This window comes from Mesorhizobium muleiense (assembly GCF_900099905.1).
In the GTDB taxonomy this organism is placed as follows: domain Bacteria; phylum Pseudomonadota; class Alphaproteobacteria; order Rhizobiales; family Rhizobiaceae; genus Mesorhizobium; species Mesorhizobium muleiense.
The window spans coordinates 451,699-808,224 of sequence record NZ_FNEE01000001.1 but is presented as its reverse complement, the minus strand read 5'-3'; the positions used below and the strand labels follow the sequence as shown (position 1 = coordinate 808,224).

Here is a 356,526-nt window from a genome sequence, read left to right as displayed (position 1 = left end):
GAACCGACCCGTTGACGACCTTGGGCGTTGCAGACTTGAACCTCCAAATCGAGGTCGGGAACCTGACCTTCAGCGCAAGAGCATTCGGGAGTGCGCTCGCGTAAGGTAATTCACCACATTTGGCGGCGCCCGCAGATGCTTTTTCGTGTTATGATGGGCTTGCAACGCGCGTAATCTCGACCTCGGCAATATGGCAGAGGTCGAAAGCTATTGCCTTGGCACAGGAAGCTTTCGCTCCAGCACTTGATCGCCTCCGAAACGCTGGGTGTGCTGCTTTCCCTGACTGACCCCGGGGCGAGGAGGTTGTCCATGTCCACGAGTAGTGTTGACCGCCCGCTGCAGCCGGGCGACCGGGCACCGAATGTTGTGCTCAATGCGATCTCACGCGAAGGCAAGATCGCGCTCGATGATTTTCGAGGCCGTAGCCCGTTGTTGATCGGTTTGTTCCGAGGCCTGCACTGTCCGTTCTGCCGGCGCCATGTCGCGGCGATGGCGCAACTCAAGCCGGCCCTGCGTGAGAAAGGCGTCGAATGCCTGGCTGTGGTCAATACGCCGGTCGAGCGGGCGCGGCTCTATTTCCGTTACCACCCGGCACCCGATCTTCTCGCCGCATCCGACCCGGAGCGAGCCTCGCACCGTGCTTTCGGCTTGCGCGAGGTCGGGATGGACACGGTCATGGCGATACCGTTCCATCTCCCGGGCGAGTTGCCCGAGCCTATGAACGTCATGGCAATGAATGAATTTCTTAACAAGAAGGAAGGATATGAGATTACGGAAGTCGATCAGCAGGCGATGGCTTCCAGCCAGGCGCAGCTTGTCGGTCAGTTCCTAATCGACCGGGCGGGCATCGTACGCTGGAACTTCACTGAAGTTCTGGAGGATGGCCTCAACACCTTCAGAGCGCTGAATCCCGAGGAATTGATGTCGGCAGCTTCCCAAGTCGCACATTAATAGGCTGCGGAAATGGGCTGCTGAAAACTCGCTCGACGGCCACCGTCCTGTGGTGATTCTTTGGATTTAACAATCATCGAAATGCTCAGCGCAGGAGGCTAAGATCTGCCCGTGGGATTCGTAGCGATTTCGATTCAACGGTCTGCGGACCGCCCCGACTGTAGAGTGAGCAAGCCGCATAGGCGGGGCGACGTCCGCTCCTTGCCGCAATCACGTCGTTCCGACAGGCGCGCATACGGCAAGTTTCCACCCAACCTAGTCCTCCAACGGCTTCTTCCGCGTGCAGAGCGGTTAAAAGCACGGGTCGCCTCGATTGCGCCATTTCCAGACATTCCCGACGCTTTTCGGGAGCGGACCTTCGCTTATCGTCCGAAACCGACCCCAAGGGTCATCTGCGGTGCAGGCGATGAACGGCTCAATTGAGCCCATTCCAGACCTTCCGGTGCATGCACAGCAAAGGGCCTTGCGGCGATACAATGCCTCCGACTTCTGCTATGGTGCATTCCTCGGGCATAGGTGGTCTTAAAGAACGCCGTCGTGGATCGCAAGCTTGCTGCCATTCTTGCTGCCGATGTGGTGGGCTACTCCGCGCTGATGGAGCGTGACAGCCAAGCAGGCGGCCGATGCGCGCATGTGGGCCGGGGTCCATTTTCGATCCGATGTGGTTGCGGGCCAAAAGATCGGTGAGGGTGTGGCCCGAGCAGGTCATAGCGTTCGCGGTTCCACCGCCCCAGCGGTGGGCGCGACGCTCGCCTTCGATTGGGGGCTCCTTGGGCTAAGCACTACGGAGCCCTAGGTTCCGTAGTGCTTAGCCCAGAGCTATCGGAAAAAGGTGGCCGAAGCGCACGGGGGAGAGCCGGATTGTCAACCGAGCATGTAGAGCGGCGACTTACGGCCATTCTAGCGGCCGACATCTCCGGCTACAGCCGGCTGATGGGCAACGACGAGGAAGGTACGCTCGCCCAGCTGAAGGCGCATCGGCGTGCTCTGGTCGACCGAAAGATCAACGAACACCGCGGGCGGATTGTCAAGACCACCGGCGATGGGATGCTGATCGAGTTCGCGAGTGTGGTCGAGGCCGTGCGCTGCGCCGTCGAGATCCAGCGCGGCATGGCGGAACGCAATGTCGCGGTGCCGGCAGGACAACGTATCGAGTTCCGCGTCGGCATCAATGTCGGCGACATCATCATCGAGGATGACGACATTTTCGGGGATGGCGTCAACGTGGCGGCTCGCTTGGAGGGGCTCGCGGAGCCTGGCGGCATCTGCGTCTCGGGCCGCGTGCAGGAAGACGTGCAAGGCAAGCTCGACATTGCCTTTGAGGATATCGGCGAACAGAAGCTCAAGAACATCGCTCGGCCGGTGCGCGCCTTTCGCGTGCGGCTCGACGCCACGGCCGCTCCGGCGCCCGCCGGCTGGCTCCGGGGATTGTTCGCCGCTCTGGCTCTGATGATTTTGCTTATTGTAGGCGCGCTGTGGGCCGGTCTTGGCTCTGAGTGGAAATTTCTCAGCATTCTGCGCTCTGGCGATCAATTCACAAAAAGTGCTGAAGTCAGCACGAAACCCGCGATCGCCATTCTCCCGTTCCTGAACCAGAGCGACGATTCGGCTCGTCAGTATTTCGCGGATGGATTGACGCAGGATATCATCAACGCACTGGGTCGGTTCTCCGCGCTGACCGTGATGTCGTGGAACGCTGTTTTCCCCTACAAGGGAAAGCCCGCAAGCCCCGAGGAGATCGGCCGCGGTCTCGCCGTCAGCTATCTGGTCGAAGGCAGCGTCCGCCAGACCGGCGACCGCGTGCGGGTCATCGCGCAACTCGTCGACACAAGGCAGGGACGGGTGATTTGGTCTGCACGCTTCGAGGAGGCGCTGGCGGACGTGTTCGCGCTGCAGGACAACATTGTCACTCGCATCGTCAGAGTCCTGGCGATTCGCGTGACCCAGATCGAACAAAATCGGGTGTTCGCGAAGCCAACCGAAAATCTCGCAGCCTATGATTACGTGCTGCGCGCCAGGCCGGCATTGCAGAGCCCGACGCATGCAAACAATGTGGAGGCGCGCGCCCTGCTCAGACGCGCCATCGAGCTTGACCCGAACTACGCTGCTGCATATGCGGCACTTGCCGAAACCTATCACATTGCCAGCTCGATGGGCTGGGCGGAATCGCCAACCGCCTTCCTGAGCCGTGCCGAGGAACTGGCAATCAAGGCGCTGAGCCTTGATGATTCCGACGTGCGCGCGCGCATCACTCTCGGCCACATCCACCTCTTTCGTCAGAGATACAACCAGGCAGAGGTTGAGATCGAGCGCGCCATTGCGATCAATCCGAACGATGCTCACGGCCTCGCCGGGCGCGGCACCATCCTGTTGTGGCTGGGACAGACGGATGCGGCGATCGAGGCCTTGGAGCAGGCGCAGCGTATCGACCCCGATCTCAATGCGATCGATCGCTTTGCGCTGAGCCTGGCCTACTATCTGAAACGGCGTTACGACGCGGCGATCGAACAGGCGGAACTTAGTCTTCGAACAACCGCAGGCGCGAACTTCAGCCGTATCCTGCTAGCGGCCGCCTATGCACAAGTCGATCGAGCGGAGGACGCCGCGCGTGTCGTGACGATGATACGCCGCATCGACCCAACCTTCGACCCGCAGGAGTTCGGAACCAAGTTTCTAAGCTCTGGCGATCTCGAACATCTGCGCGACGGATTCCGCAAGGCCCGCCTCTACCCCGTCACAGGCGACCTGCCACCGGCCGAGAGAATGAACCGCTAATGTCCTTGAAGTAGCGCGCGGTTCTGGTTGGCCTTCGCGATGTTCGCAGCAAGGTCCTGCTGGAAGAGCGCGGGTCCCATCGGGGCCGGTTTGCCGAAAATATAAAGCTTTCCGTCGCTGATCAGCCAGTTCTCCGGGTTGGCCTCGTCGAGCTCGCCCAGGGCCAGCGCCATTGCACAAAAATTTCCGAACTCTGGCGCGTAGCGAACAGGATCGGCCTTGAAAAGCTCGCGATGCTCGGCGTTCGCGAAGAGGTAGCGGTGCTCATCCCATTCGTACTCGATCTCCGGCAGCCCGCGCGTGGGGCTTCCGATGGTGAAATAGGCAACCGGGTCATAACCCTTGATCGCAAGCGGAACCGCTTCCGTGGCAAAAGAGGGCATCGAGATCGCAAACAGGGCGGCTGTGACCGCCAGAACGAAGCGAATGGCATTTCGCCGAGAGACATTGTGCATGGCGAATTCCCTGATTTGACCGTCCGGGCCGCTACCAGCCCCGCGGCAAGCGAAACCGTCTGCGTCATTCCGTTCGGGCACTAATTATCGCTCTTGTAGCGCTCGGCCGCAACACGTTTCGGAGATGTTCGGAGTGCGAGTGTGGTGAGGCCGGCGCCCATTGCAGGGGCGCCGGGCTCCATTCTTCGTCTGCTTAGTCCGCATCGCGGTCATTCGTGCTCATCGCATTGAGGGACTGCTCCACCCAACCTAGTCCTCCAACGGCTTCTTCCGCGTGCAGAGCGGTTAAAAGCACGGGTCGCCTCGATTGCGCCACCTGCTGACGTTTTGCGCCGGACGCAGCCAATGTCACGAGTCGACTCCGAAGCGGATCGGGGCGCAGGGGAACGGCAACTTGGAAGCCCTGTTGCGTTTCAGGTCCACAAAGCGTCAGAAGATGGAGGCGCGTGGCGCCTGCAACTTTCTGATACGTGGCGAACAAAGTTCCGTTCTACCCTTTGGCCTCGACCGGCGATCGGCAAAGAAGGTTTCGAACGGGTCGAGCAGGTGTCCTCTCCTTCCGCTAGTCAGCTCCGTCCTTTCTCGCCCGCTCGATGAATTTCTCCGCGACCGCTTTGCCGAGTGCGGCACCGGCCTTGTTGTCCATCTCATAGTGGATGCCGGCCCAGACGCGGGAATCACCCGCCTCTTTGCCAACGGCGCGGATGAACTCCGCATGGCCGGGAAACAGGTACGCCAGGACCTCGCATCGGGCAGTCGAGAGCGCGGAGTGGTTCGACGGATAACTGGGATGGGCCGGCACCGCGAACAGGGGAGTGATGCTCGCGTCAAGCATGTTGGGCCGCAGGTACCAATAGGCGTACTTCCCGTCGTTGCTTGCAATGAAGGCGTCGTAATGGACCGTTGCGAGCATCGCGTAAGCCCGCGCGGCACGCGGCGGGTTCGTATCCGTCTTGTCCTCGAACATCCACTTGCTGGCATAATCATACCAGTCGGTGAACAGGCCGGATGGGCTTTGCCAGTAGAACGCTTTGTAGCTGCTAGGGAATTTTCGCTCAAACTGTCGGACCGCGTCCATCTCGGCCTTTACGGCCGCGGACTGGCAGTCGGGCGGCGCCGGCGGCCTGAATTCATCGGATGCCGCCAGCAGGATCGGCTTCCAGTTTGGCATGTTTACATTGGCGGGTTTGTTCCCGACCCACATGCACGGCCCGGTCGGAACAGTGCCGGTCCACGCCGCATCGGAGCCATCGGCCTTTGCCCGCGCAATCACCTGCTCTGCGATCCTGCGCCCCAACTCCAGGCCGGCGGAAGAATCGCTTGGGAACTGGACACCGGCAAGGACACGCGACTGTGCCGCTTCTTCGGCCATTGCCTTGAACGACGATGTCTCTTCGGGAAAGAAATAAGAAAGAACGGTCGCGGCAGCTCCGGCGGCTGCGGCATGCTCGGATGGATAGGAGGGACTCCGCGGCGGCGGCAGCGCAGTCGCCAGTGTCGCATCCGCCTCGCTCGGGCGCGGCCGATTGTAGAAGTACTTCGCGTCCCAGGCAGCAATGGTGGCGTCATACATCGCCATCGTCAAATAGGAGTAAACGCGGTGCGCATTTGGAATCTGCTGGTTTTCGAGAAGGCGATTGTTGACCAGATCGATCCATCGGTACCCAGGCGAGCCGGCGTCCCAGAAGGTGATTTTGTCGGCGGTAGCCGGATCCTTTTGCGCCAAGAGATCCCGCATCTGTGCCAATTCGGCTGCTGCGGCGGAGGCGTCAGGCGGCGGCGGGACTCGGAAGTCCTCGCCAGACGTGATTACCCACGTCTTCCACGTTCCAGCCTCTGGTTCTATCAAATCCGATTGGGCGAAAGCGCAGTTCCCTGAAAAAAGGATTACTGCGCAGGCCTTGCCAAAACCGCTAAGCATGCGAGCCTCCCATAGGTCCCCCCGCCCAAAGACGGAAGGTTTTCCGTTTTCAAACTTTTATTTTAGTGAAGTCTAATCATACTCCCAGACGCTGCCGGGTAAAAGGGATAAAGTTAGAGCCCGGCAGTGTCGATCTCAGTCGACCTGTCGCCCGGCGCCAATTCCAACCGGCAGGAGAAGCGCGAAGCAGTGGTGGGCGGTCGGTGCTTGTTGCCCGAGATGGTCATCTCCTCCAACAAGAGGGGAGATCGGCAGTTCGGGCCTTGGCGGTCATCTTGCAACGCTGGTGATTGGCGAAGGCGCCGATGACGGCCAATCTCCCCCCTTGAGGGGGAGATGCCCGGCAGGGCAGAGGGGGGCGGTTCGACCGGGCGCGGCCTCCTCTCTTGCGACAGTGGAGGTTGGCGCATTACGCTAGACGACCCCCTCTGGCCTGCCGGCTTTCGTCGTTCGGAAAGCCAAGCAATTGGCTTTCCGTCCGCTGCGCGTACCACTCCTCAACCCCCACAAGGGGGGAGATCGGCAGCTTCAACCTCGGCGCCCCTCCCCGCCTGACTCTGCCTTCTGCTCGGCCGCGATCAGCATCTCGACAAACCTTGTCACCTTGGGCGGCCGAAACCGTGCGGCGGGGTAGACTGTGTAGATGCCTCCGGAGGGCAGCTGCCACTCGGGCAGGACCTGGACGAGCCGCCCCGTGGCCAGCTCATCCCGCACCAAAAAATCCGGCAGCACCGACAGGCCGGCGCCGGCGCGGACGGCCGCCAGCACTGCCGGCGTCGCGTCGATGGCGATCGTTGCCTGCATGCGCACAGCCTCATGCTCATCGTCGCCGCGCGAAAATTGCCAGAGCAGCGGTTCGCGCAGCGCCATGTTGGCGACGAAGGGCAGCCCGGCCAAGTCTTGCGGTTCGCCGGCCCTGAAGCGCCCGGCGAACTCGGCGCCGCACACCATGAATTGCCCGAATGTGCCGATCCGCCGCGCCTGCAGGCTGGAATCGGCCAGCCAGCCGACGCGGATCGCCACGTCCATTCCACCGGACGCCAGGTCGATGGTCTCGTCGCCCAGCGTCAGCTCCACCCGGCAGGCGGGGTAGCGCGCGCTGAAGGCGGCGACCACCGGCACCACCGCCGAAGTGCCGTAATCGTTGGACGCGGCGATGCGCAGCGTGCCGGTCGGCTCGGCGGCGGCCTGCGCGAGCTCGTCGAAGGCATCCTCGGCCTGCTGCAGAATTTTTAGGCACCGCGCATGGAATGTCCGGCCGGCTTCGGTCGGATGGACGCGCCGCGTCGTGCGGATCAGCAGCGTCGTTCCGACATCGCGCTCCAGCCGCGCCACCTGCTGGCTGACGACCGCCTTGGTGATGCCCAGCCGCTCGGCGGCCCGCGTGAACGAGCCGGCATCGACCACCGCGGCGAAATAGGCCAGCCGGTTCAGGTTCATGCGTGGTTCATGGCAGGGGCGATCCTATTGTCAGGCAATGGCATACTTTACGTCTATTTTGTTGGCCTTCAATACGCATTCGGCTTTTGCCATCTTCCTGAGATCGAGGCTGCGCGGGAGATGCGTTCGCCCGAATTTCCGCATTCTCAAGCCCAGGAGACTTCCATGTTCACACGGAGAGCCATCATGAAAACCACCCTCGCCGCCGGCGCCGCCGCCGTCTTCGCTCCCGCCGGGCTTGGCCATGCGGCTGGCGGGCTTTCCTGGAAACATTTTCCGGCCGGCGAAAACGGCTTCTTTCGCGCCCCGGTGCTGATCACCGGCGCCTCCGAGGCGCTGCTGATCGACGGCGGTTTCACCTATTCCGACGGCCAGGCCGTGGCCGAGGCGATCAAGGCGACCGGCAAGACACTCACCACCATCTATGTCAGCCAGTCCGACCCGGACTATTATTTCGGCCTCCAGCCGATCAAGCAGGTTTTTCCGCAGGCACGGGTGATCGCCGCTGCCGAGACGGTGGCCGCCATCAATGGCAGCGTCGACAAGAAAATCGCCGTCTGGGGGCCGCAGCTCAAGGAGAATGGCCCGCAGGCGCTCGCCGATGTCGTCATCCCCGAAGTCTTCGACGGCAAGACGCTCACCGTCGATGGCGAGACCATCGAGATCGTCGATGCCGAAGGCCTTGCCAACCGGCGCTATCTCTCGGTGCCGTCGCTGAATGCCGTGTTCGGCGGGGTGATGATTTTTTCGGGCGTGCATGTCTGGACCGCCGACACGTCGAGCAAGGAACAGCGCGCCGCCTGGCTCGCCAATCTCGAAAAGATTGTTGCCGCCAAGCCTGAAATCGTCGTGCCCGGCCACATGACGCCGGGCGCCGCCACCGACATTTCGGGCGTCGAGCACACCAAAACCTATCTCATCGCCTTCGAGGAAGAACTGGCCAAGGCCAAGGACGCGGCCGCGCTCAAGGGCGCCATGGAAGCCCGCTTCCCCGGCCTCGGCATGGGCGTGGCGCTCGACATCGGCTCCAAGGTCGCCACCGGCGAGATGAAGTGGGGCTGAGGGCGCCTCTATCTGATCCGGGCGAGCGGCCTCGGCGCCTCATCCTGCAACGCTGGTGATTGGCGAAAGCGCCGATGACGGCCAATCTCCCCCCTTGAGGGGGAGATGCCCGGCAGGGTAGAGGGGGTCGGTTCGACCGGGCGCGCCCCCCTCTCTTGCGACAGTGGAGGTTGGCGCATTACGTGAGACGACCCCCTCTGGCCTGCCGGCCATCTCCCCCTCAAGGGGGGAGATTGGCAGCTTCGGCCCTCGGCGCTCATCTGCCTCACTGGAGGTTGGCGAGGAAGGAGATCCAGATCCAATGCCGCAGATCGCCAACAATGCCGCCGTCCGAAGCAGCGCAACACTGTTCCTGTGCGGCGACGTGATGCTCGGGCGCGGCATCGACCAGGTCCTCGCCAGTCCCGGCGATCCGCACCTTGGCGAGCGCTGTGTCAAATCGGCGACGACCTATGTCGAGCTTGCCGAACGCGTCAACGGCCCGATCCCGAGAAAGGTCGACGAGGCGTATGTCTGGGGCGATGCGCTCAGTGAATTGGAGCGTGAAGCGCCCGATGCGCGGATCATCAATCTCGAGACCAGCATCACCACCAGCCTGTCTTTGGCGCCCAAGGGGATCAATTACAAGATGAACCCGGCAAACATCGGCTGCCTGGCGGCGGCACGGATAGACTGCTGCGTGCTCGCCAACAACCATGTGCTCGACTGGGATGAGCCTGGCCTCGTCGAGACCCTCGATACGCTGCGGCTTGCCGGCCTCGCCTATACCGGGGCCGGGCTTGACGCGGACGAGGCGGCGGCGCCTGCCGTCATCGAACCGGCCGGCGGGGGCCGCGTGCTGGTCTTCGGCTTTGCGCTCGAGACCAGCGGCGTTCCAGCTTCATGGGCAGCCGGAGCTTACAAGCCAGGCGTCAATTTGCTGGCGGATCTCTCGGCCCGGTCGCTCGAGCAGATCGCCCGATCCGTGCAGGCCATAAAACAGCCTGGCGACCTCGCGGTGGCCTCGATCCACTGGGGCGGCAACTGGGGCTACCAGGTCCCGGCTGAAGAACGCGCACTTGCCCATGCTCTCATCGATGTTGCAGGTTTCGATGTCGTGCATGGGCACTCCTCCCACCATCCCAAGCCGATCGAAATCCATCACGGCCGGCTGATCCTCTACGGATGCGGCGACTTCCTCACCGACTACGAGGGAATTACCGGCAATGAAAGCTTTCGTGGTGAGCTTGCGCTGATGTACCTGCCGCGGCTCGCCGTACCGGGCGGGACGCTTGTTTCGCTCGACCTGGTGCCGTTCCGGCTCACCAAGTTCCGGCTAAACCGCGCCCTGCGCGAAGACGCCGCCTGGCTCGCTGCCATGCTTGAGCGCGAGTGCTCATCTTTCGGCACGCATGTGGCGCTCGGCGACGACCGTCTCGCTGTCCTTTGGTGAAGCGCCTGCGGTCGGCAGGCAATGGCACTAAAGCGCATCGCGATCGACCGGCTCAAGCGACGCACTTTAGGTTGTTGTTTTATGCATGTCGTTATCGCAAAACCGCTGCACACCCTCGGGTCAGGCACGAGGGCACGCTTTTGCGCGACATGCATTAATTTTCAAGCCTCTCGGGCCGACCCCGGCCAAGCGCACCGTCGGCGCGGGCCTGCAAATAGGCGTAGATGTCGTCGATGTAAGGAGCGACGTTGGGATCGTCGGCGAAGCCCTTCATCACCGAAGCGCCGCTGCGCACGCCGTCGCGAACATTGCGCCGAAAGACCTCGATGCCGGGCAGCCGGTCGACAAGCGCCGAGGCGAAGGTCGAGCCCATGCCGTCGGGGCCATGGCAGTGATTGCAGCTGCCATGGTAGCGACGAAAACCGTTATAGGTTCGCGCATCGACCTTGTTGCCGACAGCCTCGTAGAACTTGCCAGGGGCCAGCTCAGCCTGCGAAGACGCGGCGAAGCCGGCGGCAACGGTAAAGACAACAACAGCCAGGACGAACCATGGAGACATCGTCTGTCGCCCATGTTGCAGGCTCATCCAGCGCCGCCGCAACGCGCATGCCCCCGGATCACTCGATGTTGGGCCACTCGATGCTGGATCACTGATGTTGGATCACTCAACCCTGGATCAGTCGACGGCGAGCTTCGGGGTAGAAACCACGATCCCGTCTATCGGATGCGGGCTGACGACAAGCTTGCCGCCGACACGCGATATGTCGATGATTTGGTCCGACTCGCCCAGTTTGCCCGGCACTGAGACCGCGACCATCTGGTTCTCGGTCAGTGTCGCCACGAAACGCACCGGCAAGCCAGCCTCGCCCTGCGCGATTGTGGTGACCACCCGATAGCCGTCCTCCTGCGGCGTGTAATAGACGACACCAAGGAAGCCGGCGAGATCGATGCTTTCAGCCTTCATGGCTCCAAGCTCGTCGGCATGCGCGGGCATCGCCGCCATGCAAAGTGCTGCAAAAGCAATGTATCTGTACATAATGCTGCTCCATCCCGAATTGTCCGGGACGAACCCGGCTCAAGTTTTCAACAATAGACGGTCGCGCGCCGTGTTAGTCGGCGCACGCAGGCAGAAATTCTGGATTAGTCCCCCCGGCTGCACCACAGTGGCGAAGGCCCGCGAGCCAGGAACGCGCTGAACCCCACTGGTTGTCACAGTTAAGTGTGACCTTATCTTCTGGGCGAGAGTATTTCACCGCCCGGGTGCTTGCGCATCCCCTGTTTGGGGGAGATAATCGGAATTTAAGCGATCGCTAAAATTTGGAGAGGCGAGAGCACCTGTGGGAGCGCGTTACTTTCCGCGTCGGACGCGCTGTCGACATGCGGGGGGCCGTCGATGGCCAAGGCATTGTCGCATCATGATCTGTCGAAGCTGATCGGCTCAATCTATGATTGCGCACTCGACCCGGGGCGATGGGAGCAGGCGCTGGCTGGGATCAGGGATGCGCTCGATGCCCAGACTGCGGTTCTGCAGCTTGACGACCTCGCCAATGATCAGCTGCTGATCTACAGGACCGTGGGAATAGAGCCATACTGGCTGGAGCAACAGGCGAAATATATCCCCGAGATCCACGCCCGGCTGCTCGAGGATCTCTCGACATGGCCTTCGCTCGATATGCCGCATGTGGTCTCACGCCATATCCCTCAAACCTACCTGGAGACCTCCCGATATTTTCAGGAGTTCCTGAAGCCGCAAGGCCTGGTCGACGTCATGTCGTTCTTCCTGATCCACACCCCTACCCGCCTTGCCGGCTTCGCCGTTGCTCGGCATAAGCGGCAAGGCATTATCACCGAGCGCGAAATCAAGCTTGGCAGACTGTTGCAGCCGCATGTGCGCCGTTCGGTGATAATCAGCAACATGCTGGACATCGGCACTGTCGAGCGCGCAGGAATGGCCGAGGCACTCGATGCGCTCACATGCGCCGTGGTCCTCACCAATGAACGTGGCGCCGTCCTGCACGCCAACCGCTCGGCCAAGCACATGCTGCGGAGCGGCGGCCCGATCCAGGATGTCCGGGGCATTCTGCAAGCGAAGATCCCGTCGGCTTCCAGGGAACTTCACAGCGCCATCATGCTTGCGGCTCAGGATGAGGTCAGCATCGGCAAGACAGGGCTTGCCGTCCTCCTCAGCGAATCCGGCCTGCCGCCCGTCTTCGCCCGCGTGCTGCCGATGGCCGGCGGCGATCTGCGCGCCGGCATGGAGCCCGCCGCGGTTGCCGCGGTGTTCATCGGCAATGCACCGGACGAGCATGACGCCGCCGGAATGCTGGCGAGAGCCTTTGGGCTTACGCTGGCCGAAACCCGCGTGCTCGCCAGCCTTGTCGCCGGGCACACCTTGGCCGAGACCGCCGCCAGCCTTCACATTGCCAACGCGACCGCCAAGACGCATCTCGACAATATCTTCCAGAAGACCGGCGCCTCCCGCCAGGCCGATCTGATGCGCCTCGTCATGCAGATCGTTCCGCCCGCCGGGCAGCCTGGTCCCTGAACCACACTCGTTCACCGCTTTGGATACAGGTATCCAACGCCGCGGATCGTCTTGATCAGTTCCGGCTTGGCAGTCAGTGCGTTTCAAATGTTCAGCGCTTGCGCTTGTTTCGATGAGGCAACCGAGCATCAGGCTTTCCGCGCCACGCCCCCCACCTGCTTGGTGCGCTTGCTCGTGTCGACCTTGGCCCGCGCCTCCACCGCCTTCTCGATCTCCCGCTTCAGCTCGTCCTTGATATCAGCCGTTTCGGCCATCAAGGCGTCGATCTTCATGAAATCGAGCACGCGGTATTTCGACACCGCCGGCCTGACCAGTATGTCCGGCTGGCATTGCCTCAGCTTGGCGGCGATGATCGACTGCATCATCAATTGCGTGGCGCCGAACATCAGGTCGACGGAGGTCGGGTATTTTCGCCCGCCTTTGGCCGGCGCGCCAACGACGTCGACGGCGATGATGATGTCGGCGTCGTCCTCGATCAGGTCGAACGGCACCGGATTGTAGATGCCGCCGTCGATCAGCAGCCTGCCGTCGCGCATCACCGGTCGGAATACCGCGGGAATAGCCGCCGAGGCGGCAAGCGCTGAATGCAGGTCGCCGTCGCGCAGCACGGCGAGCTTATGGCCGAAGAAATCCGTTGCCGTCACCTTCAACGGTATTTTCAGCTCGGCGAAGCTTTCGGGTATGGCGTCGGGCATGAATGCCTTGAGGATGCGCTCGACATTGAACTGGGTGACACCCAGCCCGCCCTGCAGCGCCTCGGCAAAGGTGCCTGGCCGCGCCCGCCACATGCGCGCCGCCACTTCGGCGCGGCGGCCGAGGATCGAGCGCATGTAGTGGTGAATGTCGCTGCCGGCCATGCCCGAAGCCATGCCGGCGCCCATGATGGCGCCGATCGATGAGCCTGATATGGCGACCGGCCTTATACCCAGCTCGTCCAGCACCTCGATGACATGGATATGCGCCAGCCCGCGCGCGCCGCCGCCGCCGAAGGCGATGCCGAAGCTCGGGCTCATCCCCTGCCCCTCATTTGGCCCTGCCCCCCATTTGGGTTCATTCCTCCTTGGCCTCGCCGTGCTTCGGCCCGACGACCATGATGGCCGGCTCGGCGGAAAGCAGCTTTTTCGCCGCCGCCTTGACCTGATCCAGCGTCACCGCGTTGATGAGGGCGGCGCGGCGCTGCATATAGTCGCTGCCGAGCTTGTCGAGCTGCAGCTCGAGCAGCGTCGCGGCGATGGCGCCGGAGGAGTTCAGATTGTTGATGGCGTAGGCGCCGATCAAGTATTTCTTGGTCGCCGCCAGTTCCGCTTCGGTCGGCCCTTCCTGGGCCATGCGCTTCACCACCTCGCGCACCACAGCCAAAGTCTCGGCCGCCCGATCCGCGCGGGTCGACGTAGTGATGGCCAGGGCGTTGGCGTGCTGGTGGTCGACCAGGTCGGAACTGACGCTGTAGGCCAGGCCGCGTTTTTCACGCACCTCTTCGAACAGCCGCGAGGTGAAGGCGCTGCCGCCGAGGATCTCGTTCATCAGAACCGCGGCGAAGAAATCCGGCGCACTCCGCTCGACGCCGGGATAGGCGAGTTGCAGCGATGTCTGGGGCTGGTCGTAATTGACCTCGAGCTGCTGGTTGAGTTTCGGATCGACATCGGCGACCGCGCTGAGCGCCTGATGTTGCGGCAGGCCGCCGAAGACCAGATCGAGCTTTTTCTTCAACGTCTCGGCATCGATGGCACCGACCACCGCCACATGCAGGCCATCACGAGCAAAATTCGCCTTGTGAAAGGCGATGAGATCGTCCGGCGTGATGGTGGCGATGCTTTGCCTGGTGCCCTCTTCGGGCCGCGCATAGGGATGGGTGCCGTATAGTGCCTCCAGCCATTTGCGCTGGGCGAGTGTGTCCGGGTCAAGCTCGTTGGCGATGATGCCGGACAGCACTTGCGCGCGAATGCGGTCGATTGGCGCCTGGTCGAAACGCGGCTCGGTGACCGCCAGCCGCAACAGGTCGAACGCCGCGTCGCGCTGCTCGGCAAGCATGCGCATCGAGCCATAGATGCCGTCGCGCGCCGCTTCGAAGTTCATCTCGGCGCCGACGTCGTCGAGCTTGATCTGGAAGGCCTCGCTGTCGAGATTGCCGGCGCCCTCGTCGAACAGGCCGCTCATCAGATTGGCAAGGCCCACCTTTCCCGCGGGATCCTGCGTCGTGCCGCCGTCGAAGGCAAAGCGGATGGCGACGAGCGGTACGGAATAGTCCTCCACCAGCCAGGCGGTGATGCCCTTTGACGACGTCACCTCCTGGATGCTCATGGCCGCACGAGCGGAAAGCGCCGGCAGGACGAGGAAGACGAGGGAGAGGATCAGGGTAACCAATTGGGTGGCAACACGCGCGGCTCTCCCTTCTCCCCTTGTGGGAGAAGGTGGATTGGCGCGCAGCGCCAAGACGGTTGAGGGGTGTTGGAAGGGCCGTCGGTGCGAAGCTGGAACACCCCTCATCCGACCTCGCTTCGCGAGGCCACCTTCTCCCACAAGGGGAGAAGGGAAGTCGCGGCTATGCTGGTCCCTCATCGATCAATTCCCTGCCTGTGTCTGCGGCAAGAGATAGCCTGATGTCGAATGGTTGAGATTGAGATAGCGCGCCGCAACCTGCCTGACTTCGTCGGCGGTGACCTTGCGGATGCGGCCCGGCCATTCCTCGACATCCCTGACGTTGCCGCCGGTGGCGAGCGTCGCGCCGTAGATGTTGGCCATCGAATCCTGCTTGTCGCGGGCGAAGATCATCGAGCGGACGAAACGATCCTTGGCCTTCTCCAACTCGCCCGATGTGACGCCCTCGCTGGCGATGCGGGCGACCTCGGCCTCGACCGCCGCCTGGACATCGGCCAGCTTGGCGTCGCCGCGCGGCGCGCCATAGACGGTGAAGTTGGTGGCATCGAGCATGGTGCCCTGGAAAAAGGCGCCGGCCTCGGCGGCAATGCCTTGCTTGACCACAAGCTGCTGGTACAGCCGGCTGCGGCTGCCGCCGCCGAGGATCTCCGCCAGCAGGTCCAGCGCTTCCGCTTCGCCCGGCTTCGCGGTGTGATAGGAGGGAACCACCCATTGCGTCGAAAAATTCGGCACGCTGACACGCGCGTCAGCCAGCGTCACCGTGCGCCTGGTGTTCTGTTCGGGTTCGACCGGACGGATGCGCGGCGGCAGGTCTGGACCACGCGCGACCTTGCCATAGGTCTTTTCGGCCAGCGCCTTGACCGCCTGCGGCTCGACATCGCCAGCCACCACCAGCACGGCGTTGTTGGGCGTATAATATTTGTCGTAGAAAGCCTTGGCGTCGGCGCGGTTCAGCTTCTCCATCTCCTGCATCCAGCCGATCACCGGAATGCGATAGGGCTGGTTCTGCCAGAGCGTGGCGTCGACCTCCTCGCCGAGCACTGCCTGCGGATTGCTGTCGATGCGCGAGCGGCGTTCCTCGAGGATGACGTCGCGCTCGGTGGCGATGACGTCGTCGTTGAGGATGAGGTTGCGCATGCGATCGGCCTCGAAATCCATCATCTGCTCGAGCGCCTGCGGCACCACCGTCTCGTAAAAGGCGGTGTAGTCATAGGAGGTGAAAGCGTTGTTCGAACCGCCGATGGCGGAGACGGCGCGGTCGAACGCGCCGGCCGCATGGTTGGTCGTCGCCTTGAACATCAGATGCTCGAAGAAATGGGCGATGCCGGACTTGCCCGGCGGCTCATCGGCGCTGCCGACTTTGTACCACACCATATGAGTGACGATCGGTGCGCGGCGATCGGGGATGACAACGACCTCCATGCCGTTGTCGAGCAGGAAATTCGTCACCTTGCCGTCGTCCGGCTTGTTGTCGGCCAGAACCGGGCCGGTCATCACGACAGCCAGCGCAAAAAGCGTTCCGCGCAGCCAGTCAGCCTGAGATGTCATTAACGACTCCGGTTGTCATGGGGTGGGACGATAGGCGGGGGTATCGCCACAGGCAAATTGATTTGTTCGTCATTTTGAAGGCGCTGCGCCAACCCTTCTCCCCTTGTGGGAGAAGGTGGATCGGCGCGCAGCGCCGAGACGGATGAGGGGTGCTGGACGGAGTGCGGCATAAAAATATCTAGCGATTTTAAGCACTTGCCTCTTCAAGGTAGAGATCCTTCCAACACCCCTCATCCGACCGAGCTTCGCTCGGCCACCTTCTCCCACAAGGGGAGAAGGGAAGACGCTACTCATCCAACCTCGATAAAGCGGATAACCGTCTCGCCATAGCTGCGCTCGTCGACAACTGAAAAGCCCGGCCCTGCCTCGAACGGCGCCGCTGCCGCCTCCTCGACGACGCAGAGCGCGCCGGGGGCGAGCCAGCCGCCGGCCTTGGCCGAGCGCAAGGCACGCTCACCCAGGCCCTTGCCATAGGGCGGGTCGGCGAACACCAGGCCGAACGCGGCCATCGTGCCCGCCTCGCCCAGCGCCGTAGCGTCGCGACGGAATATCTTGGTACGCCCGGTGAGGCCGAAGCCCTCGACATTGGTGCGGATCAGGCCGCGCCCTTCCGCCGATTCTTCGATGAAGACGCCATAAGACGCGCCGCGCGACAGCGCCTCGAGGCCGAACGCGCCGGTGCCGGCGAACAGGTCGAGCACCCGCGCGCCGACCAGCCTATCGGGGAAACGATGCGCCAGCACGTTGAAGACAGCCTCGCGGGTGCGGTCGGTGGTCGGGCGGATGGCGCTTGAGCGGGGCGTCGCCAGCGGACGCCCGCGAAACTCACCGCCGACGATCCGCATTGCCTCCCCTGGATCCCTTGGGGCCGCTGCGCGGCCGGTCGCCGCCTTTGGCACCGCCACCCTCGGCACCACGCGGCTTGCCGAACGTCTTTGCGCCTCCGGGTTTTCCCCCTCCCGGTTTTCCATGGGCGGGCTTGCCATAAGACGGCTTGAACGAGGCCTTGCGTTCCTTGGCTTCGGCCGCCCTGCCGGCATCGGCGTCCGCCCTGCCCTTGCCGATCGGCCGCGCGCCGGGCGCCATCCAGACATTGGCCTTGCGCTGGCCCGGCGGCTCGATCGGGCGCTGCTCGCGTTCGGACTTTTTCCCGCCGCCCGGTTTGCCGCCGAAGCCGCCCGGCCCGCTACGTTCAGATTTGGGGCCGCGATCGGCAAAGCCGCCGCGTTCGGGCCCGCTGCGTTCTGATCTAGGGCCGCGCTCACCAAAGCTCTTTTCCGGCCCGAAGCTTCTGCCGGGACTTGTCGACAGCTTGCCCAGCGCCTCGTCGCGGCTGCCTTCGCGGCGCTTGCGGTTCTTGATCAATCCGCCTTCGCCGATCGGACGGCGTTCGCCGTCGCGGGTGAATTTCGGCCGCTCAGGTTCCTCTTCGCGCACCGCTTCGCGCCGCACCGGCCTGTTGGAAAACGGCTTGGTGATGTCAGCGTCGAAATTGGCGCCGGACTCCTCGACCAGGCGTTCGCCGAGCTGGTCACGCAGCACCCGGCCCTTGATCTCCAGCACATGGCCCTCCGGCAGGTCGTCGAGCTGGAACGGTCCGTAGGAAATGCGGATCAGTCGCGTTACGTCGAGACCAAGCGAGCCCAGTATGTTCCTGACCTCGCGGTTCTTGCCTTCGCGCAGGCCAAGCGTCAGCCAGGCGTTGGTGCCTTGCTCGCGGTCGAGCGTCGCCTCGATGGCGCCATAGAAGACGCCGTCGACGGCGATGCCTTCGCGCAAGCCGGCGAGCGCACTTTCCTCGACCTTGCCGTGGACGCGCACGCGGTAGCGCCTGAGCCAGCCGGTCGCCGGCAGTTCGAGCACGCGCGCCAGCCCGCCGTCATTGGTGAGCAGCAGCAGGCCTTCGGTGTTGATGTCTAGCCGGCCGATGGTCATCAGCCGCGGCAGGTCGGCCGGCAGCACGTCGAAGACGGTCTTGCGGCCCTCGGGATCACGATTGGTGGTGACGACGCCGGCCGGCTTGTGGAACAGGAACAGCCGGGTGCGCTCGATCGGCGGGATCTCCATGCCGTCGAGATGGATGATGTCGCCAGGCATCACATTGAAGGCCGGCGAGGACAGCACCCTTCCATTAACCTTGACGCGGCCGGCCGCGATCAGCTCCTCGGCATCGCGACGCGAGGCAAGACCGGCGCGGGCCAGCCGCTTGGCAATGCGCTCACCAGCCTCTTCCGTCGCTTCGGCGGGACGCGGGCGCGGTTTGAAGCCGCCCGATGCCCCTTGGGGCCGATCACCGGCAAAATCGCGCTTGGGCCGATCGCCGAAGTCGCGTTTTGGGCGATCGCTGAAGTCTCCCTTGGGACGGTCGAAGCGCCTTTCGCTGCGCTCGCCTTCGGCAGCCGCCGGCCGGTCGCCGCGCGGCGCGTATGGCTTGCGCGGCCCCTCGCGCTTTTCATAAGGCTTGCCTTCCGGACGCGGCCCCTTGCTGAACGGCCGGTCGCCGCTTTTGAAGTCGCGCTTCGGCCGCTCGCCGTCAGCTGCCATTGGCCGGTCGCCGCGCGGCGCGTACGGTTTTCGCGGCCCTTCGCGCTTCTCGTAAGGCTTGCCTTCCGGACGCGGCCCCTTGCTGAACGGCCGGTCGCCAGCCTTGAAATCGCGCTTCGGCCGCTCGCTGTCAGCCGCCATCGGGCGGTCGCCGCGCGGGGCGTATGGCTTGCGCGGCCCCTCGCGCTTTTCATAGGGCTTGCCGTCGGGCCGTGGTCCTTTGCTGAACGGCCTATCGCCACTCTTGAAGTCGCGCTTCGGCCGCTCGCCGTCGGCCAGCGGGCGGTCACCACGCGGCGCGTAAGGTTTTTTCGCGCCGAAGGACGGCTTGCCGCCCTTGCCGGCAGCGACATCGCGACCACGCGGGCCCGACGGTTTCGGGCCGGTCTTGCCCGGACCCTTTTGGCGCGGGAATTTCTTGTTTTTGTCGTCCATGTAGCTTTGCTCGTTTGCACTACAGCGCCGCGCGTCCGTACGGACGCGCAAAGGACGCTGTAGGACTTTGATTGGTGCATGATCCCTTCCGAAAACCGATTCCGGTTTTCGGGATCATGCGCTAGATAACAGGATCGTGCCGGAGTAGCGAGGAGATAATAGGAATGGAAACCGCTTGAAGCGGCCGGATTTCATGGCGCTGGCGCTGAAGGAGGCCGAAGCCGCCGCCCTGCGCGGCGAAGTGCCGGTCGGCGCGGTCATCGCCAGCGGCGATACGGTCGTTGCCAGTGCCGGCAACCGCACCCGCGAGCTTGCCGACCCTACCGCCCATGCCGAGATGCTGGCGATCCGCGAAGCCTGCCGCAAGCTGTCAAGCGAGCGGCTCACCGGCCACGATCTCTATGTGACGCTGGAGCCCTGCGCCATGTGCGCCGGCGCCATTTCCTTCGCCAGGCTGCGCCGGCTTTATTTCGGCGCCGCCGACGAGAAGGGCGGCGCTGTGGTCAACGGCGTCCGCTTCTTCGCCTCACCGACCTGCCACCATGCACCGGACATCTATCCAGGCATGGCCGAGAGCGACGCAGCCCTGCTGCTGAAGGATTTTTTCAGGGAGCGACGCGAACCCTAACGTCGCAGGATTTCTTAGCGCCGGCAGCTTACCACGGCAGCCAGTCGAACATGCCGCCGCTCTTGTTCTTGGCGGCCGCTTCCCGCTTGAGGCGGCGTGCTTTCTTGTACTCGTCCTCGCCGAGGTCGTCGACCGGCGCGGTGGCGGAAGCGGCGCGATACTGCACCGGCGGCTCGCTCAGATATCGGCGGGTGTTCGGGTCGCCCTGCTTTTGTTCGGCAAGGCGGCGCTTGACTTCGGCGGCGCGGCCCTTGTCCGAATCCGCCGGCTTCCAGGCCGGCGGATGACTGGAACCCGAGTCCTTCATCGCAGACTTGATCGCGACCGGATCCGTCTGGATGTCATCGACGATCTGCGCCTGGTAGGACGGATCGTCCTGGTTGAGCGTGGCCTCGGCGCGCAGGCGAGCGCGGCGCTGCTCGGGCGATTCGGGCCAATCGGCGCTTGCCGTGGCGCTGTCCTGCGGCGGCGGCAGTTGCTTCTGTCCCGGCGCCGGCTTCACCAGTTCGGGGCGCGGCTTGTAGTCGATCCGTTGCTTGTTCTTCGGCATGACTGAAAAAGCACTGGTGAGATCGCCGGCAAGCTGGGCGGAGGCGGTCTTGTCGGTCCCGTAGGTCGGCGAGCCCATACAGCCGGACAGGGCCAAGCCGGATACGACAAGCGGCGCCAGCAGCGCAACGCGCGCGCAAGTTCTTTCGGTCATGCCAAAAAGTCCCACTCTAGACAGCCTCTCGATCGCCACCGGCCAAAGTCCGGTCCCCATCGCCTATGCTCTTCCGACGGAAATCCGGCGACAATTTGTCGTCCGGAGTTTCGCGTGTTTATCTCAACCACTCGTTAAGGGCAACGAGCCGAGGCCGATCAGCCGCCCGCCGTGGCATTTGTGCACCGATATGGCGACCTGGCATGTCGTTGTCCCAAAACCGCTACACACCCCCGGGTCAGGCCCGGGGGCATGCTTTTGGGCGACATGCATTAAAGTCGACCAAGCGCCTTCAATTCATGCAGCACCGCCGCGTCCCGGGCCGAAACGTCGGGGAATTGCTTGTCCTGCCCGACATCGGCCGTGTAGCGCCATGAGCGCGCGCATTTGAGCAGGCCGCGGTCCTCGGCCTTCTCGACCACCACAGCGACGCCCTTGACGTCGTCCAGAGTGAAGGCGCCGGAAGGCGCGTTGCCATGCGCAATGACCAGATCGCTGGTGATCGCCATTTCGGCCATGTCGACATCCGATATCGCCGCTTCGAGCGCCGCATCATCGAGCGTGACGACCGGCACCGCTTCCAGAGACGAGCCGATGACCTTCTGGGCGCGCGCGATTTCCAGCGCGCCGGTGACGACGCGGCGGACCTGCCGCACCTTGCGCCATTTTTCCGCCAGCGCCTCGTTCTTCCAGCCGACCGGGATTGGCGGAAACTGGTCGAGATGCACCGAGACGGCGTCCGGATGACGGTCGAGCCAGGCCTCCTCCATGGTGAAGGGCAGCATCGGCGCCAGCCATTTCACCAGGCAGTCGAACAGATGGCGCACCACCTGCACGGACGCCTTGCGCTTCACGCTGGACGGCGCCTCGCAGTAGAGCGCGTCCTTGCGGATGTCGAAATAGAAGGCCGACAGCTCGACCACCATGAAGTCGAGCAGCGTGCGGGTGATGCGCTTGAACTCGAAGGCGTCGTAGCCCGCCCGCACGACTTCATCGAGTTCGGCAAGCCGGTGCAGCATCAGCCGCTCCAGCTCCGGCATCTTGTCCAGCGGCACGTCCTCGCCATCGTCATGGGCAAGCGTGCCCAGCATCCAGCGGATGGTGTTGCGCAGCTTGCGGTAGGCGTCGATGTTGGTCTGCAGCACGTTCTTGCCGAGCCGCTGGTCTTCCCAGTAGTCGGTGGTCACCACCCATAGCCGCAGGATATCGGCGCCCGACTGTTTGATGACGTCTTGCGGCACGACGGTATTGCCGAGCGACTTCGACATTTTCCGCCCCTCCTCGTCCATGGTGAAACCATGGGTGACGACGGTGTCGTAAGGCGCCCTGCCCCTGGTGCCGCAGCTTTCGAGCAGCGAGGAGTGGAACCAGCCGCGATGCTGGTCGGAACCTTCGAGATAGACGTCGGCCGGCCATTTCAGATCCGGACGATCCTCCAGGGTGAAGACATGGGTCGAGCCGGAATCGAACCAGACGTCGAGGATGTCCATAACCTGCTGCCATTTCGAGGCATCGTGATTGCCGAGGAAACGCTCCTTGGCGCCGGCCGCAAACCAGGCGTCCGCGCCTTCCTTCTCGAAGGCGTCGATGATGCGCTGGTTGACCGCCTCGTCGCGCAGGACGTTGCCGTCGGCATCGGCGAAGACGGCGATCGGCACCCCCCAGGCGCGCTGGCGCGACAGCACCCAATCGGGGCGCTCCTCGATCATGGCGCGGATGCGATTCTGGCCGGCGGCCGGCACGAAGCGGGTGTCGTCGATCGCCTTCAGGGCACGGCTGCGCAGTGTCGTGCCGTCGCCGAGCTCCTTGTCCATAAAAACGAACCATTGCGGCGTGTTGCGGAAGATGATCGGCTTCTTCGACCGCCACGAATGCGGATAGGAATGCTTCAGCCGCCCGCGCGCGAACAGCGCATTGCGCTTGATCAGCTCGTCGATGACCGCCTGGTTGGCATTGCCCTTCTTGCCGTTGTCGTCGATGACGCGCGCCGCACCGCCCTCGCGGTCCGCGCCAAAGCCTGGCGCATCCTTGGTGAAGAAGCCGGCATCGTCGACGGTGAACGGGATCGCTGTGTCGATGCCGCGCTGGCGAAGATCTGACGCAGCGTCCATCCAGGCGTCAAAATCCTCGCGGCCATGGCCCGGCGCCGTGTGGACGAAACCGGTACCGGCTTCGTCGGTGACATGCTCGCCGGCGAGCATTGGGACGTCGAATTCATAGCCGCCATTCAAACCTTTGAAGGGATGAGAAAGCGTAAGGCTTCCAAGCTCTTCGGCCGAAATGCTACGGAGGCGGTCCATCGTCACCTTGGCTTTGGTCGCAGCCTCTTCCGCCAGCGCGTCGGCAAAGATCAGCCTTTCGCCAGGCTGCGGGCCGAAAGCATTCTCGGCCGCAGTGACCTCGTAGAGGCCATAGTTGATGCGTGGCGAATAGTTCACGGCACGGTTGCCGGGGATGGTCCATGGCGTGGTCGTCCAGATAACGACATCGGCCTCCAGCAAGTCCAGTGACGTCTGCGTCAGCCTCGGATCCAAGGCTGGCTGCCCATCTTCGACGTTGGTGACCTGACGAGCGAGGCTGACGACCGGAAACTTCGCCCAGATCGTGTCGCTCTCATAGTCCTGGTATTCGACCTCGGCCTCGGCCAGTGCGGTGCGCTCGACCACGCTCCACATCACCGGCTTCGAGCCGCGATACAGCTGGCCCGACATGGCGAATTTCAACAGCTCGCCGGCGATGCGCGCCTCGGCATGGAACGCCATCGTCGTATAGGGATTGTCGAAGTCGCCGACGACGCCGAGCCTCTGGAACTCTGCGCCCTGCACCTTGATCCAGTGCGCGGCGAACTCGCGGCATTCCTTGCGGAACTCGTTGACCGGGACCTCGTCCTTGTTCTTGCCCTTGGCGCGGTATTGCTCCTCGATCTTCCATTCGATCGGCAGGCCGTGGCAATCCCAGCCGGGCACGTAGTTGGAGTCGTAGCCGCGCATCTGGAACGAGCGGGTGATGACGTCCTTGAGGATCTTGTTCAGCGCATGGCCGATATGGATGTTGCCGTTGGCGTAGGGCGGGCCGTCATGCAGCACGTATTTTTCGCGGCCGGCGGCGTTTTCGCGCAGCTTGCGGTAAAGCTCCATCTCCTGCCAGCGCTTGACCAGCAGCGGCTCCTTCTCGGGCAAGCCGGCGCGCATCGGAAAATCCGTCTGCGGCAGATAAAGCGTCTTGGAATAGTCGATCGTTTCAACAGTGTCGGTCATCGGCGTATCGGTCATTGGTCTGCCATATGCATTGCCCGGCAAAAGAGCCCGGGCGTTGAACTATCATGATCTGGAAAAAGCGCGAGAGGCCGCGCGCAAAATTCCCGGCGGCTCCGGCGGCGCTCAGGCCGCCCGGAACACCGGGCTTGTAATTCGTATCGCAATCGCGAGTGCGCGAGGAGACTGCGTCATGAACGGGCTTTTAGACGAGGCCGGCCCCATTGAAAAGCCCGAACTCGCGGAGGCCTCCTTGCTTCATGGGCCAGTTGCGCCTATTTCTTTGGGCAAATGGCAGCGAAGCTAAAATATGTCCAGCTTGCACATCAAAGGTATCCCGGACACGGCAACGGAACGGTTTCTCGTTCATGTCACCAGGGTCGAAGGACTTCGCCAGCGCGGCTTCAGCAATGACGAAATCTACAAGATCGTCGGCCCGCGACGGACATTGGCGCGTCGCAAGGAGCGAAACGAGACACTGACGATCGCCGAGTCCGACCGCGTTATGCGACTTGAACGGATTTCGGCGATGGCGGATCGGGTTTTCGGCAATCACGAAAAGGCGCAGCGTTGGCTGCGCAAGCACAGCAGGGTGCTTGACGAGACACCCATCAACCTCTTGCAGTCAGAAACGGGTGCAGCGCTGGTGGAAGAAGAGCTCCATCGCATCGACCACGGCATCTTTGCCTGACATATGCGGATCTGGCGCATTTCCGGCTACGCCGACCTGCTGGGTGTCGGCGGTTTGGTCAGCGGCGGCCGTTGGCATGTCATGGGGACACCAATTGTCTACTGCGCCGATCACCCGGCCACGGCACTTCTCGAGATACTTGTGCATGTCGACGCGGAAGACATGCCCCAGACCTATCAGCTTGTAGAGATCGAAATGCCGGACGACATTGCCATCATGTCTCCCGGTTTGCCCGATGACTGGAAGGACGATCTGTCCATGACACAACGGCTCGGGACGAACTTTGTCGCTGCTGCCACCCAGGCGGTCATGGAAGTCCCTTGTGCAATTGTCCCGTTCACAAGGAACTATCTTCTCAATCCGGATTTGCTGGCCCGCGACGGCATCCGTATCGTTAGCGCCACGACCCATCCGGTCGATACGCGACTACTGGGATAGGCTCACATCGAGAAATCGAAGCGATAGGTCGTTGAAACGCCGATCGTGAACTGATCCCTTGAGCCGCGCTCCTTGACCAGGCTGGAATCGGCCGCCGGGCCCATCAGGCGCGAATATTCGGCGAACAGGCTGGCCGTCATCGGCTCGGTGACTTTCCAGGTCACCGCGCCGCCGAGGCCCGCCGACTTCACGCCACCGCCGGGTCGGTACCGGCTGAGGCCCGACGCGACGGCTTCCTCAGCGTCGACGCCGTAATAGGCGTCGAAATAGTCCGACGAGGCGAACGAAACGCGCGGCCCGCCGGAAATCCTGACCTCCGGCGTCACATCGTGGAACGCGTCGGCGGCGATGTCGGCGACGAAGCCGTTATGGGCGCGAATGCCGTGCCGCAATTCGGCGCGGGCGCGCAACCAGTCCAAAGGATAGAATTCGAAGAAGCCGCCGGCCTCGCCGCCCCAGCGCACCGGGTCGAGGCCTCTCAACTCGTCGGCGTCGTCGCCATCGCGCGAAAACAGGATTTTTCCGGCCAGGCCGGCGCGGAAGCCGCCTTCGTCGATCAACCCCAGCGAGATGTTGTCGTTGCGCGAGGTGAAGCGGGCCGCAGGACCGGCCTTGCCGAGCGAGATGATCGGCTGGGCGCTGAGTATATAGTCCTTGCTGCCTTCGAAATCGGGGGCGACCAGGCCGGTGGCGCCGACTGTCAGATACCAGTCGCCGGACAGCCAGCCCAAGGCGCCATCGGCGGCTTCGGCGGCACCGGTGGCCCCAAGTATGAAGGCGGCCAGAACCACCGGATTCGCTCGGACAAAACGCATCATTACTCCATAAGTCGAACAGGTTGGCGATACAACCAGCCTTCGCAAGCCATGGCGCCAGTTCAGTAAAATTTGGCTTAATGTCCGAAACATCGGCGGCGTTTCTGAAAATGCGCTAGCAGCTGCCAACGGGCTTCCCACTCTGGAATGTCTCGGCTGCTTTTTGGATTTTGGGCAATAGCCGTGTGACCCAGGCTGCTCACCCAAGAGTTACAAAAATCCGCGGACAAAGCTTCCCGCGCTGTGAAGAGTGCGGCGACCGGCACTCAATCCTGCATTCCAAACCGGCCAGGCGTGAATCATATGCGGCCAAATTTCGAGACGTACTTTGACGTCAGCCGCGCCAGCGGCTTGCGCGAGCCGAGTTGCGTCCGACAACAGCGTCTCGGCCGAACCGACCTGTATCAGCATTGGGGGAAATCCGCTCAGATCGGCAAACAATGGCGAGATCAGGGGATCGCGCCGACCAAAGCCAGGGGGAACATAGGCGGTGGCCAGTTCCTCCAAATACGCCCGGTGGATGATAGGGTCGATTGCGTCCTTAGTCGATAGTGTCGCGCCAGACATCGAGAGGTCCGTCCAGGGCGAAACCAGCCAAAGACATCGCGGCAACCGCTCCCCTGCCGCGCACAATATACTGACCAGGCACAGGGTGAGGTTGCCGCCCGCACTGTCGCCGCCAACCACGATGCGGTCCGGCGCGATCCCTTGCCGACTCAGAAAGCGCCATGCGGTGAGTGCGTCTTCATGTTGCGCAGGGAAAGGATGTTCCGGTGCGCGTCGATAGTCGATCGCGAGGGTGCGCATTCCCATTGCTCGACCTGCCTCGGTCACCATTCGACGATGACTTTTGAGCGAGCCGGAGCAGTAGCCACCACCATGGAAGAAGAGCAGAACCTTATCGCTGTCACTCTCAGGCGTTAGCGACCACTCTCCCTCGAGGCCGTCGAAAACCGCATTCTCACATCTGACGTCGTCCGCAATCGGCCAGACCGAACCAACCTCGTCGAGCCGTGCCCGGCGTTCGTCCCAGCCCACCGGTCGTGGCTTTGACGTCAGCAAACTGCGCACTCCGTTAATCTCCGTCAGATCGAGGCTTTCGTCCACGTCGCTCATTTGCTTCCCTAGCCTCATCAAGCATAAAAACGGGCGACAGCAGCAGCCTCACGTCATCCAATAAAGCGTCACAGCCAGCGCTGGGCCACCGCTTTCGTTTGCGCCATGGCGAAGACAAGAGGACGACAGTCGTCCAGAACCCGCTCGTCATGCTTTAGCACTGCCGCCGCACATGGTCGAATATTACGTCTGATACTTGGCCGCTTCGGGTCTAGCCACGTCTGGCAAGCGATCGCTCGGGGTGTGGCGCTCGCATCCTGCTCGCTTTACCGGCAAGCCTGTCAGCGTTACCTTCCAAGCCGGCAAAGGTAACCTGAGGGAGAAGGGCGATGACACTGCACGGCGATGCCTTGAAAGATGCAATCGGTCAGACGCGGGCGAAATGGGGATGGTTCGTCGGGCTCGGCGTTCTGCTGCTGATCCTCGGCGGCATCGCCTTCGGCAATCTGTTCATCGCCACTGTCGCCTCGATCTACGTCGTCGGCTGGCTGATGCTGATGGCCGGAATCATCGAGATCATGCATGCCTTCGGTGTGAAGACATGGACCCGGTTTTTCTACTGGCTGCTCAGTGGTCTTCTCTATGCCGTCGCCGGGTTCTTCGCCTTCTACAACCCGCTGCTGGCGTCGGCGGTGCTGACCTTCCTGCTGGCGGTCGCCCTTCTCGCATCAGGCGTGCTCAGGGCCTGGGTCGGGTACAGGCACAGGCCGGAAAAAGGTTGGGGCTGGCTGGTTGCGGCCGGCGTCATCAGCGCGCTGGCCGGGCTGGTCATCGCCATGGGCTGGCCAGTCAACAGCGTATGGGTGCTGGGGCTGTTTCTCGCCGTCGACCTGATCTTCCAGGGCTGGGCCTTCATTGCTGTCGGCCTGGCGCTGAAAAAATAGGTCCTTGGTTTGGCATGATCTGTTCCGAAAACCGGTTCCCACTTTTCAGGATCATGCTTTGTCTTAGCATGATCTTGTTCGAAAACCGGTTCCACTTTTCGGGATCAAGCTTTGTTTTAGCATGATCTTGTCCGAAAACCGGTTCCCACTTTTCGGGATCATGCTTTAGAAAGCAACGGCCGCGTCGAGCTCGGACAGCGGGCTGACGCCGGCAAGCAGCGCCCTCGCCTCGGCCTCGTCGCGTTTCATCTGCGCGACCAGCGCGTCGAGCCCGTCGAACTTCACCTCGGCGCGCAGGAAACCGAAGAAGGACACCGCGCATAGCTCGCCGTAGAGATCGCCGGCGAAGTCGAAGACGAAGGTTTCCAGAAGCGGCGTGCCGTTGTCGTCGACGGTCGGGCGGCGGCCGAAGCTGGCAACACCATCATGAAGCGTGCCGTCGGCGCGGCGGAAGCGGACGGCGTAAATCCCTTCCTTCAGAGTGGCTTCCGGCGAAAGCCTCATATTGGCGGTTGGAAAGCCGAGCGTCCGGCCAAGCCGCTGGCCGCCGATCACCTCGCTCTCGACCGTGAAGCGGTAGCCGAGCAGGCCCGCGGCCTCGGCCACCGCCCCTTCGCACAGCAGCGCCCGGATTCGGCTCGACGACACCACCTCGGCGCCTTCGTCGCGAAAGGCGTCAACCAGGGTGACGCCGAAGCCGTGGCGTTCGCCGGCCGCCATCAGATAGGCCGGTCCGCCTTGCCTGTCCTTGCCGAAGTGGAAGTCGAAGCCGGTCACGGCGTGGATGATGCCGAGATTGCTGTCGAGCACATCGGTCACGAACGCTTCCGCCGACAGTGCGGCGAAGGCGCGCGTGAACGGCTGCTCGACGAGTGCGGCAAAGCCCAGATGCGACAGCAGCATTGCCTTCATCGGCGGCGGTGTCAGCACGAACAGCGGAATCTCGGGCCGGAACACCTTTCTCGGATGCGGCTCGAAGGTCAGCACCAGCGCCGGCGCGCCGCGCCGGCGGGCCTCGGCCAGCGCGCGTTCGAGCACGGCCTGGTGGCCGCGGTGCACACCGTCGAAATTGCCGATCGCCACCACGCCACCCCGCAAATTGGCCGGCAGCGGCGAGATGGCAGAAACGCGTTCGAAGGCTTCCGTCATTTCGGGGCTAGCGTCATTTCGAGGCTTCCGTCATCGAGCGAGCCTACTGCAGTCTCGGAATGACCGCGACCGGCCGGTAGCCATGCCTTTCCAGAAAGGCGATCAGCCTGGCCGGATCCGGTCGTAGCGCATCGCCGTAGTCGCGGGCATGGATGCCGCCCGACACGTAGAGCACGTCGAAGCCATTGTCGGCAGCACCCTTGATGTCGGTCATCATGCCGTCGCCGATAGCCAGCACGTCCGAGCGCCCGACCGGGCGGCCGAGCAGGTCGGCGATCTCCTTCATCGCCACGTCATAGACCGGGGCATAAGGTTTTCCGGCGATCAGCGTGCGCCCGCCGAGCTGGGCATAGTCGCGGGCCAGGGCCCCGGCGCACCAGATCATCCGCTCGCCGCGCTCGACCACGATATCGGGATTGGCGCAGATGAAGGGCAGGTTCCTGGCGCGCAGCCGCCGCAGAAGATCGGCGTAGTCCTCCGGCTTCTCGACCTCGTCGTCGAACAGCCCGGTGCAGACCACGCCGGACGCCTCGAACTCCTCGACCAACTCGACATCAAGCCCGTCATAGAGCGTGAAATCGCGATCGGCGCCAATGTGGAAGATTTTTCGCGGGCCTTCCATGATCAGGTCGCGGGTCACGTCGCCGGAGGTGACGACGCGGTCATAGGCGTCAGAGGGAACGCCGATCGCATTCATCTGCGCCACCACATCGGCGCTGCGGCGCGGCGAATTGGTGATCAGCACGACAGGTATCTTCGCCTCGCGCGCCGTGGCCAGCGCCAGAGCCGCGGCCGGAAAATGCCGTTCGCCATTGTGGACCACACCCCAGACGTCGCACAGGATGGCACAATAGGCTCCCGACAAATCCGCGAGCGAGCCGATGATATCGGGCGAGTCCGCCATATCGTTTCCCAAATCATGATGGTTGCGAGCGTCGCCGCCGACGTCCGCCGCGGCAGGTTCGCATTAACCGAAGCACTTGACCCTGTCACCAGCTTTCACATTTTTCAGAATTGCCCTGGTTTCAGGATTGCCCATTTTCAGGATCGCCTTGGCACTGAAGAAGGCAAGCGCGCAAGCCGCTCTTTGCCGAGGCTTCCTCCCATTCTGAAGGCTTCGGCGGCCAATCCAGCCGCGCGCAGCAATGCCGGCATCGGCGGTGTGGTTAACGAGCCTTGAAAAAGCAAGCCGATCTTGGATGTTTTTCAGCAATCTGAAATTTAAGGATTGATGGCATCTTTCGCCGACTAGGGGTTTTGGCGAGGGGCTGAAGACAATGATCCGAAAATTCGGTAGGGACCGGCGTGGCAACTATACGCTGATGACGGTCATCACGATGGTGCCACTGATGGGCGGAGTGGCGCTCAGCGTCGATTACTCGGAACTGCTGCGCCAGAAGCACGCCACTTTGAACGCTTTGGACGCCGCCGGCCTCGCCACGGCTCAGCAGGTCGTCTCCGGCGCAACCGACGACGCCGCCAGGGCCTACGCCAAGACTTTCTTCGAAACCAATCTCGGCCCCGTCGATCCGGCCAACACGTCGCTTACCGTCACCCTGCCCAACAACAGTGCGGGTGGCGGCACGTTGAAGCTCTGCAGCGCCCTGACCTATCACCCCTATTTTCTGCCGGCCGCCGCCATGCTGGGCGGCTGGACCACCAGCGGCGCTACAACTTTCACGGAGTGCTCGGAAATCCGCCTCAAGAACACGCTGGAAGTCGCTTTGGTGCTCGACAATTCCGGCTCGATGAACGAACTCGGTTCCGGCACCGGCGCGAGGCGAATAGACCTGCTGAAGACTGCCGCCAAGCAGCTTGTCGATACGCTGGCGCTGCAGGCACAGCAGATGAAGCAGGTCAGCAAACCGGTGCAGTTCTCCCTCGTGCCGTTCGCTGCTTCGGTCAATGTCGGTCCCACCCATGACCTGGATAGCTGGATGGACCAGGACGGCATCTCCCCGATCCAGCACGAGGATTTCGACTGGACGAAGATGACCGCCGCCGAAGATCCGAACAAATACGCCGAAAAGCTCAATGGCGTCTGGTACAAACGCGGCACCGGCTGGGACGATACCGAGGATCAACCACTGACCCGTTTCAGCCTCTTCGCCGACATGACGGTCGAATCCGGTCGTGAAGAAGTGCCAAACAGCAAGCAGTATATCTGCGATCACTACAGGAGAAACGGCACTTGCTGGAGCGGCCACTGGACCACCCCGGAATATATCTACACCACCAGCCGCTATGCGAGCTGGCAGGGTTGCGTGGAGGCGAGGCCGTACCCCTATAACAACGACGACACGACGCCGAGCACCGCCGCGCCTGCCACACTGTTCGTGCCGATGTTTGCGCCCGACGAGGCCGGCACCCTCTGGCTCGATTTCAACCGCGACGGCGCTAACGACGTGATCTATCTGAACTATGGTTACGGCAACAACTGGTGGGCCGACTGGCCTTACACGGACAGCCCAACCGCTTCGCAGCGGCAGTCGGACATGCGCAAATATTTCCTGGTCAAGCCTTACGGCTCGAAGTCGGCTGCCTCGGGCGACGGTCCGAATTCGTCCTGCACGACCAACCCGATCACACCGCTCAAAGACGTGACCCAGCTTGCCCAGAAAGAGGAGATCGACAACGCCATCGACGCCATGGCGCCGAACGGCAACACCAACGTGCCGGAAGGCCTTGCCTGGGGCTGGCGGACGGTGTCGAGCAACGAACCTTTCACCGAGGGCCGGCCGAACACTGAAAGAGGCAACGACAAGGTGGTCATCGTGCTGACCGACGGCGCCAATACCTACAGCGCCGTCAGCGACAGCGGCTATGCCAATAACAGGTCGACCTACGCCGCTTACGGTTACACCGGCCTGACATATCCGGGGTCTGGAAGCGTGACGCGCCTGTTCATGAACACAAGCACCGACATCGGCAAGACGACCTACACCGGCGCCAACTACACCGCCGCGCTGGACGAGCAGATGCAGACCCTTTGCGGCAACGCGAAGAATTCGAACGTCCTCGTCATGACCGTTGCGCTCGACCTGTCGACCACCGATGCCGGCGACAAGAAAGCACTCGACGCGCTGAAGGCCTGCTCCTCGGACTCGCGCTTCCGCAAGGATCCCACCGATCCGACCAAGCCGGCCAAGCTGTTCTGGAACGCGACCGGGGCGACGCTGTCGGACAATTTTAGGGAAATCGCCAACGAATTGTCGAACCTGCGCATCGTCGGCTGAAGGATGACTTCGCCGAAGCTGCCGATCTCCCCCCTTGCGGGGGAGATGGCCGGCAGGCCAGAGGGGGGTGGGAAGGATCGCCGACTTTTTGTGGAATCCATTTCCAACTGGAGACCGGCCTGTGGCGTTGATGCGATTGTCTGATAGGCCGGCGGGACAGCACCCCCCTCTGCCGCCGGGCATCTCCCCCGCACAGGGGGAGATTGGCAACGTCGCCACTTTCGCCAATTGTCGACCCTGGCGCACAGGCTCGCAATCATGCTCTTGCGGTGGAATGGACATGGTGAGTGCCCCTACCGCCATCCGGAGATGCGCCCGTAGCGGCGCCAAACGCCACTTCCGCCTACATCGGCCGCCGGTCCGGCTGCGCCCGCTCCGGTTCGACCAGCCTGCGATAGAGATGCCAGGTCGCATGGCCAAGCACGGGCATGACGACGGCGAGCCCGGCAAACAGCGGGATCGAGCCGATGACCAGCAGCACGGCGACCATCAGGCCCCACAGCGCCATCTGCAGCGGGTTTGTCATCACTGCCCGTGCCGATGTCTCGATCGCCGAGACCACGCCGACATCGCGGTCGAGCAGCAGCGGGAAAGCGACGACCGTCGTCGCCAGCACGATCGCGGCGAAGACGAAGCCGGCCGCATTGCCGAGCAGGATCAGCGTCCAGCCTTTGGGCGTTGTCAGCACCTCGCGGACAAAGCCACCGATCGAGGCCGGCGGCTGAGCGCCGAACAGGCTGGAGTAGATCGATTGCGCGGTGAACAGCCAGAGCAGGAACAGTGCCACCAGCATGATGCCGATGACCGCGATCGCCGGCAGCGCCGGCGAGTGGCGCACCTCGAGCGCGTGCCACCAGGACGTGTCCATGCCGAGCTCGCGGCGGCGGCTGATCTCGTAGAGGCCGATCGCGGCGAACGGTCCAAGCAGGGCGAAGCCGGACATCAGCGGGTAAAGGAGCTGGATGGCGTAGGCGCCGGATGTCGTCCACTGCGCCAGGATCAATCCGACCACGGGATAGATCAGGCACAGGAAGACGTAATGCGATGGCTTTGCCCAAAAATCCTCGACGCCGAGCCGCAGCACATCGATCAGGTCCGCCGTGGTGATGCGGCGCACCCTGGGCTGCACGTGCATCCCACGCGCATCCGACATGACATGAAAGCTGGCCATACCCATTCTCCCGTATTCAGGGGGCGGCCACCGCCAGGATGGCCGCCCGTAGCTGCCACTTCAAGAGCGATGGCATGATAGCCGAATTCGATGTGCTTGTCGCGAATCGGGTGGGATTGAGCATGCGCGGCGCGGCACAGGCCGTGTTCGTGCCGCGCCGCTGGCGTGTGCTAAAGCGCGTCGCGGCTGAATGGATTCATTGCGACGCGCTTTAGGTTGTTTGTTTATGCATGTCGTTATCGCAAAACCGCCGCACACTTTTGCGCGACATGCATTAGGCACCAAATCGTTCAATCACCTCGGCCAGCGGAACGTGGCCAAGGCAGGCACCCGAACCCGCCGGCGTTTCGCCGTCCTCGATGGCCTGCGCGTACCGCACGTCCGGATTGCTTTCGATCCGACGGCGCAGCGCTGCCAGCCTGGGATAGGCGGCGCCGTCGACCGCCTGGTGGAACTCCGCCCAACGTGCCACGCCGATCAACGTGCTATCGGCCAACGTCAGGCGGTCGCCGACCAGAAAGTCGGTGTCGCCGATCATCGCCTCAAGCCGGTCGTGGCGTTCGGCAACGGCCTGGCGGCCGAAGTCACGCAAGGTCGCCAGCAGGGCCGGTTCGGCCGATTCCATTTCATAGGCAGCCCAGAGCGGGGTGAAAGCGGCGGTGAAACCGGTGTTCACGAAAGCCATCAGCTGATGCATCCGGTCGGCTTCCGGCGAGCGCGGGTCGAAGCTGATGCGACGTTGCGTGTCGCGGGCTTCGAGCCAAGCGGCAATCGCCATGGTCTCGGTGAGCACTCTGCCGTCGTCGGTGATCATCACCGGCGTTTCCTGACGGCCGTTGATGCGGGCATAGGCGTCGTTCTTCATTTCAGTGAGCATGTCGACGCGGCACAGGCGGTAGGGCTGTGCGAAGCGTTCAAAAGCAGCGACGAGCCCCATCGAACTTCCTGCCGGGACACCGTAAAGGAGGATAGGTTCCATTTCTTTGTCCTCTTCCATGTTCAGGGATCACGCTGCGCAGCGAAGCTTGACCCTAAACGCTGGTCGTCCCATGTAAATTACGCACTATTTTGTAACCAGGATCCGCCATGAAAGATGTCGTCTCAAGCTGCCCGATCGAAGAGGCCATGCGTGTGCTCAGCGGTCGCTGGCCGACCTTGCTGCTCTACTATCTGAAGGACGGGACCAAGCGCTTCAGCGACCTGAGGCGTGACAACCCGACCGTGTCGCACCGCATTCTGGCGCTGGAACTGCGCAAGCTGGAGGAAGCCGGGATCGTGCGGCGAACGGCGCATGCCGGCTATCCGCTACGCGTCGACTATGATCTCACCGCAGCGGGTCGCAAGCTTGTGCCGCTCATCGACGCCTTGGGCGACTGGTGGGAAGCTACCGAGGACGATCGGGCCGGCCGGGTCTCATCGGCGCCAAGGCTGGTGGCGGCGGAGTAAGCAGTGGGGAAAATCTGAGGTTGGTGCCCGAGGCTGGACAACCGCTTTTGGGTCGGATCTGCCGTCCGGGCCGGATACCGGAGGGAGCGCCGGAGACGACCAGTCGAGTGGTGTCCGCAATGGGCCGAATGCCGACCGACGCTGTGGGTGGGCATTTGGTTGAAGCGGCCATTCGCAGACGCCCCTGTCCTCCGATGTGTCCGCCCATTGCTTCACCTCGGCGCGAACCTCGGAAACCGGCCACCGGACCGCGATCGGACCAACCGGCATCGCCATACGACGCTTTAGATGCCGCGGTATTGCTCGGCGACAACCGACCGCAGGTGCTTGGCCATGCTTCCTGTCGCAATACCTGGTGGGCTGTCGACTGGGGGCTTGTGGGGCCTGAGCGATGGTGCTTACCTCGCGATGACGGTAGGAGAGACACATGCCGAAGAAATACACGCACACTGCGGCCTTTGCGCATTTCGGTACAGCTCCGGTTAACGTGCAGTGGAGTTGGTCGGCTCGAAATGAGGGGACCAAGACCGTTGCGGTTACCCTTTGGCAGGACGAGTTCAAAAAATCGCCAGACGGTCGTCTTGTTTACGAGCGCGGGCCTATTTGGGCTGACAGCAAAACCAGTCGTGGCCACTACGAGCTGATGGAAAACCTCAGGTGGGCGCTCGATCACTGCGACGGGTGGGTAAAGGTGATCATCGCTATCGCGAAGGACAAGAATGCCAAACCGAGATCAATTAAGGAATGCGCTCCGACAAAGATGCAGGTGAAGGTCATTCAACTAGACGAAAGCAGTGGCGAGTTCTCACTGGAAGCTTTCGGCCTCTAACCGGGAGCACCATGGTTACTCTCCGGGATGAGCGGTGCCACCGTTAAGCGACGAGGCTGCTTGCTATAAAAGGATCAGTCGGGCTGGATCAGTCGGGCTCGCCCCTGGCTGGGATATCGAGGGCCTGAACTGCCCGAGCGCTGATTTGATCGGGCCCGGAACAATCCACGCCCGATCTATTTGGCAGCCAGGATCGCGCTTATCTCAGCCAGGCGGCCTTGCCGCCACCGTGCTGCCTACAGGCGAAGGCGGCGGCGCTGGTGTCGACGTGGGATGGCCGCGCGGGCGCGGCGCTCCGATGTTTCATCGCTGGCGCGGCGGGTCGTTTATCGAAATGGCTTCGTTGGTGCTCAGGCGACCGTGCGATACCGCTCGGCGGGATGTTCGTTCCGATAGTTCGGAAGCATGGCCTGGCGTGCGGCCTGAAGCGCATCCCACTGCCCGGCATCGGGTAGCGGCGGGATGGTCACCAACTCGCGGCGGTCGAAGCCGACCAGCGCCGCATTCACCAGATCGTCGACCTCCATCACGCCGGAAAGCGTGTTGACGTCGGCCCCAACATGTCCCCAGATCTCCGTTCGCGTCGTGGCGGGAAGCACGGCCTGGACGTAGACACCCTTCGGCGCGAGCTCGAGGCTGAGGCCCTGCGACAGAAACAGCACGAAGGCTTTGGTTGCGCCGTAGACCGTCATACCGAACTCCGGCGCCAGGCCGACCACCGAGCCGATGTTGACGATCGCCCCTTCGCCGGCCGCCGCAAGACGCGGGGCGATGGCGCTGGCTAGCCGCAGAAGCGCGGTGGTGTTGAGCGCAACCAGACGCGCAACGTCATCGGTGCTCTGCTCGATAAAGCTTCCGCCGATGGCCGTTCCGGCATTGTTGACGAGGATCCCGATGCGGGCGTCGTCGCGCAGCCTCGTCTCTACCGTTGCAAGCTCGGCAGCCTGCGTAAGATCAGCCTGGATGATGTCGATCGCCACGCCATTTTCCTGATGCAGACGGGCCGCCAGAGCCTCCATTCGTGCCGTGTCACGGGCAACCAGCACGAGGTCGTGCCCGCGGCGCGCGAAGCGCTCGGCATAGGCGGCTCCGATGCCGGTGGAGGCGCCGGTTATGAGGACTGACGGAATGGTCATGGCATTGCTCTTTTCGCTGATGGACTCTATATTCATGACGATCATCATGATTGCATTCTAAATATGATGCCCATCATGTAAATGTCAACGGCGCCGGCGGAGAATTTTGAAATGAAGGTCAGTCGAGAACAGATGGCGGAGAACCGCCGCCGAATTCTGGATGTTGCCAGCCGGCTGTTTCGCGACAAGGGGTTCGACGCGGTCAGCGTGGCGGAGGTGATGAAAGCCGCCGGGTTCACCCATGGCGGCTTCTATGGCCATTTCAGCTCGAAGGACGACCTGATCGCCCAAACCCTTGCCCATGTCCTCGCCGCGGACTCAAGCGGAGGGGGCGACCTTCGCGCCTATGTGGATGACTATCTTTCGCCCCGGCATCGCGACAATGCCGCCGGTGGTTGCCCGACAGCGGGCCTTGTTGCGGACATCCGCCATCAGACCCCGGCTGCCCGCTCGGCCATGACCGAAGGCCTTCGCTCGCAGATCGACCATATCGGCAAGACGCTGCCGGAGTTGGATCCGGCAGACAGACGCCGCACAGCGATCGGATGCTGGGCAGCGATGGTGGGGGCAGTGATCCTCGCCCGGGCTATCGACGATCCCGCGCTTTCGGATGAAGTTCTGGAACAGACGCGTGCCTGGATCGATACCGGGATCAGCCAGGTGTCTGCCAGATAGCCGCCAAGAGCGCCCTTGAGCAATGCGGCTACCGGGGGTGGTTGGGCGGCAAGCTTGGAGACTATCGCGCCGCAGCGCGCATCAGCGGGGTTCGCGGACGGCTAAGGGGGCAGCGGCGAGATTTCTGAACGCCTGCCCGGCAAAAGCCACTATTGCCGCTATGTCAGGCAGGCATGACGCTCACCGACACCGCCAATCAACCATCCCTAGAACCCTGCCCTGACGAAACGCGCCCGACGCCAAACAGGCGAATGCTGCTTAGGGCCGTCGGCCTTGCCGCGCTGGCCGGGCTTGCCGCTTGTGCCACTGTGCTGCCCACCGGCGAAGGCGCCGGGGTCTCCGCCTCCGCCGTCGGCACGCTGGCGGGCATCCGCGCCTCAGCCGGCCTCGAACCGCTTGTCCCCGACCGTCAGCTCGAACAGGCAGCCCTGCAGCAGTCCGGCTATATGGCGCGCGGCGGCCGCATGACCCACTCGACCGGCTGGGGCAAGGGATTTGCTTTGCGCGTCAAGGGCAACGGCATTGCCGGTGCTGCCGCCGAAAACATCGCCGAGGGCCGTTTCGATCAGCAGAAGCTGTTTGACATCTGGATGCATTCGGCCGGCCACCGCCGCAACATGCTCGACCCGCGCTTCACCCGCTTCGGCCTGGCCTATGTGCGGGACGGCCGCGACAGCTCGCGGCGTTACTGGAGCCTTGTCCTGGGCAAATAGCAACGCGGGCACAGGCCAATCGGCGCTGGCGGCAATGCCGCCTTGGCTGAGGAGATCATGGTCGACCCGTCAATCCATGGGTTCGCCACTGAGCATTTTCTCGATGTCAGGGGCCGAAACCGGCTCGCTGAAATGATAGCCCTGCATTTCATCGCAATTGTTCTTGCGCAAGAAGGCCACCTGATCGTCCGTCTCGACGCCCTCGGCGATGACCCTCAGATTCAGATTTTGACCCAATGATATTACGGCGCTGGCGACAGCCTGGTCGTTTTCGTCAGCAGCGATATCGTTGATGAACGACTTGTCGATTTTCAGCCGCGCCACTGGAAAGGTCTTGAGCGCACTGAGGCTGGAGTAGCCTGTTCCGAAATCGTCGATCGAGATCTGAACGCCCAGGTTTTGCAGCTGATTCATCGTTGCGACCGCCAGGTCGATATCCTGCATGATCAGGCTTTCGGTCACCTCCAGCTCGAGATATCTGGCCTCCAGACCGCTGACGTTCAGGGCATCGGCGACGCGGCCGATCAGGTTCTTTTCCCTGAATTGCCGCGTCGACACATTCACGCAGACGGTCATCGGCGGCAGGCCGGCATCCTGCCATGCCTTGTTCTGCCGACAGGCCTCGTGCAGGACCCAATCGCCGATCGGCACGATCAGACTTGTCTCCTCGGCCGTCGGAATGAAGGCGGTCGGTGCCAACATGCCCCGCGTCGGATGATTCCAGCGTATTAATGCTTCGACGGCAAAGACGTGGCCCGACCGAAGATCGACCTGCGGCTGGTAGAACAGCGTGAATTCCAAACGGGCCAGGGCGTTACGCAAGTCCTCCTGAAGCACGAATTTCTCATGCGCTCTGGTGTTGAATTCGGGAGCGTAGAACTGGAAATTGTCGCGGCCGAATTCCTTGGCGCGATACATGGCCGCATCGGCATTGGCCAGCAGCGTGTCGGGGCTGGTCCCATCCTTGGGGTAGCTGGCGATGCCGATACTGGCCGTCGCCCTCAGCCGATGTGCTCCGAGCTGAACCGGCTCTGCAATCGCCGCCCGAATGGCTTGCAGGGTCTCGGAGATGAGATCGACATTCGTCGGTTGATCGAACAGAACGACGACGAATTCGTCGCCACCAAGCCGCACGACCGTATCGGTCGCCCTTACGCGCTCGACGATACGGCCAGCTACGGTCTTCAACAGCTCGTCCCCGGCATTGTGGCCAAGCGTGTCGTTGACGAGTTTGAAATTGTCCAGATCGATGAACACCACCGTCACCCAGCGATCATATCGCTGCGCGTAGAGGATCGCCTGCGAAAGCCGGTCCTCGAGCAGAGCGCGATTGGGCAGTCCGGTCAGCACATCATGGTTGGCCATGAAGTGGATCCGATCTTCGGCCAGCTTGCGCTCGATGGCGATCCCGGCAATACGCGTCGTGAAATCGATGAGCCGGGTCTCGGCCGCGGTCGGCCCGCGCACGGTCGTCGAGTACATGGCAAAGACGCCCAGCACAGCGCCCTGGTGCGACAGGATCGGGGTCGACCAGCACGAACGGTAGCCATAGGCCGCCGCCAATTCGCAGTGATCGTGCCAAAGCGGGTCGTGCATGATGTCCGCGACAATGACCGGCTCGCGCCGGTAGGCAGCGGTTCCGCAGGATCCCATTTTGGGGCCGACGGCGATCCCGTCGATGGCGCTCGTATAGGCCTTTGCCAAGCTCGGCGCGGCGCCGTGCCGCAAGTGGCTGCCATCCTTGTCGAGCAACAGGACGGAACCGAATATTCCCGTCAACTGAGACTCGGCGAGGCGCATGAGGCAGTCGAGCACATCTTCGAGCGGGGCGCTCGTCGCGATCATTTCCAGTATCTGCGCCTGCCCGTCTCGAAGGGTGTCCGCCTGCTTGCGGGCGGTGATGTCGTGGGCGATGCCGACCAGACCGAAGATATCGTTTTGAACATTGCGCAACGGCACCTTCGTCGACGAAAACCATTTGCCGGCGCCTGACGCATCGACAACGAACTCTTCCTCATCGATCATCGGCTGTCCGCTGCGCAGCACGCCTTGCTCGATGGCGCGAAACTTCTGCGCAAGCTCGGGGGCATGAAGATCGAAATCGGTCAAACCGATCATGTCACTGGTTTTGGCCTTGCCGCTGTCGGAAGCAATGGCCTTGTTGGCGACGACGAAGCGGCCTTCGGTGTCCTTCACCCACAGGTAGTCTGGCACCCAGTCGATCAGCGTTTGCAGCGAGATGCGCTCGTCGACGATCAGGCGATTGGCGGTGAGTTCCGTTATGTCCTCATGCGTGGCCACCCATCCGCCGTCAGGCATCGGCTGGTGGCAGATCTGAATTGTCCGGCCGTCGGTGAGATTGGCGGTCCAGTTTCTCAAGGTCGTGCCCGAATTGACCGCCCGGGCGAATGCGAGATAAGCGTCGCTGGCCATCGCGGATGTCCCGGCAGCGATGCGGCGTTCGACGATTTCGCCCAGCGTCCGGCCGGGACGCAAGTGTTCGGGGGCGATGCGGTAAATTTCCGCATAGCGGCGGTTGCACAGGATCAGCCGTTCAGCGGCGTCGAAAAAGCAGATGCCTTGCGAGATGTTGTCGATCGCCGTCTCGAATCGCAGCGCCTGTTGCTCAAGTGTTGCGATCGTAGCCCTGAGTTCGCGCTCGAGCGTCTCGTACGAGGAGCCCGCCAGTTTCGCCAGCGTGGCAAGCTCGGTCGATTCGGGCGCCTGGGCGGCTTGCCTCGATGATTTCGTGACCAAACACAGTTCCTCCGGTTCGGCGCCTGGCGCAAAGCAAGGAAAGCTCGCTGCAAGCTAAGCGACCGCATAGTGGTCCAGATATACTAATGGCGTGTGAACCGGGTCGATGCCGACCGGGGCATGGCGCAGTTCTTGCCTTCTCCGCTTGTGGGGAAGGTGGATCGGCGCGCAGCGCCGAGACGGTTGAGGAGTGCTGTGCTGTCGGTTCCAAGCTGGAGCACCCCTCATCCGGCCGCGGAGCCTGTCCTCGGGCTTGCCGGAGGCAAGACCCGTGGGCGGCCACCTTCTCCCACAAGGGGAGAAGGGGGGCCAATCTCATGCAGGCCCATCGCACATGATGGCCGATCCTGCCGGTGAAAATCTCGACAGGCGGTTCGGCGCGCTGCGCCGGTCCCAGAGGTCAGTCCAAAGACTCGGCATTGTGCCAGAAGCCGGCAAGTGTGCATGGCAGCCCATCATGAACGATTGCGAATGAGCATGGTGACCACGAAGAAAGCGCCGACCGAACTGGTGATGATGCCGATCGGCAGTTCCTGCGGCGGCAGCAGCGTGCGCGCCAGAAGGTCGCTTGCCAGCAGCAGCACCGCTCCGAAGAGGGCGCAGCTTGCAATCAGGCGCAGATGCAACGGGCCGGCCAGGGGCCGGGACAGATGCGGGATCATCAGCCCGACGAAACCGATGACACCTGCGACCGAGACCAGGATCGCCGTCGAGAAGGCAGCGACGAGAAACGCCGTCCTGCGCATCCGCACAACCGGCACCCCAAGACTTTCGGCAGCATTCTCGCCGGCCAGGAAGGCGTCGAGCTTGCGATGGTTCCACAGGCCATAAGCAAGAATGGTGCCCGCGCCAAGAGCAGCCAGCCCGACATTGTCCCATCGCGCCAGGCCGAGCCCGCCCATCGTCCAGAACAATACCGAGTGAGCGGCGCGCTGGTCTCCGGCGAAGACGAGATAGTTGGTCAGGGCGATGAACATGAACGAGACGGCAAGCCCGGCCAGTATCAGCCGTTCGGGGCCTTGCCCCCTCACCCGCGAAACCAGCAAAAGCACGATGCCGGCGGCCAATATCCCGCCGGTGAAGGCGGCAACCGGCAACGTCCAGATGCCGAAACGGTCGCCAAAAATGGTGATGACGGAAACAGCGCCTGCCGCGGCACCGGAGGACAGCCCGAACAGGAACGGATCGGCGAGATCGTTTCGGGTTACCGTCTGCAGCAGCGCGCCGATGACGCCCAGCCCGGCGCCGACACAGATTCCATGATCGTGCGCGGCAGCCTGAGATCGACAATTATCTTGGCAACCGGGATATTGCCGACCGAACCGGGCACGAGATCTCCGTCCAGCCCGGCCGCATGTCCGAGCGCAGCAACCACGTCGCTCAACGCTATGACCGTCGATCCATAGGCGATCGACAGCAGAGCAAGAGCGGCGATTGCTGCCGCTCCTGCTGCCATGGCCAATTCGAACGCCCTGTGGCGCAAGCTCAGAAGGCTTCCGGGTGCATCGCGCTGGCGATCTTGCCGATCGCCTCGATGTTGGCGGGTCCAGGCGTCAGCTCGCCATAGCGCAGCGCGACGAAGCGCTCATTCCGGACCGCGTCGGTCTCCTTCATTGCCGGATGGACTTTGAGGAAGTCGAGCAGTTTCCTGTAACCGCCGACGTCCTGGTAGTCGAGCAGGATCAGGAACTGCGGATTGCGGGAAGCGACCGTTTCCCAATCCGTGTTGCCCCAGCTCGTCTGCATGTCGGCCATGATGTTGTCGCCGCCGGCAGCGGCGATCATGGCGCTGGGGATCGCGAACTTGCCTGATGTGAAGGGTTTGTCTTCGCCGGAGTCGTAGAGAAACACCCGCGTCCCCTCGCGGTCGCCGACCTTTGCCGTGATATCGGCGAGTTGCGCTTTCCAGCCTGAAACGAGTTTTTTCGCCTCGGCCTCCTTGCCGAAAATCCTGCCCAGCTTTTCGATGTCGCCGTAGAGCAGGTCCATCGAGGCGGCGGGGCGGTTGTTGTCGAGATGGACGCAGCTTTCCGTCAGCACCAGCGTCTTGATGCCGTGTGGCGCCAGCGTATCGGGCGTTACCTCGCCGCCCGGCTTCATGCCGTAATACCAGCCGGCGAAGAAGAAATCGGGCTCGACCGCGACCAGGTTTTCGAGCGTCGGGTATTTCGGCGCAAGTTCCGGAATCGCGCCCTGCTCGGCCTTGAATTCCGGACCGACCTTGTACCATCCGGTGATGCCGGTCAGGCCGACGATCGACGGTTGCAGCCCCAGCGCGAAGGCCATCTCGGCCATGTTCATATCCTGGATGACGGCGCGCTTCGGCGCGGCGTCGAACGTCAGCGGTGTGCCGCAGCTGTCGACTGTTACCGGGAAAGCGAAGGCGGTCTGGGCAAGCACCAGAGAGGCAAAAGACAGTGCGAGGCGTTTCACGGATGTTGCTCCTTGGTTAGATCAGAAGAGGCACGGTTCGGGACTTCGAACACCCTGAGTTCGCGGTCTTCGGTCGGATGGCGCAGCCGAAGCACGTCGACGCCGAAAATCTCGCGGATCAACTGCTTGGTCAGCGCCTCGCGCGGACCGGCGAGTGCCTGCAGGCGGGCCTCGTTGATCACCGCGACCCTGGTGGCAAATGGCGTGACCAGCGACAGATCATGCAGCACCGCCACGACGGTCATGCCAAGCTGCGATACGAGTTCGAGAAGTTCGCTGCGGGCGCGCGGATCGAGATGATTGGTCGGTTCATCGAGGAACAGGATTTTCGGCTCCTGGGCGATGGCGCGCGCCAGCTGGGCGCGTTGCCGCTCACCACCCGATAGCGAGCCGATCGTGCGGCCGAGCAGCGGCAGCAGGCCGGTTCTGCGAAGCGCTTCGACGACGATGTCGCGTTGCTCGCTCCTGCGTCGCAAGCCGGCATGCGGGACCCGCCCAAGTCCGACGTAGTCGATCACGGCAAGCCGCGGATCGGGCTGATCGGTCTGGCCGACGACCGCCATGTGCAGCGCCCGCTCGGCGGCCGGAAACGTCTCCAGCCGGCGTCCGGAAAATCTCACATCTCCCGCGCTCGGCCGCAGCGTGCCGCATAGCATGCGCAGCAGCGTCGTCTTGCCGGCGCCGTTGGGACCGATGATGGCGAGGCGGTCTCCCGCCGCGACCGAAAGGCTGACCGCACTGACCAGGCGCTGGCCATTCGCCGTGGCGCTCAGTTCACGCGCTTCAAGAAGAGGCTGGCAGGCGTCCAACTTACCGTCACTTTCTCAATGGCGACGGAAGGAAGCTGGACCGGCCGACAAGACCGATGTCCACGTCTCCTCCCGGCACACCCCGTCCGGTCAACTCGTGCGATGCAGGTCTCCTGGCTCGCGGGTCCTTGCGCCATCCTGCCTTCCCAGCCTTGGCCAGTGGCATTTCGGATTTTGCTCGCCGCTTACAGTTGCGGGGGCAGCCACGGCCTCGATCCGAAGATCTCACCGTGTTCCCTTTTCACCCCTCGCCTTTCGGCTTGGGGACCATCAGTCAGCCACCCTAATTTTCCGCCAATCCCGGGTTCCGGAGTGCCCCGCGAGCAATGGTCTTGTCAGAACGAGCATACCGAATCTCGTAATGTAATAACGTTACTACTTAAAAGACAACGCCTGCTCCCGTCAAGCCCTTCGCCCAACGCCTTCGACTTGCCGACCACCGTCGCATTGCGCGGTGCGCAATTTCGATCAAACTGCCTCCACCAGGAAGCGATACCATGACCTGGCCAATGCGCAGTCCCACAGCAAGGAGCCATATGAACCCGACCGAGAAAGCGCTGTGGTTCGTCGAAAGCCATCTGCCGGAGGCCATCTCGCTCGACGATGTCGCCAACAGCAGCGGTGTGTCGCGCTTTCACGTGACGCGGGCTTTCGGTGCGGCGACCGGACGTTCGGTGATGGGCTACCTGCGTTCTCGCCGGCTGACCGAGGCGGCGCGCAGGCTCGCCGCCGGCGCACCGGACATCCTCTCGGTCGCGCTCGACGCCGGCTATGCCTCGCATGAGGCTTTCACCCGTGCCTTCCGCGACCAGTTCGGCACCACGCCGGAACTGGTGCGCGCGCAAGGCTCGCTCAAAAACCTCGATCTCGTGGAGCCGATCCTGATGGACCAGTCCTTCCTCGCCAATCTCGAGCCGCCGCGTTTCGAAACCAGCCGGCCGTTCCTCATCGCCGGTCTCGGCGAGCGCTACAGCTGCGAAACCAGCGCCGGCATTCCGATGCAGTGGCAGCGGTTCGGCCCCTATGTCGGCAACATTCCAGGCGAGGTCGGCGACATCGCCTATGGCGTCTGCGTCAACGGCGACGATGCAGGCAATTTCGACTATATCGCCGGCGTCGAGGTGTCCGATTTTTCGGACCTGCCGAAGGAGTTTTCGCGCGTACGCGTGCCGGCGCAGAAATACGCCGTGTTCGCCCATCGTGACCACATCTCGACCATCCGCCGCACGGTCAACACGATCTGGAACAAATGGCTGCCGGCCTCCGGGCACAAGATTGCCGACGCGCCCGAATTCGAGCGCTACGGTCCCGAATTCGATCCGCGCAGCGGCAATGGCGGGCTGGAAATCTGGATACCGGTCAAAGGGTGAGGAAGCCTCCGCCTTGTCTTGCCTTATCCCCTTGTGGGAGAAGGTGGCCTCGCGAAGCGAGGTCGGATGAGGGGTGTTCCAGCTTGGCACCGCCGGCACTCCGGCCAACGCCCCTCAACCGTCTCGGCGCTGCGCGCCGATCCACCTTCTCCCACAAGGGGAGAAGGGAAAAATGCTACAACTCCAGGTTCCAGTTCTGGCCGACCAGATCCTTGCCGAAGGCGTGGTGGCGTTCCTGATTGGCCAGCTTGAACCCGGCCGCCTCGTAGATGCGGCGCGCTGAGGTGAGCACGTCGTTGGTCCACAGCGTCAATTTCTTGTAGCCCTTGGCACGGGCAAAGCCGATGCATTCCTCGACCAGCCGCCTGCCGATGCCGAGACCGCGCGCCGAGGGTTCGACATAGAGCAGGCGCAGCTTCGCCACCGCGTCCGACTGGCGCACGAGAAAGACCGAGCCGACGACTTCCCCTTCCCGTTCGGCGATCCAGCTGCGTTCCCATTTCGGATCGTAGGATTTGACGAAGGCGCCGAGGATTTCGGCGACCAGCGCCTCATAAGTTTCGTCCCAGCCATATTCCTGCGCATAGAGCAGGCCCTGGCGATGGATGATCCAGCCGATGTCGCCGACCTGCAAGGACCGCAGCATGTAAGGGACCCTGGGCTCTGCACTCTCGCCCAGCAGGCGCTGCACCGTCTGCATCGCCTTGACCAGCCTGTCCTGTTCCGGTGCGGAAAGCCGGTCGAGCAGGGCCGCGACCTGATCGTGCGAACCCTGGTTCAGCGGCGCGAACGCCGCTCTTCCCGCCGGCGTCAGCGCAATCGACGAGCGCCGAGCATCGGCTTGCGTCGCCACGCGCTCGACCAGGCCGCGCTCCTCGAACTTTTTCAGCAACCGACTGAGATAGCCGGGGTCGAGACCGAGATCGCACGCAAGATCGGTGGCGGTCAGGCCATCGCGATGCGCCAGTTCATAGAGCACACGGGCCTCGGTCAGCGAGAAGGCGCTTTTCAGCAGCCCTTCATCGAGCAGCCCGATCTGGCGGGTGTAGAAGCGGTTGAAGCCCCGCACAGCATCGATCCGCTCCCTGCCGGGTTGATGATGAATCGTCATGGCATCCTCCTGCCCGCACAAGATCAACCATTTAGTTGACTTAGTCAAGTATCAGTTCGAAGCAGGCTGCGGCTGTCGATCAGCCCACTCAGCGCCTTGACTCTCGCCAGCCACCGGCTTATCTCACCGCCACGTTAGCACTCGCCATTGGTGAGTGCTAAGCGTAGGTCCGGCGCCGCCGGGCTTATAGGTTTGTCCGGCGCCGCCGGACGGAGGAACTATTCTCACCATTCTCACCGAGGAATAAAAAATGGCAAAGTCGAAGTTCCGCCCGCTTCATGACCGCGTGGTCGTACGCCGGGTTGAATCCGAATCCAAGACTGCCGGCGGGATCATCATCCCCGACACGGCGAAGGAAAAGCCGCAGGAAGGCGAGATCATCGCCGTTGGTTCCGGCGCCCGCGACGAAGCCGGCAAGCTCGTCCCGCTGGACGTCAAGGCCGGCGATCGCATCCTGTTCGGCAAGTGGTCGGGCACCGAAGTCAAGCTCAATGGCGAAGACCTTCTGATCATGAAGGAATCCGACATCATGGGCATCATCGGCTCATATCAGGCCCTTTCGTCAACTGAATTCCCGGGCTCGATTGAAGCCCCTGCCAGGAGCTAAAAATGGCTGCCAAAGACGTAAAATTTTCTCGTGATGCCCGTGAGCGCATGCTGCGCGGCGTCAACATCCTCGCCGACGCAGTGAAGGTCACGCTCGGCCCCAAGGGCCGCAACGTGGTCATCGACAAGTCGTTCGGCGCCCCGCGCATCACCAAGGACGGCGTCACCGTCGCCAAGGAAATCGAGCTTGAGGACAAGTTCGAGAACATGGGCGCGCAGATGGTCCGCGAAGTTGCTTCGAAGACCAACGACATCGCCGGCGACGGCACCACGACCGCGACCGTTCTGGCGCAGTCGATCGTCCAGGAAGGCCACAAGGCGGTTGCCGCCGGCATGAACCCGATGGACCTGAAGCGCGGCATCGACCTCGCGGTCAGCGACGTCGTCTCGACGCTGATCAAGAACGCCAAGAAGATCAAGACCTCGGAAGAGGTTGCCCAGGTCGGCACCATCGCCGGCAATGGCGATGCCTCGGTCGGCTCGATGATCGCCGAAGCGATGCAGAAGGTCGGCAATGAGGGCGTCATCACGGTCGAGGAAGCCAAGACCGCCGAGACCGAACTCGAAGTCGTCGAAGGCATGCAGTTCGACCGCGGCTATCTCTCGCCCTACTTCGTCACCAACGCCGACAAGATGGTTGCGGATCTGGAAGACGCCTACATCCTTCTCCACGAGAAGAAGCTCTCCAACCTGCAGGCCATGCTGCCGATCCTCGAGGCTGTCGTGCAGACCTCGAAGCCGCTGGTCATCATCTCGGAAGACGTCGAAGGCGAGGCCCTGGCCACGCTGGTCGTCAACAAGCTGCGTGGCGGCCTGAAGATCGCCGCCGTCAAGGCGCCGGGTTTTGGTGATCGCCGCAAGGCCATGCTGGAAGACATCGCCATCCTCACCGGTGGCCAGGTCATTTCCGAAGACCTCGGCATCAAGCTCGAGAATGTCGGCCTCAACATGCTCGGCCGCGCCAAGAAGGTGTCGATCTCCAAGGAGAACACCACCATCGTCGACGGCGCCGGCAAGAAGGCCGAGATCCAGGGCCGCGTCGCCCAGATCAAGCAGCAGATCGAGGAGACCACCTCGGACTATGACAAGGAGAAGCTGCAGGAACGTCTCGCCAAGCTGGCGGGCGGCGTTGCCGTCATCCGCGTCGGCGGTGCGACCGAGATCGAAGTCAAGGAAAAGAAGGACCGCGTCGATGACGCCCTCAACGCGACCCGCGCGGCCGTCGAAGAAGGCATCGTTCCCGGCGGCGGCGTCGCGCTGCTGCGCGCTTCGCTGAGCATCAAGGCTGTCGGCGCCAACTCCGACCAGACCGCCGGCATCGCCATCGTGCGTCGCGCGCTGCAGGCTCCGGCCCGTCAGATCGCGGCCAACGCCGGTGCGGAAGCCTCGATCGTTGCCGGCAAGATCCTCGAGAACAAGGGCCCGACCTTCGGCTTCAACGCCCAGACCGGCGAATATGGCGACATGATCGCCATGGGTATCGTCGATCCGGTCAAGGTCGTGCGCACGGCTCTCCAGGACGCGGCCTCGGTCGCCGGCCTGCTGGTCACCACCGAAGCCATGATCGCGGAGGCTCCGAAGAAGGAGTCGGCTGGCGGCGGCATGCCAGGCGGCATGGGCGGCGGCGGCATGGGCGGCATGGGCGGCATGGATTTCTAATCCACGCATCAAAGTTCCCATACGGAAAGGGCGCCGAAAGGCGCCCTTTTTGTATGTCATGAACACAATGGCCGTGCCAGCCGCGATCGGCGGGCGAGACCTCCTGTACCGCTGTACAATTTGGCAGAGTCACGGCATGGAATCCTAGCGCCTCCGCTACGTCGCTTCGCTCCTGCTCCGCCCCAGGATGACGAAGGCAACGTCGTTTCGGCTAATCTTCAGCGCTGGCGATTTGCTGGTTGCACAATGGCTGCTCAACAAAGCAAGATAAGAAGATGCGCTACATCGCTTTTATTCGCAAAGATCCTGATAGCGTCTATGGCGTCGACTTTCCCGATATGCCCGGCTGCATTTCGGCTGGCGACACGATAGACGAGGCTGTGCGCAACTCTGTCGAGGCGCTTTCCGGTCATGTGCGAATGCTGGAGGCCGACGGCGATCCGGTGCTTTCCGCTCGCGATTTCGATGCGATTGCAAATGATCCAGAACTTGCGGAGGAACGCGAAGGCGCTATGACGACGGTCGTTCCGCTGATCCGTGACCGTGGTTCCACAACGCGTATCAACGTATCCTTCGATCTTGGCCTGCTTGAAGCTATCGATGCCACGGCGCGTGAACGGGGACAAACCCGCTCCGCCTTCCTTGCTTCGGCCGCACGCAAAGAGATTGTTGACTAGTCGTGCAGACGAGGGGCTGGCCAGGGCCGAGCCTTTCAAGCTCAAAACAAGCAGTATCAGCTCGCCGTTACAGCGACCTCTTTGGCCGGCAATGCACCCTCTATCAGCGCGGCGACTTCATCGGCTACCGCCAGCACCGGGGCGCGGTCGCGGCTGGCGCGCGCGATCACCATCAGCCCCTCCAGCGATGATTCGACAAGCAGCGCCAGGGCGCGGGCGCGGCGCTCGGACACCCCGGCCCTGACGAAGGCCGCCTGCAGCAGGCCTACCCATTGCTCGAAAGCCGACCGGCACAGTTCGGCCAGTTCCGGCACGTCGGCCGGCGAGTCCAGCACCACCGGTGCGATCGGACAGCCAAGCGTGAACTGGTTGTCCTCCAGCATGCGTGCGACCGACTGGTAGATGTGGTGGACAGCCACCGCCGGATCTTTTTCGGCGGCCAGCTCTTCGCCAAGCCATCGAGACACCTTGTCCACGCTGTCGCGCGTCACCTCGATGACCAATTGGTCCTTGCCGCCCGGAAAATGAAAGTAGAGCGATCCTCTTGGCGCACCGGAGGCGCTCAAGAGGTCGTTGAGCGAGGTGCCGTGATAGCCGCGCTGCCTCAGCAGCAGCGCCGTCGCCTCGATGATGCGGATGCGGGTGTCGTTCGCCATGTCAACCTCTGTCAGGAGTGAGCACTATAGGCTTGCGCCGAATATGACAATCGGTCTATATAATATGTAGATCAGTCTATATATTCAGCACCATTCCATCGAAGAGGAGAACGACAAAATGACCATTCGTGAAGCAGAGGCCCAATGGCAGGGTTCGTTGAAAGAAGGCTCGGGCCGGCTGCGGCTCGGCAGCGGCGTCTTCGAAGGCGCCTATTCCTTCCCATCGCGCTTCGAAAACGGTCCCGGCACCAATCCCGAGGAACTGATTGCGGCGGCGCATGCCGGCTGCTTTTCAATGGCGCTGAGCGCCATACTGGGCAGCGGCGGCCATGTCCCCGTACGGATTCACACCGTCGCCAAGGTGCATCTCGGCACGAGCACGGCAGGACCGACGCTCACCCGCATCGACCTTGAAACGGAAGCCGAAATCCCGGGCCTGGCGCCCGAGGAATTCCAGCGCCTTGCCCAATCGGCGAAAGCAACATGCCTCGTCTCCCGGGCTTTGGCGGGCGTAGCGGATATCAGGCTCAAGGCCGACCTCGTCACGGCCGCCGCTGCGGAAAAATGAAATCAGGAGGTACCGAGATGGAACGGGATAGCATCATTGTCGTCCATCCCGACGACCAATCCAGACAGACGGTCGAGATCATGCGGCGCTTCAACGACGTGTTCCAGCTTCATGATCCGTCGGCACTCCCGGGCCTGGTGGCCGAGGACTGCGTCATCGAAAACACCGTGCCGGCGCCGGATGGCGCCCGCCATGCCGGCCGGGAGGCATGCGTGCGGCTGTGGTCGGCGATCGCCAGCGAACCCGGCACCTGTTTTGACATCGAGGAGACGTTCGTCGCCGGTGAACGGGCGACAATCCGCTGGCGTTATTGGCCGGCCGACGGCAACTCCATCCGTGGCGTCAATCTGATGCGCGTAGCGGACGGGCTGATCGTCGAAGCGATGGGATACGTCAAGGGCTAGCGCCAACAGGCGCTACCGCTCGGTCAGCGCCAGTTTTGCGCCGAGCGCGACGAAGGCGCCGGCGAAGGTGCGGCGCATCCAGGTGAGCACCATCGGCCGCGACACGACATGGCTGCGGATCGAGGCGGCGAAGATGCCGTAGCCGACAAAGACGATGAAGGTCAAAAGCATGAAGACGGAGCTGAGCTCCAGCATCTTCGACAGCGCGTGCGGTTCGGTGGTGCTGACGAACTGCGGCAGGAAGGCGAAGAAGAAAATCGACAGCTTCGGGTTGAGGATGTTGATGAGGATGCCTGAGGTGATCACCTTGCCGGTCGTGCGCGGCGCGACATCCTGCCCGAGGTTCAAGCTGCCGCTCTCCTTCAGCGTGTTCCACGCCATGTAGAGCAGATAGGCGACGCCCAGATATTTCAGCGTCTCGAAGGCGAGCGCGCTGGTGTGCAGCAGCGCCGCCAGACCGGTGATGGCGGCCGCCATGTGCGGAATGATGCCGAGCGTGCAACCAACAGCCGCGATGATGCTGGCGCGCGCGCCACGCGAAAGTCCGGCGCTCAGCGTATAGAGAACGCCGGTGCCGGGCGAAGCCACGACGATCAGCGACGTCAACAAGAATTCGATGCTCACGATGCGTCCTCCGGTGACCTGCCGCCGGCAAGGTAGCCAGCGAAACGCGCGGGCACAAGCCAGCCCGAAGACCGTTAGTGCCTCATTTCGAATTTCGGGTCACGACCCAAGGCGGTATCCCTCGGCGGGATTTTAAAACCAACTCCCGTAGGCGACGTTTCGTCAGAATCGTCAGCTCGTTTCCTAAGGCAAACCTTGCACTGCTGGCCCTGCCGTCATCGCATTGGCCTGACTTTGGACACCACCTTCACTGCGAACGAGGCCAGTCCGGTGCCAGTCCGGAACACTTCTTGACCCGATGCCGTGTAAGCTACAAACTTGTCCTTGCGCCGTGACCACCTCTCCTGAAGCGGGATAATCGTCATGTGTCACAAATCCTCTGGATCGCAGGAGCTGACGAAAGGCAAGGTTGCGGCGCATGCCCTGTCCTGCGCCGCTGTGTTGTTCTTTGTTGCGCGCCCGGTTTTCACGATGCTTCGCTCTGGCAGACAAATGCTTGCGGCGGCTCTCCTGCTTGGACTTTGCGCCAGCGCGAGCGCCGATGACGTGCTTTTCGAAAACGTCCGTATATTCGACGGGAAGGGCGCCGCACTTTCGGCTCCGTCGAGTGTGCTGGTGCAGGGCAACCTGATCGCGCGGATTTCGACAAGTCCCATCGCGGCCGAGGGTGTGCAGCGCATCGCCGGCAACGGGCGAACGCTGATGCCGGGGCTGATCGATGCGCATTGGCACGCAATGCTGATTGCATCCACCCCGGCAGAGGCGATGGGCGACATCGGCTTCGCCAATCTTGCGGCCGGCGACGAGGCGACGGATACGCTGATGCGCGGCTTCACCACCGTTCGCGACGTGGGCGGGCCGGTGTTCGGCCTCAAGCGCGCGATAGATCAAGGCATCGTCGCGGGACCGCGCATCTATCCGTCCGGAGCCATGATCACCGTGACCAGCGGGCATGGGGATTTCCGCCAGCTCAGCGACTTGCCCCGGACGATCGGCGGCTTGTTCACCCCCATGGAGAGGAACGGCGGCAGCATAGTCGTGGACAGTCCCGACGAGGTGCGTTTGCGTGCCCGCGAGCAATTCATGCAGGGGGCCGCGCTGCTGAAGCTGACAGCGGGCGGTGGAGTGTCGTCGCCCCACAGCCCGCTCGACGTCACCACCTTCACCGAGCCCGAACTGCGGGCCGCCGTTGAAATTGCCGAGAATTGGGGCACCTACGTCGCCGCGCACGCCTTCACCTCGGATGCGATCCGGAAGGCTGTCGCGGCTGGCGTCAAGTGCATCGAACACGGCTTCCTCATGGACGAGGCAACCGCCAAGCTGATCGCCGAAAAGGACGTTTGGCTGAGCTTGCAGCCGCTTCCCGAATTGATGAGGACAGGCCTCCGAGAGGGTTCGGTCGAGCGAGCCAAGGCCGATGAGGTGTGGCCGGGCATCGGCAGGACCTACCAACTCGCGAAGAAATACAAGATCAAGACGGCATGGGGCACCGATGTCCTGTTCTCCCGCGCGCTGGCGAAGCAGCAGGGAGCAATCCTGGCGTCGCTTGTGCGTTGGTACACGCCTGCCGAAGCGCTCGTCATGGCGACCGGGACCAATGCCGAGCTGCTCGCGCTGTCGGGCCTTCGCAATCCCTATCCGGGAAAGCTCGGCGTGATCGAAGAGGGCGCGCTCGCCGACCTCCTGCTCGTCGAAGGCAATCCGCTGGAGAACCTCGACCTGGTGGCCGATCCTGCCAACAACTTCAAAATCATCATGAAGGACGGCCTGATCTACAAAAACACGCTGACTCAGTGAGGAACGACTGAGCCGCCCGTCTCTACTCGACGCATCCGATGGCCTGGCCGCAGAGCGCTGGAATTCCACAGCCCAGCGACAGGAATGGCCGCTTCCCACCCGAGATGGAAATTCAAACTGAGACCTATCGAGGCCCGTTATCAGGGCGCCGGCAGACCATGTGCCTTGCGCGCCATCAGGCAGTCGTCGCCACCGGGCATGCAGGCGCGGCAGACGTCCGGCCGGACCTCGTAGATGCCGCAAATGGTCGACTTGCCAACCTCGCCGGAAAGTGCCGAGCAGCGCACGCCGTCACAGCGCATGCCGGCTTCGTCGGCAGCCACATAGTCTTGCGGGATCCGGTCGAGCTGCGCGTCATCTTCGGTCGAGAAGCGCGGCCATTCGGCCGAATAGGAACAGCAGGCGCCACAGCTCTGGCAGTCGAAGAGAGGGGCGGCGCGCTCCTCCAGTGACGAAAAGTCTCCGGCGCTCGCCAGGGCGAGCAGCCCTGACGCAACAGAATTCATTCCGGCGTTGCTCGGCAAGGGCGCTATTTTTTCTTCCTGGTCTTGCGCGACGCCACGTCCGCCGGCGACTTGAACAGGTCGGTCGCTGCCTCGGTGGCGACATCGGCTTTCGGCGCGGCGGCCGGCTTGGCCAGCTTTGCGGTGGCAGCGGCTGCTGCCGGCTGATCCTTGGCGGAAAATTTTATGGCCATATCAATCCTCGTCGGAGAAACGCGATGAAGGCGCATTCGGGTTGCGAAGCCGGCCGATCAGCGCCGAGACCGCCGTGATGTTCATTTCCTCGGGCGACCAGTTCCTGGCCTCCTCGATGTGCCGGGGTGCCAGTTCGCGATGCGTGCTGCCGCTATAGGCGGCATCCTGATGGGTGACGCGCTCATGGGTCTTGGCATTTTCACGGACATACTCGATCAGATAGTTCGGGCATTCGGAGCGGCCACGCACGCCGAGCCTGACCTGGGCATCGCCATGGGCGCGCTTGCACCGCTCGAGCTTTTCGAGCACGCGCCGGACATACTCGACCGGCTTGTCGAGGGCTCCCACGACATCGGCGATGGTCGAATCGGCGGCGATCGCCTCTTGCGGGACGCGTTTGGTGGCCATCAGCGTTTGCCTGCGCGCTTCGGCGAGGCAGCGAGCGAGGCGGCTGCAGCCAGCTCGTCAGCTTCCTTTTCCAGGCGCAGTTCGCGCAGCCGCGCGGTCTTGGCTTCCCGGGCCTGGCTGACAGCATCCTGCTCGGAAATAATGCGGTTGAGCGACATGGACTGGGTCTGGGTCTTGCTGAAGATGGATTCGGCGTGGTCGCGGGATTTCTTCGAAGTGGCGGTCAAGGTCTTTCTCCCGGTTCGGAGCGTAATGCCGAAAATGGCGAGACCGGTCTTTCGACCAGGACCACGCACAAAGCAATACGGCAGTCGATTTCAAATTGCTGGAGCATCCTTAGCACGTTCAAGCGAACGCGCGGTGCTCTTTTCGAACTTTTGCGGCGCCCGAAACGCAAAAGGCCAGGCATTGCCTGACCTCCGCTGGAGCGCCGCGCGTCCGGTTGAACGCGCGTGCACTTGCTCATTCTGCGCATGATCCTTTCCGGAAACCGATGTTTCCGGGGTCATGCGCTGGAATTTGCCGTTCACCGGTGCCAGTACATCCGTGGTCACCGGCGAGGCTGAATTCCGTTTTAGGCCGCCTTCAACTGATCGGCGGACATCTTGCCCGACTTGTTGTCGCGGACCATCTCGTAGCCGAGCTTCTGGCCCTCGACGATGTCGCGCATTCCGGCGCGCTCTACTGCCGAGATGTGGACAAAAACGTCGGCCGAGCCGTCGTCAGGCTGAATAAAACCGAAACCCTTGGTGGCATTGAACCATTTAACTGTGCCTGTGCTCATAACGAACCCTTTCCGTGGCAAATATTCGTTCACCGTCATGCGAATGCACAACAGCGTTTGTCTCGATTTTGATGGGGGAAGTTCGTCAAAGGCGCGCCTGGACACGCGGATAACAAAAGTCGGTCAAACAAATATCGACGAATTGCTTTTAGACTTCTTTTGGCGCCGTGTCAATTTTTTGCTTTCGCCGTCTACTTTCGTCGTCGGCGGGCCGATGGCGGCACGCTGGCTGCGCAGGCAATTCGACGGCGGATCTGACGCCGAAAACCGGGCCCAGCGCCAGCTGTTAAAAATGTAAAAAAAAATCGCGCCATGCCGGGAACCATCTTGGCATCCGTGCATTGTAAATATCGCCAGCAGTTCATGAGAGCAATCTCAGGAAAGGCTGACACAAAGGACGCCTCCCGTGCAATAAAACGCGCGAGGGGCGTTCTTTTATGCCGAGTAGCAATCGCCATGGCGGTCAGGGCCAAAGGCCGTGGCCAGTTGATTGACCGACGAGGCAGGGCTCCGGAACCGAAAACTCAGCCATCCGTTTCCCAAACAGCAGATTGATTCCGGGAGATGCGGCCATGGTGAACAAGAGTCAGATTGCGGGCCTAGCCAAGCAGCTCAAGGGCTCGGTGAAGAAAGCCGCCGGCAAGGCCACCGGCAACAGGCGCGTCCAAGCTGAAGGCGTGGCCGACAAGATCGCCGGCAAAATGCAGAAGGCCTATGGCGACATCAAGGACAAGTTCAGGAAGGTGATCTGACCCCTGCGCTGCTGTTTCGATAGCGATGAGGAAAGCGGTTTAGCGGTCCGCTGTCTGCTTCAGTTGCCGTTAGAAATTCAGGCTCTTTGAGAAAGCGTTGGTGAAGGCGATCTCGCCATGGTCGCCAACGGCTTCGCCAAGCGCCACGTCCATGCTGTCGCCGCTCACCCGCGCAAGCGCGAAGGCGCCCATATAAGCGGCCTTCGGCTTGAACAGGTCGAGCCCATCGCCGCGGTAGATCATCGCTGTCTCGTGCTGGTGGCCATGGAAGATGCCGATGACGTTGTAGCCCTTCAGCGCCGCCAGCAGCGCCTGCCGGTCCGCCTCGCTCCACCAGTGCGGCGCACCAGCGCCTTCATCGTCGAAGGTCCCTTTGGCGGCATCCCACCGTTCGATCGAGAAAACATCCCAACCATAGTGCTGGAACAGGATGACGGGGCGGCCGTCCGCTGCATAGGTCGCCAGATCCTGCTTCAGCCATGGCAGGCCGGAGACCGCGCCGTGGCCGGTGTCGCCGGCGAAACGGTGCGTCTGGACGAGATGCAGGCCGCCCCAGTCCCACGAGTAGCAGTCGGTGTCGACATCGTAACTGGTCACCGGCACCGGCGGCTTGAAGAACACGCCGGCACGATGGCTGACCTCGACATAGTCCCGCATTTCGCGGCGGTACCAGTCGACGTGGTTTGGCGGGCCGTTCTGGTCGAGATCGTGGTTGCCGAGGCCGACATAGACCGGCACATGCACGCGATCGGGGCCGATGCCCTGCTGGTAACGCTGGCTGAACTGGAGCAACTGCGTGCCCTCGCTGGGCTGGATGACCTGGCCGCCGCCGTCGTCGGTCATGTCGCCGCCGACGACGAGGCCGAGCGGCGTGCCGATGCGGCTGCCGGCCGAGCGCAGGCCGGTGGCGATGCCGTTGATTTCGGCCGGCCAGTGCTTCTCGCCAATGCCGTTCAACGCGGCGACGCTGCGCAGCAAGGCGGCGTCGGTCTTGCCTTCCTGCTGGCAATTGGGACTCAGCCCGCTGGCCATGCGGCAGGCATGGACATCGGCGACGAACAGGAAGGTGGCGTCGACAGGCGCAATGCGCTCTCCGGTCTGTCCGAGTGCCGGTCGCGCAAGGACGCCGGCCGCGGCCAGCCCTGCTCCCTGCGTCAGGAAGCGGCGCCGGGAGAGTGATCCTGCCGAGATGCGATTCATGGCGTGAAATTCAGCACAGCCGGCGCCTCTTCGTCCAGTTGCCGCGAACGGTATGTCGACACGCTGCCGCAGGTCTGGCATTGCTTTCAGGTCAGGACTCAACTTGCGCGGGCAAACGCTATGAAGACTATATCCATCGCCACGGCACTTACCATCCTGGCGAGCGCCGCTCATGGTGCCGAGTGCATCGACGCCAAAGCCGCCAAGGCCGGCTTCATTCTCGAAAGGCCCGGCATCCACAGCGAGTTTCGACCGGCGGCGGGTGGAATGGTGTCGGTCGCCAACGAATACCAATCCCAATCGCCGCAGACGCAGTTTCTGTTCGGCGGTCTGATCGAGGTGTTTCGCGACAGCGAGACCGGTCAGCTTGCGATGATCCCGTTTTCGGATCTCAGAAAGCTGTTTCCGCTCAAGGCCGGGGCGAAAAGCAAGACCGTGTTCGTCCGCCTCGCTGCAAACAAACAGCCCAAGGGCACCGAGACGCTCGAGATCAGCGTCAAAGGCAAGGAGACGTTCAGCCTGGGCGACTGCAAATACAACGTGCTCGCCGTCAGGCTTACGATCAAGAACGAGGCCGGCAAGACACAGGATGAATTCACCGCGCTCTACGCGCCCGATCTGCAGGCGGTTCTGGCCAGGCGCTATGACGAGGGCACCAACGCCGAAAGCGTGGTCGGCTACGAGGTCATCAAACCGCTGCCGAATTAAGTCCCGGCAGGGCAGAAGGCGACTGGCGCTCCGGCATCAAAAGGCTTTGTACTGCCGCAGCACCCTGCGACGTCGCTTCGCTCTTGCTGAGGAAACTCCCTGCTCCAGCGCGTTCAGGCAATCGCGCAGCACAGCAGAATCCTGCGTCGTCTTGGCCATCGACATGGCGCCGGAATAGGTGGCGACCGCGAGTGCCGCGAAGCGCTGCGGATCGGTGTCCTGCTCCCTGCCCGCTTGCTGGTCGGCCCCGACCTTGTCGGCGATCGCCTGGCGCCACGCCGAAAAAATGCCGGCAAGGGCGGTGCGGAAATCCGGATCGGCAAGCGACAATTCATGCGCCAGGTTGTTGAGCGGGCAGCCGCGCACGAAACCCTGTTGCTCCAGTTCCGCGGCCACTGCCTCGAACACGCTGCGCACGCCCTCGCGCGTCGAGCCTGCCGCCTGCACCGGCGCGATCCATGTTGCTTCGACGGCCGCGGCGACCCGCTCCTCGATCACCGCCAGCGCCAGCGCCTTCTTGGTCGGGAAGTGATGATGCAGCGCGCCGCCGGTGACGCCTGCCGCGGCCATCAGGTCGCCGAGGCTGGAGGCATGGTAGCCGCGCGCCTGAAACGAGGCTTCGGCGACATCGAGCACGCGTTTGCGCAGGCCTTCCGGGTCGTTGGTGCGTTTGCCGGGCTGCGCCTTTGGGCGAGCGGTCATCTCTGCTGACATTTTTCAACGATAGCAGATTGACAAAACAGGACAACCGGTCTGTTTATAAAACAGGATGAACGCCCTGTTTTGGAGATTGCGCGATGAGCCTGCCCCTGAATGCCCGGTCGAAATCCGGTCTCGACGCCTCGCCGGTCATCGAGCTCAGGCAATACACGCTGAAACCTGGCCGACGCGACACGCTGATCGGCATCTTCGACGGTCATCTGATCGAAGGTCAGGAAGCGGCAGGGATGACGATCATCGGTCAGTTTCGCGATCTCGACCGGCCTGACATGTTCATCTGGCTGCGCGGCTTCGAGGGTATGGAAGCGCGGAAAAATGCACTGACCGCGTTCTATGAGGGGCCCGTCTGGGCCGCCTGGCGCGACGCCGCCAACGCCACGATGATCTCCTCCGACGACGTGCTGTTGCTGAAACCGGCATGGCCCGGCGCGGGCTTCGATCTGTCGGGATCGCAACGAGCAGCCTTGGATGGTTACGAAAAACCAAGCGGAGACAATCGCTTGTCGGATATTGTTGTCATCAAGATTCATCATCTGCGGCACGGCGCCGAAGCCGACTTCGCCAGCCGCTTCAAAACCGACGCGATTGCCGTGTTGGCGGCACATGGCGCGCGGCCACTTGCTGCGTTTGTCTCCGAACATGCCGAAAACAACTTTCCCCGCCTGCCGGTGCGATCAGGCGAAAACGTCTTCATCAGCGTCGCCGCCTTCGACAGCGCGGACGCCCACGAAAGCGTTGAAGCCGCGCTTGCCGCGGCGCCGGCCTGGCAGGCATTGCAGTCGGGCCTGGCCAGACCGACGGAAACGCTGCGCCTATCTCCAACCTCACGATCGCTGATTGGTCGGTGAGAGAGGAGTTCTTCAACCGATTTGCATCCTTGTCGCTCGCAATCTTCGCTTGAAGCCATTTGTGCAACGCGATACGCCGGTGCCGAATTCGACAGACCGGAGAGACATGTGAGCGCGCCAGAGACCAGAACCGAAACCGACACGTTCGGTCCCATCGAGGTCGCCGCCGATCGTTACTGGGGCGCGCAGGCGCAGCGTTCGCTGGGCAATTTCAAAATCGGCTGGGAAAAGCAGCCGGCGTCGATCGTTCGCGCGCTCGGCATCGTCAAGCAGGCGGCGGCCGAAACAAATATGGAGCTGAAGCGGCTCGACCCGGCCATCGGCAACGCGATCATCGAAGCCTCTCAGGAAGTCATCGACGGCAAGCTGAACGATCATTTCCCGCTGGTCGTCTGGCAGACCGGCTCGGGCACGCAATCCAACATGAACGCCAACGAGGTGATCTCCAACCGGGCGATCGAACTGCTGGGCGGTGTCATGGGGTCGAAGAAACCGGTGCATCCCAACGACCACGTCAATATGAGCCAGTCGTCGAACGATACCTATCCGACGGCCATGCACATCGCCTGCGCCGAGCGCATCGTGCACGATTTGTTGCCGGCGCTCAGGCATTTGCACGCCGCGCTGGAGGCCAAGACCAAAGCATTCGCCCACATCGTCAAGATCGGCCGCACCCACACGCAGGACGCGACGCCCCTCACCCTTGGCCAGGAATTTTCGGGCTATGCCGCGCAGGTCGCCTCCTCGATCAAACGCATCGAGATGACGCTGCCCGGCCTGCAGGAACTGGCGCAAGGCGGCACCGCCGTCGGCACCGGCCTCAACGCGCCGGTCGGCTTTGCCGAGAGAGTGGCGGATCGCATCGCCGCGATCACCGGCATCGCCTTCGTCACCGCGCCAAACAAGTTCGAGGCGCTGGCGGCGCATGATTCCATGGTGTTCTCGCATGGCGCCATCAACGCCTGCGCCGGCGCCCTGTTCAAGATTGCCAACGACATTCGTCTGCTCGGCTCCGGCCCGCGCTCCGGCCTTGGTGAACTGTCGCTGCCGGAAAACGAGCCGGGTTCGTCGATCATGCCGGGCAAGGTCAATCCCACCCAGTGCGAGGCGATGACCCAGGTCTGCATCCAGGTGTTCGGCAACAATGCGGCCGTGACCTTCGCCGGCAGCCAAGGCCATTTCGAGCTCAACGTCTACAACCCGCTGATGGCCTACAATTTCCTGCAGTCGGTGCAACTGCTCGCCGACGCCTCCATCTCGTTCACCGACAATTGCGTCGTCGGCATCGAGGCGCGGGAAGACAATATCAAGGCCGCCCTCGACCGTTCGCTGATGCTGGTGACAGCACTGGCGCCGACCATCGGCTACGACAACGCCGCCAAGATCGCCAAGACCGCTCACAAGAACGGCACAACCTTGCGTGAGGAAGCGCTTGCCACCGGGCTGGTCAGCGAAGCCGACTACGACCGCCTGGTTCGGCCAGAGGAGATGACGCATCCGGGATGATCTTGCGCTGATCGCAAAAACTTTACTGCGGTGAACAATCTGTAACCAAATCTGCATCTTTGGTGAACAGTCGCCCTGCTCTATGTGGGTGGGCACCACAACCCTCCCGGAGAGAGCCCATCATGTCCACCAACACGTCCGTTGCCGGTTCCGGCACCGTTTCCAACGCCTCAGGCAGCATCCTGCTCGGCCGTATCCTGCTTTCGGTCATCTTCGTGCTTTCCGGTTTCGGCAAGCTCACTGCGATCGCCGGCACCGCCGGTTACTTCGGCAGCATGGGTCTGCCGATGCCGACCGTGACGGCGATTGTCGTCGGTCTGCTCGAGCTGCTCGGCGGCCTCGCCATCCTCATCGGCTTTCAGACCCGAATCACCGCCTGGGTGCTGGCAATCTTCACCGTCGCCACGGGATTGGTCGCCCACACCGGCTGGGCCGATCAGATGCAGATGATCAGCTTCATGAAGAACCTGGCGATTGCCGGCGGCTTCCTCGTGCTGGCTTCCTCGGGCGCCGGCGCCTATTCGGTCGACGCCAAGCGCGGCTGAAGCGGTCCAGGAACCACTTGCAGCAAGGGGCGCGGAATTTTCCGCGTCCCTTTTTCGTTGTCGGTTTATGCCCGTCGATCAGCCGGCCGGACTTTCTGCTAGGATGAGGTGTCGGGGTGAAGCCAACCGCCGCCGACGTCGGAGGTGACCAATGCGCCGCAATGCGCTGCTTCTGCTTTCTCGGCTGCTGCTCGCCGCTCTATTCGTTCCGTCCGGCTTTCACGCGCTTACCGACATTGCCGGCACATCGGACTATTTTTCCGGCCTTGGCCTGCCGCTGCCGACGCTCGCAGCCTGGGCGACGGGGCTGTTCGAATTGATCGCCGGTCTGCTCATCCTCGTCGGCCTCAAGACGCCGATCGCGGCGCTCCTGCTTGCCGCTTTCTGCATCGCGGCAGGCTTCATCGGCCACTATGGCCAGGGCGGCGACGATCCGACGCTGACCTTCATGCATTCGCAGATGCTGATGAAGGACATCGCGCTATCGGGCGGTTTTCTGGCGCTGGCAATGGCAGGCGCCGGCGCCTACTCGATCGACGGGAGGATGCTTCGGATCGGCGCTGAAACGACTTGACCGACACAACTGCCGGACTGAGCCGAATTACTTGAACCGAGACCGAGCCGAATTACTTGACTGAGCCAGACTACTTGGCTGGCATAGTGGGGCCGCCCTCGACCGCCAGCACCAGCCGGCGATTGGTGACCCTCGCCAGTTGCGCCAGTCGCCCGGCCGGCCGCTCGCCGTAAAGATCGGCCAGCGACGCCGGCAGCACCAGCGCCAGCACGCCATTGCCGCGCCTCTCCCATTTCAACCGCGGCATGACACCCGGCATTGCCGCCGTCAGCAGGTAGACGACGCGCATCACCGCGGCCAGCACACGGGCGCGCTCGATATAGCGCGGCGTTGCCAGTGCCTTGATTTCCGGCGCGATCGATTCGTTGAAGAGGCCATCATGACGGTAGGCGTTGGCCAGCGCCAGGAAGGCGCGGCCGGGATGGTCGACGCCGATGAAGGAGGCGTGGGCAATGATGTTGAGCGATTGCTTGCCGCGATATTCGGGATGCGCGCGCCAGCCGATGTCGGCAAGCAGGCAGGCGGCCTGGCGGTAGCGCGCCTCGTCGACCGTCTCCTCGATGCCGAAGGCGGCGAAGGTCTTGCCCGTCCACTCGACAAGCTCATGCGCGTGGGTGACCGAGCGCGAACGCAGCCGGGCGAGTTCCTCCGAGGCAGAGATCAGCGGATCCGCCTTCTGCTCGGCTTTGTCGAGCAGCGAATAGAGAAAGCCCTCGCGCACGCCCAGCGCCGAGACGATGATCTTTGACGGCTGCATCGCCGCCATGATCTCCTGCAGCACGATGGCGCCATAAGGCAGCAGCGAGCGGCGGTTCTTCGAGACGCCCTCGATACCCCTTATCTTCTCGATCTCGCCCTTGGCTACCTGCTTGAGGAAGTTCGCAGCGCTGTCGATGCCGATCTCGTAATGGTGCATGACGCTCAGCGGATAGCTGGTCATTTCCATATACAGCCGAGCGAGGTTTCGCCAGGTGCCGCCGACCGCATAGAACGGCCTGCCCTGCCCGCCTTTCAGCAGCCTTGCCTTCGCGAGCTCGTCGCGCGCTATCTTTGCCGCCTGGGCCAGTGAGTTCTTGGCCATGTCCTGCAGACGCAGGCCGCCCAGCGGCAGCGTGATGCCGTCGCCGATTGCCTCGCCATCGACGTCGACCAGTTCGAGGCTGCCGCCGCCGAGGTCGCCGGCGATGCCGTTGGCCGGGTGGAAGCCGGAAATGACGCCAAGCGCGGAATAGTGGGCTTCCTGGCGCCCGCTCAGTACCTGGACCTCGGTCTTGAGCACATCTTCGGCGCGGTGGATGAAATCGGGGCCGTTGACCGCCTCGCGGGCGGCGGCGGTCGCCAGCACATACATATGCTCGGCGCCGGCCTGCTCGGACAGCGCACGGAAACGCTGAAACTCCTCCATCGAACGGGTCACCGCCTCGGGATCGAGCTTTCCGGTCGAGACGATGCCGCGACCGAGGCCGGCCAGCATCTTTTCGTTGAACAGTGTGGTCGGCGAGCGCGCCAGCCCCTCATAGACGACAAGCCGGATCGAGTTCGACCCGATGTCGATGATGGACAGCGGTCGGCGGTCCTGAAGCCGGCCCTGGGACGTTGAAATCATCAGCCGGTCGCTGCGGCGTTTTTCTTGCGGCGCTTGAACTGCGCGATGCGCTTGGGCGCATGCGATTTCAGCGCATCGCCGCGTCCGGAGAGGCTCGGATTGGTCATGAAATATTCCTGCGCGTTGAACGGTTCCTCGCCCTCCTCGAGCGTGGCGCGCCGGGAGGTTCCGTCAGCCAATACGTCGAAACTTTGCTGGTTGTCCATGATGTTGCCCAGCATGATCTGGCCGAGGACTTGTTCATGCACCGTTGGATTGGTGATCGGCACCATGGTTTCGACGCGGCGGTCGAGATTGCGCGGCATCAAATCGGCCGATGAGATGTAGACGATCGCCCCGTCCGACGGCAGTCCATGGCCGTTGCCGAAACAATAGATTCGGCTGTGTTCGAGGAAGCGGCCGACGATCGACTTGACCCTTATGTTTTCCGACAGGCCCGGCACTTGGGGCCTCAGGCAGCAGATGCCGCGCACGACGAGATCGATCTCGACGCCGGCGCGGCTGGCGTCATAGAGCGCGTCGATGATGATCGGGTCGACCAGCGAATTCATCTTCATCCAGATGCGGGCCGGCCTGCCCTCCAGCGCATGGGCAATCTCGTCCGAAATGTGCTTGAGGATGCGCTTGCGCAGCGTGAACGGCGAGATGGCCAGCCGCATCTCCTCGGTCGGCTCGGCGTAGCCGGTGATAAAATTGAACAGCTGGGCGACATCGCGGGCGATTGTCGGAGCGGTGGTGAAGAAGGACAGGTCGGTATAGATGCGCGCGGTGACCGGATGGTAGTTGCCGGTGCCGAGATGCACATAGTTGCGCAGCTTGCCGTCCTCGCGCCGCACCACCAGCGACATTTTCGCGTGGGTCTTCAGTTCGAGGAAGCCGAACACGACCTGAACGCCGGCGCGTTCGAGGTCGCGCGCCCAGCGGATGTTGGCTTCCTCGTCGAAACGCGCCTTGAGCTCGACCAGCGCGGTCACCGACTTGCCGGCCTCCGCCGCGTCGACCAAAGCGCGCACGATCGGGCTGTCGTTCGAGGTGCGATAGAGCGTCTGCTTGATCGCCACCACTTCCGGATCGGCCATCGCCTGGCGCAGGAACTGCACCACCACGTCGAAGGATTCGTAGGGGTGATGAACGATGATGTCCTTCTCGCGGATGGCGGCGAAACAGTCGCCGCCGTGCTCGCGGATGCGTTCGGGAAAGCGCGGATTGTAAGGCTTGAATTTGAGATCGTCGCGGGCGATGGCGACGATCTCGGAAATCTGGCTGAGCGCCAGCGGACCGGTGAGCACGCTGATCCGGCTCGACGAGACGCCAAGCTCGCCGGCGACGAACTCGCGCAGTTCGGCCGGCATCAGCTTGTCGAATTCGATGCGGATGACCGAGCCGCGACGACGCCGTTTCAGCGCCGTCTCGAACAGGCGCACGAGATCCTCGGACTCCTCCTCGACCTCGATGTCACTGTCGCGGATGATGCGGAACGTACCGGAGCCCTTGACCTCGTAACCGGGGAACAGCTTGCCGATATAGAGGCCGACCGCTTCTTCCAGCGGAATGAAGCGGACATGATGCTTGCGGTCAGGCAAGCGGATGAAGCGCTTCAGCGCCACCGGCAGACGCAAAAGCGCGCTCATCTCCTCGCCATTCCTGCGGTGGCGCAGTTGCAGCGCCATCGAGAAGCCGAGATTGGGAATGAACGGGAACGGATGCGCCGGGTCGATCGACAGCGGTGTGAGCACCGGAAACACCTGCTCCTGGAAATGATCCTCGAGCCAGGTCTTCTCGTCCTTGGTCAGCCCATCGCGGCTGATGCTCTCGATGCCTTCCTTGTCGAGCAGCAGCATCAGCGCGGATAGGCTGTTCTGCTGGTCCTCCTGCAGGCGCTCGACCTCGCGCAGCAATTGTTCCAGCTGTTGTTCGGGGGTGCGGCCGTCCGCGCTCTTCAGCGTGATGCCTTCGCGAACCTGGCCGGCGAGACCGGCGACACGGACCATGAAGAACTCGTCGAGATTGGCGGCCGAAATCGACAGGAAGCGGACCCGCTCGAGCAGCGGATGGTTGGCGTTCAGCGATTCTTCGAGGACGCGGCGGTTGAATTGCAGCCAGGAAAACTCGCGGTTGACGAACCGGTCCGGGTTGCCGCCCTCTGGGCTCGCCACCTCGACAGTGGTGAATTCGCTCTGCACCGGCTTTAGTTCGTTCATGGGTCCTGCTCGTTTCGCACCCGCTGGCCACAGCGTCGCGCGTCTTTGCGGACGCGCAAAAGGACGCTCCCACCATTTAAGCTACGCATGATCCCCAGCAAAACCGAATTCGGTTTCGGGGCCATGCCTTAACCGGCTTAGCTTATCCTGTGACAGGCTTTTACGACAGTTTGATTTCATCGATCTTGCAAAGAGACTGCTTATGATCCAGATGCAATCCAGGTACAGCGCGGCGCGTCCTTTGGACGCGCAATCCAGGCTGCAGAGCGGCGCGTCCTTTGGACGCGCCAGGGACGCGGTGGAATTTTGATTTTGCACATGATCCGGGGTCATGCGGCAAATATAGGAGACGACGATGGCAGGCGGTTCCATTCCCCATTTCCAGAACGATGCGGGTTATGCGGCGATCGACATCGGCGTCAAGGAATTCATGTGCACCGGCGCCAACCCGCCTTTCGACCATCCGCATGTGTTTCTCGACATGGGCGACGACAATGAAAAGGTCTGCCCCTATTGCTCGACGCTTTATCGCTATTCGCCAAAGCTGAAGGCGACGGAAACGCAGCCTGCCGGATGCCTCTATATCCACCAGGCCGCCTGACGCGCACACCATCCGATGAACGACACCCGGTCCCGGCAGGTCGTTATCGCCGGAGCCGGCGTCGCCGGACTGACCGCGGCACTGGCGTTTTCCGAGCGCGGCTATCTGGTGCGGCTGTTCGAACAGGCGCCGCGCCTCGAAGCGGCCGGCGCCGGCATCCAGCTCTCACCCAACGCGACGCGCATCCTTCGCCAGCTCGGCGTGCTCGACCGGTTGTTGCCGGCGGCGGTGCGGCCGGAGGCGGTCGTGCTCAAGGACGCCGCCACGCTGCGTGAGTTGGCGCGGGTGCCGCTTGGCGAAGCGGCCGAAAGGCGCTGGCAGGCGCCTTATCTCGTCGCTCATCGGGCTGATCTGCAAGACGCGCTGATGGCGCGCCTTGCCGAACAGCCGGACATCAGTCTCGTCACCGGCGCGCGCGTCGGCGGCATCGCCACAGGACCGCGCCATGCCACGGCAACAGTCGAGATTGCCGGCAAGACAGTCGAAGCCGGCGGCTTTCTGCTGATCGGCGCCGACGGCGTCTGGTCGGCGATCCGGGCTTTTGGCGGGCTTGCGGCAAAAAGCCGGTTTTCGGGCGAGCTTGCCTGGCGCGCTACGATCAGTGCAGGCAGTGTCGCAGGAGAAGCCCTTGCGGCGGTCGGCGCCGCCAATTGCGTGACCACCTTCCTGCATCCCGGCTTCCACCTCGTCGCCTATCCAGTCCGCAAGGGCACGGCGTTCAACCTGGCTGCCTTCACCAGGGGCGAGGTCATCGCCGAGCGCTGGTCGGGCCACGCCGATCCCAATATCCTCGTCGGCGCCATGCGTGGCACGGCGGCAGCGCTGGCCCGCCTTGTCGAGGATGCCGGCCCGTGGACCGCGTGGCCGATCCATACGGTCGACCAGGCACAACCATGGACGACACCCGCCGGCATCGCGCTGATCGGCGATGCGGCGCATGCAATGACGCCGTTCGCGGCGCAGGGGGCGGCGATGGCGATCGAGGATGCCGCAACCCTTGCCGGCTTTGTCGCTGCCTCGCCCGCCGATCCGTGGGGCGCGCTTGCCGCCTGGGAGAAGATGCGCCGCCCGCGCATCGCCAAGGTCGCCCGCCGCGGTGCGGTCAACCGGCTCGCCTGGCATGCAGCGGGGCCGATGGCCGTCGCGCGCAACCTGTTCCTGAAGTGGCGCTCGCCGGAAAAGCTCGCGGCCGATCTCGATTGGCTCTATGACTGGAACCCGGACACTCTACAGTTTAGGTCGTCGACGTAGCGATCCTTCCCACCCCCCTCTGTCCTGCCGGACATCTCCCCCGCAAGGGGGGAGATTGGCCGTCACAGCAGCCTTCGCCAATCTCCAACGTTGCAGGAGTGAGCGGAGCGCCGAAGCTGCTGATCTCCCCCCTTGCGGGGGAGATGGCCGGCAGGCCAGAGGGGGGTGGGAAGGAATGAGGCGCTTCTGGCGGCGCACACAGCAAAGAGCCCGGCCGGGTTTCGGCCGGGCTCATTTGATTTGCTGACAGCGGTCAGTGCAGGATTTGCGACAGGAACAGTTTTGTGCGCTCGTGGCGCGGATTGTCGAAGAACTCGGCTGGCGTGTTCTGCTCGACGATCTGGCCCTGGTCCATGAAGATCACCCGGTTGGCGACCTTGCGTGCAAAGCCCATCTCGTGGGTGACGCAGAGCATGGTCATGCCCTCTTCGGCGAGGCCAACCATCGTCTCCAGCACTTCCTTGATCATTTCGGGATCGAGCGCCGAGGTCGGCTCGTCGAACAGCATGATGCGCGGATTCATGCACAACGAGCGGGCGATGGCGACGCGCTGCTGCTGGCCGCCGGAAAGCTGACCGGGATATTTGTTGGCCTGTTCCGGAATCTTGACGCGCGTGAGGAAGTGCATGGCGATTTCCTCGGCCTGCTTCTTCGGCGTCTTGCGCACCCAGATCGGCGCCAGCGTGCAGTTTTCCAGGATGGTCAAATGCGGGAACAGGTTGAAGTGCTGGAACACCATGCCGACCTCGCGGCGCACCTCGTCGATCTTCTTGAGATCGTTGGTCAATTCCTTGCCGTCGACGATGATCTTGCCCTTCTGGTGCTCTTCCAGCCGGTTGATGCAGCGGATCATCGTCGATTTGCCCGAGCCCGAAGGGCCGCAAATGACGATGCGCTCGCCGCGCATCACCTTCAGGTTGATGTCCTTCAGCACATGGAATTCGCCGTACCATTTGTGCATGGCGATGATGTCGATGGCGACATCGGTGGTGGAAACCTGCATCTTGGCGGCATTGACCTTGATCTCTTCCGCGCTGACTGCATTTTCTATTGTCATGGAAGGTTCCCTTTTTTGTTCTTAGCGCTTGTGGCCGGTGTCGAGCCGGCGTTCCGTGAACATCGAATAGCGCGACATGCCGAAACAGAACAGCCAGAAGACAAAGGCAGCGAACACCAGGCCGGACCTGGCCGTTTGCGGCGTTGCCCAGTGGGGGTCGTTAAAATTCTGTTTGACGACGCCGAGCAGGTCGAACATCGAGATGATCGAAACCAGGCTGGTGTCCTTGAACATGCCAATGAAGGTATTGACGATGCCGGGAATGACCAGCTTCAGCGCCTGCGGCAGCACGATCAGGCCCATTTTCTGCCAGTAACCGAGGCCGAGCGAATCCGCACCTTCATACTGGCCCTTGGGGATCGCCTGCAGGCCGCCCCGCACCACTTCGGCCATATAGGCAGCGGCAAAGAGCGAAACACCGATCAGCGCGCGCAGGAACTTGTCGAAGCTGACGCCGGCCGGCAGGAACAGCGGCAGCATGACGCTGGCCATGAACAGCACGGTGATCAGCGGGATGCCGCGCACCGTCTCGATGAAGATGACGCACAGCATCTTGACGATCGGCATCTTCGAGCGCCGGCCGAGCGCCAGCACGATGCCGAGCGGCAGCGACACGGCAATACCGACGAAGGACAGGGTGAGCGTCACCAGCAGCCCTCCCCATAGCGGGGTTTCGACATGCGGCAGGCCGAACACGCCACCAACCAGCAGGATGAAGGCAAAGATCGGCAGCGCCCCGAAGAACAAGATGGCGTTCAGCCCCTTGCGCGGCACCTTCGGGATGAGCAGCGGCACCAGAAGCGCCACGAACAGGATGGCGACCAGGATCGGCCGCCAGCGCTCATCGATCGGATAGCGGCCGAACATGAACTGGCCGAACTTGGCGTTGACGAAGGCCCAACAGGCGCCGGACCAGCCGTCCGGCTGGACGCCGCCCTGTGCCGCCGTGGCGCAAAAGGTACGGTCCGCGCCGGTCCATTGGGCGTTGATGAAGGCCCAGCTGATCAGTTGCGGCAGGATCATCGCGACCAGCACGATGCCGATGATGGTCAGGATCGTGTCACCGGTCGACGCAATCAGGTTCTTGCGTATCCAGGCGCCCAGGCCGCGCTCGCTTGCAGGCGCCGACTGTGCCAGCGCCATTTCGACGCGGACGAAGGAAAGATCGTGCTCCTGCATGTCGCTACCTCTCCACCAGCGCCATTCTGGCGTTGACCACGTTCATGACCGCCGACGTCAACAGGCTGAGTGCGAGATAGACCACCATCATGATCAGCACGCACTCGATAGCCTGGCCGGTCTGGTTCAGCACCGTGCCGGTCGTCGCCGTCAGATCCGGGTAGCCGATGGCGATGGCCAGCGACGAGTTCTTGGTCAGGTTCAGATATTGGCTGGTCAGCGGCGGAATGACGATCCGCATGGCTTGCGGAATGACGACAAGCCGCAGGATCGATCCCGGCCGCAGCCCGAGCGCACCGGCTGCCTCGGTCTGACCCTTATTGACGCCCATGATGCCGGCCCGCACGATTTCGGCGATGAAGGCCGCCGTATAGAAGGACAGCGCCAGGTAGAGCGACAGGAACTCCGGCTTGACCTGAAAGCCGCCAGTCAGGTTGAAGGTCGATTGCTTTGGATAATCGAAGCTCAGCGGGAAGCCGCTGAGCGCGTAGGCCAGCAACGGCAAGCCGATGATCAAAGCCGCCGATGTCCAGAACACAGGGAATTGCTGGCCGGTCGCCATCTGCCGCTGACGCGCCTTGCGGGCGACGAACCACGCCATGGCGATGCCGAGAAGCAAAGCAACCAGGATCAGCCAGGAGCCTTCGCCCCACACGGCGCGTGGAAAATAAAAGCCGCGTTGGTTGAGAAAGGAGCTGAACGGCAAATTGATGCTTTCACGCGGCGGCGGCAGCACCGAAAGCACGCCGGAATACCAGAAGAAGATGACCAGCAGCGGCGGGATGTTGCGAAAGACCTCGACATAGACCATGCAGATCTTGCGGATCAGCCAGTTGTGCGAAAGCCGGCCGACGCCAAGGATAAAGCCGATGATGGTGGCGGTGACGATGCCGGCGGCGGCAACGATGAGCGTGTTGACGAAGCCGACCACAATGGCGCGGCCATAGGTCGAATCCGACGAATAGGCGATGGCGCTGTCACTGATGTCGAAGCCGGCGCGGCCCCTGAGGAAGCCGAAGCCTGACGCAATGCGCAGGCGCGTCAGATTGTCTATGGTGTTTTGGACGATCCACCAGACCAACGCAACCAGCACGATGACGACCACCGCCTGGAAGACTATGCCGCGGACCTTTGGATCATTGATGAAGGAGCCGCGGCTTGGCTCCTCGCGAAGAATTTCCTGCGATGCCATTCGACCATCCCCTGGAAAGAGAAACCGGGAGGCAGACGATCTGCCTCCCGGATCACATTTCGATCAGCGGATCGGCGGAGAGTATTGCAGACCGCCCTTGGTCCACAGCGCGTTGATGCCGCGCGCGATCTTCAGCGGGCTGCCCGACCCGACATTGCGTTCGAACATTTCGCCGTAATTGCCGACGGCCTTGACGATGTTGACGACCCAGTCGTTGGAGACGCCGAGATCGGTGCCGATCTTGGTATCGGCCTCCTGGCCGAGCACGCGCTTGATCTCGGGATTTTCCGAGGCCTTCATTTCCTCGACATTGGCCTTGGTGATGCCGAGTTCCTCTGCCTGCAGCAGCGCAAAATAGGTCCACTTGACGATGTGGTACCACTGATCGTCGCCCTGGCGCACGGCCGGTCCGAGCGGTTCCTTGGAGATGATCTCAGGCAGCACGACGTGGTCGGCGGGCGCGCCCAGCGTCAGCCGGATGCCGTAGAGACCTGATTGGTCGGTGGTGTAGACATCGCAACGGCCGGCGTCATAGGCCGCGTCGACCTCTGACAGCTGTTCGAAGACGACCGGGCTGTACTCCATCTTGTTCGTCTTGAAGTAGTCGGCGAGGTTGAGTTCGGTCGTGGTGCCGCTCTGCACGCAGACCGCCGCGCCCGAAAGCTGCAGCGCGGAATTCACCCCCGGCAGCTTCTTGGCGTTGATCATGAAGCCCTGTCCGTCATAATAGGTGACACCGACGAAGTTCAGACCAAGCGCCGTATCGCGGTTGATGGTCCAGGTGGTGTTGCGCGACAGGACGTCGATCTCGCCTGACTGCAGTGCGGTGAAGCGTTCCTTGGCGCTGAGCGGCGTGAATTTGACCTTGGTGCCATCGCCGAACACGGCGGCCGCGACAGCGCGGCAGAAGTCCGCATCGATGCCTTGCCAGTCGCCCTTGTCATCCGGCGCCGAGAAGCCGGCCAGACCGGTCGACACGCCGCATTGGATGAAGCCCTTGGCCTTGACGTCGTCGAGCGTGGCCGCCGACGCGGCCGAAGCCACCAATCCAAGCGTGGCGGCGCCCAGAATGCCGATTGCAATGTGTTTCATAACCCACAGACCCTTTTCTGTTTTTTTCAGGCGAACCTGACTTTTTTTCCGTGTGAACGCAGCTTCCCGTTCCGGCCCATTACCGGAACCCGCATCGCAACCGACGCGCTGCCTCCCATTCACGAGCTGCATCGAAGGCGATTATCACAGTGAGGTCAAGGAAAATGACCGAAACCCAAAGAGTTTCAAACCATTTGCCGCAAATGCCTGAATTGCAGACAAACGCGCCCGAAAATTAGCCAGCAACTGCAGGTCCGGCCAACGCGAATCGGAGCTGGCTTCTGAAATCCTTCTTCGGCGAGACAGCGCCGCGCGCCTGAATGCCATCGGAGCGATTGGCACAACCAGTCCGCCGGCTGGCGGATGGCGAACGGTTGCGTGGCCAATGCCGCCGCACTATGGCTAGCGCTTCATCAGAGGCGAAGCGCAATGGCAAAAGACGGCAATGAAATGGGCATCAACACGCGGCTTGCCCACTCGGGCAACAATCCGCATGACTATTTCGGCTTCATCAACCCGCCGGTCGTGCATGCCTCGACCGTGCTCTTTCCCAACGCGGCGACGATGGCGGCACGCGGCCAGAAATACACCTACGGCACGCGCGGCACGCCGACCACCGACGCGCTTGCCAGCGCCATCGACGGACTGGAAGGCTCGGCCGGCACGATTGTGGTGCCCTCCGGCCTGGTGGCGGTGACAGTGCCGCTGCTCGCCTTCCTGTCGGCGGGCGACCATGTCCTGATTGTCGATTCCGTCTATCACCCGACCCGCAATTTCGCCGACACGATGCTGAAACGGCTAGGCGTCGAGGTCGAATATTACGATCCGCATGTCGGCGCCGGTATAGCGGCGCTGATCAAATCCAACACCAGGGTCGTGTTCACCGAATCGCCGGCCTCCAACACTTTCGAGGTGCAGGACATACCGGCCATTTCCAGCGCGGCACACGCCGCAGGTGCGATCGTGATGATGGACAATACCTGGGCGACGCCGCTCTACTTCCGCCCGCTCGACTATGGCGTCGACATCTCGATCCATGCGGCGACGAAATATCCGGCCGGCCATTCCGACGTGCTGCTCGGCACGGCGTCGGCCAACAAGGCCTGCTGGAAACAGCTTTGCGAGACATTTTACACGATGGGCTGCTGCGCCGGGCCGGACGATGTCTATCAGGTGCTGCGCGGCCTGCGCACCATGGGTGTGCGCCTCGACCACCATCAGCGCAGCGCTCTGGCGATCGCCGGCTGGCTGGAGGGCCAGCCGGGCGTGGCGCGGGTGCTGCATCCAGCGCTTGCCAGCCATCCCGACCACGATCTCTGGAAGCGCGACTTCTGCGGCTCGAGCGGCATTTTTTCGATCGTGCTCAAGGGCGGCGGCCAGAAACAGCAGCATGCCTTCCTCGACGCGCTCAGGATATTCGGCCTCGGCTATTCCTGGGGCGGCTATGAGAGCCTTGCGGTGCCGGTCTTCCTCGGCGACCGCGTCGTCGCCAAGGGGCCTTATGACGGCCCGCTCATCCGCCTGCAAATCGGGCTCGAGGATGTCGAGGACCTCACAGCCGATCTGGCGCGCGGCCTCGCCGCGGCGGCGGGTTGAGCTACGGTAGCGAGCTTCCAAAACCGATTCAGAAAACGCGCTCAACCTCTTGAAAAGACTAGCCGGATCACGCTGTGTAGCTGCTCCGGCTGGCGGCCGGACCTCGCCTGATCTACCCGCGTAGCGCAACAATATTTCCCAAATCCGCTATTTCTCGGATTGGTTTGGCTTTCGAATTCAGCAGTCTGGCGTCATTGCAAGGCGTTTCAAAGTTCAACACTCCTCGGGGATCAACCCCAGAGTGGGATAAACCCCAGAGCACCCATGGCCTTTCGTCTTTTTTCTCCCATACTGGCCGGCGCGACACTGCGCGAGCGCATGATCGCCTGTTTCGGTGCGACGATCGGCATTGCGCTGACCGGCGCGATCAGTGGCCTCGTGCTCGGCAGCGGCCCGCATGTGCCGCTGCTCGTGGCGCCGATGGGTGCCTCGGCCGTGCTTTTGTTCGCAGTGCCGGCGAGCCCGTTGGCGCAACCCTGGTCGATCATCGGCGGCAACACCATATCGGCGCTCGTCGGCGTGATTGTGGCGCGTTTCATACATGAGCCCGTCCTTGTGGTGGGCATTGCGGTATCGTTGGCCATCGCCGCGATGTCGTTCACACGCTGCCTACATCCACCAGGCGGCGCGGCGGCTCTGACGGCGGTGTTCGGCGGCCCGGCCGTCATCGACGCCGGCTTCCTGTTTCCGTTCGTGCCGGTGGCATTGAACTCGATCGTGCTGGTGGCGCTCGGATACGGTTTTCACAAGCTGACGCGACGGACCTACCCGCATGGTACCACCGCTGCGTCAAAGAACAGCCACGGCACCATCGATCCACCGGCGCAGGAGCGTATCGGCTTCCGGCCCGAGGACATCGATGCTGCGCTCGGCGCTTTGGAGGAGACGTTCGACATCGACCGCAACGATCTCGAACGGCTACTGCGGCAGGTGGAGTTACAGGCGATGGTGCGCACGCACCGGACCTTGCTGTGCGAGGATATCATGTCGCGCGACGTGATTGCCGTGGACGAGCATGCTGATGCCGACGAGGCGCGTCAACTGCTGCTCGATCACAATATCCGGATGCTGCCGGTCGTCGACGCGGAGGCCAAGCTTATCGGCGCCGTCGGACTGCGCGAACTGGCGCGGGCGGCGCAAGCGGTGAAAAGCGTGACAAAGGCCGTGGCGACTGCCTCGGCGAGTGCGCCGGCCATGGGCCTCCTGCCGGTGCTTACCGACGGCCGCAGCCACGCCGTCGTCATCGTAGACGACAACCAGCACATCCTCGGCCTCATCACGCAGACCGATCTGCTGGCCGCAACGGCACGCGCGCAAGCTGGCGACAAGGCGTTGGCGGAAGCGGCAGCGTAAGCGGTGCCGGCCGCCGGGAAAAATGTTCGGGAACCTTTTCGCGGTTAGCCCGTCCAATGTTTCGATCGGAGGATTTGCTTCCGGTCATGAGATTGGCTCGCGATGAGGAAACCGGCCATATCTGCGACCGTCATGCCCGCCGCATCTGGCGAGATGCAGCTTGTCGGCCGTGCGCTGGCGCGCGAGAGCGGAGCCTTCCACACGATTATCAAAATGCACAACCAGCGACTCTATCGTATCGCCCGCAGCGTCGTCCGCAACGACAGCGAGGCTGAAGACATCGTGCAGGAGGCCTATGTCAGGGCCTTTGCCCAGCTCGGGGATTTTCGCGGCGAATCCTCTCTCGCCACATGGCCGTCACGCATCGTCATCAACGAGGCGCTTGGGCGTTTGCGCAAAAGGCGGCGAACGGTAGCGATGCCGCAAAATCTACAAGCCGAAATCATCGAGTTCCCCCTCAATCCCAGCGACGATCCGGAGCGGATGATGGCGCAACGGCAGATCCTCGAGCTTGTCGAACGGGCGACCGATCGACTTCCCGATGTCTACCGGACAGTATTCGTGGCGCGGGTGATCGAGGGTCTCAGCATAGACGAGACCGCCGAATTACTCGATGTGCGGCCCGAAACCGTCAAGACCCGGCTGCACCGAGCCCGCGCCCTAGTCCGCAAGGCGCTGGCCGATCAGATCGGCCCGGTGCTGCTCGATGCCTTCCCCTTCGCCGGCCGCCGGTGTGAACGGCTGACCGCCGCGGTGATGCAGCGGCTTGGCTTTACCAGCTGATTTTCCCGAATTCCCGGGAACGTTTGCCCCCTTCCGGCATCCAAACATCGTCAACTGAAAATGCCCGGAGCCAACCGCGTCCGGCGAAGGAGAACGTCATGTTTATTCGATCGACCACCGCACTGGCAGCGCTTTTCCTGCTCAGCGCAGCGACGTTGGCGCAAGCCTCCGACAAGCCGAGCGACCCGCAGATCGCCCACATCGCCTACACAGCCGGCGTGCTTGACGTTGAGGCGGCCGTGCAAGCGCTGAAGAAATCGAAGAACAAGGAGATTCTCGATTTCGCCAAAGACATGGTGCGAGACCATGAAGCCGTAAACAAACAAGCGCTTGACCTGGTCAAGAAGCTCAACGTGACCCCAGAGGACAACGCCACCAGCAAGGCGCTGACCAAGGTGGCGGACGAGGAACGGGCGAAGCTCGCCAAGCTCGACGGCGCCGCGTTCGACAAGGCCTATGTCGACAACGAGGTCGCCTATCACAAGCAGGTCAACGGCGCGCTCGAAACCCTGCTGATCCCCTCGGCCGAGAATGCCGAACTGAAGAGCCTGCTGGAGACCGGCCTGAAGCTATTCCAGGGCCATGAACAGCATGCCGAACATGTCGCCGGCATGCTGAAATGAGAGCAGCACCAACCGTGTCGAAACCGCATCTGTGGATTGCAATGGCGCTAACTATTGCTGCCGCACCAGCCAAGGCCGAAACGATTGAGGTGACGATCGAGAAGCTGGTGTTTTCGCCGGCAAGCATCGAGGCGAAGGTCGGTGACACGATCGAGTGGGTCAACAAGGACGTGTTCGCCCACACGGCGACCGTCAAAGGCGACTGGGAGGTGATGATCCCGCCGAAGACATCGGCGAGCATGATCCTTCAGAAGGCGGAAGCGTTCGACTATTTCTGCCGCTTCCACCCCAACATGAAAGGCCGTCTGACGGTGACGTCGCCCTAGCCATGCCAGCGGAGACCGCCCTGCGCGCGCACAGGGCGGTCGGGCGGCGTCAGGCCGCCTGGTAGCGAGGCGCCGGCTCGCCGGTCTGCTTCGCGGCGAACAAGGTGGCGCGGGCGGCGTCATAGGTCTCCCACAGCGCCCGGTCGTGGACCGACGGCAGCGTGATGGCTTCACCCTGATCGAAGCCTGCCAGGGCCGCATCGACCATGTCTTCCGCGGTCATCACCACTGCCGGGTCGAACGCTGAAAGCGGCATGCCGGCGAACTCGTAGAATTCGGTGGCGGTCGCGGCAGGAAGAACGAGCTGCAGCCTGACGCCGGTTCCGGCAAGCTCCTCCTGCAGGCCACGGCTGAAGTTCACCACATAACCTTTGGTGCCGCTGTAGAGGGAGGTGATCGGCAGCGAGTGCAGCGCCAGGACCGAGGCTATGTTGATTATCGCCCCGGAGTTGCGCGACAGGAATGCCGGCAGCGCCGCTCGCGTCAGGCGCGTCAGCGCCGTGATGTTGAGCGCGATTGTCGACGCGGCATTCTCGTCTGACGTGTTTATCGTCGATCCCAGCGTGCCGTTACCGGCGTTGTTCACAAGCAGGGTGATGGCGGCGTTGGTGGCGAGCACCTTCTCGACACGCGCCAAGCCCTCCTCCTTGGTCAGGTCGGCGCCGATCACCTCGACCTTGGCGCCATAGGCCCGCGACAGCTTTGCCGAGAGGGTTTTCAGGCGTTCAGCGCGGCGCGCCACGAGCACAAGATCATAACCACGGGCAGCGAGGCGGTCGGCATAGACGGCGCCGATGCCGGCGGAGGCGCCGGTGACGACGGCGATCGGCTTGGAAGCGGAGTTCGACATGAGTTATCTCCTGAACGTTGAGGGCTCAAATGTTGAGCGCTCAACCAACTAGCCAAATCTGCGCCCTTTGCAATGCTTCAGCCCTCAACTATTTTGTAAGGATGAAAAAAACAGCCGAATCGTTCACATCGCTAAAAGGTCGGGGTGAGCCAGACGCGGAAGCGCCCGGCATGCCGAACGATTTCGTCTGCATCAATTCGTCGCTGCGCCGTGCGGCGCGGCGGCTTGGCCAGTTGTATGACGTGGCGTTGGTCCCAACCGGGCTGACGTCAACGCAAACCCTTCTGCTCGGCCAGATCGATGGGCTCGCGGCCGCTTACGGCGAGGACGGGCCGACGCTGCAGGTCCTCGCCGGCCGCCTGGCGATCCAGATCTCAGCGCTGACGCATGCCCTGCGGCCGCTTGTGCGCGACGGTCTGGTCGAGGTCCGCCACGATACCCACGATCGGCGAACCAAGCATGCTGTGCTGACGCCGCTCGGCAAGGCGCGATACCAGCAGGCATATGTCGTGTGGGTCGAGGCCAACCGGCGCGTCGAGGCGATTTTGGGGGCGGCCGCGGCCGAAAAGCTGAGGAGCCTCGCCGACGATGTCGCCTCGCAGGACTTTCTCGACGCCTATGTTTCGGGCGCGAAGCCGCCGAGCAGCACCGAATCGTCGGAGTGTTAAAGCGCCGCGCGCCCTTTGGGACGCGCTATGGACGGTCTGATTTTGCGCGACCGGCAACCGCTCGGATGCAGGCGGACGACAATCTGTGCTAAAGTGACCCTATGAAAGCATGGCTGGAAGCGGCAAAAAGCCGGGCCCGCGACATCAAGCTTGATGTCGTCGCCCTGTGGTTCGCCGCACGCGATCCTCAAGTGCCCTGGTTTGCAAAGTTCGTTGCCGGAATGGTAGCCGCCTATGCGCTTTCCCCAATCGACCTGATCCCGGATTTCATTCCGGTGCTCGGTTATCTCGACGACCTGATCATCGTACCGCTCGGCGTAATCCTGGCCATAAGGCTTGTTCCGCCGCCGCTGATGGACGAGTTTCGAGCGCGGGCGGCCGCGCTCGAAACTCACCCGCAAAGCAGGACGGGAATGTTCTTTGTCGTGGCGCTCTGGCTGGCTTTGGCAGCTTTGCTGATCTGGGCGTTCTGGCCCACCCACGCCAAATAGTCCGATCAGGCTTGCACCTGAAATCGCCTTGCCTGCTGCGCCGGCGGCCTAAAACCCAAGCGCCAGCCACGCCGTCCCGGCAAGCAGCGTAACCAGCGTCAGCGGCAGCCCGACCTTGAAGAAGGCGGCGAACGACAGAGGCGTGCCGGAGACCCGCGCGTACTCGGCGACGATCAGATTGGCCACCGAACCGAGCAGCGTGAAGTTGCCGGCCAGCGTCGAGCTCATCGCGACGACCAGCCAAGCGCGCTCGGGGTCTTCCAGGCCGGGTATGAACGGCCGCAGCGCCAGCACGGCCGGAACATTGCTCATGATGTTGGACAGCACCGCGGTGAAGCCTGACAGCCGCCAGACGTCGTCCAGCCCGAGGCCTTTTGCCGAGGCTACGATGTCGGGCGTGAGCAGCGTCTTCTCGGCGCCGGCGACGACGATGAACAGGCCGGCGAACATGAACAGCAGCGGCCCGTCGATCTCGCGGTAGATGCGCGCCGGCTTTATGGCACGGGTCACGAGAAGAATGGCCCCGCCGATGAGCGCCGCCTTGGCGACCGGAACACCGGCAAAGAAGGCGATCGCCAGTCCGATGCAGACCACCACCGCCTTGAGTACCTGGCCGGGCAACATGCGGCCGCGATAGACTTCGGGGCTGAGCTCGGCCTTGCGCGCGAACTCGGCGCGATAGACGATGCGCACGATGACAACGACGGCAACGAGGCCGAACAGCGCGACCGGCGCCAGGGCCGCCGAAAAGGCCGGATAGGAAATCCCCGACAGCGCGCCGATGACCATATTCTGCGGGTTGCCGGTGATGGTGGCGACACTGCCGCAATTCGACGCCGTGGCGGTGGCGATCAGATAGGGGACAGGGTTGCGGTTGATGACTCGGGTAACGTGGACGACGATCGGCGCCATGACCAGGCAGATCGCGTCGTTGACCAGGAACGCCGACAGAACGCCGGTCAGCAGCGTCACCATCACCAGCAGCATGAACGGCGCGTGCGCGTGCTCGATGGCGACGGCGCCGAGCGCGCGAAAAGCGCCCGAGACCTTCAGATGCGCCACGACGATCATCATGCCGAGCAGCAGCGTAATGGTGTCGAAACTGATGGCGCGGTATGCGTCCTCCAGGCTGAGTGCGCCGATGGCGATCATCGCCGCACCGCCGAGCAGCGCGATGCCTGCCCGGTCGAGGCGCAGGCCGGGGAACCTACCGACGGCGACGCCGGCATAGGTCAGGATCAGGATCAGCAGTGCCGCCGCGCCCATCAAAGTCATTCGTGGAAAAGCCCCGTTCAGATCCGCCCTGCCCCAGGCCCTAAGGGCAGCTGGCGCAAGCTGTGATTCCTGCCGCCATACTCACCCTAGCTCAATCCGATCGAGCAAGCCTTTTGGCAACATCAAACATTTATGTGACGCGCACGGCGTCGAACCATTGGACTGGCGCACCATCGGCCAACAGACAATCACACCGGCAGAATATCTCGTAAAACGTCGGGTAGGGTTCCGTCAAAAGATGAAAGGCTTGGAAGATGCCCAAGCTCATTGAAATCGTGGCTCGATCATGGCCAAGACCGAGACTGTCCCCACCATTGGGCCGGCCGACCAGCAAAGCGAAGAACGCGCCTTCGGCCACGGCAAGCGCTGAACACCCTGCTGACGCTGGAACAAGCAGCCGATTGCGGAGTTGGAACGGCGGTAGAGGTTTGCCGGAATGAGATCTACTCCCGTGCTGCAGTACATTTATTGGGTAATTGCTCTCGGCGTTTCGGTCGTGCTTGCGCATTACGCTCCTGGCGCGGCGTGGCCGCAATGACGCAGCGCGATCGTAACGCCACTTCACCACGGGAAGACAAGAAAGACGGCATAGGGCGAGCACTTGGACTCGGCCTTATCACCGGCGCCGCTGACGACGACTGCTCGGCGATCGGTACCTATGCAAGTGCCGGAGCGCGCTTTGGCCCGGACCTGCTTTGGACCGCCCCTGTAACGCTGCCGATGATGTACACTGTCGTGTATCTCTCGTCGAAGCTTGGACAGGTTTCGGGCCGCGGCCTCTTTCATGCGATCAAGGACTTCTACCCCCGGTGGCTGCTCTGGGCTGTTCTTGTGGGCGTGCTGATCGGCAACACGATCGAAGCAGCCGCCGATCTCGGCGGCATGGCTGCATCCATCAACATCTTCCTTCCTGTTCCGATTCCCCTCATTGTGGTTGTAGTCGCGGCCGCGATCTTTGCTCTCCAGCTTTGGGGCTCTTACACGCTCATACGCAACATCTTCCGCTGGCTCGCCCTGGCCCTGCTTGCCTATGTCGGCTCGGCCATCATGGCGAAGCCGGATGCGGCAGCCGTGCTGTGGGGAACCCTTGTTCCGAAGATCCAGTTCAGCCGCGAGTTCCTGTCCATACTGGTGGCCATCATCGGCACCACCCTTTCAGCGTATCTCTACACCTGGCAGTCGAATGAGGAGGTGGAGGAAGAGATTGCCGAGGGGAGAACGACGCTGAAGAAGCGCAAGGGTGCCACCGACGGTGAACTGCGCCGCTCCCGCCGCGATATCCTGATCGGCATGATTTTTTCCAACCTCATCATGTACTTCATCATCCTGTCGACAGGGTCTACGCTCTATGAAGCCGGCGAGCACGACGTCGAGACCGCCGCTCAAGCAGCCGAAGCTCTCAAGCCGCTCGCTGGTGCAGCCGCTGGCGTACTGTTCGCGGCCGGCGTGATCGGGGTCGGGTTCCTTGCCGTTCCGGTCATGACGACAGGTGCGGCATACGATCTGGCGCAGGCGATTGGATGGGAGCACAGCCTTCATGCCAAGCCGCGTGAGGCGCCAAAGTTCTATATCGCGATCGGCGCCTTCACGCTGATTGCTGTTGGCCTGAATTTCCTGGGTTTCAACCCAATGAAGGCGCTCGTCTGGTCCGGTATCGTGCAGGGCTTTTCCACGCCGCCACTGCTTCTTCTTATCATGCTGATGACGAACAACCGGCGGATCATGGGAGACAAGGTCAACAGCCGGACAACCAACGCCCTGGGATGGGCTACTACGATCGCAATCTTTTCCGCCTCTTTGGGGCTGGTGGCGACCTGGTTTATCTAGGTCACCATGACACTCGCGCTCGAGTCCGGCAATTCGAGCTCACATTCAATGAAGGAGTTGGCAATGAAGGAGTTGGTCTGCACATCTGCCGCAGCTACCGCGCTCCCGGCGGCGTGGCCAAGTGCGCGTGCTTGTGGAAGATCGCAATCTTGTCGGGATAGGTAATCCGGATCTCGCGTCCGCATCCCTCGCACTTGTAATGGGAAACGACCTGAAACCAGCGGCCGTTCTTGATGACGGTGAAGTTGCACTGCGGGCATTGGAAAGTCAGGCCAACAGAGAATAGGCTGGGAGACAGGGACATTGCAGCACTCCTTGTCAGTCAGGCGGATCGACGACGAAGGATGCGGCAATCAAATCGTCGGCATCGATTCTGCCCTTGCCGTCCTCCAGGACTGCTGCGACCTTTCGAAAGGTCTTCAGTTCGTTTTCGGTAATCCGGGCGCCGCGCATCCTCTCAGCGAGGTCAGCCACGCGTATTCGCAGCGCCTGCGACGCTCCAATCTCACGGTTCGACATGGTGATCACATTCCTCGTCGCTCGACTTCCCGCCGCACCTTTCGGCACGGCGGGTCCAGTCGCTTAGCTCATTCGATGACTTTGATGATCTTGCGCGTGCCCGGGTCAACCACAACGGTCCGGTTGTCGACCACCACGTAACGGTATTTTGTGTCGGGGACTTCATGAAGTTCGACGGTTTCGGGCAAGGTTGAGCCGATATTGAGCTCCACTCCAGGGATTTTCACCGATGCCAGCGGCTGCTTTTTGACATATTCCCTGATGACGGTCTCCTGTTCAGGCTCGATGACTACGTCCGGAGCGGCAGCGGCGCCGATACCGGCCAGCAACAGAAACCCAGCGGCTGCAATGGAAAGACGCATACTCATAAGTGCCTCCTTGATGTGAGCTCTATTGCGCTGAACGGCATCGTCTTCGCGCCAGGCTCACCAAACCTCAGGCAGCCGCAAACGTTCCTTCGTTGGGCTTCGGTCTGATTCGAGACGGGACCTAAGTCTCACCTGTTTTCGCGTAATAGCCCGGATACCCCGCCACCCGGAACTGTGGCTGCTCGCAGCAGTTGCTAGCTGTGAGCTCACGCAAGGAGCCGATGGAAAACAGCGTCCACCAAGCCCGCTGGTTACTCGCTGCGGTCTTTGCCGTCTCCATCACGTTCCTGGCGAACGGTCGTTAGCCAGGGAACCGGCCGGACTTTGACGATTGGACCAAGAATGAACCGAGATCTGCGCAGCTACGTCCCTTCCTGCGCTGATAAGGACTACCCGCCATTCCTCAGTTTTGGCGGGCGGTCCACAATCACGGCCAAGTCCACCCGGGCGAGGCCTGTCAGCGGTTCAAGGTCGCGAGGGCAGCATCACCTCACATCAGGTCTTCGGCAACCCCGTCGAATTTCCTGAGGCCTGCGCTTGGAGGCTTTTGCCTGAGAAGGCTCTGTTCAGATGCGGCCGCCTCGAAAGCAGCGAACGCAGCTTGATGACTGCAATGTCCGGCCAGGCATTCCTCGATCATTCGGATCGCTTCAAGTCGGGACGGCTTATCCATGGATGGCCATGGTTGCTTCAGCGCTTTCGCAGCGTCGGCTATCGACGCGATCGCCATCGCTTTGCCATTCAAGGTGATTGAAATCGGGGGGAACGCCGTCATTTTTAAAGCTCGCCGGGATTGAAGGCGGCTAAACGCAAAGACAAGGCAGTGGTTGCATGGTTGTGAATTCAGAGCGCCGCTGTCCGAAACGATCGAGGCTGAACACGCACGTCCGATAGCCTTGATCGTTTCGGCGGCGCCCGCGCTGAAGTCCTGCCTGGATTCGACCGGGAAGCCCCATCGTCCTTAACCGAACTGAAAACCAGCCCAGCAGCAAATACCGTGGAACCTTTCAAAGCCGCATGCCTTGTCCGTTCTTCATGGAAGGAGGTGCGAAATGAGCCTTGACATAGGAAAAGTCGCCGTAGCCCTGCTTGGCCTGCTTGCCTACAAGAACAGGGACAAGATCGGCGAATTAATCGCCGGCAGGAACTCGACAGATGCCAAGAACGCTGGCTCCACCGGCGGGCTCGGCGACATCCTGGAGCGTCTCAGGAATGCGGGTGCGGGCGATCAAGTCGATTCTTGGGTTGGTACAGGATCGAATCGCCCCGTTCAGCGCGACCAAGTCGAGAAAGCGATCGACCCGCAAACGTTGAGCGATCTCGCCGAGCAAACCGGATTGTCCCGCGAGGAACTTCTCGACCGGCTCACAAGTGAACTGCCCGACGCAGTGGACAAGCTTACTCCCGACGGCCAGATGCCTGTGAGTAAAGGTCCAAATCTCCTCGACGAGGCACCTGGAGCTAGTCGCACTTAGCACCAGGCTGAAAAATGAAAGCCCGCGCCTCCGGGCGAGGACGCGGGCCGATCAGCGCATCGCCTATACTAGCCCAGAATGGACCCTGAAAGTGCTGGCGATCCCGACAGGATTCGAACCTGTGACCATCGGCTTAGAAGGCCGGTGCTCTATCCAGCTGAGCTACGGGACCGCTGGCCGACGCCAAGGCCGGCTAATTTATGCGCTGGGACGGCTGCCCGGCATTTGCCGGTCAATGCGTCCAGGGCGTCCTGCGGTCATAGCGGAAATTCTCCGCATAGGAAATCTGGCGGCGCTTGGATTCCTTCGGCTCCTCGACGCGATAGGCCAGCCCCTCTTTCTCCGCATAGGCCACCGCCTCTTCCCTTGTGTCGAAGGTGAGCCTGATCTGGCTCCGCATGTCACCTGACGTGGTGTAGCCCATCAGCGGATCGATTTTCTTGCGCATCTCGGGATCGAATTCCAGCACCCAGTGGCCGGTCTTGGCCTTGCCGGACTGCATCGCGGTTTTGGCTGGGCTGAAAATGCGCGCGGACATGAACACCTCGTTGCTACGTGCAAGCGGCACCGCCGCTGTATCCCGTCATTACTGCGCAATGCTGCCGGCGGCAAGGCCGAGCCTGCCGTACCCCCGTCACGGCGGGCCACCGACGATGATGGCGCGAGGTGACGGCCGTGGACAGGACGACCGAGATCGCACCGGGCGTTATCTTCCCGGCAGGGACGTTTTATCCGGGTTAACGGCAGCGTGGTGAATGGATGGTCGGAGTGGAGAGATTCGAACTCCCGACCCTCTGGTCCCAAACCAGATGCGCTACCAGGCTGCGCTACACTCCGAGTCCTTGGCGGCGTATAGGGTTCCGGACTTGGCTGCGCAACCCCTAAAAAGATGAAAACGGAACAAACGGCAGGCCCGAGTCGAGAGCGGGGTGGGAAATGCCGGCGGGCGCAACGGTTTCGCGGCAGTGCCACCTCAGACACCCAGGTTGCTGTCCAGCGGCACGATGATCGGCCGTGCTGCCGGCGCAGCTGCGCCGCACAGCATCGGCGACGGGCGAAGCACCCAAGCGACCGACGAGCAGCCGGGATTTCCGAGCCTGCCCGCCTGAAGCTTGCGAAGCGTCAGCCCTGGATGAACGCCAGGAGATCTGGATTGATGATCTCCGGGTGGGTGGTGCACATGCCGTGCGGCAGGCCCTCGTAGACCTTAAGCGTGCCGTGCCTCACGAGCCCGGCGGCAAGCAGAGCGGAGTCGGCAATCGGCACGATCTGGTCGTCATCGCCGTGCATGATCAGGACGGGCACGTCGATCTTCGTCAGGTCTTCCGTGAAGTCGGTCTCGGAAAAAGCCTCGATGCAGTCGTAGTGAGCTTTGGCTCCGCCCATCATGCCCTGGCGCCACCAATTGTCGACAGCCCCTTGCGAGACCTTGGCGCCCTCGCGATTGAAGCCGTAGAACGGGCCGGCCGGCACATCCCTGTAGAACTGGGCGCGGTTGGCGACCAAAGCGGCACGGAAGCCGTCAAAGACCTCGATCGGCAGGCCGCCGGGGTTGCTGTCGGTCTTGAGCATGATCGGCGGCACCGCGCCGATCAGCACCGCCTTGGCGACGCGTCCCTCGCCGCCGTAGCGGGCAACGTAACGCGCCACCTCACCGCCGCCGGTCGAGTGGCCGATATGGACGGCGTTCTTGAGATCAAGGTGAGCGACCAGAGCCGCGACATCGGCGGCATAGGTGTCCATCTCGTTACCGGTTGCCGTCTGTGTCGAGCGACCGTGCCCGCGCCGGTCATGCGCGATGACGCGATAGCCCTTGTCGAGGAAGAACAGCATCTGGTTGTCCCAGTCATCGGCGCTGAGCGGCCAGCCGTGATGGAACACGATTGGCTGGCCTGTGCCCCAATCCTTGTAAAAAATCTCGGTGCGGTCCTCGGTGGTGAATGTGCTCATCGTCTTACTCCTTGCTGCAATTGGCTGAATTGGTGGGAAGGTTCGTTCCTTCTGTGGACAACCTATTGCAACCGAGTCATGGTGAGAATTGGCAAAACAGACATTGAACGTGGCAAAACTGACAGGTGATTGCGCTGTCTGACCGGGTTGAAATCGGGCTTGTTGGGTATCCCGGCGTTCAGCAAGCGGCAGTTCTCGGTCTGACCGACCTGTTTCAGCTGGCCAACCGGCTGGCTGCCGACCGGTCGCCCGACGGGCTGAGGCTTCGCGTCAGCCATTGGCAGTGGCAGGAGGCGAGCCAAACCGTCATCCGCAGCTTCGACAGCGAGCCCGGCCCCGGCCATGGACCTGCCATGGTCATCTTGCCTCCGACCCTGGGTGATCCGATCCCTCGCGAGACGGCCGCGCCCTACGCCGACTGGCTCAGGGCTCGTCATGCGGCGGGCGCGACGCTCGGCTCGGTCTGCGCCGGCGCCTTCGTGCTTGCCGAGGCTGGCCTGCTATCCGGTCGTGCGGCGACCACGCACTGGGCCTATCGCGACGCGCTGGCGATGCGCTTTCCCGACATCCTACTCGACGCCGACAAGCTGGTCATCGATGACGGCGACATCATCACCGCCGGCGGCTATATGGCCTGGACCGACCTTGGCCTGAAGCTCGTCGACCGGGTGCTTGGGCCGACCGTGATGATGGACACCGCCCGTTTCATGCTGGTCGATCCGCCGGGACGCGAGCAACGCTTCTACAGCCCCTTTGCTCCCAGGCTGAACCATGGCGACGAGGCCATCCTCAAGGTGCAGCACTGGCTCCAGGCCAGAGGCGCGCGCGATGTGACGCTCGCCACCATGGCGGAGCATGCGGCCTTGGAGGAGCGGACCTTTTTGCGCCGCTTTCGCAACGCCACCGGCCTCAAGCCGACCGAGTATTGCCAGCACCTGCGCGTCGGCAAGGCGCGTGAGATGCTGCAAGCGACGACCCGATCCATAGACCAGATCGCCTGGGATGTCGGCTATGACGATCCCGGCTCCTTCCGCAAAGTGTTCGCCAGGATAACCGGCCTGGCGCCGGGCGATTACCGCAGGCGCTTCGGCGTGGAACGGGCGGCGGTGGTGGGCGTAGGGAGTTGAGTTATCACCTCGTTGAAGGCAAGCTCGCCGGGAAGAGAACCCCAACCGCCTCATCTCCCGGCGAGCCTACAACCTGATTTGATACGCATCAGGACCGGGGTTAGCCGGCAAGCTGGAAGATGCAAAGCAGATGCCAGTCAACGTTTCCCGAAATGGGACACCGGCGGGAGTTTTTCCTTCTCCCCTTGTGGGAGAAGGTGGATCGGCGCGCAGCGCCGAGACGGATGAGGGGTGCTGGAAGAAATGAGGCGTTGGTGTTCCCTGGAACACCCCTCATCCGACCGAGCTTCGCTCGGCCACCTTCTCCCACAAGGGGAGAAGGAAGAACGGCGCCCAGCCGTCATCGGCATCGCGCTGGATTCCTTCCCAACCTTTCTCCCCTTTTGTGGGAGAAGGGAGGTTCTCCCACCGCCTAAATCTCGAACTCGCCCTGCCCCTCATCCATGGCGCTGACGGTTTCTGCGGCGAGCGCCCTTGTGATCGGCGTCTTGCGCTCCAGTGCCGTGCGGTCGAGCCGCTCGACCACGCGCATCGCGGTGGCCAGCGAGCGCTCGATGCGGCGCACCAGATATTGCACGACATGCGGCTCGACCTCGACCTGGCGGTCGGCGAATAGTTTGGCGATGACACCGGCCAGCAAGAGATCGTCGGGCTCGTGGATCTCGACCATCGCCGCCGCCTTCAGCCGCGATGCGAGGTCGGGGAGCCTGACACCCCAGGCGGACGGAAAGCGCCGCGCGGTCAAGAGCAAGGTCGAGCCGGCCGCGCGCACCGCGTTGATCAGATGGAACAGCCCCTCTTCATCGACCGGACCGGCATCGACATCGTCGATCTGGGCCGGCCGCGCGCCGAGGCTCGCCATGCAGTCGCCGATCCGCCCGGCGTCGACCTTCACTGCGCCGGCGCGGGCGCGCCAGATCGACGCCAGATGGGTTTTTCCACAGCCTGCGGGGCCAGCGAGCACGACCACCGGCGACGGCCAGTCCGGCCAGCGATCGACCAGCGCCACCGCCTGGCTGTTGGTGCCTGAGACGACGAGTTCGTCGCGCGAATAGCCGGTTCCGTGGCCGAGATCGAGCGGCAACTGGCGCGGCGGGTCGATCTTGTTGTCCGGCATTTGGCTCAACTGCGCGGCCCACCGCTCCCGCGGCGACGCGCCGGCAGCGGCGGCACAGGTTCGGTGTTGTGGCCCTTGTAGAGCGGCGACTCGAGATAGCGGGCGATGGCAAAGCGCACCAGGACGGCAACGGCAGCCGAGGCCGGCACGGCGATCAGCAAGCCGACGAAGCCGAATAGCGCGCCGAAGGCAAACAGCGAAAACATCAGCCACACCGGATGCAGGCCGACGCTTTTTCCCACCAGCCTCGGCTGCAGGATGTTGCCCTCGATGAACTGGCCGACGAAGAACACGCCGGCCACCGCCGCGACCATGGTCCAGTCCGGCCAGAACTGGACGAAGGCGACGCCGACGGCCAGCACCAGCCCGGTCAGCGAGCCGACATAGGGGATGAAGGAGATCAGCCCGGCGAACAGGCCGATGAGGATGGCGAAATTCAGGCCGGTCAAGGTCAGCCCGGTGGCGTACATGGCGCCCAGTACCAGGCACAGCGTGCCCTGGCCGCGCACAAAGCCGGCGGTGGCGGTGTTGATGTCGTTGGCGATCGCCCTGACGGTCTGGACATAATCGCGCGGCACCCAGCTGTCGACAATCGTCACCATGCGATCCCAGTCGAGCAGCATGTAGAAGGCGACGACGGGCGTGACGACGAACAGGCTGACCACCGAGACCAGCGCCACGCCGGAACTCCAGATCGAGGTGAACACCGTGGTCAGCAGGCCGAAGCCGGAGGTCAGCAGCGAGTTCAACCCTTCGCGCAGGCCATTGGCGTCGACGCCGAATTGCTCTTCCAGCCATCTCGGATCGAAGCTGGTGATCAGGCTCTGCAGCCGGGTCAGGTATTCCGGCAGCTTGCTGGCAAAATCGGCCATCTGCGAAGCCAGCACCGGAATGAGGATGACGAAGGCCAGCACCAGAACGACGATGAAGGCAAACAGGATGACAATCGTCGCCATCAGCCTGGACAGGCCGAGCCGCTGCAGCCGGTCGGCGACCGGGTCGAGGAAGTAGGCGAGCACCATGCCGGCGACGAACGGCAGCAGGATGCCGCTGAAGACATAGAGGAAGATCGCGAGGATGATGGCGCTGATCAGCCAGAAGCGGATTTGGCGCCGAAACACGCCGGACGCGGCCGCATCGGCAGCGGCAGCTTCGGCTGCCGCGTCGATGTTCTGGTCAGGTATCCGGTTTGGAGCCTTCGCCATAGCCGCTCATATGCCTCAGCCAAGCCACGAGATAGGCCGCGGCCGAAGCCACGGTCAAGACCCCGGACAGCAATATGAGCACCGGCCTGAGCGGATCGAGATCGATGGCGAGGGCCAGTTCGCCCAGCACCACCGCCGCCAGCCCGATCTGGACGGCGGTGTTGGCCTTCGACACGAACAGCGGCTTCATCTCGACCGGGTGGGCCATGACGGTGGACAAAACGACGGCGCAGACGATCAGCGCATCGCGCGACACCATGGTGACGACCAGCCACAGCGGCAATTCACCGATGAAGCCCAGCACCACGAACACCGAGACCAGCAGCAATTTGTCGGCCATCGGATCGAGATAGGCGCCAAGCTGCGAAAACTGGTTGAAATGGCGGGCGATGAAGCCGTCGACGCCGTCGGAAATGCCGGCGATCAGGAAGCCGGCGAAAGCCCAGTCCCAGCGCCCCTGCAGCATGGCCAGCACCACGCCCGGAACCAGCACGAAACGCATGATCGTGATCATGTTGGGGATGGTCAAACGCATGTCCCGTCGCTTCTGTTTTGATGATACATGATAGAGATGAGAGGCTACGGCAAGTCAGAGCGACGCAGATGCTGCCAATCTCCGCTCGTGGGGAGAGATTGGCTATCTTCAAGGCCTTCGCCATCGCCAATGTTGGAGATTTGCCCGAGGCCTCTGTCCACGATTTTGTGATGCCGAAAATGCCTGAGCCAGCCGTTATCCTTGCGAGGCGCAGCCGTTCATGCGAAGAGCCCCGGAAAGCAGGAAAGAGTGATGAGCAAGCGCAAGAACGGGCTCACATATGCCGAAGCGGGTGTCGACATCGATGCCGGCAACCTCATGGTCGAGAAGATCAAGCCGCTGGTGCGCGCGACGCGCCGGCCGGGCGCCGATGGCGAGATCGGCGGCTTTGGCGGCCTGTTCGACCTCAAGGCCGCCGGCTTCACCGACCCGGTGCTGGTCGCCGCCAATGACGGCGTCGGCACCAAGCTGAAGATCGCCATCGATGCCGGCAAGCACGACACGATCGGCATCGACCTCGTCGCCATGTGCGTCAACGACATCGTCGTGCAGGGCGCCGAGCCATTGTTCTTCCTCGACTATTTCGCCACCGGCAAGCTCGACCCCGACCAGGGTGCGGCGATCGTCGGCGGCATCGCCGAGGGCTGCCGGCAGGCCGGATGCGCGCTGATCGGCGGCGAGACGGCGGAAATGCCCGGCATGTATCACGGCAAGGACTACGACCTCGCCGGCTTTGCCGTGGGCGCGGCCGAACGCGGCCAGTTGCTGCCGACCGACGATATCGTCGAGGGCGACGTGCTGTTGGGGTTGGCCTCGTCGGGCGTGCATTCAAATGGCTTTTCGCTGGTCCGCCGCATCGTCGCCACCAGCGGGCTTGCGTGGACCGATCCAGCGCCCTTCAACGATGAAGCCACGCTGGCCGAGGCGCTGCTCGAGCCGACCCGCATCTACGTCAAGTCGATCCTCAAGGCGATCCGTAACACGCATGGCATCAAGGCGCTGGCCCATATTACCGGCGGCGGTTTCCCGGAAAACATCCCGCGCGTCCTGCCCAAGGATTTTTCGGCCGAGCTCGACCTCGACGCCATCGAAGTGCCGGCGGTGTTCTCATGGCTGGCCAAGACCGGCGGCGTGGCGCCCGACGAGATGATGCGCACCTTCAACTGCGGCGTCGGCATGATCCTCGCCGTCGCCTCCGGCCAGGCGGCACAGGTCGCGGCCGTGCTGCAGGAGGCCGGCGAGAGCGTGACGCCGATCGGCCGCATCGTGCCGCGCCGCGACGCCGGCGTGATCTATCGGGGCGCGATCAGCCTATGAGCATGCGCAAACGCACGGTGGTGCTGATTTCGGGACGCGGCTCCAACATGACGGCGCTGATCGCCGCGGCCAGCAACCCGGACTATCCGGCTGAGATCGTCGGCGTCATTTCCGACCGGGCCAATGCCGCCGGTCTCGGCATCGCGGCGGCGCGCGGCATCGCCACCAAGGTGATTTCGCGGGCCGACTATACCAGCAAGGAAGCGCATGACGGCGCAATCGACGCCGCGCTTGCCTCGCTCGGCGCCGAGATCGTGGCGCTAGCCGGTTATATGCGCATTCTCGGCGCGCGCTTCGTCGAGAAATGGCTGGGCCGGATGATCAACATCCACCCTGCCCTGCTGCCCGCCTTCAAGGGGCTGGATACGCATGCGCGCGCCTTGCGCGCGGGCATACGCATCCATGGCTGCACGGTGCATTTTGTCACGCTGGACATGGATGACGGCCCGATCATCGCCCAGGCCGCCGTGCCGGTGATGGTCGGCGACAATGAGGACATGCTCGCCGCGCGTGTGCTGAAGGCCGAGCACCGGCTTTATCCGCTGGCGCTCGGGCTGGTCGCCGAAGGCAAGGCGCGGATGGAAGGCGGCCGCACCGTGCTTGCCCACTTCGCCGACGATGCCGACAACAGCACCTCCGTGATCATGGCGCCCGATCCGCTGCGCGAGGAGACCGACCTCGAGCATCTGGCGCGCATCACGCCTTGAGCAGGAGGAGGCCGGCATGGCGACAACGAGGCAACTTCTTCTTCTGCGTCACGCCAAGTCGAGCTGGGACGATCCTGACCTCATCGACTTCGACCGGCCGCTTTCCGGGCGCGGGCTGAAGGCCGCCCCGCTGGTCGGTCGCGAACTGGCCAGCCAGGGCTGGCTGCCCGATCTGGCGCTGGTATCGCCGGCGCTGCGCAGCCGCGACACATGGCGGCTGGTCTCGGCGGAACTGCCCGCGAAAACGCCGGCCAAATTCGTCCAGGCGCTCTACGAGGCCAGTGCGGCAGACGTTCTCGCCAAGGTCCGGCAGGCAAATGCGGCAACAATCAGCCTCTTGGTGCTCGGCCATAATCCCGGCCTGGAGGAATTCGCGCGCCGACTTGCCGGCGCCGGGTCGGATGCCGCGGCACTCGAAAAGCTTGAAGAAAAATTCCCGACAGCGGCTCTTGTCCGCTTCCTTTTCGACGGTGACTGGGCACGGCTGGCCCTCGGCGATGCGCGGCTGACACACTGCGTTTGGCCGAAGGATCTGCGCTAAACGAGGGCTGTGACTTGATATGCAAAAGCAAGAACGGCGAGCCAAGCCCGCCGCTCTTTGCGTTCCGCAGCTTGAGGATTTAGCGGCCCCAGTTGCCCCGGCCGGACTGAGGCACGACCGGTTCAATCGTGCCGGGCTGGGTCGTCGCGTTGGTATTGACGGTATTGTGCTCCGCCGTAAACGGCTTGCGAATCGAACCCGTGAACGTGCTGTCGATATTTCCAACAGCCGCATTGCCAACAGGCGCGGCCGGCTGGTTGACGCCGTCCGAACCATAGTGGTCGCTGCCGGCAAAGGCGCTGCCTGTGGCAATGAGGATGGCGGCAGCGGTAAGAGCAATCTTGGTCATTTCAGGTACTCCAGTACTTTCATACTTCAGTTGTTGTCCGTCTGGTGGCGTGCCTTGGGAGGATTTCGCGTCGCTCGGACCACCCCGAGGTGGGTTGGCCATGCAGCGGTTTCCAATCACGAAGATGTTCCGGCTACGACCTGAACCGGGTGCTTGAAATCCGCCAAAAGGCTTCCTTCGCCACAATCTTTGACTTTCTTCTCAATGCGTTAGGCGAATATTTCTGCCGCGTGGCCTGGCCATTCGCTGAGCCGACGTTCACTTGGTCTTGCACAATCCGTCAATAAAAACGAACCGATCGGTTCGATTTCCTGCACAAATGAAATCGCGGATCTACCGGTCTTGCGCTGCCGCCCTAGACGTGCACGTCGCCAAAGGAGAGCTCGCCGTCGTCGCTGGCGGTCAGGAACGCCGTGACCAGCAGGCCGGCATAGAGGGCGGCGACCAGCACGACGATGGCCAGGCCGGGAATGGGCCCCAGAGCAGCGCCGGCAACCGCCTCGCGCACCGAACTGACGAAGTCGATGCGGACACCTTCGGTTAGAAGACTGGGGGTCGACAGTTTCAGGGTCCAGGCCAACAGCAGGATCAGCAGCATGTGGATGTAGTTTCGACGCAGACGGCGCGCCAACGCCGCTCGTTGCGAAATGAGGAATTTTGGAGTGCGCAGACTTTCGCCGACGACCAACAGCCAATCGGACGCGAAGTCCGGCTGCGGCGAGAATATCTGCGCGAAATAGTGCCGTTCGAACTGGCGCACGCGGGCCCGGTAAACGTCGAAGAAGCGATATCGCCGCGCTTCTATCCACAGCAGCAACAGAACAAGCAGCATCGCAAAAAGCAGCACGCCGTGATGCGCGCTGGCCGTCGAAAGCGAGATGGACAACATTGCCGCGACGACCGTTATCGCCCAATTGCTCGTCCGGTCCAGGCGGTCGCGCCACCCCGTCATGCGCAGAATCTCGGCGCGATGAAAATGCGCCATCGTGGTCACGAGTTCGCCGGGCGAAAGCGTTCTTCCAACGGGGGCCGGCGCTGCCAACGCTTCTGCCATCACCATGTCTCCAGCGCCACGCAAAAACGGCTGGTTGGGCATATCGTTCCGACGCTTCACTTTGCCGGGCGCAGCCAGACCTTGTTGTCGTGGAACGCCGCACCGCCATAGGGCGCCGGCGCGTCGGCGCCGGTCAGGACGTTGATGCCCTCGCCGCGCTCGTGGGCGCTGTTGGGCCAGATGCCTTCGGCCACCACGACACCGCGCTTGATGCCGTCGAACAATCTTGCGTGCAGCACAACTTCGCCGCGCGCATTGCCGATCTCGACGCGGTCGCCATTGGCCAGCCCATAGGCTGCCGCATCGTCCGGATGCAAAAGCAGTTCCGGCCGACCCTCCTTGGCCATCGACACCGGCGTCTCGGAAAAAGTCGAGTTGAGGAAATTGCGCGCCGGCGAGGTGGCCAGCCGGAACGGATGCGCAGCATCCGCCACCTCGATCAGATCGACATGGTCGGGAAATTCCGGCAGGCTTGCCACCGGCCCGAACAGGCCCATGCTTTTCGGCGGCCGGTTGGGCGCCGCCTGCCCGGTCCAGTCGGCGCGAAAGCGGAATTTTCCGTCCGCGTGGCCGAAGCCGTCGATAAAATGCGCCGCTTCGAAAGCCGGCTGCAAATCGAGCCACTTTTGTTCCTTGAGGCTCGAAAAACTGCCCAGCCCGCGCTTGCCCAAAATGATGTCGATATGCTGCTGCTCGGTCATGCCGAAGCCAGGCCTGTCGCCAACACCGAGCCTTTTGCCGAGTTCCTCGATGACGAAATGGTTGCTGCGCGGCCCTTCCGGCGGGTCGATCAGCTTCGGCCCGAGCGTGATGTGCTGATTGCCGCCGCCCTTGTAGACATCGTCATGCTCTAAAAACATCGTCGCCGGCAGCACGACATCTCCGAGTTTTGCGGTGTCGGTCATGAACTGTTCGTGCACGCAGGAAAACAGGTCGTCGCGCAAAAAACCCTGCTTCACCAGCCGCTGCTCCGGCGCGACATTGACCGGATTGGTGTTCTGGATCAGCAGCGCCGTCACCGGCGGGCCGCCATAGAGCGCATCCTCAGCGCCGGTCAGCACCGGGCCAATGCGCGAATGATCGAGATGGCGGACCGCCGGGTCGCGCATCCGCGTGCCTTCCAGCAGTTCCTGGTTCAGTTTGAAGATGCCCGAATTGGAATGGAAGGCGCCGCCGCCCTCATATTGCCAGCAGCCGGTGACCGCGGCGATCGAGGCGGCGGCATGCATGTTGACCGAGCCGTTGCGCTGCCGCGAAAAACCGTAGCCGAGGCGGAAATAGGTTTTCTTGGTCGTGCCGACGAGACGGGCGAAGGCCTCGATCTCATCGACGGAAAGCCCGGTGATATCAGCCGCCCATTGCGGCGTCCTCGTCTGAAGATGCGCTTCCAGACCGTGCGGATCGTCGGTGTATTTTGCCAAATAGGCGCGGTCGGCCATGCCGTCACGGAACAGCACATGCATCACCGCGCAGGCCAGCGCACCGTCGGTGCCGGGCTTCAGCACCAGGCCGAGATCGGCCTGCTTCATCGTCGCGTTCTCGTAGACGTCGATGACGACGATCTTGGCGCCGCGCTCCTTGCGCGCCTTGATCGCGTGGGTCATGACATTGACCTGGGTGACCACGGCATTGGTGCCCCAGACCACCACGCAGTCGGACTTGGCCATCTCGCGCGGGTCGGGACCGCGCAGCGCGCCGGCCCCCATCATCCAGCCGGTCCAGGCCAGATTGGTGCAGATCGAACCGAAGAAGCCGGAGTATTTTTTCGCATGGCGCAACCGCTCGATGCCGTCGCGCTGCACCAGCCCCATCGTGCCGGCATAGTAATAGGGCCAGACCGTCTCCGAGCCATATCTTGCCTCGGCCGCGATGAATTTTTCGGCGACCAGGTCGAGTGCGGCCTCCCAACTCGCTTCCTTCCAAAGGCCCTCACCCTTGGCGCCCGCCCGGATCAGCGGCTTCAGCAAGCGGTCGGGATGATGGACGCGGTCGGCATAACGGGCGACCTTGGCGCAGATGACGCCAGCCGTGTAGCTGTTGGCCTTGGCGCCATGGACGCGGCCGATGCGCTTGCGGTCGAGCAGTTCGACCTCGAGCGCGCAGGTCGACGGGCAATCATGCGGACAGGCCGAATGGCCGATTTTGAGTTTGGCGTGCTGATTCATAAGCCCAAGCTAGCCGCTTATGGCGGCGGCGTGTAGGGCCAGATGCAGCGCTAACTTGCTTCTCCTTGCTGAGGCAAGCTGAAAATCTGGCGACCGCCAGCGCGGAGCCGTTAGAACTGCGTCGTCAACGCCATCAGCCACTCGGGCGAAGCGTTGACGAGTGCGGTTTCCAACGCCTTGTCGAACCCAGACAGAATCGCGGCGGCGGTCATCACCAGCAAGACGCCTAACGCGACCTTCAGCCCGCTGCCGGCGCCGGCGATGTGGCTGCGCCAACGCAGCAAGGTCGCGCGGGACAGTAGTCCGAGGATCAGCAACGGCACGGCAGCACCGAGACCAAACAGGACCATGGTGACCCCAACCTGGCCAAGGTCTTGGCCCTGCGCTGCAAGGACGGAAGCGGCACCGAGAGTCGGGCCAACGCAAGGGCTCCACACCGCGCCGAGCAACAGACCGACGCCGAACTGCCCCCAAAGGCCAACGGATGAAAAGCCGCCAAACCGCTGCTCGACCCAGTTGCCGGCCGGACCGGCCGCAAGCGCGATATGCGCCTGGAGTGGCGGCACGATCAATATCGTGCCGAGGACGAGCATCAGAACTGCGGCGGCGCTGCGAAAGACACCGCCGTCTAGCCCGACGGAGAACCCGATCGTGGCGACGAAAAGCCCTATGGCCGTGAAGGACATGGCAAGTCCTGCGGCCATAGCGATGCTGACTGACGGCAGCACCGAGCACGATCGGGATCAGCGGCAGCACGCATGGCGACAGCGTCGACAGCACCCCGGCCAGGAACGAAAATATGAAGCCGAGTAGCATCTCCGCCGCTCAGATCGTTTTATCAAGCAATTGCTTGATGGCATCCGCCTTGGTCACGCCAACAAGCCGACCGACTTCCGTTGCGCCCTTGAAGGTGATCAGCGTGCTCTGCATCCGCGCACCAAGAGCCCGAACAACCTCTTTTTGGGAATCGAAATCGACTTCGAAAACGGCCAGGTTTGCGTGCTCGGGCGCACGCAGCAACTTGCCGAGCACCCGCTTCTGCGCCTTGCAGATCGGACACCAGCTGGCGGTGATCTCGACCAGGATCGGCTTGCCTGCCTTTTGCGCCTTTTCGAAGGCCTGCCGTGTGTAGGCCATGCGGCTGGCAGCCAGCGCCGCCGGAGCCGAGGCGAGGCCGGATATTGCGGTCAGGCCGATGAGGAAGGTGCGACGGTCTAGCATTTCTTGACTCCTGAAGGTGTCGGCGGGCAAGTAATCCCGCCATGGTCGGACATGAGGATACGGTCCGTTGTTCGCGCCAGCGACGGCGAACGTTACAGGCTCGCGGAAATGTTACCGAGTCCGCCCTTCGCTTGTGTCCACGTGCAGTGGCGCAAGCGCCTATCTCCCCCCTTGAGGGGGAGATTTCGCCGAAGGCGACAGAGGGGGTCGCGGCGCGTGGAGCGCCGACATCTTTCGCGACGAAGTAAGACGCTGGCGAACTACGCGAGACGACCCCCTCTGCCCTGCCGGGCATCTCCCCCTCAAGGGGGGAGATCACGCGCTACTCCGCCGTGCCTTCCTCGTACTCTGCCGACATCGACAGCCATTTTTCCTCATGGCCGGCCAGTGTCTGGGCCAGTTGCGAGCGTTCCTTGGCCAGCCGTGTCGCCGTCGACGGGTCCTTTTCGTAGACCGCCGGATTGGCGAGTTCGTCCTCGATCAAGTCGATGCGCTTGCGAATGCGGTCCATCAGCGCTTCGGTGGCGCGGATCTCCTTGGCCAGCGGCTCGAAGGCGGCGCGGCGCGCCGCCGCGTCACGGCGGCGGTCGGCCTTCGAGGCCTTTTCGGCCTCGCGCTTGCCGCGGCGGTCGCCGGCCACGCCGGTGACCAGCGTCTTGTAGTCATCGAGGTCGCCGTCAAAAGGATTGACCGTCCCGTCCTTGACCAGCCACAGCCGGTCGGCCGTTGCCTCGAGCAGATGGCGGTCGTGCGAGATCAGGATGACGGCGCCGGGAAACTCGTTCAGCGCATGGATCAACGATTCACGGCTGTCGATATCGAGATGGTTGGTCGGTTCGTCGAGGATGAACAGGTTTGGCCCCTCGAACGCCGACAGGCCCATCAACAGCCGCGCCTTCTCGCCGCCCGACAGGTCCTTGGCGGCGGTGTTCATCTTTTCGGTGGTCAGTCCGAACTGGGCGACCCGGCCGCGCACCTTCGATTCCGGTGCTTCCGGCATCAGCCGGCGGACATGCTCATAGGCGTTTTCACTCGGTCGGAGATCGTCGAGCTGATGCTGGGCAAAGATCGCCACCTTCAGGCCGGGCGCCACCGTCATGGTGCCGGTCTCCTGCTTCAGGCGGCCGGACAGCAATTTGGCGAAGGTCGACTTGCCGTTGCCGTTGGCGCCGAGCAGTGCGATACGGTCGTCGGCATCGATGCGCAGCGTCATCTTCTTCAGGATCGGCTCACCCTCGACATAGCCGACATTGACGTTGTTGAGCGCAATGATCGGCGAGGCCACCGTCTTCACCGGCTCGGGAAAGGAGAACGGCCGCACGTTGTCGTTCACAATCGCGGCGATCGGCTTCATCTTCTCCAGCGCCTTGATGCGCGACTGGGCCTGTCTCGCCTTGGAAGCCTTGGCGCGGAAGCGCTCGACGAAGGACTCCATGTGCTTGCGTGCGGCTTCCTGCTTGACCCTGCCCTTCTCCTGCAATTCGCGCTGCTCGGTGTATTGGCGCTCGAACTGGTCGTAGCCGCCGCGCCAGAAGGTCAGCTTCTTCTGGTCGAGATGGACGATCGAGTTGACGGCGCGGTTGAGCAGGTCGCGGTCATGCGAGATCAGCAGCACCGTGTGCGGGTATTTCGACACGTAGTTTTCCAGCCACAGCGTGCCTTCGAGGTCGAGATAGTTGGTCGGCTCGTCGAGCAGCAGCAGATCGGGCTCGGCAAACAGCACCGCGGCGAGTGCGACGCGCATGCGCCAGCCGCCGGAGAACGACGAGGCCGGCCGCCGCTGGGCGGCGTCGTCGAAGCCAAGGCCGGCGAGGATGGTGGCGGCACGCGACTCGGCCGAATGGGCGTCGATATCGGCCAGCCGCATGTGGATGTCGGCGATGCGGTGCGGATCGGTCGCCGTCGTTTCCTCATCGAGCAATGCGGAGCGTTCTAGGTCGGCCTTGAGCACAATCTCGATCAGCGGCTCCTCGGTGCCGGGAGCCTCCTGCGCCACCTGGCCGATGCGCGTGTTCTTCGGCAGGCCGATCGAGCCGGTCTCGGAGGCGAGGTCGCCGGTGATCGCCTTGAACAAAGTGGTCTTGCCGGTGCCGTTGCGGCCGACAAGCCCTGCCTTGCTGCCGGCCGGCAAGGTCAGCGAGGCATGGTCAAGAAGCAGGCGTCCGGCCATGCGGAGCGAAAGGTCGTTGATGATCAGCATGGCCGCGCTTTTGCACGGGACGTCAGCGCTTCGCAAGACCTCGAGCGCCGGTTGGCCGCATAACGCATGAAAATGGCCGCCAGCGGCGGGTTGCCCGGTGCCGCGGGCGGAGAAAGAAGACGATTGATCCGATCGCCGGCCTCAACGGGTCAACGGACCAGCTCCGGACTGGCCGGCAACCGGCTGCGATGGCGTGGCGCCTGGCCAGCATCGGCTTCTCGCGGCCGAAAACTGCGCATTTGTCAGGTAATTGCCGGTGCAAAGGCGGCGTCTTCGGCTATCGCGTCATGACGCAAGGGCAAGACTCAGCTATGTCTAGGTGTGCGGCGGACCTGATACCCGCCTGGCCGGCGTCATCGCTCCCCTCCCAAGCGGCGCCGGCCATCTTTCCTGCAGGCTTCCATCACTGCGCCGGCGGCGCGGCGGGTTGATCATCGCCTGGCGTCGCGTTGGGCGCAGGGTCGACCTGCGGGTTTTGATCGGCGCCGGGAGCCTTTGTCGGTGGAATGTTGTTGTCGCAGGCAGCGATTGCCAGCGCTGCGGCCAAGACGAGCCAGGTCGGGGCCAGCAAAGTAGAGGGCTTGTTCATCGCAACCTCCTGTCACCGGGCAAACGAGACGGTGCCGATTTGGTTGCACGCTCGGGCAGAACTTGGGCCGTTTTGGAACCCGGGATCAAAACGAGAGAGGGGGAACAAAACACGGGCTCCTCGGTTGGTCCACATCAATGGAGAAAATCATGATCCGTCTGCTCATAGCCGGGGCCGCCGTCTATGTGGCCTACCGCATCGTCAGGGAAATCATCGACGAGGTGCCCGACGACTTCGATCCGCTGTTGCTGCCGCCTCCCGATGACGACAAGTCGCTGGCGCGGCAGTCAGCGGCGATGGGCGTGGAGCCGCAGCGCTAGTTTCGGTTCGTCGGTCGGGCGCCAGCAGGATCGAACGCATCGGTCGCACGTACGAAAGCGTTGCGAACAAAGCAGAAACGATGCTTGATGGGCAATGAACCTCGCTGCCCGTGATTCGACCTTCCGGCCTGCCTATCTCGCAAAGCTGAATGCCGAGCAGTGCGTTGCCGTCGAGCATGGCGATGGCAAGGTCGCCGGGCCGCTGCTGGTGATCGCCGGGGCCGGCTCCGGTAAGACCAGCACGCTGGCGCATCGCGTCGCGCATCTGATCGTCAGGGGCGCCGACCCGAGGCGCATCCTTTTGATGACGTTTTCGCGTCGCGCCGCATCGGAATTGGCCAAGCGCGTCGAGCGCATCGCCGGCGAGGTGCTCGGCCGCGACGCATCCGTCATCACCGATGCTCTCACCTGGGCCGGCACGTTTCACGGCATCGGCGCCAGGCTGCTGCGCGACTACGCGCTGGAGATCGGCCTCGATCCGGCCTTCACCATCCATGACCGCGAGGATTCGGCCGACCTGATGAACCTCGCCCGGCACGAACTCGGCTTCTCGAAAACCGAAGGCCGTTTTCCGACCAAGGGCACCTGCCTGGCGATCTATTCGCGTGCCGTCAACGCGCAGGCGCCGCTCGGCGAAGTTTTGGGTTCGGTGTTCCCCTGGTGCGCGGGGTGGGCAGAACAGCTCAAGGCGCTGTTCGCCCGATATGTCGAGGCCAAGCAGGCGCAGAACGTGCTCGATTACGACGACCTGCTGCTCTACTGGGCGCAGATGGCCGGCGAGCCGGAGATATCGGCGCATCTGGGTGGGCGTTTCGACCATGTGCTGGTCGATGAATACCAGGACACCAACCGGCTGCAGGCCTCGATCCTCGCGGCGCTCAAGCCGGACGGATCTGGGCTGACGGTGGTCGGCGACGATGCGCAGTCGATCTATTCGTTTCGCGCCGCCGAAGTGCGCAACATCCTCGACTTTCCAAAACAGTTCGCCCGGCCGGCCGAGATCGTCATGCTGGAGCGCAACTACCGTTCGACCGAGACCATCCTGGCCGCCGCCAATGCGGTGATCGGCGAGGCCTCGGAGCGCTTTACCAAAAACCTCTGGTCGGAGCGCAAATCGACCGAAAATCCGAAGCTGGTCAGCGTCCGCGACGAGGCCGAGCAGGCGAGTTACGTCTGTCAGGCGATCCTGACCGAGCGCGAGGCTGGCACGGCGCTGAAGGCGCAGGCCGTGCTGTTTCGCGCTTCGCACCACAGCGGGCCGCTGGAGATCGAGCTGACGCGCCGCAACATCCCGTTCGTCAAGTTCGGCGGGCTGAAGTTCCTCGACGCCGCCCATGTCAAGGACGTGCTGGCGGTGCTGCGCTTCGCCGAGAACCCGCGCGACCGCGTCGCCGGTTTTCGCGTGCTGCAGCTTTTGCCCGGCATCGGCCCTTCGGCGGCTTCGCAGATCGTCGACACCATGGCGACGTCGCTCGACGAAGCGATGGGGCTGGCGCGCTACCGCCCGCCGCAACGCGCCGCCGACGACTGGCCGGGTTTCGTCGCGCTGTTCTCGCAGCTTCGCGCCGGGTCGGGAAAATGGCCTGTTGACCTCGAACAGGTCAGGCTCTGGTATGAGCCGCATCTCGACCGCATCCACGAGGACGCAACGACACGCCGGGCCGATATTCTGCAGCTTGAACAGATCGCCTCGGGCTATGCCTCGCGCGAGCGTTTCCTCACCGAGCTGACCCTCGATCCGCCGGATGCAACCAGCGACGAGGCTGGGCCGCCGCATCGCGACGAGGACTATCTGATCCTGTCGACCATCCATTCGGCCAAGGGCCAGGAATGGAAGAACGTCTTCGTGCTCAACACCGTCGACGGCTGCATCCCGATCGATCTCGCCGTCGGCTCGAAGGAGGATATCGACGAGGAGCGCCGCCTGCTCTACGTGGCGATGACGCGGGCCAAGGACGGCCTGCACCTGGTCATGCCGCAGCGCTTTTTCGTCCACAGCCAGGCGGCGCGCGGCGATCGTCATGTTTACGCCTCGCGCACCCGCTTCATCCCGGCCTCGATCCTCGGCGCCTTCGAACAGACATCGTGGGCGAGCGTCCAGGCCAGGAATGATCCGCGCCGCCAGCCGCAAGTGCGCGTCGACCTTGGCGCCCGCATGCGCGACATGTGGAAATAGGCCGCTCTTCGGCACGACGCTCATGCCACGGAGCCTGGTGGCGAAAAATCAAATTTCGGCAACATGGAACCTGATGCCGCAATCCGCGTTTCTGGGCGTCCTACCCCCGGTCGGAGAGCGGCGTCCGCCCGTCACCTCCGCCCAATTCGAGAGGCCAGAATGCACGATAAGACATTTTTCACCCCGGTCGCCGTAACCGTCGGCGCCGGCCATAAGCGCATGATCGCTTCGCTGTTCGACATGCATGAGTTCCTGACCGAGTTTCCACCATCGCGGCGACGCCTGAGCTATGGCGCGGCGGTGAAGGCCTGCGAGGCGGCACGCGCCGGCGAGATCTCGCCCGAAGCGGCGTGCGACGCCCTGATCACCTTCGCAGTTTCAGCAGGCATTCTCTGGCCTTCGGCGCAGCCGGCAGTCTCGGTCAAGCCGATCTCCCGCGACCAGGGCGGATACGCCGCCTGACCGGCCAGGCCTCTTTTGCGACTATGGCCCGTCGAAGTTGCTGTTCGTCTTCGACGGGTTTTCCTGTCAATTCGATCCGATAATCCGAAATCAGGCGTAGGCGCGGCCCTCTTCGCTGCGCTGGAACAGCGTCAGGTCGAGCGGCACCGAAGGCCGGCCGAGAATGGTCAGGATCGCGTGCGCCTGGCCGCGGTGATGTGTCTGGTGATTGAAGAAATGATCAAGCGCCGGCGCCAATCGCTGCGAGACGGTGCGCATGTCGGAGACGGTCATGTAGGAGAAGCGGCCGGACAAAGCCTTGTCGCTTGACGCCCCAACCCAGTCGACGATCCTTTTGTCTTCGGCCTCGCGCGCCAGCCGCAAGCCCGGCAGGGCGCGGTGCAGGACCGTGTCGAGCCTGGCCGGCGCGTCGCCCTCGCCGGTAAAGCGCCTCATCCAGATGCGATCGGCAGTCAGGACATGGTTGAGCGTGCCCATCATCGAGCCGAAGAAGACCCCGACGTTGCGGTGAAAATCTTCCTCGTCGAGATCGGCGGCGGCATCGTAGATGCGGCTATTGGCCCATTGATTGTAGGCCGCAAACATCATGAAGTGCTGTTTCATCGTTTTCTCCGGCCCGCGAGACCCCGTATCGGGTGCTTACCGCAAGGCCCGAACGTCGCTCTAGTAGACCGCAGGGAAGCTGCCGCCAATGACCATTCTGCTCTATGATCTCGTCGGACGCGATGGCGCCCGTCCGTTCAGCCCGCATTGCTGGAAGGCGACGATGGCGATTGCCCACAAGGGCCTCGATATCTCAACCGTGCCGACACGCTTTCTCGAAGTGCCCACCGTTGAAGGCGGCGTTTCAAAACTCGTTCCGGTGATCCGCGACGGCGAGAAGGTGGTCGCCGATTCATTCGCCATCGCGCTCTATCTCGACGAGGCCTATCCAGAGCGACCGACATTGTTTTGCGGCGACGGCGGCAAGGCGATGGCGCGCTTCATCGAACGCTGGTCGCAACTGACCATCCACCCCTATGTCACCACTGCGGCAATCATGGACCTGCACGCCATGCAGGACGAGGCCAACGCCGCCTATTTTCGCCAAAACCGCGAGCAGCGCTTCGGCCAGAGACTGGAAGAGGTGGTGGCGGCGCGGGACGCCGGCCTTGGTGCCTTCCGTACCTCGCTGGAACCATTGCGCTCGATGCTTGCCTATCAGCCGTTCATCGGCGGCCAATCACCGCTGTTTGCCGACTACATCGTCTTCGGCGCGCTGCAATGGGCGCGCATCGCCTCACCCTACCGGTTGCTCGACGACAGCGATGTGGTGGCGCAGTGGTTCGAGCGTTGCCTCGACCTGCATGATGGGCTCGGCCGCACGGTGGCGGCGGCTTCATAGGGGAGTAGGGGAGTAGGTTAGTAGGGAGTAACGAGGTTAGCGTCGGCGCGCATACCTACTGCCCTACTGCTTACCTTACTCCCTTACTCCCTTACTCCCCTACTCCCCTAGCAAAGAGACACCATGACCTCAGACCCGGAATTCCCGGACGATTTTCGCGCCGATCTGGCCAATCTCTTCCTGTGGCGGCGGGACGTCAGGCGATTCAGGCCGACGCCGCTCCCCGAAGGCGCGCTGGAACGGCTGCTTGACCTCGCCAACATTGCGCCCTCGGTCGGGCTGAGCCAGCCCTGGCGTTTCGTCGTAGTCGAGGGTGCGGCGTGCCGCGGCGCCGTCAGGGCATGCTTCGAGCGCTGCAATGCGGAGGCGCTCGCATCGTTCGGCGGCGAACGCGCCGCGCTCTATGCGCGCCTGAAGCTTGCCGGCCTGAACGAGGCGCCTTGTCAATTCGCGGTCTTCGCCGACCGCGGGACGCAACAGGGACATGGGCTCGGCCGCCTGACCATGCCCGCGACCATCGAATATTCGGCGGTGATGGCGATCCATACTTTTTGGCTGGCGGCGCGCGCCGAAGGAATAGGCATGGGCTGGGTCTCGATCCTCGACCCGGCCGAAATGGCGACGATCCTGGACGCGCCGCCGGAGTGGACGCTGATCGGTTACTTCTGCGTCGGCTACCCCTGCGAGAACCACAGCGTGCCGGAACTGGAACGGGAAGGCTGGGAAGTCCGGCGCGCTTCTATGGTGATAAGGCGGTAGTGCAACGGCAACGCTGCCATCCTCCCTTGCAGGGGAGAATGGATATCAGGATGATTTCGCCGGTCGCCGGCGTTGCCGACAAGACACCATGGCAAAGCCAGCCGTGACGGCCTTGATCTGAGGAAGGGCACAAGATGTTTCGCTACGACGTGCAGGCCGAGATCTGGGTCTATCCAGGCAAGGGCGGCTGGCATTTCGTGACGCTGCCGCCGGAGCTTGGGGCACGGATCAAGACGACAATGGCTGGGATGGCACGGCCCTGGGGCTCGCTTGGCGTGGAAGCCGTCATCGGCCAGACCAGATGGCGAACATCGCTGTTTCCCGACAAGAAATCCGGCAGCCTGCTGTTGCCGATCAAGACGGCGGTGCGGGTCCGCGAAGGCCTTCGGGCTGGCGACACGGCCAAGCTGACGATCGAGATGCAGTTATGACAACATTGGTTTTGGCTGACGGCGACACGCTTGCGGCGGTTAAAGCGCGTCGGCGACGCGCTTAAGTTCTTGTTTTTATGCATGTCGTTATCGCAAAACCGCTGCGCACTTTGGCGCGAGATGCATTAGCGCCAGCCCCTTGGCAAGCCGGCGGGCGGCTTGTATAGAGCCCGCCACCGTGAATTCCACCCTCCATCACAAGGACGACCCCATGGCGCTCGAACGCACCTTTTCCATGATCAAGCCGGACGCAACCCGGCGCAATCTCACCGGCGCCATTACCCAGATGCTCGAAGAAGCCGGCCTGCGCGTCGTCGCCTCGCGCCGAGTGTGGATGAGCCGCCGCGAGGCGGAAGGTTTTTATGCCGTGCACAAGGATCGTCCGTTCTTCGGCGAACTGGTCGAGTCGATGTCGTCGGGCCCAACGGTCGTGCAGGTGCTGGAAGGTGAGAACGCCATTGCCAAAAACCGCGACGTGATGGGCGCCACCAACCCGGCCAACGCCGCTGAAGGCACCATCCGCAAAATACACGCGCTGTCGATCGGCGAGAATTCCGTGCACGGCTCCGACGCGCCCGAGACCGCCGCGCAGGAGATCAAATACTGGTTCTCGGACACCGAGATCGTCGGCTGAGCCGATAAGTCACCACGTCATATGGAAAAGGCCGGTGCAATGCCGGCCTTTTTCGTTGCGGCGATCCGGCACCGGACGCCGGGCGCCGACACCCGCCAACTGCGCATGATGCTCAAAAACCGAAACCGGTTATCAGCTCGCGGCGTTGAAGCGCAGGATGACGCGGTCGTCTTTGTCGACGATGATGAGCTTGCCGGCGTCGACATGATACGATGCCGCCTTGGCCAGCGCCTCGAACAGCGCCTTTTCCTCGGCCATAATCTCGGGCGCGCAGGCCTTGAAGGTCGAACCGATGTCACTGATGGCAATCATCGAACCATCGACTTTGGCGGTGGCGAAGTAGGCGTTGCAAGGCCCGCTGCCGCCGGCCTTGCCGGCCTCGTCGATCCTGAACGTCGCCTGCGGCTCGGCGATCACACCGATGCCGTCGATATACTCGATCAGCCAGATCTGCCCGACCACCGGGGCCGACGCCGGCTGCTCGCTCGACGTCACCATCTTCAGCATGATGGTCTGCGGCGCGTCGCTCAGTGGATCGACCTGGTGGCGCATATCGGAGATGAACAACAGCCTGTCGTCGACGGTGATGCGCGCCTGCATCGCATAGGTCATATGGGGCCGGATCACCTGCGGATCAAAGCTGATCTCGAACTTGATCGGCACCTGGCCGGTTGGCGCCACCTTGCGCTCGCCGATGACAGCGGCCGTCGCGTCGGCCAGCGAGACATCGGCAAGCTGCACGGAAAGCACGGCGTTGGGCGGCAGAGCGATGCGCTCGCGATACATCACCTCGCCCTTCAGGGTCTTCTCGGCGGCGACGGACAACTCAGGCACCACCAGTACACCAACGACCAGCGGCACGACACCGAAGATGAAGAACTCGGCGATCCTGCCCAGCATGATCCTGCTCCCCATAATGCGCCAAACTGGTCGGAAGGTCTCGCAGGATTGCGGTGGTTCCGTGGCGCCCCACACGGGCTGTTCACACGGCGGTGCCTTCCGGCGGCTCGTTGCCCTGTGGTCGGCCTCCTTGGCGTGACAGGCGAAATATTGCTCACGCCAAGTCCCCTGGCGATCACGAAGTCGTGTTCCAAAAAGATGTAACGCAGGGAACCTCCGGACCGAACTGACCAATGCGCGCTTGAGGAATGGCGCGCGCAACAATCCAATCGGAGGTGAAATCATGTCAACAAGATCAACCGTGAGCGCGGCCTTCCTGGCCGGCGCCGTTGCCACGGCTCTTGCTTCTTTTGCGACGGCCGCGCCGCTGTCCGAGGCAGAGGCCAAGGCGGCGATGGATGCCGGCAAGGAGAAGTGCTTTGGCGTCGCCCTGAAGGGGCAGAACGACTGCGCGGCAGGACCTGGCACCACCTGCCAAGGCACCTCGACGGTCGATTACCAGGGCAACGCCTGGAAGTTCGTCGACGGCGGCACCTGTACGACGATGGACCTGCCCGGCGACCGCAAGGGCTCGCCCACGGCGCTGACCCGCGACATCCCGTCCTAAGCAATGCAAGCTGCCCGGAAAGCGGAGATGAAGATGAACGGACTGGCCCCGGCATCCCGCATATCGAAAACCTCGCGCTTTCCGGCGCACCCGATCGCCGGCCTTGCCGGCACCAGTTTCAAGCACGAGCATCTGCACGCGATCCTTGGCGACGGCCCAAAGGACGGCTTCTTCGAGGTCCACGCCGAAAATTACATGGGCGCCGGCGGTCCGCCGCACGATGCGCTGGCCAGGATTCGCCGCGACTATCCCGTTTCGCTGCACGGGGTGTGCATGTCGATCGGCGGACCGCGGCCGCTCGACAAAGTGCATCTCGGCCGTTTCAAGGCGCTCGTCGACCGCTATGAGCCGGCGCTCGTTTCCGAGCATCTCGCCTGGTCGACCCACGACACCACCTATTACAACGACCTGCTTCCCCTGCCCTATACGCCGGCAACGGTTTCGCGCGTGGCGGATCACATCGATGAATTGCAGGAGACGATCGGCCGCCCGATCCTGCTCGAAAACCCCTCGACCTACGTCCTTTTCGCGGAATCGACGATGAGCGAGACGGATTTCATCGGCGCGCTGGTGCAGCGCACCGGTTGCGGCCTGCTGCTCGACGTCAACAATGTCTTCGTTTCGGCCACCAATCACGGCTATTCAGCACTTTCCTACCTCGCGGATTTCCCGCTCGCGCATGTCGGCGAAATCCATCTGGCCGGGCACGCCGAGCAGGAGGATGACGAGGGCGACCTGCTGCTCATCGACAGCCATGACGGTCCGGTCGCCGACGCGGTCTGGAAGCTCTTCGATATCGTCATCGGCCAATGCGGACCGCTGCCGACGCTGATCGAGTGGGACAGCGCCATTCCCGACTGGCCGGTGCTCAAGGCGGAGGCCGCCGCCGCCCAAACGATTCTCGACCATCACGGCGACAGCCACCAAGTGTTCGGAAAAGCCCATGCCGCAGGATGAACTCCAGTCGGGCGATCTTGGCCACCGGTTCGACTATGCCGCGGCATTCACCGCCGGTTTGCTCGATCCTGACCGTGTCCCGCCTGACGCTGTCTCGGGGCCGAACGGCAAGGCAGCGGTCAAACGATACGCCGTCTACCGCAACAACGTCACGGTCAGCCTGATCGATGCGCTGGCCGCCAGCTTTCCAGCGACGCTGGGCATCACCGGCCCGGACTTTTTTCGGGCGATGGCGCGCTTCCATATCCGCGAAACGCCACCCACTTCGCCGCTTCTGTTCGAATACGGCCACGACTTTCCCGACTTCATCGAGCGCTACGACTATGCGCGGCCGATGCCATGGCTGGCTGACGTGGCGCGCTTGGAGCGGGCCTGGCTCGACGCCTATCATGCCGCCGACGCGGAACCGCTGGCTTGCGTAGCACTGGGCTCGATCCCGCCTGAACGGCTGGCCGATACCGTGTTCGTGCCACACCCGGCAACGCGTGCGATGCGCTCGCGCTATCCGGTCGTGACGATCTTTGCGGCGAACCGGCGCGACCGCCCTGTCGGGCGGATCGAGGCGGACGGCCCTGAAGATGCGCTGGTCACGCGGCCCGGGCTCGAAGTCTTTGTTCGCCACCTGCCGCCCGGCGGCGCAGCTTTTCTGGATCGTCTGATGGCGGGCGAGCCGCTCGGCGCGGCGGCCGCGGCAGCATTTGCGGAAACTGCCGAATTCGACCTTGCCGCCAACATTGCCGGCCTGCTGCAAGCAGGCGCCTTCACAGCGGCACACCAGGGAGGGTGAGCATGACGAACCATGGGCGGAACGCCAGCGCCGAGCCGCGAGGGGCTGCCACCCTCGTCGAGAGGGTGAATGCCGCGCTGCGCACGAGTGCCACACCGTCGCTGACGCAACTCGTCCTGCGCTGCGCGCTCGCCGTCCCGTTCTGGCGGTCCGGCATTAACAAATGGGACGGTTTTTTGCAGTTGAACGAGGTCGCCGTGCTGCTTTTCAGCTCGGAGCTCAAGCTGCATCTGCCCGGCGGCCCTTACGATTTTCCAGCACCTGGGCTGGTGGCATTCGTCTCAGGGTCGGCGGAAATCCTGCTGCCAATTCTCCTCGTTCTCGGCCTGGCGACACGCCTGGCGGCATTCGGCCTGCTCGTGATGACGCTGGTCATACAACTCACCGTGCCGGACGGCTGGCCGCTCCACATCACCTGGGCGGCGATGGCGCTCGGCATCATGGCGTGGGGACCCGGCCGGATTGCGCTCGATCACTGGATCGGCACTGACAAGGGCTGAGCCAATCCACTTCTTCCGCATCCGCATTTGCCATCAGGTGGCTAGAGTGATGATGGGCTCCCTGTCGCCTTCTTATGAATCGCCTTGACAGGCAACCAATTAGTTGCCTATATAAACGCGATGAGCATGGATGCCGTTTTCAAGGCGCTGGCCGATCCGACACGCCGGCAGCTGCTGGACAATCTCCACGCACGAAACGGGCAGACGCTAAACGCGCTTTGCAAAGAGATGGGCATGACACGGCAGGGAGTAAGTAAGCATTTGGCGATTCTGGAAGAAGCGAACCTCGTCGTGACGCGCCGCAGGGGCCGTGAGAAGGAGCACTACCTCAATCCAGCCCCTATCGCCGAAATAGCTGACCGCTGGATCGGCAAATTCGAGCAGGGGCGCCTGCGGGCGCTCGCCGATTTGAAGAAACGGCTGGAAGGACCGAGCGATGAGTAAGGCTAGCTTCGTCTACGTGACCTACATCCGCACAACGCCCGAGAAACTGTGGCAGGCGCTGACCGAGCCCGAATTCAATCGGCAATACTGGTCAGGCGCACACCAGGAGACGGATTGGAAGAAGGGCTCGCCCTGGAAGCTGGTCTTTGCCGACGGGCGAGTCTCTGACAGCGGCGAGATCATCGATATCGATCCGCCTCGGCGTCTTGTCATTAAATGGCGAAACGAGTTCTTCCCGGACATCAAGGCCGACGGCTTCACCCGCTGCAGCTTCGAGATCGAACAGGTCGACGACGTGACGAAGCTCACCATCACGCACGAGGCGGAGGTCGATGGTCCGCATAAGCTGATCGACGGCGTGTCGAAGGGCTGGCCGCTGGTGATGTCGAGCCTGAAGAGCTTGCTCGAAACCGGCCAGGGGCTGCCGCGGACAAACGAATCGCCGAGGGACTAACGGCCGGCTCGAGGCCTATCTGAACCTTGGCAGCACGTCACGACACGGACAATCAGTGGGCCGTACGGCGCGGGCGGATCAATCGGTGGCGCCCTCGCCATGGCATTTGCGCGGGAAGGCACAAGTGTCTTCTTGAGCGTTCGCACCTCGCGCCGTCTACCGCGTCGCAGAGGAGATCACCTCCGGCGGCGAGCCCGAGGCAGCGGCGCTGGAACGAATGCCTCGGAACGCATCCGAGTTGGAACGTTTGGGGCCCGACCCACACCGGCTTGAGAGGAGTTCAAGATGAGCAAATTTCGAACAAAGGCGCTTGGTTATGGAGCATCTACCGGTGCATTATCGCGTCGTTTGTTTCTGAAAGCGGCCGGTTCGACAGCTATCACAGCGACTGCCCTTGCGCGTGCGGGAAGCGTGTTCGCGCAACCCGCCATCACGCCCTTCGCCTATCGCACGCCACAAGCTGCGCTCGATGATCTGAAGCAACGTTTGGCGCGAGCGCGCTGGCCGGAACGCGAGACGGTCAGCGATTGGTCGCAGGGCGTGCCGCTCGGCAAGCTTCGCGCCCTCGTGGAATATTGGCGGAACGGCTACGACTGGCGGCGGTGCGAAAATACGCTCAACGGCTTTGCGCAATATCAAACCCGGATCGACGGGCTCAGCATTCACTTCCTGCACGTGCGCTCAAGCCATCCGAAAGCCCTGCCGGTCATCATCACACATGGCTGGCCAGGATCAGTCATCGAATTCCTCAAAGTCATTGAACCTTTGACGAACCCAACCGCGCATGGCGGCAGAGCCGAGGACGCATTCCATGTCATTGCCCCCTCTCTGCCGGGCTTCGGATTCTCCGACAAGCCCTCCGAGCGCGGTTGGAATGCAGACCGCATCGCCAGGGCCTGGGCAGAATTGATGCGCCGGCTAAGCTATGACCGGTATGTCGCCCAGGGAGGCGATTGGGGCGCACTCGTTACGACCAGGCTGGCGCAGCAGCGGCCGTCCGGCCTTGCAGCCATCCATCTCAACTTTCCGCAGGTGATTTCGGATCCGGTCCCTGTGCCACAATCACCAGACGAGCAGCGGGCCGTCGATGCACTGGCGCGATTTCAAACCGAAGATTTCGGTTATTACCAGCTGCAAATGACGCGCCCCCAAACGGTCGGCTATGCGCTCGCAGACTCACCCGTTGGACTGGCTGCCTGGATCTACGAGAAATTTCGCTTCTGGAGCGACAATGACGGTGATCCGGAGCAGGCGCTTACGCGCGACGAGATGCTTGACGACATCACGCTCTACTGGCTGACCAACACAGCGGCGTCTTCCGCGCGGATGTATTTCGAGAACGGCTTTACGCCGGCCTCCCGCGTTGAGCTTCCGGTCGGCTGCAGCATCTTTCCGGGAGAAATCTTTCGCGCTCCGCGCAGCTGGGCCGCTCGCGTTTATCCGAATCTCATCCACTGGAACGAGCTCGGCCGCGGCGGGCATTTCGCGGCGTTTGAAGAGCCGGATCTGTTTACGAAGGAGCTGCGCGACTGTTTCCGACACCTGCGCTGATTCCACGACGACGAGGCTGGATCGAAGGCGTAAATGGGCTCTGTAGCCTCGGCTGCTACGTGGTTCGCCTCAGCGGATGTCGGGCTTCCTTTTCGGGTCGAAAGTTGCCATTCGGCAAACCTCCGGCGGTGACGCGAAGCATCAATTTCGTTTCGGCACGGCCTGCTTCCAGCGGCTTGCGGCCTCGTCGTCGGCCTCCTTGGCGTCGACCCAGCCGCCTTGCGAGCCGTCGGTGTGGTGTTCCTTCTTCCAGAACGGCGCGCGCGATTTGAGATAATCCATCAGGAAGTTCGCCGCCTCGAACGCCGCCTGCCGATGCGCGGAGGCAGCGACCACCAGCACGATGTTCTCACCGGGCGCGATCCTGCCGTGGCGATGGATGGCGGTGAGCCCCTGCAGCGGCCAGCGGTGAACCGCCTCGGTGGCGATGCGGCCGATCTCGGCCTCGGCCATGCCGGGATAATGTTCGAGCTCGAGTGCCGCGAGCCTGCCTGCCTCGTCGCGGCAGAGACCCGAGAAAGTAACCACGGCGCCGATGTCGGCGCGGCCTTGCGTCATCCTGGCGATCTCGGCGGCGACATCGAAATCCTCCGCCTGGATGCGCACCGTCGGCACCACCGCGCCGGGCATTTCAGCCACCCGTCATCGGCGGGAACAGGGCGATCTCGCGCGCGCCTGATATCTTCTCGCGGTGCTCGACATGTTCCTGGTTTATGGCGACGCGGATCACGTCAGGATATTGCAGCGCGTGCTCGTACTCCTCGCCGCGCGATTTCAGCCAGCGCAGCAGGTCGGCCACCGTCTCGATGCCGGCGGGCAATTCGACGTCCTCTTGCGGCTTGCCGATCCGCTCGCGCACCCAGGCGAAATAGATGAGCCTCGTCGACATGCTACTCGTCCATGATGTGCTTGAGGCCGGCGCGGAAATAGTCGTAGCCGGTGTAAAGCGTCACCAGCGCGGCGATCCACAACAGCACCAGCCCGACCTGCGTGGTCAGCGGGAAGATCTTGTCGCCGGCAGGTCCGGCGAGCAGGAAGGCGATGGCGATCATCTGGATGGTGGTCTTCCACTTCGCCAGCTGCGTCACCGGCACCGAGACCTTCAGCGCCGCCAGATATTCGCGCAGGCCCGAGACCAGGATCTCGCGGCACAGGATGATGATTGCCGCCCACAGCGACCAGCCGGCGATGCCGGCATGCCTATCGGTATCGGCCGCCAGCAGCAGCAGGCATGTGGCGACCAGCAACTTGTCGGCGATCGGATCGAGCATCTTGCCGATATTCGAGGTCTGCTGCCAGGCGCGCGCCAGATAGCCGTCGAAATAATCGGTGATCGAGGCGAGCAGGAAAATGACCAACGCCGACCAGCGGGCGAAGTCGCTCGACTTCAGATGGCCTTCGAGAAAAAAACACAGCACAACCAGCGGCACCGCTAGGATGCGGACGTAAGTGAGCATGTTGGGCAGGTTGAATGCGCGCTGGGCCATTTCTTTGGAACTCTTTCTACCTGCCTACTCAAATCAGAAGCGAATGTGGGGGGTCAACAGATGATAGTCGATGGACCAGCCGAAAATAGCCGAATCATCAGCTCTCGTGAAAATGGTTGTAGACCAGCTTGGCGACCTGCTCGGAAATGCCATCGACCTTGACCAGATCCTCGATCGCGGCGCGGCTGACCGCCTTGGCGGTGCCGAAATGCATGAGCAGCGCGCGCTTGCGACCGGGACCGATGCCGCTGATCTCGTCAAGCGGGCTCTTGACCATCTCCTTCTTGCGGCGGGCGCGGTGGGAGCCGATGGCGAAACGGTGGACCTCGTCGCGCAGCCGCTGAACGAAATAGAGCACGGGGTCGCGCACGGGGAGCGAAAACGGTGGCTTGCCCCTGACGAAGAAGCGTTCGCGGCCGGCGTCACGGTCCTGGCCCTTGGCGATGCCGATGGCCTGGACGCGGTCCTCGATGCCGAGGTCGGCGAGGATTTGTCGTACCGCCGTCATCTGGCCCTGGCCGCCATCGATGAGGATGACGTCTGGCCAGGCCGGGAAGCCGCCTGCATCCTCGATATCGTCGCCCTGTTCGGCCAGGATGTCGTCCGCCGCCTGTTCGCTCCGCGGCACATCGCCATGTTCCTTCAGGAGGCGGGAGAAACGCCGCTCCATCACCTCGCGCATCATGCCGAAATCGTCTCCCGGCGTGATCTCGGTCGAGCGGATGTTGAATTTCCGGTACTGGTTCTTCACGAAGCCTTCCGGCCCGGCGACCACCATGGCGCCGACGGCGTTGGTGCCCATGATGTGGGAGTTGTCGTAGACCTCGATGCGCACCGGCGGTTTCTTCAGGCCGAAAGTCTCGGCGAAACCGGTGAGCAACCGCCCTTGCGTCGAGGTCTCGGCCAGCCGGCGGCCGAGCGCCTCACGGGCATTCTGCAGGGCGTTGTCGGTCAAATCCTTCTTCTCGCCGCGCTGCGGCACCGAGATCGCCACCTTGCGACCCGCGCGGGTGGAGAGCGCCTCAGCCAGCAATTCCTGGTCCTCGACGCCATGCGACAACAGGATGGCGCGCGGCGTCGGCTTGTCGTCATAGAATTGCGCCAGGAACGAGCCCAGCACCTCGGCCGCCTCCATCGCCGGATCGGCCTTGGGGAAATAGGCGCGGTTGCCCCAGTTCTGGCCGGTGCGGAAGAAGAAGACCTGGATGCAGACCTGGCCGCCTTCCTGATGGATGGCGAAGATATCGGCCTCGTCGACGGTCTGCGGGTTGATGCCCTGATGGCTCTGCACATGCGACAACGCCGCCAGCCGGTCGCGATAGATTGCGGCGCGCTCGAAATCGAGATTCTCCGCGGCCTGCTGCATGGCGGCGGAGATGTCGGTCTTCACCTTCTGGCTGCGGCCGGACAGGAAGTCCTTCGCCTCGGCGACCAGCCTGGCATAGTCACTATGCGAGATTTCGCCGGTGCACGGGCCGGCGCATCGCTTGATCTGGAACAGCAGGCACGGCCGGGTGCGGTTCTCGTAGAAGGAGTTGGTGCAACTCCTGAGCAGGAAGGCGCGCTGCAGCGAGTTGATGGTGCGGCCGACGGCGCCGGCCGAGGCGAAGGGGCCGAAATAGTCGCCCTTGCGCGAGCGCGCGCCGCGATGCTTGTAGATGCCGGGCGAGACATGATCGCCGGTCAGAAGGATGTAGGGAAACGACTTGTCGTCCCGCATCAGCACATTGAAACGCGGCCGCAAGCGCTTGATAAGATTTGCTTCCAGCAGCAGCGCTTCGATCTCGGTGCGGGTGACGACGAACTCCATCGTCGCCGTCTCACGCACCATGCGGCCGATGCGACTGGTGTGGAAACGGCCTTGTGCGTAATTGGTCACCCGCTTCTTCAGGCTGCGCGCCTTGCCGACATAGAGCACGTCGCCTGCGGCATTCATCATGCGGTAGACGCCGGGCGCGTTGGGCAGCCGTTTGACCAGCGTCTGGATGACTTCGGCGCCGACCATGCCGTCGGCATCGCCGGCATGCGGCGTCCAATCGATGGCGGTGAAGGCGACGTCAGGGCCACCGGAACCGGGCGTTGACGGCTCGACGATCTCCTCCGCCGCCTCGTCCTCGAGGTCGACATCGGGCGGCAGGTCGTCGGCGGCGCCGACACGTTTGTGTTTCTGGTCCATGGGACTCATTCGACAATGCCTGTCACATCGGGAGTCTGCCACGCAAGGTGCTGGCCGCCGTCGAGCGCGATCATCTGGCCGGTGACCGAGCTTGCGCCCCAGAGATAGCGGATGGTGGCGCCGAATTCAGGCAATTCCGGGCCGCGCTTCAGGATCAGGCCGTCGACCTGCGCGGCAAAGTCGCTGTCTTGCTGACGCGCGCTCTTCAGCGTCGGGCCGGGACCGATGGCATTGACGCGAATGCGGGGTGCCAGCGCCTGCGCCATCATCTGCGTCTGCGTCCACAATGTCGATTTCGACAGCGCATAGGAGAAATAGCGGGGCGTCGGGCGCCAGACGCGCTGGTCGATCATATTGACGATCAGCCCTTCCTCGCCTTCCGGCAGCGCGCGGGCGAATTGCTGCGCCAAAAATGCCGGCGCCTTCACGTGGATGGCGAAGTGACGGTCCCAGGCAAGCCAGTCGACGTCCTGAACCGTATCGTCCACGAACAGCGACGCATTGTTGACCAGCAGTGTAACAGGCCCGAGCGCGGCTTCGGCGCGGCCAACGAGGTCCTCGACCGCGGCCATGTCGGTCAGGTCGGCGGCGACCACAGCAGCGCGGCCACCCTGGCCAAAATGACCGCCGTTGATCCGCGCGGCCAATGCTTCCGCCTCGGCCCGCGAGCGGCTGCAATGGATGGCGACGGCAAAACCGTTCGCGGCGAGATCCTCGACGATCGCCTTGCCGATCCGCTGGCCCCCGCCCGTCACCAGCGCCGTTCCAGCGGCCTTGCTCATCCTGTCAATCCTCAATGGGGCTCGATTTTGAGCCAGCCGGCAAAATATGGCCGGCGAAGCGTTAAATGCCGTTCGGACCTTGGGCAGCATTGTGGCAAAGCGGCCGGATCGGTCTTTCGACTGTGGCCGGGACTCGGCCTGCCAACCGCAATATAGGACTACGGACCCCTTGCTCCAAGCGTCGTCCAGCGCGGCACGGCTAAGCCTCCTGACACCATCTGTTGCGCGGATGCAACGTCAAAGTTCGGCCTTATTCGTGCCAGGTAATGACCCAAGTTCAGGTTCGCTTCAGCCGTATTTTGACACGACATTCGGAACCGTTGAGCGCCAGACCCGTTTTTCCCCCCGACGGGTTGAGGGCGCTTGTGAAAAGCAAGCCTGTGCCTGTGGCTTAAGGAGTAAAGAACAATGCAAGCCAATCTTAAATTTGCGCGACCGCTGGCGGTGGCGTTCGGGCTCTTCGCCCTCGGCGGAACCGCCTATGCTGCTGACGTCATCGCGGAAGAGCCGCCGGCCCCCGCCCCGATCGCCGAACTTCCGGTCGCTTCCTGGGCCGGTCCCTATGCCGGTGTGAGCGTCGGCTACGGCTTCAGCGGTCACGCCGATGCCGAGGATATCGGCACTGACGTCGACACCGATGGTTTTGTCGGCGGCGTCTTCGGCGGCTATCAGTGGCAGGCGGAGAACTTCGTCTACGGTGCTGAAGCCGATATCGGCTATAGCGGCATCGAGGGCGACGATGGCGGCGTCGAGGCCAAGGGCGGCTTCGAAGGCTCGCTGCGTGCCCGCCTCGGCTACGCCGTCACCCCGGAAATCCTGCTCTACGGCACCGCCGGTGGCGCGCTCAAGAACCAGGAGATCGAAGCGCTCGGCGCCAGTGACGAAAACACCATGCTCGGCTGGACGGCCGGCGTCGGTACCGACATCAAGATCACCGACAATGTGTTCGGCCGTGTCGAGTATCGCTACACCGACTTCGGCGACAAGGACTTTGACGGTATCGGCAAGGTCAAGTCGACCGACAACCGCGTCACCTTCGGCGTCGGTATGAAGTTCTAAAATCGTCCAAGCCACGACACGAAAAAGCCGGGCCTCGTGCCCGGCTTTTTTTATGACCCCTTCTCTGGCTGCCGCTCACGCCGGGGCGCAGGGTTTCAGCTCCGGAAACTTCTCGTCAAATCGCGCCGCCCAGCGGACCAGCCTGCTGCGGCCCTTTTCCCATTTTCCGGCAAAGCGCAGTGAGAGATAGCCAAGGCAGGCGCGTAGCGCCAGCTGGCCGGCGGTGATCTTCTTTGGCAGTTTTGGCGGATTGGCGTTGAGCAGGTCGAGCGCGCTGGTGATCTTCGCCCACTGGCGGTCAAGCCACGGCTGATAGACCATATCCTCGGGGCGCGTGCGCCGCTCATAGACCATCGACAGCGCGCAGTCGCAGATGCCGTCGGCCAGCGCTTCAAGCACTTCCGCCTCGAGGCGCTTGTCGGGATTGCGCGGAAACAGCGCGTTCTTCGACATGCGGTTGAGGTGCTGGGTAATGGCGCGGCTATCGTGGATCGAGCGGCCGTCGTCGAGCACCAGCACCGGGATCTTGCCGAGTGGATTGGCGTCGATCAGCTCAGCCGGTTTGTCTTCGGTTTTTATCGGCACGAGTTCGACGGCGATGCCGGCATAAAGCGCGGCCATGCGCACTTTGGAACTATAGGGTGACGTGGACGCGTAGAGCAGTCTGGGCATGATCGGGTTCCTGTTTGCCGAGTACAGAGCATGGACGCGCAAAGGCCGCTGTAGCACTTTGAATTTGCGTATGATCCATTTCCGCGACACTGTTGGCCGGACATCCCGACATGATCAACAGCCCACAGGCGGAAAAACCGGGCGCCACGGCGAACGACCGTCCTCTTCCACGATCCGCAGGCAGATGAGCGGTACAGTGCCAGCCTGAGAGCATCTGAACAGGTCAGACGGGTTCGAAACCGAGCCAACTCGGTTTTGCACCAAGAATTTCTCTCCCGGCACAGAGAAATGCCCCACCGGACTTCGCCATAAGGCGAAGTCCTGGGCGCTGCGAAAAGCTGTCTTCCCTCCGCCTCTGTTGCTGCCCGAGCACTGACCCTGCGAGCGAGGCGCCTATCCGGCACCCGCCCTCAACCGTCCTCAGCACTGTCCTCCGCGAGCGAAGAAGCGCGATTACTTCTTGGCCTTCGCGGTCGCGGCCTTCGCCTTTGGTTTGGCCGCAGGCGCTGCTTTCTTCACCGCTACCGAAGACTTCGCTGCCGCCGCTTTCTTTGCCGGCGCAGCCTTCTTTGCGGGTGCAGTCTTGGCAGGCGCAGCTTTCTTCGCTGCCGGCTTGGCCGCGGCCTTTGCAGCCGGCTTCTTGGCCGGCGCTGCTTTTGCCTTGGCGGGCGCAGCCTTGGCCGGTGCTGCTTTCTTCACTGCCGGTTTTGCCGCAGCCTTCGCAGCCGGCTTCTTGGCCGGCGCTGCTTTTGCCTTGGCCGCGGCGGCCTTCGGCTTGGCAGCAGGTGCTGCTTTCTTCACAGCGGCTGCGGCCTTTGCCGCCACTGCCTTTACTGGTGCTTTCTTTGCCGGTTACTGGTGCTTTCTTTGCCGGTGCCTGCTTTGCCGGTGACTTGGATGCCGGCGCTTTGGATGACTGTTTAGCCATATCATGCCCCTTAGTTGTGCCGACGGCCGTTAATGACCCGGCGCGTAATGCATATCTGACTCGCGCTTGTCTAGCCAGCGAAGCATCATCATGATTTTTTCAGTTTAAGTTTTGGTTACAGGCGACACACGCTCGTGCTGATTTCGCAAAATGCCGTTGCTGCTCTTCGATCTTTGCGGACGGTTTGCGACAGACATTCTGCGCGCTTTGCCGGAACCAATCCCACTACAAAGCGCTGAAGCTTAGCAAGCCTTTTTTGTTCGTTGATCGTCGACCGACACCACCATGACGGCTGCTTCATCGATCTCATCTTCTTGTTCTAGCAGGCGATCTACACAAGCTGCAGAAGCAAAGCGCGGCAATTCCGCTGCCATGATTTGTCCGCGGTTGACAGATTACTCTATTGGGCAGAGTATTCTGAATCATCTGGAAGAGCGCATGTCATTCGCGCAATATCGGGCGGCGCTGTCCCAGATCAGTGAGACTGAACGCCGGACACCACAGCAGGCCCGATAATGGCTGCCGACGAAATCATCCACCAGAGCGTGCGGCTCAGGATCATGGCGGCGCTGAATTCTCTGGGACGGCGCGAAGCGCTGGAATTCACCCGATTGAAGCTCATCGTCAATGCGACCGACGGCAATCTCGGCGCGCATATCGATACGCTTGCCACGGCGGGCTATGTCGATGTCGAAAAGCTGTTTGTCGGACGTCGACCGCAGACGCGGGTCAAGGCGACGTCAGTCGGACGGCGCGCCTTTCGCGGTCACGCCGCCTTCCTTCGTGCCATCCTCGATGAGGCGGAGCAGCCCGGCAAACGCGTTCAGCGCAGGACGCGGCAGCGGCCGTTGTAGACCATCCAGCGGTCGAAGCCCGCGACGCAGAATTCGACATTATCGCCGATCGAGGCAAAGCCCTGCCCTTCCTCGATCAGATACCAGATGGTGCGGGCGTGGCCGTCGGACAGGCTGACGGTAGCGCCGCAATAGCGGCGGCCGATCGGCCAGGTTTCGTTGGCTGGCAGATAGCGATTCTGGTGGATGCCCTGGAAATCGACAATCGCGACGTCGGGCAGATTCGGCACGTGGTGCACCTGGTAGGAGAAGCGGCTGGTGATCTTGTTCAGCACCCAGGCCTCACCGCAAACGCCGCTGTCTTCTTCGGTATAGACGGCAAGGTCGGCCGCCTTTGCTGGCTGGGTGACAGAGAGGGACGTTCCGAGCGGCGTGCAAAGCGCTATCAGTGCGGCAAGGGCGGATTGGGCGAAGCGAGTCATGGCAGCCTCATATGGTCGACTGCGCACACTGTGCGGATTCGCTTGCGCGCGGTCAAGCGGTTGTAGCGACAATGGTTTCCTAGTTTGAAACTGCCTTCAACCAGGACAGGCGCGCGGATAGCTCTGCCGCCCTACGCCGCCAGCCAGTCCAGCGTCCAGTGCGCCGGTTTTTCAATGACAAGCAATTTGTGCAAAGCCGGCAGCAGCGTGCGCAATTCGCCTTCCAGCGTGAACGGCGGGTTGACCACCACCATGCCGCTGCCGTCGAGGCTGGGCTCGGCCGATGGGGGCCTGATCTCGAAGCCGATGTCGAGCAGCTTCGGGACACCTGACTGCGCCAGCGACTTGCGGAATGCGGCGACCGCCTTGCGGTCCTTGACCGGATACCATAACGCATAGACGCCGCCGGGCCAGCGCTTGTGGGCTTTGCGCAGCCCATCGACGAGGCGGTCGAATTCGCCCTCCTCCTCGAAGGGCGGATCGACCAGCACGAGGCCGCGCTTTTCCTTCGGCGGCAGATGCGCGCCGAGTGCCAGCCAGCCGTCGAGCTCGATCACCCGGGTCTGGAAATCGCCTTGGAACAGCGCCCTCAGCTTCGCGGCGTCCTGGCGGTGCAACTCGATCGCCGACAGCCGGTCCTGCTTGCGCATGAGATGACGCGCGATCAGCGGTGAGCCCGGATATTTTTTCACGCCGCCTTCAGGATTGAGCGAACGGACGGCTTCCAGATAAGGCGCCAGTAGCGCTGCCGCCGGTGCGTCAAGCGCGGCATCGACCAGTCGGCCGATACCGCCTTGCCATTCGCCGGTCTTTTGCGCTTCAGTCGACGACAGGTCGTAGCGGCCGATGCCGGCATGGGTGTCGATGACGCGAAAGGCCTTGTCCTTCTGCTTCAGATATTCGACGAGCCGGCTCAGCACGACATGCTTGACGACATCGGCGAAGTTTCCGGCGTGATAGGCGTGGCGGTAATTCACGATCTAGTTCGAGCCCCTGCCCCAGCGTGGCGGCGGCGGCTGCGAGTTCGGATTTTGCGGCCGGCGGCCGCCGAAACGCAACGCCAACAGCAGCCCGATCAGGCCGGCCGCTATCAGCGAGAAGCCGACCGGCCGCGCCCGGCGATCGATCTCGCCGACCCCGGAACGCAGCACGAGGTCCACTGCCCGCATCTCGATGCCTTCGACGTCGCCCGGGCCGATGGTGAAGAGGTACGGGCCGGGGATAACCTTCGCGATCAGGCCGGCTTCGTCGCGAAAGATCTTGTCCGGCAGTTGCGGGCTGACCTGGCGCGGATTTTCCGAATGGTTGAATTGCAGCGTTGAGGCGAGCACGGTCCTGCCGCCGGTGGCGGCGGTCAGCGTCAGCACCGTGCGTTGTTGCGAGACGACTATGCGTTCGGTTCTCGCGGTGAGGTCGACCAGCACCCGCACCGGCGCGTCGCGAGCGGCCAGCGGCACCGTCGCCGGCATGAACCGACCCTGCTCGTAGACCCGCCATGTGCCGATCTCATGGCCGGAGAAATTGGTCATCGCCCAGGGATAGACGACGCCGATGCCGATGCCGGCGAGCAGGATCAGAAGAAACAGAAAGCGCATGCGCTCGACTACCTTGCCCGGATTATCAGCATTAGCGCCGCCGTGGCGCGTTCCATCCCGTCCCAAAGCCATGTCGAGGCCGAGATCAAATGTCGTATCGAATTCGGCAGTGCCAAGATAGACAATAGCATCGGACCCAAAGGTGGGAACCGGTTTTGGGAGAATCCTAATGATCTGAACGCCCGATGAGGAGGATCAGCCCTTCCCCTTCTGGGGGCTCGTTTCAAACGCGCGCATTCCAGTCTCGTCGAACAAATGCAGATGTTGCGGCGGGAAAGCCACCGTCACCGTCGGGCCAGCCGTCAGCGCCGCCCTGTCCAGCGTGAAGACGTTGAACGGCAGGCCATGCAGGCCGAGATGCAGGATGATGCCGAAGCCGGTCGGCTCGATCAGGTCGACCGTCGCCCTCAGGCGGCTCTCCGATGCCGGCGACATCTCGACATGCTCCGGCCGGATGCCGAGCGTCACCGCCGCGCCTTCCTCCAGTTGATAACCAGACGAAAGCCCAATCAGCGTTCCGTCAGGCAATCGTGCGCCGGCCGTGCCTGCGCCGACCTCATAGCGCGCCGACAGAAAATTCATCGCCGGCGATCCGATGAAGCCGGCGACGAACAGGTTGGCAGGGCGGTCGTAAAGCTCCAGCGGGCTACCGACCTGCTGCACCACGCCCTCATGCATGGCGACGATCCGGTCGGCCAGTGTCATCGCCTCGATCTGGTCGTGAGTGACATAGATCGAGGTCGCGCCGAGATCGCGGTGCAGCTTCTTGATCTCTGCCCGCATCTGCTCACGCAAGCGCGCATCGAGATTGGACAGCGGCTCGTCGAACAGGAATGCCTTGGGCTGTCGCACGATCGCGCGGCCCATCGCCACGCGCTGGCGCTGACCGCCCGACAGCGCCTTCGGCCGTCGCGCAAGCAGCGGCTGCAGCTCAAGCTTCCTGGCTGCATTGCTGACGGCGGCCGTGATCTTCTCGCGGGCAGCCTTCCGGATGCGCAGGCCGTAGCTCATGTTCTCGGCGACATTCATGTGCGGATAGAGCGCGTAGGACTGGAACACCATGGCGATGTCGCGGTCCTTGGGCGCCCGCTCATTGACGCGCATGCCGTCGATCCGGATCTCACCTTCGGTCACCTCCTCGAGCCCGGCGATCATGCGCAGCAGCGTGCTCTTGCCGCAGCCCGACGGTCCCACCAGCACCACGAACTCGCCGTTCTCTATCGACAGGTCGACGCCATGCAGCACGGAGACGACGCCGAAATTCTTGCGGACGTTGCGGATGTCGATCGATGCCATTGAACCTCACTCAGCCCTTGACCGCGCCGGCCGTCAGGCCCTGGACCAGATAGCGCTGGATGAACAGGAAGAAGAGGCAGGCCGGAACCAGCGCCAGCACGCCGGCCGCCATCATCTGCCCGAAATCGACCGAAAACTTCGACACGAAGGTGAGCAGACCGACCGGAAACGTGGCGGCGCTGTTGCCCGAAATCAGCATCAGCGCGAACAGCAGTTCGCTCCATGCGGCGGTGAATACAAAACCCAGCGTCGCCGCAATGCCGGGCAGCGTCAGCGGCAGGACGATCTGACGAAACGCCATGAACCGCGTGGCGCCATCGATCTTGGCCGCCTCCTCCAACTCCCTGGGAATGCCGTCGAAAAACGACTGCATCAGGAACGTCGCGAAGGGGATGTTGAAGGCGGTGTAGACGACCACCAGCCCGGTCAGGCTGTTGGTCAGCCCGAGCGGCGAGAGCATCTTGAAGATCGGCGCAACCAGCATCACCAATGGAAACATCTGGGTGAGCAGCATCAGCGCGACCAGCCAGTATTTGCCGCGGAAGGTGAAGCGCGACAGCGCATAGCCGGAGAGAGACGCAAGCAGCGTCACGATCACGGCCGTCGCGCCGGCAACGATCATGCTGTTCCTGAAGAAGACCGGGAATGCGCTGTGGGCCAGCACGAAGCGGAAATGTTCAAAGCTCATCCGTGACGGCCACATGCGCACGCCCTCGGAATAGAGCAGGTCGTTCGGCGTGACCGATACTTTCAACAGCCAGAACAGCGGGAACAGTGCAAAGAGGACGTAGCAGAGGATCGCCAGGCGGTGCAGCGCGGTGCCGAAGGTCGAATAGCTGTTCATCTGGTCATCCCGATCAGGCCCGATCCATCAGGACTTGCCGCAGCATGACGATCAGCATCGAATAGGCGAGCAACAGGACGAGCAGCACCAGCGCAATGGCCGAGGCATAGCCGAAATCCAGGGCCCTGAAGGCTTGCGTGAAGATGTAGCTCGCGACGATCTGGGTGCGGTCGGCAGGCCCGCCGCTGGTCATGACGATGATCAGGTCGGCGAAGTTCGAGATCCAGACGGTGCGCAACAGCACGGTGATCGCAATGGTCGGCGCAAGGAACGGCAAGGTGATCGACGTGAACCGCCTGAATGCCCCGGCGCCGTCGATCGCCGCCGCCTCGTAGAGGTCGCGCGGAATGGCCTGGAGCGCGGCCAACAGCGTGATGGCGAAGAAGGGAATGCCCCACCAGACGTTGGCGATGATCGGTCCCCACATGGCAAGCTGCGGATTGGAAAGGATGTTGGCCGGCTCATTCATGAGGCCGAGCGCATAAAGCCAATGCGGCAGCGGTCCGATGACGGGGTTGAACAGCCACGCCCAGTTGAGTCCGGTGAGGAAAGTCGGTACCGCCCAGGGCAGGAACACCAGCGCCTGCGCTATGGCGCGGCCGGCGAACGGCCGGTCGAGCAACAGCGCCAGGATCAGGCCGAACACGAATTGCAGCAAGACGGACGCGCCGGTCCACCACAGCGTGTTGCGCAGCGCCCGATAGAAATTGTCGTCGTCATAAAGGGTGCGAAAATGATCGAGCCCGACATAGCCGCCGGAGAAGGGGTTGAGCAAGTGCACGTCGCGGAAGGCGTAGGACAGGCCTAATACCAGCGGCGCCAGCATGATGGTGACGATCAGAATCAGCGCCGGGGCGGTGTAAAGATATGGCTCGGCATGGCGCGTGATCCGGTCGACCAGCGACCGGCGGCGCGATTCCGGGAACCCGGCGGTGGCGTCAAAAACCATCAGCTAACGCTTTCGCTCCAATTGGCCATCCGCCCAATCGACCATCCTTCCAACCCACCTTGGACGAGAGCTATCGGAGCCACCCGCGATGGGCGGCTCCGATGCCTGGCGTCCGCCGTTTATTTCTTGGCCAGGTATTTCTGCTGCGCCTTGGTCAGATAGTCGGCCCACTGGTTGGCCATTTCCTCTGGCGTGATATCGCCAAGCAGTGCCTGTTGACTGGTCTTGATGACCATCGAGTCCTTGAAGAAGGCGAACTCCTCGAGATAGGTCGGCATAACCGTTGGCACCGCATCCTTGTCCTCGAGTTCAGCGAACCAGCCCTTGAACTGCTCGCTTGCGTAGAAGGGATCCTTTTCGGCCGACTTGTGGACCGGCAGTGCTCCGGTGCGTTTGTTCCATTCGACATTGCCCTCGGGCCCTTCGAGCGTTTCGATCAGCTTCCAGGAGAGGTCCTTGTTCTGGCTGGCCGCCATCATCGACCAACCGGCATAGCCGATGGTCGGGAACGTCTTGCCGCTCGGCCCCTTCGGCATGGTCGTGACGCCGTAGTCTTCCGGCTTCATCCGCTCGGCTATCGCGATCAGCGCGTCTGGATCCTGATCAAGCATTGCGCAGGTGCCGGTGTAGAATCCCGCGACGATTTCGTTAAAACCCCAGTTGACGCTGTCCTTCGGCGCCAATCCCTTCTTGTACAGATCGACGACCCAGGTCAGTCCCTTGACCCAGCCCTCGCTGTTCATGGTCGAGGTGCCGTCCTCATTGAAGAACTTGTTGGAGCCGGCCATGGTTGCGCCGAACATGATCCAGCCGTTGAGGCCACCCGGCCCGCCGCGCAGGCAGTAGCCATATTTGCCTGGAAGCTTGGATACTTTCTCCGATGCCGCCACGAACTCGTCCATCGTCTTGGGCGGCTCGGTGACACCAGCCTCCTTGAACAGCTTCCTGTTGTAGAACATCGCCCGCAGATAGAAGCCGTAGGGCAGCATGTAGGCGGTGTTGTTCACGTCGCGGCCGAGTTCGAGCGCGCGATCGGTGAGGCCCGAGGTGTGCTCCCATTTGGCAACATAGGGTTCGAGGCTTTCGAGAAGGCCGTTGTTGGCATAGAGCGACAGCCAGGTGTCCGGCATCTCCATGACGTCGGGGATTTCGCCGGCAGACACCATGGTCGCGAATTTCTGGAACGCCTCGCCCCAAGGCAGCGAGATCACCTCGACCTTGGTGCCCGGGTTGGCCGCCTCGAACTTGGCGACGATCGACTTCAGGGTTTCGGTACGCTCGGGGCTGGTGATCACCTCCACGAGCTTCAGCGTCGTGTCGGCGAGTGCAGCACCCGACATCAGTACGGTGGCGAATGCGGCGATAAGAAGCTTCTTCATTTTCCGTTCCCTTCTTGTCTGGTTGCTTCAGGTCTTTTCTGCGGAAGCGGCGTCGATCGCCGTTTCCAGGTCACTCCACAGCGCCTCGGTTCCCTCGAGGCCGACATGGAGACGCACGGACCGCGGATGGACGCCGAACGCCATCGCGGAATTGGGTTGGGTTTTCTGCTGCAGCACGACCTCGCCGGGCACGATGAGGCTTTCGTGGCCGCCCCACGACACGCCCAGCTTGAACAGCTTGAGGCGGTCGGCAAAGGTGCGGATGTCGATGCCGTCGCGGAAGACAAATGAGAACAGGCCCGACGTGCCGGTGAGCCCCGCGGGAAGCAGGTTGGCCAACCCTGGATGGCAGACCCTCTCAACGATTGGATGATCCCGCAGGCGCCGTGCGATTTCGAGGCCGGAGGCCTGATGCGCGCGCATCCGGATCGGCAGTGTGCGCAAGCCGCGAATCAAGAGCCAGGCATCGAATGGCGACAGCTTGCCGCCGAGATATGGATAGGCTTCGCCGCGGATGCGGCCGATCAATTCCTTCGAGCCCGCGACCACGCCGGCCACCACGTCGCTGTGGCCGCCCAGGTACTTGGATGCGGAGTGGACCACAACGTCGACGCCGAGCGATAGCGGCCGCTGAAAGACCGGGCTGGCCCAGCTGTTATCGATGATGGTCGGGATGCCGCGGGACTTTGCCAGCGCAGCGAGCGCGCCGATGTCATGCGTTTCCATGACCCAGCTGGTCGGGCTTTCCATATAGAACAGCCTGGCGCCAGGCAGCGCGCTCGCGACAGCCGCCTCGTCGCGCCCGTCGACATAGGTCACCTCGATGCGCATGCGCGCGAGCAACGTCCCGAACAGTCTGAACGCGTCCGGGTAGATATGCCTGACCGCGACAATGCGGTCGCCCGGTTCGACGAAACTCAGCACGGCCGATGAGATGGCGGACATGCCGCTTGCAAAGCCGATCGCGTCCTCGGCGCCCTCCAGCTTTGCCAGCATTTCCTCGAACATGCGCACCGTCGGGTTCAGCCCGCGCGTGTAGGTCGGCCGCACTTTTTCGCCGCGGTATGTTTCGAGCATCTCGTCATAATTCGAGAAGGTGAAGAGCGAGGTCTGCACGATCGGCGGGACGACGGCATCGAAGGCGTTGCCCTCGTCATGGGCGGCGATCAGCGAGGCCTGGTCGAAAAAATCCGGGCCATTCATTTCGACATTTCCTCGATATCCTCTTCCACGATCTCGAGGATCTTCAGCGTTTTTCCGCGCGCCAGCTCCGCGTCCCCGGCGACGATGGCATCGAACAGCTCACGGTGATACGGGAACGATCGCCGCGCGAAATCCTGCCGGTCGAAAGGATGGTCCCAGAAGCGCTCGAACGCTTCGCGCATCTGCCCCAGGAGTTGCCGGAAAAGCGGGTTATGCGTGGCATCGTAGACCGCCAGGTGAAAGGCCAGGTCTTCCGGCCCCGACGTGCCGGTGGCGAGATGGACGCGCTCCATCTCGATGAGTTTTTCCTCGATCGTCCGCAGATCGTCGACTGTCCGCCGCCGCGCCGCAACCATGCTTGCCTCGGCCTCGATGCCGCGGCGCACCTCGAGGGTATGCAAGAGACCGTCGCGTAGCTCAGCCGTATTGAGCGACAGCGGCAGATGGATCGTGCCGGCGGATATCGGCTTGAGAAGATAGGTGCCGCTGCCTTTGCGGGTCTCGGTGACGCCGAGCGCTTCGAAACGCCCCATCGCCTCGCGAATCGTCGAACGTCCCACGGAAAGCGCGGCCATCAATTCGCGTTCGGTCGGAAGCCGGTCACCGCTCTTCAGCGCAGCGCGCTCGACATAGTCTGCCAGCGCTTCCATGACTTGTTTGCCGCGGTCCAACGGCGGGAGCGTGGCGATTGCCACACGCGTGGCAGGTGCCCCGGGCAGTTCGCCGCGCATACGCATGGGTACCTATGCCCGAAATTGGTCTGACATCTTAGCAGTTTTGCGCGCCACCGGCCTTTCGTCAAGTGGCCTCGGCAGTGCAGAGGTTGCATTTCGGCTAACACCCATTGCGGAACCCTGGACGTTGCCGCGTCTTCTCCGACCTTGCAAAAATCAGCTGCAAAACTGTGATTTTAATCAGCGATTTTGCGACAGTCGCTTTCAGCCAAAGCTACCGTTCAGCCTCATTTTGGAGAGAGGCCATCGAGCAGGAAGCCGAGGCCATTCTTGAAAGCGCCGTCCCAATCATTGTCCAACAGCAGACGAGAGCGTTCGATTGTCGGATAACGTTCGCTGAGACGTGTAAGGCGCTGCTGCGCAGCGGCCCTGTCGTCGTCCGAGAGGTCGAAGCTCGCCCGGGTGATGGTGGCGCCCATCACATAGTTCCAGAGCGACCATATCGCAGCGTTCACATCTGCGTCCGCAACGCCGGCTCTGGACAACGTCTTGCTCAGCAGTTCCAAGCGACCGAGGATGTTCGGGCCGAGCGCCCGGCGCGGCAACAGCGTTGCCGACCAAGGGTGGCGCAGCATGCTGGCGCGCCAGTCTTCGAGCACATGAACGACTTCTCCGCGCCAGTCTTGAGCTATTTGCGGCGGTCCGCGATATTCAAGCACCGAGTCGAGCGCCAGATCAAAGACATCCTCTTTGTTGTCGACGTGCCAATATAGGCTCATCACGCCCGAGCCGAGGCGATCGGCCAGCCGACGCATCGTCAATCCGTCGACTCCTTGAGCGTCAAGCAGTTCCACCGCGGTCGCCACGATACGTTCCCGAGAGAGCGGCGGTTCACTGCGCGGCTCCTGCAAGGGCTGGAGCCGCTCATTTATCCCTCGTTTGCTCCGGCCGCTGCGTTTGGCCGCCATCCGTCTTCCTCGCTGTTCAGAACGTCGATTTTGAGCGGCAACGCGAACGAATGTCGATCTGAACGATTGACTCGTACGGCGTACCATACGATGACTCGTACGTCGCACGAGTCATCGTATGGGCGACACGGTTAAAGTTCAATAATGCCGGCCGCGAGGGTACGTTGCTCGCATAGCCAAGAGAAAATCATGTCACGCGCAATCAAGCATCTGCTTATCGAAGGGCTAATCATCATGACCATGGGAGTTCCCACTGCCACGACAGCCAATGAGAAGGATCTCAAGCTGACCATCGTCAATCCACAAAACCTCTACGACCCGTCGCCAAATGGCTACAGCACGGCGGTGATCACGCCGCGCGGAGCCCGGGTGGCCTACATCTCCGGACAGGGCGGGCAAGACAGCACGGGAGCCTTGTCGCCCGACTTCGCTGTCCAGGTTGAGCAGGCCTACACAAATTTGCGCACCGCCCTCGATGCGCTCGGTGCGAGGCCGGATCAGGTCGCCAAGCTCACCGTCTTCGTGGTCGATCACGATATGTCCAAGCTCGAGGTGTTGACCAGGAACGTCAAAAAAATGTTCGGTGAAGCGCTGCCGGCGCAGACTCTGATTCCCGTCCCCAAGCTTGCAATTGACCCCATGTTCTTCGAGGTGGAGGCCGTCGTCATTCTGGAATAGTGGTGCCGCTCGCCACTTGGAGTTCACGGACGAGGCGATGCCCAGCGACCGAGCCCAGAAGATGATCTGGGAGTACTTTCAGCGGGATCAAAAGGTAATGGGACGCCGGGTCGGCCTCGCATTTGGAGGCTGCGATCTTGAACTCTCGTTGAGAAGCGACGGGTTCAGTTTTCGTTGGTGCCCGCCCTCGACGCCGAAGGGCCATCACTCGTTTACGATCCGAGTGATCCACAATACCCCTTCAAGGGTCACGGTCCGCAAAAGATCTGGCTCAAGGCAAACGAATGAAGGAGGGTGGGCGCGATGGTGGCGCCCGCCACCCTTCCGCTCATGCCGGTACCGGGTTGTTGCCGGCGCCCAGGCCACTGGAATATTTCAATCTAATTGGCACAGCCGTCATAGCGCGTAAGCCCGACCGCATCGCCGAGCAAATCGGCAAGGCCGTGAAAAAGGGGAAAACGAGGCAGGCGACGAAAGAAAAATAATGTGCGGATCAAGGAGCCGAATGTGATGGCATTGGATGGCGTACGTGCGTTGGTATTCGACGTGTTCGGCACTGTTGTCGATTGGCGCAGCGGCGTGGCGCGCAATGCTGAGCCGTTCCTGAAGCGGCATGGAGCAGGATCCGCTATTCCTACCGCTTTCGCGGATGCGTGGCGTCGCCGTTACTCTCCAGCGATGGAGGAGGTGCGCAGCGGCCGGCGGCCCTTTACACGGCTCGACGTGCTGCATCGGGAGAATCTGGAAGCCATATTGCCAGAATTCGGGATCGACCCGGCTTCGGTGCCAGCGTCCGAGTTGGACGAACTGAACCTGGCATGGCACCGATTGGAGCCATGGCCGGACGTGGTGGCCGGCCTTGCACGGCTCAGGGCCCGCGCTATATCATCGCGCCGCTCTCGAACGGCAACATCGTCCTCATGCTCAATATGGCGAAGCGCAGTCGCATCCCTTGGGATGCGATCCTCGGCGCCGAAGTCGTGCAAGCCTACAAGCCTGCGCCGGAAGCCTATCTTCGCACCGCTGACGTCCTGTCAATGAAGCCGGATGAGATCTGTCTTGTGGCCGCCCACAATGGCGACCTTGCAGCGGCTCGGGCATGCGGATTGCGAACAGCCTTTGTCCCGCGTCCGACCGAGCACGGGGTAGCGCAGACCACGGATCTGCACCCTGATCAAGCCTGGGACCTGGTGGCCAGCGACTTCATTGACTTGGCTGAACGACTTCAGTTGTAGCAACCCCAGGTTGCTGATCGCCCAGGCGGCAGGCGTTACTACGCCTTGCGTTCCCAGCGCCGGTCTGAGGTCTGCTGCCAGTAGGTGACTGCGTGGCCGGCTTCCTTCATCGTCTTCCAGTGCGTGCGCGCCGCCTCGAGCTGGGCCGCATCGTGGCCGTCGAACAGGAACACGGCGCGCTCGTAACCGGCAAGCTTCGGCGGCACCGCGCCGTCAACCAGGAAGCGTATCTGCGCCTCGTTCGGATTGTCATGGCTGGTTGTCAAAAGGATCGGCTGCTCGGCCAGATAGGATTCGCGGTCCGTCGCATGCGCCAGGAAGGAATCGTCCCTGAAGGTCCAAAGATGCTGGTCCAGCGCGTCGCGCCGTTCTTCGGAGCCGGTCTGTACCACGGCGCGCCAACCGCGATCGACACTGCGCTCGAGCAGGCCGGGCAACGCATCCTCCAGAGTCGATTCGGTCAGGTGGTAGAACAGGACGTCGGCCATGATCGCGCCTTGAAAGGCCTCACTCCTCGTAGTTGTCGCGAACCAGCCGGTCGAGCAGCCTGACGCCGAAGCCGGAGGCCCATGACTGGTTGATCTCGCTGGACGGCGCGCCCATCGCGGTGCCGGCGATGTCGAGATGCGCCCAGGGTGTATCCCTGACGAAGCGCTGCAGGAACTGCGCCGCGATGATGGCACCGCCATAGCGGCCGCCGATGTTCTTCATGTCGGCATTTTTCGAATCGATCAGCTTGTCGTATTCGGTGCCGAGCGGCATCCGCCACACGCGTTCCTGCGTCGCCTGCCCGGCGCTCGTCAGCCTGTTCGCCAATTCGTCATTGTTGGAGAACAGCCCGGCATAGTGCTGGCCGAGCGCGACCATGGTGGCGCCGGTCAGCGTCGCCAGATTGACCATGAATTTCGGCTGGAAGCGATCGCTGCAGTACCACAGCGCATCGGCCAGAACGAGACGGCCTTCGGCGTCGGTGTTGAGCACCTCGATGGTCTGGCCCGACATCGAAGTGACGATGTCGCCGGGGCGCTGCGCATGGCCGTCGACGGCATTTTCCACCAGCCCGATGATGCCGACGACATTGGCCTTGGCCTTGCGCGCGGCCAGCGCGTGCATCAGCCCGGTCACCGCGGCCGCGCCGCCCATGTCGCCCTTCATGTCCTCCATGCCGGAGGCCGTCTTTATCGAATTGCCGCCGGTGTCGAAAGTGACGCCTTTGCCGACGAAAGCAATCGGGCTGTCCTTGGCCTTGCCGCCGTTCCATCGCATGACGGCCAGGCGCGCGCCACGCGGCGAGCCTTGTGCGACGCCGAGCAGCGCGCCCATGCCGAGCTTCTTCATCTCCTTCTCGACCAGGATCTCGACCGCGACGCCGAGCGCCTCCAGTTCGTTGACGCGGGCGGCGAATTCCACCGGCCCCAGTATATTGGCCGGTTCGTTGACCAGATCGCGCGCCAGGAGCACCCCGTCGATCACCGCCACCTCGTCGGCGAAGGCCTTTTTCGCCGCCGCCGGATCGGCGGTGTGGATGGTCACCTTAACCGGCTTTTTGGGCTCGGCCTTGTTGCCGTCGCGCTGGCCGTCGCCATTGTCCTTTTTCGTCTTGTACTTGTCGAAAGCATAGCTGCGCAGAAGAATGCCCGCGGCAAGCTGTGCCGCTTGCCTGCCGCCGACGTCAGCACCCGGCAGATCGAGCATGACCGCCACCTCCGTCGCCTTGCGCAAGGATGCAGCGATGGTGCCGCCAAGCTTGAGCCAGGCATAGTCGTCGAGCGCCGAGACCTTGCCGGCGCCGACCGCCACCAGCCGGTCGAGCGATGTGCCCTCCGGCGCCAGCACTTCGACCAGGCCGGCGAACTTGCCGGAAAAGTCGGCCACCGGAAACGCCCGCTCCAGGGTCTTTGCCGGATCGCAAGCCTTTGCCGCGTCGCCGAGACCGCCATCGTTGGCCGCCAGCATGAAGACGCTGCCTTTTTTGGGCACTGCGAACCTGGCAAAGGCGATCGAAGGTCTCGAAGTCATCATGTCCTGCTTTCGGGAAAGGCGTTGGGTTTTCGGGGGAGTGCCTTGACGAACCAGATATTTGGCTGTTTCCGACCGGAAGCACCACCCCCATTTTTCTGTCGCAGCCGCGGCGGCCATGTCAGTGACCGGCGCGACATTTGGTCGTTTTCCGGCATTTGGCAAGACTTTGCCGGAATCCGATCCCATATGGCAGATGGAATCGATGGCGATTCGTCGCGGCACGGCCCCGCTTTACTGCCGCAACCTGTTGTTAACCATTGATGTTCGCCCTTTCTTATCCAATGCCGCCGACACTCCGGCCACCGGAAACAACGATGTGGGACGGGAACCAGATCGAACCGCCAACGGACCGGTTGTGCAGGCGTCGCCGGGCGGCTACCTTGTCTGGAGGCATGATGCCGTTCGGCAAAATCGAGAAAAGCCTTCATGAAGGTCGTTGAACGCTACATCATGCGTCGTGCGTTGGCGGTCTTCCTCGCAGCGCTCATCTGGACGCTGGCGATCGTGTGGACGACGCAGGTGCTCGCCCGCATCGATCTCGTGACCGACAGCGGGCAGTCGGCGCTGACCTTCTTCGAGGTCGCTGCGCTGATCATTCCGTCGATCGTCCCGATCGTCGTGCCCTTCGCTCTGGTGGTCGCGGTCGCGCAGACACTGAGCGCGATGAATTCCGATTCTGAGCTTGCCGTCTTGAACGCCGCAGGCGCTTCGCGCTGGACCATCGTCAGGCCGATCATGCTCCTGGCACTGGCGGCCAGTGTTTTTTCGTTCGCCGTCGACAACGGCGTCGACCCCTATGCACGACAGAAAAACCGCGAGCTGGTGGCGTCGTCGCGCGCCGATCTTCTGTCGCTCGTCATCCAGGAAGGCACCTTCCACAAGATCGACGACGGCCTGTTCCTGCAGATCGGCCAGCGGCTTCCGGACAACCGCCTTGGCGGCATTTTTGTCGCCGATTCACGCGAAGAAGGCGTCAACCTCATCTACTACGCCAAGAGCGGCGCCATCATCGAAAGCGGCGACGAGCGGGTGCTGATGATGAACGACGGCGTCATCCATCGCAAAACGCTGGCCGGCGATCTTTCGGTCATCCGGTTCACCTCCTATGCCTTCGACCTGTCGGCCTTCATGTCGGCCTCATCGGAGGTATTGCTGTTGCCGAAGGACCGGACGACACAGTACCTGCTCAATCCCAGTCCGAACGACAAGATGTTCCAGAAAAGGCCGAACAAGTACCTGGCCGAGGTCCACCAGCGTTTCTCCGAATGGTCCTATTCACTCGTTTTCGCGCTGATCGCGCTTGCGGTCGCGGGAGACGCGCGTTCCCATCGCGAGGCGCGCATTCATCCGCTGATCACGTCTATCGCAATTGCCCTTTTCGTGCGCTGGCTCGGTTTCTTTGCCGCTGGGAAGGCCGACAACATTCCGCAATACGCCTATATGGTCTACGGCGTTCCTATTGTGGCGTCCGCAGTCGCGACATGGTTCATCGTCTCCAACCGGACCATGGAATTGCCGGTCGCCTGGGCCGACTGGATGACGAATTTCGCCGGCCGCTTCGGTGACGGCTGGAGCGCCCTGAAGCTCCGCTTCGCCAGGCGCGGCGCTTCTGGCCAAGAGGCCGGCTGATGGGCTGGACACGCTAATGGGCTGGACTCTGGGCAGATACTTCTTCTTCCGCTACGTGACGATCACCATCTGGTTCTTCATCGGCCTCCTGGCGCTTGTGTTCCTGATCGACTTCACCGAGCTTTCCGGCCGCACGACCGGCTTGCCGGGTTTTACCTACGGCACGGCGTTTGCCATCTCAGGGTTGCGAATGCCGATGATCATGCTGCAGACGGTGCCGTTCGTCGGCCTGTTCTCGGCGATGGCGACGCTGGTCTCGCTTAATCGCAGGTATGAACTGGTCATCGCGCGTTCCGCCGGCGTATCCGCATGGCAATTCCTGCTGCCGTGCTGCATCGGGGCGCTGCTGTTCGGAGTGTTGTCGGTCGGCGTCATCAATCCGATCGCCGCCTATGCGTTTTCCTGGTCCGAAAAAATCGAAACCCAGCTCCGCTCCGGCAAGTCGAACACCGTCTCGGCTGACGCCGAGCCCTGGATCCGGCAGAAAACCAGTTCCGGCGATATCATCATCGGCGCGCGCGCCATCCTCAATCAGGGCCTGGAGATGGCCGACGCCGCCTTCTTCGTCCTCGACCCGCAAGGCGACATCGTCGAACGCAAGGACGCGGCGCACGCCTATTTGCGGGATGGTTACTGGGAACTGCAGGACGTCAAGGTGTTCCGGGACGGCAACATCCAATCGGTGGCAACCGACCGCATACCGACCGATCTCAAGCCCGAGTTCGTGCAAGAGCGGCTGGCGCGCCCGGAAACCATCCCTTTCTACGATCTGCCCGGCAAGATCGAGGTTGCCCGCTCCTTCGGCCTCAAGGCAAATGCCTTTGCCATGCAATTTGATTCACTGGTAGCGCTGCCGTTCCTTCTCGTCGCCATGACTTTGATCGCCGCAACGGTGTCGATGCGATTTGCGAGGATGGGACAATCCGCGACGATGATTCTGGGTGGCGTCCTGGCCGGGTTTCTGCTTTATGTCGTGACAGTGCTGGTCAAGGCATTCGGCGTGGCGGGATTCGTACCCACAGTCGTCGCTGCATGGGTTCCGGTTGTCGTGGCTATGTTCTTCGGGGTGACTTTCTTGCTGTACAAGGAAGACGGCTAGTGAGGGGGGCGGTTTTGCGCATCCATAGGCAGGCCGATTCGGCGCGCCTCTATGGGGCGAGCGCCTTGGCGTGCCTGCTCGCTTGCGTCGTTCCGAGTATCCCGGCTTTTGCCCAGGATATCAGCGGCATGGCAGCCGACGTTCCCACCGGTTCGCAAATGCTGCTGGCGGCAGATACGCTGGTCTATGACAATGACAACCAGACCGTAACGGCCGTCGGCGGCGTGCAGATCGATTATGGCGGCAACCGCCTCGTCGCCCAGCGGGTGGAATACAATCGCAACACCAAGCGGCTCGTCGCCAGCGGCAATGTCGAGGTCATCAACAGCGACGGCACCAAGATCTATTCGCAGCATGTCGACATCACCGACGATTTCGCCGACGGCTTCGTCAACGCGCTGCGTGTCGAAACCGTCGACAAGACCTATTTCGCCGCCGAAAGCGCGGAACGCATGGGCGGCGTGCTGACGACGTTCCACAACGGCGTCTACACGGCCTGCGAGCCGTGCGAGGACAAGCCGGACAAAGCGCCGACCTGGCGCATCAAGGCCAGAAAGATCATCTGGAACGGCGAAAAGAAGACGGTTCGCTTCGAGAATTCGAATTTCGAGTTCTTCGGCTTTCCGCTCGCCTATCTGCCGGCCTTCGAGATTGCCGACCCGACCGTCAAGCGCAAGAGCGGCTTCCTGATCCCCAGCATCGCTTACAAGAGCGACCTCGGCCTCGGCGTCAAAGTCCCCTATTATTTCGCGCTCTCACCAACCTACGACCTCACCGTCACCGGCAGCGGCTATACCAAGCAGGGCTTTCTCGGCGAAGCCGAGTGGCGCCAGCGCTTCAACAACGGCCAGTACAGTCTGAAGATCGCCGGCATCCGGCAAGAGGATCCCGACGAGTTTATCGACGACGACGGGCGCAATGTCGATTCGGGTGCGGCCGGCGACCCGAACGAGTTCCGCGGCATGATGGGCACCAAGGGCCAGTTCGCTATCAATCCGCGCTGGGACTTCGGCTGGGATGTCCTGCTGCAGACCGACAAGAACTTCTCACGCACCTACGCCATCGAAGACTTCGGCGACAGCGTGCATCGCTCCTCGATCTACCTGACCGGCCTCAACGGCCGCAACTATTTCGACGTGCGCGCCATGCGCTTTGTGGTCCAGGAAGAGGCACTCCCTGACGATCCGACCGCGCGCGCCGGCAAACAGCCCTGGGTGCTGCCCTCGCTCGACTACGCCTACATCCCCGACATGGCGGTGGGCGGCGGGCAGCTGTCGCTCAATGTCAACGCGCAGGCTATCAGCCGCGACAGGCTGGATAGGGCCCTTGCCGATCCGAACAACGCTGCGTCCGTCACCAGTGTACGCGGCATCGAGGGCCAGTCGGGCCGTCTCACTGCCGAAGCGGAATGGAAGCGCACCTTCACCACCGATGGCGGGCTGCTGCTGACGCCCCTTTTGGCGCTGCGCGGCGATGCCGGCTATGTCAACGCCTCTTCGGGATCGCTCAATGCCATCAATCAGATGGCGTCTAACCTCGGCGTCGACGACGATACGCGATCGTCGCTCGCCCGCTTCATGGCAACCGCCGGGCTGGAAATGCGCTGGCCGGTGCTGTTCTCGTCGACCAGTTCCAGTCACATCTTCGAGCCGATGGCGCAGGTGTTCGTGCGTCCGAACGAGCAATATGTCGGCGGCCTCGCTGTTCCCAACGAGGACGCGCAGAGCTTCGTCTTTGATGCCACGACATTGTTCGAGCGCGACAAGTTCTCCGGTTACGACCGCTTGGAAGGCGGCACGCGCGCCAATGTCGGGCTGCGCTATTCCGGCGCCTATGACAATGGCTGGAGCACCAACGCGCTGTTCGGCCAATCCTACCAGCTTGACGGCCAGAACTCCTTCGACGCGCCGGACCTGGTCAACGTCGGCGAAGATTCGGGCCTGGAGACCGCGAGTTCCGATTATGTCGGCCTTGTCGGCTTCAACAGCCCCGGCGGGCTTTCCGGCTCGGTCAGCGGCCGCTTCGACGAGCAGAGCTTCGAGATTCGCCGCGCCGAGGTGAAGGCAGCCTATTCCGGCCTGCCGATTTCGTTCAGTGCCAAATACGCCTTCATCCAGGCTCAGCCGCTCTATGGTTTTACGACCGATCGTCACGAGGTCACGCTCGGCGCCTCGGCGCAACTTGCCGAGAACTGGCGTGTCTTCGGCACCGGCACCTACGATCTCGAGCAAAGCGTCCTGGTCAAGGACGGGGTCGGCTTTGCCTATAGTGATGATTGCTTCACCTACTTGATGACGTTCTCGGAATCCCGCGACCTGAGCACCAAGGAAGTGTCGCAGAATATCGGTTTCAACCTGTCGTTTCGCACGCTCGGCGATTTCGGCTCGACGCAAAGCTCCTTCAACACTGTCCAGTAGCAGACCACTGGCCAATAACGGACAGGCGGAACGGGCGGCCGGCCAACGCACCAGCCCGAAAAATTCAAAGTGTCTTGAGCATACGTCGTGCGTCAAAGTGGACGCACATCGCAGCTAACGACATCGTTTCGCCGCATAGGGCAGGCACGGGTTCCAGTTCCCTCAAAATGCGATAAAATTGGGCCGCAACCGAGATAGGATTGGGATGCTTTCGATGAGGAAATACCTCTTTTCGGCAGGGTTCGCGCTGCTGGTGGCGGCGACCTCAGCCTCGATCACCATGATGACGCCGCCGGCTTTCGCCAGCCAGATCAAATACGTCGTCAACAACGTACCGATCACCACTGGCGACATCCAGCATCGGGCTGCCTTCCTGCGCCTGCAGCGCAAGAAGGGCAATGCCGCCGAGGAAATGATCGAGCAGACGCTGCGCGTCGCCGAAGCCAAGCGTCTCGGCATCCGCATCACCGACGCCCAGGTCGAGGCTGCCTATCAGCGCTTTGCCACGACCAACAAGATGCAACTCAAGCAACTCGATGGCGTCATGGCGCAGTCCGGCGTCGGCAAGGAGCATTTCAAGGAGTTCATCCGCTCCCAGATGGCCTGGAACCAGGCGCTGACCGCGCGCCATCGCTCGGAGAGCGGCGGCTCCGTGAGCGAGCAGGACGCAGTCAGGCGCATGCTCGACAAGGGCGGCAACAAGCCGACCGCCATGGAGTACATGCTGCAGCAGGTCATTTTCGTCGTGCCGGCGGCCGAGCGCAGCGCGACGCTGTCCAAGCGCAAGCGCGAGGCCGACGCCATGCGCGCCCGCTTCAACGGCTGCAACACCTCGCGCGAATTCGCCAAGGGCCTGATCGACGTCACCGTTCGCGATCTCGGCCGGATACTGGCGCCGCAATTGCCGCCGGACTGGGCCGACCAGATCAAGGCCACCAAGGTCGGCGGCGCCACCCCCACGCGCGAAACAGACCGTGGCGTCGAGTTCATCGGCATCTGCTCGTCGCGCGAAGTGTCCGACGACAAGGCCGCCCAGATGGTGTTCCAGAGCGAAGGCTCGAGTGGCAAGGACGCCGATGCGCTCTCCACGAAATATGTCGAGGAGTTGCGGAAGAAAGCCCGCATCGTCGAGCGCTGAAGCCGCCAGAGGCAGCGCTGGCGCTGAGCGCCGGTGATCCATCCGGCGTTGGGCCGGAAATCGCCATTGCCGCCTGGCAGGCGCGCGACAGCGCAGGTGTGCCGCCCTTCTACCTTATAGCCGATCCGGCGCTGATTGCCGCACGGGCGCGCCTGCTCGGCGCCGATGTGCCAATCACGGAGACAGTGCCAGCCGAAGCGGAGCGCGTCTTTGAGCGCGCCCTGCCCGTCATGCCGCTTGCCGCCCGCTTCGTCGACGACCCCGGCCGGCCGGACCCGGCCAACGCCGCCGGCATCATCGAGGCCATCGACCGCGCTGTTGACGACTGCCTTGGCGGAAGCGCGGCGGCGGTCGTTACGTGCCCGATCGCCAAGAAGCCGCTCTACGATGCCGGCTTCCGTTTTCCCGGTCACACCGAGTATCTGGCGCATCTGGCGACGCTCCACACCGGCGCACAAGCGATGCCGGTGATGATGCTTGCCGGTCCCGAGTTGCGCACGGTTCCGGTCACCATCCACATTGCGCTGCGCGAGGTGCCGGAAGCGCTGACGACGGATTTGATCGTCGCGACCCCCCGCATCACCGCCGCCGACCTCGAATATCGCTTCGGCATTGCCAAGCCGCGGCTTGCCGTTGCCGGCCTCAATCCGCATGCCGGTGAAGGCGGCGCGATGGGCGCCGAGGACGAGCGCATCATCCGCCCGGCGATCGAAAGGCTGAGGGCGGAGGGCATCGACGCTTTCGGGCCGCTGCCGGCCGACACGCTGTTCCACGCCCGCGCCCGAGCCGGCTACGATGTGGCGCTGTGCATGTATCACGATCAGGCGCTGATCCCGGCCAAGGCGCTGGCGTTCGATGAGGCGGTCAACATCACGCTCGGCCTACCCTTCATCCGCACTTCACCGGATCACGGCACCGCTTTCGATATCGCCGGCAAGGGCATAGCCCGGGCCGACAGCCTGATCGCGGCGCTCAGGCTCGCCCGCAGGCTTGCCGACATCGGGGCGAAGGCTGCCGCCGCATGAGGCTTTGCATGAGAGCGGTCGCATGAGCATCGACGGGCTGCCGCCGTTACGCGCGGTGATCGAACGCCATGGGTTGCAGGCAAAAAAGGCGCTCGGCCAGAATTTCCTGCTCGACCTCAACCTTACCGGCAAGGTCGCGCGTGCCGCCGGCGACCTGACCGTCGCCACGGTAATCGAGGTCGGTCCGGGTCCAGGTGGCCTGACCCGGGCGCTGCTTTCCCACGGCGCGGCTCGGGTCATCGCCATCGAGCGCGACGAGCGCTGCCTGGCAGCGCTCGCGGAGGTGTCAGATCACTATCCGGGCCGTTTGGAAATCATTGCCGGCGACGCGTTGAAGACGGATTTTGCAGCGCTTGCCGAGGGCGCACATGGAGGCAATGGATCTGTGAGGATCGTCGCCAACCTGCCCTACAATATCGGCACCGAACTTTTGATACGCTGGCTGACCGTCGCCGAGTGGCCGCCCTTTTACGCATCGATGACGCTTATGTTCCAGCGCGAGGTGGCCGAGCGCATCGTCGCCCGCCCCGGCAGCGATGCCTATGGCCGGCTGGGCGTGCTGGCAGGCTGGCGGACGGAGGCAAAAATCGCTTTCGACGTGCCGCCGCAAGCCTTCACGCCGCCGCCCAAGGTGGTGTCGTCGGTGGTGCATCTGGTGCCGCGGGCAAATCCGCTGCCCGCCGAAGTCAAGAAGCTCGGCCGCGTTACCGAAGCGGCCTTCGGCCAGCGCCGCAAAATGCTGCGGCAGAGCGTCAAGAGCCTCGGCGGCGAAGCCCTGCTCACCCGCGCCGGCATCGATCCGACGCGGCGGGCGGAAACCTTGAGCGTCGAGGAATTCGTGCGACTGACCAACGCGGTGTGATTGCGCCGGCCCCTAGTCCGTCTTCTCGTCGAGCAGCCCCGAGACGAAATCGAACAGCCCGGGCCGGCGGTCGCGTCTGAGCCGCTCGGCGATGACTATGCCGCGTACCTCGGCGAAGGCACGGTCGAGATCGTCGTTGATGATGACGAAATCATATTCTTTCCAGTGCTCGATCTCGTTGCGAGCGTTCTTCAGACGCGTCTCGATCACCGATTCCTGGTCCTCGGCGCGGCGCTTCAGCCGCGCCTTCAACTCTTTCATCGAGGGCGGCAGGATGAAGATCGAGACGATGTCGGCGCGCATCTTCTCCTTGAGCTGCTGGGCGCCCTGCCAGTCGATGTCGAACAACATGTCGCGGCCCTGTGCCAGCGCCAGTTCGGCCGGCTCACGCGGCGTGGCATAGCAATTGCCATGCACTTCGGCCCATTCAAGCAGTTCGTCCGAATCGCGCAGCCGCTCGAACTCACGCATGGTGCGGAAATGATAGTGGACGCCTTCGATCTCGCTGCCGCGGCGCGGCCGCGTGGTGACGGAGACCGACAGTTCGAGACTGGAATCGCTCTCCAGAAGATTGCGCGCGATCGTCGACTTGCCGGCGCCGGACGGCGACGACAGCACAAGCATCAAACCCCGCCGGCGAATGCGGGAACCCAAATCCCTGGCAACCATAGGCTCCTTGGCGACCATCAGGGTTACTCCAGATTCTGGACCTGTTCACGAAACTGGTCGACGACCGCCTTCAGCTCCAGCCCTATGGCGGTGATCGCAGCGGCGTTCGACTTCGAACACAGCGTATTCGATTCGCGGTTGAATTCCTGCGCCAGAAAATCGAGCTTGCGGCCGATGGCGCCGCCGCCTGCCAGCAGCACCCGGCCGGATGCCACATGTGTCTTCAGCCGGTCGATCTCCTCGCGGATGTCGGCCTTGGTGGCCAGGAACGCCGCTTCCATATGCAACCGGCTGGCGTCGAGATTGGCGGAGGCATCCATCAGCAGCCGCACCTGCTCGGTAATCCGTTCGCGGATCACCGCCGGCTCGCGCGACGGATCGGCCTCGGCGCGCAGTGTCAGCGCTTCGATAGCGTCGATATGACCGGACAGCAGCGAGCGCAGGGCGGTGCCCTCGCCCTGGCGTGCCTGCTCCAGCCCGCCCAGCGCCACTTCGAGCGCCGAGAGTATCGCGCTGTCGAGCGCCACCCGCGCCTCTTCGGTTTCGACGGTTTCGGGGATGTCGAGCACGCCGCGCAGCGAAAGCAGCCCGTCGGCTGTCGCAGGCGCTGCGCCGAACATCTCCTGCAGCCGCTTGGCCAGCCCCGCCAGATCTCTCAGGAAGGCCTCGTTGACCACTGGCTGCGCCTGCTGGCCGGCTGCGCGGCCGACGGTCAGCGTTGCCTGGAAATTGCCGCGCGCAAAGCGCTTCTGCACCGTCTGCCTGACGGCCGGCTCAAGCCGCTCGAGGCCTTGCGGCAGCCGCAGCCTGACCTCGACGCTCTTGCCGTTGACCGACTTGACCTCCCAGGCGATCGACGTGCCGTCATGTTCGGCGACGGCCCGTGCAAAACCGGTCATGCTCTGCAAATTCATGATGCCCTTGCTTCCCCCTGGCGCATGATCCCGGAAGCGGTTCCGGGCCAGATCGTGCGCGGCTTCAAAATCCGGAGCGCCTGTTCGCGTCGAATCGGACGCAGGGCGCTCCTGATGACAAAATCAGCACGTCCCGGCCGTCAGACGAATCGGAGGGACGACTTCACAACCGTCCGGCGCTACTGCGCCGCCGCTCCGGCGTCGCCATCGCCGTCGTCAACCGGCGCGTCGGTCTGACCTTCCACCTTGGCGGCGTCGGCCTTGGCAGCACCGGCCTTGGCGGCTTCATCGGCCAGTTCCTTCTGCAGCGCCCGGTAGCGGGCGACGTTCTCGTTGTGCTCGGCGAGCGTCGCGGCAAAGACGTGACCGCCGGTGCCGTCGGCAACGAAATACAGGTCGTCGGTCTTCGACGGATTGGCGACGGCTTCCAGTGCCGCACGGCCAGGATTGGCGATCGGCGTCGGCGGCAAGCCGTTGATCAGATAAGTGTTGTAGGGCGTCGGCTTCTTGATGTCAGACTGATAAATCGGGCGGTCGGCGGGTTTGCCCTTGCCGCCGAACAGGCCGTAGATAATGGTCGGATCGGACTGCAGCCGCATGCCCTTGGCCAACCGGTTGAGGAAGACGGACGCGACCCGCGAGCGTTCGTCGCCCTTGCCCGTCTCTTTCTCGACGATCGAAGCCAGGGTGACGAAGTCTTCGACACTGGCCAGAGGCAGATCGGGGGCGCGCCGCTGCCAGACTTCCTCGACAAGCTTCTTCTGGTCCGCCAAAAGCTTTTCGACCATCTGCTGGCGTGTCGCGCCGCGGGTGAAACGCAGCGTGTCGGTAGCAAGGCTGCCCTCGGGTGGAATGGTCCCCGGCATATCGCCATCGAGCGCTGCCTGATCGGCGATGCGCTGCAGCGCCTGCTCGACCGTCAGCCCCTCGGGGACGGTCAGCGAATACATCACCGACTTGCCGCTCTTCAGCAACTCCATGATGTCGCGCATCGAGGCCTGCGGCTTGATCTCGTATTCGCCGGCCTTCAGGGCGGAATCATTGCCAAAAGCGCGCACGCCAAGGCGGAAGATGCGCGCATCGCTGATCAGTCCGCGCCGCTCGAGCTGCTCTGCAATCTCCTGGACGCCGGTGTTCGGCTTGACCAGGAAGGTGTCGGCATTGGCCGAAGGGCCGGGCTCGTTGAATTCCTGCTTGCCGAAATACAAGGCAAAGCCAGCCGCCAGAACCATCAGCATCACCAGGGAGATGACGAAGTTCATGAACACCACGAACTGGCTGCGCGAGGCGCGCGAGCGCTTGGGCGGCGGCGTGCCGGCTTCAGGCCGCAATGCCTCGCTGGCCGTTTTCGGCACGATCGGGCCCGACGGTGCGGACCGTTGCCCGAATTGCCCGTTGTCCGCCGAATTTGTGCTCATGGCGCCCTACCGTTTGATCTTGCAACGAATCCCCTTGGGCACAGTAGGGGCGAATATGGCAAAATTGACGGCACGCATAGACCGTGCCGGTCGGCGGACCGGTCAGCCATTGTAGCGCTGGAAGACCAGCGAGGCGTTGGTGCCGCCGAAGCCGAAGGAATTGGACAGCGCCACATCGATTTGGCGGGCGCGCGGCTTGTGCGGCACCAGGTCGATCGCCGTTTCGCGCTCCGGGTTGTCGAGATTGATGGTGGCCGGCGCGATGTTGTCGCGAATGGCGAGGATCGAAAAAATCGCCTCGGCGGCGCCCGCCGCCCCCAGAAGGTGGCCTATCGACGACTTGGTCGACGACATCGATATTTTCGACGCGGCGTTGCCGACCAGCCGCTCGACGGCGCCGAGCTCGATCGTGTCGGCCATGGTCGAGGTGCCGTGCGCATTGATGTAGTCGACGTCTGCGGGCGTCAGCTTGGCCCGGTTCAGCGCCGCCACCATGCAACGAAAGGCGCCGTCACCATCTTCGGCCGGCGCGGTGATGTGATAGGCATCGCCGGTCAAGCCGTAACCGGTGACCTCGGCATAGATCTTGGCGCCGCGCGCCTTGGCGTGTTCCAGTTCCTCCAGAATGACGACGCCGGCGCCCTCGCCCATGACGAAGCCGTCGCGGTCGCGGTCATAGGGACGCGAGGCCGTTTCCGGAGCGTCGTTGCGGTCGGTCGACAGCGCCCGGCAAGCGGCGAAGCCGGCGATCGACAGCCGCGTCACCGGCGCTTCCGTGCCGCCTGCGACCATCACGTCGGCATCGCCCCACATGATCAGCCGGGCGGCATCGCCGATGGCATGCGCACCGGTGGAGCAAGCGGTGACGACGGCGTGGTTGGGGCCTTTCAGCCCATGCCGGATCGAAACCTGGCCGGACACGAGATTGATGATCTGGCCGGGGATGAAGAACGGGCTGATGCGGCGCGGACCGCGCTCCTTCAGGATCATCGCGTTCTCGGCGATGCCTTCGATGCCGCCGATGCCGGAGCCGATCAGCACGCCGGTGGCGCACTGCTCTTCATGCGTCTTCGGCGCCCACCCCGAATCCTTCAGCGCCTCGTCGGCGGCCGCGATCCCGTAGAGGATGAAGTCGCCGATCTTGCGCAGTTCCTTCGGCTCGAGAACGGTCTCGGGATTGAAGGTGGCATTCTCACCATTGCCGCGCGGGATGACGTGGGCGACCTTGCAGGCAAGATCCTCCACCTCGAACTCGGTGATGCGCTTGGCTGCGCTGCGGCCGGTCAGTAGTTCCTTCCAGCCATGCTCAAAGCCTACGCCGAACGGCGAAAGCAGCCCAAGGCCCGTGACGACGACACGCCTCATCGCAGGTCCTCCTCGGTGATGACTGCAAATAGCGTCAGGCCGAAGCCTTGTCGATGTACTTCACCGCATCGCCGACAGTCAGGATGGTTTCGGCCGCATCGTCCGGGATCTCGACGCCGAATTCTTCTTCGAACGCCATGACGAGTTCGACCGTGTCGAGACTGTCCGCGCCCAGATCATCGATGAAGCTCGCCTGCTCCGTCACCTTGTCGGCATCGACGCCAAGGTGCTCGATAACGATCTTCTTGACGCGCTCTGCGGTGTCACTCATTTGGGCATCCTCGTCTTTTGTTTGTCTGTCTTCGTTAGCGGGCAGAATGCCGCTAATCAAGCTGAAAGATGGTCCTGTCGGAAACGCAACGGCACCGGACCGGTTTTTGCCCGAACCGCCGGGTTGCGGGCCGCATTACACGAAAATAGGCCGGGCTCCAAGGTGAAAAGGGGTGTTTTCCCGCAACTGTCAAATCATCGCCATGCCGCCATTGACGTGAATGGTCTGGCCGGTGACATAGGCGGCTTCGTTGGAAGCAAGGTAGGCGACGGCGGAGGCGACTTCGGCGCTGGTGCCCATGCGCCGTGTCGGAATCGCCGCCATGATCGCCTCTTTCTGCTTGTCGTTGAGCTTGTCGGTCATCGCCGATTCGATGAAGCCCGGGGCGACGCAGTTGACGGTGATGTTGCGCGTGGCGATCTCCTGCGCCAGCGACTTGGAAAAGCCGATCATGCCGGCCTTGGAGGCGCAGTAGTTGGTTTGGCCGGGATTGCCGGTGACGCCAACCACAGAGGTGATGTTGATGATGCGGCCATGCCGACGCCGCATCATCGGATGGGTGAGTTCGCGGGTCAGCCGGAACACGGCGTTCAGATTGACCTCGAGCACCGAATCCCAGTCGGCGTCCGCCATACGCACGAACAGCCCGTCCTTGGTGATGCCGGCATTGTTGACGAGAATGTCGACGCCTTCGAGATCGGCCTCGGCCTTCTGGCCGAGCGACTTGACCTCGTCGCGATTGGAAAGGTTCGCCGGGAACAGCTTGACCCGGTCGCCGAGCTCGGCCGCCAGCGTTTCCAGCTTCTCGACGCGGGTGCCGTGCAGGCCGACGACAGCGCCCTGCGCATGCAGCACCCTGGCGATAGCCTCGCCGATGCCTCCCGATGCGCCTGTGACGAGCGCCTTGCGGCCGGTCAATTCAAACATGTCTTTGATCCTCTTCCAAATCGGACAGGCCGGCGAATGTGGCTACCTGTAGACATCACTGCGGTGGCCTATTGTAACCACCAGAATGACGAGCCGCTTGTCCTGCACATCGCAGATAACTCGATAATCCCCAACCCGGTACCTCCAAAAAGTCGCTAACGGTCCCTTCAGCGGCTTGCCGGCTTCACGCGGATTGTCGAGGGCGGCAATACGGTTCTCGATGAAGTCGCGGAGCCGTCGACGTGTCTGCGGATCCAGTTTTTCAATAAATTTGCGCGCCGAGCGGGCATATTCAAGCGTCCAGGCCACGCCAGAAGTCCTCGGCTGTCATGACGTCCTCCTCGCCACTTCTGATCCGCTCCAGCACTTCGGCCGCGAGGTAATAGTCTTCCACGTCCTCAAGACCGCGCTCGATGAGTTCGCGCAGATAATAAGCTTTACTGCGGCCAGTCCTGGCCGCGAGAAAATCCAGACGCTCTTCGATTTCGGGGGCAAGTCGGATTGATGTCGGCATTCCGATCTCCTGTGAATACATGTATTCACATATCCCGACGAGGCTAAGAATTCAAGCGCCCGCATCAGCCGGAAACGCAGGGTTCAATCGAGCGCCGCCAGCGCCGCCTCGACATCGGCCGGCGTGCCGACCGCACCGGTGGCGATGTCGCGGTTGATGCGCCGCGCCAGTCCCGACAGCACCTTGCCGGCACCCACCTCGTACAGCGTCGCAATGCCGTTGGCGCCAAACCATTCCACCGTTTCGCGCCAGCGCACGCGCCCCGTCACCTGTTCGACCAGGCGGTGGGCGATTGCGTCCGGATCGCTGGACGGCGTGACCGACACGTTGGAAACCACGGGTACGAACGGCGCGTTCTTCGTCACGCCGGCCAGCGCCTCGCGCATGACCTCGGCCGCCGGTGCCATCAGCGCCGAATGGAAGGGCGCCGAGACCTGCAGCATCAGCACCCGCTTGGCGCCCTTTTCCGTGCACAGCTTCGCCGCCTGCTCGACCGCCGCCCTGGCGCCGGAGATCACCAGTTGGCCACCGCCATTGTCGTTGGCGATCTGGCAAATCGACTCTTTGGCCGCTTCAGCGCAGGCGGCTTCGACATCGGCCTGTTCCAGCCCGATGATCGCCGCCATGGCGCCCTCGCCGGCCGGCACAGCCGCCTGCATGGCATTGCCGCGGATACGCAAGAGCCGGGCGGCATCGGCGACCGAAACGAAACCGGCGGCGGCAAGTGCCGAATATTCGCCTAGCGAATGGCCGGCGACATAGGCGACCTTGTGCTTCAGCGAGAGGCCGCGCGATTCCAGCGCCCGGATGGCGGCGAGCGACACAGCCATCAGCGCCGGCTGGGCATTGGCGGTCAGCGTCAGCCTCTCTTCCGGCCCTTCCCAGATCAGCTTCGACAGGTTTTCGCCGAGCGCGTCGTCGACCTCTTCGAAGATCTTCCGCGATTCCGGAAAGGCGTCGGCGAGGTCCTTGCCCATGCCGACAGCCTGGCTGCCCTGTCCCGGAAAGGTGAATGCGACGGCCATGCGTGCCTCCCAAGCGGCTGATTTTTCCTGCCTGTGACGCAAGGCGGGCTGACAAGTCAAGTCCGCTAGCAGCCCGACCCGGGCCGCTCCGGCTCGGTATCGCTGGCCGAGTACCTGTTCCAAAAGGCTTTTTTTCGATCACTCATGATGAAAATCGCTCACGATTCGTTTGCTGGCTCTTCTTATTTCAGCCACAGACGCTAGCTTTTCGTGACATATCGATGACAGCTCAATGACACTTTTGTGTATGGTCGGGGGAATTGTAAGGTGGCAAGGATCAAGAAAGGCGTTGGCAAATCCGCGCCGCAGTTTCTGGAAGGCGATCCGGCCACCGGCTATCTGCCGGGCCGGAAATGGCCTGTTATCCGCTATGGCCTCGTCAGCCTTCTGGTCGCCACCATCCTGGTTTTTGCCATCGAACTGATCGTGCGCGGCGACTTTGCCGGCACCGTCGGCTTCTTCCTGCAGCCCTTCAAGCCCGGCTGGACCACCATCATCATCTTCGCGCTGATCCTGATCGGCCTCGATGCCGTGCTCGGCCGCAGCCACCAGAGCCTGATGATCGTCGCGCCGCTGACGCTGGCGCTGGCCTTTGTCGGCCACCAGAAATCGCTCTATCTCGGCGATCCGCTCTATCCGACCGATTTCCTCTATTCACGTCAGATCGTGGCGCTGATGCCGCTGCTGGTGCGCGAACGTCCGGGAACCGCCATCGCTCTGGCGGTCGGCATCGTCGGCAGCCTCTCGCTGCTCGTTTATGGCTGGCGGCTGTGGCGCCGCCGCGTACCGGCGCTCGGTCGCAAGGGGCGCCTGGCCCGGCTGACGCTGACCGTGCCGCTGCTCGCCTTCTTCGTGTCGATCATGGATTACGCGACGTTCTCGTGGACCCGCGACCGGCTGCAAATCATCCCGATCATGTGGGACCAGAAGGAAAATTACGCCTCCAACGGCTTCGCACTGGCCTTCGCCCTCAACGTGCCGATGGCCCATGTTCCCGCGCCTGCCGGCTACTCCGACAAGGCGATCGCGGCGATCGAAAGATCTGGCGTGAAGGCATCGGTGCCGGCCGAGAAGCCAGACATCATCATCGTCATGAGCGAATCCTTCTGGGATCCGACCGAACTGCCCGGCGTCACCATCACGCCCGATCCGATTCCCAATGTGCGGGCGCTGCGCTCCGGCCACGTGTTCTCGCCCGAATTCGGCGGCATGACCGCCAATGTCGAGTTCGAGGCGCTGACCGGCTTTTCCAACGCCTTCCTGCCGGCCGGCAGCATCCCCTACCAGCAATATGTCCGCGCGCCGGTGCCGTCGATGGCGACGTTCCTGAAGAGCCAGGGCTATGAGACGCGCGCCATCCATCCGGGCACAAGCTGGTTCTGGAACCGAACGCCGGTCTATGCCGATTTCGGCTTCGATGACTTCAAGTCCGAAGAAAACATGCCATATCTCGAAAAGCGCGGGCCGCTGACGTCGGACGCGGCGATGACCGACGAGATCATCCGCGAAGCCGACGCCACGGACGATCCGTTCTTCTACTTCGCCGTCAGCCTGCAAAACCACGGACCCTATGAACCGAATCGCTATTACAACCCGACCCACAAGGTGCAGGCTCCGACCAGCCAGTGGGCAAAGGATTCGCTGCTGAGCTTCACGGAAGGCGCATCCGACGCCGACAAGAGCCTCGAGCGCCTCATCGAATGGGCGAAGAACCGGCGGCGACCGACGGTCATCGCCTTCTTCGGCGACCATCTGCCGCCGCTCGGTCCGGTCTATGTCGAGACCGGCTTCCTTAGGGATAACGTCGCGCCACGCAAGGAGCCGCCCGACCAGATGCTGCTGCATCACCGAACACCGCTGATCGTATGGTCCAACCGCACCGGTCCGGTCGCGGACATGGGCACTGTCAGTCCAGCCTTTCTGCCCTACCATGTCCTGACCACGGCCGGGATCAGCCACCCCTATTACACCGGCTTCCTCGGCCAGATGCACAAGCGCTACAGCGTCGTCGACCGCAATTTGTTATTGACGCCGACGGGCGAGGACACGCCCGACTGGGCGCGCAAGAAGCAAATCGACCCGGCGATTCGCGATTTCCGTCTGCTGCAATACGATATGATGTTCGGCAAGCGCCGTGCAGCGCCCGATTTCTTCCCGGAGACGGTGAACAAGCGGGTCCCGCATACAAGCTGAAGATGCGCGACATGTCGTCCTGAGCGCGGCGGTTTTTCGGCTCGCCCTTGTCTTGCGGCCAAATTCCTGTATAGACGCCCGCAATCTGCCGGTCCTTGCTGGGGGCTGAACGGAGGGCCGGAGGTTTTTCGAAACCTTCGTGTGGAGCCAGAAGCGCTTCCGCCTCCCGTGTCTCCGCTCTCGACCGTCTCGTCATGCTCCTTTCTTCCCCGCCCCGCCAGGGATCGCCGGGTCAGAGAAGTTGCAGAGGCTTTTGCCGCCGGGACCGGGAGAGAAACGAAGAAAGGCAAAGAACAATATGGCTCTTTACGAACATGTGTTTCTTGCCCGGCAGGACCTCTCGCAGCAGCAGGTCGATGCGCTTGTCGAACAGTACAAGAGCGTCATCTCCGCGAATGGCGGGTCCGTCGGCCGGGTCGAGAACTGGGGACTGAAGTCCCTCACCTACCGGGTCAACAAGAACCGGAAGGCATACTATACGCTGATGGACATCACCTGCCCGCCGGCCGCGCTCAACGAGATGGAGCGCCAGATGGGCCTGTCCGAGGATGTGCTGCGTTTCCTCACCATCAAGGTCGATGCGCATGAGGAAGGCCCGTCGGCAATGATGCAGAAGCGCGAAGAGCGCTCGGAACGCGGCGGCTTCGGCGATCGTGACCGTGGCCCGCGCTCGTTCGGCGACCGCGATCGCGGCGACCGTGGCGATCGCCCGCCGCGCAGCTTCGGTGGCGATGGTGCAGACCGTGGCCCGCGCCGTCCGCGCGAAGCTGTTGAAGGGGGAGCAGAATAATGGTCGACATCAACCAGATCCCGACCCGGCGCCCATTTCACCGCCGCCGCAAGACTTGCCCGTTCTCCGGCGCCAACGCGCCCAAGATCGACTACAAGGACGTACGTCTTCTGCAGCGCTATATTTCCGAGCGCGGCAAGATCGTGCCGTCGCGCATCACCGCCGTCAGCCAGAAGAAGCAGCGCGAACTCGCCAAGGCGATCAAGCGCGCCCGCTTCCTCGGCCTGCTGCCCTACGTGGTTCGCTAACACTGATCAGGTGACCATGATCTTATCCGAAAACCGGTTTCCACTTTTCGAGATCATGGACAACACTGACTAGTAGACCATGATCTTTTCCGAAAACCGGTTTCCACTTTTCGGGATCATGGTCTAGCCAGCGGGCGGTTCGCCGCCCGCTTTCCCACGGCGACGGGCGCCGCAGGGTTGCCATCAAATCCCGGGTTGAGGTGAAGACCTCTAACTGCCGCGACAGGCAGGACAGCGACATCGGCGGCGACGCCCTCAGCTTCCTGACCTGTTCCAGACAATTCGGCGTCGATGCCAGTGATTTGGCGCCCCAAACGAAGGAACAAAACCATGGAAGTCATTCTTCTCGAACGCGTTTCCCGCCTCGGCCAGATGGGCGATACCGTCAAGGTCAAGGATGGATTCGCCCGCAACTTCCTGCTGCCGCAAGGCAAGGCGCTGCGCGCCAACGAAGCCAACAAGAAGAAATTCGAAGGCCAGCGCGCCCAGCTCGAAGCCCGCAACCTCGAGCGCAAGTCCGAGGCCATGCAGATTTCGGAGAAGCTGGACGGCAAGAGCTTCATCGCCGTGCGTTCGGCCGGCGAAACCGGCCAGCTCTACGGCTCGGTGTCGACCCGCGACATCGCCGAGTTGCTGACGGCGGAAGGTTTCTCGGTCAACCGCAACCAGATCCTGCTCAACCAGCCGATCAAGACCATCGGCCTGACCAATGTGGCGATCGCCCTGCATCCGGAAGTCGAGGTCACCATCACGCTCAACATCGCCCGCACGGCCGACGAAGCCGAGCGTCAGGCCAAGGGCGAGATGCTGACCACAGCCGAAGCCATCTATGGCGACGACATCAATGACAATGCGCGCCCGGACAACTTCTTCGATCCCAATGCCGAGTTCGAAGGCGGCGAAGACAACGGCTGATTGCACGTCATAAGGCGTCAGAGCGGCGCCTTAAAACGTTTCGTCGGCTTCCAGTCATTTCTGGACCAACGCCCGGGCGCCTCGCCCGGGCTTTTTTGTGCCAAACGGAACTTTTCGACCCCCTATATCTTGATGCAGACTATAGCGCCGCGCGTCGTTTGGACGCGCAAAGGACGCTGCAGGACTTTGGTTCGGCGCATGATCCTTTCCGAAATCGATTTCGATTGTCGGGTCATGCGCCGAGACAGCGTGTCTGACCGAGAGGGGACATTTGTTCATGAATATTCTGCTGAAACGCATTCTCGACCGCCTGGTGCGCACCGGCAATCTCAAGGTCACCGGACCGAAAGGCCTCTCGGTGACTTTCGGTGACGGCAGCGGCGATCTGGTACACATGCACATCAAGACCACGCATGCCGAACGCGCCATCAGCTTCGATCCGATGCTGGCGGTGCCGGAAGCCTATATGGACGGTGAGCTCGACATACTCGAGGGCGGCGTGCTGGGGGTGATGCGCATCGCCTTCCAGAACATGGACAGCGGCGGCATCGATGCCACCTGGTCGAAGGCGATAGAAGGCCTGCGTCACGCCTTCCGCCGCCTGCAGCAGATCAACACGGCGGCGCGCGCGCGCCGCAACGTGCAGCGCCATTATGATCTGTCAGGCGACCTCTACAGACTCTTCCTCGACGAGGACATGCAGTATTCCTGCGCCTATTTCGAGCAGCCGGACATGACGCTCGACGAGGCGCAGGCAGCCAAGAAGCGCCACATTGCCGCCAAGCTCAGGTTGAAGGCCGGCCAGACGGTGCTCGACATCGGCTCCGGCTGGGGTGGGCTCGGTCTCTATCTCGCCAAGTCCTTCGACGTCGACGTGCAAGGCGTGACGTTGTCGACCGAGCAGCATGGCGTCGCCACCGACCGCGCCCATGCGCAAGGCCTAGAAAACCGCGTGCATTTCGAAGTGAGGGATTACCGCGAGCTCAACGAGCGCTTCGACCGCGTCGTCTCGGTCGGCATGTTCGAGCATGTCGGCGTCAACCACTACCGCACCTTCTTCGACAAATCGGCGACGCTCTTGAAGCCGGACGGCGTCATGCTGCTGCACACGATCGGCCGCTCCGGCGCGCCGTGGGCAACCAGCGCCTTCATCCGCAAATACATTTTCCCGGGCGGCTACGTCCCCTCGCTCTCGGAAGTGATGCCGGCGATCGAAAAGTCGGGCCTCATCGTCACCGACATCGAAGTCCTGCGGCTACATTATGCCGAGACGCTGAGACATTGGAGCCAGCGCTTTGCCGCCAACCGCGACAAGGCCAAGGCGATCTATGACGAACGTTTTTGCCGCATGTGGGAGTTCTATCTGGCAGCCTCGGAAGCCGCTTTCCGCTGGCAGGATCTGGTGGTCTTCCAAATCCAGATCGCCAAGAAGAACGACACGCTGCCGATGTCTCGTGACTATATGGCCAAATGCGAGAAGGCGTTGCAGCTGCGCGACATGGGGCATCGTCCAAAAGCCCCTGCCGCCAAGCCCGCCCGGCGCCGCAAGGTGGCGGATATGGAATAGACCGCCGGCGATCACGCCATTGCCGCTTGCCATTGGCGGCCCACACGCTGAAAAAGGTCTCGCCGTCGCCGCGAGACTTTTTTCATGACCTATCTCATCTACATCGTTGCTGCCCTTGCCGAGATCGCCGGCTGCTTTTCGATCTGGGCGTGGTGGCGGCTGGAAAAGTCGCCGCTGTGGCTGGCGCCAGGCCTGGTCTCGCTCGCTTTGTTCGGCTTCCTGCTGGCGCTGGTAGACATCAGTGCTGCGGGCCGCGCCTATGCCGCCTATGGCGGCATCTACATCGCCGCCTCGCTCGGATGGCTGTGGCTGGTGGAAGGCGTGCGCCCCGACCGCTGGGACCTTGCCGGTTCCGCGCTCTGCATCGTTGGCGCCTCGGTGATCCTGCTCGCACCTCGGGGTGCCTGAGCTATGGAACTGCCTATCCCGCTTCGACAGGGCGTCGAGCGTCTCCTCGAAAAAGTGCCGCTGCCGACGCTGAAGCTAGCGGCAAAAACGCTGTCGGACCGCTATCGCGCCGAACTGCGCGACGGCCGCCTGCATATGGCCGAGGAGATCGCGGTCAAAGCCTATCTGGCGACGCGGCTGCCGGCGACCTATGCCGCTGTCCGTGCCAGTCTCGATGCGCTCAGCGAGGCAAGGCCCGATCATGCACCCAAAACCCTGCTCGACGTCGGCGCCGGCCCCGGGACCGTGCTTTGGGCTGCGCTCGATCTCTGGCCCGACCTCGAGCAGGCGGTGCTGATCGAGGCGAGCGCCGCGGTGCGCCGGGTCGGCGCGGCGCTTGCCGCTGAGGCGATGACGGCCAGGGTCGCCTGGCTGGCCGGCGATGTCAGCCTCGATCTCGCCGATCTCAAGCCGGCCGAGCTGGTCACCTGCGCCTATGTGCTGGACGAGATCGTACCAGCGTCGCTGCCAACACTCATCGACCGGCTCTGGCACCTGACCAACGACACGCTGCTGGTCGTCGAGCCGGGCACGCCGGCCGGATGGCAGCGCATTCTTGCCGTGCGCCGACAGCTGATCGAGGCGGGTGCGCACGTGCTTGCGCCTTGCCCGCATAAGTCACCCTGCCCGCTCGCGCCGCCCGACTGGTGCCATTTTTCGCGCCGTGTCGCGCGTTCGCGCCTGCACCGGCTGGCCAAGGACGCCGACGTGCCATGGGAGGACGAGAAATTCATCTATGTCGCTGCCTCCCGCCACTCTGCTGCCCCGCCGCAGGCGCGTGTGATCGCACCGCCGAAATCAGGCTCGGGCAAGGTTCTGCTGAAACTTTGCGAGAAGGACGGCAGCGCCGACGAGAAACTGTTCACCAAGCGCGACGGCGATGTGTTCAAGGCCGCGCGGCGACTCGACTGGGGCGACGCACTGCCGGAGTGATTGGCAGCTATTTTCCTGTTTTGTTCTCGCCCGAGAACGGCTAGGCTCGCCATCTTGATTCGAGTCAATCAAGATTCTTTCCACCGAAAAAACTTGGCTGTGAATCGCGGGCACCGAAGCTGATTGAATGAAGACTGATGCAGATAAGTCATCACCGACCTATCCCGTTACTGATATCGAGAGACCGGCATCGAAATCGGGGACGTAATGGCAGAGGCAGCACGAAAATTCGGCGTGGCGGAAACACCGCTCTATCGCGAGGCACCGAACAACATCGAAGCCGAGCAGGCGCTGCTCGGCGCCATCCTCGTCAACAACGACGCCTTCTACCGCGTGTCGGATTTCCTGAAATCCGGCCATTTTTACGAGCCGCTGCACAGAAAGATCTTTGAGGTCGCCGCCGAGCTCATTCGTATGGGCAAGATAGCGACGCCGATCACGCTGAAGACCTTTCTGCCGGCCGACGAGAGGGTCGGCGACATGACGGTTGCGCAATATGTGGTACGGCTGGCCGTCGAGGCGGTCACCGTCGTCAATGCCGCCGACTACGGCCGCGCCATCTATGATCTCGCCACGCGACGCGCCCTGATCACCGTCGGCGAAGACATGGTCAACATCGCCTACGACGCGCCGGTCGACATGTCGCCATCCGAGCAGATCGAGGATGCCGAGCGGCGCCTGTTCGAGCTGGCCGAGACCGGCCGCTACGATGGCGGCTTCGAGAGCTTCACCGACGCGGTCAAGACCGCCGTCGACATGGCCAACGCCGCCTATATGCGCGACGGGCACCTGTCGGGCGTGGCCACGGGCCTGCGCGATCTCGACCGCCGCATGGGCGGCCTGCAGCCGTCCGATCTGATCATCATCGCCGGCCGGCCGGGCATGGGCAAGACCTCGCTTGCCACCAACATGGCCTTCAACATCGCCGAAGCCTATGTGCCGGCGCAACAGGCCGACGGTTCGTTCAAGGCGGCAAATGGCGGCGTCGTCGGCTTCTTCTCGCTCGAAATGTCGTCGGAACAGCTCGCCACCCGCATCATTTCCGAACAGACCGAAATCCCGTCGTCGAAAATCCGCCGCGGCGAGATCAGCGAAATGGATTTCGAAAAGCTGGTCGCCTGTTCGCAGACCATGCAGAAGATCCCGCTGTTCATCGACCAGACCGGCGGCATCTCGATCGCCCAGCTGTCGGCGCGGGCGCGGCGGCTGAAGCGCCAGCGCGGCCTCGACGTCATCGTCATCGACTATATCCAGCTGATGCAAGGGTCGAGCGCCAAATCCTCGCAGAACCGCGTGCAGGAGATCACCGAGATCACCACCGGCCTGAAGGCGCTGGCCAAGGAGCTTGCCGTGCCGATCATTGCGCTGTCGCAGCTGTCGCGTCAGGTCGAAAGCCGCGACGACAAGCGCCCGCAGCTCTCGGATCTGCGCGAATCGGGTTCGATCGAGCAGGACGCCGACGTGGTGATGTTCGTCTACCGCGAGGAATATTATCTGAAGAACCGCGAGCCGAAGCCGGGCACCGACGAATACATCAAATGGGAACACGAGATGAACGAGATGCGCGGCAAGGCCGAGGTCATCGTCGCCAAGCAACGCCATGGACCGACCGGCTCGGTCAGCCTCGCCTTCCAGGGCGAGTTCACCCGCTTCTCCGACCTCGCCGAGGAGCATCATATTGCGGAGAGGTTTGAGTAAGCATGGGTAAGCGTTTCAGGTTTTCTGTCCGCCTGACTCTCGTGCTCGTCAGCGCGGCTGTCCTGCCTGACGTCGCTTCAGCTTGTTCAATGCCTGCAAACTGGACGCCACAACGAGCATTTGCTGAGGCGGCCCTGGTGTTCCGAGGCTTGGTGACAGCCACAGAGCTTAGTCCGACGAAGCTTGGAATTGTCGCAGCCGATGAGGGTGATGGTCGGATACTGGTTAACGTTCGCTACGAGGCAATGGAGGTGTTCAAGGGCAACCCGGAACCGAATGGTGTGATCTCCACGACCACTCTGATCATGGGAGGATGCGGCGTGCCTGTTCTGGCTGGGCAAAATTTCTTGTTTTACGTCGACGCGATTGATGAGGAGGCGCGAAAAACGCAGCCTGAGTTTGCAGGCCAAACTCAAGGCATGATCTCCATTTACGACACCCAGATTCTGTCGCCCAATCCGCAGTTGCTCGATGAGTCGCTTGCCGAAGTACGCGCTCTCGCCAAGAAACACTGAATTGTATCCGCGCTCGCCAAATCCCGGCCGAAAATGCGGACGTTCTCGATCCGCCTCCCTTCTAAGGTATGCGAGATTTCATGGCTAAATCGCGCGTCCAGTTCATCTGCCAGAATTGCGGTTCGGTGCATCAGCGCTGGGCTGGCAAATGCGATGCCTGCGGCGAGTGGAACACGCTGGTCGAGGAAGGCACGTCCGGCGGCATCGGCTCGGGCCCGGCCAATACCCGCAATGCGCGCAAGGGCCGCGCCGTCGTGCTCACGACTTTGTCCGGCGACATCGAGGACGCGCCACGCATCGTTTCCGGCATCGGCGAGCTCGACCGCGCCACCGGCGGCGGTTTCGTGCGCGGCTCGGCCCTGCTGGTCGGCGGCGATCCCGGCATCGGCAAGTCGACGCTGTTGACCCAGGCGGCCGCAGCACTGGCGTCCAAGGGCCACCGCATCGTCTACGTCTCGGGCGAAGAGGCGGTCGCCCAGATCCGGCTGCGTGCGCAGCGGCTCGGCGTCGCCGATACTCCAGTGGAGCTTGCCGCCGAAACCAATGTCGAGGACATCCTCGCCACCATCGCCGACGGCAAGCGGCCGGACCTGGTGATCCTCGATTCGATCCAGACCTTGTGGACCGACATGGCCGATTCGGCACCCGGCACCGTCACCCAGGTGCGTGCCGCCGCCCAGGCGATGATCCGCTATGCCAAATCCACAGGGGCGGCGATTGTGCTTGTCGGCCACGTCACCAAGGAAGGCCAGATCGCCGGGCCGCGCGTCGTCGAGCATATGGTCGACGCGGTGCTTTATTTCGAGGGCGAAGGCGGCCACCACTACCGCATCCTGCGCACGGTCAAGAACCGCTTCGGACCGACCGACGAGATCGGCGTGTTCGAAATGTCTGATATGGGCCTGCGCGAGGTCGCCAATCCATCCGAGCTTTTTCTCGGCGAACGCCATGCGAAAGCGCCGGGCGCCGCGGTTTTCGCCGGCATGGAAGGTACCAGGCCGGTGCTGGTCGAGATCCAGGCGCTGGTGGCGCCGTCGTCGCTGGGCACGCCGCGCCGCGCCGTCGTCGGCTGGGACGGCGCCCGGCTGTCGATGATCCTTGCCGTCCTTGAAGCCCATTGCGGAGTCCGCTTCGGCACGCATGACGTCTATCTCAACGTCGCCGGCGGCTACCGTATCTCGGAGCCGGCCGCCGATCTGGCGGTGGCGGCCGCACTGGTTTCCTCGCTCACCGGTCTTGCCCTTCCCGCCGATTGCGTCTATTTCGGCGAAATCAGCCTTTCGGGCGCCGTGAGGCCGGTTGCGCACGCGCAGCAGCGCCTGAAGGAAGCCGAAAAGCTGGGTTTTGGAAGCGCGGTTCTGCCCTTGGGCAGCGAGGAACTTGCCGGGGGGATAGGGGCCGGCGCTTTCCAGCCCACCGAGCTTGCCGATCTGGTGGCGCGCATAGCCGGCTCACGGCGCAGCCGCGCCGACGAGCAAGAATGACGCGGCTCATGAAGTGGGGCAAAAGACATGCCGATTACGCTGCTTGACGGAATTCTCGTCGGCTTCACCTTGGTCTCGGCGATGCTCGCCATGGTTCGCGGCTTTTCGCGCGAGGTCCTATCCGTCATCTCCTGGATAGCGGCGGCCGCGGCAGCGTTCTTCTTCTATCAACCGGTCCTGCCTTACGTTCAGCCCTATGTCGACAATGAGAAGATTGCCATGGTGGTGGCCGCCGGCATAGTCTTCATCGTCGCGCTGATCGTCGTCTCCATCATCACCATGAAGCTCGCCGACTGGATCATCGATTCCAGGGTCGGCGCGCTCGACCGCACGCTTGGTTTCCTCTATGGCGCGGCGCGCGGCATCCTGGTCGTCGCGGTGGCCCTGCTGTTCTTCAACTGGCTGGCCGGCCCCAAGGCTCCGGGCTGGGTCGCCGATGCCAAGTCGCGGCCGCTGCTCGAATCGATCGGCGCCAAGCTCGAAAGCCTGCTGCCCGAGGATCCGGAAAACGCGATCCTCAACAGGCTCAATCCGAATCAGACGGCACCCGAGACCGGCGCCGAGACACCTCCGGCAGCGGATGCACCCGCGGCGGACGCACCGGCAACTGGCGACGATGCTCCGGCGCCCGACGGCAGCGAAACCGACGCGCCACCGGCCGACAATGCACCGGCCAATCCGGCGCCGGCAAACTGACGATCATGTGAAGGCCGCAAACTCTACGTTGCTCTCGAGCCGTCATCACACTATATAGCGAGTTTAGCGGAGCTGAAGATGGCAGACGCAGACGACGTGCTTTCCGCCGAGGCTGACGATCATTTCCATGACGAATGCGGCGTGTTCGGTATTTTTGGCCGGCAGGACGCTGCGGCTATCGTCACGCTTGGCCTGCATGCGTTGCAGCACCGCGGCCAGGAAGCGGCCGGTATCGTTTCCTATGACGGCACCCAGTTCCATGTCGAACATCATGTCGGCCTGATCGGCGATACGTTCACCAAACAGCGCGTCATCGACAGCCTCCAAGGCAACCGCGCCATCGGCCACACACGCTACGCCACCACCGGCGGCGCCGGCCAGCGCAACATCCAGCCGTTTTTCGCCGAGCTCGCCGATGGCGGCTTCGCCGTCGCCCACAACGGCAACCTCACCAACGCCATGACGGTGCAGCGCGCGCTTCAGAAACAGGGCGCGATCTTCTCGTCGACCTCCGACACCGAGACACTGCTGCATCTGGTCGCCACCAGCAGGGAACGCGATCTCAACTCGCGCTTCATCGATGCGGTGCGCCAGGTCGAAGGTGCCTTCTCGTTGGTGGCGATGACGTCAAAGAAGATGATCGGCTGCCGCGATCCGCTCGGCATCCGGCCGCTGGTGCTCGGCGATCTCGACGGCGCCTGGATCCTGGCTTCCGAAACCTGCGCGCTCGACATCATCGGCGCGCGTTTCGTGCGCGACCTGAAGCCCGGCGAGATGGTCGTCGTCACCGCCAAGGGCATAGAGAGCCTGTTTCCGTTCGAGCCGCAGAAGACCCGCTTCTGCATCTTCGAATATGTTTATTTCGCGCGTCCGGATTCGTCGGTCGAGGGCCGCAACGTCTACGAGGTGCGCAAGCGCATCGGCGCCGAGCTGGCGCTCGAAAGCCCGGTCGAGGCCGACATCGTCGTGCCGGTGCCGGACAGCGGCACTCCGGCGGCGATCGGCTTTTCGCAAGCCGCGGGCATCCCGTTCGAGCTCGGCATTATCCGCAATCACTATGTCGGCCGCACCTTCATCCAGCCCGGCGATTCGATCCGCCACATGGGCGTCAAGCTCAAGCATAACGCCAACCGCCGCATGATCGAAGGCAAGCGCGTGGTGCTGGTCGACGATTCGATCGTGCGCGGCACCACCAGCCAGAAGATCGTGCAGATGGTGCGCGATGCCGGCGCCAAGGAAGTGCACATGCGCATCGCCTCGCCGCCGACGCGCGCTTCCTGTTTCTACGGCGTCGATACGCCGGAGAAGTCGAAGCTGCTGGCGTCGCGCATGTCGGTGGAAGAGATGGCCGAGTTCATCCGCGTCGATTCGCTCGGTTTCCTGTCGATCGACGGGCTCTACCGCGCCGTCGGCGAGGCCGGCCGCGACAATGAGCAGCCGCAATTCTGCGACGCCTGCTTCACCGGGCAATATCCGACCCGGCTTGCCGATTTCGAAGGTTCGGACAATGTGCGCACGCTGTCGCTGCTGGCGGCGGGCGGGGCGTAGGATTGCCGGAACACCAATTGCCTTCCCGAGTTTCACGCCTACTCACGGAGGCCCTCGCATGATCCCCACCCCTGGCCTCGACCTGTCCGGCCGCGTCGCGGTCGTCACCGGCGCCTCGCGCGGCATCGGCTACTTCATCGCCCTGGAACTTGCCGCCGCCGGAGCGCACGTCATCGCGGTTGCCCGCACCGTCGGCGGACTGGAGGAACTCGACGACCAGATCAAGGCAACGGGCGGACAGGCGACGCTGGTGCCGCTCGACCTCGCCGACATGGCCGGCATCGACCGGCTGGGCGGCGCCATCCATGAGCGATGGGGCAAGCTCGATATCCTGGTCGCCAATGCGGCGGTGCTCGGCGTCATCTCCCCGATCGGCCATGTCGAGGCCAAGACTTTCGAGAAAGTTATGACCATCAACGTTACCTCGACATGGCGGCTGATCCGCTCGGTCGACCCGTTGCTCAGGCTCTCCGACGCAGGCCGTGCCATCGTGCTTTCCTCCAATGCCGCCCATTCGGCGCGGGCCTTCTGGGCGCCCTACGCGGCGTCGAAGGCGGCAGTCGAGACCATGATGCGTTCCTGGGCGCATGAGACGGAAAACCTGGCCCTCAGGGTCAATGCCGCCGATCCCGGCGCCACCCGCACCGCCATGCGTGCGCAGGCGGTGCCCGGCGAGGATCCGGAGACGCTGCCGCATCCCCAGGAGATCGCCAAACGCATCGTGCCGCTGGCCAGCCCGGCGCTTACGGAAACCGGGCTGATCTTCCAGGCCAAGCACAACCGCTTTGTTGCCTACCGGCAGCCGGAGTAGACGCATCGCGCATTTCGACGGAAGAATTGCGCCGCCGCCGACGTTATTGGAATGCCAGATTTTCCGAAACGGAGGACCACCATGCGCAGACTGCTTCTCGTCACCGCCGCTGCATCGCTGGCAGCCATCGGCGTCGCATCCTCGCAGGACGCGACGATGAGCTTCTTCGTCACCAGCGTCGGCTCGGGCAAGGGCGCCGATCTCGGCGGCCTCGCGGGCGCCGATGCGCATTGCGCCTCGCTGGCTGAAGCCGCGGGCGTTGCGGGCAAGACATGGCGCGCCTACCTCTCGACCAGCGACACCGATGCGCGCGATCGCATTGGCACGGGACCGTGGTTCAACGCCAAGGGCGTCAAGATCGCCGACGATGTCGCTTCGCTGCATAGCGATGCCAACGCCATCACCAAGCAGACGGCGCTCAACGAAAAGGGCGAAGTGGTCAACGGCCGCGGCGACAAGCCCAACCGCCACGACGTGCTGACCGGGTCCAAGCCCGACGGCACGAAAATTGCCGACCAGACCTGCGGCGACTGGACGCTCAGCGGAGCGGAAGGTGCGGCAATGACGGGCCATCACGACCGCACCGGTCTCGACGATTCGGCCGCCGCCAAATCGTGGAATTCCTCGCACGCTTCACGCGGCGGCTGCAGTCAGGAGGCACTGAGGAGCACCGGCGGCGACGGCCTGTTCTACTGCTTTGCCGTAAACTGAGCCGGCCCAACAAATGCAGGACATCACGCGGCTGTGGCGACCCACCGCGCCCGGCCGAGCTTTCGTCGGTTGCCCAGAATTGATAGGATCGCCCGACTCCCACAACAAACGAGGAATCCCATGGCGGCTCCGAGCGTAGCGCTGGTCTGGTATCTGGTGATTGCCGGCCCGCAAGGCGGCATGGTGGTGCTGCCCAGCACGTTCGACACTCGCGAACAGTGCGCCTTCGCCGTCACCGAATATCAGAAGCAGCCAACGCCGGCCGGCTGGTCGGTGCAGTGCGTGCCGAGCGCCTCGCCGTTCGCCGACGAGGGCGAAAGCGAGTAGCCGGCGGCGCGCGTTCAGCGCTGAGCGCTGACCGTCAGTTCCGGCCTCGTATTGATGGTCTGAAACACCACGCAATAGCGTTCGGTCAGCTTGAGCAGTGTGTCGACGCGCTCTTGTGGCTCGTCGCTGTCGAGGTTGAAATTCAGCCGGATGGCGCGGAAGCCGACCGGCGCATCTTTTGCCACGCCTAAGGTGCCGCGAAAATCGAGATCGCCTTCGGCCTCCACGGTGGCGGCGCCGAGTTTGAACTCCAGCGCCGTCGCCACTGCCTTCAGCGTTACGCCAGCGCAAGCGACCAGCGCCTCCAGCAGCATGTCGCCCGAGCACAGTTCGAGCCCGGAACCGCCGGTAGCCGGATGCAGACCGGCAACGGCGAGCGCCCTGCCGGTCTCGACCTTACAGGCGATCGACTGGTCGTCGACCGAGCCCTTGGCCCGAAGCGTGATCAGCGCGCGCGATGCGTCGTCGCGATACGCCTCCTTGAGCGGCGCCTGCGTGGCGTTCAGTCCGGTCGCGTCCATGTCAAACCCTTTTCGGCAGTCAGCTTTAGCGCTCGTCAGGATACTCGAATAGAACCGGCCTCGATTTCACGACATTTGGATCGGACTGACAAGCTGTCCAGACATTGCCGCGTCGTTAGACCTGGTGCCCTTTCATGCGACCCGGGGCCGCCACGCGATGACGCCATCCGTCCGCGCCCGCACCTCGGGTGAGGCCAGGCAGGTGGCGACGGCCTCGTAGCCGGGAGTGCCGGGGTACCGGGCGACGTACGTTGGCGGGCTGTGATTGGCGGGGCAGAGGATGATCGCTTCGTCGGTGCCGACAGCCGCCAGGTCGAGTATCGCGCAGGAGCGCGTGAGCAGAAAAAGCGGTCGACCGCCGGGGCCGCGGCGACGCAAATGGGCAATCAGGGCTTCTTGCGAGGCTTGATCCAGCCCCTGTTCGATCATGTCGACGACCAGGATGGCCGGACCTTCGGCTTCCAATCCGACGAGTAGAGCGATCATTGCGTCGGACACCGCGGCACCGTCCTCGACGAGCCAGGCCAGCGTCTGATCGACCCGCGACCTGAGAGCTGGGTCGGCGTCCACACGAGCCAGAGCCGCCGCACAGCCATTCGCCAGTCGATCCAAGCCAAGGAAGGCGGCGTCAGGCAATGTCTCGGCCAGGCGCTGAGCCAGCCGGGTCTTGCCACTGCCCAGCGGGCCGATGATGTAGTTCAGCGGTCGGATCTGTCCCAGTTCGAACCGCTCGCCTCCCCAAGGCCAGGGAAGGTCGAAAGCGACGCTGAGCGTAGCCTCTGGCGCCAGCAGGCGCGCCAGTTCCCCGGCGCTTGGCGCTTCGCCTCGAGCGAGGTCGTCCCGCAGGCTACCGATCTTCTCTATTACGCCGACAAGCTGGCGCAGCCGGCTCTCGAGTACTGCCTGGTGTGCGGCCAAGGCCGGCTCCATGCCCCGGGAGTCACCCTCCATCACCCGCGCCACCTGGGCTAGGCTGAAGCCAAGCGCGCGCAGGGCCGCGATCTCGGCGGCGCGGCTCATTTCGACAGGACCGTAGGCGCGCCATCCGGCCGCAGTGCGGATCGGAGCGATCAGGCCGCGCTGCTCATAAAGCCGCAGGGCCTTGGCCGACACCCCGAGCCGGCCGGCGGCTTCGGAAGCGTTCAGGAACTGGGCGGAAGAGTTCATGAATCACCTTGTTGCTGTTGACCGCCTTTCTATCGGGGCTGACCCTGAGGCCGAGTCAACAGGGATGTTCGCGGTCCGCAGGAGCCGTGGGAGAGGCAAGATCACTTCGTGTCGAGCTGACACATCGGCTTTGATGAGATGAATCGACTTGCAAAAGGGCATTTCCGCAGCGGCTGCAGGATACGGCAACCCCTGCTGACAGTATGGTGTCAGGACAGGGCAGCATAGTCTGGTGACATGACCGGATTCCCAACCATGCCTGACACCGCCGCCGAGCGCACCCTTGGCATCATCCTGGTTTCGGCGTCGGCAGCCGTCTTCGGCCTCACCGGCGTGCTAACCAAGTCGATCCATGCCGATCCGCTGACCATCACCTGCTGGCGGGGCTTCGTTGGGTCGATCCTGATCACCCTCTATGTGCTTTGGCGGCGCCGTCAATCCGGTGGGCGTGAAAGCCTGCGCCTCGGCTGGCGCGGCTGGCTGTTGGCGAGCGAGGGCGCGCTAGCCAGCATCGCCTTCATCTCGGCGTTCAAGTTCACCTTCGTCGCCAATGTTGCGATCATCTACGCCACTGCGCCCTTCGTCACCGCGCTGCTTGCCTTCATTCTGGTTCGTGAGCGCTTCCGGCTGCAGACGCTTGCCGCCGCCGCCGTGTCGCTCAGCGGCGTGGCGATCATGGTCTGGTCCGGCTTCGGCACCGGCCATCTGTTCGGCGACGGGCTGGCGCTGCTGATGACAATCGGCAGCGCGCTCTACATGATCATGGTGCGCGCTTTCCGCGACACGCCGGTGGTGTGGGCCGGGGCGGTGTCGGCATTCCTTTTGTTCGTGCTCGGTTGGTTCGTCACCGATCCATTGGCCGTCTCGGCCAGGGACGCAGTGTTGCTCGTCGCCTTCGGCACGTCGTTCGCGCTGGCCTCTATTCTGTGGACGGAGGGCGCGCGGCTCATTCCGGCTGCCGAATCCGGCCTGCTGGGCTCGGCTGAAGTACCGTTCGCGATCCTGTTCGCCTTCCTGTTCCTGGCCGAGGTCCCGCCAGCCGCCAGCATGATCGGCGGCGCCATCGTGCTCTGCGCGGTGTTCGCCCATGGCGGGCGCGACTGGCAAGCGGCCAGGCAGCGCTCTGCGTGAGAAAAATTTTGCCCCCGAAAATAAAACTGCGGGTGCAAATAAATTAGCAGGATCATGGAACCATCAACAGGTTCAGGCATTGTTGGCTTTGACGGGTCATCCAAGTCCCCCCAAACCCCTCGGCCCGTCTAACCTATAGCCGATCGCAAGGTCGGCTTTTTCTTTTGCAAAATCAGCTCGGCGCGCCTGGCAAGGCAAGGCTGCCGCTGAACAGCGCAGCCAGATCCTGGGCCGGGGGCTCGGCATCCTGGCGCAGCCGGATGGCGAACTCGGCGATGGGAACCTGCGGCAGGCCAAACTCGCGCGGTGCCTCGACGATGCCGGAATGGGCAAACCGCGCCGTCCGCAGCGTCAGAGCAATGCCGGCATTCACCGCCGTGCGCAGCCCGGCCAGGCTGGCACTGCCGGCGGCGATGCGGTAGCGGCGGCCTGCCCTGTCGAGTGCCGCGATCGCCGCTTCGCGAAAGCCGCAATGCGGATCGAGCAGCGCCAGCGGCAGTTCGTCCTGGTGTGTGGCCAAGCCTCTTTGCGAACAGAGCCACATCATCGGTTCGCGGAGCACGCCGATCTCGTCCGGCGCCGGAGCCTGTCGCATGGCGACCATCAGATCGAGGATGCCGGTTTGCAGTACCTCGGCCAATTCGGCGGAGCGGCCGACGCGCAGTTCGATCCTGACGCGCGGATAGCTCGCGGCAAAGGCCCTGAGCAAATCCGGCAGCCCGCTGTCGGCGAAATCTTGTGTCGAGCCGATGGCCACGCGTCCATCGGCTCGCACGCCCTTTAGGGCCAGCCACGCTTCGCGATGCACAGCAAGGATGCGCCGCGCATGACCGGCCAGATCTTCGCCCGCCGGCGTCAGGACGCGCCCTCTTCCCTGCGGCGCCAGAAGTGGTTCGCCGACAATATCCTCAAGCCGCTGCATCTGCGTGGTCACCGCCGACGCCGAGCGCCCGACAAATGACGCCGCCTGCGCCAGCGAGCCGCGGTCGACGAAGGCGAGAAAGGTTTTGAGGAGGTCGGGGTCGAGCATTGTCATAATTCGACAGTATCAAAGTTTTCCCTGAAAACAATTCGATTTTCATAATGCAGGAGCGATGGCAAAGATTTCTGACGGCGAGGAGACGCCGCGTAAACCCGAGGAGAGAAATTATGCCGATCATCAATGTCAGCGTCACAGGCAAGCCCGATGCCGCTTTGTCCGCCGCTATCGCCAGGCAGGTGACCGAACTGACCGCCACGCATTTGCGCAAGGATGCGACGATCACAGCGGTGGCCATTTCCTACCATGACCCCGAGCACTGGTTCGCCGGCGGCAAGTCGTTGGCCGAGCATGACGCCAACAGTTTCTGGCTCGACATCAAGGTGGTTGACGGCACCAACACCAAGCTCGAGCTGGAGGCCTATCTCAAGGCGCTCTTCCTTGGCTTTGGCAGCCTGCTGGGCAAGGTGCATGAGGAGAGCTATGCCTTCGTGCATGAAGTCCCGGCCGCCGCCTATGGCTATGGTGGCAAGACGCAGGAATTCCGCTTCATCAGCGGGAGGCTGAAAGCGGCGTGAAGGACGCCCCTGGGGTTCCCTTGCGGGGAGAGATAGGGCGCAGGCATTCGTCTCACGGCTGAAACGGGCAACACCCGCAACGGCGCGTTGATCATGACGCGCAGCACTCGTCGCCGAGACGGCAAAAGCACGACGCGCGAATCTCGACGTCGGCCCGCGACATCGCCAGATCGAGGCGAGGCTGAATGGCGTCGGCCTCTTCGTGCTGGCCAAGCCGATGCAGGGCTTCGACATAGCCGTGCAGGCCCCAGACGTTGTCGGGGTGCCGCGAGATCCGTCTGTAGCCACGATCCATTCCCAGATCCGCCTCATAGACCTGCGCCGCTTCTCGGGCGTGCCCCTGCTCGAGGAGTAAGGCCCCAAGGGCGTGCCGTGTCGGCTGCATCCAGCCCCAAGGCTCGTCATAGGGAAGGCCGTCGTCCCGCGCCACTGCGGCGCGGAGATGCGCGAAGGCCGCTTCGTGATCGTCCTTCCGATACGCGATCTCGCCTCGAAGCATCTCCGCGGCGACCGCCAGAATGTCGACGTAGCGGTAATTGAAGAACATGCGCGCTTCCGGAACGCGGGCAAACGCCTCCTCGAAGCGGCGCTGCTCCGCTTCGGCCGCGGCTGTTTGTCCGAGCGCGGCATGGGCAATGCCCTTAGCATAGTGCCAGACCGTCGTGGTCGCCCGGTAGAGATCTGGATCCTCGGGAAGCGGTTCGTCCAGAATCTCCTGCCATTTGCCGAACCGCACCAGCACGTGCGCTTTCATGGGCAAATAGCCTTCCAGCCAGTCGGCTATCGGCGGCGTTGCCTGTCGCAGCAGCGCTTCCGGGACGGTGGCAAGCATTTCGTTGGCTGCGTCCAGGGCGGGACGGAACTGGCCGAGGAACATCGCCGCATAGAGCTTGAAATGATAGTCGTGACATCGCGAGAGGGTATAGAAGTTGAAGGGACCCTCCCGCTCCAGATACTTGCGGTCGGCTTCGATTGCCCGCTCGTTGGCGACTAGCGCTGAGTGATAGTCACCGCAGAGAATATCGATGTGCGAGGGCATGTGCCGCAAATGGCCGGCGTCCGGCACGAGATCGCGAAGGGTATCGGCCGGGCGCAGTGCCCGTTCGGGATGCGGCGACATCTCCATGGCGTGAATGTAGAGATGGATGAGGCCGGGGTGCGCGACCTCGCGCTCATCCGATAGGCGCAGGCTCTGTTCCAGCACCGCCACGACTTCGACTGTATCGGCGCCCTCAGCGGGTTCGCCGCTCTCGAGGTCCCACAACTGCCAGGGTGTGCGGTCCATCAATGCCTCAGCGAAGAGCGCGGCGACGTCGGCATCGTCCGGAAACGCTGCGTAGACTTTCCGCATTGCCCCCGCATAGGCGTCGCTCCAGGTGCGCAGGTCTTCGTTATCCGCCACGTGATCCGACTGGTAGCGACGCTCCAACCCCCGGATCAGCGCCTTCTCCACCGCCCCCGCACCATTGGCGAGCGCCAGCGCTTCCTCCGTCGCGCGACGCGCCTCGACCAGCGTCTGCTTAAGGTCCTCCTCGTTGAAGTCGGCCCACGGCTTGTTGTAATAGGGACCGAGGGCATAGGCGACGCCCCAATGGGCCATGGCGCAGCCGGGATCACATTCGGCCGCTTTGCGGAAACACTTGACCGCCTCTTCGTGGTTGAATCCATAACGCCAGATGAGGCCGCGATCGAACCAGACCTGAGCCTCGGACGAGCTTGTCGTCACCGGCCGGCTATATCGACCGAGGTTATAATAGTCGTGCATCGCACCCCCCAACAGACAAATAGCGGCAGGGTATGCCCCCCTCCCGGGCGATAGCCTGCGGTTGTAGCGTTAGGCGAGGAACGCTTCCTCCCTGCAGAGGTTCCGGTCGACCGAACAGGGCCTTCTCTAAGACAAGATCTGCACCATCTGACCGTCTCACGGAGCATCCAACATAGTCTACGAACCGGACACCCATTCGCAAATGTAGGCGTGGTGCCGAATGCGGTGGGCTATTCGAGCAGCATCTGCATTTGCGCCGAATACGGCAAGACGCCGAAACTGACGAAGATTGTGGCGACGCCCATCGAGGAGTATCGGGCACGGCGGGCGGCGAGAAGAAAGAACCTCCGCATTGACGTTGAGCCCACTTCGTCTAGGTTCTCATCGAAGCGGTCGCGAAGAGCCGCGAGGTCAAAATCTGTTGGGAGAGACGCGGCATGATCCTGACACTGGCGCTGCTTGCGGGTCTCGTCGCGGCCTGGCTGCTGATCGGCGTAGTGGAAAAATTCCGCCTCGGCCTGCGCTTCACGCAGGCGCTGCTCTATGTGCTGTTCAAGCTCGCCTACCGGATTGCCGATGATCGTATCAAGATCGCCCGCAGAACAGCCGCCCCGGTCATTTACGTCATTTCGCACCAGTCGCGCCTCGAACCGGCGCTGATGCTGTCACTGCTGCCGGAAGACACGCTGCACATCCTCGACGAGGTCTCGGCGCGATCGCCCTGGCTCGAACCATGGCGCGAGCTTGGCCGCACTATCGCTTTCAACGCTGAGCATGTCTTCGTCAGCCGCCGGCTGGTGCGGGTGCTGAAGGGCAAGGGCCGCCTTGCCGTTTATCTGCCGGATGCGGTCGAGCCTGATATCAAGACATTTCGCCTGTTTCGCGCCGTCACCCGCATCGCCATACAGGCCGACGCCCGAATCGTGCCGATCTTCGTTGCCGGCGCGCGCACGCTGCCGGTATCGCTGACGCCGGCGGACAAGGCGCCGCGGCGCTGGTTTCCAAGCCTGTCGATCAGCGTGCTGGAGCCGATGACCATCGCCGAGTTGGTAGCGCGAAACCCTGATCAGTCTTCGAACACCAATGCGCTGTTCGACCGTTTCGCCGAAGCCCGGCTTTTCGGCAGCGATCTTGACCGCGGCCTGTTCCTCGCCATACGCGACGCCGCCGACCGTGTCGGCGCCTCGCATCCCATCGTCGAAGACGTGGTGAGCGGCACGCTGGATTACAGAAAGCTGTTCATCGGCGCGCGGGTGCTGGGCCGCCGCTTCGAGGCGGTGACGGCGCCGAATGAAGCGGTTGGAGTGCTGCTGCCCAACGCCAACGGTGTCGTGCTGTCACTCGTTGGCCTGTTGTCGGCGGGCCGGGTGGCGGCGATGATCAACTACACCGCAGGCCCGGCCAGCGTCACCGCCGCCGTGCGCACGGCGGAAATCCGCACCGTGGTCTCGTCGCGCGCCTTTGTCGACAAGGCCAGCCTCGCTGACATCGTCGCGGCGGTAGAGGAAGGCGGCGCCAGGCTGTTGTGGCTGGAGGATGTGCGGGCCAGCGTAACCGTACTGGACAAGCTCGCCGCCGCCTTGCTGTGGCGCTGGCCGCTGCAGCCGCAGAATGCGGCCAAACCAGCGGTGATCCTGTTCACCTCAGGCTCGGAAGGCACGCCGAAGGCGGTGGTCCTGTCGCACAGAAATCTTCTCGCCAACGCCATGCAGGCTGAGGCCCGCATCACCATCTCGCCGGCCGACATCCTGCTCAACGTGCTGCCGGTGTTCCACTCATTCGGGCTCACCGGCGGCACCATCCTGCCGCTGGTCACCGGCGTGAAACTGTTCCTCTACCCCTCGCCGCTGCACTACAAGCTGATCCCCGAGATCGCCCGCAAGGCAAGGCCGACGGTCATGTTCGGCACCGACACGTTCCTCGCCAACTATGCGCGCACCGCCAAGGACGGCGATTTCTCCAGCCTGCGCTTCATCGTCGCCGGCGCCGAGGCGGTGAAACCGGAGACGCGCCGCGTCTACCGGGAGCGCTTCCAGGCCGAGATCATCGAGGGTTTCGGGCTGACCGAGGCAGCGCCCGTCGTTGCCGTCAACACCGCCATCCACGGCCGCGACGGCACGGTCGGGCGACTGTTGCCGGGCATGCGCATGAAGCTCGAGCCGGTCGAGGGCATCAGCGGCGCCGGACGGTTATTGCTCAAGGGGCCGAATTTGATGATGGGCTACATGACCTCAGATCGGCCCGGGGAATTGCAGCCGCTCGACGGCTGGCACGATACCGGCGACATTGTTTCTGTCGACCGCGAGGGCTTCATTACCATTCGCGGCCGGGCCAAGCGCTTCGCCAAGATCGCCGGCGAGATGGTGTCGCTGGGCGCGGTCGAGATGCTGGTGCAGTCGCTGTGGCCGGAAGAGCACCACGCTGTGGTGGCGGTGCCGGACAAGCGCCGCGGCGAGCGTATCGTGCTGGTCACCACCGCCGATGACGCCGACCCCGATGAATTGCGCAAATTCGGCAGACAAGCCGGCGCCGCCGATCTGATGGTGCCGAACGACATCGTCAAGGTCGAGGAAATCCCGGTGCTGGGCTCTGGCAAGACCGACTACGTCTCGACCCGCAAACTGGCGATTGACCGACTGGGGCTCAGCGCGGCGGCCTAGCGCCTAAAGCGCGTCGCGTCTGGAGGGATTTATGCGACGCGCTTTAAGTTCTTGCTTGAATGCATCTCGTTGTCCCAAAATCGCTGCGCACCTTCGGGTCAGGCCCGAGGGCATGCTTTTGGGCGACATGCATTAGAGGACCACCACCGACAACAGCAGGATGAACCCGACCGCCATCATCAGCAGGCCCGGCCAGTTCTGCGACAGGCCGAGGAAACCGAGGCCGCGCCGCCGCGGCTCAAGTGTCGGGCCTGGCGTTGCAAGATTTGGCGTCGAGCGATCCGGCGCCGCGCGAGCAGGCGCCGGATCGCTGAGCCGCCCACGCCAAAGGGCTGCGCCGGCCATATACACAATGCCAGCGACAATGAGCAACGCGCCAATGAGGACGACAGCCATTTCTCCTCACTCTTCTTTAAGCTCCTGCGCCTGGGACAGCAGCTTCAAGGACTGATAGCGAGGCGTTCGCGACGTCGCTCGCCTCGCTCGCTGAGACAGAACGGTCAAGACGCCGGCAGGTTCCCGCTAGAGCGGGAAGCGTCCGACTTGAACTAGTTGAACTATCAGCGAATTGGCGACAGATCTGTCAGCCGAAGTCCGAAGGCGGCACCTTCTCGCCTTCGCGCTTGGCGCGCCTGGAATAGGCGCGGATGCTGAGCGGCAGGAAGAGCAGATAGCCGGCAACCGACGCCGTCAGCGTGTACCAGGGATAGGTCATCAACAGCAGGATGTAGAGGACGACACCGAGGATGATCGGCAGCACCTTGTCGCCCGGGACTTTCAGGCTTTTTCCGGAATAGACCGGCAGCCGGCTGACCAGCAGGAAGGCTATCAGAACGGTGAAACCGGCGGCGATGAAGGCGGCAGGGCGGGACGGCTCCACACCAAGCCGCAGGAAGTACAGGTAAAGCGGCAGCATCACCAGCACGGCGCCCGCCGGCGCCGGCACGCCGACGAAATACTCGGTCTGCCACTGCGGGCGATCAGTTTCTTCGTCGAGCACGTTGTAGCGAGCGAGTCTCAGCCCGCAGGCGATGGTGAACAGCAGCGCGGCAATCCAGCCCGGCGAGCCGGCCTGGTCGAGCAGGAAGGCATAGAGCACCAGCGCGGGTGCTACGCCGAAATTGACGATGTCGGCCAGCGAATCCATCTGCGCGCCGAATTTGGACGTCGCCTTCAGCATGCGTGCCAGACGGCCGTCGATGCCGTCGAGGAAGGCGGCCAGTAGCACCATCACCACTGCCGGCTCGAAACGGCCTTCGAAGCCGAAGCGGATGCCCGAGAGGCCGGCGCAGATGGCGAGCACTGTGACAAGATTGGGCAGCACCATGCGCATCGGAATTTCACGGATGCGCGGGCCGCCGCTGCCATGCGCCTCGAATTTTTTGAACGGCGCGCCCACGGCTCAGGACACCCGCACGAGCGGCGTTGCGGCAACGCCGCCGAATTCGGCCAGTATGGTTTCACCGCCGACTGCAGTCTGGCCGACGGCGACACGCGGCGTTGCGGTCGACGGCAGGAACACATCGACGCGCGAGCCGAAGCGGATCAGCCCGAAGCGCTCGCCGATGCCGATCGTGCCGCCGGTCTCGGCCCAGCAGACGATGCGCCGCGCCACCAGGCCGGCGATCTGCACCGCGGCCACCGTGCCGTTCGGGCTGTCGATGACCAGGCCATTGCGCTCGTTGTCGGCACTCGCCTTGTCAAGTGCGGCGTTGAGGAACTGGCCGGGCCGATGCTCTATCCTTGTGATGCGGCCGCGCACCGGAGCCCGGTTCACGTGGCAGGAGAAGACGTCCATGAACACCGAGATGCGGATCATCTCGCCGCCCCCGAGGCCAAGTTCGCGCGGTGGCACTGCCGGACCGACCGCCGTGATGATGCCGTCGGCCGGGCTCACCACCAGCCGGTCATCGACCGGCGTGACGCGCTCGGGATCGCGGAAGAAATAGACGCACCAGGCCGTCAGGATGAGGCAGACCCAGAACAGGATCGAAGAGAAATAGCCGAGGAAAAGCGTCACCGCTGCGAAGGCGGCGATAAACGGATAGCCTTCGCGATGGATCGGAACCAACGTTTTCTTGATCGTGTCGACGAGGTCCATGGAATGGAAACAGCCTAGTTTCAGGTCCGGCCTCAATAGCGGAAACACCCTGTGGCCGCAACGCGACAATGAGGGAACGCCGGATCCGGCGTTCTCGTCCGCATTAGCCGATCGCGGGCGTTGGAAGGGGTCCAATGAGCCTGTCCAAAAAAGCATGACTGGTGTCGGGGCGAACCGGCCTCATGCGTCCTTGGAGATACGGGCCTTGTCAAAGCGCCCGCCGAACGAAAGCTGGAGGCAACAAATGCTGTCACGGAAATCAGCAGCAAAGGAAGCCCGGGTCGTGATGAACGGTCTGGCGTTCGGCGAATCGCCGCGCTGGCATGATGGCAGGCTTTGGATCTGCAACTGGGGAACCGGCCAGATCATCGCCGTCGATTCCGACGGCAACAGTGAGGTCATGCTCACCGTGCCGGCCACCCTGCCCTATTCGGTCGACTGGCTGCCGGACGGTCGCCTGGTCGTCGTCTGCGGGCGTGAGGGCTTGGTGCTGCGGCAGGAAGCAGACGGGACGCTGGTCACCCACGCCGATCTGCGACACCTCTCACGGAACGCCTGGAACGAGATCGTCGTCGACGGGCGCGGCAACATCTACGTCAATGGCGGTGGGCCAGCGCCGGTTCCCGGCCAGCATTTCGGCCCCGGCACCATCGTGCTGATTGCACCGGACGGGTCGGTGCGGCAGGTGGCGGACAAGATCGCCTTCGCCAATGGGATGACGGTGTCGTCTGACAACAAGACGTTGATCGTCGCCGAGTCCCACGCCAACAGGCTGACCGCCTTCGACATCGCCGCCGATGGCGGCCTTGCCAACCGGCGGCGATGGGCCGACCTCGGCAACGGCTTTCCCGACGGCATCTGCCTCGATGCCGAAGGCGCCATCTGGTATGCCGACGTCCCCAACCGGCACTGCGTGCGGGTGCGCGAGGGCGGGGCGATGCTCGACAGCGTCGATGCCGAGCGCGGCTGCTTTGCCTGCATGCTCGGCGGCGCCGACGGCAAGACGCTGTTCATCGTCGCCGCCGAATGGCGCGGCTTCGAGCACATGATCAGCGATGCGCGCACCGGCCAGGTGCTCAGCATCGAAGCTTCCGCGCCGGGCGCTGGCTGGCCGTAGGGGCTACGACACCTCGGAGGGGCGGCGGCGGACGACAACGCCGAACTCGTCGCGCTCGCGAGCAATGCGCAACCGCTCCTCGGCCTCGGTTGCCTCACGCTGGCGATCCCACATCGACGCGTACAGGCCGGCCTTGCGCATCAAGGCGGCATGCGTGCCGCGCTCGGCGATCTGGCCGTCCTGCAGCACGATGATCTCGTCGGCCGAAATCACCGTCGACAGCCGGTGGGCGATGACGATGGTGGTGCGACCCTTGCTGACTAGGTCGAGTGCCGCCTGGATCTCCTGTTCGGTATGGCTGTCGAGAGCCGAGGTCGCCTCGTCGAGCATCAGGATCGGCGGCGCCTTCAAAATGGTGCGGGCGATTGCCACGCGCTGCTTCTCACCGCCGGACAATTTCAGTCCGCGCTCTCCGACCATCGAACGGTAGCCGTCGGGCAGCCGCTCGATGAACGGCCCGATCTGGGCGAGTTCTGCCGCCTTGCGCACATCCTCCTCGCTGGCATCGACGCGGCCGTAGCGGATGTTGTAGGCGATGGTGTCGTTGAACAGCACGGTGTCCTGCGGCACCATGCCGATCGCCGCGCGCAAGCTCTGCTGAGTCACGTCGCGAATGTCCTGGCCGTCGATCAGAATCTTGCCGCCCTGGATGTCGTAAAAGCGGAACAGCAGCCGCGAAATGGTCGACTTGCCGGCGCCCGATGGCCCGACAATGGCAACCGTCTTGCCGGCCGGCACTTCGAAGCTGATGCCTTTCAGGATCTTGCGGTTGGGATCGTAGGAAAACTGCACGTCGCGGAACTCGACCTTGCCGGAGCCGACGACCAGCGGCTTGGCCCCCGGCTTGTCGACGATCTCCTGCGGCACATCCAGCAGACCGAACATCTGCTCGATGTCGGTCAGGCCCTGGCGGATTTCGCGATAGATGAAGCCGATGAAGTTGAGTGGCACCGAAAGCTGGATCAGCATGGCGTTGATGAACACGAAGTCGCCAACCGTCTGCGTGCCGGCCTGCACCTCCAGCGCCGAAAGGCACATGACGATAACCGTTCCGAGACCGAAGATGACGCCCTGGCCGAAGTTCAGCCAGCCGAGCGAGGTCCATATCCTGGTGGCAGCGGTCTCGTAGCGCGCCATCGAACGGTCGAAGCGCTCGGCTTCCATGCCCTCGTTGTTGAAATATTTGACCGTCTCGAAATTGAGCAGCGAGTCGATCGCCTTGGTGCTGGCATCGGTGTCGCTGTCGTTCATGTCGCGGCGAATGACGATGCGCCAGTCGCTCGCCCTGATGGTGAACCAGATATAGAGCCAGACCGTCACCGCCACCACAGCCACGTACTTCCAGCCATAGGTGACCGCGAAGATGCCGGCTGTCAGCGCGAATTCGAGGATGGTCGGCAAGGTGTTGAGCACGGTGAAGCGGACGATCGTCTCGATGCCCTTGGTGCCGCGCTCGATGATGCGCGACAGGCCGCCGGTGCGGCGCTCGAGATGGAAGCGCAGCGACAATCGATGCATGTGGATGAAAGTGCGGAAGGCGAGTTGGCGCACCGCGTATTGTCCGACGCGGGCAAACAGCGCGTCGCGCAGCTGGTTGAAACCGAGTTGCACCAGCCGCACGACATTGTAGGCGATGACCAGCATGACTGGCGCCAGCATGAAGGCCGGCAGCGGCGGCGCCGACTTGGCGTCACCAGCCAGCGCATCGGTCGCCCATTTGAAGAAGTAGGGACCGGCAACCAGCGTCAGCTTGGCGACGACCAGAAGCACGGTCGCCCACACCACCCTCGCCCGCAAATCGGCACGGTCGGCCGGCCACATATAGGGCCAAAGATTGCGCAATGTCTTGAAGGTCGAGCCAGAATCGGCGGAGACGGTTTTTTCGGCCATTTTATCGCCTTTTCGTATTTCTTATTGCTTGACCACGATCTTTTCCGAAAACCGGCTTCCACTTTTCGCTGAGACGGTCCTTCGGTTCGGGATGATGGTCTAGCGGCCGGAGCAGCACGAATTGACCAGAGCGGCCAGCGATGCGGAAACATCTTCGAGCGCATCGCTGTCGACTTCATAGCGCGAGCGTTGCCGATCCGGCTGGTAGCGGACGAGCCCGGCTTCGACCAGTATCTTCAGGTGCTGCGAAACGGTGGACTGCGCCAGGTCGAGATGGTCGACGACCTCGCGGCAGCAGCAGGAGCGGCTGGCCGAAAGGTGCCGGAGAATTTCGATCCGGGCCGGATGCGAAAGCGCGGCGAGCTTCGCGGCGACGGCCTGGCTGTCGGCGAAGCCGCAGGTCTTCTCGGTCAAGGGAGCGTTCATCGTCTATCGGCGATAGACGATGAATGAACTTTCCGCAAGAGCCCGCTAGAGAAGAAAAGGATTTCTAGTTGGCCTTTGTCGGGGCCGTCGTCATCTGGTCGCCCATCGCCTTGAGGTTGGCGGCTTCGCCTTCCTGCGATTTTCCGGGGACCTTGAACACCTGCCCCGGCCAGATGCGGTCGGGATTCCTGATCTGATCCTGATTGGCGAGGTAGATGGTCGAGTAGCGAACGCCTTGGCCGTAGACGCGCCGCGAAATCCGCCACAGCGTATCGCGGCGGCGGATGATAACGGCGCTGTCGGCGTGTTCGAGCTTCGGCGCCGCGGTCTCGGGCACTCCGGTCGGGGGCGTCGCAGCCGCCATATCGGCTGGCGCCTCGGCCGCGGGCGCCGCAGGCGTGGTTGTCGGCGCGGCCGGCTTTGCCTCGGCAGGCGCCACGGCGGCGATCGACTCGCCCGGCTCGCGCTCGAACGGCACGGCGGCACGGGCCACCACCTTGACCCCGTCGGCATCGAGCGCGTCGACGTGGATCGTGTAGGTGCCGACCGGAATGTTGCGCGTCGCCTCGACCAGGAAATGGCCGTCGGGCGAAGTCCTCGCGTCGCCGAGCAAGATATCGTTGGCATAGGCGCGCACCTTGCGGCCGGGGTCGGCGAGGCCGGCGACGAAGATCTTGTTGCCGTCGATCTCGATCGCTTCGACGACGACCTTTGGCCCTGCAGCTGGTGTCGCTGGTGCGGCCGGCCCGCCCGGAGCGGGCGCGGGGACGGCTTCGACGGTGGCCGGCGCGGTGGCAGCCGGTGCGGCTGGGGCTGGTGCTGCGGCAGCGGGGTCCTCGGCAGCGGAGTCCTCGGAAGCCGGGGCGGCCGCCTTGTCGCCGGCAGGCGGCGATTCAGGCTTTGTCTCGGGTGTAGGAACGGTGAGCAATTCGGAGGCCTTGCCCGGCTCCTCGATCATCGCCAGCACCTGGCCAGCAGGACTCTTGGGAATCGAGACGATAGCCGTCTGCGCCGAGGGGGTCACGACATTGCCGGTCATCGAGCGCAGCGCGATCGTGTAATCGCCGGGTTTCAGCGCATCATCGAGAACGATGGCAAAAGCGCCATCGGCACCGGCGACCGTCGAGCCGAGAACCGTCGAACCGTTGAGAATCTCGACCTTGGCGTTGGGTGCGGCTTTGCCGGCGACGACAATAGAGCCCTTGATCTCGACCCGAACGATGTCGAAAGTCGGCGCAATCGCATCGGCCGCCGCCGGCGCTGCCGGTGCCATCGCCCCAGCGGCAGGCGCCGGCGGCGGCGGCAGCGGTGCATCGGTCACTGGTTCGGCCGGCGTCTCCACCGGCGGCGTCAGCGATGCCACTTCCGCCGGCGGCGTGCGAGTGAGATACGGATCGAGCGCGCCCGACACATAGGCGGTTCCCGCCGCGGCGACGGAGCCGCCGACGACGAACAAAAACGCCTTCAAAGGATTAATTGCCATATTTCCCTGCCCTTAGCCACCTAATGCGGTCTAGCCTGTTTTGCCCAAGGCGACAAGAACAAGGGGGACCGACAAGAAAAAGGGCCGATACGAATAAACGGGGCCGACGAGAAAAAACCCGCCCGGGCTTGACCGCGAATAAAGACCCAATCACCAATCATCTCATGAACACGATTCGATCCATCTGCGTCTATTGCGGCTCGTCTCCGGGCCGCGATGTAACCTATGCCAAGGCCGGACACCTGCTTGGGCGTTCGATCGCCAAGTCCGGCCTGCGTCTGATCTATGGCGGCGGCACCAGGGGCATCATGGGAGCCGTCGCCGAGGGCGCAATGCGGGCCGGCGGCAAGGTGACGGGGATCATTCCGCGCTTCCTGATCAACAGGGAGGCCACCGAAACCGCGCTTGACAGACTTGACGAGCTCGTCATCACCGAAAACATGCACGAGCGCAAACATACGATGTTCGAGAAATCCGACGCGTTTGTGGCGCTTCCGGGCGGCATCGGCACGGTCGAGGAAATCATCGAGATCATGACCTGGGGCCAGCTCGGCCATCATCGCAAGCCGATCGTCTTCGGCAACGTTGGAGGATTCTGGGACCCGATGCTGGCGCTGCTCGACCATATGATGGCCGAAGGCTTCATCCACACCGCGCAGCGGGTCAGGCCGCTGGTGGTCGACGATCCGGAAGCGATCGTCGCTGCCATCATGGTCGCGGGATCGTCGGTCGACGCACCGACCGAAGGCGTGCAGTCGGTGATCGACAAGCTTTAGGGTACAGGGGAGTATGTAGTGCATGCCGCGCTCATGAGGCGCTGCCCTACTGCCCTACTGCCCTACTGCCCTACTGCCCTACTGCCCTACTGCCCTACTGCCCTACTGCCCTACTGCCCTACTGCCCTACTGCCCTACTGACCCGCCAGATGACATTGCCGACATCGTCGGCGACGAGCAGTGCGCCGCTCTGATCGATAGCAACGCCGACCGGACGGCCCATCGCCCTGCCGTCACGCCCGACGAAGCCAGCGAGCACATCTTTCGGGGGACCGCTCGGTTTACCACCGCGGAACGGCACGAAGATCACCTTGTAACCGCTGAGCACACTTCTGTTCCACGAGCCGTGCTGACCAACGTACGCGCCGTTGCCGTAGGCTGGGCCGAGCGACGCCCCTTTGGAGAAGGTCAGTCCCAGCGAGGCGGTATGGGAACCCAGCGCGTAGTCGGGCTTGACCGCCCTAGCCACGAGACCGGGGCGCTGCGGCTTGACGCGTTCGTCGACGTTCTGTCCGAAATAGCTGTAGGGCCAGCCGTAAAAAGCGCCGTCACGAACCGAGGTCATATAGTCCGGCACAAGATCGTCGCCGATCTCGTCACGCTCGTTCACGGCGACCCAAAGCTTGCCGGTTTCAGGGTTCCAGGAGAGCCCGTTCGGGTTGCGCAGCCCTGACGCGAAGACCCGGGTACGGCGGGTCGACCGGTCCACTTCAAGGACGGCGGCGCGGTTCTTCTCCGCGGCCATGCCGTTTTCTCCAACGTTACTGTTGGAGCCGACGGTGACATAGAGCTTGCGTCCATCCGGACTTGCGATCACATCCTTGGTCCAATGATGGTTGAGATCTCCGGCCGGTAAGTCGACGATCTTTTCCGGCGGCGTTGTGGCTCGGGTCTGGCCATTGGAGTAGGGGAAAGCGACAAGCGCGTCGGTATTCGCTACATAGAGAATGCCTTTGGACAGCGTCATACCAAAGGGAGAATTGAGGCCTTCTGCGAACGTCCTGCGCACATCCGCAATGCCGTCGCCATTGGTGTCGCGCAGGAGCGTGATGCGGTTGGCGCTTTTGGTCGCGGCCCCGGCGCGCTTCATAGCGAGGTCCATAAAGACCTTTCTAAGGCTGAAGCCTTCGTCATGCTTGGCAGGGGCATTGGTTTCGGCAACCAGCACGTCCCCGTTCGGAAGCACGTGCAGCCAGCGCGGATGGTCGAGGCCGGTGGCGTAGGGGTTCACCGTCAGCCCGTTCGCCGGGGTCGGCATACCACCTTTCTGCCAGCCTTTCGCCTCGGCGATGTTGACGGTCGGGATCAGCGTCGGTCTTGGTTTCGGTAAGGTTGGGTTGGGGCCATAGCCGGTTATTGCCCCCGTTTTCTGCGCCGAAAAGCCAGCGCAGCCGGCAATGACGGCTCCCAATACCGCTATGAGTAGGCTTCGTGGGAAGCCGGCATGCATCGGACGTCCTCCGCATGGATTGCGTCGTGCTCTTTACGCAAACGCGAGTCAACGACGTATTATTCCAAACTGGCTCCAAACAACGGCGTTGGTACGCCGCCTCGGATGACCGTCAAAACAGTCACACGAAAACGGTTCGCCCGTGCTAATAATCACAGTCTAGGTCGCCGCCACGCGGCGTATTCGAGAGACTGGCGACGCGATCATGAACATCCCTCTCAATCCAGACGGCAGCGATCTGTCGCCTTACCTGCCGGACGAGCACGGGCTGTTCTTCGTCTATCACTTCGCCGCCGAAGGGACGAGAACCAAGACGCGACCACCACACACTGGACATGGCGCAGCTACCAGGTTTCCGACATGCGCGCGCGCCACGAGATCGCCACCGAGCCGGCTTTGCCGCCGCCGGTGCGCGATGCCTTCCTGTCGGCCGGCCATGGCTGCCATATCGACCTCGAGGGCGACTGGCTGTACGGCGATTTGCCGGACCTGCGCCACGACTATTCGGCGGAGGCGCGCGGGCTTGGCCATTTCCGCTTCGCCTTCAACGACACGATGCTGATCGGCGGCCGCAAGCAACCGCTGCAATCGGTCGACAAAATCCGCAAGGCGATGGACAACGGATCGCGAAAGTTCCGCTCTCCGGCCGAACTGATCGAAGCTGTCATGGGCCAGTCGCTCGACGGCATGACGACGGAACTCGCTGGCCTGGCGACACGCTCGATGGCATCGAGGACCGCATCGTCTGCGATGCATGGCACAATGAGCGGCAGGCGCTGGTCGATGCGCGCCGGCAACTGGTGGTGATCCATCGGCAGATGGCGACGCTGACCAGCCTGTTCCGCCATCTCGACCATTCGCATCGCAATGACCTGCCGGACGCAATCAACGACATGGCGGCACGGCTTTCGCACCGCGCCCATACGTTGCATCATGACGGCGAGCAATTGCAGGCCCGCGCCCGGCTCTTGCAGGACGAGCTGATGGCCAAGCTGACGACGCAGTCGAACCAGTTGCTTTACATGCTGTCGGTGATGACCGCGGTGCTGTTGCCGATGACGATCGTCTCAGGCCTGTTCGGCATGAATGTCGGCGGGCTGCCGCTGGTCGACACGCCGGTGGGCTTTTGGGTGGCGTCGGCGATATCGCTCGCCGTCGCGGTGGTCGTCTATCTGTTCGTCAGGCGGCTGGGGCGCGGGATGTAGCGGCAACCGTTACAAGGTCGCGCGAAAATCCTCGATGACAGTGCCGGCAGCGCGCACCTCCGCTTCGTGGTTCGGCTCGCGCCACTCCTCTGCAAGGGCTGCCGCGTACCATTCGCGCATCGCCGGCAGAGCCAGCAATCGCGCCGGATAGGTGGCAGCCGCGCCCTCGAAGGACAGTCCGTAGGACTGAACCCTAAACGCCACCGGGGCAAAGAAGGCGTCAACGGCAGTGAAGCGATCGCCAGCCAGGAACGGTCCGCCGAAGCGGCGAAGCCCGTCGTCCCAGAGATCGCCGAGGCGAAAAAGGTCGTGCTTCAGCGCATCCGACATCGGCACCGGCGCGACGCGGACACCGCAGTTCATCGGACAGGAGCCGCGCAAGGCGGTGAAGCTCGAATGCATTTCGGCCGCTGCCGACCGCGCCCAGGCTCGCGCCTTCGGCTCGGCAGGCCAGACGCCAGCGTGGCGCTCGGCCAGATATTCGGTGATGCCGAGCGAATCCCAGACTGCCCAGCCGTCGTCAATCAGGCACGGTACGAGGCCGCTGGGCGAGAACGGCCGGTAGAGGCTCCAACTCGATCCGGTCGGAAACGGTGTCAGCCGCTCCTCGAAGGCGACGTCCAATGTCCGCATCAGCACCCATGGCCGCAGCGACCACGAGGAATAATTCTTGTTTGCTATGTGCAGCACGTACATCGAAAATCCTCGCTCTAACGCATTGCCGGCCGGATCTCGCGGCCGCGGAACATCGACCAGGAATAGATCGCCAGCGCCGCCCAGATCAGGCCGAAGGCGATGGCCTGGGTGCTGCCGAAGGGTTCGCCGAAAATCAGCACGGCGATCAGGAACACAATGGTCGGCGCGATATACTGCATGATGCCGATGGTGGAGAGACGCAGCAGCTTGGCCCCGAAGCCAAACAGCAGCAGCGGTATGGCGGTGACCGGGCCGCAGCCGATCAGCAGTGCGGTATCGTTCAGGGAACTGGAGACGAAATGGTCCTGCCCGGTGACGATGAGGAAGATGATGTAGCCGAGCGCCGGCACCGACAGCAAAAGCACTTCAAGCAAGAAACCCTGGCTGGGACCGATCGGCAGCGTCTTGCGGAAGAAGGCGTAGGCGGCGAAGGAAAACGCCAGCACCAGCGACACCCAGGGCAGCTTGCCGGCGTCGATCGTCAGCACCGCGACCGCGATGGCCGCCAGCACCACCGCCGCGATTTGCAGCCGGTCGAGCCGTTCGCTGAGCAGCAGCGCGCCGACAACGACGCTGACAAGCGGGTTGATGTAGTAGCCAAGCGCGGTCTCGATGGTACGGTCGACCGCGATGGCCCAGACATAGATGCCCCAGTTGACCGAAATCAGCGCCGCCGTCAGCGCCGCCATGGAAATGATGCGCGGCGAACGCAACGCCGCTTTGAAATCCGCCGTGCGGCCGGCCCAGATCAAAACGGCCGCCGCGATGGGCACCGACCAGACGATGCGGTGCGCGATGACTTCGGCCAGCGGCAGATGTGCGACCGCCTTCATATAGAAGGGCAGCAACCCCCACAGGAGATAGGCGCCCAGCGCCAGCAGGAATCCACGCCGGGCCTTTGAGTCTGCTTCGAGCTGAATTGCATCCATGGCCATGGCCCGACGCTATGCGCCAGCCGCCGGGCCAAGACCATCGCAAAGTTCTGATGGATCAATGGACTTTCGCTGATGGTTCAATCCTACTCCGCCGCGACCAGCCCGGCCATCTCGCGGTTCTTCATCAGCTTGTAGACGATCGAATCCATCAGCGCCTGGAATGAAGCGTCGATGATGTTTTCTGAGACGCCGACCGTCCACCAGCGGGCGCCGGTTGCATCGTGCGATTCGATCAGCACGCGCGTGATCGCCTCGGTGCCGCCATTGAGGATACGCACCTTGAAGTCGGCGAGCTCGAGGTCGGCGATCTCGTTCTGAAATTTTCCGAGATCCTTGCGCAGCGCGATGTCGAGCGCGTTGACCGGGCCGTGCCCTTCCGCCACCGACATCTTCTCCTCGCCATCGACCAGCACCTTGACGATCGCCTCTGAGACCGTCTTCAGCTGGCCATTGGCGTCGAAGCGGCGCTCGACCATGCAGCGGAACGAGGTGACGCTGAAGAATTCCGGCAGGCCGTGCAGGATCTTGCGCGCCAGCAGCTCGAAGCTGGCATCGGCGCCTTCATAGGCATAGCCCTCGGCCTCGCGCTCCTTGACCACTGATATCAGCGCGTCCAGCCGGTGGTCGTCTTTCGGCATTTCGATGCCGCGCCGTTTCAACTCGGCGAGGAAATTGGCCTTGCCGCCCTGGTCCGAGACCATGACCCGGCGGCGGTTGCCGACCGCTTCCGGCGGCACATGCTCGTAAGTGGCCGGCTCCTTGGCCAGCGCCGAGGCATGGATGCCGGCCTTGGTGGCGAAGGCGGAAGCGCCGACATAGGGCGCCTGCGCTTCCGGCGCGCGGTTCAGCAATTCGTCGAAGGCGCGGGACAGGCGCGATATGCCGGCCAATGCTTCGGCCGAGATGCCTGTCTCGAAGCGGTTGGAAAAGGCCGGCTTCAGCGCCAGCGTCGGCACGATCGAGATCAGATTGGCGTTGCCGCAGCGCTCGCCGATGCCGTTCAGCGTGCCCTGGATCTGGCGCACGCCGGCCTCGACGGCGGCCAGCGAATTTGCCACCGCCTGGCCGGTGTCGTCATGGGCATGGATGCCGAGATGGTCCCCCGGTATGCCTGCCTCGATGATCTTCTCGACGATGGCGCGCACTTCCGACGGCTGCGTGCCGCCATTGGTGTCGCACAGCACCACCCAGCGCGCGCCGGCGTCGTAAGCAGTCCTGGCGCAAGCCAGCGCATAATCGGGATTGGCCTTGAAGCCGTCGAAGAAATGCTCGCAGTCGACCAATGCTTCCTTGGCCGAGCCAATCGCCGCTTCGACTGACGCCTTGATCGCCTCGAGGTTTTCCTCGTTGGTGCAGCCCAGCGCAACGCGGACATGGTAGTCCCAGCTCTTGGCGACAAAGCAGATGGCGTCCGACTTCGACTGGACCAATGCGGCAAGGCCTGGATCGTTCGAAGCCGACACCCCTGCCCGCTTGGTCATGCCGAAGGCGACGAATTTGGCGGTTGCCGTGCGGTGCTTGGCAAAGAAGGCGGTGTCGGTCGGGTTGGCACCGGGATAGCCGCCTTCGATATAGTCGACGCCGAACGCGTCAAGCAGCCCGGCGATGGCGATCTTGTCCTCGACCGAAAAGTCGATGCCCGGCGTCTGCTGGCCATCGCGCAGTGTGGTGTCGAAGAGATAGAGGCGCTCGCGGCCCATGATCATTTCCCCGCAAACTTATCCGTCGCCCGGATCAGCCGGTCGAGGATGCCCGGCTCCGAATAGGCATGGCCGGCGCCCTCGACCAGATGGAAGTCCGCCTTCGGCCACGCCTTGTGCAGCGCCCAGGCATAGCGCGCCGGGCACGGCATGTCGTAGCGGCCATGGACGATGGTGCCGGGGATGTCCTTCAACTTGAAGGCATCACGCAGCAGCTGCCCTTCCTCAAGCCAGCCAGCATGGACGAAATAATGGTTCTCGATGCGGGCGAAGGCGACGGCGTAATCGTCTTCGCCAAACCGGCTGCTGGTTTCCGGATCGGGCAACAGCGTGATCGTCTCGCCTTCCCACAGGCTCCAGGCGCGGGCGGCCTCGACCTGCGCCTTGCGGTCGCTGCCGACCAGCCGCTTGCGATAGGCGGCCATCATGTCGCCGCGCTCGCCCTCGGGGATCGGCGCCAGGAAGCGCTCCCATTTGTCGGGGAACATTTCCGAGACGCCGAACTGGTAATACCATTCGAGCTCCGCGCGCGTCAGTGTGTAGATGCCGCGCACGACCAGTTCGCTGACCCGCTCGGGGTGCGTCTCGGCATAGGCCAGCGCCAGGGTCGAGCCCCACGAGCCGCCGAACACCAGCCATTTGTCGAAGCCGCACATGTCGCGCAGGCGCTCGATGTCGGCGACCAGATGCCAGGTGGTGTTGGCCTCGAGCGAGGCGTTGGGCGTCGACTTCCCGCAGCCGCGCTGGTCGAACAGGATGACATCGTAAAGCTTCGGATCGAACAGCCGTCGGTGCTTCGGCGAAATGGTGCCACCCGGTCCGCCATGCAGGAACACGGCCGGCTTGGCGCCCCTGGTGCCGGAACGCTCCCAATAGACCTGATGGCCATCGCCGACATCGAGCATGCCTGAGTCGAAGGCCTCGATCTCCGGATAGAGGCTGCGCAGGTCATTGCTCATAATTTCAGGCCCTGCTGCGGCCAATTGGCCGTCTCGTGATCCGGATGCTGGAAGGAGATGATCGATTCCTGCCGGGTGTAGTAGTCAGGATCGTCATGGACCGGCGCGTCGAAGATCTTCTCCACCCAGGGCAGCCGGGCGGCATAGTTGATCTGGATCTGCGGTGCGAGGTCGGAGCGATCGTCAAAGGCGCCGATGGCGATCTCAAGCCCGCCAGGCTGCCTGTAGGTCAACGGCGTGCCGCAGCGGCTGCAAAAGCCGCGATCGATGTTGACCGACGACTGGAAATAGCTCGGCTCCTCGCGCACCCATTCGACACCGTCCTTCGGCACCGTCACCAGCGCGCCGAAGAAGGAACCGAACTGTTTCTGGCACATGCGGCAATGGCAGATGGAAGGGCGTCCAAGCGCCCCACGAATGCGGAAACGCACGGCGCCGCACTGGCAGCCGCCGGTTCGAACGGTTTCGGTCATGATCTTTCCTCCGGCGGCCATTGATCGGTGTCGTGGTCGGGGTGCTGGTAAGAAACGAGATCGGCGAGATAGGAGGACGACGAAACATCGGCCATCGTGTCTTCGCCAGGCAATTCGTGGATGTGATCGACATAGGGGAGTTTTGCTTCGGTGCCCCACTGGATGGTCGGCGCGATCTCCTCCGCATGGTCGAAGGCCGCGATGGCGAGTGCGATGCCGTCGGGCGCCTCGAAAGTCAGCGGCGTGCCGCAATCGGCGCAAAAACCGCGCCAGGCGGCGTTGGAGGAACGAAAGCGTTTGGGCGCGCCGCGCGTCCAGTCGAGTTTTGCGCCACGCACCGACACCAGCGGCAGGTAGAAATTGCCGCTTGCTTTCTGGCACATGCGACAATGACAGACGGAGGCGTCGCCCAGCGCGCCTTCGACACGGAAACGCACGGCGCCGCACTGGCAGCCGCCTGTGTAGACCGGTCTGTTATCCAGGCTCATCACTTCACTCCGGGGCATGGCAGACGGCTTCGACATTGTTGCCGTCGGGGTCGAAGACAAAGGCGCCATAGTAGTTCGCGTGATAGTGCGGACGAAGGCCCGGCCCACCATTATCCTTGCCGCCGGCGGCGATGGCGGCGGCGTGGAAGGCATCGACTTCAGCGCGGCTGCGCGCGGTGAAGGCGACATGCTGGCGGTCCTTCGGCTTGTCCTTGCCTTGATGCAGCCAGAACACCGGCCGGTCGCGGCCATAGCCGCCGACCATGGCGCCACCGGTGTATTCCTGCGGCACCATGTAGAGCAGCGAGGCACCGAGCGGCGCCATCGCCCTGTCGTAGAAAGCTTTCGACACGTCGAAATCGGAAACGGTGATGCCAAGATGGTCGATCATGGAACTACCTCCCTCGCTGCTTCGCCGGCCGGCATTTCGGCAGCGGCCAGGCCGGCTTCGATGACAATGTGCTGGCAGACGTTGTCGATGTCGCGAATGACGTCGTCGTTCCAGAAACGCAGGATGGTCCAGCCGCTGGCCTTCAAGTAGGCGCTTCGTGCCACGTCACGCTCGACGTTTTCGGGATCCGCGTGCTGGCTGCCGTCAACCTCGACGATCAAGTTGTGTGTCGAGCAAGCAAAGTCGATGATGTAAGGTCCGATCAGCACCTGCCGGCGAAAGCTCATCCCCATCAGCCGATGGGCGCGCAATTCGTTCCAAAGCTTCAGCTCGGCATCGGTCATGACACGACGCATGTATTTTGCATTCTTGCGCTGGCGCGATAGAACGAGGTCGTGACCCATCAAGCACCTTCGCCTTCGCGATTGGCGAAATCATCGACGACAGCCGATCTCCCCCCTTGCGGGGGAGATGTCCGGCAGGACAGAGGGGGGTGCTGTCCCGCCGGCCTGTTAGCCAATCGCGGCCACGCCCTCAAGCTGGTTTCCGGTTGCGAATGGGAGACATCGAAAGTCGGCGATCCTTCCCACCCCCCTCTGTCCTGCCGGATATCTCCCCCGCAAGGGGGGAGATCGGCCGTCACCGGCGCTTTCGCCAACCGTCCGCCAACCACTCTCACCGCTTTACCTCCCACGTCGTCACGCGCTCACCCGTGACCGGATCCTTGCCGTCCTTCAGTTGCACGCCCTGCGCCAAAAGCTCGTCGCGAATGCGGTCGGCCTGGGCCCAGTTCTTGGCGGCGATCAGTTCCAGGCGCCTGGCGATGGCCCTGGCGATGGCATCTTCATCAACCTTGGCCGGCGCAACGTCGAAGCCGAGGAACGACAGTGCCGCCTTCAGCGAAGCGGCAGCATCGTTGCCCGCGGCGGCGTTGCCGCCACCGGCAGCATTGGAATCCACAGCCTCGCCGGCCAGTTGCGTCAGCACCTGGAACGCGGAATAGGTTGCGAGATCGTCCGACAAGGCTTCCACCACTTCGACCGGCAATTGCTTGGCCGCCGCCGGTGCCAGGTCCGCCGCCCGCTTCCATTTGCGCAGCGTATTTTCCGCCTCTTCCAGCTTGCGCACGGAAAAATCGATCGGCTCGCGATAATGCGTCATCAGCATCGCCAGCCTGAGCACCTCGCCTGGCCACTTGCGGCCACCAAAGGTCTCCGTCTCCAGCAACTCGTTGATCGAGTGGAAGTTGCCCAGGCTCTTGGACATTTTCTGCCCCTCGACCTGCAGAAAGCCGTTGTGCATCCACACCTTGGCCATCACCTCGGTGCCATGGGCGCAGCGCGACTGTGCAATTTCATTCTCGTGGTGCGGGAAGATCAGGTCGATCCCGCCGCCATGAATGTCGAAGACCTCGCCGAGATAGGCGGCCGACATCGCCGAGCACTCGATGTGCCAGCCCGGCCGGCCCCTGCCCCACGGGCTGTCCCAGCCCGGCTCTTCCGGCGAGGACAGCTTCCACAGCACGAAATCGCCAGGGCTCTTCTTATGCGGATCGACGGCGACGCGAGCGCCGGCCTGCTGTTCGTCGAGATTGCGTTTCGACAATTGGCCGTAGTCCGGCATCGAAGCCGTGTCGAACAGAACTTCGCCTGCCGCAACATAGGCATGGCCGCGTTCGATCAAGCGTTGAATCAAGGAGATCATGTCGACTTTGCCATCTGCGCGCGGCTCGACGAATTCAGTGGCCCGCGGCTCGACCGTAGGTTGCAGGCAGCCGAGCGTCGCCACATCCTTGTGGAACTGGTCAGCGGTCTTTTCGGTGACCCGCCGGATCGCCTCGTTCAGCGACAGCTTTCCCGAGGCAATCTCGGTGCCGAAATCGCGCAGCGCGCGGTCGTTGATCTTGTCGTCGACATCCGTGATGTTGCGCACATAGGTGACGTGCGCTTGCCCGTAGACATGGCGCAGCAGACGAAACAGCACGTCGAAGACGATCACCGGTCGCGCATTGCCGATATGGGCAAAGTCGTAGACCGTCGGGCCGCAGACATACATGCGCACATTGCGCGGATCGATCGGGAAGAAATCCTCCTTGGTCCGCGTCAGCGTGTTGTAGAGGCGCAGGCCCTTCGATGCGTCAGACATTCGTGCCTTCCCGGTGCGTTACTTTTTGGTTGGGGCCACTTGCGCCGAGACGCAAATCAGCCACCAGCCTGCTGGCCGGGGCGTTTGTCCACTCTAGAAGGAAGATAGGCGAAAACGTCCGGACCAGCGCGAAGCTAGCCAATAATGCAGATGCCACAAATGGCGAAAGACGTTCTCATGAGCGGCTTTATCGCCTCAGCCAGTGTTGCCGTCAAGTCGCAACTTTCGGCAAAAGAGCCGCTGGATCACAGGTAATGACGCGGTGAAACATTTTATTAAACATCTCGGCACAGTCATGAAACATTCACCGGCTAGATCAGCAGATGTCACGATTTGGTCGGATTCGACCAGCAAACGCGGACACGAAGACGTTACCAGGGAAGAGAAAAATGCCTCGAGCCAAGCAGGACTCCAGCAGCGCCAAGCAACCGGCGCTCGCCAGTCAATACCGGGCGATCGGCCCGGCCGCGATCGTCGCCGCCCTTCTCCACACAGCGAAGAAGAAGAAGCCGGTGCAGAAGATCACCTCGCCGCGCGCTGCCTGATGTGACGTGCGGCCGGCGGGTTCGCCAGGAAATGGCAGCGCCGGCAATGAAGGCGCTGAAGCGCTCCAGAAAATAGCAGCTACTGCTGAAACAAGCTCATCTGACTGTCGTCGGCGCCCGGCTTCCGGCGCCTGGCCTTCTTGAACTCCGGCCACCTTTCCTGAATCTCCGGTCCGGTGTTGGCGACCTTGTTGACGAGGTCGGAAACCGGGACGGCCTCGAAGAAATCGAGTTGTGCCGGTCTGAGCAGGTCGGCCACGTCGCGCGGCTCGCGCGTGCGGCAATCCAGCCAGCGGGCGAAATCCTGCGGATCTATCACCACCGGCATCCGGTCGTGGATATGGGCAATGTCGGCATTGGCGTTGACGGTCAGGATGGCGCCAGTGTCCATCTCCGAGCCGCCCGGCTCGGCATAGGTCTCGATCAGTCCGGCGAAGGCGACAAGCCCGCCATGCTTCGGCCGCACCCAATAGGGCTGTCCCCGCTTGCCGCCTGATTGACGCCATTCGTAGAAGCCGGAAGCCGGCACCAAAGCGCGGCGGTGGCGCATGGCGGCGCGAAACGAGGCCTTTTGCGCGGCTCCCTCCGAGCGCGCGTTGAACAGCAAAGGAAACGCACGCGTGTCCTTCACCCATGCCGGGATCAGCCCCCAGCGCACCAGCATCGGCTGCCGGTCTGGAAGGTTCGAGCCTGGCGCCCGCGGCACGCCTGCAATCGCCATCAGCACCGGCTGCGTCGGTGCGATGTTGTAGCGGGGCGGGAAATCCTCCAGTTCTGGCAGACCGAGAAAAGCGGCGGCCCGGTCCGGCGTGGCGGTCAAGGCGAAGCGTCCGCACATAAGCTGAAACTCGTTAGATTGGTCGGATGTGAAGGTGGCGATGGAACCGGCGTTGCGCAACCGCTAATGCTTGCTCTCGCCGACCGGTCCACAACCGGCTGCGGCAAATGGCGATCGGAGATCCATGGACGAGATGCGCAAAATACTCCCGGCTGTATCGGTCGCCATTGTCCGTGGCGACACGGTGCTGCTGGTCAAGCGGGCGCGGCAGCCTTCGCAAGGATTCTACGCGTTTCCAGGCGGCAAGGTCGAGGCCGGCGAAACGCTGGAACAAGCCGCGCAGCGCGAATTGCTGGAGGAAACCGGGTTGCATGCGCACAACTACCGCCGCCTTCGGGAAATCCACATCGACGGCGGCAGCGACGGGCACCCGGTCGACTATCTGCTGACGGTATTCGGCGCCACCTATGCCGGCGGCGAGCCCGTGGCCAGCGACGACGCCGAGACCGCCGCCTTCTATACACTCAGCGAAATGACGGCGCTGCCGATTGCCGCTTCGGTGTTTGCCGTTGCCGACGAATTGCTCAGGAATACAGGCGCGTAACCTCCAAAATCGCCTTGCAGGCGACAAATTGTTTGGCCACATAGATTTATGATCCGCGCATCGATTTTCCTTGCAGCTTGCCTCGCCGCCAGTACGGCAATCGGGGCGCGGCCGGCCATGGCCGCCGAGTCGCCGTTCGAGCCGGGGCTGATGCGGCTGGCCGAGGTGCTTGGGTCGCTGCATTTTCTGCGTAATCTGTGCGGCGAGAAGGGCGACCAATGGCGGGTCGAGATGGAGAAGCTGATTGCTTCGGAAAACCCGAACCCGGAGCGGCGCGCCCGCTTCATCGCCAGCTTCAACCGCGGCTACCGCTCCTTTGGCGGCACCTACACACAGTGTACCGCCTCGGCGACCGAAGCCATCAGCCGCTACATGAAGGAAGGCGAGACGCTGTCGCGCGACATCGCCTCGCGCTACGGCAACTGAGCCTGTCTCCCCCTGCTTGTGTCCCGGCCCGCTTGTGTCTGGTGGCGTCTTGGTGCAATTGTTGTGTTGCACTTCTGCAACGGTGTTAACAAAACGTTACGGCGCGGATGTGGAGTTAACTCAAACTGAAGGTTTTCATCCCGCTCGCCGGCCTAATCGGCTAAGTTTTGAATCGGATCGAACGCAGGTTTGCAAAACGTGACGAACCCTTGTCGAAACGACCCCAGAAATGTCGTATTTACAAGTACTTACTTAACCTGCGAGTAAAAGGGACAGCCCAAGCCTGATCCGCATCCGCCGGATCGCCGCTTGAAAAGGGTGGACATCGCAATGGAACATGGCGTCAACGACATCGACGCGCTGGTCAGGGAAGAAAAGCGCCTGACTGCAGTGGAAAGCCACAGCGAGGCCTGGGCGGAAGGGCTTTCGGCCGGAATCGAGACGGAAATCATCGCCGAGGCGGCCCTCGAAACCGCGTTCGGCGAGATGCTGCGCGCCAATGGCGAGACCTCGGCCCTTGCCTTGCTCGACCGCATGCGTGAAAAGGTGATAGCTGGGGCCTTCGAGCCGGGACGGCTGCGGCACTGATTGGCATCAGGCTCTTCGATGACGGCATGCCGCTTGGGCGTCATGCCCCGGGCACCTGGGCGGGCCTGGGCAGCTGGACGGAATCATGGAGAGGCAGGCGGTGAATTTTTCGACGTCAGGCCAGCCGCGTGGCTTGGCCCTCAGCATCCGGCTCGCCGCTTTTTGCGCCGCGTTTCCGCTGGCGCCTTGCCTCGCAATCAGCCCCGCCTATGCTTTGAGTGAAATCAAGCGCGAGGACCTGCCCTCGCCAGTCACGCCGCCCGCCGACGACGACATGTCGCCGCCCGGAACCGCGGTGCCGACGCCCGGCCCGCTCGGCGCGACGCCGCCTGCGGCGAGCCAACCGACGCCACCCGACGAACGGGAACAGGTCGAACCGGGCGGGCCAACAGACGATGGTGGCATAGCCAATCCGCAAGTCGACCCGGATGAACCCTTGCCCGAGGTCGTCTACGATCTCGGCAAGCTGCCGGAGCCGGTCAGGCGCATGCACGATTTGATTATCGGGGCCTGCAAGAGCGGCGACATCGAAAAACTCCGGCCGCTGATCGGCCAGGGCGATGCGATGACCCAATTGTCGCTGGCCGAGATCGAAGGCGATCCGATCACCTTCCTGAAAGGGCTTTCGGGCGACGCGGAAGGCCAGGAAATCCTCGCCATCCTGGAAGAGGTGCTCAGTGCCGGCTATGTCCATGTCGATGTCGGCACGCCGCAGGAGCTCTATGTCTGGCCATATTTCTTCGCGCTGCCGCTGGACAAACTCGACGCCAGGCAGCGGGTCGAGCTGTTCAAGATCGTCACCGCCGGCGACTATGACAGCATGAAGCAGTTCGGCGCCTACATCTTCTACCGCGTCGGCATCACCCCGGATGGACAGTGGACGTTTTTCGTCGCAGGGGATTGAGCTGCCGTTGTGGCAAATTCCACGCCCTGCCTCGACCTGCTATTTGTTGGCGCGATCGGCGGGGTCGTTGCGGATGCCCGAACCCGGCCAGAGGCGAATGCCTTCATTTCGAAGAACCGAAATAGCAGCGTCGGCCGCGTTCGTGTCCATTTGTAAAGACTCGGCTGCGCTGCGCAGTTCGTCCCTGTCCTGAAGCTTGTTCACCACCCATGCGATCTTGTGCTGGATATCCGACCCATAGGCGGTTTGCGCCTTGCTTAGCGCCTCGGCCGGGATTTCCCCAAGGGCATTGACCAACGTCCCGAGATCGATAGCGTCGCGATATGCGGTGGCATGATCTTGACATCGGTCGGCATTCGCCAACAGCTTCTCGGCAAACATATCCGCGGCGATCAGGGCAGGTACATTCAAATCGTCGTCAAAATGGCCTTGCAATTGGATACGGCCCTCGCGGATGATTTCGAATTTGATCAATTGCCCCTTGAGCCGCACAACCGTTCTCAAACCATACTGGTCGATTTGGAAATCCCGAACGGCCTCGACTGGTTCGGGGAAGAACGCTCTTGCGCCCCGTTCGGCCGCACGGGTTCGCAGTTCGCGATAGCCATCGGCGTCGGCACACAGGAAATCCACATCCAGCGACCGTCGATATTCGCCGAATTTCATGACGATCGCCGTCCCGCCGCCGAACCAGCATCGGTTTGCGGTCAGAAATTCGTGATCCATAAGCGCGAGGGCTTCGGCAATGATCCGGTGTTCCGGCCGTTTGAACTGCTTCATGACTTCCGTTCGCTGTGTGTCCTGTTTGATACCGCAGCTGCGGGAAGAAAGATCGGGAGACGGAGAACGAACTTCAGCCGGTGGTCAAAAGGACGCCGTGACCGAATTTGTCGGCCAGATCCCGTATAAGCCGTTTTTCACGGGCCGTAAGACGTTTTTGATCGATAAAACGCCAATTGCGCTCATACAACGCAAATGCTTCTTCGGCGGGAATCGGTCGCGCTACGTCACGATTCCAGGCGAGAGCCTGGAGCTCCGGAAACTCGGCGGGGACAATCATGGGCGCTATATCTGCGTTCATAACCCCAACAACATAATGCGCGGTGCTTAAAAAATCCAACACCGTGGAAACGGCTACACCGCCAGCGCCTCGGAAAACTCCACCGCCCGACCCTGTCCTGGCGTGACGATCTCGCCTTCCCACATCACACGCCGGCCGCGCACGACGGTGCCGACCGGCCAGCCGGTGACTTGCCGGCCATCGTAGGGCGTCCAGCCGGCCTTCGAGCCTGCCTGCGCATTGGTGATGGTCTCGCGGCGCTTCAGATCGACAATCGTGAAATCGGCGTCGTAGCCGGCGGCGATGCGGCCTTTCCTGGCCATGCCGAAGATACGCTGCGGGCCGTGGCTGGACAGGTCGACGAAACGCTGCAACGTCAGCCGGCCGGCATTGACATGGTCGAGCATGATCGGCACCAGCGTCTGCACGCCGGTCATGCCCGACGGCGAGGCCGGGTAGGGTTTCGCCTTCTCGGCCAGCGTGTGCGGGGCGTGGTCGGAACCAAGCACATCGACAATGCCTTGCGCAATGCCGCGCCAGATGCCGTCGCAGTGGCGCGATGCGCGCACCGGCGGGTTCATCTGGATCAGCGTGCCAAGCTGCGCATAATCGTCCGCGCTCAGCGTCAGATGATGCGGCGTCGCCTCGCAGGTCGCGACGTCCTTGTGCTGTTCGAGGAAAACAATCTCCTCGGCGGTCGAGATGTGCAGCACGTGGATGCGGGCGCGAACCTGGCGCGCAATGCGCACCAGGCGCTCGGTGCAGCGTAAGGCGGCGATCTCGTCGCGCCACACCGGATGCGAGGCCGGGTCGCCCTCGATGCGTTCGCCGAGCCGCTCGCGCAGCCGGAATTCGTCCTCGGAATGGAAGGCCGCACGGCGGCGGGTATTCCTCAGGATCGAGGCAACGCTTTCATCGTCCTCGACCAAAAGGTCACCGGTCGACGAGCCCATGAACACTTTTATGCCGGCAGCACCGGGTAGCCGCTCAAGGTCGCCGGCGTCCTTTGCGTTCTCGCGGGTGCCACCGACCCAGAAGGCAAAGTCGCAATGCATGCGGCCGGTGGCACGCCGAACCTTGTCGGCAAGCGCTGCTTCGCTGGTGGTCAGCGGGTTGGTGTTGGGCATCTCGAAGACGGCGGTGACGCCGCCCAGCGCCGCTGCCCGCGAACCTGTCTCCAGATCTTCCTTGTGCTCCAGCCCCGGCTCGCGGAAATGCACCTGGCTGTCGACGACGCCCGGCAGGATGTGCAGGCCGCGACAGTCGACCGTTTCGCAAGCGGAAGCCTGGCCGAGATCGCCGATAGCGGCGATGCGCCCGCCGTTGATGCCGATGTCGCGCCGGCCTTCGCCGTCGTGGTTGACCACCGTGCCGCCTGTCAGGATGAGGTCGTAGGTCGTGGCCATGCTGATCCGGTCTCTTGCGGGGGGAGTGCCAGCGGCTTACGTAATGGCCGACCGTTTTGCAAGATCAGGTTGTTTTCCGCCCATGCCCTTTGCCCAGTTGAAAGACCGCGCGCTCGTTTCCGTGTCAGGACCGGATGCCGAGAGTTTTTTGCAGAACATTCTGACCACCGACCTCGACGCGCTGGCTCCCGGCGAGGCAAAGCCGGGCGCTTTGCTGACGCCGCAAGGCAAGATTCTGTTCGACTTCCTGATCTCCCGCGCTGGCGAGAATTTGTTCCGCCTCGAATGCCGATCCGATATATCAGACGATTTCATACGCCGGCTGATGCTCTACAAATTGCGCGCCAAGGTCGAGATCGCCAAGGCAGATCAGGGACTTGTCGCTGTTGTTTGGGGGGATGATTCAACTGCTTCGCAGTTCGATTCAACGCCGGTTGCCGATGCGCGGTTCCGCGACGCGTCCGTGACGCGCTTTTATGGCGCCGCTGCCGCCGGCGGCGACCCGGCCGCATGGCAAGCTCTGCGCATCGCTCATGGGATTGCCGAAAGTGGCAGCGACTATCAGCTCGGCGATGCCTTCCCGCATGATGTGCTGCTCGACGAGACCGGCGGCGTCGGCTTCAGGAAGGGTTGCTATGTCGGCCAGGAGGTGGTTTCGCGGATGCAGCATCGCGGCACCGCCAGACGGCGGGTGCTGATCGTTTCGGCCGAACGGCCCCTGCCCGCTCCTGGCACAGAGTTGACAGTTGCAGGGCGACCGGTCGGCACGCTTGGCACGGCCGCCGGCACGGCGGGCCTCGCCATAGCCCGCATCGACCGCGTCAAGGCAGCGCTCGACGCCGGCCGGCCGATCATGGCGGATGACGTCCCGGTGTCGCTCACCATCCCGGCCTGGGCGAAATTCATCTTCCCGCAGGAACCCGTCGGCGCGGAGGAGGCCTGATGGCGGCCGACCGTCCCGGCGCGCCGCCGCGCGCCTGGCAGCGCATGCTGTCGGGCCGACGGCTCGATCTGCTCGACCCCTCGCCGCTCGACATCGAGATTTCGGACATCGCCCATGGGCTTGCCCGCGTCGCCCGCTGGAATGGCCAGACCATCGGCGATCACGCCTTTTCCGTCGCCCAGCATTCGCTGCTGGTCGAGGCGCTTTTCGGCGAGCTGGTGCCGGACGCCCCAGCCGATGCGCGGCTGGCGGCTTTGCTGCACGACGCGCCGGAGTATGTCATCGGCGACATGATCTCACCGTTCAAATCGGTGATGGGCGGCAGCTACAAGGAGTGCGAGCTGAGGCTGCAGCGGGCCATCCATCTGCGCTTTTCGCTGCCGGTCGAACCGGTTGCGGGCCTGCGCAAGGAGATCAAGCGCGCCGACCAGATCGCCGCCTATTTCGAGGCGACGCTGCTTGCCGGTTTTTCGACCGCCGAGGCGACCGAATTCTTCGGCCGGCCGCGCGGCTTCAATGCCGACCGCTTCGATTTCACCCCGCGTTCGGTGACCTGGGCGCAAAACGCGTTTCTCAAACGGTATGCGGCAATCGAGAAATCGCGGCGCCAAACAGTGCAGCCGGCCGACTGAAAAACGCTGAGGGGATACAGCGCCGTGTTCGGGCGGGGAGCCGAAGGTGTGAGCCTGCCGCGACGGATTGAAGGCCGGGGCGTCGATCGGATAGAATCCCTGCTACCGTCCCTGTCGGTCGAGCCGCTCCAGGAACCACTGCGTCAGCCGCACCCATACCTCGTCTTTTTCGCCAGAGTCCTCCCAGCCATGGTCGAGGTTGGGATTATCGTTGACCTCTATGACGAAGACACCGTCCTTGGTCTCTTTGAGGTCGACGCCGTAGAGGCCATCGCCGATGCAGCGCGCCGCCCTCACCGCCGTCTCGACGACATGGGCCGGCGCCTCCTTTAAGGTGAAGGTCTTGATGCCGCCCTGGTCGGGCTTGCCGTTGGCCTTGTGGTTGACGATCTGCCAGTGCTTCTTGGCCATCAGGTAGTGCACGGCAAACAGAGGCTGGCCGCCGAGCACGCCGACGCGCCAGTCATATTGGGTCGGAATGAATTTCTGTGCGATCAGGAGATCGGAATCCTCCAGCCATTCGGTGGCAAGCGTCTTCAGCTCCTCAAAGGTGGCGCATTTCTTGACGCCGCGTGAAAACGACGAGTCCGGGATTTTCAGCACCAGCGGAAAGCCCAGCGTCTGCGCCGCCACTTCAAGGTCCGAGATGCCGGCGATCATCACCGTCGGCGGCACCGGCACCTTGTTGTAGGTCATCAGCTCGTTGAGATAGACCTTGTTGGTGCAGCGGATCATCGACAGCGGATCGTCGATGACCGGCATGCCTTCCTGCTGGGCGCGGCGCGCGAAGCGGTAGGTGTGATTGGAGATCGAAGTCGTCTCGCGGATGAACAGCGCGTCGTAGTTGGCGAGCTTGGCCAGATCCTTTTTGGTGATCGGCTCGATTTCGACGCCCATCTTCTCGGCGATCTTGGCCCAATAGCGCAGCGACGAGATCTCCGATGGCGGCAACTCCTCATGCGGATCGACCAGCGTGGCGAAGGTGTAGCGCGCCGGCGTGCGACCCTTGGTGTCACGCCACTCGCGGCTGGTGTAGGTCTCGAGGCACTGAAGAAAGCGCTTTTCCTCCTCCTCGGTCATCCTGGCCAGCGGATGGAAGCCGATCTTGCGGATCGACGCCCATTCGGCGCTGTCCGTGATGTGGACTTCCAACGCCGGCGCTCGGAACCAGTCGAACAAAAGCTTGGCGAAACGATCCCATATCTTCGACGAGCCGATGCCGAAAAAGATGCAGACTTTTTGCGGAAAGGCTCCGCCCAGATCCTTGCGGCATTTGTTGAGCGCGAGTTCCAGCTCCGGCAGCGCATGCTCGTAGAGCTTGCGCTCGGACAGGTCGATCATCGTCTCGACCGTCGGAATGACCTTGTGACCGCGCGAACCGGCGAGCAGCGAGGCATAGTAGCCGCGGCTTTGGTAGCCGTAATTGTTCGACAGGTTGATGACTTTCGGCCGCTGGCCGCGAAACAGCGCCGGATGCGCAAGATAGTCGCGATTGGTGATGATCTTGTGCGGTGTCGCCACCTGATCGAGATCGTTCTGCCGGCCGGTAAGGATGACCCAGGTCATTGTCTGTCGCGCTTTCCGAGGATTATGGCGGCACGCAATCCATCGCGGCCGAATTGCGCCATGTTCATGAAGATGCCGTAAGGCACCGGAATGTTGGCGGCATCAAGGATGGTCTCCTGTCTCTCGTCTTCGACCCAGGGATCATGGATCAGGATATGGTCGCCATCGTCGCCGATGGCCAGAACCCAGTGCGGAACCTTCTTGCCGAACATAAGGAAGCCGCTGATCAGGACCAACACCAGTTTTCCTTCTGCGATTGCGGTGCGGATATCGTCGATGGCGAATGGACGGTAATTCACCGGGATGCCGTAACGTTCCGCGCGCCGGCGAAAGTCGACCTGCGCCAGTTCCATCACCCGGCGCTTGTCTTGGCTGCGCACCGACTGCAGGAACAGCGCACCATGGAAGGAGACATATATCTCGGCAGACAGCCCGCTTTCGTGGCCGGCAACGGCGAGGCCGAACGGCTCGCAGCCGCCCGGCCCCGACATCATGAAAACGGTGGTCGACTCGCGCCACAAACGGATTTCCATCACCGGGTCGGGCACGAAGCCGGCATCGAAATTGGCCATCGCCATCATCAGGCAGCACGGGCCGCAGGTGAAATCGCAGGTCTGCTGGTAGAACGGCACCCTGGTGGCGACCGGAATGTCGCCCCGCAGGGTCTTTTCGTAGCGCAGCGCCGTGGTGCCGTCCTCGTAATAGCCCGGTTCGCGGCCGATCTTGCGGTAGCCGCTCTGCTCGTAAATGCGGATGGCTCGGCTGTTGTCCTCGCGCACCTCGAGACGCAGCATCATGCGGTTGTGCTCGAAGGCGGCTTCCTCGGCCCGTTCCAGCAGCATGCGGCCAATGCCAAGCCCGCCGGAGAACGGACCGGTGGCAATGGAATAGAGCCGCGCGACTCCGCTGCCCTTGCGAAACAGCACGACCGCATAGCCGGCGATGCGGCCGTCGTTTTCGGCAACCAGCATCTCGGCGGTCTCGCGTTCGATCAACTGACGAAAGGAACGGCGGGAAATGCGGTCGCCAGAGAAAACAGCTTTTTCGATCGCCGCGAGGTCATCGACGTCAGACGCGCGGGCCGTGCGGATCTCGGCAGGCATGCGGGCTTGGAAAACCTCGATTGGATTCTTGGAAAGGCCTGGTCAGAAGTGTCGACAACACAGCCGAAGCGCCAGCATCCGTCAAGCGCTATCGCACCTCGATTCGGGCTGAATTTTTACAGTTTCGGCGGCGCATGATCCCCAAAAAATCGAAATCGATTTTCGGAAAGGATGATGCGCAAATTAAAGTGCTACAGCGTCCTTTGCGTGTCCGAAGACGCGCGGCGCTGTAGACGCAAGCTTTGAAAAACAGCGCAGCTCAGCTGGCCAGCCCGGCGACAAGCTGGCTGTAGGCGCTCTTCGCCACTGCAGTCAGCTGCGCGCGCGGCAGCGAGCCGACGACGGCGCAGCCATAGCCCTTGTCCAACCAGTAGATCGCCTCGGGGCCGTCTTCTTCCGATCCATAAGTGCCCTTGGTCTTCTCGGCCGATTCCGCTGTGACGAACAGCGAGATGCGCTCGCCCTTGGCGTCCTCATAAAGCAACATCGCGGCCTTGCTCTCGCCAGCGGGCAGCAGCCGACCGCCGACGAGCTGGAATCCTTGCGCCGCCAGATCCGGTGCGACCAGCTTCAGGCCGACCCTATTGGACAGCCAGGTCTGCAGATGATCCTTGTCGCTGGCGGGCACTTCCACCGCATGCCGTTGCTCGGCGGCATAGAGGACATGGGCTGCGATCGCCTGCTCGGCGAGTTGGTCCTCTGCCGGGTCTTCCAGACCGAGATGGTCGATGCCGGCGACATAACCGCCGACACCGCCAATGGCCAGCATCGCCGCTGCGGCAGCCGCCCGCCACCAGCGCGAGCTCGATGGCGCCGTCTTGACCGGCGCCTCGCCGAACACGATATTTTGCAACCGCGCCGGCACCGGCTCGTCGAGCACGCCGGCGAAGGCGGCACGAAGTGCTGCGCGGTCGGCGACATAGCGGACGCTCCTCGCCTTCATTTCAGGATTGGCCTCGAGCCAGACGTCATAAGCCACGCGCTCGTCAACCGGCAGCTCGTCATCGAGGGCCATATGGATGTCGCGTTCGGAAAAGTCGCGCCGGGTCATTTCTCGACGATCCTTATCGCCCGGCGACGCGCGGCATCATCCAGCAACCCGCGCAATTCGTCACGCCCGCGCGCGATGCGCGACATCAGCGTGCCGGCCGGGACGCCGAGGATGTTGGCGGCCTCGGCATAGGAAAAGCCTTCGATGGCGACCATGACCAGTGCTGCGCGCCGATCGGGGCTGATCGCCTGCAACGCGTCGATGATCTCGCGCGAGGCGATGCTCTCCACCTGCTCAGCGGGTGCTGCCTGCGCCTCGCGCGCTTCCAGCGGCAGCATCGCTGCTTCGCCGCGCCGGTTCACCTTGCGCATCTGGTCGATGAACAAATGATGCATGATCGTAAACAGCCACCTCCTGGGGCTTTCTCCAGTCTGCCAATTGTCGAGCCGCACAAGCGCCCGTTCGAGACAGTCCTGAACGAGATCGTCGGCGGAATCGCGATCGCGCAGCAGCGAGCGCGCATAACGGCGCAGGCGTGGTATCTCGCCAAGGATTGCTGCCTTCTTTTCGTCCATGACCGCTGGTTCTGAGGTCGCCCTTGTTCATCCGATTGAACGCGCCTTCACAGCGCGGCGCAAGCGGCCAGCGCGAAGCGGTCCGCCGCCCCGGTCACCCAAGCAATGCAATAACGCTGGCGCGGACCGGTTTATTCCCGGTGGGATTGAGAGGCAAAGCAGAGTCCTCCCATCGCGGGCGATGCAACAAGGCCCCGATAACCCGCCGTGGCATACGCGGAAGGCGCAGCGATCTTGAATCGAGCCGCCGAGTTCCTTCGCACCCCTCTGGCGCGGCGAAATATCCCACGCCCAATTGGGACTCACAGTTGAACCGCCCGACCGGGCTCGCCAACGTCAGTCTTCCCATGCCTCGTCAGTAAATGCCTTCATGTCGAAGTTGGGATCGGATGGCCCCAACGCAGCATACTTGGCCTGTAGCACCGCAATTCTGTCGCGCAGGGGCTTGCGGGCGTGGTTACGCTCAAGTTCATGCAAAAGTGCAATCCGCACTGCTTCCGTTTTGCTTGCGGCGTTGATCTCGCGCTACAATTTTGTGGCCAGCGCACCCACTTCTTTGTCGCGAATATAGAGAGGCATTTTTGAATATCTCCTGCTGAACCTTCAACTATTCCATTTATTGGACATTCAAACAGATGATCCCCTCGCCGCTCTTGTCAGCAGCCGCTGATAGAACAGGCCGATGCCGATCAGCACCGCGCCGAGGCCGATGAAGGACAGCGCCCTCAGCACGCCTTCCAGTTCCGACATGTCGAAGAGGAACACCTTCAACACCGCGACCGAGATCAGGGCGGCCGACGCAACGCGCAGCACCTGCGACTTCAGCCAGACGCCGGCAGTTAGCAGCGCCACGCCAATGATCAGCCACAGCGCGGAATAGGTGTAGGTCTCGAGCTGGCCAAGGCCGCTCCACAGGCCGATGAACTCGCCCTTGAACAGCCGCCGCACCGATAGCGTCGCATAGACGAAGGCGAGCAGCGCCGCCATCAGCGCCAGCATCGCGGCATACCATTTCGGCCGCTTGTCACGGGCGTAGAGCGCGAGCCCGCCGGCAGCGATGGCCGGCAAGAGATAGGCGAGGAACAGCAGGTTGAACACCGGGATCCGACCGGTTGATTCGTCGGTAAACAGCGGGTTCAGCGCCACAAAATGCTGGATGACGATGAAGGCGACCGAGACGACGCCCGCGGCAAGCGAACCATAGCGCAGCACCAAGCTTGGCGAGCGCATGTCGATGGCGACCAGGATGGCGCCGGCGCCGATGGCGATCAGCGTGTAGATCGCCTGCTCGGCGAGCGTCGCAGCACCCGTGTCGATGACGCCGCCATGCATGGCATGGCGCACCAATATGGCAACCGTGAGCACTGCAAACAGTGCTGCGCCCGCTTCCATGGCGAGGCGTGGCCGGCCATTTGTGGTGCGGGCGAATTGCCAGGCGGCAAAGCCGAAGGCAAGCGCCGGCACGCCGTAGCCCAGCAGCAGCCAGTTGAACACCGGCGTCCTCGACAGGAATTCAGCGCCGACGATTGTCGGATCGAAGGCGATGCGGCCGAGCACCGCGATGACCGCAGCGACCGAAATCCAGCCGAGCACCGGATAGGCGCGCCAGCGGGTGGCCAGCGCCGGCACGATGGCCGCGGCACCCAGAAGCATGGTCGTCCAGCCGGACCCAAAGGCCATATAGAGCATCAGCAAGGCAGCGACTGCTGCCCCGCCAAGCGCGAACGAGATGGCCGCACCGCCCTGCAGCGGCGGCTGTTCACCGCGCGCAATCCACTCGCCGCCGGTGGCGAAGACCACCACCAGAAGGGCTGCAACCGCCGCGTAGACAAGATCGCGGTCGAGATTGCCGAAGGTGAACCAGAGCGCCAACAGAATGACCAGCGGTGCGACAACGCCCCATGCCGCCCATGAGGCGGCACGGATGTGAGCCGATGAAGCAAATTTGCGCGCTGCCCAGAAGCCGGCTGCGATGAACACAAGTCCGAGAAAGATGCCGATCCTGAGCACCAGCGTATCGGCAACTGCCGCCGGCAGGCCATCGACGCCGAGAGCGCCACCTGAAAAGTCTGAAACGACGGAGGTTGGCGGAATGATGCCGAGATAGACCAGAACCGTCGCCAGCCCTGCGGCGTGCAGAAGCGCCAGCGCCAGCGGTCGGTAGAGCGCTACCGCGACCAGGGCTGCGATAAGGGCTGCTCCCGGCAGAGCATCGCCGGCAGCGTATGCGGGGTCGACGAACAGCGCCATCGCCGAAAGGCCGACGAAGAAGCCAGGCGCGACCGATGGCCAGTCGAAGCCACTGGCGGGTCCTGCTTCGCCACCGCGACGGCCGAGCCAGACGAGGGCGAGCACGGCCAGGGTCACCGCGTTGATAAAGAGGACGACAGGCAGGTTGGTGCCCGACGCGTCGGTCATGTAAAGAATGGTCCACAGGCCGGTGCCGACGAACGCTGCCGCCATCAGCAATTTCCAGTCGCGCAGGCGGGCGATCACGCCGGTAGCGGCGAGCACAATCGCCAAATAGCCGAACAGCGCCCAAGGATTCGGCGCCTGCGAGGCGACCAGCATGGGCGTCACCACTGCGCCGAGCAGGCCGACGCCGGCCAGTGCCTGGCCATGGACGAGGGCTGCTGCGATCGTCGCCACACCGATGGCGCCGAGCAGCGTGAAGGCGAGCGCCGGCCCGATGAAGCCGTAGACGCCATGCGCGGCATAAACCGTGCCGAACAGGATGAAAGCACCGGCCGCCGTCAGGATCGCCGGAATATAGGCGCCGGCGACTCCCTGCACCGGCACCTTGAAGCCGGTACGGCGGATGAACTCGCCGACGGCGACCAGCACCAGCCCGAGCATTGCTGCCATGCTCAGCCGCACGCCGGGACCGAAAATGCCGGCCTCGATGGTGTAGCGGATCAGAAACAGCCCGCCCAGCGCCAGCGCGATGCCGCCGACCCAGACCGCCCAGCGGGTGCCGAGCGCCGTTTCGATATCGGGTTTTTGGGCCGGTTTCGCCGTCGCGGCCACCGGTTGCGCAGGTGCAGGCCCAGCCGGCGCCGCTTCACCCGCAGCCCACGGTCCGGATGCAGCCTCCCCGGCTTCAACCTGCGTGGGCGGCTTTTCCTCAGCAGCAGCTTCGCCCGCCGATGGCGGGGCAATGTCGGTCACGGCCGCAATTGCCGCGTCTGCCGGCATGCTGTCGTTTGCGGCCTGTTCTACCGGCTTGGCCTGCGGCGGGGCCACATGGACGCCCGAAAGCACGAGGCTGCGCAGCGCACCGAGTTCGCGCTCGATCAGGCCGATGCGGCTCTGCTGGCGCGAGATAATGACGAACAGCGCGATGATCGCGACGAGGCCGATCAGGCTTTCGAACATGGCGGTTCCCCCAAACCAAGCCAGTAGTGACCGACAAATACGGCGGCCAGACGGCCAGCCGAGTCAGCCCTCCGCCAGATTGGCGGCCGGAAAGATCGAGCACGTTTCGGTGCCGAAAGCCAGCGGCGGCGCCTTGTATTTGCTGTCAATAATGCGCTGGAGCAATTCCAGGCCGGTATATTCAGCCGATGTCGGCGTGTGGAATGGTGCCGAGGCCGGGCGGCGAAACCCGGCCGGGATAGAGTTCCACGTCGCTCATGTAACGGTCTCTCCCCCGATCACCTTGTGCAGCGCATGGTGCTTGCGTAGGGCGGCGAGGAAGCCGGTGCGGGCGCCGGGCGCCTCGATACCGCGCGGCTCGTAGACATGGCGGGAAAAAAAGAAGCCGGTCAGCCGGAAGGCGTCCTCGATCGCCGCCGGATCGGCGCGCAGCCCGGAGCCGCGCTGCAGGAAGGCGGGGAGCACCAGCATCTTGTCGCGCCATGGCGCGCCTGCGGCGCGCGACACGGCGCGCCCGGACTTCGGTGAGACATAGGCAAGGTCCTGCCTGGCGCCGGTCGCGGCACACTGGCTGAGATCGAGGCCAAAGCCGAGTTCGTCGAGAATCAGCAATTCGAAGCGCGCCACCAGCTCGCCGGCGGCGTCCGCATCGTCGAGATGGGCGATCATCACTGCCAGCGTCTCGTAGAGGCCGTCATGCGCGTCGCGCTCGGGCAGCAGGCGCAGATGCGCCGCCATGGTCTGCAGCCCATAGATGGCGACGGCGCTGTCCATCAGCCGGGCGGCGTTCATCTCGATCGCCTCGGCCTGGAAGGTGCCAAGATGTTCGTCGAGCCGCGCCCGCCACAACAGGTCGACGCGGTTGCCGGGCTGCAGAACCGGCTGCTGCTTGCGCGAGCGGCCGCCGCGCACAAGGCCGAGGTGGCGGCCATGCGCACGCGTCATGACCTCAAGAATGGCGCTGGTTTCGCCATGCTTGCGGGTGCCGAGAATAATTCCCTCGTCGCGCCATTCCATGAACGCAGCTTGTCACCGCTTCGGTGGCGAAATCAAGTTTTTCAGGCGCTGTGTCGGTGCCCTCCGCGGCGGTCCGCGCGGAGGTGATCGGCAAGCACTTCATCGATGACGCGTCGCGACTTTTCAACCTCGACTGGATTGATGTCTATATGGCCGGCGACCGTAATCAGCGCTTTCCATAGCGTCCAGCCACGGCCTCGCGCCCAGGTTGCCTCATCGGCCTGAAGGCCGGCGCGAAACACCTCTCGGCTTTTCCCTTCGAAGAGCGTCCACGCAATTGCCAAGTCGCACGAAGGATCGCCCACGCCCGAAGTTCCGAAGTCAATCACGGCGCTCAAAGCACCTTGCCTGACCAACAGGTTTCCCCAACTGACGTCGCCGTGGAACCAGACGGGCGCGCCGTGCCATGTCGCGGCAAGCGCTACTTCCCACACCGCGCTCGCGGCGCCTGTGTCGATCTTGCCGTCGAGGGCTGCAATTGCTTGCCGGGTTTCACCATCGTAGACGCTCAGTGGTCCGCCGCGAAAAAAATTGTGCTGCCCTGGCGCCGGTCCACCGGCGGGATCGACCCGTTGCAGGGCGACCAGGAATTGGGCCAGGCCGGCCGCGAACTGCGGCAGGCTGGCAATACGCTCCAGCGTCGCCGTCTCGCCTTCGATCCAGCGATAGACGGACCAATGCCAGGGATACTCATCGACCGGGGCTCCCATCGCCAGCGGGACAGGGACAGGCAGCGGCAGCAGAGGCGCAAGCCTTGGCAGCCAGCGATGTTCCTTTTCGACCTGCAAGGCATAGGCCGCCGCACTCGGCAGCCTCACCAACATATGGTCTCCGAGATGAAAGGTCCTGTTGTCCCATCCGCCTGACGCAACCGGCTGGACAGCAAGATCCTTCCATCGGGGAAATTGCGTGGCGACAAGCCGGCTCACGAGGGCTGTGTCGATAGTAACTTCTGGTTCGAGCATGATCTTTTCCGAAAACCGGCTCCCACTTTTCGGGAACATGCTCTAATGCGGAAAATCCAGCCCCATCTCGCGATAGCGCTCGGGGTCGTCGCCCCAGTTCTCGCGCACCTTGACGAACAGGAAAAGATGCACCTTCTGTTCGAGGATACCGGATATCTCCATGCGCGCCGCCTGGCCGATGGCACGGATCGTCTCGCCCTTGTGGCCGAGCACGATCTTCTTCTGGCTGTCGCGCTCGACATAGATGGTCTGGTCGATGCGCACCGAGCCGTCCTTCTTCTCTTCCCATTTCTCGGTCTCGATATGGGAGGAATAGGGCAGTTCCTGATGCAGCCTGAGATAGAGCTTTTCGCGAGTGATCTCGGCCGCCAGCTGACGCATCGGCAAGTCGGAGATCTGGTCCTCCGGGTAGTACCAGGGGCCGGCAGGCAGGGTTTCCGAGAGATAGTCGAGCAGGTCCTTGCAGCCCGACCCGGTTAGCGCAGAGACCATGAAGGTGCGCTTGAAAGGCACTCTTTCATTCGCTGCCGCGGACAGGGCCAGCAGCGCCTCGGGCTTGACCCGGTCGACCTTGTTGAGGATCAGCACCATCGGCTGGCGGACATCCTTCAGCCGTTCGAGGATCGCGTCGGCGTCGCCCCTGATGCCGCGCTCGGCGTCGATCAGCAGCAGCACGATGTCGGCGTCCTTGGCGCCGCCCCAGGCGGTCGTCACCATCGCCGTGTCCAACCGCCGCTTCGGCTTGAAGATGCCCGGCGTGTCGACGAAGACGATCTGTGCGTTATTATGGATGGCGATGCCGCGCACGATGGCGCGCGTCGTCTGCACCTTGTGGGTGACGATCGACACCTTGGCGCCGACCAGTTGGTTGACCAGCGTCGATTTTCCCGCATTGGGCGCGCCGATCAGTGCAACAAAGCCAGAGTGCGTGGTGGCGGCTTCTGTTGCCGGCGGGACGTCTTCGGTGGCGGTCATGCCGCGCTCCCCTTGTTCAGCCAGACGCCTTCGCGCAACAACAGCGCAGTCGCGGCGGTTTGCTCGGCCTCGCGCTTGGAGCGCCCGCTGCCGGTCGCCGGCGGATAGGCGCCGACCTTGACGGTGACGGTGAACAGCGGATCGTGGTCCGGTCCCTCGCGACTGTCAATTATGTAGACCGGCACGGCGCCTGCCGCCTGATGCGCCCATTCCTGCAACTCGGTCTTGGCATCGCGGCGGGCGGCGCCGGTGGCCTGCGAGCGCGGCCGCCAGTATTTGTGGATGAAGGCGCGGGCCGCCTCCAGCCCGCCGTCGAGATAGAGCACGGCGATCAGCGATTCCAGCGCATCAGCCCGCAGATTGACGCGCTTGCGCCCGTCCAGGCCGCGTACGTCCGAGCCGGCACGGATCAACTCCGGCAGGCCGATCTCCTCGGCGATCTCGGCCAGCACCTCGGCATTGACCAGCGCGTTGAGCCGGAGCGACAGCTCACCTTCGGCCGCGTCCGGATACGCCGCCAGCAGCATGTCGGCGACGACCAGGCCGAGGACGCGGTCGCCCAGGAATTCGAAACGCTCATAGTCGATGCCGGCATGGCTGCTGCGGGCGCTGGCATGGGTCAGCGCGCGCTGCAAGCGCTGTCGATCGGCAAAGGCGTGGCCGGTGCGCTCCATGAGCGCTTCGGCGAGCGCGTCGACGGTCAGCCGTTTTGTCGCCACCATGACCTATTTGACGAATTGGAGCAGGCGCGACGCGCGCATCTGCGACGGCCATTTCCAGATTTCGAGCGGGCTGGCGCTGCCACCGATCGAGAAGAAGATGACGTTGGCGCGACCGACCAGGTTCTCGTCGGGCACGAAACCGACGGTGAAGCGGCTGTCTGAGGAATTGTCCCTGTTGTCGCCCATCATGAAATAGTGGCCGGGCGGCACGTCGAATTCCTGGGTGTTGTCACCGATCGAGTTGGGTATCAGGTCGAGCGTGTCATAGCTGACGCCATTCGGCAACGTCTCGCGATAGACGTCGACCGGCCCGCTCTCCTCGGTGATGTCGCGATTGTCGATCTGCCCGACCTTCTGGCGCTGCACGCCGGCGCCATTGATGAAGAGCTGGCCATCCTTGACCTGAATCTTGTCGCCCGGCAGGCCGACGACGCGCTTGATGTAGTCGACGGAGGGGTCCGGCGGGAACTTGAACACCGCCACGTCGCCGCGCTTCGGCTCGGCGCCCCAGATGCGGCCCGAAAACAGGTCCGGCCCGAACGGCAGCGAATAGCGCGAGAAGCCATAGGACCATTTGGTGACGAAGAGGTAGTCGCCTTCGAGCAAGGTCGGCCGCATCGACCCGGACGGGATAGAGAATGGCTGGAAAAGAAGCGTGCGGATGACCAGAGCGAGCAACAGCGCCTGGACGATGACGCTGACGGTTTCGCCAAGCCCGCCGGATTTCTTCTGGGATTTTTCAGCCACGCTCATGTCGTCCTCGATTATGCGTTGGTTGGTATAGAGTCTCGGCGCGCGCTGGGCAACGTCATGCCGGTGGTCAGATGCGATCAATATGGCGCTTATTCGACGGGCATCGCCTCGATTATCACAAAGGCTTGAGCAAGCGGAAAATCATCGGTGATGGTGAGGTGGATCGCCGCTCTGTGCCCTTCAGGCAGGATCTTGTCCAACTGCGCCGCCGCCCCGCCGGTCAACGCCATGGTCGGCTTGCCGCTGGCCAGATTGATGACGCCCATGTCGCGCCAGAACACCCCTTGCGCCATACCGGTGCCCAGCGCCTTGGCGCAGGCCTCCTTGGCAGCAAAACGCTTGGCATAAGAGGCGGCGCGAGCGCCGCGGTTTTCGGAGCGGGCCTGTTCGACTTCGGTGTAGATGCGCTGGATGAAGCGCTGGCCATGGCGCTGCAGCGATTTTTCGATGCGTCTGATATCGATCAGGTCGCTGCCGATGCCAATGATCATTGGGCGGGAACTTCCCGTCCGGCTATTCCAGCTCTGTTCGTCAGGCGCATGGAGCGCGAGAAAGAGCGGCGTGGCCACACATGGAGACGCACCCGCTCGAGAAGACCATCAGGCTTGCGGCGTCGAAAAAGCACTCTGTCCCTGTCCTGATCCAATACGCCGGCCCCGGCCACCCGGTAGCGGGTCTTCAAGTACGCCGGAAGGCAATCAAGGCTTCGATATAGCGACACCCAGGCCCCAAGACAACGAATCGCTGCCGCGATGGTCTGCCACAGGAGGTAACCAAATGCGACGGGTTCGCCTTACCCCGAAGCAGCAAGCTGCATGGATGTCAGCTTGCGAGCAGCCAAGCTTCAGCCGCACTCCTATAGTGCACGGCCGGCGTTGCCGGTCTCGAAAACCCAGCCGTCGGGGTAATCTTGAACAAAGCCAGCCTCGGGAATGAGCAGCGTAGCACGGTAACGCACTGTGGGAGCCTCGTAGATGTACTCGGTCTCACTCACACGATGGTAGGTTTGCGGCAGAACAACCAAATTCGACGCGCCGGCAACCAGCCAGGCCACCGGAAAATCCGCCTTGTCGCCGACCTTCAGGTTCATTCTGCGAATTTGTTGCAGGTTCGTCGCCGGCGTAAAGCTGTAGTCCAGATCCACCATCGACCGAACCGCCGGCTGCCGCTGCCCATTGACAGTCCAGCCGGTCTCGTTGCGGATGCCGGTCTCGGTGCGGATTATTGTGAGATCAACTGACTGGGAACCGATGAACCCGCGAACGCTGCCGGATTTGGTCGTCCAATCTTCGGCCAGTTGCACAGTGTAGTCCAAGCGTGCCGGGCCCGCATCCGACAGGTATACAGCGGCTCCATTCAAGTGCCAGCCGAGGTCTGTCTGGGTTAGCTGCACGACATCGTGCCCTGGTTCGTCCGTCCTGCGCCAGATAGCGAGTAGAGACATCTCTCACCTCTCGATGCGTTGTTCATCACCACGATCATTTTTTCGGCTGGGGTCGGATACGAGTTGTTGAAGGCTGCTCCCCAAAATGACCAGGCTCACTCCGAGCAAGGCGACATCCTTGATCAGAAAGGCACCTAACCCGTTGAGGAAAGGAAACCCTCCGGATCCCGTTTCCCAGATCGGCAGGGTGAGCATTGTCGAGGATGTCAGCGCAAAGATGACTGAACCGATGGCACCCCCCACGAGGCCAGCCCAGACGCTACGGACAGATGCTATCAGCAGAAGCGCTGTGGCCAGTTCGACCACGCCCAGGAAGTAGGAGGCTCCCGCAAACCCGAATGCGGGATAGAGCCATGCCAGCCAAGGCGTATTCTCGACGAATGGCCTGAGCGCCTCGATCTCGATTGCAGTAAATTTCAAAATGCCGATCAACAGCAAAGGGAGCACCACCCCCAAAAGGGTTACCGCGCGACCGACGGCAGCAAGGCGGTAGCCAGCTTGATTGATGCGCGCCACGAACGGAGCGTTGGCGGTTGCAGAGGTAAACATGGCCTTCTCCTTTCGATTTGTATGCTCCAAGCATATAATAATTCGACCTTGATGTATATGCTCCGAGCATATATTTTTTGGCGATGATCGATTCCAGCATTGAAAATGTGATTGGTGCTCTAGCGCTCGCCTTTGCGGACATTTTGCAGCGGGACGCTCAGGCCAAAGCACCGGAGCCCGGCCCGGCGGCTTCCGCGATCACCCTCATTGGCCACGTACCGGGCCTGTCGATCGAGAGGCTGCGCCGCGCATTGTCACTGTCCCATTCGGGCACCGTCAGACTGGTCGATCGACTGGTCGCGGAGGGATTGGCGGCTCGGTTCTCGGCGCCTGACGACCATCGCGCGGTAGCGCTAAGGCTCACTCCTCTGGGCGAGACGACCTGCAGTGCTATTCTTTCCGCTCGCCAGAAAGGGCTCGCGTCAGCGCTCGCTGTTCTAAGTCAGGAGGAGCTGCAGGAATTCGGTAACCTTGCCGCCAAGCTGTTGCGTGGGCTCGTCAGCACCGAGGACCATGCATATCGTATTTGCCGGCTCTGCAACTATACCGCTTGCATCGACTGCCCTGTGGAAGCGGAACTGGCCTGAGCTGTGGCTTTGGGCGACATGCCTTAAATGTTGCGGCTGCCCGGCTTGACTGGCGGTATGGCGGCAAGCTCGGGCGGCAGCCTGTCGGCCGGGTAGGCCGGAACTTCATATTCGGCGAGCGCGATCAGCGGCACGCCGACATCGGTCTTGCCGGCCGAGCGGTCTATGATGCAGGCAGCGGCAACCACCTCGGCGCCAAGCGCGCGCAGGCAGTCGATGGTCTCGCGGATCGACAGGCCGGTGGTGACGATGTCCTCGACGATGACGACGCGCGATCCGCTGGCGATCTCGAAGCGGCGGAGCCTGAACTCGCCCCCTTCCCGCTCGACCCAGATCGCCGGTGCGCCAAGATGGCGCGAGGTCTCGTAGGCCGGGATCAGCCCGCCGATCGCCGGGCCGACGACGTAATCGATCCTGCCGGACACAGCAGCGCGGATTTTTTCGGCCAGCGCCTTGCACAGGCGCTCGGTTTTGTCGGCATGCATGAAGACCCGCGCCTTCTGCAGGAAGACCGGACTACGCAAGCCCGAAGTCAGGATGAAGTGCCCCTCGAGAACGGCACCGGCTTCACGGAAGACGCCCAGCACTTCGTCGGTGTTCATTGTTCGCTCCGTGTGGATGGTGGTGAATGGTGAATAGTGAGTAGTCAGTAGTGGGCGGTCGGCAGTGAGAGCACCTTTATTTCACTATTCACTATTCACTATTCACTATTCACTATTCACTATTCACTATTCACTATTCACTACTCACTACTCACTACTCACTACTCTCGCCATTCACCCATTCACCCGCCGTGCGTCGCTGACGCTCGAATTGTCCTTGAGCTGCGACAGCAGCCGGTTCAGGTGCTTCAGGTCCCAGACTTCGAGATCGATCAGCATTTCGGTGAAATCAGGCGCGGTGCGCACCATCGACAATGTATGGATGTTGGCATCGTTGGATGCAACGACCTGCGCAATGTCGGCCAGTGAGCCCGGCGCGTTGATGGCGGTGACCGAGACGCGCGCCGGAAACCGCTCCTTGGTGCGCTCGTCTATGTCCCAGCGCACGTCGATCCAGCGTTCTGGCTGGTCGTCGAAGGCCTGCAGCGCCGGCGACTGGATCGGATAGATGGTGATGCCGGTCCCCGGCTGCACGATGCCGACGATGCGGTCGCCGGGCACAGCACCTTCCGGCGCGAAGCGCACCGGCAGGTCGCCGCGCACGCCGCGGATCGGCACGGCGCCGTCCCTTGGCTGGTCCTTGTCCTTTCGTGCGGCGCGGCCCGGAATCTGGAACAGCATGCCGGCGGCGTTGCGGATCTTCGACCAGCCCTCTTCGCGCTGCTTGGGCGCCGCCAGCGTGATGCGCTCGTCCTTGTAGTCGGGAAACACCGCCTTGATGACATCGGTGGAGGCAAGTTCGCCGCGGCCGACAGAGGCCAGCACATCCTCGATGTCCTTGCGTGCCAGCCGATGCAGCACCGATTTCAAGCTTTCCTTGGTAAAAATTTTGCCTGACCGTTCGAAAGCGCGTTCCAGTATGCGGATGCCGAGACCCGAATACTGCTTGCGGATGGCATTCTTGGTGGCGCGGCGGATCGCCGAGCGCGCCTTGCCGGTGACGACGACCGATTCCCACGCCGCCGGCGGAACCTGCGCCTTGGAGCGGATGATCTCGACCTCGTCGCCATTCTTAAGCTCGGTCATCAGCGGCATGATGCGGCCGTTGACCTTGGCCCCGACGCAGGTATCACCGACATCGGTGTGCACCGCATAGGCGAAGTCGATCGGCGTGGCGCCGCGCGGCAGCGCGATCAGCATTCCCTTGGGCGTGAAGCAGAACACCTGGTCCTGGAACAGCTCGAGCTTGGTGTTTTCGAGGAAGTCCTCGGGATTGTCGCCTTCGGCTAGCTGCTCGATGGTGCGCCGCAGCCAGGCATAGGCGTTGGTCTCCTTCGAGATCGCGTGGGCGGTGCCGTTCACCTTGCCGCCGCTGTCCTTGTAGATCGAATGCGCGGCAACGCCATATTCGGCGATCTTGTTCATCTGATAGGTGCGGATCTGCAGCTCGACGCGCTGCCGCGACGGTCCGACGATGGTGGTGTGGATCGAACGGTAGTCGTTCTGCTTCGGCGTCGAGATGTAGTCCTTGAAGCGGCCGGGCACCATCGACCACGTGGTGTGGATGGCGCCGAGCGCCCGGTAGCAGTCCTCGACGGTATCGACGACGACGCGAAAGCCGAAAATGTCGGACAGCTGCTCGAAGGACAGCGCCTTGGCCTCCATCTTGCGGAACACCGACCACGGCTTCTTCTGGCGGCTCTTGACCTCGGCCTTGATCGCATATTTGTCGAACAGCGTGGACAGCGCCTTCTCGATCTCGGACAGCACATCCTTGTTGCGCTCGAAGATTTCGGCGAGCCGCGCGGTGACGGCGCGGTAGGCTTCGGGATTGATGAAGCGAAAGGCGATCTCCTCGAGTTCCTCGCGCATGCCTTGCATGCCCATGCGCCCGGCCAGCGGCGCATAGATATCCATCGTTTCCTCGGCGATACGCAGACGTTTGGCTTCGGGCACATGGTCGAGCGTGCGCATGTTGTGCAAGCGGTCAGCAAGCTTGACCAGAAGCACGCGAACGTCTTCCGATATCGCCAGCAACAGCTTGCGCAGGTTTTCCGCCTGCTCGGCCTTCTTGGAGACGAGGTCGAGTTTCTTCAGCTTGGTCAGGCCTTCGACCAGCTTGCCCATTTCCGGACCGAACAGCTCGTCGATCTCGGCCCTGGTCGCCGTTGTGTCCTCGATCGTGTCGTGCAGCAAGGCAACCGCGATGGTCGCCTCATCCATGTGCATTTCGGTGAGGATGGCGGCGACTTCGAGCGGATGCGAGAAATAAGGATCGCCGGAGGCGCGCTTCTGGTGACCATGCTTCTGCATGGCGTAGACATAGGCCTTGTTAAGCAGCGCCTCGTTGACGTCAGGCTTGTAGCGCTGGACGCGCTCGACAAGCTCATACTGACGCATCATGGGCGGGATCTCGCAGTGCTGAAATGAATCATGCGCCGCACTGGCGTACGGCGCATGTCATAGATAACCACGAAACCGCCGGCGCGAAAGTGTCGGCGGCCGGTGGGAAGATTAATAATCGTCGCTTTTTTCCGGCGGCACCAGACCTTCGATGCCGGCCAGGAGGTCTTCCTCGGTCATGCGGTCGAAGGTGATGTTGTCCTCGGTGTCGTCGGCGTCGGTTGCCGCAGCGGCGGTACCGGTCTGGTCGGCGATCGCCTCGCCGTCGGCTTCCGGCTCGTCGACCTCGACATGCTTCTGCAGCGAGTGGATCAGGTCTTCCTTGAGGTCGTCGGGCGACAATGTCTCCTCGGCGATCTCGCGCAGCGCGATGACCGGATTCTTGTCGTTGTCACGAGGAACGGTGATCTGCGCGCCCTGGCTGATCTGACGGGCGCGGTGGCCGGCCAGAAGCACAAGCTCGAAGCGGTTGTTGACCTTGTCGATGCAATCTTCAACGGTTACGCGGGCCATGAGCTGCCCCTTTCATGCCTGGATTTGATGGAAAACAGGCGCGGTCCATAACCCGAACGCTGCCAAAATACAAGCTTCTTGGCAATGCCGGACAATGCCGGGCCTGGGGGGCTGGGCCTGGGGTCTGGCCAAGGCCAGTCTGGGCGCGCGCCGCCTGCGACATGCGGCACCGATCACAATTGCTTGCTATGCAGCATCATACCCTTGGATTGCCGTAAAACCGGCGTTATCTCGAATGACGAAGGTCAGCCGGTTATTTCAAGCCGACCGATAGTCACGCGCATTTAGACGACCGCTTATTTTCGAAAAGGAATATTTCCATGTTCGACCCTCGTGAAAAAATCGCTCTTTTCATCGACGGTGCCAATCTTTACGCCACCTCGCGTGCGCTCGGCTTCGACATCGACTACCGCAGGCTTTTGTCGAACTTCCAGAAGCGCGGCTACCTGCTGCGTGCCTACTACTACACCGCGCTGGTCGAGGATCAGGAATATTCCTCGATCCGGCCGCTGATCGATTGGCTCGACTATAACGGCTTCAAGGTGGTGACCAAGCCGGCCAAGGAGTTCACCGACTCGACCGGCCGCCGCAAGATCAAGGGCAATATGGACATCGAGCTGACCGTCGATGCGCTGGAACTCGCCGATGTCGTCGACCACTATGTCATCTTTTCCGGCGACGGCGATTTCCGCACGCTGGTCGAGGCGCTGCAGCGGCGCGGGCGCAAGGTCTCGATCGTCTCGACCATGGCTTCGCAGCCGCCGATGATTTCCGACGATCTGCGCCGCCAGGCCGATCATTTCATCGACCTGATTACCTTGAAGAGCGATATCGGCCGCGATCCGTCCGAGCGGCCGGTGCGCCGGCCCGAACCGGCCGAAGTCGACGAGGACGAGTATTGACGGCGGCGGTCTTGACCGCTCCCCTGGTCGCGTCCTCCGAGCCCGACCGCGATTGCCCGCTCTGCCCGCGGCTGCATGATTTTATCGCGCAATGGCGTCAGCGCGAGCCGTCCTGGTTCAATGCACCGGTGCCGACCTTCCTGCCCCCCGAGGGCGAGGATGCGGTGCGGCTGCTGATCGTCGGACTGGCGCCGGGCCTGCGCGGCGCAAACCGCACCGGACGCCCCTTCACCGGCGATTTTGCCGGCGACCTGCTCTACAACACGCTGATCGCACACGGCTTTGCGCGCGGCCAATTCAAGGCGCGGCCCGATGACGGGCTGGAGCTTGTCGGCACGGCGATCACCAATGCAGTTCGCTGCGTGCCGCCGGACAACAAGCCGGCCGGCGCCGAGATCGCCACCTGCCGGACGTTCCTGGTGCCGACGATCGCGCGGTTCAAGAACCTGCGCGCCGTGCTGGCGCTGGGCTCGATCGCGCACCAGTCGACCGTGCGGGCGCTCGGCCAGCGTGTCGCCGCTTATCCGTTCAAGCATGGCGGGCAGCAGCAAACCAATGGCGTGACGCTGTTTTCCAGCTATCATTGCTCGCGCTACAACACCAACACCGGCGTGCTGACGGAAGCAATGTTCGTCAACGTCTTCAGGGAGATAGCGGCGTTTCTGGAGAGATAGATTCGGGCGGTGGCGCAAACAGCTCGGCCAATTTCTCCGGCCCGCCCTGAAGCACATTCAGATCGACGTCGCCGGTGATGCCGTCGACGCGACCGCTGTCGTGGTACTGCCAATAGATCCAGTCGTCATGACCTGGCTGCAGCGCCAGCGAACGAACCCAGCGCCGGCGGCCGACAATCTGGCCGGCATAGGCCCGTGCCGCGTCGTCGGTCACATAGAGGATCGCCGTCTTGCCGAAGGCTGCCTCGACAGGGCCGAGGAAAGCCGAGAGTTCAACGCTCAATTCTTCGGGCGATGGCCGCCGCGGGCAATTGCCGACGAATTCGATATCCACCACCGGCGGCAGCAGCGTTTGATCGCGCGGCACGACGGAGATGAAATTCTTCGCCTGATCGGCGCCAGGCCTGCAGAAGGTGAAGAAATGATAGGCGCCGACCACCAGACCAGCCGCACGCGCCTCGCGCAGATTGGCGGCGAAGGCATCGTCGACATGGTCGCCGCCTTCAGTTGCCTTGATGATGGCGAAGGCGACATCGTCGGCGGCAACACGCCGCCAGTCGATCTGTCGCTGATGATGCGAAACGTCGATGCCCCTGACCGGATATTTGCCGCGGTCCTGAGAAAACGGTCGGGAGTAAAAATAGCCGGCGGCCGTGACAAGGCACGCCAGGATCAGGCTGGCCGCACCCCTAAAGACAATCCGGTTCCTCATCCGGTTCTTCAAAAGAGTGGCTCCGGGCCTACCCACGCTCCTTCAGCAGCCGGCCCTTTTCGCGCGACCAGTCGCGCTGCTTTTCGGTCTCGCGCTTGTCGTGCAATTTCTTGCCACGGCCGACGGCGAGCAAAAGCTTCGCCCGGCCCTTTTCATTGAAATAGATTTTTAGCGGCACCAGCGTCATGCCTTCGCGATCGACGCTCTGCGACAGCTTGGCCATCTCGCGCTTGTTGAGCAGGAGTTTGCGGCGCCGGCGTGGCTCATGGTTGAAGCGGTTGGCCTGCAGATATTCCGGCAGATAGGAGTTGATCAGCCAAATCTCGCCGCCCTCGACCGAGGCGTAGCTGTCCTGGATGTTGGCCTGGCCCTGGCGCAGCGACTTCACCTCGGTGCCGGTCAGCACCAGGCCGGTCTCGATCGTGTCGAGCACCTCATAGGAAAACCGCGCCTTGCGGTTTTCCGCAACGGTCTTGTTGTTGGGATCGGCTTTTCTGACCTGGTTCATGACGTCTAGAGTCCGTTTCGAAACTCGCTCCTGCGAGTCAGATGATGGTGGCACCGAGAACCGGAGCGGAGCGTACATATAGTACGTGAGCACCGGAAGCGCAGGTGACGCCTTCAGTTGGCCGCAGGAGTAGAGTTTCCAAACGGGCTCGCTAGTTAATCAAGCCGGCGTGCTTCATGGCCGCATCGATCTTCTCGGCGGTCGACGGCTCGACCGTGACCAGCGGCGAACGCAGCACATTCTCGACCTTGCCGAGCTTCGACAGCGCATATTTCGCGCCGGACACGCCGGGTTCCAGGAAAATCGCCTTGTGCAGCGGCAGCAGGCGGTCCTGCAAGTCCAGCGCCTTGGCGTTGTCGCCGGAAAGCGTCGCCTCCTGGAATTCGGCGCACAGCCGCGGCGCGACGTTCGCCGTCACCGAGATGCAGCCGACGCCGCCATGGGCGTTGAAACCGAGCGCCGAGGCATCCTCGCCGGAAAGCTGGATGAAATCCTTGCCGCAGGTGGCGCGCTGCTCGGAAACCCGCTCGACCTTGCCGGTGGCGTCCTTGACGCCGACGATGTTCTTGAAGTCATGCACCAGCTGGCCCATCGTCTCGGGCATCATGTCGATCACCGAGCGCGGCGGAATGTTGTAGATGATGATCGGCAGGCTGGTCGCCTTGGCGACGGCAGCGAAATGCGCATAGAGGCCGCGCTGCGTCGGCCGGTTGTAGTAAGGCGTGACGACGAGTGCCGCGTCGGCGCCCGCCTTCTCGGCATATTGCACCAGGCCAACCGCCTCCTCGGTGTTGTTGGAGCCGGCGCCGGCGACGACCGGAACGCGGCCCTTTGCCACCTCGACGCACACTTTGACGACGTGGCGGTGCTCGTCATGCGACAGCGTCGGCGACTCGCCGGTGGTGCCGACCGGAACCACGCCGGTCGTGCCTTCAGCGATCTGCCAGGCGATGAAGGCGCGAAACGCTTTCTCGTCGAAACGGCCGCTCGTTTCGAACGGTGTCACGAGCGCGGTAAGCGAGCCTCTCAGCATGTCGTCCAACTCCTTGGGACTGGCGAACGAGCCCGAAAATCGGAGCCGATTCACGGAAAGATCATGCGCCAAATTTAAAGTGCTACAGCGTCCTTTGCGCGTCCGAGACGACGCGCGGCGCTGCAGGTGTTTTGTCGTGCGCGCCTTCTAGCCGAAAGCGAAGCGGCGCACCATAGTCTCGACATTGTTGCGCGGCAAGCATGACAAGAATGCCAGCAAGCGCAATTTTGAACGACTTCGATAGCCCCGTTTACAGGCTCTTCACCACCGCCAACTAGGCTTCAGTTGATCTGTGCCTGTTGGTGATTGTGCAAGACAGGAAATGATGAAGACGATGCCGACCCGGCAGCCTCATTTTTTCGCGCTGCTTGGCGCAATTCTCCTGTTGACGCCGACCCTTGTGGCCGCCGGCAAGGTCGATGCACAGGTCACGTCGACCATTCCGAAGCCAAACCTGCTGGATACCGGCCTGCAGGGTCCGGAATCCCCTCCCGCCAGCGTCGCCAGGCTGAAGAGCGGCCTCCATGCGCTGGCGGCAAACGACATCGCCGGTGCGCGCCAGGTGCGCGACGCCCTGCCGGTCAATTCGCTCGACCAGCACATCCTTGTCTGGGCGATCGCGTTCTATGGCGGCGACAAGGTGCCAAGCGGCGACATCGCCGATGCTGCGAAAATGCTGCCGAACTGGCCGGGCATGATCGCCTTGCGCAAGAACAGCGAGCGCGCGCTCTACCGCGAAAACCCCGCGCCTGAGATCGTGGTGCAGGCTTTCGGCGGCAGCCAGCCGCAAACAGCCGAGGGCGTGGTGATCCTCGCCCGCTCCTATGTCTCGCTCGGCAACGTCGAGGCGGCGCGCTCGGTGCTGTCGCCTTTCTGGCGCACCGAAAAACTGCAAGCCAGGGACGAGGCGGCGATCATCCAGGAATTCGGCAAGCTGATCCCCGCAGCCGACCACCGATTCCGCATGGAGCGCATGTTTTATGCCGACCGGGTCAATTCGGCGCTGCGCGTCGCCGGCCTTGCCGGCGCCCGGCAGCTGGCCGACGCCTGGGCTGCGGCGGACAAGGGCGACAAGAATGCGGGCGACAAGAACGCGGCCAGACTGCTGAAGGCGGTGCCCGCCGCGCAGCGTTCGGCCGGCTATCTCTTCGCCCAAGCCCAATATCTGCGCAAGCAGCAGAAGTTTTCCGACGCCGCCGCAATGGTGATGAAGGCGCCGAGCGACCGCAACGCTCTGATCGACCCGGATGCCTGGTGGGCCGAGCGCCGGGTGCTGTCGCGCGAACTGGTCGACCAGGGCGACATGAAGACCGCCTACAGGATAGTCGCCGCACACGCCGGCGAAACTGCTGCCAACGCGGCGGATGCGGAGTTTCATGCCGGCTGGTACGCGCTGCGCGGCCTCAACGATCCCGCCACCGCTGCCAAGCATTTTGAGCGGATCGCCGGTCTCGCCCAGGGGCCGATATCGCTGTCGCGCGCCTACTATTGGCTCGGCCGTGCCGCCGAAGCCGGCGGCCCCGGCAGCGCCAAGGATTATTTTAGCCGTGCCGCCGCGCACAGCACGACCTTCTACGGCCAGCTCGCCGGTGAGCGCGTCGGCCGGCAGGTCCTCAACATCGCCCATCCGCAGCCGAGCGCCACCGATCACCGGAATTTTTCCAGCCGCGAGGCGGTCAGCGCCATCAAGCGACTGCAGCAGGCGGGCTATCAGCGCTACGCCGACACGCTTTACCGCGACCTCGCCGGACAGTTGAGCAGTCCCGGAGAGCTGGCGCTGCTGGCCGCGATGGCGGAAAAGCAGGGCAATCACTTCCTGGCACTGAAAGTCGGCAAGATCGCCGGCGCGCGCGGCATCGATGTCGGGGCGCTTTCGCATCCGCTCGGCGTCATTCCCGAGACCGCCAATATTTCCGGCTCCGGCAAGGCGCTGGCCTATGCGATCGCCCGCCAGGAAAGCGAGTTCAACATCGGCGCCGTCTCCAGCGCCGGAGCGCGCGGGCTGCTGCAGCTGATGCCGGCGACCGCCAGGCAATTGGCTGACAAGGCCGGAATGACCTTCTCGCAGGCGCGGCTGACCACCGACGCCGGCTACAACGCGACCCTGGGCGCCGCCTTCCTCGGCGAGCAGCTCGGACGCTTCGACGGCTCCTATGTGCTGACCTTCGCCGGCTACAATGCCGGCCCCCGCCGCGCCGCCCAGTGGGTGGCCAGATATGGCGACCCGCGCGGCAAGGACATCGACGCCGTCGTCGACTGGATCGAGCGGATTCCCTATACGGAAACAAGAAGTTACGTCCAGCGCGTGATGGAGAATTACGAAGTCTACAAGATGCGCATTTCCGGCAAGTACGACATTGTCGGGGATTTGGTGAACGGGCGGAGTTGATCCGTTCGGGCGAAGGCTGGCTTGGCGAAGCACCCCCCTCTGCCCTGCCGGGCATCTCCCCCCTAGGGGGGAGATTGGCAGTTACACTGGCGGCGCCTTCCTTATCAGCGTTGGCGATTGGCGAAAGCAAAGGGACAGCCAATCTCCCCCTCGAGGGGGAGATGTCCGGCAGGACAGAGGGGGGCGCTGTCCCGCCGACATCTCGAAAATGACGCTTCGATTTGACCACCCCCGCCCTCGCCTGTAGCAGTCGACGATCCGGCAACGGCGAGGAATCGAGTCCCAAAAATGTCGAGCGGTTTTTCCGACTTCTTCTACGCCTCGCCGGACGGGCTTGAACTCCACGCCCGCATCTACGGCGAATCGAATTCCGGCCACTGGCCGGTCGTCTGCCTGCCTGGCCTGACCCGCAATAGCCGCGATTTTCATGAACTGGCGCTGCACCTGTCGCGACGGCCCGAAAGCCCGCGAAAAATCGTCGCCTTCGACTATCGCGGGCGCGGGCAATCCGCCTACGACCCCGATATCGGCCACTACAATATCGGCGTCGAAGCCGGTGACATCCTCGCCGGGTTGGCGGCGCTGGGCATCGACGAGGCTGGTTTCATCGGCACGTCACGCGGCGGGCTGATCATCCATGTGCTTGGCGTGATGCGGCCGGCCGTCCTGCGGGCTATCGTGCTCAACGATATCGGCCCGGTGCTCGAGGCCGGCGGTCTCGCCCATATCCGCTCCTATCTCGAGCCCGCGCCGAAGCCGAAAACCTTCGCCGAGGCGGTCGGCGCCCAGCGCGGCGCGCATGGCAGCGACTTTCCTGCCCTGACCGAGGCGGATTGGGAGCGGATGGTAGCGGCCCTCTACCGAGAGACGGATGAAGGATTATTGCCGGATTTCGACCCGAAGCTGGTCGACACGCTGGCGGGACTCGACCTGAGCCAGAAGCTGCCAGACATGTGGCCGCAGTTCGAGTCACTGGCGGCGATACCCTTGCTCGCCATCCGCGGCGCCAATTCGAAGCTGCTGTCCGCCGAGACCTTCGAACAGATGCGAAACCGGCATCCCGGTGTCGAGACGATCACGGTCGAAGGCCAGGGCCATGCGCCTTTCCTCGAGACCGGCGGCCTGCCCGGCGCCATCGCCGCTTTTCTGGACAGGACCGAGCAACGCTTCGCCGGGAGCCGGTTTTTTCAACGATAATGAGTCAGGCTTGTTGATTGTGCCGGCGCTTTTCTTTATCCACCAGCGCAACGGAGAGGTGGCCGAGTGGTCGAAGGCGCTCCCCTGCTAAGGGAGTAGAGGTCAAAAGCTTCTCGTGGGTTCGAATCCCATCCTCTCCGCCACTACCCATTGATTTACTTAGATAATCTTCCGTTTTACTGATCTTGCGTACAAAATAGCGCACACAGCAAAAAGCCCGCCACCGTGAGGCAGCGGGCCAAACTCTTCTGCTCTGGAATAGTTCAGTCGGCGGCTTTGCGCTGTCTCATTTCTGCTAGTTCCAGGACGCCAAGCGATTCCCCGGCCATCTGGCCCGCAATTCGCAACAGCCTCCCGATGTCGCCTACGGCTTCATTCACAAGGCCTTCTTGACCGAGCTCGGGAATTTGCTCAACCGCCAGTTCGCAAACGCGGATTATCGAGCACGCATCATAGCCGCGATCAATATCAGCCTTGGTGATTAGGCCACGGGCCGGCGCGACGGACACTTCGGCGGCGGCGCTCATGCACCGGCCAAGCGCCTGATATCGGCGGCGATCGAGGCGAAGGCGTAATCGTCCGTATACATTTCCTCTTTCTCGATCTCGCCGCCGCACCTGACATGGGCGCGGAGCTTCACCGCCATGCCCTCGAAGGTGTGAGCCGGGATTGAGCATATGCGCTTGGCGAACTCGTCAACCTCGCTGACGCGCACACCGAAAGCATCTTCAGCAGCATCAAGACCGCTTTCGCGATTTATCTCTTGCCATTTGGCCTGATAGGCCTGCTGCAAGCCGTTGTTCGCGGCTCTCTGTTCTTTGACCTCGTTGCTCCACGCGGCATAAATGGCGGGCCGGTTGGTCCCCATGTCTTTAACCGTCATGGCATGGAACGCTACCCTTACGTCTTCCGGCATGGGCGGCTCTTCCCACTTCGGAGGATCTGGCGGGTAAAGCTTCTCGCACTTCCTGTCGAGCCTCTTGCAGAGCTTGGCTGCCCGGTTCATCTGGCTGTAGGCTTCCTCCATTTCTTGATCGAGCCGGAACAGCTCGGCGTCGGGATGCTCAGCAGGGGTGGCGGCGATCGGCGCGGCCGGCGCCTTGAGCACGGTGGCAGCGGTGGCGGCGAGAGCGAGGCCTGCCCCGGTCAGGTTAAGCAGGCGGCGGCGGTTGATTGCGGGCATGCCTTCGGCGGCTGCCCGAACAGTGGTGTTCGGCATTGTGGATTTCTCCCATGGTTTAGTTTGCTTACCCTCCAACAATCGCATACAATGTTAGTATGAGTCAACAACATTGTATGAGGAATACCAACACCATGGTCAAAACCCACCCGCTAGGTTTTCGTGTCGAGCCGGAGCTTAAGGAAGCGCTGGAGCGCGCGGCGAAGGATGACATGCGGTCTGTGTCATCAATGGTCGAGAAGATCCTGACCATGTATCTGCGGGACAAGGGCTACCTGCCGAAGGGCGTGGCTGAGTAGCGGGGCGAAGCTTTGCGTGCGTCAGGTCGCGGCGACGCATGATAAGATATGTGACATCGGGGCGTCGAATCACGGGAGTTTGATCGCTTCCGTCGCACTCGGATGCTGGGCGGGTTTCATGAGCCGGTTTGATTGGTGGCAGATAAAGCTCCGAAGAGGCGCAATCCGCATGGCGCTTCGGCGGCCTATGCCCGAGAGCCTTACGTATGGGGATAGCCGTAATAACAACTTTCAGATCCGGATTGGTGGTGATCAGAATGATGGGTTCCGCTTCATCCCGAAGGTCATTGTGGATGAAGGTGTGGAGGGTTGGTATTTTGCCGACAATGAGAAAAAGACGGACGCATGCCTACCCAATCGGCAGCTAAATAAGCTGCAATTCAAGGTCATTCATCACTACAAAGGACTCCGAATAGGAACGGAGTCGCCTGGACTGTTCATTGTCCAGCAATTCGCTTCCCACTCCTTTTTCGCAGCTTGGGCGGGGCGTTTTCGGCAGTTTTTCTTCAACAGACGGCGTTTAGCCCGCCAGGATCGAATGGCGATTCTACGCTATATATTTGATCGAACGGTTCAAAAAGCTGATTTCAAGACGTCATCAATTGATCTCCCGGCACAGATATATGGCATGCGTTTCTTCGGGCGCGATGACCACGACTCCCATCTTGAATATTATCAGATCGTCCTGGATTCTCTGCTCGACAGCGGAGATTTGCGGCGCGATGACCACAGCTACGCTCTTAGTTCGAAAGCAGTCGCGACCCTAGATGCGCATGAGACCGACGTGGAGCGGCACAAAGACAACATAGGGATGCAGAGAAGGATTGTGGTTATTTATTACAGTGGTACTTGCCGTATTGGCCGGCGCACAGGTTGTGGCGACGATCTGGGAAGAGCTTCATCCCGACCCACCGGCGTCGAACCCCACCCCCACCAACTGACGCCGGCCATTTCCCTCCCTTTTCTTGCAGTGGAAAGCGATCTCGGACTCTTGCAGACTGAGAGCGCATTGCCAGCATACTGCAATTGCTGCATCCTCCGGTCTATGTTCACGCAAGACCAAGCCAAGCAGATGATATTTGACCGCTGGAGAGCGCTTCCGATCGACGATCGCCGCACGGACAGGCAGGCAGCAGAATTCGCAATGAAGATTCGGGACGATTACCCGTTTCGGTGCAAGGGCGATCGGTATCAGGTGGTCAAAGGGTGGCTGCAAAACTACCTTGCACGGTCGAGCTAAGGATTCGGGCGTCAAGCTTGCGAGGGGGTGCGTTGCCAAATCCGAGGTAACGAAAGCTCTTGCGGATCGGGCCGCAGGTCAGAACCCCACGTGCGCTGTTAGATAGGACGGAAGCCAATGGCCGCAACGAAAGACCAGTGGAAGGCTTTCCGAGAAGAACTAAGCCAGCGGCTTGAAGATGAGCGGCGGTTTATCGCGAATGCCGAAGCAGGGAAAACCGGCATTTGGAGCGTTGAGCCGGGCAAGGGAAAAGTCGACACCACGGCCGCCCATGTTGAGATATCGAGGCGTGCAGTCCAGGCCCTTGAGGGGGTAATTGCCAAGATCGATCAGGACCATCTGGCAGAATAGCCATGACCTTCGCCGGCTACCGACTGAAAGTGACTATCTGGGACAGCTCGGCGATGTCGCCATAGATCATCGAACCTTTTACGAGAAAACACTTGTCACCGAGGACTTCGAAGAGTGAGCTTGACGCGGTGCAAACCGGCAGGTTCTTCGAATTGGCGTACGTACCGAGCGTCGCGGTTTCGACCTTACGGTCCGCAGCTTCGGCATAGCTGACGCTGATCGCGAGCATAGCGATAGCAAGGTGGCTCGGGGGCAAGTAAGGTCGCGACATACATCCAAATAGCACCGGCCATTGATGGGCTTCGTCCATCGTTTGGATGAAGCGGTCACCTATATTAGCAATCTCTTGACTAAGACGCCGGCCGCCCCAGACTCATGGAATGGCGCGGGGAATTGGGATTGGAGATCTGGTGGCGATCACGGCCACCGTCCGGAGACGGGTCACTGAGGACCTCGTTAGCGTCTCGATCCCCTCTTACAACTTCCCGCATTCAATCATCGATCATACCAAGGTGAAGAAGGGCCAGCCGATCGAGCTCACCGGAGAGATCACGCGCATAGACGAGGAAAGCGGCAGGGTCACAATCGCCATGGGACCGCTGGTGACAATCGACAGCGACAAGGTCAGGCTGGTCGAGAAGTACCGGCCGGCGAAACGCAAGAAGCCCCTGCGTGACATGGTCGATTAGTTCATCGGTGGGCGAACTTGCGTTTTGCGCGACAAAGGAGAAAGCTCCCCCGTCTTCAACGCAGGGGAGTAATTGGGATGCGTGGTCTTCGGGTGCTACTTGTCTTGGCGATTTTGGTTTTGCCCGCCGCTCCTGCAGGGAGCAACTTCATGGACAAGAGCACATGCCTGCAAGGCGCTACAAGGATCATGCGTGACCTAGCCGACCACATCAATGGGGTCAGTGAACGCCTCGCTGCCTGCGTCAACTACATTAACGATCGGGAGGTCGAGAACCACAACAGCCAGCAGGATTTGCTCCGCGAGCTGGCGGGACAGATTGCATCATTGGAGGATAGGCTCAGTGACCTTGAACGGCGCTAGCAGAATGACCCGCCTATCTGTTGCAGAAGAGCTCGAAGGCGCTGCCGATCGCATCGCCGATATGTCACGCGCGGATCTACAGATCATCCTGCGTCGCGCCGCATTGATGCTCAGGAACGTCTCAGGCGTGCCGCTGGAGCCCGCAACGGAGGATGCGCTCAACTCCATAGCGGCTGAAATGAACATTGGCCGGTCGGACCTCATTCAGATCGTGCTGCGCGAATGGCTGGAAACCAACGCCTATTTGCCAGTTCGAACGATCGACGAGGAAAGCGAAACCGGCGGCAGCGCCTAGGGACTTCCGCGATAACGCAATTACTTGATTTGCCAAGATCGGTACTATCCAACGGCGGCGGACCCCAATCCGCCAGGCCGGCGCCGTCAAGCGTCCTTACCCCAACGCCCCCCAAGCGGCACCGGCCACCTTCCCACAAGGCGAGCGCTTCAGTTCCTCGGCAGCTTGTGGACCTCCAGCCTGACGATCGCCGGCCGTGATTCATTTCGCGACATCGGCCCGGCAACAGTATATAGGCCCTCAAGAGGGGCAAAATCCCCAGATCGGCTGCAAGCCTTGTTTCATCCCATTGCCAATATCGAAGATGTGCAGACGCTGGCGCAGGCCATCGTCAACACGATCGCCGAGCCCTTCCTTGTCCTTGACGAGAAGTTTCGCGTGCTGGCGGCCAGCCGCTCCTTCTACCAGACCTTCAAGGTTGACCCTGAGCAGACGCGCGGCTCGCTGCTCTATGCGCTGGGCGACGGCCAGTGGGACATTCCGGCACTGCGCCTGCTCCTGGAGACGATCATCCCCGAGAAGACAGCCATGGACGGCTTTGAGGTCGAGCATGATTTCCCGAATATCGGCCCGCGAACAATGCTGCTCAACGCCCGAAAGGTTCTCTACGACCACAGTTCAGCCGTGACCATCCTGCTCGCCTTCAACGACATCACGGCCCGCCGTGCCATCGAGAGGGAAAAGGAAGAGCTTCTCGGCCGCACCGAAGATCTGCTGCGGCAAAAGGATGTGCTGCTGCGCGAAATGGAGCACCGGGTCGCCAACAGCCTGCAGATCATCGCCAGCATCCTTTTGTTGAAGGCCCGCTCCGTCACATCAGAGGAAACTCGTCAACATTTGACGGATGCCCATCAGCGGGTTCTGTCGGTCGCCGAAGTGCAGCGCCACCTCCACACCTCGACCGGCGTCGAAGAGATCGACGTCGTGTCCTATCTGTCGAAGCTGTGCAGCAGCCTGGCCGTCTCGATGGTTGGTGAAGACCAGCCGATCGCGGTCAACGTCACGGCACAAGGCGGCAGGATAGACTCGCAGAAGGCGGTGAGCCTCGGCCTGATCGTCACCGAGCTCGTTCTCAACGCGATCAAATATGCCTTTCCGATGGAGAAGGCCAAGGCGCTGATCCAGGTGTCCTACGAAACCGACGGCGACGACTGGAAGCTGACCGTCTCGGACAATGGCACCGGGAAGGCCGCCGGCGAGCCGTCGAGCGCGGGCTTGGGGACAGCCATCGTCGAGGCGCTGGTCAAGCAGCTGGAGGCCAGGATCGAGGTCATCAGCGACACCAAGGGCACCAGCGTGTCGGTGACCAGGGCGACGTTCACCTCGCGTGTGCCACGGGCGGCGTAGACGATCGACCTCGGACCATTGGTGACTCGACAAGGTCAGGCTGGTCGCAAAATACCGCCCACAGCAGTGCAGAACGCTGCGCGACAAGGTATCCGCAGCGCCTGGGCTGGTCTCAAACTGGTTCGTATGGCTATTGAACAGACCTGCCCCCGCTGGCGTGTCGCCGAGCGAGGAAGCTGTCTTGCTGCTCTACGGTCCCGAACCGGTCCACGAGGGCGAAGCGCTTGCGAAGGCCATAGTTGAGACGGTTGAAAGGCTGATCCGGTAGCCGGGCAGCTAGCGCCCCAGAGGTAGTTTGGAGGCGGAGACGAGTTCTTCCTCGTCCGTAATACCAGCCGAGTAGTTTGCGAGAATTCGGGATGCGAGAGCCTCACGTAGATGTTCGGAGTCGCCCTCTCTCTTGAGCCGGTCGAACACACGGCCCAGCGTAGCTACTTCGGATGCACTGAACACGCCAAATTCTTTAGCCTTTCGATAAATCGGCATACCACCCCCCTCCGGCTAAAACATAATACGCTTCAGGACATCTCGGACAACCAAAAAAACCGCCGCGCCTTTCGGCGGGCGAGACGCCTAGTCGTTCACTAGGGCCGCGATTATAACTGACGAACCCGCCTACCGCTTTGTAGCTAGGGCCTTTGCTTCCCGGAGCAGCGAGGCCCAATGGAGCCCGAGGAACAAGATAAGCTCCCGGGCCTGTTCTTCGGTGATGCCGGTTTCTTTGACCAAGCGTCGAACGACGATATCAATGTTGTTCGGCGCCCTATCCTGTTCGTCAGCCATAGGAAAGCTCCTTACGCCAAACCTCCCGATCTCGCACTTGTTCCCAATCGCGCGCCGAAAAAGCACCGATCTAGCCCTTAGGCGACCACGCTGCGGATCAGCCGGCAGCCATCGACCTCACAAGACCGACGATCTCTTGTGGGTCGACAGCCTTGGCGATGAACTTTCCAGAGGCGAATACTAAATCGCACTCTTCCGGGTTCACCCCGGTGTGCACCACGAAAGGCACGCCCAGCAGGACCAATGTTTTGGCTACCGCCACACACTCGCCGTCCGTCAATCGAACATCGAGAACCGCCACACCCGGGCGTTCATCTGCCAGCCACCTTTGAGCCTCCTCACAGGATGCTGCCAGGACGACTGTAAATCCAGCGTCGCAGAGCGCTAGTTGGAGATCAAACGCTATGAGAGGTTCATCCTCAGCAACGAGGACCACTGCCTTTTTCGCCAAAGTGCACGCCCGATCTCGCAGCGTTTGTGTGGGATGACGTTCTCAGAAGCCCTAACCGTGATTTCAAGCCTTTGTTCCAGACGAAAAGCCCGCGCCTCTGGTGGAGAGCGCGGGCCCGATCGGGTGCGGCCCGATCTGCAGCGGGCGGAGGGCATGCCCGCTGGTCACAGACAATCATTAGGATTTACTAAAGTTCCACCGACGGCCGCCCTGGGTGTCCTCGCCCGCTGATGAAGAGCATGCCCGTTGGGGGCCTGTGAATTGAACGCAAGAAGCCCGCCGCGCTTTTCGGCATGGCGGGCTTTCAGCTTGAAGATCTTGTCAGTCGTAGACCTTCACAATCTTGCGGGTAGATGGGTCGACCAGGACGGTTCGGCCATCGACGACTACGTAGCGGTACTGAACGTCCGGCACCTCGTAAAGCTCGACTGTATCGGGCAGAGCTGTGCCGATGTTGAGCTCCACGCCGAGAAGGCTGACGGATGCCATCGGTTTCTTTTTCACGTATTCCCGGATCACAGTATCCTGCTCGGGTTGAATGACGACGACGTCCTGGGCGGCGGCGGCGCTGACACCAGCGAGCAGAAGGACTCCTGCCGCGGCCGAGGAAAGTTGCTTTCTCATATTACCTCCAAAGCAAACTCCGCTGCGGCGCTTCATTGCTGCCGCGACGGATTGCTTAGCTTGAACGGTGCGGAGCAATTCTTGTTCCACGGGCAGTGCGCGAATCCGCTGAACTTGATTAACATTTGCGAACGATTGCGGCATCACCATGCGTGCCGATTGGCCGTCAGGCGCTCCAGTGGACTCCTGCTAAACTTCTAGGCTGACTTGCCGAACGCCGATCACGTCCATGCACATCATGAAGAACGCGGCGGTGAAGCTTCCCCGGCTTATCTTGTTGGCCAGATTGCGCTCGCTCTCGTGCGCCCCTCGTTCATTCAATCTCTCGGCGAGCAGCGCATAGGTTATGCCCCGGCGTTTCAGCTCGCCCTTCAGAATGTTCTTTGCTTTTTCTTCATAGAACGCGGTGGGGGAAACATCGTCGGACATCATCATATCTCCTGCGAAAAACACCGCAAATGATGATGTACCCCCTTGCATCTGCTGATTCAATGTCCCACATCCGACGTGCAACATCATCGGATTTGATATGTTCAAGCGCTTTTTCCTCCTTGTCGTTCTTTTCCTCAGCCCCTCATTGGCCATGGCCGGGAAGAACGATGCCGAGTGGAATCCGCCTGCTCGCTATGACCATTCTTTCTCAGGAAAACTCACCATGCGTTACCTGACTCAGAAGCAGGTGGTTACGGCTTGCGCAAAGCTGTTTGCGGCCCACAAGGTCGGGGCCAAATCTACGTTCACCCAGCGCGGGTGCGCCGCTATCACTGGCAAAACATCCTGCACCGTGATTGTGATCGACAAGACCTTTGGGCTAGCTATCCCGAAGGCCGTCCTTCGCCACGAAATCGGCCATTGCAACGGCTGGTCGGCAAGCCATCCTGACTAGTACTTTGGGAACGACTGCAGAAGCATGGCAACGAGCGCGCTGCTGGTGCTCGTGAAACTAACAGCGCGATTGCTCTGCAGCACTGTCGGATGATCCCAACCCCAGCTTCTCCGATGGCTGCCCTGAGTATCCTCGCCCTGCTCCGTCAGGTTAGTCCAACTGATGTTGTTCGTGTTGCGCTTGCAGGCGCCGCCTAGATGAAGGCCCTCCGCGACCGTATCGATGTTGAGGGTCTTGCCGGCGCCGTTTTGTTCAATGTCCGGTAGCTGTGCCGCATCCGATAGCGTCGTCAGATTGAACCCGACAACGCGCAGCATCACCAGGGACATCGCCGGGCGGGCAGTAGACGTTGCCCAGGTGATCACAACGTCCCCGCTCGAAACCGCGGGCTGTGCGCGAGCGATGCAGATGCCAGCGGCTTTGCCTGCTCCATCTCCGGTATGATCGACCTGGCGCAACGCTGAAACACCACCGATAGTCACGCCGCTGATCGAAGGCTCATTGGTGACGTCGTATTGGTGAAGTAGCGCCACGCTCCAGACCCGAGGCCCGGGAGCACCAAACGCGACCGAAGCGAACGTGTTGGGAGAGTTGCCGCCCCCTTGTTTGCTCCGGATGTCGGTCTGTTCGACGGAGGTCACGCTGGACGGGGCCATCGAGCTCAGTATCGCCATACTAATCACTGATATGAAATCAATCCTTCCGATCGGTGGTGTCTGGTAGGCCCAAGGCGTCGCCGGTGGCTGCTTTCAGAAGCGTGCGGATGTAGAAAGGCTTCTGCATGGCTGTCAGAAGGCGCCGAATGGGTCGAGGGGCTTAGGTGCGATGCTATGCTGGCCGTATTGCTTCCTGCGGTTGCGTTCGACGCGTCTCGTGTAGCCGGGCGAAGCCACTTCCCGCATTGAACTCAGGAACAGGTAATCCAGCGTCGGCCGGACATAGAACAGGTTGGCGAAAATCGTGTTCTGGGTCGCGAAGTTCAGCAAATCGGCGAATCTCACTTCCTCGTCCGGGCTAAGGCCGGCATCCCGGGCCTTCAGGAAAAGGTCGCCGAGATCGGCCAACGTGCCAATCGTGGGGCCAGCGGCTGTTTCGAGCAATCCGGCATGAAATCTGTTCATTGTGGCGGCCTCCAGTCCGAACCTATGGGCTGCACCACGCCGCCACGTAGGAACGGAGAGAGCAGATCTAGCGAGGCGCTTAGATCGGCGTCATCTTCATCCGTGATCTCTTCCGACACCCACGGCGGCTCTCGACCGCCGATGACGAGGTGCATAGCCTCTAGATATTTCACTGGCGCCGTCACCACAGTCGGCGGATCGAGTTGTCCCAGGAGGTAGACATGCTCCCCGGCCTTAGTCTCGGCGGTGCCCATGAAGATCTTGGTGACACCCAGCAGACCGCTACCATCCAACGACTCGGAAAAGCCCTTGAACGGTCCGCCCTTTTTCAGGACTACGGCAACCAGGTGGCCGGATCGGATTTCCTGCGACGGGTCTGCCTCCAGCAGGCTCCCGTCGGGAACGAGGTGCCCGAGGCAATAGCCGTTGGCATAAAACGAATAGATGTCGCTCATGGCTGCCCCGCCTGTTGATGCCGGAAATCGGCGTTCGACGTGACACCATTGGTTTGCGCCCGAATGCCGGCTCGGTTGTCGAGCGGGCCGCCAAGGCTGAGAAACGACAGCAGAAGCGTGTCGGCCTGCACCGCCGGGCGACTCAATCGTGCCGGGGTAGACGCTCGCGGGCCGGCCATCGCCTCACGGCGAAGGGTTGTGAGGTTGATGCGCAGATCAGGGCGTCTGGCCTTCTCAAACTCGCCATCGGTGCCGATCAAGAACCGCCTGAGAGCATCGCATTCGAACAGTTCGGCCCGGGCCTGCTCAATGAGGCCATAGACCTTTTTCCAGCGCTTCGAGAGGTCGGCGGCCTTGGCTTTCGCATCCTTGCCCAGCGCCTCGATATCGATGGCGGCCTCGTCTTGTGCAGCCTTGGCGCGGCGTGTCTCGGCGCCTTCGATCGCCTTTTCGATAAGCTCGATCTCGGAATTGCAGTCCGCGATCGACGCGCGAACCTCGGCAAGGTCACCATCGCCGAAAATCGCCTTGTCCTCGGCCTTCTCCAGTTCGGCCTTGCGAGTGATGGCCGCGTTGAGATCGGTATCGAGCGCGGAAATCACCGCGGCGTACTCGCCGGAGGTGCGGGCAGCGTGAAGCGCCTCAGAATGGGCTGATAGCAGCATGGTCGTCATGGGTCTTTTCCTCATCTCGGGTTCATCGGAAACCATTTGTTCAAATCCTCACCAGCCGCCTTGCAAAGCTCGATCGCACGACGCGGGTTCTCGCGGGCAATCGCGGTGATCGCCGACAGGCTCCTGATCTTCCCGTCTTCGCCGCGCTTGAAGGGGTTCTCAGGCTGAGCCGACGAGGGCCACTTTTCGCCGATCGTGGTCATTTCCGAGCTCCTTTCGCGGTTCGTGCCTTGGCCTTGGCTACGGCTTGTTTCTGCGCCTTGCGCAACTTGGCTGCATTGGCAGGACCTGAATAATTCGTGCTTGCGGGCATGGCGGGCTCCTATCGGTAGTCAGAAAGCGGGTCGGTGAAGATAGGTTTAGGGCGCGGGCCGTAGTGGAAGGTCCGCATGGCGGCTTCCGCTGCAGGCGCATTGACCAGCGCGCCCAGGGCCGCATTCGCCAGGTCGTCGGCGCCGCCGCGGGAATGGTCGACGGCATCACGTCCGGACCGCATCGTGCGGCGTTCAAGTTGCGCGATCTGCGAGATAAGCCTCGGGTTGTCGAGCAGGACGGCATGCCGCGACATCAGCACCGGCAAGGCGTCCAAATAGACTTCGCTTCGCGTCTTCTCGCTGGGAACGTACCTGATGCCGTTTCGGTCGAAAGCGTCGGAAACCCACGCTCCGGCGTAGCGGTCGCCTCGCACCGTGAGGCACTGATATGACTTCAGGACCGTGGCGAACTCGGTGACGACATCATCCGGCACGAAGGGGGCGCGAACCTCGCGGACACAGTCCAAGACGACGCGGACGCCTTCCCGGTGGCTGATGCCAAGGCACATCGAGTCATGCGCGCCGCCGCTTGGGTCGCAAAAGGCGCTGTAGCGGAAGTCGCGGACATAGCTGCGCTCGTGAACGCCGGGCTCGATGCAGGATTCCACCACACGGCGGTCGATGAAGTTCGAAAGGTCGCCACGGAACTCCGCATCCCATTCGGCGCTGGCTGCCTCGGGGTCGTCCCGGTGCGCCTTGGCGATCAGGTCGGCGTCGATGGTCGGGTTGAACGACGCGGTGCCGGCGCGCACCACCAGCGTATCGGGCTCATCCCGCCCAAAGGCGTCCTGGAACTTCTGGAAGAGCAGGCCGCGCTGCGCGTAGGGCGAGGAGATCGCCACCAGCATGCCCTTGGTCGTGGCCAGGGAAGGCAGAATGGCGCGATAGGTCTCGACGTCGGGCTGGGATGACGTCTCGTCGCGCCAGAAAGCGGTTTCATCGAACACGCTGGCGATCAGCGTCCGGCCGCGAACGCTCTTGAAGTTGTTGGTGTGAATGGCGATGGCGATGTTGCCGACAAGCCGTATCTCGTCGCTCGTCGTGTTCTCGATCAAGCCGGAGAGGATCGGGCTGCTTTCGAAGAAGGCGAGGATGTAGCGGAAGACGGCGCTGGCCTGTGACTTGCTGGCGGCAAGCACCAGCACCACGCCTGTTTCACCGGCCGCAAGCCCGGAGTGGTCGCCGAAGGCGGCCAGATAGGACGCCACGGCGGCGGCCATACGGCTTTTGCCCGAGCGGCGCCCGATGATGCACCAGAGTTCACGGACGCGGCCAGGAGGCGGCTCCCTGCCACCAGCAACGGCTTTGAACGTGGCGCGATCCTTGTCGGTCATCGACAGGCCGAAGGCGGCGCGCAGGACGCTCACCCATGTGTCCCATGTCGGCGACGTGCCGAGCGCCGCACCGAGCAGGTTCGGGTCGCGCAAGGCCCGATCGATGGTGATGTTTTCGAGGCTCATGATGCCGCCACAGCATATTGGGTGGCGGCGTAGTCACGCAGCGATGGGGTGATGTCCTTCAGTGCCCGGCGCTCAAGCCCCAGATCGGCCAGGAGCCGGCGCTGGGCATTGGTCAAGCTCATGAACTCGTTGATGTCGATCGGCTTGCCTTCGAGATAGTTGGCAGCGGCATCCTTCAGCATGGCGCCGAGACAGGCCACGTTGTCGATTAGCTCCAGCTTCATGACGCTGAGATTGGGCTTGCCGCCAAGATCGGCCGCCAGGCTGTCACGCAGTTCGAACACCACGCGGGCCGCGGTCGTGCGCCGGTCCAGATCGTCCAGCGTTTTAAGCCGCACCTTCTGCCCACCTTTCGGTGCGGACTCGCCTTCCATCTCGCCGGTATCTGTCGCCACTTTTCAGCTCCGATTTGAGCCGCCAATGTGCGCTGATTTGTGCGTAAATGCAATGAACTTGCCGAAAACCCTTACAAACAAAGGAGTGCAGGCGGAAAGACTTTCCGCCAAAGCCTGAAATCATGCCGATTTGCCGCTTGTCGGGTGAGTGGAGAAAAAGAGCGCGCCTGAACGTGTCTCTCCGGCCGTTTTCTCCAATGACTTGCCAACCTTTCTTTCGATGCGAGGTCTCAAAGTCTTCTTTCGGTTTAAGTGTCAGTCTGGTCTCTCTCTCCTCTCGGTCTGTGGTCTCACGTCTCGGTCTTAGTCTCTCTGTATCGATAGGCTATCAAAAGGCTATGCATAGGCTATCGAACCCTTTGAAGGATTGGAGTGCTGGCGAGCCGCGAATGATTGCTGATTTCGCTATTCACAACCTGTTCGCTCTGGCCTCCCCAATCGGTTTCGCAGAACTCTTCCTCGGCCATGAGCCGCAAGTCGTCGCTGTCGATCTTGTTGATGAGGCGCCTTGCCCCCTTTGCGTGCTTCGCATTGGTCGGCGGGTTGTGCTTGAACCAGCGGTTTACAAACACCTCCTCGGTTGTTCGATCGAAGCTTATGAGCCCGGCAGCAACGAGCAGATCCCGCGCTGTCCGATACCGTTCGAGCGTCCAACCAAGATCAGCGATTGCGTAGCCATCGGGCAGCCTGTAGCAGCCCGATGAGTTCATATGGTCGCCGGTCATATAGTAGACCAACAACAGCCGCTCATCGCTTCCCTGGAGGCCAAGGAAGCGCGGCGAGCGCCAGAGGGCTGGCGAGACCTTGGACCACTCGCGCCCGCTCATCCGGTCTTCCTGTCTTTCATGTGCACATGCCGATGGTGCAGCCGGCAAAGCCAGTCGACACACATGGGCTTGTCATAGTCCGGATGGTGCGCCTCGGCATCGAGGGACCCACACTCCTTGCACGGCTCCTGAATGATGAGACCACGCTTGAGAGCGGAACGGAGCGCCTGCTGTGCCCAGATGGCTTTGAGATTGGCCCGGTTCCATTTCGTCTGTGAGGAAACCTTGCTCATGACCGCTGCCCCCCAAGTTGGGCGAGTTCGACCACAACTCGAGCCGTAGGCGCCGGCAGATGCCACCGGCGGGCGATCGTTGTGATTGCGAAGTCCATTGCAGAGAAGGAGATGCTGGGGTAAGTTCCGAAGGCTGCAAGACCTTTCGAAATGCCGCTCTCGGTTGCCAGACCGGGGGCGGTTTCGTTTTTAGGGTTTCGCATCGGCCGCCTCCCTTATCTTAGCGGCGACGCGGCATGCCTCGACGGATTCGGCGAGGGAAAGCCCAAAGCGTTGCCTGAGGAGCGGGATGACGGGTTCGGCGAGCCGATCGCGGGGATTTTGTGCCAGCCACGTGCCGGCGAGGTCGATGGCTTCCGAATGCGAGTGGTCGAGGGTCATGCCGCCACCCCGCCCGCACGAATGAGCTTCTGCTGCCAGGCGTCGATATCCTGCTCAAGCCAGCCGACGGAGCGGGCGCCGAGCTTGATTGGCTTCGGGAATTCACCCTTGGCGATCTTGTCGTAAATGGTGCTGCGGGGAAGTCCGGTCGCGCGCTCTACCTCGCCGCGCCGGAGAATGTTCTGGACTGCCATGTTTCACCTTTTCAAATCAGTCCAGCCGGAATTGACTGGACATGGTTGGAAAGGTGCCGCGACCTGAGGAGTATTTCGCGGGTGCCTAGCGCACTTTCGTTCTGTCTTCCCCCTGCTTTGTACCGGTCATGTTCCGAAGCGTCGTCAACGTCCATTCCGCGCGCTGTCTGGGTGACAGTTGTTTCTCAGCGTGGGCGGAACCGATCGCCGTATGGTAATTTGATCGAGACTGCTCTCTTACTGTGGATTTGCCGCGCGTTAACCTCTTGCGGTACTCTATGATCTTCGAAACCGGGAACCGATTGCCGAGGATTGCGTGAACCCGTCTCGCGGCAGACGGCAGCGTCTCTCCGGCTTCGAGCTGCAGCGTGACTGCCGCAGCCGCCCAGCCCCAAGTGAGCGAATCCTGGATCGGTGTTTTTGTCCCGCCTTCATGCTTGGCGAGAGATACGTGAGGGTTGGTTATCCCCATTCCGGCGTCGACCAACGCCCCCGACAGCCCAATTAATGGCACACAAAGCTGGGGATCGATGTCCAACTCCTGCAAATATTGAACGACAGCATCAACAGCGAACGTGGCGCCGTATTGAACATCGTGTGCATAGATATGCCGTGCTTCGGTCAATGCCGCTATCATGGACGCCAACGGGTCAGACATTGGCACCTGCCCTGATAGGTGTGATGTTCGAGGCGGCGGACTTCGCTGGCGCTGCGCAGTACTCCGCCCAATCCTGCATGAGCCGGCGGCGCTTTTCCATAAGGTCGCCGCGGCGATAGGCGGCTTCTGTCTTATCGCTGACCGTGTGTGCCAGCGCCATTTCAAGCATTTCGTTCGGGTATGCCGTCTGCTCTGCCGCCCAATCGCGGAACGTACTGCGGAAGCCGTGAACCACGGGCTGGCGCCCCGGCGTGTCAGATGGCAGGTCGAAGCCCTTTAGCAGTTCCGCCATTGCGGCGGTGCTCAGTCCCTTGCCGTGATTGCCGCCAGTGAACAGGTGCGGGTTGTCCTTCTCGCGTGGCGTCGTGCGCAATATCTCAATCGCCCGGTCGCACAGCGGAACGCGATGCTCGCGATTGTCGTCATTGAGCTTCGTTCCTTGGCGTGATCCGGGAACGGTCCAGAGCTTTGCCTCAAAGTCGATCTCCTCCAGCGTCCCGCCAGTGACGGCTTGAGTGCGAGCGGCGGTCAGGATCGTGAACTCCAAAGCCCTGGCCGATATGCTGCTCATGCCGCGAAGCTTCTCCATGAAGCCGGGAAGCGCGGTGTAGGGCAACGCGGGCTGAGGCCTGACCTTCTTCACCTTTGACGGCTTCGGCAGCAGCTTGTCTAGATGGCCCTTCCACCGCGCGGGATTGTCGCTGTGCTTCGGGCGGAAGCCCTTCACGCGCGCCCAATCGAGAATGCTTTCGATCCTACCCCGGAGGCGGCTGGCGGTCTCGTTTTTCGTGGCCCAGATAGGGTCAAGTATCTGGCTTATGTGGGCGTCCTCAACTTTCGCAACATGCAGAGCGCCGACGACAGGCCACGCGTAGGTTTCGAGTGTGCTCTTCCACTGGTCGCCGTGCTTGGCATTCTTCCAGCCGGCGGCATGGGCCTTGATGTAAAGCTCCGACGCTTCCTTGAAGGTCAGGACGGTGGAGGATGCCGCCAGCTTCTCCAGCCGTTCGGCCTTGCGTAGGTCGATCGGGTCGTCTGCATCGAGGAGCTTTAGGCGCTGTTCCGCCGCGCGTTCCCGTGCCAGCTTCAGCGGCACCGTATGCACAGAACCCAAGCCCATCTTGCGCGGCTTGCCGGCAAGCATGTAGCGGAAGATCCAGGATTTCGAACCGCCCTTGGCAACCTGGAGATAAAGTCCGAGCCCATCGGCATACAGTCCCGGCTTGTTCTGGGCATTGACTCCGGCGACAGTCAGGCGGTTGATTTGCATTCGAACTCTCCCCTTGCGAACAAGTCTACGTACAACTTACGCCGGGACTTGGCAAGACCCCCTTGGACGCTATCGGTACTCAATTCCTTGTGACACAAGGATTTCAGGGGAAAATTGAGACGCCCTTGGACACCCTTGGATTAGGCGGAGACGGACATCCTCTCCGCCATCCCGCTTCGCGCTTCGCGCTCGCCGCTTTTCGCCATGCGGCGATTCTGCGGCAATGCCTTGGCCGGCGACTCACAGACATCGCCGCAATTGCGGCAGGCAATTGCCGGAATCGGCCGGATTGCAAGGGCTGGCCCAATGGGTCTCCAACCTGTCTCCGGCGGCGCAATGGTTAACGGGAGCTTTCCGAGTGAGGCCAAATCGTGTCATTTGTGCAACAAGGCAGGGTGATAGCGCCTGCACAGACCTTTCGCCGATGCGATGGTTGTTGAACGCCGCCGCCTCATGGGTAATGTCGGGTTCGAAGGAGCGGCGCGGTGCGCATCTTTTTCGGTAGTGGGGATGGGGCAGGGAACGCTGTCCTTCAGCAAAGAATACCCAGACCCGTTTTTTAACTTTTGACTGGAGGTCAGAAAATGAACATCAAGAGCCTTCTTCTTGGCTCCGCTGCGGCTCTGGTCGCAGTTTCCGGTGCGCGCGCCGCCGACGCCGTCGTCGTCGCCGAGCCGGAACCCGCTGAATACGTCCGCATCTGCGACGTCTACGGCGCTGGCTACTTCTACATCCCCGGCACCGAGACCTGCCTGCGCATCGGCGGCTATGTCCGCTACGACATCGGCGTCGGCGACGTCGGCTCGTTCGACGGTGCTGAGAACTTCGACGTCGAGGACGGCGACATCCAGGACACGTACTACAAGCAGGCCCGCTTTAACCTGAAGACCTGGACCGGCCAGGAAACCGAGCTCGGCACCTTGAAGACCTACACCGAGACCCGCTTCAACTTCGGCAACCGGAACCGGCACGTCAGCAGCACATACGTCCCCGGTCCCGATCCGGACGGCGCGGGTCCGCTGCCCCCGCTGCCAGGTGAGACTATCATTGTCGCTAACCCTGCCGAGAACAAAGGCATTTCGCTGAACTTCGCCTGGATCCAGCTCGGCGGCCTGCGCGTCGGTAAAGACGAATCGGCCTACGATACGTTCATCGGCTACGCCGGCAACGTCATCCAGGATACGCTGGTTCCCTACGGCGGTTTCGACACCAACATCGTCCAGTACTACTTCGACGCCGGCAATGGCTTCTCGGCCGTGGTCTCGCTCGAACAAGGTTATGGCGACTTCACGATCGACAGCTATGTTCCGCATGTTGTCGGCGGCGTGAAGTGGACGCAGGGCTGGGGCGCCATCACCGGCGTCATTGCTTACGACGCCAACTACGAAGAAGTGGCCGGCAAGGTTCGCCTCGACGTCACCCCAATGGAGAACCTGTCGCTGTTCATCATGGCCGGCTACGGCACTGACGACAACTACGAGGATCCCGGCTTCGCAACACCCGTCGCCGGCGGCCGCGGCATGTACAAGCTGTGGAGCGGCAACTGGGCGGTCTGGGGCGGTGGCACCTACACCATCAACGAGAAGACCTCGTTCAACACCCAGATCTCGTATGACGAAGGCGAAAACCTCGGCATCGCTGCCAACATCGCCTATGACATCGTTCCGGGCCTGACGATCACGGCCGAAGTCGATTACCTGCACGCCGGCGACTTCGACGAGCCCGACTTCTCCAACTGGACCGGTGCGGACGACGAAGACAGCCTCGGCGGCATGCTCCGCTTCCAGCGCTCGTTCTAATCAGCAGCGTTTGACTGAACTCGAACCCGGCGGGCAACCGCCGGGTTTTTTCGTGTCGGCGTGGCTGTCAAGGCCGGAATGCTTGGGGGCGCCGATACTCAGCCGACAACTGCGCAGAACGAAGTCAGCAGCGATCCTTCGCGCCCCCCTCTGTCCTGCCGGACAAGCCTCTTCCTTCTCCCCTTGTGGGAGAAGGTGGATTGGCGCGCAGCGCAAAGACGGTTGAGGGGTGTTGGACGGAGTGCGGTTGGTGCCAAGCTGGAGCACCCCTCATCCGACCGAGCTTCGCTCGGCCAACTTCTCACACAGGGGGAGAAGGAAGAGCCTTGTCCGGCAGGGGCGCTGCCCCTCCAGCGTCTCAAAATATTTCTGCAACGCAGGAACGAAGGAACAGGACAGGTCGGTTGGCAGTTCGCGACCCGCGCAATGCGGGCCGCCATCCCCAAGTCAAATCTCAGCAAGATCGCCCAGCGACTGTATCAGCGGCTGAATTTCGTTTTCATAATTCTTCCAGCGCTTGACCGACGATTTGTAGATCGGTTGGCGAACCTGCCAGCGGCTGGGCGTGTTGACCGAACCATCCCTGTCGAAAAAGCGCAGGCAGGCGTCATCCCAAGGCAGCCCGAGATAATCTATCAGGCGGCGTGACTGGGCTTCCTGGTCGTCGACCAGCGCTTCGTAGCGGTTTTCGAAGATAAGGCCTGGAAAGACCTCGTTCCAGTGCCGCATCAGGCGGTCATATTCGCGATAGTACAGGCCTAGTGTTGTCAGGTCGGTGTTGTAGCTGTGTGCCTCGCTGAAGTTGAGGACGAAGCAGGAGACGCAATTGTCGATGGCATCACGTCGGCAATGAATGATGCGCGCGTTGGGGAAAAGAAGCCCGATAAGGCCGATCAGTTCAAAATTGTGCGGCGTCTTGTCCACGACGCGAAGTGCGGCAGGCGCCCGCTCCCGCAAATAGGACAGATGCTCTTCGGCCAAGGTTCTGGACAGGTCTTCCGTGATCGAGGTGATCGGCTGGTTCAAATCACCAGCCGATGATGTCTTGAGGCCGATCGCATTAGCAACCCGACTCAGTTTGCTAAGCTCCCCTGCGCCATGAATGTCGGGATGGCTGGCGCAGATCTGCTCGGTGAGCGTCGTCCCCGAGCGGGGCATGCCAACCACGAACACAGGCGCTTCGGAAGGATTTCCATAGCCGGCCCTGGCAGCCAGAAAGTCCGGCGTGAAGGTTTCAATCATCGAATCGACCCACCGACGATACAGATCGATATCGAACCTTTGGCCGGAGGCCTGTTTCGCCTTGTTGAAATGGTCGAATGCCTCGTCATAGCGCTTGAGGTCGTTCAGCACCTTGCCGGCGGCGTGATGGAGTTGCTGCGCGCCTTCCGAACCAAGTTTCGGATTGCCGAGCTCACGAAGGATGGATTGGAGCTCCTCGGGCTCCTCGGTGAAGTTTCGCGTCTGTACAAGGTCGTTGTAGGCAGCCGGCACGCCAATACGACGTGCGATTGCTTGCTTCAGATAGGCGGCGGCTTCATCCATACGCCCCAGGCCGCTGAGCGCGCTGGCCAGCCCGGCTCGCACCTTGGGATGATCGGGGTTGATTTTCAGCGCCTTCTCGTAAAGCGGCAGAGCCATGTCGGGCTTGTCAAATGCCGTGTAAGTGCGCCCCAATGCACAAAGTGCTTCGATAAGGCCGGGCTGCAGTTCCAGGGCGTACTGCATATGCTTGATTGCTGGCGCATACTCGCTGACCTTCACATAGGCCTCGCCCAGGCTGAGGTGGTAGTAGGGGTTTTTAGGTTCCTCGCCGACCGCCCGTGCGAAATATCGCAAGGCCCGCTCATCGTCGTAACCCAGGTATATGGTCCCCAGGATATATAAGGCGAGCGGATGGTTTGGCGTGCGCTCCAGAACCCGAAGGCATAGGTCCTGAGCCTCGTCGAGCCGCTTGGCCTGCTGAAAGGCATATGCCTGTTTCAGCAATGCGTCGTCGGCCTGCGCACGCGATTGGGCGCTTGCTTTCTGCGGGCTCACCAAAGGCTTCACTATCGGCCCCTTCACTTTTGGCGCGGGTCCGGGCTTGATGTGCTTTGACCAGGCAGGCGGGAGTCGATTGTTCATGATATCTCGCTAGCAAAAAGAAATCTCTCGCTAGCAAAAAGTGCGGGGGGAATCCAGCATGCTGGCTGCAGCCAAGGCGGGAGCTTGCGCGGCCAACTGTGCCGCGCTAGCAAGAAGGCCCTTTTCGAGCGAGCCTTTGCCATGCGCCAGCGCCCTCCCCTCACGCCGATCGTCAGCGTGCTTCCTTCGACGGTGCCGTTTGTCGGCCCGGAGGCGCAGGAGCGAGATCGCGGCCGCGCCTTTCGCGCCCGCATCGGCGCCAATGAGAGCAGTTTTGGCCCCTCGCCGCGCGTCATCGCCCGCATGGCCGGCATCGCCCGCGACATGTGGATGTATTGTGATCCAGACAATCACGATTTGAAGGTGACTGTTGCCGGGCATCTTGGCGTTGGCGTCGAAAACGTGGTGGTCGGCGAAGGCATAGACGGGTTGCTCAGCCTGGTGGCGCGCATGTATGTGGCATCAGGCGACGCGGTGGTCACCTCGCTCGGCGCCTATCCGACCTTCAATTTCCATATTGCCGGCGTCGGCGGCCGGCTGGTCGCGGTCCCCTACGAGAACGACCGGGAAAGCCTGGACGGCCTGTTGGCTGCGGTCACCAAGGACAAAGCGCCGCTGGTCTACCTGTCCAACCCGGACAATCCTATGGGCAGCTGGTGGGAGGCGGCGGAACTCATCCGCTTCATCGAAGCCCTGCCGGAGACCACCATGCTGGTGCTTGACGAGGCCTATGGCGAATTGGGCCCTGCCTCGGCGCTGCCGCCGATCGACGTGTCACGGCCGAACGTCATCCGCATGCGCACCTTCTCGAAAGCCTACGGGCTGGCCGGCATACGCTGCGGCTATGCGGTGGCCGACGCCCAGGTGATCCGCGATTTCGAGAAGATCCGCAACCACTACGGCGTCAGCCGCATGGCGCAGATCGCCGGCGTCGAGGCGCTGGCCGATCAGGACTATCTGCAAAGCGTGGTGACGCGGGTCGCTGCCGGCCGCCGGCGCATCGCAGAAATAGCCGAAGCGAACGGGCTGAAGCCGCTGCCCTCGGCGACCAATTTCGTCACCATGGACTGCGGCGGCGACGGCGCCTTCGCGCTGAAGGTGCTGCAGGCGCTTTTGTCGCGCGATGTGTTCATCCGCAAGCCGATGGTGCCGGTGCTCGACCGTTGTATCAGGGTCAGCGTCGGCCTCGACCACGAGCTCGACATTTTTGCCGAGGAATTGCCGGGTGCGCTGGCGGCAGCACGGGGAAGCTGAAGGCGCTCTTCCTTCTCCCCTTGTGGGAGAAGGTGGATCGGCGCGCAGCGCCGAGACGGATGAGGGGTGTTGGACGGAGTGCCGGCGGTGCCAAGCTGGAACACCCCTCATCCGACCTCGCTTCGCGAGGCCACCTTCTCCCACAAGGGGAGAAGGAGGAGTCGCGCTCTTGAATTAATTGAACGTTCGTTTTATTCCTACCCTCTCAACGAGGCTTGCATGGCGCGCACGACCGGTTCCGACGGCGAAAAGACCGAAGCAGCGGTCCGCGAGGCGGCGGTCAGCCTGATCGCGCGTCTTGGCTATGAGGCGATGTCGATGCGCCAGCTGGCCGCCGAGGTCGGCGTCCAGGCGGCGGCGCTCTACCGCTATTTTCCGACCAAGCAAGACCTGTTGTTCACGCTGATGCGCGAGCACATGGAAGGGCTGATCGAGGCGTGGGACGCGGCGCGCCCGGCCGCGGCCGATCCGGCGACACGGCTCGCCGCCTTTGTCGAAAACCACATCGCCTTCCACATCGAACGCCGCCATTCCACCCATGTCTCGAACATGGAATTGCGCAGCCTGTCGCATGACCGCCTGACGCGGATCCTGCGTATGCGCACCGCCTATGAGAAGGAGCTGCGCGTCATCTTGCGCGACGGCGCGGAAGCCGGCGTCTTCAGCGTCGAAGACACAGGGCTGACAGCCATGGCGCTGATCCAGATGATGACCGGCGTCATCGTCTGGTTCCAGCCGGGCGAGCGGCTATCGATCTCGGAGGTAACCGCCACATATCTTTCAATGACGATGCGCCTGGTTGGAGCAAAGGCCCATGGCGCGACAACGCGCCTGCAGCGCCACAGCCGGCGCGCAAAGGACGCTGTAGCACTTTGATTTTGCGCCCTTCCCGAAATTGAATTCGATTTCGGGCCGTGCGCCGGGAGGAACGGCATGTACACGCACACACTCAACTTCGGGCTTGACGAAGACATCGAGGCGCTGCGCGACCTGGTGCGGCGCTTCGCCCAGGACAAGATCGCCCCGATCGCCGCCGAGATCGACCGCTCGAATGAATTTCCGGCGCATCTGTGGGCCGAGCTCGGTGGGCTCGGCCTGCTCGGCATCACCGCCGATCCGGAATTCGGCGGCACCGGCATGGGTTATCTCGCCCATGTCGTGGCGATGGAGGAGATTTCGCGCGCCTCGGCCTCGGTCGGCCTCTCCTACGGCGCCCATTCCAACCTCTGCGTCAACCAGATCAATCGCTGGGCGACACCGGCGCAGAAGGAAAAATATCTGCCTGCGCTGTGCAGCGGCGAAAAGGTCGGCGCGCTGGCAATGTCGGAATCCGGCGCCGGCTCCGACGTCGTGTCGCTCAAACTGCGCGCGGAAAAGCGCAATGATTGCTATGTGCTGAACGGCACCAAGATGTGGATCACCAACGGCCCGGATGCCGAGACGCTGGTTGTCTACGCCAAGACCGATCCAGAACTCCAGTCGCGCGGCATTACCGCCTTCATCGTCGAAAAGGATTTCGCCGGATTTTCCGTCGCGCAAAAGCTCGACAAGCTCGGCATGCGCGGCTCCAACACCGGCGAACTGGTTTTTTCGGATGTCGAAGTGCCGTTCGACAATGTGCTGCATGAGGAGGGGCGCGGCGTCGAGGTGCTGATGTCGGGTCTCGACTACGAGCGCACGGTGCTCGCCGGCGGCCCGCTCGGGCTGATGGCGGCGTGCCTCGATGTGGCGGTCCCCTATGTGCACGAACGCAAGCAGTTCGGTCAGCCGATCGGCGAGTTCCAGCTGGTGCAGGGCAAGCTCGCAGACATGTATACGACGATGAACGCCGCGCGCGCCTATGTCTATGCCGTCGCCGCTGCCTGCGACCGCGGCCAGACGAGCCGCAAGGACGCCGCCGCTTGCGTGCTGTTCGCTGCCGAGAAGGCGACGCAGATGGCGCTCGACGCCATCCAGCTGCTGGGCGGCAATGGCTACATCAACGACTATCCGACCGGCCGGCTTTTGCGCGACGCCAAGCTCTACGAGATCGGCGCCGGCACCAGCGAGATCCGCCGCTGGCTGATCGGGCGGGAAATCATGGCGGAACGAGTCTGATGGCACTATTTCCTAAATTTGCCATGCTGGACAATTTGCCCCATATTTCTCCCGAGATGTCATATTTCCGGACCGAGGCAGAACATGGCGAACGGAACCGAAAAGGTTGGGTTTGACGAGAACCCGCCGACACAATTCGACGCAGGAGCTCAAAAAACTCTGCTCCGGATGCCAGCGAAACGCGAGCGCGTCAGACTTGGCGAGGGCGGACGCTTCGTGATCCCGGCTGCGATGCGCGAGGAAATGGGCGTGAAGCCTGGTGAAGACTTGATCCTTCATGTCGAGAACGGCGAGTTGCGGGTAAGGTCGTGGCTTCGGAATCTGCGGCGCGTCCAGGCCGAATTGTCAGCGTTGAAAAAGCCCGGCGAAAGTGTCGTCGACGAATTTCTGAAGGAGCGGCGGGAAGAACAGCGTCGAAGCGATAGACGTTTGGACCGGCTTCATGCCGAAGGAACGGCGGGGAAGGGAGCGAAGTGAAAGCTTACGTCATGGACAGCTCGGCGGCGCTTGCGATCCTGCTTAACGAGAAAGGCACCGATGTTGCCTTGGGTTTCGCGCCGGATGCGCAATTCAGCTCCGTCAATGCGGCCGAAATTATCGCCAAGCTGATCGACAAGGGACGCAGCATGGAAGAGGCCGCGGACGACCTCGCCAGTCTCGGCATGCCGGTCGCTGCTTTCGATGAGATGATGGGCATCGCCGCCGGTCAGCTTCGCGAGCTGACGCGGCATCGCGGCTTGTCGCTGGGCGATCGGGCCTGCCTGGCCCTGGCAATTCGCGAGAACGCCATAGCCGTCACCGCCGACCGCGGCTGGGGCGACCTGGATATCGGCTGCAAGATCGAACTGATCCGGTAACGCCAATGGCCCCCTTCACCTCGCAAATCTCGCCAGCCTCCGACACCTTCCGCGCCAATGCCGAGCGCATGCGGGCGCTGGTCGCCGACATTGCGCAAAAGGCGGCAACCGTCGAGCGTGGCGGCTCGGAGGAAGCGCGCGAGCGCCACCAGAGCCGCGGCAAGCTTTTGCCGCGCGAGCGCCTCGCCCAATTGCTCGACACCGGCTCGCCATTCCTCGAGATCGGCCAGTTCGCGGCGTGGTCGATGTATGGCGAGGATATCGCATCGGCCGGCATCATTGCGGGCATCGGCCGCGTCGAAGGCACCGAAGTCATGGTCGTCGTCAACGACGCCACGGTGAAGGGCGGCACCTATTATCCGCTGACGGTGAAGAAGCATCTGCGCGCGCAGGAGATCGCGCTGCAGAACAGATTGCCTTGCGTCTATCTGGTCGACAGCGGTGGCGCCAACCTGCCCAACCAGGACGAGGTGTTTCCCGACCGCGACCATTTCGGCCGCATCTTCTACAACCAGGCCAACATGTCGGCTTCAGGCATTCCGCAGATCGCCTGCGTCATGGGTTCGTGCACTGCGGGCGGCGCCTATGTGCCGGCGATGTCGGACGAGACGATCATGGTGCGCAACCAGGCGACCATCTTCCTCGGCGGTCCGCCGCTGGTGAAGGCCGCTACCGGCGAGGACGTCAGCGCGGAGGAATTGGGCGGCGCCGAGGTCCACACGCGGCTTTCCGGCGTGGCCGATCATTTTGCGCTGGACGACGAGCATGCGCTGGCGATCGCGCGCCGCATCGTCAAGAACCTCAATCGAAAGAAGCAGATCGGGCTGGCGCTACGCGATCCGATTGCGCCGCTTCATGCGGCCGAAGAACTCTACGGCATCGTGCCGACCGATCTGCGCCAGCCCTATGACGTGCGTGAAGTGATCGCGCGCATCGTCGACGGCTCCGAATTCGACGAGTTCAAGCAGAACTATGGCACCACGCTGGTCACCGGCTTTGCCCATCTCAACGGCATGCCCGTCGGGATCATCGCCAACAACGGCGTGCTGTTTTCCGAAAGCGCGCTGAAGGGCGCGCATTTCATCGAGCTGTGCTGCCAGCGCAAGATCCCGCTGATCTTCCTGCAGAACATCACCGGCTTCATGGTCGGGCGAAAATACGAGGCCGGCGGCATCGCCAAGGATGGCGCCAAGCTGGTGATGGCGGTCGCCACGGCCCGCGTGCCGAAGGTCACCATGATCATCGGCGGCTCGTTCGGCGCCGGCAATTACGGCATGTGCGGACGCGCCTATTCGCCACGCTTCCTGTGGATGTGGCCGAATGCCCGCATTTCGGTGATGGGCGGCGAGCAGGCGGCTACCGTGCTGGCCGTGGTCAAGCGCGAGGGAATCGAGCGCAAGGGCGGGGAATGGAGCGCGGAGGAGGAGGCAAAATTCAAGAAGCCGATCCTGATGAAATACGAGCATGAAGGCCACCCGCTGTATTCCTCCGCCCGGCTCTGGGACGACGGCATCATCGATCCGGCCAAGACGCGCGAAGTGCTGGCGCTCAGCCTGTCCGCAGCGCTGAACGCCGGGATCGAGGAGACAAGCTTCGGCGTGTTCAGGATGTGACCGATGAGCGAGATCGAGGCAAGGATTCGCGTTCATGTCGGCGACATCACCAGGCTGGCGGTCGACGCCATCGTCAACGCCGCCAACACCTCACTTCTGGGTGGCGGGGGCGTCGACGGCGCCATCCACCGGGCGGCCGGCCCCGAGCTTCTGGCCGAATGCCAATCCCTCAATGGCTGCAAGGTCGGCGACGCAAAACTCACCAAGGGCTACAGGCTGCCGGCACGCTATGTCATCCACACGGTCGGGCCGGTCTGGCAAGGCGGCGGCAAGGGCGAAGCCGAGTTGTTGGCCTCCTGCTACCGCCGGTCGCTCGAACTCGCCGCCGGCAAGGATTGCAGGACGGTGGCATTTCCGGCGATCTCGACCGGTGTATACAGGTATCCAAAGGACCAGGCGACGCAGATCGCCGTTGGCACGGTGAGCGCCTTTGTCAGCCACAATGCGGTTCCTGAAACCGTCATCTTCTGCTGCTTCGACCAACAGACGGCGGACCTATACCAACAGGCGTTGCTGCGCAATGGCGGGAGCGCGACCGGCTCAGGTAATAAAATCCATTCATAGTTTTCAGACTTATTTTCATTCCCCGATCTGGCCAGACGAAAGAATCGCGGCTATTGCTCATTGCAAATACCAATGGGGATTGGGCGAAGATGAGACAGCAGCTTTTTCAGAAAACAACTGTATCTGTACTTGCGGGATTGCTTATATTAGCAGCGCCCGGCATTGGAGCGGCGGAATCGCTGGCGGGAAGCAAGGGCGACAGACGTTTCGCCGTCCATTTTCCGGCAGGTTCGACTGGAGATTGCCCGAAGGCCTACAAGGCCTATGTCGCGGCGAGCGGTCATTCGGCCTATGCGACGACGTTCCAATCGCGCGTGACCGACCTCTACATCATCTGCGGCTCCAAACTCAACGCACCCTCGCAACAGGCCGCGGAAGAGAGTGCGTTGCGCAATTGCCAGGCCGGCTTGACGAGATGGAAGGTCAAGACCGCGGCCGGCGGCTGCGGGATCGCTGCCTCCAAGTAGGCAGGCTGGCTTACCCATCCTTTGACAATGGCCGGACTGCAAAGCAGGGTGTTGCCACAGCCCGCGTGAAGGAGCATTCGCGCCGTTGGCGGCAAGCTCTGGCTTTGGAGGTCCCATGTTCGCCAAAATCCTGATCGCCAACCGCGGCGAGATCGCTTGCCGGGTGATCCGCACCGCGCGCAGGATGGGCGTGCGCACGGTCGCCGTCTATTCCGACGCCGACGCCGGCGCCTTGCATGTCGAGATGGCCGACGAAGCGGTGCATATCGGACTCTCGCCGGTCGGCGAAAGTTATCTGCGCGGCGACAAGATCGTCGCGGCGGCTTTGGCCACCGGCGCCGAAGCCATCCATCCCGGCTACGGTTTTCTGTCGGAAAACCCTGATTTCGTCGATCAGGTGACAGCGGCCGGGCTCGTCTTCATCGGCCCGTCGGCCGCCTCAATCCGCGCCATGGGGCTGAAGGACGCGGCCAAGCGGCTGATGGAGAAGGCCGGCGTGCCGGTTGTGCCGGGCTATCACGGCGAGGCGCAGGAGATCGTGCTGCTCGCCTCCAAGGCACGCGAGATCGGCTATCCCGTGCTGATCAAGGCGCGCGCCGGCGGCGGCGGCAAGGGCATGCGGCGCGTCGAACATCCCGACGACTTTTCCGAGGCGCTGTCGGGTGCGCGGCGCGAGGCCAAGGCCGCGTTCGGCGACGACCGCGTGCTGGTCGAGAAATATGTCGACAAGCCGCGCCACATCGAGGTTCAGGTTTTCGGCGATATCTTCGGCAATGTCGTGCATCTCTACGAGCGCGACTGCTCGGCGCAGCGGCGCCATCAGAAGGTGATCGAGGAAGCCCCCGCCCCCGGGATGACGCCGGCATTGCGCAAGGCAATGACGGAGGCGGCGGTGAAGGCCGCCAAGGCTATCGACTATTCCGGCGCCGGCACGATCGAGTTCATCGTCGACGCCTCGCAAGGGCTGAAGGCCGACCGCTTCTGGTTCATGGAAATGAACACTCGCCTGCAGGTCGAGCATCCCGTCACCGAAATGGTCACCGGCACCGATCTGGTCGAATGGCAGTTGCGGGTGGCGTCCGGCGAAAAGCTGCCGAAGACGCAGAGCGAGATTGCGCTCTCCGGACATGCCTTCGAGGCGCGCATCTATGCCGAAGACGCGGCAAAGGGTTTTTTGCCGGCGACGGGCACGCTGCATCACCTGAAATTTCCGGATACAGCGCCCGAGGGCGCCAGCATGCGGATCGAGACCGGCGTGCGGACCGGCGATGCCATCTCGCCGTTCTACGACCCGATGATCGCCAAGCTCGTCGTCCACGGCAAGACCAGGCAGGCGGCGCTCGAAGCACTGGGCATTTCCCTTTCGCAAACCGAGATCGCCGGCTCGACCGTCAACACCGCCTTTCTCGCGGCTCTCGCCGCTGACGCGGATTTTTCGGCAGGTGACATCGACACCGGGCTGATCGGCAGGCACCAGCAAGCGCTGACCGCAGTGCCGCCGCCGAGCAGCGAGATCGTCGCCGCGGCCGCACTTGCAGCGTCCGGCGTCGGGGCTCACGCGCCGACCCGCGACCCGTGGTCGTCGCTTGCCGGCTATGCGCATTTCCACGCGATGGCGCGGCGCACGCGGCTTCGCTACGGCGAGGACGATATCCTGGCGCTTGTATCGATGCGGCCGGACGGGCGCTTCCAGGTGGCACTGGACGCACCTTATGACAGCGCGCTTGATCTTCGCGCTGCCCCTCGCCTCGCCCGCTGGCCAGGCCATGTCACTGTCTTTTCAGGCGCCGTCGGCTACAGCTTCGCGGTGCCGGACCCGTTGGCAAGGGCCGACGAAATCGCCGCCGGTGCCGACAGCCTGCGCGCGCCGATGCCGGGACTGGTCAAGCTGGTGCGCGCGGCAAAAGGCGAAACCGTCATCAAGGGCCAGCCGCTGTTGATCCTGGAAGCGATGAAGATGGAGCACACGATTTCCGCCACGCATGACGGGACGATCGCCGAGATCGCAACAGAGGGCGCACAGGTCACCGATGGGACGGTGCTGGTGCGTTTTGCCGAGGAAGCCCACGGCTGACGCTGTTCATCCAAGGAGAGGCGACGACGGAAGACGCGCGCCGCAAACGCATGACCAAATGAAAATGGCCGGATCTGCCCCGGCCATCTCCGATTGTCGCCAGGCGCTAAAGCGCGTCGCACGCGACGCGCTTTAGTTCTTGTTTTTGTGCATGTCGTTTCCGCAAAACCGCTGCGCACTTTTGCGCGACATGCAATGGCGATTACGGCTGGATCGGCGCGTATTTGCCGTCGTGCCACTGGTTGATGTCGTAGCTGACGTTCTTGAGGTCGCCCTTTTCATCGAAAGTGACAGGGCCGACGACGGTGCTGATCGGCTGGCCATTCTTCAGCGCTTCGGCAACCTTGGCCGGGTCGTCACTGCCGGCGCGCTTGATACCCTCGGCAAAGGCCTGGATCACGGCATAGGAGAACAGCGTAAAGCCCTCGGGCACGAAGCCGCCCGCCTTGATCTTTTCGATGGCCTGCTTGGCTTCGGGCTTCGCCTGCGGATCCGACGGGAAGACGAACATGGTGCCTTCGCCGGCCGGGCCGGCAACCTGCCAGAATTCCGGCGTGGCAATCGAGTCCGGCATGATCAGCTGGAACTTGAAGTCCTGTTCCGCCGACTGGCGCAGGATGAGGCCGGCCTCTGGGTGGTAGCCGCCGAAATAGACCACATCAGCCTTCAGTTCCTTGAGCTTGGTGACAAGCGCCGAATAGTCCTTTTCGCCGGCGTTGATGCCCTCGTAGAGGATCTCGTTGAGGCCGTTCTGGTTCATCGTCGCCTTGACGGCATCGGCCACGCCCTGCCCATAGGCGCTCTTGTCATGCATGATGACGACCTTCTTGCCGGCGTATTTCTTGGCGATCCATGGACCGATGAAGGCGCCCTGCGCATCATCGCGCGTATAAAGGCGCATGATCGTCGGCCAGCCGGATTTCGCCGCCGCGTCCGTCAGCTCCGGGTTCGACGAAGCCGGACTCATCATCATCGCACCGGCTTCGGCATAGACGGCCGAGGCCGGGATGCTCGAGCCCGAGCAGGCATGGCCATCGATGAACTTGACGCCGTTGGCGACGATGCGGTTTGCGACCGAAACCGCCTGCTTCGGATCGCACTGGTCATCCTGGACGTCGAGCTTGATCTGGCGGCCGTCGACGCCGCCGGCGGCGTTGATCGCGTCGGCGGCGGCTTGCGCGCCCTGCTTGAACTGGTCGCCGATGGTGGCAAGCTGTCCGGTCATCGGTCCGACCACCGAAAAGGTGATGTCTTCGGCGAAGGCCGGCGCGCTCATCACCAGGCCGACTACGGCCGCGCTCAAAATACCCAACTTTTTCATGGCGATACAACTCCTCCACTCGCGCGCGGCCGCTCCGCCGCGCCTCTTCCAGAATAGGTGGGAGAATTTCACCCTTCGCCAAGCCTGTCTTGGCGCATCGGCGGCACTCAATTGGGCCTGCCGCCTTTCTGTTCGGACATGATCTTGTTCCAAAAACCGGTTTCCACTTTTTGGATCATGGTCCCGAAAACGCAAAAGGCCGCGCCGGCCTTGTTCCGGCCGGTCGCGGCTTTTGTCGATCGAACAATCCCGAACGCTCCCACGCGCGCCCCGAAAACCGCTCGCCTTTCCTGTCGTCGCGCAGCTGGGCCGTATCCGGCCTGCGGCGTTCTTGTCATTGTTGGTCCGGCCGTCTTGCGCGGCCTTGAAGCGTCCCTGTCGGTGATCTCAGTACGTGATGAGTTCAGGCTAGACTTAGTGCATCGTCATCCATTCGCGGGCTTCGCGCAGCGCCCTGGCGATCTCGACCTTCGACATGGCGGCCGACAATTCCGAGCGCAGTTCCGCGGCCCGGACCGAGCCCTTGATCGCAGCGATGTTGAACCATTTGTGGGCGGCGACGACATCGGTCTCGCAATCGCGGCCGGTCGCATACATCATGCCCAGTTCGAAAAGAATGTCGGCCTGGGCAGTTGCCCCCATGGCGCCGAAGCCGGCTTCAGGCATTTCAAAACGTGCCATTTCAATCCCCTGTTCTAGCCCCTGTCAGGCTCCCGAGAGCTGCCTCGTTCTGTCCCTTGGAAACCCTTGGGGCGGCCGCTCTTTCGATGCTTTCGAGAATGAACCGAAGGCTTGAATCCGTCGTTAAACGGCGTGCTTAATTTGAGGAAAACAAAGCTAAAACAAGAGGTAAACGCCGAAATTCATTAACGATGCAAAGCCAGCAATTGCGCCGGTTTGCGCCAAAATTGATGAAAATTTGCGAGGCGCAAATCAAGACTCCGCTAACCACGGAAGACAAAGCCAGCATGCCCGGTGTTTCATTTCTCGCCGACCAGACCGCTTCAGGCGGCCGGGAAAAATCCCGAAGTCTTCCGCAGCGGCACCGCTTTTGTTTTGCCGGGAGGTGGATTAGCTTACGTTTGCGTAAGAGGCAGACTGGCGGGGCGGAACGTTCGTCCGGATGCCCACAGGGAGGAGAAACATGTTTCGCAAAGTCAGCATGGGCCTCGCGGCCACATTGATCATGGCCGGCACCGCTTGGGCCGACCCGATCGAAGGCAACTGGAAAACGCAAGCCGGTTCGACCGCCGCCATCACGGGCGGTGGCGACGCATTTTCCATCACGCTCAAATCCGGCAAGTTTGCCGGCAAGCGCATCGGTTCGTTCAAGGTGTCCGGCGCCAACAAATACACGGGTACGATAACCGACCCGGAGACCGACAAGACCTATTCGGGCAAGGCCTCGGTCTCAGGCGCTTCGCTCAAGATGAGCGGCTGCGTGCTCGGCGGGCTGATCTGCAGGAGCCAGACCTGGCACAAGCTCTGATCGTTTCGACTGCCGCACAATGAACACGGGGCCGCAAAGGCCCCGTTTTTGTTCGCGCCTCTGTGTTTGGGAACACCGATCGATCGCGCAGGCTGCGCCTTCTGCGCCCTAACAGTCCAAATTTGAACCGCAGATGAACGCCGGCATCAGAACCGGTTCAGTTGCATCAGGGCATTCTCATGCGTGTCGAAGGAGACACCACGCCATGTTCGCCCGCCGCTTCACCATCGTCTGCCTGCTGATGAGCCTGTTCGGCATGTCGTTCGCCATCCTGGTTGCCGAGGGGCGCTCGGCCCGCAACTGGGACCAGGCCAATTCCTGCCGGTTCGGTTGCCCGAGCCACCTTCGCCATTGACGCCGACAAAAACCCAAGAGAGAAGCAACACACCATGGACCGCATCGTCGCCAATGCCCTCAAGACCCTTCGGCTTGTGCCGCGGGCGACGCTCATCCTGATGGTTCTTGCCGCGCCGGTTCTGGCCGTGCCCTCTATGCGCGCCGATGCCGGCTCGACGATCGAAGCGCCGGCGCTGAAAAAGACCGGCGTCGGCTTTGTGCTGTTGGTCAGCCTGCGGCGCGGCTAGGCCAATCGGCCTTCATCAAAACCATTCAAAATAAAAAACGACCCTTCGGCCCCCTCCCAACCGCATGGCCAAGCCTCTATATTGGGTCATGGAAAAGCGAATCTACCCCCAAGCCATAGACTCAGTCGTGATGCCGGAGCCGTTTGGCCGGCAAATCTTCAATGATGCAGCAAAGGCCGTCGCGGCCTTGCAGGCCCTCTACGACCGCAACACCAAATTCCTGCGCGATTCGTTTACGGCGCTCGCCGCAGGCGGCGACAACAACAAGCGCTACCGGGCCTTTTATCCGGAGGTCGGTGTCACCACGACTTCGTTCACCCAGATCGACTCGCGGCAGGCTTACGGCCATATGCCGACGCCCGGGCATTTCTCGACCACCATAACCCAGCCCGCCCTTTTCGAACGCTATCTCATCGAACAGCTTCGCCTGATCATGCGCAATCACGGCGTTCCGGTCACCGTCTCGGAATCGACGACGCCCATTCCGCTGCATTTCGCGTTCCTGGAAGGCTCGCATGTCGACGGCGCGGCAGCCGAGCGCATCAGGCGGCCGATCCGTGACCTGTTCGACGTGCCCGATCTCGACGGCACCGACGACCAGATCGCCAACGGCACGTTCGAAGTGGCGTTAGGCGAAGCCAGGCCGTTGGCGGCGTTCACGGCGCAACGCATCGACTACTCGCTGCACCGGATGTCGCACTACACGGCGACCAGTCCGCAGCATTTCCAGAATTTCGTGCTGTTCACCAACTACCAGTTCTACATCGACGAATTCGTCGCACGTGCGCACGATCTGATGGCGAAAGGCGGCGGCGGATACGTCGAATTCGTCGAGCCGGGAAACGTCGTCACCAAGGCTGGACAAAGCGCGCCCAGCCATGGCGTGGCGCCGCCGCGCCTGCCGCAGATGCCGGCCTACCATCTGAAGAAGCCGAACCATGGCGGCATCACCATGGTCAATATCGGCGTCGGCCCCTCTAACGCCAAGACGATCACCGACCACATAGCGGTGCTCAGGCCGCATGCCTGGGTGATGCTCGGCCATTGCGCCGGCCTGCGCAACACCCAGGCGCTGGGCGACTATGTGCTGGCGCACGCCTATGTGCGGGAAGACCATGTTCTGGACGACGATCTTCCGGTCTGGGTGCCGATCCCGCCGCTGGCCGAAATCCAGGTGGCGCTGCAGGAGGCGGTCGCCGAAGTCACCGGCCTTTCCGGCTATGACCTCAAGCGTATCATGCGCACCGGCACAGTCGCTACCATCGACAACCGCAACTGGGAGTTGCGCGACCAGCGTGGGCCAGTGCAGCGGCTGTCGCAGTCACGGGCGATCGCGCTCGACATGGAGTCGGCGACGATCGCCGCCAATGGCTTCCGCTTCCGCGTACCCTACGGTACGCTGCTTTGCGTCTCCGACAAACCGCTGCATGGCGAATTGAAGCTGCCCGGCATGGCGACCGAGTTCTACAAGCGGCAAGTGGCACAGCATTTGACCATCGGCATCAGGGCGATGGAAAAGCTGGCCGAGATGCCGATGGAACGGTTGCATTCGCGCAAGCTCAGAAGCTTTTCGGAGACGGCGTTCCAGTAGGAACGGCGGCTTTCATCGATCGGAGTATGGTAACAGCGCGGCAGGGCGTTTCACCATCTTGATTGGCTGCATTTCTGCCGATAAGCAAAGGAGATGGCACCCGTTCGAGACATGATGGCTTCGATGGCATTCGTCGCAATGCTCGTCTTCTCGGTCGCGCTGGTGGCCGGGTTTTTCGGAACGCTGCATCCGGCCTTCGATTCCTTCGCTCATTTCCGCGTTCATCTTGCCGTGCTGATGGCGCTTTGCGCGCTGCCGCTGCTGGCGACGTCGTTTCGCCTGCAGGCGGCCACAGGGCTGCTCTTTGCGGTGGCTGCCTTTGCCACCACGTCGAACGCCCTGTCGGTGCCCCGCCTGTGGCCGGTCCAGGCAGCCTACGAAGTCGAGGCCGGCGATCAGCCCGTTTACCCCGGCGATCAGGCAGTCCATCCCGGTGACAAGGCGGTCTACCGCCTGCTGCAGATGAACCTGCGGTTCAACAATGCAACGCCTGAAAAAGTCCTGTCGCTGATCGGCCGGACCCAGCCTGATGTGATCACCCTCGACGAGGTGTCCGACATGTGGAAGACGAAGCTTGGCCTTCTCGCCAGCGCCTACCCCCACCGGATCCTCTGCCCCTACCCCAATGGCGTTTTCGGCGTTGCGCTGCTGTCCAGACGGCCGTTTGCCGCCGGCACGCAACCGCGCTGCGATGGCCGCGGCGCGATGGCCATCGCGACGGTCGATTTCGGCGGAACCGACGTCGACGTCGCCGCGATGCACCTCACCTGGCCATGGCCGCGCAACCAGTCATGGCAGATCGGCGGATTGTCGGGGGAGTTCGCCTCGCTCGGCGAGACATCGATCATGGCATGCGACTGCAATGCAGTGCCGTGGAGCGCCGCCGTCCGGCGCGTCGCAGGTCTTGGCAAGCTGACCGTGTCGCCTTCGCCGGGGCCGACCTGGCTCCCTATCAAGCTGCCGGAATTCCTGCGCTTCGCCGGACTGCCGATCGACCTTGTTTTCAGCAAGGGCGCAGTTCTCATCCATTCGGTGTCGAGGCTGGATAACGCCGGCTCCGACCATCTTCCGCTGATGGTGGAGTTCTCGCTCAGGCCGGAACAGAAGAAGCCGGTCGATGAACACGAAACCGCGACGGCATCAGTGAGACAGAACGGCAGGACCCAAAGCTGAGCTACTGCTTGCGCAACAGCGCCCTGATGAGGTGTTCGACATGGCCGCCGTCGCGATGCTCGCGCGCGTCGAAGGCGTTCTGTCTCGCCTCGTATTGGGCATAGACGGCCTTGATCCGGCGCCTCGCCTCGCGGTGCGTCTTGCTGCAAAACAAGTTGTCGGCGAACTCCAGTCCAGTGATCGATCTTTCGGTCGCCCGCATCATTGCCCTGGCGATGCGGCCATGGTTATGCTCGTGCGCACGAACGCCCGCGAAAAACCGCTTCCAGCGCTTCTGCAGTGCCGGCGTCGCGGCCGAGGCCAAACGCGGCAAGGTGTAGGTGAGATCGAGCGTGCCATTGGCCTGCCGCAGACGGCAGACACCACCCTCCCTCGTGACGTCAAGGTCCCAATCTACGGTATAGGCGGCCAGCGCGATGGCGTGCGTCATGAAGCCGTGCCGCTTCGGACCGTTGCGGTCCATGGCCTCGATCAGGGCGGCGCCCGTGGTTCCAGTGATGTCGTAGGTCCGGGTCTTGACCAGCACCTTCGTGTCAGCCAATGCCGACGGTGCGAAGCCGCACAAGCCGCCAATCGCCGCAAGGCACGTCAGAACCGCCAGGCGCATGGTCATCTCCCGGGTCAGAAAGAATGGAACCACAGGCGCCGCCCCGCTTCAACTTCTTTTAGACGCCGCACATATAATAGGCCTTCACGCGCCTTCATTTGATCGGCGGGCGAGACGGCCGCCGGGCCGTTCTGGCTTGCTGGGCTACATGTTTTGGTAGACTGGTCCCTCTCCACCTTGTGGCGGCACCCAGGTAATGTTTCGGTTCGGATCCTTGATGTCGCAGGTCTTGCAGTGGACGCAGTTCTGCGCGTTGATGACGAAGCGCACGTCCTTCGCCTCGGGATCGGCGGCGGCGTTGCCATCCTTGTCGACCCATTCGTAGACACTGGCCGGGCAGTAGCGTGTCGATGGCCCGGCATAGACATCGTGTTCGGAACGCTGCTGCAGGTCCATATCCGCGACCAGCAGGTGGACAGGCTCGTTTTCCTCGTGGTTGGTATTGGACAGGAACACCGAGGACAGGCGGTCGAAGGTGAGCACGCCATCCGGCTTCGGATAGGCGATCTTCTTATGCCTGGCGGCCGGCTCCAGCGTCGCATAATCGGCCTTGCCGTGCTTCAGCGTGCCAAAGGGCGAGAACCCGAACAGCGAATTCAGCCACATGTCGAGACCGCCGATGCCGACGCCGACGACGGTGCCGAAGCGCGACCACAACGGCTTGACGTTGCGCACCTTCTTCAAATCCTTGCCGATGTCAGTTGCCCGCCATGCCGCCTCGTAGGAAGCCAGTTCGTCATTGGCGCGGTCGGCGCCGATCGCCTCGGCGACATGCTCGGCCGCCAGCATTCCGGAGAGCACGGCATTGTGCGAGCCCTTGATGCGCGGCACGTTGACGAAGCCGGCAGCACAACCGATCAGCGCGCCGCCGGGGAAGGACAGTTTCGGCACCGACTGCCAGCCGCCCTCTGTGATGGCACGGGCGCCATAGCCGAGCCGCTTGCCGCCCTCGAATGTGGCCCTGATCGCCGGGTGGGTCTTGAAGCGCTGGAACTCGTCGAACGGAGACAGATAGGGGTTCTTGTAGTTGAGGTGGACGACAAAGCCGACCGCCACCTGGTTGTCCTCCAGATGGTAGAGGAAGGAGCCGCCGCCGGTCTTCATGTCGAGCGGCCAGCCGAAGGAGTGCTGGACAAGGCCCGGCCGATGGTTCTCCGGCTTGACCTGCCAGAGCTCCTTGAGACCGATGCCGTATTTGCCGGGCTCGCGGCCGTCGGAAAGATGATACTTGGCGATCAACTGCTTGGCCAGCGAGCCGCGCGCGCCCTCGCCGATCAGCACATATTTGCCCATCAGCGCCATGCCCGGCGCGAACCCCGGGCCATGCGTGCCGTCCTTCTCGACGCCCATATCGCCGGTGACAACGCCGGTGACCGCGCCCTCGTCGCTGTAAATGAGGTCCACGGCGGCAAAGCCCGGATAGATCTCGACGCCCAGCGCCTCGGCCTTGGTCGCCAGCCAGCGGCAGACGTTGCCGAGCGAAACGATGTAGTTGCCGTGGTTGTTCATCAGCGGCGGCATCAGGAAATTGGGCAGACGGAACGAACCGGCGGGGCCGAGGACCAGGAAATGGTCTGCGGTGACCGGCGTCTTGAAGGGATGTCCCTCTTCGTCACGCCAGCCCGGCAGCAGCCGGTCGATGCCGATCGGATCGACGACGGCGCCGGACAGGATGTGAGCGCCGACTTCGCCGCCCTTTTCCAGGACGACGACGGAAAGCTCGGGATTGACCTGCTTGAGACGGATCGCGGCAGCGAGGCCGGCCGGCCCGGCGCCGACGATGACCACGTCGAATTCCATGCTTTCGCGTTCGATCTCGCTCATCAACCCCTCACTGCCCAGAGTGCCGCGCGCCCATTGGACGCGCAAAGGACACTCTGGCAACTTTTATTTTCGCATGATCCTTTCCAAAAAGTGATTTCACTTTTTGGGGTCATGCGAGCGCATTTGCGCATCTTGCTGGCTTATCCGCTGCATAGCGCATCAATTCGCGACGCGAAACCGGCGCTGACGTGACAATGCCGATTTCGTCAAAAAGGCCGCGCATCGTACTACAAAATCGCGATTTGCGGGTCCACCAACATCGATCCGGGTCAAGCCAGTCCAAAGAGAGCCGTTGCCCTGATTTTTTTTAATTGTTCGACGGCTTGCTTATCGGCCATACTTCGCACCATGCGCACATACGGGCCATCCGGCTTTTCATCGACGCGCTTTTTTTCGTCGCCCGGACGGATTTGCCGGGCGCTCGTTTTGGCCCTTTTGCCGCTGGCGTCCGTTGGCGCCCGCGCCGAGCCGCAAAGGGTCTGGGTGGCCGGAGCCTACTCCTTTTCCGACGAGCTGGGCGGCTTCCGCATCACCAGCGCCTCGGGCATCGGGACAAAGGAGGACCCGCTTGTCATCACCGAAGAGTTGAATTCGGCGACACCTGTGACACTGACGATCCGCACGACGAAGCCGATCCACCCCTTCGGCACTGCGGGCCAATTTGCCAACGGCCTCATGTATATGCGCATCGACGTGCTCAACAACAGCGGCCAGGCCTGGGTCGAGTTCCAGTTCGAGCTCCAGGAGATACTCCACCGGCCGAGCGTGTTCGGCGACGGCCTGTCGTTCGACCAGCGCAACAAGAGGCCTGACAACATCTGGTCGAGCAGCTTTGCCGATTTCGATCGCGACTTCGAACCCTATGACCGGCTGCTGTTCAAGAGCGGCAAGATCGACCCGCTGAAGACGGCAAAATTCGATTACCTGATCACCGACTACACACCACGCTGGACGTTCTATCTGGTGCAGGATCCGCGTATACCGTCGAGCTGAACCACTTCGTCATCCAGGGCGAAGCAGGAGCGAAGCGACGTCGCTGAGGCTCTGGATGACGAAATCATGAAGCATCGCGCCAATCACGATGTTGCAAATTCCTGCCGCGCGACTGAATGTGAAAGCATGACTGCCGTTTCCCGAGACAACCGACCTGATATTGCGGAGCTGCTGGCCTTCTACGCCAGCGCCGGCGTCGATGAAGCGCTCGAAGAGGAGCCGCTGAACAGGTTTGCCGAGGCTGCGTCAAAGCCGCCTGAGCGGGGGCCAGCGACAGTTACGCCGCCAACCGGTGAGAACGCAGCGCTGCCACGCTCGACAAGCCTGTCACGCGCCGGAATGGGCGAAAGGCAAGCTGCGGCGCCGGCGGTGCGCGCGCCGTCCGGTACGGCGACAGTGCCCGACGAGCAGCAAGCGGCATTGGCGCGACACCTGGCGACGACGGCGGCAACCCTGGACGAACTTCGCCAGCACATGGCGGCATTCGACGGCTGCAACCTCAAATTCACCGCCAAGAACCTGGTGTTCGCCGATGGCAATCCGAATGCCGCGGTGATGCTGGTCGGCGAGGCACCCGGGCGCGACGAGGACATCGAAGGATTGCCGTTCGTCGGCCGCTCGGGCCGGCTGCTCGACCGGATGCTGGCCGCGATCTGCCTCGACCGGACCTCGGCCTACATCGCCAATGTGATTCCCTGGCGGCCACCGGGCAACCGCACGCCGACGCCGCACGAGACCGAGATCTGCCGGCCGTTCATCGAACGGCAGATCGAGCTGGTCAATCCGAAGGTGCTGGTCAATTTGGGCGGCCCCTCGGCAAGCACCCTTCTCAACACCACAGAGGGCATCCTGCGGCTGCGCGGCAACTGGCGCGTCCACACGACCGCCGCCGGCATTGCCATCCCCGCCATGCCAACGCTTCATCCGGCGTATCTCTTGCGAACCCCCGCGCACAAGAAGCTGGCGTGGCGGGATTTCCTTGAAGTGAAGGCGAAGCTTCGGGCGCTGGGTTGAGGGTGGCGCGTCTTCCCTTCTCCCCTTGTGGGAGAAGGTGGATTGGCGCGTAGCGCCAAGACGGTTGAGGGGTGTTGAAAGAAATGAGGCGCGGGTGATTCTGTCGCCGTGCGCCAGCTTCTCGACTTGGATGAGGGTGTTCGCCAAGCTGGAACACCCCTCATCCGACCGAGCTTCGCTCGGCCACCTTCTCCCACAAGGGGGAGAAGGGAAGAGCGGCGCTATAACCTCCCGGTAATTGAAATGCATCTGCGGCCGGCCTAGTCATGCGCCCATGACCGCAACCCAGACTTCCGCCGGCAGCCTCATTCGCGAATGGCGCACGCGCCGGCGCATGAGCCAGCTCGATCTCGCCATGGAAGCCGAAATCTCGCAGCGGCATCTGAGTTTCGTGGAAAGCGGCCGCGCGGCGCCCTCGCGCGACATGGTGCTGCATCTGGCCGAGCAGCTGTCGATCCCGTTGAGGCAGCGCAACCAGCTCCTGCTGGCCGCAGGCTTTGCCCCCAGCTTCAGCGAGCGTCCGCTCACCGATGCCTCGCTAGCGCCGGCGATGGCGGCGGTCGAGATCGTGCTCAAGGGTCACGAACCCTTCCCGGCTCTGGCTGTCGACCGGCACTGGAACCTGGTGTCGGCAAACGCCGCCATCGGCCCGTTCCTCGCCAACGTCGCCGAGCCTTCCTTGCTGAAGCCGCCGGTCAACGTGCTGCGGCTCAGCCTGCACCCGGGTGGCGTCGCGCCGCGCATCGTCAACCTGGCCGAATGGCGCGCGCATCTTCTCGACCGGCTGAAACACCAGAACGACGCCACTGGCGACCCGGTTCTGGTCGAACTGGAGCGCGAGCTTCGGACCTATCCGTCCGGCCTGAACGGCGCACGGCCGGTGCCGGTCGAGCCGAACGCGATCGTGCACCCGCTGCGGCTTGCGCATGGCGATGCCGTGCTGTCGTTCATCAGCACCATCACCGTGTTCGGCACGCCGCTCGACGTGACGCTGTCGGAACTGGCGATCGAATCTTTTTTCCCCGCCGATGAGCAGACAAGGACCGTGCTGGTGCGATTGGCGAACGAGCGGGCCGAGCCGTCCTGATCATCCTTGCGGTGGGGTCGCCTGGCGGGTGCGGGCGCGTTCGAGGCCAAGCTGGCGCTCGCGCCAGATGATGAAGATGCCGGCGGCAACGACGATCACGCCACCGATGAGCATATGAACCGTCGGGACGTCGCCGAAGGCGAGATAGCCGACAACGATGCCAAGCAGCATCGACGTGTATTCGAAAGGCGCCACGACCGAGGCCTCGGCATGGCGATAGGCCGCCGTCATCAGAATCTGGGCGAGCCCGCCGCAAAAGCCTGCAGCAATGAGCAGGCCCGCCTGCGCCGGTGTCAGCGCCTGCCAGCCAAACGGCAGCGACAGCAAGGCCAGAAGGCTCGCCGTCACCGAAAACCACAGCACGATGGTTGCCGTCGGCTCGCTCTGGACGAGGTTGCGCACCAGCAGCATGGCGACGGCCGAGATCGCTGCCGCGAGCAGTGCGGCGATGACGCCAAGCACCTCCTGATCGCCGAGTGCTGCGCCCGAACCCAGCAGCGTCAGTTCCGGCCATGAGATGACCAGCACCCCGACCAGTCCGACCGCAACCGCGCTCCAGCGATAGACGCGGATCGCTTCGCCGAGGAAGATCGAACTGAACACCACCACCAGCAGCGGCTGTGCGTAGTTCAGCGCGATCGCTTCCGGCAGCGGCAGCCGAATCAGCGCGAAGAAGCCGAGCCCCATGGCGCAGACGCCGACAACGCCACGCGCAATGTGGTTGAGCGGGCGCTTGGTCGAAAACGCGGTGCCAAGCTTTCCCTGAAAGGCCAGGAAGACGACGATCGGAAAGATGGCAAAGAACGAGCGGAAGAAGACGATCTGGCCCGCCGGCACCGTGCCCGCCGCCTTGATGCAGGACGACATGGCGACGAAGACCGCCACCGAGACGATCTTGAGCATGATCCCGGTCAGCGTGTTGTGCCCGCCGGGATGGTCCGTCGGGTTCACTTGGCAGCTGCTTCCTGGATCGCCGCCCAGATGCGCGCCGGCGTTGCTGGCATGTCGATGTGCCTGATGCCGTAGGCGCGATAGAGCGCATCCGTCACCGCGTTGAGCGCGGCCGGCGTCGCTCCGATCGTGCCCGCCTCGCCTGCCCCCTTGATGCCGAGCGCATTGGTGGTCGAGGGCACGTTGCGGGTCTCGAAATGGAAGAACGGCAAATCGTCGGCGCGCGGCATGGCATAGTCCATGAAGCTTGCCGTCAACAGCTGCCCGTCCTCGTCATAGACCGTGTTCTCGGTCAGCGCCTGGCCGATGCCCTGGACGACGCCGCCATGCACCTGGCCGGCCAGCAGCACAGGGTTCACGGTGACGCCGAAATCGTCGACGATCGTATAGCGGACAATTTCCGTCACGCCGGTGTCGGGATCGATCTCGACCTCGCAGATGTGGGTGCCGTTCGGATAGGTGCATTCGTCCTGCACGAACTCGCCAAAGCCCTTGAGATCGTCCGGGTTCTTGGCGGCCTTGGCGATGCTCGAAAAATCGATCGTGCGGTCGGTGCCGACGATGCGGGCAACGCCGTTGGACAATTCGATATCGTCGGCCGAGGCTTCCAGCTCATCGGCGGCGATGCGCCTGATCTTGATGGCCAGATCCTCGCCGGCGCGAGAAGCAGATACACCGCCAAGCGGAATGGAGCGCGAGCCGCCGGTGCCACCGCCGGCCTTCAGCTCGTCGGTGTCGCCCTGGCGGACATGAATCTTGCCGATGTCGAGATGAAGCTTTTCCGAGAGGAACTGCGCATAGGCGGTCGCATGCCCCTGCCCGTTGGTCTGGGTGCCGATCTTCAGCGTCACCGTGCCGTCGCCGTTCAATTCGACAAAGGCCGGTTCGGAGCCGGGAAAAGCACAGGCCTCGATATAAGTCGCCATGCCGATGCCGCGGATTTTGCCTTCCGCCTTCGACTGCGCCAGTCGCTCCGGAAACGCCTGCCACTCCGCTTGTTCGATGGCGCGGTCCATATGGCCTGCGAATTCGCCGGTATCATAGAGGCGGTCGGTCTGCGTGCGGTATGGGAACTGCTCGGGCCTGATGAAATTGCGCCGGCGGATCTCTTCGACTGGCAAGCCCAGATCGTGGGCGCAGGCGTCGACGAGCTTTTCCAGCAGGAATGCCGCTTCCGGACGGCCGGCGCCGCGGTAGGCATCGACCGGGCAAGTGTTGGTGTAGAGGCCGGTCACCGAAACGTCGAGCGCCTGGATGTCGTAGACGCCGGTCGACATGGTGACGCCGATATAGGGGATGAACGGGCCGTATTGCGAGATATAGGCGCCGATATTGGCGAGGAGATCGACCTTCATGCCGAGAAAGCGGCCGTCCTTGTCCATAGCCATCTCGGCGGTCACGACATTGTCGCGGCCTTGCGCGTCGGTGAGGAAATGCTCGGTGCGGTCGCCGGCCCATTTCACCGGGCGGCCAAGGCGCCTGGCGGCCTCCAGCACCAGCGGATGCTCGCGATAGACGAAGCTTTTCGGCCCGAAGCCGCCGCCGACATCCGGCGTGATGACGCGCAGCTGGTTCTTCTTGATCTTGAATATGTCGGCCAGGATGTACTGCATGGAATGCACGCCCTGCGAGCCTGTGGTCAGCACGAAGCGGTTCTCCTGCGTGTTCCACTCGCCGATCGCCGAACGCGGCTCCATGTAGTTGCAGACCAGCCGGTTGTTGATGAATTCGATGCGGGTGACATACGCCGCCCTGGCGAATGCCGCCGCGGTCTTCGCCTTGTCGCCGATGTGATAGCTGAAGGCGCGGTTGGAGCCGAGTTCCGGCCAGACCAGCGGCGTGCCTTCGTCAAGCGCCGTGGCGGTGCCGGACGCGGCATCTTCGCCCTCGTATTCGACCTCGATCAGTTCGGCCGCGTCCTGCGCCAGCGCGCGGCTGTCTGCGACGACGAAGGCGACGGCGTCGCCGACATAATTGACCCGGTCGCGGCAAAGGACCGGAATGTCGCGGGTCGGCGCCTTGGTGCCGTCCGGCTGCCTCTGCATGACGCCGGATTTCAGCTTGCCGAGATGAGCAAGATCAGCACCGGTCAGCACCAGATGGACGCCAGATGCCGCCTTGGCCGCCTCGGTCGAACCGAGGGTGAAGCTTGCCTTGGCCACTGGCGAGCGCAGGACATAGCCGTGCAGGAGGCCGGCCGGCTGGATGTCGTCCGTATAGCGACCGAGACCCTTTAGGAAGGCCTGGTCCTCGCGACGCAGCACAGAGGCGCCCATGCCGAATTTCGGTGTGACGACGGTCATCGATACCTCACGACGATGATTGGAAAACGAGTGCCTGAAATAGGCGCTGCGCCAGTTTTGTCGAGTGACGGTTTCGTGTAAAGAGCGCGTGCTTCACATTTCTTCGACCAGCGGACTCACCTGCCGCTGCGGGAATCGACAGGAAAACCAACGGAATGCGCACGGACACCGGCCAGGTCTTCAAGCTCGAAGACTATCGCCCCACCGACTATCTCATTCCGGAAACCGGCCTGACTTTCCGGCTGTCGCCGGAAGCCACGCGCCTCATCGCCGTGCTGACGGTCGAGCGCCGCGACGGCGTAGCGGCGTCAATGCCGCTGGTGCTGGACGGCGATGGCCTGACGCTCAGCCGCATCGCAATCGACGGCCAGACACTTGCGCCGGCCGATTTTTTCGCCACGCCCGATCAATTGACGATCACCACGCCGCCTACAGCAGCCCGCTTCCAGCTGCTGATCGAAACCGAGCTGGCGCCGGCGCACAACGAAGCCCTGATGGGCCTCTATCGCTCGAGCAACGTCTATTGCACGCAATGCGAGGCCGAGGGCTTTCGGCGCATCACCTATTTTCTCGATCGTCCGGATATCCTGTCGGTCTATACGGTGCGCATCGAGGCGCCGCACCACGAGGCGCCACTGCTTCTTTCCAACGGCAACCCGGCTGGCAGCGGCGAACTTGCCGACGGCTGGCACTATGCAGTCTGGCACGACCCCTTCCCCAAGCCGTCCTATCTGTTCGCCCTTGTGGCGGGGGCTCTCGGCAAGGTCGCGGACAGCTTCGTCACATTGTCCGGCCGCGTGGTCGAGCTCGGCATCTTTGTCGAGCCGGGCAAGGAGCGGCTCGCCGGCTACGCCATGGACGCCCTGAAACGGTCGATGAAATGGGACGAGGAAGCGTTCGGCCGCGAATACGACCTCGACGTCTTCAACATCGTCGCCGTGTCCGACTTCAACATGGGCGCGATGGAGAACAAGGGCCTCAACATCTTCAACGACAAGTATGTGCTGGCCGACCAGGAGACCGCAACGGACGCCGATTTCGCCAATATCGAGGCGATCATCGCGCATGAGTATTTCCACAATTGGACCGGCAACAGAATCACTTGCCGTGACTGGTTCCAGCTTTGCCTGAAGGAAGGGCTGACGGTTTTCCGCGATCACGAATTCTCCGCCGACCAACGCTCGCGAGCGGTGAAACGCATCGCCGAAGTGCGCACGCTCAAGGCACATCAGTTTCCCGAAGACCAGGGACCGCTGGCGCATCCGGTGCGACCGCGCCGCTACCGCGAGATCAATAATTTCTACACGGCGACAGTCTACGAAAAGGGCTCGGAAGTGGTGCGCATGATCCGCACCATTCTCGGCGCCGAGACGTTCCGGGCCGGCATGGATCTCTATTTCGAGCGCCATGACGGCGAGGCTGCAACCATCGAGGACTTCATCAAGGTGTTCGAGGATGTGTCCGGGCGCGACCTCGCGCAATTTTCGCTGTGGTACCATCAGGCCGGCACGCCCAATCTGACCATCAGTTCGACGCACAATGCGGCGGCCCAGGAATTCACGCTCGAGATCGAACAGTCGGTGCCGCCAACGCCGTCCGAAAGCCGCAAGCGCCTGATGCATATTCCGCTGGCCTTCAGCCTGGTCGGCACCGACGGCAAAGCGATAGAATATGGCGGCGTCGAGGGCGCCAGCGTCGAGGACGGTGTCATCCATATCCGCAAGCGCCGGCACATGGTGCGCTTCTCGGGCGTCACTGAGCGCCCGGCGATGTCGCTCAACCGCGGCTTCTCGGCGCCGGTGACGCTTTCCGTCGAGCAGAGGGCCGACGATCAGTTCTTCCTTGCTGGCCATGACAACGATACCTTCTCGCGCTGGCAGGCGTTCAACACGCTTTTGACCGAGGCTCTGATATCCACCTTCCGCCAGGTCCTTGACGGCAAGCAGCCCGGTTTCGCATCGCGGTTGATCGAGCTTGCCGGCAAAATAGCCGGCGACGAGACACTCGAACCGGCCTATCGGGCGCTGGCCCTGGCGCTTCCAAGCGAAGCCGATATCGCCCGTGACATCGGCAAGAACATCGACCCCGATGCTATTTTCTCGGCCCGCGAGGCGCTGACGGTCGCGATCGCCGAGGCGAATCGCGAGATATTCTCCGACCTCTACGATCGACTGACCGACAAGGACGCTTTCAGTCCTGATGCGGCAAGCGCCGGTCGCCGGGCGCTGCGCAACACCTTGCTCGACTATCTTTCGCTGCTGCATGGAGGTGCGGCGCTTGCGGCCCGGCATTTCCAGTCCGCGACCAACATGACCGACCGGGCCGCCGCATTGAGCGTGCTTGCGCTGCGCCATAACGGTTCGCCCGAGACGGTCAAGGCGCTGGCGGAGTTCGAAGCGAAATATGCGACCGATCCGCTGGTGATGGACAAATGGTTCCATATCCAGGCCAGCGTGCCGGGCCCGCAAACCATTCATGCAGTGCGCGCCCTGACCGGCCACCCGGCCTTCTCGATGGCCAACCCGAACCGAGTGCGCTCGCTCGTCGGCACGTTTTCCAGCGCCAACCAGACCGGCTTCCATCGCGCCGACGGCGAAGGCTACCGGTTTTTCGTCGAAACGGTCCTGCAGGTCGAAAAGCGCAACCCGCAATTGGCCGCCAGGCTGGCGACGGCACTCAGATCATGGCGATCCCTGGAACCTGCCCGGCAGGGCAAGGCAAGGGAAGCGCTGCTTTCGATTGCCAATACCGAGAACCTGTCGGCCGATTTGCGCGACATCATTGAGCGCACGCTGGCGTAGGGTTCCCTCCCCCTCGAGGGGAGGGTGGACAGCCGCCGAAGGCGGATGGACGGGTGGGGTCGCTGCGGCAGTGCGCGGCCTCGATCGACCTCACCTGCCTTGACCGTTGATCCAAAGATGGAGCGCTTCACCGAGGACCCCTCCCGGCCCTACGGGCCACCCTCCCCTCAAGGGGGAGGGAGATCGGCGGCTTAGCCATTATTTTAGTCGATTTTTAATCTTTTTTCGCTGCGCCTATGGACAAGCCGAATCACCTTTGATTCTTTAGCTGAAGATTCGGAAGTGCGGCGTCGCCGGATCGTCAAGCAGATTTAAGATCGGGGAGAGCCATTTATGGCGAAGGCGGACGCGTGGGGCGCGCCCGGAGGGACGGGTTTTGAGCAGCGTGAGGCGGGAAGCGACGGTCTCGCCGGCAATGCGCGGCTGATCGCCGAACCCGCCTACCGACGGCTTCTGGCAGCCGAGCCATTGCTGCGCCGATCGATACCGGCCCTCATCATCATTTTCCTGATTGTCATCGCGGCACTGCGGTTCCTGTCGCTGATGCACGAGCGCGACGACGTGGAACGCGACGCCAAGGCGATCCTCTCGCTCGCGGCGGGCCAACTGGCCAGTTCGATCAGCGTCGATGCGAACATGGCCTCGACGCCTGGCGCGACGCAGGACTTGTTGGAGGGCATCAGCCGTCAGGGCGCCATGGGCCGAAGCCACGTCCTTGCGGTCACCGACAGCGCGTTCAAGATCGTTGCCGTGACACCGCAATCGACGGGCTGGGAAGGGCGGTCGCTTGACGCCATCACCCAGGGCGGTCAACCGCTGTTCATGTTCGGTGACCGCGCCGGGGTGATGGAGGTCAGCATCGGCGGACAGGACTGGTATGCCGCGGTGAGCCTGGCAAATGGCAGGAATGGTGCTGCCGCAGCGCTCGTTCCGCAGGATGCGGTCTTCGACACGTGGCGCAAGACCGTTTCGCTCAACGTCACGCTGTTCGTGCTGACGGCCGGCGTGCTGATCATCGTCCTCTATGCCTATTTCGGCCAGGCGGCGCGCGCCCAGACCGCCGACCGCATCTATCTCGAAGCGCACCAGCGCATCGACATGGCGCTGGTGCGCGGCCGCTGCGGCCTGTGGGACTGGGACATGGTGCGCGGCAAGATGTACTGGTCGCGTTCGATGTACGACATGCTGGGCTATGAGCCCTGCGACACGATGCTGTCGTTCGGCGAGGTCGACGGGATCATCCATCCCGAGGACGGCGACCTGTTCCAACTCGCCAACAGGATCGTCGCACGCGAGATCGACCACATCGACCAAGTGTTCCGGATGCGCCACGCCGACGGACAATGGGTGTGGATGCGCGCAAGAGCGCAGGTGATCGACCCGGAAGCGCCGGAGATCCAGTTGATCGGCATCGCCGTCGACGTCACCGAGCAGCGGCATTTGGCGCTGCGCTCCGAGGCCGCGGATCTTCGCCTGCGAACGGCCATCGAAAACATCAACGAATCCTTCGTGCTCTGGGATTCGGCCCAGCGCCTGATCATGTGCAATTCCAAGTACCAGCAGGACAACGGCCTGTCGGATCGCGACGTGATGCCGGGCGCCTCGCGCGCCGTTCTCGAAGATCGCATGCTTGCCTTCGCTTCGGAGCGCCGGCTTGCCAACACCAACGGGCAGCAAGGCGGCGTGACCTTCGAGCGGCAGCTTGCCGATGGCCGCTGGCTGCAGGTGAACGAATTGCGGACCAGGGACGGCGGCACCGTCTCGGTCGGCTCCGACATCACCCAGATCAAGTTGCACCAGGAGAAGCTGGTCGACAGCGAGCGCCGGCTGATGGCGACGATCCATGACCTCAGCCTTGCCCGCCGGGCAGAGGAAGAGCGGTCGCGCGAACTGGTCGAGCTCAATCACAAATACATGAAGGAAACCGAGCGCGCCGAGGCCGCGAACCGGGCCAAATCCGAGTTCCTGGCCAACATGTCTCATGAATTGCGCACGCCGCTCAACGCGATCATCGGCTTCTCCGAACTGATGGAACAGGCGCTGTTCGGGCCCCTGGGTTCGCCGCGCTACGAGGAATACGCCACCGACATCAACGGCAGCGGCAAATATCTTCTGGGCGTCATCAACGACATCCTCGACATGTCGAAGATCGAGGCCGGCCAGTTCTCGATGGATCAGGAGGAAATCGACCTCTGCCCGCTGATGCGGGAAACGGTGCGCGTCATCTCGCTGCAGGCGGCGGAAAAGTCGATCACCGTCGAAACACGCATCCCCGATTCGCTGACGCTGTTCGCCGACCGCCGGGCGATCAAGCAGATCATCATCAACCTGCTGTCGAATGCGGTGAAGTTCACCGGCCAGGGCGGCCGCATTGCGGTAAGGGCCCGCAACACCTCCAGCGCTCTGGTGCTGACGATCGAAGACAATGGCTGCGGCATCCCGAAGGAGGCGCTGAGCAAGCTCGGGCGGCCGTTCGAGCAGGTGCAGAACCAGTTTTCCAAGAGCCATGCCGGTTCCGGCCTTGGCCTTGCCATCTCACGCTCGTTGGCCGAGCTTCAGGGCGGCGCCTTGAAAATCCGCTCCACCGAAGGCACCGGCACGATCGTGTCGGTGCGCATTCCGACCAGGAAACCGACGCAGCCAGTCAGGGCCGCCGCCTGACTAGTGAATAGTGAATAGTGAATAGTGAAATAGTCAGTAGTGAATATCTAATTCCATTCACCATTCACTACTCATTCACACGAAGCAAAAAGCCAAAATCCTTCCTGACATTTTGCGACGTCTCCTTGAGGTGCGCTTCCAGCACGCCGAAATCCGGCAGGTCGGTGACCGCCAGTAGCAGATCCGAAAGCCCCGGCGGAACGTCGTCGCGTTCGAATACGCCGGTGAGGCAGAGCCGCGTCATCTGGGTCAGCGCCAGATAGAGCGCATAGGCATCGCAAAGCTCCTGCCTGACCTGGGCCTCGGCGAAATCCGGCGCCAGCCTCGACAGCACGTCCGCCGTCCCGGTGGCCCGGCGGCCGGCTTCGACCTTTCCCGTGATCACCGCCACCTGCGCGATGAATTCGAGATCGATGAGACCACCCGGGATCAGCTTGATGTCCCAGAGATCGCGCGGCGGTTTTTCCTTCTCGATCATCGCGCGCATCTCGGCCGCCTCGGCCATCACCTTGGCGCTGTCGCGCGGCAGGGCAAGCACCTGTGCCACTTCGGTCTCGACCTCGGCGCATAGCGCTTGATCGCCGCCGATCGCGCGGGCCCTTGACAGCGCCATATGCTCCCAGGTCCAGGCGTCCTTGCGCTGGTACTTCTTGAAGGCATCGACATGGGTCGCCACCGGCCCCTTGTTGCCGGACGGCCGCAAGCGAAGGTCGAGTTCGTAGAGAACGCCCTCGGCGGTCGGCGCGGACACCGCAGCGATCAGCCGCTGCGTCATCCTGGCGTAATAGTGCGACGGTGCGAGCGGCTTGTCGCCATCGGATTCTTCGGCATCGGCGTCGTGATCATAGAGCAGGATGAGGTCGACGTCTGAGCCGGCCGTCAATTCGCGGCTGCCGAGCTTGCCCATGCCGAGCAGCGCAACCGTGCCGCCGGCGATGCGACCGTGGCGTAGCGCGAACTCGGCGATGACCGCCCGCAGCGCCGCGTCGATGGTGAGATCGGCCAGATCGGAAAAGGCACGGCCGGCGCGCGCCGGATCGATCGAGCCGGCAAGCAGCCTGACGCCGATCAGGAATTTTTGCTCGGACGCAAAGATGCGCAAGCGGTCGAGCACGTCCTCATAGGCCCTGTCGCCCTCGAGGAACGCGGCGAGACGGCCGGACAGATAGGCGCGGTCCGGCAGTTCGGTCAAAAGGGCCGGATCGAGCAGGCCGTCAAACACGTGCGGCCGGCGTGTGATGATGGCGGCCAGCCGGGGCGCCGCGCCCATGATGGTCGCCAGCAGCTTCAGCAGAGCCGGATTGGAGTGGAGCAGCGAGAACAGCTGAATGCCGGCGGGCAGACCGGCAAGAAATTCGTCGAAGCGTATCAACGCCTCGTCCGCGCGGCGCGTCTGGCCGAAGGATTGCAGCAGCGCCGGCGTCAGTTCGGTCAACCGCTCGCGCGCCTCGGCTGACTGGGTGACGCGATAGCGGCCGAAATGCCAGCCGCGGATGACGCGGCAGATGTCGCTCGCGCGCTGGAATCCCAATCTCTGCAGGGTCTGCAACGTATCGGGGTCGTCGACATCGCCGGTAAAGACCAGATTGCCGATGCCAGCCGAAAGCTCGGGCGCGGTCTCGAAAAGCGCTGCGTAGTGGCGTTCGACCTGATGGAGTGCGGCGCGGAACGCCTCGGCAAAGGCCGCCGCATCGGCAAAACCGAGCAGGCGGGCAATGCGTTCGAGCCCTTCGTCATCGTCCGGCAGTATGTGGATCTGCTCGTCGGCGACCATCTGAACGGCGTGCTCGACGCGGCGCAGGAGCCAGTACTGCCTTGTGAGCGTATCGCGCGCATCGGCAGTGATCCAGCCGCGTGCCGCAAGCTGGCCAAGCATCGGCACCGTCTCGCGGCCGCGCAGTTCGGGGAAGCGGCCGCCGGCGATGAGCTGCTGGGTCTGGACGAAGAACTCGATCTCGCGGATGCCGCCGCGGCCGAGCTTGACGTTGTGGCCCTTCACCGCGATCTCGCCAAGACCCTTGTGGGCGTGGATCTGGCGCTTGATCGAATGGACGTCGGCGATCGCTGCATAGTCCATGTATTTGCGCCAGATGTAGGGCTGGAGCTCCTTCAGGAACGCAGTGCCGGCGGCGACATCGCCGGCCACCGGACGCGCCTTGATCATTGCGGCCCTCTCCCAGTTCTGGCCGCGCGCCTCGTAGTAGCGCAGCGCCGCCTCGACCGGGATCGCCAGCGGCGTCGAACCGGGGTCGGGACGAAGCCTGAGGTCGGTGCGGAAAACATAGCCGTGCTCGGTGCGGTCCTGGAGCATGCGGACCAGCCGGCGGGTCAGGCGCGAAAACAGCTCCGTCGCATCGAGCGGATCGACGACTGCTGGCGCTTGCGGGTCGAAGAAAACGACGAGGTCGATGTCGGAGGAGAAGTTCAGCTCATGCGCGCCAAGCTTGCCCATGCCGAGCAGGATCCAGCCCGACCGGCGCGCCGGATCCTCGAGATCCGGCAGTTTGAGCTTGCCTTGTCGGTGCGCGTCGCGAAGCAGGAAGTCGACGGCAGCGCGGGTGCAGGCGTCGGCAAGATCGCTCAGCCGCCGTACTGTGATTGCAGTTTCGGCCTCGCCTGCAAGATCGGCCAGCGCGATCAGAACATGCGCTTCCGCTTTCCATTGCCGCAGCTCCATCATCAGGCCGTTCTCAGAGATGGCTTCCGCCCGCGCGGCCTTGTCGATGGCGGCGCCGATCGACGCCAGCCGGGCCTCGACGGTCTCATCGAAAAGCGCATCCAGGATCTGCGGGCGGCGGCGCACCGTGTCGCGCAGGAACGGCGACAGGTCGAAGACTGCCGCGAGAAACTCCTGGACGGCGCCCTCGCCGGCCAGGAATTTCGCCAGCACGGCAAGCCCCTCTTCCTGCGCTGCGGAAGCGATCTCCGACAATTCCCGCCGGGCTCGGTTCTGATCCAGAGGCACGAGCCTTGCCGCCGGCTTCAGAAGCCAGTTGGTGTGTTCCGCAGCCGCCTTCACCGCCATCAGCGATCCTCCCGTTCGGGAAAACTCATGACGACGGATAATCCAGGATTGGCGGGCAGGAGATCAAGCCGCCCTTTGTGGAATGTCATGATCGCCTTGGCGAGGCTGAGGCCGAGACCGGAACCCGGCTGCGAGCGGCTCTTCTCCAGCCGCACGAAACGCTCGGTCGCCCTGGCGCGATCGGCATCGTCGGGAATGCCCTGGCCGTTGTCGGTGACGGAAAGCCTGATTTCGCCGCCGACGCGATCGAGCGCTACGCGAACGGTCGGCTCGGCTGTCGAGTCGGTCGAATATTTGATCGCGTTGTCGACGATGTTCGATAGCGCCTGGCCGATCAGCTCGCGATTGCCTTCAACGGCGAAGCCATCCTGCACCGAGGTCTCGAGTGTCACTCCCGCCTCCTCCGCCACCGGCTCGTAGAGCTCGACGACATCGCGCACGGAAGCAGCCAGATCGACCCGGCTGGTGATTTCTGAGGAATAGCCCGCCTCCAGCCTTGAGATCATCAGGATGGCGTTGAAGGTCTTTATCAGATGGTCGGACTCGGCGATGGTCGCTTCCAGCGCCTGCCGGTAATCGGCGGAGTTGTGCTTGCCGGAGAGCGTCGCCTCGGCGCGGTTGCGCAGCCGGGTCAGCGGTGTCTTCAGATCGTGGGCGATGTTGTCGGAGACCTGCTTCAGCCCTTCATTCAGCGTGGCGATCCTGGCCAGCATGGAATTGAGATTTTCGGAGAGCCTATCGAACTCGTCGCCGGCGCCGGTGACCGGCAGCCGGCCGGACAGGTCGCCACCCAAGATGCGGCGACTGGCCTGCGACACCGAGTCGATGCGCTTCAGCGCCGCGCGGCCGACGAAGAACCAGATCAAAATTCCGCCAAGCGCCATCATGCCGAGCGCCAACGTCAAGGCGCGGCGGATGACGGCGCGGAACCGCTCAGGCTCGCCGAGATCGCGGCCGACCAGCATGATCATCTGGTTCGGCAGGCGCAGCACCAAGGCAATGGCGTTGTGGCCCTTCTCGCCTTCGACCTGGACTTCGCTCTGGCTGGGTTCGTTCGGGTCGGCGATCGGGTTGCGTTGCCGCTCGAGCTCGCCCTCGCCAAAGCGCCGGTAGGAAAACGGCTCCGTCGTCCAGCCCTCGGCCACGAGAACGCCGGGTTCCAGGCTCTGCACGTTGCCGGTCAGGATCTGGCCGTTGGCATCGGCGATCAAATAGAGATTGGCGCCGGGCTGGCGGGAGCGCTGCTCGACCACCCGGACCAGCAGCGGCAAACCGCCGCGCTGATAGATCCGGGCGAGGCCGAGCACCTCGTCGTTGATGGTCTCCTGCGTCTGGCCGGTCAGCATGCGCGCCGACAGCGAGGTCATGTAGAAGACGAGCAGCACCGCACAGATGGCGAACAGCAGGAGATAGAGCGCCGAAAGCCGCGCTGCCGTCGTCTTCATGATGGCCGGCATTGAAAGGGCCATGCTAGCCGCTCTTGAGCATATAGCCGGCACCACGAACCGTGTGCAGGATGGGCTTGTCGAAGCCCTTCTCGATCTTGCCGCGCAGCCGCGAGACGTGAACGTCGATGACGTTGGTCTGCGGATCGAAATGATAGTCCCAGACATTTTCCAGCAGCATGGTGCGCGTCACCACCTGGCCGGCATGGCGCATCAGATATTCGAGCAGGCGGAACTCGCGCGGCTGCAGCGTAATCTCGCGGGCCGCGCGCCGTACCGAATGCGACAGCCTGTCGAGTTCGAGGTCGCCGACCCGGTAGACGGTTTCGGCCTCCCTGGCGCTGGCGCGGCGGTTCAGCACCTCGACCCGGGCCAGAAGCTCGGAAAAGGCATAGGGCTTGGTCAGATAGTCGTCGCCGCCGGCGCGCAAGCCGGTGACCCGGTCGTCGACTTCGCCGAGCGCCGACAGGATCAGCACCGGCGTAGTCTTGCCTCGGGATCTAAGACCGGCGATGACCGACAGGCCGTCGCGGCGCGGCAGCATGCGGTCGACCACCATCACGTCATAGTCGCCGGAGTCAGCGAGCGCGAAGCCGGTTTCGCCGTCGCCGGCGACATGGGCGGTATGTCCGGCCTCGGTAAAGGCCTTCTGGAGGTAATCGGCCGCTTCGCGATCGTCTTCTATGACGAGAATCTTCATGGGACCGTTATACGCGATTTCGCTGGAAGATTGAGTGGCCGGCATAGGCATGGCCTCAAGGTGTATCGCCAACAAAATGATTCAAGAACTAGCAGTAAGTCTTTGTTTTATAATGTTATTGGCGTCGAGCCGCCGCATCCTCGATTTGGCGACATGCTTTGTTGTTTGAGCATGTCGTCATCCCAAAACCGCTTCACACTTTGGGCGACTGCTCTGTTGTTCGAGCGGCAGCGGGCGATGGGCGCCCGCTGCCGCTGGGGCGGAACACGATGACTGACTAACGTATTCAAGCCCCGTGCTTTCCCATGCGACGGTTCGGGGTGTTTGAAACCGCCGCATCGGAAAAGTCTGGAACGTCAGCCCTTGGCGACAGGCAGCGCGACGAAGCGGTTGCTGTCGTCGCGGGTGATCTGCATCAGTACCGCCTTGCGGCCCGACTTCACCGCGTCGGCCATGGCCTTGGCGACGTCCTCGGTGCCATTGACCTCCGTCGAATTGACCGAGGTGATGACATCGCCGGCCTGGATGCCGCGATCGGCGGCATCGCTGTCGGGATCGACATCGGTCACCACAAGCCCTTTGCCATCGTCGGACCTGGTGACGGTGAGACCGAGGTCGGCCAGCGTATCGGCCTTTGGCGGAGCCGAAGGCTGCTGGTCGGCCGAAGCCTGCTTGTCACTCGAAGGCAGCGTGCCGAGGTCGACCTTGACCGTTTCACTCTTGCCGTCACGCCACAGCGTGACGTCGACCGGCTTGCCGGGCGGGTAGGCGCCGATCAGACGGGCGAGTTCCTTCGGCGAAGCGACGTCCTTGCCGTCCACCTGAGTGATGACGTCACCAGCCGATATGCCGGCGTCCTTGCCGGGACCATCGTCCTGGGCGCTGGAAACGAGAGCGCCCTTATCGGACTTCAGCCCGAGCGATTCGGCGATTTCGGAGGTGACCGGCTGGATCTCGACGCCAAGCCAGCCGCGCTGGACGGTGCCGTCCTTCATCAGATCCTGCACGACCTGTTTTGCAGTCGAGGCGGGAATGTCGAAGGCAATGCCGACGCTGCCGCCGGACGGCGAGAAGATCGCGGTGTTGATGCCGACGACCTGGCCGTTGAGGTTGAAGGTCGGGCCACCCGAATTGCCGCGGTTCACCGAGGCATCGATCTGGATGAAGTCATCATAAGGACCGGCGCCGATGTCGCGACCACGGGCCGAGACGATGCCGGCGGTGACCGTGCCGCCGAGGCCGAACGGATTGCCGACGGCCACCACCCAGTCGCCGACGCGAACCTTTGCATCGTCGGCGAAGTCGACATAGGTGAACTTGCCGTCGCCTTCGACCTTGAGCACTGCGAGATCGGTGCGCGGATCTGTGCCGACCAACTTGGCGTCGAGTTCCTTGCCGTCATGCATCACCACCGTGAAGGACGAGCCCTCTCCGACGACATGGTTGTTGGTGACGAGGTAGCCATCCTCGGAGATGAAGAAGCCGGACCCTTGAGCGACCGGCCGTGGCTGGCGGTCACCGCGTCCGAAACGTCGCATTCCATCCCGGCCATCCTGATCGCCAAAGCCACGGAACTCCCTGAAGAAGCGGCGCAATTGCGGATCGTCGGGGAGATTGCCGAAGGCGTCGGGAAGGTCGGAGCCGTCGTCAGCGGTCGATTCTATCTTGGCTTTGACGCGGACACTGACGACCGCCGGCGAAACGCGCTCGACCACGTCGGCGAAGCTCGGGACCTGGGGCGCCTCGACACGCACGGCCTCGGCCAGGACGGGGGCTGTCCCGGTGGCAACCGCGCCGAAGCCGATCGCGCCGGCAATGGCCACTGATGCGGCGGCAGCCATCAGGCGTTTGCGGGTGCGGGAATGTGAATTGGGGGCAATATTCATGGGTCTCGTATCCTCTTTCAAGGGATGCGCTTCGGTCGGCATCCTCGGCCAAGAGAAATAGAGGCGCGCACATTACGGCGCCATTTCCAGTGCATGAAACTTTGGTAATGTTTGCAGGCACCAACCCTTTGGTTGCGCCCGCCCGTTGCCCTATGTTGTACACAGTTCAGCACAAGGCTTTCACCATGACCGCAAGCGCCACCATGACGATTCGGGTTTCGTCCGAAACCAAGCTGAAGCTGGAGCGGATCGCCGCCGACACGCGGCGCAGCAAATCCTTTCTCGCGGCCGAGGCGATATCGGCCTATGTCGATCGCGAGCTTGAGATCATCGAAGGCATCAAACGCGGCATGGCCGATGCGGCAGCTGGCCGTGTCGTGCCGCACGACGAAGCCATGGCGGAAATCGACGCCATCATCGAAGCGTCGGAAGCCAGGCGCGCAGACAAGGCTTGAAGCGGTTCGTCACCTGGTCGCGAGACATCGTGACACGGCCGTGGCCTTGGCGGCGGGGCGGCCGGGCCGAATTAGTTACCCAGCACCTTGTCCAACGCTGCCTTCTCCTCGGCTGTGAGCATGGCCGCAGGCGCCGATCGGCGCGACCGGGCGGTCAGCACGATGAAAATCCCGCCGGCAAGCAGCAGAAGGACCGGCGTGCCCCACAACAGCGCATTGCGCAGGCTGAAGCGCGGCTTCAACAGCACGAACTCGCCGTAGCGGGAAACGATGTAATCGATCACCTGCCGGTCGGTATCGCCGGCGACCAGGCGCTGGCGCACCAGCACGCGCAGGTCGCGGGCAAGGTCGGCATCGGATTCGTCGATCGACTGGTTCTGGCAAACCATGCAGCGCAGCTCTTCCGAAAGCGTCCGCGCCCGCGCCTCGAGCGCCGGGTCGGCCAGAACCTCGTCCGGTTTCACCGCAAGTGCGGCGCCGGCAAACAACAGCGTCAGCAGCAGGATCAGGGAGGCCAGCGAAATTCTTGCGGTCATGGCAGGCTCGCCGAAGGCATGGCGCCCGCCGATCTGCGGCGGCGCGACGGTGCGCCGACGCGCAGCCGCCGGTCCATCAGCGACATCGCAGCACCTGCCATCATGACAAGGGCGCCGCCCCAGATCAGCGTCACCAGCGGCTTCCACCACAGCCGCACCACGACGGAGCCGTCGGTCGCCTCGTCGCCAAGCGATAGGTAGAGCTGGCTGAAACCGATCGTCTTGATACCCGACTCGGTCGTCGTCATCTGCCGGACCGGATAGGAGCGCTTGGACGAGGTGATCACGGCGGTGGTGCTTCCATCGGCGCCGAGCAGGGCGAAGCGGCCGCGATCCTCGCTGTAGTTAGGCCCCTGGGCCGGATAAAGCCCTTCGAAGCGCAGTGTGTGGCCGGACAGTTGCACGGTCTCGCCGGCACGCATCGACAGTATCTTCTCGGTGCCGAAGCAAAGTGTGCCGACGATGCCCAGCGTCGTCAGCCCAAGACCGAGATGGGCGAGCGCGGTGCCGAAGACCGAACGCGGCAGGCCGGCGAAGCGACTGAGCATGACGCCGGGCGCGACACTGCCAAGGCCGGACTTGACGGCAATATCGGTGAGCGCGCCGCAGATCAGCCAGAAGGCCAGGCCGACGCCAAGTGCAGCGAACACCGACGAGCCGTCGATGAACAAGGCCGTCACCAGCACGGCCAGAAGCGCGGCGGCGAAGGCCGCCATCAGCCGCTGGGCGACGGCGAAAATATCGCCGCGCTTCCAGGCCAGCAGCGGCCCGAACGGAACCGCGACCAGGAGCGGCACCATCAGCGGGCCGAACGTCAGGTTGAAGAACGGCGCGCCGACCGAAATCTTGTCGGCCGAAACTGCCTCGACGACCAGCGGATAGAGCGTGCCGATCAGCACGGTGGCGGTGGCCGTGGTCAGGAACAGATTGTTGAGGACCAGCGCCCCTTCGCGCGAGATCGGATGAAACAGGCCGCCGGCCGTCAACCTCGAGGCGCGAAAGGCGAACAACGCCAGTGATCCGCCGATGAACAGTGTCAGGATGCAGAGAATGAACACGCCGCGCGTCGGATCGGTGGCGAAGGCGTGGACGGAGGTGAGCACGCCGGAGCGCACCAGGAAGGTGCCGAGCAGCGACAGCGAGAAGGTCAGGATCGCCAGCAACAGCGTCCAGATCTTCAGGGCCGAGCGCTTTTCCATGACGATCGCCGAATGGAGCAGCGCGGTGCCGGCCAGCCAAGGCATGAACGAGGCGTTCTCGACCGGATCCCAGAACCAGAAACCGCCCCAGCCAAGTTCGTAATAGGCCCAGTAGGAACCCATGGCGATGCCGCCGGTCAGGAACATCCACGCGACCAGCGTCCATGGCCGCACCCAGCGCGCCCAGGACGCGTCGATGCGGCCTTCGATGAGGGCGGCGACCGAGAAGGAAAAGCAGATCGAGAAGCCGACATAGCCGAGATAGAGCAGCGGCGGATGGATGGCGAGGCCGAGATCCTGCAGGATCGGGTTGAGATCGCGGCCCTCGATCGGCGCCGGATTGAGCCTGGCGAACGGGTTGGACGTCGCCAGGATGAACAGCAAGAAGGTGGCGCCGATCGCGCCTTGCACGGCCAGCACGTTGGCTCGAAGGGTCGCTGGAAGATTGCTGCCGAAAGCAGCGACGAGCGCCCCGAAGAAGCTCAGGATCAGCACCCAGAGCAGCATCGAGCCCTCGTGATTACCCCATGTGCCGGTGATCTTGTAGATCAGCGGCTGCAGCGAATGCGAGTTGTCCCAGACGTTGGCCACCGAAAAGTCGGACGTCGCATAGGCCGTCGCCAGCGCCGCGAAGGACAGAGCGGTCAAGGCGAAGCCGGTCACCGCGACCGGACCGCCGACGGCCATCATCTTCTGGCTGTTGATACGCGCGCCGAACAGCGGCACCAGCGCCTGCACCAAAGACAGCGCGAACGCCAGGACCAGCGCGAAATGTCCGGTTTCAACCATTGTGGCCAAGCCCGCCAGGTTTTTGTTTTGCCGCAGGGTCTTGCCGCAAAACCGTCGGAACCCTCGTGTCAAGCCCGAGGGCAGGCTTTTGCGGAACCTGCTTAGTCACTTTTTGCTCTCCTGCCACACGCCCCTGGATTTGAGGCCGTCGGCCACCTCCTTGGGCATGTAGTTCTCGTCGTGCTTGGCCAGCACGCTGTCGGCGACGAAGACGCCGTCCGGGCGAAAAATGCCTTCAGTGATGACGCCCTGCTCCTCGCGGAAAAGGTCGGGAAGAATGCCGGTGTAGGTAACCTTGACCTGCTTCTGGTTGTCGGTCACCGAAAAGGCGACGGTGGTCCCCTGACCGCGCTCGATCGTGCCTTTTTCGACGAGGCCGCCGAGCCTGATACGCTGCCCGGGCTGCAGGCTGGCGGTGGTCAGATCGGCGGGCATGTAGAAGTAGGAGGCCTTCTGGCCGAGCGCGTAGAAGGTCAGGCCGGTGGCGGCACCGAGGAAGGCCAACCCTCCGGCGATCACCGACAGTCGTCTCTGCTTGCGCGTCATTTTTTACTCCGTCGCCGTCAGGCCAAGCGAGACGGCAAAGGCGGTGAATTTCTTCGCTTCGTCACTATCGGGGCCAAAAACGGCGATACCGCGATTGAGCGCGTCGCGCGCCTGATCGGCCTTGCCCAGCACGACATAGGAACGAATAAGCTGCATCCATCCCTCCACATCGCGCGGGTTTTGCCGCAGTTTTTCATCAAGCCCCGCAACCATGGTGTTGATCATCGCTTCCCTATCCTGCGGCGACATCGACGCGGCGGCATCGACATCCCCGGCGTTCGGGCCTTTTGCAGGCACTCCCGAAGCGACGCTGCGCCTGGCGGATTCGGCCAGTGCCTGCTCGACGGCGCCGCGCCAGGGCGAGTCCTGTGGCAAGGCCGCGAGCATTTTCTGCCAGCCAATCGTCGCCTCCTCGATGCGGCCTTCCTGCGCCATGCTCATCGCCAGATAAAAGCTGGCCTTCGGATTCGACGGATCGAGCTTCAGCGCCGCCTCGAAGGCGGCCTGAGCATCGGACGAGACAATGCCGCCCGCTTCGCTGGCGATCGCCTCGCCGAGGCCGGCCTGGCGGGCTGCGCTGTCGCCGTCGAGGCGAATGGCGTTGCGGTACGCCGTCACCGCGTCGGAGAACCGCTGCATGCGCAGATAGATTGGCGCCAGTACGTCCCAACCCCTGCCATCGGACGGGTTGGCGGCAAGGTGGGCCTCGGCGCGTGCCACCAGTTCGTCGACCGAACTGTCGGCGGGATTCTTGGCCAGTCGCTCGCTGAGCGGCTGCGACGGCAGATCGGGCGAGCCGAGTTGGCTGTACAAGCCCCAGCTGACCAGCGGGACCGCCAGGACCGCAGCCGTCGCAACCAGCCTGGTCGCCATCGATGGCCGCGCCGCTGCCTTGTCGGCGGCATTGTCCAGGCGAAGGATGCGACGGGCGATCTCCGCACGCGCCTCTTCGGCCTCCGCCGGCTGGATCAGGCCACGCGCCACGTCGCGGTCAAGCTCGGACAGCTGGTCGCGATAGACTTCAAGGTCATGATCGCTGCTCGCCGAACCACCCTTCGGGCCGCCGGCCAGCGGCAGCAGAACCGCCAGGCTTGCACCCAGCGTGAGAATGGCGGCTATGACCCAGAACAGCATGCTTCTTCCAATAACGGCAGAGCCCTGCCCTGCCAACACAGGCGTCCTGCGACGCTTTGACGGCAGATGCGTCGCATGTCCTTGATTGATGTCAACCGGACCTTAAGCGCGTCGCGATCGACCGACGTCATGCGACGCGCCTTAGATAGTTGTTTTCATGCATGTCGTCATCGCAAAACCGCCGCACACCCCGGGGGCATGCTTTTGCGCGACATGCACTATCCGGCCGGTCGTTACGTCAGCGGCGTCCAGCTGCCATCGGCGTTGCGGCAAGCGGTTCCGCGCGCGGTGGCGCCGGCGGCGCCGGTAAACACCGTATGGGTGTATTGTCGGCAGTCCTGCGAGCCGACACGATAGGGCTGGGCGGGCACGACTTCACCGTAATGCGCCGACCGATCGCTCTTCCACGTCACCTTCTGGCTGCTCGCCGTGTACTCGAGCGCCCTGTATTCCGCCTCCAGCGCCTTGCGCTTTTCGGGGCCGCTCAAGCCGGTACCGATCGATCCGCTGACGAGGCCGCCGCCCATGGCGGAAATGACCGTCGTCGCGATCTTGCCTTCACTTGGCGGCGTTGCGGCCGGCTGCGGCGCCACCGTGGGGCCAGGGTTCCTGCCCAGCGTCGTGCAGCCGGAAACGGCCAGCAGTGCGGAGACGAGCGCGACGCGAATCTTCATGCCAAAAACCGGTCTCTTGAGTTAAAGCTGGGGGCCGCGCCATCGGGGAAGTCGGCGTGGCCATAGTGTCGATGTTTGTCGGAAATTTGGCCGCGGCCGACGGCTCCGGGACCAGTCGACATGCCGCCATATCACGCACTGTCGATCAATGTCGACCGGCCCAGCAAAAAGCATAGGCCTAAAGCGCGTCGCGTTTGGCCGGCCTCATGCGACGCGCTTCAGGTTGTTGTTTTTACGCTTGTCGTTATCGCAAAACCGCTGCACACTTTTGCGCGACATGCATTAGTGAAGGCTCCGCAATCGAACCACCGCCTTCAACCCGCCCATGCTGGACCGTTCCAGAGCCAGAACGCCTCCGTATTCGTTGACGAGGTCGGCGACAATGGCAAGTCCAAGCCCGGTGCCCGGCCTTGTCTCGTCGAGACGCCGTCCGCGCTTCAGCGCCTCGCGTGCCTTGTCTTCTGGAATGCCCGGGCCGTCATCCTCGATGCTGATCTCGAACAGGACGACAGCACCCTCCTTGCCGGAGCCAGTCTTCTTGCCGGGGATTGGCGCCACCGATACCGCGACCGCGCTCTTTGCCCATTTCATGGCGTTGTCGAGCAAATTGCCAAGCAATTCTTCCAGATCCTCGCGTTCGCCGGCAAAGACGATATCGACTGCCGGCAGCGAAAGCGAGAGAGCGGTCTGCGGATTGAGTTTTTGCAGCACGCGCACCATGCGCTGGACCAGCGGCGCCACCGGCGTGCGGTAGACGACGCTGTCACGTTGCGCCGCAACGCGGGCGCGCTGCAGATAATGGTCGATCTGCTTCTGCATCGAGGCGGCCTGTTCGGCTATGAGCTGGCCCTTGGCGCCGCCGAGCGCCCGTCCCTCGTTGATCAGCACCGCCAGCGGCGTCTTCAGCGAATGGGCGAGGTTGCCGACCTGCGTCCGCGAGCGCTCGACGATACGCTTGTTGTTTTCGATCAACGCGTTGGTCTCGTTGGCGAGCGGCTCGATCTCGGCAGGGAAGCGACCGTCGAGCTTTTGCGCGGTTCCTTCGCGCACCATGGCGAGAGCGTCCCTGACCCGGCGCAATGGCTGCAGGCCCAGCAGGATGGCGATGGCGTTGATGGCGATCATGCCGACGCCGAACAGCGAAAGATAGGTCAGCAGGCGACGCTGAAAGGCGCTTATCTCCTGCTCGAGCTCGGTCCGGTTGCCCATGACGCGGAAGCGCGCTGCGCGATTTTTCGCGTCGAGAACGAACTCGCTCTCGAACACCTCCAGTTCCTCGCCATCGATGCCTTCTGTCGTATAGCTGCGCTGGAAGCTGGCATTGAAAGGAACCTCGGCGACGCTTGGCGACAGGATCGCCTTGGTCATCGAGGAGGAGTGCAACTCACCACTCACGCCTTCCGACGCAGGCTCCACCGACCAGTACCAGCCGGAATTCGGCTCCGAGAACCGAAGGTCGCCCAGGTCGGGAGCGCCGGTCAGCGAACCGCCTTCGGACACGCCGACCGAGCCGATCAGATTGAACAGATGCGCCGACAGCAGGCTGTCGAAACCGCGCTCGCTCGCCTGGCGATAAAGGGTGGTGATCAGCGTGAAGATGACAATCAGGGTGAGTATAGCCCAGACCGTGGAAAAGGCGATCACCCGGAACGCCAGCGAACGCGGCCCGAACCGCAGTGAAAGCGGCGTCCTTGCAGTCTGTCTGAGCGGTTCCGCCTTACGCCTCCGGCTCACGCATCCGATAGCCCATGCCGCGAACGGTTTCTATCATGTCGATGCCCATCTTCTTGCGAAGCCGCCCGACAAAGACCTCGATTGTGTTGGAATCGCGGTCGAAATCCTGATCGTAAAGGTGCTCGACCAACTCGGTTCGGGACACGACCTCGCCCATATGGTGCATCAGATAGGCAAGCAAGCGAAATTCGTGCGACGTCAGCTTCAACGGCACGCCGTCGACATCGGCCTTGGAGGCTTTGGTGTCGAGCCGCAGCGGTCCGCAGGTCAGTTCGGACGACGCATGGCCGGCCGCGCGCCGGATGAGCGCTCGGACCCTGGCCAGCACCTCTTCGATGTGGAACGGCTTGGTGACATAATCGTCGGCGCCGGCGTCGATGCCGGAGACCTTGTCGCTCCAGCGATCGCGCGCCGTCAAAATCAGGACAGGCATCTTGCGGCCGCCGCGCCGCCAGCGTTCGACCACGCTGATGCCGTCCATCTGCGGCAAGCCGATGTCGAGCACCACGGCGTCATAGGGCTCAGTGTCGCCGAGGAAATGCCCTTCCTCACCGTCGAAAGCCCGGTCGACAACATAGCCGGCATCGACCAGCGCGTCGGATATCTGCCGGTTCAGGTCCTTGTCATCTTCGACAACGAGTACGCGCATATGGGATCATACCAGTTGAGGAATCGGCCTGTTGAGGAGCTGGAAGTCAGATATAGGCCGATTCCAGCGCCTAGGATACGGCAGGCATCAGTTCAGCGGAACGACGATCTCCGTGCGGCGCGGACGCTGCCCATCCTTGCCCGGAACCAGCACGACGATGACGCAGACCGGCTGGCCACCGCGCGTCGACTGCGACGCCTTGGCCAGCGTGCCGCCATTCTGCTCGGCGACCTGCTGACCGATCGCGTAGCAGTCGGAGGCGGCCAGGACGATCGGCCGGTTCTGCTCGGGCACGACGACCGGCAGCGCCGTCGCCTGCGACGCAAACAGACCGGCAGCGCAGAGAGCAAGTGTCGCGGTTGGGAAGTGGGAGCGAAGCGTTTTCATGATCAGCGTCCTAACGCATCGGTGCTGAACGTGATATGAACATTGCCTGCAACACATGCCTGTCTCACCCCCTGAAATGCGACACGACCAACCCCGGTGATTTGGCCGCCCCAACCCGGCAAATCCAGGCGCCAGTCTAGACTGTGTTGCAGCCTTATTGAAAGCGCGTCAGGCGTTTTCTTCCGTCACGGCAAGAAAGCGCAGCAGCCCGTGACAGGCTGAAAGATCCTGGTCGTAACGGACCTCGGTGAATTCGAGCCTGAGATTGACGCGGTGATGCTCGTCGAGCGCCAGCGCCGCATCCTGGAGGCGGGCGCTGACCATGTCCATCACGTCGAGCATTTCTTTCCTGGCCTCGGATTTCGACCAGAAATGCAGAGTGAAAAGCTGCTCGGCGTCTTTCTCCCTGCCTGTTACCCAATCATAGACGCTGGTCCGGCCGAACGTCACATAGGGAAACGGGATGTTTTCCGGGACATGGTCGAATAGTTTTGCGCCGCCCAGCGCCGCTGACAGGGAACCGTCAGCGTCCAGCGCCTGGAACAAGGCCTTCTGCAACGCGGCAGCCGGCGCGTTCATTGTATTCTCCCTCGCCCGTCGCGGCTGAACAGGCCTTTGTGCCGTCAACGATTCGTGCTTGCAGCGTAGCCGCGTTGAGGTGGCTGCGCCAGATCAGGGGAATCTCAGGTGGCTACCCACACCTTTCATTTGACATGCAAGGCGTTTGAAAAACGGTGCTATGGAGTGCTTGTTTCTCCAGACCTTCGAGGTTGTTTTCGTGCGCGAGCCATCGCTGCTGCCTGTTTTCGGAAAACTTGGGATCAAGACGCCAGTCGTCGTTGCGGCGGCGCCGACCATGTCGAAAAGCATTAAGAACATTGTGTCCCGCATGCGGGAGGTTCTGTCTTCATACGGAGGCCTAGCCTTGAAGCTGTTCGTCGTCGTTTGGACGGTCCTTGTCGTGGCGGCAGTGTTCTACATCACGCAGGCCTGACCAATCGCATTCATCGATCGGGGGCGGAAACGAAACGGATGCCGGAATGGCAAACCGCTACGCACTGCGCATGGAGCATCCGCACAGCTGGACCGTCTTCGATGGCTTCACCGGCCAGCCCGTCGAGCTTAAGCACCAGGTCTTGGTTGGCATGAACACGCGCGATGCAGACGCGATGGTCGATCGGCTGAACAGCCGAGATGTCAAGCGACGGGCAAAGGCGGAGAGCAAGCCCTGATCCTGCTGCTAGGTTCACTCGGCACATTCGTGCGCCTGGATCGGATCTGGCGCGTTGGCCCTGAACGCGATGACGTTCGGGATTTAACGAAAATCGGCCGCCGTCAGCACATATATGCTCTTGCGGGTCCGGTCATAGGCATTCCTGGCGACGTCGTGGATGGAGTTGGAAGCCGTATCGAAGGCGGCGAGATAGGTGGCTTCTGCAGTTGGTGTCCCTGACTCTGCCTTCGAGATGGCATCCGTGGCGACGGAGAAGGAAATCTGGAACATGCCGTCATGGCCGACGAAGCGGATGCGTTTGCCCGCCTCGTCGTAGCTCCGGCTTCGATTGGGAAATGTCAGGCTCATGACTTGACCTCCGTTGATGCAACGTCTGCTTTCTTGATCGCCCGCGACGCCCGCTTTTTCTTGGGGGCGACGGGATTGAGGGCCTCCGCGGCGCGGTCGGCCTCTTCCTTGGCCAGCCGCAACGCCCGCAATCTTGCCGTCTTGATGGTCCTGGCCTTGGCCTCTGAAACATATTCGGCCGTTGCCTGATTGCGTTCCGCGGTTTTCTTCTGCTTCTCCATGAAGCGCGCTTCGGCTTTTTCCATGATGTTCTGGCTAACTTCCGCCATCGATCAAAACCTCCTTTTGGCTGCAATGATGAAAATGATTTTCTCCCTTAAAATAGTCACTCGATGTGGAAAAATCAAATTCTGAGCTATTTTTGATCGAGCAAATTTCTGAAGCGAAAAGGCAAAATAATACTATTCAATGTTTTACGGCGGCCAACGAATATTTTTTGGCACTCCTATCTATCGAGTGCCAACGCGCCTATAGAAGGGAGCGGCCGCCTAAGCCGGCCCCAGAAAGAAGTTTCCATGAAATTCCGGCCACTCCACGATCGCGTCGTCATTCGGCGCGCCGAAAGCGACACCAAATCCAAGGGCGGCATCATCATCCCCGACAATGCCAAGGAAAAGCCGCAGGAAGGCGAAGTGATCGCCGTCGGGCCGGGCGCGCGTGACGAAAGCGGCGCGCTGATCGCGCTCGATGTCAAGGCCGGCGACCTCATCCTGTTCGGCAAATGGTCCGGCACCGAGGTCAAGATTGACGGAGAGGACCTTCTGATCATGAAGGAGGCCGACATCATGGGCATCATCGACAAGAGCGAGATGGGCATCATCGACAAGAGCGAGATGGGCATCATCGAGAAGACCGGGGCTGCCAAGAAGGCCGCCTGATTGGAGCGCCGCGCGTCTTGGACGCGCAAAGGACGCTCCAAATTTTGATTCAGGCGGTGCTGACAGCGCCCTGCCGCAACCAACCGAACTGGAAAAAAGATGTCTGCCAAGGAAATCAAATTCTCCACCGATGCGCGTGACCGCATGCTGCGTGGTGTCGAAATCCTCAACAACGCCGTCAAGGTGACGCTCGGCCCCAAGGGCCGCAACGTCGTCATTGACAAGGCCTATGGCGCACCGCGCATCACCAAGGACGGGGTGGCGGTAGCCAAGGAAATCGAGCTTTCCGACAAGTTCGAGAACATGGGCGCGCAGATGGTGCGCGAAGTGGCGTCGAAGACCAACGACCTTGCCGGCGACGGCACCACCACCGCCACGGTGCTTGCCGCTTCCATCTTGCGCGAGGGCGCCAAATTCGTTGCCGCCGGCATGAACCCGATGGACCTCAAGCGCGGCATCGACCTTGCCGTTACCGCTGTCGTCAAGGAAATCCAGGCACGCGCCAAGAAGGTCAAATCTTCCGGTGAAATCGCGCAGGTCGGCACCATTGCCGCCAATGGCGACACCACCGTTGGCGCCATGATCGCCAAGGCGATGGACAAGGTCGGCAATGACGGCGTCATCACCGTCGAGGAAGCCAAGACCGCCGACACCGAACTCGACGTCGTCGAGGGCATGCAGTTCGACCGCGGCTATCTCTCGCCCTATTTCGTCACCAATGCCGAGAAGATGCGCGCCGAGCTGGAGGACCCTTACGTCCTCATCCATGAGAAGAAGCTCGGCAATCTGCAGGCGATGCTGCCGATCCTCGAAGCCGTGGTGCAAAGCGGCAAGCCGCTGCTGATCATCTCCGAGGACGTCGAAGGCGAAGCGCTGGCGACGCTGGTCGTCAACAAATTGCGAGGCGGCCTCAAGGTTGCGGCCGTCAAGGCGCCGGGCTTCGGTGACCGCCGCAAGTCGATGCTGGAAGACATCGCGGTGCTCACCGCCGGCCAGATGATTTCGGAGGACCTCGGCATCAAGCTCGAAAACATCACCATCGACATGCTAGGCCGCGCCAAGCGCGTGCTGATCGAGAAGGACACGACGACGATCATCGACGGCGCCGGCGAGAAGGCCACGATCCAGGCGCGTGTCCAGCAGATCAAGGGGCAGATCGAGGAAACCACTTCCGACTACGACAAGGAGAAGCTGCAGGAGCGGCTGGCTAAGCTCGCCGGCGGCGTCGCGGTCATTCGCGTCGGCGGCGCGACCGAGTCCGAGGTCAAGGAAAAGAAGGACCGCATCGACGATGCGCTGAACGCCACGCGCGCGGCAGTGGAAGAAGGCATCGTTCCCGGCGGCGGTGTCGCGCTGCTGCGCGCCAAGGCCGTGCTGAACGGGCTGACCGGAGCCAATGCCGATGTGACGGCGGGCATTTCGATCGTTTCGAGAGCGCTCGAAGCGCCGATCCGCCAGATCGCCGAGAACTCCGGCGTCGAAGGTTCGATCGTTGTCGGCAGGCTCACGGACAGCAAGGATCACAATCAGGGCTTCGACGCCCAGAACGAGACCTATGTCGACATGATCAAGGCTGGCATCGTCGATCCCGCAAAGGTGGTGCGGACCGCGTTGCAGGATGCCGGGTCGATCGCGGCGCTGCTGATCACCGCGGAAGCCATGATCACCGACATTCCGGCAAAAGACGCTGCGCCTTCGGCCGGCATGGGCGGCTACTGACCACCCCTCCCGTAAATAGGCCCTGCAAGGCCTGGCCCCAGCAAGGCCAGGCGACCGATCCCAACATCAACCAGGAAGGAACTGTCCGTGGCCACACAAAGCAGCAAGCCATCTCTCGCGCGTCGATGGGAAGATTACCAGCCGGCCAAATCCACGCTTTTGTGGGCATGCGCTGCAACCGTCGTCGCCACGCTGATCATTGGTTTCAACTGGGGCGGCTGGGTGACCGGCGGCACCTCGCGCGCGCTGGCGGCCACCGCCGGCGATACGGCGCGCGGCGAGCTGGCCTCGGCGGTCTGCGTCGATCGCTTCAATACGGCGCCCGACGCGGCCGCCAAACTTGTCGAGTTCAAGGCCATAACTGACAGCTACAAGAAGCGGCAGTTCATCGAGACGGGCGGCTGGGCGACCATGCCCGGAAAAACCTCGCCCGACAGGCTGGGTGCGCAAAGCTGCGCGGTCGCTCTCGCCACCTAACATCTTCGACCTCTCGGAGAGAACGTGCTCTTGATGAGAGCCCGAAAGACAGCCGCCGGGGCATCCTCCGGCGCGCAGCCGTCGGCAAGGAGATCGATCCATGATTGCATTCGTCCCGAAGCCAAATGCTGTAGTAAAGACCAAAGTGGCCGAGGAAAGCCGCTTCGATCGCATTCGCAGACTCGCCGCCGACAAGCACAGGAAAGCCGATGCCGGCACGATCCGCCGCGACCCGCAGAAGGCAGGCGACAAGCGCCCCATGTAACGCGCGCTTGCTGAACTACATCACGAGACCGGTGCTGCGCCACCCTCTTCCGTGCGCCGCGCAATGAATTCGTCGAGAACACCTGATGTGGCAGCGGCGCAAGCCGGCGGCCGAAAATCGGCCAGCAGCCGTTTCCAGATGCCGGTGGCGCGCTCGGTGGCGGTTCTTGACCCGGCCTGCGTCCAGTTGCCGAAATTCGACCAATCGGCGACCAGCGGTTCGTAGAATGCGGTGCGGTAGCGCGCCATTGTGTGCCCGGTCGAGAAGAAATGCCCGCCCGGCTGCACTTCGGCGATGGCCTCGAAGCCGATCGCGGCCTCGTCGCCGGGCGTCGCGGCGCAGAGTTCCGCGATGGTCTGCAGCGCCTCGATATCGGTGATCAGCTTCTCGAACGAGACGCTCAACCCGCCTTCGAGCCAGCCCGCAGCATGGATGCAGACCGTCGCGCCGGCGAGCACCGAACCCCACAGCGCGAACTGCGTTTCGTGGGCTGCCTGCGCGTCCGAAATGTTGGCGGCACTGCCGCCGCCGGACCGCCAGGGAAGGCCGGTGAAGCGTGCAAGCTGACCGGCGCCGAGCGTCGCCTTGACGTGCTCCGGCGTGCCGAAGGCCGGCGCCCCGGACTTCATGTCGACATTGGAGGAGAAGGAGCCATAGACGACCGGCGCGCCCGGCCGCACGATCTGGGCCAGCGTCAGCCCGGCCAGCGCTTCGGCGTGCTGCAGCGTCAGCGCGCCGGCCACGGTGATCGGCGCCATGGCGCCGGCCAGGCAGAAGGGCGTGATGATCAGCACCTGCCCCGCCTTGGCAAAGTCGATGATGCCTTGCGCCATCGGAATGTCGAGTTGACGCGGCGAGTTGGTGTTGATGACGGTGTAGCAATGAGCGCCCGAACGGATTTCGTCCTCGGACAGGCCGCGCGCCAGCCGCAGCATCTCGAAGCCGTCCTCGACCTGCGGCGTGCCGCGCGCGAAGACGAACGGCAGTTTGTCCGACAGCGTCAACTGCGCGCGGCTGACGGCATAATGGCGGAAGCGGTTGTCGATGTCCTGCGGCTCGATGCAAGGTCCCAGCATGTGCAGCACGTCGAAATGCTGCACCAGCCGGATGAGATCCTCGAAAGCGGCAAGCGTTCCCGGCCGCCGGCCGTGCTCCAGATCGGTGACGTTCGGCGCCCCGGATCCTGCCAGGAACGTCATCGAGCCGAGTTCGAGCGTCAGGTCGCGGGCACGGTCACCGGCATGGACACGGATCGATTTCGGCGCCGAGCCCAGCGCCGCCGCGACGATGTCGCGGCCGATGCGCACCATCTGACTGTCCTCGTCGACCAAAGCGCCGGCACGGGCAAGAATGGCGCGCGCCTCCGGCAGCAGCACCTTGACGCCGAGTTGCTCGAGCACGTGCAGTGCCGTGTCGTGGATCGCGGCGACCTGATCGGCCGAAAAGATCGGCTGCGGCAGAAACGGGTTCTTCAGCGAACGATAGTCCGGCCGGCGGCTGGTCTCGCTGCCGGCCTCGCCGGTTCGTCCGCGCCTGCGTTCGCGCCTGAGGTTGCGTGCTGCGTCATCGACCATGGCGGATACTCCTCATTGCCGTATTGCCCTGCCCTGCGGATCGTAGGCAGGAGCCGCGATGACGCGCGTCGGCCGCTCGCCCAGTTCGTTGAGGCAGATAGGATACTTGCACTGTACATATGTGTCTAGTACGGTTGTATGCAGTTCGCCCTCATGCCTATTGTGCGGCCATGATCATGATTTCTCCGCAGGACGAGCCGGCGTCCGGCAACACCAAGGTGACGCGCCGGGACTGGATCAATCTTGCGCTCCAGACACTGATTTCAGACGGCATCGCAAGCGTGCGCGTGCTGCCGCTTGGCCAGAAACTCGGCGTATCGCGCTCAAGCTTCTACTGGTATTTCGAGAGCCGTCAGGACCTGCTCGACCAGTTGCTTGCGCATTGGCGGGACACCAACACCAAGTCGATCGTCGAACGCGCGCAGCGGCCGGCCGAAAGCATCATCATGGGGGTCATGAACGTGTTCGAATGCTGGGCGGACGAGCGCCTGTTCGATCCCAGGCTCGACTTCGCCATCCGGGAATGGGCGCGGCGCTCCGACGACGTGCGCCGGGCCATCGACCAGGCCGACAATGACCGACTGGGCGCGATCCGCGACATGTATCGCCGGCACGGCTACGGCGAAGAGGATGCCTTCATCCGCGCCCGTGTGCTCTACTACATGCAGATCGGCTATTATGTGCTCGACCTCAAGGAACCGGTCGAGGCGAGAGTCAGTCATCTCGCCGCCTATCTGCGCAGTTTCACCGGCCAGGAGCCAAGCGATGCCGACGTGGCGCATTTCATGCGCTTTATCGCGGCGCGTTAAGTGGGTGCGAGGTGGCAGAGGTGGCAGGCCCGACCCTGGTATCAACAAACTGTACCGCGAAAGCCCCTCTCACCCTTGTGAGCGAGGCCAAAATGGACAAATAGTCTGGTAGGAGTGCCGCTTCTCGGTGGGAGGCGTAGCCGCAGCCGGATCTTGGAATGGCCAGTCCTTTGAAAACACGCAGGAGAAGGGGTCCGATTGCCGCAAGACTGCTGGCGGCGGATGCGTGGTTCGATTCCTCGCTCTACGAGACCGGCTTCAAGGCGCGCCGGTTCTGGGAAGCGGCCACCATTTTTTTCCGGCGCTTCCGCGTCTCCGGCTGGCGCCGCGGCATCATCGAACTGTTGAGCGAAGGTTTCACGCTCGGCGCCGGCGGCATCGTCGTCATGCTGGCGCTCGCCTTGCCGGCCTTCCAGGAAACCGCCGGCGACTGGCGCGCCCAGGGCGATTTCGCCATCACCTTCCTCGACCGCTACGGCAATGAGATCGGCCAGCGCGGCATCATCCAGCGCGATTCGGTGCCGGTCGACGAGATGCCCGACCAGGTCATCAAGGCGGTGCTGGCCACCGAGGATCGGCGTTTCTTCGATCACTACGGCATCGACGCGCTCGGCCTTTCGCGCGCGATCTTCGCGAATGTGCGGGCGAATTCCGTGGTGCAGGGCGGCTCGAGCATCACCCAGCAGCTGGCCAAGAACCTGTTCCTGACCAATGAACGGACGTTGGAGCGGAAGGTCAAGGAAGCCTTCCTGGCGCTATGGCTCGAAGCCAATCTGTCGAAGAAGGAGATCCTGCAGCTCTATCTCGACCGCGTCTATATGGGCGGCGGCACGTTCGGCATCGAAGCGGCCGCCGATTTCTATTTCGGCAAAAGCGTCAAGGATGTGAACCTCGCCGAAGCGGCGATGCTGGCCGGCCTGTTCAAGGCACCGACCAAATACGCGCCGCACATCAACCTGCCTGCTGCCAGGGCGCGGGCCAATGTGGTGCTGTCGAATCTCGTCGAAGGCGGCTTCATGAGCGAGGGTCAGGTGCTGCAGGCGCGGCTGCATCCGGCTGAAATCGTCGACCGCGGCGAGCAGAAGAGCCCGGATTACTACCTCGACTGGGCATTCGAAGAGGTCAAGAAGATCGCCGCGAAGTCCGGCCAGCATTCGCTGGTCGCCCACACAACTTTCGACGCCAACATCCAGAAAGCGGCGGAAGAATCGATGGAGTTCCATCTCCGCCAGTTCGGCAAGGAATACAACGTCACCGAAGGCGCCATGGTCGTCATCGAAACCAATGGCGCAGTCAGGGCGATCGTCGGCGGCCGCGACTACGGTGCCAGCCAGTTCAACCGCGCCACCAAGGCGCTGCGCCAGAGCGGCTCATCGTTTAAACCCTACGTATACGCAACGGCAATGGAGCACGGCTTCACGCCGGACTCCGTCGTTTCCGGCGCGCCGATCTCCTGGGGTGCCTGGTCGCCGCACAATTACAATGACGGACGGGCCGGCAAGGTCACGCTGATCACGGCGATGGCCAAATCGGTCAACACCGTGCCGGTGCGGCTTGCCAAGAATCATCTCGGCATCAAGCCGATCAAGGCGATGGCGGAAGCCATGGGCGTCGAATCGCCGCTCGAATCGCACAAGACGATGGTGCTCGGCACATCGGGTATGACCGTGATGGACCAGGCGACAGGCTTTAGCGTGTTCGCCCAGAACGGCTTTGTCGGCTCCCGGCATGGCGTCACCCAGCTCGTCACCCGTACCGGCGAGGTGGTTTACGATTTCGCCAAGGATGCGCCGCCGCCGCGCCGTGTGCTCTCGGAGCAGGCGCTGAAATCCATGAACACCATGCTGGCGGCGGTGCCGGTGATGGGCACGGCGCGGCGCGCTGCGCTTCCCAATATCGTTTCAGCCGGCAAGACCGGCACAACGCAGTCTTACCGTGACGCCTGGTATGTCGGCTTTACCGGCAACTATACGGCTGCCGTGTGGCTCGGCAATGACGACTTCACCCCGACCAACAACATGACCGGCGGCTCGCTGCCGGCGATGGTTTGGCAGCGGCTGATGGTCTATGCGCACCAGAATATCGACCTCAAGCCGATCCCCGGCCTCGATCATCCCTTCGTCGACGAAGAGATCGCCGCCAAGGCCGAGGAAGCGGAAAAGAAGAATGCCGAGCAGGCAGCGGCCGACACTGCCGCCGAGCGGCCGCCGGTGCTGTCCAGCCAGACGACGCGGGCGCTCAGGGACATCACCAGGCTGTTCCAGTCGGCGCCCGTCCTCCAGGCGCCTGCGACACCGGAGACCCTGTCGGCGCTTTGATGCCGGCACGACGGGCCAGGCCATCCCTCGCGCCGCAATTCCACAGAGGTCCGCTTGCCATGGCCCCCTGCCCCGCGATATCCCCGAGCGGCACTCCTCTTGCCCGCGGCTCTTCATGTTCAAGAACGCATTCCTGACGCTCCTCGCGCTTGCCATAGCCATCGGCGGCGGCGGCGGCAGCGTCTGGTACGCTCTCAAGACGCAGGATGGCATTGGCGCGATCAGGATCGGCCAATGGACGGCGTTTCCCGATATCGGCACGCAGACGGCGGATCCTTACTCGAAAGCCCGCGTGGCGCGCGAGGGTGTCCTTGCACTCGGGCAGGCAGAAGGCCTGTCGTTTATCGCCGAACGCGATTCCGATGGCGAACTATTGAAACGCCAATGCGCCTATGAAATCGAAGGCGGGTTTCCCACAGCCCGGTTCTGGACCCTCTATGCCGCCGATCGGTCGCTCGGCGTGGTCGAGACCGGCAAGCCAAGGCTTGCGGCACTTCAGTCCTACCAGGTGCTGCGCCAGCCCGACAATTCCGTGCTTATTTCCGTCAGCAACCGCCCCGCGCCCGGCAACTGGCTGCTTTCCGACGGCTTCGGCCGGATGTATCTCGTGCTGACATTCTACGACACGCCGATCGCCAGCAGCACGGGCCTTTCGGATGTCACGCTGCCGCAGATCGTGAAGGTCGGCTGCAATGCGTAGGCTGCTGCACGCGATCCTGCTCGGCCTGCTTGGCGCCGGCATCGTACACATCATCGTGCTGCTGCTCGCCCCGGAATTTTCCGAACGCAATGCCTGGTCGCGGCTGGCCATGGCCTCCAACCTTTATCGGATGACCAGGCTGGACGCTGAGGCCGGCGGTACGCCTGTGGTGAAATCGGTCGATCCGCTGTTTTATGCTGCGGCTTGCCGCTTCGATCTGTCCGATGGGATGGTTCGGGTGAAGGCACCGGGAAACGTCCCGTTCTGGTCCGTATCGGTCTATGACCGCAGCGGCCATAACATCTACTCCTTCAACGACCACAGCGCGACCGGAAGGGTGCTGGACAGTATCGTACTGACGCCGGCGCAGATGATCGAGATCCGCAAGGATCTCCCGGAGGAATTGCAAGGGGCAATCTTCGTCGAAGCGCCGATCGACGAAGGCATGTTCGTCATCCGCTCCTTCGTGCCCGACGACAGCTGGAAGCCGACCGTGTCGCGGTTTCTCGAGCAGAGTTCCTGCGAGCTGCAGGACTACTGACGTCAACCGAAACATGCCGCCCGTTGCGGCCCATGCCTTGCGAGCCGCCGCGGCGCTCATTCAAGGAGATAGAGCGTCCTTTGCGCGCCCAACAGGGCGCGGCGAATCCATTCAGCCGCGACGCGCTTTAATGATGCGGAACAGGCAACGTCGCCGACGTCCCCGGCATCGTCCTTGACGAACCCGGCTTGTCCGGACCGGCGCCTGGCCGCGTCTCGCCCGTCAGTGGCGGTTGCTCGTAGCGGACGCCGGGGAAAATGATCACCGCCGCCGGCGCTCCGGTGTTTCGGTCTGCTCGATTGGTTGCCGCCGTTCGCGGCACGAAAGACAGTACCATGCCCATGGTTCGTGCATTCCTCTCGGTTGCCCCGGAGCACAACGCAACGCCTCCAATCTGATTAAGGAGCCAGTAGGTTAACGGAACGCTAACGGATCGCCGCTAATTTGATCTTTGTTCTGAGGTCAGGAAGTCCTGACCCGTGGCAAATGCGAAACCGACACAGTCCCGGTCGAGCATGGTCAAGATTGTGTCGAGTGTCAGGCGTATCCTTCGTGTCATCTGCGGATTTCAGGCAAATCGCTATACGGGCTGAATCGGGAAAGGCCGAAAGGCTGTTCCGCGCCACGGTGTCGGCGTTCTGTTCGCTCACCCGCCCTTCGCGCCGGGAGATCGCGCAACTTGAGGATCTGACGCTGCCGCTTTTCGCCGATGTGTCGGTCGAATCGCGCCGCTACGTCGCCGCCGCCCTTTCCGAATGCGAATATGCGCCCGCTGCGCTGGTCCGGCGGCTTTGCGAGGAGCCGGTCGACGTTGCCGCGCCGCTGCTCATCCGCTCGCGCGCGCTCAGCGATATCGACCTCATCGCGCTGATCGGCCGCCATGGCCTGCCGCATGCGCGCGCCATTGCGCGCCGCAAGGATCTGAACCCGACCATCGCCCACCTGATCAGGGCGCTTGAAAAGCCGACGCTGGTGAGCGTGCGGCAGCCTGAGGCGAACGCCAAGGCGGTGCCCGAAAGCGCCGAAGTCGTCGCCGATAGCAGCCAGCAGGTGCCCGGCGCCGCCGCCGAGGCTGCACGGCGCCGGCTGCGGTCGATGATGCGTGATGCCGAAAGCGGCGGCGCGACGATCAATCCGTTCGCCGGCGCTAACACCTATGTCAAACTGCGCGAGACGGCGCTGACCGGCAATGCCGCATTCTTCCAGACAGCACTGGCCGACGCGCTCGCGATCGATTTTTCAACGGCGCGGTCGCTCATCGCGAACCAGAACTACACGTCGCTGCTGGCTGCCCTGCGCGCGCTCGATCTCGGCGAAGAGAGGGCGTTCCTGATCACCGCCGCCGTCTATCCCACAGAGTTCTCGCATCCGCAGGCCATCCGCATCTTCCTCGACCGCTATCGGCTGCTGCATCGCGACGCAGCGCTGGACAGGCTACGCGGCTGGAAAGCCGAGACACTGTCGAAGGCCATTCGCAATGCCGGACCGATCGCGGCAAACGCCGACGTCCGCAAAGCGGACAGCGACAATGCTGCCGCCAGCCCTAAAGCGCGTCGCGTTTGACCCGCCGTCGCGCCTGAAAAGAGATTCAAGCGAACGCTCTAAGCCTTTGTCTGCATATCGCTATTGCGACTTGACGGAAATAAGCTCCTCGACGGGAACAGAGCCGGCCTCGATCTCGACCACCCAGATGTCGGGGTCGAATTTCTTCTCCCTCTCCAGTCGCCCGTCAAAGACGGCGGCATCGTCGCCGGCGCCGAGCAAACTGAAGTAACGGTCGTCGGGTTTGGCTGAATCGTAGCTCGTCTGCGGCGCCGGGCCAAACAAGGCAATCTCGCCCATGCGGCCTCGCGCCAGCACGAAGACGGCGCCGGCCTCGGTTGCGCCACGCTTGACCACGGCGGCAAAACCCCCGGCGCCGAAAACCCGGCGCAACAGGGCCGACACCCACAGATCCGTGGTTACGCGCATGGCAGGATTCCGGACGACATCGGACGGTACCTAGAGCGCTTTGCGTTTGGGTGAAACCAAAACCGCGCGCCTGCGCCCATCAGTTGGTCAGGCCGATCTCGCGCATCTTGACGTAGACGACCTCGTCGGGCTCGCCGGTCTCGGGCAGCCCGAACAGCGACTGAAACTCCTTGATCGCTGCCTTGGTGCGGGCCCCGACCACGCCATCGAGCTGCATGTCGTCATTGCCGAATGCCTTCAACCCGGCCTGGATCTTGATGATGCGGGCGTCGGGTGCCTGCGCCGGCGCATCTGCCGGCGAAGCCGAGACGGGAATCGCGGCCATGTCGTCCGGACGCGGTGCCGGATGTGGCACGACCGTCGAGGCGGTTGGCATGGCGCCCAGTTGATCGAGCAGAATGCTGTCGATCTCGCCGGAAGCGTTGAGCCCGACCTTCTGCTGATAGGCTTGGATAGCCTTACGCGTGTTGGGGCCGGAAATACCGTCGACGGTGCCGGAATAGAAATCGAGATCTTTCAATATGCCCTGGACCTGCTCGACGATCGGATCGCTCTTGATCGGGGCCGGCTCCGGCCGCACGATGTTGATGGTGGTTTCAGGCTCGTCGACGCCGGCTCGAGGAAAGCCCTCCATGCTCCTGGTCGCAAAAAACGCGCCGGCATGAGGAAAAGGCTGATACCACAAAGCGTTCGCCGAGACGTAGAACAGCGTCACCAGGAAGGCGGTCGAACCGCCAACCAGAACCGGATTGCGTGAAATCTGGCTGCCGAGGGCGACCGCGCTGCGTTGGAAGGCATTGCCGCGGCGCTTGACCGCCTTAGGCTGTTTTGCGGAGCGAGCCATGCCTGTCCCCTTTCGTCTCCGCCTTGGCTGCAGGCATCGGCAGTACGCCGGGCTTGTCTTTCGAACGTCCTTTCGGTCCGTTCACCGGCAAGCTGATCGTGACCGTGGTGCCCTCCCCCGGCATGCTTTCGATCGACATCGTGCCCTCGTGAAGCGCCACCAGACCCTTCACCAGCGACAGGCCGAGCCCAGTCCCCTCGAAGCGGCGCGTATAGTCGTTCTGGATCTGCATGAACGGCTTGCCGAGATTGGCAAAGTCTTCCTCGGCGATGCCGATGCCGGTGTCCCTGACCCAGAAATGCAGTCGCGAGCCGATCCGCTTGGCGCCGACGACGACATCGCCGCCATCGGGCGTGAACTTGATGGCGTTGGAGACGAGGTTGATGAGTATCTGCTGCACGGCACGACGGTCGGCGTTTATCTCGCCTGCATCCGGTGCGATCTGGGCCTGAAGATCGATGTTCTTTGCCTCGGCCTGCAAGCGCATCATCGATTGGCACATTTCGACAGCTTCGACGAAACGGAATGGTTCCGGCTCGGTTGCATAGGCGCCGGCTTCGATCCTCGATACGTCGAGTATCGAGGTGACGACGGCAAGCAAATGCTGGCCGGACTCCTTGACCAGGCCAACATATTCCTTCTGGCGCGGGTCCTTGAAGGTGCCGAACATCTCATGCAGCAGCATGTCGGAAAAACCGATTATGGCGTTCAACGGCGTGCGCAGCTCGTGGCTGACGACCGCCAGAAACCGTCCCTTTGCCACTTCGGCAGACGCGGCCGCCTCTTTCGCAGCGGCAAGCTCTTCGCGCAAGCCGGCGAGTTCGTCGTTTTCGCGCAGGACGAACGTGAGGACGTCCTGCTGCTCTTCCCCGCGCGCCAATTCAAGCGAAAACGGCCGGTAATTGTCCGCCGTCGGGCCATTGCCGTTTTGCGGCAGCCGGACGCGAAGATCCAGCCGGCGCGCCGGCGCGCCATCGCGCATGTCGGCCAGCGCGCTGAGGTATGCGACGCGATCGGACAGATGGATGCGGTCGAACAGGCCGGTACCGAACAGCAGCTCCGGCTGCAGCTTCAGGATCGTGCGCGCCTTTGCCGACGCATCCAGAACCTCGCCATGCCGGCCGGCCCGCAGGACAACGGCGTCGATGATGTTCTCGAGCCGATCGTCGGTCGCCGGATCAAGCTGCGCGCCGGCCGCGCTGCCAAGCGCTGCGACGCGGGGAACGAGGGTGAGCGCCCAGGCCAGCGGCAGCAGCCAATGCCAGGCGGCGATTTCGGCCGGACCGAACGGGAAGACAGAACCGGCAAAAGCCTGCAGCAGGATAGCGACACATGCGGATAGGGCACCCCAGAGTGCAGCGCGACGAGACGCGCCGATCCACCAGGCTTCGAACGGCAGCGCCACGACAAGCATGGCGACCGGCGAGGCCATCCCGCCCGCCGCGGCAATGATACCGGCAAGAGCAAGACTGCCCATCACCAGGGCGACCTGGCCGGCGAACGCCATCTTGCCCGATGCTGCCACCAGCAAGGCGGCAAACCAGCAGAGGCCGAACGTCGCAAAGATCGCAGCCATGGTCACGGCCACGCCCATGCCCGAGGTGACCAGCGTGACTGCTGCGCCTGCGGCAAAGAACGGAGCGGCCAGCATGACACCGATAAACCGCCTCTGGCACCGGCGGTCGTTCTGTCCGAGGATCGACGGATGAACCATACGTTCGCAACCGGCTGCCATCGCGCCGGGCAACTCAACGTATCTGGCCCTTATCGAACTCAACTCAACGCACTCGCACCTGGTCGTGAACAGCCCTGCTTCGCAGATGCTTTTGTCGATCTGAAACTCGCATCCAGCGTTTAAGGAATGGATAAGGCAGGACCGATCAATGCCCGGTCCGAGGCAGATATTGGGAGGCCGGCACAGCCAAACCTTGGCAATTGCGGCCATAGTAAATGGAGCGTTATCCGGGCGAACCGCCCTCCCGCCTTTGACAGTCGCCCTCGGTAAGCCGAACTTCTGGGAAATACATAAGGAAAACAGTTGGATAGATGGTTAACCTTAAGTGAAGAAAAGCGCCTGGATTTGAGACGAATCCATTGCAAATGCTTCGTTTCGAATTTGCCTAAAATTTGAGGAAAATTTTCGCTGACCGGGCAAGCCGTCCTTTGCGCGTCCATGCCACTATCGTATCCATAAAGAGGTCATGTCGCATGAACGCATGATCCGGTCACGAATGAGGGCATACAGATGGGCTTTCTGATCAGAATGGCTTTCTGGTTTTCGCTGGTGCTTCTGGCGCTGCCGCTGAATGTCGGCTCCGACGAGACCGGCCACCAAAGCGTCGGGCCGATCCAGGCGTTGTTTGCGGCACGCGAAGCGGTCGGCGACATTGCCGGCATATGCGAGCGCAAGCCCGACGTCTGCGAGACCGGCAAGTCCGCAATGCACACGATCACCGCCCGGGCCAGGGAGACAGCCAAGATCGCGGCCGCCATGTTGGACGACAAGACCGCCGAACCCGACACGGCGACAACGACCGGCAGCGTGCCCGAAGACATCGTGTTGCCGGCGAAAGTCGATTTGCCGGCGAAAAACTGAGATATTTTCAGCGCATCTGTCACCGTCCACGCTCTGACGCCTATGGTGTTTTCCTCTTTTTCCGTGACGCGGCGTCGCCGGATGACTATATCCGGAGTGATGACTACGACGATCCAAACGATCCGCGACGACTTCTCCCTGCTTGACGAGTGGGAAGACCGCTATCGCTATGTGATCGAACTGGGCGAGGCCCTGCCGCCATTTCCCGATGAGGAACGCAACCCTGCCAACAAGGTGCCCGGCTGCGTCAGCCAGGTCTGGCTGACCACCGAGTATGGTCCGGGGCCCGACCCAGTCGTCACCTTCGCCGGCGATTCGGACGCCCATATCGTGCGTGGCCTCGTCGCTATCATGCTGGCGCTGTTTTCCAGACGACTCGCCAGCGAGATCCAGAAAACCGACGCCGAAGCCACGCTGAAGGCACTTGGCCTCGACGAGCACCTGTCGCCGCAACGCGCCAATGGTCTTCGTTCCATGGTCAAGCGCATCAAGCGCGACGCAGAGGCGGCCTTGAAGCAGACCGCCTGATCATATCGATTGCTCGAGCATCGCCCCAAGATCAAAACGGCGCCCGGAGGCGCCGTTGATCATCTAACCCAGGTTGGGAAGGGAGCCGGTATCAGCGCCCCTTGCGCTTGCGGCCGAGACCCATCTTCTTGGCGAGCTGTGAGCGGGCGGCAGCATAGTTGGGAGCAACCATCGGGTAGCTGGCGTCCAGGCCCCATTTTTCACGATACTCGTCGGGCGTCAGACCGTAGTGGGTCATCAAGTGACGCTTCAGCGACTTGAACTTCTTGCCGTCTTCAAGACAGACGATGTAGTCGTCATGGACGGAGCGTTTCGGGTTTACTGCCGGCTTCTGCTTGTCGGCAGGAGGCTGTTCACTGGCCCCGCCCACGCGCCCGAGGGCGGCATGGACATCGGCGATGAGGCTAGGCAGCTCGCCGACCGGCACCGGATTGTTGCTGACATAGGCGGCCACGACATCGGCCGTCAATTCGATCAGCGCATCACTATTTCTGGAAGGTGTTTCGATAATATCCATTGCCTCCTGGCCCCAACGTGAGTTGTTTCTACCTGCGCCCTATTTTTGATAGGTCGGGCATCGCGCGAAATTTTTGCAGGAAAGAGCCTCTGCGATTCGCGTCGCAGCATCCTAATGAGCCACTAAACCAAGTAAGTCAATTCGCTTCTTGCGCTGTATTCATCGATGGCAATAAAATATTCGACGATCAGCTTCAACCTTTCGTGCACTCTGTAACTTTGCGATATTTTCTGGGCAGACCAGCAGCGGCGGACGCCCAGTCAAGCTGCCGTTACATCCATGAGAGCCAGTAAAAAAATCTCAATGCTTGGCTATGCTTGGTTGTGGTGCAGGCTATCTGGTTGTTTTTAGAGTCCGCAAAACCATAGGTTGCGATTTGCTGTTGCAAGCAAGCCGGAAATCAGCCCTGCGGACCGGCACCGTCCATCAATGTGGGGTGATGTATTTTCCGTAGACCCAGCCGGTGACGAAATTGCCGCTATGGGCCGGATCGTGCCAGACTTCGCACCAGCGATAGCGGATCTTCTGTTCCTGCTTCCAAACCGGCTGCTTGGCGATGTCGAGCAGGTTTATGCCGCCGGTGCATCTCCCGGTCATCTGCAAAACGGCACCGTTGGGATAGGCCGCCTGTTTCTGGGACGATCCCGCCGGATACTTGCGCACGTTGAGCGTGTCGCCAAACGGAAGGTTGGTCACTTGCCAAGCTGCGAACACGGTTGCATGAGATTGGCCAATAAAGGCCAAGACTGTCGAAGCGACGGCGAAAGCCGCAGCAGCGTGAAAACAGAACTTCATTTTTCCCTCTCCTCCGGCTCATCTTCTGGAGTCCGGCGCAAACATATACCCCGGCACTTGAACCTGCGCTGATCGGCGTGTTCATTCTCCATACAAGTAACTTCCACAGCGAGACGCAATGACCCGAACCCCAGCATTTCCGACTGCCAGCCCGCCGCAACCAGAGAAGCGGCCGGTCTTCGATGTGCATCATGGAGTGACCCGGACGGACGACTATGCCTGGCTGAGAGCCGACAACTGGCAAGAGATGTTCAGGAATCCGTCGCTGCTCGGCGGCCAGATCCGCGCCCATCTCGAAGCCGAGAACGTCTATCAGGCAGCGCTCATGGCCGAGACCGCCCAGGTGCGGAAGCAGCTTTTCAAGGAGATGAAGGGCCGCATCAAGGAGGACGATTCGTCCGTGCCGATGAAGGATGGGCCGTACGCCTATGGGTCATCTTTCAAGCTTGGCGGCGAGCAGCCGCGTTATTTTCGCACGCCGCGCGAGGGCGGCGACCAAGAGATCCTGCTCGACGGCGATCTCGAGGCCGAAGGCAAGGCCTATTTCCGCCTCGGCGGTGTCGACCATTCGACCGACCACCGCAAGCTTCTGTGGGCCTTCGACGACAAGGGTTCCGAATTCTACACGCTTCGCGTCCGCGATCTCGCCGACGGCAACGATCTGGCCGACAGGATTCCGGATACCGGCGGCGGCGGCGTGTGGGATGCCGGAAATGATGGATTTTTCTACACCCGCCTCGATGCCAACCACCGTCCTTCCAAGGTGCTGTTCCATGCCCTTGGCGACAGTCCTGAGAACGACCGGCTGATCTACGAAGAAACCGATCCGGGCTTCTTCATGAATGTCGGCGGCACACGCTCCAACGAATGGATCATGGTTGGCATCAACGACCACGAGACCTCGGAATATCGCATCATGAGCGCCAGCGAGCCGTTCGCCGAACCGAAGCTGGTTGCTCCGCGCGAGACCGGCCTGCAATACGACCTCGAAGAAGGCGGCGATGTCTTCTTCATTCTCACCAATGCCGACAGCGCCAAGGATTTCAAGATCATGACTGCGCCGGCAAGCGACCCGGTGCGCGCCAACTGGCAGGAGCTGGTGCCGCACGAAGCGGGCCGGCTGATCCTTTCGGTAATCGGTTTCAAGGACCACATGGTCAGGCTTGAACGCAAGGAAGGCCTGCCGCGCATCGTCGTGCATGACCGCAACAGCGGCGAGGAACACCTCATCTCCTTCGACGAGGAAGCCTTCTCGCTCGGCCTGTCGGGATCCTATGAATACGATACCGAGATCATGCGCTTTTCCTACTCGTCCATGACAACGCCGGCGCAGGTCTTCGACTACAACATGCGGACCCGCGAGCGCGTGCTGCTGAAGACCCAGGAAGTTCCGTCCGGTCACGACCCGGACCACTACGTGACGCGGCGGCTGATGGCGCCCGCAGCCGACGGCGAACTGGTGCCGGTCTCGCTCATCCACCATCGCGACACGCCGCTCGACGGATCAGCGCCTTGCCTGCTTTACGGCTACGGCTCCTACGGCATCACGGTCCCGGCCGCCTTTAACACCAATTTGTTATCGCTGGTCGACCGCGGCTTCGTCTACGCGATTGCCCATGTCCGCGGCGGCAAGGACAAGGGCTATGGCTGGTACGACGACGGCAAGCGGGCGCACAAGATGAACACGTTCACCGATTTCATCGCGGTCGCCCACCACCTCGTCGCAGAGCGCTACACCGCCCATGATCGCATTGTCGCACAGGGTGGCTCGGCCGGCGGCCTGCTGATGGGCGCCGTCGCGAATATGGCGCCGGAATGCTTCGGCGGTATTGTCGCCGAGGTTCCGTTCGTCGACGTGCTCACCACCATGCTCGACGCGACCTTGCCGCTGACGCCGCCGGAATGGCCCGAATGGGGCAACCCGATCGCCTCGGAGGAGGACTACCGAACGATTGCCGCCTACTCGCCCTATGACAATGTCGCCGCGCTCGACTATCCGCCGATCCTGGCGCTTGCCGGCCTCACCGACCCGCGTGTCACCTATTGGGAGCCGGCCAAGTGGGTGGCGCGGCTGCGCGACCGCAAGACCGGCGACAATCCGGTGCTGTTCAAGATCAATATGGACTCCGGTCATGCCGGCGCATCCGGCCGGTTTTCCAGGCTCGAGGAAATCGCCTTCACCTATGCGTTTGCGCTGAAGGTGGCGGGCAAGGCCGACCTTGCCACCACAGCGCCGCCGACCCTGTTGGACGCACAGACGGCGCTGTAGGAGCTTGATCTTGCGCACCACGGGTCAGGCCATGTCGATTTTCCGCTCGCAATTGCCATAGCTGCGCGCTAGCCAATGCGCGGCTTCTCGCAGCCGCGCCACCCAAAAATCATTCAGTCACGGCAAGGGTCCGCAATGTTGCTCGTCGACGTCTATCTCGACAAATCGCCCATCCAGGGCATCGGTGTCTTTGCCAAGAACCACATTCCCCGCGGCACACTGGTCTGGAAGCTCCATCCCAATTACGACCGGCGCATCCCTGTCGAGGTCTATGAGCGCGAAACCGGGCCGGTCAGAGCCTACCTCGATCGCTATTCCTATCCCGATCGGCGCGACCCGAACTTCGTCGTCTTCGAAGCCGACGACGCCCGCTTCATGAACCATGCCGATGACCCGAATTGCGACGTCGCCTCGCCCGACGAGACTTATGCACTACGCGACATCGCGCCCGGCGAGGAAATGACCTGCAACTACAATCATTTCTTTGAAACCGGCTTCGATTTCCTCGGCGACCGCCACCTGTAAATCGGGAGCGTGGAATGCAGCGCGGGCAGGATTGACAACAACGGACCTTCAGCGCACCTTCCAAACAGGTGGATACAACCTGCTGCTTGCGCCCTCCCGGGTAAGGTGAATGTATCGAGCCACTTCAGGCTCCCTTTGCCCGAACGAACGGGTCAGTAACGCAAGCTCTGACGTCTTCCGTTCTTCGAAGCAAAGGATGATTCCATGCGCGATTTCCGCGATGCAAAAGCCATGGCGCAAACGCTGTCCGAAGCGCTGAGCGCCAAATCCGTTTCGCTGTCCCACAGCGAAAGCCTCGAGCTCATTGCTAGGGTCCTCGGCTTGCGCGACTGGAACGTATTGGCTGCAAGGATTCAGGCGAGCCAACCAATCGGTGCTGGGCCCAGAAACCCGGCGCCCGAGGCCAGCCCGCCCCCGTCCTCCAGCGCGGATCTGCCGATTTTTCCAATGCGGGATTTCGTGCTCTTTCCGCAAATGACTGTTCCGGTCTTCGTGGGCCGCGACAAAACGCGGCGCGCTGTGGAGCACGCGATGGCAGGCGACCGCCGCGTTCTTGTGGTCGCACAGAGGCAGGCGACCGACGAGGATCCCGGCAACCTTGCTTCTCTCTATCCGGTGGGTGTCACGGCTAGCGTGATAAACTGCCAGACGCAGGTGGATGGGGTACTCAAGGTCTCGGTCTCCGGCCTCCAGCGAGCCGCGATCCTTCACCTGGTCAACGCCGACTTTCTGGCGGCGGAGGTCGCGCCGGTCGAAGAGCAGCGTCGCCAATCGGCGGAGGCGGCAGCACGTTCGAGCGCGGTTCTCGATACATATCAGAGCTATGCCAACATCGATTTTTCCTCGCTTCCACGAAGGGCCAAGGCGCGACTCGGCCTGCCCTCCATCGGCGATCCCGGTGTCCTAGCCGATACGCTCGCGCCGCTGCTGTCGATCAGTATCGAACAGAAGCAGCAGCTTCTGGAAACCAGCGATGTCGTCGCCCGGCTTGAAAAGATCCTCGACCTGATGAAGGCTGGCCGGCCTGAGAATGGGCCAGAGCCAGCCGGCTGACGGGTGCTAATTCGCCGGCTTGCGTGGGGGATAGCCGTTGGGGTGCGGCGGGATGGCCTTCAGATAGGCCGCGATCGCCGCACGGTCGTTCGGTGCCAACTCGGCCATGTTTCTCTGCACGTCGACCATGGCGCCACTGACGGAATCGAAATCCGGGGTGAAGCCGGTCTCCAGAAAGTAGGCTATGTCGGCCTCCGACCAGTCACCGAGCCCGCCTTCGCCCGAAGTGATGTTCGGCACGATGCCGCTGCCTTCGGCAGCGGTGGCTCCGGCCAGCCACTCGCTCTTCCTGGTGCCGCCAGCAAAATCGCGCGGCGTGTGGCATTCGCCGCAATGGCCGGGCCCTTCGACCAGGTAACGGCCGGCCATCACCGGATCCGGCGTGCCATCGGGGAAGGAAACCACCGGCTGGTCACTCAAATAGAGACGTTTCCACAGCCCGATGCTGCGACGGATGTTGAATGGGAACCCCAGCGAATTGGGCGGCGCCTTGCCCGCCACCGCCGGAAGCGTTTTCAGGAAGGCATGGAGATCGGCAATGTCGGCCGGCTTCATGCGTGCGTAGGACGCATAGGGAAACGCCGGATAGAAGTGCTCGCCGCTCGGCGACACGCCCTTCAGCATGGCGTTGGCGAGGTCTTCGACCGACCAGCCGCCGATACCGTCCGTGGCATCCTGCGAGATGTTCGGTGGCACGAAGATGCCGAACGGCGTCTTGAGTTCGAGACCGCCGGCCAGTTGAAGGCGGGCGTCGCCTTGCGAGCCTGGCTTCGCATGACAGGACGTGCAGCCGCCGGCATAAAAAATGCGCTTGCCCCTGGCGGCATCGCCGGGGCCGAGCTGCGCCAGAGCCTCGCTGTCGAGCCTGACCGGCGCCGACAGGAACCAGGCGGCAACCGCGCCGGCGACGCCCAGAACGAGGGCGGCGCCGACGAGTTTTTTCAGCAGGCGCATCGCCCGCTATCAGCCCTTCTTAATCCTGTATGTCTTGTGGCAGGTGCCGCAATCGCCGCCTATGGTGTTGAACCCCGCCTTGAAGGCATCGACGTCGGCAGGAGCGGCGGCCGCCGCAGCCTTGACGTCGGCGAGATATTTTTCTTCCACAGCCTTGAAGCCGGCCATATCGTCCCAGATTTTTGGGGCAGCTGTGGTGTCGCCGGTGTCGCTGCCAGCCGGGAAAAGAGTGTCGACATTTGCATGGAACTTCTCGGCGTTTGCCTCCAGCGCCTTCAACGCCGCCAGCACGGCCGCTGCGTCGTAAGGGGTCTCGCCCTTGACGACTTTCGACAATTGGCCGGCGATCTTTCCACGTTCCTTCATAATGGCCTGCCGCTCCTGGATCGGATCGGCAAACGCCGCCGAACCGGCGAAGGCGAGCATCGAGATGGCGAGGATAAGCTTTCTCATTCAACTGGCTCCATGGTGAAGATGTTTCGGGTGAAGGTCCGACTGATCCATAACGGCAAAACTGGCTTGAAAATTCCGGAAATTCGCCTCACGCTTGTGTGAATTTTTCGCGACGGTCGTTGGAAAAGGGCGGCCGATCATTTGGCACATAGAGAAAAGCCCCGGTTTTGCCGGGGCTCTTCTGCAACTCAGTCAGGCCTACGCCTTTTCGTAGAGCTCGAGGACATGGTCCCAGTTGATGAGACTGTCGACGAAGGCTTCGAGATATTTCGGCCGGGCGTTGCGATAGTCGATGTAATAGGAGTGCTCCCAGACATCGACGCCCAGGATCGGGGTCGCGCCATGGACCAGCGGGTTCTCGCCGTTAGGGGTCTTCGAGATCGCCAGCTTGCCGTCCTTGACCGAAATCCAGGCCCAGCCCGAACCGAACTGGGTGGTTCCGGCGGCGATGAAATCGGCCTTGAACTTGTCGTAACCGCCAAGATCGCTGTCAATCGCCTTTTGCAGCGCGCCCGGCAATTTGTTGCCGCCGCCGCCCTTCTTCATCCACTGCCAGAAGTGGATGTGATTGTAGTGCTGGCCGGCATTGTTGAAGAGCCCGGGGTTCTTGCCGAAGGATTGTTTCACAACCTCTTCGACCGACAAATCGCCGAGCCCGGCTTCGGCAGCCAGCTTGTTGCCGTTGTCGACATAGGCCTTGTGGTGCTTGTCGTGGTGATACTCCAGCGTCTCCTTCGACATGTAAGGCTGCAATGCCTCGTAGTCATAGGGCAAGGCGGGCAATTCAAAAGCCATCGGTCGTACTCCTCGTGGAAAAAATCCGGTGTCGATACCGGACTAACATAGGTCTGGATTGGTGTGGAGCAACTCCGGAACGAAGCGCCGGTTCGCTTTTTAGCCAGTCAGCCGGCCGAAGTCGAATGCGCCCACTCCCAATAGAGTTCGCGCGCCTTTTTCGCTACAGGCCCGGGTTGGAGACTGCGATCCTCGATGCGGGTGACCGGCACGACTTTCGAGTGGTTTCCGGTCGAGAATATCTCGTCGGCTTCGAGGAATTCGCGCACCGACAGCGCCTTTTCGATGGTCTTGAAGCCATACTCGTCAAGCAGCGTCATCGTCCGCGAGCGGGTGATGCCGGACAGGAACGTGCCATTCGGCGCCGGCGTCAGGACATGGCCATCCTTGACCAGGAAAATGTTCGAGGTTCCGGTCTCGGCGACATTGCCCAGCATGTCGAGCACCAGCGCGTTGTCGAAGCCGCGCATCTTGGCTTCGAGGATGGCACGACCGTTGTTGGGATAAAGGCAGCCGGCCTTGGCGTTGGTCGGCATGGTCTCGATGGTCGGGCGCCGGAACGGCGAGACGGTGACCGAAAAGCCCGACGGCGGGATCATCGGCGATTCATAGAGGCAAAGGCAGAAACGGGTCGAGGCCGGATCGGCCGGCACGCCCATATAGCCACCATGCTCGGCCCAGTACATCGGCCTTATGTAGACCGCCGTCTTGCCGTCGAACTTCTTCAGCCCGTCCCAGGTCAGCCCGACGATCTTTTCGGCGCTCATGGATGGTTTGAGACCAAGCGCGATCGCCGAGGCGTTCACCCTCGCGGCGTGGCGGTCGAGGTCGGGGGCGACGCCCTCGAACCAGCGGGCGCCATCGAACACGCTGGTGCCGAGCCACATGGCATGGCTGCGCGGCCCCAGAATGGCGACGTTGCCTTCATACCAGTCGCCATCCACGAAGGTCCATGTCGCGGATTGCGCCGCAGCCGCCAGTGTCATCGCTTGATTCCGCGTTTCAGAGCTGTCCTGTCTCGCCATTGGAAGATGCTTTGGCGTCTGCCGTCAACTGATTTGGCTGAGATTTGTTAAGGCCAGCGGCATGCGAAATTGCAATCCGTGCTTGCGCCCGGCCTTGCCTCGCCGCAAAACTGTTACCATGCAACATGCGGCTTACGTTTTCGACGCTTACGGAACGCTGTTCGACGTGCACGCAGCCGTCCGCCGTCATGCCGACCAGATCGGACCGGACGGCCAGCTCCTGTCGGAGATCTGGCGCGCCAAACAACTGGAATATTCTTGGGTGAGGACGCTGATGGGCGCCTACGCTGATTTCTGGCAACTCACCGAACAGGCGCTGGATTTCGCCTTGCGAAAGGTTCCCTCCGCGGACAAGGGACTGAGGGCCAAGCTGCTCGACGCCTATTGGCGGCTGGACTGCTATCCGGAGGTGCCGGCCGTGCTCAAGGCGCTCAAAGCATCTGGCGCCAAGCTGGCGATCCTATCCAACGGCTCGCCTGAAATGCTGGAAGCGGCGGTCAAATCGGCCGCGCTCGACCAGGTTCTGGACGACATCTATTCCGTCGAGGCCGTCAAGCGCTTCAAGGCCGATCCGTCGGTCTACGACATGGTCACGACAGGCTGGCGTCTCTATCCGGGTGCGGTGTCGTTTCAGTCATCCAACCGCTGGGACGTCGCCGGCGCCACCAAATTCGGGTTCCGGACAGTCTGGATCAACCGCTCCGACCAGCCCGAGGAATACCGGGACTTTCCGCCGGCCCTGATCCTGCCCTCGCTCGAAGGCCTGCTCGCCGCAGGCTGACACATGAGCCCAAATCGCAATCGATTTTTGGAAAGGATCATTACGCGCGGCGCTGTGGGCCTGTTGCCTCGGCGCAACAGGGGCTGAACCGTCACAGCTTTGCCTTTGTTTGTTCACCCTCAGGCCCAGAATCGGAACCACCTATCGCGCCAGGCATTGGTAGGGCTGGCGCGCCGCACTGATTGGCGTATTCATGTTCTGTTTCGATATGAGACTTAAAAAGGCAACGATGTTCACAACCGAAATCGACCCCTATCGCCTGAGCCGTCGCGGCTTTCTCAACGCCGCTGCGCTCGGCGCCGCCTCGATTGCGGTTTCCGCCTGCACCACGACGGCAGGCCGGCCTGTCGAGCCGCCGCCGCCAGCCAGCGTCGAGCCGCCGCTCATGGACTATGCAACAATGTACGGTCCGGTCAGCGACAATGGGTTCGAGCTGCCGGGCATACCCTACGAGAAAATCGACGAGCAATTTCTGCGTCAGATCGTTCCCGATCCGACCGGCCAAGCGCCCGGCACCATCGTCGTCGATACGGCCGGCCACCACCTCTATTTCGTGCGTCCGGGCGGACAAGCCATTCGTTATGGGGTCGGGCTGGGTCGCGCCGGTTTCGAATGGTCTGGCGATGCCGTCGTCCAGTGGAAGCAGAAGTGGCCGAAATGGACGCCGCCGGCCGAAATGATCGCCCGCCAGCCCGAGTACGCAAAATACAGCGAGGAGAATGGCGGCATGCCCGGCGGGCTCACCAATCCGCTCGGAGCGCGGGCGCTGTATCTCTTCGAGGGCAACGAGGACACGCTTTACCGCCTGCACGGCTCGCCGGAGTGGTTTTCCATAGGCAAATCGGTGTCATCTGGCTGCGTTCGCTTGATAAATCAGGACATTATCGACCTTTATGACCGTGTGCCCAACAAGACGCCGGTGATCGTTACCTCCGGTGTCGGTCACGAACTGGTTGCCACGGCAGACCGCAAAGCCATTCCAATCGATGCGGGCGTCCCGGAAGGATCGATCCTGCTCGGCCCGGCAGGGGCGATCTCGGAGCCGATCTTCTGAGCTGGTCGAAAGCGCTGGAGCGGTGGACTTTCGGTGCCGCAACTTGCCGGTCCGATGCTTTTCCCTGAGCGTCGGATCCTAGCAAAACCGGTGCCCAGTTTTTGGTCCGATGCGGTGCTTTCAGCGCCGCCCCCTGGCCAGGCTGCCGAGGATGCCGCGCACGATCGCCCGTCCAACCGACGTGCCGACCGAGCGAACCACCGATTTGATCGCCGCCTCCGCCACCGACTGGCGATTGGACGCTCGCGGCGCCGGTGCTCGCCTGCCGCCGGTGGGCTGGGGGGCGGGATCGTCATTGCCGAAGCCTGGAATGGTCCAGCGCGAGCCGCCGCTCTCCTGCTGCTGCGCCGCCGCCTCCAGCGCATCCTTGGCTTTTTTCTGCAGCATCTCGAAAGCCGATTCGCGATCGACGGTCTGGTCGTACTGTCCCGCAACCGGGCTCTCGGTGATCAGCGTGCGGCGCTCATCAGGCGTGATCGGGCCAAGTCGCGACGACGGCGGGCGAACCAGCGTCCGCTGGACCATGGACGGAACACCTTTGGCTTCCAGCGTCGAGACCAGCGCCTCGCCGGTGCCGAGCTGCGTGATCACGGTAGCACAGTCGAAGTCGGGATTGGGCCTGAACGTCTCGGCGGCGGTCCTCACGGCCTTCTGCTCCCGTGGCGTGTAGGCGCGCAGGGCGTGCTGCACCCGGTTGCCGAGCTGGGCCAGAACGGTTTCGGGGATATCCAGCGGATTCTGGGTGACGAAGTAGACGCCGACGCCCTTCGAACGGATCAGGCGGACCACCTGCTCGACGCGGTCGATCAGCACCTTCGGCGCGTCGTCGAACAGAAGGTGCGCCTCGTCGAAGAAGAAGACCAGCTTTGGCTTGTCGGGATCGCCGACTTCGGGCAGCTCCTCGAACAGTTCCGACATCAGCCACAACAGGAATGTCGCATAGAGCCGGGGATTCATCATCAGCTTGTCGGCGGCCAGCACGCTGATCGCGCCGCGCCCGTCGCGGGTGGTGCGCATGATGTCGGCGATCCGCAATGCCGGCTCGCCGAAGAAATTCGTCGCGCCCTGCTGCTCCAGAACCAGCAGCGTGCGCTGGATTGCGCCAACCGAAGGTTTCGTCACATTGCCGTAGCGAGCGCCGATTTCTTCGGCGCGTTCGGCGATGTTGGCAAGAAGCGCTTGCAGGTCCTTCAGGTCCAGCAGCAACAAGCCTTCCTCGTCGGCGATGCGGAAGGCGATGTTCATGATGCCTTCCTGCGCCTCGGACAGGTTCATAAGCCGCGACAGCAGCAGCGGCCCCATTTCCGAGACGGTGGCGCGGATCGGATGGCCCTGCTCGCCGAAAAGATCCCAGAATATGACCGGAAATTCCTGGAAATCATAGGGATCGAGCTTGACCTGCTCGGCGCGCTTGACCAGAAAATCCTGTGCCGCGCCCATCATGGCGATACCGGACAGGTCGCCCTTGATGTCGGCGCAGAAGACCGGCACGCCGGCATTGGAGAAACCTTCCGCCAAAATCTGCAAGCTCACGGTCTTGCCGGTGCCGGTCGCGCCGGTGACCAGGCCATGACGATTGCCATACTGAAGCAGCAGGTTTTCGGCGCGCTGGTAGCTGTCATCAGGCTTTCGGCTGGCTCCGATGAAAATACTGGTGTCGTCAGCCATGTGTCGGGTCTCCGCAACCTGAAGTGTTGAATGCCCTGATCTATTGAAAGTAGCGGGGCTCGCCGCAGGTATAATGACGCCATTGCGCAGCGGCAATGGCCATGGTCGAAATTGGGTTTTGGAGCTTGCGGATTTTGCCCATGTTTGGCAATCGGTTGACGGTTCACCGTCGCAGGGCGCGTGTTGCATTGTGATATGCGACGGGGAACCGTAGACTGACGTTCCAGGCCTATCGGCCGAGAAGACGAGGAGAGCGGATGGCCGGTGCCTTGAACCACGATGCCGAACTTCCGAACCCTGACCGGCAGCGGTGGCTGGCCCTTGCGGAAAAAGCCCTGGCCGGCGGATCCTTCGAGGAAAAGCTCGTTTCCCATACGGACGATGGCATCCGCATCGAGCCGCTTTATGATCGTTCGGTCACCGCAGAGCCTCTCCCACGGGCAAACCCCGGATCGCCGTGGATCGTCAGCCAGCGTATCGACGATCCGGATGTCGGCCGCGCCAAAGCCCAGGCCCTGGAGGACGTCGCACAGGGCGCCACCGGATTGTCGCTTGTCTTCGAAGGCGCGCCGAATGCGTTCGGCTACGGCCTGCCGAGGACTGCCGAGGCGCTGGAGACCGTGCTGGACGGCGTGCCGCTCAACCGCATCCAGGTCCGCATCGACGCGCATCCCTGGAGCCGCGCCGTGGCCGACTGGCTGGTTGCGTTCTTGAGCAAGCGCCGGTCAGACCCGGCAAAACTCAACCTGTCCTTCGGCATCGACCCGGCGGCGATCTTTGCCGGAACCGGGCGGTTGCGGATGTCGATAGAGGCCTTGCAGGCGTCGATGCCGCAGTCCCTGGCGCACTTTTTCTCGATGGGCGTGCCCGGGGTCCTGCTGGAGGCAGACGGACGCGTCTTCCACAATGCCGGTGCCACCGAAGCGCAGGAGCTGGGCACCATGATGGCTTCGGCGGTCTCCTATCTCCGGATGTTTGAGGAGGCGCGCCAGCCGCTTGTCTATGCGGCGCCCCATATCGGCTTTGCGCTGAGCGTCGACCAGGACCAGTTCGTATCGATGGCCAAGGTCAGGGCCCTGCGCAGGCTGTGGGCGCGGGTCCAGGAGGCATGCTCGATCTCCGCCGCCACCGCCAACATCCATGCCGAGACATCGTTCCGCATGATGACTTCGGCGGACCCGGAGACGAACATCCTGCGCACCACGATCGCCGCTTTTGCCGCGGCAGCCGGCGGGGCGGACTCGGTCTCCATCCTGCCGCATACTATCGCGCATGGCCTGCCGGCGGGCTTTGCCCGCCGTGTTGCCCGCAATACGCAACTGATCATGGCCAACGAAAGCCATATCGATCATGTCGCCGACCCTGCTTGCGGTTCGGGCGCCGTTGAAGCGCTGACTGCCGAACTCTGCGAAGCGGCGTGGGAAGAATTCCAGCGGATCGAGGCGGAAGGCGGCGTTCTGTCCAGCCTGCAGCAAGGACACATCCAGAAACGGGTTCAGGCGGCCGCCGCCCGCCGCAATGCCACCTATCAGGCGGGCGACCGGGCCATCATCGGCACGACGCTTCACCCGTCGAAGATCGAACGTCCGGTCGAAACCCTGGCGGCGGAGCGGCGGCCCGCGGTCACCGAGGGCGTCGCGGTGTGCGAGCCGCTGTTTCCGATCCGTATCGATCAATCGATCGGAGCAGCATCATGATTCCGGATTTCAGCCAGATCGGCTGGTCGGCGCCGCGCCGGGCGCCGATTGAGGTCAAGGGCCAGAGGATGACCCCGGAAGGACTGGCCATCAAGCATGTGTACAACCAGGGCGACCTCAAGGGGTTGCCGCATCTCGACACTTATCCGGGCCTGCCGCCATTCGTGCGCGGCCCCTACCCGACCATGTATGTCCAGCAGCCGTGGACGATCAGGCAATATGCCGGCTTCTCGACGGCGGAAGAGTCGAACGCCTTTTACCGGCGCAACCTCGCGGCCGGCCAAAAGGGACTGTCGGTCGCTTTCGACCTTGCCACGCATCGCGGCTACGACAGCGATCATCCGCGCGTTGCCGGTGATGTCGGCATGGCAGGCGTCGCCATCGATTCCATCCTCGACATGCGCCAGCTCTTCGACGGCATCCCGCTTGACGATATGACGGTGTCGATGACCATGAACGGCGCGGTGCTGCCGATCATGGCGCTCTACATCGTCGCCGCGGAAGAACAGGGCGTTGCGCAGAAGGACCTTGCGGGGACCATTCAGAACGACATTCTGAAAGAGTTCATGGTGCGCAACACCTACATCTATCCGCCAAAACCTTCGATGCGGATCGTGTCGGACATCTTCTCCTACACGTCGCGGCACATGCCGAAGTTCAATTCGATTTCGATCTCCGGCTATCACATGCAGGAGGCAGGGGCGACCGCCGACCTCGAGCTCGCCTACACCATCGCCGATGGCATCGAATATGCCCGCGCCGGTGTCGCGGCGGGTCTCGATATCGACCGTTTTGCGCCGCGCCTGTCCTTCTTCTGGGCGATCGGCATGAACTTCTTCATGGAGGTCGCCAAGCTGAGGGCAGCCCGCCTTTTGTGGTCGACCCTGATGCTGAAGAACTTTTCGCCGAAGGACGAGCGTTCGCTGTCGCTGCGCACCCATTGCCAGACTTCGGGCTGGTCGCTAACGGCGCAGGACCCTTACAACAACATCATCCGCACAATGATCGAGGCGATGGCGGCGACGCAGGGTCATACACAATCGCTGCACACCAACGCCTTCGACGAGGCGATGGCGCTGCCGACCGACCATTCGGCCCGCATCGCCCGCAACACGCAGCTCATCCTGCAAAAGGAATCCGGCACCACCCGCATCATCGACCCGTGGAGCGGCTCTGCCTATCTCGAACGGCTGACGCATGACCTGGCGGCGCGCGTGCTTGCCCATATCGAAGAGGTCGAGAGCCTGGGCGGCATGGCCGCCGCAACCGAAAAAAACATACCGAAGCTGCGCATCGAAGAGGCCGCCGCGCGCACGCAGGCGCGGATCGATTCCGGCGAGCAGATCCTGGTCGGCGTCAACGCCCATCGTCCCGAGACGGATATCAAAGTCGACGTGCTGAAGATCGACAACGCCGAAGTCAGGGCCCGGCAATTGTCGAAACTGCAGCGGCTGAAAGGCACGCGCGACGTCGGCGCCGTCGAGAGCGCACTGAGTGCGCTGAGCCGGGCTGCGGAGGGCGGCGAAAATCTGCTGGAGTTCGCCATTCGCGCCGCACGCGCCAACGCCACGGTCGGCGAGATTTCACTGGCGCTGGAAAAGGTTTTTGGCCGCCATGTCGCCTCGGTCCAGACGATCTCCGGCGTCTATCGCAAGGCGCTCGGCGACAATCCGGTGGTCGATCGGCTGCAGGACAAGATCGTCGCGTTCGAGGAGAAGTCCGGCGGCAAGCCGCGCATTCTCGTCGCCAAGATGGGACAGGATGGCCACGATCGCGGCCAGAAAGTGATCGCCACCGCCTTTGCCGATCTCGGCTTCGACGTCACCGTCGGGCCGATGTTCCAGACGCCGGACGAGATCGCCAGGCTTGGCGTCGAGCACGACGTGCATATCATTGGCGCCTCGTCGCTGGCCGCGGGTCATTTGACGCTCATTCCCGAACTCAGGGACGCGCTGAAGAAGCTTGGCCGCGACGACATGCTGATCGTTGCCGGCGGCGTCATCCCGCCGCAGGATTATGAGGCGGTACGGCAGGCGGGGGCGGCGGAGATCTTCCCGCCAGGCACGGTTATTCCCGAGGCCGCCGAACGGCTGATGGACCGGCTGCTGCAGGCTGGCTGAGTTGTTATAATCCATGTTGCAACGACCGACAATTGAGTTATAATTGGCGTTGCAACAGAGGCTGAATCCATGAACACGACCATTCGCAAAATCGGCAATTCCGAAGGCGTGATCCTGCCTAAGGAAATTCTCGATCACCTGAATCTGAAGGCCGGCGATCAGTTTGAGATCGTCGAAACGAGCAAGGGCATCGCCCTTCGGCCAGTGGACGACAGCTTCGAGCGGCAGATGGAAGCTGCTCGCCAAGTCATGGACAAATACAAAGTCGCGCTTCAGAAGCTCGCCGAATGAGCTGGGAGTTCCTGAGCCGGCGTGCGGTCGAAGCCATGCACGCCGAGCAGTTGCGTCGGCACGGCGGAGCGCACGGTTTGAGGGATGAGAATGCCCTCGAATCGGCGCCCGCCCGAGCCGAGAACAAGGCCAACTATGGTGATCCATCGATCGAGGATCTGGCCGCGGCCTATATCTTCGGCATCGCAAGAAATCACGCCTTCGTCGACGGCAACAAGCGCGCGGCCATCGTCGCCGCCGGCGCGTTCCTGATTGTCAACGGCTATGTGCTGACGGCCGACAACGGCACGATCTATGAGTTCGTCATGGGCGTTGCCGCCGGCGAGATCGACGAGGCTGGTGCTGCGGCGTTCTTCCGCGACCATGTCATCAAGATCGATGTCTAATTGTCGGAGAGCTTGACGATTTCCCACTCCCTGCCGTTCACCACGGCAATTTCGCCGACCTTCTTGCCGAACAAGGCCAAGGCCATCGGTGAAACATGGGAAATCGTCCCCTTGGCCGGATCCGCCTCATCCTCGCCGACGATCCTCCAGTGCACCTTCCTGCCGTCATCGCCTTCCAGCGTGACGCCCATGCCGAAGCGAACCAGGTCGCTGCCCGGTTCCGGCACGGAAAGCTCGGCGCTTTCACGCCGCGCGGTCCAGTAGCGCAGGTCGCGCGAGATGAGCGCGATGCGCTCGCGGTCGGCCCTCTTTTCCGCTCTGCCCAGATCGTCGCGCAGGGCAGCCAGTTCGGCGTCGATCAGCGCCAGGCCGCGTTGCGTCACCAGATTGCGATGATGGCTGATCGGCCGCTCGCCGATGCCGGCGATGGCGTTTTCGCTATCTTCTTCGCGCGTGAAGGCTCTGCTCATCAGTCGAGCTTATGCCTCGCGTGGCGACTCCACAAGCTATTGCCGGAAAACCGGATCTGCCGATCCGGCGTGACACGATTCCTGCGGCGCGACGGCAGGACGCTGGGAATTTGTGTAGCTATGCGCATCTGACCATCGGACGCAATCACTTGAGCTGATTGCCCGTTCTCAGCTCAGCGCAGCAGTGGGGCGGAGTGAGCCGACCTTGGCGCCGATCCGGCTTTCTATGGGCGGATGTGCCTGTTCGATCAGCATCGCCGCCAGTGCCTTGTCGGCGTGCAAAACTTTGGCCATGCACGCCGCCACCATGACTTCAGCGGCGCGGCCGGCGCCATCATCGCATTTCAGTGCAATGCCAAGGCCAAGCTCGGGAAGTGCCGCACAATAGACGCCTTCGGCCCCAACCTTCACAAAAATCCGGCCTGACGCGGCCTGCATCAGTGCAACATCGGCCCTGCCCGTGCCGGCGACCAGAAATGGCTCGGCCATGCAGGCGGAAAGCAGCCGCTTTGCGGCTTTGGCGCGCAGGGGTTCAAAGCCGACACCGGTCGCCATGCGGGCAAAGCCGAGGGCGAAGCTGCGCAGCGGCACGGCATAGGTCGGGATCGAGCAGCCGTCAGTGCCGCAATGATCGACATCATGGGCAGCACCGGTCACCGCTTGCATCGCATCGCGCACCATCTCCTGCGAGGCATGGCCTGATTTGACGTAGCCGCGATGAGCGACGCCGGCGTGGACGCAGGTGCAGAGGAAGCCCGCATGCTTGCCGGAACAATTGTTGTGCAGTGCATTTGGCAAATTGCCGTTGCTGGCCAGCGCAACGGTCGCATCATGGCTGGACGGCCAATGCGCGCCGCATTCCAGCGCCGCTACGTCCAGCCCGGCCTTGGCCAGCATCGCCCGCGCCAGTTCGACATGCGCCGGCTCGCCCGAATGCGAAGCGCAGGCCAGCGCCAGTTCGCGGTCGCCGAAACCGTACGCATCGGCGGCGCCGCTTTCGACCAGCGGCAGCGCCTGGATCGCCTTGACCGCCGAGCGCGGGAACACCGGGCGAGCCGTATCGCCGATTTCCCAGACCGGCTTGCCATCGGCATCGAAGACCGCAATGGCGCCACGATGCGCGCTCTCGACCACGGCGCCGCGCAAAACTTCGACCAGAACCGGATTTATCATGAATTCCCCGCTAACGCACGACCTCGAAAATCGGATTCGATTTTCGAAAAGCATCATGCGTAAAATCAAAGTGTTACAGCGTCCTTTGCGCCCGGAAGGGCGCGCGGCGCTGTAATGCGGGCGGTTTTTATCTGATCCGATCGAGAATGGAAACATAGTTGGCGACCGCGGCGCCGCCCATATTGAAGATGCCGCCGAGCTTTGCTCCGGGCACCTGGATGCCGCCGGCCTCGCCGACGAGCTGCATAGCGCTCAGCACATGCATCGAGACGCCGGTGGCGCCGATCGGATGGCCCTTGGCCTTCAGCCCGCCTGACGGATTGACCGGCAACCGGCCGTCCTTCGCCGTCTCGCCGTCCAGCGCCAGTTTTGCGCCCTCGCCCGGTTTGGCCAGGCCCATCGCCTCATATTCGATCAGCTCGGCGATGGTGAAGCAGTCATGCGTCTCGACGAAGGACAGATCGTCGAGCGTCACGCCAGCCTTGTTCAGCGCCTGATTCCAGGCCTGCTCGCAACCCTCGAATGCCAGGATGTCACGCTTCGACATCGGCAGAAAATCCTGCACGTGCTCATTGGCGCGGAAAGCGACGGCGCGGCGCATCTTCAATGCCGTCGCCGTGTCGGCAAGCACCAGCGCGGCGGCGCCGTCCGACACCAGCGAGCAGTCGGTACGCTTCAGGGGACCGGCGACGAAGGGGTTCTTCTCGCTCTCGTGCCGGCAGAACTCATAGCCGAAATCCTTGCGCATCTGCGCGTAGGGATTGTCGACGCCGTTCCTGTGGTTCTTGGCGGCAATCATCGCCAGCGCGTCCGACTGGTCGCCATAGCGTTGGAAATAGGCTTGCGCGATCTGGCCGAAAACGCCGGCGAAGCCTGCCGGCGTGTCGCCCTCCTCGGGCAGATACGAGGCCTTGAGAAGATTCTTGCCGATTTCCGGACCTGATGTCGTCGTCATCTGCTCGGCGCCGACCACCAGCACGATACGCGCCGCATTGGCGTCTATGGCGCGGATGCCTTGCCTGACCGCCGCCGAGCCGGTGGCGCAGGCGTTCTCGACCCGCGTCGCCGGCTTGAAGCGCAGCCGGTCGTCGGCCTGCAGGACCAGGCTTGCGGTGAAATCCTGTGCGGAAAAGCCGGCATTGAAGTGGCCGAGCACGATCTCGTCGACCTCGTCCGGACCGATGCCGGCATGATCGAGCGCCCCGCTAGCCACCTTGGTGATCAGGCCCTCCAGCGTCTCGCCTTCGAGCTTGCCGAAGCGCGAATGCGCCCAGCCGACGATGCATGCTGTCATGGTTATCTCCATCCCTGCGGGCCGGGCTACGCGATGTCGCGGCGCGCTATCAACATTGTTCAAGAATGAACCGTCCCAGCGACTTCGTAAAGGGGCCAGAACCACACAACGACTTGATCTTGATATCTGGTCACGGCAGCTGACATTTGCCACACAATCGCGTCGGATTTTTGTTGATTGATCCGTCAATAAAAAATAATCTTGCCGCAACGGACCGGAGCAAAGATGCCGAAAATCGGAATGGAGCCGCTGCGCCGCAGGGCGCTGATCGACGCGACGATCTCGGCGATCGGCGAGCGCGGTTCGCTTGATGTGACGATGTCGGAAATCGCCGGGCGCGCCGGGGTGTCCTCGGCGCTCGCCCATCACTATTTCGGCGCCAAGGACGAACTTTTGCTGGCGACGATGCGGCACATCCTGGCCGAGTTGACCGCCGACATGCGGCGCGCGCTTCGATCGGCCAGCACGCCACGCCAGCGCGTTTCGGCGGTGGTCGCCGTCAATTTCTCCGACGCCCAGTTCCAGCCGGAAACGATAGCCGCCTGGCTCGCCTTCTATGTCGAGGCGCAGAAATCGCCAGCGCTGCGCCGGCTGCTCAAGGTCTATGCGCGACGCCTGCATTCCAATCTGTTGAGCGGGCTGACTGGCATCCTGCCGAGAAGCGAAGCCGACCGTGTCGCCGAGGCGACAGCGGCGCTGATCGACGGGCTCTACATCAGGCGCGCGCTGAAGGACGGCGTGCCCAATGCCGCGACCGCGATCGCGCTGATCGAGGACTATCTCGAAACGAAACTCGGCCAGCGGAGCGCGCAGTGACGTCGAAGCGACCCAATTTTCTGATCGTCATGGTCGATCAACTCAACGGCACATTGTTCCCGGATGGGCCGGCGGACTTCCTGCATGCGCCGCATCTGAAGGCGCTGGCGGCTCGTTCGGCGCGCTTCAAGAACAATTACACCGCCTCGCCGCTCTGCGCGCCGGGCCGTGCGGCGTTCATGAGCGGCCAGTTGCCGTCGCGCACCGAGGTCTATGACAATGCCGCCGAATTCGCCTCGTCGATCCCGACCTATGCGCATCATCTGCGTACCGCCGGCTACCACACCTGCCTGTCCGGGAAGATGCATTTCGTCGGGCCGGATCAGTTGCATGGCTTCGAGGAGCGGCTGACCACTGACATTTATCCGGCCGATTTCGGTTGGACGCCGGATTATCGCAAGCCCGGCGAGCGGATCGACTGGTGGTATCACAATCTCGGTTCGGTGGCCGGCGCCGGTGTCGCCGAGATCACCAACCAGATGGAATATGACGACGAAGTCGCTTTTCACGCGGTGCAGAAGCTTTATGATTTCGCCCGCGTCTCGGACGATGCCGCGCGCCGGCCGTGGTGCCTGACCGTCTCCTTCACCCATCCGCACGACCCCTATGTCGCGCGCCGGCGCTACTGGGATCTCTACGAGGATTGCCCGGCGCTCGAGCCGGAAGTCGGCTTCATCCCCTATGACGAACAGGATCCGCATTCGCAGCGGCTTTACCGCGCCAGCGACTATGACAGTTTCGACATCACCGGCGAGCAGATCCGCCGCGCGCGGCGCGGCTATTTCGCCAGCATCTCCTATCTCGACGACAAGGTCGGCGAACTGCTGTCGGTGCTCGAGCGCACGCGAATGCTCGACGACACGATCATCCTGTTCTGCTCCGATCACGGCGACATGCTCGGCGAGCGCGGCCTGTGGTTCAAGATGTGCTTCTTCGAGGGCTCGGCGCGGGTGCCGCTGATGATCGCCGGAAAAGATATTTCGGCCATCCTGATCGACGCGCCGGTTTCCAATCTCGACGTCGTGCCGACGCTTTGCGACCTCGCCGGCATCGACATGAGCGCGATTGCGCCATGGACCGACGGCCAGTCGCTGCTGCCGCTGCTCGACGGCAAGACGCGCGCTGAACCTGTGCTGATGGAATATGCGGCCGAAGGCTCCAACGCGCCGATGGTGGCGATCCGCGAGGGCCGCTACAAATTCATCCATTGCGAGATCGATCCGCCGCAACTGTTTGATCTTGAATCGGATCCGCGGGAATTGACCAACCTCGCCGCTGACCCGGCGCACGCGGCTTTGGTGGCTTCTTTCACCGGCAAGGTCCAGGCGCGCTGGGACATGGCTGCCTTCGATGCCGCCGTGCGCGCCAGCCAGGCGCGCCGCTGGGTGGTCTATCCGGCGCTGCGCAACGGCACACATTACCCCTGGGAATTCCAGCCGCTGCAGAAGGCCTCGGAACGTTACATGCGCAACCACATGAACCTCGACCTGCTCGAAGAGCAGAAGCGCTTTCCACGAGGCGAATGATGACAGACGGTCTTGAGGCGGATTTCGTCATCATCGGCGCCGGCTCGGCCGGCTCGGCCATGGCCTACCGGCTGTCGGAGGATGGCAAATATTCGGTGATCGTCATCGAATTTGGCGGCAGCGACATCGGGCCGCTGATCCAGATGCCGTCGGCGCTGTCGATCCCGCTCAATATGAGCCTCTACGACTGGGGTTTTGCCAGCGAGCCGGAGCCGCATCTCGGCGGCCGTGTGCTGGCGACGCCGCGCGGCAAGGTCATCGGCGGCTCGTCCTCGATCAACGGCATGGTCTATGTACGCGGTCACGCCCGCGATTTCGACCATTGGGCAGAACAGGGCGCGGCTGGCTGGGGGTTTGCCGACGTGCTCCCCTACTTCAAGCGCATGGAGGACGCAAACGGCGGCGAGAATGGCTGGCGCGGCCACGGCGGCCCGCTGACCGTGCAGCGCGGCTCAAGGACGAATCCACTCTACGGCGCCTTCGTCGAGGCAGGCCGTCAGGCCGGCTTCGAGCTGACCGACGACTACAACGGCGCGAAGCAGGAAGGCTTTGGGCCGATGGAGCAGACCATTCGCGGCGGCCGCCGCTGGTCGGCGGCGAGTGCCTATCTCAGGCCGGCGCTGAGGCGGAAAAATGTAAGCCTGGTCAAGGGCTTCGCCCGACGGGTGATCATCGAGAATCAACGCGCCACCGGTGTTGAGATCGAAGTGCGCAGACGGATTCAGGTGATCAAGGCGCGACGAGAAGTGATCGTTGCCGCCTCCTCGATCAATTCGCCCAAGATCCTGATGCTGTCCGGCATCGGCCCGGCCCAACATCTGAGGGAATACGGCATTCCGGTGATCGCCGACCGGCCCGGCGTCGGCCGCAACCTGCAGGACCATATGGAACTCTACATCCAGCAGGAATCGACGCAGCCGATCACGCTGAATTCGGTGCTGAACCCGTTCTCCAAGGCGCTGATCGGCGCGCAATGGCTGTTCTTCAAATCGGGCCTCGGCGCAACCAACCATTTCGAGGCGGCCGCCTTCGTGCGCTCGCGCGCCGGCGTCGACTATCCCGACATCCAGTATCATTTCATCCCGGCGGCGGTCCGCTATGACGGCAAGGCGGCCGCGAAAGCGCACGGTTTCCAGGCGCATGTCGGGCCGATGCGATCGAAGTCGCGCGGTTCGGTCACGCTGCGCTCGCCCGATCCCGGATCGAAGCCGGTGATCCGCTTCAACTACATGTCGCATCCGGACGACTGGATCGAGTTCCGCCATTGCATCCGGCTGACGCGCGAGATCTTCGGCCAGTCGGCCTTCGACCCCTATCGCGGCAAGGAGATCTCGCCGGGCTCGCACGTGCAGTCGGACGACGATCTCGATGCCTTCATCCGCGATCACGCCGAAAGCGCCTACCACCCCTGCGGCACTTGCAAGATGGGCCGCAAGGATGATCGGATGAGCGTCGTCGATCCGGAATGCCATGTCATCGGCGTCGAAGGGCTGCGGATCGCCGATTCTTCGATCTTCCCGCGCGTCACCAACGGCAATCTGAACGCGCCGTCGATCATGACCGGCGAAAAGGCCGCCGACCACATTCTCGGCCGCTCGCCGCTGGCGCCGTCCAACCAGGAACCATGGATCAATCCGCGCTGGCAGGTGTCGGATCGATAGAGCGACGTGCGTCCATTCGGACGCACAAGCACTCTATCGCTTTTTTAGTCCTCGCATCGTGCTTTCCGAAAATCGATTCCGATTTTCGAGCCGATGCGATAAGCCATGATCCGGCGGTGCCCGCCCGCCGGTCCCATCGAAAGACAGTTTGGAGAAGGTCCCATGCGCGCCCAGCCAAAGGCATCGCACTATGTCAACGGACGCTACATCGACGATGAGCAAGGTGCGCCGCTGCCGGTCATCTATCCAGCAACCGGCGAGACCATCGCGATGCTGCGTTCGGCGACGCCGAACGTGCTTGAACTGGCGATCGAAGCAGCGCGTGCAGCACAACCGGCCTGGGCGCGGCTGAAGCCGGTCGAGCGCGGGCGCATCCTGCGCCGCGCCGCCGACATATTGCGCGTGCGCAACGCCGACCTGGCACGCATCGAGACGCTGGATACCGGCAAGGCGATCCAGGAGACGCTGGTGGCGGACGCGTCATCGGCAGCCGACTGCCTCGAATATTTCGGCGGCGCGGTCGCTGCCTATAATGGCGAGTCCGTCGATCTCGGCGGCGCCTTTGCCTACACAAGGCGCGAGGCGCTGGGCGTCTGCGTCGGCATCGGCGCCTGGAACTACCCGATCCAGATCGCCGGCTGGAAATCGGCGCCGGCACTCGCCATGGGCAACGCCATGGTGTTCAAGCCGTCGGAGAACACGCCGCTGTCGGCGCTGGCGCTCGCCGAAATCTACACCGAGGCCGGCCTGCCCGACGGGCTGTTCAACGTCGTGCAGGGCTATGGCGATGTCGGCGCCGGCCTCGTCGGGCACGATGTCGTCGCCAAGGTCTCGGTGACCGGCTCGGTGCCGACCGGCCGCAAGGTGCTGTCGCTCGCCGGCTCGAAGATGAAGCATGCCACCATGGAGCTTGGCGGCAAGTCGCCGCTGATCATCTTCGACGATGCCGATCTCGAAAATGCCATCGGCGGCGCCATGCTCGGCAATTTCTATTCGACCGGCCAGATCTGCTCCAACGGCACGCGGGTCTTCGTGCAGAAGGGCATCCACGACCGTTTCGTCGAACGACTGGTCGAACGGACCAAGAAAATCCGTATCGGCGATCCGCTCGACCAGGAAACGCAGATGGGACCGCTGGTCTCCAAGGCGCAGCATGAAAAGGTCATCGGCTATATCGAGGCCGGCAAGCAGGATGGCGCTGTGCTCGCCTGCGGCGGCAATGTACCTTCGCTGCAAGGTTTCCAGGGTGGCTTCTTCGTCGAGCCGACGGTCTTCACCGGCGTCACCGACACCATGCGCATCGCGCGCGAGGAGATTTTCGGGCCTGTCATGAGCGTGCTGAAATTCGACGGTGAGGACGAGGTGATCGACCGCGCCAATGATACCGAATTTGGCCTTGCCGCCGGCGTGTTCACGCGCGACCTGCCGCGCGCCCACCGCGTCATCGCCGAGCTGCAGGCCGGCACCTGCTGGATCAACGCCTACAACCTGACGCCCGTCGAAATTCCCTTCGGCGGCTTCAAGCAGTCGGGAATCGGGCGAGAAAACTCACTTGCCGCGTTGGCACTCTATTCGCAGTTGAAGTCGGTCTATGTCGAGACCGGCGACGTCGCGAGCCCCTATTGAGGCTCACCGGCGCCGCCGACCAGAGACCTTAGCCAGAGAACTTAGAACGTCTGGTTGTAGGCGCCGACTTCGGGGCTGCGGCGCAGTACCGCATCGACGGCTTCGAACATCTGCCGGCGCCGCTCCGACGACACCGGGCTCTCCACCACGACGACAAGCTCCGGCTTGTTCGACGACGCCCGCACCAGGCCCCAGGTGCCGTCCTCGGCAACGACGCGAACGCCATTGACGGTGATCAGCTCGGCGATCTTCTGCCCGGCGAAGATGGCGCCGTCATGCTTCATGGCCTGAAAGTCGGAAACGACCCGCTCGACCACGCCATATTTCAGCTCGTCGGCGCAGTGCGGCGACATGGTCGGCGTGCCGAAGGTCAGCGGCAGGTCGCGATAGAGATCGGCCATGCTGCTTTTGGGGCTGCGATCCAGCATCTCGCAGATGGCGATGGCTGTGATCAGACCATCGTCATAGCCGCGCCCGATCGGCGGGTTGAAGAAGAAATGGCCGGATTTCTCGAAACCGGCGATGGCGCCAAGCTCGGCGACGCGCCGTTTTATGTAGGAGTGGCCGGTCTTCCAGTAATCGGTCACGGCGCCATCGGCGCGCAGCGCGGCGTCGGTATTGAACAATCCGGTCGACTTGACGTCGACGACGAAGGTCGAGCCTGGATGCAGGCGCGCAATGTCGCGCGCGAGCATGACGCCGACCTTGTCGGCGAAGATTTCGTTGCCCTCATTGTCGACCACTCCGCAGCGGTCGCCATCGCCGTCGAAGCCAAGCCCGACGTCTGCTCCTGTCTCCAGCACCTTGTCGCGGATCGCGTGCAGCATCTTCATGTCTTCGGGATTGGGGTTGTAATTCGGAAACCTATGATCGAGCTCGACATCGAGCGGGATCACCTCGCAGCCGATCCGTTCCAGCGCTTCAGGTGCAAAAGCGCCGGCAGTGCCGTTGCCGCAGGCGGCGACCACCTTGAGCTTTCTCGCTATGCGCTTGTCGCGGGTCAGGTCGTCGAGATAGATCTTGCGGAAATCCGCAACGAAGTCATAGGAGCCGCCGCCGACCAGGTCGAAGTCGCCGGCAAGCACGATCGCCTTCAATGCGCTCATTTCCTCCGGACCGAAGGTCAAGGGCCGCGCCGCCCCCATCTTGACGCCGCTCCAGCCGTTCTCGTTATGCGAGGCGGTAACCATGGCGACAGACGGCGTGTCGAGCGCGAACTGGGCGAAATAAGCCATCGGCGATAGCGCCAACCCGATATCCCTAACCCGCGCGCCGGCGGCCATCAGCCCGGAAACCAGCGCCAGCTTGATCGCCAGCGAATAGGAACGGAAATCATGCCCGGTCACGATATCCGGTCCGGCGCCCAGGCGCCGGATCAGCGTGCCGAGCCCCATGCCAAGCGCCTGGACACCGACCAGGTTGAGCTCCGGCGGCTCGGCAGAGCCCGGATGGCCGAACCACCAGCGCGCATCATACTCACGAAAGCCGGACGCCTTGATCAGCGCCGAGGTTTCAAACTCGAAGGTGTTGGGAAGGGCTTCACTAACGATCTTCAGGGACAAGACAGCAACTCCAAGCGGCTGGATTCAGAGTGGTTTCAACGCAGGTGGCCATGCCTATAACACGAGCCGTTAAGCGGTGTTTATCCCGCAGGGAACTGAAACCTGTATGACGTTAGAGCGAAACGGCAACAAATGCGACAGAAGCGCTGCCATTGGTGCTTGCAGGAACGAAGTACGGCGGCTATAAGCCCGCGGTCTGGTCGCGGAGTGTAGCGCAGCCTGGTAGCGCACATCGTTCGGGACGATGGGGTCGCAGGTTCAAATCCTGCCACTCCGACCAGAAAAAACAATGGGTTAGGCATCCCGAATTCTGCCTGCCCCACAGATATCCCCACAGAAAAAATGGAAAAGCATCTAGGCCGCTCGATGGAGCTGGCAGACGCATACCAAACCACTCGCGATTTTGCAGAATCTGAGGCCGCGCCATCTAAACTATGTCTGCTTCGCGCCAAACGTGTTCAATCGGCGATAGTTGTTCGAATGACTTCACTCGGGGCGAAAGCGCCAAGGGCGTATCAATGCAACGATTGCGGCTGATGCCAGCAGAATAAGCCCTGGAACGCCTAAGACCACGGCGTGCATCTCCAGCATAAGGGCGAACGGAGTATCCGCTTTTATCATCGGCTTAATCTCCCCTAAAACCTGAAGGCATTCAACATCGCGACTTCAATGACTGAAGCGTTAACATTCCACCATTTGTAACCTGCCATTGGCGCTGTGCGCGGGACTTAGGCTGCCGCGGATCGGACACCGCCGGCACCGGCGAGTCGTCCAACGATCTTGCTCAGCGTTCGCAGCGTCCAGGCCAGCGGCGCCAGAACCATCCTCAGCAGAGAAGCCAGGACAAGACAGAGTATGAAGTAGGCTGCAAAGGCGCCGAGCCAAGCCGGGAGACCTGCTTGTTCGGCTATCCAACCGGCTGCGTTTGTCAGAAGGTGAGGTCGCGTGATCGCCACATAGGGAAGTGCGACGACAGCGGCGACACCGGCTGCGGTACCGACGGCGGAAAGCGATTGGAACGCACCTTTGCCTGCTGCCCTCAGATGTGCGATCCGCACAGTTCCGCGACCAGCTGCGGCCACCGGTGCCCTCGCAACCCGCAATGCCTTGGCTGCTGCGCCCATGCCCCCGACGACGATTGCCGCATCGAAGGCCGCCCAACCCATCTCGTCCCAGGTCGGAAGCCGCTCGCCGCGGGTGATCACCCCTTCCAGGTCGGAAACGCCGCCCAGGACTATGTTCTTCGCACCAAGCAGCGTGCGGGTGAACTGTCTGCGGACTGCTGTTCCGTCAACGATCTCGAACTCCGACAGCATCTCATGCCCGCGATCCTTGAGCTCGCGAATGGCAATAAGCCCATATTGCTCCGGCGAAATCTCGGCGAGGCCGAATCCCACCTGCCGGTCGTCCCACAGGCTCGAGAGGCCCTGACCGATGGTTTCCTGCAACAAGTACTGCGACGATCCATTCTTCACGAAGTAAGCAATCACCGGCACGACCGGATGGCCGAGACGGTCGAAAACCTCCACGAAATCCGCATCCTCGCCATAGACGAGGAACACTCTGGCTGCATCGTCGCCATATTTCGCCGCTGCCTCATGCCAGCCGAGCCCGCCTGCCGCGCAGGCTGCAAGAACCCATGGCCGAGCCTGCTCCACAGCTTTACTGCTGAGCGGGCAACGGGTGTCGTCCCGGCGAACTTCCTCCGCCAGCGCGGCTCGCATGACCTCATCTTCGAAGTGATGGGGCTCCAGCCATTCCCATCTGAGCGTCAGGACGATCGCCACAACGAGTGAGGCTGCTAGCAGATATCTCATTCTCAAGGGGGCATCCTCCCGCAGTCATGTCATGCCAAGACGTGCCGAAGCTATCAGCCAATCCCGATGAAGCGATCGTTAGTTCTGGGATGTGGTGGAAATTTGCTGAAGGGTGGCAACAGCGGACGTTCCGTTTTCCATCAAACTTCGGCGTTCATGGTCATTTTGGGGCCGGAAACGGACTGGCAGCTTTGGCCCTCGGATCTTCAATAGCTGACCTTCACGTCGGTGCGAGTAACGCCGTGACGTGACCCCCTGCGGACGTTCGTGGCATCGCAGCGAACGTCCGGAATGTATGACAGTTGACGTTTGTTGTCAGATAGACAAATCTGAGCGAGCGGTAAGGAAGCTTGAAAAGGCAACCTACGCGCTGCTATTGGCCGGAGCACATGAGGCGACATGATCAGCTCAGTCCGTCGCCGCTCGTGGCTGCAAAGCCGATTGCCTGCACAGACGTACCGGCTCCCGCTTGTATTAGTCACGCATCTGGTACCCTTGCCCGGACCCCGGCCCGCGGGGCTCAATCCTCCGGCAGGGTGAAGACCGCGCAGGGATCAGCGATACCGCGCAATAAGTGCTCGCCCAAAGGGATCAAAGCCGTTGTCGTCTCCGCCGCGACCGCGCCCGAGATGAGCACGCTGCGACCAAGGGGCCTGCATAGCCCTTCGAGCCGGCTGACCAGGTTGACCGCAGGGCCGATGGCAGTGAAGTCCAGCCGGTCGGCCGCGCCGATATTGCCCCACAGCATCTCACCGAGATGCAGTGCCGCGCCGAAGGGCAGCGGCGGCAGCCCCTCCGTCTGCCGCACCGCATCGAGATGGGCCATGCCGGCGCGGGCGGCGACAACAGCCCGCAGCGCCGCCTCGCAGGCCTCGGCCGGGGCGCCCGTGACCGGGAAAATCGCCAGCACACCGTCGCCGATGAACTTCAGCACCTCGCCCCCGAAAGCATGCACCGCCCCGGCGACGCGGTCGAACCAAGCGTCGAGGGCGGTGATCATCGCTGCAGGCTCCGTCGCCTCGGACAGGGCGGTGAAGTCACGCAGATCGGCACAGAGCAGCGCGGCGCGGATGGTCTCCCCGGTGCCGCGGCGCAGCGCGCCGGCCTGCACCCGGGCGGCACTGCGCCTGCCAAGATAGGCCTCGAGCAGCGCTGCCAGCGCCGCCCGCGCGGTCAGGGCGGCTAAGGGCGCTGCGGCGAAGCGCGCGGCCTGGCGCAGCCGGCCGGCCTCGGCGGGGCCGAATGGCCGGGTCCCTGCCCAGCCCAGCACCGGACTGTCCGGCTCCGGGCCGATCGTGTCCTCCTGCACAGGGCCAAGCTCGGCCAGCCAGTCGCGCCCGGCTTGGTTGAGCGGGCCGCCGGCGAAGCCCAGCGCCTCGATCACCGCCCCGGTCTCCGCCTGCCACAGCCAGGTGCGGCGGGCGATGATCGGATGCGGCACCGCGACCGTCAGAGCGCCCCCGGCCAACGGCAGGCCGTCGGCCAGCAGCCGGCCGCCGAGCTCGGCCAGGAACCAGTCAGAGCCGGGCGAAGAGCCGGCCTCGTCCAACAACCAGGCGAGGGGCGCGGGCAGATCCATGCCGCGATTATGCCACCGCGGCCACTAGCCTGTCATCCGCGCCGCGGGATGACGCTTCTGCCTGTCATGTTGTCACGTGAGGACGCCCTCAACGGGACCGGACGGGACGTCGTTAAGGGCGTACTTAAGGGAGAGGTGACATTCAGGGCGAGGCCATGGGCTGCCGCCGGCACAACTACTCCTTTACATAGACGCCATCCTCCAGACTCACGGTCCAATCCTCGATGAGGCAGCCTTCGACACCCCTGCGAGCGACGAGCGGAAAGGGTCAGTCCCTGCCATGCCAGGGGTCCGGCCCCGGTTCACGCCCGGCCGCAACCTCGGCCAGCCGGCCGAGGTAATGGGCCCAGCCTTCCGCATGGCCGGCGCATTGCTCGGCGTTAGGCAGGCCGGTGTGGGTCAGGCGCAGCAGCGTTCCGTCCGGCTGCTCGATCAGGTCGACCTCGATCAGGCTAGACCCCGGCGGCACCACCTCGCTGCCGTCCCAGCCAAAGCTGTAGGCCAGGCGGTGCACCGGCACCACCTCGAGGATAGGAGCCGCGAGCGCAGCGAGCCCCAGTGACATTGACGAGATAGAGCCCGCCAGGCTGCGGCTCGACCTCAGCCTCCGTTCCCATCCAGCGCAGGATCTTCTCCGGATCGGTCAGGAGGGCGAACACCGCGGCGGGCGGCGCCGGGATGTGCGTCTCGCGGCGGACGACGAGCGACTCTTGCATCGGTCTCTCCTACGGTTGCGATGACCTGCTCCGCCTGAGGCGGAGGATGGACGGGCGCCTTCTGTCCTAGTGTGGGAGGTCTTTTCTGACAGCATGTAGGCGGAAGATCGCCCTCAACAAGGTACCGCCCAAGCAGCTTGGCTAGAAGAAATCCGCACCCGGCTTGAGCGATTCCTGATCGACACGACCTCATTGTCGCCTAAGTCAGTCGCATTGGAGATCACTCCGACGCATCTCCCACGTTTAAGCGCTTCAATCGGCATTGTGGGTTTGACGCTGGCCTCCTGCGCCACGAGGTGCCTTCGGGCAGGCGCATCTGGAGGTGTGAGATCGCCTGCAATGTTGGATCTGACGCAATTGTGGTGCAGTTTGCCATCAGAAGGCACCTATCAGCCGGGCCTGAAGCAGGTCGATCTTCCCGCGCCCATACATTCGGCGGTAGCGGATCTGCTGGCTTCAGAAGCGCTCGAGGCGGTCCGAAAGCCTTGTTTATGGTCTGGAGGTTCCAGGACTCGATGCCGCCGACCCGCTCGATCGACTTCACGTGCTTGGCGAGCCGGGACGCGCGATCATGACTCGACGCCTCCGCTCTCGGAGCAGCTTTCCGTAGGTCCGCAAGGGGTCCGGATTGCGACTTTCGCTGCGTCCAGAGCATATGTCCGCTGCTGGCGCAACCGTGACCTCCGGTGCCGTCGCCGGCGATGTCTGCTTCCAGGCAGAGACAAGTTCATCTCTACGGCTGACATCGGCGCATTGCGGACCAGCAGCGGTGGGCCGGATGCGACCGGAAGCTCCGGGAGAAAAAGACCTCCTAGGCGGATAGTTCGCATGCCGCCGTGTCCGGCTTATAGCGGACATTCGGCAATTTGGCAGCGAATGATCACATTGTGACAATCTTGCCGAAGACGAACGTCTAACCTAAACCTCATCCCAGGATATCAACCGAATTGGAGCCACTGTTTGGGACCGGGCGTAGTTGCGACGTTTGCCCTATCCGGACGTGTGAGCAAATGCCGTGGGCAACCGTGATGCGTGCATTTTTTCGTTCGGTTGCTGCGACGATCGTGATGTCCGGCGTGGCCGGTTGCACCAGCATTTCCTACTATGCACAATCCTTGAAGGGTCACGTGGAGATCATGGCGGCGCGCCAGGATGTCGAAGAGCTGATCGACGATCCTTCGATCCCTGGGACACTACGCGCTCGAATGGAATCGGCGAGCGCCATCCGACAGTTTGCGATAGATGAACTAGCGCTGCCGGACAACAATAGCTACCGCAGCTATGTTAACGTTGGTCGGGACGCGGTGACATGGGCCGTCTTCGCCGCGCCGGAATTCTCGCTGACGCCACGAACATGGTGCTTTCCGGTGTTCGGATGCGTTCCGTACCGAGGATACTTCTCCAAAAGGTCTGCGATTGAAACCGCTGCCGAACTTCAGAGACAGGGCCTGGACGTCTATGTGACGGGCATCACTGCATATTCCACGCTTGGCTGGTCAAGTGACCCGCTGCTAAGTACGATGCTCAGCCAAGATGAAGCGTATCTTGCGGGGCTAGTTTTCCATGAGCTGGCCCACCAACGCGTCTATGTGAAGGACGATTCCGCATTCAACGAGGCATTCGCTGTCGCCGTCGAAACAACCGGCGTGAGAAAATGGCTGCGCGCGGCTGGTGATACCGGCGAGTTGCGCCGTTACAAAGCCGACCGGAGGCGCAGAGCTCAATTTCTTGCGCTGGTGTCGCAGACCCGGGACGAGCTAAGCCATGTCTATGACGGCATCGCTACCTCTGAGCAGAAGCGGGCCGCGAAGATGGCCGCGATCGAACGGCTGCGGATGCGCTACCGAGAGATGCGCGACAGTCGCTGGCGTGGATACCAGGGATACGATGTCTGGTTCGATTCTCCGATTAACAACGCGAAGCTCGCCGCGACTTCCGTCTACGGCGATCAGGTGGCGACGTTTCTCCGCTTGTTCGATTTGTGTTCGGGCGACTATCCACGGTTCTTCGCGTCGGTTCGACGGATCGGAGCGTTAGACAAGGCTTACCGCGCCGAAGCGCTCAAAGCAGCAGATTCATGCGATAGCCGGTCAAATCCGAAGGCCAGAAGCGGCGAGTCGGTCGCCGATGTGCTCGGCAGCCGGCGCAGGTGATTGAATTGACCATTTGTCGGCCGATTTCCTAGGAACTTTGACGGCGGCGGGGCCGGAAGCCGCATGTCGGCCTACAGAAGCCAAAAGCGGACTTGCCTGAACTCCCCGGCGGATCCTGGACCACAATGGCTGCCGGCGGGCCGTGGCGCCTCAGGCTGCGCCCTACTAGGCCGAAAACCTCACGCTCACGCCGCGCTGCCGAAAATAAGCCTGCATCAGCTTGCGGCCCGAACGGTTGTTCTGCGCCAGCCTGGTCGGATCGAACACCGCCTGTTTTATCCCTTCTCGTGTCATCGCCGCCTTAAGCGTCGCGATATGCGCGTCGATGTCGGCATTGTCCGCCCGCAGCGATGCATAGATACTTTCGGTCGCCTCGGCCACGGTCGGTTCGCTCACAGGGTGTCGTCCTTTGGTTGGTTGAGCGGCGGCTTACCACAGATTCGCGGCTCCGCCGATACCGATGAGACGGCTAGATGGGCGGCAACAGTGTCCCTTGGGACTTAAAAGAGATGCCAATGACGGGCGCCGACGGCTAACGCGCCATAAGGATCGGCATCGACGGGTCTTCAAGCATCGAGACGGTGACGCCACCGAAGATGCGCTCGCGCAACCGGGAATGACCGTAAGCGCCCATCACCATCAGGTCGGCGGCGATGTCGAGCGCGTGCCGCCGAAGCACGTCGACGACTGAATGGTCCAGTTTGGGCAGCCGGTCGACCGTGACATTCACGCCATGCCGCGCGAGATAGGCGGCGGCGTCGGCTCCGGGTTCGGCCCCGTGGCGGTACTCGTCCTCCACCGGATCGACCATGACGAGGTGCACCTCATCGGCGCCTGGCAGCAGGCCGAGGGATTCGCGGACGGCACGCGATGCCTCCAGACGGGCGTCCCATGCAATCAGCACGCGTTTCGGCTTAAGGGTCGGCTGCGCCCCCGCGGGGATGAGAAGCAAGGGCTTGCCCGAAGAAAACAATGCGCCTTCGATCGCTTTGCTTTTCAGCGTTTCGTTGGCGAGCAGCTCCGGTCCAATGACCGTAATGTCGGCATAGCGGGCACGGCGGCCGATGGTGTCGTCGGCCCAGCCGGCTTCCGGATATTCGCTGGAGACATCGGCCGAAAGCACGCTGCCGGCGAGAAAAGCCGACAGGTCAGCAGTCCGCTTCTTCAACAGATCCTCGACGGCCCGACGCTCGTCGAGCCAGGCCTCTGAAACGACCGCGGCATACTCCCCGACTGGTGGCGGCGCAGCTACGGCAACGACCAGAACAGCAAGATGGGCGCCGATCTCGTTGCACAGGTCGGCGGCAGGCTTGAGATCACCGTCTCCCTCGTGCGGTCCCGTAACGGCAAGTATCGTCCTGAAAGCCATGGCGGCTGCTCCCGATTTTGCCCCAAAGCCCAATCGACGTTGCAACAACAGCGAGACGGCTCGGCGCGCTGCTGGCGCTGAGTGAAGAACGCCGCCGGTCATCATTTGATCCGTATCAACATGCCCACGTGCCGACGCCAACAGGTTTCAGGCCGCCGGAGGACGCCAAGAATACGCCCCGAACACCGGAGCAGCAGCATCACGGAACGCATTCGTGACCTGGCTGGTTATATCCAGGCGCTGTGGCAGCAAGGGCCTGATGGGCATGGAATTTCAGCGACCACGCTCGCTGGCTTCCCCAGGTTGGGTACAAAACAAAGAGGCATCCGATGATCGTCGAGGATCAGCAATCCGTGGCCGCGATGTTGATGGACCCTGCCGCATATGGCGAGAGCGGACCGGTCGAGGCGATCGAGACCCATATCTCGCGGATATTCCTGGTTGGCCAGCGCGCCTACAAGATCAAGCGAGCGGTCAAGCTGCCCTATGTCGACTTCTCGACCCCGGCGCTGCGGCTCGCCGCTTGCGAGAAGGAGGTCGATCTCAACTCCAGGACTGCCCCCGGCCTCTATCTGGGGGTGCGGCGCGTCACCCGCGAGGCCGGCGGCGAGCTGGCCTTCGACGGAAGCGGCAAACTGGTCGATGCGGCGATCGAGATGGTCCGCTTCGATCAGTCGAAGCTGCTCGACCGAATGGCAGTCGGTGGCGAACTGACGCCTGCGCTGATGACGGATGTCGCGCGCATGATCGTGCGCTATCATCGTGGCGCGCCGGAGGTCCACAAGGGCAGCGGATCCTCGAACCTGGCAGGCGTGCTCGCCATCAACGAAGCCGGCTTTGCCACCAGCCATGTTTTCGAGCAAGCCGAGATAAAGGCATTCACCGGGATGTTTCGCACCGCCCTCGCACGTCATTGCGAGTTGCTCGACCGGCGGGAGACGGCAGGCAAGATTCGACGATGCCACGGCGACCTGCATCTGCGCAACATCTGTCTCTTCGACGGCGAGCCCCGCCTCTTCGATTGCATCGAATTCAACGACCAGATCGCCAGCATCGATGTGCTTTACGACCTGGCTTTCCTGCTGATGGACCTCTGGCATCGCGGCTTTCCGGAACTCGCCAACCTGGTGATGAACCGCTATCTCGACGAATCAGACGACGAGGACGGCTTCATCCTACTGCCGTTTTTCATGGCAGTGCGGGCCGCGGTGCGCGCGCATGTCACCGCAACCCAGATCGAGGAAAGCGGTGACGATTCCAGCGGGCTGCTTGCCGAGGCCAGATCCTATTTCGAGCTTGCCCGAACACTTCTCGAGGAAAAGCCGCCTCGGCTGATCGCCATCGGCGGCTTGAGCGGTTCCGGCAAGACGGCCGTTGCCGAGGCACTCGCCGCACATGTTGGTGCGCCGCCCGGCGCACGCATTGTCGAAAGCGACCGCATCCGCAAAGCCCTGCATGGGGTGCCAGCCGAGACGAAGCTGCCGGACAGGGCTTATCGACCTGATGTGTCGGACCGCGTCTACCGCGAAATGGCATGGCGCGCCGACTTGATCCTTGCCGAAGGCGGTTCGGTGGTCGCCGATGCCGTCTTTGACCGGCCGGCCGATCGCAACCGCATCGAGAAAGCTGCAAACGGCAGAGACGTTGCTTTCGCCGGATTCTGGCTGGAGGCGGATCCGCTCGTTCTTTGGCAGCGGGTGAGCGAGCGCAGTGGCGGTCCTTCTGACGCCACAGTCGATATCTTGTCGCGGCAATTGCAGCGAAAGGCTACCCCGTCCAACTGGCGCAAGGTCGACGCCGATCGAAAGCTCGCCGATATCGCCGCAGAATTGGCCAAGGTTTCGGACGCGGTCGCTTTTGCGCAGAATCCTCCACTCAAGACCGCATCGTGACGGCGACGATCGACGCGCATAAAGACGGGTAAATGGGAGTGACGCAGGAAAAACTGGTGGTTTGTGGCAAATGCGGCGGGGTCAATCGCCTGCCGCCGGCAGGCGATGCCGGGGACGCGAAATGCGGAAAGTGCGGCTCCAGGCTGTTCTCGGGTCATCCGGCAGACGTCGATGCACAGAGTTTTGATCGCCAGATCACGCGAAGCAGCCTCCCCGTCGTCGTCGACATATGGGCACCATGGTGCGGCCCGTGCAAGATGATGGCGCCGGCCTATGAAGCGGCAGCCAACGAACTGGAGCCGCATGTTCGACTGATCAAGCTCAATTCCGACAATGAGCAGGCCGTTGCAGCCAGGCTCGGCATCCGCGGCATCCCGACCATGATCATCTTCCACGGCGGACGGGAGGTTGCGCGCACATCCGGCGCAATGACGGCGGGACAGATCGTCAGGTGGGTCCGCGATCACCTGCCGGCCGCAGCCTGAAAGCTGCTACTGCGTGCATTTCGCTGATCGCCGTGCCCAGCACGACGGGCGAATTGATGGCCGACACAGAGCACAGAAGCCATATGATGACCTTAAGAAGTTCGAGACATCGAACGACGAATTTTCATATGATGACCTCGCTTTTGGCCCGCACTGGGAGTATGGATCCTCAGATCCGGCAAAGTTGGGAGGACCCATGCAGCAGGCCGAACATCGAACGTCCCGGCGGTCGTTCGTCTCTCAGGTTGCCGACGCCCTGCGCGGCCAGATCGAAGCCGGCTTTTATGCGCCTGGCGATAAATTGCCGACAGAACCCGCGCTGATCGATCGGTTCGGGTTCAGCCGCACCGTGGTCCGGGAGGCCATCGCCGCGCTTCGTGCCGATGGGCTGGTGGAATCGCGGCAAGGCGCCGGCGTCTTCGTTCTCGGCCCGAAACCCGTCGACGAGGGATTGAAGCTGTTCACTGACGAAACGAACAAGATCTCGGACATCATCGAAGAGCTCGAGCTGCGCATCGGCATCGAAGTCGAGGCAGCCGGCCTTGCCGCCGCCCGCAGCTCGCCGGCGCAAGAGGCCGAAATCGAGGCCCAGGTCGAAAGGTTCGCCGACCTCATGGCGCAAGGGCAACCCACGGACGATGCCGACTTCCAGTTCCACATGGCGATTGCCGCCGCAACCAACAACGCCAGGTTCAAGGCCTTCCTCGAACATGTCGGCCGGCGGATGATCCCGCGGGTGAAGTTCAAGACGATGATGGGCGGCGTCGACCCCTTGCCCAATCGCGACCATCCGATTCTGCAGGAGCACAAGGAAATCGCCGATGCGATCCTCGCCCGCGACCCGGAAAAGGCGCGTGAGGCGATGCGCCGCCATTTGGTGACCGGGATAAAGCGCTATCGCGCCCTGACCGTCCGGCGCCCGACAAATCAGGACAACACCGGCGGTTGACTCGTCTGAATACTCATCATATGAATCTAGATGACATCATATTAATTTATGGGATGAGTTCCTTTGTCGCCAGATGAAATCAAGTCGCGGGTCGCTTCAGGGCTGCTGTCGTTTCCAGTCACGCATTTCAACGAGGATTTCAGCCTCAATCTCGAAAGCTATCGCGCGCATGTCGAATGGCTGTCGGGGTTCGGTGCCGCTGCCCTGTTCGCGGCCGGCGGCACCGGTGAATTCTTCTCCCTGTCGCCGGAAGAGGTCGCCGACGTTACCCGCGCGGCCAAGGATGCCTCGGGAGACGTGCCGATCATCGCCGGCTGCGGCTACGGCACGGCGCTCGCCACGGAAATCGCCCGCCGCGCCGAGGCTGCGGGAGCCGACGGTCTCCTGCTTCTGCCTCACTATCTGATGGAGGCCTCGCAAGAGGGGATTTTTCGGCATGTCAAGGCCGTGTGCCAGTCCACCGGCCTCGGCGTCATCATCTACAACCGTGCGAACTCGGTCGCCAGTGCCGACACCGTTGCCCGCCTTGCTGACGCGTGCCCAAACCTCATCGGGTTCAAGGACGGCACAGGCAAGGTCGATCTTGTCCGCCACGTCACTGCAAAGCTCGGCGATCGGCTCTGCTACATCGGTGGCATGCCCACGCATGAGCTGTTCGCCGAGGGCTTCAACGGGGCCGGCGTGACGACTTATTCCTCCGCGGTCTTCAACTTCGTGCCGGAATTGGCCCAGCGCTTCTACAGGGCGATGCGGACAGGTGATCGCGCTGTGATGGAAGAAATCCTGCACAGCTTCTTCTTCCCCTTCGCGGCTTTGCGCGATCGCGAGCAAGGTTATCCGGTGTCGATCATCAAGGCCGGCGTCGAGCTCATCGGACGGACACCCGGCCCGCTTCGGCCGCCGCTGACGGATCTGAAGCCGCAGGAGAAAGACGTGCTGCGCGGACTGATCGGGAAGATCGCCGCCTAGCCGCCGCGAGATCGGCAAATCGTCGGCCGAACGGGATGAGGAGGATCGTCTCGTGCGACAGCCAAAACGGAAGATCCCAAATGGAAGCTCAAAGGGAGGAGTGACATGAACAGAAGCCTTCATACGATTGCAGCTGTCGTTTTGATGACCGCTGCCGCGCCATCGGCCGTCGCACAGGAAGCGGCGCAGGAGATCCGTATCGTCCTACCGGAGCAGCCGGCCAATCTGGAGCCCTGCGGCACCATCATCACCAATGTCGGCCAGATACTCAGCCAAAACGTGGTTGAATCGTTGACCGTCATCGATCCGAACAGCGGACAGCCCCAGCCGAAACTGGCGACGGAGTGGACCAGCGTGGACCCGACCACCTGGCGGATCAAGCTGCGCGAGGGCGTCAAATTCCAGGACGGAACCGAACTCAATGCGGATGCGGTCGTCTTCTCCATCAACAGGATGATCAGCGGCAAGCTTACCTGCAGCAACATTGCGAAATTCGGCGATGCCAAACTGACGCTGACGCCGGTCGACAAGCTGACCGTCGAAATAAAGTCGGACAGGCCCGAGCCCATCATGCCGACGCTGTTGAGCGTGGTCATGATCGTCTCGCCGAAGACGCCGGTCGACCAGGCGGTGAACGATCCGGTCGGCACCGGCCCGTTCACGCTGTCGACCTTTTCCCCGCGGACCGTGGTGCTGGACGCGTTCGACGGCTATTGGGGCAACAAGCCGCAGATCACCAAGGCAACCTATGTCTGGCGACCCGAATCCTCGATTCGAGCCGCCATGGTGGAGACCGGGGAAGCCGACCTGACACCGTCGATTGCCATCCAGGACGCCAGCAATCCGGAGACGGATTTCGCCTACCTGAACTCCGAAACCACTGCCATCCGCATCGATGCCGCCGAGCCGCCGCTCGACGACCTGCGCGTGCGCAAGGCGCTCAACCTGGCGATCGACTGGGAAGGCCTTGCGCAGCTGTTCGGCGACGACGTCAAGCGTGCGTCGCAGATGGTCGTCTCCGGGATCAACGGCCATGACGATGCGCTCGAGCCCTGGCCGTACGATCCGGAAGAGGCGAAAAAGCTCATCGAAGAGGCGCGCGCGGCGGGTGTCGCGGTCGACACCGAGATCAAGCTCATCGGGCGAAACGGCATCTATCCGAACGGCGCCGAAGCGATGGAGGCGATGATGACGATGTGGCAGGACGCCGGCCTCAACGTCAAGCTTACCATGCTCGATGTCGCCGACTGGCTGCGTTATCTGCAAAAGCCGTTCCCGGCGGAGCGCGGCCCCAATCTCCTGCAGATGATGCATGACAACAACAAGGGCGATGCGGCCTTCACGGTGCCGATCTTCTATCGATCGAGCGGCAGCTACTCGACCTTGGCCGATCCGGCATTCGACAAGCAGATAGACGAGGCACTGGCGGCGACCGGCGAAGCCCGCACCAACAGCTTCAAGGCGATTTTCGGCAAGGCCCGCAACGAAGTGGTGGCGGACATCCCGATGTTCCACATGATCGGCTACACCCGGGTTGGCACCAGGCTGGAATGGAAGCCCGATATCACCACCAACAGCGAAATACCGCTGGCCAATATCGCCATCAAAGACTGAGCGATACGGGGGCGCCAGGCGGTCGTCGCCCTGCGCCCCCGACCCGTTGCCTCCGTCGATATCCGCCGAAGGGCATCCGAAATGATAAGCTATCTTGGACGCCGGGCGTCGCACAGCATCCTGTCGGTCATCGGTCTTTTGACCTTGGTTTTTTTCCTGACACGGCTCACCGGCGATCCTTCCGCCTTGTACTTGCCTCTGGACTCGACTGCGGAAGCTCGGGCCGCGTTCGCGCGGTTGAACGGCCTCGATCAGCCGATCCATTGGCAGTTTCTGGGATATCTGCGCGATCTGCTGCAGCTGGATTTCGGTGAATCGCTGCGCCAGAACCGCTCGGCGATGCAGGTCGCGCTTGAGGCGTTCCCGGAAACGCTGAAGCTGGCCGTCGTCGCGATCACGCTGTCGACCGCCTTGGCAATCCTTGTCGGCTCGCTGGCGGCCGCGCGGCCGGGCAGCATCTTCGACCGTATCGCCAGCCTCGTCTCGCTGGTCGGCGCAAGCGCGCCGGATTTCTGGGTCGCCATCGTCGGCATCCTTATCTTCGCCGTGGGGCTCGGGCTTTTGCCGACATCGGGCACCGGCAGCTGGGCGCACTGGATCATGCCGACTTTCGTGCTGATGCTTCGCCCTTTCGGTCTCCTGGTGCAGGTCGTGCGCGGAACCATGCTGTCGGCGCTTGCCTCTCCATACATCAAGACCGCAAGGGCCAAGGGCCTGCCGCGGCAGAAGATCATCTTCGGGCATGCGCTTCGCAACTCGCTGCTGCCGGTCGTCACGGTCGCCGGCGACCTGGCGACCAGCCTCGTCAACGGCGCCGTCGTCGTGGAGTCGATATTCGGCTGGCCCGGCATCGGCAAGCTGATGATCGATTCGATCATCCAGCGCGATTTTGCCGTCGTCCAGTCGACCATTCTGGTGACGGCAACCGCCATCTTCATCCTCAACATCGCGATCGACCTGCTCTACGCGGTTCTCGATCCGCGCATCCGGTACTGAGCCATGACGATCATCACCCCCGACATCAAGCCGGCGGCCGTTCCAGGCAGCGGTCGCGTGCTTTTCGCCTATTTGAAGCGCGACAGGCTTGCGCTCGCCGCTGCTATTTTCCTGGCGATCGTCGTCATCGCGGCGGTCCTTGGCCCGTGGCTGGTGGGCGACGCCGCATCGCGGCTCGGGCTGCGCCAGCGCAACCTCGCCCCGTTCTCGCTGGCCAGCGGCTGGATCTACGTCCTTGGCGCCGACACCCTCGGCCGGCCGATCCTGGCCAGGCTGATTGTCGGCGCGCAGAACACGTTCGGCATTGCCGCGGCGGCGGTGTTCGCGTCAATGCTGGTCGGTGGAACGCTGGGCCTGATAGCGGGCTATTCGGAGCGCTGGTACAGTCATCTCATCCTGCGCCTGGCCGATGTCGTCATGAGCTTTCCCTCGCTGCTGCTGGCGCTCATCGTGCTCTACACACTGGGCCCAAGCATCACCAACCTGGTGATCGTTCTCGCCGTCACGCGCATGCCGATCTATCTCAGAACGGCGCGCGCGGAAGTGCTGGAGCTGCGCGAACGCATGTTCGTCAGCGCGGCGCGAGCCATGGGCGCGAAGCCGGCCCGGATCATCATCCGGCACATCGCCCCCCTGGTCCTGCCGACATTGGTGACGATTTCAGCCATTGATTTCGCGACCGTCATTTTGTCGGAATCGGCGCTGAGTTTCCTTGGCCTCGGCATTCAGCCACCGGACTTCACGTGGGGTGCGATGGTGGCAAACGGCCGCGGTTATCTCGCCACCGCCTGGTGGATCGCATTCTGGCCAGGCCTTGCAATCATGCTGACGACGCTGTCGCTCAACATCCTCTCGAACTGGGCGCGCACACTTGCCGATCCGCAGCAACGCTGGCGCCTTCAGACATTGCGAAAAGCTGCCCGATGAGCAACGCGACCATTCTCAAGGTCGAGGGTCTGACCGTCGATTTTCTTTCGGACGATCAGCCGGTACGCGCCGTCGACGATGTCTCTTTCCACGTCAGCCGTGGCGAGACACTGGTGATCCTCGGCGAAAGCGGTTCGGGTAAGAGCGTCAGCACCAGCACGGTGATGGATCTCGTCGACTGTCCGCCAGGCGACATCGTGGCCGGCTCCTGCCTCTTCGACGGCGTCGAACTGTCAGGCCTCGGCGCCGAGGCGCGCCGAAGCATCAACGGCCGCAGGATTGCGATGATCTTTCAGGATCCGCTCGCCTATCTGAACCCGGTCTACACGGTGGGGCGCCAGATCGAGGAGGTCTATGAGAGCCACGGCGCAGAGAGCGGCAAGGGCGCACGCGCCAAGACGATAGAACTGCTTCGGCGGGTCGGCATTCCGGAGCCGCAAAACCGCGTCGACTTCTATCCGCATCAGTTCTCGGGCGGACAGCGCCAGCGCGTGATGATTGCCATGGCGATCGCGTTGAAACCGGACATCCTGATCGCCGATGAGCCGACGACCGCCCTGGACGTCAGCGTGCAAGCGCAGATCCTCGATCTGCTGCGCGATCTCCAGCGCGAAACCGGCATGGCGTTGATCATGATCACCCACGACCTCGAAGTCGCCGCGTCGATGGCGGACCGGATCATCGTCATGAACGGCGGCAAGGTCGTCGAGACAGGCATCGCCAGGGAGGTGTTCAGCAATCCGCAGCACCCCTATACGCGCCGCCTCATCGCCGCCCTGCCCCACGGCAACGCAGCGGAGGCGCCGAACAGGCGTTCGACGGCGATCGCCGGCGAGACGCTGCTCAAGGTGGAACATCTCACCAAGCACTATGAGCTTGCTTCCGGAGCTTTCAGCAGCAAGCGGACGTTCAAGGCGGTGGACGACATAAGCTTCGAGGTCAGGAGAGGAGAAACGCTCGGCATCGTCGGCGAGTCCGGGTCCGGCAAATCGAGCGTCGCGCGCATGCTGTTGGGGCTGAACGCGCCAAGCGCCGGCAAGGCGGTCTTTGCCGGTGAGAACATCTTCGACATGAATGGGAAGCGCCTCATGGCGTTTCGGCGCAAGGTCCAGATGGTCTTCCAGGATCCGTACGGATCGATGAATCCGCGCATGCGCGTTTATTCGATCATTTCCGAACCCTGGGTGATCCACCGCGATATCCTGCCGAAGGACAGGTGGAAGGCTCGCGTGGCAGAGCTGCTGGAATTGGTGGGGCTGTTGCCGGAGCACGCCGAGCGCTACCCGCACCAGTTTTCCGGCGGCCAGCGACAGCGCATCGCCATTGCGCGCGCACTTGCCAGCGAGCCGGAACTGATCGTCTGCGACGAGGCGGTTTCGGCGCTCGACGTCTCTATCCAGGCGCAGGTGATCGACCTTTTGGCCGACCTCAGGACGAGGCTCGGCCTCTCCTATATTTTCATCACCCACGATCTGCCGATCGTGCGCCATTTTGCCGACCGGATCATGGTCATGAAAGACGGACGGATTGTCGAGGAAGGCCAAACCGCGGCGCTGTTCGGGGCGCCTCGCCACGACTATACGCAAAGCCTGCTGCAGGCTGTGCCGCAGCCCAAATGGCTTACGCAGGCTCAATAGTTCCTGGATATCGGCCTCGATTGTCCGCGCGCGCCCAGCTAGCGTTGCCGACTGATGGGCCGAATGCGCTTGACAAAATGGCGATCGCCCGCTCAATTTGACCCATTCACCAGGGGGGTCCCGGCAAGGGGCTGAGATACTGCTGGCTTTCGCGGCGCAGTGACCCGTTGAACCTGATCCAGTTCATACTGGCGTAGGGACGGTGCAAGCGCTTTGCGGGAGTCCATGCCCGAAAACCTGTAAGCAGGCAGACCAAAGCGTCTTTTCATCCTTCCGGCACAGAACTGGGTCTCCAATGCATGAGCAAAGGAGCCTCAAAATGAATGCCATTTCTCCAGCCGTCTCAACGGGACCGCTGCCTGCCTCACGGAAAATCCACAAGTCCGGCGTCCTCTATCCGCACATCAAAGTGCCGATGCGGGAAATCGCCGTCCATCCGACGGCAGGCGAACCGCCTGTCACCGTTTACGATCCGTCCGGCCCCTATACGGACCCGACTGTCGAAACCAGCATCGAAAAGGGCCTCGCCAGGTTTCGCCATGAGTGGGTTACGGCACGCGGCGACGTCGAATTTCACGATGGCCGCAGTGTCAGGCCGGAGGACAACGGCTTTGCGTCAGGTGAGCGCCTGACCCCGGAATTTCCCGTGCGCCACCGGCCGCTAAAGGCAAAAACGGGCAAAGCGGTGACGCAGCTTGCCTATGCGCGCGCCGGGATCATCACCCCCGAAATGGAGTTCGTCGCCATTCGCGAGAATCTCGGCCGCGAGAGCTTACGCGGCGGGATACAGCGCGACGGCAACTCTTTCGGCGCGGCGATCCCGGACTTCGTCACGCCGGAATTCGTGCGCGACGAGATAGCGCGCGGACGGGCTATCATTCCCTCCAACATCAACCACCCGGAGAGCGAGCCGATGATCATCGGCCGCAATTTCCTGGTCAAGATCAATGCCAATATCGGCAATTCAGCCGTCACCTCGTCGATGGCCGAAGAGGTCGAAAAAATGGTCTGGGCGATCCGCTGGGGGGCCGACACCGTCATGGACCTGTCGACCGGTCGCAACATCCACAACATCCGCGAATGGATCGTTCGCAATTCGCCGGTGCCGATCGGAACCGTGCCGCTCTACCAGGCGCTTGAGAAGGTCGGAGGGATCGCCGAGGACCTGACCTGGGAAATCTACCGCGATACGCTGATCGAACAGGCCGAACAGGGCGTCGACTATTTCACCATCCATGCCGGTGTGCGGCTGCACTACATCCCGCTGACGGTCGACCGGGTCACCGGCATCGTGTCGCGCGGCGGCTCCATCATGGCCAAGTGGTGCCTGCATCATCACCGCGAAAGCTTCCTCTACGAGCATTTCGAGGAAATCTGCGACATCTGCCGCGCTTACGACGTGTCGTTCTCGCTCGGCGACGGCCTTCGTCCCGGCTCGATCGCCGACGCCAACGACGCGGCGCAGTTCGCCGAACTGGAAACGCTCGGCGAGTTGACAAAGATCGCCTGGGCCAAGGATTGCCAGGTCATGATCGAGGGGCCGGGCCATGTTCCGATGCACAAGATCAAGGAGAACATGGACAGGCAGCTCGAAGTCTGCGGCGAGGCGCCCTTCTACACGCTTGGGCCGCTGACAACCGACATCGCACCCGGCTACGACCACATCACCTCAGGCATCGGCGCGGCGATGATCGGCTGGTACGGCACGGCGATGCTCTGCTATGTCACGCCCAAGGAGCATCTCGGTCTCCCCGACCGCAACGACGTCAAGACGGGCGTCATCACCTACAAGATAGCCGCGCACGCAGCCGACCTCGCCAAGGGTCATCCGACGGCGAAGGTCAGGGATGACGCCCTTTCCCGCGCACGCTTCGAGTTTCGTTGGGAAGACCAGTTCAACCTGTCGCTCGACCCTGAAACCGCGCGCTCCTTCCACGACGAGACGTTGCCGAAGGAGGCGCACAAGCTGGCGCATTTCTGCTCGATGTGCGGGCCGAAATTCTGCTCGATGCGCATCTCCCACGACATTCGGGCCGAGGCACAGAAAGAGGGCATGGCGGCGATGGCCGCGAAGTACCGCGAGGGCGGCAATCTTTATATGCCGGTGGACGGCGAACCGCCCATGCCGAAGATGCCGGAGCCGTCATGAGGCTGCTGGTCAAAGGGGCCGGCGTCGCCGGCCTCACCGCCGCCTTCGAACTCGCCGCCCGCGGTGCTGCGGTAACCATTGCCGAGACCCGGCATGGCCTTGGCGGCAACGCATCATGGATGGCCGGCGGCATGCTGGCGCCCTGGTGCGAGCGCGAAAGCGCCGAGCAGCCGGTGCTGGATCTCGGACGCGACGCCGCCGACTGGTGGGATGCGGTCCTGCCGGGTCATGTCACGCGGGCCGGAACGCTCGTTTTGGCAATGCCGCGGGATGCGGGCGAACTCGACCGGTTTGCAAGCCGCACGTCGGGACATCGGCGGGTCGACGAAGACGAAATCGCGCTCCTGGAACCCGATCTCGCTGGCCGCTTCCGTCGCGGGCTGTTCTTCCCGGGCGAAGCCCATCTCGATCCACGCCGTGCAATGGCGGAGCTGCATGAAAAACTCGCCGGAAGCGGCGTCGAGTTCCGCTTCGGAGTGGACGCCCGGCACATGACGGGATTCGACCGCGAGATCGACTGCACGGGAATGGCGTCCAGCGATGAAAGGCTTCGCGGCGTTCGCGGCGAGATGCTGATCCTGCGTACACCGGACATCTCGCTGTCGCGCCCGGTCAGGCTGCTGCACCCGCGTTTGCCGCTCTATCTGGCGCCTCGCGCCGACCACCATTTCATGGCGGGTGCATCGATGGTCGAGAGCCTGTCCACGGAGCCGGTCACGGTACGGGCGATGATGGAGCTCCTGAACGCCGCCTATTCGGTTCATCCCGCCTTCGGCGAGGCCGCGATCGTTGAGACGGGCGTCGGCATTCGCCCGGCGTTTTCCGACAACCTGCCGCGCGTCGAAGCGCATGGCAGGAGCGTCGCGATCAACGGGCTCTACCGCCATGGTTTCCTTCTGGCCCCCGCCATGGCGCGTCGGGCGGCCGACCTTGTTTTCGATTCTGACAAACCGGTGGAACTTGCTGATGAAACTGACGGTCAACGGCGAAGCGCATGAGATCACCGCCGCCACCCTGGCGGAGCTTCTCGCGGCGCTCGACTACGAAGGCAACTGGCTTGCAACGGCAGTGAACAGCGAGCTTGTGCACGTGACTGAGCGGGCGCTGTTCCAGCTGAAGGACGGCGACCGGATCGAAATCCTCTCACCCATGCAAGGAGGTTAGTGACGTGATCGAGCTTTACGGAACCAAGCTTCCGTCGCGCCTGCTTCTCGGCACCGCACAGTACCCCTCGCCCGCCATTCTTGCCGATGCGGTCAAGGCATCCTGCGCGTCCGGGGTGACCGTCTCATTGCGCCGCGAAATGGCCGGCGGCAAGGGTGGCGAGAAATTCTGGTCGCTCATCCAATCGCTGCGGCTGCATGTCCTACCCAACACCGCCGGTTGTCACTCCGTCAAAGAAGCCGTCACGACCGCAAAGATGGCGCGCGAGGTTTTTGGCACGAACTGGATCAAGCTCGAGGTGATCGGCAATCATGATACGCTGCAGCCGGATGTCTTCGGCTTGGTCGAGGCCGCGCGAATCCTGTGCGAAGACGGTTTTGCAGTATTCCCTTACACGACAGACGATCTTGTCGTCGCCGAGCGATTGCTGGAAGCCGGATGCAGGGTGCTTATGCCTTGGTGCGCGCCGATCGGTTCTGCGCTTGGACCGGTAAATATCACCGCGCTCCGCTCGATGCGCGGCCATTTCCCGGATGTCCCGCTGATCGTGGATGCGGGCCTCGGCCGCCCATCTCACGCGGCTCTCGTGATGGAACTCGGCTTCGACGCGGTGCTCCTCAACACGGCAGTGGCCAAGGCCGCCGATCCGATCGGCATGGCGCGCGCGTTCGGCAAGGCGGTCGATGCCGGCCGTGAGGCCTATCGCTCGGGCCTGCTCGAGCCGCGCGACCTCGCCGTCCCATCGACGCCGACAATTGGCCGGGCAGTCTTTCAATGAAACTCGATCCTTTTTATCTGATCGTCGATAGCGCCGCCTGGATTGAAAGGCTGGCGCCGCTCGGCGTCAGGCTGATGCAGCTTCGCGTCAAGAACCTCGCCGAGGCTGCGTTGCGCGCCGAGATCCGCAAGGCGAAGGCCTTGTGCGCCCGATACAAATGCCAGCTCATCATCAATGACTTCTGGCGGCTGGCGATCGAGGAGGACTGCGATTTCATTCATCTCGGACAGGAAGATCTGCAAGCGGCGGACCTTACGCGGATAAGGGCTGCAGGTCTCCGTCTCGGCCTCAGCACGCACGACCATCTCGAACTCGAAACAGCCCTTGCCGCCAGACCGGACTATATCGCGCTCGGCCCAGTCTATCCGACCATTCTGAAACAGATGAAATGGGCGCCGCAGCGGCTCGAACGGCTTGGCGAATGGAAGCGCCGGATCGCGCCGACACCTCTGGTCGCGATTGGCGGCCTCAACCCCGACCGGCTCGAGGACGTCTTCGGTGCCGGTGCGGACAGCGCCGCGGTAGTGACCGACATTACATTGAATGCCGATCCGGAAGCGCGAACGCGCGAGTGGCTCGAAAAGACGGGCCGATGGCGTTGAGGCGCGAACCGCATGTGCTTGTTGTCGGCGGATCGGACTCCAGCGGCGGCGCCGGCATAGTCCGCGACATTGAGACGATCTCCGCCCTCGACTTGCGCACCTGCCTTGCCATTACCACCGTGACGGTGCAGACGCATGAAGCCGTCGCGCAAATCCACAATTTGCAACCCGGGCTGGTGGCCGATCAGATGCGTGCCGCGCTGCAAGCCAATGCGGTCGGGGCGATCAAAATCGGCATGCTCGCGACGGAGCAAACCATCGTCGCCGTCGCGGATGTGCTGCGCCAAAACCCACAGATACCGGCAGTCATCGACCCGGTGCTGGTCTCTTCTTCGGGTTGGCCGCTTCTGGACACAGGCGCTATCGGCGTCCTGAAGCAGGAACTCATCCCGCTTTGCCGTCTCGTCACACCCAACCTCATCGAACTGGCTGTCCTTGCCGGCTCAGACCTGGCCATCGACGAGGACGGCGCATTGCAACAAGGTCAGAAATTGCTCACCGCCGGATTGCAGGCCCTGCTGATCAAGGGCGGCCACGCCGCGGGGTGTCGATCGACGGACATCCTGCTGCGCGCCGATCAAGAGCCCATCCGCTTCGATGCGCCGCGTCTTGGCGGATCGATGCGCGGGACGGGTTGCGCGCTGGCCAGCGCCATCGCCGCGCACCTGGCAAACGGAAGCCTGCTTGAAGACGGCGTGCGCAAAAGCAAGCTGTTGGTTTTCGAGAAGCTTCGGAAATCGATCTCTCGGGATTGAGGCAGTTGAGCTTGGCGGAGGCTTTTCTGGGCAGCAAGCTGGCGGCCGGTTCTTCGCCTCCCTTCCAGAGAGTCTCTCAGACAGCACGCGAAATAAATCGCCTTGTCGGGTCTTGTCTCAAGCGATGTCGTCGCGAATGCAGGCCTGCAGATGGCCATCGGACGTTGTTGCCCGCAATGGCGGGACGATGCCGGCGCAAGCGTCGAGGGCAACCGGGCAGCGGGTTCGGAAAACACAGCCGGTCGGCGGATTTGCCGGGCTTGGAATGTCGCCCTTCAGCACCTGCCGGCCTTGCCTGGCCAGCGGGTCGAGCGACGGAATGGCCGAGAGCAGCGCGCGCGTATAGGGATGCTGCGGCCGGGCATAGAGCGCGGCAGCAGGCGCGACTTCCATGATGCGGCCGAGGTAGAGGACGATCACCGTGTCGCAGATATATTCGACGACGGCCAGGTCATGCGAAATGAACAGCATGGTCAGGCCGAGCCGGACCTGCAGGTCGCGCAAAAGATTGATGATCTGCGCCTGAATGGAGACATCGAGGGCAGA

Annotated in this window: 367 protein-coding genes, 4 tRNA genes, 6 pseudogenes and 2 riboswitches (1 of these 379 only partly in view); of the genes and pseudogenes, 177 read left to right on the top strand and 200 right to left on the bottom strand. The window is 62.7% G+C overall.

Features of this window, described 5'->3' with window-relative positions; genetic code table 11:
* The first annotated feature begins 309 nt into the window (after positions 1-309).
* Both BLT09_RS03870 and BLT09_RS03865 read left to right on the top strand, forming a co-directional pair.
* Entirely contained in the window at positions 310-951 is a 642-nt protein-coding gene (locus BLT09_RS03870) for a peroxiredoxin-like family protein (protein ID WP_091590900.1), read from the top strand.
* Positions 952-1,710: 759 nt separating this feature from the next.
* Positions 1,711-3,726 (top strand): adenylate/guanylate cyclase domain-containing protein, encoded by a 2,016-nt coding sequence (locus BLT09_RS03865; protein ID WP_236473211.1) that lies wholly within the window; start codon positions 1,711-1,713, stop codon positions 3,724-3,726.
* Here BLT09_RS03865 and BLT09_RS03860 read toward each other — a convergent pair.
* From BLT09_RS03860 to BLT09_RS03850, 3 genes are all read right to left on the bottom strand, one after another.
* Complete coding sequence (locus tag BLT09_RS03860) at positions 3,723-4,181, bottom strand: YHS domain-containing (seleno)protein (RefSeq protein WP_091590736.1); 459 nt, start codon at positions 4,179-4,181, stop codon at positions 3,723-3,725. The genes BLT09_RS03865 and BLT09_RS03860 overlap by 4 nt on opposite strands.
* A 562-nt stretch (positions 4,182-4,743) precedes the next feature.
* Entirely contained in the window at positions 4,744-6,102 is a 1,359-nt protein-coding gene (locus BLT09_RS03855) for a phosphatase PAP2 family protein (protein WP_236473210.1), read from the bottom strand.
* Positions 6,103-6,630: 528 nt separating this feature from the next.
* Complete coding sequence (locus BLT09_RS03850) at positions 6,631-7,542, bottom strand: LysR family transcriptional regulator (RefSeq protein ID WP_091590733.1); 912 nt, start codon at positions 7,540-7,542, stop codon at positions 6,631-6,633.
* Between the two features lie 165 nt (positions 7,543-7,707).
* On the opposite strand from BLT09_RS03850, the gene BLT09_RS03845 reads away from it, so the two are divergent.
* On the top strand, positions 7,708-8,604 hold the full coding sequence (locus tag BLT09_RS03845; RefSeq protein WP_208602470.1) for an MBL fold metallo-hydrolase: 897 nt from the start codon (positions 7,708-7,710) through the stop codon (positions 8,602-8,604).
* 301 nt (positions 8,605-8,905) lie between these two features.
* Positions 8,906-10,036, top strand: coding sequence for a CapA family protein (locus tag BLT09_RS03840; RefSeq protein WP_091590731.1), 1,131 nt, complete (start codon positions 8,906-8,908; stop codon positions 10,034-10,036).
* A 154-nt stretch (positions 10,037-10,190) separates the two neighbouring features.
* Here the strand turns inward: BLT09_RS03840 and BLT09_RS03835 are convergent, their stop codons facing one another.
* Together BLT09_RS03835 and BLT09_RS03830 are read right to left on the bottom strand one after the other, a co-directional pair.
* Positions 10,191-10,622 carry a c-type cytochrome gene (locus BLT09_RS03835; protein WP_236473203.1) on the bottom strand — a complete coding sequence of 144 codons (432 nt, stop codon included), beginning with the start codon at positions 10,620-10,622 and terminating at the stop codon, positions 10,191-10,193.
* Positions 10,623-10,712: 90 nt separating this feature from the next.
* On the bottom strand, positions 10,713-11,072 hold the full coding sequence (locus BLT09_RS03830) for a hypothetical protein (RefSeq protein ID WP_091590730.1): 360 nt from the start codon (positions 11,070-11,072) through the stop codon (positions 10,713-10,715).
* A gap of 357 nt (positions 11,073-11,429) precedes the next feature.
* Between BLT09_RS03830 and BLT09_RS03825 the strand changes: the two genes are divergently transcribed.
* Entirely contained in the window at positions 11,430-12,581 is a 1,152-nt protein-coding gene (locus BLT09_RS03825; protein WP_091590728.1) for a helix-turn-helix transcriptional regulator, read from the top strand.
* Between the two features lie 128 nt (positions 12,582-12,709).
* Here the strand turns inward: BLT09_RS03825 and BLT09_RS03820 are convergent, their stop codons facing one another.
* From BLT09_RS03820 to BLT09_RS03800, 5 genes are all read right to left on the bottom strand, one after another.
* The gene (locus BLT09_RS03820) at positions 12,710-13,594 is read right to left on the bottom strand and encodes a patatin-like phospholipase family protein (protein ID WP_091590727.1); all 885 of its coding nucleotides are present in this window, start codon (positions 13,592-13,594) and stop codon (positions 12,710-12,712) included.
* A gap of 37 nt (positions 13,595-13,631) precedes the next feature.
* The gene (locus BLT09_RS03815; RefSeq protein ID WP_236473201.1) at positions 13,632-14,945 is read right to left on the bottom strand and encodes a M16 family metallopeptidase; all 1,314 of its coding nucleotides are present in this window, start codon (positions 14,943-14,945) and stop codon (positions 13,632-13,634) included.
* 198 nt (positions 14,946-15,143) lie between these two features.
* Positions 15,144-16,508, bottom strand: a complete 1,365-nt coding sequence (locus tag BLT09_RS03810; protein ID WP_091590723.1) for a M16 family metallopeptidase — start codon at positions 16,506-16,508, stop codon at positions 15,144-15,146.
* A 290-nt stretch (positions 16,509-16,798) separates the two neighbouring features.
* Positions 16,799-17,353 (bottom strand): 16S rRNA (guanine(966)-N(2))-methyltransferase RsmD, encoded by a 555-nt coding sequence (gene rsmD, locus BLT09_RS03805; protein ID WP_091590722.1) that lies wholly within the window; start codon positions 17,351-17,353, stop codon positions 16,799-16,801.
* A complete protein-coding gene (locus tag BLT09_RS03800; RefSeq protein ID WP_091590720.1) occupies positions 17,334-19,487 on the bottom strand; it encodes a pseudouridine synthase in 2,154 nt (717 codons plus the stop codon). Before BLT09_RS03800 ends, rsmD begins: the two co-directional genes overlap by 20 nt.
* 175 nt (positions 19,488-19,662) lie before the next feature.
* Between BLT09_RS03800 and BLT09_RS03795 the strand changes: the two genes are divergently transcribed.
* Positions 19,663-20,115, top strand: a complete 453-nt coding sequence (locus BLT09_RS03795) for a nucleoside deaminase (RefSeq protein WP_091590719.1) — start codon at positions 19,663-19,665, stop codon at positions 20,113-20,115.
* A gap of 28 nt (positions 20,116-20,143) precedes the next feature.
* Here the strand turns inward: BLT09_RS03795 and BLT09_RS03790 are convergent, their stop codons facing one another.
* The gene (locus tag BLT09_RS03790) at positions 20,144-20,818 is read right to left on the bottom strand and encodes a hypothetical protein (RefSeq protein ID WP_091590895.1); all 675 of its coding nucleotides are present in this window, start codon (positions 20,816-20,818) and stop codon (positions 20,144-20,146) included.
* Between the two features lie 272 nt (positions 20,819-21,090).
* Positions 21,091-24,075: an isoleucine--tRNA ligase gene (gene ileS / locus BLT09_RS03785; RefSeq protein WP_091590893.1), complete on the bottom strand. Its 2,985-nt coding sequence runs from the start codon at positions 24,073-24,075 to the stop codon at positions 21,091-21,093.
* 55 nt (positions 24,076-24,130) lie between these two features.
* On the opposite strand from ileS, the gene BLT09_RS03780 reads away from it, so the two are divergent.
* Genes BLT09_RS03780 through BLT09_RS03770 form a run of 3 tightly spaced genes read left to right on the top strand, consistent with a single transcriptional unit; the run spans position 24,131 to position 25,201 of the window.
* On the top strand, positions 24,131-24,379 hold the full coding sequence (locus BLT09_RS03780) for a hypothetical protein (RefSeq protein ID WP_091590717.1): 249 nt from the start codon (positions 24,131-24,133) through the stop codon (positions 24,377-24,379).
* Between the two features lie 3 nt (positions 24,380-24,382).
* Complete coding sequence (gene parS / locus BLT09_RS03775) at positions 24,383-24,763, top strand: type II RES/Xre toxin-antitoxin system antitoxin (RefSeq protein ID WP_091590715.1); 381 nt, start codon at positions 24,383-24,385, stop codon at positions 24,761-24,763.
* 3 nt (positions 24,764-24,766) lie between these two features.
* Entirely contained in the window at positions 24,767-25,201 is a 435-nt protein-coding gene (locus BLT09_RS03770) for an RES family NAD+ phosphorylase (protein ID WP_091590714.1), read from the top strand.
* 2 nt (positions 25,202-25,203) lie between these two features.
* Here BLT09_RS03770 and BLT09_RS03765 read toward each other — a convergent pair whose 3' ends face one another.
* A complete protein-coding gene (locus BLT09_RS03765) occupies positions 25,204-26,016 on the bottom strand; it encodes a MipA/OmpV family protein (RefSeq protein WP_091590892.1) in 813 nt (270 codons plus the stop codon).
* A 210-nt stretch (positions 26,017-26,226) separates the two neighbouring features.
* Positions 26,227-27,132, bottom strand: a complete 906-nt coding sequence (locus BLT09_RS03760) for an alpha/beta hydrolase (RefSeq protein WP_091590890.1) — start codon at positions 27,130-27,132, stop codon at positions 26,227-26,229.
* A gap of 329 nt (positions 27,133-27,461) precedes the next feature.
* On the opposite strand from BLT09_RS03760, the gene BLT09_RS03755 reads away from it, so the two are divergent.
* Positions 27,462-28,016, top strand: coding sequence for an HdeD family acid-resistance protein (locus BLT09_RS03755; RefSeq protein WP_091590712.1), 555 nt, complete (start codon positions 27,462-27,464; stop codon positions 28,014-28,016).
* Positions 28,017-28,181: 165 nt separating this feature from the next.
* On the opposite strand, the gene BLT09_RS03750 is transcribed toward BLT09_RS03755, so the two are convergent.
* Entirely contained in the window at positions 28,182-29,165 is a 984-nt protein-coding gene (locus tag BLT09_RS03750) for a bifunctional riboflavin kinase/FAD synthetase (RefSeq protein WP_091590710.1), read from the bottom strand.
* 43 nt (positions 29,166-29,208) lie between these two features.
* The gene (locus BLT09_RS03745; RefSeq protein WP_091590709.1) at positions 29,209-30,069 is read right to left on the bottom strand and encodes a TIGR01459 family HAD-type hydrolase; all 861 of its coding nucleotides are present in this window, start codon (positions 30,067-30,069) and stop codon (positions 29,209-29,211) included.
* 15 nt (positions 30,070-30,084) lie between these two features.
* Here BLT09_RS03745 and BLT09_RS03740 point away from each other — a divergent pair, with 15 nt between their 5' ends.
* Entirely contained in the window at positions 30,085-30,345 is a 261-nt protein-coding gene (locus BLT09_RS03740) for a hypothetical protein (RefSeq protein ID WP_091590707.1), read from the top strand.
* A 97-nt stretch (positions 30,346-30,442) separates the two neighbouring features.
* A complete protein-coding gene (locus BLT09_RS03735) occupies positions 30,443-32,401 on the top strand; it encodes a TadE/TadG family type IV pilus assembly protein (RefSeq protein WP_091590705.1) in 1,959 nt (652 codons plus the stop codon).
* Positions 32,402-32,744: 343 nt separating this feature from the next.
* Here the strand turns inward: BLT09_RS03735 and BLT09_RS03730 are convergent, their stop codons facing one another.
* Positions 32,745-33,572 (bottom strand): DUF2189 domain-containing protein, encoded by an 828-nt coding sequence (locus BLT09_RS03730; RefSeq protein WP_091590703.1) that lies wholly within the window; start codon positions 33,570-33,572, stop codon positions 32,745-32,747.
* A gap of 74 nt (positions 33,573-33,646) precedes the next feature.
* On the opposite strand from BLT09_RS03730, the gene BLT09_RS34185 reads away from it, so the two are divergent.
* Positions 33,647-33,787, top strand: a complete 141-nt coding sequence (locus BLT09_RS34185; protein ID WP_167366313.1) for a hypothetical protein — start codon at positions 33,647-33,649, stop codon at positions 33,785-33,787.
* 59 nt (positions 33,788-33,846) lie between these two features.
* On the opposite strand, the gene BLT09_RS03725 is transcribed toward BLT09_RS34185, so the two are convergent.
* Positions 33,847-34,551: a glutathione S-transferase family protein gene (locus BLT09_RS03725; protein WP_091590889.1), complete on the bottom strand. Its 705-nt coding sequence runs from the start codon at positions 34,549-34,551 to the stop codon at positions 33,847-33,849.
* Positions 34,552-34,658: 107 nt separating this feature from the next.
* Between BLT09_RS03725 and BLT09_RS03720 the strand changes: the two genes are divergently transcribed.
* Positions 34,659-35,018 (top strand): winged helix-turn-helix transcriptional regulator, encoded by a 360-nt coding sequence (locus tag BLT09_RS03720; protein ID WP_091590701.1) that lies wholly within the window; start codon positions 34,659-34,661, stop codon positions 35,016-35,018.
* A 427-nt stretch (positions 35,019-35,445) separates the two neighbouring features.
* Positions 35,446-35,847 (top strand): hypothetical protein, encoded by a 402-nt coding sequence (locus BLT09_RS03715; RefSeq protein WP_091590700.1) that lies wholly within the window; start codon positions 35,446-35,448, stop codon positions 35,845-35,847.
* Between the two features lie 350 nt (positions 35,848-36,197).
* Here the strand turns inward: BLT09_RS03715 and BLT09_RS03710 are convergent, their stop codons facing one another.
* On the bottom strand, positions 36,198-37,031 hold the full coding sequence (locus tag BLT09_RS03710; protein WP_091590698.1) for an SDR family NAD(P)-dependent oxidoreductase: 834 nt from the start codon (positions 37,029-37,031) through the stop codon (positions 36,198-36,200).
* 63 nt (positions 37,032-37,094) lie between these two features.
* Here BLT09_RS03710 and BLT09_RS03705 point away from each other — a divergent pair, with 63 nt between their 5' ends.
* Together BLT09_RS03705 and BLT09_RS03700 are read left to right on the top strand one after the other, a co-directional pair.
* On the top strand, positions 37,095-37,658 hold the full coding sequence (locus BLT09_RS03705) for a TetR/AcrR family transcriptional regulator (RefSeq protein ID WP_091590887.1): 564 nt from the start codon (positions 37,095-37,097) through the stop codon (positions 37,656-37,658).
* A 251-nt stretch (positions 37,659-37,909) separates the two neighbouring features.
* The gene (locus BLT09_RS03700) at positions 37,910-38,371 is read left to right on the top strand and encodes a CAP domain-containing protein (RefSeq protein WP_208602469.1); all 462 of its coding nucleotides are present in this window, start codon (positions 37,910-37,912) and stop codon (positions 38,369-38,371) included.
* A 69-nt stretch (positions 38,372-38,440) separates the two neighbouring features.
* Here the strand turns inward: BLT09_RS03700 and BLT09_RS03695 are convergent, their stop codons facing one another.
* The 4 genes and pseudogenes from BLT09_RS03695 to BLT09_RS03680 all read right to left on the bottom strand — a co-directional run bounded on the left by BLT09_RS03695 (position 38,441) and on the right by BLT09_RS03680 (position 44,370).
* Positions 38,441-41,128, bottom strand: a complete 2,688-nt coding sequence (locus tag BLT09_RS03695) for an EAL domain-containing protein (protein WP_091590694.1) — start codon at positions 41,126-41,128, stop codon at positions 38,441-38,443.
* 455 nt (positions 41,129-41,583) lie between these two features.
* Positions 41,584-42,584 (bottom strand): annotated as a pseudogene (locus BLT09_RS03690) (FecCD family ABC transporter permease).
* Positions 42,585-42,613: 29 nt separating this feature from the next.
* Entirely contained in the window at positions 42,614-43,561 is a 948-nt protein-coding gene (locus tag BLT09_RS03685) for an ABC transporter substrate-binding protein (RefSeq protein WP_091590692.1), read from the bottom strand.
* On the bottom strand, positions 43,558-44,370 hold the full coding sequence (locus BLT09_RS03680; protein ID WP_091590691.1) for an ABC transporter ATP-binding protein: 813 nt from the start codon (positions 44,368-44,370) through the stop codon (positions 43,558-43,560). The genes BLT09_RS03685 and BLT09_RS03680 overlap by 4 nt, the downstream gene beginning before the upstream one ends.
* Before the next feature lie 87 nt (positions 44,371-44,457).
* Positions 44,458-44,657, bottom strand: a riboswitch (cobalamin riboswitch).
* Between the two features lie 249 nt (positions 44,658-44,906).
* Between BLT09_RS03680 and BLT09_RS03675 the strand changes: the two genes are divergently transcribed.
* Positions 44,907-45,740 (top strand): AraC family transcriptional regulator, encoded by an 834-nt coding sequence (locus BLT09_RS03675; protein ID WP_091590885.1) that lies wholly within the window; start codon positions 44,907-44,909, stop codon positions 45,738-45,740.
* Between the two features lie 175 nt (positions 45,741-45,915).
* Here BLT09_RS03675 and BLT09_RS03665 read toward each other — a convergent pair whose 3' ends face one another.
* Entirely contained in the window at positions 45,916-46,851 is a 936-nt protein-coding gene (locus BLT09_RS03665; protein WP_091590688.1) for a bifunctional helix-turn-helix transcriptional regulator/GNAT family N-acetyltransferase, read from the bottom strand.
* Between the two features lie 250 nt (positions 46,852-47,101).
* Here BLT09_RS03665 and groES point away from each other — a divergent pair.
* The 3 genes and pseudogenes from groES to BLT09_RS03650 all read left to right on the top strand — a co-directional run.
* Positions 47,102-47,395 (top strand): annotated as a pseudogene (gene groES, locus BLT09_RS03660) (co-chaperone GroES); the annotation flags it as partial.
* A gap of 65 nt (positions 47,396-47,460) precedes the next feature.
* Entirely contained in the window at positions 47,461-49,116 is a 1,656-nt protein-coding gene (groL, locus tag BLT09_RS03655; RefSeq protein ID WP_091590686.1) for a chaperonin GroEL, read from the top strand.
* 275 nt (positions 49,117-49,391) lie between these two features.
* Positions 49,392-49,793, top strand: coding sequence for a type II toxin-antitoxin system HicB family antitoxin (locus tag BLT09_RS03650; RefSeq protein WP_091590684.1), 402 nt, complete (start codon positions 49,392-49,394; stop codon positions 49,791-49,793).
* A gap of 56 nt (positions 49,794-49,849) precedes the next feature.
* Here BLT09_RS03650 and BLT09_RS03645 read toward each other — a convergent pair whose 3' ends face one another.
* Positions 49,850-50,449: a TetR/AcrR family transcriptional regulator gene (locus BLT09_RS03645; RefSeq protein ID WP_091590682.1), complete on the bottom strand. Its 600-nt coding sequence runs from the start codon at positions 50,447-50,449 to the stop codon at positions 49,850-49,852.
* A gap of 118 nt (positions 50,450-50,567) precedes the next feature.
* Here BLT09_RS03645 and BLT09_RS03640 point away from each other — a divergent pair, with 118 nt between their 5' ends.
* On the top strand, positions 50,568-51,017 hold the full coding sequence (locus tag BLT09_RS03640; protein ID WP_091590680.1) for an OsmC family protein: 450 nt from the start codon (positions 50,568-50,570) through the stop codon (positions 51,015-51,017).
* Between the two features lie 17 nt (positions 51,018-51,034).
* Positions 51,035-51,421, top strand: a complete 387-nt coding sequence (locus BLT09_RS03635; protein WP_091590883.1) for a nuclear transport factor 2 family protein — start codon at positions 51,035-51,037, stop codon at positions 51,419-51,421.
* Between the two features lie 12 nt (positions 51,422-51,433).
* On the opposite strand, the gene BLT09_RS03630 is transcribed toward BLT09_RS03635, so the two are convergent.
* Positions 51,434-52,045: a LysE family translocator gene (locus tag BLT09_RS03630; RefSeq protein ID WP_091590678.1), complete on the bottom strand. Its 612-nt coding sequence runs from the start codon at positions 52,043-52,045 to the stop codon at positions 51,434-51,436.
* Positions 52,046-52,537: 492 nt separating this feature from the next.
* On the opposite strand from BLT09_RS03630, the gene BLT09_RS03625 reads away from it, so the two are divergent.
* Entirely contained in the window at positions 52,538-53,842 is a 1,305-nt protein-coding gene (locus BLT09_RS03625) for a metal-dependent hydrolase family protein (protein WP_167366312.1), read from the top strand.
* Positions 53,843-53,982: 140 nt separating this feature from the next.
* Here BLT09_RS03625 and BLT09_RS03620 read toward each other — a convergent pair whose 3' ends face one another.
* The 5 genes from BLT09_RS03620 to BLT09_RS03595 form a co-directional block, all read right to left on the bottom strand.
* Positions 53,983-54,348 (bottom strand): YkgJ family cysteine cluster protein, encoded by a 366-nt coding sequence (locus BLT09_RS03620; RefSeq protein ID WP_091590675.1) that lies wholly within the window; start codon positions 54,346-54,348, stop codon positions 53,983-53,985.
* A 23-nt stretch (positions 54,349-54,371) separates the two neighbouring features.
* Positions 54,372-54,539, bottom strand: a complete 168-nt coding sequence (locus tag BLT09_RS03615) for a hypothetical protein (RefSeq protein WP_091590673.1) — start codon at positions 54,537-54,539, stop codon at positions 54,372-54,374.
* Between the two features lies 1 nt (position 54,540).
* A complete protein-coding gene (locus BLT09_RS03610) occupies positions 54,541-54,948 on the bottom strand; it encodes a hypothetical protein (protein ID WP_027155370.1) in 408 nt (135 codons plus the stop codon).
* Positions 54,948-55,175: a hypothetical protein gene (locus BLT09_RS03605; protein WP_027155369.1), complete on the bottom strand. Its 228-nt coding sequence runs from the start codon at positions 55,173-55,175 to the stop codon at positions 54,948-54,950. Before BLT09_RS03605 ends, BLT09_RS03610 begins: the two co-directional genes overlap by 1 nt.
* 347 nt (positions 55,176-55,522) lie before the next feature.
* Positions 55,523-55,732 (bottom strand): cold-shock protein, encoded by a 210-nt coding sequence (locus BLT09_RS03595; protein WP_010915421.1) that lies wholly within the window; start codon positions 55,730-55,732, stop codon positions 55,523-55,525.
* 43 nt (positions 55,733-55,775) lie between these two features.
* Here BLT09_RS03595 and BLT09_RS03590 point away from each other — a divergent pair, with 43 nt between their 5' ends.
* Positions 55,776-56,030, top strand: a complete 255-nt coding sequence (locus BLT09_RS03590) for a hypothetical protein (protein ID WP_139172484.1) — start codon at positions 55,776-55,778, stop codon at positions 56,028-56,030.
* Between the two features lie 274 nt (positions 56,031-56,304).
* Positions 56,305-56,484, top strand: coding sequence for a CsbD family protein (locus BLT09_RS03585; RefSeq protein WP_091590669.1), 180 nt, complete (start codon positions 56,305-56,307; stop codon positions 56,482-56,484).
* 69 nt (positions 56,485-56,553) lie between these two features.
* Here BLT09_RS03585 and BLT09_RS03580 read toward each other — a convergent pair whose 3' ends face one another.
* Positions 56,554-57,684: a metallophosphoesterase gene (locus tag BLT09_RS03580; RefSeq protein ID WP_167366311.1), complete on the bottom strand. Its 1,131-nt coding sequence runs from the start codon at positions 57,682-57,684 to the stop codon at positions 56,554-56,556.
* Between the two features lie 120 nt (positions 57,685-57,804).
* On the opposite strand from BLT09_RS03580, the gene BLT09_RS03575 reads away from it, so the two are divergent.
* A complete protein-coding gene (locus BLT09_RS03575; RefSeq protein WP_091590666.1) occupies positions 57,805-58,392 on the top strand; it encodes a hypothetical protein in 588 nt (195 codons plus the stop codon).
* A gap of 36 nt (positions 58,393-58,428) precedes the next feature.
* Here the strand turns inward: BLT09_RS03575 and BLT09_RS03570 are convergent, their stop codons facing one another.
* Positions 58,429-59,094 carry a TetR/AcrR family transcriptional regulator gene (locus BLT09_RS03570; protein ID WP_091590664.1) on the bottom strand — a complete coding sequence of 222 codons (666 nt, stop codon included), beginning with the start codon at positions 59,092-59,094 and terminating at the stop codon, positions 58,429-58,431.
* Positions 59,095-59,189: 95 nt separating this feature from the next.
* On the opposite strand from BLT09_RS03570, the gene BLT09_RS03565 reads away from it, so the two are divergent.
* The 4 genes from BLT09_RS03565 (at position 59,190) to BLT09_RS03550 (ending at position 62,585) form a co-directional block, all read left to right on the top strand.
* Positions 59,190-59,960 (top strand): NIPSNAP family protein, encoded by a 771-nt coding sequence (locus BLT09_RS03565; protein WP_091590663.1) that lies wholly within the window; start codon positions 59,190-59,192, stop codon positions 59,958-59,960.
* Positions 59,961-60,068: 108 nt separating this feature from the next.
* Complete coding sequence (gene fumC, locus BLT09_RS03560) at positions 60,069-61,466, top strand: class II fumarate hydratase (RefSeq protein ID WP_091590661.1); 1,398 nt, start codon at positions 60,069-60,071, stop codon at positions 61,464-61,466.
* A gap of 122 nt (positions 61,467-61,588) precedes the next feature.
* Positions 61,589-62,011: a DoxX family protein gene (locus BLT09_RS03555; RefSeq protein WP_027155363.1), complete on the top strand. Its 423-nt coding sequence runs from the start codon at positions 61,589-61,591 to the stop codon at positions 62,009-62,011.
* 151 nt (positions 62,012-62,162) lie between these two features.
* Positions 62,163-62,585: a DoxX family protein gene (locus BLT09_RS03550; RefSeq protein WP_091590660.1), complete on the top strand. Its 423-nt coding sequence runs from the start codon at positions 62,163-62,165 to the stop codon at positions 62,583-62,585.
* A 70-nt stretch (positions 62,586-62,655) separates the two neighbouring features.
* Here the strand turns inward: BLT09_RS03550 and ppx are convergent, their stop codons facing one another.
* On the bottom strand, positions 62,656-64,191 hold the full coding sequence (ppx, locus tag BLT09_RS03545) for an exopolyphosphatase (protein WP_091590658.1): 1,536 nt from the start codon (positions 64,189-64,191) through the stop codon (positions 62,656-62,658).
* Positions 64,191-66,392, bottom strand: a complete 2,202-nt coding sequence (locus BLT09_RS03540) for an RNA degradosome polyphosphate kinase (protein WP_091590657.1) — start codon at positions 66,390-66,392, stop codon at positions 64,191-64,193. Before BLT09_RS03540 ends, ppx begins: the two co-directional genes overlap by 1 nt.
* 355 nt (positions 66,393-66,747) lie before the next feature.
* Here BLT09_RS03540 and BLT09_RS03535 point away from each other — a divergent pair, with 355 nt between their 5' ends.
* Entirely contained in the window at positions 66,748-66,993 is a 246-nt protein-coding gene (locus tag BLT09_RS03535; RefSeq protein ID WP_091590655.1) for a zinc-finger domain-containing protein, read from the top strand.
* Positions 66,994-67,008: 15 nt separating this feature from the next.
* The gene (locus tag BLT09_RS03530; protein ID WP_091590653.1) at positions 67,009-68,244 is read left to right on the top strand and encodes an FAD-dependent monooxygenase; all 1,236 of its coding nucleotides are present in this window, start codon (positions 67,009-67,011) and stop codon (positions 68,242-68,244) included.
* Positions 68,245-68,497: 253 nt separating this feature from the next.
* Here the strand turns inward: BLT09_RS03530 and BLT09_RS03525 are convergent, their stop codons facing one another.
* From BLT09_RS03525 to BLT09_RS03510, 4 genes are all read right to left on the bottom strand, one after another.
* Positions 68,498-69,301, bottom strand: coding sequence for an amino acid ABC transporter ATP-binding protein (locus BLT09_RS03525; protein WP_023800620.1), 804 nt, complete (start codon positions 69,299-69,301; stop codon positions 68,498-68,500).
* A gap of 21 nt (positions 69,302-69,322) precedes the next feature.
* Complete coding sequence (locus BLT09_RS03520) at positions 69,323-70,480, bottom strand: amino acid ABC transporter permease (RefSeq protein ID WP_091590652.1); 1,158 nt, start codon at positions 70,478-70,480, stop codon at positions 69,323-69,325.
* Between the two features lie 4 nt (positions 70,481-70,484).
* Positions 70,485-71,672, bottom strand: a complete 1,188-nt coding sequence (locus BLT09_RS03515) for an amino acid ABC transporter permease (protein ID WP_091590650.1) — start codon at positions 71,670-71,672, stop codon at positions 70,485-70,487.
* A 63-nt stretch (positions 71,673-71,735) separates the two neighbouring features.
* On the bottom strand, positions 71,736-72,764 hold the full coding sequence (locus BLT09_RS03510) for an amino acid ABC transporter substrate-binding protein (RefSeq protein WP_091590648.1): 1,029 nt from the start codon (positions 72,762-72,764) through the stop codon (positions 71,736-71,738).
* 429 nt (positions 72,765-73,193) lie between these two features.
* Between BLT09_RS03510 and BLT09_RS03505 the strand changes: the two genes are divergently transcribed.
* The 5 genes from BLT09_RS03505 to BLT09_RS03485 all read left to right on the top strand — a co-directional run bounded on the left by BLT09_RS03505 (position 73,194) and on the right by BLT09_RS03485 (position 77,445).
* Positions 73,194-74,360 (top strand): cystathionine beta-lyase, encoded by a 1,167-nt coding sequence (locus BLT09_RS03505; RefSeq protein ID WP_091590646.1) that lies wholly within the window; start codon positions 73,194-73,196, stop codon positions 74,358-74,360.
* 264 nt (positions 74,361-74,624) lie between these two features.
* Positions 74,625-75,713 (top strand): HPP family protein, encoded by a 1,089-nt coding sequence (locus BLT09_RS03500; protein WP_091590644.1) that lies wholly within the window; start codon positions 74,625-74,627, stop codon positions 75,711-75,713.
* A 102-nt stretch (positions 75,714-75,815) separates the two neighbouring features.
* Positions 75,816-76,496, top strand: a complete 681-nt coding sequence (locus BLT09_RS03495) for an RNA polymerase sigma factor (protein ID WP_167366310.1) — start codon at positions 75,816-75,818, stop codon at positions 76,494-76,496.
* A 98-nt stretch (positions 76,497-76,594) separates the two neighbouring features.
* On the top strand, positions 76,595-77,119 hold the full coding sequence (locus BLT09_RS03490) for a DUF4142 domain-containing protein (RefSeq protein ID WP_091590642.1): 525 nt from the start codon (positions 76,595-76,597) through the stop codon (positions 77,117-77,119).
* Positions 77,116-77,445, top strand: coding sequence for a cupredoxin domain-containing protein (locus BLT09_RS03485; RefSeq protein WP_091590641.1), 330 nt, complete (start codon positions 77,116-77,118; stop codon positions 77,443-77,445). The genes BLT09_RS03490 and BLT09_RS03485 overlap by 4 nt, the downstream gene beginning before the upstream one ends.
* A 49-nt stretch (positions 77,446-77,494) precedes the next feature.
* Here the strand turns inward: BLT09_RS03485 and BLT09_RS03480 are convergent, their stop codons facing one another.
* Positions 77,495-78,295 (bottom strand): SDR family NAD(P)-dependent oxidoreductase, encoded by an 801-nt coding sequence (locus BLT09_RS03480; protein WP_091590640.1) that lies wholly within the window; start codon positions 78,293-78,295, stop codon positions 77,495-77,497.
* Between the two features lie 170 nt (positions 78,296-78,465).
* Here BLT09_RS03480 and BLT09_RS03475 point away from each other — a divergent pair, with 170 nt between their 5' ends.
* Together BLT09_RS03475 and BLT09_RS03470 are read left to right on the top strand one after the other, a co-directional pair.
* Entirely contained in the window at positions 78,466-78,963 is a 498-nt protein-coding gene (locus BLT09_RS03475) for a MarR family winged helix-turn-helix transcriptional regulator (protein ID WP_236473199.1), read from the top strand.
* Positions 78,964-79,064: 101 nt separating this feature from the next.
* Complete coding sequence (locus BLT09_RS03470) at positions 79,065-79,454, top strand: YkvA family protein (RefSeq protein WP_091590636.1); 390 nt, start codon at positions 79,065-79,067, stop codon at positions 79,452-79,454.
* 48 nt (positions 79,455-79,502) lie between these two features.
* Here BLT09_RS03470 and BLT09_RS03465 read toward each other — a convergent pair whose 3' ends face one another.
* Positions 79,503-80,729 (bottom strand): anion transporter, encoded by a 1,227-nt coding sequence (locus tag BLT09_RS03465; RefSeq protein WP_091590635.1) that lies wholly within the window; start codon positions 80,727-80,729, stop codon positions 79,503-79,505.
* A 534-nt stretch (positions 80,730-81,263) separates the two neighbouring features.
* Between BLT09_RS03465 and BLT09_RS03460 the strand changes: the two genes are divergently transcribed.
* Positions 81,264-82,556, top strand: a complete 1,293-nt coding sequence (locus tag BLT09_RS03460; RefSeq protein WP_091590633.1) for an Nramp family divalent metal transporter — start codon at positions 81,264-81,266, stop codon at positions 82,554-82,556.
* Between the two features lie 94 nt (positions 82,557-82,650).
* Here the strand turns inward: BLT09_RS03460 and BLT09_RS03455 are convergent, their stop codons facing one another.
* From BLT09_RS03455 to BLT09_RS03440, 4 genes are all read right to left on the bottom strand, one after another.
* Positions 82,651-82,860: a hypothetical protein gene (locus BLT09_RS03455; RefSeq protein WP_091590632.1), complete on the bottom strand. Its 210-nt coding sequence runs from the start codon at positions 82,858-82,860 to the stop codon at positions 82,651-82,653.
* Positions 82,861-82,874: 14 nt separating this feature from the next.
* The gene (locus tag BLT09_RS03450; protein WP_023800633.1) at positions 82,875-83,075 is read right to left on the bottom strand and encodes a hypothetical protein; all 201 of its coding nucleotides are present in this window, start codon (positions 83,073-83,075) and stop codon (positions 82,875-82,877) included.
* Positions 83,076-83,143: 68 nt separating this feature from the next.
* Complete coding sequence (locus tag BLT09_RS03445; protein ID WP_091590630.1) at positions 83,144-83,443, bottom strand: DUF1236 domain-containing protein; 300 nt, start codon at positions 83,441-83,443, stop codon at positions 83,144-83,146.
* A gap of 490 nt (positions 83,444-83,933) precedes the next feature.
* Positions 83,934-84,218 carry a DUF982 domain-containing protein gene (locus BLT09_RS03440; RefSeq protein ID WP_091590629.1) on the bottom strand — a complete coding sequence of 95 codons (285 nt, stop codon included), beginning with the start codon at positions 84,216-84,218 and terminating at the stop codon, positions 83,934-83,936.
* Positions 84,219-84,495: 277 nt separating this feature from the next.
* Here BLT09_RS03440 and BLT09_RS03435 point away from each other — a divergent pair, with 277 nt between their 5' ends.
* Positions 84,496-84,918 carry a YidB family protein gene (locus BLT09_RS03435; protein WP_091590627.1) on the top strand — a complete coding sequence of 141 codons (423 nt, stop codon included), beginning with the start codon at positions 84,496-84,498 and terminating at the stop codon, positions 84,916-84,918.
* Positions 84,919-85,013: 95 nt separating this feature from the next.
* On the opposite strand, the gene BLT09_RS03430 is transcribed toward BLT09_RS03435, so the two are convergent.
* The 4 genes from BLT09_RS03430 to BLT09_RS03415 form a co-directional block, all read right to left on the bottom strand.
* Positions 85,014-85,090: transfer RNA gene (locus BLT09_RS03430), tRNA-Arg, on the bottom strand.
* A 60-nt stretch (positions 85,091-85,150) separates the two neighbouring features.
* Positions 85,151-85,456, bottom strand: coding sequence for an ETC complex I subunit (locus BLT09_RS03425; protein ID WP_027152615.1), 306 nt, complete (start codon positions 85,454-85,456; stop codon positions 85,151-85,153).
* Between the two features lie 222 nt (positions 85,457-85,678).
* A tRNA-Pro gene (locus tag BLT09_RS03420) sits at positions 85,679-85,755 on the bottom strand.
* A gap of 285 nt (positions 85,756-86,040) precedes the next feature.
* The gene (locus tag BLT09_RS03415) at positions 86,041-86,868 is read right to left on the bottom strand and encodes an alpha/beta fold hydrolase (protein ID WP_208602468.1); all 828 of its coding nucleotides are present in this window, start codon (positions 86,866-86,868) and stop codon (positions 86,041-86,043) included.
* Positions 86,869-86,993: 125 nt separating this feature from the next.
* On the opposite strand from BLT09_RS03415, the gene BLT09_RS03410 reads away from it, so the two are divergent.
* The gene (locus BLT09_RS03410) at positions 86,994-87,995 is read left to right on the top strand and encodes a GlxA family transcriptional regulator (RefSeq protein ID WP_091590625.1); all 1,002 of its coding nucleotides are present in this window, start codon (positions 86,994-86,996) and stop codon (positions 87,993-87,995) included.
* Positions 87,996-88,407: 412 nt separating this feature from the next.
* Here the strand turns inward: BLT09_RS03410 and hdaA are convergent, their stop codons facing one another.
* The 3 genes from hdaA to BLT09_RS03395 are packed head-to-tail and all read right to left on the bottom strand — an operon-like array spanning position 88,408 to position 90,846.
* The gene (gene hdaA / locus BLT09_RS03405) at positions 88,408-89,112 is read right to left on the bottom strand and encodes a DnaA regulatory inactivator HdaA (protein ID WP_091590623.1); all 705 of its coding nucleotides are present in this window, start codon (positions 89,110-89,112) and stop codon (positions 88,408-88,410) included.
* 5 nt (positions 89,113-89,117) lie between these two features.
* Positions 89,118-90,317: an AI-2E family transporter gene (locus BLT09_RS03400; protein WP_091590621.1), complete on the bottom strand. Its 1,200-nt coding sequence runs from the start codon at positions 90,315-90,317 to the stop codon at positions 89,118-89,120.
* Complete coding sequence (locus tag BLT09_RS03395) at positions 90,289-90,846, bottom strand: CDP-alcohol phosphatidyltransferase family protein (protein ID WP_023800643.1); 558 nt, start codon at positions 90,844-90,846, stop codon at positions 90,289-90,291. Before BLT09_RS03395 ends, BLT09_RS03400 begins: the two co-directional genes overlap by 29 nt.
* Positions 90,847-91,104: 258 nt before the next feature.
* Here BLT09_RS03395 and purM point away from each other — a divergent pair, with 258 nt between their 5' ends.
* The 3 genes from purM to BLT09_RS03380 are packed head-to-tail and all read left to right on the top strand — an operon-like array spanning position 91,105 to position 93,417.
* Complete coding sequence (gene purM, locus BLT09_RS03390) at positions 91,105-92,169, top strand: phosphoribosylformylglycinamidine cyclo-ligase (protein ID WP_091590620.1); 1,065 nt, start codon at positions 91,105-91,107, stop codon at positions 92,167-92,169.
* Positions 92,166-92,876 carry a phosphoribosylglycinamide formyltransferase gene (gene purN, locus BLT09_RS03385; RefSeq protein ID WP_091590618.1) on the top strand — a complete coding sequence of 237 codons (711 nt, stop codon included), beginning with the start codon at positions 92,166-92,168 and terminating at the stop codon, positions 92,874-92,876. The genes purM and purN overlap by 4 nt, the downstream gene beginning before the upstream one ends.
* 16 nt (positions 92,877-92,892) lie before the next feature.
* On the top strand, positions 92,893-93,417 hold the full coding sequence (locus tag BLT09_RS03380) for a SixA phosphatase family protein (protein WP_091590616.1): 525 nt from the start codon (positions 92,893-92,895) through the stop codon (positions 93,415-93,417).
* 79 nt (positions 93,418-93,496) lie between these two features.
* Here BLT09_RS03380 and BLT09_RS03375 read toward each other — a convergent pair whose 3' ends face one another.
* From BLT09_RS03375 to BLT09_RS03345, 7 genes and pseudogenes are all read right to left on the bottom strand, one after another.
* The gene (locus BLT09_RS03375; RefSeq protein WP_091590614.1) at positions 93,497-93,766 is read right to left on the bottom strand and encodes a DUF680 domain-containing protein; all 270 of its coding nucleotides are present in this window, start codon (positions 93,764-93,766) and stop codon (positions 93,497-93,499) included.
* Between the two features lie 355 nt (positions 93,767-94,121).
* Complete coding sequence (locus BLT09_RS03370; protein ID WP_091590879.1) at positions 94,122-94,820, bottom strand: DUF2270 domain-containing protein; 699 nt, start codon at positions 94,818-94,820, stop codon at positions 94,122-94,124.
* A 56-nt stretch (positions 94,821-94,876) separates the two neighbouring features.
* Complete coding sequence (locus BLT09_RS03365) at positions 94,877-96,985, bottom strand: molybdopterin-containing oxidoreductase family protein (RefSeq protein ID WP_091590612.1); 2,109 nt, start codon at positions 96,983-96,985, stop codon at positions 94,877-94,879.
* Between the two features lie 110 nt (positions 96,986-97,095).
* Positions 97,096-97,801, bottom strand: a pseudogene (locus BLT09_RS03360) (cytochrome c biogenesis CcdA family protein).
* Between the two features lie 9 nt (positions 97,802-97,810).
* A complete protein-coding gene (locus BLT09_RS03355) occupies positions 97,811-98,236 on the bottom strand; it encodes a thioredoxin family protein (protein WP_236473193.1) in 426 nt (141 codons plus the stop codon).
* A 292-nt stretch (positions 98,237-98,528) separates the two neighbouring features.
* On the bottom strand, positions 98,529-100,406 hold the full coding sequence (locus tag BLT09_RS03350) for an ABC-F family ATP-binding cassette domain-containing protein (protein WP_091590610.1): 1,878 nt from the start codon (positions 100,404-100,406) through the stop codon (positions 98,529-98,531).
* Between the two features lie 403 nt (positions 100,407-100,809).
* Entirely contained in the window at positions 100,810-100,995 is a 186-nt protein-coding gene (locus tag BLT09_RS03345; RefSeq protein ID WP_091590609.1) for a hypothetical protein, read from the bottom strand.
* Positions 100,996-101,144: 149 nt separating this feature from the next.
* Between BLT09_RS03345 and BLT09_RS34180 the strand changes: the two genes are divergently transcribed.
* The 3 genes from BLT09_RS34180 (at position 101,145) to BLT09_RS03330 (ending at position 103,953) form a co-directional block, all read left to right on the top strand.
* A complete protein-coding gene (locus BLT09_RS34180) occupies positions 101,145-101,315 on the top strand; it encodes a hypothetical protein (protein ID WP_091590877.1) in 171 nt (56 codons plus the stop codon).
* A 94-nt stretch (positions 101,316-101,409) separates the two neighbouring features.
* Complete coding sequence (locus BLT09_RS03335) at positions 101,410-103,491, top strand: ATP-dependent helicase (protein WP_091590607.1); 2,082 nt, start codon at positions 101,410-101,412, stop codon at positions 103,489-103,491.
* 159 nt (positions 103,492-103,650) lie between these two features.
* On the top strand, positions 103,651-103,953 hold the full coding sequence (locus tag BLT09_RS03330; RefSeq protein ID WP_091590606.1) for a DUF982 domain-containing protein: 303 nt from the start codon (positions 103,651-103,653) through the stop codon (positions 103,951-103,953).
* Between the two features lie 90 nt (positions 103,954-104,043).
* On the opposite strand, the gene BLT09_RS03325 is transcribed toward BLT09_RS03330, so the two are convergent.
* On the bottom strand, positions 104,044-104,556 hold the full coding sequence (locus tag BLT09_RS03325) for a DinB family protein (RefSeq protein WP_091590605.1): 513 nt from the start codon (positions 104,554-104,556) through the stop codon (positions 104,044-104,046).
* A gap of 88 nt (positions 104,557-104,644) precedes the next feature.
* Here BLT09_RS03325 and BLT09_RS03320 point away from each other — a divergent pair, with 88 nt between their 5' ends.
* From BLT09_RS03320 to ndk, 4 genes are all read left to right on the top strand, one after another.
* Entirely contained in the window at positions 104,645-105,337 is a 693-nt protein-coding gene (locus tag BLT09_RS03320; protein WP_091590604.1) for a glutathione S-transferase family protein, read from the top strand.
* Positions 105,338-105,460: 123 nt separating this feature from the next.
* Positions 105,461-106,096: a 5,6-dimethylbenzimidazole synthase gene (bluB, locus tag BLT09_RS03315; RefSeq protein ID WP_091590602.1), complete on the top strand. Its 636-nt coding sequence runs from the start codon at positions 105,461-105,463 to the stop codon at positions 106,094-106,096.
* A gap of 134 nt (positions 106,097-106,230) precedes the next feature.
* Entirely contained in the window at positions 106,231-106,527 is a 297-nt protein-coding gene (locus tag BLT09_RS03310; RefSeq protein WP_091590600.1) for a DUF1905 domain-containing protein, read from the top strand.
* Positions 106,528-106,738: 211 nt separating this feature from the next.
* Positions 106,739-107,161: a nucleoside-diphosphate kinase gene (gene ndk, locus BLT09_RS03305; protein ID WP_091590599.1), complete on the top strand. Its 423-nt coding sequence runs from the start codon at positions 106,739-106,741 to the stop codon at positions 107,159-107,161.
* A gap of 132 nt (positions 107,162-107,293) precedes the next feature.
* On the opposite strand, the gene BLT09_RS03300 is transcribed toward ndk, so the two are convergent.
* Positions 107,294-108,061, bottom strand: a complete 768-nt coding sequence (locus tag BLT09_RS03300) for a YbaY family lipoprotein (protein WP_091590597.1) — start codon at positions 108,059-108,061, stop codon at positions 107,294-107,296.
* Between the two features lie 283 nt (positions 108,062-108,344).
* Between BLT09_RS03300 and BLT09_RS03295 the strand changes: the two genes are divergently transcribed.
* From BLT09_RS03295 to BLT09_RS03265, 7 genes are all read left to right on the top strand, one after another.
* Positions 108,345-108,668: a BufA1 family periplasmic bufferin-type metallophore gene (locus BLT09_RS03295; protein ID WP_027152634.1), complete on the top strand. Its 324-nt coding sequence runs from the start codon at positions 108,345-108,347 to the stop codon at positions 108,666-108,668.
* 27 nt (positions 108,669-108,695) lie between these two features.
* The gene (gene bufB / locus BLT09_RS03290) at positions 108,696-109,625 is read left to right on the top strand and encodes an MNIO family bufferin maturase (RefSeq protein WP_091590596.1); all 930 of its coding nucleotides are present in this window, start codon (positions 108,696-108,698) and stop codon (positions 109,623-109,625) included.
* Entirely contained in the window at positions 109,612-110,412 is an 801-nt protein-coding gene (locus BLT09_RS03285) for an HvfC/BufC N-terminal domain-containing protein (RefSeq protein ID WP_091590593.1), read from the top strand. Before bufB ends, BLT09_RS03285 begins: the two co-directional genes overlap by 14 nt.
* Positions 110,413-110,414: 2 nt before the next feature.
* Positions 110,415-110,912, top strand: a complete 498-nt coding sequence (locus tag BLT09_RS03280; RefSeq protein ID WP_091590592.1) for a DoxX family protein — start codon at positions 110,415-110,417, stop codon at positions 110,910-110,912.
* 120 nt (positions 110,913-111,032) lie between these two features.
* Entirely contained in the window at positions 111,033-111,356 is a 324-nt protein-coding gene (locus BLT09_RS03275; protein ID WP_091590590.1) for an ArsR/SmtB family transcription factor, read from the top strand.
* Complete coding sequence (locus tag BLT09_RS03270; protein ID WP_091590588.1) at positions 111,349-111,810, top strand: SRPBCC family protein; 462 nt, start codon at positions 111,349-111,351, stop codon at positions 111,808-111,810. Before BLT09_RS03275 ends, BLT09_RS03270 begins: the two co-directional genes overlap by 8 nt.
* 285 nt (positions 111,811-112,095) lie before the next feature.
* Positions 112,096-113,361: an epoxide hydrolase family protein gene (locus BLT09_RS03265; RefSeq protein WP_091590587.1), complete on the top strand. Its 1,266-nt coding sequence runs from the start codon at positions 112,096-112,098 to the stop codon at positions 113,359-113,361.
* Between the two features lie 141 nt (positions 113,362-113,502).
* Here BLT09_RS03265 and BLT09_RS03260 read toward each other — a convergent pair whose 3' ends face one another.
* The 5 genes from BLT09_RS03260 to BLT09_RS03240 all read right to left on the bottom strand — a co-directional run bounded on the left by BLT09_RS03260 (position 113,503) and on the right by BLT09_RS03240 (position 117,806).
* Positions 113,503-113,991, bottom strand: coding sequence for a molybdenum cofactor biosynthesis protein MoaE (locus tag BLT09_RS03260; RefSeq protein WP_091590585.1), 489 nt, complete (start codon positions 113,989-113,991; stop codon positions 113,503-113,505).
* A 1-nt stretch (position 113,992) separates the two neighbouring features.
* The gene (gene moaD, locus BLT09_RS03255; RefSeq protein ID WP_023800670.1) at positions 113,993-114,250 is read right to left on the bottom strand and encodes a molybdopterin converting factor subunit 1; all 258 of its coding nucleotides are present in this window, start codon (positions 114,248-114,250) and stop codon (positions 113,993-113,995) included.
* A 1-nt stretch (position 114,251) separates the two neighbouring features.
* On the bottom strand, positions 114,252-114,848 hold the full coding sequence (gene pgsA / locus BLT09_RS03250; RefSeq protein ID WP_027152639.1) for a CDP-diacylglycerol--glycerol-3-phosphate 3-phosphatidyltransferase: 597 nt from the start codon (positions 114,846-114,848) through the stop codon (positions 114,252-114,254).
* Between the two features lie 97 nt (positions 114,849-114,945).
* Entirely contained in the window at positions 114,946-117,033 is a 2,088-nt protein-coding gene (gene uvrC / locus BLT09_RS03245; protein ID WP_091590584.1) for an excinuclease ABC subunit UvrC, read from the bottom strand.
* Positions 117,030-117,806, bottom strand: coding sequence for an SDR family oxidoreductase (locus BLT09_RS03240; RefSeq protein ID WP_091590582.1), 777 nt, complete (start codon positions 117,804-117,806; stop codon positions 117,030-117,032). The genes uvrC and BLT09_RS03240 overlap by 4 nt, the downstream gene beginning before the upstream one ends.
* A gap of 408 nt (positions 117,807-118,214) precedes the next feature.
* On the opposite strand from BLT09_RS03240, the gene BLT09_RS03235 reads away from it, so the two are divergent.
* Positions 118,215-118,865, top strand: a complete 651-nt coding sequence (locus BLT09_RS03235; RefSeq protein WP_091590581.1) for an outer membrane protein — start codon at positions 118,215-118,217, stop codon at positions 118,863-118,865.
* A 75-nt stretch (positions 118,866-118,940) separates the two neighbouring features.
* Here BLT09_RS03235 and BLT09_RS03230 read toward each other — a convergent pair whose 3' ends face one another.
* From BLT09_RS03230 to BLT09_RS35450, 3 genes are all read right to left on the bottom strand, one after another.
* Positions 118,941-119,537: a glutathione S-transferase gene (locus BLT09_RS03230; RefSeq protein WP_091590873.1), complete on the bottom strand. Its 597-nt coding sequence runs from the start codon at positions 119,535-119,537 to the stop codon at positions 118,941-118,943.
* 223 nt (positions 119,538-119,760) lie between these two features.
* Positions 119,761-120,465, bottom strand: coding sequence for a hypothetical protein (locus BLT09_RS34585; protein ID WP_208602467.1), 705 nt, complete (start codon positions 120,463-120,465; stop codon positions 119,761-119,763).
* 242 nt (positions 120,466-120,707) lie between these two features.
* A complete protein-coding gene (locus BLT09_RS35450) occupies positions 120,708-120,839 on the bottom strand; it encodes a hypothetical protein (RefSeq protein WP_268931371.1) in 132 nt (43 codons plus the stop codon).
* Positions 120,840-120,980: 141 nt separating this feature from the next.
* Here BLT09_RS35450 and BLT09_RS03220 point away from each other — a divergent pair, with 141 nt between their 5' ends.
* The gene (locus BLT09_RS03220) at positions 120,981-121,319 is read left to right on the top strand and encodes a transcriptional regulator (protein WP_091590579.1); all 339 of its coding nucleotides are present in this window, start codon (positions 120,981-120,983) and stop codon (positions 121,317-121,319) included.
* On the opposite strand, the gene BLT09_RS03215 is transcribed toward BLT09_RS03220, so the two are convergent.
* From BLT09_RS03215 to BLT09_RS03170, 10 genes are all read right to left on the bottom strand, one after another.
* Positions 121,289-121,741, bottom strand: a complete 453-nt coding sequence (locus BLT09_RS03215; protein WP_091590577.1) for a hypothetical protein — start codon at positions 121,739-121,741, stop codon at positions 121,289-121,291. The two genes, BLT09_RS03220 and BLT09_RS03215, sit on opposite strands and share 31 nt — an antisense overlap.
* Positions 121,742-121,872: 131 nt before the next feature.
* Positions 121,873-122,718 carry a 23S rRNA (adenine(2030)-N(6))-methyltransferase RlmJ gene (locus BLT09_RS03210; protein ID WP_091590576.1) on the bottom strand — a complete coding sequence of 282 codons (846 nt, stop codon included), beginning with the start codon at positions 122,716-122,718 and terminating at the stop codon, positions 121,873-121,875.
* 3 nt (positions 122,719-122,721) lie between these two features.
* Complete coding sequence (locus tag BLT09_RS03205) at positions 122,722-123,336, bottom strand: hypothetical protein (protein WP_091590574.1); 615 nt, start codon at positions 123,334-123,336, stop codon at positions 122,722-122,724.
* A 195-nt stretch (positions 123,337-123,531) separates the two neighbouring features.
* Positions 123,532-124,632, bottom strand: a complete 1,101-nt coding sequence (locus tag BLT09_RS03200; RefSeq protein WP_091590572.1) for an ABC transporter ATP-binding protein — start codon at positions 124,630-124,632, stop codon at positions 123,532-123,534.
* Between the two features lie 10 nt (positions 124,633-124,642).
* Complete coding sequence (locus BLT09_RS03195; RefSeq protein ID WP_091590571.1) at positions 124,643-125,476, bottom strand: carbohydrate ABC transporter permease; 834 nt, start codon at positions 125,474-125,476, stop codon at positions 124,643-124,645.
* 13 nt (positions 125,477-125,489) lie between these two features.
* Entirely contained in the window at positions 125,490-126,425 is a 936-nt protein-coding gene (locus BLT09_RS03190) for a carbohydrate ABC transporter permease (RefSeq protein WP_027152651.1), read from the bottom strand.
* A gap of 119 nt (positions 126,426-126,544) precedes the next feature.
* A complete protein-coding gene (locus tag BLT09_RS03185) occupies positions 126,545-127,804 on the bottom strand; it encodes an ABC transporter substrate-binding protein (RefSeq protein WP_091590569.1) in 1,260 nt (419 codons plus the stop codon).
* Positions 127,805-127,831: 27 nt separating this feature from the next.
* Positions 127,832-129,007, bottom strand: coding sequence for a PLP-dependent transferase (locus tag BLT09_RS03180; protein WP_091590568.1), 1,176 nt, complete (start codon positions 129,005-129,007; stop codon positions 127,832-127,834).
* Complete coding sequence (locus BLT09_RS03175) at positions 129,004-129,738, bottom strand: FadR/GntR family transcriptional regulator (RefSeq protein ID WP_091590567.1); 735 nt, start codon at positions 129,736-129,738, stop codon at positions 129,004-129,006. Before BLT09_RS03175 ends, BLT09_RS03180 begins: the two co-directional genes overlap by 4 nt.
* A 230-nt stretch (positions 129,739-129,968) precedes the next feature.
* The gene (locus BLT09_RS03170; RefSeq protein WP_091590565.1) at positions 129,969-130,649 is read right to left on the bottom strand and encodes a TetR/AcrR family transcriptional regulator; all 681 of its coding nucleotides are present in this window, start codon (positions 130,647-130,649) and stop codon (positions 129,969-129,971) included.
* A 189-nt stretch (positions 130,650-130,838) separates the two neighbouring features.
* Between BLT09_RS03170 and BLT09_RS03165 the strand changes: the two genes are divergently transcribed.
* Entirely contained in the window at positions 130,839-131,327 is a 489-nt protein-coding gene (locus tag BLT09_RS03165; RefSeq protein ID WP_091590564.1) for a RidA family protein, read from the top strand.
* Between the two features lie 380 nt (positions 131,328-131,707).
* On the opposite strand, the gene BLT09_RS34175 is transcribed toward BLT09_RS03165, so the two are convergent.
* Positions 131,708-131,917, bottom strand: coding sequence for a hypothetical protein (locus BLT09_RS34175; RefSeq protein ID WP_167366266.1), 210 nt, complete (start codon positions 131,915-131,917; stop codon positions 131,708-131,710).
* Here BLT09_RS34175 and BLT09_RS03155 point away from each other — a divergent pair.
* Positions 131,838-132,562: pseudogene (locus BLT09_RS03155) on the top strand (haloacid dehalogenase type II). The gene BLT09_RS34175 and the pseudogene BLT09_RS03155 overlap by 80 nt on opposite strands.
* Positions 132,563-132,600: 38 nt before the next feature.
* Here the strand turns inward: BLT09_RS03155 and BLT09_RS03150 are convergent.
* Positions 132,601-133,050, bottom strand: a complete 450-nt coding sequence (locus BLT09_RS03150; RefSeq protein WP_091590560.1) for a DNA polymerase III subunit chi — start codon at positions 133,048-133,050, stop codon at positions 132,601-132,603.
* Between the two features lie 19 nt (positions 133,051-133,069).
* Positions 133,070-134,581 (bottom strand): leucyl aminopeptidase, encoded by a 1,512-nt coding sequence (locus BLT09_RS03145; protein WP_027152660.1) that lies wholly within the window; start codon positions 134,579-134,581, stop codon positions 133,070-133,072.
* 61 nt (positions 134,582-134,642) lie between these two features.
* On the opposite strand from BLT09_RS03145, the gene BLT09_RS03140 reads away from it, so the two are divergent.
* The 7 genes from BLT09_RS03140 to rsmA all read left to right on the top strand — a co-directional run bounded on the left by BLT09_RS03140 (position 134,643) and on the right by rsmA (position 142,754).
* Positions 134,643-135,014, top strand: coding sequence for a hypothetical protein (locus BLT09_RS03140; protein WP_139172483.1), 372 nt, complete (start codon positions 134,643-134,645; stop codon positions 135,012-135,014).
* Positions 135,011-136,213: an LPS export ABC transporter permease LptF gene (gene lptF / locus BLT09_RS03135; RefSeq protein WP_091590558.1), complete on the top strand. Its 1,203-nt coding sequence runs from the start codon at positions 135,011-135,013 to the stop codon at positions 136,211-136,213. Before BLT09_RS03140 ends, lptF begins: the two co-directional genes overlap by 4 nt.
* A 16-nt stretch (positions 136,214-136,229) precedes the next feature.
* Positions 136,230-137,312: an LPS export ABC transporter permease LptG gene (gene lptG, locus BLT09_RS03130; RefSeq protein ID WP_091590555.1), complete on the top strand. Its 1,083-nt coding sequence runs from the start codon at positions 136,230-136,232 to the stop codon at positions 137,310-137,312.
* A 128-nt stretch (positions 137,313-137,440) separates the two neighbouring features.
* Complete coding sequence (locus tag BLT09_RS03125; RefSeq protein ID WP_268931370.1) at positions 137,441-139,729, top strand: LPS-assembly protein LptD; 2,289 nt, start codon at positions 137,441-137,443, stop codon at positions 139,727-139,729.
* Between the two features lie 205 nt (positions 139,730-139,934).
* Positions 139,935-140,867, top strand: coding sequence for a peptidylprolyl isomerase (locus BLT09_RS03120; protein ID WP_167366308.1), 933 nt, complete (start codon positions 139,935-139,937; stop codon positions 140,865-140,867).
* Positions 140,864-141,892 (top strand): 4-hydroxythreonine-4-phosphate dehydrogenase PdxA, encoded by a 1,029-nt coding sequence (gene pdxA, locus BLT09_RS03115; protein WP_091590552.1) that lies wholly within the window; start codon positions 140,864-140,866, stop codon positions 141,890-141,892. Before BLT09_RS03120 ends, pdxA begins: the two co-directional genes overlap by 4 nt.
* A 22-nt stretch (positions 141,893-141,914) precedes the next feature.
* Positions 141,915-142,754 carry a 16S rRNA (adenine(1518)-N(6)/adenine(1519)-N(6))-dimethyltransferase RsmA gene (rsmA, locus tag BLT09_RS03110; RefSeq protein ID WP_091590550.1) on the top strand — a complete coding sequence of 280 codons (840 nt, stop codon included), beginning with the start codon at positions 141,915-141,917 and terminating at the stop codon, positions 142,752-142,754.
* A gap of 12 nt (positions 142,755-142,766) precedes the next feature.
* Here rsmA and gmk read toward each other — a convergent pair whose 3' ends face one another.
* The 9 genes from gmk to fabD form a co-directional block, all read right to left on the bottom strand.
* Positions 142,767-143,423, bottom strand: coding sequence for a guanylate kinase (gmk, locus tag BLT09_RS03105; protein WP_023800702.1), 657 nt, complete (start codon positions 143,421-143,423; stop codon positions 142,767-142,769).
* Between the two features lie 23 nt (positions 143,424-143,446).
* Complete coding sequence (locus BLT09_RS03100; protein ID WP_091590549.1) at positions 143,447-144,337, bottom strand: YicC/YloC family endoribonuclease; 891 nt, start codon at positions 144,335-144,337, stop codon at positions 143,447-143,449.
* A 179-nt stretch (positions 144,338-144,516) separates the two neighbouring features.
* On the bottom strand, positions 144,517-145,755 hold the full coding sequence (gene mltG, locus BLT09_RS03095; RefSeq protein ID WP_091590547.1) for an endolytic transglycosylase MltG: 1,239 nt from the start codon (positions 145,753-145,755) through the stop codon (positions 144,517-144,519).
* Between the two features lie 102 nt (positions 145,756-145,857).
* The gene (gene fabF, locus BLT09_RS03090) at positions 145,858-147,120 is read right to left on the bottom strand and encodes a beta-ketoacyl-ACP synthase II (RefSeq protein WP_091590545.1); all 1,263 of its coding nucleotides are present in this window, start codon (positions 147,118-147,120) and stop codon (positions 145,858-145,860) included.
* Positions 147,121-147,154: 34 nt separating this feature from the next.
* Entirely contained in the window at positions 147,155-147,391 is a 237-nt protein-coding gene (locus tag BLT09_RS03085; protein WP_006203723.1) for an acyl carrier protein, read from the bottom strand.
* 189 nt (positions 147,392-147,580) lie between these two features.
* Positions 147,581-148,318 (bottom strand): 3-oxoacyl-[acyl-carrier-protein] reductase, encoded by a 738-nt coding sequence (gene fabG / locus BLT09_RS03080; RefSeq protein ID WP_091590543.1) that lies wholly within the window; start codon positions 148,316-148,318, stop codon positions 147,581-147,583.
* Between the two features lie 42 nt (positions 148,319-148,360).
* Entirely contained in the window at positions 148,361-148,627 is a 267-nt protein-coding gene (locus BLT09_RS03075; RefSeq protein WP_091590541.1) for a type II toxin-antitoxin system RelE family toxin, read from the bottom strand.
* Positions 148,611-148,832 (bottom strand): type II toxin-antitoxin system RelB family antitoxin, encoded by a 222-nt coding sequence (gene relB / locus BLT09_RS03070; RefSeq protein ID WP_091590868.1) that lies wholly within the window; start codon positions 148,830-148,832, stop codon positions 148,611-148,613. Before relB ends, BLT09_RS03075 begins: the two co-directional genes overlap by 17 nt.
* A gap of 83 nt (positions 148,833-148,915) precedes the next feature.
* Positions 148,916-149,857 carry an ACP S-malonyltransferase gene (fabD, locus tag BLT09_RS03065; protein WP_091590540.1) on the bottom strand — a complete coding sequence of 314 codons (942 nt, stop codon included), beginning with the start codon at positions 149,855-149,857 and terminating at the stop codon, positions 148,916-148,918.
* Between the two features lie 267 nt (positions 149,858-150,124).
* Here fabD and BLT09_RS03060 point away from each other — a divergent pair, with 267 nt between their 5' ends.
* The 15 genes from BLT09_RS03060 to BLT09_RS02990 all read left to right on the top strand — a co-directional run bounded on the left by BLT09_RS03060 (position 150,125) and on the right by BLT09_RS02990 (position 164,740).
* The gene (locus BLT09_RS03060) at positions 150,125-152,050 is read left to right on the top strand and encodes an LTA synthase family protein (protein ID WP_091590537.1); all 1,926 of its coding nucleotides are present in this window, start codon (positions 150,125-150,127) and stop codon (positions 152,048-152,050) included.
* A gap of 298 nt (positions 152,051-152,348) precedes the next feature.
* Entirely contained in the window at positions 152,349-152,840 is a 492-nt protein-coding gene (gene rpsF / locus BLT09_RS03055; protein WP_023800709.1) for a 30S ribosomal protein S6, read from the top strand.
* Positions 152,840-153,088 carry a 30S ribosomal protein S18 gene (gene rpsR / locus BLT09_RS03050; protein WP_006203718.1) on the top strand — a complete coding sequence of 83 codons (249 nt, stop codon included), beginning with the start codon at positions 152,840-152,842 and terminating at the stop codon, positions 153,086-153,088. Before rpsF ends, rpsR begins: the two co-directional genes overlap by 1 nt.
* Positions 153,089-153,418: 330 nt before the next feature.
* Positions 153,419-154,003 (top strand): 50S ribosomal protein L9, encoded by a 585-nt coding sequence (gene rplI, locus BLT09_RS03045; RefSeq protein ID WP_091590536.1) that lies wholly within the window; start codon positions 153,419-153,421, stop codon positions 154,001-154,003.
* A gap of 277 nt (positions 154,004-154,280) precedes the next feature.
* Positions 154,281-155,570, top strand: coding sequence for a cyclopropane fatty acid synthase (locus BLT09_RS03040; RefSeq protein WP_023800711.1), 1,290 nt, complete (start codon positions 154,281-154,283; stop codon positions 155,568-155,570).
* Between the two features lie 84 nt (positions 155,571-155,654).
* Complete coding sequence (locus BLT09_RS03035; RefSeq protein ID WP_091590534.1) at positions 155,655-155,978, top strand: YnfA family protein; 324 nt, start codon at positions 155,655-155,657, stop codon at positions 155,976-155,978.
* A gap of 3 nt (positions 155,979-155,981) precedes the next feature.
* Positions 155,982-156,950, top strand: a complete 969-nt coding sequence (locus BLT09_RS03030; RefSeq protein ID WP_091590532.1) for a small ribosomal subunit Rsm22 family protein — start codon at positions 155,982-155,984, stop codon at positions 156,948-156,950.
* A 207-nt stretch (positions 156,951-157,157) separates the two neighbouring features.
* Positions 157,158-158,648 (top strand): replicative DNA helicase, encoded by a 1,491-nt coding sequence (locus tag BLT09_RS03025; RefSeq protein ID WP_023800713.1) that lies wholly within the window; start codon positions 157,158-157,160, stop codon positions 158,646-158,648.
* 2 nt (positions 158,649-158,650) lie between these two features.
* Positions 158,651-159,163, top strand: a complete 513-nt coding sequence (locus tag BLT09_RS03020) for a hypothetical protein (RefSeq protein ID WP_091590531.1) — start codon at positions 158,651-158,653, stop codon at positions 159,161-159,163.
* 80 nt (positions 159,164-159,243) lie between these two features.
* The gene (gene radA / locus BLT09_RS03015; RefSeq protein WP_023800715.1) at positions 159,244-160,647 is read left to right on the top strand and encodes a DNA repair protein RadA; all 1,404 of its coding nucleotides are present in this window, start codon (positions 159,244-159,246) and stop codon (positions 160,645-160,647) included.
* A gap of 27 nt (positions 160,648-160,674) precedes the next feature.
* Positions 160,675-161,343 (top strand): CvpA family protein, encoded by a 669-nt coding sequence (locus BLT09_RS03010; protein ID WP_091590528.1) that lies wholly within the window; start codon positions 160,675-160,677, stop codon positions 161,341-161,343.
* A gap of 78 nt (positions 161,344-161,421) precedes the next feature.
* Positions 161,422-162,891, top strand: coding sequence for an amidophosphoribosyltransferase (gene purF / locus BLT09_RS03005; protein ID WP_023800717.1), 1,470 nt, complete (start codon positions 161,422-161,424; stop codon positions 162,889-162,891).
* A gap of 58 nt (positions 162,892-162,949) precedes the next feature.
* Positions 162,950-163,702: an SDR family NAD(P)-dependent oxidoreductase gene (locus BLT09_RS03000; RefSeq protein ID WP_031255525.1), complete on the top strand. Its 753-nt coding sequence runs from the start codon at positions 162,950-162,952 to the stop codon at positions 163,700-163,702.
* Between the two features lie 81 nt (positions 163,703-163,783).
* Positions 163,784-164,413 carry a hypothetical protein gene (locus BLT09_RS02995; RefSeq protein ID WP_077381769.1) on the top strand — a complete coding sequence of 210 codons (630 nt, stop codon included), beginning with the start codon at positions 163,784-163,786 and terminating at the stop codon, positions 164,411-164,413.
* Positions 164,414-164,533: 120 nt separating this feature from the next.
* Positions 164,534-164,740 carry a hypothetical protein gene (locus tag BLT09_RS02990; protein WP_091590527.1) on the top strand — a complete coding sequence of 69 codons (207 nt, stop codon included), beginning with the start codon at positions 164,534-164,536 and terminating at the stop codon, positions 164,738-164,740.
* 14 nt (positions 164,741-164,754) lie between these two features.
* Here BLT09_RS02990 and BLT09_RS02985 read toward each other — a convergent pair whose 3' ends face one another.
* The gene (locus BLT09_RS02985; RefSeq protein WP_091590526.1) at positions 164,755-165,261 is read right to left on the bottom strand and encodes an OsmC family protein; all 507 of its coding nucleotides are present in this window, start codon (positions 165,259-165,261) and stop codon (positions 164,755-164,757) included.
* 132 nt (positions 165,262-165,393) lie between these two features.
* On the bottom strand, positions 165,394-166,428 hold the full coding sequence (locus BLT09_RS02980) for a MerR family transcriptional regulator (RefSeq protein WP_091590525.1): 1,035 nt from the start codon (positions 166,426-166,428) through the stop codon (positions 165,394-165,396).
* Between the two features lie 255 nt (positions 166,429-166,683).
* Here BLT09_RS02980 and BLT09_RS02975 point away from each other — a divergent pair, with 255 nt between their 5' ends.
* Positions 166,684-167,559, top strand: a complete 876-nt coding sequence (locus BLT09_RS02975) for a DMT family transporter (RefSeq protein WP_167366307.1) — start codon at positions 166,684-166,686, stop codon at positions 167,557-167,559.
* Positions 167,560-167,731: 172 nt separating this feature from the next.
* Here BLT09_RS02975 and BLT09_RS02970 read toward each other — a convergent pair whose 3' ends face one another.
* Complete coding sequence (locus tag BLT09_RS02970) at positions 167,732-168,595, bottom strand: LysR substrate-binding domain-containing protein (RefSeq protein WP_091590521.1); 864 nt, start codon at positions 168,593-168,595, stop codon at positions 167,732-167,734.
* A 113-nt stretch (positions 168,596-168,708) separates the two neighbouring features.
* Between BLT09_RS02970 and BLT09_RS02965 the strand changes: the two genes are divergently transcribed.
* On the top strand, positions 168,709-169,116 hold the full coding sequence (locus BLT09_RS02965) for a tautomerase family protein (protein ID WP_091590519.1): 408 nt from the start codon (positions 168,709-168,711) through the stop codon (positions 169,114-169,116).
* 91 nt (positions 169,117-169,207) lie between these two features.
* On the opposite strand, the gene BLT09_RS02960 is transcribed toward BLT09_RS02965, so the two are convergent.
* Together BLT09_RS02960 and BLT09_RS35445 are read right to left on the bottom strand one after the other, a co-directional pair.
* Entirely contained in the window at positions 169,208-170,881 is a 1,674-nt protein-coding gene (locus BLT09_RS02960; protein ID WP_091590518.1) for a tetratricopeptide repeat protein, read from the bottom strand.
* 230 nt (positions 170,882-171,111) lie between these two features.
* On the bottom strand, positions 171,112-171,234 hold the full coding sequence (locus tag BLT09_RS35445) for a hypothetical protein (protein WP_268931368.1): 123 nt from the start codon (positions 171,232-171,234) through the stop codon (positions 171,112-171,114).
* An 84-nt stretch (positions 171,235-171,318) separates the two neighbouring features.
* On the opposite strand from BLT09_RS35445, the gene BLT09_RS02955 reads away from it, so the two are divergent.
* Positions 171,319-173,541, top strand: a complete 2,223-nt coding sequence (locus BLT09_RS02955; RefSeq protein WP_091590517.1) for an AMP-binding protein — start codon at positions 171,319-171,321, stop codon at positions 173,539-173,541.
* A gap of 132 nt (positions 173,542-173,673) precedes the next feature.
* On the opposite strand, the gene BLT09_RS02950 is transcribed toward BLT09_RS02955, so the two are convergent.
* The 3 genes from BLT09_RS02950 to BLT09_RS02940 form a co-directional block, all read right to left on the bottom strand.
* Entirely contained in the window at positions 173,674-173,937 is a 264-nt protein-coding gene (locus BLT09_RS02950) for a hypothetical protein (RefSeq protein WP_091590516.1), read from the bottom strand.
* Between the two features lie 187 nt (positions 173,938-174,124).
* Positions 174,125-174,940 (bottom strand): CDP-alcohol phosphatidyltransferase family protein, encoded by an 816-nt coding sequence (locus tag BLT09_RS02945; protein WP_023800727.1) that lies wholly within the window; start codon positions 174,938-174,940, stop codon positions 174,125-174,127.
* Positions 174,941-174,943: 3 nt separating this feature from the next.
* Positions 174,944-175,642 (bottom strand): phosphatidylserine decarboxylase, encoded by a 699-nt coding sequence (locus BLT09_RS02940; protein ID WP_091590513.1) that lies wholly within the window; start codon positions 175,640-175,642, stop codon positions 174,944-174,946.
* Between the two features lie 244 nt (positions 175,643-175,886).
* Between BLT09_RS02940 and BLT09_RS02935 the strand changes: the two genes are divergently transcribed.
* Positions 175,887-176,759, top strand: coding sequence for an SMP-30/gluconolactonase/LRE family protein (locus BLT09_RS02935; RefSeq protein ID WP_167366306.1), 873 nt, complete (start codon positions 175,887-175,889; stop codon positions 176,757-176,759).
* Positions 176,760-176,762: 3 nt separating this feature from the next.
* Here the strand turns inward: BLT09_RS02935 and BLT09_RS02930 are convergent, their stop codons facing one another.
* The 3 genes from BLT09_RS02930 to BLT09_RS02920 all read right to left on the bottom strand — a co-directional run bounded on the left by BLT09_RS02930 (position 176,763) and on the right by BLT09_RS02920 (position 180,558).
* Positions 176,763-178,649, bottom strand: a complete 1,887-nt coding sequence (locus BLT09_RS02930) for an ABCB family ABC transporter ATP-binding protein/permease (protein WP_091590511.1) — start codon at positions 178,647-178,649, stop codon at positions 176,763-176,765.
* Between the two features lie 99 nt (positions 178,650-178,748).
* A complete protein-coding gene (locus BLT09_RS02925; protein ID WP_091590509.1) occupies positions 178,749-179,075 on the bottom strand; it encodes an ArsR/SmtB family transcription factor in 327 nt (108 codons plus the stop codon).
* 64 nt (positions 179,076-179,139) lie between these two features.
* Complete coding sequence (locus BLT09_RS02920; protein ID WP_091590507.1) at positions 179,140-180,558, bottom strand: Ig-like domain-containing protein; 1,419 nt, start codon at positions 180,556-180,558, stop codon at positions 179,140-179,142.
* Positions 180,559-180,722: 164 nt separating this feature from the next.
* Between BLT09_RS02920 and BLT09_RS02915 the strand changes: the two genes are divergently transcribed.
* Positions 180,723-181,334 carry an LOG family protein gene (locus BLT09_RS02915; RefSeq protein ID WP_027152697.1) on the top strand — a complete coding sequence of 204 codons (612 nt, stop codon included), beginning with the start codon at positions 180,723-180,725 and terminating at the stop codon, positions 181,332-181,334.
* 118 nt (positions 181,335-181,452) lie between these two features.
* Here BLT09_RS02915 and BLT09_RS02910 read toward each other — a convergent pair whose 3' ends face one another.
* Entirely contained in the window at positions 181,453-182,784 is a 1,332-nt protein-coding gene (locus tag BLT09_RS02910; protein ID WP_091590506.1) for a PQQ-dependent sugar dehydrogenase, read from the bottom strand.
* Between the two features lie 360 nt (positions 182,785-183,144).
* Between BLT09_RS02910 and BLT09_RS35440 the strand changes: the two genes are divergently transcribed.
* Both BLT09_RS35440 and BLT09_RS35435 read left to right on the top strand, forming a co-directional pair.
* Positions 183,145-183,591 (top strand): CorA family divalent cation transporter, encoded by a 447-nt coding sequence (locus tag BLT09_RS35440; RefSeq protein ID WP_268931409.1) that lies wholly within the window; start codon positions 183,145-183,147, stop codon positions 183,589-183,591.
* Positions 183,513-183,989, top strand: a complete 477-nt coding sequence (locus tag BLT09_RS35435; RefSeq protein WP_280141133.1) for a CorA family divalent cation transporter — start codon at positions 183,513-183,515, stop codon at positions 183,987-183,989. The genes BLT09_RS35440 and BLT09_RS35435 overlap by 79 nt, the downstream gene beginning before the upstream one ends.
* Before the next feature lie 9 nt (positions 183,990-183,998).
* Here BLT09_RS35435 and BLT09_RS02900 read toward each other — a convergent pair whose 3' ends face one another.
* The 9 genes from BLT09_RS02900 to cysS all read right to left on the bottom strand — a co-directional run bounded on the left by BLT09_RS02900 (position 183,999) and on the right by cysS (position 191,776).
* Positions 183,999-184,685, bottom strand: a complete 687-nt coding sequence (locus BLT09_RS02900; protein ID WP_023800734.1) for a glutathione S-transferase family protein — start codon at positions 184,683-184,685, stop codon at positions 183,999-184,001.
* 14 nt (positions 184,686-184,699) lie between these two features.
* Positions 184,700-185,620: an EamA family transporter RarD gene (gene rarD, locus BLT09_RS02895; protein WP_023800735.1), complete on the bottom strand. Its 921-nt coding sequence runs from the start codon at positions 185,618-185,620 to the stop codon at positions 184,700-184,702.
* A gap of 83 nt (positions 185,621-185,703) precedes the next feature.
* Entirely contained in the window at positions 185,704-187,320 is a 1,617-nt protein-coding gene (cimA, locus tag BLT09_RS02890; protein WP_091590865.1) for a citramalate synthase, read from the bottom strand.
* A 2-nt stretch (positions 187,321-187,322) separates the two neighbouring features.
* Positions 187,323-188,279 (bottom strand): prolyl aminopeptidase, encoded by a 957-nt coding sequence (gene pip / locus BLT09_RS02885; RefSeq protein ID WP_091590505.1) that lies wholly within the window; start codon positions 188,277-188,279, stop codon positions 187,323-187,325.
* Positions 188,276-188,752, bottom strand: a complete 477-nt coding sequence (locus BLT09_RS02880; protein WP_023800738.1) for a GFA family protein — start codon at positions 188,750-188,752, stop codon at positions 188,276-188,278. Before BLT09_RS02880 ends, pip begins: the two co-directional genes overlap by 4 nt.
* On the bottom strand, positions 188,749-189,240 hold the full coding sequence (locus BLT09_RS02875) for a GFA family protein (RefSeq protein ID WP_091590504.1): 492 nt from the start codon (positions 189,238-189,240) through the stop codon (positions 188,749-188,751). Before BLT09_RS02875 ends, BLT09_RS02880 begins: the two co-directional genes overlap by 4 nt.
* 4 nt (positions 189,241-189,244) lie before the next feature.
* Positions 189,245-189,631, bottom strand: a complete 387-nt coding sequence (locus BLT09_RS02870; protein WP_023800740.1) for a VOC family protein — start codon at positions 189,629-189,631, stop codon at positions 189,245-189,247.
* Positions 189,628-190,035, bottom strand: a complete 408-nt coding sequence (locus BLT09_RS02865; RefSeq protein ID WP_091590503.1) for an endonuclease domain-containing protein — start codon at positions 190,033-190,035, stop codon at positions 189,628-189,630. Before BLT09_RS02865 ends, BLT09_RS02870 begins: the two co-directional genes overlap by 4 nt.
* 271 nt (positions 190,036-190,306) lie before the next feature.
* Complete coding sequence (gene cysS / locus BLT09_RS02860) at positions 190,307-191,776, bottom strand: cysteine--tRNA ligase (protein WP_091590502.1); 1,470 nt, start codon at positions 191,774-191,776, stop codon at positions 190,307-190,309.
* 389 nt (positions 191,777-192,165) lie between these two features.
* On the opposite strand from cysS, the gene BLT09_RS02855 reads away from it, so the two are divergent.
* Positions 192,166-192,321 (top strand): hypothetical protein, encoded by a 156-nt coding sequence (locus BLT09_RS02855; protein WP_023800743.1) that lies wholly within the window; start codon positions 192,166-192,168, stop codon positions 192,319-192,321.
* A 79-nt stretch (positions 192,322-192,400) separates the two neighbouring features.
* Here BLT09_RS02855 and BLT09_RS02850 read toward each other — a convergent pair whose 3' ends face one another.
* Positions 192,401-193,159 carry an SOS response-associated peptidase gene (locus BLT09_RS02850; protein ID WP_091590501.1) on the bottom strand — a complete coding sequence of 253 codons (759 nt, stop codon included), beginning with the start codon at positions 193,157-193,159 and terminating at the stop codon, positions 192,401-192,403.
* Between the two features lie 124 nt (positions 193,160-193,283).
* On the opposite strand from BLT09_RS02850, the gene BLT09_RS02845 reads away from it, so the two are divergent.
* The 4 genes from BLT09_RS02845 to BLT09_RS02830 all read left to right on the top strand — a co-directional run bounded on the left by BLT09_RS02845 (position 193,284) and on the right by BLT09_RS02830 (position 195,621).
* On the top strand, positions 193,284-193,703 hold the full coding sequence (locus tag BLT09_RS02845; protein WP_023800745.1) for an NUDIX hydrolase: 420 nt from the start codon (positions 193,284-193,286) through the stop codon (positions 193,701-193,703).
* Between the two features lie 48 nt (positions 193,704-193,751).
* A complete protein-coding gene (locus BLT09_RS02840) occupies positions 193,752-194,129 on the top strand; it encodes a TIGR02301 family protein (RefSeq protein WP_091590499.1) in 378 nt (125 codons plus the stop codon).
* 330 nt (positions 194,130-194,459) lie between these two features.
* Positions 194,460-194,717, top strand: a complete 258-nt coding sequence (locus BLT09_RS02835) for a hypothetical protein (protein ID WP_023800747.1) — start codon at positions 194,460-194,462, stop codon at positions 194,715-194,717.
* A gap of 100 nt (positions 194,718-194,817) precedes the next feature.
* The gene (locus tag BLT09_RS02830) at positions 194,818-195,621 is read left to right on the top strand and encodes a hypothetical protein (RefSeq protein WP_167366328.1); all 804 of its coding nucleotides are present in this window, start codon (positions 194,818-194,820) and stop codon (positions 195,619-195,621) included.
* A 39-nt stretch (positions 195,622-195,660) separates the two neighbouring features.
* Here the strand turns inward: BLT09_RS02830 and BLT09_RS02825 are convergent, their stop codons facing one another.
* The 3 genes from BLT09_RS02825 to BLT09_RS02815 form a co-directional block, all read right to left on the bottom strand.
* Complete coding sequence (locus tag BLT09_RS02825; RefSeq protein WP_091590494.1) at positions 195,661-196,401, bottom strand: nucleotidyl transferase AbiEii/AbiGii toxin family protein; 741 nt, start codon at positions 196,399-196,401, stop codon at positions 195,661-195,663.
* A 73-nt stretch (positions 196,402-196,474) separates the two neighbouring features.
* Positions 196,475-196,681: a hypothetical protein gene (locus BLT09_RS02820; RefSeq protein ID WP_236473178.1), complete on the bottom strand. Its 207-nt coding sequence runs from the start codon at positions 196,679-196,681 to the stop codon at positions 196,475-196,477.
* Between the two features lie 74 nt (positions 196,682-196,755).
* Positions 196,756-198,087, bottom strand: coding sequence for a dihydroorotase (locus BLT09_RS02815; protein ID WP_091590492.1), 1,332 nt, complete (start codon positions 198,085-198,087; stop codon positions 196,756-196,758).
* Between the two features lie 82 nt (positions 198,088-198,169).
* Here BLT09_RS02815 and ygfZ point away from each other — a divergent pair, with 82 nt between their 5' ends.
* Together ygfZ and BLT09_RS02805 are read left to right on the top strand one after the other, a co-directional pair.
* Entirely contained in the window at positions 198,170-199,030 is an 861-nt protein-coding gene (ygfZ, locus tag BLT09_RS02810; protein ID WP_091590491.1) for a CAF17-like 4Fe-4S cluster assembly/insertion protein YgfZ, read from the top strand.
* A complete protein-coding gene (locus BLT09_RS02805; RefSeq protein ID WP_091590489.1) occupies positions 199,030-199,662 on the top strand; it encodes an HD domain-containing protein in 633 nt (210 codons plus the stop codon). Before ygfZ ends, BLT09_RS02805 begins: the two co-directional genes overlap by 1 nt.
* Positions 199,663-199,764: 102 nt before the next feature.
* On the opposite strand, the gene BLT09_RS02800 is transcribed toward BLT09_RS02805, so the two are convergent.
* The 15 genes and pseudogenes from BLT09_RS02800 to BLT09_RS02725 form a co-directional block, all read right to left on the bottom strand.
* Positions 199,765-201,228, bottom strand: coding sequence for a RimK family protein (locus BLT09_RS02800; RefSeq protein ID WP_091590488.1), 1,464 nt, complete (start codon positions 201,226-201,228; stop codon positions 199,765-199,767).
* Positions 201,225-202,331, bottom strand: a complete 1,107-nt coding sequence (locus tag BLT09_RS02795) for a peptidase C39 family protein (protein ID WP_091590486.1) — start codon at positions 202,329-202,331, stop codon at positions 201,225-201,227. Before BLT09_RS02795 ends, BLT09_RS02800 begins: the two co-directional genes overlap by 4 nt.
* A gap of 259 nt (positions 202,332-202,590) precedes the next feature.
* Positions 202,591-203,382, bottom strand: coding sequence for an anti-sigma factor family protein (locus BLT09_RS02790; RefSeq protein ID WP_091590485.1), 792 nt, complete (start codon positions 203,380-203,382; stop codon positions 202,591-202,593).
* Positions 203,379-203,897 (bottom strand): sigma-70 family RNA polymerase sigma factor, encoded by a 519-nt coding sequence (locus tag BLT09_RS02785; RefSeq protein WP_027152718.1) that lies wholly within the window; start codon positions 203,895-203,897, stop codon positions 203,379-203,381. Before BLT09_RS02785 ends, BLT09_RS02790 begins: the two co-directional genes overlap by 4 nt.
* Positions 203,898-204,233: 336 nt before the next feature.
* Positions 204,234-204,416, bottom strand: a complete 183-nt coding sequence (locus BLT09_RS02780) for a type II toxin-antitoxin system VapB family antitoxin (RefSeq protein ID WP_236473295.1) — start codon at positions 204,414-204,416, stop codon at positions 204,234-204,236.
* Between the two features lie 108 nt (positions 204,417-204,524).
* The gene (locus tag BLT09_RS02775) at positions 204,525-207,272 is read right to left on the bottom strand and encodes a DUF2339 domain-containing protein (RefSeq protein WP_091590483.1); all 2,748 of its coding nucleotides are present in this window, start codon (positions 207,270-207,272) and stop codon (positions 204,525-204,527) included.
* 255 nt (positions 207,273-207,527) lie between these two features.
* The gene (gene recO, locus BLT09_RS02765; RefSeq protein WP_027152721.1) at positions 207,528-208,289 is read right to left on the bottom strand and encodes a DNA repair protein RecO; all 762 of its coding nucleotides are present in this window, start codon (positions 208,287-208,289) and stop codon (positions 207,528-207,530) included.
* 41 nt (positions 208,290-208,330) lie between these two features.
* The gene (locus tag BLT09_RS02760; protein ID WP_091590863.1) at positions 208,331-209,254 is read right to left on the bottom strand and encodes an aminoglycoside phosphotransferase family protein; all 924 of its coding nucleotides are present in this window, start codon (positions 209,252-209,254) and stop codon (positions 208,331-208,333) included.
* 42 nt (positions 209,255-209,296) lie between these two features.
* Positions 209,297-210,229, bottom strand: a complete 933-nt coding sequence (era, locus tag BLT09_RS02755; RefSeq protein WP_091590481.1) for a GTPase Era — start codon at positions 210,227-210,229, stop codon at positions 209,297-209,299.
* Positions 210,226-210,951, bottom strand: coding sequence for a ribonuclease III (gene rnc / locus BLT09_RS02750; RefSeq protein WP_091590479.1), 726 nt, complete (start codon positions 210,949-210,951; stop codon positions 210,226-210,228). Before rnc ends, era begins: the two co-directional genes overlap by 4 nt.
* Positions 210,952-210,954: 3 nt before the next feature.
* Positions 210,955-211,704 carry a signal peptidase I gene (lepB, locus tag BLT09_RS02745; RefSeq protein ID WP_091590861.1) on the bottom strand — a complete coding sequence of 250 codons (750 nt, stop codon included), beginning with the start codon at positions 211,702-211,704 and terminating at the stop codon, positions 210,955-210,957.
* Between the two features lie 89 nt (positions 211,705-211,793).
* Positions 211,794-212,195 carry a holo-ACP synthase gene (gene acpS / locus BLT09_RS02740; RefSeq protein ID WP_091590476.1) on the bottom strand — a complete coding sequence of 134 codons (402 nt, stop codon included), beginning with the start codon at positions 212,193-212,195 and terminating at the stop codon, positions 211,794-211,796.
* Between the two features lie 44 nt (positions 212,196-212,239).
* Positions 212,240-212,329 (bottom strand): annotated as a pseudogene (locus BLT09_RS34795) (DUF2062 domain-containing protein); the annotation flags it as partial.
* 231 nt (positions 212,330-212,560) lie between these two features.
* Complete coding sequence (locus BLT09_RS02730; RefSeq protein ID WP_091590475.1) at positions 212,561-213,148, bottom strand: putative glycolipid-binding domain-containing protein; 588 nt, start codon at positions 213,146-213,148, stop codon at positions 212,561-212,563.
* Between the two features lie 3 nt (positions 213,149-213,151).
* A complete protein-coding gene (locus tag BLT09_RS02725) occupies positions 213,152-213,697 on the bottom strand; it encodes a DUF417 family protein (protein ID WP_091590473.1) in 546 nt (181 codons plus the stop codon).
* 83 nt (positions 213,698-213,780) lie between these two features.
* On the opposite strand from BLT09_RS02725, the gene BLT09_RS02720 reads away from it, so the two are divergent.
* Positions 213,781-214,284: a MarR family winged helix-turn-helix transcriptional regulator gene (locus BLT09_RS02720; RefSeq protein ID WP_091590472.1), complete on the top strand. Its 504-nt coding sequence runs from the start codon at positions 213,781-213,783 to the stop codon at positions 214,282-214,284.
* Positions 214,285-214,307: 23 nt separating this feature from the next.
* On the opposite strand, the gene pyrE is transcribed toward BLT09_RS02720, so the two are convergent.
* The 3 genes from pyrE to rpoZ form a co-directional block, all read right to left on the bottom strand.
* Positions 214,308-214,886, bottom strand: coding sequence for an orotate phosphoribosyltransferase (pyrE, locus tag BLT09_RS02715; protein ID WP_091590470.1), 579 nt, complete (start codon positions 214,884-214,886; stop codon positions 214,308-214,310).
* A 174-nt stretch (positions 214,887-215,060) separates the two neighbouring features.
* Positions 215,061-217,289, bottom strand: coding sequence for a RelA/SpoT family protein (locus tag BLT09_RS02710; protein ID WP_023800771.1), 2,229 nt, complete (start codon positions 217,287-217,289; stop codon positions 215,061-215,063).
* 111 nt (positions 217,290-217,400) lie between these two features.
* The gene (rpoZ, locus tag BLT09_RS02705; protein WP_023800772.1) at positions 217,401-217,802 is read right to left on the bottom strand and encodes a DNA-directed RNA polymerase subunit omega; all 402 of its coding nucleotides are present in this window, start codon (positions 217,800-217,802) and stop codon (positions 217,401-217,403) included.
* Positions 217,803-218,122: 320 nt separating this feature from the next.
* Between rpoZ and BLT09_RS02700 the strand changes: the two genes are divergently transcribed.
* The gene (locus BLT09_RS02700) at positions 218,123-218,704 is read left to right on the top strand and encodes a LabA-like NYN domain-containing protein (RefSeq protein WP_091590468.1); all 582 of its coding nucleotides are present in this window, start codon (positions 218,123-218,125) and stop codon (positions 218,702-218,704) included.
* Complete coding sequence (locus BLT09_RS02695; protein WP_373420431.1) at positions 218,701-219,378, top strand: uracil-DNA glycosylase; 678 nt, start codon at positions 218,701-218,703, stop codon at positions 219,376-219,378. The genes BLT09_RS02700 and BLT09_RS02695 overlap by 4 nt, the downstream gene beginning before the upstream one ends.
* Here BLT09_RS02695 and BLT09_RS02690 read toward each other — a convergent pair.
* The 3 genes from BLT09_RS02690 to dapA form a co-directional block, all read right to left on the bottom strand.
* Positions 219,347-220,090, bottom strand: a complete 744-nt coding sequence (locus BLT09_RS02690) for a glycoside hydrolase family 25 protein (protein WP_091590467.1) — start codon at positions 220,088-220,090, stop codon at positions 219,347-219,349. The two genes, BLT09_RS02695 and BLT09_RS02690, sit on opposite strands and share 32 nt — an antisense overlap.
* A 28-nt stretch (positions 220,091-220,118) precedes the next feature.
* Positions 220,119-220,598, bottom strand: a complete 480-nt coding sequence (gene smpB / locus BLT09_RS02685) for an SsrA-binding protein SmpB (protein ID WP_027152734.1) — start codon at positions 220,596-220,598, stop codon at positions 220,119-220,121.
* A gap of 151 nt (positions 220,599-220,749) precedes the next feature.
* The gene (gene dapA, locus BLT09_RS02680) at positions 220,750-221,631 is read right to left on the bottom strand and encodes a 4-hydroxy-tetrahydrodipicolinate synthase (protein ID WP_091590860.1); all 882 of its coding nucleotides are present in this window, start codon (positions 221,629-221,631) and stop codon (positions 220,750-220,752) included.
* Positions 221,632-221,965: 334 nt separating this feature from the next.
* On the opposite strand from dapA, the gene BLT09_RS02675 reads away from it, so the two are divergent.
* The 3 genes from BLT09_RS02675 (at position 221,966) to BLT09_RS02665 (ending at position 225,360) form a co-directional block, all read left to right on the top strand.
* A complete protein-coding gene (locus BLT09_RS02675) occupies positions 221,966-224,020 on the top strand; it encodes a lytic transglycosylase domain-containing protein (RefSeq protein WP_091590858.1) in 2,055 nt (684 codons plus the stop codon).
* A 288-nt stretch (positions 224,021-224,308) separates the two neighbouring features.
* Positions 224,309-225,217, top strand: coding sequence for an alpha/beta fold hydrolase (locus BLT09_RS02670; protein WP_091590465.1), 909 nt, complete (start codon positions 224,309-224,311; stop codon positions 225,215-225,217).
* A gap of 52 nt (positions 225,218-225,269) precedes the next feature.
* A tRNA-Ser gene (locus BLT09_RS02665) sits at positions 225,270-225,360 on the top strand.
* Between the two features lie 120 nt (positions 225,361-225,480).
* Here BLT09_RS02665 and BLT09_RS02660 read toward each other — a convergent pair.
* Positions 225,481-225,744, bottom strand: coding sequence for a hypothetical protein (locus BLT09_RS02660; protein WP_091590464.1), 264 nt, complete (start codon positions 225,742-225,744; stop codon positions 225,481-225,483).
* Positions 225,741-226,484 (bottom strand): hypothetical protein, encoded by a 744-nt coding sequence (locus tag BLT09_RS02655; RefSeq protein WP_139172481.1) that lies wholly within the window; start codon positions 226,482-226,484, stop codon positions 225,741-225,743. Before BLT09_RS02655 ends, BLT09_RS02660 begins: the two co-directional genes overlap by 4 nt.
* 47 nt (positions 226,485-226,531) lie before the next feature.
* Between BLT09_RS02655 and BLT09_RS02650 the strand changes: the two genes are divergently transcribed.
* The 3 genes from BLT09_RS02650 to BLT09_RS33420 all read left to right on the top strand — a co-directional run bounded on the left by BLT09_RS02650 (position 226,532) and on the right by BLT09_RS33420 (position 228,287).
* Complete coding sequence (locus BLT09_RS02650) at positions 226,532-226,696, top strand: type II toxin-antitoxin system antitoxin (protein ID WP_236473176.1); 165 nt, start codon at positions 226,532-226,534, stop codon at positions 226,694-226,696.
* A 118-nt stretch (positions 226,697-226,814) separates the two neighbouring features.
* Positions 226,815-227,936: a hypothetical protein gene (locus BLT09_RS02645; protein WP_091590459.1), complete on the top strand. Its 1,122-nt coding sequence runs from the start codon at positions 226,815-226,817 to the stop codon at positions 227,934-227,936.
* A gap of 117 nt (positions 227,937-228,053) precedes the next feature.
* Positions 228,054-228,287, top strand: a complete 234-nt coding sequence (locus BLT09_RS33420) for a hypothetical protein (RefSeq protein WP_139172480.1) — start codon at positions 228,054-228,056, stop codon at positions 228,285-228,287.
* A gap of 16 nt (positions 228,288-228,303) precedes the next feature.
* Here BLT09_RS33420 and BLT09_RS02635 read toward each other — a convergent pair whose 3' ends face one another.
* Positions 228,304-228,516, bottom strand: a complete 213-nt coding sequence (locus BLT09_RS02635; RefSeq protein WP_236473174.1) for a hypothetical protein — start codon at positions 228,514-228,516, stop codon at positions 228,304-228,306.
* 181 nt (positions 228,517-228,697) lie between these two features.
* On the opposite strand from BLT09_RS02635, the gene BLT09_RS02630 reads away from it, so the two are divergent.
* The 4 genes from BLT09_RS02630 (at position 228,698) to BLT09_RS02615 (ending at position 230,980) form a co-directional block, all read left to right on the top strand.
* A complete protein-coding gene (locus BLT09_RS02630; protein WP_329608771.1) occupies positions 228,698-228,976 on the top strand; it encodes a hypothetical protein in 279 nt (92 codons plus the stop codon).
* 149 nt (positions 228,977-229,125) lie between these two features.
* Entirely contained in the window at positions 229,126-229,338 is a 213-nt protein-coding gene (locus BLT09_RS02625; protein ID WP_139172479.1) for a hypothetical protein, read from the top strand.
* Positions 229,339-229,342: 4 nt separating this feature from the next.
* Positions 229,343-229,633 (top strand): hypothetical protein, encoded by a 291-nt coding sequence (locus BLT09_RS02620; RefSeq protein ID WP_091590452.1) that lies wholly within the window; start codon positions 229,343-229,345, stop codon positions 229,631-229,633.
* Between the two features lie 276 nt (positions 229,634-229,909).
* Positions 229,910-230,980, top strand: a complete 1,071-nt coding sequence (locus BLT09_RS02615; protein WP_091590451.1) for a sensor histidine kinase — start codon at positions 229,910-229,912, stop codon at positions 230,978-230,980.
* 615 nt (positions 230,981-231,595) lie between these two features.
* On the opposite strand, the gene BLT09_RS34170 is transcribed toward BLT09_RS02615, so the two are convergent.
* The 4 genes from BLT09_RS34170 to BLT09_RS02590 all read right to left on the bottom strand — a co-directional run bounded on the left by BLT09_RS34170 (position 231,596) and on the right by BLT09_RS02590 (position 233,375).
* Entirely contained in the window at positions 231,596-231,763 is a 168-nt protein-coding gene (locus BLT09_RS34170; protein WP_167366305.1) for a hypothetical protein, read from the bottom strand.
* 97 nt (positions 231,764-231,860) lie between these two features.
* Positions 231,861-232,214, bottom strand: coding sequence for a response regulator (locus BLT09_RS02600; RefSeq protein WP_167366304.1), 354 nt, complete (start codon positions 232,212-232,214; stop codon positions 231,861-231,863).
* A gap of 321 nt (positions 232,215-232,535) precedes the next feature.
* Positions 232,536-232,838, bottom strand: a complete 303-nt coding sequence (locus BLT09_RS02595; protein ID WP_091590856.1) for a DUF1236 domain-containing protein — start codon at positions 232,836-232,838, stop codon at positions 232,536-232,538.
* Positions 232,839-233,027: 189 nt separating this feature from the next.
* Complete coding sequence (locus tag BLT09_RS02590; protein WP_236473172.1) at positions 233,028-233,375, bottom strand: DUF6471 domain-containing protein; 348 nt, start codon at positions 233,373-233,375, stop codon at positions 233,028-233,030.
* Between BLT09_RS02590 and BLT09_RS02585 the strand changes: the two genes are divergently transcribed.
* Positions 233,368-233,724 carry a hypothetical protein gene (locus tag BLT09_RS02585; RefSeq protein WP_091590446.1) on the top strand — a complete coding sequence of 119 codons (357 nt, stop codon included), beginning with the start codon at positions 233,368-233,370 and terminating at the stop codon, positions 233,722-233,724. The genes BLT09_RS02590 and BLT09_RS02585 overlap by 8 nt on opposite strands.
* Here the strand turns inward: BLT09_RS02585 and BLT09_RS02580 are convergent.
* From BLT09_RS02580 to BLT09_RS02520, 13 genes are all read right to left on the bottom strand, one after another.
* Complete coding sequence (locus tag BLT09_RS02580; protein ID WP_091590444.1) at positions 233,721-234,398, bottom strand: hypothetical protein; 678 nt, start codon at positions 234,396-234,398, stop codon at positions 233,721-233,723. The two genes, BLT09_RS02585 and BLT09_RS02580, sit on opposite strands and share 4 nt — an antisense overlap.
* A 114-nt stretch (positions 234,399-234,512) precedes the next feature.
* A complete protein-coding gene (locus BLT09_RS02575; protein WP_091590443.1) occupies positions 234,513-234,845 on the bottom strand; it encodes a hypothetical protein in 333 nt (110 codons plus the stop codon).
* Positions 234,842-235,300, bottom strand: a complete 459-nt coding sequence (locus BLT09_RS02570; RefSeq protein ID WP_091590441.1) for a hypothetical protein — start codon at positions 235,298-235,300, stop codon at positions 234,842-234,844. The genes BLT09_RS02575 and BLT09_RS02570 overlap by 4 nt, the downstream gene beginning before the upstream one ends.
* Positions 235,297-235,974 (bottom strand): hypothetical protein, encoded by a 678-nt coding sequence (locus BLT09_RS02565; RefSeq protein ID WP_236473160.1) that lies wholly within the window; start codon positions 235,972-235,974, stop codon positions 235,297-235,299. Before BLT09_RS02565 ends, BLT09_RS02570 begins: the two co-directional genes overlap by 4 nt.
* Positions 235,975-235,985: 11 nt before the next feature.
* Positions 235,986-236,177, bottom strand: a complete 192-nt coding sequence (locus tag BLT09_RS02560; RefSeq protein ID WP_091590440.1) for a hypothetical protein — start codon at positions 236,175-236,177, stop codon at positions 235,986-235,988.
* A gap of 119 nt (positions 236,178-236,296) precedes the next feature.
* Entirely contained in the window at positions 236,297-237,748 is a 1,452-nt protein-coding gene (locus tag BLT09_RS02555; protein ID WP_091590438.1) for a terminase, read from the bottom strand.
* Entirely contained in the window at positions 237,745-238,143 is a 399-nt protein-coding gene (locus BLT09_RS02550; protein WP_091590436.1) for a hypothetical protein, read from the bottom strand. Before BLT09_RS02550 ends, BLT09_RS02555 begins: the two co-directional genes overlap by 4 nt.
* Positions 238,144-238,490: 347 nt before the next feature.
* Positions 238,491-238,970 carry a hypothetical protein gene (locus BLT09_RS02545; RefSeq protein ID WP_091590435.1) on the bottom strand — a complete coding sequence of 160 codons (480 nt, stop codon included), beginning with the start codon at positions 238,968-238,970 and terminating at the stop codon, positions 238,491-238,493.
* The gene (locus BLT09_RS02540) at positions 238,967-239,203 is read right to left on the bottom strand and encodes a hypothetical protein (protein WP_091590433.1); all 237 of its coding nucleotides are present in this window, start codon (positions 239,201-239,203) and stop codon (positions 238,967-238,969) included. Before BLT09_RS02540 ends, BLT09_RS02545 begins: the two co-directional genes overlap by 4 nt.
* A gap of 189 nt (positions 239,204-239,392) precedes the next feature.
* Entirely contained in the window at positions 239,393-239,584 is a 192-nt protein-coding gene (locus BLT09_RS02535) for a hypothetical protein (protein WP_091590432.1), read from the bottom strand.
* On the bottom strand, positions 239,581-239,778 hold the full coding sequence (locus tag BLT09_RS02530; RefSeq protein ID WP_091590430.1) for a helix-turn-helix transcriptional regulator: 198 nt from the start codon (positions 239,776-239,778) through the stop codon (positions 239,581-239,583). Before BLT09_RS02530 ends, BLT09_RS02535 begins: the two co-directional genes overlap by 4 nt.
* An 85-nt stretch (positions 239,779-239,863) precedes the next feature.
* Entirely contained in the window at positions 239,864-240,403 is a 540-nt protein-coding gene (locus BLT09_RS02525; RefSeq protein WP_139172478.1) for a hypothetical protein, read from the bottom strand.
* 25 nt (positions 240,404-240,428) lie between these two features.
* Complete coding sequence (locus BLT09_RS02520) at positions 240,429-241,706, bottom strand: tyrosine-type recombinase/integrase (protein ID WP_091590427.1); 1,278 nt, start codon at positions 241,704-241,706, stop codon at positions 240,429-240,431.
* 584 nt (positions 241,707-242,290) lie between these two features.
* Between BLT09_RS02520 and BLT09_RS02515 the strand changes: the two genes are divergently transcribed.
* Positions 242,291-243,505, top strand: coding sequence for a porin (locus BLT09_RS02515; RefSeq protein WP_091590426.1), 1,215 nt, complete (start codon positions 242,291-242,293; stop codon positions 243,503-243,505).
* Positions 243,506-243,952: 447 nt separating this feature from the next.
* Here the strand turns inward: BLT09_RS02515 and BLT09_RS02510 are convergent, their stop codons facing one another.
* A complete protein-coding gene (locus BLT09_RS02510) occupies positions 243,953-245,632 on the bottom strand; it encodes a tetratricopeptide repeat-containing sulfotransferase family protein (protein ID WP_091590424.1) in 1,680 nt (559 codons plus the stop codon).
* Positions 245,633-245,773: 141 nt separating this feature from the next.
* On the opposite strand from BLT09_RS02510, the gene BLT09_RS02505 reads away from it, so the two are divergent.
* From BLT09_RS02505 to BLT09_RS02465, 9 genes are all read left to right on the top strand, one after another.
* Positions 245,774-246,886 carry a pyridoxal phosphate-dependent aminotransferase gene (locus tag BLT09_RS02505; RefSeq protein WP_091590423.1) on the top strand — a complete coding sequence of 371 codons (1,113 nt, stop codon included), beginning with the start codon at positions 245,774-245,776 and terminating at the stop codon, positions 246,884-246,886.
* Positions 246,887-247,105: 219 nt separating this feature from the next.
* Entirely contained in the window at positions 247,106-247,762 is a 657-nt protein-coding gene (locus BLT09_RS02500; protein WP_091590421.1) for a TetR/AcrR family transcriptional regulator, read from the top strand.
* Between the two features lie 57 nt (positions 247,763-247,819).
* Positions 247,820-248,983, top strand: coding sequence for an isovaleryl-CoA dehydrogenase (locus BLT09_RS02495; RefSeq protein ID WP_091590420.1), 1,164 nt, complete (start codon positions 247,820-247,822; stop codon positions 248,981-248,983).
* An 84-nt stretch (positions 248,984-249,067) separates the two neighbouring features.
* Positions 249,068-249,460 carry an AbrB/MazE/SpoVT family DNA-binding domain-containing protein gene (locus BLT09_RS02490; RefSeq protein WP_091590418.1) on the top strand — a complete coding sequence of 131 codons (393 nt, stop codon included), beginning with the start codon at positions 249,068-249,070 and terminating at the stop codon, positions 249,458-249,460.
* Positions 249,457-249,840: a type II toxin-antitoxin system VapC family toxin gene (locus BLT09_RS02485; RefSeq protein ID WP_023800786.1), complete on the top strand. Its 384-nt coding sequence runs from the start codon at positions 249,457-249,459 to the stop codon at positions 249,838-249,840. Before BLT09_RS02490 ends, BLT09_RS02485 begins: the two co-directional genes overlap by 4 nt.
* Positions 249,841-249,845: 5 nt before the next feature.
* The gene (locus tag BLT09_RS02480; protein WP_091590417.1) at positions 249,846-251,453 is read left to right on the top strand and encodes a carboxyl transferase domain-containing protein; all 1,608 of its coding nucleotides are present in this window, start codon (positions 249,846-249,848) and stop codon (positions 251,451-251,453) included.
* Positions 251,454-251,456: 3 nt separating this feature from the next.
* A complete protein-coding gene (locus BLT09_RS02475; RefSeq protein ID WP_091590415.1) occupies positions 251,457-252,017 on the top strand; it encodes an O-acetyl-ADP-ribose deacetylase in 561 nt (186 codons plus the stop codon).
* Between the two features lie 89 nt (positions 252,018-252,106).
* Positions 252,107-252,484 (top strand): hypothetical protein, encoded by a 378-nt coding sequence (locus BLT09_RS02470; RefSeq protein WP_023800789.1) that lies wholly within the window; start codon positions 252,107-252,109, stop codon positions 252,482-252,484.
* A 115-nt stretch (positions 252,485-252,599) separates the two neighbouring features.
* The gene (locus tag BLT09_RS02465; RefSeq protein ID WP_091590413.1) at positions 252,600-254,558 is read left to right on the top strand and encodes an acetyl/propionyl/methylcrotonyl-CoA carboxylase subunit alpha; all 1,959 of its coding nucleotides are present in this window, start codon (positions 252,600-252,602) and stop codon (positions 254,556-254,558) included.
* A gap of 202 nt (positions 254,559-254,760) precedes the next feature.
* Here the strand turns inward: BLT09_RS02465 and BLT09_RS02460 are convergent, their stop codons facing one another.
* Together BLT09_RS02460 and BLT09_RS02455 are read right to left on the bottom strand one after the other, a co-directional pair.
* The gene (locus BLT09_RS02460) at positions 254,761-255,879 is read right to left on the bottom strand and encodes an ABC transporter substrate-binding protein (RefSeq protein WP_091590411.1); all 1,119 of its coding nucleotides are present in this window, start codon (positions 255,877-255,879) and stop codon (positions 254,761-254,763) included.
* 414 nt (positions 255,880-256,293) lie between these two features.
* The gene (locus tag BLT09_RS02455) at positions 256,294-256,560 is read right to left on the bottom strand and encodes an SEL1-like repeat protein (RefSeq protein ID WP_027152750.1); all 267 of its coding nucleotides are present in this window, start codon (positions 256,558-256,560) and stop codon (positions 256,294-256,296) included.
* A gap of 463 nt (positions 256,561-257,023) precedes the next feature.
* Here BLT09_RS02455 and BLT09_RS02450 point away from each other — a divergent pair, with 463 nt between their 5' ends.
* The 5 genes from BLT09_RS02450 (at position 257,024) to BLT09_RS02435 (ending at position 260,716) form a co-directional block, all read left to right on the top strand.
* Positions 257,024-257,368: a DUF2147 domain-containing protein gene (locus tag BLT09_RS02450; RefSeq protein WP_091590409.1), complete on the top strand. Its 345-nt coding sequence runs from the start codon at positions 257,024-257,026 to the stop codon at positions 257,366-257,368.
* Positions 257,369-257,573: 205 nt separating this feature from the next.
* On the top strand, positions 257,574-257,723 hold the full coding sequence (locus BLT09_RS34165; protein WP_167366303.1) for a hypothetical protein: 150 nt from the start codon (positions 257,574-257,576) through the stop codon (positions 257,721-257,723).
* 34 nt (positions 257,724-257,757) lie between these two features.
* On the top strand, positions 257,758-257,952 hold the full coding sequence (locus BLT09_RS02445; RefSeq protein WP_027152752.1) for a hypothetical protein: 195 nt from the start codon (positions 257,758-257,760) through the stop codon (positions 257,950-257,952).
* Positions 257,953-258,082: 130 nt separating this feature from the next.
* Positions 258,083-259,543, top strand: a complete 1,461-nt coding sequence (locus BLT09_RS02440) for an AMP nucleosidase (RefSeq protein WP_236371758.1) — start codon at positions 258,083-258,085, stop codon at positions 259,541-259,543.
* Positions 259,544-259,666: 123 nt separating this feature from the next.
* A complete protein-coding gene (locus BLT09_RS02435; RefSeq protein WP_329608770.1) occupies positions 259,667-260,716 on the top strand; it encodes an endonuclease/exonuclease/phosphatase family protein in 1,050 nt (349 codons plus the stop codon).
* A 1-nt stretch (position 260,717) separates the two neighbouring features.
* On the opposite strand, the gene BLT09_RS02430 is transcribed toward BLT09_RS02435, so the two are convergent.
* Positions 260,718-261,323, bottom strand: a complete 606-nt coding sequence (locus BLT09_RS02430) for a DUF922 domain-containing protein (RefSeq protein WP_091590851.1) — start codon at positions 261,321-261,323, stop codon at positions 260,718-260,720.
* Between the two features lie 144 nt (positions 261,324-261,467).
* On the bottom strand, positions 261,468-263,147 hold the full coding sequence (locus BLT09_RS02425; protein WP_091590406.1) for an electron transfer flavoprotein-ubiquinone oxidoreductase: 1,680 nt from the start codon (positions 263,145-263,147) through the stop codon (positions 261,468-261,470).
* Positions 263,148-263,495: 348 nt separating this feature from the next.
* Between BLT09_RS02425 and BLT09_RS02420 the strand changes: the two genes are divergently transcribed.
* The 3 genes from BLT09_RS02420 (at position 263,496) to BLT09_RS02410 (ending at position 266,241) form a co-directional block, all read left to right on the top strand.
* A complete protein-coding gene (locus BLT09_RS02420) occupies positions 263,496-264,140 on the top strand; it encodes a hypothetical protein (RefSeq protein ID WP_091590405.1) in 645 nt (214 codons plus the stop codon).
* A gap of 126 nt (positions 264,141-264,266) precedes the next feature.
* Positions 264,267-265,154: a uracil-DNA glycosylase gene (locus BLT09_RS02415; protein ID WP_091590403.1), complete on the top strand. Its 888-nt coding sequence runs from the start codon at positions 264,267-264,269 to the stop codon at positions 265,152-265,154.
* A 274-nt stretch (positions 265,155-265,428) separates the two neighbouring features.
* The gene (locus tag BLT09_RS02410) at positions 265,429-266,241 is read left to right on the top strand and encodes a helix-turn-helix domain-containing protein (protein WP_091590402.1); all 813 of its coding nucleotides are present in this window, start codon (positions 265,429-265,431) and stop codon (positions 266,239-266,241) included.
* On the opposite strand, the gene BLT09_RS02405 is transcribed toward BLT09_RS02410, so the two are convergent.
* Positions 266,242-267,144, bottom strand: a complete 903-nt coding sequence (locus BLT09_RS02405; protein ID WP_091590849.1) for a DMT family transporter — start codon at positions 267,142-267,144, stop codon at positions 266,242-266,244.
* Positions 267,145-267,188: 44 nt separating this feature from the next.
* Positions 267,189-269,495 (bottom strand): xanthine dehydrogenase family protein molybdopterin-binding subunit, encoded by a 2,307-nt coding sequence (locus BLT09_RS02400; protein ID WP_091590400.1) that lies wholly within the window; start codon positions 269,493-269,495, stop codon positions 267,189-267,191.
* Positions 269,496-269,650: 155 nt separating this feature from the next.
* On the opposite strand from BLT09_RS02400, the gene pepN reads away from it, so the two are divergent.
* Positions 269,651-272,296, top strand: coding sequence for an aminopeptidase N (gene pepN, locus BLT09_RS02395; protein WP_091590399.1), 2,646 nt, complete (start codon positions 269,651-269,653; stop codon positions 272,294-272,296).
* Positions 272,297-272,629: 333 nt separating this feature from the next.
* Positions 272,630-274,957: a PAS domain-containing sensor histidine kinase gene (locus BLT09_RS02390; RefSeq protein WP_091590397.1), complete on the top strand. Its 2,328-nt coding sequence runs from the start codon at positions 272,630-272,632 to the stop codon at positions 274,955-274,957.
* A 67-nt stretch (positions 274,958-275,024) separates the two neighbouring features.
* On the opposite strand, the gene BLT09_RS02385 is transcribed toward BLT09_RS02390, so the two are convergent.
* The 4 genes from BLT09_RS02385 to BLT09_RS02370 form a co-directional block, all read right to left on the bottom strand.
* Positions 275,025-277,982 carry a bifunctional [glutamine synthetase] adenylyltransferase/[glutamine synthetase]-adenylyl-L-tyrosine phosphorylase gene (locus BLT09_RS02385; protein ID WP_091590396.1) on the bottom strand — a complete coding sequence of 986 codons (2,958 nt, stop codon included), beginning with the start codon at positions 277,980-277,982 and terminating at the stop codon, positions 275,025-275,027.
* Positions 277,982-279,451: a sensor histidine kinase gene (locus BLT09_RS02380; protein WP_091590395.1), complete on the bottom strand. Its 1,470-nt coding sequence runs from the start codon at positions 279,449-279,451 to the stop codon at positions 277,982-277,984. The genes BLT09_RS02385 and BLT09_RS02380 overlap by 1 nt, the downstream gene beginning before the upstream one ends.
* Before the next feature lies 1 nt (position 279,452).
* Positions 279,453-280,127, bottom strand: a complete 675-nt coding sequence (locus tag BLT09_RS02375) for a response regulator transcription factor (protein WP_023800810.1) — start codon at positions 280,125-280,127, stop codon at positions 279,453-279,455.
* Between the two features lie 356 nt (positions 280,128-280,483).
* Positions 280,484-282,013: a Do family serine endopeptidase gene (locus BLT09_RS02370; protein ID WP_091590848.1), complete on the bottom strand. Its 1,530-nt coding sequence runs from the start codon at positions 282,011-282,013 to the stop codon at positions 280,484-280,486.
* 185 nt (positions 282,014-282,198) lie between these two features.
* Between BLT09_RS02370 and BLT09_RS02365 the strand changes: the two genes are divergently transcribed.
* On the top strand, positions 282,199-282,468 hold the full coding sequence (locus tag BLT09_RS02365; protein ID WP_091590846.1) for a CopG family ribbon-helix-helix protein: 270 nt from the start codon (positions 282,199-282,201) through the stop codon (positions 282,466-282,468).
* 71 nt (positions 282,469-282,539) lie between these two features.
* Here the strand turns inward: BLT09_RS02365 and BLT09_RS02360 are convergent, their stop codons facing one another.
* The 9 genes from BLT09_RS02360 to BLT09_RS02320 form a co-directional block, all read right to left on the bottom strand.
* Positions 282,540-283,004 (bottom strand): cytochrome c-type biogenesis protein, encoded by a 465-nt coding sequence (locus tag BLT09_RS02360; protein WP_091590393.1) that lies wholly within the window; start codon positions 283,002-283,004, stop codon positions 282,540-282,542.
* A complete protein-coding gene (locus BLT09_RS02355; protein WP_091590392.1) occupies positions 283,001-284,992 on the bottom strand; it encodes a heme lyase CcmF/NrfE family subunit in 1,992 nt (663 codons plus the stop codon). Before BLT09_RS02355 ends, BLT09_RS02360 begins: the two co-directional genes overlap by 4 nt.
* Positions 284,993-285,097: 105 nt before the next feature.
* Positions 285,098-285,538, bottom strand: coding sequence for a cytochrome c maturation protein CcmE (gene ccmE, locus BLT09_RS02350; protein WP_091590390.1), 441 nt, complete (start codon positions 285,536-285,538; stop codon positions 285,098-285,100).
* A 3-nt stretch (positions 285,539-285,541) separates the two neighbouring features.
* Positions 285,542-286,672, bottom strand: a complete 1,131-nt coding sequence (gene ccmI, locus BLT09_RS02345; protein WP_091590389.1) for a c-type cytochrome biogenesis protein CcmI — start codon at positions 286,670-286,672, stop codon at positions 285,542-285,544.
* Positions 286,673-286,905: 233 nt separating this feature from the next.
* On the bottom strand, positions 286,906-287,346 hold the full coding sequence (locus BLT09_RS02340) for a hypothetical protein (RefSeq protein ID WP_091590387.1): 441 nt from the start codon (positions 287,344-287,346) through the stop codon (positions 286,906-286,908).
* Between the two features lie 282 nt (positions 287,347-287,628).
* A complete protein-coding gene (locus BLT09_RS02335; RefSeq protein WP_091590385.1) occupies positions 287,629-289,080 on the bottom strand; it encodes an ATP-binding protein in 1,452 nt (483 codons plus the stop codon).
* Positions 289,064-289,729, bottom strand: a complete 666-nt coding sequence (locus BLT09_RS02330) for a response regulator transcription factor (protein WP_023800820.1) — start codon at positions 289,727-289,729, stop codon at positions 289,064-289,066. The genes BLT09_RS02335 and BLT09_RS02330 overlap by 17 nt, the downstream gene beginning before the upstream one ends.
* Before the next feature lie 87 nt (positions 289,730-289,816).
* Positions 289,817-290,116 carry a hypothetical protein gene (locus BLT09_RS02325; protein WP_023800821.1) on the bottom strand — a complete coding sequence of 100 codons (300 nt, stop codon included), beginning with the start codon at positions 290,114-290,116 and terminating at the stop codon, positions 289,817-289,819.
* A gap of 168 nt (positions 290,117-290,284) precedes the next feature.
* A complete protein-coding gene (locus BLT09_RS02320) occupies positions 290,285-290,695 on the bottom strand; it encodes a DUF3168 domain-containing protein (RefSeq protein WP_091590384.1) in 411 nt (136 codons plus the stop codon).
* A 169-nt stretch (positions 290,696-290,864) separates the two neighbouring features.
* On the opposite strand from BLT09_RS02320, the gene BLT09_RS02315 reads away from it, so the two are divergent.
* Both BLT09_RS02315 and BLT09_RS02310 read left to right on the top strand, forming a co-directional pair.
* Entirely contained in the window at positions 290,865-291,110 is a 246-nt protein-coding gene (locus BLT09_RS02315; protein ID WP_236473158.1) for a hypothetical protein, read from the top strand.
* 46 nt (positions 291,111-291,156) lie between these two features.
* Complete coding sequence (locus tag BLT09_RS02310) at positions 291,157-291,348, top strand: hypothetical protein (RefSeq protein WP_091590382.1); 192 nt, start codon at positions 291,157-291,159, stop codon at positions 291,346-291,348.
* Between the two features lie 83 nt (positions 291,349-291,431).
* On the opposite strand, the gene BLT09_RS02305 is transcribed toward BLT09_RS02310, so the two are convergent.
* Positions 291,432-291,698, bottom strand: a complete 267-nt coding sequence (locus BLT09_RS02305) for a DUF1488 family protein (RefSeq protein ID WP_091590381.1) — start codon at positions 291,696-291,698, stop codon at positions 291,432-291,434.
* Positions 291,695-291,967, bottom strand: coding sequence for a hypothetical protein (locus tag BLT09_RS02300; RefSeq protein ID WP_027152776.1), 273 nt, complete (start codon positions 291,965-291,967; stop codon positions 291,695-291,697). The genes BLT09_RS02305 and BLT09_RS02300 overlap by 4 nt, the downstream gene beginning before the upstream one ends.
* A 246-nt stretch (positions 291,968-292,213) precedes the next feature.
* On the opposite strand from BLT09_RS02300, the gene BLT09_RS02295 reads away from it, so the two are divergent.
* From BLT09_RS02295 to BLT09_RS34160, 4 genes are all read left to right on the top strand, one after another.
* Entirely contained in the window at positions 292,214-292,576 is a 363-nt protein-coding gene (locus tag BLT09_RS02295) for a co-chaperone GroES (protein WP_091590379.1), read from the top strand.
* Positions 292,577-292,675: 99 nt separating this feature from the next.
* The gene (gene groL / locus BLT09_RS02290; RefSeq protein WP_091590377.1) at positions 292,676-294,295 is read left to right on the top strand and encodes a chaperonin GroEL; all 1,620 of its coding nucleotides are present in this window, start codon (positions 292,676-292,678) and stop codon (positions 294,293-294,295) included.
* Between the two features lie 87 nt (positions 294,296-294,382).
* Positions 294,383-294,772 (top strand): hypothetical protein, encoded by a 390-nt coding sequence (locus BLT09_RS02285; RefSeq protein WP_091590375.1) that lies wholly within the window; start codon positions 294,383-294,385, stop codon positions 294,770-294,772.
* Between the two features lie 100 nt (positions 294,773-294,872).
* Positions 294,873-295,037: a hypothetical protein gene (locus tag BLT09_RS34160; RefSeq protein WP_167366301.1), complete on the top strand. Its 165-nt coding sequence runs from the start codon at positions 294,873-294,875 to the stop codon at positions 295,035-295,037.
* A 20-nt stretch (positions 295,038-295,057) separates the two neighbouring features.
* On the opposite strand, the gene BLT09_RS02280 is transcribed toward BLT09_RS34160, so the two are convergent.
* Positions 295,058-296,611 carry a trimethylamine methyltransferase family protein gene (locus BLT09_RS02280; RefSeq protein WP_091590373.1) on the bottom strand — a complete coding sequence of 518 codons (1,554 nt, stop codon included), beginning with the start codon at positions 296,609-296,611 and terminating at the stop codon, positions 295,058-295,060.
* Between the two features lie 170 nt (positions 296,612-296,781).
* Here BLT09_RS02280 and BLT09_RS02275 point away from each other — a divergent pair, with 170 nt between their 5' ends.
* The 5 genes from BLT09_RS02275 (at position 296,782) to BLT09_RS02250 (ending at position 302,542) form a co-directional block, all read left to right on the top strand.
* Positions 296,782-297,420 (top strand): TetR/AcrR family transcriptional regulator, encoded by a 639-nt coding sequence (locus tag BLT09_RS02275; RefSeq protein WP_091590371.1) that lies wholly within the window; start codon positions 296,782-296,784, stop codon positions 297,418-297,420.
* Between the two features lie 158 nt (positions 297,421-297,578).
* The gene (locus tag BLT09_RS02270) at positions 297,579-299,738 is read left to right on the top strand and encodes a transglycosylase domain-containing protein (RefSeq protein WP_027152779.1); all 2,160 of its coding nucleotides are present in this window, start codon (positions 297,579-297,581) and stop codon (positions 299,736-299,738) included.
* Between the two features lie 115 nt (positions 299,739-299,853).
* Positions 299,854-300,438 (top strand): DUF1214 domain-containing protein, encoded by a 585-nt coding sequence (locus tag BLT09_RS02265; RefSeq protein ID WP_091590369.1) that lies wholly within the window; start codon positions 299,854-299,856, stop codon positions 300,436-300,438.
* Positions 300,431-300,979, top strand: a complete 549-nt coding sequence (locus BLT09_RS02260) for a DUF1254 domain-containing protein (protein ID WP_027152781.1) — start codon at positions 300,431-300,433, stop codon at positions 300,977-300,979. Before BLT09_RS02265 ends, BLT09_RS02260 begins: the two co-directional genes overlap by 8 nt.
* 552 nt (positions 300,980-301,531) lie before the next feature.
* On the top strand, positions 301,532-302,542 hold the full coding sequence (locus BLT09_RS02250) for a hypothetical protein (protein WP_167366300.1): 1,011 nt from the start codon (positions 301,532-301,534) through the stop codon (positions 302,540-302,542).
* 60 nt (positions 302,543-302,602) lie between these two features.
* Here BLT09_RS02250 and BLT09_RS02245 read toward each other — a convergent pair whose 3' ends face one another.
* The 3 genes from BLT09_RS02245 to BLT09_RS02235 all read right to left on the bottom strand — a co-directional run bounded on the left by BLT09_RS02245 (position 302,603) and on the right by BLT09_RS02235 (position 305,508).
* A complete protein-coding gene (locus BLT09_RS02245; RefSeq protein ID WP_091590364.1) occupies positions 302,603-302,950 on the bottom strand; it encodes a DUF1491 family protein in 348 nt (115 codons plus the stop codon).
* A gap of 79 nt (positions 302,951-303,029) precedes the next feature.
* On the bottom strand, positions 303,030-303,794 hold the full coding sequence (locus BLT09_RS02240; protein WP_091590362.1) for a peptidoglycan-binding domain-containing protein: 765 nt from the start codon (positions 303,792-303,794) through the stop codon (positions 303,030-303,032).
* Complete coding sequence (locus BLT09_RS02235) at positions 303,769-305,508, bottom strand: PAS domain-containing sensor histidine kinase (protein WP_091590361.1); 1,740 nt, start codon at positions 305,506-305,508, stop codon at positions 303,769-303,771. The genes BLT09_RS02240 and BLT09_RS02235 overlap by 26 nt, the downstream gene beginning before the upstream one ends.
* A gap of 531 nt (positions 305,509-306,039) precedes the next feature.
* Here BLT09_RS02235 and BLT09_RS02230 point away from each other — a divergent pair.
* Together BLT09_RS02230 and BLT09_RS02225 are read left to right on the top strand one after the other, a co-directional pair.
* Positions 306,040-306,390: a DUF5330 domain-containing protein gene (locus BLT09_RS02230; RefSeq protein WP_023800834.1), complete on the top strand. Its 351-nt coding sequence runs from the start codon at positions 306,040-306,042 to the stop codon at positions 306,388-306,390.
* 99 nt (positions 306,391-306,489) lie between these two features.
* On the top strand, positions 306,490-306,918 hold the full coding sequence (locus BLT09_RS02225; RefSeq protein WP_091590844.1) for a SufE family protein: 429 nt from the start codon (positions 306,490-306,492) through the stop codon (positions 306,916-306,918).
* Between the two features lie 91 nt (positions 306,919-307,009).
* Here BLT09_RS02225 and BLT09_RS02220 read toward each other — a convergent pair whose 3' ends face one another.
* Together BLT09_RS02220 and BLT09_RS02215 are read right to left on the bottom strand one after the other, a co-directional pair.
* A complete protein-coding gene (locus BLT09_RS02220; protein WP_023800837.1) occupies positions 307,010-307,435 on the bottom strand; it encodes a Ros/MucR family transcriptional regulator in 426 nt (141 codons plus the stop codon).
* A 426-nt stretch (positions 307,436-307,861) separates the two neighbouring features.
* A complete protein-coding gene (locus BLT09_RS02215; protein WP_413468399.1) occupies positions 307,862-308,131 on the bottom strand; it encodes an SH3 domain-containing protein in 270 nt (89 codons plus the stop codon).
* 217 nt (positions 308,132-308,348) lie between these two features.
* On the opposite strand from BLT09_RS02215, the gene BLT09_RS02210 reads away from it, so the two are divergent.
* The 3 genes from BLT09_RS02210 to BLT09_RS02200 all read left to right on the top strand — a co-directional run bounded on the left by BLT09_RS02210 (position 308,349) and on the right by BLT09_RS02200 (position 312,077).
* The gene (locus BLT09_RS02210; RefSeq protein WP_091590358.1) at positions 308,349-310,499 is read left to right on the top strand and encodes a S9 family peptidase; all 2,151 of its coding nucleotides are present in this window, start codon (positions 308,349-308,351) and stop codon (positions 310,497-310,499) included.
* A gap of 135 nt (positions 310,500-310,634) precedes the next feature.
* Complete coding sequence (locus BLT09_RS02205) at positions 310,635-311,024, top strand: SET domain-containing protein (RefSeq protein ID WP_091590843.1); 390 nt, start codon at positions 310,635-310,637, stop codon at positions 311,022-311,024.
* A 204-nt stretch (positions 311,025-311,228) separates the two neighbouring features.
* Positions 311,229-312,077 carry an LON peptidase substrate-binding domain-containing protein gene (locus BLT09_RS02200; protein WP_091590356.1) on the top strand — a complete coding sequence of 283 codons (849 nt, stop codon included), beginning with the start codon at positions 311,229-311,231 and terminating at the stop codon, positions 312,075-312,077.
* Positions 312,078-312,083: 6 nt separating this feature from the next.
* On the opposite strand, the gene BLT09_RS02195 is transcribed toward BLT09_RS02200, so the two are convergent.
* The 4 genes from BLT09_RS02195 to BLT09_RS02180 all read right to left on the bottom strand — a co-directional run bounded on the left by BLT09_RS02195 (position 312,084) and on the right by BLT09_RS02180 (position 315,265).
* Positions 312,084-313,031, bottom strand: coding sequence for a cytochrome c (locus BLT09_RS02195; protein WP_091590355.1), 948 nt, complete (start codon positions 313,029-313,031; stop codon positions 312,084-312,086).
* Positions 313,032-313,040: 9 nt separating this feature from the next.
* Positions 313,041-313,484 carry a c-type cytochrome gene (locus BLT09_RS02190; protein WP_091590353.1) on the bottom strand — a complete coding sequence of 148 codons (444 nt, stop codon included), beginning with the start codon at positions 313,482-313,484 and terminating at the stop codon, positions 313,041-313,043.
* 198 nt (positions 313,485-313,682) lie between these two features.
* Complete coding sequence (locus BLT09_RS02185; protein ID WP_091590351.1) at positions 313,683-314,279, bottom strand: superoxide dismutase; 597 nt, start codon at positions 314,277-314,279, stop codon at positions 313,683-313,685.
* Between the two features lie 107 nt (positions 314,280-314,386).
* Complete coding sequence (locus tag BLT09_RS02180) at positions 314,387-315,265, bottom strand: branched-chain amino acid aminotransferase (RefSeq protein WP_091590841.1); 879 nt, start codon at positions 315,263-315,265, stop codon at positions 314,387-314,389.
* Positions 315,266-315,422: 157 nt separating this feature from the next.
* Here BLT09_RS02180 and BLT09_RS02175 point away from each other — a divergent pair, with 157 nt between their 5' ends.
* Together BLT09_RS02175 and BLT09_RS02170 are read left to right on the top strand one after the other, a co-directional pair.
* Positions 315,423-316,085 (top strand): haloacid dehalogenase type II, encoded by a 663-nt coding sequence (locus BLT09_RS02175; RefSeq protein WP_023800845.1) that lies wholly within the window; start codon positions 315,423-315,425, stop codon positions 316,083-316,085.
* 229 nt (positions 316,086-316,314) lie between these two features.
* Complete coding sequence (locus tag BLT09_RS02170) at positions 316,315-317,139, top strand: L,D-transpeptidase (protein ID WP_091590839.1); 825 nt, start codon at positions 316,315-316,317, stop codon at positions 317,137-317,139.
* Positions 317,140-317,259: 120 nt separating this feature from the next.
* On the opposite strand, the gene BLT09_RS02165 is transcribed toward BLT09_RS02170, so the two are convergent.
* The gene (locus BLT09_RS02165; RefSeq protein ID WP_091590350.1) at positions 317,260-318,807 is read right to left on the bottom strand and encodes a helicase HerA-like C-terminal domain-containing protein; all 1,548 of its coding nucleotides are present in this window, start codon (positions 318,805-318,807) and stop codon (positions 317,260-317,262) included.
* A 257-nt stretch (positions 318,808-319,064) separates the two neighbouring features.
* Between BLT09_RS02165 and BLT09_RS02160 the strand changes: the two genes are divergently transcribed.
* From BLT09_RS02160 to BLT09_RS02145, 4 genes are all read left to right on the top strand, one after another.
* The gene (locus BLT09_RS02160) at positions 319,065-320,504 is read left to right on the top strand and encodes a methylmalonyl-CoA mutase subunit beta (RefSeq protein ID WP_091590348.1); all 1,440 of its coding nucleotides are present in this window, start codon (positions 319,065-319,067) and stop codon (positions 320,502-320,504) included.
* Positions 320,501-322,624 carry a methylmalonyl-CoA mutase gene (gene scpA, locus BLT09_RS02155; protein WP_091590346.1) on the top strand — a complete coding sequence of 708 codons (2,124 nt, stop codon included), beginning with the start codon at positions 320,501-320,503 and terminating at the stop codon, positions 322,622-322,624. The genes BLT09_RS02160 and scpA overlap by 4 nt, the downstream gene beginning before the upstream one ends.
* Positions 322,625-322,693: 69 nt before the next feature.
* Positions 322,694-322,915, top strand: coding sequence for an AbrB/MazE/SpoVT family DNA-binding domain-containing protein (locus BLT09_RS02150; RefSeq protein WP_091590345.1), 222 nt, complete (start codon positions 322,694-322,696; stop codon positions 322,913-322,915).
* Positions 322,912-323,301 carry a type II toxin-antitoxin system death-on-curing family toxin gene (locus tag BLT09_RS02145; RefSeq protein ID WP_091590343.1) on the top strand — a complete coding sequence of 130 codons (390 nt, stop codon included), beginning with the start codon at positions 322,912-322,914 and terminating at the stop codon, positions 323,299-323,301. Before BLT09_RS02150 ends, BLT09_RS02145 begins: the two co-directional genes overlap by 4 nt.
* Here the strand turns inward: BLT09_RS02145 and greA are convergent.
* The 3 genes from greA to BLT09_RS02130 form a co-directional block, all read right to left on the bottom strand.
* Positions 323,298-323,771, bottom strand: coding sequence for a transcription elongation factor GreA (gene greA / locus BLT09_RS02140; protein ID WP_091590342.1), 474 nt, complete (start codon positions 323,769-323,771; stop codon positions 323,298-323,300). The genes BLT09_RS02145 and greA overlap by 4 nt on opposite strands.
* Positions 323,772-323,939: 168 nt before the next feature.
* Entirely contained in the window at positions 323,940-324,944 is a 1,005-nt protein-coding gene (locus BLT09_RS02135) for an asparaginase (RefSeq protein WP_091590340.1), read from the bottom strand.
* A gap of 127 nt (positions 324,945-325,071) precedes the next feature.
* Positions 325,072-326,238, bottom strand: coding sequence for an acetyl-CoA acetyltransferase (locus BLT09_RS02130; RefSeq protein WP_091590838.1), 1,167 nt, complete (start codon positions 326,236-326,238; stop codon positions 325,072-325,074).
* A 225-nt stretch (positions 326,239-326,463) separates the two neighbouring features.
* Here BLT09_RS02130 and betI point away from each other — a divergent pair, with 225 nt between their 5' ends.
* From betI to betB, 4 genes are all read left to right on the top strand, one after another.
* Positions 326,464-327,054: a choline-binding transcriptional repressor BetI gene (gene betI / locus BLT09_RS02125; RefSeq protein ID WP_091590338.1), complete on the top strand. Its 591-nt coding sequence runs from the start codon at positions 326,464-326,466 to the stop codon at positions 327,052-327,054.
* Entirely contained in the window at positions 327,051-328,580 is a 1,530-nt protein-coding gene (gene betC / locus BLT09_RS02120; protein ID WP_091590336.1) for a choline-sulfatase, read from the top strand. Before betI ends, betC begins: the two co-directional genes overlap by 4 nt.
* Complete coding sequence (betA, locus tag BLT09_RS02115) at positions 328,580-330,241, top strand: choline dehydrogenase (protein WP_091590836.1); 1,662 nt, start codon at positions 328,580-328,582, stop codon at positions 330,239-330,241. Before betC ends, betA begins: the two co-directional genes overlap by 1 nt.
* Positions 330,242-330,403: 162 nt before the next feature.
* Complete coding sequence (gene betB, locus BLT09_RS02110; protein ID WP_091590834.1) at positions 330,404-331,867, top strand: betaine-aldehyde dehydrogenase; 1,464 nt, start codon at positions 330,404-330,406, stop codon at positions 331,865-331,867.
* A 41-nt stretch (positions 331,868-331,908) separates the two neighbouring features.
* On the opposite strand, the gene BLT09_RS02105 is transcribed toward betB, so the two are convergent.
* Positions 331,909-333,429, bottom strand: a complete 1,521-nt coding sequence (locus tag BLT09_RS02105) for a phosphomannomutase/phosphoglucomutase (RefSeq protein ID WP_091590335.1) — start codon at positions 333,427-333,429, stop codon at positions 331,909-331,911.
* A gap of 203 nt (positions 333,430-333,632) precedes the next feature.
* On the opposite strand from BLT09_RS02105, the gene BLT09_RS02100 reads away from it, so the two are divergent.
* Positions 333,633-333,709, top strand: a tRNA-Pro gene (locus tag BLT09_RS02100).
* A 448-nt stretch (positions 333,710-334,157) separates the two neighbouring features.
* Here the strand turns inward: BLT09_RS02100 and BLT09_RS02095 are convergent.
* The 3 genes and pseudogenes from BLT09_RS02095 to BLT09_RS02085 form a co-directional block, all read right to left on the bottom strand.
* Positions 334,158-335,246 carry a hypothetical protein gene (locus BLT09_RS02095; protein ID WP_128247484.1) on the bottom strand — a complete coding sequence of 363 codons (1,089 nt, stop codon included), beginning with the start codon at positions 335,244-335,246 and terminating at the stop codon, positions 334,158-334,160.
* Positions 335,247-335,766: 520 nt separating this feature from the next.
* Positions 335,767-336,825: an adenylate/guanylate cyclase domain-containing protein gene (locus BLT09_RS02090; protein WP_091590332.1), complete on the bottom strand. Its 1,059-nt coding sequence runs from the start codon at positions 336,823-336,825 to the stop codon at positions 335,767-335,769.
* Between the two features lie 268 nt (positions 336,826-337,093).
* Positions 337,094-337,541, bottom strand: a pseudogene (locus BLT09_RS02085) (SRPBCC family protein).
* 1,010 nt (positions 337,542-338,551) lie between these two features.
* On the opposite strand from BLT09_RS02085, the gene BLT09_RS02080 reads away from it, so the two are divergent.
* Positions 338,552-339,694 (top strand): aminopeptidase, encoded by a 1,143-nt coding sequence (locus BLT09_RS02080; protein WP_244529040.1) that lies wholly within the window; start codon positions 338,552-338,554, stop codon positions 339,692-339,694.
* Positions 339,695-339,859: 165 nt separating this feature from the next.
* Here the strand turns inward: BLT09_RS02080 and BLT09_RS02075 are convergent, their stop codons facing one another.
* Both BLT09_RS02075 and BLT09_RS02070 read right to left on the bottom strand, forming a co-directional pair.
* Positions 339,860-340,090 (bottom strand): hypothetical protein, encoded by a 231-nt coding sequence (locus BLT09_RS02075; protein ID WP_091590330.1) that lies wholly within the window; start codon positions 340,088-340,090, stop codon positions 339,860-339,862.
* Positions 340,091-340,226: 136 nt separating this feature from the next.
* On the bottom strand, positions 340,227-341,063 hold the full coding sequence (locus BLT09_RS02070; protein WP_091590329.1) for a universal stress protein: 837 nt from the start codon (positions 341,061-341,063) through the stop codon (positions 340,227-340,229).
* Between the two features lie 329 nt (positions 341,064-341,392).
* Here BLT09_RS02070 and BLT09_RS02065 point away from each other — a divergent pair, with 329 nt between their 5' ends.
* From BLT09_RS02065 to BLT09_RS02000, 14 genes are all read left to right on the top strand, one after another.
* Positions 341,393-342,955 carry a bifunctional aminoglycoside phosphotransferase/ATP-binding protein gene (locus tag BLT09_RS02065; protein ID WP_091590327.1) on the top strand — a complete coding sequence of 521 codons (1,563 nt, stop codon included), beginning with the start codon at positions 341,393-341,395 and terminating at the stop codon, positions 342,953-342,955.
* Between the two features lie 32 nt (positions 342,956-342,987).
* Positions 342,988-343,440, top strand: a complete 453-nt coding sequence (gene trxC, locus BLT09_RS02060; RefSeq protein ID WP_091590325.1) for a thioredoxin TrxC — start codon at positions 342,988-342,990, stop codon at positions 343,438-343,440.
* 196 nt (positions 343,441-343,636) lie between these two features.
* On the top strand, positions 343,637-344,389 hold the full coding sequence (locus tag BLT09_RS02055; protein WP_091590323.1) for a FadR/GntR family transcriptional regulator: 753 nt from the start codon (positions 343,637-343,639) through the stop codon (positions 344,387-344,389).
* A 63-nt stretch (positions 344,390-344,452) separates the two neighbouring features.
* Positions 344,453-345,358, top strand: a complete 906-nt coding sequence (gene kdgD / locus BLT09_RS02050; protein WP_091590321.1) for a 5-dehydro-4-deoxyglucarate dehydratase — start codon at positions 344,453-344,455, stop codon at positions 345,356-345,358.
* A 105-nt stretch (positions 345,359-345,463) separates the two neighbouring features.
* Positions 345,464-346,972, top strand: coding sequence for an ABC transporter substrate-binding protein (locus tag BLT09_RS02045; RefSeq protein WP_091590320.1), 1,509 nt, complete (start codon positions 345,464-345,466; stop codon positions 346,970-346,972).
* 81 nt (positions 346,973-347,053) lie between these two features.
* The gene (locus BLT09_RS02040) at positions 347,054-347,968 is read left to right on the top strand and encodes an ABC transporter permease (RefSeq protein WP_091590318.1); all 915 of its coding nucleotides are present in this window, start codon (positions 347,054-347,056) and stop codon (positions 347,966-347,968) included.
* Between the two features lie 3 nt (positions 347,969-347,971).
* Positions 347,972-348,895, top strand: coding sequence for an ABC transporter permease (locus tag BLT09_RS02035; protein WP_091590316.1), 924 nt, complete (start codon positions 347,972-347,974; stop codon positions 348,893-348,895).
* Positions 348,892-350,532 carry an ABC transporter ATP-binding protein gene (locus tag BLT09_RS02030; RefSeq protein WP_091590315.1) on the top strand — a complete coding sequence of 547 codons (1,641 nt, stop codon included), beginning with the start codon at positions 348,892-348,894 and terminating at the stop codon, positions 350,530-350,532. The genes BLT09_RS02035 and BLT09_RS02030 overlap by 4 nt, the downstream gene beginning before the upstream one ends.
* 101 nt (positions 350,533-350,633) lie before the next feature.
* A riboswitch (TPP riboswitch) is annotated at positions 350,634-350,750 on the top strand.
* Positions 350,751-350,851: 101 nt separating this feature from the next.
* The gene (thiC, locus tag BLT09_RS02025; protein ID WP_091590831.1) at positions 350,852-352,681 is read left to right on the top strand and encodes a phosphomethylpyrimidine synthase ThiC; all 1,830 of its coding nucleotides are present in this window, start codon (positions 350,852-350,854) and stop codon (positions 352,679-352,681) included.
* Positions 352,678-353,679 (top strand): glycine oxidase ThiO, encoded by a 1,002-nt coding sequence (gene thiO, locus BLT09_RS02020; protein ID WP_091590313.1) that lies wholly within the window; start codon positions 352,678-352,680, stop codon positions 353,677-353,679. The genes thiC and thiO overlap by 4 nt, the downstream gene beginning before the upstream one ends.
* A complete protein-coding gene (thiS, locus tag BLT09_RS02015) occupies positions 353,648-353,845 on the top strand; it encodes a sulfur carrier protein ThiS (protein ID WP_091590311.1) in 198 nt (65 codons plus the stop codon). Before thiO ends, thiS begins: the two co-directional genes overlap by 32 nt.
* Before the next feature lie 4 nt (positions 353,846-353,849).
* On the top strand, positions 353,850-354,623 hold the full coding sequence (locus BLT09_RS02010; protein ID WP_091590310.1) for a thiazole synthase: 774 nt from the start codon (positions 353,850-353,852) through the stop codon (positions 354,621-354,623).
* Positions 354,620-355,225: a thiamine phosphate synthase gene (locus BLT09_RS02005; RefSeq protein ID WP_091590308.1), complete on the top strand. Its 606-nt coding sequence runs from the start codon at positions 354,620-354,622 to the stop codon at positions 355,223-355,225. The genes BLT09_RS02010 and BLT09_RS02005 overlap by 4 nt, the downstream gene beginning before the upstream one ends.
* On the top strand, positions 355,216-355,980 hold the full coding sequence (locus tag BLT09_RS02000) for a hydroxymethylpyrimidine/phosphomethylpyrimidine kinase (RefSeq protein ID WP_091590307.1): 765 nt from the start codon (positions 355,216-355,218) through the stop codon (positions 355,978-355,980). Before BLT09_RS02005 ends, BLT09_RS02000 begins: the two co-directional genes overlap by 10 nt.
* Before the next feature lie 117 nt (positions 355,981-356,097).
* On the opposite strand, the gene BLT09_RS01995 is transcribed toward BLT09_RS02000, so the two are convergent.
* Positions 356,098-356,526, bottom strand: the 3' end of a protein-coding gene (locus BLT09_RS01995) for an ABC transporter ATP-binding protein (RefSeq protein WP_091590305.1). The gene runs 540 nt beyond the window's last position; the window shows 429 of its 969 coding nt (coding positions 541-969); its start codon lies off the right edge, out of view; the stop codon is at positions 356,098-356,100.

Coding starts and splice junctions, on each gene's coding strand:
- lptF (WP_091590558.1), top strand. CDS start 135,011: ATGAAGGTCGTTGAACGCTACATCATGCGTCGTGCGTTGGCGGTCTTC.
- BLT09_RS02950 (WP_091590516.1), bottom strand. CDS start 173,937: ATGGCTGTCGTCCTCATTGGCGCGTTGCTCATTGTCGCTGGCATTGTG.
- BLT09_RS03570 (WP_091590664.1), bottom strand. CDS start 59,094: ATGACCGCTCGCCCAAAGGCGCAGCCCGGCAAACGCACCAACGACCCG.
- BLT09_RS03725 (WP_091590889.1), bottom strand. CDS start 34,551: ATGGAACCTATCCTCCTTTACGGTGTCCCGGCAGGAAGTTCGATGGGG.
- BLT09_RS34180 (WP_091590877.1), top strand. CDS start 101,145: ATGATCCGTCTGCTCATAGCCGGGGCCGCCGTCTATGTGGCCTACCGC.
- BLT09_RS03445 (WP_091590630.1), bottom strand. CDS start 83,443: ATGAGTATGCGTCTTTCCATTGCAGCCGCTGGGTTTCTGTTGCTGGCC.
- BLT09_RS03615 (WP_091590673.1), bottom strand. CDS start 54,539: ATGGCCATAAAATTTTCCGCCAAGGATCAGCCGGCAGCAGCCGCTGCC.
- BLT09_RS02160 (WP_091590348.1), top strand. CDS start 319,065: ATGGCCGGTGCCTTGAACCACGATGCCGAACTTCCGAACCCTGACCGG.
- BLT09_RS02670 (WP_091590465.1), top strand. CDS start 224,309: ATGTCGAGCGGTTTTTCCGACTTCTTCTACGCCTCGCCGGACGGGCTT.
- BLT09_RS03335 (WP_091590607.1), top strand. CDS start 101,410: ATGAACCTCGCTGCCCGTGATTCGACCTTCCGGCCTGCCTATCTCGCA.
- BLT09_RS02310 (WP_091590382.1), top strand. CDS start 291,157: ATGGCAAACCGCTACGCACTGCGCATGGAGCATCCGCACAGCTGGACC.
- BLT09_RS02990 (WP_091590527.1), top strand. CDS start 164,534: ATGGCGGCTCCGAGCGTAGCGCTGGTCTGGTATCTGGTGATTGCCGGC.
- BLT09_RS02090 (WP_091590332.1), bottom strand. CDS start 336,825: ATGGATCTGCCCGCGCCCCTCGCCTGGTTGTTGGACGAGGCCGGCTCT.
- BLT09_RS03020 (WP_091590531.1), top strand. CDS start 158,651: ATGGGTAAGCGTTTCAGGTTTTCTGTCCGCCTGACTCTCGTGCTCGTC.
- BLT09_RS03220 (WP_091590579.1), top strand. CDS start 120,981: ATGGCTGCCGACGAAATCATCCACCAGAGCGTGCGGCTCAGGATCATG.
- BLT09_RS03520 (WP_091590652.1), bottom strand. CDS start 70,480: ATGCAGGAGCACGATCTTTCCTTCGTCCGCGTCGAAATGGCGCTGGCA.
- BLT09_RS02220 (WP_023800837.1), bottom strand. CDS start 307,435: ATGGATATTATCGAAACACCTTCCAGAAATAGTGATGCGCTGATCGAA.
- BLT09_RS02355 (WP_091590392.1), bottom strand. CDS start 284,992: ATGGTTGAAACCGGACATTTCGCGCTGGTCCTGGCGTTCGCGCTGTCT.
- BLT09_RS03460 (WP_091590633.1), top strand. CDS start 81,264: ATGACGCAGCGCGATCGTAACGCCACTTCACCACGGGAAGACAAGAAA.
- rplI (WP_091590536.1), top strand. CDS start 153,419: ATGGAAGTCATTCTTCTCGAACGCGTTTCCCGCCTCGGCCAGATGGGC.
- BLT09_RS03435 (WP_091590627.1), top strand. CDS start 84,496: ATGAGCCTTGACATAGGAAAAGTCGCCGTAGCCCTGCTTGGCCTGCTT.
- BLT09_RS03745 (WP_091590709.1), bottom strand. CDS start 30,069: ATGGCGGACTCGCCCGATATCATCGGCTCGCTCGCGGATTTGTCGGGA.
- BLT09_RS02190 (WP_091590353.1), bottom strand. CDS start 313,484: ATGAGAAAGCTTATCCTCGCCATCTCGATGCTCGCCTTCGCCGGTTCG.
- BLT09_RS02785 (WP_027152718.1), bottom strand. CDS start 203,897: ATGGACGAAAAGAAGGCAGCAATCCTTGGCGAGATACCACGCCTGCGC.
- BLT09_RS02135 (WP_091590340.1), bottom strand. CDS start 324,944: ATGATAAATCCGGTTCTGGTCGAAGTTTTGCGCGGCGCCGTGGTCGAG.
- BLT09_RS03625 (WP_167366312.1), top strand. CDS start 52,538: ATGCTTGCGGCGGCTCTCCTGCTTGGACTTTGCGCCAGCGCGAGCGCC.
- BLT09_RS02840 (WP_091590499.1), top strand. CDS start 193,752: ATGATCCGCGCATCGATTTTCCTTGCAGCTTGCCTCGCCGCCAGTACG.
- BLT09_RS03475 (WP_236473199.1), top strand. CDS start 78,466: ATGCCGAACGATTTCGTCTGCATCAATTCGTCGCTGCGCCGTGCGGCG.
- BLT09_RS02275 (WP_091590371.1), top strand. CDS start 296,782: ATGATCATGATTTCTCCGCAGGACGAGCCGGCGTCCGGCAACACCAAG.
- moaD (WP_023800670.1), bottom strand. CDS start 114,250: ATGTCGACGAGGCTCATCTATTTCGCCTGGGTGCGCGAGCGGATCGGC.
- BLT09_RS02690 (WP_091590467.1), bottom strand. CDS start 220,090: ATGAGGAACCGGATTGTCTTTAGGGGTGCGGCCAGCCTGATCCTGGCG.
- BLT09_RS03650 (WP_091590684.1), top strand. CDS start 49,392: ATGCGCTACATCGCTTTTATTCGCAAAGATCCTGATAGCGTCTATGGC.
- BLT09_RS02815 (WP_091590492.1), bottom strand. CDS start 198,087: ATGGCCACGACCTACGACCTCATCCTGACAGGCGGCACGGTGGTCAAC.
- BLT09_RS34165 (WP_167366303.1), top strand. CDS start 257,574: ATGTTCGCCCGCCGCTTCACCATCGTCTGCCTGCTGATGAGCCTGTTC.
- BLT09_RS03470 (WP_091590636.1), top strand. CDS start 79,065: ATGAAAGCATGGCTGGAAGCGGCAAAAAGCCGGGCCCGCGACATCAAG.
- rnc (WP_091590479.1), bottom strand. CDS start 210,951: ATGGTGGCGACAAAACGGCTGACCGTCGACGCGCTCGCCGAAGCGCTC.
- rsmA (WP_091590550.1), top strand. CDS start 141,915: ATGAGCATCGACGGGCTGCCGCCGTTACGCGCGGTGATCGAACGCCAT.
- BLT09_RS03850 (WP_091590733.1), bottom strand. CDS start 7,542: ATGAACCTGAACCGGCTGGCCTATTTCGCCGCGGTGGTCGATGCCGGC.
- BLT09_RS03825 (WP_091590728.1), top strand. CDS start 11,430: ATGGCCAAGGCATTGTCGCATCATGATCTGTCGAAGCTGATCGGCTCA.
- BLT09_RS02580 (WP_091590444.1), bottom strand. CDS start 234,398: ATGGCGATACTGAGCTCGATGGCCCCGTCCAGCGTGACCTCCGTCGAA.
- BLT09_RS02520 (WP_091590427.1), bottom strand. CDS start 241,706: ATGCAAATCAACCGCCTGACTGTCGCCGGAGTCAATGCCCAGAACAAG.
- rsmD (WP_091590722.1), bottom strand. CDS start 17,353: ATGCGGATCGTCGGCGGTGAGTTTCGCGGGCGTCCGCTGGCGACGCCC.
- mltG (WP_091590547.1), bottom strand. CDS start 145,755: ATGAGCACAAATTCGGCGGACAACGGGCAATTCGGGCAACGGTCCGCA.
- BLT09_RS02415 (WP_091590403.1), top strand. CDS start 264,267: ATGACTGCCGTTTCCCGAGACAACCGACCTGATATTGCGGAGCTGCTG.
- ndk (WP_091590599.1), top strand. CDS start 106,739: ATGGCGCTCGAACGCACCTTTTCCATGATCAAGCCGGACGCAACCCGG.
- BLT09_RS02360 (WP_091590393.1), bottom strand. CDS start 283,004: ATGACCGCAAGAATTTCGCTGGCCTCCCTGATCCTGCTGCTGACGCTG.
- BLT09_RS02925 (WP_091590509.1), bottom strand. CDS start 179,075: ATGAACGCTCCCTTGACCGAGAAGACCTGCGGCTTCGCCGACAGCCAG.
- rpoZ (WP_023800772.1), bottom strand. CDS start 217,802: ATGGCCCGCGTAACCGTTGAAGATTGCATCGACAAGGTCAACAACCGC.
- BLT09_RS02710 (WP_023800771.1), bottom strand. CDS start 217,289: ATGATGCGTCAGTATGAGCTTGTCGAGCGCGTCCAGCGCTACAAGCCT.
- thiC (WP_091590831.1), top strand. CDS start 350,852: ATGAATGCCATTTCTCCAGCCGTCTCAACGGGACCGCTGCCTGCCTCA.
- BLT09_RS03765 (WP_091590892.1), bottom strand. CDS start 26,016: ATGCGTTTTGTCCGAGCGAATCCGGTGGTTCTGGCCGCCTTCATACTT.
- BLT09_RS02130 (WP_091590838.1), bottom strand. CDS start 326,238: ATGACAGCATGCATCGTCGGCTGGGCGCATTCGCGCTTCGGCAAGCTC.
- BLT09_RS03595 (WP_010915421.1), bottom strand. CDS start 55,732: ATGAGCACAGGCACAGTTAAATGGTTCAATGCCACCAAGGGTTTCGGT.
- BLT09_RS03465 (WP_091590635.1), bottom strand. CDS start 80,729: ATGACTTTGATGGGCGCGGCGGCACTGCTGATCCTGATCCTGACCTAT.
- BLT09_RS02635 (WP_236473174.1), bottom strand. CDS start 228,516: ATGCTCGCGATCAGCGTCAGCTATGCCGAAGCTGCGGACCGTAAGGTC.
- BLT09_RS02180 (WP_091590841.1), bottom strand. CDS start 315,265: ATGACACTGGCGGCTGCGGCGCAATCCGCGACATGGACCTTCGTGGAT.
- BLT09_RS03665 (WP_091590688.1), bottom strand. CDS start 46,851: ATGACGATTCATCATCAACCCGGCAGGGAGCGGATCGATGCTGTGCGG.
- BLT09_RS03845 (WP_208602470.1), top strand. CDS start 7,708: ATGTTCACACGGAGAGCCATCATGAAAACCACCCTCGCCGCCGGCGCC.
- BLT09_RS03320 (WP_091590604.1), top strand. CDS start 104,645: ATGACCATTCTGCTCTATGATCTCGTCGGACGCGATGGCGCCCGTCCG.
- BLT09_RS02200 (WP_091590356.1), top strand. CDS start 311,229: ATGCGCGATTTCCGCGATGCAAAAGCCATGGCGCAAACGCTGTCCGAA.
- bufB (WP_091590596.1), top strand. CDS start 108,696: ATGAAGATGAACGGACTGGCCCCGGCATCCCGCATATCGAAAACCTCG.
- BLT09_RS03770 (WP_091590714.1), top strand. CDS start 24,767: ATGCGGATCTGGCGCATTTCCGGCTACGCCGACCTGCTGGGTGTCGGC.
- BLT09_RS02420 (WP_091590405.1), top strand. CDS start 263,496: ATGCGCACATACGGGCCATCCGGCTTTTCATCGACGCGCTTTTTTTCG.
- BLT09_RS03485 (WP_091590641.1), top strand. CDS start 77,116: ATGAGAGCAGCACCAACCGTGTCGAAACCGCATCTGTGGATTGCAATG.
- BLT09_RS02595 (WP_091590856.1), bottom strand. CDS start 232,838: ATGAGAAAGCAACTTTCCTCGGCCGCGGCAGGAGTCCTTCTGCTCGCT.
- BLT09_RS03100 (WP_091590549.1), bottom strand. CDS start 144,337: ATGAATTTGCAGAGCATGACCGGTTTTGCACGGGCCGTCGCCGAACAT.
- ccmE (WP_091590390.1), bottom strand. CDS start 285,538: ATGACGCGCAAGCAGAGACGACTGTCGGTGATCGCCGGAGGGTTGGCC.
- BLT09_RS03490 (WP_091590642.1), top strand. CDS start 76,595: ATGTTTATTCGATCGACCACCGCACTGGCAGCGCTTTTCCTGCTCAGC.
- BLT09_RS02585 (WP_091590446.1), top strand. CDS start 233,368: ATGTTCAAGCGCTTTTTCCTCCTTGTCGTTCTTTTCCTCAGCCCCTCA.
- BLT09_RS03295 (WP_027152634.1), top strand. CDS start 108,345: ATGTCAACAAGATCAACCGTGAGCGCGGCCTTCCTGGCCGGCGCCGTT.
- BLT09_RS03215 (WP_091590577.1), bottom strand. CDS start 121,741: ATGACTCGCTTCGCCCAATCCGCCCTTGCCGCACTGATAGCGCTTTGC.
- BLT09_RS02375 (WP_023800810.1), bottom strand. CDS start 280,127: ATGAAGATTCTCGTCATAGAAGACGATCGCGAAGCGGCCGATTACCTC.
- BLT09_RS03350 (WP_091590610.1), bottom strand. CDS start 100,406: ATGCTGATCATCAACGACCTTTCGCTCCGCATGGCCGGACGCCTGCTT.
- BLT09_RS03175 (WP_091590567.1), bottom strand. CDS start 129,738: ATGCGCGGCGAACTGCCCGGGGCACCTGCCACGCGTGTGGCAATCGCC.
- BLT09_RS02065 (WP_091590327.1), top strand. CDS start 341,393: ATGATCGTCGAGGATCAGCAATCCGTGGCCGCGATGTTGATGGACCCT.
- scpA (WP_091590346.1), top strand. CDS start 320,501: ATGATTCCGGATTTCAGCCAGATCGGCTGGTCGGCGCCGCGCCGGGCG.
- BLT09_RS03840 (WP_091590731.1), top strand. CDS start 8,906: ATGCCGCAGATCGCCAACAATGCCGCCGTCCGAAGCAGCGCAACACTG.
- BLT09_RS03810 (WP_091590723.1), bottom strand. CDS start 16,508: ATGACATCTCAGGCTGACTGGCTGCGCGGAACGCTTTTTGCGCTGGCT.
- BLT09_RS02295 (WP_091590379.1), top strand. CDS start 292,214: ATGAAATTCCGGCCACTCCACGATCGCGTCGTCATTCGGCGCGCCGAA.
- BLT09_RS03235 (WP_091590581.1), top strand. CDS start 118,215: ATGCAAGCCAATCTTAAATTTGCGCGACCGCTGGCGGTGGCGTTCGGG.
- BLT09_RS03280 (WP_091590592.1), top strand. CDS start 110,415: ATGACGAACCATGGGCGGAACGCCAGCGCCGAGCCGCGAGGGGCTGCC.
- groL (WP_091590686.1), top strand. CDS start 47,461: ATGGCTGCCAAAGACGTAAAATTTTCTCGTGATGCCCGTGAGCGCATG.
- BLT09_RS03265 (WP_091590587.1), top strand. CDS start 112,096: ATGAGCAAATTTCGAACAAAGGCGCTTGGTTATGGAGCATCTACCGGT.
- BLT09_RS02495 (WP_091590420.1), top strand. CDS start 247,820: ATGTACACGCACACACTCAACTTCGGGCTTGACGAAGACATCGAGGCG.
- BLT09_RS02370 (WP_091590848.1), bottom strand. CDS start 282,013: ATGAATATTGCCCCCAATTCACATTCCCGCACCCGCAAACGCCTGATG.
- era (WP_091590481.1), bottom strand. CDS start 210,229: ATGACCGCCACCGAAGACGTCCCGCCGGCAACAGAAGCCGCCACCACG.
- BLT09_RS03010 (WP_091590528.1), top strand. CDS start 160,675: ATGCCGATTACGCTGCTTGACGGAATTCTCGTCGGCTTCACCTTGGTC.
- BLT09_RS03180 (WP_091590568.1), bottom strand. CDS start 129,007: ATGAATGGCCCGGATTTTTTCGACCAGGCCTCGCTGATCGCCGCCCAT.
- BLT09_RS02790 (WP_091590485.1), bottom strand. CDS start 203,382: ATGACCCGGCGCGACTTTTCCGAACGCGACATCCATATGGCCCTCGAT.
- BLT09_RS03760 (WP_091590890.1), bottom strand. CDS start 27,132: ATGAGCGACGTGGACGAAAGCCTCGATCTGACGGAGATTAACGGAGTG.
- BLT09_RS02940 (WP_091590513.1), bottom strand. CDS start 175,642: ATGGACCTCGTCGACACGATCAAGAAAACGTTGGTTCCGATCCATCGC.
- bluB (WP_091590602.1), top strand. CDS start 105,461: ATGACCTCAGACCCGGAATTCCCGGACGATTTTCGCGCCGATCTGGCC.
- BLT09_RS34170 (WP_167366305.1), bottom strand. CDS start 231,763: ATGGCTGACGAACAGGATAGGGCGCCGAACAACATTGATATCGTCGTT.
- BLT09_RS02725 (WP_091590473.1), bottom strand. CDS start 213,697: ATGTTTACCTCTGCAACCGCCAACGCTCCGTTCGTGGCGCGCATCAAT.
- BLT09_RS02425 (WP_091590406.1), bottom strand. CDS start 263,147: ATGAGCGAGATCGAACGCGAAAGCATGGAATTCGACGTGGTCATCGTC.
- BLT09_RS02820 (WP_236473178.1), bottom strand. CDS start 196,681: ATGATTGTCCCCGCCGAGTTTCCGGAGCTCCAGGCTCTCGCCTGGAAT.
- BLT09_RS03635 (WP_091590883.1), top strand. CDS start 51,035: ATGGAACGGGATAGCATCATTGTCGTCCATCCCGACGACCAATCCAGA.
- BLT09_RS02475 (WP_091590415.1), top strand. CDS start 251,457: ATGAGCGAGATCGAGGCAAGGATTCGCGTTCATGTCGGCGACATCACC.
- BLT09_RS02490 (WP_091590418.1), top strand. CDS start 249,068: ATGGCGAACGGAACCGAAAAGGTTGGGTTTGACGAGAACCCGCCGACA.
- BLT09_RS03195 (WP_091590571.1), bottom strand. CDS start 125,476: ATGAACAGCTATTCGACCTTCGGCACCGCGCTGCACCGCCTGGCGATC.
- BLT09_RS35450 (WP_268931371.1), bottom strand. CDS start 120,839: ATGGCAGCGGAATTGCCGCGCTTTGCTTCTGCAGCTTGTGTAGATCGC.
- rpsF (WP_023800709.1), top strand. CDS start 152,349: ATGGCTCTTTACGAACATGTGTTTCTTGCCCGGCAGGACCTCTCGCAG.
- pip (WP_091590505.1), bottom strand. CDS start 188,279: ATGAGCAATGACCTGCGCAGCCTCTATCCGGAGATCGAGGCCTTCGAC.
- BLT09_RS02505 (WP_091590423.1), top strand. CDS start 245,774: ATGCGCCAGCGCCCTCCCCTCACGCCGATCGTCAGCGTGCTTCCTTCG.
- BLT09_RS02650 (WP_236473176.1), top strand. CDS start 226,532: ATGGTCAAAACCCACCCGCTAGGTTTTCGTGTCGAGCCGGAGCTTAAG.
- BLT09_RS35440 (WP_268931409.1), top strand. CDS start 183,145: ATGCGCGCGCGCCACGAGATCGCCACCGAGCCGGCTTTGCCGCCGCCG.
- BLT09_RS03035 (WP_091590534.1), top strand. CDS start 155,655: ATGACCTATCTCATCTACATCGTTGCTGCCCTTGCCGAGATCGCCGGC.
- BLT09_RS02835 (WP_023800747.1), top strand. CDS start 194,460: ATGGAACATGGCGTCAACGACATCGACGCGCTGGTCAGGGAAGAAAAG.
- BLT09_RS02515 (WP_091590426.1), top strand. CDS start 242,291: ATGAACATCAAGAGCCTTCTTCTTGGCTCCGCTGCGGCTCTGGTCGCA.
- lepB (WP_091590861.1), bottom strand. CDS start 211,704: ATGAGCGTGGCTGAAAAATCCCAGAAGAAATCCGGCGGGCTTGGCGAA.
- BLT09_RS02795 (WP_091590486.1), bottom strand. CDS start 202,331: ATGCCTGCCGAGATCCGCACGGCCCGCGCGTCTGACGTCGATGACCTC.
- BLT09_RS03125 (WP_268931370.1), top strand. CDS start 137,441: ATGGCAGCCGACGTTCCCACCGGTTCGCAAATGCTGCTGGCGGCAGAT.
- BLT09_RS03790 (WP_091590895.1), bottom strand. CDS start 20,818: ATGACCGAAAGAACTTGCGCGCGCGTTGCGCTGCTGGCGCCGCTTGTC.
- BLT09_RS03870 (WP_091590900.1), top strand. CDS start 310: ATGTCCACGAGTAGTGTTGACCGCCCGCTGCAGCCGGGCGACCGGGCA.
- BLT09_RS03310 (WP_091590600.1), top strand. CDS start 106,231: ATGTTTCGCTACGACGTGCAGGCCGAGATCTGGGTCTATCCAGGCAAG.
- BLT09_RS02760 (WP_091590863.1), bottom strand. CDS start 209,254: ATGCTCGAACCAGAAGTTACTATCGACACAGCCCTCGTGAGCCGGCTT.
- BLT09_RS02455 (WP_027152750.1), bottom strand. CDS start 256,560: ATGGCACGTTTTGAAATGCCTGAAGCCGGCTTCGGCGCCATGGGGGCA.
- purF (WP_023800717.1), top strand. CDS start 161,422: ATGGCAGACGCAGACGACGTGCTTTCCGCCGAGGCTGACGATCATTTC.
- BLT09_RS02185 (WP_091590351.1), bottom strand. CDS start 314,279: ATGGCTTTTGAATTGCCCGCCTTGCCCTATGACTACGAGGCATTGCAG.
- BLT09_RS03330 (WP_091590606.1), top strand. CDS start 103,651: ATGCACGATAAGACATTTTTCACCCCGGTCGCCGTAACCGTCGGCGCC.
- ileS (WP_091590893.1), bottom strand. CDS start 24,075: ATGACCGACACTGTTGAAACGATCGACTATTCCAAGACGCTTTATCTG.
- BLT09_RS02730 (WP_091590475.1), bottom strand. CDS start 213,148: ATGTCTCTACTCGCTATCTGGCGCAGGACGGACGAACCAGGGCACGAT.
- BLT09_RS02380 (WP_091590395.1), bottom strand. CDS start 279,451: ATGGCCCTTTCAATGCCGGCCATCATGAAGACGACGGCAGCGCGGCTT.
- groL (WP_091590377.1), top strand. CDS start 292,676: ATGTCTGCCAAGGAAATCAAATTCTCCACCGATGCGCGTGACCGCATG.
- BLT09_RS03535 (WP_091590655.1), top strand. CDS start 66,748: ATGGCAGGCGGTTCCATTCCCCATTTCCAGAACGATGCGGGTTATGCG.
- BLT09_RS02575 (WP_091590443.1), bottom strand. CDS start 234,845: ATGAACAGATTTCATGCCGGATTGCTCGAAACAGCCGCTGGCCCCACG.
- BLT09_RS02450 (WP_091590409.1), top strand. CDS start 257,024: ATGTTTCGCAAAGTCAGCATGGGCCTCGCGGCCACATTGATCATGGCC.
- BLT09_RS02210 (WP_091590358.1), top strand. CDS start 308,349: ATGACCCGAACCCCAGCATTTCCGACTGCCAGCCCGCCGCAACCAGAG.
- BLT09_RS03375 (WP_091590614.1), bottom strand. CDS start 93,766: ATGACCAAGATTGCTCTTACCGCTGCCGCCATCCTCATTGCCACAGGC.
- BLT09_RS02265 (WP_091590369.1), top strand. CDS start 299,854: ATGTTCAAGAACGCATTCCTGACGCTCCTCGCGCTTGCCATAGCCATC.
- BLT09_RS03165 (WP_091590564.1), top strand. CDS start 130,839: ATGTCACGCGCAATCAAGCATCTGCTTATCGAAGGGCTAATCATCATG.
- BLT09_RS02325 (WP_023800821.1), bottom strand. CDS start 290,116: ATGAAAACGCTTCGCTCCCACTTCCCAACCGCGACACTTGCTCTCTGC.
- BLT09_RS03555 (WP_027155363.1), top strand. CDS start 61,589: ATGTCCACCAACACGTCCGTTGCCGGTTCCGGCACCGTTTCCAACGCC.
- BLT09_RS02230 (WP_023800834.1), top strand. CDS start 306,040: ATGGGCTTTCTGATCAGAATGGCTTTCTGGTTTTCGCTGGTGCTTCTG.
- BLT09_RS02030 (WP_091590315.1), top strand. CDS start 348,892: ATGAGCAACGCGACCATTCTCAAGGTCGAGGGTCTGACCGTCGATTTT.
- BLT09_RS03510 (WP_091590648.1), bottom strand. CDS start 72,764: ATGAAACACATTGCAATCGGCATTCTGGGCGCCGCCACGCTTGGATTG.
- BLT09_RS02955 (WP_091590517.1), top strand. CDS start 171,319: ATGATCCTGACACTGGCGCTGCTTGCGGGTCTCGTCGCGGCCTGGCTG.
- BLT09_RS02435 (WP_329608770.1), top strand. CDS start 259,667: ATGGCATTCGTCGCAATGCTCGTCTTCTCGGTCGCGCTGGTGGCCGGG.
- betA (WP_091590836.1), top strand. CDS start 328,580: ATGACAGACGGTCTTGAGGCGGATTTCGTCATCATCGGCGCCGGCTCG.
- BLT09_RS03145 (WP_027152660.1), bottom strand. CDS start 134,581: ATGACTTCGAGACCTTCGATCGCCTTTGCCAGGTTCGCAGTGCCCAAA.
- BLT09_RS03565 (WP_091590663.1), top strand. CDS start 59,190: ATGAGCCTGCCCCTGAATGCCCGGTCGAAATCCGGTCTCGACGCCTCG.
- BLT09_RS03705 (WP_091590887.1), top strand. CDS start 37,095: ATGAAGGTCAGTCGAGAACAGATGGCGGAGAACCGCCGCCGAATTCTG.
- BLT09_RS03300 (WP_091590597.1), bottom strand. CDS start 108,061: ATGCTGGGCAGGATCGCCGAGTTCTTCATCTTCGGTGTCGTGCCGCTG.
- BLT09_RS02305 (WP_091590381.1), bottom strand. CDS start 291,698: ATGAGCCTGACATTTCCCAATCGAAGCCGGAGCTACGACGAGGCGGGC.
- BLT09_RS03425 (WP_027152615.1), bottom strand. CDS start 85,456: ATGTCCGCGCGCATTTTCAGCCCAGCCAAAACCGCGATGCAGTCCGGC.
- radA (WP_023800715.1), top strand. CDS start 159,244: ATGGCTAAATCGCGCGTCCAGTTCATCTGCCAGAATTGCGGTTCGGTG.
- BLT09_RS02845 (WP_023800745.1), top strand. CDS start 193,284: ATGGACGAGATGCGCAAAATACTCCCGGCTGTATCGGTCGCCATTGTC.
- BLT09_RS03085 (WP_006203723.1), bottom strand. CDS start 147,391: ATGAGTGACACCGCAGAGCGCGTCAAGAAGATCGTTATCGAGCACCTT.
- BLT09_RS02175 (WP_023800845.1), top strand. CDS start 315,423: ATGCAACATGCGGCTTACGTTTTCGACGCTTACGGAACGCTGTTCGAC.
- BLT09_RS02440 (WP_236371758.1), top strand. CDS start 258,083: ATGCCGGAGCCGTTTGGCCGGCAAATCTTCAATGATGCAGCAAAGGCC.
- BLT09_RS02555 (WP_091590438.1), bottom strand. CDS start 237,748: ATGAGCCTCGAAAACATCACCATCGATCGGGCCTTGCGCGACCCGAAC.
- parS (WP_091590715.1), top strand. CDS start 24,383: ATGTCCAGCTTGCACATCAAAGGTATCCCGGACACGGCAACGGAACGG.
- BLT09_RS02460 (WP_091590411.1), bottom strand. CDS start 255,879: ATGAAAAAGTTGGGTATTTTGAGCGCGGCCGTAGTCGGCCTGGTGATG.
- BLT09_RS03270 (WP_091590588.1), top strand. CDS start 111,349: ATGAGTAAGGCTAGCTTCGTCTACGTGACCTACATCCGCACAACGCCC.
- BLT09_RS03205 (WP_091590574.1), bottom strand. CDS start 123,336: ATGCGCTTTCTGTTTCTTCTGATCCTGCTCGCCGGCATCGGCATCGGC.
- BLT09_RS02915 (WP_027152697.1), top strand. CDS start 180,723: ATGAACACGATTCGATCCATCTGCGTCTATTGCGGCTCGTCTCCGGGC.
- BLT09_RS02930 (WP_091590511.1), bottom strand. CDS start 178,649: ATGGCCGAAAAAACCGTCTCCGCCGATTCTGGCTCGACCTTCAAGACA.
- BLT09_RS34160 (WP_167366301.1), top strand. CDS start 294,873: ATGATTGCATTCGTCCCGAAGCCAAATGCTGTAGTAAAGACCAAAGTG.
- BLT09_RS03610 (WP_027155370.1), bottom strand. CDS start 54,948: ATGGCCACCAAACGCGTCCCGCAAGAGGCGATCGCCGCCGATTCGACC.
- BLT09_RS02560 (WP_091590440.1), bottom strand. CDS start 236,177: ATGACCACGATCGGCGAAAAGTGGCCCTCGTCGGCTCAGCCTGAGAAC.
- BLT09_RS03495 (WP_167366310.1), top strand. CDS start 75,816: ATGAGGAAACCGGCCATATCTGCGACCGTCATGCCCGCCGCATCTGGC.
- BLT09_RS02195 (WP_091590355.1), bottom strand. CDS start 313,031: ATGCGCCTGCTGAAAAAACTCGTCGGCGCCGCCCTCGTTCTGGGCGTC.
- BLT09_RS02365 (WP_091590846.1), top strand. CDS start 282,199: ATGACCGCAAGCGCCACCATGACGATTCGGGTTTCGTCCGAAACCAAG.
- BLT09_RS02625 (WP_139172479.1), top strand. CDS start 229,126: ATGGACAAGAGCACATGCCTGCAAGGCGCTACAAGGATCATGCGTGAC.
- BLT09_RS03230 (WP_091590873.1), bottom strand. CDS start 119,537: ATGCCCAGACTGCTCTACGCGTCCACGTCACCCTATAGTTCCAAAGTG.
- BLT09_RS35445 (WP_268931368.1), bottom strand. CDS start 171,234: ATGCGGAGGTTCTTTCTTCTCGCCGCCCGCCGTGCCCGATACTCCTCG.
- rpsR (WP_006203718.1), top strand. CDS start 152,840: ATGGTCGACATCAACCAGATCCCGACCCGGCGCCCATTTCACCGCCGC.
- BLT09_RS02000 (WP_091590307.1), top strand. CDS start 355,216: ATGGCGTTGAGGCGCGAACCGCATGTGCTTGTTGTCGGCGGATCGGAC.
- BLT09_RS03200 (WP_091590572.1), bottom strand. CDS start 124,632: ATGGCATCGATCGACATCCGCAACGTCCGCAAGAATTTCGGCGTCGTC.
- cimA (WP_091590865.1), bottom strand. CDS start 187,320: ATGGGCCGCGAGCGCCTCTATCTCTTCGACACCACACTGCGCGATGGC.
- BLT09_RS02405 (WP_091590849.1), bottom strand. CDS start 267,144: ATGCTCAAGATCGTCTCGGTGGCGGTCTTCGTCGCCATGTCGTCCTGC.
- BLT09_RS03030 (WP_091590532.1), top strand. CDS start 155,982: ATGGAACTGCCTATCCCGCTTCGACAGGGCGTCGAGCGTCTCCTCGAA.
- gmk (WP_023800702.1), bottom strand. CDS start 143,423: ATGGTTGCCAGGGATTTGGGTTCCCGCATTCGCCGGCGGGGTTTGATG.
- BLT09_RS02035 (WP_091590316.1), top strand. CDS start 347,972: ATGACGATCATCACCCCCGACATCAAGCCGGCGGCCGTTCCAGGCAGC.
- rarD (WP_023800735.1), bottom strand. CDS start 185,620: ATGGCCATGGATGCAATTCAGCTCGAAGCAGACTCAAAGGCCCGGCGT.
- BLT09_RS02040 (WP_091590318.1), top strand. CDS start 347,054: ATGATAAGCTATCTTGGACGCCGGGCGTCGCACAGCATCCTGTCGGTC.
- BLT09_RS02070 (WP_091590329.1), bottom strand. CDS start 341,063: ATGGCTTTCAGGACGATACTTGCCGTTACGGGACCGCACGAGGGAGAC.
- BLT09_RS02280 (WP_091590373.1), bottom strand. CDS start 296,611: ATGGTCGATGACGCAGCACGCAACCTCAGGCGCGAACGCAGGCGCGGA.
- BLT09_RS03185 (WP_091590569.1), bottom strand. CDS start 127,804: ATGAAGAAGCTTCTTATCGCCGCATTCGCCACCGTACTGATGTCGGGT.
- fabD (WP_091590540.1), bottom strand. CDS start 149,857: ATGGCCGTCGCATTCACCTTTCCGGGACAGGGCAGCCAGGCTGTCGGC.
- uvrC (WP_091590584.1), bottom strand. CDS start 117,033: ATGAGTCCCATGGACCAGAAACACAAACGTGTCGGCGCCGCCGACGAC.
- BLT09_RS03170 (WP_091590565.1), bottom strand. CDS start 130,649: ATGGCGGCCAAACGCAGCGGCCGGAGCAAACGAGGGATAAATGAGCGG.
- BLT09_RS03700 (WP_208602469.1), top strand. CDS start 37,910: ATGCTGCTTAGGGCCGTCGGCCTTGCCGCGCTGGCCGGGCTTGCCGCT.
- BLT09_RS03820 (WP_091590727.1), bottom strand. CDS start 13,594: ATGAGCCCGAGCTTCGGCATCGCCTTCGGCGGCGGCGGCGCGCGCGGG.
- BLT09_RS03365 (WP_091590612.1), bottom strand. CDS start 96,985: ATGAATCAGCACGCCAAACTCAAAATCGGCCATTCGGCCTGTCCGCAT.
- BLT09_RS03260 (WP_091590585.1), bottom strand. CDS start 113,991: ATGCCCGGCGCGGTGGTGCCGACGGTGCGCATCCAGGCGGAGGATTTC.
- fabG (WP_091590543.1), bottom strand. CDS start 148,318: ATGTTTGAATTGACCGGCCGCAAGGCGCTCGTCACAGGCGCATCGGGA.
- BLT09_RS03860 (WP_091590736.1), bottom strand. CDS start 4,181: ATGCACAATGTCTCTCGGCGAAATGCCATTCGCTTCGTTCTGGCGGTC.
- relB (WP_091590868.1), bottom strand. CDS start 148,832: ATGCCGACATCAATCCGACTTGCCCCCGAAATCGAAGAGCGTCTGGAT.
- BLT09_RS03240 (WP_091590582.1), bottom strand. CDS start 117,806: ATGAGCAAGGCCGCTGGAACGGCGCTGGTGACGGGCGGGGGCCAGCGG.
- BLT09_RS03275 (WP_091590590.1), top strand. CDS start 111,033: ATGAGCATGGATGCCGTTTTCAAGGCGCTGGCCGATCCGACACGCCGG.
- BLT09_RS03515 (WP_091590650.1), bottom strand. CDS start 71,672: ATGGCATCGCAGGAAATTCTTCGCGAGGAGCCAAGCCGCGGCTCCTTC.
- recO (WP_027152721.1), bottom strand. CDS start 208,289: ATGGAATGGCGCGACGAGGGAATTATTCTCGGCACCCGCAAGCATGGC.
- BLT09_RS03835 (WP_236473203.1), bottom strand. CDS start 10,622: ATGAGCCTGCAACATGGGCGACAGACGATGTCTCCATGGTTCGTCCTG.
- betI (WP_091590338.1), top strand. CDS start 326,464: ATGCCGAAAATCGGAATGGAGCCGCTGCGCCGCAGGGCGCTGATCGAC.
- BLT09_RS02880 (WP_023800738.1), bottom strand. CDS start 188,752: ATGACCGAAACCGTTCGAACCGGCGGCTGCCAGTGCGGCGCCGTGCGT.
- BLT09_RS02900 (WP_023800734.1), bottom strand. CDS start 184,685: ATGTACGTGCTGCACATAGCAAACAAGAATTATTCCTCGTGGTCGCTG.
- BLT09_RS03645 (WP_091590682.1), bottom strand. CDS start 50,449: ATGGCGAACGACACCCGCATCCGCATCATCGAGGCGACGGCGCTGCTG.
- BLT09_RS03040 (WP_023800711.1), top strand. CDS start 154,281: ATGAATATTCTGCTGAAACGCATTCTCGACCGCCTGGTGCGCACCGGC.
- BLT09_RS02865 (WP_091590503.1), bottom strand. CDS start 190,035: ATGGGTCACGACCTCGTTCTATCGCGCCAGCGCAAGAATGCAAAATAC.
- ygfZ (WP_091590491.1), top strand. CDS start 198,170: ATGCCCTTTGCCCAGTTGAAAGACCGCGCGCTCGTTTCCGTGTCAGGA.
- BLT09_RS02920 (WP_091590507.1), bottom strand. CDS start 180,558: ATGGCAATTAATCCTTTGAAGGCGTTTTTGTTCGTCGTCGGCGGCTCC.
- BLT09_RS03640 (WP_091590680.1), top strand. CDS start 50,568: ATGACCATTCGTGAAGCAGAGGCCCAATGGCAGGGTTCGTTGAAAGAA.
- BLT09_RS02390 (WP_091590397.1), top strand. CDS start 272,630: ATGGCGAAGGCGGACGCGTGGGGCGCGCCCGGAGGGACGGGTTTTGAG.
- BLT09_RS02080 (WP_244529040.1), top strand. CDS start 338,552: ATGCCGTGGGCAACCGTGATGCGTGCATTTTTTCGTTCGGTTGCTGCG.
- BLT09_RS03285 (WP_091590593.1), top strand. CDS start 109,612: ATGCCGCAGGATGAACTCCAGTCGGGCGATCTTGGCCACCGGTTCGAC.
- BLT09_RS02045 (WP_091590320.1), top strand. CDS start 345,464: ATGAACAGAAGCCTTCATACGATTGCAGCTGTCGTTTTGATGACCGCT.
- BLT09_RS02700 (WP_091590468.1), top strand. CDS start 218,123: ATGTTCGACCCTCGTGAAAAAATCGCTCTTTTCATCGACGGTGCCAAT.
- BLT09_RS03755 (WP_091590712.1), top strand. CDS start 27,462: ATGACACTGCACGGCGATGCCTTGAAAGATGCAATCGGTCAGACGCGG.
- BLT09_RS02980 (WP_091590525.1), bottom strand. CDS start 166,428: ATGAACTCTTCCGCCCAGTTCCTGAACGCTTCCGAAGCCGCCGGCCGG.
- BLT09_RS02565 (WP_236473160.1), bottom strand. CDS start 235,974: ATGACGACCATGCTGCTATCAGCCCATTCTGAGGCGCTTCACGCTGCC.
- BLT09_RS02465 (WP_091590413.1), top strand. CDS start 252,600: ATGTTCGCCAAAATCCTGATCGCCAACCGCGGCGAGATCGCTTGCCGG.
- ccmI (WP_091590389.1), bottom strand. CDS start 286,672: ATGCTGTTCTGGGTCATAGCCGCCATTCTCACGCTGGGTGCAAGCCTG.
- BLT09_RS03575 (WP_091590666.1), top strand. CDS start 57,805: ATGAAGACTATATCCATCGCCACGGCACTTACCATCCTGGCGAGCGCC.
- BLT09_RS03585 (WP_091590669.1), top strand. CDS start 56,305: ATGGTGAACAAGAGTCAGATTGCGGGCCTAGCCAAGCAGCTCAAGGGC.
- BLT09_RS03590 (WP_139172484.1), top strand. CDS start 55,776: ATGCACAACAGCGTTTGTCTCGATTTTGATGGGGGAAGTTCGTCAAAG.
- BLT09_RS02400 (WP_091590400.1), bottom strand. CDS start 269,495: ATGACCGTCGTCACACCGAAATTCGGCATGGGCGCCTCTGTGCTGCGT.
- BLT09_RS03500 (WP_091590644.1), top strand. CDS start 74,625: ATGGCCTTTCGTCTTTTTTCTCCCATACTGGCCGGCGCGACACTGCGC.
- BLT09_RS02245 (WP_091590364.1), bottom strand. CDS start 302,950: ATGCGCGTAACCACGGATCTGTGGGTGTCGGCCCTGTTGCGCCGGGTT.
- pepN (WP_091590399.1), top strand. CDS start 269,651: ATGCGCACGGACACCGGCCAGGTCTTCAAGCTCGAAGACTATCGCCCC.
- BLT09_RS02620 (WP_091590452.1), top strand. CDS start 229,343: ATGACCCGCCTATCTGTTGCAGAAGAGCTCGAAGGCGCTGCCGATCGC.
- BLT09_RS02535 (WP_091590432.1), bottom strand. CDS start 239,584: ATGACCCTCGACCACTCGCATTCGGAAGCCATCGACCTCGCCGGCACG.
- BLT09_RS03710 (WP_091590698.1), bottom strand. CDS start 37,031: ATGATGATCGTCATGAATATAGAGTCCATCAGCGAAAAGAGCAATGCC.
- smpB (WP_027152734.1), bottom strand. CDS start 220,598: ATGAACCAGGTCAGAAAAGCCGATCCCAACAACAAGACCGTTGCGGAA.
- BLT09_RS02340 (WP_091590387.1), bottom strand. CDS start 287,346: ATGAAGATTCGCGTCGCGCTCGTCTCCGCACTGCTGGCCGTTTCCGGC.
- BLT09_RS03370 (WP_091590879.1), bottom strand. CDS start 94,820: ATGGCAGAAGCGTTGGCAGCGCCGGCCCCCGTTGGAAGAACGCTTTCG.
- BLT09_RS02330 (WP_023800820.1), bottom strand. CDS start 289,729: ATGCGCGTACTCGTTGTCGAAGATGACAAGGACCTGAACCGGCAGATA.
- BLT09_RS02205 (WP_091590843.1), top strand. CDS start 310,635: ATGTTGCTCGTCGACGTCTATCTCGACAAATCGCCCATCCAGGGCATC.
- lptG (WP_091590555.1), top strand. CDS start 136,230: ATGGGCTGGACTCTGGGCAGATACTTCTTCTTCCGCTACGTGACGATC.
- BLT09_RS03735 (WP_091590705.1), top strand. CDS start 30,443: ATGATCCGAAAATTCGGTAGGGACCGGCGTGGCAACTATACGCTGATG.
- BLT09_RS02095 (WP_128247484.1), bottom strand. CDS start 335,246: ATGAGATATCTGCTAGCAGCCTCACTCGTTGTGGCGATCGTCCTGACG.
- pyrE (WP_091590470.1), bottom strand. CDS start 214,886: ATGAACACCGACGAAGTGCTGGGCGTCTTCCGTGAAGCCGGTGCCGTT.
- BLT09_RS03345 (WP_091590609.1), bottom strand. CDS start 100,995: ATGAACAAGCCCTCTACTTTGCTGGCCCCGACCTGGCTCGTCTTGGCC.
- BLT09_RS02965 (WP_091590519.1), top strand. CDS start 168,709: ATGCCGATCATCAATGTCAGCGTCACAGGCAAGCCCGATGCCGCTTTG.
- BLT09_RS02385 (WP_091590396.1), bottom strand. CDS start 277,982: ATGGCGGTGAAGGCGGCTGCGGAACACACCAACTGGCTTCTGAAGCCG.
- pgsA (WP_027152639.1), bottom strand. CDS start 114,848: ATGGCCCAGCGCGCATTCAACCTGCCCAACATGCTCACTTACGTCCGC.
- BLT09_RS02805 (WP_091590489.1), top strand. CDS start 199,030: ATGGCGGCCGACCGTCCCGGCGCGCCGCCGCGCGCCTGGCAGCGCATG.
- BLT09_RS03715 (WP_091590700.1), top strand. CDS start 35,446: ATGCCGAAGAAATACACGCACACTGCGGCCTTTGCGCATTTCGGTACA.
- BLT09_RS02570 (WP_091590441.1), bottom strand. CDS start 235,300: ATGAGCGACATCTATTCGTTTTATGCCAACGGCTATTGCCTCGGGCAC.
- BLT09_RS03455 (WP_091590632.1), bottom strand. CDS start 82,860: ATGTCCCTGTCTCCCAGCCTATTCTCTGTTGGCCTGACTTTCCAATGC.
- BLT09_RS02825 (WP_091590494.1), bottom strand. CDS start 196,401: ATGAAGCAGTTCAAACGGCCGGAACACCGGATCATTGCCGAAGCCCTC.
- BLT09_RS03740 (WP_091590707.1), top strand. CDS start 30,085: ATGATGGTTGCGAGCGTCGCCGCCGACGTCCGCCGCGGCAGGTTCGCA.
- BLT09_RS03415 (WP_208602468.1), bottom strand. CDS start 86,868: ATGAGCACATTCACCACCGAGGACCGCACCGAGATTTTTTACAAGGAT.
- acpS (WP_091590476.1), bottom strand. CDS start 212,195: ATGATCATTGGCATCGGCAGCGACCTGATCGATATCAGACGCATCGAA.
- trxC (WP_091590325.1), top strand. CDS start 342,988: ATGGGAGTGACGCAGGAAAAACTGGTGGTTTGTGGCAAATGCGGCGGG.
- BLT09_RS02480 (WP_091590417.1), top strand. CDS start 249,846: ATGGCCCCCTTCACCTCGCAAATCTCGCCAGCCTCCGACACCTTCCGC.
- BLT09_RS03720 (WP_091590701.1), top strand. CDS start 34,659: ATGAAAGATGTCGTCTCAAGCTGCCCGATCGAAGAGGCCATGCGTGTG.
- BLT09_RS03000 (WP_031255525.1), top strand. CDS start 162,950: ATGATCCCCACCCCTGGCCTCGACCTGTCCGGCCGCGTCGCGGTCGTC.
- BLT09_RS33420 (WP_139172480.1), top strand. CDS start 228,054: ATGGCCGCAACGAAAGACCAGTGGAAGGCTTTCCGAGAAGAACTAAGC.
- BLT09_RS02445 (WP_027152752.1), top strand. CDS start 257,758: ATGGACCGCATCGTCGCCAATGCCCTCAAGACCCTTCGGCTTGTGCCG.
- BLT09_RS03620 (WP_091590675.1), bottom strand. CDS start 54,348: ATGAATTCTGTTGCGTCAGGGCTGCTCGCCCTGGCGAGCGCCGGAGAC.
- BLT09_RS03480 (WP_091590640.1), bottom strand. CDS start 78,295: ATGTCGAACTCCGCTTCCAAGCCGATCGCCGTCGTCACCGGCGCCTCC.
- BLT09_RS02960 (WP_091590518.1), bottom strand. CDS start 170,881: ATGCACGACTATTATAACCTCGGTCGATATAGCCGGCCGGTGACGACA.
- BLT09_RS03525 (WP_023800620.1), bottom strand. CDS start 69,301: ATGACAATAGAAAATGCAGTCAGCGCGGAAGAGATCAAGGTCAATGCC.
- BLT09_RS03025 (WP_023800713.1), top strand. CDS start 157,158: ATGGCAGAGGCAGCACGAAAATTCGGCGTGGCGGAAACACCGCTCTAT.
- BLT09_RS02240 (WP_091590362.1), bottom strand. CDS start 303,794: ATGGCTCGCTCCGCAAAACAGCCTAAGGCGGTCAAGCGCCGCGGCAAT.
- fabF (WP_091590545.1), bottom strand. CDS start 147,120: ATGAGGCGTGTCGTCGTCACGGGCCTTGGGCTGCTTTCGCCGTTCGGC.
- BLT09_RS02055 (WP_091590323.1), top strand. CDS start 343,637: ATGCAGCAGGCCGAACATCGAACGTCCCGGCGGTCGTTCGTCTCTCAG.
- BLT09_RS02875 (WP_091590504.1), bottom strand. CDS start 189,240: ATGAGCCTGGATAACAGACCGGTCTACACAGGCGGCTGCCAGTGCGGC.
- BLT09_RS03750 (WP_091590710.1), bottom strand. CDS start 29,165: ATGACGGAAGCCTTCGAACGCGTTTCTGCCATCTCGCCGCTGCCGGCC.
- BLT09_RS02910 (WP_091590506.1), bottom strand. CDS start 182,784: ATGCATGCCGGCTTCCCACGAAGCCTACTCATAGCGGTATTGGGAGCC.
- BLT09_RS03830 (WP_091590730.1), bottom strand. CDS start 11,072: ATGTACAGATACATTGCTTTTGCAGCACTTTGCATGGCGGCGATGCCC.
- thiS (WP_091590311.1), top strand. CDS start 353,648: ATGAAACTGACGGTCAACGGCGAAGCGCATGAGATCACCGCCGCCACC.
- BLT09_RS02775 (WP_091590483.1), bottom strand. CDS start 207,272: ATGTTCGAAAGCCTGATCGGCCTCGTCGCGATCATCGCGCTGTTCGTC.
- BLT09_RS02675 (WP_091590858.1), top strand. CDS start 221,966: ATGCCGACCCGGCAGCCTCATTTTTTCGCGCTGCTTGGCGCAATTCTC.
- BLT09_RS03550 (WP_091590660.1), top strand. CDS start 62,163: ATGCGCCGCAATGCGCTGCTTCTGCTTTCTCGGCTGCTGCTCGCCGCT.
- BLT09_RS02800 (WP_091590488.1), bottom strand. CDS start 201,228: ATGACCTGGGTCATCCTTACCGGCCGGCAGAACGATCTCGATCAGGTG.
- BLT09_RS03580 (WP_167366311.1), bottom strand. CDS start 57,684: ATGAATCGCATCTCGGCAGGATCACTCTCCCGGCGCCGCTTCCTGACG.
- BLT09_RS02235 (WP_091590361.1), bottom strand. CDS start 305,508: ATGGTTCATCCGTCGATCCTCGGACAGAACGACCGCCGGTGCCAGAGG.
- BLT09_RS02540 (WP_091590433.1), bottom strand. CDS start 239,203: ATGAGCAAGGTTTCCTCACAGACGAAATGGAACCGGGCCAATCTCAAA.
- BLT09_RS02005 (WP_091590308.1), top strand. CDS start 354,620: ATGAAACTCGATCCTTTTTATCTGATCGTCGATAGCGCCGCCTGGATT.
- BLT09_RS02995 (WP_077381769.1), top strand. CDS start 163,784: ATGCGCAGACTGCTTCTCGTCACCGCCGCTGCATCGCTGGCAGCCATC.
- BLT09_RS02530 (WP_091590430.1), bottom strand. CDS start 239,778: ATGGCAGTCCAGAACATTCTCCGGCGCGGCGAGGTAGAGCGCGCGACC.
- BLT09_RS02150 (WP_091590345.1), top strand. CDS start 322,694: ATGAACACGACCATTCGCAAAATCGGCAATTCCGAAGGCGTGATCCTG.
- BLT09_RS02510 (WP_091590424.1), bottom strand. CDS start 245,632: ATGAACAATCGACTCCCGCCTGCCTGGTCAAAGCACATCAAGCCCGGA.
- BLT09_RS02935 (WP_167366306.1), top strand. CDS start 175,887: ATGCTGTCACGGAAATCAGCAGCAAAGGAAGCCCGGGTCGTGATGAAC.
- BLT09_RS02500 (WP_091590421.1), top strand. CDS start 247,106: ATGGCGCGCACGACCGGTTCCGACGGCGAAAAGACCGAAGCAGCGGTC.
- BLT09_RS03150 (WP_091590560.1), bottom strand. CDS start 133,050: ATGGCCGACGTCCTGTTCTACCACCTGACCGAATCGACTCTGGAGGAT.
- BLT09_RS02970 (WP_091590521.1), bottom strand. CDS start 168,595: ATGACAATGCTCGACCCCGACCTCCTCAAAACCTTTCTCGCCTTCGTC.
- BLT09_RS03450 (WP_023800633.1), bottom strand. CDS start 83,075: ATGTCGAACCGTGAGATTGGAGCGTCGCAGGCGCTGCGAATACGCGTG.
- BLT09_RS02975 (WP_167366307.1), top strand. CDS start 166,684: ATGCCTGACACCGCCGCCGAGCGCACCCTTGGCATCATCCTGGTTTCG.
- greA (WP_091590342.1), bottom strand. CDS start 323,771: ATGAGCAGAGCCTTCACGCGCGAAGAAGATAGCGAAAACGCCATCGCC.
- BLT09_RS03400 (WP_091590621.1), bottom strand. CDS start 90,317: ATGGCGAAGGCTCCAAACCGGATACCTGACCAGAACATCGACGCGGCA.
- BLT09_RS02165 (WP_091590350.1), bottom strand. CDS start 318,807: ATGGCTGACGACACCAGTATTTTCATCGGAGCCAGCCGAAAGCCTGAT.
- BLT09_RS03855 (WP_236473210.1), bottom strand. CDS start 6,102: ATGCTTAGCGGTTTTGGCAAGGCCTGCGCAGTAATCCTTTTTTCAGGG.
- BLT09_RS03530 (WP_091590653.1), top strand. CDS start 67,009: ATGAACGACACCCGGTCCCGGCAGGTCGTTATCGCCGGAGCCGGCGTC.
- BLT09_RS02870 (WP_023800740.1), bottom strand. CDS start 189,631: ATGATCGACCATCTTGGCATCACCGTTTCCGATTTCGACGTGTCGAAA.
- BLT09_RS03120 (WP_167366308.1), top strand. CDS start 139,935: ATGCTTTCGATGAGGAAATACCTCTTTTCGGCAGGGTTCGCGCTGCTG.
- BLT09_RS03675 (WP_091590885.1), top strand. CDS start 44,907: ATGAACCCGACCGAGAAAGCGCTGTGGTTCGTCGAAAGCCATCTGCCG.
- purN (WP_091590618.1), top strand. CDS start 92,166: ATGAGCATGCGCAAACGCACGGTGGTGCTGATTTCGGGACGCGGCTCC.
- betB (WP_091590834.1), top strand. CDS start 330,404: ATGCGCGCCCAGCCAAAGGCATCGCACTATGTCAACGGACGCTACATC.
- BLT09_RS02300 (WP_027152776.1), bottom strand. CDS start 291,967: ATGGCGGAAGTTAGCCAGAACATCATGGAAAAAGCCGAAGCGCGCTTC.
- BLT09_RS02985 (WP_091590526.1), bottom strand. CDS start 165,261: ATGGACGCGACCGGACTGAACGCCACGCAGGCGCCGCTCAAGGAGGCG.
- BLT09_RS03440 (WP_091590629.1), bottom strand. CDS start 84,218: ATGACGGCGTTCCCCCCGATTTCAATCACCTTGAATGGCAAAGCGATG.
- BLT09_RS02430 (WP_091590851.1), bottom strand. CDS start 261,323: ATGCGCCTGGCGGTTCTGACGTGCCTTGCGGCGATTGGCGGCTTGTGC.
- BLT09_RS03380 (WP_091590616.1), top strand. CDS start 92,893: ATGGCGACAACGAGGCAACTTCTTCTTCTGCGTCACGCCAAGTCGAGC.
- cysS (WP_091590502.1), bottom strand. CDS start 191,776: ATGTCTGACGCATCGAAGGGCCTGCGCCTCTACAACACGCTGACGCGG.
- BLT09_RS34185 (WP_167366313.1), top strand. CDS start 33,647: ATGATAGCCGAATTCGATGTGCTTGTCGCGAATCGGGTGGGATTGAGC.
- BLT09_RS03540 (WP_091590657.1), bottom strand. CDS start 66,392: ATGAACGAACTAAAGCCGGTGCAGAGCGAATTCACCACTGTCGAGGTG.
- BLT09_RS02660 (WP_091590464.1), bottom strand. CDS start 225,744: ATGAGCGCCGCCGCCGAAGTGTCCGTCGCGCCGGCCCGTGGCCTAATC.
- BLT09_RS02260 (WP_027152781.1), top strand. CDS start 300,431: ATGCGTAGGCTGCTGCACGCGATCCTGCTCGGCCTGCTTGGCGCCGGC.
- BLT09_RS02145 (WP_091590343.1), top strand. CDS start 322,912: ATGAGCTGGGAGTTCCTGAGCCGGCGTGCGGTCGAAGCCATGCACGCC.
- BLT09_RS03505 (WP_091590646.1), top strand. CDS start 73,194: ATGGCAAAAGACGGCAATGAAATGGGCATCAACACGCGGCTTGCCCAC.
- dapA (WP_091590860.1), bottom strand. CDS start 221,631: ATGCTGAGAGGCTCGCTTACCGCGCTCGTGACACCGTTCGAAACGAGC.
- BLT09_RS03800 (WP_091590720.1), bottom strand. CDS start 19,487: ATGGACGACAAAAACAAGAAATTCCCGCGCCAAAAGGGTCCGGGCAAG.
- BLT09_RS02170 (WP_091590839.1), top strand. CDS start 316,315: ATGTTCACAACCGAAATCGACCCCTATCGCCTGAGCCGTCGCGGCTTT.
- BLT09_RS34585 (WP_208602467.1), bottom strand. CDS start 120,465: ATGGCTAAACAGTCATCCAAAGCGCCGGCATCCAAGTCACCGGCAAAG.
- BLT09_RS02645 (WP_091590459.1), top strand. CDS start 226,815: ATGAGCCGGTTTGATTGGTGGCAGATAAAGCTCCGAAGAGGCGCAATC.
- BLT09_RS02410 (WP_091590402.1), top strand. CDS start 265,429: ATGACCGCAACCCAGACTTCCGCCGGCAGCCTCATTCGCGAATGGCGC.
- BLT09_RS03190 (WP_027152651.1), bottom strand. CDS start 126,425: ATGGTTTTTGACGCCACCGCCGGGTTCCCGGAATCGCGCCGCCGGTCG.
- BLT09_RS03325 (WP_091590605.1), bottom strand. CDS start 104,556: ATGAAACAGCACTTCATGATGTTTGCGGCCTACAATCAATGGGCCAAT.
- BLT09_RS03730 (WP_091590703.1), bottom strand. CDS start 33,572: ATGGCCAGCTTTCATGTCATGTCGGATGCGCGTGGGATGCACGTGCAG.
- ppx (WP_091590658.1), bottom strand. CDS start 64,191: ATGATTTCAACGTCCCAGGGCCGGCTTCAGGACCGCCGACCGCTGTCC.
- BLT09_RS02470 (WP_023800789.1), top strand. CDS start 252,107: ATGAGACAGCAGCTTTTTCAGAAAACAACTGTATCTGTACTTGCGGGA.
- hdaA (WP_091590623.1), bottom strand. CDS start 89,112: ATGCCGGACAACAAGATCGACCCGCCGCGCCAGTTGCCGCTCGATCTC.
- BLT09_RS02850 (WP_091590501.1), bottom strand. CDS start 193,159: ATGTGCGGACGCTTCGCCTTGACCGCCACGCCGGACCGGGCCGCCGCT.
- BLT09_RS02225 (WP_091590844.1), top strand. CDS start 306,490: ATGACTACGACGATCCAAACGATCCGCGACGACTTCTCCCTGCTTGAC.
- BLT09_RS02320 (WP_091590384.1), bottom strand. CDS start 290,695: ATGAACGCGCCGGCTGCCGCGTTGCAGAAGGCCTTGTTCCAGGCGCTG.
- thiO (WP_091590313.1), top strand. CDS start 352,678: ATGAGGCTGCTGGTCAAAGGGGCCGGCGTCGCCGGCCTCACCGCCGCC.
- BLT09_RS02655 (WP_139172481.1), bottom strand. CDS start 226,484: ATGCGATTGTTGGAGGGTAAGCAAACTAAACCATGGGAGAAATCCACA.
- purM (WP_091590620.1), top strand. CDS start 91,105: ATGAGCAAGCGCAAGAACGGGCTCACATATGCCGAAGCGGGTGTCGAC.
- BLT09_RS02270 (WP_027152779.1), top strand. CDS start 297,579: ATGGCCAGTCCTTTGAAAACACGCAGGAGAAGGGGTCCGATTGCCGCA.
- BLT09_RS02855 (WP_023800743.1), top strand. CDS start 192,166: ATGCCTCGAGCCAAGCAGGACTCCAGCAGCGCCAAGCAACCGGCGCTC.
- BLT09_RS02545 (WP_091590435.1), bottom strand. CDS start 238,970: ATGAGCGGGCGCGAGTGGTCCAAGGTCTCGCCAGCCCTCTGGCGCTCG.
- BLT09_RS02720 (WP_091590472.1), top strand. CDS start 213,781: ATGATCGATTCCAGCATTGAAAATGTGATTGGTGCTCTAGCGCTCGCC.